Annotated in this window: 294 protein-coding genes, 3 tRNA genes and 3 pseudogenes (1 of these 300 only partly in view); 93 read left to right on the top strand and 207 right to left on the bottom strand. The window is 33.7% G+C overall.

Features of this window, described 5'->3' with window-relative positions; genetic code table 11:
* The first annotated feature begins 311 nt into the window (after nt 1-311).
* On the top strand, nt 312-1,985 hold the full coding sequence (locus CLV33_RS07815; protein ID WP_105473415.1) for an ABC transporter ATP-binding protein: 1,674 nt from the start codon (nt 312-314) through the stop codon (nt 1,983-1,985).
* 454 nt (nt 1,986-2,439) lie between these two features.
* Nucleotides 2,440-4,398: an acetoacetate--CoA ligase gene (locus CLV33_RS07810; protein WP_105473414.1), complete on the top strand. Its 1,959-nt coding sequence runs from the start codon at nt 2,440-2,442 to the stop codon at nt 4,396-4,398.
* Here CLV33_RS07810 and CLV33_RS07805 read toward each other — a convergent pair whose 3' ends face one another.
* From CLV33_RS07805 to CLV33_RS07765, 9 genes are all read right to left on the bottom strand, one after another.
* Nucleotides 4,399-6,756 (bottom strand): penicillin-binding protein 1A, encoded by a 2,358-nt coding sequence (locus CLV33_RS07805; protein WP_105473413.1) that lies wholly within the window; start codon nt 6,754-6,756, stop codon nt 4,399-4,401.
* Between the two features lie 64 nt (nt 6,757-6,820).
* On the bottom strand, nt 6,821-7,318 hold the full coding sequence (locus CLV33_RS07800) for a gliding motility lipoprotein GldH (RefSeq protein ID WP_105473412.1): 498 nt from the start codon (nt 7,316-7,318) through the stop codon (nt 6,821-6,823).
* On the bottom strand, nt 7,296-8,573 hold the full coding sequence (locus tag CLV33_RS07795; protein ID WP_105473411.1) for a PSP1 domain-containing protein: 1,278 nt from the start codon (nt 8,571-8,573) through the stop codon (nt 7,296-7,298). The genes CLV33_RS07800 and CLV33_RS07795 overlap by 23 nt, the downstream gene beginning before the upstream one ends.
* Nucleotides 8,574-8,711: 138 nt before the next feature.
* Complete coding sequence (locus CLV33_RS07790) at nt 8,712-8,942, bottom strand: ferredoxin (protein ID WP_105473410.1); 231 nt, start codon at nt 8,940-8,942, stop codon at nt 8,712-8,714.
* Nucleotides 8,942-10,186: a peptidase U32 family protein gene (locus CLV33_RS07785; protein WP_105473409.1), complete on the bottom strand. Its 1,245-nt coding sequence runs from the start codon at nt 10,184-10,186 to the stop codon at nt 8,942-8,944. The genes CLV33_RS07790 and CLV33_RS07785 overlap by 1 nt, the downstream gene beginning before the upstream one ends.
* Before the next feature lie 3 nt (nt 10,187-10,189).
* Entirely contained in the window at nt 10,190-11,269 is a 1,080-nt protein-coding gene (trhO, locus tag CLV33_RS07780) for an oxygen-dependent tRNA uridine(34) hydroxylase TrhO (protein WP_105473408.1), read from the bottom strand.
* Nucleotides 11,270-11,391: 122 nt separating this feature from the next.
* Nucleotides 11,392-12,657, bottom strand: coding sequence for an MFS transporter (locus CLV33_RS07775; protein WP_045371639.1), 1,266 nt, complete (start codon nt 12,655-12,657; stop codon nt 11,392-11,394).
* 2 nt (nt 12,658-12,659) lie between these two features.
* Nucleotides 12,660-14,351, bottom strand: coding sequence for a single-stranded-DNA-specific exonuclease RecJ (gene recJ, locus CLV33_RS07770; RefSeq protein ID WP_105473407.1), 1,692 nt, complete (start codon nt 14,349-14,351; stop codon nt 12,660-12,662).
* 63 nt (nt 14,352-14,414) lie between these two features.
* The gene (locus tag CLV33_RS07765; protein ID WP_105473406.1) at nt 14,415-14,843 is read right to left on the bottom strand and encodes an OsmC family protein; all 429 of its coding nucleotides are present in this window, start codon (nt 14,841-14,843) and stop codon (nt 14,415-14,417) included.
* 55 nt (nt 14,844-14,898) lie between these two features.
* On the opposite strand from CLV33_RS07765, the gene CLV33_RS07760 reads away from it, so the two are divergent.
* On the top strand, nt 14,899-15,489 hold the full coding sequence (locus tag CLV33_RS07760) for a carboxymuconolactone decarboxylase family protein (protein WP_105473405.1): 591 nt from the start codon (nt 14,899-14,901) through the stop codon (nt 15,487-15,489).
* Between the two features lie 319 nt (nt 15,490-15,808).
* Here the strand turns inward: CLV33_RS07760 and CLV33_RS07755 are convergent, their stop codons facing one another.
* From CLV33_RS07755 to CLV33_RS07740, 4 genes are all read right to left on the bottom strand, one after another.
* Complete coding sequence (locus CLV33_RS07755) at nt 15,809-16,381, bottom strand: uracil-DNA glycosylase family protein (RefSeq protein WP_105473404.1); 573 nt, start codon at nt 16,379-16,381, stop codon at nt 15,809-15,811.
* A gap of 58 nt (nt 16,382-16,439) precedes the next feature.
* Nucleotides 16,440-16,784, bottom strand: a complete 345-nt coding sequence (locus CLV33_RS07750) for a HopJ type III effector protein (protein WP_105473403.1) — start codon at nt 16,782-16,784, stop codon at nt 16,440-16,442.
* Between the two features lie 69 nt (nt 16,785-16,853).
* Nucleotides 16,854-17,525 carry a 16S rRNA (cytidine(1402)-2'-O)-methyltransferase gene (gene rsmI / locus CLV33_RS07745; protein WP_105473402.1) on the bottom strand — a complete coding sequence of 224 codons (672 nt, stop codon included), beginning with the start codon at nt 17,523-17,525 and terminating at the stop codon, nt 16,854-16,856.
* A 99-nt stretch (nt 17,526-17,624) separates the two neighbouring features.
* The gene (locus CLV33_RS07740) at nt 17,625-18,374 is read right to left on the bottom strand and encodes a hypothetical protein (RefSeq protein WP_042240028.1); all 750 of its coding nucleotides are present in this window, start codon (nt 18,372-18,374) and stop codon (nt 17,625-17,627) included.
* A gap of 108 nt (nt 18,375-18,482) precedes the next feature.
* On the opposite strand from CLV33_RS07740, the gene CLV33_RS07735 reads away from it, so the two are divergent.
* Both CLV33_RS07735 and alr read left to right on the top strand, forming a co-directional pair.
* Nucleotides 18,483-19,124, top strand: coding sequence for a thymidine kinase (locus tag CLV33_RS07735; protein WP_042240031.1), 642 nt, complete (start codon nt 18,483-18,485; stop codon nt 19,122-19,124).
* A complete protein-coding gene (alr, locus tag CLV33_RS07730; protein ID WP_105473401.1) occupies nt 19,124-20,236 on the top strand; it encodes an alanine racemase in 1,113 nt (370 codons plus the stop codon). The genes CLV33_RS07735 and alr overlap by 1 nt, the downstream gene beginning before the upstream one ends.
* Before the next feature lie 19 nt (nt 20,237-20,255).
* Here the strand turns inward: alr and CLV33_RS07725 are convergent, their stop codons facing one another.
* From CLV33_RS07725 to CLV33_RS07615, 23 genes are all read right to left on the bottom strand, one after another.
* Nucleotides 20,256-21,449, bottom strand: a complete 1,194-nt coding sequence (locus tag CLV33_RS07725; RefSeq protein WP_244906402.1) for a murein hydrolase activator EnvC family protein — start codon at nt 21,447-21,449, stop codon at nt 20,256-20,258.
* Nucleotides 21,450-21,478: 29 nt separating this feature from the next.
* On the bottom strand, nt 21,479-22,252 hold the full coding sequence (locus CLV33_RS07720; protein WP_244906401.1) for a DUF4292 domain-containing protein: 774 nt from the start codon (nt 22,250-22,252) through the stop codon (nt 21,479-21,481).
* 26 nt (nt 22,253-22,278) lie between these two features.
* A complete protein-coding gene (locus tag CLV33_RS07715) occupies nt 22,279-23,634 on the bottom strand; it encodes a tetratricopeptide repeat protein (RefSeq protein ID WP_105473399.1) in 1,356 nt (451 codons plus the stop codon).
* A gap of 231 nt (nt 23,635-23,865) precedes the next feature.
* Nucleotides 23,866-24,885, bottom strand: a complete 1,020-nt coding sequence (locus tag CLV33_RS07710) for a sugar phosphate nucleotidyltransferase (protein WP_105473398.1) — start codon at nt 24,883-24,885, stop codon at nt 23,866-23,868.
* Between the two features lie 47 nt (nt 24,886-24,932).
* Entirely contained in the window at nt 24,933-25,247 is a 315-nt protein-coding gene (locus tag CLV33_RS07705; RefSeq protein ID WP_042240044.1) for a GIY-YIG nuclease family protein, read from the bottom strand.
* Between the two features lie 36 nt (nt 25,248-25,283).
* A complete protein-coding gene (gene dut / locus CLV33_RS07700; RefSeq protein ID WP_042240047.1) occupies nt 25,284-25,718 on the bottom strand; it encodes a dUTP diphosphatase in 435 nt (144 codons plus the stop codon).
* Nucleotide 25,719: 1 nt separating this feature from the next.
* The gene (locus tag CLV33_RS07695; protein ID WP_105473397.1) at nt 25,720-27,177 is read right to left on the bottom strand and encodes an oligosaccharide flippase family protein; all 1,458 of its coding nucleotides are present in this window, start codon (nt 27,175-27,177) and stop codon (nt 25,720-25,722) included.
* Between the two features lie 148 nt (nt 27,178-27,325).
* Nucleotides 27,326-28,186 carry an ATP synthase F1 subunit gamma gene (gene atpG, locus CLV33_RS07690; RefSeq protein WP_042240052.1) on the bottom strand — a complete coding sequence of 287 codons (861 nt, stop codon included), beginning with the start codon at nt 28,184-28,186 and terminating at the stop codon, nt 27,326-27,328.
* 93 nt (nt 28,187-28,279) lie between these two features.
* Entirely contained in the window at nt 28,280-29,854 is a 1,575-nt protein-coding gene (gene atpA / locus CLV33_RS07685; protein WP_045371637.1) for a F0F1 ATP synthase subunit alpha, read from the bottom strand.
* A gap of 6 nt (nt 29,855-29,860) precedes the next feature.
* Nucleotides 29,861-30,397, bottom strand: coding sequence for an ATP synthase F1 subunit delta (atpH, locus tag CLV33_RS07680; protein WP_042240650.1), 537 nt, complete (start codon nt 30,395-30,397; stop codon nt 29,861-29,863).
* Nucleotides 30,398-30,487: 90 nt separating this feature from the next.
* The gene (locus CLV33_RS07675) at nt 30,488-30,988 is read right to left on the bottom strand and encodes a F0F1 ATP synthase subunit B (protein ID WP_105473396.1); all 501 of its coding nucleotides are present in this window, start codon (nt 30,986-30,988) and stop codon (nt 30,488-30,490) included.
* 96 nt (nt 30,989-31,084) lie between these two features.
* Nucleotides 31,085-31,279: an ATP synthase F0 subunit C gene (gene atpE / locus CLV33_RS07670; protein WP_042240059.1), complete on the bottom strand. Its 195-nt coding sequence runs from the start codon at nt 31,277-31,279 to the stop codon at nt 31,085-31,087.
* Nucleotides 31,280-31,312: 33 nt separating this feature from the next.
* Entirely contained in the window at nt 31,313-32,440 is a 1,128-nt protein-coding gene (atpB, locus tag CLV33_RS07665; RefSeq protein WP_042240652.1) for a F0F1 ATP synthase subunit A, read from the bottom strand.
* A 68-nt stretch (nt 32,441-32,508) separates the two neighbouring features.
* Entirely contained in the window at nt 32,509-32,922 is a 414-nt protein-coding gene (locus tag CLV33_RS17840) for a DUF6168 family protein (RefSeq protein WP_105473395.1), read from the bottom strand.
* A complete protein-coding gene (locus tag CLV33_RS07655) occupies nt 32,915-33,154 on the bottom strand; it encodes an AtpZ/AtpI family protein (protein WP_042240064.1) in 240 nt (79 codons plus the stop codon). Before CLV33_RS07655 ends, CLV33_RS17840 begins: the two co-directional genes overlap by 8 nt.
* Nucleotides 33,114-33,533, bottom strand: a complete 420-nt coding sequence (locus CLV33_RS07650; RefSeq protein ID WP_042240067.1) for a bactofilin family protein — start codon at nt 33,531-33,533, stop codon at nt 33,114-33,116. Before CLV33_RS07650 ends, CLV33_RS07655 begins: the two co-directional genes overlap by 41 nt.
* Before the next feature lie 11 nt (nt 33,534-33,544).
* Nucleotides 33,545-36,109, bottom strand: coding sequence for a type IX secretion system periplasmic lipoprotein PorW/SprE (porW, locus tag CLV33_RS07645; protein WP_244906399.1), 2,565 nt, complete (start codon nt 36,107-36,109; stop codon nt 33,545-33,547).
* 320 nt (nt 36,110-36,429) lie between these two features.
* Complete coding sequence (locus CLV33_RS07640; protein ID WP_105473394.1) at nt 36,430-37,125, bottom strand: ABC transporter ATP-binding protein; 696 nt, start codon at nt 37,123-37,125, stop codon at nt 36,430-36,432.
* 9 nt (nt 37,126-37,134) lie between these two features.
* Nucleotides 37,135-38,613, bottom strand: coding sequence for a DUF5687 family protein (locus CLV33_RS07635; RefSeq protein WP_105473393.1), 1,479 nt, complete (start codon nt 38,611-38,613; stop codon nt 37,135-37,137).
* A gap of 15 nt (nt 38,614-38,628) precedes the next feature.
* On the bottom strand, nt 38,629-39,030 hold the full coding sequence (locus CLV33_RS07630) for a DUF2059 domain-containing protein (RefSeq protein WP_081956156.1): 402 nt from the start codon (nt 39,028-39,030) through the stop codon (nt 38,629-38,631).
* A gap of 73 nt (nt 39,031-39,103) precedes the next feature.
* Nucleotides 39,104-39,796 (bottom strand): hypothetical protein, encoded by a 693-nt coding sequence (locus CLV33_RS07625; protein WP_105473392.1) that lies wholly within the window; start codon nt 39,794-39,796, stop codon nt 39,104-39,106.
* A 4-nt stretch (nt 39,797-39,800) separates the two neighbouring features.
* Nucleotides 39,801-40,469 carry a hypothetical protein gene (locus tag CLV33_RS07620; RefSeq protein ID WP_052414836.1) on the bottom strand — a complete coding sequence of 223 codons (669 nt, stop codon included), beginning with the start codon at nt 40,467-40,469 and terminating at the stop codon, nt 39,801-39,803.
* Nucleotides 40,466-40,804, bottom strand: coding sequence for a PadR family transcriptional regulator (locus CLV33_RS07615; protein WP_042240079.1), 339 nt, complete (start codon nt 40,802-40,804; stop codon nt 40,466-40,468). The genes CLV33_RS07620 and CLV33_RS07615 overlap by 4 nt, the downstream gene beginning before the upstream one ends.
* 115 nt (nt 40,805-40,919) lie before the next feature.
* Between CLV33_RS07615 and CLV33_RS07610 the strand changes: the two genes are divergently transcribed.
* Nucleotides 40,920-41,984, top strand: coding sequence for a ferredoxin--NADP reductase (locus CLV33_RS07610; protein WP_105473391.1), 1,065 nt, complete (start codon nt 40,920-40,922; stop codon nt 41,982-41,984).
* Here the strand turns inward: CLV33_RS07610 and CLV33_RS07605 are convergent.
* On the bottom strand, nt 41,981-43,018 hold the full coding sequence (locus tag CLV33_RS07605; RefSeq protein WP_042240084.1) for a glycosyltransferase family 9 protein: 1,038 nt from the start codon (nt 43,016-43,018) through the stop codon (nt 41,981-41,983). The two genes, CLV33_RS07610 and CLV33_RS07605, sit on opposite strands and share 4 nt — an antisense overlap.
* A 54-nt stretch (nt 43,019-43,072) precedes the next feature.
* The gene (locus CLV33_RS07600; protein WP_105473390.1) at nt 43,073-43,678 is read right to left on the bottom strand and encodes a DUF4254 domain-containing protein; all 606 of its coding nucleotides are present in this window, start codon (nt 43,676-43,678) and stop codon (nt 43,073-43,075) included.
* Between the two features lie 71 nt (nt 43,679-43,749).
* On the opposite strand from CLV33_RS07600, the gene upp reads away from it, so the two are divergent.
* On the top strand, nt 43,750-44,409 hold the full coding sequence (gene upp / locus CLV33_RS07595; RefSeq protein WP_105473389.1) for a uracil phosphoribosyltransferase: 660 nt from the start codon (nt 43,750-43,752) through the stop codon (nt 44,407-44,409).
* On the opposite strand, the gene CLV33_RS07590 is transcribed toward upp, so the two are convergent.
* Entirely contained in the window at nt 44,398-45,321 is a 924-nt protein-coding gene (locus CLV33_RS07590; protein ID WP_105473388.1) for a DUF6427 family protein, read from the bottom strand. The two genes, upp and CLV33_RS07590, sit on opposite strands and share 12 nt — an antisense overlap.
* 165 nt (nt 45,322-45,486) lie before the next feature.
* Between CLV33_RS07590 and CLV33_RS07585 the strand changes: the two genes are divergently transcribed.
* On the top strand, nt 45,487-45,714 hold the full coding sequence (locus CLV33_RS07585; protein WP_042240099.1) for a DUF6341 family protein: 228 nt from the start codon (nt 45,487-45,489) through the stop codon (nt 45,712-45,714).
* Here CLV33_RS07585 and purD read toward each other — a convergent pair.
* On the bottom strand, nt 45,709-46,980 hold the full coding sequence (purD, locus tag CLV33_RS07580; protein WP_105473387.1) for a phosphoribosylamine--glycine ligase: 1,272 nt from the start codon (nt 46,978-46,980) through the stop codon (nt 45,709-45,711). The genes CLV33_RS07585 and purD overlap by 6 nt on opposite strands.
* A 106-nt stretch (nt 46,981-47,086) precedes the next feature.
* Between purD and CLV33_RS07575 the strand changes: the two genes are divergently transcribed.
* The gene (locus CLV33_RS07575) at nt 47,087-48,376 is read left to right on the top strand and encodes a phenylacetate--CoA ligase family protein (RefSeq protein ID WP_244906398.1); all 1,290 of its coding nucleotides are present in this window, start codon (nt 47,087-47,089) and stop codon (nt 48,374-48,376) included.
* On the opposite strand, the gene CLV33_RS07570 is transcribed toward CLV33_RS07575, so the two are convergent.
* The 26 genes from CLV33_RS07570 to CLV33_RS07445 form a co-directional block, all read right to left on the bottom strand.
* Nucleotides 48,357-49,142, bottom strand: a complete 786-nt coding sequence (locus CLV33_RS07570) for a glycosyltransferase family 2 protein (RefSeq protein ID WP_105473385.1) — start codon at nt 49,140-49,142, stop codon at nt 48,357-48,359. The genes CLV33_RS07575 and CLV33_RS07570 overlap by 20 nt on opposite strands.
* Nucleotides 49,143-50,498, bottom strand: coding sequence for an undecaprenyl-phosphate glucose phosphotransferase (locus CLV33_RS07565; RefSeq protein WP_105473384.1), 1,356 nt, complete (start codon nt 50,496-50,498; stop codon nt 49,143-49,145).
* Between the two features lies 1 nt (nt 50,499).
* Complete coding sequence (locus CLV33_RS07560; RefSeq protein ID WP_105473383.1) at nt 50,500-51,486, bottom strand: UDP-glucuronic acid decarboxylase family protein; 987 nt, start codon at nt 51,484-51,486, stop codon at nt 50,500-50,502.
* Nucleotides 51,487-51,562: 76 nt separating this feature from the next.
* Entirely contained in the window at nt 51,563-52,744 is a 1,182-nt protein-coding gene (locus tag CLV33_RS07555; protein WP_105473382.1) for a hypothetical protein, read from the bottom strand.
* Nucleotides 52,713-53,801, bottom strand: coding sequence for a DUF1972 domain-containing protein (locus tag CLV33_RS07550; RefSeq protein WP_105473381.1), 1,089 nt, complete (start codon nt 53,799-53,801; stop codon nt 52,713-52,715). The genes CLV33_RS07555 and CLV33_RS07550 overlap by 32 nt, the downstream gene beginning before the upstream one ends.
* Nucleotides 53,776-55,089, bottom strand: coding sequence for an O-antigen ligase family protein (locus tag CLV33_RS07545; protein ID WP_170063989.1), 1,314 nt, complete (start codon nt 55,087-55,089; stop codon nt 53,776-53,778). Before CLV33_RS07545 ends, CLV33_RS07550 begins: the two co-directional genes overlap by 26 nt.
* A gap of 439 nt (nt 55,090-55,528) precedes the next feature.
* A complete protein-coding gene (locus tag CLV33_RS07540; protein WP_105473379.1) occupies nt 55,529-56,635 on the bottom strand; it encodes a glycosyltransferase family 4 protein in 1,107 nt (368 codons plus the stop codon).
* 193 nt (nt 56,636-56,828) lie between these two features.
* The gene (locus CLV33_RS07535) at nt 56,829-57,911 is read right to left on the bottom strand and encodes a hypothetical protein (RefSeq protein ID WP_146109722.1); all 1,083 of its coding nucleotides are present in this window, start codon (nt 57,909-57,911) and stop codon (nt 56,829-56,831) included.
* A 167-nt stretch (nt 57,912-58,078) separates the two neighbouring features.
* Nucleotides 58,079-59,431 (bottom strand): hypothetical protein, encoded by a 1,353-nt coding sequence (locus CLV33_RS07530; protein WP_105473377.1) that lies wholly within the window; start codon nt 59,429-59,431, stop codon nt 58,079-58,081.
* A gap of 22 nt (nt 59,432-59,453) precedes the next feature.
* Nucleotides 59,454-60,695 carry a hypothetical protein gene (locus tag CLV33_RS07525; protein ID WP_146109721.1) on the bottom strand — a complete coding sequence of 414 codons (1,242 nt, stop codon included), beginning with the start codon at nt 60,693-60,695 and terminating at the stop codon, nt 59,454-59,456.
* 165 nt (nt 60,696-60,860) lie between these two features.
* Complete coding sequence (gene pseI, locus CLV33_RS07520; protein ID WP_105473375.1) at nt 60,861-61,880, bottom strand: pseudaminic acid synthase; 1,020 nt, start codon at nt 61,878-61,880, stop codon at nt 60,861-60,863.
* The gene (pseG, locus tag CLV33_RS07515; protein ID WP_105473374.1) at nt 61,873-63,345 is read right to left on the bottom strand and encodes a UDP-2,4-diacetamido-2,4,6-trideoxy-beta-L-altropyranose hydrolase; all 1,473 of its coding nucleotides are present in this window, start codon (nt 63,343-63,345) and stop codon (nt 61,873-61,875) included. The genes pseI and pseG overlap by 8 nt, the downstream gene beginning before the upstream one ends.
* Nucleotides 63,323-64,027, bottom strand: a complete 705-nt coding sequence (gene pseF, locus CLV33_RS07510) for a pseudaminic acid cytidylyltransferase (RefSeq protein ID WP_105473373.1) — start codon at nt 64,025-64,027, stop codon at nt 63,323-63,325. Before pseF ends, pseG begins: the two co-directional genes overlap by 23 nt.
* Nucleotides 64,020-65,165 carry a UDP-4-amino-4,6-dideoxy-N-acetyl-beta-L-altrosamine transaminase gene (gene pseC / locus CLV33_RS07505; RefSeq protein ID WP_105473372.1) on the bottom strand — a complete coding sequence of 382 codons (1,146 nt, stop codon included), beginning with the start codon at nt 65,163-65,165 and terminating at the stop codon, nt 64,020-64,022. Before pseC ends, pseF begins: the two co-directional genes overlap by 8 nt.
* A complete protein-coding gene (gene pseB, locus CLV33_RS07500; RefSeq protein ID WP_105473371.1) occupies nt 65,165-66,181 on the bottom strand; it encodes a UDP-N-acetylglucosamine 4,6-dehydratase (inverting) in 1,017 nt (338 codons plus the stop codon). Before pseB ends, pseC begins: the two co-directional genes overlap by 1 nt.
* Nucleotides 66,182-66,295: 114 nt before the next feature.
* Entirely contained in the window at nt 66,296-66,847 is a 552-nt protein-coding gene (locus CLV33_RS07495; RefSeq protein WP_146109720.1) for a hypothetical protein, read from the bottom strand.
* 230 nt (nt 66,848-67,077) lie between these two features.
* Nucleotides 67,078-67,935, bottom strand: coding sequence for a dTDP-4-dehydrorhamnose reductase (rfbD, locus tag CLV33_RS07490; protein ID WP_105473369.1), 858 nt, complete (start codon nt 67,933-67,935; stop codon nt 67,078-67,080).
* A complete protein-coding gene (gene rfbC, locus CLV33_RS07485; RefSeq protein ID WP_105473368.1) occupies nt 67,932-68,477 on the bottom strand; it encodes a dTDP-4-dehydrorhamnose 3,5-epimerase in 546 nt (181 codons plus the stop codon). Before rfbC ends, rfbD begins: the two co-directional genes overlap by 4 nt.
* Nucleotides 68,477-69,343, bottom strand: coding sequence for a glucose-1-phosphate thymidylyltransferase RfbA (rfbA, locus tag CLV33_RS07480; protein ID WP_105473367.1), 867 nt, complete (start codon nt 69,341-69,343; stop codon nt 68,477-68,479). The genes rfbC and rfbA overlap by 1 nt, the downstream gene beginning before the upstream one ends.
* Before the next feature lie 11 nt (nt 69,344-69,354).
* Nucleotides 69,355-70,398, bottom strand: coding sequence for a dTDP-glucose 4,6-dehydratase (gene rfbB / locus CLV33_RS07475; protein ID WP_105473366.1), 1,044 nt, complete (start codon nt 70,396-70,398; stop codon nt 69,355-69,357).
* Nucleotides 70,399-70,401: 3 nt separating this feature from the next.
* The gene (locus CLV33_RS07470) at nt 70,402-71,478 is read right to left on the bottom strand and encodes a hypothetical protein (protein WP_105473365.1); all 1,077 of its coding nucleotides are present in this window, start codon (nt 71,476-71,478) and stop codon (nt 70,402-70,404) included.
* 12 nt (nt 71,479-71,490) lie between these two features.
* A complete protein-coding gene (locus tag CLV33_RS07465; protein ID WP_105473364.1) occupies nt 71,491-73,179 on the bottom strand; it encodes a DUF6909 family protein in 1,689 nt (562 codons plus the stop codon).
* Between the two features lie 53 nt (nt 73,180-73,232).
* Nucleotides 73,233-74,291 (bottom strand): GDP-L-fucose synthase family protein, encoded by a 1,059-nt coding sequence (locus tag CLV33_RS07460; protein WP_105473363.1) that lies wholly within the window; start codon nt 74,289-74,291, stop codon nt 73,233-73,235.
* A gap of 2 nt (nt 74,292-74,293) precedes the next feature.
* On the bottom strand, nt 74,294-75,412 hold the full coding sequence (gene gmd / locus CLV33_RS07455) for a GDP-mannose 4,6-dehydratase (protein WP_105473362.1): 1,119 nt from the start codon (nt 75,410-75,412) through the stop codon (nt 74,294-74,296).
* Nucleotides 75,413-75,474: 62 nt separating this feature from the next.
* Entirely contained in the window at nt 75,475-76,971 is a 1,497-nt protein-coding gene (locus CLV33_RS07450; protein ID WP_105473361.1) for a GH3 auxin-responsive promoter family protein, read from the bottom strand.
* A complete protein-coding gene (locus CLV33_RS07445; protein WP_105473360.1) occupies nt 76,972-77,835 on the bottom strand; it encodes a M23 family metallopeptidase in 864 nt (287 codons plus the stop codon). It abuts the gene before it with no gap.
* A gap of 129 nt (nt 77,836-77,964) precedes the next feature.
* Between CLV33_RS07445 and tatA the strand changes: the two genes are divergently transcribed.
* Nucleotides 77,965-78,147 carry a twin-arginine translocase TatA/TatE family subunit gene (gene tatA / locus CLV33_RS07440; RefSeq protein ID WP_042240156.1) on the top strand — a complete coding sequence of 61 codons (183 nt, stop codon included), beginning with the start codon at nt 77,965-77,967 and terminating at the stop codon, nt 78,145-78,147.
* A gap of 75 nt (nt 78,148-78,222) precedes the next feature.
* Here the strand turns inward: tatA and CLV33_RS07435 are convergent, their stop codons facing one another.
* The 3 genes from CLV33_RS07435 to CLV33_RS07425 form a co-directional block, all read right to left on the bottom strand.
* On the bottom strand, nt 78,223-79,203 hold the full coding sequence (locus CLV33_RS07435) for a DUF4837 family protein (protein WP_105473359.1): 981 nt from the start codon (nt 79,201-79,203) through the stop codon (nt 78,223-78,225).
* 26 nt (nt 79,204-79,229) lie between these two features.
* Complete coding sequence (locus CLV33_RS07430) at nt 79,230-80,789, bottom strand: LysM peptidoglycan-binding domain-containing protein (protein ID WP_105473358.1); 1,560 nt, start codon at nt 80,787-80,789, stop codon at nt 79,230-79,232.
* 168 nt (nt 80,790-80,957) lie between these two features.
* Nucleotides 80,958-82,145, bottom strand: coding sequence for a phosphoglycerate kinase (locus tag CLV33_RS07425; protein ID WP_045371611.1), 1,188 nt, complete (start codon nt 82,143-82,145; stop codon nt 80,958-80,960).
* A gap of 129 nt (nt 82,146-82,274) precedes the next feature.
* Between CLV33_RS07425 and CLV33_RS07420 the strand changes: the two genes are divergently transcribed.
* Complete coding sequence (locus CLV33_RS07420) at nt 82,275-83,429, top strand: DNA polymerase III subunit (RefSeq protein ID WP_105473357.1); 1,155 nt, start codon at nt 82,275-82,277, stop codon at nt 83,427-83,429.
* 136 nt (nt 83,430-83,565) lie between these two features.
* Here CLV33_RS07420 and CLV33_RS07415 read toward each other — a convergent pair whose 3' ends face one another.
* The 5 genes from CLV33_RS07415 to CLV33_RS07395 form a co-directional block, all read right to left on the bottom strand.
* The gene (locus CLV33_RS07415) at nt 83,566-84,081 is read right to left on the bottom strand and encodes an OmpH family outer membrane protein (RefSeq protein WP_042240161.1); all 516 of its coding nucleotides are present in this window, start codon (nt 84,079-84,081) and stop codon (nt 83,566-83,568) included.
* 254 nt (nt 84,082-84,335) lie between these two features.
* Nucleotides 84,336-85,187 carry a class I SAM-dependent methyltransferase gene (locus CLV33_RS07410; RefSeq protein ID WP_105473356.1) on the bottom strand — a complete coding sequence of 284 codons (852 nt, stop codon included), beginning with the start codon at nt 85,185-85,187 and terminating at the stop codon, nt 84,336-84,338.
* Nucleotides 85,188-85,276: 89 nt separating this feature from the next.
* Nucleotides 85,277-87,148 (bottom strand): tRNA uridine-5-carboxymethylaminomethyl(34) synthesis enzyme MnmG, encoded by a 1,872-nt coding sequence (mnmG, locus tag CLV33_RS07405; RefSeq protein ID WP_105473355.1) that lies wholly within the window; start codon nt 87,146-87,148, stop codon nt 85,277-85,279.
* A 77-nt stretch (nt 87,149-87,225) separates the two neighbouring features.
* Nucleotides 87,226-87,642, bottom strand: a complete 417-nt coding sequence (gene ybeY, locus CLV33_RS07400) for an rRNA maturation RNase YbeY (RefSeq protein ID WP_105473354.1) — start codon at nt 87,640-87,642, stop codon at nt 87,226-87,228.
* Nucleotides 87,635-91,090, bottom strand: coding sequence for a DUF4175 family protein (locus CLV33_RS07395; protein WP_105473353.1), 3,456 nt, complete (start codon nt 91,088-91,090; stop codon nt 87,635-87,637). The genes ybeY and CLV33_RS07395 overlap by 8 nt, the downstream gene beginning before the upstream one ends.
* A gap of 124 nt (nt 91,091-91,214) precedes the next feature.
* On the opposite strand from CLV33_RS07395, the gene gltX reads away from it, so the two are divergent.
* Nucleotides 91,215-92,726 (top strand): glutamate--tRNA ligase, encoded by a 1,512-nt coding sequence (gene gltX / locus CLV33_RS07390; protein ID WP_105473352.1) that lies wholly within the window; start codon nt 91,215-91,217, stop codon nt 92,724-92,726.
* 28 nt (nt 92,727-92,754) lie between these two features.
* Nucleotides 92,755-93,264 carry a lactoylglutathione lyase family protein gene (locus CLV33_RS07385; RefSeq protein ID WP_105473351.1) on the top strand — a complete coding sequence of 170 codons (510 nt, stop codon included), beginning with the start codon at nt 92,755-92,757 and terminating at the stop codon, nt 93,262-93,264.
* A 160-nt stretch (nt 93,265-93,424) separates the two neighbouring features.
* On the opposite strand, the gene CLV33_RS07380 is transcribed toward CLV33_RS07385, so the two are convergent.
* Together CLV33_RS07380 and CLV33_RS07375 are read right to left on the bottom strand one after the other, a co-directional pair.
* Nucleotides 93,425-94,237, bottom strand: coding sequence for a hypothetical protein (locus tag CLV33_RS07380; protein WP_105473350.1), 813 nt, complete (start codon nt 94,235-94,237; stop codon nt 93,425-93,427).
* A gap of 94 nt (nt 94,238-94,331) precedes the next feature.
* Nucleotides 94,332-95,015: a hypothetical protein gene (locus CLV33_RS07375; protein WP_105473349.1), complete on the bottom strand. Its 684-nt coding sequence runs from the start codon at nt 95,013-95,015 to the stop codon at nt 94,332-94,334.
* 75 nt (nt 95,016-95,090) lie between these two features.
* Here CLV33_RS07375 and CLV33_RS07370 point away from each other — a divergent pair, with 75 nt between their 5' ends.
* Complete coding sequence (locus CLV33_RS07370; protein ID WP_105473348.1) at nt 95,091-96,014, top strand: SPFH domain-containing protein; 924 nt, start codon at nt 95,091-95,093, stop codon at nt 96,012-96,014.
* A gap of 130 nt (nt 96,015-96,144) precedes the next feature.
* The gene (locus CLV33_RS07365; protein ID WP_105473347.1) at nt 96,145-96,531 is read left to right on the top strand and encodes a hypothetical protein; all 387 of its coding nucleotides are present in this window, start codon (nt 96,145-96,147) and stop codon (nt 96,529-96,531) included.
* Between the two features lie 136 nt (nt 96,532-96,667).
* On the opposite strand, the gene CLV33_RS07360 is transcribed toward CLV33_RS07365, so the two are convergent.
* The 6 genes from CLV33_RS07360 to CLV33_RS07335 form a co-directional block, all read right to left on the bottom strand.
* Nucleotides 96,668-96,973 (bottom strand): hypothetical protein, encoded by a 306-nt coding sequence (locus tag CLV33_RS07360; RefSeq protein WP_042240179.1) that lies wholly within the window; start codon nt 96,971-96,973, stop codon nt 96,668-96,670.
* Between the two features lie 167 nt (nt 96,974-97,140).
* On the bottom strand, nt 97,141-97,773 hold the full coding sequence (locus CLV33_RS07355) for a response regulator (protein ID WP_105473346.1): 633 nt from the start codon (nt 97,771-97,773) through the stop codon (nt 97,141-97,143).
* On the bottom strand, nt 97,760-99,373 hold the full coding sequence (locus CLV33_RS07350; RefSeq protein WP_105473345.1) for a sensor histidine kinase: 1,614 nt from the start codon (nt 99,371-99,373) through the stop codon (nt 97,760-97,762). The genes CLV33_RS07355 and CLV33_RS07350 overlap by 14 nt, the downstream gene beginning before the upstream one ends.
* A 103-nt stretch (nt 99,374-99,476) precedes the next feature.
* Nucleotides 99,477-100,628, bottom strand: coding sequence for a GNAT family N-acetyltransferase (locus CLV33_RS07345; RefSeq protein WP_105473344.1), 1,152 nt, complete (start codon nt 100,626-100,628; stop codon nt 99,477-99,479).
* Between the two features lie 65 nt (nt 100,629-100,693).
* Nucleotides 100,694-101,170, bottom strand: a complete 477-nt coding sequence (locus CLV33_RS07340; protein ID WP_105473343.1) for a DUF1761 domain-containing protein — start codon at nt 101,168-101,170, stop codon at nt 100,694-100,696.
* Between the two features lie 86 nt (nt 101,171-101,256).
* Nucleotides 101,257-103,251 carry a glutamine--tRNA ligase/YqeY domain fusion protein gene (locus CLV33_RS07335; RefSeq protein WP_105473342.1) on the bottom strand — a complete coding sequence of 665 codons (1,995 nt, stop codon included), beginning with the start codon at nt 103,249-103,251 and terminating at the stop codon, nt 101,257-101,259.
* A gap of 99 nt (nt 103,252-103,350) precedes the next feature.
* On the opposite strand from CLV33_RS07335, the gene folB reads away from it, so the two are divergent.
* Both folB and CLV33_RS07325 read left to right on the top strand, forming a co-directional pair.
* Nucleotides 103,351-103,713: a dihydroneopterin aldolase gene (folB, locus tag CLV33_RS07330; protein ID WP_042240195.1), complete on the top strand. Its 363-nt coding sequence runs from the start codon at nt 103,351-103,353 to the stop codon at nt 103,711-103,713.
* Nucleotides 103,714-103,765: 52 nt separating this feature from the next.
* Nucleotides 103,766-103,837: transfer RNA gene (locus CLV33_RS07325), tRNA-Cys, on the top strand.
* Nucleotides 103,838-103,918: 81 nt separating this feature from the next.
* Here the strand turns inward: CLV33_RS07325 and CLV33_RS07320 are convergent.
* The 19 genes from CLV33_RS07320 to CLV33_RS07230 form a co-directional block, all read right to left on the bottom strand.
* Nucleotides 103,919-104,614, bottom strand: coding sequence for a LysE family translocator (locus tag CLV33_RS07320; protein WP_042240197.1), 696 nt, complete (start codon nt 104,612-104,614; stop codon nt 103,919-103,921).
* A 100-nt stretch (nt 104,615-104,714) separates the two neighbouring features.
* Nucleotides 104,715-106,037 carry a T9SS type A sorting domain-containing protein gene (locus tag CLV33_RS07315; protein ID WP_105473341.1) on the bottom strand — a complete coding sequence of 441 codons (1,323 nt, stop codon included), beginning with the start codon at nt 106,035-106,037 and terminating at the stop codon, nt 104,715-104,717.
* A gap of 462 nt (nt 106,038-106,499) precedes the next feature.
* Nucleotides 106,500-107,426 (bottom strand): glycoside hydrolase family 17 protein, encoded by a 927-nt coding sequence (locus CLV33_RS07310; protein WP_105473340.1) that lies wholly within the window; start codon nt 107,424-107,426, stop codon nt 106,500-106,502.
* 14 nt (nt 107,427-107,440) lie between these two features.
* Entirely contained in the window at nt 107,441-109,003 is a 1,563-nt protein-coding gene (locus CLV33_RS07305) for an MFS transporter (protein ID WP_045371593.1), read from the bottom strand.
* A gap of 28 nt (nt 109,004-109,031) precedes the next feature.
* Entirely contained in the window at nt 109,032-110,522 is a 1,491-nt protein-coding gene (locus CLV33_RS07300; protein ID WP_105473339.1) for a glycoside hydrolase family 30 protein, read from the bottom strand.
* Between the two features lie 63 nt (nt 110,523-110,585).
* A complete protein-coding gene (locus CLV33_RS07295; protein ID WP_105473426.1) occupies nt 110,586-111,800 on the bottom strand; it encodes a glycoside hydrolase family 17 protein in 1,215 nt (404 codons plus the stop codon).
* A gap of 55 nt (nt 111,801-111,855) precedes the next feature.
* Nucleotides 111,856-115,266: a hypothetical protein gene (locus tag CLV33_RS07290; RefSeq protein ID WP_244906397.1), complete on the bottom strand. Its 3,411-nt coding sequence runs from the start codon at nt 115,264-115,266 to the stop codon at nt 111,856-111,858.
* Between the two features lie 129 nt (nt 115,267-115,395).
* The gene (locus CLV33_RS07285; protein WP_105473337.1) at nt 115,396-118,134 is read right to left on the bottom strand and encodes a carbohydrate binding domain-containing protein; all 2,739 of its coding nucleotides are present in this window, start codon (nt 118,132-118,134) and stop codon (nt 115,396-115,398) included.
* A 12-nt stretch (nt 118,135-118,146) separates the two neighbouring features.
* On the bottom strand, nt 118,147-118,995 hold the full coding sequence (locus CLV33_RS07280; RefSeq protein ID WP_042240216.1) for a glycoside hydrolase family 16 protein: 849 nt from the start codon (nt 118,993-118,995) through the stop codon (nt 118,147-118,149).
* A 29-nt stretch (nt 118,996-119,024) separates the two neighbouring features.
* The gene (locus tag CLV33_RS07275; protein ID WP_045371585.1) at nt 119,025-120,446 is read right to left on the bottom strand and encodes an Ig-like domain-containing protein; all 1,422 of its coding nucleotides are present in this window, start codon (nt 120,444-120,446) and stop codon (nt 119,025-119,027) included.
* Nucleotides 120,447-120,460: 14 nt separating this feature from the next.
* Nucleotides 120,461-123,652 (bottom strand): glycoside hydrolase family 2 TIM barrel-domain containing protein, encoded by a 3,192-nt coding sequence (locus tag CLV33_RS07270; protein ID WP_105473336.1) that lies wholly within the window; start codon nt 123,650-123,652, stop codon nt 120,461-120,463.
* A gap of 456 nt (nt 123,653-124,108) precedes the next feature.
* Nucleotides 124,109-124,993: a glucan endo-1,3-beta-D-glucosidase gene (locus CLV33_RS07265; protein ID WP_105473335.1), complete on the bottom strand. Its 885-nt coding sequence runs from the start codon at nt 124,991-124,993 to the stop codon at nt 124,109-124,111.
* A gap of 28 nt (nt 124,994-125,021) precedes the next feature.
* On the bottom strand, nt 125,022-126,983 hold the full coding sequence (locus tag CLV33_RS17670) for a carbohydrate binding domain-containing protein (protein WP_146109719.1): 1,962 nt from the start codon (nt 126,981-126,983) through the stop codon (nt 125,022-125,024).
* A gap of 11 nt (nt 126,984-126,994) precedes the next feature.
* Nucleotides 126,995-128,452 (bottom strand): RagB/SusD family nutrient uptake outer membrane protein, encoded by a 1,458-nt coding sequence (locus CLV33_RS07255; protein WP_105473333.1) that lies wholly within the window; start codon nt 128,450-128,452, stop codon nt 126,995-126,997.
* An 11-nt stretch (nt 128,453-128,463) separates the two neighbouring features.
* A complete protein-coding gene (locus CLV33_RS07250; RefSeq protein ID WP_105473332.1) occupies nt 128,464-131,484 on the bottom strand; it encodes a SusC/RagA family TonB-linked outer membrane protein in 3,021 nt (1,006 codons plus the stop codon).
* Between the two features lie 228 nt (nt 131,485-131,712).
* Nucleotides 131,713-134,529, bottom strand: coding sequence for a helix-turn-helix and ligand-binding sensor domain-containing protein (locus CLV33_RS07245; RefSeq protein ID WP_170063988.1), 2,817 nt, complete (start codon nt 134,527-134,529; stop codon nt 131,713-131,715).
* A 324-nt stretch (nt 134,530-134,853) separates the two neighbouring features.
* Complete coding sequence (locus tag CLV33_RS07240; protein WP_170063987.1) at nt 134,854-135,327, bottom strand: hypothetical protein; 474 nt, start codon at nt 135,325-135,327, stop codon at nt 134,854-134,856.
* Nucleotides 135,328-135,369: 42 nt separating this feature from the next.
* Nucleotides 135,370-136,050 (bottom strand): head GIN domain-containing protein, encoded by a 681-nt coding sequence (locus CLV33_RS07235; RefSeq protein ID WP_105473330.1) that lies wholly within the window; start codon nt 136,048-136,050, stop codon nt 135,370-135,372.
* A gap of 89 nt (nt 136,051-136,139) precedes the next feature.
* Nucleotides 136,140-136,436, bottom strand: coding sequence for a YbjQ family protein (locus tag CLV33_RS07230; RefSeq protein WP_105473329.1), 297 nt, complete (start codon nt 136,434-136,436; stop codon nt 136,140-136,142).
* A 120-nt stretch (nt 136,437-136,556) separates the two neighbouring features.
* Here CLV33_RS07230 and CLV33_RS07225 point away from each other — a divergent pair, with 120 nt between their 5' ends.
* Complete coding sequence (locus CLV33_RS07225; protein ID WP_105473328.1) at nt 136,557-136,808, top strand: hypothetical protein; 252 nt, start codon at nt 136,557-136,559, stop codon at nt 136,806-136,808.
* 136 nt (nt 136,809-136,944) lie between these two features.
* Here CLV33_RS07225 and CLV33_RS07220 read toward each other — a convergent pair whose 3' ends face one another.
* Both CLV33_RS07220 and rnr read right to left on the bottom strand, forming a co-directional pair.
* Nucleotides 136,945-137,556, bottom strand: a complete 612-nt coding sequence (locus CLV33_RS07220; protein WP_105473327.1) for a hypothetical protein — start codon at nt 137,554-137,556, stop codon at nt 136,945-136,947.
* Between the two features lie 190 nt (nt 137,557-137,746).
* Nucleotides 137,747-139,945, bottom strand: coding sequence for a ribonuclease R (rnr, locus tag CLV33_RS07215; RefSeq protein ID WP_105473326.1), 2,199 nt, complete (start codon nt 139,943-139,945; stop codon nt 137,747-137,749).
* A gap of 618 nt (nt 139,946-140,563) precedes the next feature.
* Between rnr and rpiB the strand changes: the two genes are divergently transcribed.
* The 3 genes from rpiB to CLV33_RS07200 all read left to right on the top strand — a co-directional run bounded on the left by rpiB (nt 140,564) and on the right by CLV33_RS07200 (nt 142,520).
* Entirely contained in the window at nt 140,564-140,998 is a 435-nt protein-coding gene (rpiB, locus tag CLV33_RS07210) for a ribose 5-phosphate isomerase B (protein WP_042240247.1), read from the top strand.
* Nucleotides 140,999-141,018: 20 nt separating this feature from the next.
* Nucleotides 141,019-141,939, top strand: a complete 921-nt coding sequence (locus CLV33_RS07205) for a cation diffusion facilitator family transporter (protein WP_105473325.1) — start codon at nt 141,019-141,021, stop codon at nt 141,937-141,939.
* Between the two features lie 140 nt (nt 141,940-142,079).
* Entirely contained in the window at nt 142,080-142,520 is a 441-nt protein-coding gene (locus tag CLV33_RS07200; protein WP_042240686.1) for a GNAT family N-acetyltransferase, read from the top strand.
* On the opposite strand, the gene CLV33_RS07195 is transcribed toward CLV33_RS07200, so the two are convergent.
* From CLV33_RS07195 to rnpA, 5 genes are read right to left on the bottom strand one after another with little or no spacing between them, the layout of a single operon-like run.
* Nucleotides 142,521-143,864: a T9SS type B sorting domain-containing protein gene (locus tag CLV33_RS07195; protein ID WP_105473324.1), complete on the bottom strand. Its 1,344-nt coding sequence runs from the start codon at nt 143,862-143,864 to the stop codon at nt 142,521-142,523.
* 6 nt (nt 143,865-143,870) lie between these two features.
* Nucleotides 143,871-144,734 carry an OmpA family protein gene (locus tag CLV33_RS07190; RefSeq protein WP_105473323.1) on the bottom strand — a complete coding sequence of 288 codons (864 nt, stop codon included), beginning with the start codon at nt 144,732-144,734 and terminating at the stop codon, nt 143,871-143,873.
* Between the two features lie 43 nt (nt 144,735-144,777).
* The gene (locus CLV33_RS07185) at nt 144,778-146,412 is read right to left on the bottom strand and encodes a S41 family peptidase (RefSeq protein ID WP_105473322.1); all 1,635 of its coding nucleotides are present in this window, start codon (nt 146,410-146,412) and stop codon (nt 144,778-144,780) included.
* A 5-nt stretch (nt 146,413-146,417) separates the two neighbouring features.
* Nucleotides 146,418-147,230 (bottom strand): DUF4349 domain-containing protein, encoded by an 813-nt coding sequence (locus tag CLV33_RS07180; RefSeq protein ID WP_105473321.1) that lies wholly within the window; start codon nt 147,228-147,230, stop codon nt 146,418-146,420.
* A gap of 12 nt (nt 147,231-147,242) precedes the next feature.
* Complete coding sequence (rnpA, locus tag CLV33_RS07175) at nt 147,243-147,620, bottom strand: ribonuclease P protein component (protein WP_105473320.1); 378 nt, start codon at nt 147,618-147,620, stop codon at nt 147,243-147,245.
* A 139-nt stretch (nt 147,621-147,759) separates the two neighbouring features.
* On the opposite strand from rnpA, the gene CLV33_RS07170 reads away from it, so the two are divergent.
* A complete protein-coding gene (locus tag CLV33_RS07170; protein ID WP_105473319.1) occupies nt 147,760-148,392 on the top strand; it encodes a sugar transferase in 633 nt (210 codons plus the stop codon).
* 18 nt (nt 148,393-148,410) lie between these two features.
* Here CLV33_RS07170 and CLV33_RS07165 read toward each other — a convergent pair whose 3' ends face one another.
* A complete protein-coding gene (locus CLV33_RS07165; RefSeq protein WP_105473318.1) occupies nt 148,411-150,102 on the bottom strand; it encodes a carbamoyltransferase family protein in 1,692 nt (563 codons plus the stop codon).
* A gap of 191 nt (nt 150,103-150,293) precedes the next feature.
* Between CLV33_RS07165 and CLV33_RS07160 the strand changes: the two genes are divergently transcribed.
* Both CLV33_RS07160 and CLV33_RS07155 read left to right on the top strand, forming a co-directional pair.
* Nucleotides 150,294-152,144 carry a CBS domain-containing protein gene (locus CLV33_RS07160; protein ID WP_105473317.1) on the top strand — a complete coding sequence of 617 codons (1,851 nt, stop codon included), beginning with the start codon at nt 150,294-150,296 and terminating at the stop codon, nt 152,142-152,144.
* Nucleotides 152,145-152,148: 4 nt separating this feature from the next.
* Nucleotides 152,149-153,333, top strand: a complete 1,185-nt coding sequence (locus tag CLV33_RS07155) for a M14 family metallopeptidase (RefSeq protein WP_105473316.1) — start codon at nt 152,149-152,151, stop codon at nt 153,331-153,333.
* Nucleotides 153,334-153,414: 81 nt separating this feature from the next.
* Here CLV33_RS07155 and CLV33_RS07150 read toward each other — a convergent pair whose 3' ends face one another.
* From CLV33_RS07150 to CLV33_RS07135, 4 genes are read right to left on the bottom strand one after another with little or no spacing between them, the layout of a single operon-like run.
* Nucleotides 153,415-154,290, bottom strand: coding sequence for a sterol desaturase family protein (locus tag CLV33_RS07150; protein WP_105473315.1), 876 nt, complete (start codon nt 154,288-154,290; stop codon nt 153,415-153,417).
* Nucleotides 154,291-154,294: 4 nt separating this feature from the next.
* Nucleotides 154,295-155,221, bottom strand: coding sequence for a sulfurtransferase (locus CLV33_RS07145; protein WP_105473314.1), 927 nt, complete (start codon nt 155,219-155,221; stop codon nt 154,295-154,297).
* Nucleotides 155,205-155,678, bottom strand: coding sequence for a monoheme cytochrome C (locus tag CLV33_RS07140; RefSeq protein ID WP_105473313.1), 474 nt, complete (start codon nt 155,676-155,678; stop codon nt 155,205-155,207). The genes CLV33_RS07145 and CLV33_RS07140 overlap by 17 nt, the downstream gene beginning before the upstream one ends.
* Nucleotides 155,679-156,899, bottom strand: coding sequence for a sulfite oxidase (locus CLV33_RS07135; protein WP_105473312.1), 1,221 nt, complete (start codon nt 156,897-156,899; stop codon nt 155,679-155,681).
* 128 nt (nt 156,900-157,027) lie between these two features.
* On the opposite strand from CLV33_RS07135, the gene CLV33_RS07130 reads away from it, so the two are divergent.
* Nucleotides 157,028-157,720, top strand: a complete 693-nt coding sequence (locus CLV33_RS07130) for a hypothetical protein (RefSeq protein ID WP_235420513.1) — start codon at nt 157,028-157,030, stop codon at nt 157,718-157,720.
* Nucleotides 157,721-157,924: 204 nt separating this feature from the next.
* Here the strand turns inward: CLV33_RS07130 and CLV33_RS07120 are convergent, their stop codons facing one another.
* The 6 genes from CLV33_RS07120 to CLV33_RS07095 all read right to left on the bottom strand — a co-directional run bounded on the left by CLV33_RS07120 (nt 157,925) and on the right by CLV33_RS07095 (nt 165,684).
* Nucleotides 157,925-158,173, bottom strand: coding sequence for a hypothetical protein (locus tag CLV33_RS07120; RefSeq protein ID WP_042240278.1), 249 nt, complete (start codon nt 158,171-158,173; stop codon nt 157,925-157,927).
* A gap of 4 nt (nt 158,174-158,177) precedes the next feature.
* Nucleotides 158,178-160,022: a M1 family metallopeptidase gene (locus tag CLV33_RS07115; protein WP_105473310.1), complete on the bottom strand. Its 1,845-nt coding sequence runs from the start codon at nt 160,020-160,022 to the stop codon at nt 158,178-158,180.
* Between the two features lie 80 nt (nt 160,023-160,102).
* Complete coding sequence (locus CLV33_RS07110) at nt 160,103-161,710, bottom strand: S8 family peptidase (RefSeq protein WP_105473309.1); 1,608 nt, start codon at nt 161,708-161,710, stop codon at nt 160,103-160,105.
* Between the two features lie 22 nt (nt 161,711-161,732).
* Entirely contained in the window at nt 161,733-162,593 is an 861-nt protein-coding gene (locus CLV33_RS07105) for an MBL fold metallo-hydrolase (protein ID WP_045371572.1), read from the bottom strand.
* Nucleotides 162,594-162,646: 53 nt separating this feature from the next.
* Nucleotides 162,647-164,839, bottom strand: coding sequence for a SulP family inorganic anion transporter (locus tag CLV33_RS07100; RefSeq protein ID WP_105473308.1), 2,193 nt, complete (start codon nt 164,837-164,839; stop codon nt 162,647-162,649).
* A complete protein-coding gene (locus tag CLV33_RS07095; protein WP_105473307.1) occupies nt 164,836-165,684 on the bottom strand; it encodes a universal stress protein in 849 nt (282 codons plus the stop codon). The genes CLV33_RS07100 and CLV33_RS07095 overlap by 4 nt, the downstream gene beginning before the upstream one ends.
* A 142-nt stretch (nt 165,685-165,826) precedes the next feature.
* Between CLV33_RS07095 and CLV33_RS07090 the strand changes: the two genes are divergently transcribed.
* Nucleotides 165,827-167,695: a cation:proton antiporter gene (locus CLV33_RS07090; protein WP_105473306.1), complete on the top strand. Its 1,869-nt coding sequence runs from the start codon at nt 165,827-165,829 to the stop codon at nt 167,693-167,695.
* Nucleotides 167,696-167,728: 33 nt separating this feature from the next.
* Here CLV33_RS07090 and CLV33_RS07085 read toward each other — a convergent pair whose 3' ends face one another.
* The 10 genes from CLV33_RS07085 to CLV33_RS07040 all read right to left on the bottom strand — a co-directional run bounded on the left by CLV33_RS07085 (nt 167,729) and on the right by CLV33_RS07040 (nt 186,112).
* Nucleotides 167,729-168,847 carry a PepSY-associated TM helix domain-containing protein gene (locus tag CLV33_RS07085; RefSeq protein WP_105473305.1) on the bottom strand — a complete coding sequence of 373 codons (1,119 nt, stop codon included), beginning with the start codon at nt 168,845-168,847 and terminating at the stop codon, nt 167,729-167,731.
* Nucleotides 168,848-168,942: 95 nt separating this feature from the next.
* A complete protein-coding gene (locus CLV33_RS07080) occupies nt 168,943-171,366 on the bottom strand; it encodes a TonB-dependent receptor (protein ID WP_105473304.1) in 2,424 nt (807 codons plus the stop codon).
* A gap of 406 nt (nt 171,367-171,772) precedes the next feature.
* Nucleotides 171,773-174,175, bottom strand: coding sequence for a glycoside hydrolase family 31 protein (locus CLV33_RS07075; protein WP_105473303.1), 2,403 nt, complete (start codon nt 174,173-174,175; stop codon nt 171,773-171,775).
* Between the two features lie 312 nt (nt 174,176-174,487).
* The gene (glgB, locus tag CLV33_RS07070; RefSeq protein ID WP_105473302.1) at nt 174,488-176,395 is read right to left on the bottom strand and encodes a 1,4-alpha-glucan branching protein GlgB; all 1,908 of its coding nucleotides are present in this window, start codon (nt 176,393-176,395) and stop codon (nt 174,488-174,490) included.
* A 9-nt stretch (nt 176,396-176,404) separates the two neighbouring features.
* The gene (locus tag CLV33_RS07065) at nt 176,405-178,024 is read right to left on the bottom strand and encodes a maltokinase N-terminal cap-like domain-containing protein (RefSeq protein WP_105473301.1); all 1,620 of its coding nucleotides are present in this window, start codon (nt 178,022-178,024) and stop codon (nt 176,405-176,407) included.
* Between the two features lie 3 nt (nt 178,025-178,027).
* Complete coding sequence (locus CLV33_RS07060; protein WP_105473300.1) at nt 178,028-179,968, bottom strand: alpha-1,4-glucan--maltose-1-phosphate maltosyltransferase; 1,941 nt, start codon at nt 179,966-179,968, stop codon at nt 178,028-178,030.
* Between the two features lie 33 nt (nt 179,969-180,001).
* Complete coding sequence (locus CLV33_RS07055) at nt 180,002-181,270, bottom strand: glucose-1-phosphate adenylyltransferase (RefSeq protein ID WP_105473299.1); 1,269 nt, start codon at nt 181,268-181,270, stop codon at nt 180,002-180,004.
* Between the two features lie 28 nt (nt 181,271-181,298).
* Nucleotides 181,299-182,501 (bottom strand): glycogen synthase, encoded by a 1,203-nt coding sequence (gene glgA, locus CLV33_RS07050; protein WP_105473298.1) that lies wholly within the window; start codon nt 182,499-182,501, stop codon nt 181,299-181,301.
* Between the two features lie 578 nt (nt 182,502-183,079).
* Nucleotides 183,080-184,876 (bottom strand): translation elongation factor 4, encoded by a 1,797-nt coding sequence (gene lepA / locus CLV33_RS07045; protein WP_042240304.1) that lies wholly within the window; start codon nt 184,874-184,876, stop codon nt 183,080-183,082.
* Nucleotides 184,877-185,011: 135 nt separating this feature from the next.
* Complete coding sequence (locus CLV33_RS07040; RefSeq protein ID WP_105473297.1) at nt 185,012-186,112, bottom strand: TolB family protein; 1,101 nt, start codon at nt 186,110-186,112, stop codon at nt 185,012-185,014.
* A gap of 54 nt (nt 186,113-186,166) precedes the next feature.
* Here CLV33_RS07040 and CLV33_RS07035 point away from each other — a divergent pair, with 54 nt between their 5' ends.
* From CLV33_RS07035 to CLV33_RS07025, 3 genes are all read left to right on the top strand, one after another.
* On the top strand, nt 186,167-187,390 hold the full coding sequence (locus CLV33_RS07035; RefSeq protein ID WP_105473296.1) for a M20/M25/M40 family metallo-hydrolase: 1,224 nt from the start codon (nt 186,167-186,169) through the stop codon (nt 187,388-187,390).
* Nucleotides 187,391-187,451: 61 nt separating this feature from the next.
* Nucleotides 187,452-187,835, top strand: a complete 384-nt coding sequence (locus CLV33_RS07030) for a DUF4345 domain-containing protein (protein ID WP_105473295.1) — start codon at nt 187,452-187,454, stop codon at nt 187,833-187,835.
* A 27-nt stretch (nt 187,836-187,862) separates the two neighbouring features.
* Nucleotides 187,863-188,456: an SOUL family heme-binding protein gene (locus CLV33_RS07025; protein ID WP_105473294.1), complete on the top strand. Its 594-nt coding sequence runs from the start codon at nt 187,863-187,865 to the stop codon at nt 188,454-188,456.
* A 9-nt stretch (nt 188,457-188,465) separates the two neighbouring features.
* Here the strand turns inward: CLV33_RS07025 and CLV33_RS07020 are convergent, their stop codons facing one another.
* The 4 genes from CLV33_RS07020 to CLV33_RS07005 form a co-directional block, all read right to left on the bottom strand.
* Complete coding sequence (locus CLV33_RS07020; RefSeq protein WP_211297543.1) at nt 188,466-188,675, bottom strand: hypothetical protein; 210 nt, start codon at nt 188,673-188,675, stop codon at nt 188,466-188,468.
* Entirely contained in the window at nt 188,672-190,066 is a 1,395-nt protein-coding gene (locus CLV33_RS07015) for a radical SAM protein (RefSeq protein ID WP_105473292.1), read from the bottom strand. The genes CLV33_RS07020 and CLV33_RS07015 overlap by 4 nt, the downstream gene beginning before the upstream one ends.
* A 191-nt stretch (nt 190,067-190,257) precedes the next feature.
* Nucleotides 190,258-190,785, bottom strand: coding sequence for a hypothetical protein (locus CLV33_RS07010; protein WP_105473291.1), 528 nt, complete (start codon nt 190,783-190,785; stop codon nt 190,258-190,260).
* The gene (locus tag CLV33_RS07005) at nt 190,782-191,522 is read right to left on the bottom strand and encodes a prolipoprotein diacylglyceryl transferase (RefSeq protein ID WP_105473290.1); all 741 of its coding nucleotides are present in this window, start codon (nt 191,520-191,522) and stop codon (nt 190,782-190,784) included. Before CLV33_RS07005 ends, CLV33_RS07010 begins: the two co-directional genes overlap by 4 nt.
* Before the next feature lie 140 nt (nt 191,523-191,662).
* Here CLV33_RS07005 and CLV33_RS07000 point away from each other — a divergent pair, with 140 nt between their 5' ends.
* Nucleotides 191,663-194,092 (top strand): hypothetical protein, encoded by a 2,430-nt coding sequence (locus CLV33_RS07000; RefSeq protein WP_105473289.1) that lies wholly within the window; start codon nt 191,663-191,665, stop codon nt 194,090-194,092.
* Between the two features lie 99 nt (nt 194,093-194,191).
* The gene (gene dusB / locus CLV33_RS06995) at nt 194,192-195,184 is read left to right on the top strand and encodes a tRNA dihydrouridine synthase DusB (RefSeq protein WP_105473288.1); all 993 of its coding nucleotides are present in this window, start codon (nt 194,192-194,194) and stop codon (nt 195,182-195,184) included.
* Between the two features lie 323 nt (nt 195,185-195,507).
* Here dusB and CLV33_RS06990 read toward each other — a convergent pair.
* Together CLV33_RS06990 and CLV33_RS06985 are read right to left on the bottom strand one after the other, a co-directional pair.
* Nucleotides 195,508-195,789 (bottom strand): annotated as a pseudogene (locus CLV33_RS06990) (type II toxin-antitoxin system RelE/ParE family toxin); the annotation flags it as partial.
* Nucleotides 195,790-195,812: 23 nt separating this feature from the next.
* On the bottom strand, nt 195,813-196,031 hold the full coding sequence (locus CLV33_RS06985; protein WP_042240348.1) for a hypothetical protein: 219 nt from the start codon (nt 196,029-196,031) through the stop codon (nt 195,813-195,815).
* A gap of 50 nt (nt 196,032-196,081) precedes the next feature.
* On the opposite strand from CLV33_RS06985, the gene CLV33_RS06980 reads away from it, so the two are divergent.
* The gene (locus CLV33_RS06980; protein ID WP_105473287.1) at nt 196,082-196,357 is read left to right on the top strand and encodes a SelT/SelW/SelH family protein; all 276 of its coding nucleotides are present in this window, start codon (nt 196,082-196,084) and stop codon (nt 196,355-196,357) included.
* Between the two features lie 208 nt (nt 196,358-196,565).
* Nucleotides 196,566-197,693 carry a C1 family peptidase gene (locus CLV33_RS06975; RefSeq protein ID WP_105473286.1) on the top strand — a complete coding sequence of 376 codons (1,128 nt, stop codon included), beginning with the start codon at nt 196,566-196,568 and terminating at the stop codon, nt 197,691-197,693.
* A 192-nt stretch (nt 197,694-197,885) separates the two neighbouring features.
* Here the strand turns inward: CLV33_RS06975 and CLV33_RS06970 are convergent, their stop codons facing one another.
* Both CLV33_RS06970 and rbfA read right to left on the bottom strand, forming a co-directional pair.
* Complete coding sequence (locus tag CLV33_RS06970) at nt 197,886-199,016, bottom strand: ABC transporter permease (protein ID WP_317045158.1); 1,131 nt, start codon at nt 199,014-199,016, stop codon at nt 197,886-197,888.
* Nucleotides 199,017-199,106: 90 nt separating this feature from the next.
* Nucleotides 199,107-199,502, bottom strand: a complete 396-nt coding sequence (gene rbfA, locus CLV33_RS06965) for a 30S ribosome-binding factor RbfA (protein ID WP_042240354.1) — start codon at nt 199,500-199,502, stop codon at nt 199,107-199,109.
* An 84-nt stretch (nt 199,503-199,586) separates the two neighbouring features.
* Between rbfA and mce the strand changes: the two genes are divergently transcribed.
* The 7 genes from mce (at nt 199,587) to CLV33_RS06930 (ending at nt 206,254) form a co-directional block, all read left to right on the top strand.
* Nucleotides 199,587-199,991, top strand: coding sequence for a methylmalonyl-CoA epimerase (mce, locus tag CLV33_RS06960; RefSeq protein ID WP_105473284.1), 405 nt, complete (start codon nt 199,587-199,589; stop codon nt 199,989-199,991).
* Nucleotides 199,992-200,067: 76 nt separating this feature from the next.
* Nucleotides 200,068-200,141 (top strand) — tRNA-Ile (locus tag CLV33_RS06955).
* Nucleotides 200,142-200,329: 188 nt separating this feature from the next.
* Nucleotides 200,330-203,077, top strand: coding sequence for an Eco57I restriction-modification methylase domain-containing protein (locus tag CLV33_RS06950; RefSeq protein ID WP_105473283.1), 2,748 nt, complete (start codon nt 200,330-200,332; stop codon nt 203,075-203,077).
* Nucleotides 203,040-204,086, top strand: coding sequence for a TaqI-like C-terminal specificity domain-containing protein (locus CLV33_RS06945; RefSeq protein WP_105473282.1), 1,047 nt, complete (start codon nt 203,040-203,042; stop codon nt 204,084-204,086). Before CLV33_RS06950 ends, CLV33_RS06945 begins: the two co-directional genes overlap by 38 nt.
* Before the next feature lie 87 nt (nt 204,087-204,173).
* On the top strand, nt 204,174-204,506 hold the full coding sequence (locus tag CLV33_RS06940) for a hypothetical protein (RefSeq protein WP_105473281.1): 333 nt from the start codon (nt 204,174-204,176) through the stop codon (nt 204,504-204,506).
* Nucleotides 204,507-204,874: 368 nt separating this feature from the next.
* A complete protein-coding gene (locus tag CLV33_RS06935; protein WP_105473280.1) occupies nt 204,875-205,747 on the top strand; it encodes a helix-turn-helix domain-containing protein in 873 nt (290 codons plus the stop codon).
* Between the two features lie 312 nt (nt 205,748-206,059).
* Complete coding sequence (locus CLV33_RS06930; protein ID WP_042240372.1) at nt 206,060-206,254, top strand: PID-CTERM protein-sorting domain-containing protein; 195 nt, start codon at nt 206,060-206,062, stop codon at nt 206,252-206,254.
* Between the two features lie 10 nt (nt 206,255-206,264).
* On the opposite strand, the gene CLV33_RS06925 is transcribed toward CLV33_RS06930, so the two are convergent.
* Entirely contained in the window at nt 206,265-206,861 is a 597-nt protein-coding gene (locus CLV33_RS06925) for a riboflavin synthase (protein WP_105473279.1), read from the bottom strand.
* 63 nt (nt 206,862-206,924) lie between these two features.
* Between CLV33_RS06925 and pdxA the strand changes: the two genes are divergently transcribed.
* The 18 genes from pdxA (at nt 206,925) to CLV33_RS06835 (ending at nt 223,258) form a co-directional block, all read left to right on the top strand.
* Nucleotides 206,925-207,983: a 4-hydroxythreonine-4-phosphate dehydrogenase PdxA gene (pdxA, locus tag CLV33_RS06920; protein WP_105473278.1), complete on the top strand. Its 1,059-nt coding sequence runs from the start codon at nt 206,925-206,927 to the stop codon at nt 207,981-207,983.
* Between the two features lie 63 nt (nt 207,984-208,046).
* Nucleotides 208,047-208,583: a YceD family protein gene (locus CLV33_RS06915; protein ID WP_042240378.1), complete on the top strand. Its 537-nt coding sequence runs from the start codon at nt 208,047-208,049 to the stop codon at nt 208,581-208,583.
* Nucleotides 208,584-208,591: 8 nt separating this feature from the next.
* Nucleotides 208,592-208,795: a 50S ribosomal protein L32 gene (rpmF, locus tag CLV33_RS06910; protein WP_042240381.1), complete on the top strand. Its 204-nt coding sequence runs from the start codon at nt 208,592-208,594 to the stop codon at nt 208,793-208,795.
* Nucleotides 208,796-208,973: 178 nt separating this feature from the next.
* Nucleotides 208,974-209,975 carry a beta-ketoacyl-ACP synthase III gene (locus CLV33_RS06905; RefSeq protein WP_105473277.1) on the top strand — a complete coding sequence of 334 codons (1,002 nt, stop codon included), beginning with the start codon at nt 208,974-208,976 and terminating at the stop codon, nt 209,973-209,975.
* 22 nt (nt 209,976-209,997) lie between these two features.
* Nucleotides 209,998-210,486 carry an acetyl-CoA carboxylase biotin carboxyl carrier protein gene (accB, locus tag CLV33_RS06900; RefSeq protein ID WP_042240387.1) on the top strand — a complete coding sequence of 163 codons (489 nt, stop codon included), beginning with the start codon at nt 209,998-210,000 and terminating at the stop codon, nt 210,484-210,486.
* Between the two features lie 74 nt (nt 210,487-210,560).
* Entirely contained in the window at nt 210,561-211,913 is a 1,353-nt protein-coding gene (accC, locus tag CLV33_RS06895) for an acetyl-CoA carboxylase biotin carboxylase subunit (RefSeq protein ID WP_042247930.1), read from the top strand.
* A gap of 218 nt (nt 211,914-212,131) precedes the next feature.
* Nucleotides 212,132-213,247, top strand: a complete 1,116-nt coding sequence (locus CLV33_RS06890) for an NAD(P)/FAD-dependent oxidoreductase (protein WP_105473424.1) — start codon at nt 212,132-212,134, stop codon at nt 213,245-213,247.
* Nucleotides 213,244-213,693, top strand: coding sequence for a GreA/GreB family elongation factor (locus CLV33_RS06885; RefSeq protein WP_105473276.1), 450 nt, complete (start codon nt 213,244-213,246; stop codon nt 213,691-213,693). The genes CLV33_RS06890 and CLV33_RS06885 overlap by 4 nt, the downstream gene beginning before the upstream one ends.
* Before the next feature lie 80 nt (nt 213,694-213,773).
* Complete coding sequence (locus CLV33_RS06880; RefSeq protein ID WP_105473423.1) at nt 213,774-214,904, top strand: NAD(P)/FAD-dependent oxidoreductase; 1,131 nt, start codon at nt 213,774-213,776, stop codon at nt 214,902-214,904.
* Nucleotides 214,904-215,620, top strand: a complete 717-nt coding sequence (locus tag CLV33_RS06875; RefSeq protein ID WP_105473275.1) for a methyltransferase domain-containing protein — start codon at nt 214,904-214,906, stop codon at nt 215,618-215,620. The genes CLV33_RS06880 and CLV33_RS06875 overlap by 1 nt, the downstream gene beginning before the upstream one ends.
* A gap of 69 nt (nt 215,621-215,689) precedes the next feature.
* On the top strand, nt 215,690-216,742 hold the full coding sequence (locus CLV33_RS06870) for a type III polyketide synthase (RefSeq protein ID WP_105473274.1): 1,053 nt from the start codon (nt 215,690-215,692) through the stop codon (nt 216,740-216,742).
* Between the two features lie 107 nt (nt 216,743-216,849).
* Nucleotides 216,850-217,644 (top strand): SDR family oxidoreductase, encoded by a 795-nt coding sequence (locus tag CLV33_RS06865; protein ID WP_105473422.1) that lies wholly within the window; start codon nt 216,850-216,852, stop codon nt 217,642-217,644.
* A gap of 62 nt (nt 217,645-217,706) precedes the next feature.
* Nucleotides 217,707-218,267 (top strand): transposase, encoded by a 561-nt coding sequence (locus tag CLV33_RS06860; RefSeq protein ID WP_105473273.1) that lies wholly within the window; start codon nt 217,707-217,709, stop codon nt 218,265-218,267.
* Nucleotides 218,268-218,314: 47 nt separating this feature from the next.
* Nucleotides 218,315-218,755, top strand: a complete 441-nt coding sequence (locus CLV33_RS06855) for a 3-hydroxyacyl-ACP dehydratase FabZ family protein (RefSeq protein ID WP_105473272.1) — start codon at nt 218,315-218,317, stop codon at nt 218,753-218,755.
* Nucleotides 218,756-218,817: 62 nt separating this feature from the next.
* Nucleotides 218,818-220,092, top strand: coding sequence for a beta-ketoacyl-[acyl-carrier-protein] synthase family protein (locus CLV33_RS06850; RefSeq protein ID WP_105473271.1), 1,275 nt, complete (start codon nt 218,818-218,820; stop codon nt 220,090-220,092).
* A gap of 96 nt (nt 220,093-220,188) precedes the next feature.
* On the top strand, nt 220,189-220,440 hold the full coding sequence (locus CLV33_RS06845) for an acyl carrier protein (RefSeq protein WP_105473270.1): 252 nt from the start codon (nt 220,189-220,191) through the stop codon (nt 220,438-220,440).
* Nucleotides 220,440-221,003 (top strand): 4'-phosphopantetheinyl transferase family protein, encoded by a 564-nt coding sequence (locus tag CLV33_RS06840; RefSeq protein ID WP_105473269.1) that lies wholly within the window; start codon nt 220,440-220,442, stop codon nt 221,001-221,003. Before CLV33_RS06845 ends, CLV33_RS06840 begins: the two co-directional genes overlap by 1 nt.
* A gap of 2 nt (nt 221,004-221,005) precedes the next feature.
* Nucleotides 221,006-223,258 (top strand): efflux RND transporter permease subunit, encoded by a 2,253-nt coding sequence (locus tag CLV33_RS06835; RefSeq protein ID WP_105473268.1) that lies wholly within the window; start codon nt 221,006-221,008, stop codon nt 223,256-223,258.
* Nucleotides 223,259-223,526: 268 nt separating this feature from the next.
* On the opposite strand, the gene CLV33_RS06830 is transcribed toward CLV33_RS06835, so the two are convergent.
* From CLV33_RS06830 to CLV33_RS06805, 6 genes are all read right to left on the bottom strand, one after another.
* The gene (locus CLV33_RS06830) at nt 223,527-224,438 is read right to left on the bottom strand and encodes an ABC transporter ATP-binding protein (protein WP_105473267.1); all 912 of its coding nucleotides are present in this window, start codon (nt 224,436-224,438) and stop codon (nt 223,527-223,529) included.
* A 66-nt stretch (nt 224,439-224,504) separates the two neighbouring features.
* Nucleotides 224,505-226,667, bottom strand: a complete 2,163-nt coding sequence (locus CLV33_RS06825) for a prolyl oligopeptidase family serine peptidase (protein WP_105473266.1) — start codon at nt 226,665-226,667, stop codon at nt 224,505-224,507.
* A 300-nt stretch (nt 226,668-226,967) separates the two neighbouring features.
* Complete coding sequence (locus tag CLV33_RS06820; RefSeq protein WP_042240424.1) at nt 226,968-227,957, bottom strand: aspartate-semialdehyde dehydrogenase; 990 nt, start codon at nt 227,955-227,957, stop codon at nt 226,968-226,970.
* A 223-nt stretch (nt 227,958-228,180) separates the two neighbouring features.
* Entirely contained in the window at nt 228,181-228,582 is a 402-nt protein-coding gene (mscL, locus tag CLV33_RS06815; RefSeq protein WP_105473265.1) for a large-conductance mechanosensitive channel protein MscL, read from the bottom strand.
* Between the two features lie 163 nt (nt 228,583-228,745).
* Nucleotides 228,746-229,255 carry an acyl-CoA thioesterase gene (locus tag CLV33_RS06810; protein WP_105473264.1) on the bottom strand — a complete coding sequence of 170 codons (510 nt, stop codon included), beginning with the start codon at nt 229,253-229,255 and terminating at the stop codon, nt 228,746-228,748.
* Nucleotides 229,256-229,318: 63 nt separating this feature from the next.
* Nucleotides 229,319-230,254 (bottom strand): HU domain-containing protein, encoded by a 936-nt coding sequence (locus CLV33_RS06805; RefSeq protein WP_105473263.1) that lies wholly within the window; start codon nt 230,252-230,254, stop codon nt 229,319-229,321.
* Nucleotides 230,255-230,437: 183 nt separating this feature from the next.
* Between CLV33_RS06805 and dprA the strand changes: the two genes are divergently transcribed.
* A complete protein-coding gene (gene dprA, locus CLV33_RS06800; RefSeq protein ID WP_105473262.1) occupies nt 230,438-231,556 on the top strand; it encodes a DNA-processing protein DprA in 1,119 nt (372 codons plus the stop codon).
* A 154-nt stretch (nt 231,557-231,710) separates the two neighbouring features.
* On the opposite strand, the gene CLV33_RS06795 is transcribed toward dprA, so the two are convergent.
* The 4 genes from CLV33_RS06795 to trpS all read right to left on the bottom strand — a co-directional run bounded on the left by CLV33_RS06795 (nt 231,711) and on the right by trpS (nt 233,996).
* Entirely contained in the window at nt 231,711-232,013 is a 303-nt protein-coding gene (locus tag CLV33_RS06795; protein ID WP_105473261.1) for a type II toxin-antitoxin system RelE/ParE family toxin, read from the bottom strand.
* A complete protein-coding gene (locus CLV33_RS06790; protein ID WP_042240456.1) occupies nt 232,010-232,252 on the bottom strand; it encodes a type II toxin-antitoxin system ParD family antitoxin in 243 nt (80 codons plus the stop codon). Before CLV33_RS06790 ends, CLV33_RS06795 begins: the two co-directional genes overlap by 4 nt.
* A 202-nt stretch (nt 232,253-232,454) precedes the next feature.
* Nucleotides 232,455-232,931 carry a DUF6155 family protein gene (locus CLV33_RS06785; RefSeq protein WP_105473260.1) on the bottom strand — a complete coding sequence of 159 codons (477 nt, stop codon included), beginning with the start codon at nt 232,929-232,931 and terminating at the stop codon, nt 232,455-232,457.
* A gap of 96 nt (nt 232,932-233,027) precedes the next feature.
* On the bottom strand, nt 233,028-233,996 hold the full coding sequence (trpS, locus tag CLV33_RS06780) for a tryptophan--tRNA ligase (protein ID WP_042240465.1): 969 nt from the start codon (nt 233,994-233,996) through the stop codon (nt 233,028-233,030).
* Between the two features lie 116 nt (nt 233,997-234,112).
* Here trpS and CLV33_RS06775 point away from each other — a divergent pair, with 116 nt between their 5' ends.
* Nucleotides 234,113-234,844 carry a lysophospholipid acyltransferase family protein gene (locus CLV33_RS06775; RefSeq protein WP_105473259.1) on the top strand — a complete coding sequence of 244 codons (732 nt, stop codon included), beginning with the start codon at nt 234,113-234,115 and terminating at the stop codon, nt 234,842-234,844.
* An 88-nt stretch (nt 234,845-234,932) separates the two neighbouring features.
* Here CLV33_RS06775 and CLV33_RS06770 read toward each other — a convergent pair whose 3' ends face one another.
* The 11 genes from CLV33_RS06770 to CLV33_RS06720 all read right to left on the bottom strand — a co-directional run bounded on the left by CLV33_RS06770 (nt 234,933) and on the right by CLV33_RS06720 (nt 250,394).
* Nucleotides 234,933-236,492, bottom strand: a complete 1,560-nt coding sequence (locus CLV33_RS06770) for an outer membrane beta-barrel protein (RefSeq protein ID WP_105473258.1) — start codon at nt 236,490-236,492, stop codon at nt 234,933-234,935.
* On the bottom strand, nt 236,492-237,034 hold the full coding sequence (locus CLV33_RS06765) for an RNA polymerase sigma factor (RefSeq protein WP_042240471.1): 543 nt from the start codon (nt 237,032-237,034) through the stop codon (nt 236,492-236,494). The genes CLV33_RS06770 and CLV33_RS06765 overlap by 1 nt, the downstream gene beginning before the upstream one ends.
* Nucleotides 237,035-237,063: 29 nt before the next feature.
* On the bottom strand, nt 237,064-237,474 hold the full coding sequence (locus CLV33_RS06760) for a hypothetical protein (protein WP_105473257.1): 411 nt from the start codon (nt 237,472-237,474) through the stop codon (nt 237,064-237,066).
* A 209-nt stretch (nt 237,475-237,683) separates the two neighbouring features.
* Nucleotides 237,684-238,685: a recombinase RecA gene (gene recA / locus CLV33_RS06755; protein ID WP_045371543.1), complete on the bottom strand. Its 1,002-nt coding sequence runs from the start codon at nt 238,683-238,685 to the stop codon at nt 237,684-237,686.
* 458 nt (nt 238,686-239,143) lie between these two features.
* Nucleotides 239,144-241,420 (bottom strand): translocation and assembly module lipoprotein TamL, encoded by a 2,277-nt coding sequence (tamL, locus tag CLV33_RS06750; protein ID WP_105473256.1) that lies wholly within the window; start codon nt 241,418-241,420, stop codon nt 239,144-239,146.
* A gap of 12 nt (nt 241,421-241,432) precedes the next feature.
* Nucleotides 241,433-246,496, bottom strand: a complete 5,064-nt coding sequence (locus CLV33_RS06745; protein WP_244906396.1) for a translocation/assembly module TamB domain-containing protein — start codon at nt 246,494-246,496, stop codon at nt 241,433-241,435.
* A 184-nt stretch (nt 246,497-246,680) separates the two neighbouring features.
* Entirely contained in the window at nt 246,681-247,439 is a 759-nt protein-coding gene (locus CLV33_RS06740; protein ID WP_105473255.1) for a UDP-2,3-diacylglucosamine diphosphatase, read from the bottom strand.
* A gap of 333 nt (nt 247,440-247,772) precedes the next feature.
* On the bottom strand, nt 247,773-248,225 hold the full coding sequence (locus tag CLV33_RS06735) for a 6-pyruvoyl trahydropterin synthase family protein (protein ID WP_105473254.1): 453 nt from the start codon (nt 248,223-248,225) through the stop codon (nt 247,773-247,775).
* A 133-nt stretch (nt 248,226-248,358) separates the two neighbouring features.
* Nucleotides 248,359-248,553 (bottom strand): hypothetical protein, encoded by a 195-nt coding sequence (locus CLV33_RS06730; protein ID WP_235420511.1) that lies wholly within the window; start codon nt 248,551-248,553, stop codon nt 248,359-248,361.
* A gap of 9 nt (nt 248,554-248,562) precedes the next feature.
* The gene (locus CLV33_RS06725) at nt 248,563-249,897 is read right to left on the bottom strand and encodes an MATE family efflux transporter (RefSeq protein ID WP_105473253.1); all 1,335 of its coding nucleotides are present in this window, start codon (nt 249,895-249,897) and stop codon (nt 248,563-248,565) included.
* Complete coding sequence (locus CLV33_RS06720) at nt 249,894-250,394, bottom strand: GNAT family N-acetyltransferase (protein ID WP_042240485.1); 501 nt, start codon at nt 250,392-250,394, stop codon at nt 249,894-249,896. Before CLV33_RS06720 ends, CLV33_RS06725 begins: the two co-directional genes overlap by 4 nt.
* Before the next feature lie 58 nt (nt 250,395-250,452).
* On the opposite strand from CLV33_RS06720, the gene CLV33_RS06715 reads away from it, so the two are divergent.
* A complete protein-coding gene (locus CLV33_RS06715; protein WP_105473252.1) occupies nt 250,453-251,247 on the top strand; it encodes a universal stress protein in 795 nt (264 codons plus the stop codon).
* Here CLV33_RS06715 and CLV33_RS06710 read toward each other — a convergent pair.
* The gene (locus CLV33_RS06710; protein ID WP_105473251.1) at nt 251,239-252,351 is read right to left on the bottom strand and encodes an adenylate/guanylate cyclase domain-containing protein; all 1,113 of its coding nucleotides are present in this window, start codon (nt 252,349-252,351) and stop codon (nt 251,239-251,241) included. The two genes, CLV33_RS06715 and CLV33_RS06710, sit on opposite strands and share 9 nt — an antisense overlap.
* Nucleotides 252,352-252,497: 146 nt before the next feature.
* Between CLV33_RS06710 and CLV33_RS06705 the strand changes: the two genes are divergently transcribed.
* Nucleotides 252,498-252,571 (top strand) — tRNA-Ala (locus CLV33_RS06705).
* Between the two features lie 120 nt (nt 252,572-252,691).
* Here the strand turns inward: CLV33_RS06705 and CLV33_RS06700 are convergent.
* The 4 genes from CLV33_RS06700 to CLV33_RS06685 all read right to left on the bottom strand — a co-directional run bounded on the left by CLV33_RS06700 (nt 252,692) and on the right by CLV33_RS06685 (nt 261,070).
* On the bottom strand, nt 252,692-253,534 hold the full coding sequence (locus tag CLV33_RS06700) for an alpha/beta hydrolase family protein (RefSeq protein WP_105473250.1): 843 nt from the start codon (nt 253,532-253,534) through the stop codon (nt 252,692-252,694).
* A gap of 2 nt (nt 253,535-253,536) precedes the next feature.
* Nucleotides 253,537-256,290: a PD-(D/E)XK nuclease family protein gene (locus CLV33_RS06695; protein ID WP_105473249.1), complete on the bottom strand. Its 2,754-nt coding sequence runs from the start codon at nt 256,288-256,290 to the stop codon at nt 253,537-253,539.
* Between the two features lie 73 nt (nt 256,291-256,363).
* A complete protein-coding gene (locus CLV33_RS06690) occupies nt 256,364-257,752 on the bottom strand; it encodes an OmpA family protein (RefSeq protein ID WP_105473248.1) in 1,389 nt (462 codons plus the stop codon).
* 183 nt (nt 257,753-257,935) lie between these two features.
* Nucleotides 257,936-261,070 (bottom strand): UvrD-helicase domain-containing protein, encoded by a 3,135-nt coding sequence (locus CLV33_RS06685; protein WP_105473247.1) that lies wholly within the window; start codon nt 261,068-261,070, stop codon nt 257,936-257,938.
* Nucleotides 261,071-261,195: 125 nt separating this feature from the next.
* Between CLV33_RS06685 and CLV33_RS06680 the strand changes: the two genes are divergently transcribed.
* A complete protein-coding gene (locus tag CLV33_RS06680; protein WP_042240498.1) occupies nt 261,196-261,804 on the top strand; it encodes a superoxide dismutase in 609 nt (202 codons plus the stop codon).
* A 600-nt stretch (nt 261,805-262,404) separates the two neighbouring features.
* Here the strand turns inward: CLV33_RS06680 and CLV33_RS06675 are convergent.
* Together CLV33_RS06675 and CLV33_RS06670 are read right to left on the bottom strand one after the other, a co-directional pair.
* Nucleotides 262,405-264,303, bottom strand: a complete 1,899-nt coding sequence (locus CLV33_RS06675; RefSeq protein WP_105473246.1) for an amidophosphoribosyltransferase — start codon at nt 264,301-264,303, stop codon at nt 262,405-262,407.
* Nucleotides 264,304-264,361: 58 nt separating this feature from the next.
* Nucleotides 264,362-265,303, bottom strand: coding sequence for a PfkB family carbohydrate kinase (locus tag CLV33_RS06670; protein ID WP_105473245.1), 942 nt, complete (start codon nt 265,301-265,303; stop codon nt 264,362-264,364).
* 476 nt (nt 265,304-265,779) lie between these two features.
* On the opposite strand from CLV33_RS06670, the gene CLV33_RS06665 reads away from it, so the two are divergent.
* The 3 genes from CLV33_RS06665 to CLV33_RS06655 all read left to right on the top strand — a co-directional run bounded on the left by CLV33_RS06665 (nt 265,780) and on the right by CLV33_RS06655 (nt 268,118).
* A complete protein-coding gene (locus CLV33_RS06665) occupies nt 265,780-266,235 on the top strand; it encodes a T9SS type A sorting domain-containing protein (RefSeq protein ID WP_170063986.1) in 456 nt (151 codons plus the stop codon).
* A 3-nt stretch (nt 266,236-266,238) separates the two neighbouring features.
* Nucleotides 266,239-267,270 carry a hypothetical protein gene (locus CLV33_RS06660; RefSeq protein WP_105473243.1) on the top strand — a complete coding sequence of 344 codons (1,032 nt, stop codon included), beginning with the start codon at nt 266,239-266,241 and terminating at the stop codon, nt 267,268-267,270.
* Nucleotides 267,271-267,365: 95 nt separating this feature from the next.
* Complete coding sequence (locus CLV33_RS06655) at nt 267,366-268,118, top strand: T9SS type A sorting domain-containing protein (RefSeq protein ID WP_105473242.1); 753 nt, start codon at nt 267,366-267,368, stop codon at nt 268,116-268,118.
* A 184-nt stretch (nt 268,119-268,302) separates the two neighbouring features.
* Here CLV33_RS06655 and CLV33_RS17665 read toward each other — a convergent pair.
* From CLV33_RS17665 to CLV33_RS06585, 14 genes and pseudogenes are all read right to left on the bottom strand, one after another.
* Nucleotides 268,303-268,383, bottom strand: a pseudogene (locus CLV33_RS17665) (ribonuclease H); the annotation flags it as partial.
* Nucleotides 268,384-268,418: 35 nt separating this feature from the next.
* A complete protein-coding gene (locus CLV33_RS06645; RefSeq protein ID WP_105473241.1) occupies nt 268,419-271,097 on the bottom strand; it encodes a hypothetical protein in 2,679 nt (892 codons plus the stop codon).
* Entirely contained in the window at nt 271,069-271,890 is an 822-nt protein-coding gene (locus tag CLV33_RS06640; RefSeq protein ID WP_105473240.1) for a GLPGLI family protein, read from the bottom strand. Before CLV33_RS06640 ends, CLV33_RS06645 begins: the two co-directional genes overlap by 29 nt.
* Before the next feature lie 56 nt (nt 271,891-271,946).
* Nucleotides 271,947-272,237 (bottom strand): hypothetical protein, encoded by a 291-nt coding sequence (locus CLV33_RS06635; RefSeq protein WP_105473239.1) that lies wholly within the window; start codon nt 272,235-272,237, stop codon nt 271,947-271,949.
* 298 nt (nt 272,238-272,535) lie between these two features.
* Nucleotides 272,536-273,180, bottom strand: a complete 645-nt coding sequence (locus CLV33_RS06630; protein WP_105473238.1) for a ribonuclease H1 domain-containing protein — start codon at nt 273,178-273,180, stop codon at nt 272,536-272,538.
* 173 nt (nt 273,181-273,353) lie between these two features.
* Complete coding sequence (locus CLV33_RS06625; RefSeq protein ID WP_146109718.1) at nt 273,354-276,050, bottom strand: hypothetical protein; 2,697 nt, start codon at nt 276,048-276,050, stop codon at nt 273,354-273,356.
* Nucleotides 276,010-276,690 carry a DUF4402 domain-containing protein gene (locus CLV33_RS06620; RefSeq protein ID WP_105473236.1) on the bottom strand — a complete coding sequence of 227 codons (681 nt, stop codon included), beginning with the start codon at nt 276,688-276,690 and terminating at the stop codon, nt 276,010-276,012. The genes CLV33_RS06625 and CLV33_RS06620 overlap by 41 nt, the downstream gene beginning before the upstream one ends.
* Before the next feature lie 91 nt (nt 276,691-276,781).
* Nucleotides 276,782-277,642: a fimbrial biogenesis chaperone gene (locus CLV33_RS06615; protein WP_146109717.1), complete on the bottom strand. Its 861-nt coding sequence runs from the start codon at nt 277,640-277,642 to the stop codon at nt 276,782-276,784.
* A gap of 51 nt (nt 277,643-277,693) precedes the next feature.
* Nucleotides 277,694-278,242 (bottom strand): DUF4402 domain-containing protein, encoded by a 549-nt coding sequence (locus CLV33_RS17515; RefSeq protein ID WP_170063985.1) that lies wholly within the window; start codon nt 278,240-278,242, stop codon nt 277,694-277,696.
* Between the two features lie 37 nt (nt 278,243-278,279).
* Nucleotides 278,280-278,762: pseudogene (locus CLV33_RS06605) on the bottom strand (DUF4402 domain-containing protein).
* A 100-nt stretch (nt 278,763-278,862) separates the two neighbouring features.
* The gene (locus CLV33_RS06600; RefSeq protein ID WP_105473232.1) at nt 278,863-279,384 is read right to left on the bottom strand and encodes a DUF4402 domain-containing protein; all 522 of its coding nucleotides are present in this window, start codon (nt 279,382-279,384) and stop codon (nt 278,863-278,865) included.
* A gap of 228 nt (nt 279,385-279,612) precedes the next feature.
* The gene (locus CLV33_RS06595; protein WP_105473231.1) at nt 279,613-280,134 is read right to left on the bottom strand and encodes a DUF4402 domain-containing protein; all 522 of its coding nucleotides are present in this window, start codon (nt 280,132-280,134) and stop codon (nt 279,613-279,615) included.
* A gap of 330 nt (nt 280,135-280,464) precedes the next feature.
* Complete coding sequence (locus CLV33_RS06590; protein ID WP_105473230.1) at nt 280,465-281,004, bottom strand: DUF4402 domain-containing protein; 540 nt, start codon at nt 281,002-281,004, stop codon at nt 280,465-280,467.
* A gap of 40 nt (nt 281,005-281,044) precedes the next feature.
* On the bottom strand, nt 281,045-281,593 hold the full coding sequence (locus tag CLV33_RS06585) for a DUF4402 domain-containing protein (protein WP_105473229.1): 549 nt from the start codon (nt 281,591-281,593) through the stop codon (nt 281,045-281,047).
* 212 nt (nt 281,594-281,805) lie between these two features.
* On the opposite strand from CLV33_RS06585, the gene CLV33_RS06580 reads away from it, so the two are divergent.
* A complete protein-coding gene (locus tag CLV33_RS06580) occupies nt 281,806-282,855 on the top strand; it encodes a hypothetical protein (protein ID WP_146109716.1) in 1,050 nt (349 codons plus the stop codon).
* Between the two features lie 50 nt (nt 282,856-282,905).
* Nucleotides 282,906-283,499: a Crp/Fnr family transcriptional regulator gene (locus CLV33_RS06575; protein WP_105473227.1), complete on the top strand. Its 594-nt coding sequence runs from the start codon at nt 282,906-282,908 to the stop codon at nt 283,497-283,499.
* Between the two features lie 65 nt (nt 283,500-283,564).
* Here CLV33_RS06575 and purN read toward each other — a convergent pair whose 3' ends face one another.
* The gene (gene purN, locus CLV33_RS06570; RefSeq protein ID WP_105473226.1) at nt 283,565-284,128 is read right to left on the bottom strand and encodes a phosphoribosylglycinamide formyltransferase; all 564 of its coding nucleotides are present in this window, start codon (nt 284,126-284,128) and stop codon (nt 283,565-283,567) included.
* Between the two features lie 184 nt (nt 284,129-284,312).
* Here purN and CLV33_RS06565 point away from each other — a divergent pair, with 184 nt between their 5' ends.
* From CLV33_RS06565 to pyk, 5 genes are all read left to right on the top strand, one after another.
* On the top strand, nt 284,313-284,546 hold the full coding sequence (locus CLV33_RS06565) for an acyl carrier protein (protein WP_009778413.1): 234 nt from the start codon (nt 284,313-284,315) through the stop codon (nt 284,544-284,546).
* Nucleotides 284,547-284,559: 13 nt separating this feature from the next.
* Complete coding sequence (fabF, locus tag CLV33_RS06560) at nt 284,560-285,810, top strand: beta-ketoacyl-ACP synthase II (protein ID WP_105473225.1); 1,251 nt, start codon at nt 284,560-284,562, stop codon at nt 285,808-285,810.
* A gap of 7 nt (nt 285,811-285,817) precedes the next feature.
* Nucleotides 285,818-286,558, top strand: a complete 741-nt coding sequence (gene rnc / locus CLV33_RS06555; protein WP_045371533.1) for a ribonuclease III — start codon at nt 285,818-285,820, stop codon at nt 286,556-286,558.
* 114 nt (nt 286,559-286,672) lie between these two features.
* The gene (locus CLV33_RS06550) at nt 286,673-287,158 is read left to right on the top strand and encodes an IPExxxVDY family protein (protein ID WP_042240523.1); all 486 of its coding nucleotides are present in this window, start codon (nt 286,673-286,675) and stop codon (nt 287,156-287,158) included.
* On the top strand, nt 287,158-288,600 hold the full coding sequence (pyk, locus tag CLV33_RS06545) for a pyruvate kinase (RefSeq protein WP_105473224.1): 1,443 nt from the start codon (nt 287,158-287,160) through the stop codon (nt 288,598-288,600). The genes CLV33_RS06550 and pyk overlap by 1 nt, the downstream gene beginning before the upstream one ends.
* Nucleotides 288,601-288,869: 269 nt before the next feature.
* Here the strand turns inward: pyk and CLV33_RS06540 are convergent, their stop codons facing one another.
* A complete protein-coding gene (locus CLV33_RS06540) occupies nt 288,870-290,918 on the bottom strand; it encodes a polysaccharide lyase family 8 super-sandwich domain-containing protein (protein ID WP_170063983.1) in 2,049 nt (682 codons plus the stop codon).
* A gap of 38 nt (nt 290,919-290,956) precedes the next feature.
* On the bottom strand, nt 290,957-292,057 hold the full coding sequence (gene dinB / locus CLV33_RS06535; RefSeq protein ID WP_105473222.1) for a DNA polymerase IV: 1,101 nt from the start codon (nt 292,055-292,057) through the stop codon (nt 290,957-290,959).
* A 78-nt stretch (nt 292,058-292,135) separates the two neighbouring features.
* Here dinB and CLV33_RS06530 point away from each other — a divergent pair, with 78 nt between their 5' ends.
* The 3 genes from CLV33_RS06530 (at nt 292,136) to CLV33_RS06520 (ending at nt 294,050) form a co-directional block, all read left to right on the top strand.
* The gene (locus CLV33_RS06530; RefSeq protein ID WP_105473221.1) at nt 292,136-292,606 is read left to right on the top strand and encodes a CYTH domain-containing protein; all 471 of its coding nucleotides are present in this window, start codon (nt 292,136-292,138) and stop codon (nt 292,604-292,606) included.
* Nucleotides 292,606-293,172 carry a YciI family protein gene (locus CLV33_RS06525; protein WP_105473220.1) on the top strand — a complete coding sequence of 189 codons (567 nt, stop codon included), beginning with the start codon at nt 292,606-292,608 and terminating at the stop codon, nt 293,170-293,172. Before CLV33_RS06530 ends, CLV33_RS06525 begins: the two co-directional genes overlap by 1 nt.
* Nucleotides 293,173-293,264: 92 nt before the next feature.
* Nucleotides 293,265-294,050: an endonuclease/exonuclease/phosphatase family protein gene (locus tag CLV33_RS06520; RefSeq protein ID WP_170063982.1), complete on the top strand. Its 786-nt coding sequence runs from the start codon at nt 293,265-293,267 to the stop codon at nt 294,048-294,050.
* Nucleotide 294,051: 1 nt separating this feature from the next.
* Here the strand turns inward: CLV33_RS06520 and CLV33_RS06515 are convergent, their stop codons facing one another.
* Nucleotides 294,052-294,510, bottom strand: coding sequence for a hypothetical protein (locus CLV33_RS06515; RefSeq protein ID WP_105473218.1), 459 nt, complete (start codon nt 294,508-294,510; stop codon nt 294,052-294,054).
* A 55-nt stretch (nt 294,511-294,565) separates the two neighbouring features.
* Nucleotides 294,566-296,914 carry a penicillin-binding protein 1C gene (gene pbpC, locus CLV33_RS06510; protein WP_105473217.1) on the bottom strand — a complete coding sequence of 783 codons (2,349 nt, stop codon included), beginning with the start codon at nt 296,912-296,914 and terminating at the stop codon, nt 294,566-294,568.
* 156 nt (nt 296,915-297,070) lie between these two features.
* Here pbpC and CLV33_RS06505 point away from each other — a divergent pair, with 156 nt between their 5' ends.
* Complete coding sequence (locus CLV33_RS06505; protein WP_105473216.1) at nt 297,071-298,948, top strand: T9SS type B sorting domain-containing protein; 1,878 nt, start codon at nt 297,071-297,073, stop codon at nt 298,946-298,948.
* Nucleotides 298,949-299,025: 77 nt separating this feature from the next.
* Here the strand turns inward: CLV33_RS06505 and CLV33_RS06500 are convergent, their stop codons facing one another.
* The 4 genes from CLV33_RS06500 to CLV33_RS06485 form a co-directional block, all read right to left on the bottom strand.
* On the bottom strand, nt 299,026-299,961 hold the full coding sequence (locus CLV33_RS06500; RefSeq protein WP_105473215.1) for a family 43 glycosylhydrolase: 936 nt from the start codon (nt 299,959-299,961) through the stop codon (nt 299,026-299,028).
* Nucleotides 299,962-300,121: 160 nt separating this feature from the next.
* Nucleotides 300,122-305,692: an alpha-2-macroglobulin family protein gene (locus CLV33_RS06495; RefSeq protein ID WP_105473214.1), complete on the bottom strand. Its 5,571-nt coding sequence runs from the start codon at nt 305,690-305,692 to the stop codon at nt 300,122-300,124.
* Nucleotides 305,693-305,809: 117 nt separating this feature from the next.
* Nucleotides 305,810-306,994, bottom strand: a complete 1,185-nt coding sequence (locus CLV33_RS06490) for a S41 family peptidase (RefSeq protein WP_105473213.1) — start codon at nt 306,992-306,994, stop codon at nt 305,810-305,812.
* A 33-nt stretch (nt 306,995-307,027) separates the two neighbouring features.
* Nucleotides 307,028-308,077 carry an isoaspartyl peptidase/L-asparaginase family protein gene (locus CLV33_RS06485; RefSeq protein ID WP_105473212.1) on the bottom strand — a complete coding sequence of 350 codons (1,050 nt, stop codon included), beginning with the start codon at nt 308,075-308,077 and terminating at the stop codon, nt 307,028-307,030.
* Between the two features lie 123 nt (nt 308,078-308,200).
* Between CLV33_RS06485 and amaB the strand changes: the two genes are divergently transcribed.
* The 5 genes from amaB to CLV33_RS06460 all read left to right on the top strand — a co-directional run bounded on the left by amaB (nt 308,201) and on the right by CLV33_RS06460 (nt 315,109).
* A complete protein-coding gene (amaB, locus tag CLV33_RS06480) occupies nt 308,201-309,754 on the top strand; it encodes an L-piperidine-6-carboxylate dehydrogenase (RefSeq protein WP_105473211.1) in 1,554 nt (517 codons plus the stop codon).
* A gap of 143 nt (nt 309,755-309,897) precedes the next feature.
* A complete protein-coding gene (locus CLV33_RS06475; protein WP_105473210.1) occupies nt 309,898-311,286 on the top strand; it encodes a DUF1800 domain-containing protein in 1,389 nt (462 codons plus the stop codon).
* A 107-nt stretch (nt 311,287-311,393) separates the two neighbouring features.
* Complete coding sequence (locus CLV33_RS06470; protein ID WP_105473209.1) at nt 311,394-312,584, top strand: DUF1501 domain-containing protein; 1,191 nt, start codon at nt 311,394-311,396, stop codon at nt 312,582-312,584.
* Nucleotides 312,585-312,846: 262 nt separating this feature from the next.
* Nucleotides 312,847-314,310, top strand: coding sequence for a sensor histidine kinase (locus CLV33_RS06465; RefSeq protein WP_081956166.1), 1,464 nt, complete (start codon nt 312,847-312,849; stop codon nt 314,308-314,310).
* A gap of 16 nt (nt 314,311-314,326) precedes the next feature.
* A complete protein-coding gene (locus CLV33_RS06460; RefSeq protein ID WP_105473208.1) occupies nt 314,327-315,109 on the top strand; it encodes an enoyl-CoA hydratase/isomerase family protein in 783 nt (260 codons plus the stop codon).
* A 24-nt stretch (nt 315,110-315,133) separates the two neighbouring features.
* Here the strand turns inward: CLV33_RS06460 and CLV33_RS06455 are convergent, their stop codons facing one another.
* Complete coding sequence (locus CLV33_RS06455; protein ID WP_105473207.1) at nt 315,134-316,048, bottom strand: alpha/beta hydrolase family esterase; 915 nt, start codon at nt 316,046-316,048, stop codon at nt 315,134-315,136.
* Nucleotides 316,049-316,274: 226 nt separating this feature from the next.
* On the opposite strand from CLV33_RS06455, the gene CLV33_RS06450 reads away from it, so the two are divergent.
* The gene (locus tag CLV33_RS06450; RefSeq protein ID WP_105473206.1) at nt 316,275-317,348 is read left to right on the top strand and encodes a PA0069 family radical SAM protein; all 1,074 of its coding nucleotides are present in this window, start codon (nt 316,275-316,277) and stop codon (nt 317,346-317,348) included.
* Between the two features lie 234 nt (nt 317,349-317,582).
* On the opposite strand, the gene CLV33_RS06445 is transcribed toward CLV33_RS06450, so the two are convergent.
* Nucleotides 317,583-318,191 (bottom strand): hypothetical protein, encoded by a 609-nt coding sequence (locus CLV33_RS06445; RefSeq protein ID WP_105473205.1) that lies wholly within the window; start codon nt 318,189-318,191, stop codon nt 317,583-317,585.
* 657 nt (nt 318,192-318,848) lie between these two features.
* Nucleotides 318,849-319,475, bottom strand: coding sequence for a hypothetical protein (locus CLV33_RS06440; protein ID WP_146109715.1), 627 nt, complete (start codon nt 319,473-319,475; stop codon nt 318,849-318,851).
* A gap of 200 nt (nt 319,476-319,675) precedes the next feature.
* Between CLV33_RS06440 and CLV33_RS06435 the strand changes: the two genes are divergently transcribed.
* Nucleotides 319,676-320,548 (top strand): AraC family transcriptional regulator, encoded by an 873-nt coding sequence (locus CLV33_RS06435; protein WP_042240567.1) that lies wholly within the window; start codon nt 319,676-319,678, stop codon nt 320,546-320,548.
* 158 nt (nt 320,549-320,706) lie between these two features.
* Here the strand turns inward: CLV33_RS06435 and CLV33_RS06430 are convergent, their stop codons facing one another.
* The 4 genes from CLV33_RS06430 to CLV33_RS06415 form a co-directional block, all read right to left on the bottom strand.
* The gene (locus tag CLV33_RS06430; RefSeq protein ID WP_394340400.1) at nt 320,707-321,372 is read right to left on the bottom strand and encodes an HD domain-containing protein; all 666 of its coding nucleotides are present in this window, start codon (nt 321,370-321,372) and stop codon (nt 320,707-320,709) included.
* Nucleotides 321,369-322,364: an acyl-ACP desaturase gene (locus CLV33_RS06425; protein WP_042240574.1), complete on the bottom strand. Its 996-nt coding sequence runs from the start codon at nt 322,362-322,364 to the stop codon at nt 321,369-321,371. Before CLV33_RS06425 ends, CLV33_RS06430 begins: the two co-directional genes overlap by 4 nt.
* Before the next feature lie 11 nt (nt 322,365-322,375).
* Nucleotides 322,376-323,113, bottom strand: a complete 738-nt coding sequence (locus CLV33_RS06420; protein ID WP_042247963.1) for a lysophospholipid acyltransferase family protein — start codon at nt 323,111-323,113, stop codon at nt 322,376-322,378.
* A gap of 155 nt (nt 323,114-323,268) precedes the next feature.
* Nucleotides 323,269-323,679 carry a BrxA/BrxB family bacilliredoxin gene (locus CLV33_RS06415; RefSeq protein WP_045371522.1) on the bottom strand — a complete coding sequence of 137 codons (411 nt, stop codon included), beginning with the start codon at nt 323,677-323,679 and terminating at the stop codon, nt 323,269-323,271.
* 120 nt (nt 323,680-323,799) lie between these two features.
* Here CLV33_RS06415 and CLV33_RS06410 point away from each other — a divergent pair, with 120 nt between their 5' ends.
* Nucleotides 323,800-324,576, top strand: a complete 777-nt coding sequence (locus CLV33_RS06410; RefSeq protein WP_105473202.1) for a TerB family tellurite resistance protein — start codon at nt 323,800-323,802, stop codon at nt 324,574-324,576.
* Here the strand turns inward: CLV33_RS06410 and CLV33_RS17510 are convergent.
* The 3 genes from CLV33_RS17510 to CLV33_RS06400 form a co-directional block, all read right to left on the bottom strand.
* Nucleotides 324,573-324,749 (bottom strand): hypothetical protein, encoded by a 177-nt coding sequence (locus CLV33_RS17510; RefSeq protein WP_153802218.1) that lies wholly within the window; start codon nt 324,747-324,749, stop codon nt 324,573-324,575. The two genes, CLV33_RS06410 and CLV33_RS17510, sit on opposite strands and share 4 nt — an antisense overlap.
* A gap of 196 nt (nt 324,750-324,945) precedes the next feature.
* The gene (locus tag CLV33_RS06405) at nt 324,946-325,176 is read right to left on the bottom strand and encodes a hypothetical protein (RefSeq protein WP_105473201.1); all 231 of its coding nucleotides are present in this window, start codon (nt 325,174-325,176) and stop codon (nt 324,946-324,948) included.
* Nucleotides 325,177-325,336: 160 nt separating this feature from the next.
* On the bottom strand, nt 325,337-326,356 hold the full coding sequence (locus tag CLV33_RS06400) for a S66 peptidase family protein (protein ID WP_105473420.1): 1,020 nt from the start codon (nt 326,354-326,356) through the stop codon (nt 325,337-325,339).
* Nucleotides 326,357-326,525: 169 nt separating this feature from the next.
* Between CLV33_RS06400 and metG the strand changes: the two genes are divergently transcribed.
* The 4 genes from metG (at nt 326,526) to CLV33_RS06380 (ending at nt 330,548) form a co-directional block, all read left to right on the top strand.
* The gene (gene metG / locus CLV33_RS06395) at nt 326,526-328,592 is read left to right on the top strand and encodes a methionine--tRNA ligase (RefSeq protein ID WP_105473200.1); all 2,067 of its coding nucleotides are present in this window, start codon (nt 326,526-326,528) and stop codon (nt 328,590-328,592) included.
* A 97-nt stretch (nt 328,593-328,689) separates the two neighbouring features.
* Entirely contained in the window at nt 328,690-329,163 is a 474-nt protein-coding gene (locus CLV33_RS06390; protein ID WP_105473199.1) for a lipocalin family protein, read from the top strand.
* Between the two features lie 38 nt (nt 329,164-329,201).
* Complete coding sequence (locus CLV33_RS06385) at nt 329,202-329,912, top strand: OmpA family protein (RefSeq protein WP_105473198.1); 711 nt, start codon at nt 329,202-329,204, stop codon at nt 329,910-329,912.
* A 117-nt stretch (nt 329,913-330,029) separates the two neighbouring features.
* Complete coding sequence (locus CLV33_RS06380; protein WP_105473197.1) at nt 330,030-330,548, top strand: ferritin; 519 nt, start codon at nt 330,030-330,032, stop codon at nt 330,546-330,548.
* A 278-nt stretch (nt 330,549-330,826) separates the two neighbouring features.
* On the opposite strand, the gene CLV33_RS06375 is transcribed toward CLV33_RS06380, so the two are convergent.
* Nucleotides 330,827-331,291 carry a nuclear transport factor 2 family protein gene (locus CLV33_RS06375; protein ID WP_244906395.1) on the bottom strand — a complete coding sequence of 155 codons (465 nt, stop codon included), beginning with the start codon at nt 331,289-331,291 and terminating at the stop codon, nt 330,827-330,829.
* A gap of 64 nt (nt 331,292-331,355) precedes the next feature.
* Between CLV33_RS06375 and CLV33_RS06370 the strand changes: the two genes are divergently transcribed.
* On the top strand, nt 331,356-333,482 hold the full coding sequence (locus CLV33_RS06370) for a Tex family protein (RefSeq protein ID WP_105473196.1): 2,127 nt from the start codon (nt 331,356-331,358) through the stop codon (nt 333,480-333,482).
* A gap of 1 nt (nt 333,483) precedes the next feature.
* Nucleotides 333,484-334,386 carry a histone deacetylase family protein gene (locus tag CLV33_RS06365; protein ID WP_105473195.1) on the top strand — a complete coding sequence of 301 codons (903 nt, stop codon included), beginning with the start codon at nt 333,484-333,486 and terminating at the stop codon, nt 334,384-334,386.
* Nucleotide 334,387: 1 nt separating this feature from the next.
* On the opposite strand, the gene CLV33_RS06360 is transcribed toward CLV33_RS06365, so the two are convergent.
* The 3 genes from CLV33_RS06360 to CLV33_RS06350 form a co-directional block, all read right to left on the bottom strand.
* Nucleotides 334,388-335,212, bottom strand: coding sequence for a 3'(2'),5'-bisphosphate nucleotidase CysQ family protein (locus CLV33_RS06360; RefSeq protein ID WP_105473194.1), 825 nt, complete (start codon nt 335,210-335,212; stop codon nt 334,388-334,390).
* A 2-nt stretch (nt 335,213-335,214) separates the two neighbouring features.
* Nucleotides 335,215-336,162: an oxidoreductase family protein gene (locus tag CLV33_RS06355; protein ID WP_105473193.1), complete on the bottom strand. Its 948-nt coding sequence runs from the start codon at nt 336,160-336,162 to the stop codon at nt 335,215-335,217.
* A 200-nt stretch (nt 336,163-336,362) separates the two neighbouring features.
* A complete protein-coding gene (locus CLV33_RS06350; RefSeq protein WP_105473192.1) occupies nt 336,363-336,794 on the bottom strand; it encodes a tellurite resistance TerB family protein in 432 nt (143 codons plus the stop codon).
* A gap of 269 nt (nt 336,795-337,063) precedes the next feature.
* Between CLV33_RS06350 and mfd the strand changes: the two genes are divergently transcribed.
* Complete coding sequence (gene mfd / locus CLV33_RS06345; RefSeq protein ID WP_105473191.1) at nt 337,064-340,444, top strand: transcription-repair coupling factor; 3,381 nt, start codon at nt 337,064-337,066, stop codon at nt 340,442-340,444.
* Between the two features lie 45 nt (nt 340,445-340,489).
* Nucleotides 340,490-341,851, top strand: a complete 1,362-nt coding sequence (locus CLV33_RS06340) for a TlpA family protein disulfide reductase (RefSeq protein WP_105473190.1) — start codon at nt 340,490-340,492, stop codon at nt 341,849-341,851.
* A 44-nt stretch (nt 341,852-341,895) separates the two neighbouring features.
* On the opposite strand, the gene CLV33_RS06335 is transcribed toward CLV33_RS06340, so the two are convergent.
* The 4 genes in view from CLV33_RS06335 to CLV33_RS06320 are tightly spaced (at most 17 nt apart) and all read right to left on the bottom strand, a layout consistent with a single transcriptional unit that may run on beyond the window.
* Nucleotides 341,896-342,255, bottom strand: coding sequence for a YraN family protein (locus CLV33_RS06335; RefSeq protein ID WP_105473189.1), 360 nt, complete (start codon nt 342,253-342,255; stop codon nt 341,896-341,898).
* A gap of 17 nt (nt 342,256-342,272) precedes the next feature.
* Complete coding sequence (locus CLV33_RS06330; protein WP_105473188.1) at nt 342,273-344,237, bottom strand: DUF3857 domain-containing protein; 1,965 nt, start codon at nt 344,235-344,237, stop codon at nt 342,273-342,275.
* 4 nt (nt 344,238-344,241) lie between these two features.
* Nucleotides 344,242-346,164 carry a DUF3857 domain-containing protein gene (locus CLV33_RS06325; RefSeq protein ID WP_244906394.1) on the bottom strand — a complete coding sequence of 641 codons (1,923 nt, stop codon included), beginning with the start codon at nt 346,162-346,164 and terminating at the stop codon, nt 344,242-344,244.
* Nucleotide 346,165: 1 nt separating this feature from the next.
* Nucleotides 346,166-347,204 carry the final stretch of a tetratricopeptide repeat protein gene (locus CLV33_RS06320; RefSeq protein ID WP_105473186.1) on the bottom strand. Its footprint extends 2,258 nt past the window's final position, so the window shows 1,039 of its 3,297 coding nt (coding positions 2,259-3,297); the start codon falls outside the window, past its right edge — the gene reads right to left on this strand; it ends in the stop codon at nt 346,166-346,168.

The raw sequence follows: 347,204 nt of genomic DNA, 5'->3' as shown, positions 1-347,204 counted from the left end.
TTAGCAATCTTGATTCGTTTTCCTGAAAGGGATTGAGAGAAGTTAAACTGTGTCATCAAAAATAATAACACACTTAGCAAAGTAATTTTTTTCATGGGTTGGTTCGTTAAGAGGTTAATAATAGAGGTTCAAAGTAATATTTTCTTTTCAGAAAACCCTCACCCAAGTTATTTATCTTAGGTCTTTTAGCGTTTTTATGGCTATACCATAAAACCAAAAAAGAAAAACCCTACAATGTGATTCAATTAAAGACATTCAAAACTGAACCACATTTCAATTTTAGTATCTTTGGTATATAAAAATACAAAGTATTGAAACCTATTTTATCTGTAACAAATCTTTCCATTGCCTTTAATGATAATGACGTTATCCACAATATTTCATACCACTTAAATAAAAATGAGATATTGGGTATAGTAGGAGAATCTGGTTCGGGGAAATCGGTATCATCTTTAGCCATTTTAGGGTTGCTTCCCAAGCGAATTTCTAAAATTACATCGGGTAGTATACGGTATAACAATATTAATTTAACTACGCTTTCATCCAAAGGATTTCAAACTATTAGAGGCAGAAAAATTGCCATGATTTTTCAAGAGCCTATGAGTTCTTTAAATCCTTCTATGACGTGCGGCACTCAAGTTCAAGAAATTCTGTTGCAACATACCTCACTATCAAAAACTGAAGCTAAAACAGAAACGCTTTCATTATTTGAAAAAGTAAAATTACCCATTATTGAACGCGTTTTTAAAGCGTACCCTCATGAAATTTCTGGCGGACAAAAACAACGTGTAATGATTGCCATGGCAATTGCTTGTAAACCAGATATTTTAATTGCAGACGAACCTACAACGGCCTTAGATGTTACGGTACAAAAGGACATTATAATCTTGCTTAGAGAGTTACAGGCCGAAACTAAAATGAGTATTCTATTCATTACGCACGATTTAGCCTTAATTTCAGAAATTGCAAATAGGGTTTTAGTTATGTACAAAGGAGAAATAGTTGAACAAGGGCGTATTACAGACATATTTAAGTCACCTAAAAACGAATATACAAAGGCACTTATTAACGCGAGACCTTCCTTAAACGAAAGACAAAAGGTATTGCCAACCATAAAAGATGTTTTAAACAGCAACTTTAAATCTGAAATTATAACTCCTGAAAAACGGAAAAAAGCACACCAACTTCTATATAGTAAACCACCAATTTTGGAAGTTATTAACGTTGAAAAGGAATACATTTCAAAATCTGGATGGTTCTCTAAACCTCAAACCTTTAAGGCTGTAAATGGCGTTAGTTTTAAACTTTATGAAGGTGAAACTTTAGGTTTGGTAGGCGAATCTGGATGTGGTAAGTCTACACTAGGTAATGCTATTCTTCAATTGGATAAAGCTACGGCTGGAAGCATTCTATATAAGGGTACAGATATTACAAAATTGTCTACATCCGAAACTCGAAAATTAAGAAAGGATATTCAAATTATTTTTCAAGACCCGTTCGCATCTTTAAATCCAAGAATTCCTGTTGGAAAAGCCATAATGGAACCCATGACTGTGCATAAGCTTTATAATTCTGATACAGAACGAAAAGCGAAAGTATTAGAACTTTTAAATAGGGTTGGACTTTCTAGCGACTTTTTTAGCCGTTATCCTCATGAGTTTTCTGGAGGGCAACGGCAACGAATTGGCATTGCAAGAACTATAGCACTTCAACCTAAATTAATAGTATGCGATGAGTCTGTTTCTGCCTTAGATATTTCGGTACAAGCACAAGTGTTAAATCTTTTAAATGAACTGAAGGCAGATTTTGGCTTCACTTACATTTTTATCTCCCACGATCTGGCAGTGGTAAAGTATATGGCAGACCAATTATTGGTAATGAACAATGGTAAAATTGAAGAACTAGGTGATGCCGACACTATTTATGATAACCCCAAAAAAAGTTATACCCAAAAGTTAATTGATGCTATTCCCAAAGGGATATAAATTAAAAATCTCGCTTAAAAAAACTAAAAATTGGTAGATTTTTTAAGCAAGATTTAAATAAAATATTCGCAAACCTATTTAAGGCTAAAGCATAAATATTTTTTTTGTGAGATAGAAAACACCTCTAATAAATTGCATATTTTGGTGTAAAGTTTCCTTAAATTTACTATCCCGTTTCGTAGGTTGTTCAGGTAGATTTGTGGCCATATCCATAAGTTTTTAAATTTATGATAGATTTGGGGGAAATCTATTTTAATTAGGTTGATTTGGGACTGCTAATATCTACTTTTTTTTCAAAAATAACGACTAAAAACACATATAATCGATGAAATACATTTTATTTTAACATTTATAAGAATTATAAAACATCATTTATCAATCACCACTAAAGCTTTGGTGTTAATTCTTACACATAAATCTTTATATTTGATACATAAACCAACTAACTGATAGAATGAAAAAACTTTGGGAAGGCAATACTAACTTTAAAAATAAGAGTCATTTAAATAATTATTGTAAATGGCTAAAGGAACATCGTAATTTAGAGTTTAACGATTACCATAGCTTATGGGAATGGTCTACCGAAAATATAGAAGACTTCTGGGAGAGCATTTGGCATTATTTTAAAGTAACATCTCATTCGCCCTACTCCAAAGTTTTATCGTCTCACAATATGCCCGAATGTAAATGGTTTGAAGGTGCCACGTTAAACTATGCAGAACACATTTTTAAACAATCTAAAACCGAAGCAACGGCTATTTATTTTAGTAATGAAAATGGCATTCAAAAATCCATAACATGGAAGGAATTAGAGCGTAAAGTGGCCTCTACCATCACTTATTTAAAATCTTTGGGCGTAACTAAAGGCGATTGTGTGGTAGCTTTTCTTCCTAATGTTCCCGAAGCTACAATAGGGTTTTTAGCTACAAATGCCATAGGCGCCATTTGGTCTAGTACCTCGCCAGATTTTGGTACCGAAAGTGTGGTAAACCGTTTTGCACAAATAAAACCTAAAGTACTTTTTGCGGTAGATGGTTACCGCTACAACGGTAAACCCTATGATAAAACAACTACGGTTAAAGATATAGTAGCAGAATTACCTACGCTAACCAAAATAATAATGCTTCCTTACCTCAACGAAAGTGCATTAGATAATTTTAGCGACAAGTATATTGATATTGAAACTGTATTTAAAGTTCCTGGAGGCGAAATACAATTTCAACCCGTAGATTTTAATCATCCTATTTGGGTGTTGTATTCATCGGGCACTACAGGACTACCAAAAGCCATTGTGCATTCTCACGGAGGTATTTTATTAGAACACTATAAATACATGGCCTTTCATAACGATGTGCACAAAGGCGAAAACTATTTTTGGTTTACAACCACAGGTTGGATGATGTGGAATTTTTTACAATCTGCACTTCTAATGGGCGCATCCATTGTATTGTACGACGGTTCACCAACTTACCCAGAATTTGATTCTCTTTGGGCATTATCAGATGAGTTGACTATTCATCATTTTGGTACAAGTGCACCTTATTTGGTTGCTAATATGAAAAAAAATAGTAGCCCTAAAACACATCATAAGCTAACTTCTATACGTTCTATTAGCTCAACAGGAGCACCGTTACCAGCAGAGGCATTTAATTATGTTTATGAGGCCATAAAAACCGATGTATGGTTATGTTCTATGGCAGGAGGTACCGATGTTTGTACTGCTTTTGTTGGTGGCACACCTTTTTATGCGGTTTATTCTGGAGAAATTCAATGTAGAGCCTTAGGTGTATCGTTACATGCGCTAGATTCTAAAGGAAACCCCGTTGAAGACGAACTAGGAGAAATGGTTATAGACAAGCCAATGCCCTCAATGCCTATTTTCTTTTGGAACGACGAGAATAATGCCCGATATAAATCGAGTTATTTTGAAGATTATCCTGGTAAGTGGCGACATGGTGATTTTATTAAAATTAACCCAGAAACAAAGGGTTTAATTATTTACGGACGCTCTGATGCCACATTAAACAGACATGGCATACGCATTGGTACAAGTGAAATTTACAGTGCTGTAAATAAAATTTCGGCTATAGAAGATGCGCTTATTATTAACCTTGAACTAGAAGAAGGTAAACATTATATGCCGCTTTTTATAAAATTAAAAGCTGGATTTAAGCTTAATAATGCCATTAAACAAGAAATAAATTCACAATTAAAAACTGATTATTCCCCAAGACATGTTCCTGACGACATTATTGAAGTGGCGGACATACCATACACCATAAGCGGCAAAAAAATGGAAGCTCCAATTAAGAAGATTCTTTTAAAAATGCCCTTAGAAACCTCTATTAATTTAGATGCAATGCGCAATCCAGAATGTGTTGACTTCTTTATTGAGTTTGCTAAAAAAATTTAATTAAAACTCTAAGTCTTCAGGTACTTCTTCATTTAATAAATCATCATCACTAATAATGGTTTTTCCACCAGTAGACTCCGAACAATCTACAACTATAGAAAGATCTTCAGGCGCTTCAAAATCTTCTTTAGAGATATTTAACGTTTCATCGGCATAACAACTTTTCATATACAATGCCCAAATTGGTAGTGCCATAGCAGCACCTTGTCCGTAGGTAATTGTTCTAAAGTGCACTGCTCTATCTTCACCACCAACCCAAACGCCAGTAACTAAATTGGGCACCATACCCATAAACCAACCATCACTTTGATTTTGTGTAGTTCCTGTTTTACCAGCTATTGGATTTGTAAACTCGTATGGGTAACCTGTAACTATTTCTCTGTAATCTGCTCTGTATGAATCTGCGCCTCTTGTTCTTAGTCTTGCCCCCGAACCAGATTGTGTAACTCCTTCCATAAGTTTTGTTGCCACATAAGCCGTTTCTTCGCTTATAACGTCACGTGTTTCTGGAGTAAATTGATATAGTATGGTACCATTTTTATCCTCAATACTTGTTACCATTACTGGTTTAGTGTACACGCCTTTGTTAGCAAAAGCAGCATAGGCACCAACCATTTCGTACACACTAATATCTGGTGTACCTAAAGCAATGGAAGGCACAGGTGGAATTTCTGACTCTATCCCTAATTTAGCTGCTAAATCTGCTACAGTTTGCGGACCTACTTTATCAATTAAACGCGCTGTAACAGTATTTACAGAGTTAGCTAACGCGTTTCTAAGAGTGCGATTACCACCGTAATCGTTGTTAGAATTCTTTGGGCACCATTCTTCGGGGTTTCCGTATTTGTTGGCCTCTATACAAAATGGGGTATCTGGAAACTCATCACAAGGCGAAAAATGTAATTGGTCTATCGCAGCGGTATACACTAACGGTTTAAACGTAGAGCCTATTTGGCGCTTTCCTTGTTTTACCATATCGTATTGAAAATGCTTATAATCCATACCTCCAACCCAAGCTTTTACATGGCCTGTACGTGGGTCTATAGACATCATCCCGGTTCTTAAGAACGATTTATAATACCGCATAGAATCTATGGGTTTCATAATCGTATCTATTTCACTAGGCTCACCGTCTTTCCATGCAAAAACCGACATTGGAACTGGTTTTTGAAACGATTCGATAATTTCTTTATCAGATTTTTTTAGGTCGTACTTCATATGCCGCCAACGTTCAGATTGTTTCATAGAACGTTGCATCAAATCTTTAATCTCTTCATTATCTAGCTCCAAAAATGGCGCAGTTGGGTTTCGTTGTGGTGTATTTTGAACAAAAAATTCGGCTTGTAACCTAGGCATGTGTTGTTCTACAGCTGCTTCAGCATATTTTTGCATACGCGAATCTATAGTTGTATAAATAGTTAATCCGTCGTTGTACAAACTCCATTTCGTGCCATCTGGTTTTGGATTATTTTTAATCCAATCTTTCATAAAGGTTGATAAATACCCTCTAAAATATGTTGCTATTCCATCCCGATGCGATTGTGGGGTATATTTTAAATCGAGTTCTGTGTTTTGTAATGAGTCTTTTAAGGTTTCACTAATATAACCATTGCGCATCATTTGAAATAATACAACATTTCTCCTGTTTTTTACACCAACAGGGTTGCGCCTTGGGTTATACAATGATGAATTTTTAAACATCCCCACTAACATGGCAGATTCCTTTAAGCTTAATTCATTCGGTTCTTTATCAAAATATATTGCCGCGGCACTTCTTATACCATCGGCATTATTACCAAAATCGTAAATATTAAAGTATTGAGCTATAATTTCTTCTTTGGTATATTGGCGCTCTAAACGGGTAGCAATTATCCATTCTTTTATTTTTTGGGTAATTCTACCTACAGTCCTTTTAGAGCCTTCTCCATGAAATAGTTGTTTTGCCAACTGTTGTGAAATTGTACTGGCGCCTCCGCCTCGTCCTAATTTAAAAATGGCGCGCAATGTACCACGAGCATCTATTCCAGAGTGGTTTTTAAACCGCTCATCTTCAGTAGCTATTAAAGCTTCGACTAAGTGATCTGGTAATTCTTCATACCCCACAGGTGTTCTATTATCATTAAAATAAAACTTACCTAAAGTTTTTCCGTCTGAAGATATTATTTCAGTGGCTAAGTTTGTTTTAGGATTTTCTAAAACCGTATGATCTGGCATTTCACCAAATACATTCCAAGATGCTAATAAAAACAGAAGAATTATAAATAAAATTCCTCCCAAGAACATTATCCAGAACCATCGTACATACTTTGAAAATCCTTGGGCTTCTGTAGTTTCTTTTTTAGTTTTTGCTTTTGCCATGTACTACCATTTTTAATACATATCGATACTATTTCTCTTAATGGAAATTACTCGATGTAACTGTTTAATTATTTTTTGGTTTTTCTACTCTAAAACCTACATCTGTAATACCTTCTAAATGGGTAATGCCATTTACCTTACCGCTTTCTCTCATAGCGTGCTGTATACTAACTTCGTACTCGCCAGCTTCGTTAAAAACAACGCTTTCTTTGTACCACAATTTATTTTCTTTAATATCGGTTATGCCAGTTCCTAAAAGTTTCCCTGAAGGTTCTGCCATTCTATATTCCAATGTGTCCTTAATAATTTTTCCGTGAGGAAAAGTCATTTCTACAATTAAAAACAAATTATTATACTTATAGGCATTGGTATTTCTAAGGTTTACAAATAAGTTATATGGGTTAACAGTATCTGGTGGATTAATTTTAAAACTGACTATTGAGTCTTTGTGCCACCTGTTAGGCACAGATGTATAAGCATCAAAAACACGGTGATCATCACAGGAAATGAAACAAAAAACCAGTGCCAGAATTAAAGCACTATTTCTGGTTATTCTTAGCATTTTTATTTTGTGGTTTTCTTTTATTGTTTCTTCTTCTTTTATTTTGGTTTGTTTTAGACGTCTCGTTTTTGGTGTTAGAACCACTCTGTGTTGTTTGATTATTTTGAGTGTTCTTTTTATTTTGATTGCCTTTCCGTCTATTATTTTTACGTTTTTTATTACGCTTTGGACTATCAAATCGTGTTAAACTGTCTTGTCCCACAACGTTTTCAAACTCAACTTTAGTATCCTCGGCAAGATCTAAGGCATATTCTTCAAGACTAGTAACTGTTTTATTTTGTGAGTTTATTTCTATTATTTCGTTGGCTTGCTGTACCGTAATTTTATGCCAATTCATCCATTCGCCTTCATAGGCATACCACATATGACCTTTAAAAATATCGGTTTTTTGGCAAACAGCAATACCTTTATCAGTCTTAAGTTTTATCTCTGTTTTAGGAAATTCCTTAAGCGCATCTAAATAGGTATCCAATTCATAGTTTAAACAACACTTTAACTTTCCGCATTGACCCGCTAATTTTTGTGGATTTAAAGATAGTTGCTGATAGCGTGCTGCCGATGTGCTAACAGAACGAAAATCGGTTAACCACGTAGAACAACACAACTCACGCCCACAAGACCCAATACCTCCTAATCTTGAAGCTTCTTGACGAAAACCTACCTGACGCATCTCAATACGCGTTCTAAACTCTCGAGCAAACACCTTAATAAGTTCTCTAAAATCTACACGTTCTTCGGCTGTGTAATAAAATGTAGCTTTACTGCCATCGCCCTGAAACTCAATATCTGAAATTTTCATTTGCAATTTCAAATCTATAGCAAACTGGCGCGCTTTTACCTTCATTGGCTCTTCTTTATCGCGAGATTTCTGCCAAATATCAATATCTTTCTGGGTTGCTTTTCTGTATATTTTTAAAATTTCTTCACCTTCTGGGGCAATGTTTTTGCGCTTCATTTGCACTCGAACCAATTCGCCCGTAAGGGTAACCATACCAATATCATGACCTGCTTGTGCCTGAGTAGCCACAATATCGCCAATACTTAAGGTTAAATTTTCGGTGTTTTTGTAGTAGTGTTTTCTGCCGTTTTTATAACGTACCTCAACCCAATCAAAAGGTTTTTCACCATTTGGTAGAGACATGTTTGCTAACCAATCAAAAACGGTTAGTTTATTGCAGCTATCTGTCCCACAAGTACCATTATTTTTGCAGCCCTTTGGAGAGCCGTCTTTTGTTGAGCAACTTGCACAAGCCATATTTTATATATTGATTCCGACTAAAACTTAAGCTTTATCGGAAGAAGATTCATACCTGATTTTTTTAAAATACAAAAAAGTACTTTAAGATGTAAATATATGATTATCTCAGTACTTAAAAAAGAGGATTAACACTCTCTAACGTTGTTTTACTGAAATTATATGTACAGGACACGCCTTTGCTGCGTTATTGCAAGCATCAAAAATTAAATCGTCATTAGATTTTAAAGTAAAAAAGCCTTTTTTATCTATAGATTTTAGTAATACCGATTTTCCGTCTTTTTTGGACATTTGAAATTGCTGTGGCGCCAATTCCACACAGTAATTGCAACCAATACACTTGTTGCGCTGTAAAGTAATAACAACCATTAGGCCTCCACTTTATTTTCAACGATTTTATAAAGTTTATCCGATGGGCGGATTCTAAATTCTAAAGGAATAGTAACAGAGTCGCCCTTATTAGCCGTTTGTAATTTGGCATCGTTTACTAGCATTTGGCTAACCTTCATTTCTTTTGCTCCAGTTGTGGGGCCTGTTACTAAAATAGTATCGCCAATAGAAACCGAGTAGGCATCTATTTGAAATTCGCCAATACCAGCCTTAGTATAATAATGCACACCTTTGCCTATATATACTTTTTTCTGAGTAGCATGAGACCCCGAGCCATTACTCCATTCGCCTAATTTTTGCCCTAGGTAATACCCATTCCAAAAACCACGGTTGTATACGGTTTCTAAGGTTTTCATCCAAGACACTACTTCTGCTTTATTGTAAGTGCCGTTAGCAATACTATCGATGGCTTCTCGATAGCATTTAATAACCTTGGCAACGTATTCTGGCGCACGCCCTCTGCCTTCAATTTTTAAAACTTTTATACCAGCATTAGCTACTTGGTCTAGAATATCTATGGTACACAAGTCTTTTGGAGACATAATATATTCGTTATCCAGCTCCATTTCAAAACCAGTTTCCTGATCTATAACCGTGTATTTCTTCCTGCAGTTTTGTTTACATGCGCCCCGGTTTGCTGATGAATTTTGCGAGTGTAAACTCATATAACATTTCCCAGAAACTGCCATACAAAGGGCACCATGACCAAATATTTCTATTTCTACTAATTTTCCTGAAGGCCCTTTAATTTGTTCCTTTTCAATCTGCTCTGTAATTTTTTTTATTTGACGTAAACTCAACTCCCGACTTAATACCATTGTGTCGGCAAACATGGCGTAAAACTTTACCGTCTCGATATTGGTGATGTTAATTTGGGTTGATATATGTACTTCCATATTAGCTTCTCTTGCCATGGCTATTACAGCTTGATCCATAGCAATAACTGCAGTAATATCTGCTTCCTTAGCCTTTTTAACCAACGTTTTTACAATAGATAAATCATGATCGTAAATAATTGTATTTAAGGTTAAGTACGTTCTTACGTTTTTAGCTTTACATCGTTTTGAAATTTCATCTAGATCATCTAAAGTGAAGTTTATGGATGCTCTTGCACGCATATTTAATTGTTCCACACCAAAATATACCGAATCTGCACCGTTGTCTAAAGCTGCTTGTAACGATTCGAAGTTACCAGCAGGTGCCATTAATTCTATCTTCTGCATAACTTAACCTTTAAGCTTATCAACTTTTAACGTCTCAAAAATATTTCTTAAATCTTTCTTGTATGGTAAATGGTCTGCGCGCCCTTTTTTAAATATATCGTTGCTGTTGCCTTGGCCTTTACGCAGTGCTTTTTGCGCCTCGTAAGGTAGTGCATGTATTTCTTTACATGCTGTAGAGCAGCAATTATCCATCTCTTCTTTACAGGTATCGCACTGAATAAACAGTAAATGGCAAGCATCGTTTGCACAATTGGTGTGCACATCAAAAGGAGCCCCGCATTGGTGACATTGCGCAATAACATCATCGCTTATCTTTTCTGCCCTACGTTCATCAAACACAAAATTTTTACCAATAAATTTATTCTCTAAATTTTGTGCTTTTATTTGTCTGGTATATTCAATAATACCACCTTCTAGCTGATACACATTTTTAAAACCTTTATGCTTAAAGTAAGCACTGGCTTTTTCGCAACGAATACCTCCTGTACAATACATAACAAGGTTTTTGTCTTCTTTATGTGCTTTTAAATCGGCTTCAATAATATCTAAAGATTCCCTAAAGGTATCTACATCTGGTGTTACCGCATTTTTAAAATGACCTATCTCGCTCTCGTAATGGTTTCGCATATCTACCAAAACGGTGTTTTCATCTTCTATGAGTTGGTTAAATTTATCTGCACCAACATGCATCCCTTTGTTAGTTACATCAAACGTATCGTCGTTTAATCCATCGGCTACAATTTTATGGCGCACTTTAACTTTTAATTTTAAAAAAGACATGTTGTCTTGCTCTATTGCAATATTCAAACGAATATTTTTTAAAAAATCTATAGTTTCTAAATGCGATTTAAACTCTTGAAAACGATCGGCAGGAAGCGATAATTGGGCGTTAATACCCTCGGTAGCTACATAAATACGGCCTAGAACATCTAATTTGTTCCAAGCAATAAATAATTGATCTCTAAACTCTTGAGGATGCTTAATTTTGGCATATTGGTAAAAAGAAAGTGTTAATCGATCTTTGCCTGCTTTCTCGATTAATTCTGCTCTTTCTTTCGCGCTTAACGTATTGTACAGTTGCATGCTATACTAATTTTTAAGGTTAAAGACATATTTTAAGCCGCAAAGGTACAATTAAATACGAATTACACGAATTTAGGCGTTTAGTTTAAGAACCTACTAATTTAAGTTCTGTTTACTAGATATTATTCTAGCTCACTTGCAGCAACATCCTCGGTTAAATCTAGCTCTCTTAACACCGGGTTTTTAACACCTATGGCAAAAACCGTAATTAACGTCATGCTTCCTCCAAAAATTACAGCAGCAACTGGCCCCATTATTTTAGCAGCCAATCCACTCTCGAAAGCACCAAGCTCGTTAGAAGAACCAACAAACATGGAGTTTACAGACGATACACGCCCACGCATATCATCTGGGGTTTTCAACTGTAAAATAGTTTGCCTAATAATCATAGAAATACCATCGGCAGCACCACTTATAAATAACATTAAAACACTTACCCAGAAGATGTTTGAGAGCCCGAAACCTATAATACTCACTCCAAAAATAAATACTGAAATCAATAATTTTTTACCGGTATTTTTACTTATTGGAATGTAAGTTGTAGCAAACATAGTTACAATACTCCCCATAGATATGGACGCATTTAAAATACCAAAACCTTCGCTACCAACTTTTAAAACATCTTGTGCAAAAACCGAAAGAATTGCTACTGTACCCCCAAACAAAACAGCAATCATATCTAAAGTTAAAGCGCCTAAAATAGCTTTATTTTGAAACACAAAACGCACACCTACTTTTAAGCTTTCTTTTACGGGTTCTCCAATTTTTTTGTTCAATATTGGTTTCTTTTCTATTAAAAAAACCAGACAAAATGAAACCAAAACCATAAAAAACACAACACATAATGTTTTGGTTACACCAATCCAACTTATTGCAAAACCTCCAAAAAGTGCCCCAAGAACTGCTGCTGTTTTCCATGTACTGGTACTCCAAGTAGCTGCATTAGGATAGATTTTTTTGGGGACAATTAAGGCTACCAACGAAAAAATAATAGGCCCAAAAAACGAACGCAAAAACCCTCCAAAGAATACCAGTGCATAAATGCAATACAAAATAGATGTTGTAGACCAATCTCCAACAATTGTATTTGAAGTTAATAAAAACAACCCTAAGCTTATTAAGGAAAAAGCGGCGATACACAATGCAAATAAGTTCCTTTTTTCTTTTTGATCTACAATATGACCTGCAAACAATGCCATGGTAAAAGCTGGAATAATTTCCATAAGACCTATTATTCCTAGCGACAAAGGGTCTTTAGTTAAACTATACACTTGCCACTCTATTACAATAAATTGCATAGACCACCCAAACACTAAAAATAGGCGTAGTAGTAAAAAAATATTGAATTCCTTAATTCTTAAAGCAGCATAAGGATCGGTTTTTGCCATAACTATGCTTTTATATCACGAAGTTTTAACTGGAGTGATATGTTTCCTTTCCACTCATTTTCATCAATAGAATACACCGCTTTAAATGGTTTTTTATCAGAAATTAATTCGTGCTTATCGCCCATACCAAAGCCTATACAAACAATTCCGTTAGAGTTTGGTTGTGCTGCTGTTAGCCTTAAATGTGTTTTATCTTCGCCTACACATTTGCCATAACCTGTATCTCTTAAATTTTCACTCATAAACACAGGTGTCATATTACTTGGGCCAAAGGGTGCAAACTGTTTTAATATTCTGTAGAATTTAGGGGTAATAGCGTTCAAATCAATTTGAGTATCGATCTTAATTTCTGGAATTAATAAATTTCTATCTATCGTTTTAGACACCACTTCTTCAAAAGCTTGCTTAAAAGCTTCATAATTTTCCTTCTTTAATGTTAAACCTGCTGCATATTTATGCCCTCCAAACTGCTCAATATGTTCGCTACAGGCTTCTAAAGCATTATATACATCAAAATCTTTTACAGAACGAGCCGAAGCTGCTAAATTTTCGCCACTTTTGGTAAATACCAATGTGGGACGGTAATACGTTTCGGTAAGTCTAGAAGCCACTATACCAATAACACCTTTATGCCAACTTTCGTGATACACAACAGTTGTTACACGTTCTTGTTCTTTATGTGCTTCTATTTGTTGTAATGCAGCTTCGGTAATTTCTTTATCGGTTTCTCGCCGTTCTAGATTGTAGTTGTCTATGTTTGCCGCATGTACTTTAGCCATTTCGTAGTCCTCTTCTGTTAAAAGTGCCACTGCAAAGTTACCATGTTCCATTCGGCCTGCTGCATTAATTCTTGGTGCTATTATAAAAACTACATCGGTAATGGTAAGTTCTGCTTTTTCAACCTGCTCTAAAATTGCTTTTATGCCCGGTCTTGGTTTTGTATTTATTACATGTAGCCCAAAATACGCCAACACTCTGTTTTCTCCATTAATAGGAACAATATCTGCACCAATAGCTGTAGCTACCAAATCTAAATACGGCAATAAATCTTCTGGAGTAAGTCCATCGTTTTGGGCTAGTGCCTGAATTAACTTAAACCCAACACCACAACCACATAATTCTTTATAGGGGTAGTTGCAATCGGTTTGTTTAGGATCTAAAACTGCAACAGCATTAGGTATTTCTGATCCTGGTCTATGGTGATCGCATATTATAAAGTCGATACCTAAAGACTTAGCGTATTCAACTTTCTCAATAGCTTTAATACCACAATCTAATGCAATAATTAATGTAAAATCGTTTTCAAAAGCAAAGTTTATTCCTTTTTTAGAAACGCCGTAACCTTCATCGTAACGGTTTGGAATATATGTATAAACCAAATCGTGCTTAGTTTTTAGGTAGGTTGCCATTAAAGCCACCGCCGTAGTACCATCTACATCATAATCGCCAAAAACTAAAATGTTTTCTTTTTGGGCAATTGCTTTTTCTATACGCGCCACAGCCTTATCCATATCTTTCATTAAATACGGATTGTGTAAATGTTTTAAGCTAGGGCGGAAAAAAGCTTTGGCCTCGTTATAAGTTTCAACACCACGTTGTACCAGCAATGTAGCAATAATTTCATCTACTTGAAGGGTTTCCTGTAGATGTTTTACTTTTTCTAAATCTGGTTTTGGTTTAAGCGTCCAACGCATTTAAAAAAATTTGAGGTAAAAGTACTTAAAGTGCTCTAAAGTAAAAAGTTATATGTTAAAACTTTATACTGTTTTAGTATGAAAAAAAGTCTTAATACTTAATTCTGAAAACTGTCTAAACATTTCCATTACGCCACAGTATTTTTCTATAGATAAATCTACAGCCCGTTGCAATTTATTTTCATTTAAATCTGATCCGTAGAAATGAAAATGCATCGCTACTTTATCATAATATTTTGGATGCTCATCGGTTAAATTTGCTTCAATTTCTATACTAAAATCATCTACATTTAGCTTCATTTTTTTAATCAATGCGGCTACATCTAAACCAGAACATCCTGCTAAACCAGAAAGCATTAAAGCTTTAGGGCGATACCCTTCGTTTTTGCCCCCATTTTCCTCACCTGCGTCTATATATAAATTGTGCCCTGACGGATTTGTACTTTCAAACCGCATTTCGCCTAACCATTTTGTAGAAACTTTAACTGCCATCTTTAAATATTTTTGTTACTTGTAGTTCTCAAAAATACTACTTAAAATATAAAATATGCCTTTAGTAACACCATTATCTGCAAACCACGATTTAGAAACGAAGGAACTCGCAAAGTTCTTCAATGAAACCTTGGGGTTTTGCCCAAACTCAGTTTTAACCATGCAACGGCGACCTGCCATTAGTAAAGCATTTATTAATTTGAACAAAGCTGTAATGGCAAACCAGGGGCGCGTAACCTCAGCCTTAAAGCGTATGATTGCTTGGGTAAGTAGTAATGCTACTGGTTGCCGTTATTGTCAAGCCCATGCTATTCGTGCTGCAGAACGTTATGGTGCCGAACAGGAACAACTGGATAACATTTGGGAATACAGAACACATCCTGCGTTTAGCGAAGCAGAACGTGCTGCTTTAGACTTTAGTTTAGCAGCTTCTCAAGTGCCTAATGCAGTGGATGAAAGTATTAAAAAACGCCTTTACGAGCATTGGGATGAAGGTGAAATTGTTGAAATGCTGGGTGTAATTTCACTATTTGGGTATTTGAATAGATGGAACGACTCCATGGGAACTAGTATTGAAGATGGCGCTGTAGAAAGCGGTGAACAGTATTTAGGAAAACATGGCTGGGAGAAGGGGAAGCATGGTTAATTCCTACGGAAGTAGGAATCTCATGATGATTATCTATTTTTAATTAGCCACTAATACCGAATAATTTATTTTAAAACCTTTCCAGAAATGGAGAGTTTTTTTGCATAGGCAAATAGGGTTTAATTTCATGTCTTAAACGAATCCAATAAGAGCAATTATTTTCGTTTTCAAATCATTAGATATTATGAAAATGAAAAATAGAATTGAATTCAAACTAGAGTTTTTAGGTATAGATGTAAAAGCCAAAATCCCGCTCAAAGGTTTAATTCAAATAGTTTCACTGTTTAAAATTTCGAAAATGTTTGAATGGATTAAAAACCTATTTGATTAAATCTTGAATTCGATCCCTCAACTCCGGCAATACCTCCACCTTAAACCAAGGATTTTTAGTCAGCCAAAACCTATTTCTGGGCGATGGGTGCGGTAATGCCAAATATTTAGGTAAATAGTCTTTAAAATTAGCAACTGTTTCGGTTAAAGTGTTCTTCGCTTGTTTACCTAGGTAATAGTTTTGGGCATACATCCCTATTAAAATTACCAATTCCACATGTTTTAATTCATCAAATAATGGTTTGTGCCATTGTGGTGCACATTCTGGTCGTGGTGGTAAATCGCCGCTTTTACCTTTGCCCGGGTAGCAAAACCCCATAGGGATAATGGCAAACTTTTTTTCGTTGTAAAATTGTGAATTTGTTACTTCTAACCATTTCCGTAATTGCTTCCCACTGGCATCGTCCCAAGGAATGCCCGATGCATGTACTTTTGTTCCTGGGGCTTGACCAATAATAACTATTTTTGACTTCGGGTGTGCTGCAACTATAGGTCGTGGACCAAGCGGTAAATGTGCTTTACAGATGGTGCATTGTTTTATGTTACGTAACAAATGTTCCAATAGCTATTGTTTAAGGTCTTTACACACCAAAAAAACTTCGGGACAATATTCCTAAACCTTATTTTTTCTTTAAAGGCTCATCTTCAAAACTTAAACCTTCAAAACCTGTTTTTATAAAGTTTCTAATGTTTTGGTGTCCGTCGCCTTTTGGGTTTTTTAAAACATCTTCAAAATAAAAAGCACCAAAACAGGCTAAAGTTTCTTCTTTAGAAAACCCTTGCGCTTTTGCAAACGCAAATAGCTTACAGGATCCTGAGTTTTCTCCTTTGGCGTTTTCTAAAGTTCCGTTTTTAAAAGCTGTTGGTGTAAACTCATAGTTTTGGTCTACAATATTCATGGTTTCAGAAAACTCTACTTGCTCTGGGGTGTTTTTTAGTTTTGTTATAAATGACGCTATATTCATACCTATCGTAAAGTGTTTTAAAAAAAAATTAATCTTTAACTTAAAGTGTTATTTTTTAATAAACACTTTTTATGGTTTCCCTCCCACTACAATAACAATTTCGCCTTTGGGCGGTTTATTCGTATAGTGTGCCAAGACCTCTTTTGCTGTACCACGAATGGTTTCTTCGTATAGTTTGGTTAGCTCTCGAGATACTGAAACGGGCCTGTCCTCGCCAAAATATTCACAAAAATGGCCTAAGGTTTTGATGAGTTTATGCGGACTTTCATAAAAAATCATTGTTCTGGTTTCTTCAGCTAAAGAAAGTAATCGGGTTTGTCTGCCTTTTTTAACGGGGAGAAAACCTTCAAAAACAAATTTATCGTTTGGTAATCCAGAGTTTACTAAAGCAGGCACAAATGCAGTTGCGCCTGGTAGGCAATCTACTTCAATATTGTTTTCTATACAGGCACGCGAGAGTAAAAACCCAGGATCGGAAATAGCAGGTGTACCAGCATCGCTAATTAAAGCCACAGTAGTGCCAGTTTTTAACTTTTGTATGATGTGTTCTACCGTTTTATGCTCGTTATGCATATGGTGCGATTGCATGTGGGTAGTAATTTCGAAATGTTTTAGGAGTTTTCCTGAGGTTCGAGTGTCTTCGGCTAGAATTAAATCGACTTCTTTTAAAACTTCAATGGCTCTAAATGTGATGTCTTTTAAATTTCCAATGGGTGTGGGAACGATATAAAGTTTACTCATGTGTTAGTGATTGAAGTGGCATCCTTTTTTGAGGCACGATAAAAAGATATAACGGAAAGCACGACCGCGCCTTTTCTTAGGCGTGGTAACACCCAAATATTAACTAAATTTAGCTTCAATTATTTCAATAAAACGTTCTTCAAACTCCTCTTTACCTTGCCATTGGTTATAATCTGGTTTTACAATAGTTTCAATAAATCTATTGGCATCTTCAAAAGATTGTATGGTATTTAATTGAGAAATTACACGATCGTAATCGGTAGTATTGCCATCAAATAAGTGCTTAATAAAAGCTATTTTATCGTTTAGCCCAATATTTAGTCCACCACGTTTAATGCGGTCGTTTAACGATTTTTTTTCTTGTCCGTTTTTAGTTTGCTGTTTAGAAACAGGCTCAAAAACAGGTAAATCCTTAAAGTCTGCCGTTAAATCTTCTAATTCTCCTTTGTGGCTTTCTTCTTTAGGCACAATAGATTCTATAATTGCATCTACTTCATCCTGCTCTGTTTGCTCTGGCATAAAGGCTACCATATCCTTAATTTTGTTCATAACAGGCTCAGAAATATCATCGTGTTCTACATCATCAAGGTTTATGTATATTTTATCCTCAACCTCTATAGTATCGCTTATTTTATTGTTAAAAGCAGTATCTAACATATCGAAAAAGGAAGAATTATTACCAATAGTTGGAATATCGTCTTCAAAATTTTCATGGGCAAATTTTAGAACCGACAGCTTTTCATAAAGCATACGCGCTTCATCATGCATCTTTAAAACATCTTCCTTACCTTTTAGTTTAAGAATTCTGTGAGCAATACTTATCAAATCAGATTCTAGTTTCTTCTTCATATCGATACAATTTTAAAAATTAATGCGTTTTACAGTTTTGATTTTAATAAATTTACGCCACCTTTATAAAAACGGAGCATAACACCGTTTTAGTGCTAAAATTACAAAATGTTTCTCGAAAATACAGTAAATCATAAAGAACAATTTGGATGGATTGAGGTAATCTGTGGCTCGATGTTTTCTGGTAAGACCGAAGAACTTATTAGACGATTAAAACGTGCACAATTTGCAAAACAAAAGGTTGAGATTTTTAAACCTACCGTAGATGTGCGCTACGATGAAGATATGGTAGTAAGCCATGACGAAAACCAAATTCGCTCTACACCTGTACCTGCTGCGGCAAACATTCCTATTTTGGCCGACGGTTGTGATGTGGTAGGTATAGACGAAGCCCAATTTTTCGATGACGAAATAGTTCGTGTTTGTAACGATTTGGCCAATAAAGGCGTACGTGTTATTGTAGCTGGGTTAGATATGGACTTTAAAGGCAATCCTTTTGGGCCTATGCCAAATTTAATGGCAACTGCTGAATACGTTACCAAAGTGCACGCCGTATGTACCAGAACTGGTAATTTAGCGCAATACAGCTATAGAAAATCTAAAAACGACGATATTGTAATGCTAGGTGAAGTAGATGAATACGAACCTTTAAGTAGAGCTGCATATTACAAAGCTACCATGAGCGAAAAGATTAAAACCATGAAGGTTGAAGATGTAGAGAATGTGACTTCTAAAGAAAAGAAACCCTAATGCCTAAAGTACAAGAAACCATTCTTGAAATAGATTTAAAAGCGCTTAAACACAATTTTGAGTATTTAAAATCGAAGTTAAAAAACGGCACACAATTTTTAGCCGTTGTTAAAGCATTTGCTTACGGCAACGATGCTGAGGAAATTGCTACATATTTACAGAACTTAAACATAGACTATTTTGCAGTAGCCTACGCCAACGAAGGTGCTGCACTAAGAAAAGCTGGTGTTACCAAACCCATTTTAGTGTTACATACTTTGGCCGTAAATTTTGATGTTATTCTTAAAAATTGTTTAGAACCCAGCCTCTATAATGCTAAGATTTTAAGTGAATTTATTGATTTTTCTGAAAATGAAAACCAAAAAGCATATCCTATTCACATAAAATTTAATACTGGTTTAAACCGATTAGGGTTTAGCGAAAGTGATTCGGGCTATATTGTTGAAAAAATAAAAACCACACAAAGTATTAAGGTAAAATCGCTCTTTTCGCATTTAGCAGCCAGTGAAGATTTAAACGAAAAAGCGTTTACCTTAAACCAAATACATAGCTTTAAAAGCATTGCAAACAACTTCTCTAAAGCTATTGGGTACCAACCTATATTGCATATGAGCAATACTTCTGGGGTTTTAAATTACCCCGAAGCGCATCTAGACATGGTACGTTGTGGTATTGGCTTGTACGGTTTTGGAAATTCTAAAAAAGAGAGCGCCAACTTAAAACCTATTGCAAGTTTAAAAACTGTAATTTCCCAGATTCACCACATTAAAAAAGGAGCTTCTGTGGGATATAATCGTGCTTTTAAAAATAAAGATACTCTTATAAAAACAGCAACTTTACCTTTAGGACATGCTGATGGTATTAGCAGAATTTACGGAAACAATAAAGGTTTTGTAACCATAAACGGGAAAAAAGCACCCATAATTGGCAATGTTTGTATGGATATGATTATGGTAAATATTACTCATATAGACTGTGAGGAAGGTGACGAGGTTACAGTATTTGATGGTAAAACCACTACAGCCGAAGTGCTGGCCGAAGGTGCAGGTACTATTTCTTATGAATTAATAACAGGAATCTCGCAACGTGTAAAACGGGTAATTTTAAAATAATATTACTTAAAATTTAAAACTACATCTTATAAATCCAACTTGCAGGATTCTCGGTTTGTGCATCTTTAAAAATCGAAAAATTTAAAATGGTATCGCCTTCTATACTAGTAGATACTTCTCCAATTACATCTTTTGTTTTAACCTTGTCGCCTTCTTTTACATAAACTTTTGATAGGTTTTTATATACCGTAATGTAATTTCCGTGCTTAATCATCACCATAGGGTTAGAGTTTCTAATGGCGGCCACCCTAATAACCGTGCCGTTAAATACAACTCTTGCCTTGGCATTTTTTTCGGTAGTAATTAATACGCCGTTACGTTGCACCGTAAGCGATCTGTCTATTAACGAAGGTTGTTTACCATAACGCGCTTTTACAAAGCCTTTTTCTACTGGCCAAGGAAGTTTACCTTTATTAGATACAAAATTGCTAGCTAACACCTTTTCCTCAGCTGTTAAAGCAAAACTAGAACTGCTAGAGCTGCTTGTGTTTTTATTAGATTTTGCTATTTCTGCCCTTACAATACGCTCTATTTCTCTATCAATTCTGGCCGCTTCCTGTTGTTTTGCTTTTATTTGCGAGGTGTATTTGCTTAAGTCTTTCCTTATCGATGCCATTATGCTGCGGTGTTGGGCGCGCTCCTTTTCTAAAGTATTTTGGGTCTTTTTATTTTCGGCAATTAGCTTTTGTTTCTCCTCTTTTTGGACTAATAGATTCTGATTAATTTGCTGTAATTCGGCAGTTTTCGCTTTAATGGTTTCGCCTTGTTCTTTTTGGTGATTTGCGTACTGTTTCATATACTGCAAACGTTTGTAAGCCTGTTTAAAATTGTTTGAAGATAGTAAAAACATAATTCGGCTTTGTTGGTTTTTACTCTTGTAGGACTTAACAATCATAGCTGCATAATCTTCTTTAAGTAACTTTAATTCCTCCCGAAGATCATCTATTTTCTTTTGGTTGTTATTAATTTCGTGTGTTAATAAATTGGCCTGTTGATTGGTAACCTTTATTAAATTATTTAGTACGCTTATTTTATAGTTAAAATCTTCAATTAACGAGAGTTGGGATTTTTCCTTAGATTTATTTTCGGCACGTAACGCATTTATTTTTTCTATCTCTCTACGTAATTCTTGTCGGCGCGTTTCTAGCTGTTTTTGCTTATTGCTTTGCGCCAATATATCGTTACTCCCCAAAACAACGAGCAATACAAACAAGAATTTACAAATGTGGTTAATATTGTGCATTATAATTCTACCTTCTTAAATCCTGATGGAATTTTAAACGGAAATCTAAGATCTTCATTTAATGTTACCGATTTAAACTCTAATTCAGCAATCATTTCAGAAGCGCCCTCAACAGCTATTACTTTTACATGCTCTGGCAACACCTGATTGTCAATTTCCTGATGTGCCAAATAATCGATTTGTAAATGTCTCTGCTGTGCAATTTGTGATAATTGTTGTGATGTTACTTTATAAAGTGATGGGTTTAAAAGAAAAAATATTTCAAACAATTCTCGTTGGTTTTGGGGTTGTAACACATAATTGCCTTGATGAACTGAAACATTATAGGTTTCATCTTTTAAATTGAATAATGCTTCACCTAAAATAATGTTTTGTACTTTATTAAAATCTAACTCGGTACCTAACAATTTACTGAAATACTGAAAATCTCCTTCAAAATAAGTATTGTCTAATTTATTGTAAAACGCCACACTTTCAGGAGTAATTTTTGCCCTAATAATGCCAAACGTAGCACTCATCCAGAGTACTTTATCTTTTTCCATTCTGTAATTTACCGTATGCGACTGCTTTTTTTCACCTTCAGAATATGTTATTTTTAATTTAGATTGAAGGGTTTTAAAATTGGGGGATGTCTTAGCATTTTCTCTAATTAATTGTTTCGCCGATAGTTTTAAATTAGTATTATCTCCGGTAATAGTTTTTGAAGATTTACAACCTGTAAAACCCAAAAAAAATAGTAATGAAACTAATGGTATGTAGTGTTTATATGTCAAAATTTGAGGTTTTTTAAATATCACAATCAAGATTTAAGTGCATTTGCCTTATCCCTAAACGTTTTTGCTTTTGCCGTATTGTTTAACACCTCATAAGCTTTGGCTAATTCATTATAAAAATCGGCCTCTATTTTCGTGTCGTCAACAATCCAATCTAAACCAGCTTCTAAAGCTATTATAGCATCTTTGGGCTTTTGTAATTCGTTTAGTGCCACTCCATGTAATAAATAACATAAGGGTTGTGCAGGATATTTTTCAATGGCAGCTTCACTTTTTGTTTTAGCAACATCAAACTGTTTTAAATCAATATGCAACAGCAGTATGTTTTTTAATATTGTAAAGTTGTCCCCATCTAATTTTAATGCTTCTTGAAAGTATTTCAGAGCATTCTGTTTATCGCCTTTATTAAGATAGTACATTCCTAAATCTACCAATGTATTTGCATCGGTTGTACCATCCAATAACGCGGTAGCTTCTAATAAGTCATCCTCATATTTAGGGTGTAGCTTCACAAAATTTACAAAATCTGATAATACTTTTAACTTCGCATCGGGTTTAATATCGTTACTCTGCACAACAATTTTCATAGATTTTATCGCTTCATCGGTGTTGTTCTTATCTAAATAAAACTTATAAAGTGCTAGGTGTACTACTTGAGAATTTGGTTTAATTTTAAGTAATTCCTGTGCTGTTTCAAAGGCTTTCTCTTTTTGTCCCTGTTCGCTGTATCGGTAAATTAACGCTAAATAATTAGATTCGTTTTTTGGATTTTTGTCTACCCTAGACTCTAAGTTTTCAATTTGTTCTTTAGTTCTTCCAGTAGCTTTATAAATTCTATTTCTTAAAACATCTCTAGCTGCCGAAATACCAAATGAAGCATCTAACTCATCTAAAATTTCTAGAGCATCATCATATTTTTCCATTTGTACATAAAGCGTAGCCAAATCTTCTTTGTAATCTGGATGGTACTCTACCAACTGCTTTACTGTTTTAAGCGCCTTATTTAAGTTGTTTTGAGACACATAATACCCGTAGAGTTCGTCTAAATACCATTCGTTATCTGGTGCTTTATTAACAGCTTCTTTTAAAGCGTCTTCTGCAGCGCCAAAATTCTTAAGTTTCATATAGTTTTTACCCAGCTCAAAATATAAAACTGCAGACGATTTATCTATTTCTATACACTTTAAAAGTGCTTCAGCTGCTTTATCATAATTCTCAATACCTTTTTGTTTTAAGGCCTCGAAAAACAACTCTTGAAATTGGTCTTCAACAATACCTAAATCGTCATCTGGTTTATTATTGAAATCTACTTGGGCATAGTTTACCTGCGGAATACATAACATTCCAAAGAAAACACATAATATGTAGCAGTTTTTTTTCATTAATTTTTATTTGGGCGTTACCTTCGCTCATACCCACAAGGTTAACGCTTCGACTTCGCTCAGCGTAAAAAACCTTGCAGGATCGCTTCGGTCGGGCTTTCACTAGTCGCTCCTCCTTAGGTCGGGAGCTCCAACATGCCGTTCAATCCCTAACGCAACTTTCTGCCAACACCCGGTTTACAGATACTTTTTACTCTTTTCTGCGAAAAAGATTCCTGTTGTCAAAGAAATTTATTCTAATTCCGAATAATCGCCTATGCTTATACTTGTAAAGTCACCATTATACTTTACATGATTTCCAATCATAGCTTTATCTAAATTAGCGTTTTTAATTTCTGTACAGGTTTGAATTAAACTATTTTTAACAGTAGAGTTTTCAATAACCGTACCATTTCCAACGGAAACAAAAGGCCCTATAGTAGTATTTTTTAATACTACATTTTCGCCAACAAAACACGGCTCTATAATATTAGAGTTCTCTAATTTTACAGACGTGGCTACTAATTGCTCTTCACCATCGGCTTTTAAAAACCCTAGCATACGCTGGTTGGTTTCTATGGTAATAGCTTTGTTACCACAGTCCATCCATTCGTCTACAGTGCCTGTTTTAAATATTTTGCCATCGGCCATCATGCGCTTAATACCATCGTTAATTTGGTATTCGCCACCGTTTGTGATATTTTCATCCAGTATTTCTTGTAGTTTTCCTTTTAAAACGGCAACATCTTTAAAATAATAGATACCAATTACTGCTTGGTCGCTTACAAAGGTTTCAGGTTTTTCAACTAACTCAACAATTTCATCATTGCTATTCAGTTTAACTACACCATAAGCCTCGGGGTTGTCTACTTGTTTTGTCCAAATTACACTATCAGCAGTTGAATCTAGGTCAAATTCTGCACGTATTAATGTATCTGCATAGGCAATTACCGCAGGCCCAGACAGAGATGGTTTTGCGCACATAATGGCATGTCCTGTCCCTAAGGGCTTGTCTTGTCTGTAAATCGATGCTTTTGCACCCAAGCTATTAGCCAAATCTTCTAGTTTAGAAACTACAGCATCATCAAACCAAGCAGGATCGCCCAAAACAAAGGCAATTTCTTCAATAGGTTGCTTTAGTACTTTAGCAATATCTTTTACCAACCGATGTACTATTGGCTGGCCCGCAACTGGAATTAACGGTTTTGGTACGGTTAAACTATGTGGGCGCAATCGAGATCCTCGACCTGCCATTGGTACTATTATTTTCATACTTACTACCCGCGAAAGCGGGTATCTCTTTTTAGTTAAACTTTATTTTAATCTCGTAATTTATTATAATTTAGATTCCAATTGATACTTAAATCTAACCAACTAGAATTCATATCCTCAATCAGTTCTATCTTCCAATCTCTTTTCCATTTCTTAAATCGTTTTTCTCTAACAACTGCTTCCTCTCCATTTTCAAACTCTTCAAAGTAAACCAATTTATCACAATTATACTTTGCTGTAAATGATTTAGGATATACTTTTAATTTATGCTCCTTTATTCTTTCTTCAATATTATCCGTTATCCCAATATACAAAACACCGTTTGGCTTATTTGTCATGATGTAGACATACCAATATTTCATGCTTATCGACTAATAGATTCCTGCTTTCGCAGGAATTTATTTAACTCCCGTACTTCCAAAACCGCCTTCACCTCTATCGGTTTCAGAAAGCGTTTCTACCTCAACCCATTCTGCACGCTCATGTTTAGCGATAACTAACTGTGCAATACGCTCTCCGTTTTGAATGGTAAAATCTTCGTTTGAAAGATTTACTAAAATAACACCAATTTCTCCTCTGTAATCGGCATCAATAGTGCCTGGGGCATTTAATACTGTAATGCCTTTTTTTGCCGCTAAACCACTTCTGGGGCGTACTTGGGCTTCAATACCTACTGGCAACTCAATAAATAAACCAGTGCCTACTATACTGCGTTCTAATGGCTTTAAAACTCTATCTTCTGATATATGCGCGCGTAAATCCATTCCTGCAGAAGCAATGGTTTCGTAATGAGGTAAATCGTGACTGGATTTGTTTATAATCTTTATTTTCATCTTATTTTTTTAATAATTGTTTTATCTCTTTCTTTTCAGAAAAGTATACAATTCCCAAAAATACTAAAACTAAACCTGTTGAAATATAATAGTTCCCCCTAAAAGTATCAACGAAAGCTATTAAACTAAATACAGAGGCTATTGTTAAATATAGAGCCACACTTTTTACATCATATGGTACTTTATAATATTTTTTTCCTATTACATAAGAAACAAGCATCATGCTTCCGTAAGCCGCTAGGGTTGCCCAAGCTGAGGCCATAAAACCAATAATTGGTATCATTATAAGATTAAATATTATGGTTATAACGGCTCCAAAAATAGAAATATACATGCCATAAAGTGTCCTGTCTGTAAGCTTGTACCATACAGAAAGGTTATTGTAAATACCAAGGCATAAATTGGCCAAAAGAATGATGGGCACAATCTTTAAAGCTTCAAAATATTCATCCTTACCAAGTAATATTTGGGCAAACAAATCGATGTAACAAACAATAACCAACATAAATACCGTGCCTAAAACAGTAAACCATTTAAGGATTGTTGCATAATTGTTTTTCGCATTTTTCTCTTTTGCATGGTTAAAGAAAAAGGGTTCTGCCCCAAGCCTAAAGGCCATAATGTAAAGCGTCATGAAAACACCTAATTTGTAACATGCTGCATAAATTCCCATTTCTTTATTACCAACTAAATCCCCTAACAACAATTTGTCTATATTCTCATTGGTAACGTATGCTAAACTTCCAATCATAATAGGCAATCCGTAAGCAAGTAATCGTTTTAAAATAGTTGTGTTTATGTGCCATTTAATTTTTAGTATAATTGGTAAAAGAAGTACTAACGTTGTGAAACTAGCCATAACATTAGCTAAGAAAATATAAATAACCTGTGGTTCTCCAGCGTTATAAAATCTAAAAGACTCTGGCAAAATAGCATCTGCCACGTAACCTTTTGGAATTATCCATAAAAACAGAACATTTAGAACAGCAAAAACCATGATGTTTAAAACCTTTATGCTAGTAAACTTAATTGGCTTATTGGTTACACGTAAATAAGCAAAAGGTATTACTACAATGGTATCTAAAAAAACGGTCCAAATTAATATTTTAACATGTAGTACATCTTCAAACCCGAATAATGATGTAATATTTTGAGCGTTTAATAAGGCTATAATTAAAAAGAGGGTTGTGGTAATTAATAAAACAATAAACGATGTTGATATAACCTTCCCTTTTTCTTGTTCCTTACTAAAAAAACGGAAAAAAGCAGTTTCTAAGCCGTAGGTAAGTAATGCGTTAAGATAAGCAGCATAAACATAATAATCTGTATTTATAGCATAGCGTTCTGCACCAAATACACTTGTATGCAGTTTTACCAAGCCAATATTAATTGCCCTTGGCAAAATAGCAGCTATACCGTAAATAATAGTGTCCTTAAAGAACTTCTTAAGTGTGCTCAAAAACTCGTTTTTTATAGTGCTAAAAGTACGTTTTTAGAAAACGTAAACCAAAAGACCTCACAGGTTTTGGAAACCTGTGAGGTCTTGTATATTTTTATAATGAAATGCTTAGGCCCGAAGTCTCGTTTCGGTTCTTAATAGCAAACTATTAATTATTTAAAGCTTCCGCTCCACCAACAATCTCAAGGATTTCATTAGTAATGGCTGCTTGTCGTGCTTTGTTGTATGTTAATTTTAGCTGATCTCTAAGCTCTGTAGCGTTATCTGTTGCTTTGTGCATAGCAGTCATACGTGCACCATGTTCTGAAGCAAAAGAGTCCCTAACACCCTTGTATAATTGTGTTTTGAGTGACTTTGGAATTAATTGCTCTACGATTTCAACTTTTGATGGTTCAAAAATATAATCTGCATTATTAACAGCTTCGCCCTCAATAGGAACAATTGGTAAAAATTGCTCCGTCATTACTATCTGGGTTGCTGCATTTTTAAACTTATTGTATACAATCTCTATCTTGTCAAACTCTTCAGCTACAAATCTATTCATTAAATCTTGAGCTATAGCCGCTACATTATCAAAGGTTAAATCATCAAAAACATCACTATGATTTGCTATAACCTTATTTGATTTCTTAAATGCATCGTTTGCCTTTTTACCTATTGCTAGATAAGAAACATCTTTATTGGCATAAGTTTCAGAAGTCAATTTATTAACTTCTTTAATGATATTTGAATTAAAAGCACCTGCTAAACCTCTATTTGAAGTAATCGCAACTATTAATACTTTTTTAACCTCGCGCTGTGTAGAAAATTTGCTTCCAGAATCGGCGTCTAAAGTTGCACTAAGGCTTTGTAAAAGCTCAGTTAATTTATCTGCGTAAGGACGCATTGCCGTAATAGCATCTTGTGCCTTCTTTAGTTTTGCAGCCGATACCATTTTCATGGCACTGGTAATCTGCATTGTTGAAGATACCGATGTTATTCTGTTGCGTATTTCTTTTAAGTTTGCCATACTCTCTTTTTGTCATTCCGTAGTTGATACGGAATCTATTTTAATTGGACTTTAAATTATGAGATTCCTGCCTTCGCAGGAATGACAATCATATTAATACTTTCCTGATAAATCCTTAGCTACAGCAGTTAATGTGTCTGTAACTTCATCAGTTAATTTCCCAGATTTTAATGTATCTAAAACATCTCTATGCTTAGCATTTAAAAATTCTATAAAATCTGCTTCAAATTCTTTTACTTTATCTACAGGTACATTTTTTAATAAGTTTTTAGAACCTGCGTAGATAATTGCAATTTGATTTTCAACAGTAAACGGATCGTTTTGAGCTTGCTTTAAAATTTCTACGTTACGTTTACCCTTTTCAATTACATTTAGCGTTACTGCATCTAAGTCTGATCCAAACTTTGCGAAAGCTTCTAACTCACGGAATTGTGCTTGATCTAGTTTTAGTGTACCAGCAACTTTTTTCATGGATTTAATCTGTGCGTTACCACCAACACGAGATACCGAGATACCTACGTTAATTGCTGGACGAACACCAGAGTTAAATAAATCGCCATCTAAGAATATTTGTCCGTCTGTAATCGAAATTACATTTGTTGGAATATATGCCGAAACGTCTCCTGCTTGGGTTTCAATAATAGGTAAAGCTGTTAAAGAACCGCCACCTTTTACCATAGGCCTTAAAGCTTCTGGTAAGTCGTTCATATCTTTAGCAATAGAATCATCGTTAATTACTTTAGCTGAACGCTCTAATAAACGCGAGTGTAAGTAGAAAACGTCTCCAGGATAAGCCTCACGTCCTGGTGGACGACGTAACAATAACGATACCTCACGGTATGCAACCGCTTGTTTAGATAAATCGTCATAAATAATTAATGCTGGACGACCCGTATCTCTAAAATACTCACCAATTGCAGCACCTGCCATTGGCGCATATACTTGCATAGGTGCAGGATCAGATGCGTTTGCTGCTACTATAGTTGTATAAGCTAATGCACCTCTATCTTCTAAAGTTTTTGCAATGTTTGCAACAGTTGATGCTTTTTGACCAACGGCTACATATATACAGTATACAGGCTCGCCTGCATCGTAAAATTCTTTTTGATTTAAGATAGTATCGATACAAACCGTTGTTTTACCAGTTTGACGGTCACCAATAACCAACTCACGTTGCCCACGACCTACAGGGATCATGGCATCGATAGATTTAATACCTGTTTGTAATGGCTCGGTTACTGGCTCACGGAAAATTACCCCTGGTGCTTTACGCTCTAATGGCATTTCATAAGTTTCGCCAGAAATTGGCCCTTTACCGTCAATTGGGTTTCCTAAAGTATCAACCACACGACCAACAATGCCTTCGCCTACATTAATAGAAGCAATACGTCCTGTACGCTTTACGGTAGAGCCTTCACTAACTCCTACTGAAGCACCTAAAAGTACAATACCAACGTTGTCTTCTTCTAGGTTAAGTACAATTCCTTCTAATCCGCCATCAAACTCTACTAACTCACCATATTGTGCGTTAGACAATCCATAAGCACGTACAATACCATCACCAACGGTAAGTACAGTTCCTACTTCATTTAACGAAGCTGAGGCTTCAAAACCTGCAAGTTGTTGTTTTAAGATTGCTGATACTTCAGCTGGTTTTACTTCTGCCATCTTATTTTAATTTAATGTAAATTCTCTTTTTAATTTATTTAGTTTATTAGAAATACTAGCATCATATTGCTTATCTCCAACTCTTAAGATGAAACCTCCTAATATGCTTTCATCTACTATACTTTTTAATTCTACAGTTTTATTAGTAAGTGCTTTTACTTTCGCTAAAACTTTAGTTTCTAATTCTTTTGTAAGAGGAACGGCTGTTGTTACTTCTGCTAGCTCTTTACCATTATGCGCATCAAATAACTCGCTGTATTTTACTGCAACATCATTTAAAATATCTATTCTCTTATTAGAAATTAATAAATTGAACAAACCGTTGCTCGTTTTGTTCAACTTGGGAAAAATAGCTAATAAGGCTGCTTTTTTTGTTTCTGTTTTAACCACAGAATTTTCAAGCATATTAGCCAAATCTTCGTTTTGTGCAATAGTATTTGCAATTAGCTTCATATCGTCGTTAACCTTATCTGCATTCTTTTCAGAAAGGGCTAAACTTAATACTGCTTTTGCGTAACGTATAGCTGCTCTTGTACCTGCCATATTTTCCAATCCTAAATTCTTTCCAAGGGAAAGGACTTGTTAAAATTTATTCTTTTTTGCTCCCTGTTTTTTTGGGATAAAAGAGATTTATTAGTTTAAGGTAGCTTCACCTAATAAAGATTCAACTAACTTTTCTTGTTTACCTTTGTTAGAAAGCTCTTCTTTAACTACTTTTTCGGCAATTTCTAGAGATAAGTTAGCTACTTGAGATTTTAAATCGGCAATAGCTGCTTTCTTTTCGCTTTCTATGCTTTCTTGTGCTTGTGCAATTAACTTAGAGGCTTCTGCTTGTGCTTCTCCCTTGGCATCCTCAATCATTTTATTCTTCATATCGCGAGCATCCTTTAACATGGCCTCTCGCTCTGCTCTTGCTGCTTTTAATAACTTTTCGTTATCTGCTTGAAGGTTTTGCATTTCTAACTTTGCATTTTCAGCAGCATCAAGGGCGTTTTGTATGCCTTCTTCTCTATCATTTAAAGAGTTCATTATTGGTTTCCAAGCGAACTTTACCATGATAAAAATTAATACCAAGAAAATTACTGTTTGCATAACAAACAGCCCTATAGAAAAGTCGTTTAATAATGTTTCCATTCTAAATTATTATTTAATTGTCGTGTTTAATTTTGAAAAACACGTCCTGCAACCAACCGTTACAGGAACGTATTCTTAAGTTTTTTATTTGGCTTCTTATTTTCCTAAGAATAAAGCACCAAATGCTAAACCTTCTAAAAGTGCAGCGATAATAATCATTGCAGTTTGGATTTTACCGGTAGCTTCTGGTTGACGCGCAATACCTTCCATTGCACTTCCACCAATTTTACCTAAACCAATACCAGCTCCGATTACAATTAAACCAGCACCTACTAAATTTGGAATTGTCATAACAATCAATTTAAATTAAACAAACTCTTTATATTAATGATGATCGTGATCTGCAACTGCCATACCAATAAACAATGCAGATAACATTGTAAATATATAAGCTTGCAAGAAGGCCACTAGCACCTCTATTAACGTAATAAACATCGCCAAAACGAACGACAACGCGGTTGCTCCACCTGCTGTTAATTCATTTTTCATAACCACCATTATGGCAATTAAACTCATTACTACAATATGGCCTGCACTTATGTTTGCAAACAAACGTACTAATAATGAGAAAGGCTTAATTAAAAATGCACCCGCCAATTCTATAATTGCTAAAACAGGACGAATTAAAACTGGCACCCCTGGCATCCAGAGCATATGGCCCCAATACCCTTTATTTCCACTAAACGTGTAAATAATTAATGTAAAAATTGCTAACGCTGCGGTTACTGCAATTTGTCCGGTAACATTAAATCCTATAGGCGTTAAACCTAATAGATTTAATACCCAGATAAAGAAAAACACGGTTAATAAGTAGCCTGTAAATCTTCTATAGTATTTATCTCCAATATTTGGTCTTGCAATTTCGTCTCTAACATAAAGTACTAGCGGCTCTAAAACGCGACCTAAACCTGTTGGAATTGCTTTTTTTCTGTATTGGCGGGCTAAACTGGTAAATGCAACAATCATTAAAATACCTACTAATAAAATTCCAAATACACTTTTTGTTATAGAAAAATCTAAGACTTTGTGAGCATTAGTTGCATGGTGGTCCTCATCGAACTTAACACGTGTTGCACCTTGTTCTAATTCGTATATTTTACCGTGTATTTTGGCAAACTTTAAGCCTTTCCTTTCAACAATGGCATGTCCGTCGTCGTTATGATGAAATTCAGAAGACATAAATGTTACCAATCCTTCGCTTGTCCACAATATTACTGGTAAAGGAAAACCAACATGCTTGCGCTCTCCGGCATCATTTGTGTAAGAAAATAGTGTGAAATCGTGAGAGTCTTTAATGTGGTGCAGAATGTACTCGTTTACTTCTTCGTTGGTGTTTACCTCACCACCGTCATTTTGGTGTTTTTCCTCATGATGTTGCCCATAAGCAAGTGTTCCAAAAAATAAAGCTGCTACTAAGACTAAAAATTTAAAACTGTGTTGCGTTACCTTCATTATGTTAAAATCAAAAAAACTGAGTTTTTAAATTCCGTGCAAAAGTACGTAAATAAATGAAAAAACAATTATTTTTTTTTGTTAATTGAATTTGTGTTTCTTTCACCCAAAAGGCGTGTTATAAAATATATTTCGAGAATTAAAAAAACGAAGAAAGGGATTAACAAATTTAAGCTTTCAGTTTTTGTGAGATTTGGAAGTTTTAGTATAGAATTGTTAAAAAAAATAACGAAAAACGCTATTTTTACTACTAATGTAAATAGGTAAATAAAGCCTAATTGCTCCGCTGTTTTTTTAATATTAGAAAACACCTTAAACAAGCCACAAAGTATTAGCGAAATAATTGAAAAAAACCAATACAGCGGTAAAATATCGAACCGGAGCTCATAATCGCCACCATTTAATATAGCTGTATGAACAAAAAAAGAAACAACAAATAGCAAAGCAAAAGCTACCAGATACACTAAAAACGATTTAATCATCTTTATTGTCTTTTGAAAGTTTTAGCACCTGCGAAATTACCAAATACATAGAAACAAATACGGCAAATAATGTGATTAGAGATTCCCAAAACGTAGTAGAATATTTAACATCTAGCCATTTGCCTAGTAAATTACCTAAGTAAATAGTTGCGCCCATTTGAAAAGCTACAGACGTAAATCTTATGTAAGGGTTAGGCTGTTTTTTCGGTTTGTTGTTTTTTTGCTGGCTCACCGTTTGTCATTGGTTTTACTGTGCCTTTCATGGTACAGGTTACATTAAAAGTTGCCCCTGGCTCCACGGCCAGTTTACCAACTACCACTTCGCCCTCTATAAATGCAGACGATTTTAGGGTTAGTGTGCCAGATAAGGATAGTTTTCCTGAAAACTTACCTTCAAAATAAGCATCTGTACCTTGTATGGTGCCTTTTATAAAACCTTCCTTTCCAATAACAAGTTTTCCTGTAGTTTTAATATTGCCTTCTATTGTACCATCTATTCTAAAGTCGCCTTCGCTATTAAAGTCGCCAACAATTTTGGTGCCTCTTGCTATAATATTTTGGCTTGGTTTACTTTCCATTGCGTGTTTCTCTTTTTTATTATCTGAAAACATAACATCTTGGTTTAGGGGTTATTTAAACTTAAGTAGGTATCTAAATTTTTATGTATTTGTAGTATTTGATAGTTTTTAGAAGACACTACAAAAAACGGCGCCTTAATTTTCTTTGCGTCTTCATCTAATAATATTTGGCGGAATGTTTTTGCCACTTGGGCATTTTGCAATCCGTGTACCACTACAAAGGTAGTATTTGTATCGTAAACATCAACCGAACTCTTTAATTTATAATATCTTACGTTTTTTAAAACCTCATCTAACGTAGTTTTAAAGGTTTCTATCTTATCGGTTTTAGCCCTATTAAACTTAAATATAACTTTAAAGTGGTCTGAAACACTATCGTTAACAAATTCCTTACTTTCCAGTTTAGGCAACATGTCGTTTGCCATTCGTTGTGCTTGTTGGCCTTCGGGCGTGTTAGCATAAGTTACAGCAATATAATTTATGGCTTTCCTATAATCTTCAAAACCATACAACCTCCCTAAAGCTGTAGCTTTTAACAATTCAAACTTTGGTACAATAGGTTCGCCATCAAAAGTTTTTATGTGTTCCTCACTTTGGGCAATAACAGTTTCATAATCTTGCGCTAGATGAATATCGTACACGTTTTCGTAAAGTGTAGACGGACTATTTTCATCTTTCGATGCTACCGAATCAGGATCAGTTAAAATTGCTGTATATCTGCTTTCAGGATAATTCGAAATAATGTCGTTTTTAGCAATTGTAGCCTCATCATTTTCACCTAATAATTCATAAATTTTGTACAAATTATATTTTGAAGGTAAAACTAAACGCTCTTCTGGATTACTTTGTAGCAGTTCTTGAAATTTGTTTTTCGCTAAATTGTATTCCTTAAATTTCTCTTTATAGATTAACCCTAATTGATAATACGCGTAATTGCGTTCTTTTGAAATACTATCAATAACCTTTGCATCAGAAGGTATTTTAGAAATATAAAATTGAGGGTTAAATCGCTGTTCTTCTGAAGCATTAGCAGCAATTTCGCCTGTTGTTCCTGCTGTATTTCCTCCTGAAGATTGTGCTTTGTTAGACCATCGCCAATTATCCTCCAAAGGCCTATCGCCCCAAACCTTTAAAAATTCGTTTTTACCAAACGCCACGGTTGTAGGGTTGTAAAAATAAAATCCAGCACTTTTACCAGGAACCCCTGCACCACCTAAACCAGGTACCTTATTACCTACTTGGTTATTAACCGTAGCCAAACCCGCATTGCGTTTTAAGGCTTCTTGTTTTTTTTCTTCTGCTTTAGCTTTTTCTTTTAAATCGATAACGTACTTTTCAAAATACGTAAGTTTTTCGGCCTCAGAAAGGTTTGCCAAACTTAGAATGCTATCGGTAACCTTGGCAATACCTTCGTAATAAATTACATCTTCTAAATTATCGCGTTTGCGTTTTATTATTCTGTAAGGTTTAGAGTTTAATTTAAGATTAGCCATAGTGCTGTCGTAATAGGCTCCAGCATCTGCATACAACCTTTTATCAAAAGTCATATCTCCTAAAATTTCGTAATTTCTAGCCTTTAGTTTTTGGTCTCTTGTGTTAGTCCGTAAGGATTTATTAAAATAGCGCGAGGCTAGTTCTACCGATTGGTTTTTTAAATAATGTGTACCAATAACATGGTAGATTTTATCTAAAAACGGACGATTTTCTCTATTGGTTTCTAAATCTTCCAGCAATTCTGCTAGCAATAATTTATCCCCATTGTTGTAATCAAAGTTTTTAATTTTTTCAAGGTGCGCACTAATCATATACATACGCGGTGTTTTTCTGTTAAGGGCAATTACAGCATCAAACACAATATTAGCGCTGTCCTTATACCCTAATTTGTTGTACAGTTGTCCTTGAATAAAACGGTAGCGCCCACGTTCGTCATTACTTTTTGTAGCGTTAGCCGCAATTTCTAACTGTGTAACCGCACTATCTAGAGATTTTGTATTGATGTAAGCCTGCGCTAACATAGAGGTAGCATCGGCCAAATCTTGACCCTCTAAATCCTCTTGCCGTAAAAGGCGTTTTAGATTTTTTATGGCCAATTCATCATTTTCTAAACGAATATTGGTTTTTTCTCGCCACACCTTAGCCTGATTTATTTTGTCGCTCGCAGGGTATTTATATAAAATGTAATTAAAGGCTTCTAGCGCAGGTACAAAACGCTGATCGAAATACCGTGCTTTCCCCAAAAGTAAATAGGCTTCATCCATTTGCGGATTGTACTCCTTACTTTCAATATTTATACTATGCTTTTGTATCGCCTTTGCAGCCTTTTCCTCTGCCCTGGTAAAGTTTTCGTTTTTAGATTGCCCGGGCAAAATAACATCTTCGTCTATTTGCATACGCTCTATGGGTAAAACTTCCCAATAATCGTCTTCATAACTAGCATTAAGCGAAGTTCTACCTTGTTCTAAAGCAATGTAGCCGTTGTATAACGCATTATATTCTGCCGTAACCGCATGAACATTTCTGCTTAAAAATGTATTTTTTTTGCGCGAACAGCTGCTTATTGCAATAAGGCAAATAATAAATAAGACTGTAGGTTTAAAACGTGCTTTCAATACCTCTTGGTTTGGTGTAATTTATAACTGCAAAGTATAACATATAGTATATACTACTTGCTTTTAATTTAAAATTTCTGAAATAAAACGTTGTTCTCCTTTCTATTTCACAATAATTTTAAACAAAAAACTAGTATAAGTGGGTAAAAATAAGCATCTTTTTCGATTAACACATAATATGAGGGTATTTTGAGGGGTTTCGTAGAGTTTAGAACACTACAAGCAAAAAATAGAATACATTGAAAATATAGACACAGCAAGCCACAGATTTGCTCCCCTCTGGCTCTCTGCGTTTTCTCAGTGTAACTCTGTGAAATGATTTAATTCGCAAAATGCGCCTCCAGCTCCTTCAAAGTAGCCTCGTTTGTCACTAAATCTTTTACAACTTCCCCTTTTTCTAGTACCACAATACGTTCGCACACATCAGTAACGTGCATCAAATCATGGCTCGAAATTAAAACGGTAACACCTCTGGTTTCAGCTAAATCTTTTACGATGCCTTTTAAGCGTATTTGTGTTGTGGGGTCTAAATTTGCAAAAGGCTCATCTAAAATCACTACTTCTGGGTTTCCTATAAGTGCAGCAACTATTCCAGCTTTTTTCTGGTTTCCTTTACTTAAATCGCGCAAATACTTCTTTTTGCCTAAAATTTCACCATGAAAAAAATCTTCAAACTGACTAACAAATGTATCAACATCTGCCTTGTTTTGTCCACGTAATTCCCCAACAAAATAAAAGTATTCTTCGGGTGTTAGGTAACCTATTAAAAAACTTTCGTCTATAAATGCCGATGTAAAGGGTTTCCAATCTTCGCTTTTATTCACTTGAATACCATTAGAAATAATGTGCCCCGTTGTTGGCTGAATTAAATCTAACAATAGGCTAAAGTATGTGGTTTTTCCAGCACCATTATTGCCTACTAAACCAAAACTTTGCCCTTTTGGAATATCTAAGTTTTCAATATGTAAAACCTGATTTCCACTATATGTTTTTGATAAATTTGATGTTGTTATCATAGCTGTATTTTAATTATCTTGATTGAAAGCATCAATCATTTTATATTTTGATTCTAAATATTTTCCTGTTATAAATCGCATTAGTTTTTGGTGAAACACAATACCCACAACGCCCATTACTATAAGTACCAAACAAGCTATTTCAAAGCTTAATAGCCAATTAAGGAGTGCAAAAATTATCATGGGTAAAACAAGAAGCGGAATGCCAATAAGCCACTGCACCGCACCTGTACCTTGGTAATTAAATGCCGCTTTTTGGCTTAAATCTATCTTTTTTCTATTAAAGGCACCGCCCCACAAAATAACATGTGTGTTAATACCAATATTGTAGATGGCCGCTGCAAAATGTGCCAATAAAATCTTCCAACCAAAATATACATATGGAATACCCAGTACAAAGAGTATAACCACACTTAGTGCCATTAATGTGAATTTAGATTTTAAATATTGTTCGTATTTAATATTTTGACTCATGAGTAATTTGTAATAACCGCTATCCCAAGCTGGAACAAACTGCCCAAAGTTTATAAGAAAGATTCCTGTTGAAAAAATTCCTATGAAAATAAAGAAGAATGGCATATTGTTGTACGTAGGGTTTGGGTAGAAAAACAACCCATAAAGCAAGCCTAATGCCAACATCCAAACCGAAGATTTTGTGCGCTTATTTCGCCAAATTAAGCGTAAATCTAACTGCATAAACGGCGCGATATCTCCAAAATTCTTGGTCCATTCTAAATTAGATGCATTTACCTCCTTTACTTGGGTTTTTAAGCCGCTATCTAAAAATAACTTTTTGTGTAACAATTTAGAGTTTAACACGAACAGGGCAACCAAAATTAAAACAAGAATGCCTATAAGTAATGGTGATTGGTAAATGGCATTAAAGGCGCTACCTATTAAATTTTTAAATGATAGTAGCTCAAAATAATCTATAGCGAATAAACCCCCTGTAATTAAAATAATGGGTAAAAACGATAATTCTGTTTCTGAAGAAAAACTTTCTATTATAAAGTTTAAGTAATTTATAATAAGCGTGGTTAACACTAGTGCTAATACCCATGCTAACACAGCGCCCAAAGGATAATCATTAACAAGGAGCATAATGCTAAACGGCACTATGGCGAAAAGGGGCAAAAAATTAAAGAATGACAATGCCGATTTTCCTAGTACATAATTAACAATTTTATTTCTACCAATAGGTAATGTTAATAGTGGTTTTACACTCATTACCGGCAATTTCTGGAAGAAAAAACGAAACAGTAAATCGCCTAAAATCCAGAAAAACAAAAAGTTGTTTACAATAATTAAAGGGTCTTGTTCTGGGTATAGTTTTTTTAATCCAGGATATAGCATAATGCCTATGCCTAAAAAAACCACCATAAAGTAGATGGCGAAAAAGCCCATTAATAATTTTACCCCTAAACTTTTACCAAAACTGGCAGATCTAAAAAACGCTTTCCATTCTAAATTTAAGAAATGCTTTATCATAGCTAAAACGTTTTTTTAGTTATATTTTTGAGCAATACCTTGTACTTTCATTCCCCAAGATTGCCCCATCATCATGCCTTTTTGTGCTAAGGCAACTTGCTTACTAGCTAGTTTTTTTCCTAAATCAGATTTATAAAAATCTACCAGTGCCTTAATCTCATCTCTAGTAAATTCTCCCATGTATAATCCAGCCATTTCACTGTAAAGATCATCTAAAGTTCCTGTGGCTTCTTTTTTATAAGCCTCTTTGTTGTCTTGAGATACCATATTTCCAATTTGGTCTATAGCATCCTCAAAAGCTTTTGTTGCACCTGTTAGTTTTATAAATTCAATGGTTTCAGCCTTAAAAGCTGCATCATCTTGAGCATTTATGGAAACGGTGAGCAACAAAACGAGTGCGAGTAAAAGATTTTTCATTTGTGAGGTTTTTAATGGTTAATGTGAATTTTTGATGTTAGTATACAAATATGGCAAAATGTTACGTATTTAACTAAAGATATAGCTCTTGGTATCTCTTTTTCATATTTTCTTTAATGATTTTTGGTACTATTCTGGTAGAAATATAAAATACCATAAAATAGAGTATCACTACCGTTGAAACCAGTAAAGTACCTACGCCTGTTTGGAGCATAGAAAAACGATCGAAATTTGGAACCTGAATTAAAAGAAATGATACATGTACAAAACCCCCAAGCTCCATTACAGCGGCATCAAACAACCATTTTTTTCCTGTGTTAGCGTAACGCCTTCTTATTGCTTTTTTTGCCCTATACATATGGCACACACTAACCGCTAGCATTAACACTATTATAGCTGCTAACACATACGCTTTATACCCAATAGTACTTAACAATGTTTTGAAGGCATATACCGTAATTATTAAAAAAAGGAAACTAGGAAGTCTTAAATATGTTTTTAATTCCTTAAACACCAAACTTCTGTAATATTTGTTTAACGCGCGCTGTTTATTTTCAACCAATTCTGAAAAACCAAAAATCCCAAATTTTTTGAATTCTGCATTTAGAGCATCTTTAAATGAAATATTGCTGTTTATTTCCCATTGGCGCTCTATACCATTTGCTAAATGGTCTACCAACTCGGTTTGTACATCATACCATTCAACATAGTGTTTTCTGGTAAAAACATACAGTTCTTCTATTTGGTTTTTAGATAAAGTTTTCACTTACTTAAGTTAATTGAAAATAGCGTTTTACATACTTAACATGTTCTGAATATATTTTAAAGGCGAAGTAATAATACGTTATAAACATCAACAAGAATGCTAGAGGTAAAAACCGCCCCCAGAAAGAGGTAGAGAAAGATGCTGTTGGGTTTATAAGAAGCGTAAACAAGGGCAAAAGAGAAAACTGCCTCATGTAACAATACCCAAATACTGTTTTTGCTTTTGTCCTTAAAATATTCCAAGAATGGTACACCAAAATTATTAGAGAAACTGCAAATAATACCCAACGCCCTTTGTACAAGAAATAAAACATTAAGTTTATATCTGCATTACTAGTTTTTAACAAAAACCACATTAGTACCGCACCAACACATGCTATAGCTAAAGAATATAATACTGTTTTTTTCATTATTGCCCCGCATTTGTCAATCACAATTTTAGGTTTAACATAAGCCAAACCCATCCAAATACTTTGACTTTCAACAAAGTAGGGGCTCCATTTTCTTTTAGTTATGTTGAAGGCATCATTAAAACCAATATTTTTTGCTTCCATAGTTGCTTCAATATCGCAAACCATATGGTCTAGCAGCTCAAACTTTATATCCACAAAGTCTATTTTACGCTTGGTAATATATAATTCCACAGCTTTAATTTGTGTATCATCTAGTATCATTGCAATCTAAATTTAGGATTCACCAATGCACGCATCGTTCTAATATAATCTTCTAATTCTGCTAATTTATTTACAGTTTCTTGAGTGCCAAGTTCGGTAAGTTTATAGTACTTTCGGGTTCGGTTATTTACCTTGGCAAACTCTACATCCAACAACCCTTCTGCCTCTAACTTATGTAAGGATGGGTATAAAGCGCCCTCGGTAATATTTAGCTCACCTTTGGTGATTTCTTTAACTTTTTGCGTAATTTCATAGCCATACATTTTATCATTCTCATTTAAGAGTTTCAAAATAATGGTGGTTAGGCTACCTTTATACAAATTAGTGCTTTTCATAGTAGTTCAAATATACATAATTTTCTTATGCATAAAATAATTATGTATAATTTTTTCGACCAAAAACATAGATAAAACGTTAATGCTTCATTATTTTTGATGAAAAAATATTTTTATGTCTGGATTTCACAAACTTTCTGTTAAAACTATAACTAGGGAAACTGATGCATCGATAAGTATTAGTTTTAATGTTCCTGAAAATCTTAAAGAGGAGTTTAGCTTTAAAGCTGGCCAATACATTACCCTAAAAACCGAAATTGATGGCAGCGAAGTGCGACGCGATTATTCACTTTGTGCTTCCCCAAAAAGCGGTGCGTTAAAAGTAGCAGTTAAAGAAGTGAAGGATGGTACATTTTCAGCTTATGCCAATAACAAACTTAAAGTTGGCGATAGTTTAGATGTTGCACCTCCAAGGGGACGTTTTATTTTTGAACCCAACGATAAAAAAACCAAAAACATTGCTCTTTTTGCTGCCGGTAGCGGTATAACGCCAATTATGAGCATTATAAAATGTGCATTGGAAGAAGAGGTACACAGTAAAGTTATTTTGGTTTATGGTAATAAATCTACCAAGGACACCATGTTTTTACAAGAGCTTTTAGAGCTTCAGCATGCATATAAGGAACGATTTTCTATTCAATTTGTATTTAGTCAGACTGATGAAGACGATGCTATTTTTGGACGTATTGAAAAAAGCACCGTAAACTACGTAATGAAAAACAAACACAAGCATGTTGATGTTGATGCGTTTTATTTATGTGGGCCAGAAGGTATGATTCATACCGTAAAAGATGTATTAACCGAACATGGAATTGATGAAACCCGTGTACATTTTGAATTGTTTAAGGCGGCAAAACGCGAAGAAATTAGCGAAGGGACAACTCATAAACCTGCATCTGGTAAAACCAAAATAACGGTAATTGTTGATGATGAGGAAACCGTTTTTGAAATGTCTGCTAAACAAACCATTCTTGAAGCAGCCTTAGATGAGGACTTAGATGCTCCTTATTCTTGCCAAGGCGGTATTTGCAGTAGTTGTTTGGCTAGAATTAAAGACGGTGAAGCTACTATGGTGCAAAATAATATTTTAACCGAAAGCGAAGTAGCCGAAGGTTTAATTCTAACCTGTCAAGCACACCCAACTACGCCAACAATTACAGTAGATTATGATGATGTTTAATCTGAATGCTTAAAAATAATCGTTTCAATTTTGTCCACTATAGTTTTTGGTAAAATTGAAGCGCTTACATTCTCATAGCCTTTAGGTAATTTATTTCCATAAACCGATGTTGGTATTAAGGGATATTTTTTTCTATCGGAAAGCAATGCATAATCTTCTGGTTGATTAAATGGAGCAAAACCTGCATAAGGGTGCGTTACACCCCAAACAGTTACAACCTTAATACCCAACATGGCAGCGATATGGGCATTTCCAGAATCCATAGACAACATAAGATGCAGGTTAGATACTACATCTAGCTCTTCATCTAAACTCAGTTTTCCAGCAATACTCACCGTATTTTTGTGTACTTGTTCCCAACGCCGCAAAATGGCCTCTTCGTTTTTACCACCACCAAATAGCACAATTTTATAGGTTTTTGATAGCTGCTTAATCACATCTTGCATTAACGCTAAAGGGTACATTTTGCCATCGTGTGCTGCAAATGGGGCAATGCCAATGTAACCGTTGTGTTTAGGCCCTAAAATATCGGTTAATGTTTTATTCAAAAGGCGTTTCTTAGGAAAAGTTGGGCTAGATAAATCTACTGGGTATCCTAGAGTTTTAAAAACATCGGCATAACGTTGTGGGGTAGTCTTTAACTGTTTAAATAGTTTTCCTGAAGTGAGTTGTTTTTTTTCTGACCTTCCTTTGTCGATTGAAACAAAACGCTTGCATTTTATAAATTGCTTTAAAATTTTACTTCTTAGCACACTGTGCAAATCGGCAATGGCATAAAATTTATATGTTTTATTTATAGTTCTAGCTAATTTGTATAATCCAAAAGTACCCTTATGTTGTCCTTTTACATCGGCTGAAATTACCTCAACAGTATTCAAATCCCTAAAAAAAGGCTTAAAAAAGGGTTTTGTTAAAACGGTTATTTGTAGTTCTGGATATTGCGCTGTTAGCGCCCTTAACACGGGTACGGTCATAGCAACGTCTCCCATTGCAGAGAGACGTATTACTAAAATATGTTTTTTTTGTTGTGACATCTCAACTTATATGTAGGATAAAAATCCTGAAACAAGTACAGGACTAGAGTTTTGTTATTTTTGAGAGCGCAACACTGGGTTTAGTTCATCATCATTGTACATCTTCATTTGCTTATACACCTTCATGTACTTGTCGCCATTTTCTATATCTTTAAGAAGCGTATCAATGGCGGTAGATAAATCTACACGTTGTTCTAAAAGCACGTCTAATTTAGCCTTACAAGCTGTTCTATGCGCATCGGAAGCATCTGTTCTGGTAGCCTCTTCATTCATATGATATACTTTAAGCGCTAGAATTGATAATCTATCAATACCCCAAGCAGGACTTTCTGTGTTTATAGTGGCATCGTCTTTAACCGTTACATCTTTATATTTTTCAAGAAAGTAACTGTCTATATATTCTACCATATCGGTTCTGTCTTGGTTTGATGCATCAATTTTTCGTTTTAACGTTAATGCTGCAACAGGATCTATTTGTGGATCGCGAATTATGTCTTCGTAGTGCCATTGTACTGTATCTATCCAACATTTTCTGTATAGTAAATGTTCTATTAAATCACTTTTAGGATAAGGATTTTTAAACGGCTGATCTACTGTATTAATAACATGATATTTTTCAATAACTTCTTGGAATATCTTATTAGCTTTATCGGTAAACATAGGTATAAAATTTAGACTGCAAATATACTTATATTAGTTAACTTTAGCATTCAAAATTTAACGTTAAAACCATGCATATTCATAACTTTTCTAAAGAAAACTCGATATTAAACACCTTTATTTCTGAAATAAGAGATGTCAATATACAGAAAGACAGGATGCGTTTTAGGCGAAATATTGAGCGTATTGGAGAAGTTTTGGGTTACGAAATGAGCAAAGCACTTAACTATAAGCCAAAAAAAATTACAACGCCTTTAGGCATACACAATACAAGTGTTTTTAATGACGACATTGTACTTTGTTCTATTTTAAGAGCAGGAGTACCGTTACATAACGGATTGTTGAATTATTTTGATACTGCTGAAAATGCTTTTATTTCGGCATACAGACACCATAAGGACACACCCGAAATTTTTGAGATTATTGTAGAATATTTGGCGTGCCCAGATTTAAGCAATAAAACCTTAATTCTAGCAGATCCCATGTTAGCCACAGGACAATCTATGTTAGCTACTTTTAAAGCCTTAAAACCCTTTGGCAGACCTAAAGCTATACATTTGGTAAGTGTTATTGGTGCGCAAAAAGGCTTAGATTTTGTTACAAATGAATTTCCAGAAGATACACATCTTTGGATTGCTACTGTTGATGAGACCTTAAACAACAAAGGCTACATTGTTCCTGGACTCGGGGATGCGGGCGATTTATCTTTTGGTGAGAAGCTACAGAAATAAAACAATTATAGGCGTTAAAAAGAGTATAGTAAAAAACACTTCCTTGAACCATTTTTCTCGTATTATTTCAATGTAGCTAGAAATAATTATGGCCAATGGCGCAAACATAAATAAAACTTCGCTACCACTTTTTTGTGGGGCTATAACAAGTATAAAAAACGATAATAATAACGTACAAATTATTATATAAAACGCTGGACGAAAAGATTTTTTCTTAAGATTAATGTTCTTAACGTAAAATAATAAGGCCCACAACCCGAAGGACAATAAAACTGTGAGACCAATTAAAAACCGAGGCGTATTGTACACACTAAAATCGAAACTAATTTTAAATCCATCCAAAACATAATACACTAAATTGTACCCCATTAAAAAACAAACACTATATGCAATAAGCAGTACTGCCAAAATTGCTGTTAATGGAATAAGCCAATTTCTAGGTTTACTATCTGTGTACAAAAAAATAGTAACTGGCAACAAAATAAAAAACAACACAGTCCAAGAGTAAAATAATGCTGCAACAGACATCCAAAACGCGGCATCAAACAACTTTTTTTTCACTTCTTTTTGCGAGCGTAAACTAATAAGGCGTCGTAAACTAAACAGTAAAAAGATATTAGCTAAAATTAGCTTTAAGCTTGCTGTGGTTTGCGGTATCATAAGCAAAAAAAGGCCGTATAAAACAATTTCAAAATTATTGGTTTGCGTTAAACTGTTTTTACCAGACACAAAATTTAGCACCAATATTGCAAAACAACTACCTACAAATAATGCACTAACGTTTAAAATGGCATTAAGGTTAATGGTGTTATTTTGAATTGTGAAAAACGACACCGTACAAGCTATAGCAATAATAAAAAAGACGATTATTAAGTTTATTGGCTTAGATTTACTAAAAATTCTTGTAATCATTAACTCTTTTTGTATTTTTGCTTGGTAAATATACTAATCGTGAAATGAATTTGAATTTTAATACAACAAATTCATACCATTGAATAATTAAAATTTACGTGAGTTACTGAATGTGTTCCTCCAAAACTTGGTATTAAACATTCCATAAATAAAAAATTAAAACAAATGAAAGACTTTTTTTACGCTATACAAGATTTATTTGTTGATGTGCTTTTTGCACCACTAGATTGGTTAAGAACCTTAGAACTAGAGAATTGGTGGTTAGCAAACACAGTATCTTGGATATTTGTTATTATTGGCATTGTTGCTATGGTTTACTGGATGAAGCAACTTAAAATTTTCAACGACAATAATGAGGAAGACAAAAGTATTTCGTCTCACTCTTTTTTATAGATCGAATCCAATATCCTTACGATAATTCATCTTATCAAAATGTAGTTTTTCTATACTTTGGTAAGATTTTTTTATGGCCTCTTGGTACGTATCTCCGTAAGATGTAATAGCCATTACTCTTCCACCCGAAGTTATTATTTTACCGTCTTTTAGTTGTGCACCTGCATGAAATGGTATGGAGTCTTTTACGTTTTCAATTCCCGTAATCGTTTTACCTTTTTCGTAGGCTTCCGGGTAACCTCCAGAAACTAATACTATAGTTGTTGCGGCACGCTCATCAATTTCAATATTAATTGCATCTAATGTGCCATTTGTCATTGCCTGTAAAATTTCAACTAAATCATTCTTCAGTCTTGGAAAAACAACTTCGGTTTCAGGATCACCCATGCGTACATTATATTCAATTACCTTAGGGTCGTCTCCTACTTTTATTAACCCTATAAAAATAAAGCCCACATACGGTAAATTATCTTTTTTAAGACCATTTACTGTTGGTTTTACAATACGCTCTTCAATTTTATTTAAAAAGGATTCTGTAGCAAACGGTACTGGCGACACTGCGCCCATACCACCAGTATTTAATCCTGTATCGCCTTCACCAATACGTTTGTAATCTTTGGCGGTTGGTAAAATTTTATAGTTAGTACCATCGGTAAGCACAAAACAACTTAACTCAATACCGTCCAAGAATTCTTCTATAACTACTTTGGTGCTTGCATCGCCAAATTTAGCATCCACAAGCATACTTTTTAATTCTGCTTTAGCTTCATCTAAATCCTCTAAAATAACCACGCCTTTGCCTGCTGCAAGTCCGTCTGCCTTTAAAACATACGGCGGATTAAGCGTTTCTAAAAACGCATAACCTTTCTCAACGGTATCTTTTGTAAAACTCTCGTAAGCTGCGGTAGGAATATGGTGTCTGTACAAAAATTCTTTTGCAAATTCCTTACTACCTTCTAGTTCTGCAGCTGCTTTTTGTGGCCCAATAACAGCAACATGCTTAATACTTTCATCATTTAAAAAATAATCGTGCACACCATTAACTAAAGGGTCTTCTGGCCCCACTACAACCATGTCTATTTTCTTATCTAACACCAAGGTTTTTATAGCCTCAAAGTCGTTAACACCTATATTTACGTTGGTAGCCACTTCGGCAGTCCCCGAATTTCCTGGTGCCACATAAAGATTTTCGCATTTATCGCTCTGTGCAATTTTCCAAGCAAACGTGTGTTCTCTACCTCCAGAACCTAGTATTAAAATATTCATAGTTTAAAGTGTTTGCGCAAAAATAAAATTAATGGCTCTAATACACGAATATTTTTTATTTACTTTACACTTATATCTAGTTTAAGTGAACTTATTTGATTTAACATTGAAAATAAAGGGCTTTCCTATTGAGAAAGCGAAACGCGACCTGAAAAAAATTCAGTGTAAAACTGATGGAGAACATGAAGCTTACCTTAATCAAAGAAAAGACGCCATTGTTAAGCATCATTTAAACAATACCCCTTTTTACAAAACATTTACAGAAGGGTGTAATACAAACGACTGGAATAGCCTTCCGGTAATTCAGAAAAAGGATTTACAAATTCCATTAAAAGACCGATTATCTATAGGATTTACAACTAAAAACTGCCATATACACAAAACTTCGGGGTCTTCTGGTACGCCTTTAATTTTTGCGAAAGATAAGTATGCCCACGCTATGTCTTGGGCGAATTTTATGGATAGGTACTCATGGTACGGTATTGATGCTGCCACTTCCAAACAGGCGCGTTTTTATGGTATTCCGTTAAGTGGTGCTGGTTATTATAAAGAGCGTTTTAAAGATATGCTGGGAAATAGGTTTAGGTTTTCAGTTTTCGATTTAAGTGCCCAACAATTAGAAAAAAACATTAGCATTTTTAAAAAAACAGCATTTGAATATATAAATGGGTACACAAGCGCCATTGTTCAATTTGCCAAATATTTACAACAGAAAAATATTATTCTAAAAGATATTTGCCCTTCTTTAAAAGTTTGTATCGTTACCGCAGAGATGCTTTTTGAAGATGATAAAATTGTGTTGGAAAACCATTTAGGAATTCCTATTGCAAACGAATATGGTTCTGCTGAATTAAGTTTAATAGCATTTAATAATTCTAATAATGACTGGTTGGTTAATACTGAAGATTTATTTGTTGAAATCTTAGATGAAAAAAATCAACCTTTGCCTTATGGTAAAAAAGGAAGGATAGTTGTTACATCGCTTTATAATGTAGCCCACCCGTTTATTAGATACGATTTAGGTGATATTGGAGTGCTACACGAACGCAGTACAACTAAAACGCCCATCTTAAAAAGTGTATTGGGCAGAACGAGTGATTTAGCGTTGTTACCTAGCGGGAAAAAAGCAGCAGGATTAACGTTTTATTACGTTACAAAAACTGTAATTGAAGATGACGCTAACGTAAAAGAATTTATTATTGAGCAACATGATATTGAGACTTTCAAAGTAATTTACACGAGTAAAGAGGAGCTTTCAGAAGGAAAAATAACGGCTGTTAAAAAGGCGATGGAAACCTATTTAGAACCGGGACTAACCATTCTTTTTGAGCGAAAAAATGAGCTAAAGCGCACCAAAGGTGGCAAGCTAAAACAGTTTACATCTTTTGTGAAGTAACTGTTTGTTTAGATTTCACAAAAAAGTACTCCAAAAGAAATACAATAATATAATACAAGGATTTTAAGGTTGAATACCCTAATCCTTTTTTATAAACCAAGTAATTGTACTTTAATAAATCTAGTTTCTTAGAAGAAATTGAATTTTTTCTTACTCTATAAATTGCCAAGGATTCTTTTAAACCAATGGCTGGTTTATTGCTCTTTTTTACTGCACTTAACCACAATAACCAATCTTGACGCTTACGTAAATTAGGCGCGTAAATCTTGCCTAGTGTTTTAGTATTGTACATGCCTGTTAAGTTCCCAATGTAATTACATTTTAAAAACTTCTTATAGTTAAGTTTTGGTATTGCTTTAACTGTTTTATGCAAAGGCAATCCGTTTTCAGTCATTAAATCGTAGCTAGAAAAACTAACATCGGCATTGTACTCTAGCATAAATTTTAGCTGTTTTTCGAGCTTTTGGGGCTTCCAAACATCGTCCGCATCCAGAAAAGCTATAAAGTCTCCCGAAGCTTCTTTAATGCCCTTATTTCTGGTTACTGCCGCGCCTTGGTTTGCTTCATTTTTAAAAAACTTAATATTATTGTGTTTTAGTGCGAAACTTTTTATAATTGAAATTGTGCCATCTGTAGAAGCGTCATCAATAATTAAAAGTTCCCAATTTGTATATGTTTGATGTAGAACGCTATTAATAGTTTCTTCTATAAAATGCTCTGAATTATAGGTGGCAGTAATTACAGAAACTAACACATTTGGCTTCATTTAATACGCTTTCTTCTCTCCCCTTAGGGCATTAACGAAGGTTTGAACTATAATTTTTATGTCAAGAAGTAATGACCAGTTTTCAATATAAAATATATCGTATTTTACACGATTTATAATATCCTTGTCTGTTTCAATCTCACCTCTAAAACCACTTACTTGGGCTAACCCTGTAATGCCGGGTTTTACAAAGTGCCTTACCATAAACTTATCTATTCTTCTAGCATACATGTTAGTATGGCTTACCATGTGCGGTCTAGGGCCAACTACAGACATGTCTCCAAATAATACGTTAAAAAACTGTGGCAGTTCGTCTATACTTGTTTTTCTTATAAATGCGCCAACCTTAGTTACTCTACTATCGCCTTTGGTCGCTTGATGCAGATGCGCATTTTTATTAGGCATCATAGACCTAAATTTGTAGCAATCGAATTCTTTATAGTTAAATCCGTTTCTAGATTGTTTAAAAAAAACAGGCCCTTTTGATTCTAGTTTAATGAAAATAGCCAATATAGGCGTTAACCATGATAGAACAAATACAATTATAAATAGGGAAAACAATATATCGAATAGTCTTTTTACGTAAGTGTTAATTGGTTCTTGTAAAGGAATATCTCTTAAAGATAAAATTGGAATATAATCGTAATACTCGTATTTCAATTTTTTCGAGAATATTTCTTTGTTATCTGGTATAAATTTTAATTCCCTTAAGTTGTTATCGGCAAAATCAATTAATTCGTTTATTTGTTTGTTAGATAATTCTGAGACCGAAAAATATATTTCGTCAATATCATTATCTATAATGTAATCAAAACACTTACTTAAAGAAAAGCCTTCTTCTTTTGGGCTAAATTGTGCCATAAATTTATACCCAAAATCTAAACGCTTATTAAAGGTAGTTATAAGTTGGCTGGTTTTTTGGTTTTTACCAATAACTACAACAAGCCTAATATTACCTCCAAGAGAACTTCTGTATTTATTTAAGAGAAAATAAATTAGAAATTTAAAGAAGGTTAATAACCCAAAAACTAAAATTAAATAATTTCCCAAATTAAGCCTACTTATGTTAGGCTGCTTAAAAAACCCAATAAAGGCATATAGAACTGCCGCAAAAAGTACTATTTGTTTTAAGAGCAAAGTTAAAATTTGAATAATGCGAGTATTACGCTGAACCTCATAAAACCTATTGTAAAAAGAAATGATAGACCAAAGCACAGATATATAGCCAAAAAAGAGTAATCTATCAGTTAAATTAATTTCAAACAAGAAAACTGTGGCATTTATAATGACCAAATCCACCAAAAACGAAATTGGTTTAATAAATCCTGAATACCTGCCTTGTTTGAACTTTTTCAACTTACTCTTTTATGTGTTCTTTAAAGTTTTTGTGCTCGCTCTTGTGCAATTCTTCTTGAGGTAAACTTTTAAAATAGTTGTAGGTAATTTTCATCCCTTCGGCTCTATCTACCTTTGGCTCCCAATTTAGTATTTTTTTTGCTAACGAAATATCTGGTTGCCTTTGCAGCGGATCGTTTACAGGCAAATCTTTGTATACTATTTTTTGATTTGTACCTGTTAGTTTAATAATTTCTTCTGCAAAATCCTTTATAGTTATCTCGTGGGGATTGCCAATATTTACAGGATACTCGTAATCGCTTAATAGCAGCCTATATATACCTTCTATTTGGTCGTCTACATAACAAAAAGAGCGCGTTTGGGAGCCATCGCCAAAAACTGTTAAATCTTCTCCACGCAACGCTTGCCCCATAAAAGCAGGAATTACCCGCCCGTCGTTTAATCGCATTCTGGGGCCATAGGTATTAAATATACGTACTATTCTGGTTTCTAATCCATGAAACCTGTTATAGGCCATTGTTATGGCCTCTTGAAACCGTTTAGCTTCATCGTAAACACCTCTTGGGCCAATGGTATTTACATTGCCGTAATAATCTTCAGTTTGAGGGTGTACAAGTGGGTCTCCATAAATTTCAGAAGTAGAGGCTATTAATATTCTAGCATTTTTAGCTTTTGCTAAACCTAGTAAATTATGTGTTCCTAAAGCCCCTACTTTTAGGGTTTGAATGGGAATTTTAAGATAATCTATTGGACTAGCAGGAGATGCAAAATGTAAAATATAATCTAAACTTCCTCTAAGTTCTATAAAATTGGTAACATCATGAGCTACAAATTCAAAATTTTTGGTGCCTACTAAGTGTTCTATGTTTTTTTTATCGCCAGTAATAAAGTTATCCATGGCAACAACATGGTAACCTTCTTTGATAAATCTGTCGCATAAATGGGAACCTAAGAAACCAGCTGCTCCTGTTATCAGAACTTTTTTCATGTTTTTTTAAGCTATTTAGAACGCAAAAATAAGGAAGTACTTTGAAGTTAAATAAGTTTAGCCAGTAAAGTATCTCTTATTTAATGTTTTTATTCTCTAAAAGTGCCATCAAAACTAAAAACATTAATATTGATGACAATGGAATATATAAAAGATTTCCCATTAAAATCGAAAGCATTAGAATAGTAACAAAAAATACTTTAGAGACATTGTTTTTCACAAACCTCTTATATAGAAAATATAAAAATGTTAGATAAGCCAGCAAACCTACTATTCCAAAAAATAAAATGACATCAAAAACCTGCATTTCTAATCGCACAGTTTCCAACTTCAAAGCTCCAATAAAAATATTATAATTTTCTGGGGTTATTTGGTTAAACAGCGTTAACAAATTGTCCGTTCTGTAAGAAAAAACGGCTGTCATTAAACCTTCTGACTCAATAATCCTCTCAAATAGAGGTGTTGAAAATAAAATTAATAAAAAAGTTATAAATAAAATTGACAAAAAAGCTACTATTTTTATTTTAATTCTTTTATTAAATTCTTGGTTTGATAAAACAAGGAGTGTTAGCAAAAAGAATTCTGCGAAATAAGCACCCTTTAGGCCAGACATTAAAGAAAGTATTAATACGGTTATTAACATCTTGTTATCCTTAGATATCCAAAATATAGTTGTTCCGCATAAATAAAAAAAAGGGGTGAACCCTTGGCTTAGAAGAACCCCATTAAAACCAAACCTAGTTGAGTATTGATAAGTTTGAAAAATTTTAATCTCAAATAAAAAACCTAATAAAACAAAAACAGCATTTAATAATATAAAATATTTAAAAAATATTTTTAGCCTTTTTATAAAAACCTCATTATTGACCTTATATGAATAATTCAATAATGGCAGGGTAAATAAAATGAATATATATCTGATATATTCATTAACGTAAATTTCAGAAAAATTCTTTTTTAAAAGAAAAACAACCGACAATACTATAATTACAGTGAATAAAAATTTAAAATTTTTAAAAACATATTTAAAATGTGTTGCAATAAATGCAAGTGAGTAAACTAGAAATATTGCTTTTAATATTCTATTAAGCCTTATAAATCCAATGTCATAGAATATTTGAATTTTATTAATAAAATCAAAACAAAAACCAAGTATAATAAATGCAAAAATATTAGTGTTATAATTAGTAAAAAAAGTCTTGATTTTAGATGATTCCAACATGTTTTTATTCAATTTGCCTTGAAATAAAATCTTCATAGTCTGAATTGATGATGCTCCAACTATAATAATCTTTTATCTTTTTTATGTTTAATCTTGAATATTCTTTTTTAGAATTAAATAAAATGTCTTGATTTAAGATTTCATTAATATCGTTTGAATCACTAAAATATCTTGCGTTTTCTTCCAAAATACTTTTGTTAAAAACATTATTATTAGCTATAATTAGTGTATTAGACGCCATGGCTTCTAACAAAGATGGATTTGTACCGCCAACTGAATGACCGTGAAAATAGTACCTAGAATAATATCTCAAATTATTTAGATCGTCTTGGTTGTAGTTAGCTCCAACAAATCGTATTCTTTTATCTTTTTTGTATTGCCTTTGAAGCTCCTTACCATATTCATTTAAAGAACCAAAAATGATTAAATCATACGGTACGTTTGATTTATGATATCCCTTGATTATAGTTTCTATGTTATTTTCAGGCTCTAATCTTGCAATTATTAGGCAATACTGATTAGATTTAACATTGTATGCTTTTAAAATATCTTCTTTAGGCTCAGAAAACACGGAAGCGCCATAAGCAATAAACTTAGAGGGCTTGTTATATGTTGTAGTGATATAGTCTTGTATACCTATTGAATCTGAGATTAAATAATCACTAGAATGAATTGCTAATTTTTCTGCGTATTTAAGAAACTTTCTAACTATAGGTCGGTATTTGGAACGTTTCCATTCCATACCGTCCATATTGGTAATAATTACTGGTTTTTTTGGTAATGCCCAATGCCAAATGGAGTTGGAAGTATAACCTAATTGAAGAATTACATCTAAGTCTCTTTTTCTTGAATCTAAAATACAGTTTAAATCATAAACAAACTGCCCTATTGTTCCTATTTTATATTCTGGATCATAAGCATGAACAATGTTTACACCCTTGAATTTTTTTTCTTGATAGGGGTGATTATGAGAATTATAAACATATACCTCATGCCCTTTTTTGGATAAATATACCGAAAAATATTCTGCAAACTGCTCAAACCCTCCGTGGTTGTTCGGAATGCCCCTAGTTCCTAATATAGCTATCTTCATTAATCTCTTTTGCGGTATTTATTAATATTAAAATAACTGTAGTAAAAAAATAGATGCCATTAACCCTTCCAAATATCGATTCAGAACACATTACTGCTAACATAAATAAACAGAAAAGAATCAATAATTTATCTTTTTTATTTATTCCTATTACTAAGCTATAAATTGGAATCAAAATTAGTGATAATAATCCTATAATACCCGTTCTCCAAAATGTATCTATATATTGGTTATGTGGATTAAAGTTTTTATGGCTTAGCATCCCTAAATTAACTAATTTGTTTTCTAAAATTTTATTTGTTTGCTTGGTTACACCTTTTCCTATAATGTAGTCAACTCCATGCATTGTTTTTAAAGCTTCCCTCCATAAAATTAAGCGAAATGTGAGCCCATTTATTCTTGCGTCATTAGCGTCTGTTATTTTTTCTTCTTGAAGAATTGAAAAATCATTCTCATCTAAAATATCATAAAATCTATTTTTTAAAGGCGAGAAAAGCAAAACAATAACAGCAAGGGGAATAATAACTATAAAAATCATTTTACTTTTTATAAGAGGTATTAAAAATGCCAGTAAAGTAAAAATAAAAACCATTTTAGACCCACTAAATACTAAAAAGCAAAACAGTATAAATAAAATAATATATTTAAACTTTTCCCAGTAATAAAACTGAATATAGAGTATTGAAAAGAATAATAGATATGAATAATAAACTGGATGTAAATATTTTGAGAAATTATCAAATGATAAAAAAACCATATTGCCATGAATAAAAACATCGATAATTGAAGTAACGGTAAGACCAATTCCAATTAAAATAGCAGATATTGGAAATAGAGCCAAACATTTTCTATTATTAATTGATGGTATAATAATGGCCAAAACTAAAAAAGGCAAAAATCGTTCTACAGTGCCTAAATGCAAGTAGCTTTTATCTGTTACAAATAAATTATTCAATAGGTAAATAATAAAAAAAGCTATAAAGAAAAGGTTGATTTTGTTTTGTACAATTTTCTTAACACTAATTCTCCTTATGTTAATTACTGCTCCTAAAATTAATGCAACATTATAAGTTGGCGGTGGAAGAAACTCACATAGTATTAAAACTCCTATTGAAATTTCTGGGAGCCCAATTGTTTTTAAATTTATTTTAACGTGTTTTAACTTATAAACTAAATAAGTTAACAAGCAAACAATAAAAAATATTGGTAAGTAAAATTTATACAGGTTTTTAAAATCAGATGGATATAAAAACTTTTTAGGGGTTTCAATAAAACCATTTGATTGCATTACTTCAAAATTAAACCCATCATTTTTAAATCTTAATCCATGGTTTTTAAATTTCTCGTTTAAGTCTATTGAATATTTTTTTGAATCACTAAGTAAATCAATGCTTTTAATATGAATTTTTTCTCCCTGGTACTCAAAATAACATCTAAATGCTCGTAGTTTTAGACTATCGTCTAACTTAGTAGAAAGAATAGAATCGTTTATGCTTTTAAACTTGTATGGTCTTGAATAGTTAAAATCAGGCTCTGATTGTCCTGAGGCATAAAGAGTAAGACCCTCAGAGCGTATTTGCTTACTATGTGTAATGTGGATAGTAGAAAAAGTGGTTTCTTCTATGCAAGTGTATTTTTCATAACCATAAACTACAACTATGGTTAATATAATAATCGTTATGCATATAAAAACATAAAACAGTTTCTTGTTGAACCTCATTATTTTATTAAACTTTATTATGATGTTTTTCTAAAAGTTTAAAATAATCTTGCGCTATTTTCAACCAATTATACTTGGCCAAAATTTTATTATAAACCTGAAGTTGTACTTCTTTACTAGCTAATTGAACAGTCATTTTATATTTCAACTCTTCAATATTATTAGGATCAAAAACCAAAGCATCTGGTAAATCAAAATCTGCCATCGCTGTGTTTTTTGAACATAAAATTTTACTTTTATGTGCTATGGCCTCTAAAGGGGGAATCCCAAATCCTTCTGCAAATGAGGGAAAAACAAACAATTCACAATTTTTATAATATGCCTCAAGACTTTTATTAGAAATAGAATGTAACCATATAACATTGCCTGTAATTTTAGCTAAATTGTTTGTTATGTAAGTTTCCAGTTCTTTATAGAGAATATCCTTTTTACCTATAAACACAAGTTTATAGCCTTTTTCAGCCAAATTTAATTCAACAAAGGCTTTTAATAGTCCTAAATGATTTTTTCGGGGTTCTACCCTTGATACATAAAGAATAAATTTCCCAAGCGATGCTATACGGGCTTCAACTGCTTGTTCTGTATATTCATTATTTATAACGGCATTGGGTGTTATGTAAATTGAATCTATAGGTATGTTATATAATTCAGAAATTTTAACTCGCGAGTATTGTGAAACAGTTAAAAGCAAATCTGCTTTTTTTGAAGACCACCTAAACAAAAAACTATTAACGACCCTATATTTTAAAGGGAAAAACTTTCTGAATTCGCTTTGTTCAAAAAGAATGTCGTGAATTGTAATAACTAGTTTACAGTTTTTAATTGGCGGACATATATATTGAAAATGAGCATACTCAATTTTATGATTTCTTATTATTTGGGGAAATTCTATTAATAAACGGCGAAATTTATTTTTGCTCTTTAATTGAACATAAGTAACGTTTTGGTGAGCTCCAAATTCTTTTTTTAAATTCTCAATATCTCGAGCTACTAAAAAAAAATGCCAATTATTTGCAATAGGTATAAGTTCAGAATAAAGCCCTTTTAAATAAGTACGAGTCCCTTGATATTTATCATCAAAAATGTGGGCATCAACCAATATGTTTTTTTTCATCGCCCTTTCCTTCTCTTAACGTAATTTATTTTAAAATACAAACCTATTACTTTTCTGCTACAAATTTATAAAAACCAGAAGAAGTTTTATTTACACTATAAATTATAAAAACAAATAACAAAGCAAAAAACACTACTAATGAATTTAATTGATTAAACATTATAAATCAGGGGCAAATTCAGGGTTTAATCTCTCATTCTTGATTAATTAACCCTTTCGTTTTAGGCTTATAAAAATTATATAAATAAATAAATATTATAGCAAACCAAAAAAGCTGTGTATTAAAATTTGAATTTATTATTATTAGCAAAAAAACGACCTTAAAAAAAATATTTTGCTTTTTTATATGTTTCCAAATGAATGCAAAAACTAGAAAAGCACCTATAAAACCATAATCATACAAAAAGCCCGGAATGAATGGTGGCCTAAAAACCATGTGCTTATTCCAAGCTTCTGGATATATTATTTTAGAAAAGTACGGTTCAGAAGATGCAGCACCAAAACCAAAATAGGTGTGGTAATTTAATAAATCCATTTCCTTTATATAAGTAAAAGTTGGTCCTATTCTTGCGTACGCACTAGAATCAATAAGGTTTAAGTTTTTTATAAAATTAGAAGAATCAGAAAACAATAAGAATACTACTTCTCTTATTCGTTCCACACTTTTCCCTCCAACATTTGTAAAAAAGAACAATAGAATACCTATTAAAACTATTGATCCAGATATTATAAAATACTTTCTTTTTATTTTAAACTGTGCAAAAATCCAAAACACCAATATTATAAAACCAATAGCAGATTTAAAGCTAAATAACATGTATAATAGTATAGCTCCATATACTACAAGTTTCTTTTTTTCATCAACTAAACCACTTAAAACTGCAAAAGAAATTAATACTATTATGGCTGCATAAGAAGGCTCCGTAGATAAAGAATGAAACCTATATACTCCAGTAATATTATTATATTGAATACCTAATTGACCTGTACTCTGAAAATACCCTTTTGGACCTTCTAAATTATGTAAATCAAATAAAACGGCAATTTGAGAGATTAATAATATTATAAAAAAAGCAATTAAAATGAATTTTAATATCCAAATAAAATTGTCAACAGATAAATGTTTTTTCGAATAATGCGTTATGTACAAAAACAAAAACAAAAACAAAAACGAATAAATTACTGATGTAGCTTTAAAAGTACTTAAATTCAATAACGCACTTAAAATTATATAAAATGAAATTAAAATTACTAGTTCATCTTTTAAGGCTGGCATTTTAAATTCAAAAACGCTAATCAGCCCAATAAAAATAGTGCTACATAAAAGAAAAAAAGAAAATGATATACCTCCTAGATTAAAAGCATTTAAACTTGTAAAGGACAAGCTCAAAATAGTCACAATTAGTACTCTTTTAAAGATGTTATTTTTTTTTAATACTAACATTATTGTACTATAGTAATAAAAGCATTGGCTAGTTTGTGAATATTCTCTTTATTAATAGATCTAGGATCTCCAAAAGCATCAGACATAATACCTTCGAAAGAGTTTTCTAGCAACCATTTAGAAAATAATTTTGGGCTTAGGCTATTATTTTGTTCATTAATTAAATCATCTAACGATTTGTTTTTAAAATCTTTCCAAGATACTTCTGTGCAGGTCGTCATTTTATTAAAAAAAGCTGGTGCAAATGTAAACCCTTTTTTTCCTTTTAATGCGGCTTCGTAGGCAATAGTGCCAGATACCGTAAAGACAGCTTCAACATTATCTAATAGCTTATGAGAATCTGCTTTATTATTTATAAGATATACATTATGTAAATTCTTTACAGTTTTATAAAACTTCAGGTTTCTGTCTCCTATTGCATTAGAGTGCTCCTTGACCAATAAAATATAGTCCTCTGGTAGTATTCGCCATATATTTTTAATCAGTTCTAATTGGTTTTCATAATACCTACCTATAACATCTATAGAAGCCTCTGGCTGTTTGTGAAGTGTAAAAAGAAGTTGTTTCTTGTTTTTTGGCAAATCTTTAATTAAGGTTTCTGACACGAACCATTTAAATAAAACCCGATTAAAAACCTCGCTAGTTCTAATTTTAAATTGTGTTAATGGACTCGAGTATAAAGTAGGATCGTTTACATCTTGATTCGTTCTTAAAATAAAGTTTTTAATTAATATTAAATTATGCTTTAATGTTCCCTTTTTAGCTATTAGTTTATCGTTTATAGCGAGATATGAAGGTTTTTCAAGTTTAATGCTAAGGTCATCGCTTAGTGATGATAAGTTAGATAATTGTTTAATATTAGACTGATATTCATCCGTAAAAAAAGCAAACCTATTATTTGGAATTCTAATGGTGTGAGGGTTTAAAAATTGACAATTAAGCTCTTTGGCTTCTATGGTTAATCTATGAACAGCTAGCTCATGAGCCCATGTTACTTCTCCAAAAACAAACTCAATTGTATTTGTATTTATAAAATCATATACTAGTTCTTTTAATTTCAATAAATAATCAAAAGTCCAACCTTTAGATTCCATACTTAAAACCCTGTCGCCATAAACTAATTCATTAATTTTTAAATCAATATTTACTGTTTTATTGTTATGTGATAAAACTTCTTTTTTTCCTATATATAATAATTGATTTTCATGAAACATGGTCTTTAAAAACTCATATTGCTTTCTATTTGGGATAATCCAAAAGGATTTTATATTAGACCCGCTTAATACCTTAGCAATTTCAACAAAAACATCTGTTTTGTAATAATTTGCAATAAAACATATGTTTTTATTCATTCTTTTTTTTGTAATGTGCTTATTAAACCATTTTATAATTCCTCTTGTAGAGAATAAACATACTTAGTAATAGAGAAACTAATGTGCTAGCAAACATAGCAATTGATATTCTTTCTAAGAAATCTATTTGTAATAAAACTAATATTGTCACAAATATCAAAGCTCCAAAAATAGCTAAGTACAATTTTATAATGTTTTTATTTTCTCGTCCGTAATGAACTTCAAGATAGGCATAAATACAGCCTAAAAATGTTTGCCCAATAATTAAAAAGGAGATTTTAAGCGATCTGTAAAGGCTATTCCCTACATAATTGTAAGAGAGGAGGAAACTTGCAATTATGACCACCATAAAAAGAGCGAAAGAAAGTAGAATTAGATATTTATATAAAATACTTTTTCTTATATGTAATACATTCTTTTCGACATAAATATCTTTAACCAAAAAAGCCCAGACAGAGGAATGAGTTAAGAATATAAGCATTGAAAAACGTTGTACTAATGATAACAAAACTCCATCATCAATTGGCATTTTTGTTAATGCATTTATTTTTCCATAATTAGAAATATATAGTAGCAAAAATGTTTGAATTATGTTTGGCCATGAAAATAGAATTGTGTCCTTTAATATCTTGGCTGTATATAATACTTTTAGTTTTTTATTTATACTAACTAATACATCTTTTAAACATTTAAAAAAATAAATACTAGAAAACAGTATTTGCCCTATAAATATTAACCATAGTGAGAAATCATAATTTAAAAAAAAATAAAAAAATAAAAATAATAATGACAATGTATTTGAAAGTATAGTTATAAAAACAACTTTTTGTGGTTTATTAATTAATCTAAAATAAGAGGCTAAAAAAGTAGTTGCTAAAACAAATAATACTCTATATACTATAAATAATATTAGATTTTCAAATGGAAAAACAAGATAATGTACCGCAATAAAAATAAGTCCCACGAACCCAATAAGTATATATAATCTCTTAAAAAAATTAGTAAATACTTCTAAAACCTCATTTTTATTATCTGCTTCTCTGTACGCGTAAAAAAAATAGCCCGATAATCCTAAATCTAGTAACGGAATAGCTACAATGGTTATTGAATATATATATTCTATAGATACATATATCTCTTTCTCTCCAAAAAGATATAAAACAAGTAATGGAAGTAAAAAAATAATGGCTTTGTCAAAATAGCTCAATGCCATAAAAGACAATAACTTTTTATTAGACTTTAAAAGGCTTTTATTTAATTTCAAATTTTGTAACTTTAGTACTGCTGCTTTTAGTTCCCTTATTGTGTTTTTAGAATTTAAAGACCAAAGTTTAGTGTATGAACTTCACCCTTCTTTTCTATAAAAGTATTAAACACCTATAAGTTATTTCCTAGTTTCTTTAAACTTTTATGGTTTCTTGTATATACATTAGTTATTGATAAAGCCTAATTTTAAAGGTGTGCCCTTTTCTATATTTTCAGAAAATGTTTTTCCTAAAATATCATCATAATATTTTGGATGTAACCCATAACCAGGTCTTATAGATTTTATATTTTCTTTAGTAATCACATCGCCTTTTTTTACATCTTTAGTAACAAATAATGAGCGTGAAAACTCCCTACTCCTTTTCTTTTTATCGGTCATTTTGTAATTTACACTACCCATTAATTTTTCGGTTAGTCTCACCGCATCTACCATTTTCTTAAATTCTGCTTCATCTAATGAAAAATGGGCATCAGCCCCTCCTATACTCTTGTCTAATATAAAGTGTTTTTCTATTACTTTTGCGCCAAGGGCAACCGCTATCATTGGTGCTTCAATACCCATTGTGTGATCTGAAAGTCCTGATTTAACTCCGAAACGTTCGGCTATATTAGGTATTGTTTTTAAGTTGGCATCTTCTGGGTCAGCTGGATAGGCTGAAGTGCATTTTAAAATGGTAATATCGTTGTTTCCAACTTTTTTGCAAGTATTAATGGCAAGTTCTATATCTTCAATGGTAGCTATTCCTGTGGAAATAATTATTGGTTTTTGTTTTGATGCCATATAATGTATCAAGGGAATATCGGTAATCTCGAATGAAGCCACTTTGTAGATTGGGGTATTTAATTCTTCTAAAAAATCAACAGCAGTAGTATCAAAAGGAGACGAAAAACAAACCAATCCTTCTACTTTTGCTAAATCGTACAAGGGTTTGTGCCATTCCCAAGGCAATGATGCTCCTTTGTACAAGTCATACAAATATTGCCCATCCCAAGCGGTACCTTGCTTAATTTTAAAATGCGGGTTTTTTACATTTAATGTTATTGTATCTGCGGTATAGGTTTGTAGTTTTATAGCATCGGCTCCAGCCCTTTTTGCTGCTCTTATAGTTTCTTTGGCTATGTCTAAGCTACCACCATGATTTGCGGACAACTCCGCTATTATAAAACAATTCTCTTTAAACATTCTCTTTTTCTAATTTATACACAAAACTAAAACATCCATTAACTATTTCATCTTTAAAGTAAGAATATCTTGCCTTTTTAAAGGCCTTGACCGATGCTATATTTTCTTTTTTTATGTAAGCCACTATAGGTTGTTGATTGGTTTTGAAGTAAAGTTTTGCCGATTGTTTTAAAAACTCACTAGCAAGCCTTTGCCCTCTATACTCCTTTGATATCAGTATCCCTATCGTCGATCCATTTTGATCTAATTCATATCGTACAACTCCTGCAGCCTTATTATTTATTAAAGCTATCAAAAATAATGTGTTTTTATCATGAATTTTATTTTTAAACCACTTTTTATGCGCTTCCAATTCTATTGATTCTGGATTAAATGAGTTTTTACGTACAGATTCGTCATTTGACCATTTATATACCTGCAACATATCACTTTCGTTAGCTTTTCTAAACGATAAACTTAACCGATTTAATACTCCTAATAAATTCATTTTACTATTCCCAGGGAACAGATAATGCTGATTTTCTATATAAAAATCTATTTTATTACTTTCTATTATACTTTTTACCTGATCTTTAAAATCTAAAATCTCATACGCTTTAAAATCTCCTCCTTTTATAATAGTCTCTTTTTCTAATAAGCCCTTATAGATGTTTTTTTGATTATCTACATAATACCCACTTAAAACAGGCATTTTAACACAAGAAAGTTCATATAAAATAGTACTCGCTGGCGCTATAGCTAAATTACATTGCTGCATTACATTAATCAGCTTTTGTTCTGAAAGGTTCTTGTATATTTTTAATTTATCAGAATGGACTTCTTCCAAATCAAAAATTTCATTGTGATTATAAGCACCGCCCAATACAATGTTAATCTTTTTAATTTGAGGTATTAACAATAAGCCCTTAACTGCTTTTAAAGTTAAATTGTATGGGTCTGCGCCTCCAAAGCAAATAAAAGCAGTATCAAGTACATTTATGATTTTAACTTTTTTTGCTTCTTCTAAAAATAGCGGTCTTAACATAGCATATTGGGTGCCTAGTGCTAATTTAGTATAGGGTTCTTTTGAATAATCTTTTTCTTTTATATACGGCGAATGGTTTATAACCACATCAGCATACATGTGTTCTTTTACTAAATCGTCAATATATACTAGTGTATAGCCTTTCTCTTTTATTTGTTTCTGATAAGGAGAGGTGAATTGGTAACCATCAGCAACAATGATATGTGTTTCTGGTAAAAAATTATCGACTAACCATCTAGGTTCATCTGCAATTGTTATGGCTTCTGGAATAATTACTTTGCTATATGCCTTAGGAATTACACCATTTGTAGAGGTTTCATGTGTTAAAAACACAAAATCGAAGGCGTTTTTAGCAATTTCTACTAAGCTAAATAATCTATATAAATGCCCTAGTCCTGTATTAGAATTTCCATCTGCTCTAAATATTATTTTTTTGCGCATTGAGCATCAATTTATATTTAATTTCAGCTAATTTCCAATCGGTTTCCGTATCTATGTCCTGAGCATGAAGTTCAGATATGATTAAAGCGCCCGAGTTAGATGTAAATAATTTTTTTTCTTTCATAAAAGACGATATTTTAATCCAATAAAACTGGCCAGCATCATGATAACGCGGTTTTAAATCTTGTGATCTAGAGTTCATAAACTCATGCCATACCATTTCTACTTTATGGTTTTCTATTTTTAGTGAACGCTGTATTGGAAACGAAAACTCAAGCACGGGAAAAACACTATCAAAACTATTCTTTAAAAGTGTATTATAACCATCAGTAATTTTAGTTGGTGTTATAAAAGGTGCAGTAGGCAAAATACAGCATACATTATTGAATGTTTTGTTATTTGCTTTATATTGTAAGACCACTTCTTCTATTACATCTGCTAAAACCGCATAATCGTTGGCATTGGTCTTGCTTCTTAAAAAAGGCACTTTAGCACCATACTGCAAAGCTATTTTGGCAATTTCATCATCATCGGTTGATACCATCACCTCATCAAATAAACTACTTTGTATGGCAGATATAATTGAATATGCAATAATTGGTGTGCCTAAAAAAGACTTAATGTTTTTTTTAGGTATACGCTTACTACCACCTCTCGCTGGAATTATTGCCAAATTACCCATTTACAAACGATAATACTTTCTCTATTACAAATCCTTGTTCTTCATCTGTTAAGCTAGGGTACATGGGCAAGCTAATACATTTAGAATAATACGTTTCAGAATTTCTCAAAGCTGCACTTTCATATCCAATATCTTTATAATAGGGCAATTTATGTACAGGTATGTAATGTATTTGCGCATAAATATGCTGTGTTCTTAAAAAATCGTACAGTCCTTTTCTGTCCTCTACTTCTATAACAAACAAATGATGGGCGTTATAGGCGCCTTTGGGCAAATCTTGATATTTTATTTTCCCTTTAAAAGCCTTTTTATAGGTGTTTGCTATTTCGTTTCTTCGAGCAACCCCTTTATTGTTTTTAGCTAACTGCGTTATGCCCAAGGCAGATTGTATATCGGTCAACCTGTAGTTGTATCCCAATTCTTGCATTTCGTAGAACCAACCGCCATGGTTTTCACTCATGTTATCTTTGGTAATACCATGGGTTCGTAATGATGCTAATTTTTTATAGAGTGCTTCTGAATTTGTGGTAACCATACCGCCCTCTCCACAGGCAATATGCTTAACAGGGTGAAAAGAAAACACCCCAATATTGGCATAATTAGCGTTTCCGCACATGTGTTTATCACCCTTGGAATCAATAAAATATCCACCTGGGGCATGACATGCATCTTCAATAACCCAAAGATTGTGCGCGTTGGCCAGTTCCCTAAATTTCTCTAGGTTTACTGGCAATCCAGCAAAATCTACTGGAATTATCCCTTTAAAAAAACCTTTTGGTTTACTCTCAATAAGCTTCTTTGTACTTTCTAGAGACAGTAAATAAGTGTCTGGATCTATATCTGCAAACCATACTTCGCCACCTACAAAGCGTACACAATTTGCAGAGGCAGCAAATGTAATAGGTGTAGTAATTACGCGTTCTCCCGGTTTTAGGCCTAAAGCTGAAACAGCTATATGTAAACCAGATGTTGCATTATTTACTGCAACAGCATATTTGGCACCAACATATTCAGCAAACTTATCTTCAAACTCCTTAACTTTTGGACCTTGAGTTAAAAAATCTGCTTTAAGGGTAGATACTACGGCATCAATGTCCTTTTCGTCTATGTGCTGTCTTCCGTAAGGTATTGCTCGCATTAGGCTTTAAAATTACTGTCTACGTGTTCCTTTATCAAACTTCTTAATGTATCTATTGTCTCCCATTCTGTATTGTCTCCAGAATTATAGCTAAATCCTAAATTTACTTTTCTGGCATTGAATGTTTTAATGTAATCATCTAATTTCCAGCTATGAGTTGCTGGTAAAATAGTGTAATACTTACCCAAATCATAAGTATAGAAAGCATCCGAAGGGGTTATCATTTCTTCGTGTACTTTTTCCCCAGGCCTTATGCCTACAATAGGCTTTTCGCATTCTGGACCAATGGCATTGGCCACATCCATAATTTTATACGATGGTATTTTAGGTACAAAAAGCTCGCCGCCCCATGCGTGCTCTAGGGCATGCATCACCATATCAACACCTCCTTGAAGAGATATGTTAAACCTTGTCATATTAGGGTCTGTTATGGGTAATTTTCCTTCTTTCTTTTTATTAATGAAAAATGGTATTACTGAACCGTTAGACCCCATTACATTTCCATATCTTACTACTGAAAATTTTATAGGGTTTTCCCCTTTAATATTATTGGCCGCAATAAATAATTTATCAGAGGTAAGTTTGGTGGCACCATATAAATTAATTGGAGCACATGCCTTATCTGTAGAAAGCGCTACAACACGCTGAACTTTTGTCTTAAAACAGGCTTCAACTACATTTTCTGCACCTCCAATATTGGTCTTAATACATTCATCAGGGTTATATTCTGCAATATGAACGTGTTTCATCGCTGCAGCATGAATTACATAATCTACCCCTTGAAAAGCCCTTACCAAGCGCTCCTTGTCTCTTACATCGCCAATAAAGTAGCGTATTTGAGGATATTTGGTATCAGGATACTCCTGAGCCATCTGGAATTGTTTTTGTTCATCTCTAGAATATATTATTAGCCTTCTTATTTCTGGATTATTTTTTAAAATATGGCTTGTTAGTGCTTTTCCTAAAGAACCAGTTCCTCCAGTTATTAAGATAGATTTTCCTTTCAAGTTGAACATATAGTATTTTTTTATTAGTTAGAGTAGTAAAGTTAAGTTCAAAAAAACACTTTCTAACTGCAAACAAGATTATTTATTAATTTTGATTTCTTTTTTGATTCTTCTATTTAAGAATTATAATTCTACGGTTAACATATCTATAAAGCTTTTATTACCCACCATATATGGATCGTGCTTTTCAATGCCTTGATAAGAAATTGGTTTTAATTTAAACGTTATTGAATCGGATAACATTTCAATACCTTTATTGAACGTAAAATATTTATTTAATTCTTTACTGTTAATTCGATAATCCCCTTTCTTATATTTAAAAATCAATTCGTTTATAGTTATTGATTCCTGTTTTATATTATTTCCTAGATCAATTCTTAAATTCATTGGATATACTTTTTTTGGAAGTTCAAATGTAATATCCTGTTCATCATCACTTGGAAATACTTTTGCTACAACAGATTTTGCTTCAGTATGAACATCTCCTTCATATTCTGTATAGAAAACTTGAAAATTATCATCTTTAGTAATTATTCCTCTTAGAACTACCGTGAATTTATCAACTGATAAAACCTCCTTGGTTTCTACATTATCTTCTGGAGTTTTATTTTCACGGTTTTTACAACTAGTTAGTACACATAAAAACATAATTGCTATCATGATTATTTTTTTCATGGGCTTTTTAAGTATAATCATTTTATTAATAATTGAAGTTTTACTGATATGACAAAACTAACTTTATAAAGCCACAAATGTAACGCTTTTTGCAGGTTCAATCAAATGAAATATATTTAAAGAAGGTACAACGTTTGTTAGTGTGTTTAATTTATCCTTACTCTTTCTTAAAGATTTTTTTGTAGGTGTTTTTAAAACTAAAATTCAGTAAAATTTTTACAAAACATATATTAATAATTCAAAATGGCTTTTTTTAGACTGTCTCTCCAATGTGGGATTTCAAAACTTAGTAACGCTTTAACTTTTGACTTATCCAGTACGCTAAATTTTGGGCGTTTTGCTGGCGTAGGGTAATCTTCTGTATTAATGGCGTTTACTTTGATTCTTATTTGTTTAATCTCAAAAATTTCTTTTGCAAAATCGTACCAACTTGCTACTCCTTCATTGCTGTAATGATACACACCAAATTCTGTGTTTTTGGATATAATGATTTCATAAATAACCTCGGCTAAATCCTTAGCATATGTTGGTGTTCCAATTTGATCTCCAACAATATTCAAAACATCTTTATCTTTAGCTAATCTTAGCATGGTTTTCATGAAGTTATTACCGTGTTCTGAATACAGCCAAGAGGTTCTAATAATAAAAAAATTTTCTAAAATTTTTTTAATTTCTAATTCGCCTTTTAGTTTTGTTTCTCCATATACGCTTACAGGGTTAGCTTTGTCTGTTTCAACGTAGGGTTTATCACTTTTCCCGTCAAACACGAAATCTGTTGATATATGTATTAAGTTTACATTGTGTTCTAGACAGGCCAAAGCTAAGTTTTTTGCTCCTTCTACATTTATTTTAAAAGCGTTTTTAGTTTCAGTTTCAGCTTTGTCCACAGCTGTATAAGCCGCACAATTTATGCAGTAATGAATAGTTTTGCTTTGTCTTTTAAAAAACTTTTTTACTTGATTTAAGTCACAAATATCTAACTCTAAAAAATCAGTATATATAAAATTTAAGTCGGAGTGATTAAACTCTAAATCTTTAATAGAGTTCGCCAATTGACCGTTTCCTCCTGTAACTAAAATATTGGTCATAGCTCTAACTTATCAATGGTTGGGAGCATTTTATCCTTTTCGGATATAATAAACTCTTGGTTTTTTAAAACCCAATTTATATCTAAGCTAGGATCTGAATAGATAATACCGCTCTCTGAGGCCTTGTTGTAAAAATTATCACATTTATATGAAAATAAAACCGTATCACTTAAAACGATAAAACCATGAGCAAAACCTCTTGGAACAAAAAATTGTTTCTTGTTTTCTCCTGATAATTCTACAGACACATGTTGCCCAAATGTTGAAGAGCCTTTTCTAATATCAACGGCTATATCTAACACCTTCCCTTTTATAACACGAACTAATTTTGCTTGGGCATGTTCACCACGCTGAAAATGGAGCCCTCTTAAAACGCCCTTGAATGAAAAAGATTCGTTGTCTTGAATAAAATTTATATTATTGCCCGTTAATTCATTAAACACCTTTTGGTTAAAACTTTCAAAAAAATATCCTCTTTGATCCTCAAAAACTACTGGTTCTATAATTAAACAGCCTTTTAATTTAGTTTCTATAATATTCATTACTTATTTTTCAGTAATCCTAATAAATTTTTACCATATCCACTTTTGAGCATAGATTCAGCTAGGTTTTTAAACTGATATTCATCTACGTAACCCATTTCATACGCTGCTGCTTCAATAGCTCCTATTTTTAAACCTTGTCTTTCCTCAATTACCTCAACAAATTGTGATGCTTGCATTAATGATTGAAATGTTCCAGTATCCAACCAAGCTGTACCTCTATCCAGTATACTAACATTTAATTTTCCTTGATTAAGGTAAATCTTATTAATATCTGTTATTTCAAGCTCTCCTCTATAACTCGGTTTAATGTTCTTAGCAATATTCACTACTGAATTATCGTAAAAATAAATACCCGGTACAGCGTAATTTGATTTAGGGACCTTAGGCTTTTCTTCAATTGATATTGCCTTACCTTCTTTGTTAAATTCCACTACTCCATATCGTTCTGGATCATGTACCCTGTATGCGTAAATAATTCCTCCGTCTGGGTTATTGTTGTTTTGTAATAATTTTGATAAGCCAGTTCCGTAAAAAATATTATCCCCCAATATCAATGCAACCTTATCGTCCCCAATAAATTCTTCTCCAATGATAAATGCTTCGGCTAGACCTTTTGGAGCTTCTTGAACAGCATATTGAAAGTTACATCCGTATTTTTTACCATCTCCCAATAAATCTTTAAATAGGGGTAAATCTTTGGGTGTTGAAATAATTAATATTTCATTTATACCCGAGTACATTAATGTTGAAAGCGGGTAATAAATCATCGGCTTATCATAAATAGGCATTAATTGCTTACTAATTGATAATGTTAAAGGGTGTAATCTTGTGCCAGATCCTCCTGCTAGTATAATTCCTTTCATTGCTTTAAAGTCTAATTATATTGCTTCTTGTAATAAGATTTATATTGTCCACTTGTTACATTATCTAACCATTCTTTATTCTCTAAGTACCAATCTATGGTCTTTTCTAGGCCTTGTTCAAATGTAACCGATGGCCGCCACCCTAACTCCTTATTTATTTTTGATGCATCTATCGCATATCTTAAATCGTGCCCTGGTCTATCTTTAACGTAGGTAATCAATTTTTCAGAAGAACCTATAGGTCTTTTCAGCTTTTTATCCATTTGATTACATAGCAATTTTACAAGATCAATATTTTTCCATTCATTGAAACCGCCAATATTATATGTTTCACCATCTAATCCTTCATGATATACCAAATCTATTGCTAATGCATGATCTTTTACATAAAGCCAATCTCTAGTATAATTTCCATCTCCATAAACGGGTAAAGGCTTATTGTTTATAATATTATTTATAAATAGGGGAATTAATTTTTCTGGAAATTGATTTTGACCATAATTATTAGAACAGTTAGTTACTACATAAGGTAACTTATAGGTCTCACCATAAGATCTTAAAAAATGGTCTGAACTAGCTTTAGAAGCTGAGTAAGGCGAGTTTGGATTATACGCAGTAGATTCAGTAAATAACCCTTTTTGCCCTAAAGTACCATAAACTTCATCAGTGCTTATATGATAGAATCGTTTCCCATTAAAATTACCATCCCAACATTGCTTAAAGGCGTTTAAAAGATTTACAGTTCCAATAATATTTGTTTTAACGAAAGCTAAAGGGTCTTCGATAGACCTATCTACATGAGATTCTGCGGCTAGGTGGATAACACCTTCAAATTTATGACTCTTAAAAAGAGAATCTATAACTTCTCCATCAGTTATATCTGCTTTAATAAAAGTGTAATTTGGTCTATCCTCAATGTCCTTTAAATTTTCTAAGTTGCCAGCGTAGGTTAATGCATCCAAATTGTAAATATTATAATTTGGGTACTTTAATACAAACAACCTCACAACATGAGACCCTATAAAACCCGCTCCACCTGTTATTAGAATATTCATAAATTATATTTGTCTTTTGTATTGCTCTAAGAATTTTATAGAGTGCAATGTTAAAAGAATAATTGAAGCAAGTAGCATAAGGATTATAGCGAAATAAGTTTTTACATTAACAGGTTTTCCTAGCAATTCTCTAGAGTTATCAATAGTTCCTTGGTTTTCCTGACTGGATACAATTTCAATTATAAATTGCTTATCTTCTTTTCGTCTTTGTATTGTAACTAATTCCCTACGTAATTCTATATCTTTGTTGTACAACTCAAACTCCTTGGTAACGCTTTTGTCTTCGGTATTATCTATACGTATACTTGTTTGAGAGCCTGAAGTTTTCTCTGTTGTAGTTTGTAATACCTTTTTATAAACTGTTTGTAGGTCTTGGGAAGCCTCTAAGGATGTCAGAATTGATTTTTCCAAGCGATCTAGTTCATCTAAATCCTTTTTTTGCTCTGTCCGGAAATAATCCGTTGAAACTATTTTATCAACAATCTTTGATACAACAGTTCCAAATATATCTTTCTCATTAGCTTTCATGATAATCCTTTGTACTGGATAATGATATTCTTTAGAATTCTTAATAAAATTCTCAAAAGTTACAGTAGACGCAACAACTGAATCCAATTCCTTTGTATATGAATCAAAACTTTTCAATTTATCATTTTCCGTAATTACAGATTCAACTTCCAATTGAATAAGAGATGCCGCCTTAGACGAATCAATACTTAGTACTTTTCCTAAAGTAACTGAATCACCTTCAGCAATTAATTCGTTATAATAGTCAATTGCCCTGTATAAGTTTTCACCAGTATCATAATTTTGTTTAATTACTGTAGTAGATCTATACAAAGGCTCTCCCTTATTCTGCTTAAAAAACCCATAAAAATAACCAATAATACCAGCGATAATGATTTTAATAATATGCTTTTTAATAAAAAACACAATCCAAACGAATGATAGAAACAATTTGTTTAACACGCTTCCAATAAAAGAAAACACCCTGTCAAACATATTCCCTATCATTTTAAAAAGCTGGCCTAAATCTACTTCTTCAGATTCCTGTGGCTGTTGCGGTAAATCTTTACTCATAATAAAACTCTGTTAGTTTAATATTTGTTCTAATATCGTTCTTGTTATTAAATAGGTTGGCCTTACTCCCGAAGTCCCTAGACCTCCTGATGCTAAAGTACTCCCTGTTTCTAATGGATTATCGCTTGCATAATATGCATACCTTACCTTAACATCTTCTCTTATACTTCCTCTTACCTTCGAAGCGGCTTGAATGGCTTTTTGGTAATGTGCACCTTCCATCTCCAATCCAATAACACTCCAAGTAGACTCAAAGAAAAACCTTAAAATATCTTTGTTTTGAAGTGATGTTCCTAAAACGGTTATCATAGCGCCTTCGTATACATCTACTCCCTTACATTCTAAATCCTCTTTTTTTAACTCATTTTTAAAAGGATAATTATCGGCTGTTCCTTCAAAAATATGGGCAGATGGTATCATAATATCGCCTTTGCCTCCTTCTAAAATACCTGCTTTACCCATAATGGATAAGGATTCTACATTTAGATAGATTTTTTCCTCCTTATGGTTAAAAGGTTTTAACAACTCATCTATAGTTTCATAGGCCTGCTCACCAAAAGCGTAATCCATGACCAATATAACAGGTTTTTTCGATTTTAAAGTTATTTCGTCTACTTTAATATCCAGCTTAGAAACATCAATCTTTTCGGTATCAAATATTTGCACATCTATATTTGCGCCAGAAGTGTCATCAATATATAACATTCCTTCTTTGAACGCTTCGTTTTGTACTTTAGTTCTTAGATCTGTATTGGTATTATTACTTAGCATTTTATACACATCAAAAATATCATGTTTTGATGTTAAGGATTTTAATGCTGATGGTGCAAAAAGCGTATTCATTACACTATGCATGTTTGCACTAATAACATGTATAGGCCTGTTTAAAAGCTTATTTTTATGTAGAACGTTTTTTATGGCATCTGCCCAAATTTCTCCATGAATGTGATGCCCTATTTCTTCGCGTAGCACAGGACTAAATTTAACTGCCCTTTTGTTGTTGCTTATTTGCTCTTCAATTGCTAATTTACCTAGCCAGTATATAATATGCAATAAGCGCTCTGGTTGTGACGGAATAGCAAACTCATTGTAAATTTTACTAATCTCACTAAATGTTCTTCCCAATATATTGGCTGCATGGGTTATTGCTACTTCTCGTTCTTTTTGTGTTAGCTTTTTAGTGGAAGTAACAACATTCTTTAACTTGCCCCAATCTCTTGTGGTATTTCCTATATCGTCTATAAGCGCACTTTTACTTATTTTATGGGATTCTATAAAAAGAAATGTAAGGTGGGTTAAAATATCGTAAATTTCAGAGCGCCCTCTGGTAATTTCAATATTCATTTGCTCTTCGTCTATCCTGTAGCAGTTTCTTCGTCGTTTTTCAGGAATTATGGGTTTAAAATGGGAGTTGGAATAGCCTTCATCGCTAGTAAGATTTATTACAGAACATTCTTCAATACCTCTTGGTAAACGATCAATAACGTATAATAAGCCATCTAATTCTACTTTTTCTTCTGCAATAGACCCATATATTTCTGGTCGCAATTGAAGTAGGGATTGCCTTAATGTTTCTCCAGAAACGCCCATTGGCTTATAAAAACCACGATTGAATAAGTGGCGCATAGTAATATACATCCTCTCAATAGCGTTAGAGCTTTCTTGAGCTCTAGTTCTAACGTAGTTTTTTTTCTTAGACATAGTGTAAAATCTCGCCAAAGATAATACTATTTGCTAAACCTGTTATTTTTAAATTAAAATTCTCTAGCCGTTTTTAAATACCACTGGTAAAGTTTATTAATACCATCTTTTAGATTAACCTTATGCTCCCACCCTAATTTATTAATCTTTGTAGTATCCGTTAGTTTATTCAGAGTTCCATCTGGTTTTTTGGTATTGTATACAAAGCTTCCTTTATAGCCTATTATTCCTTTTACCAACTCTGCGAGTGCTTTTATAGAGATATCTTCACCAGTCCCAATATTAAGGTGCACATTCTTTATTTGGTGTTGTGATTTAGGATACACGTCTTTAAATTCTAAATTTTCCATAATAAAAACACAAGCGCTGGCCATATCTTCACTCCACAAAAACTCGCGCCTAGGCTTTCCAGTTCCCCAAATTTCTACAGTATTTTTAGTTACTCCTATAGTAGAAAGGTAATGTTTTGCTTCTGCTATAGATTTTAGGTTTAAGTCTTTTAAAACTTCATTGTGTTTTGATTCAGACAATAATTTAGCGAGATGAATTTTTCGGATTAAGGCTGGTAAAACATGAGACTTTTCGAAATTAAAATTATCGTTAGGTCCATATAGGTTCGTCGGCATTACTGCCATAAAATTGGTGTTATACTGTAAATTATAGCTCTCGCACATTTTAATACCAGCTATTTTTGCAATGGCATAAGGCTCGTTTGTATATTCTAAAACATCTGTTAATAAATATTCTTCTTTAATAGGCTGAGGTGCATTTTTAGGATAAATACAGGTGCTTCCTAAAAACAAGAGTTTTTTTACATTATTTAGATAACTTTGGTGTATTACATTATTTTGAATCATTAAATTCTCGTAGATAAAATCTGCTCTGTAAGTATTATTTGCGATAATACCTCCAACTTTTGCTGCCGCTAGAAACACATAATCTGGTTGTTCTTTAGCAAAAAAATTAGCTACGATTTCTTGTTGCGTTAAATCTAATTCTGAATGTGTTTTAGTGATTATATTGGTATATCCTTTATTAACAAGGTGCTTTAATATTGCTGACCCTACCAGACCTCTATGACCCGCTACGTATATTTTAGAATTTATATTCAATCTTACTCAAAATAGTTTTTAATGGTGTATCCACCATCTTTTAAGTATTGTTCTTTTTGCATCAGTTTTAAATCGCTGCTCATCATATCATTTACTAAATCCTTTAATTGATATTTTGGTTCCCATCCCAGCTTTTCTTTTGCTTTGGTAGCATCTCCTATTAAAAGATCGACTTCTGTAGGGCGATAGTATTTTTCGTCTACAGCAACTACCTGTTTTCCTGATTTTATTTGATAGTTTTTGTTATTACATGCTGTTACAATACCTTTTTCATTAATACCTTTCCCCTTAAATTCAAGTTCTATACCTATGTAGGCAAAACACATTCTTATAAAATCGCGTATAGATGTGGTTTTTCCTGTTGCTATTACCCAATCTTCAGCTATATCAGCTTGTAAAACCATCCACATCATTCTAACATAATCCTTGGCATGCCCCCAATCTCTCTTAGCATCTAAATTACCTAAATACATTTTGTCTTGAAGACCAAGAGCAATTCTAGAGGTTGCTCTAGTAATCTTTCTTGTTACAAATGTCTCTCCTCTTATAGGTGATTCGTGATTAAATAAAATACCATTACATGCAAAAATTCCATAGGCTTCTCTATAATTTACCGTTGTCCAATAGGCGTAAAGTTTAGCTATGGCATAAGGACTTCTAGGGTAAAAAGGTGTTGTTTCTGTTTGAGGAACTTCTTGAACCTTTCCATAAAGTTCAGACGTGGATGCTTGGTATACTTTAGTTTTTTTATTTAAACCTAACAACCTTACCGCTTCTAAAATTCTTAGGGCACCAATACCGTCTGTATCGGCAGTATATTCAGCCATTTCAAAAGATACATGAACGTGGCTCATTGCTGCTAGATTATAAATTTCATCTGGCTGTACTTGTTGAATTATTCGCGTTAAGTTTGTACTATCTGTTAGGTCTCCATAATGGAGTATAAAGTTTCTGTTTTGCTCGTGGGGATCTTGATAGAGGTGGTCAATTCTATCTGTATTGAATAATGATGCTCTTCTTTTTATACCATGAACTTCATAACCTTTATTTAATAAAAACTCGCTTAAATAAGCACCATCTTGCCCAGTAACTCCAGTAATTAATGCAACCTTTTTTGGCATTATATAGATTGTTTGTTAGGTTATTATAAAACAAATGTAATACAATTGTAATTATATTAACATCATACTTTTAGGGTTGACAATTTATCTGCAATCTTCCTATCGTTTGATAGTCTTGGTATTTTGTTCTGCCCACCTAGTTTTCCTAAAGATTTCATGTGTTCTTGAAAACCGTCTTTTTTTATTTTGGTTATTTTAAGTGGTTGTAACACTTTGCCTTCTATTAAATCGAAATAATAGGAGTTTTGTTTTTGTAAAGATTGGTCTATTTTTTCTGCTAAGGTCACCATGTCGTCAGGTTCGTTTTCAAACTCAATAAACCATTCGTGATACGGCAAACCTGCTTTTGGATTAATTTGTGGCGCAACGGTAAATTCGGTAATTCTAATATTTGTGCCTGCAACAGCATCTTGCATTGCCTGCTCTACTTCTTTACCAATAACGTGTTCTCCAAATGCCGAAATAAAATGTTTTATCCTACCTGAAACAATAACGCGGTAAGGTTTTGTTGAGGTAAATTGCACCGTATCGCCAATGTTATATGCCCATAAGCCTGCATTAGTAGAAATTATCATTACATAATTTACATTAAGCTCTACGTTTGCAATAGTAATGCGTTTAGGGTTTTCATTAAAAAATTCATCGGCTTTTATAAACTCGTAAAATATACCAGAGTTTAATTGCAGCAACATACCTTTTTGGTCTTGTTTGTCTTGAAATGCAAAAAAACCTTCGCTTGCTGGGTATAATTCTATGCTGTCTACTTTTCGCCCTATTAAATTTTCAAATTTTGCTCTGTATGGTTCGTAATTTACGCCACCAAAGATGAACAAATTGAAATTCTTAAAAATATCGCCTACTTTTTTGCCCGTTTTTTGTTGCAACTTTTCAAAATACATTTGCACCCAAGATGGTATTCCAGAAATTACCGTCATGTTTTCTGGTAGTGTTTCTTCAACTATAGCATCCACTTTTGTTTCCCAGTCTTCAATACAATTAGTTTCCCAAGATGGCAACCTGTTTTTTTGAAGATATTTAGGTACATAATGCGCTACGATACCAGACAATCGCCCAAGTTGAACTCCGTTTTGCTCTTTTAAAATGGGGCTGCCCTGTAAAAAAATCATTTTGCCATTTACAAATTTGGAGTTTCCTGTTTCATGAATGTACATTAAAATAGCATTTCGAGCAGCTTCTACATGCGTTGGCATGCTTTCTTTAGTAATAGGAATATATTTTGAACCAGAGGTTGTACCAGAGGTTTTAGCAAAGTACGTGGGTTTACCTTTCCAGAGTATATCGCTTTCTCCAGCAACAACACGTTCTACATATGGCTTTAAGGCCTCGTAATCTCTTACGGGAACTCTTTCAATAAATTCTGCATGCGATGTGATATTTTGAAAATTGTGGTCTTTACCAAATACCGTGTTAGTGGCTTGTTCTATTAAGCTTTTGAAGACTTTTTCTTGAGTTTTAATAGGGGTATTTGCCCACTTTTGAGTTTTCTTATAAACATATTTTGCAAATGGTATAGCTAATGCAGATTTTAATGAAAACATTTATTCGAAATCTATAAAGTTAGTAGGGTTAATGGGGTATCCATCGCTCCAAAGTTCAAAATGCAAATGCGGCCCTGTAGACAGTTCTCCTGTATTGCCCGAAGTTGCAATTACTTCTCCTGCCTTAACCAAATCGCCCTGACTCTTAGTTAGCGTAGCATTGTGTTTATACACAGAAATTAATCCGTAACTATGTTCTAAAATTATAACATGTCCGGTACCTGCTGTCCATTCTGCAAAAACAACAACGCCATCGGCAGTGGCCTTTATGGGTGTGTCTTTGGGTACAACAATATCAACCGCATAGTGTTTCTCTTTTACGTTGTATGGCTCGCTAATAGTTCCAGTAACAGGTGGAAATAGCACAAAATTTGTTACAGATGTGGCCGATTCAAACAAATTATATTTATCTTCTTTTTCTACTTTGGCGCGTAATAACGAATCTTCTTTTATTGGGTTTAAGTCTACCTCGCTAATTTCTAGTTTTGTAGCCTCAACAATAGAGTCTCTATTTAATTCCTCAGAGCTAACATCGCCTTTTAAAACTTTCTTTATAGATGTAAAATAGAGCTCGTTCATCGCCAGAACTTGTTGTAACGAATCGGTTTTAAAACTTAAATCTGTAGCTTGTTTTTTTAGTGCTGTAGAGGAATATCCAGGAATATATTCTTTTAAAGGTGAATATGCAATAAGCAAAATAGTAAACCCAACCAGTAAAATACCAGATAGTGTTACTATTACAAACACATTTAGTCTAGTAAGTTTTAACGATAAACGCTCCTCGAATGTGTTTTCGTTAAGTATTACCAAACGGTATTTGTCTAGTAACTTTCTTTTAATCTTTTTTGGTTTCTTTTTCGCCATATTACACGCAAAATTAAATAAAATAATCGCATAGTATTGGTTTTATGTTAACCAAACAACTAGTTATAGTGTTAAAAACGATTTTATTAAACTTTAATTATTTAACTTTGTGCTTTAAATACATTTAATATGAGTTTATACACATTACCGTTAGCTATTGGCGCTCCACAAATTATTTTAATTGTAGTTGTGATATTACTGTTATTTGGTGGCAGAAAAATTCCTGAATTAATGAGAGGTTTAGGAAGCGGTATAAAAGAATTTAAAGACGCTAGTAAAGAAGACGAACCAAAAAAAGATAAGGCAGAATAAGGTTTTTATCTTATAAGAACTGAAAAACCAACACACTTGTGTTGGTTTTTTTTTTTGGTTTTTCTTTAGTAAATTCTATTTATTAATCTTTATTGTTTTAATTATAGCCTCCAACTCAAACATGTAATCGCGTTTTTCAACCGATGGCGCAAAAGCAAACCCTTCGGCTATTATCCAGCGTTTGTTCAACTTATCCTCTACAGCATAATTTATATATGGCCCTGCCATAAAAGCGTTTTTTACTTGCCACATACCCTTAGTTTCTAAAGTAGGTTTGTTATCTAAAATAGTTTCACCGTGAAAGGGTGTATAAGCCATTTCGGTAGACATATAAGAGCCTTCAACAGGACCTTCAATATATTTTTCCCCTATAGAATCCCTAATGCTAACTATTTGGCTAGTAACACTGTCGTTTTTCTGTATGGCACTGTAAGGCAATTCATAGAGCATTAAATTTAGGGTTCCTGTACGAATATCTCTTCTAATCCAAAAGAAATCCTCGTCGTCTTTAGCTATTCTATACGCATTAGGAAACTCAATACTCAATCCTAATTTTTCTTCAATAACTTTATCATTGTAAAGCGCCTTTCGCATTATGCGTTGTCTTTGGCTTAACTCTATATTTCTAAACGTTTCAATTATTTTTGGTGCGTTTTCGTTTAAAATATCTATAACCTCTTGCTTTGTTTTTCCGGTTATTAAAACTACTTTTTGGGGTTGTGCATATACGTTATCTGCAAACTTAATACCTGCAGGTTTATTTAATTCAATTTTTAAAACAGTACGAGTTCTTGTAATAAAATCGGTAAAAACCTGTGGCGGGATTTGATTGATATTAAATGTTGGTTCATCTTGAGGTAAACCGTAAACTGGCACAGTAAGCACGTCTCTAATAGCTTCTCCTAATCGTCCTTTCCAATTTTCGTTATCAACCACTACAGATATATCGTTTATTCTTCCTTCAGAATCTAAAAGTATTCTATCGTTTGATGATTTACCATCTTTACACGACACTAATACTACTGCAATTATTAAAATACCTACTAGTTTTTTCATCTGTTATTCATTTATTTTTTTTGAAATTAGCCTTTGGCTATTTTTAATTTCATACCAGGCTTTAATGTATTACCACTAATACCGTTCCAATCTTTAATATTTTGAATAGAAACTCCAGAAAATTTTTGTGAAATACTCCAAAGCGAGTCGCCACTTTGAACTGTGTAGATAACCACATTACCAAAAATTGGCTTTGGTTTTGGTGTTTTAGCAGCTACAACAGGTTTTGAAACTACTGGTTTTCTGGGATAAATTGTTAAACGCTGCCCTATTTTTAGGTTGTTATTTCGCAATCCGTTCCAGCGCTTTATATCACTTACACGAACACCATACATTCTAGAAATTTTACCTAAATAATCACCCGATTTTACACGATATCGAATCCTATCGTTCGCATTAAAAAATTGGGGTAATGGTTTTTCTCGCTTTTCTAATTCTTCTTTAGCGTAAGCATAAATTTTGTCTTCGTTGTTTACAAAGGTGCCAATAACATCTACAGGAAGTCGCAATGTATAATTTTCGCCCTTCACCACAGGAATAATATCCAATTTATACGACGGGTTTAAAAATTGAAGCTCTTCAATTGGTGTTCCTGTAACTTCTGAAACCTGATCGAGCGTTATCATTTGTTTTACTACAACCGTATCGGTTTCAAAATACACTGTTTCGGGTTTGTACCGTTTAAAACCGTGTTCTTTGGCATATTCAAAAATATACATGTTTGCTAAGAACGCAGGTAAATATCCTGCTGTTTCGCGTGGTAAATTGTGGCGAATGTTCCAATAATTTTTATACCCTCCAGATCGCCTAATGGCTTTGGTTACATTTCCCGGACCAGAATTATACGCAGCAAGTGCCAAGTCCCAATCGCCAAAAATACTGTAAAGATTTGCTAAGTATTTTGATGCCGCAGTTGTAGATTTTATAGGATCGCTACGCTCATCTACATAACTGCTTACGTCTAAACCATATTGCTTTCCTGTGGCGAACATAAATTGCCAAAGCCCTGTGGCGCCAACTCTGGATTTTGCATTTGGTTTTAAGGCAGATTCTACAATGGCCAAATACTTTATCTCTAACGGTATGTTTTGATTGTCTAGCTCTTGTTCAAATAACGGAAAGTAAAATGCACTTAACGTCATAAGTTTTTGTAAATGCTTTCTACGGTGTTTTAAATATGATTTTATAACGCTTTCTAAAGAAGGATTGTAGGCTACGTTAAACGGTGTTCTGGCATCTAGCGCCTTTAAACGTTTTTTTAGTGTATCTGTATGAAGCTCGGGGTAGTCTACTTCTTCATAAGTTAATTCGGTAACCGATTTGTATATAGTATCAAAAAGTGTATTATTATACAGTTCTTCGCGCCATTTTTGGTCGATTTTGGCTAAATACGCATTGTCTTTAAGCGCTTTAATAGATACACTGTCTGCTTCGGCAACAGGCGCAATGGGTCGCACTACTTGTTGTTTTGAATCAACTAGAGTGTCTGTAACAGTTTTAACTTTTACAACAGTGGAATCTTGTATTTGTGAAATACAAATGCCATGGGTTAAAAGTAAGCTTAGTATTAAAAAACCGAGTCTCATAATTTTTATTCTATCGCATAATGAACGATATTATGGCTAAAATCGTATTTTTTAAGGTAATTTGAAAACTTAATTCGTTTTATTGCTGTTGTTTTTGGTATTAAATATAAAGACCCCACAGGTTTTAAAAACTTGTGAGGTCTTAGTAATTATAGGTTTATTTCTAATTTACTCTAAAATAGCTGCAATACCTGGAAGCGTTTTCCCTTCCAAACTTTCTAACATAGCACCGCCTCCTGTACTTACGTAGCTTACTTTGTCCTCGAAACCAAATTGTTTTACAGCAGCCACTGAGTCGCCACCACCAACAAGTGAAAACGCCCCATTTTTAGTAGCTTCAGCAATAGAGTTTCCTAATGCTATAGTGCCTTTTGCAAAACTTTCCATTTCAAAAACTCCTAGAGGCCCATTCCAAAGTATGGTTTTAGAATCCATAACCACTTTATGAAATTGCTCTATAGATTTTGGTCCGGCATCTACACCTTCCCATCCATCAGGAATCGCATTAATATCGCATACTTGTGTATTTGCATCGTTACTAAACGCATCAGCAGCAACGGTATCTACAGGAATGTGTATTTGTACATTTTTAGCTTTAGCTTGTTCTAAAATTTCTAGGGCTAATCCCATTTTATCATCTTCGCAAATAGAATTTCCTATTGTTCCGCCTTGTGCTTTCACAAAAGTAAATGCCATACCACCTCCAATTATTAAATGGTCTACCTTATCTAAAATATTTTCTATAATTGTAATTTTTGAAGACACTTTAGCCCCACCTAAAATAGCTAAAACAGGCTTTTCACCAGTTTCCATTACTTTTTTAATACTCTCTATTTCTTGCGCTAATAAATTTCCAAAACATTTTTTACCCTCGAAAAACTGTGCTACAATAGTTGTAGAAGCATGGGCTCGGTGAGCGGTACCAAATGCATCGTTAACATAAATGTCGCCTAGTTTTGATAGTTTTTCGGCAAACGCCTTATCACCAGCAGTTTCTTCTTTATAAAAACGAAGGTTTTCTAACAATAAAATTTCGCCTGGTTGTAAATTTTCAGCAGCTTTTTCTGCTTCTTCCCCTATACAATCTGGAACAAATTTTACGCCTACACCTAAAATATCTTCAACCTTAGACACAATATGCTTTAACGAAAACTCATCCTGAAATCCTTTTGGGCGCCCTAAATGCGACATTAAAATGCAGCTACCGCCATCTTCTAAAATTTTTATAATTGTTGGTTTTGCAGATACAATTCTTGTTGCATCGGTTACTTCAAAATTTTCATTTAAAGGCACGTTAAAATCTACACGTATAAGCGCTTTTTTATTTTCAAAATTAAAATCGTTAAGAGTCTTCATCTATATTTTATTTTATTGTTTTTAACTGTTTTAGCTACAAATGTAGTTAATTAAATAGCGATAAAAAACGCCTTTTTTTACGAAAACGTTTGAAGTAGAATAAATTTTTAAAAGTCTATATTTGCTTTCATGTTATTTTCAGAAGTTTTAGGACAAGAACATATAAAATCGCACTTAACTCAAAGTGCCGATAATGGTCGTATTCCACATGCCCAATTATTTATAGGGCCAGAAGGTAGTGGCACATTACCTATGGCTATTGCTTATGCCCAATATATTTTATGCCAAAACAATAATGGCGAAAATACATCTGGAAATGAGGCTTGCAACCTTAAGTTTAAACACTTTTCGCATCCCGATTTGCACTTTGCATTTCCTGTAACCACAAGCGATAAGGTAAAAAGCAAACCCGTTTCTAGTTTTTATTTAGAAGAATGGCGCCAATTATTGAACGAGCAACCTTATGGCAATCTTTTTGATTGGTACAAACTACTTGGAGTGGACAATAAACAAGGGCAAATAGGTGTAGATGAAGCCCAAGAGATCGTTAAGTCTTTAAGCTTAAAATCCTATGAAGGTGGGTATAAAGTGATGTTAATTTGGATGGCAGAAAAAATGAACACACAATGTGCCAACAAGCTTTTAAAATTAATAGAAGAGCCGCCTAATAAAACCATCTTTTTATTAATTGCTGAAGATGAAGAACAAATTATAAATACCATTCGCTCTCGCTGCCAAATATTACATTTTCCGCCTTTGGCTGAAGCTGTGATAACAAATGCCTTGGTAAAAAATTATAATTTAGAAACTACAGTTGCTACTAAAATTGCTCACCAAGCTAATGGCAACTACAATAAGGCATGCGATTTAGTGTATCATGATTCTGAAGACACCCAATTTGAAACCTGGTTTATTTTTTGGATTCGTAGTGCTTTTAAAGCTAAAGGCAATAAAGCTGCTATTCACGATTTAATTTCGTGGAGCGAAGATATTGCAAAAACCGGGCGTGAAACCCAAAAACAATTTCTTAATTTTTGTTTGGATTTTTTCCGTCAGGCATTACTACTAAATTATAATGCTACAGATTTGGTGTTTTTTGAGCCCAAAACCGAAACGTTTAAGTTAGAAAAGTTTGCGCCATTTGTTCACGGTAACAATATCATGGAGATTAGTAACGAGCTACAAGATGCTATATACCATATTGAGCGCAACGGGAATTCTAAAATTATATTAACAGATTTATCGATTAAGTTAACACGTTTGCTGCACAAAAAAGCGGAATAATTATAAACTATATCTGTTCTTAATATATAGATTAAACAAGGCCATAAAATTACAGGGCTTATGCCTCTAACTATATAAAAAACCCCTTTAAGCTTCGGTTTAAAGGGGTTATACATTTGATATTCAGTATTTTAATCTATTTTTTATACTCAGCGTTTAAAGCATCTAGCACAGTTTGCGTTAAATCGTTTTCTTCAGCACCATAGAGTACAGAAGCGGCCGCTTCACTTGTTCCCAAAATATAGGTGTAGCCATTTGTTTTGCCGTAGTCTTTTACAAAATCCTTTACCTTAATAATTAAAGTATCTATTTCAGATTGAAAAGCATCTTGGATTTGCTTTTGTTCTAGTTGAATTTTTTGACTTAATAATTGTTCTTTTTGCTGAATTTCCTGAGATAGTTTTTGCAAATTAGCTTGAGACATTCTTTGGGCCTTTATTTGTGCTTCTTTTAATTCTAGCTGATAAGCATTTACCATACTATCCCTTCTTTTTTGAAAAGCATCACTTTTAGCTTGAAATTTTGTTTCTACATCTTTCTTCTCTTGGTACTCATTAATTACCACGCTATTATTTACAAAACCAATTTTGTTAGGCTTTTGGCAAGATGCTAATACTAATGTTACTAAAGCAACGTAAATTATATTTTTCATTGTATTAAATTTTAGTTCTTGGTTTGTTTGCTGTTTTTTACAAATCCGCACAAATGTAATAAAGTATGCTAAAAATAAACCTGCAAAACGCTGTATTTTAATATATAAGAAATAATTATTGTTTCTTTTTTGCTCAATAATAAATATCTATCGAAAAACATTTAAAATAAAGCGTTCTAAGCGTGTTTTAAATTTGTCGCTAGTATTTGTGTTCTTTATTGCATTGCAATTAAAATAAAACACTTAAAAACGATTTATCCATTTTTAATGATATAAATTAAAGAAGAGGCTTCTTTTGATTGTATCGCTTTTATGTTTGATAGTAAGCCAATGCAAAATCCTTTAATTGCATTTATTTTTCCTGACTTATATTTTTCTGAAAGCATACTCACATAAAAAGCATCAAACCACATAGGTTTTACCTTTTCAACTTTAAAAGATAGTTTTGAAACTAATTTAAAAATTGATTCTTGATTAAAATGCCAAAGGTGTCTTGGCACATCAAAGGCAGCCCAAAACTGTTTATAATATTTGGCATCATAACTTTTGTAGTTAGGTACAGCAATTACTAAAGTGCCATTTGGTTTCAACAATGTTTTAAAAATCGAAATCTGTTCTTCCAAATTTGGTAAATGTTCCAAAACATGCCAAAGTGTGATAACATCAAAACTATTGGGGTTAAATTTTAAAAGTTGTTTGGTTTCAAAAACTGAATTTTGTGTTTTTTTGTTGGCAATATCTCTTGCTTGGGCATTTGGTTCTATGCCAAAAACACACCAGCCATATTGTTGTGCAGTTTGTAAAAAATCGCCTGTACCACATCCAACATCTAAAAGGTTTTTCTCTTCTGAAGCAAAAGAATTAATTAAATTCAATTTCTTTTTAAGAGCTACTACTCTAACAAAATGGTACACTTTTTCAAAGAGAGTTCTTTTAGAATCTGTATGCGAAATATAATCTTCACTCTCGTAATATTGTGGTAATTTTTCTTTAGAAGGTTGGGGAGATGTTTCTAAGAAACCGTATTGTGAATTGGTAACTAATTCAAAATCCTCTCCAGAAACCGAGTGGTCTTTTACCCTTAAATAAGTGGTTTTATTATGCATTTTTAATAGTAACCTGTAAAGATTAAGAACAACAAAACGTTAAACGTTCCACGTGGAACATAGTGAATTTATAAATATACACCATACAATTATCTACCCATATAAACCAACAAAACTGAAATATCGTTAGGAGATACACCACTAATTCTTGAAGCTTGCGATACGGTTGTTGGCTGTATTTTTTTTAATTTTTCTCGTGCTTCAAAGCTCATAGATTTAATTTGAGAGTAATCAAAGTTTTCAGGAATTTTTACATACTCAAGCCTGCTTAATTTGTCGGCATTATTTTTTTCTTTGGCAATATATCCTGAATATTTAACCTGTATTTCGGTTTGTTCAATCACCTCGTTATCTAGATTGTTATCTTGAATGTAAGCCTCTACACTTTCTATTTTTCTAATATCACTCATATCGATATTAGGTCTTGCAAACACTTTAAAAAGCTTACCAGATTGTTTTACTGGTGCAGAGTTTTTTTCTTCTAGAATAGGGTTTATGTCTTCTGGCTTTACACTTTGGTTTTCAAAAAAACTAACAAACTTTTCTGCTGCATTATGCTTTTCCTCCATTCGTCGTAATCGCTTTTCAGAGGCAATTCCCAACGCATAGCCTTTTGGAGTTAATCTTAAATCTGCATTATCTTGTCGTAATAACGTTCTATATTCAGCCCTAGAAGTAAACATCCTGTATGGCTCTTCTGTACCTTTTGTTATTAAATCGTCAACTAAAACTCCAATATACGCTTCATCTCTTTTAAGCGTAAAAGGTTCTTTTTCTTGCACCTTTAAACTTGCATTTATACCTGCCATTAAACCTTGTGAAGCTGCTTCTTCATATCCTGTAGTCCCATTTATTTGTCCAGCAAAATACAACCCTTCAACAAGTTTAGTTTCTAAAGTATGCTTTAGTTGCGTTGGCGGAAAGTAATCGTATTCTATAGCATAACCTGGTCTGAAGAATTTCACGTTTTCGAATCCTGATACAGAACGCAATGCTTTAAACTGAACATCTTCTGGTAATGATGTAGAAAAACCGTTAACGTAAACTTCAACGGTATGCCAACCTTCTGGTTCTATAAACAATTGATGCCTATCTTTATCTGCAAATCTGTTTATTTTATCTTCAATAGAAGGACAATATCTAGGACCTAAGCTTTTTATTCTACCATTAAACATGGGCGATCTGTCAAAACCTTCCCGTAATAAATCATGTACTTCTGGACTCGTGTACGTCATATAACACGAGCGTTGATTTTTTAATGGTTTTGTAATGTCCAAATAGGAAAATTTTTCTGGGTTATCATCACCGGGTTGCTCAATCATTTTAGAATAGTCTAAAGACCTTCCATCAACTCGTGGTGGTGTTCCCGTTTTCATTCTTCCAGAATCGAAACCCAAACTAATTAACTGTTCAGTAATTCCTGTAGCGGCTTTTTCACCCGCTCTACCGCCTCCAAAATTTTTATCGCCAATATGGATTAGACCATTTAAAAAAGTGCCATTTGTTAAAACAACAGACTTTGCTTTTATTTCAATCCCCAGAGAAGTTTTAACACCAATCACTTTTTGGTTTTTTATTAATAAACCAGAGACCATTTCTTGATAGAAATCTAGATTTGGTGTTTGCTCTAAAAGTAATCTCCAGTCTTCTGCAAAACGCATCCTATCGCTTTGCACCCTGGGACTCCACATTGCTGGCCCTTTAGATTTATTAAGCATCTTAAACTGTATTGCAGATGTATCGGATACAATACCGCTGTAGCCACCAAGAGCATCGATCTCACGAACAATTTGCCCTTTAGCAATACCGCCCATGGCAGGATTGCAAGACATTTGAGCTATATTTTGTAAGTTCATGGTAACCAATAAGGTTTTGCTTCCCATGTTTGCAGCAGCAGCTGCGGCTTCACTTCCTGCGTGACCCGCTCCTACAACTATCACGTCATATACTTCGTTAAACATAATTTTTCCTTTTCAAAAAAACATGTTCCACGTGGAACATATCATAAAATTGAGTGTGCAAATATACGTTGAAATCTTTAATATGTGTTTAATACAGATAAGTAGTGGTTTTCTTTTTCTCGCATTAAAATAGCATCTTTATCTGTTTTATCTTTGTAACTACAATAGTGCAAAATACCGTGTATCATTACGCGGTGTAATTCATTTTCAAAAGTAACTCCAAAATCTTTAGCGTTTTCGGCTACTCTTTCAACAGAAATAAAAATATCGCCTTGTATAATTTTTCCGACTGACTCATCAAAGCTAATAATATCAGTTAGCGTGTCGTGATTTAAGAATTGAACATTTAGCTTATGTAAATATTCATCGTTGCAAAATATATAGTTTATCTCTTGTAATTTATAATTTTCAGATGAAATTGTATCAACAATCCACTTAGAAATTTTCTCTTCGCTATTTAATTTAAAGTCGGTTTCGTAATTAAAATTAATCATTGCTATTTTTAAAATACTGCTGTACTTTCTTTTTATAAATTTGCTGCAAAGGTAATGCTTGTCGGTTTAATATTTCTGTGGTTTGAAAATATTGTTTGGCCCTTATGGTTTGATTGTTGGCGTTATTATCGAATTGTTTTTTATTAGTTTCAGATGCTCTTTTATTATCTTCACCTTGTTGAAATGTTGCGTTTTCCATCTTTAATAATTGATGTTTTAAATTCATCATTTTTTGAAGTGTTTGGTTGGTAAAACCTTTGTTTAACAACTCCAATTCTATCTCTTCCATTTGCTTAGATAAGCTACTACCAATGCCGCCTTTACCCTCTTTTTTCAAACGGTTATCCAAAGCCTCACGAAGTTGTTGCTGCTTTTGATATATTTCATAAAGTAAAGCTTCGTTATAAAACCCATCGCCTTGGCCTTCCCCTTCTAATTTTTGACCATTTTCTCCTTTATTGCCCTTATTAGCACGTTGGCCATTATGCTTACCTTGTTCGCCTTTATTGCCTTTTTCACCGTTTTCACCATCTTCTCCCTCCTTTTCACTTTTGCCCTTTTCATTTCCTTCACCTTCCTTAGGTTTTCCCTTTTCACCTTGTTTCAAGCCTTGTTGCATCATTTGGTTAAGTTGTTCCTGTGTCATAATAATATCTGGCAACTGCATGTCGCCTTGACCGCCCTGACCCATAGACATACTCATACTCTCTTGCATATTATCTAGAATATCGCTTAGCATATCGGCTAAGTTATTAGTTGCTGTAATAGCAAACTGCTGATTAGACACACCTTGGTACACTTGGTTTTCGGCCAAACGTTCTAGGGCTTTATCTATATTAAAATACACTTCAGATATTTGCTTATTTACATCTTCAGAGAGTTTTGGTTGCCTTAATGATAATGCAAACAAGCTATCGTCAATATGCTCAAAATGTTCTTTTAAGGCATTTTGCTTTTTTAGGTAGTTTGCAAATTTATTATCGTTAGCGTCTATAGTTTTAAATTGGTTCATCAACGCTTCTTCGTCAAAAGAGAACAACACTAGATTATCTAAAATTTGTCTGAGCATCTCAATGTCTTCTTGCATTTGTTCACCGCTCATGGACTGCATAGACTGTTGCATGTTATTGCTTATTTGCTTCATTTTTTCAGCAGCTTTCTTTTGGCTTTTTTGAGCATTTTTTAGATTTTGTTGTTTTGTATTTGGCGTATCGCTTTTACTATTTTCTTGTTGTTGAGCTTCTTTTTTTTCTAAAGCATCAGTTGCTTTTTGCTGCTCATCATTAACTTCTTTTTCATCAAGTTTATCTTGAGGAATATCTACAGGTTTCTTTAACGCATTACTGTCCTTTTTAAGTTGCTCTAACGCTTTTTGAAATTCTTTAAATGCTGCGTTTAAGGCATCCTGTTTTTCTTTTGTGTTTTTATCATCTGTTGCATCAGACAGCTTATCTTGTGCCTTAGCTAATTGCTTTAAATCATCAGCTAATTGTTCTAATTTCTTTTCTACGTAAAAACGTTTTGTTAGCTCTAACAACTGCTCTAAACTGCGCTGTTTATTTTTATTTTGTTTAGCAACCTCATCTAGCTTTTTAATTAACTCTTCATTGCTAATTTTTTCTTGTAATTTTTCTAATTCTTCAATTAGCTTTTCATTTTTTTGTAATTCCTGCTCGTTTTCTTCTAACCTATTTTGTAAATCTTTTTTAAAAGGATCTTCTTTGTTGTCATCTTTTTGAAACTCTTCTAGATTATTCTTCAATTTGTTATTGAAATTTTTCATCATCTCATCCTGTTGCTTTTGGCGTTTGAAAAATGATGCTAATTTCTTTTTGTCATTAAAATTTAAAGTTTTCTTTTCCCTTCCTGTTTTAGTTAATTCATCTAAACGCTTTTCTTGTTCTTGAAATTTCTTAAGGGATTTGTTTAAATCTTTAATGGTTTGGTTTTGTTGTTGGAGCTTTTTCTCTTTTTCTTCTTCTATTGTGCGTTTGCGGTAATTAAATATGACGCTTTTTTTACTTTTGTACTTGCTAACAGCATCATTATCAAATACTTGAAAGTAAATCTGATAAGGCACTCCTGCTTCTATTTCTAAATTATCTGGAAAAGCATAAATAAAATCTGAAACATTTGAAGTACCAACTGGTATTTGCTTTACCTTTTTATCATTCTCATTATCAGTTGGATAATATACTATTTGAAGTTTACTTAAACCATAATCGTCGCTAACTTGACCATAGAAGTACAATGTTTGTAGATCTAAGCTATCTACTTTCATTTGTACATTTAATTCTGGATATTCATCTTTAACAATATCGATTGAAAAAGATAGATTTTCATAGTTTTTTAAATTGGTGTTGCTTGTACTTAATGTATAATTGTAATTTCTGTAAAGCACTTTAGAGGTTTCAAAAACATCTTGTTTTTCTAAACTAAGACTTGTTGTATCTTGTGCATAAAGAAAAACACTGTTGGTAGATTTAGTTTGAAGTTGCCATGTAACCTTTGTACCTTCTGGCACCACAGCATTCCCAGTACTTTTTATAATTTCGTCTTGTTTTTTGGTGTGCGTTGGATAATCTAACGCCATACTGAAACTCAACAACGATGGCACTTCAACTATATCAACATTATAGGGTTTTGAGTTTACATTGTTAGCAGATAAACGAAACTGTATGGCTTCTTGGGGTTGGGAAAAAATATATTCAAATTCCCCTACTCCTGTTTGCTGCAAAAAATAAGTGTCGTTATTGTAAGTTATTTGTGCGTTTTCTGGTATAATATCCCCAACTGTTTTTACTAATAATTTAAAATCTTTACCTTCTATGGCTTTTAAATCATTATTCACCACATAAAAATTAAATGGTGCTGGGGGTTCGTAAGCCGTTTTATAATCTACAACGCGTTTGTAGCTATCGCTAAACCAACTAAAATTACCTGTTATGTACACTAATAACAATATAATTACTGGAATAATGGCATATTTTAGATACGAGAGATTTTGCTTAAAATTTATAGCCAATTTAAACGGAATTGGGTTAAGTTCTGCCGATTTCTGCTCTATGCTAGCCAATAGTAATTCAGATTGCGTATTACTATGTTTTAGTTGAATTACGTTAAGTAACTTATCATCAACTTCAGGAAAATGTTGTCCTATAATTCTTGCTGCCTTTTCATAATTTATGCCCTGTTTTAATTTGAATAATTTAGCTAAGGGTATAGCTATAAACTTTATAAGCAACGCCAACTCTACTGTAATAAAAAGCCAAAATAGAATAGTTCTGGCAGTAGTATTTAGCCATAAAAAATGTTCAATTAATAGAGTAAACAGAAAATACAATAAGCCTATGGCAAAAAATAATATAGCACCTTTAAGCAACTCGTTGGTATGGAACCGCTTTATAAATTGCTCTAGATTTTGTTGTATGGTGTTAAAATTTTCCATGATTTGGGTATATTTCCGTAAAAGCAGAAATGTAAAACTGTTTTAATATACTAAACTACAATTTTATTTTTTGCAGTCTTTATAATAATGTGTTAATTGTATCTTTGCACAAAATTATAAATTCATGACCAAAAACGTTCGTGTGCGTTTTGCACCTAGCCCAACGGGACCATTACATATTGGCGGTGTTCGTACTGCTTTGTTCAACTATTTATTTGCTAAAAAACACAACGGTACTTTTATTTTACGTATAGAAGATACCGACCAAAACCGTTATGTTGAAGGCGCAGAACAGTATATTGTTAATGCCTTAAATTGGTGTGGTATGCCACCAGACGAAAGTCCTGTAAATGCAGGTAAATATGGCCCTTACCGCCAAAGCGAACGCAAAGATTTATATAAAAAGTATGCTGATGAATTGATTGCAACAGGAAACGCCTATTATGCTTTTGACACAGCCGAAGCACTCGACTTTCATAGAAAGGACCACGAGGCTAAAGGCAAAACATTTATATACAATTGGCATAACAGGTTAAAACTAAGCAACTCCTTATCGCTTACCGCAGAAGAGGTAAAAGCCAAATTAGATGCTGGTGAAGACTATGTTATTCGCTTTAAATCTCCACAAGATGAAACGCTGCATTTAAAAGATATCATTCGAGGGAATATTAAAATTGACACCAATATTTTGGACGATAAAGTATTATTTAAAAGTGATGGCATGCCTACGTATCATTTAGCGAATATTGTAGACGACCATTTAATGGAAATAACACATGTAATTCGTGGTGAAGAATGGTTACCATCTTTAGCATTACATTACCAATTATACCAAGCTTTTGGATGGGAAGCCCCAGAATTTGCACATTTACCATTAATTTTAAAACCTACAGGTAAAGGCAAATTAAGTAAACGTGATGGAGATAAACTAGGGTTTCCTGTATTTCCATTAGAATGGAAGGACCCAAAGACAGGTGAAGTATCCAGAGGCTATAAAGAAGACGGCTATTTTCCTGAAGCTATGGTAAATTTCCTTGCGTTTTTAGGTTGGAATCCAGGAACTGAGCAAGAAATTTTTAGTTTAAATGAATTAATAGAAGCTTTCGATTTAGAAAAGGTAAACAAATCTGGAGCGCGTTTTGATCCTGATAAAACCAAGTGGTTTAATCATCATTACATGCAAGAACAAAATAATGATATTCTTGCAGAAGCTTTTAAACTATCTCAACCTGAACTTTCAGAAATTGATGTTAATTATATTTCACTGGTAATAGGCTTAATAAAAGAACGCGCAACCTTTATATCCGATTTTTGGGAATTAAGCCATTTCTTTTTCACCGCGCCAAACTCTTATGACGAGAAAGCAGCTAAAAAAGCATTTAAGGATGGTACAGCCGATGTATTAAAAACTGTAAAAAACATAGTTTTACATATAGACGATTTTACGGTTATTGCGCTACAAAAAGATATTAAAGGTTGGATAACCAAGAACGACATTGGTTTTGGTAAGGTTATGATGCCACTGCGTTTAGCCTTAGTTGGTGCTTTACAAGGGCCCGATGTTTTTGATATTATGTTTATGATTGGGAAAAATGAAACGGTAAAACGCATTGAAAACGCAATAAAAGGGCTGTAATTAGTCTTTAACTTAAAGTCTACACATTATGAATACACCTAAATACCCAAGAGCATTTTCGCATATAGGAATTACAGTTCCAGATATAAAAAAAGCGGTAGAATTCTATAAGGAAGTTATGGGCTGGTATATTATTATGCCACCATCAACAGTAAAAAAGGAACGAGAAACTGCTATAGGACAAATGTGTATTGATGTGTTTGGGGAACATTGGGATACGTTTGAGATTGCACACATGTCTACATCTGATGGTATAGGTATTGAACTATTTTCATTCCCTCATGGTGTAAAAGAAGCACCAGAATTTACACCTTTTAACACAGGTCTTTTTCATTTTTGTGTTCAAGACCCTAATATTGAAGCTTTAACAAATAAAATTGTTGCATACGGCGGAAAACAAAGAATGCCCATAAGGGAATATTATCCAAACGAAAAACCTTTTAAAATGGTTTATGTTGAAGATCCTTTTGGAATTGTATTCGAAATTTACACTCACAGTTACGAATTAACGTATTCTTCTGGAGCTTATCAAGATTAATTAATTTAACTTAAAAAAGGTTATAAAACGTATTTGTATAAGATTAGTTGCTTGTATAGTAGTAAATTTATCAAATAACTCACAGGTGGAAATTACACGAGAACTTTCGTTAGTAGGCTGAAGCTAGTAATTATTTTTTAGATGTTTAGCAGTATAGTTTTTAATTTTCAATCCAGCTGTGAAATTTAATATTATTCCAGCTATATATTGAAATCGTAACTCCAGAATTTTCTTTTATATTTTTTGAAGAATATTCATTCATTATGGTAGCTAAACTGTTAAATTTAACTGAATCTGTGTACTTATAATATTTAGAAGGGTGATTTACCCAATGTCCATCAGCTGTTTCTGGGTAAGGTATTCTCCCTTCACCTTCAAATTCAAATTCTATAAAATCAATATTTTGTTCTATAATATCTGAAAAATCTGTATAAATATTTGTGTTCGTTGTATTAGTTCCACATATATAAGCAAATGAATTTTCAGGAATCCTAAAAGTTTTATCGTATAATGAAGTTGTGAAGTTTTTTTCGATAAGCGTTAAAGATATTTTTTGTTCATTGATGTCTGTAGAATACTTATCAATTACACTTCCATTTAAAAAGGTTATTCTATTTGTGTTTTCAGGCAATTCGATATAGGATATCGCAGGTCCTAATGCTGTAAAACATAATTCGGATTCGATTATTTGCTCAAATCTTATAATTAGTTCATTACCATTTATAAATTCAGTAGTTGACAATCCGTAGTTAATACAAGGGAATATTTCAGAGGTAATTAATTTTAGTTTTAAAACTGGCTCTTCAATTTCGTTAGTTGTATATACTTCTTCTACCATAAAATTAATTTCTGAATTAATAGAGTTCTCAATTATAAATTCGGCATAATCAGAATCATTTAAGACTTCATCATTGTCAGAATTACAACCTAAAAAAACAAAACCAATTAAAGTAAAAATTAATATTTTTTTCATAATAGTAGTTTTAAATTAGATGCGATTTTTTGCATTTGGTTGCGTTAAATTTTGCCCTAAGTGTTTTTAGTGAAATTAAAAAGAGGGAGGTTTATCAAAAAGAAACCATCGCCCCCAACACCAACATATTCTGGTTGCCTTTAAAACGAGCATCGCCTCCTGTGGTATCTAAATTTTGGTTTTCAAGTTTATTCAAAATATTGGTAAACCCATAAATATATTGTGCTTTTAGCTTAAAATTTCTAATCCCCAAAGAAGCGCCAACCACGCCATTAAAATTAAATTGGGAAATATTGGTAATGTCTTCGGCAATTAAGTTTGTGTAATTGTTTATGTAATAGCCTTCTTGGTCCTTATTTTTTAATTCTAGTTTCCCATTGTATTGCAACATAGGGCCAACATCAATAGTAAAATGGTTTGGTATTGCTTTAATATGCAATAACATGGCAACTTGAGCCGCGAAAAGTTTATAATTTACAAATTCGTTTTCAGTACTCACTAAAGTTGGTCTCCCCAAAATATCAATATTATTTTCAGAAAGCTGCATGCCAAAACTTATGTTGTACCAACGTAATGGAATGTCTACAGTGGCACTCATTCCCCCTAAAAAACCATCACCCTGGGAGGTTACAAAGTTATCGGTTGCTATATTAAACTTAGTAATGCCCCCAAAAACCGAAAAGCCGTTAGTTATTGGGTAATTTCCTTTTTGTGCATGGTTACTTGTAACAAAACATAGAGCAATGGCTACTAATAAAATGAGTCTACTAATTTTCATAATATTATTGGGTTTGGTGCTCAAATATAACGTAAATTAGTAATCCTATTTTTATAACTATTAAAAACACACATAATGAGCTACTTTTATATTCCATTTATCGTTTTAGGTGTAATTATTTTAATCTCTTCCTTTTTTATTGTAAAACAACAAACTGCTGCCATTATAGAACGTTTTGGTAGGTTTCAAAGTATTCGCCAATCGGGTTTGCAAATTAAAATCCCTTTAATAGACAGAGTTGCAGGGAGGTTAAGCTTAAAAATTCAGCAACTAGATGTCATTATCGAAACCAAAACGTTGGATGATGTATTTGTTCGACTAAAGGTTTCGGTACAGTACAAGGTAATAAAAGATAAGGTATACGACGCTTTTTATAAGTTAGATTATCCGCACGACCAAATTACGAGTTATGTGTTTGATGTGGTACGTGCCGAAGTGCCAAAAATGAAATTAGATGATGTATTTGTGAAAAAAGATGATATTGCCTTAGCGGTAAAAGCAGAATTAAACGATGCAATGCTAGATTATGGTTTTGATATTATTAAAACCTTGGTAACCGATATAGATCCTGATGCCCAAGTAAAACAAGCCATGAACCGTATTAATGCTTCTGAACGTGAAAAAATAGCTGCACAATTTGAAGGTGATGCTGCACGAATTTTAATTGTTGAAAAGGCGAAGGCAGAAGCCGAAAGCAAACGTTTACAAGGGCAAGGTATTGCAGACCAGCGTCGTGAAATTGCCCGTGGTTTAGAAGAATCTGTAGAAGTGCTAAACCGCGTAGGCATTAATAGTCAAGAAGCCTCTGCCCTAATTGTTGTAACGCAGCACTACGATACCCTACAATCTTTGGGTGAAGAAACCAATAGCAACCTTATTTTATTACCAAACGCCCCTCAAGCAGGAAGTAATATGCTAAATGACATGGTAGCAAGTTTTGCAGCCAGTAATCAAATTGGTGAAGCCATGAAAAACGCTAAGAAGAAAAAGGATGAATAGCATAACCTCGCTTATAATAATGCTGCTAATAGAAATTAGCAGCATTTCTTTTGCACAAAAAAAGAAGCGCTAAAAGCATCTGCGTTAAGAGATGCTAAAATTACAAGCGAAGCCACTTTAAAGTTAGATTTTGAAACTGTTTTTAACCACGCCTACCCAAGTATTATTCAAGTTTTGGGAGGAAAAAAAAGCGTTAGAACTTCTTAAAACAGCATTTAATACTATGGCCTCACAAGGGTTAGTTTTTGAAAAAGCGGAAGTAAAACATGTATCTGATGTGGTTGTTGAAAACGAACAGTACCGCTGTTATGTTAAAGGTTTTAATCAAATTAAAATGGGAAACCTTAGAATAAAATCAAAAAGTTATTTATTTGGTATTTATGATAACAATAAAGATATTTGGTGTTTTTTAGAGGCTGAAAAACTAAAAAACAAAGCGCTTACCGAAATGATTTTACCAAACTTTAAAACAAGTTTAGATATACCAAGTAACGAAATGACTACTGAAGAAATATAAAACGCATCTCATCTAAGGAAATTTCAACTCGTTTTCGGTTAAACATAAAAAATCAAGATGGGTTCAGTGCTAAAAAAAGCTGTTAGAAATATGGTTTCTAACAGCTTTTGTACTAATAAAATTTATTTATTGTTACTTAAATTCTATTCTTTTTCCAAGGCTTATAGTTTTTGTAAGCAGGACCTTTTAATTTAGATCTTTCTGAACCATAAACAATTGGTACATAAACTTTATCTGATGTATCTTTCCAAGGCTTTTGGTTTTTGTATTCTGGACCTGTTAACTTGGTTTTATTAACTTCTGCATAAATTACAACAGGTTCGCTCTTGTGTAACCCAGGTTTATAATTTTTATAAGCAGGCCCTTTTAGGTCGCTTCTTTGTTGTGCAAAAACTCCAACAGATATAAATGCTATTGCTAATGTGAATATAACTTTTTTCATAACTACTTGTTTTTATTTGTTGTTATATAAAAATAACACAACACAGTAGTTTTAGGTATCGATGAAATTCCTGATTCTTTATCCGTATAAATACGGATATATGACGGTTTTTTTAAGGTTTTGGAATATTATGCGGCAGAAAAGCGTTATAATTTTTAAAAATAGGGTTATATCAGCTTTAACTTTACTGCCTTTTTAATAAGTTCAGCAGTGTTTTTTACTTTAAGCTTTTTAATAATATTAGAGCGATGGGTTTCTATTGTTCGTGTGCTAACAAATAACATTTGAGCTATTTTTTTTGTAGTGTACCCTTTAGATATTAATTCTAATACTTCCGATTCTTTACTGGAAAGTATAGCTTCGCTAGTTGTACTTTCAGACATGTAGTCTATCATTTTTTCGGAAATTGTAGGGCTAAAGTACTTTTTACCTTGCATTACTATTCTAAGAACCTTTATTAACTCTTCTTGATCGGTATTTTTTAGAAGATAACCATATGCCCCATTTTTGGCACATTTAGCTATATAGTTCCCTTCGTCGTGCATAGATATTATAACGGGCTTAATTAATGGAGCAGTATCTTTAATACGTTTAAGTACCTCAAAACCATCCATATTGGGCATAGTAATGTCTAACAATACCACATCAATGTTTTTATTGGATTTTATGTAATCCATAAACTCCTTGCCATCGCTAACAGTGGCTACCACTTCAACATCTTCATAATTTTTTAATAACTCCCTAAGGCCGTTACTAAACAGTTCGTGGTCATCGGCTATTACTATTCTAATTGTTTTCATTTTTTATGGAGAATTCTATATCAAAAGTAGTACTTCCTGGTTTTGAATTTATTTTTATTTTACCATTACATATTTCTACTCTTTCCTTAATATTTATAATTCCAGAGCCTGTTTTTGCAGTGTCCATGTTAAAGCCTTTACCGTCATCAAAATAAAAAAGGGATATAAAATCATCAAACTCTGATAACGATATTCTTATAGTGTTTGCCTCGGCATATTTTAGGGTATTATTAATTAACTCTTGGCTTATCCTAAAAATATGGATTTCTTGGTTTTTGGTGATTTTACTATTATGCTGTTTTAAAAGATTTTCAAACTTAATAGAAATGCCCCACGCCTTTTTAACATCGGCAATATAATTGGCAAGTGCAGCGCCTACACCAAAATCGTAAATAGTAGAGGGCATTAATGCATTAGACATTATTCTAATTTCAGAAATGGTATCGTCTACCATTTTTCGCATCTCAAACCGTAAACTTGTGTCTTCTACCTTATTGTCTATAAAAAATTTTAAAGTGGTAAGCAAAGGCCCCAAACCATCATGCAGCTCTCTAGAAAGCCTTTGCCTCTCGTTTTCTAAGCCTTCTACCAGTAAGCGCTTTGCGTTAATTCGGGAGATGTTTTCGTTGTTTCTAAATTCTTTTAGCTTATCCCTCATTTTTATTAAACTTTTCCCTAAAGCATCATTTTTGCTTTTTAAACTGTAATTGGTGTTTAAGTTCATGTTACCAATATCTTTAGAAAAGTCTACAGCCCCTTTTAAGGATTTTTTTAAACTATCTAACGCATTAAACATTTCGATAATTTCGTAAGAGTTTTTTGCAAACGTATCGGTATGGGTATAATTACCGTCTGCCATTATTTTTAAACTATTCTTCATGTTTAAAACAGGGTTGGCTATAATTCTTGTTAGAAAAAGCGACAAAAATATGGCTACACCCATAATTAAAAATATTAATGCGAAAAGTCTCCTTTTTAGGCTTGTAAGTGGTGCTTCAACTTCATCTTTATCTATTTCGGATAAAATAGCTAATTTTAATTCTGAAATTTCAATAAGGCCATAAACCCCATAAACATCTACATTTCTATAGTCTTTGTAGAGCCCTTTTCCGTATTTTCCCTCTAAAGCATTAGCAACCCCTATTGTTTTAACTATAATGTCGTGTGGTAAGGAATCTTTAAAAAAACGTGATTGTGATCTCATTCTAAAATCTTCTCCAACGATATAAGATTCTCCTGTTTCGCCCATACCCGTGCGTTCCAACAAAATATTTTTTATCTTATGGTATGGTATAAACTTTATGTTTTGAGTGTCGTTTTTTACATTTACCATACCAATGGTAAGTTCATGCGTTGTATTGTAGGCCGTAAAATCGTAAATACCTGCTTTTAAAACTTTATTAGGCAGCTTAAAGTTTATGCTATCTCCTAAAGTTTTACTGTTGCTAGAACTATTAAAATTTTGCCATTCAGATTGTATAAGTTTATCTATCTGGTTTTGTTTTAAGGTTTTAATAGAGTTTAATTGCTGTATAATTCTTTCTTGTAAAACCTCTGAAAACTGATTGTAGAACGTTACGGATAGTATAATAACTACCACTAAAACAAGACCGTTTATAATAACTAATATGAGTGATTTTAAGCTAATATATCTAGACTTTAAAGGGTTATATTACTTAATAACAAATATAAGAGATAATACTTTAGCTAAAGGGATGGCGCTCCTGCCAATCTTTAGATGGATACATAAACCTAAACACCTGCTTTAAAACTGCGTTTAAAACACCATTGGTATGCTTTAAATACATAACCATAGGTACGGGTTTTGCACCTACCGAGCTTTTTATTTCCATGGCGGTCCTAGCATATACTATAGTTTTAAAGTTATGTTCTATACCAAACTTTGCCATATCGTAAAGCATGTTTAGGTATAATTGATTTTGATATTGATGTTCTAAATGGTAACCTAAGAAATAAGTTTCTAATTGTTTTCCGTTAAGAAGTAATGTGAAAAATCCAATAAGCTCATTTTTTAAGTAGTAACCAAAAATCCTGAAATTATCCTTTAAGTGTAATTTGTAATGATAAAAATGATTTTCAGGTAATATGAAGGTGTTAAACTTAGCGTTGTTAGACACATTAAGGTAATACGTATACAAGAGCTTAGAATTAGCTTTAATGGCTTCTAAATTCATTTCCTTACAGGCAATACTGTTCAGTTTCTTTTTGGCGCGCCTAAATCTGGTTCTATATTTTTTATTCATACAGGATACATAATCCTCGTTTTTACACCAGTCTTCTCTAATATTCATAATCATATTGGGTTGAACGCTTGCTTTATGCAATTTTTCTTTTTGAAAAAATGCAGCATTCAACAATTCATCATCATTAAAAAAATCTTTAAGAAGAATTAACCTTATGGTTTTATTGGTCTCTAGCTTAATTTTAGTTTTAAGTTCTGTAATTCCTTTAAAAACTTCTGCATAAAAATTAGTACTAGAAATACGCTCTGTATTAAAATACAAACCATGTTGCCCAGTGTGAGTAAGATTGCCCACCACCAGAATATTACCTTTTAATACTTTTAAGATAGCGTCTTTTACAAAGGTTTTTACACAAGATACTTTTGTATCTCTAAACATATCCTTAAGGTAAAGTTGCACACGTTGTACAACAGCTATACCAACTAATGTTCCAGCTTTAAAAACGGCAATGTAAAATACGGATATGTTTGTTGGGGATGCGTTTTCCAGTGCTTTTAAATATGGCGTTGTTAGCAGAATATCGTGTTCCACCAAGCTATCCCAATCTTTTGGAACATCATTTATAGTTGTGTAAACGCTGTAGTGTATCAATATAAAAATAAAAAAGACCGAAGTTAAATAGCATCGGTCTTTAAATATGTTAAAACTTTACAAAATTATACCCAACCGCTAATTATAGCGCCCATAATGGCCAAAGCGAGCGTCCAATACCCAGCATTAATAAGGATGAGTTTCCAACTTTTACGTTCAAAAAGCCCATTTGTTGCCATTACAGGTAATACAAACATAACGCCAGCAAAAGCACCATGTAATGCACCGTGGCCAAAACTTCTGTATTTACCAGACCATTCTGCTAAAAAAGCTTGGGTGGTTTCGCCCTCAATTTGTCCTTCTGTCATTCCCATTACACCCATTTCGTGTACAACCAAAAATTGAGTAAAAAATGCCAAAATCACCGAAAATAATAAAGATATACCAAAAATTACAGCCATATTTCCAGACTTAATTTTCTCTTCTGTTACTCCAGATTCTCGCATCCAAACGTTTTGAAAAAGCATTGGTCCGTACCACACAAAACCTAGTACCAAAGGTACTAGAGCTGCTACTAAAATTGCAATAAGATTAAATTCCATAGTATTAAAAAGTTATAGTTAGTACCTAAATATAACTAAAAAATAAAATGCAAGCTTATTTTTTTAACTATATAACAAATTGAAATTTAGATTAGTACAGCTTCAGCAACTAGTAATTCGTTTTTATCTTCCTTTGCTTTTAAAAGAAATTCATCTACTTTTTCATCACGGTTTAAACCTTGTTTTAGCAATACGTTTAAAACCAAAGTAACCGCAATTCTAGTTCCTGCTTTTTTTGCAGCAGTATTAAACAACGGTTCAATATCATTGTACGAAACATCTTTTGCTAGTTCCATAATTTCAGCTCGTACCTTTAAACGCTTTTCTTCTGGTAAGTTTGTATATTTTTTACCAAGTTGTTTTATAATATCAATCGCTTTTCGTTTCGGTTGATTATTTTGAGGCTTTTGTGCTTTATTATTAGACTCATTTGGTTTTTTCTTAGCCCAAGTATCGCGTAAACCTACCGTTTTGTTGAATATTAAATTGTTTGATGTTGCATCATCATCCACACTAAAATAGCCTAACCTTTGGAATTGGTACCTATCGCCTATTTTAGCGTCTTTTAAGCTTGGTTCTACAAAAGCTTCTATGGTTTTTAATGAATTTGGATTGAGAAATTCCATAAAATCTTTGTCTTGATGACTATCTGGGGCTTCATCCATAAACAATCTATCGTATTCTCTTACCTCGGCTTTTAACGCATGTGCTATAGATACCCAATGTAGCGTACCCTTTACTTTTTTTGATGTGTCTTCAGAATAGGTACAGTGTATTTCGGTAATTTCTCCATGCGCATCTTTAATAACAGATTCTGCTTTTATGATATATGCATTTTTTAAGCGTACCTCTCCCCCCAACTTTAATCTAAAAAACTTATTGCTGGCTTCTTCCTTAAAGTCTTCTTTTTCAATATATATTTCTCGTGAAAATGGCACTTTTCTATAGCCTGCACTTTCGTCTTCTTGATTATTTTCGGCATCCATCCATTCTACTTTACCTTCCGGATAATTGGTAATAATTAGTTTAACAGGATTTAAAACCGCCATAACACGAGGTGCTGTTTTGTTTAAATCTTCTCTAATGCAAAACTCTAAAAGCGATACATCTATTACATTATCGCGTTTAGCAACACCAACGGTTTCTACAAACTTTCTTAAAGCAGCTGGTGTGTACCCTCGTCTTCTTAAACCCGATATTGTGGGCATTCTTGGGTCGTCCCATCCGCTTACAATACCATCTTCCACCAATTTTAGCAACTTGCGCTTACTCATAATGGTATAGCTAAGGTTTAAACGTGCAAATTCGCGCTGTTTTGGTCTTAGCTTGTTTGGCTCTACAACTTGATCTAAAAACCAATCGTATAGCTCTCTATGAGGTTTAAATTCCAAAGAGCATAGTGAATGCGAAATTTGTTCTATATAATCGCTCTCACCATGTGTCCAATCATACATAGGATAAATGCACCAATCGGTTCCCGTTCTATGATGTTCTTTTTTAACAACACGGTACATAATTGGGTCGCGCATTAACATATTGGTGTGCTGCATATCAATTTTAGCACGCAGAATATGTTCGCCTTCATTAAATGCACCATCCTTCATCTTTTGAAACAACTCTAGGTTCTCTTCAACAGTTCTGTTTCTGTAAGGGCTATCTGTTCCAGGTTCTGTAGGCGTGCCTTTTTGTTCTGCCATAGCTTCACTAGATTGTGAATCTACATATGCTTTTCCTTCTTTTATTAGTAGTATTGCCCAATCGTAAAGCTGCTGAAAATAATCGGAAGAAAATAATACTTTGTCCCATTTGTAGCCTAACCATGCAATATCGCGTTTTATGGCATCAACATATTCTTGCTCCTCTTTGGCAGGATTTGTATCATCAAATCTTAAGTTTACGGGTGCATTATAAAATTCGCCCAGACCAAAACTAATACCTATGGCTTTGGTATGGCCTATGTGTAAATAGCCGTTTGGTTCTGGTGGAAATCTAAAGCGTAAATCGTTTTTAGACATGCCATTTGCCAAATCTTCCTCTATAATTTGCTCAATAAAATTGAGTGATCTTCTTTCTTCAGACATAAAAAATGTTGCAATTCAAAAGTTCCTATCAAGAAACTAATCTAATTAAACAAAAATATAGGCAAAATTAGGTAATTTTACCGACTAAATTGTTGGATAATGGGAATTATAAAAGTTGAAAATATTAGGATATTTGCACACCATGGTTGTTTAAAAGAAGAAACAAAAATTGGTAGCGATTATCGTGTAGATTTAAAGGTTAAAGCCAATTTACAAACTTCAGCTAAAACTGATGCCTTACAAGACACTGTAGATTATGTGTTTTTAAATAAAGTAGTTAGAGAAGAAATGAGCATACCCTCCAAACTACTAGAAACTGTAGCTAAACGTATTTTAGATAGAATTTTTAATGAAGATAAATTAGTACAAAAAGCAACCGTTAGTATAAGTAAATTAAACCCACCTATTGGGGGCGATGTTGAAAACGTAACGATAAAAATGACAGATAAACGTAAAAAGTGATTTTTTGTAAGTAAAACTCCAAAAAATTTTTACATTTGCACCACGCAAACAAGGCGTCGTGGCCGAGTGGCTTAGGCACAGGTCTGCAAAACCTGCTACAGCGGTTCGATTCCGCTCGACGCCTCAAAAAAAATAAGCTTTCAGGAATTTCTCTGGAAGCTTTTTTTATGCGTTTTTAGAAGATTATTTCTGTTCTAGCTTTTTCTTACTCTGCGTAGTTTTCTTTTATTGGGTTTATTTTATCGAACCTCTCCTTTAGTAATTCTTTTTCCTTAGGAAAAAAGCCTTGTACCAAAAGTAAAACACCAAAACCTAAAATAACTAAAGCGATTATTTTTTTGGTTTTAAATATTAAACGTGGGGTTAATCTGTTTTTAAGTTTTTTAGCAACAAGAATTTTAATTAAGTCTACCAAAAAATAAACAATTAGAATTGTAGAAAGAAACACATATACTCCGTTTTTAGATTCGGTTAAGGTATTTGCTAGCACAATAAAAGCTACCCAACCTAAAAGCACGCCTATATTTATAAAATTAAGCAAAAACCCTTTTAAAAATAGCCTTCCATACCCCTTTTTTATTTCTACTTTATGGTATTCCCTAACAATATCGCGAAACGATTTAGAGGTTTTTATAAATGATATTAAGCCGTAAGCTACTAAAAGCACGCCTCCAAAAATTAAAAAATTGGGGTCGTCCTTAATTTTTTCTAAAAGTTTATTGGTACTAAAAAAGGCAACAATAATAAATAAAATATCTGCTAGAATAACACCACAATCGAAAATTATTGCGCTTTTAAACCCTTTTGTGGCACTTGTTTCTAATAGCACAAAAAAAACAGGGCCTATTGTAAAGGCCAGAATAATACCAAAAGGAATTGCAGCAAGTATATCGTCAAACATGTATTAAGTAATCGCCTTACAAAGTAAAGAAATAAAAGGCTAAATGAAAAAAGGCGCTTTAATTAAAAAGCGCCTTTGTAAAACAAACTAAACTTTGTGATTATTGTTTAATCAACTTAACACTATCTATTCCTGATAATGTTTTTATCTGAGCAAAATAAATACCTGCTTTTAAAGTAGAGCCATCAATTCTTGCTTCGCTAGTATTAGGCGATAGTTTTAGAACTACTTTTCCTAAGATATCAAAAACATTTATGCTTTCAATTTTGGCATTAGCACCTTTTACAGTCCAACTATTTTGTGTTGGGTTAGGGTAAGCACTAAATGTTGTTTTATTAAAATCATTATTGCTTAAAACCGTATTTTTATGTAAGTATAAATTATCGTACCAAACAACATTATTCAAGTTACTGGTAACTCCAAACTCCTTAATATTAGTAGTTGGTCCAGAAAGCGTAATTGTAGCATCATAAGAGTACCATGTACCAGGAACTGGAGCTGGACTTAATGCATTAATATCAACATTAAAAGCAGTTTCCGCACCAACAGTAGGGACTATTTTCATATTAAACACTTTACCTACTAAATCTGTACCAGCTTGAATAAACAAATCAACATGTATGTTTGTAAAGCCTGTTACGTCTTGTAAGTCTGTTTCAAAATTAATACCCTGACAAGCTTGGTTATTATAGGCTAAAATAGCATTTCCGCCAGCCGTAGTAGCGGTTACCGCTCCTGACCCACACCATCCAGCATCAAGGTTAATAGGCGATATAGCCGCATAAGCATCACTGTATATAGAAACAACATCTGCTGCTGGTCTATTTGGTGGAGTTGGAGCAGCTACTGTTGGTGGCGATGGGCATGCACTGCAGTTTGGTCCGCCACAATCTATTTCAGTTTCACCATTATTTAATATACCATCATTACATAAATCTACTATTTCAACAAGAGATACATCATCAATAAATACAAAACCTAATTCTGCACCCATATCAAATAAAACTCTACTAGCTGCTGGTTGGGAGTAGTTTATAGTATATTGGTAAGTAAAAGTTTGTGGGGTGGGCGTTAATGCCGGATTATCTGTATAGGCCTCAAAATTATCGCCTGCTTCTCCAACACCAGAAACCATAGACCTTGAACCTGTAGTTGCATCAGTGAAGGCTACAAAAGAAAACTCATAAGTCTTTCCTGCTTCTAAAGTTACAGCTTGACTAAGGTTTACAGAAAAAGCTGTACCTGTTGCAGTCACTTCTGCTTGATTAACGAAGTTTCCTCCTCCTAAATCTACAACATTTGCTGCGTTATTATACCATTCGGGGGCAGCTACCCCAGTTTGAAAGTCACCATTAATGACTAAGTTTTGTGAAAATCCCAATGAGGAAATTATCAAAAAAACAATTAAAGTAATTTTTTTCATCTTAAATAATTTTAAAGTTAATACTTAGTTTTTGTATTCTTTCAAAGTTAAGGTGTAAACATTGATATATTAGTAAGTTTTACCCCTACAAAAAACATACATCCTAAAAAAACACTATATTTTTTATGAAATCACTATAAAACCCCTTGTTATAATAACGTTTTAACAGTTTTGTGTATGCTTTAAAACATGAAGTCTAAAAAGTAAAAATTGCTTATGTTGTGGTAATGTTGTAGTGTTTTAAAACTTTATACACAACTAATTATCAATACAATAGGCAATCACCTTGTGTTGAAATATTTTTTACAACCAATACATAGGCCGATTTAGAACTATACCACACACAAATTTGGAGCATAAACGATAAGGCTATCGTAAAAGTGATATGTTTAATGGTAACAACACATTTTTAGGATAGCCTTATTATTTCGAAAATAGAATAAAAGATAAATCTTGTTAGGTTTACACGAAGATTTTTTTCTTGTGTAGCACAAGTGGTTTTCTATAAAACTTAGGATTTTCATTTTTGTCCCAAAGTCCCCAAAAGGCACCAACATCGCCTTCGGCCCCTACTTTCCAAGATTCGTCGAAAGATGAAAAGTAGAAGATATCTATATCGTCTTCTTTAGACCACTGTTGGGTGTTGATAAAATATCTCATAGCGTTTTCTGCTGATGGGAAAGCACCATTTAAGCCCTCACCTTCACTAGGCCATCCTGTTTCAGAAATAATTACTTTTTTTCCATTAGCTGCTTTAACCGCCTGATTATACATGTCTTTCATGTAAATTAAGGAATACTCAATACTACATCCTTCCCAATACGGGTAGCAATTGGCTAAAATAACATCGCAGGCTTCTGTTATTTTTGGGCGTTGGGCAAATTCATAATACGCATCTACATAGCCCACAGGAATTTCTGGAATGTCTTGCTTTACGTTGTAAATAAAGCTTAAGAGCTCTTCTTCTGTTAAATCGCCTCTATACATTACCTCATTGCCTACGGCAGCAATATCTACATAGCCTTGGTTTGCTAAGGTTTTAAGCCCCTCTATTTCTTTTTTATTAATATCAGCATCGTCTCCTAACCAAGCGCCTACAAGGGTTTTTAAACCAAGTTCTTTTGCTATTTTAGGAATAAGCTCATTACCATCGGTACAAGAAAACGAACGTACCCACTTCGTGTAGGGCTTTATAATTTTTAAACGTCGTCTTATTTGTTTTTCGGTAAGTTGGTCTCCAGGTGCTTGACCTTCTTCATAAGGACTAAAACATAACCCGTGCATACCGTTTTCCAACACTCTTTTGTATACATTCTGTTTTCCCTTTTTTGTTTTATTATCAAGGTTTGTTCCTGATAATGCCATAATTTTATCTGCTCTGTATGACATAATTTTATTTTTTACTATAATTCTCCTCTACGTTTTACTAACTCTGCTTTTATTTCTCTAGCTCTAGTTTCGTTTAAGCTATATTTATACATAATCCAAATGGCAATACCTGCTGTTACAGAAGGAATTATTATATCTGCAATTCTTAGACTATGCATTGTTTCCATGGTTTGAGTTTCGGCATCCGAAATAAATCCTACTAATTTTAAAACCAAACCCCCTAAAAATAATGCAATAGATTGACCAATTTTAACCATCCACCAATAAATAGCGCCAAATGTGCCTTCTTTTCTAGGCATTCCATTCTCTAGTTCGTCTAAATCGCATACATCGGCCGTCATACTCATCATTAACGTAAATAAACCGCCAAGACCAAAGGCTATAAAAGGTATTGGTAGAAAAATAAGCCAAGGAGATCCTTGACTAGTGTCTATACTAAACCAAGACATTCCCATACTTTCTAAAAACGGATTTATAGACTCAAAGAGTGATGCTACTCCATTATTTAATGCTTGACCAAAACTTGTGGTGTTAAATTCTTTATTTAATTCGTTATCAAAACCCCACCATTTTAGTATGTATCCAATTATTGAGATAACCGTTGAAATAATAAATGCTTTTCGTTTACCCCATTTGTTTGCCATCGCAGAAATTATTGGAATAACAACAAAAGCAGTAATAACTGCTGTTATGGTAGAAAACCATGCAGGCCATGTACCAGCATTTGCATAACTACCATTATACATATAAAATACTATAATATATACACTAAAAGCAGCGACCATTTGAAAACCATTAAATACTAAAAACGTTGCTCCACACAGCTTCATAAATGGCTTGTTTTTAGATACCTGCTTTATTCCTTCCCATAAATCTTTTAAATTAGACGCTAATGTTTTAAAGTTTATTTCCTTTCGGTTTTCCATGTTAGCAGAATCTATACCTCTACAAAAAATTGCTGGTAATATGCCCAAAACAACACAAACGGAACCTACAATTATAGATAGGTGTCTTACGCCTACGGCTTGAGATTCGTACACTTGTGGATCAGCAATAATAACCCAAAACCATGGTACAATCATCCACGCGATTTGGCCCATTGTATTGGAAAAAGCCATTAACCTTGTACGTTCATTGTAATCTGAGGTCATTTCATAGCCCAAACCTACAAGAGGTGTTGCGTACATTGTATTTCCTGCTAAAAATAGAATTGACAGAATGAGAAAATACCAAAAGTTATACATCTGGGAGTTTTCTGGAGACATTTGCCAAGTCATAGAAAATAAAATTCCACTTAAAATGGCGCCTATAAAAATGTAAGGTCTACGGCGTCCCCACTTGGATTTTGTGTTATCGGAAATAAACCCCATAATTGGGTCTGATAATGCATCAAAAAGTCTTGGTAATGCCCCTAAAATTCCAGCATAAAGGGGATCCATTCCAAAAGCCGTGAGCAAGAAGAACATAAAAAACCCTAATGCACCTGGTAATAGGTTAAGCACGAAATGACCAGAACCAAAAGCCATTTTTTGTCCAAAAGGAACTTTATCTTTAGCAGCTGTTTTTATATTTGACATAATTATATGGTTTAGTTGGTTAATATTATTACATTTTTGGAATTACAATAGTTTGAATTGCTTGTGCATCTATTGAAATTTCTACTGTTGTATCTAATAATGAAAGATGAATTGTTTTTGGCGTTTCAAATTCGTTAAAAAGTACCACTGCAATTGATCCGTCTGGGTTTTGTGCCGCTGTTGCCATTAGGCTATCATCAGAGTTCTCTAAACCTATAATTTTTGCTTCAGGCCTAATGTATTTACTAAAGTGTGCCATGGTATAATAAATTGGGGTGAAGTACACCTCATCTGCATCTGGATCTACAATTATTGGGGCAACACACCAGTTTTCAAACCAGTTTGGACCGCCTTGTTTATCTAAAACCATATTCCAATCTACCCAACCGTCAACCCAATTGTTTAGGCAGCCTATAATATCTCTAGCGTAACGGTTTACAGGTGCATATTTAGGATGTAAATATTTTTCGTCTTCGGCAGCCCAATCCCAGCCCCAATCAGTAGCTTCTTTTTTCCAGTACCATGCATCATCTTTCCAGTGTGGTACTTCAGAATCTACACAGCCTTCTGTTTCTATTAAGTATTTATTTGGTGCTTTATTGTGAGCATATTGTAGTGCTTCTGGAAAGTAATCATAGGTGCTTTCGTACCAATGTATTGCAGTACCATCAAAATATTTTGAGGATGCTTCATCCCGATACATTTCGTCCACCCATTCTTTTAAACCAGCTCTATTCTGATCGTATCCTAAAATAATTTTATCGCCGTAACCATCTTTTTCTAATTTAGGACCTAAATGAAACTGCACAAAATCGGTCATTTCCTTTGGTGTAAAGTGCATACTTTCCCAGTTATTTCCATTTCCATGAGGTTCGTTTTCTACTGTAAAACCCCATATTTCAATCCCTTCAGCTTTATAGGCTTCTATGTATTTTGAGAAAAATAATGCCCAGGTATCGTAATATTCTGGGAGTAATTTTCCACCAACCCAACTGTTATTATCTTTCATCCAAGGTGCTGCAGTCCAAGGCGACGCGAATATTTTAAAGCCATCGTCTGAAATTGCCATAGCATCTTTTATCATAGGAATTAAATCGTCTCTATCTTCCTCGATAGTAAAATGCTCTAAGTTTTTATCGCCTATAACAGGTGTATATGAGTAGTTGGATAATGAGAAATCACAAGAATTCATATGTGTTCTGGTTAACGAGTATCTTGCGCCATCTTTGGCAAAATAGGCCTGCAAAATGGTGTCTCTGTTTTTTTTACTCAACTTATTTAATAAATATGCTGAAGATTCTGTGAAAGCACCGCCAAAACCTGTGATGGTTTGAAAGGTCTCCTCTGGTTTTAAGGTTATTGTTACCAAACTATCGGTAGTTTTGAAATTGGTAACTTTAGTTAATTGATTTCCTTTTGCGGAAGTTTCAAATACTTCAACTTGTAATTGTTTGTTTGTTTTATTGCAACTCATAACAATCAATAATAGACAGATGATAAATAATTTTATAAACTTCATTTTAAATACTTTTTTTTCAGACCTGTAGAGTTTTTTAAAACATCAAAGGTCTATTTAACCATATTAATGTGCCAATTCTTTAGCCATTGGAGGCACCAAAACCTCTTTCATTAAAGCGCTTTTATCGCCATTATACGTTTTTGTAATAGGCTTTCCATCTCTTGTTAATCCTTTAAAAACACCTTTATCTACCAAATGCCAAATGGCATATTTGGCTTGTCCTTTTAGGTTAATTAATCCAAAATGATTCTCTGAGCCTAATGCATTTCCGGCATCTTTCCACTGCTCATCAAACGCTTCAAAATAAAAACAGGACACGTTGTTTTTATTAGTCCACTCTCGTATTAACTCATAATAGCGACCAGATTTGTACTCATCTGTGGCTCTGGAGCCCATTCTGCCATAATGCCCGTTAGAAACCGTAGCCCAACCTGTTTCGCCTATATGTATAGGTTTATCAACGCCTAGGCTTTTTACATAATTTGTTACACTATCGTATTGTTTTTGAGCAAATTTTAAGGAACGTTGCATTGCAGATTCAATTTTTTCTTTGTCAGAAAGATTAAGCTCGCTTTCTGGCGCCAACCAAAATTCTGGATTGTAATGCGTATTATGCATAGGGTAGGTGTGCATAGAAATATAATCTACAGCCTTTATGAGCGCTTCCAAATCTTTGGTATGGTAACTAGGATCGCCACCACCCCAAGATGAAAAATCGTCTGAACTGGTAATCCATAGATCTTTTGGAAGCTCGCCTTGTTGTTTTAAATCTTGTAAATGGTTTACCCATTTTAAAATAACACTAGGGCGCACAAAATAACTCGTAGCCCAATTTACCATAGCCTCGTTACCTACTGCTATTATTTTAACAATATCTGGATATTGTTTTGCCAAGGCTACAGCCCTGGCTATTTCACCTGCATTTTGTTCACTTTCTACTTCATGGTTAGGTGCTTTATCGGTCCATGCATTTTGGCAATCTATCCATGCACCAAGCATAACGTACATTTCAAAAGTAGCATCTTCTTGCTTTAATTCGCTAATGGCTTTAAGTAGGTTTGAAGCTTGAGCCAATTGCACGTTGTACGTCCTTAAAATCTTTACACCCATAGCCGATAAAATTTTCATATCGTCTTTAAGCTCATTTACTGTGGGTTGTACATCACGCGTTTTTTGGCGATAGCCACCATATGAAATGGCTAAATACTCAGGGTTACCTAATATATCGGCTGCTGTTATTTGCTTTTTTTCTTTTGGCATATCATTACATCCTAGCATGGTTAATACTATTGAAAGTGTTAAATATTTAATTTGTTTTAGCATTGTTTTGTTTCTATTTTTTTATTGAAACTATGATATGATTTACGTCTCCTTTGCGTTCAAAAATAGATTTTGAAACCTCTACATTAAGATGCATCTCATTAAACTCCATGTGTTTATTGTTGTTAAAAAACACTTCTATTTTTTCGTTGTTTGAAAGCGTATAAACAACAGGCACTTGGCAGTAGGTAAAACACAAAGAATTTTCTTGTAATGCTATGGTTTGCTTCTCTTTATTAAGATTTGTAAAACTAAAGGTTGATGCTGTTTGCAAAAACTCTTTGGTTTGTAATAAACTTGGTTTAAAACATAATTTTCCGTTGTTAACAAATACACCTAATTCTCCAAACCTGCTTAATATATCTTCTTTTACTTGCCCCGTCATTCCTGGTTGTTGTGCACCTTTTGTAGCGGGCGTATGCGAGTACGGATCGGTTGGAAATGCACCATACAATTCTGGTGATTTATGTACACCAATACCAGCATTTATTTCGTAGTAATGGTCTAAAAGTTTGCCAATAACTTCTGGCGTTTCATTAGTATTTATGGCCAACCAACAGTTTTCTTGTACTGCTAATAATAACTTAGAAACCATGTGCCAATAAATAGAGCCTAACCCTTCGTAACCAAAGAATGTTCCAGAGCGTCCTGTAAAGGATTTATGATCGAAAATATCTTCAAAAATTTGAAGTAGGTTTTCTTTTTCATCTGTAACTAAAGGTTTATAGGCTTCATCTAAATTGTTTAATGCCTCTGATAAACTTTTTGCATTATTAAAGTTGCTATTAAAATGATAGTTGCCTTTTATATCTTGTTCTATAACTTGTTTATTACCATTGGCAACTAGTTTTTTTAGAAGTTTAGATTGCGCTACTTTCTCCGATGGAATAGTATTCTTTTTATCAAATCGTGGTAACTCCTTATTTGGGTATAAAATATAGCTGTATTGATCTTCTCTAAATAGTGCACTGTGTTTTAATCCGTCTAAAAGCTGAAGCGCTTGGGTAGGAGAGAGGTAGCCCGAACTCAATACTGCTACTTGACCTTCTAGCATTTCTGGCAAGTACGATATAGATACCTCTTCATCATTTTCAACCGTCATTAAATTATAGGCATGATACATATTATCGCTACGCTTATTTGCATCAATACTATGCTCTAAATACGATTTTGTAACCTCTATGAAACTAGAAACATCGTCAAGTGATAAGGTTTCTTTTTCGCACGAAAACCCTTTATTATAAATAGTTTCTCTATAATTACTTCCTGCTTTTCCTAAACCATCAAGTACCATTTTGCGATCTTTATTTGATATTTTTGCTGATAGTATATTGGCATTAGCTTGAAGCGTTGAAACACTAGCATTAAAAAACGCCATTAATTCTTTAGAAACGGGAACAGTTTTAATGTTAGATTTAGATAATACGGTTTCGAAAAAGCTTAAAAAACGATATAAATAATACAGCGTTACCATAGACACACCGTTACCTACTAATGCGTTGTTGGCATCGTTCCATTCTGGGCGTTGTGTGTTTAACCAAATTCCACCTTCGGGAATAAAGTTTGATACTTTAGAAAGTACTGTAGCTAACAATTTTTCAATTAAATTAACTTTATAAATATTAGCTTTTTGGTCTTCTAACAAGGCACCGTCTGCACCTAACACCGTTCTTTTTTGGTTTATTATTTGGTCTAGCTTATGGTCGAAATCAATAGTATCTTTTGGATTTTGTAAGGTAGCCTCGTAGCTTTTTATTTTGTAAGGCACATTGGCATATACAAATACATCTTCATTAAAACGTTTTTCTAAAGCGCTAGGGTAGTGGTTTTCAATAATTTCTAGGAACTTTAGCAAGTAAATAATCTGGTGATCGCCCCAATAGCCAATGTAAGACCATGGATCGTTTTCTTCGATTATCTCCCAATCAAAACCATCTTTGGTAACACGGTACGGGTTATAACCTTCAAAGGTTGTAGCATTTAAAAACTTATGAATCATCCCTTCAATAAACTCTGGATGAGATAGGGCTAAGGCTTCCCAGTTTTGAAAAATATCGCGCCAATTGCCTTCATAATCTAAAATTTTAGAACCATCAACTTCACTTCTGGTATTTATAGAGAACCTATTCCAAGGTCTGCTTGGGTCGCCATGTCTTCTACTAAATTTTAAAGGTAAATATTCAAAACACAAGCGTTTAAAATCCTGATTTGTATCGCGTTCTGCTATGTTTTTTAGATAATGAAGGTTAAAAACATCAGGAACATCGTTTAAAACATCTTGTTTTAATTTACAAAGCTGTTTGTTTGCTTTGGATAGGTAGGTTACAAAGTCTGCTTTTTCAATGGTGTAACCATCATCAAAAATACCACCACGCATGATATTGAAAAGCGTATTTGAAAAATGCCTGGTGTTTATAAGTGGATCGTCGGTAAGCTGTAAACCATCAGATGCGCCCGTTAAAGCAATTAAGTTTTTGGTACCTAAATCGATATCATTCTGAACAAGATTGATAAGATTATCTTCATTTTTAATGCTTTCTGAAATTTTAACAATATCTGAAATTGATTGGTTTACGTTTGCAACAAAGCGCCATTCCTTATTTGCTTGTGCCTCCAAATGTAAATGCTGTGATATAAAATAGGCGCCTTTTTCTGCTTTTACATCAACTTCTTGATGGATGTCTTTACCCTTTCTAAAATTATCTAACTGTGTAGCAGACAATAGGTATGTAGGATTATCTAATCCTAAAGACCAAACAACATTTGCTTTTAGAGCTTCGCTAGGTTCTGCTTTATCTACAATAACAGCGCTTAATGCGTAAATACCCAAACCAACCTCAGCTTGCAACTCACTTTTTTTATAAGCATCTACTAAATTACTTCTGCTATTTTGTAAATCGGAAGTTACAGAAGCAGGCAATATATTTTGTAAACCATCTAAAACTGTAATATCTATTTTAGAATCTGAGTTATTTATTAATGTTGATTTTTTTACAAATCCATATTGGTTAGTGGAATTCCACTGGTACCTGAACGTTACGCCCAAATCAAGATTAATTTCTTCAAAAACCACCTTGTTACCGTATCGGTTTTTATACAGGTTTGTTTGGGTGTTGTATATCCCCATTTGGCGTATTGAAAACGGTTCCCAAATATGTATTTTTCCTGCTACATTAATTTTAAAAATAGCCTTACTTCCTGTAGTTTCGGCCATTTCGGTAATTTTATCGTCTGTGTAATAAGGGAATAGCGATGATTCTGCATTTTTTCTGCCAGCTGTTAATCCGCCATTACTGGATATAAACATCCAATGGTTAGAGTCGCTTACAATGCTCATAAAAAATGGGCGCATATTATCGCTATTAGAAATCTTGTAATAAGATTCGTTTTCAAAAGTTACCTGTTCTCCTTTTATTTTGCTCATAAGGTTTGTTACTTTAGGCGCTTCGTTTAGTGTCATAATTTAGATTTGAGCTTTACTTTTTTTTAATAAAGGCCAGCTTGCATATGCAATCTGCCAGCCTTTATCTTTTTTATATTTGTTTATTCTTGTTTAATTAAGTGTTGCAGAAACATTATCAATATTTGCTGTTACGCTACAACCTGTTGCGCCACCACAAACGGCTTCTATTAGGAATGAAATTCCTTCGGAAGTATCTGTTCCATTTGGTATAGTGAACGTTCCTGTAAAGGTTGTCCAACTATCTGATAGTATTGGTGTTGGGCTAAAAACATGTGTAATGGGCACAGAACCTCCAGCACCTTCTACAAAAAGTATAACATTAAACACACCGCCTTCACCACCAATAGCTCCAATATGATCGAACGAAATGGTAACTGTATCTCCAGCATTTACTGTTCCAGCCCCTATTCTTTCTTGCTTAAAAGCAGGGTTACTAGGACCATTTGTTGCAAGTTTTCCAGACCATGAACCACCATTACTTATGGCATTATCTAACGTAGCGGTTCCTCCGTTTTGGAATAAAATCCACGAAGATTCATCGCCAGTTTCAAAGTCTCCATTTGTTACCAATCCACTTGTAGTTCCTCCTCCGGTACCTCCACCGCCAGTGTTACCACCACCGTCGCAATCTGAACATGTAAGCGATACGTTATCTATAACTACAACTCCTGTTGCAGCGCCCATATCGAATATTACACGACTATTAGCACCACCAAAGTCTGCTGAAGTATTTAAATCTGTTGCTTTTAATTCTAAAGAAAAGGATTGTGTTTGAGTGGTTAAATTAACTTCTGAAACATTATTGCTCCACGGATCTTGATTTAAACCAATTCCAGCTAACATAGTTCTGTTACCATTTGATGAAGCCTCAAAAGAAAGTGTATATGTTGCTCCTGGAACTATTTCAACAACTTGACTTAAGTTTACATCAAAAGCGTTACCTGCAACTGTAACATCGGCAAAGTTAAAAGAGTTGTCGCCTTCAGTACGAACATCAACAGCGTTACCAATCCATGCAGTAGAACCATTTTCAAAATCGCCATTGGTTAATAAGCCATCATCAAAAGCACCACCTGTACCGCCTCCATTGCTAGAGCCGTATAATGCTAAGTCATCAAAATAATAGGTGTCTGTATTGTTAGCATTTAAATCAAAGAAAATTACAATTTTATTGTATTTTCCGCTGTCTGCGGGATCAAATGCAAATGTTAGTTCTTCCCAAGCACTGGTTACAGATGTTGTTAAAAACTTCTCTACATTATTATTTGGCGCTCCTATTTCCTCTAGTTTAATTCTAACCTCTGTATTTGGTCTAGAAGACCATACTTTGATTTTTAAGCCTTCGTTTGCATTAAAATCTAACTTTGCATCTAAATCTATTTGGTTGTTGTCCCAAGGGTTGTTTCCTAATTTGGTTATTTGACCCACTTTACAAGACGTATTTACATCGTTATTAAAATCAGGGTTATCAATCCATGTAAAATCACCACCATCCTCAATAATACTAGATGTTGGATCTAACATAAATGTTAGGTTAAAATCTGCAGCACTTAACGATTGCATAGTTTCAGCCTCACAAGGTTCTGCTGTATCTCCTAATACTTGTTCTATATCGTCTATATAAAACGTACCTGCTGCTGTTCCTGGTCCGTCTATAAAAACAACCATATCGTTGTAAGACGCAGAGGAGTTGAACGTAAATGTAAGTTCCTCCCATCCAGATCCTGTATGGTTTACATCTACCTCTATTGGAGCTTCGGTACCATCTTCTAATTTTACTTTGATAGGTAAAGCTTGATCTGAAAATAACTTAAACCTAATACCTTTATTTGAAGTTAAATCTATTGCCGTGTCAAAATTAAAGAATGCATTTTCCCAATTTTCTCCAACGTTTACTATTTTTCCAACTTTTGATACTTCAGCATTTATACCTGATAACTCTGGATTATCAATAACTTCAAAAGACACATTGCCAACAATTTTTGCAGCATAGTCTATACCATTACAATCAAAATCTACAGGTAGTTCCAAATTGGTTTCGGTACACGGAATAGCATCTGTTGCTATTTGTGAAATAGCATCTATATAAAATTTACCTGATGTGGTGCCTGAAGGATCAAAAAACATGGTAAATCTATTATAGCTAGCAGCACTATTAAAAGTAAAATAAACTTCTTCCCAGCCTGTTCCACCATGGCTAGCTGTGGTTTCAACATCGGCACCTGTACCTTCTTCTAATTTTAATAAAACATCTAATGCTTTATCAGACCACACTAAGGCTTTTACAGATTTTTGGGTTGATAGATCTAATGGTGCTCCTAAATCGAAATAAAAGCCTTCGAACTGTGCACCAGAGTTTGTGATTTCACCAACTTTTGAAGCCACAGCATTAGCTCCAGAAACATCTGGATTATCTACTACTGTAAAAGCTGCTCCGTTAAATGTAGTAGCATCGTAAGTTGTATTTTCACCATCAAATGAAATAGGTAGTGTAGCTATTTCTGGTATTAAAATGGTAATCTCGCTTTCAAAAGTATCTGATGCTCCAGAAACATTTTTGGCCTTTAATACCACTGTGTAGGTGCCGTTACTATATATTTTAACTGGGTTAATTTCTGTAGATGTAGTACCATCGCCAAAATCCCATTCATAATTATTAGCATTTTCTGATATGTTAATAAATGTTACGGTTCCTGTATCTATATTTAAAGTATAGGTAAAACCAGCTTCAACTGATGGTAATACTACGTCATCGTCTTCACAGTTTGTAAAGGACAACGCCAATACCAAAACTGATATGTATTTTAATGTTTGAATTATTTTTTTCATATTAATGTTTATTTAGTTTTTGTTCATTTCGTATACTCTTACATAATCTACAAGCATACGCTGTGGAAATGTAGTTTCTGCATTAGGAGCCCCTGGTAAGGTACCACCAACGGCCATATTTAATATAATGTAGAAATCGTCATCAAACACCCATTCTCCTGGCACATCTTCTGGCGTAATTTGGTTATATAATACATCGTTTATGTAAAAATTAATGTATTCTGGACCCCATTCTATGCCAAAAACATGAAATCCTGTATCGAACCTATCATTTTGTAATTGATAAGATTTACTTATAGATTCTCCAGCGGAATAGCCAGGGCCATGTACCGTACCAAAAGCTCTGGTTGGCTCATCACCCAAATACTCCATAATATCTATTTCTCCTATTTCTGGCCAAATTTCAGTACCATTTTTATCGTCTCCCAACAACCAGAAAGCAGGCCAAATACCTTTGCCATAAGGCAATCTTATACGTGCTTCCCAGCGCCCATATTGCTGTTGAAACTTACCTTTAGTTAACAACCTAGCAGATGTGTAAGCAGATCCATTAAAATTTTCTTCTCTTGCGGTAATAATTAAAACCCCATTTTGTACCACGACATTTTCTGGACGATTTGTATAATATTGCAATTCGTTATTTCCCCATCCGTTTTGTCCTGTACCTATGTCGAAATTCCAAATAGAGCTATTTGGTGCACCATCAACATCAAACTCGTCTGCCATTGATAACTTATTAAAAGTTGCTACGGTTTGTGTTTGGTCTGTAGAACAACTAGCTGCTACAAAAGCCAGCACTAACAATAACGATGGCAACGCTATGGCTGGTAGCTTAAATTTATATGCGGTTATTTTATTCATAATATTATTTTTATTTAGTTATCGCTATACTATTCTTTGTAGTAGTAAATATTATCTACATAAATATTAGATATGGTATTATCTGAAATGAAGAACAATAGCCCTAATTTATCTCTATTGGCTAATCCAAAATCGTTTAAGGGCACATCGAGACTTACCCATTGATTAGATTGTAGTTGGTTATCTGTAATTCTTACGCTACCGGATGTTTCGTTATTACCAACTGAGTTTAATAATTGAAGTGTAATATAGTCGCCCGATTCTACCGCCTCTTGCACATTAATATCTACATGCAGGTGTGTCATTTGTGAAGCATCTATAGAAGATACGTTTAAAAATGTGCCAATACCTACAAAATTAAGTTGCGTATAATTGATAACTTGACCAGAGCCTAAAGTTAATGGAGGTTCTCCTCCTTGAGTTGTTTGTCCATCTGGAGTAAAAAATCCGTTATAATAGTCTACTGGTACGTTGGTATAAGCATCACTAAAAATTGAAATAACGTTGGCAGGATCTCTAGTTGGCACAGGTGCTTCTGCAAAGTTTCCTAAAGATTGAAGTGTTAGGGAACCAGCAGCTTTAACACCAGCAATTGTTGCGGTAATAGTTGCACTACCAGCATCTAAAACCGTAACAACACCTAATTCGTTTACAATAGCTACTTCTGGATTTGATGACTCAAAAGTAAAATATGAAGGTGCCGCGGTTACTTCTTGATTAACACCGTTTGGTAAATTAAACGTTTGTGTGAGTCCGCGTTCACTTAAGTTTATTTGTGTTCCAATAAATGTGGTTTCTTCAACATCAACACCATTAAGTATTTTGGGTTTTGGCTGAGCAAGGGTTCCTAATTTCTCATATCTAACTTCGTCTAACCAAAATGTATAACCAGAACCCAACAGTGATCCTGTTGAATAACGCAACAAACCACGTTCTTGAATGAGTTTTGATGGATCTGGAATAGGTATAATATATTTTTTCCATGCTGTTGTTAAATCTATAGCCTTTCTACCAACTACATATTTATTTTCGCCAAAATCTTCGCCAAAACCTATTTCACCGATGGTAACAGATTGTGTGGCTTTTGCCCAAAATGTTAGCGCATCGTAATCTGTTAGATTTCTGCCAGAACCTTCACCATCAATTCTAAAAATTGCGCCTGCAAAACTTCCTTCGGGATCATTAGCATTTGGTACATCAAAACGCATTGAAGCAGAACCTTCATAACTTTCTTTTTCATCTACAGACCAAGCTGTTGCTTTAGAATTGATATATGGGAAATAAAAATCTGTACCCAAACCTACAGGACTGTCGTTAAACACTTCAGGCGCTGTTGGAAACGTTGCAAAAACAGCTTCATCTGAAAGCTCTCTCTCGCAACTGGCTATTGTTATAAAAATGCATCCTAAAAGGATTGTCATTTTTGTATATGTTAATTTTATATTTTTCATATTAATCTGTTTTTTTATTTTCCAATGTTGATGTGTACGTATGTTCTAATCTCCCATTCACTTCCGTTATCAAATCCAACAGGACTTATAGTTGGTACAGCAGGAAATGTATTTGGTGGAACAGCATTAGGAGAATATCTGGGAGAAAATTCATTTAAAGAACGCCAAGTACCACGAATACCTATTTTTGTATCTGGAAGTATAAACCAGTCTGGTTTTCCAATGGTTGTAGAAATATCTATCATGTTTTGAACAGGAAAGGTTAAGTTAAAATCGCGGTGGTAATCAAAAGGTCCCCAATCGTTTACTTTAAAACCATATTCCAATTTCCATTGTTTATAAATCATTCTAACATCGCCCCCAAAACGTTCAATAGTTCTATCGCTATCGCCATTTGCTTGTGCATTACCACCGTAGATATTTCCAATAATACCTAGTTCGGGACCTACTTTAGATACAATTCTAGAACTAACTTCCCAAAGGTCTTGCGCTGGAGCAGATTGTGGAAATGCAAAAAATGTACGATTTGCTAAAAAACCAATAGCAGCATCTTGTGCTGTTGGGTGGTGCCTATATACAAAGCCTAGATTAAAGGCAATTTTTGCATCCTCAGAACGATCGTTATCCCACTCGTAGAACCAAGAGCCCGGAGTTGGATCGAAAGTTAAAAGCAATTCACCTGCGGTGGTTTCTCTATTGCCTCTTACAGCAAATGGGTCGTCTATAAAATTTCTTAGTCTGCCAGGAGCAGATACATCGTTTGGTATAGGGTCTACTAAAGGTTTTTGCCATAAAAAGTTTGGTGCTATCTGCCAATCGCCAACACTATAAGTAAAACCAGTAAGTATATTGGTTTGGTTACCACTACCAGAATCTTTAAGTTTCCATCCTGTAAATGTTCTCGTGGCATCTGCACCACCATTGGCTACTAAACCCATGTAAGCCGCTTGAGCGTACCAATTAAATTTTCCGCCTTCATATGTTATTTTGGCTTTTCCTCCCCAATTATCATCAGCATTTATTTTGTCTTGATAAACCACATAGTTTCCAGATTCGCCAGTAACATCTTGAAAAGTACTACCATTAAGAGGTCTACCTCCCCAAATACCACCTAAAGACAGCCCAAAATCTCCAAACTCTCTTTCTAAGGCTATAGTAGCGCGTTCTGTTGGCCATGGTGGAATTACACCACTTCGAACTTGATTTTGATCTAGTACACGTCGTCCATTATCATCAAATTCTAAACTAGTATCTAAGTCTCTGTGGTAAATACCTGTAATATCCCAATGCTTAAAGTTTGTTCTGTATTTTAGTAATACTGTTGGGTTTGCGCCCCACCATAACTGCGGACCAAACGCTGCTTTAAGTCCTTTTAAGGCACCTTTTCCATCAATTTCCATTCCTAATATTTCACCATTGTAAATATCTAGATTAGGGCCGTAATTAGCCTCTGGATATAACCCGAAGAAGTCTCCCTCGTAGCCCCAATGGTAGTGTCCTGTTCTATAAAACCCTCTAACATCGGCTACTTTAGTATTCCACTCGAATTCAGCATTGTAAACGCGTACTCTGTTATTGTCTGTTATAACTATTTCCTCGCCTTCTGCATTGTTAACAGTAATTGGTCGTCCTACGTTCTCATAAAAAATCTCATCAATAGGGTTTTGTGCTACATTACCAAGCACATTAAAGTTAACTTCTGCTTTCATATTAGGGGCAGGACTTCCTTCAACTCCAATAAAATAGGATTGCATGTGATCGAATCCTATTTGATTAGGAAAGGATTCTTCGTCTGGGTTTGGGGTTTCTGGTGTTGTAAGTAAGCTTCCTCCGGTATTAAATGTTGTGAATTGCGCTCTTAAGTTACTAAGCCTTACTGTTCCGTTTTTAGTAGCTCCCAATGAGGCCTTATCGCCTCTTGCGCGCAAAACAGCATCCATTAAATTAATGTTTCTAAAGTAATTTTGCACAAATTCTAAATCTACACCGTCTTCAAAAGGGTTTAATTTGTGGGCGTCTTTTAATGCATAATAAGCTGCTCTTGGGTATAAAGTATATAAACCTCTTGGGTTTGTTGGTCCTTTAGCACAAATACCAAACCATTCTTCGTTCATATTGTTTGCGCCAGGGTATGCTTCGTCTATTTTATAGCCGCCAGCATTCCAAGTAGATTCTGTTTGTTGTGTATCGGCATCTTTTCTATCGTCAAAACCCGCTTTCCACCATCCATCAGAAAACTGGAATGTAAATCCTCCAATAGAATTGCCTACTTTTCCAAGTCCTGCAGCGTTCTCATATATTTCTTGCCAGTTTTTAACTAGGTAATGTGCTTGCATTTTTTGGTCTTCGGCATTCTCGATAGCATTGTAAGCGTCTGATCCAAACTCGGTGAACATTATAGGCATATTGAGCTTATCTTTTACCACTTGAAACATGTCTCCAAACGATTCTCCACGATATGCATTGGTGCCGTAGATGTCTACATCTTTACATTCGTCTGCAATAATGTCTATGAACAAAACATCACCGTTACAAATAGCTACTGGATGGTTTTTATCTATAGCTTTCATGGCTAGAGCAGCTTCATTCATTAACTTATACATTGGTCTTCCTCTTAACTCACCAACTGCATTAATTTTTTCTTGCCCATCGGGAAAATCTTCGGTTTCTGCACCTTGCCAAAACAAACCATAGTTGTTTTCGTTACCAATAAGATATAAGAGTATACCTGGTGTATTTTTATAATCGGTTACCATTTTAGTGATTTCCGATAGTAATAATTCTTTAGTACGCTCGTCTTTATAATCTGTTATTGGTGTCCAAACACCATCTATAGTTAAGCCGTAACGCCCAAAGGAATCGTTTAACATCGTCCAAATACCATACTTCTCGTATATGTATTTTATCCATTTTGCTGGTACACCAGTATATTGGCGTATAACATTTACATTCATGTTTTGTAGTAACGCCATTTCTGCGTCTAATCCTGCTTTAATAATGTCATCGGATTTTTTGTAGAATTCTGCGTTTACAACATTGGTGCCTATTGGGACATAATCCCAATTCATACCATTAATCATAAATTTTTCACCATCAACGGTGAGGTACATGCCTTCATTAGATTTTTCGACCCTTACTTTTTTTACCTGAGCAAAAAGTGAGATAGAAAATAGAATAAAGACTAATTGTAGAATGTTTCTTCTCATAACATTAATAATTAATTGGTCTATTGTTTTAGTTGTTTTTCCACCCGAATAATGGATGTTTTTCTTGTAATGTTATTTTGCAAACAAAACAAGTGTGGTTTTGTAAACTTACTGCATAACATTATTAAATTGATAAATTTTACCGCAACAAAAAACATACATAGCAAAAAAAACAGTTGTTTTTTGATGAGACTCTAATAAATACGGTGTTTTAGTAAGTTACTTATTTCTCAATACTTTTATGATATATGCACTATTTTTACTTGTGTGTTGTGGTAATGTATAGGTAATACTTTTTAATGTTGTGCTATACAATGCCTCTAAGAATACACTATACACCTTAGCATCATTAACTTAGCGCTTTGTAAAACAAAAGCACCTTTAAAACAATATAGGTTTTAAAGGTGCTTTTTTATGCCAATAATAGAATAAAACTAAATGGTGTTTAACCTCAATTTAATCTTCAGAAGTTAAAACAAACCACCACTCAAATTCATTATTACCATCAGTAGTACTTAAAACCATTTCGGTAGCGTTTCTACTAAAAATTCTATACTTGTGGTCTCCACCGGCATAGTATCCTATAAATCCTAAACCTGATAACGATATAGTCTCTACATCACTTGGTGCGGTTAAGGTGTATTGCTCTGTGTAATCGTTATAAGGTAGGTTTAATACATCGGCACCATCTACACTTCCACCTGAAGCACCAAGCTCATCTATTAAACCAACACGTCCAAATACATCGCCATTAGTTATGTGCGTAAATGTGCCGTCTGCTCTAAAAATATAGCGGTCGTCGTACATACCAACACCAACTTTATCGTTTGGTTCTGCTGAGAACCATTCTGCAACAGTACCGCCATCTACGGGCCCTAATCCAAAGTGTGGTTTAGATTCTGCCTTTATACGCCACGTTTTTTCAGTACCACCGTGCAACATTTCTATTAAATCTGCTGGTGGCTCGTATAATGCTAACACATCTATTTCTATAGTTTCACTTGAGGAGGCGCCTCCTGTACCATAAGCAACTACAGTTACTGCGTATGTATTATTGCCAAGGTTTGTAAAATTATGAGAAACACTTCCTGAAGTTTGTAATTTGGTTTGCCCTTGAATTACAAAATGGTAAGCCGTAGCGCCGTCTGCAGTTGCCGAAAACTCAACTAAACCGCTTCCTAAACCTGGAGCAGCAGATTCTGTGCCTTCGTCAATATATTTTACTTCAATATTTATGTTACTAGGCGCAACGATGTCGCCAAATTCGTAATCTTCTTCTTGACAGCTTACCAAAATAAGCGTGCAAAATAAAAATTGTATTATGTGTTTATAATTTTTCATAATTACCTTTTTAAGTATTTTTAGTTAACTAATTGCTTAATGAAACATTATCAATGTTCACCATACCTACCTCGGCTCCTAAGTCGAATATTACTCGTGCATCAGTAGCACCAAAACCTGTTGCTGTTAATGTAAGTGTATACGTAGTTCTGTCTGGTGTTATATCAACCGACTCCACAGTGCTCGACCATGGATCGCCACTTAAACCTATTCCTGCAATAATAGCTCTATTAACATCAGACCAAGCATCGAAAGTTAAAGTATACGTTTCGCCTTCAATTATTTCAACCTTTTGACTTATATTCACATCAAACCCATTTCCTGCTGTTGTTACATTTACGGAATAATATGTGTTACCTGCATCTGTTACAACTGCTACTGGTGCGTTATCGTCTACACCAACAATCCAAGGAGCGCTTCCAGCCTCAAAATCGCCATTAGTTAATAAACCATCATCAAACGGGCCATCTCCCAAAAACAGAGAAACATTATCAATATTAACAGTGCCTATAGCAGCGCCCAAATCGAATATTACTCGTGCATTAACGGCGCCAAAACCTGTAGCAACGAGCGATAAAGCATATGTTGTTCTGGTTGGGGTAATGTTTACTGTTTCGACTGTGCTAGACCATGGGTCTCCACTTAAACCAATTCCAGCCACTATAGGTCTGTTTATATCAGACCATGCATCGAATATTAGTGTATAAGTTTCGCCTTCTGTAATGGCAACTTTTTGACTCATATTAACATCAAAGGAATTTCCAGCTGTTGTTACATCTACTGAGTAGTATGTATTTCCTGCATCTGTTACCACTCCTATAGGCGCATTATCATCTACACCAACAATCCAAGAATCGCTTCCAGCTTCAAAATCGCCATTAGTTAACAAACCGTCATTAAATGTTCCGGTAGAAACTAAATCTTGTTTAATATTATCTATGTAGAACGTCCAGTCTGCACTACCGTCTCCAACTGTACCGAAATCGAAGAATACAACAATTTTTTGATAGCTGTTTGAGGTATCAATCTCGCTTAAATCAAAGGTTACAGATTCCCATGTGCTGTTTCCTGCTAAAGTAGCCTCAGTCTCATATGCAATATTTCCGTCATCTAAATTCTCTACCTTTAGAAGCATTTTTCCACCAACTCTTGGAGACCAAACATCCATTGTTATTGCTTTTCTTACACTAAAATTTAATGGAGATGATAGTGTGATGACATTTCCTGCCCAACCTTCTCCTGCACCTTTAACAATTCTTCCAACTTTACTGGAGCTATTGCCATTTGCATCAGGATTATCAATTACTGCATTACTAGCGCCACCAAAACCTTGGAAGGTGTTTGCATCAAATGCCTCGAAATCTATAGGAAGCTCGGTAGGTGCTGCAATTTCTATAGTTTGCGTAATTTCTGTAGTTTCTGTACCTCCACTTAGCGCCACAACTTTAATAGCATAATCTCCAACATTTGGATACTCAAAACTTACGGTTTCTCCTACTGCTAGAGGTGTAGGCTCTTCGTCTATATTTGATGTATCAAAATACACCAAGAACGATGCTGCAAAATCTGCAGTAGCTGATACATTTAGAATAAAAGGATTTGATGCATCTATTTCAGCTGTAACTTCTAAATTTTCTGGTGCCCTAAAAGACACTGTTAAATCTTTAGTTACTGTTGTTTTTAGGCCAGTTACACCAACTGCTTCTATTTGTACAGGGTAAGAGCCTTCGCTATAGATATTTTCAAAACTTTCGCCTTGTTTTACACTTACAACATCTGTTCCATCTCCTGGAGTAATGTTATAAGATACCGCACCTTCTGAATTTGGTATTATAGTAACCAAACCCGAATTATCTTGTGTTATTTGAAATTGAGCTGTAACATTGCTAGGCGCAATTACCTCTTCAATAAAACCTAAATCGTTATTATCTTCGGCACAACTTATAAAGAAGACCAAAGCTAAACTCATTATATACTTTAATGTTTTCATATCTAATTTTTTTAATATCCTGGATTTTGTTCCCAAATGTTACCTGCCAATTCTATTTCTATTAAAGGAATTGGAAAAACCTCGTGTTTGCCTGCAACAAATCCGTTAATTTCCTGAGCAGCTCTTCCTGTTCTTACTAAATCGAAGAAACGGTGGCCTTCGCCCACTAATTCTACGCGTCTTTCTTGGTAAATTGCATTTGTAAGTTCTGTACCTGTAACATCTAAAGCATCTAATGTTGCTCTAGTTCTTACCCTATTTAAATAGGTTAGTGCTCTAGTATCGCTTATACCCCCTCTGTTTAGGGCTTCTGCTGCCATTAACAATACGTCGGCAAAACGAATTGCTCTATAGTTGTTAGGGTTTGTAAGGTTTGCATCACCAGTATTTAAATCGCCTTTTCTAGCAATATATTTTCTGTTGAAGTATCCTGTGTGTTCGTATCCTGTGGAGAATGATGCATTATTGGCTTCGGCCCAAGCATCAATATCAAGAATTGCAGTATCCAATCTAATATCGCCTTCTTCAAAGGCATCAACAACTTCTTGTGTTGGTACGTTAAAACTAAAACCTGAGTCGAAAACAGGACCAGAATAATTTCTAATACCGTTAAAACCAACAGCTACATTACCTTCACTACATTGTAAACAACCAAAGCCAGCACCTTCCTTATCTGTGTATTGTACTTCAAAAACAGATTCTATGTTGTTTTCATTATCATTTTCAAACATAGTACTATAGTCTGTTAATAAGGCATACGGACCATTGTTAATAAGATCTTCTAGTACAGTTGCAGCTTCACTAAATTTTTCTTGGTACAAGTATACTTTACCTAACAATGCCTGTGCAGCACCTTTAGTAATTCGTCCTGTTTCATTTTGAACGTAGGGTAGGTTTGCACTTGCAAATACTAGATCTTCTTCCATTTGTGCGTATATCTGTCCTTTAGATGTTCTTTCTAAAGAGAATTGCTCACCAAATTGAATGCGCTTATCTACAGCTAGTGGTACGTCTCCAAACCACTTTACCAGTTCAAAATAATAGTAAGCTCTTAAAAATCTTGCTTGTGCTATTACACCTTCTTTACCAGAAAAATCTGTTTTATCCTGAAATTCTAAAATAAAGTTGGCTCTATTTACACCGGCAAACATCCAGTTCCAAATGTCTCTTAGTTGGGCGTTTAGTGGTGTATGTACCATATCGTCTACTTCTTGTATTCCCGGTACATCAGTAGCACTTTCGCCACCAGCCAAAGTATTGTCTGAGGCTATTTCTCCTAGCATTACATTCAAATAGGTTGATTGTAATAAATCGTACGCCCCAATTAAGGCTTTTTGATAATCTGCTTCTGAATTAAAGAATTCTTCTGAGTTTTCATCTTGCGATGCTACTTCAATAAAATCGTCGCTACAAGAAAGCATTAATGCCAGTAGTATAAGCAGTATGTTTTTGTTATATATATTTTTCATATCTAGCTTTTTTATAGTTTTAAGTTTAAACCGAATAAGAATGTTTTTGGGTTAGGGTAAAAACCTTGGTCGATACCGCCGCCAATGGGATCGCCACTTGATGCCGTTGGATCGTAACCTCTATATTCGGTTAATGTGAATAAGTTACTTGCAGTTACGTATAAACGTAATTTACTTATTTTGGAATTCTCGAAAACTTCTTCTCCAAATGTATATCCTAACTGTATATTTTGTAATCTGATAAAAGAACCGTCTTCTACAAAATAATCTGAAAATAATATATTAGAGTTAGCACCTGTTGTTACTCTAGGATCTGAATTTGTAGAACCTTCACCCGTCCAACGGTCTAAAAAGTATCTTGGTCTGTTAGTTAAGTTTTGGTTTCTTTCGTAGTTACGTACTATCTCGTTACCAACTGATGCAAAGGCATAAGCGGCAAAATCGAAACCTTTATAATCGAAAGAAATATTAAGTCCCATTGTAGCGTCTGGTATTGGGTCTCCAATATTTACCCTATCATCATCGTCTATATCCCCATCACCATCGGTATCTACAAATATTAAGTCTCCTGGTTGTACTCTATCATTAATTGTAGGGCTTGCATCAACTTGAGCTTGGTTTTGGTATATACCATTGGTTTTAAAACCTCTAAAGTACCCTATAGGAAAACCAGCTTCCATTCTTGCTGGTGGGTCTTGACCAACACCAAAAGAGCCACCTGCTATAAAATCGCCATCACCACTTACTGAGATAACTTCGTTTTGAATTGCAGTAACATTATATTTAATACTAAACTTAAAATCGTCGCTTATATTATCTGAATATCCTATGGCGAATTCAATACCTTTATTGTCTACAATACCAGCATTAACTGTTGGTGCAGAAGCACCAGGAGCACCAACACCTAACAATCCAGATACTTGAGGTACCACTAATAAATCTTCAGTTCTTTTTTGGAAATAATCGGCAGTAATATCAACCTTATTATTAAATAGTCGCATATCAAAACCTATGTTTAGTGTTTTTTGTTTTTCCCATCTAATTTCTGGGTTAGACACAGCTCCTGTTCCTAAACCAAATGCTAGTTCGTTGTTAAATACGTAGGTACCTTCACCATTAAGTAACGATATAAATCCAAAATCTCTAATTCTGTCGTTACCTAAAATACCATAAGATGCTCTTAGTTTTAAGAAATTAAGCGTATTACTTCCTGAGAGAAAATCTTCGTCTGATGCCACCCATCCTATAGAACCAGAAGGGAAATAACCAAACCTGTTTTCAGGACCGAACTTTGTAGAACCATCACGACGAATTACAGCTGAAAATAGATATTTGCCTTTATAATCGTATTGTAATCTAGTAAAGTATGATAGTAGACGAGAATCGAACCTTGGGTCGAAACCTCTAGCTTGGTTTATATCTTCAACCTCATCGGCATTATCGATGTTTGGAGCTGTAGTATCAACATCAAAACCTCTCAATCCTGTGAAAACACCTTTAGTTCTAAATACAGAGGTACCTAATAGCGCTTTAACATTGTGAGTATCATTAAATGAATTTTCGTATTTAACAAAAGCATCAAACGTATAGTCTCTGTAGTAATCTAATCTTTCAACTACTTCGCTTCTATCAACATTAAATACTTTACCACTTCCGTAATTTTGAATAGGTCTGTACACATAGCCATCTACTTCAGAATAATTAAACTGAATGTTAGCTTGTGCTGTAAAATGGTCTAAAAAAGTATACCCTAAGCCCGCATTACCACTTAGCCGTAAAGTTTTAGTTAAATCGTTTGTATTTACTGTTTGAGCAATAGGGTTTATAACTTCGTTACCTAAACCTTCTGCGATGGTGAATCTACCCTCTTCATCTATAACTGGAATGGTAGGTGCCATGTTTAAAGCGTTAAAAAGTACAGAACCTAAAGCAGATTCAACTAAATTTCGCTTACTAGATCTTGTTAAAAACAAGCCTGATGTAAATTTTAAATTATCTAATAAATCTACATTATAACTGGCACGCTGAGTAAAACGTGTGAAATTTGATTTTGAACCGCCCACAATACCGTCTTGCGTTATAAAAGAACTATTAAAGGCGTATGTAGATTTTTCATTTCCGCCTTTAAATGTAATACCATGATTAATTATAGGGGCTTTTTCAAATACTTCATCTTGCCAATCGGTTCCTACACCTAATTGTGATAAATCGCTAAACGGTGGTGTTTCGCCACCAGCAGCAAAAGCTTCGTTAACCAAAGCACCATATTCTGAGGCATTCAATACAGGAATTTTTCTTGTTGTTTCTTGGAACCCAACGTACATATCGTATTCAATAGTTAACGGTTGTTCCTTTCTACCTGTTTTGGTAGTAATTAAAATAACCCCGTTTGCAGCACGAACACCATATATACCGGCAGTTGCATCTTTAAGTACGTTAACGCTGGCAATATCATTTGGGTTAATAACGCTTAAATCTTCAATAACGTTACCATCTACAAGAATTAAAGGTCTGCTGTCTCCGTTTGTGGAAACTCCACGAATACTAATGGTTGTGTTACCACCAGGAGAACCCGATTGCGATGTAATGTTAACACCCGCTACTTGACCCTGAAGTGCTTGTTCTACACGGGTTGGTTTTAGAGCTTCTATAGTTTCGCTTGAAACTACACTTACAGCACCCGTTACTTCTTTCTTTTTCTGGGCGCCATACCCAATTACAACAACTTCATCTAGCTTTGCTAAATCTTCTTCCATTGTAACTGTTAATTTGTCACTATTGTTTACTGTAACCTCTTTAGTTACGTAACCAATATAACTAAACACTAAAATAGATCCTGTTGGGACATCTACGATGGTAAAATTTCCATCAAAATCTGTAACAGCACCTTTGGTAGTGTTTTTAACAATAACGTTTACACCTGGAATTGGAAAACCGCTATTGTCTTGTACATTTCCACTAATTTCTATGTTTTGCCCACTTGCATAGGAAAAGCATAAAAGCATTAGCATTTTAAAGAGTTTTTGTCTCATATTGAGTTTAGTTTTAGAGTTTGGTTAAAATTATGTACATTATTTATGAATTACATATTTTTTACCGCAACAAAAAACATACATTACAAAAAAAGTATAGTTTTATTATTAAAACCACAAAAACCCCTTATTTTGTTAATATTTTAAGAGTGTGTACAAAAAAAATAAAGTTAAAGGAAAACTAAATGTTGTGGTGTTGTATAGGTGTTTTTGTGTTTTGTTTAGGCGTTATATTTCTAGAATATAATCTGACAAACTTGCTTCGTGAGGTAGTTCCATTTTTTTACGAAGCCTGTAGCGTTTTACCTCTACACTTCTGGAGGAAATATTAAGTAAAGGTGCAATTTCTTTTGATGATAAATTTAAGCGAAGGTAAGCACAAAGTCTTAAATCGTTGGCGGTTAAAGTAGGGTGTGCTTGTTTTATTTTTTTAAGAAAATCTTTATCGGCATTGTTAAAGGCTTCTTGAAACAAATTCCAATCGTCATTATTATTTAAGTTTTTATCTATAATTTTAATAACGCTATTTAAGTTTTTCTTCTCCTCTTTAACTTTTTCTAGCTCTTTTTTTATGGTTCTTAAGAATTCATTTTTTCTAATTAAATTCATAGTAGAAGAACCTAATTCTCTATTTTTATTATCTATATCTTCTCTTAATTTTTCGTTTCTTAAACGCATTAATTGTTGCTTATTTTCTAGTTCATTAAGTTCAAATTCCCTTTTTGTTTTTTGTAATATGCGTTCTCTTTGTTTTCTGTAGTATCGTTTATAAACATTGTGCATAAAAAAAGAAAATAGTAACAGTATAAGTATATAACCAGCAATAGCTGTGTTGGTTAAAAACCATGGTCTTTTTATAGTAAACGTGTATGCCTCTGTATTTAAAGTTGGTTGATTACCAACTTTACCCCTTACATAAAAAGTAAAACTTCCAAAAGGGAGGTTTTCAAAAAAAACAGTACCGTTTGTACTCCAATCGCTCCAATTATTATAAATGCCTTCTAATTTATACTGATACTCTGGTTTTTGTGTTTTTAAAAATTCTGGAATACTGTAAGAGAACTGTATATTATCCTCATTATTTTCAAATTCTGCTGCTTCCTTTAAATCTACAAGTTTTATGGTATCATTAGCCTTTAGGTTGCTTACAGCTATTTGGTTGATATTAATGGTAGGACTATAATTTTGAATTTTACTTAAATCTAAAACAACATAACCAGAAATTGAGCCAAATAAAAACCTCTCATTATCTAATGGCGTTACGCTCTCGTAACCTACAACATCTTTTCTTACATCTTCATGAAAAGGTATGTTGGTTATTTTTTGAGCTCCACTTAATTTAGATGACGTTAAAAAGTGTATGCCTTTAGATGAAAAGCTCCATAATTTATTAGTTTTATTATCTGATACTAATTTACCTGAAGTAAAGTTTTTCTCGTCTATTAGCCTACTAAATAAGGTATCTAATACAAATTTTTTGTTGTTTTTACTGTACTTGTAAACACCATTTTTTATAGTATATAATAATTCGCCATTGTGTTTAATTAAACTAGAACTTATAATTTTATCAACAAGCGTATCGCGAGAGTAAGATACTACTTTGGTAAGTGCTTCATTTAATTTTAATTTAAATAAACCCTTGTATTCATGGTTTAAATATATTTCGGTATTGTTTAAAAATTCAAAATATCGGCTCGATACATCAAAACCTTCAATTTTGTTTTTTAAAACCCATTGGTTATTTGGTTTATGAAGTATGTACAAACCATTATAATTACCTTGTATTAATAAATTATTGTGGTTTAAAACAGGTTTAACCATCCAAGTACCTTGTATGTTGGCTATTTTATTTGCCTTTTTATTGTTAATAATAAAAGTTCCAGAGTTATGCCCGCAAAATAAAGTAGTACCAATAATATCTAAAAACCAAACTTGACCTTGTGTGCCTTCTACAAATTGAAAATCCTGGTTATTATTTAGTGGTTTAACAAACAACCCTTGATTAGAACCCAAATACAACATGTTATTGTAAACAATTGATGTGTATACACTTCCGATAGTACCAGAATTATCTACATAAATACTGTATGGCGATTTCATGTTTATACAATTAATACCATTATCTAGCCCCAGCCATATATTTTGGTCTGCATCTTCGTAAAGTGATAAAACTGTATTGTTGGCTAAACCACTAGATTGAGAAATTTTAAATGTAATATTACCGCTAGTTGAAAGACATATTACCCCATCTGAAATGGTGCCTAAAACAAAACTCTTATTTTCTAACTGAATACTACTAAACACACTAACTTTAGATAACGCTTCACTGGCAGGAATTTTCCAAGGCGTTAATAATTTGTTTCTTAATTCAAAAAAACCGTTATCCTGTGTTAAAACAAGCAGAGCATCATTATGATTGTAAATATTTACAATAACGTTATCCTTTAATATTGGATCGTTGGACACCAATATAGCTTCTCCACTCTCTATTTTATATAAATTGCTGTTTAAATTTTGAAAATAAAAATTAGAATCGACTTTAAATAAATTAGATATTTTTAAATTTGATTCTACTACATTATAAGATTTCGTTTTTTTGTTGTAAATGTGTATTCTATCTAAAGATTGAAATAAGATAGAATTATCTAAAGTCATGATATTCCAAAACTCTTCGTCCTCTAAAAGATCTATATTTAGTGCTTTGGTAAGTGATGTGTAGTTTAAAACACCAAAGCCATCTTTTTTCCAATAACCAAAATCATGATAACTCCCTGTGTAAATTAAACTATCTATAACTTTAACACTTCGTAGATTAGTTTGATTAGGCGATGGATACAAATTCCATTTTGCTCCATTATATTCTAGCAAACCTTTATTGTTAGCTATGTATATGTAACGATTATCAGATTGGGAAATAGACCAGTTTTGAGAAGCACCTCCATAATCTTGAGGATAAAACACATTAATAGGAGGTCTTTCTTGTGCACTTAATTTAAGAAATACCCCAAATAATAAAAGCAGTGCAAAAAATTTGGTGCTTTTCACAGGTTTTAGTTTTGTTGGGTCTACAAGGTAGTAAAAACAAGGGGTATAAACAACAGTGTATAGCTTCTGTATGGTAATTTTTTAACTAAAATTGGTAAACCATACAATTGTTTATTAAAAACTAAACCTCTATGAATTTAGAATACATAAGTTTAAAACAGTAATAAAATTGAAGGATTTTAAGCATTAACGTTTATGTATAAGGAAAGTTGCGTGTTTGTATGCGAGGATTTTCCGAAGGAAAATCAGAAGCTAGCAAACGAGCAACTCACATTGGTTTAGCTAAAACTAGCAATTTTTTTTATACGGTGTTAGCACACGTATTTATTTTTTTATTTTCACAATTTTTGTAACAGCGATACATCCTAAATCGAACCAACTTTTTCCCTCTTTTTGAGGAAAGATTACTTCTGCGTCTATTCCAATACCTCTATATCCAACTATACAATTATCTGGAAATTTCTCCCCAAATTCATTTATTAATATTTCATCTATATCCACACCTATTAAATGAGTTAAGTTGTAAACTGCGCATAGAATTAGCGCGCGAATGTCTTCTTCAGGATAACAATATTTAAGAAGTGCGAATTCTTCAAAAACAGAGCGAGCTTCATCGATCTCATTTTTTTCATAATAATCCTCATACCTTGATTTGTCTTCAGGCATTTTCGGCAGGTCGAACATATGACAAAATTTGTCCATTGCTAATTCAGCTTGCGCTCGTTCAGAAAGCTTTGAATTTTCAATTTCGTTTATTAAGTTGGAAAGTTCTATGTTAGATTCAATCCAAGCTTGCATAGGGTTTTCCATATGTGTGCTAACTAGATAGTAACGTATGGTTTATTCAGTTTCCATTCGTTTTATTCTTCCACCAAGTACTCTACTTTCATCTATGCTTTCTGGGTTTCCGTAAATAAAAATATCGCCACCAGCACGAACTTTTGCTGTTACTTTTTTTGAGGCAAATACACGAGCCTCTCCAGCTGCCCTAATGGAAACTTCGGTATATTCGGTTTTTAATTCTTCGCCATTATAATCTCCGCCTGTATAAATAGACACATCTTGATGTTTTGCTTTACCAGTGGCATAAATATCGCCTCCTGTTACTGCTCTAATATTTGCATATTTTACATCTAGATTAACTTTAATTTCTGCGCCTTCTTGTGCATTTAAATCTATCTCAAATTGCTCAATAACGTCATCTGAGTGAATTTTTGCGCCTTCGTTACCATCAATAACATCAATATTAGTGTAGTATAATTTTACTATTGTATTGCTACCATCAAAAGCTTCTTCAAGCTTCATTTTTATTTTTAAAGTACCATTTTTATTGTTCACAACAACATCATTTCTATTCTTACCGGTAATAACAACCTTATCTACATCAGATTTAATTAACTCTACTTCAATTAAATCGTACACTTTAAGTTCGCTAAACTCTCCAACGGTTTTATCAATTTCTTTTTGAGCAATTGAATTATAAGAGATTAAGAATACAAGAAGGTATGCTAAATATTTCATATGTAAAGTTTTGGTTTTATTTGTAACGTAAATTTATCAATAATTATTCCGTTGTCTTTTTAGTTTATGAAAACTTTATAATTACAAACTTATTCTACCTTAACCGCTGTACCCGTAACAGAAACCATTACATAATTACTTGTTGTAAGCTCTATCTCTACTTTTATACCTACTACAGCATTCGCTTTTATTTTTTGCGCATTTTCAACTAGTTTTTTAAATGCTTCTTCTTTTATATTTTCAATATTTTGCTCTAAAGCGGTATAGTATTTAGACATGCTAAACCCCATTGCTGTTGCTTTTTTACTCATAGCAACTCCTGTTACAATACTTAAGTAATCTTTTATGGTATGGCCCTCTATGGAATTGGTTGTAGTAAGTATCATAGTATTTTTGTTTGAAATTATACGTAATTGTATAATTAAGAAAATTAGGTTTATTTTAGTAAACTAGTAGTATAGTTAATAACTTTAAGCACACAACATTATATAAAAAAATTGAAATTTATGAGCAATTTATCAAAAATTAAATCGGAAATAGAAAATTATTCAAATGAATCTAATTTAACCGAATTGCAAATTGTTGAGAAATTAGAAAAGCATTTTTTTAATAAAAAAGTAAATGATAATTTAAAACTTTATAAGAAAGGGAAAAAGAAAGTAAGAGATATTACCAAAGATTTAAAAATATCACCAAGAAAATTTTACGCTATTTTAGAAAAGAAAAAAATTGAGCACAAAAAGTATAATAAGAACTAAAGAATTTCTTTTCTTCAATTCACATTTTCGTAAAATTACTGCCAGCGAGATTGTATGTGGCTTGTAGCGTGCAAATTATAAAATCATTTTAGGATGAAACACAAGCCAGATTTTTTAATTTTACTGTTTATCTTTTTTATTCAACTGTGAAGTAATATTCTCGTTCTGATTCGTTTAAAAATCTCCATGAAACATTATCACAGCTATTAAAACCAATTTGATTAGGGTAATTTGCAATCGGATAATTATTTATAATAAATTCATTTCTATCTAAGTTTCGAATTATTCCATCTTGCCAGCTAATTACATAATCACCTGTAAAATTCGGTTTTAATCCTATTCTATAAGTGTAAGATATATTATTAGTTTCTAATCTAGGAATAACTTGTAATTGTGCATTCTCGCAACTTGGAAGAGCTGAAAATTGACCAATATCAAACATTAAATCAAATTTATCAATAGCATCTTTACAATTGTATACTTCTGTGGGTTCAATAAATTTATAAATTGAAAAAATATCGCTTCGTGGACTTTCAGCGAAAATAGAATCATTAAGTGCTAAATCAAACACCTTACTTGATGTCTTGCCAGTAATCCATATTGTATCATTAAGTGAAAAACTAGATTGAGCTGAAATATTTACTTTAAATGAATTAAATACTAATGTGCTTTCTTCGAATTCGTCTTCACATTGAAAAGCCATTAATAAAGGCGCCACGAGTATAAACTTTAAAACTTTCTTAAACATAATTTTATTTTATTTTTAGATGAAAAATTTTTGAAAAGGTTGCGTCAAATGTTTTACAACTAAAAATATAACTAGATAAGGTGTTTTTAATATTAAATACTTGATTTTAAATTTATAAAAAAATCTCAGGCCAATAATAGACCTGAGATGTTAAAACTTACACAGTTTATGAGATACTGCCGTAATTAAATTAATGTTCTACTTTTCCTATTAAGTTAAAATCTAAGTGTTTCTTAACTAAATCGGTATTTTTAACTTTTACAACAACTTCGTCACCAAGTTGGTACACCTTGCCATTACTTCTACCTACCATAGCATATAAATCTTGGTCGAATGCGTAATGGTCGTCTTTCATATCTCTTACGCTTACCATACCTTCGCATTTATTAGAAATTATTTCCACATAAATACCCCAGTCGGTCACTCCAGAAATTACGCCTACAAATTCTTGATCTTTATGATCTTCCATAAAACGTATTTGCATGTATTTTATAGAATCGCGTTCGGCTTTGGTGGCTAGCATTTCCATATTACTTGAGTGGTTACACTTTTCTTCGTAGGTATCTTCGTTTGCCGATTTTCCACCATCTAAATAATGTTGTAATAAACGATGCGCCATAACATCTGGATAACGCCGAATAGGTGAAGTAAAATGACTGTAATAACTAAACGCCAACCCATAATGCCCAATATTATGTGTGGTATATTCGGCTTTACTCATACTTCTAATAGCTAAAGTATCTACTAAGTTTTGTTCTTTTTTACCAACAACGTCCTGTAATAAATTATTTAAAGATGCCGTTGTAGATTTTCTATCCTTAAAATTAAGCTTGTAACCAAAACGACTTACTACATTTTGTAATGCGGCAAGTTTACTTTCATCTGGCTCATCGTGCACGCGATATACAAATGTTTTTTTAGGTGTTTGTTTTCCAACAAATTCTGATACTTTACGGTTGGCCAACAACATAAATTCTTCAATTAATTTATTAGCATCTTTACTGGTTTTAAAGTATACGCCTTCAGGGTTATTGTCTTCATCTAAATTGAATTTTACTTCAACCTTATCAAAGGAAATAGCACCGTTTCTCATGCGCTTATGTTTCATAATTTTAGCAAGTTCATCCATTTTTAGTATGGCATCTGCTAATTTCTGATTAGTTTCGTATGTTTTTCCTGTTAATGATACTTCAGCAGGAATTATATTAGTTTTAGATTCTATTACTGCTTGTGCCTCTTCGTAAGCGTAACGAGCATCACTATAGGTTACTGTTCTGCCAAACCATTGGTTTTTAATTTCTGCTTTATCATTCATTTGAAATACTGCAGAAAATGTATATTTTTCCTCATGTGGACGTAAAGAACAAGCATTGTTAGATAAAACTTCTGGAAGCATAGGCACTACGCGATCTACTAAATATACGGATGTTGCGCGTTCGTAAGCTTCATCGTCTAAAATGGTACCTTCTTGTAAATAATGCGATACATCTGCAATATGAATTCCTATTTCGTATAAGCCATTGTCTAAAACTTCAAACGATAAGGCATCATCAAAATCTTTTGCATCTTTAGGATCTATGGTAAAGGTTAAATCTTTACGCATATCGCGTCGTTTTGCAATTTCTTCCTTGGTTATAGAGGTATCAATTTTGTTAGCAAAATCTTCTACTTCGTGAGGGAACTCATGTGGTAGGCCGTATTCTGCTAAAATGGCGTGTATTTCGGTATTATGTTCTCCTGGTTTTCCAAGAATCTTCAACACTTTTCCATAGGGAGAATCGGCTTTTTCTGGCCAATCTTCTAAAGAAACTAATACCTTATCACCATCTTCTGCTTTTAAGGTTTTATTTATAGGTACAAAAATGTCTTTGTACATTTTGTTACTATCAGGAATTACAAAAGCGTAATTACTATTTTTTTGAATTTGTATAACACCTACATATTCAGATTTTGCACGTTTAATAACGTTGGTAATTTCTCCTTCAATTTTACCTCGTTTTCGTCTTTTATAAGCATAGAATTCTACTTCATCGCCATGTAATGCTTTGTTAATATTGTTTGATGCTATAAATACATCATCATCAAAATCTTCTGAGATAATATACCCAGAACCTTTAGCAGCCATATCTAAAATTCCTGTGTGGTACTCGGTATTTACTACCGCTTTAAATTTACCACGATCTACTTGTAATATTTCTTGTTTTGTGGCAAGTTTTGCTAGGGTTTTTATAATTTGGTTTCGGCTGCTAGCATCGTTAACACCAAGTTTTGCAGCTATTTGCTTATAGTTATAAGTTTGGTTTCTGTCTTTTTTTAAAATACTTAAGATTGTATTTGTAAGGTTGGGAATACCTTTACTTTTAGATTTCCCTTTTTTCTTTCTTGTCATTTAATTTATGTAATCATATTCTTTTCCTAAAGATACATAGGAAATTTGTTTTATAAATAGCTTTATTTTCGAGAAGATGAGCTATTTGTTTCTACAAAGCTAATGTTTTAATATTTAATCGTATTTATTTTATGTTAAATTCAAGTTATCCACATTATATATTATATTAATATTTTCTTTTTAAAATTTAAAAAAATAAATGATGGTTATTATAGTGTGTTGATAGCGGTATAACTTTTTTAAGCTTTATTTTGATATATATGTTATTGCATTTTATTGATACGTAATTAACAGCTTTAAAAAAGGTAATAGCTTAAAATTTAGTTAATTTGAATTTACTATCAACAATTGTTTATAACCTAAACTAACAACAATTGTTTAATAATTATTTTAGTTAACATAGCTAAAAAGTATAGATTGAAGTGCTGATAACTTAACCAAAAATTTACATTAACTTATTTGCATGTTAATTAAACGTTACGGATTAAAAATTTTAATTGATTTTCCTAATTATTTTTATAAAAAACAATCTATAGATATTAACAAGTCATTAAAAATGTAGTTAACAGCATTTGGTTTTAGTAACTTTGTAATATAAAACTATTATTATTTAGAACTATGACCATCTCGATAGGAAACGACCACGCAGGTACAGACTATAAATTTGCAATTAAAACATTTTTAGAAAAACAAGGACATACGGTTGTTAATTTTGGTACCGATGTTCACGATAGTGTAGACTATCCAGATTTTGTACATCCGGTTGCTAAAAGTATAGTTAATAAAGAAGCAGATTTTGGTATTTTAATTTGTGGTAGTGCCAATGGTGTTGCAATAACGGCTAATAAATACCAAGAGGTTAGAGCGGGTTTGTGTTGGACCAATGAAATTGTGGAATTGGTAAGGCAACACAACAATGCTAATATTTTATGTATTCCGGCACGTTACACTGCTATACCACAAGCTATTAAAATGGTTGAAACCTTTTTAAAAACAGATTTTGAAGGAGGTAGGCACCAAAACCGCATAAACAAAATTCCGTTGTCTTGTTAATTAAATTTTAATTTTTTTAGATGGGTCATTCTCATGATCATAATCACGCACATCATCATCATGGCGACTTAAAAGGCCGCAACCTTTTTATTTCCATTTTACTCAATATAGCAATTACAGTTGCGCAGGTAATTGGGGGAATTTTATCTGGAAGTTTAGCTTTATTAAGTGATGCACTTCATAATTTTAGCGATGTACTTTCTTTGGTGGTTAGCTATATTGCTAATAAACTAACCAAAAAGAAAGCGTCGTTTCAAAAAACATTTGGGTATAAGCGCGCAGAAATTTTAGCTGCTTTTGTAAATGCGGCAACCTTAATAATAGTAGCTGTTTTATTAATTATTGAAGCGGTAGAGCGTTTTCAGAATCCGCAGAAAATAGCATCTAATCTTGTTATTTGGTTATCTTTTATTGCTATTCTAGGCAATGGTTTTAGTGTTTTATTACTTAAAAAAGATGCTGAATCTAATATGAATATGAAAAGTGCATACCTGCATTTATTAACCGATATGATGGCGAGTGTTGCAGTATTAATTGGTGGTTTATTAATGAAATATTACCAATTGTACTGGGTAGATAGTGTATTAACTTTTGTAATAGCCTTGTATTTAATTTGGATGGGGTACGATTTATTAAAAAACTCTACTAAAGTATTGATGTTGTTTACGCCAGATAGTATTCCTATTCAAAAAATTGTTGATGAAATAAATACATTTGAAATGATAAAAAACGTGCATCATGTGCATGTATGGCAATTAAATGAAGAAGAAATACATTTAGAAGCACATATAGATTTTAATGCAGATATTACACTATCTCAATTTGATGAAATTTTGCAACAGGTAGAAGAATTGGTGTTTCGTAAATACGATATTAACCATGTAAACATACAGCCTGAATATGGAAAGGACGATGCCAAGGAAGTGATAGTACAGGATTAAAAAATAACTTTAGCAAAGAGATGCGCTAGGGATTGAGGTATTTGTTGAAGCTCTTTTTGTGTTGTTGCACCTATGCAACACAAAAAAGCGACTGCCGAAAGCCCGACCCTTGTGGTAGCGCCCTAACAAAAATATTACGTTTGGATATACAGATAAAAACCTTTAAAGAACTTTCTACCGATAATTTGTACCAATTACTGCAACTACGTAGCGAGGTATTTGTGGTAGAGCAGGATTGCGTGTACCAAGATATTGATGGTAAAGACCAAAAAGCATTACATGTTTTAGGTTTTAAAAATGAAGTATTGGTGGCTTACACCCGTATTTTTAAACCTGGAGATTATTTTAATGAAGCCAGTATTGGTAGAGTGGTGGTTAAAAAAAACGAAAGAGCTTTTAAATATGGTTATGCTATTATGGAGGCTTCTATTAAAGCTATTTCTACTTATTTTAACGAAACTACCATTAAAATTTCAGCTCAAGAATATTTAAAACAGTTTTACACTAACTTAGGTTTTCATCAACAAGGAACATCTTATCTAGAAGATGGTATTCCGCACATAGCCATGTATAAAGAGTAGCTAACGTTTTAAAGCAAAATATCCTCTTAATATTTCTTTGTTATTTAATACTATTTCGTACCAATAGCTATCGTTTGGTAAAAATTTACCGTTAAAAGTACCATCCCATCCTGGGGAGTTTTTAGGTAAAAACTTTACAAGTTTACCAAACCTGTTGTAAATAGAAATGGTATTTATACTGTTATTGGTATCAATTACTTGCCAAAAATCGTTTGTACCATCGTTATTAGGTGTAAAATATTTTGGTATAAAATAAGGACTATCTGATATTATTACGCTAAAACTGGTTTCGTTGCTAAAACATCCGTTTTCGTTGTATATGTATATGGTTTGGGTCCTGGTAATTTCGTCACCCACAGTTAAAGGTATGCCATTACCTAAAGTAGCCGTAAAATAGTTTCCATTGGTTATTGGCGGTAATATATACGATGTTCCTATAAAATCTTCTAAGTTATCTACCAAAACTTTACTGCTGCACTCCTCAATAGATATAACATAATCTTGATAATTTAGTGGTAACCACGTAGACCGATTATTAAGTAAATCATCAATTATAACGCAGGTTAGATTAGTATTCCCGCTAAAGTCTATTAAGGTTATATTTACATTGTTGCCATTATTAATATTTAAATAACACAGCTGGTTGTTACTACAGTTTAACTCAATTAAGTCGGTTTGGGCAGATACATCAAGCTCATTTAGTACGTTATTGGAACAGTTTAATATGTTTATTTTTAGGTTGTTGCTTAAATCTAGAATATTAAGTTCATTACCGTCGCAGGAAAGTTGCGATAAATCGGGGTTTTTACTTAAATCTAAAGAAGTTAAGTTATTGTTGCTACATATTAACCTGTTAAGCTTTGTGTTTAAAGATACATCTAAATTTAAAAGGTTATTATTTCCACAAGTTAAAACGTTTAATTCAGAATTACGAGATAGGTCTAGGTTTGTTAAATTATTTTCTTCACAACGTAGCGAAATGAGATTAGGATTATTGCTTACATCGATAACTGATAGTAAATTGTTAAAGCACCAAAAAATTTGAAGGTTACTATTAGCACTTACATCAATACTACTTAACTGGTTATCTTGAACAAATAGTTGGGATAGTGCTGCAAAATCTTCTATACCAGTAAGGTTTTGTATGTTTTTGTTGCTAATTGTTAAACTGGTTATGTTAATAATATTTGCTGTGGGTACCACATCATCTAATGGTGGTGTATCGAACCCCAAATCAATTAAAGCTTGTTCAAAATTATCGTCTGGTACAAATGTGTTTTGTGAAACACCTTTAAAAGTTAAAAAGAGTATAGTGGCAAGTAAAAGGCATAATTTGTAGGCCATTACTATTTATTTAGTGTTATCTCCAACGTAAGTAATTACAATCTCTACACGTCTATCGAATTTTGGGTCGCCACCTAACGGAAATCTTCTACGCATGCCTATATAACGCATACGATTTTTGTTTACACCTTTTCTAGCAAAATAGTCGTAAACATATTTTGCTCTAGCAACAGAAAGATTGCGTTTTTTTGTGCGTTTATCTATGGCATCTCTTGTGTATTTTGTACAGCACACATGGCCTTGAATGGTAAAATATATATCATCTCGTTCTAACAGAGCTTTTGCTATATCTTCTAATATTTTTTTAGATTCTGGTACAACGGTACTATACCCTGTTTTAAACAAAATGTTCTTAAAAATAATTTTGTCCCCTACTTTTATATCTCCTTTTATTTGTTCTGAAATGGAGGGGTCTTTAACAGTTTCTTTTTTAACAGGCTCTGGTTCAATTTTTGGTTCTGGGGCTTTTTCGCTAACAATAATTTCTACTTTTCTATTAAGGCCCCTAATTTTTAAAATGTCTTTTTCGTTAACAATTTTAAGTAGTATTTCGCCCTTACCATCTACATTTCGTATTAATTCTTCGCTAATTTCGTTATTGGCAAAAATAGTTTTTATGGCATCGGCACGCTGTTGAGATAATACCATATTGTAAGAATCGGCACCAACATCATCACAAAAACCATATATAACAATAGATTCTATTTCTATATCTTGAAGTTTAGATATAAAGAGTAATAGCCTATTTTCCTCGGTTTTAGGTACTACAAATTCATCAGTATTAAAATACACATCGTGGGTGTATTGTGTTTGGGAAAACGCAACACTTAATTTAAGGCATAACAATATGATTACAAGTAGTCTATGCATTATGGGGAGCTATTAATGCTTAAAGATAATATTTTTTAGAAATCTACCTTAAATAATCCATGTAAGTCATAGTATTACCGAGGATTTGCGTACTTTTTTTAATATGTGCATCGTTAGCTTTATAATATTCGTATAAGCCTTCACGGTAGGCATATCGTTTTACAATCTCTTCTGTAAGCGATTTTAGTATAAAATCCTTATGAGCATCAATTGCTTGTTTTTTAGAGTTTCTTAATCCAGAAATAAGTGCATCGTAATCTGCTTTTATATCGTTGTTTAAATTTTCTTTAATTGAAGTTTCGTAGGCCTTATACAATGCTTTTTCGGTATCGGTTGTAAATGTAAAGTTGTTGTTCTCTAAAAAGATTTTAAAATCCTTGAAATCGGTATCGGTTAATTTAAAATTATCAATATCCAATGAAGGATTTTTATAGTAGTAATCTGTAGCAAAATCGAATATTAAATCGCTATTTAATATCGCTTTAGTAATGGTTGTATTTTTTACTTTGTTGATAGTAACATCAGGAAAAATGCCGCCACCATCAAAAACTTTACGTCCGTTTTTGGTTTTAAATTCGTTGTAATTTTCTTGTTTTACACGAACCGCCTCACCATTTTCGTTTCTATTCCAATAATCTAAAGATTGAATACAGCGTCCTGATGGCGTGTAATATCTAGAAATGGTTATTTTTACTTGAGTACCGTAAGTTAACTGTTTTGGGCGCTGTACCAAACCTTTACCAAAACTACGCGCGCCAACGATTACGGCACGATCTAAATCTTGTAATGTACCAGATACAATTTCACTAGCCGAAGCACTAGACTCATCTATTAAAACCACTAAGGGAATATCGGTATCTAAAGGTTCTCTACTGGTAAAATATTGCTTGTTGTATTTTTTAACTTTAGACTTTGTAGTAACTACCAGTTGCCCTTTAGGCACAAATAAATTTACAATATTAACAGCCTCGTTTAGCAATCCGCCAGGGTTCCCTCTTAAATCTAAAATAAGGCGTTCTGCACCTTGGGCTTTTAAATCTCTTATGGCATAACTAGTCTCTGCCGATGCTTTACGGTTAAATTTACTTAACACAACATATCCTGTTTTGGTATCTACCATAGAGTAATGCGGTACTGCTTTTATCTCTACTTCGGCACGCTCTATAGTGGCCGTTTTTGTGTTGTTGTTGCGTTTAAAAGTTACATTTACGGTACTTCCCGAAGCGCCTTTTAGTAAATTACCAGAGTCTTCTTTGTAGTCTGAAACCATAATATCGCCTACTTTTATAATTTCATCTCCAGCTTTTAAACCTGCTTTATCTGCGGGATAATCTTTATAAGGCTCTATTATTATAAGTTTATCTTTTTGGGTTTTTACACGCGCGCCAATACCTGTGTAATCTCCAGTATTGTTAATTCTAGCGGCTTCTACATCTTGCTCGTTCATAAAGCGCGTGTAGGGGTCTAAATCGTCCAACATGCTTTTTATGGCAGTATCCATTAAATCTGCAGGATTAGTTTCATCAACATAATTCATATTGATTTCCTTGTAAAGCGTTGTAAAAATTTCAATTTGTTTCGCTATTTCAAAAAAATCGTTTTTAAATGCCGTGGTACTTATAAATATAGCAGATAAAATTATTGGAACTACTATGTTCTTTTTTACTATTTTCTTCATCTAAATTATTTTTTACTCTTTTTTATCCATCGTCTCAACAAAAATATGGCAATGCCTGCAATAACAATAAGTGGCCACACATAAAGTATTCCTAAAAAGAATACTGAAATACCATTAAACCCGCCTTTAACAGCGTTCCACATTTTTGTACCGTAACTTGTTGTTACTGGAGCTTCTGAAGTTAATTTGTAAAACTCTATGTTAATGGTGCTTAACGATACTTTATCTTGAAGGTATTTTAAACGCCCTTGTTTTGCTTCAATCTCTTCGCGAATATTAGAGAGTTCGCGTTCTATTTCAAGAATTTCTTTAACGTTTTTAGCTTTGTTCAATAGTTCTAAATAACGTTTTTCTAGGGTTTGTTTTGCTTTTAAGCGGGCTTCTAAATCTATAAATTCTTCGGTAACATCTTTGGCAGAAATACGTTTACTATCAAAATACGATACGTTTTCACTAATGGCATCTATGGCTGTTTGAAAGTTTGAAGTGGGAATTCTAATTACTAAATGTCTGGTAATGGTGTTGTAGGATTTATTAGAATTATCGTCTTGTACAAAACCATTATTGGTTTTTACCGCTGAAATAATTGCACTGTAACTTTTTTCTAAATCTTGTGTTTCAAATTTAAGATATGAGGTTTTAATAATTTTTTGTGGTTTTGCTTCTGCAGGAACAGAAACTAAACCGTTTATAGATGAAGATTCTTCTATAACAACCTCTGTATCCATTGCTCCTTCGTTGTAATTATAGTTTTTAGATGAAGGCGACGAACACATTAATGGTAGTGTTATAACCAATATATAAGAAAACAATTTCATAAGCTTGCTTATTTAAGTTTTAGAAAATGTGTTCGAAAATTTTTCAAACAACAGTTTCATACGTGTTTCAATTTGGGCAAAAGAGGGTTTTTCTTTGCCAATGTACAAAATCATAAACGCATGTTGCGTTGTTAAATTGTTAAAATACACAGCTTTATTTAGCCTGTAAACTTCTCTTAACAAACGTTTTATGTGGTTTCTGTCTACCGCAGTTTTAAAATGGCGTTTAGATACCGAAACCCCAGTTTTTGCTATAACAGCATCATCAAAAGTAGTGCCTAAGTATACTAACCGTAATGGAAAAGCTGTAACCGATTGTCCTTCGGCAAACAACTGCTCTATTAGTTTTTTGCTCTTAAGCTTTTCTTGTTTTGGGTACGTAAATTTCAAGTGTTTTGTTTTGTTGGGCTAAAGGTAGTGAAATATAAAAATTGAAGTTTTAATGAATTTAAACCTTTCAATTTAGTATTTTTAATATGGTGTTAGTTACACAGCTTTTTCGGTAAGAATTAAAATTTCCAAAAAAATAATGTATCGTTATTTTATTAAAAGACTTTTAGATTTTTTTTCGGCATTAGTATTACTTATTCTACTATTTCCTGTATTTGTAGTTGTTACTGTAGTTTTATTTATAGCAAACCAAGGCGCTCCTTTTTTTGTACAGAAAAGACCTGGTAAAAACGAAAAAATATTTAGTATTATAAAATTTAAAACTATGAATGACAAAAAAGATACTGATGGAAATTTATTAAGCGATACGGAACGATTAACCCCTTTGGGGGCATTTATTAGAAAAACATCATTAGATGAAATACCTCAGTTAATAAATGTATTAAAAGGCGAGATGAGTTTTATTGGGCCAAGGCCTTTGTTAATTGAATATTTACCATACTACAGCGATAAAGAAAAGAAAAGGCATTCTATTCGTCCCGGTATTACAGGGTTAGCCCAAGTTTCTGGAAGAAATTTACTAAACTGGGACGATAGGTTGGCTAAAGATATAGAGTATGTAGAACATGTTTCATTTAAAACAGATTTTAAAATTTTTATTAAGACCATTAATAGCGTTATTACATCAAAAGATATTGTTGTAGATCCGCATGCTGTAATGCTTAATCTACAAGAAGAAAGAGGTTCTTGTGATGCGGCAAGACGTGATTAAACTTAGTAAATAAAAATTTTAATTTTTCTGTATTAAAAAATTCCCAATTGCTATTGCATCTAAACCAGTAGAAAAAAAACATCTTATAGCATCGTGTGGCGATTCTACAATAGGCTCTCCTTGTATATTAAAACTGGTATTTAGCACAACTGGAACCCCTGTTTTAATACCCAATTTTTTTATAAGATTATAGTAACGTGGGTGCAATTCTTCTTTTACAGTTTGTAATCGCGCACTGCCATCTACATGTGTAACCGCAGGAATAATATGTTGCTTTTCTTTACGTACATTACAAACCTTGAGCATAAAAGGCGCTTCAACTTCTAAGTCGAAAAACTCATTCTTAGCTTCTAAAATTGTAGAGGGTGCAAATGGGCGGTAGGCTTCCCTAAATTTAACTTCGGCGTTTATTTTATCTTTCATTTCTGGAAAAGCAGGGTTTGCTAATATGCTCCTGCTACCAAGAGCTCTGGGTCCAATTTCCATAGTGCCTTGAAACCATCCTATAATTTTTCCTTTTTCAAGTAAAGAGGCTGCTTTTTCAGATATATCATCATAATATTCATAGGAGATTTTTGCGCCTTTTAGTACATTTTCTATCTCTTCGTTGGTGTACGATGTGCCAACATAAGGATTTAAATGCACATAATTTCTAGGCATATCCAAGATATTATTATAAAGATAATAGGCGGCTCCAATAGCAGTACCATTATCGCCAGCTGCAGGCATTACATAAATATCTTTAAACTTACTTTCTCTAACGATACGCCCATTCATTACGCTATTTAACGATACGCCTCCAGAAATAACTAGATAATCTGCCTTGGTTTTATCGTATAGAATATCGCATATTTCTAATACAGTATCTTCTAGTACTTTTTGAAACGCTGCCGCAACGTCCAGATGGTGTTGTTGAAACTCTTCTCCGTGTTGACGTGGTTTGCCAAAAATTTTAAAAAACTTAGGTGAACAGCGTTTCCAGCTCATATTCTGATAGTTAAAATAACTAAGGTTGAAATGTATTCTTCCGTTTTTATCTACGCTAACTATTTTTTTAACCTCTTCCTTAAAGGTGTTGGGATTTCCCATAGGGGCTAACCCCATGGTTTTCCCCTCATCATAACTTGTTCTAAATCCGCAAAACTGTGTTACTGCTTCATAAAATGAGCCTAACGAATGAGGAAAAAAACTTTCGCTTATACACTTAATTTTATTGCCGTTTCCGTATCCTAACCAGCTTGTTGCCCACTCGCCTGAACCATCAATTCCTAATAATGCTGCTTCTTTGTAAGGTGACACAAAGAAGGAACCAGGCGCATGACTGTAATGGTGGGGAATAAAATGTACTTTAGGGCCACTTTTTTTAGTGCTCCAATGGTAGTTATACCAGTTCCAAAACCCTTTTTGCTTGTTATATGCATGTACAAACTCATGATTTATAAAGGGTTTAAAACTTTTTAAATTCTTAACGCAATGCCCAAGCTTTTTATTAAGATTGTGTGTTGGTTTTATTGAAATTGCTATGTAATCTATATCATCATAGGTTTTATTAGCAATTTTTAAACACCTATCAATAGCTTTTTGTGGAAAAACTCTGGTGTGTTTGTCTCTGTTTAAGCGTTCTTCCTCTATTGCAGCTTCTAATTTTCCGTTTACTACCAAACAAGCAGTGGAGTCGTGAAAGTAGTAGTTAATTCCCAGAATAACCATTTTATATACAGGTTAGGTTTAACAATACTTCAATGTTATGTAATATTTAATAATTAGTAAATGATATCCGTCAGATATAAAGAAAAAAGCACTTTTCTCTTCGGTTAATAGCATGCTATGATAAAAATCATAAAATAACTAACAGTATAACAGTAATTTAAGGGATTGATAATTAACTAAACTTTTTGGGTATGGGCGATATGAATGTTAAAAAACTAAAAAAGAAAAAGGATAGGGCTAATTACGTTCATCATTTATTAAACGATATAAAAGCCCTAGACCTTATGTTAAAAAAGGGTATAATTGAGACCGAGCCCATTCGCATAGGCGCAGAACAAGAGTTTTGTTTGGTAAAACCTAATTATTCCCCAAGTGACAATGCTTTAGAAATTCTAAAAGATATTGATGACGAACATTTTACCACAGAAATTGGTAATTATAACCTAGAGGCAAACCTAGATCCGTTAGAGCTTAAAGGCAGTTGTTTTTCAAACCTTCATAATCAACTAGATAGTTTGCTTAAAAAAGCAAAAGATGCAGCCGAGAAAAAGCACACTAAAATTGTGCTTGCGGGTATTTTACCATCCATAGGTTTAGATAATATTGGTGAACACCAAATGACGCCTTTACAACGTTATACCGTTTTAAATGAAGCTATTAAGGATTCCAGAAAGCAAGATTTCAATATTCATATTCAAGGTGTAGATGAGCTTAACCTATTGTTCGACTCTGTAATGTTAGAGGGTTGCAATACTAGTTTTCAAATGCATTTACAAGTAAGTCCTAATTCGTTTATAGACACTTACAATTGGGCACAGGCCATTGCAGGACCTATATTAAGTGCTTGTGCTAATTCCCCTTTATTATTTGGCAAAGAATTATGGAGTGAAACTAGAATTGCTCTTTTTACCCAAAGTATAGATACCAGGGCTAAATCATTCTTATTAAACGAAAATCAATCTCGTGTAAGTTTTGGAAGAAATTGGTACACTGGTACAGTAACCGATATTTTTAAGGATAATATTTCCCGATTTAGAAGCTTTTTAACTTCAGCATATATAAAAGATAGTGTAGACCTTATTGAGAACAACCAAACCCCTAAGTTATTGGCATTACAATTACATAATGGCACGGTATACCCATGGAATAGAGTTTGCTACGGTGTTGGTAATAACAAACCCCATTTAAGAATTGAAAATAGATATATTCCGTCTGGTCCTACAACAGTTGATGAAATAGCAAATATGGTATTTTGGGTTGGTGTAATGATGGGGAAACCTAAAAAATACGATAACATTCATAAACGTTGGGATTTTAAGGACGTTAAAACCAATTTTTTTAATGCAGCACGCTACGGAATGGCAGCACAAATGTATTGGGACGGTAGCTATAAATCTTGTTTGGATTTAATATTAAACGAGTTGCTTCCTATGGCCTACAAAGGATTATATAAGTTTGGTGTAGCTCCTAAAGATGTAGAATATTATTTAGCAATTATTAAAAATAGGGTAAAAGCTTTAAACGGGTCAGAATGGACGGTAAGAAGCTACAGGCATTTACTTAAAAGCCATAAACGTTTTGAAGCAATGCAAATTCTAACCTCAAAACTTTATGAAAAACAAGAGCAAGGGCATCCAGTTGCTACATGGCGTATTTTAGAAGAAACAACAGAATTGCCAGATGCTGATAGTAGAGTAGTAAAGCATATTATGAGTACCGATATTTTTTCGGTGTATAAAACGGATAGTATTGAATTAGTACTAAACATTATGGAATGGAAAAATATACACCATATGCCAGTTATTAGTCACGATAAAGAATTAATAGGCGTACTGTCCTGGAAAGATATAAAAGACTTTAAAGATGAAAAAGAAAGCGCCATACACCCTGTGGGAAGTGTTATGATTACCAATGTTATTTCTATCGAAGATCAAACCAAAATACCCGAAGCTAAAGCTTTAATGGAAGCTAACAACATTCGTTTTTTACCCATAACCAAGCAAAAAAAGTTAATTGGTTTAATTACTTCAAACGATTTATAATTTTATGGATACACTACAAACCAAAGCACCTTTTACAAATAAAGACACGCGTATACTTTTTAAAATACATAAAAATATAGATTTGCCTACTGTGGTGTTTTTTGGAGGTATCCATGGTAACGAAAAAGCGGGTGTTACTGCATTAAAACAATTGCAAAGTACAATAGACACAGCTGTTGTAAAAGGAAATGTATATGGCGTTTTAGGAAACTTAAAAGCCTTGGAGGAAGACCAAAGGTATATTGATGAAGATTTAAATAGGCTTTGGACTAAAGCAAAAATAGAGCTTACACTAGCTAAAAAAACGCACAATACAGAAGAAACACAATTATTAGAACTTCTTACTGTTTTACATAATATTCTTAAAGAGAATAAAGGTCCTTTTTACTTTATAGATTTACATACCACTTCTAGTAAAACCCTACCATTTATTACCATTAACGATGCTTTAATAAACCGAAGATTTTCAAAATTGTTTCCAGTACCTATTGTTTTGGGTATTGAAGAGTATTTAGAGGGTGCTTTATTAAGCTATATAAACACGTTGGGCTATGTTTCTATTGGGTTTGAATCTGGACAGCATACCGATTATAGTTCTGTTGAAAACAATATAGCTTTTATCCATTTAGCTTTAGTATTTTCTGGAATTTTAGATAACACCGATACCGATGTACAAACCCATTTAAAAACCTTAAAACTAGCTTCAGAAAACGATGATGATTTTTATGAAATAGTGCATTTACAAAATATAACTAGTAATGATAATTTTAAAATGAAAGGCGGCTTTAAAAGTTTTCAGCCCATTACAAAAGGTACACCAATAGCACACTTTAATAATACTGAAATACGCTCTGATTATAATGGCCATATTTTTATGCCATTGTACCAAAATAAGGGTAACGAAGGTTTTTTTATTATTAAACCCATAAAACCATTTTTTTTAAAATTGTCAACCGTATTAAGACGCGTAAAAACCGATAGCTTGCTTGCCTGTTTACCAGGAGTTTCTTGGATAAATAAAAATGAAGGTATTTTACAAGTAAACTTAACCATAGCAAAGTTTTTGGCTAAACCTTTATTTCATTTATTAGGTTATAGAAATAGGGAAATAACGAGTACACATTTAAGACTAAATAATCGAGAGCGTGTAGCTAAGACTAAAATTTATAAAAGAGAGCCTTGGTATTGAGGCCTAAAGTTAAAAATCACTTAATTACTTCATTTAAATGTTTAGCAATTAAGTGATTTTGTTTTATTAAAAATAAAAAAATTAACGTTGGCCTTTTTTAAAACCGTAAGTGTTTTGGTGAATAAAATCTTTTGGAAATATATCATCACCTTTAAATCCAATTTCTACCGTGCCGCTATCTTCAGGTATGTAGTTAGTTTTAAAAATATAATCCCAAAGACTTAAACTAATACCGTAATTAACACCATATTTTCCTTCTGGTAATGTGTAAGCATGGTGGTATAAATGCATTACTGGATTATTAAAAATATACTTTAGCGGCCCCCATGTAATTTTAATATTAGAATGATTAAGATGACCAATCGTTATTGCTATAAAGTGTACAATATAAGCTTGTTCTGGCTCAAAACCACCAAGTAACATTACACCAAATGTTTTAAGTGGTTTATAAAGTATATTCTCCATCCAGTGGTATCTTAAATGAGCGGCAAACCCCATTTCTTTTACACTATGGTGTACTTTATGAAACTTCCATAAAAAACTATATTTATGTAACAATACATGTGTAAACCACTGTACAAAATCTAAAACAATAAAGAAAACCAATAATTGCAACCACATGGGCCAATAAGCGGTATCTACAATGGCGAAACTTTCTGCTGTTATATTAAATTCACCAAAGAGAACGCCTAGTATTTGATAAACTCCACTTATAACAATCGCAAATATGAAAAAATTAAAATACATGTAAAATGCATCTAACCAAAAATCTTTTCTAAAAATTGACTGTTCTTTTCGCCAAGGAAATGCAATTTCCAATAACCAAACCACTAAGGAAATTACTGTAAGCCCCCAAAAATAATTTGTGTACCATGGAACTTCAAATAATATCGATTTCCATGTCCAATCTAAAGTTCCCATAAAGGCATTAACAAATGCGTCTAAATACTTTTTCATAATTTTACTTACTTAAAATTGTTATACTGTCTTTTTCAAATGGTAAATCATTAAAGTAGCTCCACTCTGTCCATGAGCCATCATAATTTTTTACATTTTTATATCCTAATAATTGTGTTAGCACAAAAGTTGTATGTGCTGAACGAACGCCACTATGGCAATACAAAATAATAGAGTCGTTCTTTTTTACATTTAGTTTACTATAAATATTCTCTAATTCTACTAACGATTTAAAGCGCATATCGCCTCTATAATTTATAGCCTCTGCCCAATCTATATGAATACTCCCTGGGAGTCGTCCTGCTTTAAATGCTCCTTTTTTTTGTCGTTTTCCTGTAAATTCATCTTCACTTCTGGTGTCTAAAATAACCGTATAGTTGTTTAAAGCTTTAACCACCTGTTCTTTTGATATATGATATTGCATCTTAGGATGCTCTGTAAGTTTAAAAATAGTTGCATTAACTTCGGGTATTTCTGTAGTTACAAAACCATTATTTAACTTCCACTCTAAAATTCCACCTTGCAATAGTTTTACATTTTTAAAATTATAGTTTTGCAAGATCCACCATAATCTAGAGGCTTCACACAATCCATTGTCATCATACACTATAATAGTATCCTCGGTTTTAATACCAAGTTTTCCAAATAATGTTTCTATTTGTATTTTACTAGCCATAATGCCTTCATAAGGGTAAGCGGTTTCCTCAATATCTGTTCGCCAAATGTTTAAAGCACCAGCTATATGTTCTTTTTCATAAATTTCTTTTTTTCTAAAATCAATTATTTTAATGTTTGGGTGTTGTGCAATTCCCTTTAATTCTTCTGCTTCAATTAAATACTTGGTTTTAACACCTTCTACCACATCATTTGTTTCATGTTTACATGCCCAAATGAAAAATAGAATTACGGCAGCATTAATCTTCCAGCGCATACCAATCAATATCTGTTAAAACCGATCGTCTTCCTTTTGCTTTTGGTGGATAGTTGGTAACTAAATAATTAACAATAACCTCTTGGTTACGCCCTAAGTCCCAAAGGTTTTGCGTTTCTTGCATCCACTTAATTGTTGTATTCCAACGTTCAGCATTCATTCTATTTTGTGTCACTAATTTTGAAGAGTGACAATTAGTACAATTGTTTACAACAGTCATTAAGCCTTCAGCATCTACTAAACCGGTTCGTACATGAATTCCATTTTCAATCCTGTCTTCATCAACTTCAATAGGTTTAAATGCAACAGTTTCAGGTTTTAACATAAAATCTAAAGCATTAGGGTTTACCATATAATAAAGCATTCCACCTCCAGAAATTATGAATAATGCTAAAAGTAACATCAATAGGCGACGCACTTTTCTAACTTGTACCCTAAAAGTTTCTTCTTTATTCATTTATGTAACTTTTATTGCTATTCTGTGGCAAGCATTATTTAAATATCCTTTTGGATTCCAACCGGGTAAAAGCATAGGTTGCGCAATACCGTTGGTGTCTGTTGCTCTTGCCCAAACCTCATAATAACCAGGTTTTGGAAAATTTACTGTGGCCGAAAAATGTTGCCATGCTAAACGGTTTTTTGGTTTTTCTACAGGGCATGTGTTCCAGGTGGCGCCAAAATCTATGGAATATTCCATTTTAGCAACTTCCAATTCTCCTGCCCAAGCATGCCCCCTAATATTTAAAGACTTTTCTTTTTTTATAATCGCACCAGTTTTAGGATAGGTTATTATAGATTTAACAGGCATAGACTCTATAATGCACATATCTTCATCTTTTACTTTATCTCCTGGGGCAACGGGTTCGCATGGTACTCGGTAGGCTGTACCAGTCATTTTTGTACCATCATGTACTTTGTTACGAATGCTAATTCTATTTATCCACTTACCAGAAACCGAAGCTGGCCAACCACCTGCAACCAAACGTAAAGGATACCCATGAACTAGTGGAATATCTTCTCCATTCATTTTAAAAGCTAAAAGGGTTTCATCTTGTAAGGCTTTATTTATTGGGCAACCCCTAGAAATTGGTTCTTTGTTCGGATCCATACTAAGGTGTTTATCTATGGCATGATAGCCAATATAAACGGCGTTATTTTTAATACCGGCATCTTCTAAAACATCGCGTAAGCGTACACCAGTCCAAGAGGCGCAATGTACCGCACCTACAGTCCATTGGTTTCCTTTTGCTGGCGGATCGAACTCTGCACGCCCATTGCCACCACATTCTAATGTTAATTGATAGGTATGTTGCTGAAATTTAGATTTTAACTCGGATAGGGTATATGATGTTTTGTTTTTTACCGATTCTCCATCAATAGTGAGGGTCCATGTTTTAGGATCAATATCTTCAGGTACTAAGCCATTATTTCTAATAAACATACAGGAATTTGGTGTAATCTTATCGTCCAACAAATGTGCTTGTGCTTCAATATTCCATGGTTTGTCGTTAAGTACAACCATGTCTTTATGCTTATTAAATAATTTGAAAGGATCAGGATCTTGTAACGCCAAAGGTGTATAACCTTTAAGCATTTTAGACCCAAAAACAAGATCTGCCCCTATTAGGCTAGCAAATGAACTTAATGTTGCTTTTTTAACAAAATCTCTTCTTTTCAAAATATTTAATTTAAAGTTAAGGTAACCAACTTCCTAATTTACAGTGTATAAGGGTTTTTTTGTGTAACCAATGTTACATAAAAAAGTTGAGTTTAAAGGTAGATTGCATCACTTCCTAAAAACTAAAAATGATGAATATCATGATTAAAGATTTTGAAACTAAATTTACAGGTTGGTCATTTATTTTGGCAGCCTTGTTATTATGGTTGGGTTGGGCTCTATCACCTCATCATATTGGTGAATATATTGTTGCTGCTGACTTTGAAGCCATTGGAGAAAATGTTTGGACTTGGATTTGGATGTACCGTATCCATATTTTTGGTTGGGTAACTATGGCAATTGCTTTATTTGCTTTAGTATCAGTAACCGCAAGAAAGCCTTATCGTGTACTTATATTGCCTGGTGCTGGTATGCTTATTGTTGGTACGTTTACCTTAGCTATTGCAAATGCTTATTTTTATAATTTTGGTGCATGGGGCGTTGGTCAAACCATGGGAAAATCTGCTGCTGAAATTCAAACTTTTGTAAATGATATATTATACACAAATCAATATGTAACCTGCTTTATTCGTTTTGGACGTGTATTCTCCGGTGTTGGTTTAGTGTTGTTGGGCTACGGATTAATAAGGTGGCACATTGTTGCTAAATGGTTGGGCTGGTTTACGGTGTTGTTAGGGCTTGCCGCTATGGGTATAGTTATGGGTATTCCTGATAATTATGAAATTTACAAACCCCTTTTTCACATAAAGGTAATTTGGTTGATAACTATGGGTGTTATAATACTTATAAACGGCATTCATTTACCAAAAAATGAGAGCTAACCACTGTTTATTAAAGCAACTCATTTTCTTATTCATACCGAAAAAAAAGCCACTTTGTTTATTAAAACAAAGTGGCTTTTTATATTTCAGTTTTTTTAATGTTGGCGAACAGACCTTTTTTGAAATAATTTGGGCAGATTCCACACGTATAATTTTTTTAAAAAAGCGTAAAGGTGTTTTAGTGCCTTTTACTTGTAAACCATGTTAAATATCTTTTCTGGATGCTAATTCTTGTTTAATTTTTCTAAGATTAAAAAAGTTTACTAACACCATAGGAATAAAAAACAATGGTAATAAAACGGTAGCATTAATACCACTTTCTTTCCAATTAAAATAGCTTATAACAAACATAACACCAACAATTCCTGCTAAAACATAAAATGCCATTTTAAAGGTTTTGAACTTTTTTTGTAAATCTAAGGTACTTACTGCCTTAAGGTCATCACGTTTCATAGGGTTATATTTTGTTATTGGTTTGGTTTACATCTGCCATTAAACCACTAGGGTCTATCTGAACATTTTTCACCGATTTTTTTGTTTCAAAACTATAAGTTGGATACGCCCATGCCCAATCTTTAATTTTAGTTGCAGAAGTTGGTTTTTCACCACGCATCATTTGTAATGGTATATAAAAGTTTTCAGTAGTACCATCGTTATAGATTACTTTTAAATCTATAGGCATTGGCATTAACCCTTTACGTTCTAAAGTTATGGTTTTTTCATCAACTGATGTTACAGCATAATCTATAGTGTTTGTAGTTTGTGCAAAATCGGTTAAATACCAATCTAGTTCTAAACCAGAAACTTTTTCTGCAACACGAATAAAATCGTTTGGTGTTGGGTGTTTAAATGCCCAATCTTTAAAATATTGCTTTATGGTTTTTTTAAGATTGTCTTTACCAATTACATAGCCTAATTGTGCCATAAAAACTTGCCCTTTACTGTAAGCTGAAATGCCGTATGCCTCGTTATACATATACCTATCGGCATGTGTGGTTAAAGGTTGTTCTTTACCAGAATTGGCTAAGTAAATATAACCTCTGTAGGCATTAGCTGAAGGGTTAGGATTGTTTCTTTCAAAAATATCGTTCATTGCCCAACCGCTTATATAGCTAGTAAAGCCTTCGTCCATCCACTCATGTTTTGCTTCGTTGGTAGCTAATAAAAACTGAAACCATGTGTGTGCCATTTCATGCGCTGTAACACCAACTAAACTACCATAACTTCTATTGCCTGTAATTAAGGTGCACATGGCATATTCCATTCCGCCATCACCTCCTTGTATGATAGAATATTGTTTGTAAGGATATGTACCAATGTGTTCGCTAAAATATTGCATTAACTCTACAGCTTTAGGTTGCATTTTTTTCCATAAGTCTTTTGTTTCATTACTTAAAGTATTTTTATAGAAGAAATGTAAAAGCGGCCCATTAGGTACTTGCGCTGTGTCATGAATATAGTCTGAATCTGCGGCCCAAGTAAAATCGTGTACGTTTGGTGCTTTAAAATGCCATGTTAATTTATCTCCTTTTACAGGTTTTACTTCTGTAGTCTCGTAACCATGTCCAATCTCGTTTGGATTTTGTAAGTAGCCAGTGCCACCAACAGTATAGTTTTTGTCAATAGTTAATTTTACATCAAAATCTCCCCAAACACCGTGAAACTCACGTCCAATATAAGGGTCTGCATGCCAACCTTCAAAATCGTATTCTGCTAGTTTAGGATACCATTGGGTCATAGAAAGTGCCACACCTTCTTTATTGTTACGCCCAGAACGGCGAATTTGTAGCGGGACTTGTCCATCAAAATCCATAGTAAACGTAACACTGTCGCCCGGTTTAATCGGTGTTGCTAAATCTACTTCTAATACTGTGCCAACGGTTTCATAATTAATAGATGTCCCGTTTTGTTTTAATGAATTTACCTTAATATATCCAATTTCATTAGGTTGTAGTTTACTAATGCGATCGCCAACTCTTGGGTCTGGATCTGCTATGGTTAGAGAGCGTACATCCATTTCGCTTCCTGGTTGAAACGCATTGAAATATAAATGATAAAATACGTTATTTAAAACATCAGGGGAGTTGTTGGTATATACCAGTGTTTGCTTACCCTTATATTGATAGGTATTTACATCCATATCAATTTCCATTTTATAATTTACATGTTGCTGCCAATAATTAGATGTTGAATTATAAGGCGACGTATGAGGTTTAAGAGTATTTAAAACAGGTGTTTCTTTGGTGCTATTACAGGATACAAAAAGAGAAATACAAAAAAGAGAAAATAAAAAACGTTTCATAGGAATTTTTATTAGAAAAAAAGGTTGCTTTTAAAGAACTATTTGTCCTACCAAAGCAACCTTAATATATAATTTTACTACTAATTAGCCATTTTAGATGCCATAATTAAGGCATTGTAGGCATTAACAATTTTACCAGACTTTACAATATCAGCAAATGGTTTTATATCATCAGTATTTCCTCCAACTATAACTTTTGTTTTAATAGATAAACCAGAATCCATAATAACTTGTTTTACTTGTGCTGCTGTTAACTTTGGGTAGTACGAGCGAATTAATGCAGCAACCCCAGCAACCGCAGGAGCAGCCATAGAGGTACCACCTTTAGTGTCGTATTCATTTTCTGGAGTGGTAGAATATACTTGAGCTCCCGGCGCAAATACATCTACATTGCTTTTTCCATAATTTGAAAAACCTGCCAGTAATCCTGAGCCATATTTTGGCGCTAATGCTCCAACTCTAATGTAAGTATCTGATATTTCTTGTCCGTTTATATTATCATCAGGAAAGTTGGGTTCTACATCAACGTTTTTGCTATCGTTTCCAGCGGCATGTACAAATACTACATCGTTTTTAGCTGCATATGCAATAGCATCTCTTACCCAATCGCTGTGAGGCGAGAAACTTTTTCCAAAACTTCCGTTAATAATAGAGGCGCCATTATCTACAGCATAACGAATGGCAAGTGCCACATCTTTATCGTACTCATCACCGTTTGGTACGGTTCTAATACTCATAATTTCAACGTTGTTGGCAACACCATTTGCACCTTTACCATTGTTGCGTTCTGCAGCTATAATACCCGCTACGTGTGTGCCATGGCTTTCATCTTTCTGTACAGGTTTAACATTTCCGTTTCCGTAGTATTTAGAACTCATGTCCTCAGGATCATCGCCATTTACCCTACCTTTAAAATCCTTATTTAAGTTATAGTTTAAGCGCTCGTTAATGCTTTTAATGGCGCTTTCTATTTCCTCAACAGCATCGGCCATGGTGTCTATATCGTTGCTATACATGTATTGTGCAATTTGTTTTGCTTGATTTAGGGCTTGGTCTTCCGTTTTAATAGCCCCAACTTCCTTTTTCGTATAGTCTTTTTTACCAAAATGTTTTGTTAGTGTTTCGTTAGCATTCTTTACTTGCTCGTATACTTGGTCGTACTGTGTTTTTCTTTGCGTCCATTTTGTATATTCTTTCTCATATTCTGCTTTTGCTGCTGCATAATCTGGGTGGCTAGTGTTGCCACTAGCTATAATTCTAACGTATTCTAGTTGCTCGTTGTAACCATCGCCTAAAAAGTTCCAACCGTGTACATCGTCAATGTAGCCATTATTGTCATCGTCTATACCATTTCCAGGTTTTTCATCTTTATTGGTCCATATGTTATCATCTAAATCTTCATGGTCTATATCGATACCAGAATCGATAACGGCTACAATTACTTTTTTTCCTTTTTTATTTTTAATAATTTCAGTGTAGGCCTTGTCTACGCTCATTCCAGGAATGGTATCCTTAAGCAAATCTAAATGTCCCCAATTTTCTTTTTCAGCTTGAGTTAAGTCTGAAACTTTTAATGGAATGGCATCAATATTTTCTTCTGGAGTTAATAGAATTTCACCTGTGCTTCCACACCCAAATAATAGGGCAGATAACGCTATGCTTAGCGTTAATTGTTTAATTGTTCTCATTATATATTAAATTAGTCCTTTTTTAATTAAATACCTCTTCAGCGGTTAAGATATTTTCTAATCTCACGCCTTTTTCGGTATGTTTTACAGTTATAATTTCGTTGTAAGCGTCGTGTTCTAAAAATAAATAAAAGCCATTATCTGCTGCCATGTTTAAAAACTTTTCTTTTTCATTTAAAGTTAATAAAGGGCGCATATCGTAGCCCATAACGTATGGTAAGGGTAAATGGCCAGCGGTTGGAAGTAAATCGGCCATAAAACATATGGTTTTTCCTTTGTAGTTTATCATAGGAATCATTTGCTTGTCGGTATGTCCGTCAGCAAAAAATATGTCGAAACCCAAAGCAGAATGTTTAAGCATGTTGTCTTCTGGAAGTTTGGTAAACTTTAAACGGCCACTATCTTCCATAGGTAAAATGTTCTCCTTTAAAAATGATGCTTTTTCACGAGCATTTGGGTTTGTGGCCCATTCCCAGTGGTCTGTATTACTCCAAAAATTTGCGTTTTTAAAAGCAGGTTCGTAACCTGTTCTGTCTTTATTCCATTGTATGGCTCCACCGCAATGGTCAAAATGCAAATGGGTTAAAAATACATCGGTAATATCATCTCTATGGAAACCGTATTTTTTTAAAGAGTTATCAATACTATCATCGCCCCACATGTAGTAGTAACCAAAAAACTTTTCAGATTGTTTGTTGCCCATTCCGGTATCAATTAAAATCAACCGATTACCATCTTCAATTAATAGGCACCTAGCGCCTAAATCTATCATATTTTTGTCGTCTGCGGGGTTGGTTCTGCTCCAAATAGATTTGGGTACAACACCAAACATTGCGCCACCATCTAACTTAAAATTGCCAGAGTTAATAGGGTATAAATTCATAGTGAACGAATTTACAAAATAAGACTAAAATCAACCATAATGTTAAGAGATTATTATGAAATTACCTGATGCAAACGCTTACCAAAATCAAAAAGTACTTTAATTTCTTTTACGCTTGCTAAACGCTCTTTACTAAAAACCAATAATGCATTGCCATTAGACTCTACGTGGTAATATGGGTTGCTTTCAAAAAAATGTATGAGATTATCATTAAAAAAATTAGTGATGTCTTGTTCGTTATCACCCAACAAATAAAACCTATTAGAAAAATCGGAATGTTTTTGAATAGGAATATCCTTAAACCCTGCAAAGGCATAAACTTTCTCTAAAAAGCCTTCGCGATCTAATGTAAATTCAGGAATGTTAGTATTTAAATTAATATGAAGCATAGTAGAACGCACAACTTCTTTTGCAATAAAATCACCTTCTGAAAACTCTATATCGAACAAGGATATAGTATCATTTTTATAACTCAATTTATTATAAATATGATTGATGGTTTTGGTATTAAAAAAAAGAAAATTGTAGAGAAATTCAATATCTTTTATTTTTTTGGGAGCGTAGGCTAAATGGTAATTTTGAGCTAAAGACTCCATGTTTGTTTGTCGTCTTGTTAAATTATTCTGAATAATTTTTGGCACAGGCAATAACCGTCTTAGCGCGTATGGATGTTCAGAGTCGCTATTGTGCATATCTAAGCCTATTACGTCAAAATGACCACCACGTTTAATAAATAACTCATGATAGTTGTGCATGTTTTCCATTACAGTATGGTCTACAAAACTACACAGTGAAAAATCTACAATAACATCTTGATCTTCGGGAATGGCATCTAATTTTTCTTTTAACCTGTAATAATTTAAAAAGCTGCAAAAATGTTTTACACTAACATAAAAATCGTTATGCCCTTCCTCTTGATACATTAACACGTTTGGTTTTAAAACATTTCTAACGAATAAAGACACTGTTTTGTTTATAACAATGTGAATAACAAGCGTAGTTAACACACCAGCAATAATTCCAGTAATAAGGCCAATTTTTAGGGTTACCAAAAGCGTTATAAAGAAAATAATGAGTTGTTCTTTACCAATACGGCTAATGTTTTTAATAACGTTTGGCGATGCTAACCTATACCCAGTGTATACTAAAATTGCCATAAGTGCAGGCAGCGGAATTCGTGTAAGTTGTGTGCTAAACAAAACAATAAAAAGAACTAAAAAAGTAGCATGAAAAAAGTTAGAAGACCTGTTGGATGCGCCGTTATTTACATTTACAGAACTTCTGGCGATAACGGTAACTACATTTAAACCACCTAAAAAACCACTACCTACGGTTGCTAAACCAAGCGCTTTTAAATCTCTGTTAACGTTAGAGCGTCTTTTTTCAGGATCTAATTTATCAACCGCTTTTATACTTAATAAAGATTCTATGCTTGCTATTAAAGTAATAGCAAAAACACTTCCCCAAAAAGAGAAACTGCCAACTTTAGAAAAATTTGGCAAATGCATATCTTCAATAATATTTTGAATGGAAGGAATACCAGAAATCATATACGCTTTTTCAATGGGGTTTTCTTCATGCAATACTAGTTCAAAATAATAACTGAAAGCAATAGATAAAATAACAATCCACATTGGTGCTGGAACAAGCTGTAAATATTTATTTCTAATTTTTGAATAAAACAGCATAATTGCTAAACTAATAACTCCTGCCAATGCAGCGAAAATAAAACCTTTGTTTTCGTAATGTATGGCGTCGTTTATGGTAAAAGGTATTTCAAAAAGATAATCTAGGGTGTCTTCTCTTTTAATTTTATGGGCCAACATTATGTGAAATTGTTTCCCAAGAATAATAAGCCCAATGGCAGCTAACATGCCTTGTATGGCAGAAGAGGGAAAAAAATCGGCCAGCTTTCCCATTCTAAAAAAACCAAGTAGCATAATTAATACTCCAGAGCAAATAATGGCAGCATAAGCACTCTCTATACCTAAAGTTGTTATAGCTACCAAAAGTACGCCAACTAACCCATTTCCGGGGCCTGCAATGGTAACATGGCTACCTCCAAAAATAGCCACTATAATACCACCAACAATGGCTGCGATAATTCCAGATATTGGCGGCGCATCACTAGCCATAGCAAGACCCAAGCCTAATGGCAATGCAATAAGGCTTACCACAAAACCAGAAAATATATTTCTTGGCAATGCCTTAAAAAAAAGAGCTATGTTATTTTTTTTTGGACTCACTGCAGTATTAATACATCGGTTGGCAATTCGGTTAAAATATGTTCAATATCATGAGGAAATAAGCGGTCCCAAAACGTCATTTTACTAGGGGCATTCATCACTAATAAATCGGCTCTGGATATTTGCGCGTAGTGCCCAATGGAGTAACCTTGTTTTCCAAAAATAGGTTGTAGTTTTACCAATTTGTTCTTGGTATATTCTTCAGGAATATCACTAATTATTTCTTTAATACGTTGGTTTTCCCTTAGCTTAATACGTTCTTTTACAATATTGGCGCGTCTTAACGATTTATCATCATCTACCTTAATGGCTACCTGTTCGTCTTTTATCTCTTCAACAATGGTAATTTTTTCAGAATTCAATTGTTCTGCAACATAAAAAGCGGTGGTAATGGTTTGTTCGGTTTTAGGGTCTTTAAGCCCATTAACTACAATGTGTTCGCAGGGTATTCGTTCTACCGAAGGCTTTATTAAAAGCAAAACAGAGCATTTTGCTTTACGTGTTAATTTTCGAGCAATAGAACCCATATAATAGGTTACAAAACGCTCTCGTTTTGCAGCGCCTAGCACGAGTAAATCTATATTTTTGCTAGCAGTAACCGATAATATTACATCTACAGGGTTACCTTTTTTAAAAACAACTTCATAATCTAGATTATCTTTTTCAAAAGATTTTAAAATTGCGCTAAGCATATTTACTTTGTCTTTTGATGTTTCACCAACGTGAATTAAAAATAATTTAGATTTAAAAAAAACGGCTAATCTAGCAGCCTCAAAAAGATTTGCCTTTAGGTTTGGTGAAAACGCAACGCCTATACCAATGCTATGAAATGGTTTTAAACTCAATAATAAAAAAATTAGTCAAGGGTTGAAAGATAGCATTTTTTGTGGGATATGGTAGGCATCTTACCAATTCAAACTAAAAAAATATAATCTTAATAAATCTTATCATTTTCTTTAAATTAGTGTTTTTAAAAAAATAGACTATATGTTAGAACTAGCAGGTATTATTATTCTTGGCATTTTAGCGCAATGGGTAGCGTGGAAATTTAAAATCCCTGCAATATTGCCATTAATTTTAATTGGGTTGTTTGTAGGACCAATTGCAGCTGAGTATTTGAGTGAAGATGGTGCAAAGTGGATAGAACCTATATGGAACGGAAAAAACGGGCTGTTTCCTGGGGAGGGCTTGTATTATTTTGTGTCGCTAGCTATAAGTATTATTCTTTTTGAAGGTGGTTTAACGTTAAAACGCTCTGAAATTAGAAATGTAGGCCCTGTTATTACTAAACTTATTACGCTAGGTTCTGCCATAACTTTTTTTGGAGGTGGGCTATTGGCTCATTTTATATTTAACTTAAGTTGGGAATTATCGTTTTTATTTTCAGGATTAATTATAGTTACTGGCCCTACGGTAATTACCCCAATTTTAAGAAATATTCCTTTAAAAAAGGATATTTCTACGGTTTTAAAATGGGAAGGCATTTTAATAGATCCCATAGGTGCATTAGTAGCGGTATTGGTGTTTGAGTTTATAAGTGTAGAGGGCGATAGTGGTTTTACAAAAACAGCGTTAATAGAATTTGGTAAAATTATTCTTTTTGGAACCACTTTTGGTTTTACGTTTGCCCATGCCTTGGCATTTGCTATAAATAAAAAACTTATTCCGCATTACCTTTTAAATGTTGTGTCTTTGTCTACCGTGTTATTGGTATTTGTAGAGTCTGAAATATTTGCGCACGAATCTGGTTTATTGGCCGTAGTAGTTATGGGAATGGTACTAGGAAACGGAAAATTAGAAAATATAAAAGAACTCCTTTATTTTAAGGAATCGCTTAGCGTACTGCTTATTTCTATTTTATTTATTTTATTGGCAGCAAACATAAACATAGAAGATTTAGAATTGCTCTACACATGGAAAACAGCATTATTATTTGCTTTGGTGGTTTTTTTAGTAAGGCCAATAGCAGTTTTTGCAAGTACTCATGGCTCAAAACTAAAGTTTAATGAAAAACTGTTTATAAGTTGGGTGGGCCCACGCGGAATTGTAGCAGCAGGTATTGCTTCGCTTTTTGGCAGTAAATTAATTAAACAAGGTGTAGAAGGTGCAGAATACATTACGCCATTAGTGTTTATGATTGTTTTAGGAACTGTATTGTTAAATGCAACAACAGCACGATTATTTGCAAGATTAGTGGGCGTATTTCTTAAAAAGTCTGAAGGTATTTTAATTGTTGGCGCTTCCAAGGTATCACGATTATTAGGGCATTATTTGCTTACAAACAATAGGCATGTGGTTCTTATAGATAGTAACGAACAAAATATTGCAAAAGCCAAAGAGTTAGGTTTAGAGGCTATTAGCACCAATATTTATTCTGAAACTTTAACTGATAATATAGAACTAAACGATGTTGGATATTTAATGGCCTTAACAGGAAATCCTGATATTAACGAATATGCTATTAATAAATTCGGAAAACAGTTTGGAGAGAATGGCTCTTACAGATTGGTTACAACACAAGAAATGCTTGATGATACAATAAACCCTAAAGAAGGCTTATTCTCTCATAAAGACGATTATAGTGCGTTGTTAGAATTAACTAGAGCCTATCCCTCTATACAAGAAATAGACTTAGAAGATAAAGCGCATTACGATAAGCTTATTAAAATTTCTAACGATGATGAAGATATTATTCCACTATTTGTAAAGGATAACGAAGGGGAACTTCATATTATATCTTCGCATAGCTTAGGTTTTGAAAATATTGAGGAAGGCTATCAACTGGTGTATTTAGGCAAACCTTTTGATGTGGATGAGGTACCTACAGCAGATGCAAAAGGCGTAAAAGAAGGATAGTAGATAATTAGATTATTTTCCTTAAAATCTCGACTAATCCTTTTTTTTATAGTTGCGCCCGTACCATAATAAAATACCCGTTATAGGTAAACTAGCAGTTAGTAAACTCACTATAAAAGCAATAATTTTACCTGCAATTCCACCAATGGCACCAATGTGTATATCGTAGTTCATACGTAGAATTTTGTCGGCTACCTTGGCGTCTTTATATTTTCCGTAAATAGCAGGTGTTTCTATTTCTTCTAAAGTATTTTGGTCGAAAAACCTATAATCTGCATCGTAGTATAGCCCTTTGCTATTAGAAACTTCAACATAAATACTTTCGTCTTTTGTTTTTGGGTAGTGTAGTTCGTAGGCCTCTGCTTCTGGATTTTCTTTTAATAATTTTACAATTAAAATATCCATTGGCACTACATCATTATGCGTTGTATGTTCACTCTTGTTTTCAGGAATAATAAAAGCAGGTACTTTTTCTCCACCAGTAGATTTGTAAACTACGTATTTTAGCCAATTATAGGACATCACAGATCCTGTAAAAGCCAGAACTAAAGCCAAAGCACATACATAAAACCCTATAACTGTATGTAAATCGAAATTCTTACGTTTCCATCGTGTAGTATTTTTCCAGTTGAAAGTTACGCGTTGTTTTAAATTCTTTTTTTTCTTAGGAATCCAGAGTATAAAACCTGAAATTATAATACAGATAAAAATTAAAATTGAGGCACCAACCACCTGCTCACCAATGGCTTTTGGCAACCACAATCGCATATGGCCTTTTAGTATAAAAGCAAAAAATCCTGATAAATGATTATCTACCTGAATAACCGCACCAGTATATGGGTTTAAAAATACACTTTGGTAAAATTCGGGCTCTGCATCATAAAAAATAACTTCAATAGCATCATCGGCTTTTTTAAAAACCGTACCATGTACCGTGTTGTTAGGAAACACATTTTTTGCCAACTGTTTTGCTTGTGTTGGTGTTAAAATAGGTTGGTTTTGTGGTGCTACTTTTTTGTAATCGTCGTAAATACTTTCAATTTCATCCCTAAAAGCCCAACAACAACCTGTTATAGCAACAATAAACACAACTAAACCCGTGGTAAGGCCTAAAATTTTATGTAATTGAAAAACGAATTTTTTAAAGCTCATTGAAAAACATGTTAGGGTAACAATCAAATTTTAGTTAGAGCGCTGTTAACAATTTTTTAAATACATTTTAACAGCACTCTAAGTTTTATGTTTAATTAAAATTGATACGAAATATTCGCAAGTAACGTCCTAGGCATTTGTGGATTTATGGTTGTCCACCCCTTGTAATATTCTTTGTTAAAAGCATTATTAAGTTTTAACCCAATTCTGTATTTGCTAGCTTGATAAAACACAGAAGCATTGGCAATGGTATAACTTGGTAAAATAAACTCGCCAGTAGAGGCATAGTTTATAGCAAAACGTTCGCTTGCACCATTAAAACCAAATCCTAGTCCAAAGCCTTTTAAACTACCGTCTTGAAATTCGTAGTTTGCCCAAAAATTATATAAAGTTTCAGGACCTGCTTCTAAGGGTCTACGGTTTAAAATTTCTGTATTGTCCGATTTTGTTGTTTCACTATCATTGTTGCTGTAACCTGCTCTAATATTTAAGCCATCTATCGGATTCGCATTAATTTCAATTTCAAAACCTTTACTCACCACTTCACCACCTTGTATTTTATTAAATGGTGAAGAGGGATCTGTAATTACCCTATCTTTAACTTTAATATCGTAGTAACTAACAGTAGCATTTAATCGGTTATTAAATAAGTTTGTTTTTATACCAAACTCTAATTGATTTGCTTGTTCTGGGTTAAAGGTTTGTAGGGTTTGTGGCCCTTCATCAGGATTCCCTACCAGTTGTGGCGCAACGTTGGTAAAACCATTTTGGTAATTTCCAAAAACAGACAGTTGGTCTTTAATTGGCTGATATACCACACCAAATTTAGGCGATAATGTAGTTTGGTTATAATCGTCGTCAGGATTTGTTAAATCACCTTCATTATCAAAATGGTCTAAACGCAAGCCAACCATTGCAGAAAGCGTTTCAGTAAAGTTAATAACATCAGAGGCATACAAACTATAAATATGATATTTAGTTTTTGCATTGGCTACACCTTGTGATGCTAATGCGGCGTCTACTGCCGAAGTTGAAAGTGGGAAGGCATCTGTTTCAACATCTGCTGTAAAAGGATTGTCGCCATTGCTACCACCATCTGGTGTAACGTTACCGTAAAAGGCATAACCCGTACTATTATTGGTTTGCGTTTCATTAAAATAATCTACACCAACAACCATTCTATTGCGTAAGCTACCAATATTAAAATCGCCAATAAAATTTTGTTGAATATCGGTAGTTTGTGTGTTCGCATTTTGCTTATTGATGTAGCGAGAATAGGTATCACCTTCTAGCACACCAAAATCAAATAAATACGAATAATAGCCTTTTGTAGATGTAGAACTTTTAGAAAGTAGAGTTTGCGATTGCCATGTATCAGACAATTTATAATCCATTTCAATTCTGTAATTCTGTGTAGGATTTTGTAAACTTAAGTCGTTGCTAGTAAACGATAGTTTATTGTTATAACCTAATTCTTCTAGATTAGAAGATGCTGTTGGCACACTTCTGTTTAAAAACAAAAACGTAGGGTTGGTTTGTTCCGCTTGGGTTATTTCTCCGTAAAACGAAAACGATAATCTGTTATTTACCTTATAAGATAAAGAAGGTGCTACAAAAAATGATTTTCTAAACCCTGCATCCTGAAAACTTTGTTCTGTGGTGTAGGCTGTGTTTAACCTAAAATATAAGTTGTCTTTCTCACTTAATGCAGTATTAAAATCGCCCACAATTTGATTGAGTCCGTAAGTGCCAGAAGTAAAAGATAATTCGCCACCAGTGCCAACATAAGGTTTTTTAGTAACCACGTTTATAAGACCACCATAAGAACTTACTGCATTGCCAAATAGGGTTGCGGAAGGCCCTTTAAGCACTTCTATACGCTCTATATTTGCAGGATTTATGGTACCGTTAGTTAAACCAGGTAAACCGTTTACTAGTTGAGGTTGTACTGAAAAACCACGAAGTGCATAATACCCAGCACCATCGCCTCCGCGCCCAGTAGAAGTCCATAATTGTTCTACACCTGTAGCATTTTTTAAGGCATCATCAAAATTGGTAACTATTTGAGATTTTAAAATTTCGTTGGTTATGGTGCTATAAACTTGGGTGTTTTCAATATCCTTTAAAGGGAGTTTAGACACATAGGCTGTTTTTTTTCTTGAGAACTTATTGCGACGTTCCCCTTCAATAAGCACTTCGTTTAAAATTTCGTTGCCTTCGTAAAGTAGTATTGTTTCTAAATGCACATGGTTTTGGTTTGAAATAGAAAACGACACTTCTTTAGTTCTATAACCTATAAATGAGATGGATAGCGTATAATTACCATCACTAATATTCGAAATTTCAAAGACACCGTTTTCATTAGTTTGTGTGCCTTTTGTTGTATTAATTATAGAAACATTGGCGCCAAATATAGGGGTGTTGTTATGGTCTACAACTGTTCCTGTTACAGAATTAGTTTGGGCTATGGCGCTATGGAGTATTAAAAATAGGGTTAAGATTGGTAATAGGTTTTTCATCTGTTTTTATTTAGACTTAATATAAATAATAAATTCAGGGCAAAAATATGTGTGAGATTTCATTTCTCCAAATTATTTATAATAAATCTAAATAAGAATTTTTAACGTGCTGATTTTGAATAATAAATTTTGATTAATTGATGAAAAAATATGTTTGGATAGGTCTGAAAGTGAATAAAAAAGCTTTAAAAAACATACTTTAAATTATATATAACCGCTGTGGTTTTTATTCTAAGCTAGGTAGGGGATTTTCATTGGGCTTGCTTATAAAGCTCATGAAATAGTATTTAAACTAACTTTTTTGTTGCTGTAAAGCTTCGTTGTGTTAGGTTATATAAAAAGTAAAAAACCCCACTTTTGTGTTAAAGTGGGGTTTATAAAATATTATTGCTAAAGATTTTTTTTGTTAACCTATAATATGCAGTTCGTTAAATTCTTTAGTTAATACTAGAGTGTTATCTCCATTTATTTTTAAATCTTTCAACGGTATATCTACGTTATCTACTTGAACTTTAGTGATTTTAAACGGCAGCCCATGTAAGTTCAACTTAAATGTTTTATAAGTTGTGATAAACTTACCTGTTTTATGTTGTTGAATTATTAATTCTTTTTTCTTTCCAGACAACTTAAAGCTTCTTAGGCTATATCTACCCTTAATGTAATCGTATCCATCTGTAGCATCTTCGTATACCATAGATTCTTCCTTACCTTCGGTATAATATACATCTAGTAATAATTCGTCAATGGTTTTTTCTCCAACATATTGCTGCACTGGGTACTTAGGAATAATAGCGCCTTCTTTTACAAAAATTGGCATACTATCTAAATCGGCATCAACCCAAAGTTCTTGTCCGCCAGTTACCAACTCATCTGTCCAGAAGTTGTACCATTTCCCTCTTGGTATGTACATGCGTCTTCCTTTTTGGTTAGGGCCGTTTACTGGACATACTAATATTTTTTCACCAAAAACAAACTCGTCGTTTCTGTAATATGTTTGCGGATCGTGTTGATCGTATAGCACTAAGGATTTTAAAATAGGAATGCCCTCTTCGGCATATCGCCAGAACGCTGTGTAAAGATATGGTAGTAATTGGTACCTTAATTCTATAAACTTACGCACTACATTAGTAATGGTTTCGCCAAAAGCCCAAGGCTCTTGGTCGCCATGGTCTCCAGAGGAATGTGTTCTACAAAAAGGGTGAAATATCCCCAATTGAATCCAACGCGCATATAATTCGCCATTAGGTTGCTCTGCAAATCCTCCAATATCAGATCCTACAAATGAAAAACCAGACATGGCCATTCTTTGGGCTTGTAGGTTTGCAATATTTAAGTGGTCCCAAGTGGCCACGTTATCACCCGTCCAACTAGATGTGTAACGTTGCGTACCAGAATAAGCAGCTCTCGTAATAACAAAAGGACGTTTTGGATACGAGAATTTTTTCAAGCCTTGGTAAGTGGCACGTGCCATTTGCATACCGTAAACGTTGTGCGCTTTTCTATGGCTACATTGGTTGCCATCATAATCATGCCTAACATCGTTAGGAAAGGTTTTTCCAGGCACATCCATTACTGCGGGTTCGTTCATATCGTTCCAAACACCTTTTACGCCTATATCTTCAACAAGTTCTTTAAAAAGGTTAGACCACCAGTCTCTTACTTCTGGATTGGTAAAATCTGGGAAATAACATTCCCCTGGCCATACTTTACCTTTCATGTATGGCCCATCGGCGCGTTTACAGAAATAGTCTTTGTCTAGACCTTCTTTAAACACCGAATAATCCATATCTATTTTAATACCTGGATCTATAATAACAATGGTTTTAAAACCATCATCTGCCAATTCCTTCACCATGCGCTTAGGGTCGGGAAAATGTTCTTTGCTCCATGTAAAACATCTAAAACCTTCCATGTAATCGATGTCTAAATAAATAGCATCGCAAGGAATTTGTAACTCTCTAAACTTAGCTGTAATTTCTTTTACGTTTGATTCTGGATAGTAACTCCATTTACACTGGTGGTAGCCTAAGGTCCAAAGTGCTGGCATTTCATGGGGTTTCCCTGTTAGGTCGGTATAGTTGGCAACAACCTCCGACATATCTGGGCCATAAATAAAATAGTAATTCATTTCGCCACCGTGTGCCCAAAAACTTGTAATGTTTCTACGTTCTGCACAAAAATCGAAAAAAGAACGGAAGGTATTATCAAAAAAGATACCATAGGCTTTTTTATGGTGTAGTGCTGTATAAAATGGGATAGCTTTGTATATAGGGTCTGTTTCCCTACCATAAGCGTAAGAATCGGTTACCCAGTTTTCAAAACGTTTTCCTTTTAAGTTATTATCCACTGGCTTGTCTCCAAGGCCGTAATAGCTTTCACCAGATTGGGCGGTTTTAGACATTTTTACAACATCGCCACCAAACTCATAGCTTTCTTCCCAATGAAACCCTAATTCGTCTTCGCAGATTAGCGTTTTGTCTTTGGCATCAAAAATTGAAGTTCTTAAATCGGTTTTTGATACGTTGCAAATTAGTTTTGCAGTAGTGATAATGTAGTTATCATCATCTTCGGTAACTTCTAAATGATTGTAACCTCTACTTGCATATTTTGTAATGGCATAAGAAAAATCGTTTTCAAAAATACCAGTGGTAGTGTACCTAAAACGCAAAATACTATCGCGACGCACGGTAACTTCTAAAATAACACCGTTTTCTGCGGTAAATGAGAGTACGTTAAGGTTCTTTTCGTACTTAACTATTTTGGAGGGAAACAGGTTTCCTTTATATTCTAATTCGGTATTTAATATCATGTAAACAGGTATTAAAATTAATCCACGAAAATACTAAATTTTAAATGTCTGATGAGTTACTTTTTATTAAAAAATAGGTTAATTAATTATGCAAAACCTAATAATGGCTTGATTAAATTATTAAGTTTTTAAGAATACGCTAATAAACTGTGTTTTTGGGGTTTAGGCGATTTAATAATTTTAATAAATTCTGTAAAGTTGCCTTAAATTGCTGTAATTTGAATATAGAAGTGATTGTTTTTCAAGGTATTCAATAAAAAATGCGCAAGTAGCACTAACTATTGCGCATTTTTTATTGGTTTTATTGTTGTATTATTTAAATTCAAAAATGGTTATAGCTAATGGCGGAAGGGTGACCTCGGCTGAAAAATCCTTACCATTCCAAGTTTCCTTTTTAATAGTAATTTGTTTTTTGTTGGCAATACCACTACCACCAAATGCTGCCGCATCACTATTAAAAATTTCAACTAATTTACCTTTAATTGGTACACCAATTTTATAGCTTTTTCTAACTGAAGGAGTTAAGTTACACACCACTACCACTGGCGTTTGTTCATCGTACCCTTTTCTTATATATGATATTACGCAGTTTTCGTGGTCGTCGTAACTAATCCATTCAAACCCTTCACTACTAAACCCTTTTTCGTAAAGTGCAGGTGTAGATTTGTAGAGTTTATTTAAATGTTTAAAATAGTTTAAAGCATCTTGGTGTGGTTTAAAATCTAATAGGTTCCAGTCTAAACTACCTTGAAAATCCCATTCGTTGTATTGTCCAAATTCACTTCCCATAAACAATAGTTTTGTTCCTGGGTGTGTAAACATATAGCCGTATAGTAATCTTAGGTTTGCAAAACGCTGCCATTCGTCACCAGGCATTCTTCCTAAAATAGAATTTTTGCCATACACTACTTCATCATGAGATAATGGTAGCATAAAATTTTCAGTAAACGCATAAGCTAAACTAAATGTAATTTCGTTGTGGTGGTATTTTCTATAAATAGGGTCTTTTTTAAAATACTCTAAGGTATCGTGCATCCAGCCCATCATCCATTTCATACCAAAACCTAAACCACCCATAAATGTTGGTTTAGATACCATGGGGAAAGCTGTAGATTCTTCGGCTATGGTTTGTACATCTGGGAAAGAAGCATAAACTTCTTCGTTTAGTTGTTTTAAAAAATCTATAACAGCTAAATTTTCCCTACCACCGTAAATATTTGGCTCCCACTCGCCATCTTCTCTAGAATAATCTAAAAACAACATAGAGGCTACGGCATCTACACGCAACCCATCGGCATGGTATTGGTCTAACCAAAAAATGGCATTACTAATTAAAAAAGACCGTACTTCGTTGCGTTCGTAATTAAAAATTAAACTTTTCCAGTCTTGATGATAACCTTTACGCCTATCGGGGTGTTCGTATAAATGTGTGCCATCGAAAAATCCTAAACCATGCGCGTCTTCTGGAAAATGCGATGGCACCCAATCTAAAATAATTCCAATATCGTTTTGGTGAAGTTTATCTACTAAATATTTAAACTCCTCTGGGTAGCCGTAACGCGCTGTTGGTGCAAAATAACCTGTAAGTTGGTAGCCCCAAGACGGATCGTAAGGGTATTCCATAATGGGCATTAATTCTACGTGGGTAAAGTTCATCTCTTTAACGTAGTTTACCAAATCGTCTGCCAATTCGTGGTAAGACATAAACCTATTTTCTTCAACATTTTTTTTCCAAGAACCTAAATGTACTTCGTATACAGAAAATGGCGCATCTATAGCATTATTCTTTTTGCGCTTTTTCATCCAGCTACTGTCTTTCCACTTGTAGTTGTCGTCCCAAACAATAGACGCGGTTTTTGGAGGGTGTTCGCATCGTCTTGCGTAAGGATCGGCTTTTTCGGTTTTTACATCGTTGTGGTGACTTTGTATTTTATATTTGTAAATGGCGCCCTTTTCTACCAATGGAATAAAACCTTCCCAAATTCCGCTAGAATCCCAACGCACATTTAGTTGATGTTCGCCTTCCATCCAATAATTAAAATCGCCAATTACAGATACTTGTTTAGCGCTAGGTGCCCAAACAGCAAAATACACACCTTCTATACCATCTACGGTTACAAGGTGCGACCCAAATTTTTCATATAGTCTAAAATGCTTTCCGGCCTTAAATAAGTTAATATCGAATTCTGTAAATAAACTGTACGGTTTAACGTGTGCCATAGCTTGTTGTTAGTTGTTTATAATATTTGAAATTCCTTTTAAAGGAATAATTGCCCACTGCGGGCGCGAATTAAGCTCGTATCCTAACTCGTAAACTGCCTTTTCCAATAAGGCGTATTTTAATAGAAATATGCGTTCTTGATTGTAGCCAATATTTAAATTAGCATCTCTTACTTTGGTGATGTAGCTACCTAAAAATAGTCCTGTAATATAGTCATAAAGTAATTCTCCTGCATTAAAAATTTGCTCGGATGTATCTTCGTGGTGATTAAAAATGGTGGTATAAATAGCATAGTGAAAGCTTCTAAATAAACCAGCTACATCCTTTAAAGGCGGTTGTTTTACTTTTCTATCGCGAATAGTGCTTTCGGGTTCGCCTTCAAAATCTAAAATATAAAAATCGTTGTCTTTTACTAGAACTTGCCCTAAATGATAATCGCCATGTACTCGTATACGTTGGCCTTTTAGTTTGGTCCAATCAAAATTCACAAAACGTTTTCTAATGCTATTTTTTTTGTCTAAAAATTCTTGTGCTAATTCAAGCGCCATACCATTAAGTTTGTGTAGGTTGTTTTCAACGGTATTTAATCTGTTTTGAAATTGGTACAGCAATCTGTTTTTTAACCATACCTCGTAATCGCCATTGTAATGCGCAGGTGTAAACGCCATTTCTTCAAACTCAGAACCTAGCGCAACGTGCATTTCTGCGGTTCGTTTTGCTAAGGTTTGAATTTTTTTTAAAAAATCTAAACCTACCCAATCTATTAAAATAGGCGGAATATCGTTAATGCCCAACTTTAAAAACTGCTCGGTTTTAGGTACATCGTTTATATTGATGTTTTTGGTAAGAAAGGCTCTAAAAATTCTATCAAACTCTTTTAGCATATAATCCCAAGCATCGCCTTCGTTAGGAATCATTTTTTGCATTAAGGCAATGGTGATGATATCTTTTTCCGAGTCTATAATATTAATGCTACCTAAGTAAGGCGGCGTGTTTTTATACTCTTGTTTTTCAGATAAATACCGGCTCATTTCGTAATCAGGATTCTTATCAGAATAAATTCTTCTAAAGAACTTTAAAACGCAAGAGTTATTATAAATTATTGAAGTGTTGCTTTGTTCTAAGCCCATAAATTTAGAAGATTCGTAAGCTGGATCTTCAAGCAGTGCACTTTTATGGTACCTTACTTTGGTTCGGTCTACGGGTTCTGCTGTTATAATACGCTCAAAAACAAGTTTTCTAAAGGCTTCTAAATTTATGGCATCTATAATGTAACCATCGTTTCCATTGATTGAAATAGGAAGTATTCTGTCTTTCTCAGCTAACGATTCGTCGGTTACAAAAGCAATAGGCAAGAAATAGTGCTGGTAGAAAGCTTCTACGAAATCAACTTCTAAAATTAAGCCATAATAGACTTCTTCTTTTTGTTGAATTCTAAAATATTCTGAAAGCTCTATGTATTTTAACTTGCTGGCTTTACCTCCATACCAGCGTTGTTTTTGTATGTACTCTTCTAAAACATCTGATAAAAACACCGACATGAAGTTAGAGTCTTCAAGAAGTTGTTCCCATGCAACGTTAAAAACCAATGGTGTTTTTTTATTTGTTTTAGAAGAAGTTTCAGGCATATATTACTTGTTTATTTTAAAAATATGAAATGGTAAAGTGGGATGTAATTCCACAAAATTCCATTCGTTTTGCCAGTTGTAACGATTATCTGTTATTAAATCGTGCATTTCTAAATGATGTCCTGCGTGTACGCCCAATTCGTGTAATGGCAATTGTACTGTACCTTGCTGTGAGTTGTGAGCATCTAGGCTAATTACTACAAAAATATGATTGGTTTTGGCGTTGTTCCACTTATAAAACACTATTAAGTTATCGTTTTCAACATAACAGAATTTTATATTATTGGTTTGTTGAAGCGCCTCATTATTATGCCTTATGTAGTTTATTTTTGCAATTACCGTAGTAAGTTTGTTTTTAACATCCCAATTATAATGCGCAATTTGGAATTTTTCAGAATTTAGGTATTCTTCTTTTCCTAATAACGAATCAGATAACATATATTCAAAAACAGGACCGTAAATACCAATACTAGAGCTTAGTGTAGCAGCCAAAACATAGCGCTGCATGTGCTTAGATTCGCCTGTACCTTGTAGTGGAAACGGGTTAATATCTGGTGTATTTGGCCAGAAATTAGGCTGCATGTATTCCCTTAATTCTGTTTTGGTTAACTCTTCTACATATTCAATAAGTTCGTGCTTGGTATTTCGCCATGTAAAATAGGTATACGACTGTGTGTAGCCTTGTTTTGCTAGTTGTTGCATTACTTTAGGTGCGGTAAACGCTTCTGCTAGAAATATAACGTTAGGGTGCTTTTCTTTTACTTTGGTAATAATCCAATTCCAAAAATAAAACGGTTTGGTGTGTGGATTATCTACTCTAAAAATTTCTATCCCGCAATCTATCCAGTGTAATAAAATATCTAAACATTCGTTCCATAGGGCTTTATAATCTTCGCTCTCCCAATAAATAGGTAAAATATCTTGATATTTTTTTGGAGGGTTTTCGGCGTATTGTACGGTGCCATCTGGTCGCCATTTAAACCATTGTGGGTGTTCTTTTACCCAAGGATGGTCTGGAGCAGCCTGTAAAGCATAGTCCATAGCAATTTCTATATCCTGCTCTTTTGCCTTTTGAATTAAGGCTTTAAAATCGTTTAAACTTCCTAATTGCGGATGAATATCTTTATGTCCGCCATATTGAGAACCAATGCCCCATGTAGACCCAACATCGCCTTCTTTTGCCTCGGTAGTATTATTTTTTCCTTTACGGTTTACTTCTCCAATAGGATTAATGGGTGGTAAGTACACCACATCGAAGCCCATGTTTTTAATTCTAGGAAGTAATCTTTCACAGTCTTTAAAGGTACCATGAACGCCTTCATGCTCTGATGCAGAACGCGGAAAAAACTCATACCAAGTGCTAAACCTTGCCTTTTTTCTGTCTACATAAACTCGATAAGTTTTAGATGTGTTTTCTAAAAACTTTATGGGATTGTTATAAAAAATATTATACAACTTATCTGAAGTGGCTTCGTTTATAGCTTCACCATAAGTATCTTCGTTTTTAAAGATATCTTGTAAGTGTTTTAAATAGGCTTTATCTTCATTTAACGTTACCTTCTTTATAACTTGGTTTATGTATTCTGCACCTTCTAATAATTCAGAATTTACATATTGCCCATCCTCAATTTTTCTAATAATGCCATGTCGCCAATTTAACGCATAGTCTACCCAAGCTTCAACTTTATAATCGTAAAACCCTTGTTTTTCAACAGAAAAAGCGGTTTGCCATTCATCATTAAAATCTAAGGACATTCTGGTTTCATTCCACTGTTTATCGCTTTCGTGCTTAAATAAAACACTGGCGCTTAACACATCATGTCCGTCGGCTAAAATAAAAGCTCTTACGTTTACAATTTCGTTTACAACACGTTTGATATAAAAATCACCGCAATTAACACTAGGTGACACATAATCAATTACAACTCGTCTTTGGTCTTGCATATTAATGGGTTAGTTAAAAAAGTATATGATGTTTTATTGAATGGTGAATTTCTTTGGAAGTGTAGCGCCTTTTTTAATAACTACAATACCGTCTTTAATCAAATACATATCGGTTTCGGTATCTTCTAGGTGCTTTCCTCCATTAATTTTTACATCGTCTCCAATACGGCAGTTTTTATCAATAATTGCATTTTTAATAAAACAACGTTGGCCTATTCCTATTAAAATTTCTGTTTTGTCGCGATGTATCTCTTCAAGGGTTTCGTATTTATCGCTTCCCATCATATAGGTGTTTATAACGGTAGATTCGTCCCCAATTCTAGAGCGAATACCAATAACAGATTTTTCTATTTTGGCTGCGCTAATTATGCAACCTTCGGCAATAACAGATTTATCTACAATAGTACCCGATAACTTGGTGGTAGGTAACATTCTGGCTCTGGTGTAAATGCGTTTCTTTTTATCGTATAAATCAAACTTAGGAATATCGTCTGTTAAGCCAATATTAGCCTCGAAAAAGGAGTCTATATTTCCAATATCTGTCCAATACCCTTCGTATTGATAGCTTAATGTTTTATGCTTATCTATAGCATTAGGAATAATTTCTTTTCCAAAATCGTTAGTGTCTGGGTTTTCCATTAATTTGGTGAGCAAGTCTCTGTTAAACACGTAAATTCCCATAGATGCCAAATAATTGCGCCCTTGGTGTTTCATGTCTTCGCTTACTTCAGATGTCCATTCTGGCAGTAACTCAGCGGCAGGCTTTTCTATAAAAGATGTGATGGTATGTTTATCATCAGATTTTAAAATACCAAACTCTGTTGCTTCTTTGGCTGTTACAGGAATGGTGGCAATGGAAATTTCTGCGCCACTTTTTTCATGGGCATCTATCATTTTATCATAATCCATTTGATATAATTGATCTCCGGACAGGATTAAAAAATAATCGAATTCATGCCTTAAAAAATGGTGCATACTTTGGCGAACAGCATCGGCAGTTCCTTGAAACCATGTTTTATTTTGTGGTGTTTGTTCTGCAGCAAGTACATCAACAAATGCAGTACTAAAAAAACTAAAATGATACGTGTTTTTTATATGGCGGTTTAGCGAAGCAGAGTTAAACTGGGTTAATACATACATACGTTTAATATCGCAGTTAATACAGTTTGAAATAGGAATATCTACTAAACGGTATTTTCCTGCAATTGGTACTGCTGGTTTAGATCTGTCCTTGGTTAATGGGTATAATCTCGACCCTTGTCCGCCGCCCAATATAATGGCAAGTACTTTATTATTTATCATATCTAGTTATTTTTATTGCTGTTTTAGTTTAAATTAAAGACTTATATAATGATTCTACCTGTTTTGCAATGGCTACCCAATCAAAATGTTCTTCTACACGTTTTCTGCCTTTTTTGGCCATGGAATTTCTTAAGTCTTTATCATTTATTACTTTGTTGATACCATTGGCTAAATCTCTTGCAAATTTATCAGGGTTAATAGGCTCAAAAGGTGCTTCTGTTTGTTGTTCTAAAGGTACTAAAATACCAGTTTCACCATCAACCACCACTTCTTTTATACCTCCTACCGCACTTGCTACAACGGCTGTATTACATGCCATGGCTTCAATATTTATAATACCAAAGGGTTCATAAATTGAAGGACAACAAAAAACAGCGGCATGGGAGTATAGCTGAATGATTTCTTCTTTAGTTACCATTTTATCAATCCAAATCACGTTGTTGCGCGTTTTCTTTACTTCGTTTACGGCATCCTCCATTTCCTTACCAATTGCTTTGGTGTCTGGTGCGCCGGCACACAATACAATTTGCGTATCTGGATCTATATATTTTATAGCATTTACCAAGTGAATAATGCCTTTTTGTCGCGTAATTCTACCAACAAAAAGCACATAAGGTTTTGTTTTATCAACACCATAAGCATCTAAAGTTGATGTTTCTGATGTTTGTACATATTGCTGCAAATTAATACCGTTGTAAATTACTTTAACCTTGTTTTCATCAACATTAAAATGTTTTATAACATCGTCTTTAGTTTCTTCTGAAACTGCAATTAAGGCATCTGCCATTTCTATGGCGGTTTTTTCAACCCAAGAAGACGCATCGTAACCTCTACCCAATTGTTCGCGTTTCCACGGGCGCAATGGTTCTAGGGAATGTGTGGTAATTACCAAAGGTGTGCCATAACATAGTTTTGATACAATACCTGCAAAGTGTGCGTACCAGGTGTGGCAATGCACTACATCGGCATCTACAGCCTCGGCATTCATTTCTAAACAGGTGCTAAGGGTTTTAAAAACCGATTTTAGCTTATCGTCTGAATTTTTAAAAACACCATCTTCAAAAGGAAACCCTTTTACACTTAAGTTACCACTTTTAGAATCTTGGTCGCCAAAACAACGCACATCTAAGTCCATTAATTTAGATAATTCATCAGCTAAATATTCAACATGTACCCCGGCGCCACCGTAAACGTATGGTGGAAATTCTCTTGTGTAAAAAAGTGCTTTCATAAAGAAATATTGTGAATTTTATTTTAAAAAAACATCTTCAAAAAAAAGGAATTTAAAGTACACTTTATCCCTCTTAATCAGTATTATTTTAAAAATTATTAAATTGGTTTAAGAACGTTGTAAGCGTTTGAAATATAATAAAATACAGCCTAAAACTATGCGAAATTGTTAATAACAATTTTAGATGTTTTAGAGCTAACGTTTAATGGTAACAAACAGCTAGAACACAGTATTTTTGGGATTTCTGACAGTTTAGCTTTTAAAGGCGCTAAGCTAGAGATGTAAATTACAAAATAATTTATTAACAATTTTAGTTCTAAAGACTTTTGCAGAAAAAAAAGTGTTTTTTACCTAACAAAGCATTATTAATAAAAATTTAGCATTTATAATAAATACCATTGAAGAATATTAACGATTTACTTAAAAATTGTGAAGAAAACCAAAAGGAGCTATATTATTCAAAAAAAAAAGAGGTTTTTGAAAATAATTTAGTGTATTACAAGCGTATTAAAATATTCTGTAAATAATTTTTTCTTTTAATGTTTAAAAGCTTTAGGTTTCTTTTTGTAAAGGAATTATTAATCATTAAGTTTTAAAACCGCCATAAATGCCTGCTGAGGGATTTCTACATTACCTACTTGTCGCATGCGTTTTTTACCTTTTTTCTGCTTTTCTAAAAGCTTACGTTTACGCGAAATATCACCACCGTAACATTTTGCGGTAACATCTTTACGCAATGCTTTTACTGTTTCACGAGAAATAATTTTTGCGCCAATAGCCGCTTGAATAGGAATATCAAATTGCTGACGTGGAATTAATTCTTTTAATTTCTCACACATCTTTTTACCAATATGTTGCGCATTATCAGCATGTATTAACGCCGAAAGCGCATCAACAGGTTGGGCATTTAATAAAATATCTAAACGTACTAATTTAGATTGTTTCATACCTATAGGATGATAATCAAAAGACGCATAACCCTTAGATACGGTTTTTAGCCTATCGTAAAAATCAAAGACGATTTCTGCCAATGGCATTTCAAAAATTAGTTCAACACGTTCGGTTGTTAAATACGTTTGGTTTACAATAATGCCACGTTTTTCAATACATAACGACATTACATTACCCACAAAATCGGCTTTTGTAATTATGGTTGCTTTTATGTAAGGTTCTTCAACACGATTAAGTGTAGAAGGTTCGGGTAAATCAGATGGGTTATTTACAATAATAGCTTCATCTGGCGTTTTATTGGTATAAGCATGGTATGATACGTTAGGCACAGTAGTAATCACCGTCATATCAAACTCGCGCTCTAAACGTTCTTGTATAATTTCCATGTGAAGCATACCTAGGAAACCACAACGAAACCCAAAGCCTAAGGCAGCAGAACTCTCTGGTTGAAATACCAAAGAGGCATCGTTTAGCTGTAGTTTTTCCATCGATGCTCTCAAATCTTCGTAATCTTCTGTATCTACAGGATAAATACCAGCAAATACCATAGGTTTTACATCTTCAAAACCTTCTACAATATTGGTAGTGGGTTTTGCAAAATCGGTAATGGTATCGCCTACTTTTACCTCTTTTGCTGTTTTTATACCTGTTATTAAGTAACCAACATCTCCTGCTTTTACACTTTGTTTTGCAACTTGGGTAAGTTTTAAGGTACCAATTTCATCGGCATAATAGTCTTTACCGGTAGCCACAAATTTAATGTGTTGGCCTTTTTTAATTTCACCATTAAATACTCTAAAGTAGGTCTCAATACCACGAAACGTATTGTAAACCGAATCGAAAATTAAAGCTTGTAATGGTGCGTTTACATCGCCTTTTGGTGCTGGAATACGTTCAATAATAGCTTCTAAAATATTATCTACCCCAAATCCCGTTTTTCCACTGGCATGAATTACTTCTGCGGCATCGCAACCTAATAAATCTACAATATCATCGGTAACCTCTTCAGGGTTTGCACTTGGTAAATCTACTTTGTTTAACACAGGAATAATTTCCAAGTCGTTTTCTAACGCTAAGTATAAATTAGATATGGTTTGTGCTTGAATACTTTGGGCAGCATCAACAATTAAAAGGGCACCCTCGCAAGCAGCAATAGATCTTGAAACTTCATAAGAGAAATCTACGTGACCAGGCGTATCAATTAAATTTAAAACATATTTTTCACCTTTATATTCATAGTCCATTTGTATGGCATGCGACTTTATAGTAATACCACGTTCGCGTTCTAAATCCATATTATCAAGCAATTGGTCTTGCTTTTCTCTAGCGGTTACAGAGCCTGTATAATCTAATAACCGATCTGCAAGTGTACTCTTACCGTGATCTATATGTGCAATAATGCAAAAATTCCTGATGTTTTTCATAGTCAATAATCTTCATAAAAAGATTTCGCAAAGATAAGTTAATTATTGTGCTAAATATACTTTTAAAATTAGTGTTGTAATTCGTTAATAAATAAATTTACATTACGATTTATTTATTTTAGAACACCTATACTCTTAGTCCTGCCACTCAGCGATAAAAAGGTTGGTGTCGCGTCCGCCACCATTGTTTCTGTTAGAAGAAAACGCAAGATACTTTCCATCGTTGGAAAACACAGGAAACGCATCAAACGTTTCGCTATGGGTAACGCGTTCTAAATTTTTACCATCAATATCGATTAGGTATAAATTAAATGGAAACCCGCGTTCTGCTTCAAAATTTGAAGAAAACAATATTTTTTTTCCTGAAGGATGAAAAAACGGACTCCAATTGGCATTGCCTAAATCGGTTAACTGTCGTAAATCACTTCCGTCTGCATTACAAATATAAAGTTCCATATCGGTGGGTTCAACTAAACCTTCGGCCAATAATTCTTTGTACTCTTTAATTTCTTGTTCTGTTTTAGGTCGCGAAGACCTAAAGATAATTTTGGTTCCATCTGGTGAAAAGAAGGCGCCACCGTCATACCCTAATGCGTTAGTTATTTGTTTTACGTTGCTTCCATCTAAATTCATGGTGTACAATTCTAAATCGCCACTTCGTGTTGATGTAAAAACTATTTTATCTCCTTTAGGCGATACGGTTGGTTCTGCATCATAGCCCTTTTCGTTGGTTAGTTGTTTTACAATATTGCCTTGTAAATCTGCCACAAAAATATCGTAGGTATCATACACAGGCCATATGTATTTTCCGTTTTTTCGCAAGGGTGTTTCTGGGCATTTTTCGTCACCTAAATGTGTTGATGCGTAAATTATGTGCTTGTTGTCTGGTAAAAAATAAGAGCAAGTGGTACGCCCTTTTCCTGTAGAAACCATAGGCGGTGCTATGCTATCGGTAAACGTGTCGTTAGCATTCATTAAAAACATTTGGTCGCAGCTTACATTCCATTTCTTGTTGTTAGATTGAAACACAATTTGTTTATCATCAAAACTCCAATAAGCCTCGGCATTATCGCCACCAAAAGTTACCTGTCTTATAGATTTAAAGTGTTTTTCACCTGGATAAATTAGAGAGTCTTGGACCTTAACAGTTTCATTTATGGTTTTTGTAGTTTGCTTCTTTTCGTTTTTACAATTAAAAAGACATACGATGCAAATTATAAGCGAAAAATATTTCATTCTAAAAATGTTATGGGTATTGATTAAATTTGAACAAAATTAATACTTAAAACTATGAAATACATAGCGATACTTCTTTTTTTACTTGTACTAAGTGCTTGTAAAACCAAAACAGTAGCACCGGTGACGATACAGGATGATGTTGTTTTTTTGTCTGCGGACTCCTTAGAAGGAAGGCAAACAGGGACTGATGGCGAAAGAATTGCGGCAAATTATATTGCAAATCGTTTTGAGAACTTAGGCTTAGAGCAGAAAGGTACCAGTGGTTATTTTCAAACATTTTCTTTTAAACCAAAAACCAATCCGCACCAAACCGTTACTTATACTGTAAAGGATGGGGACAGCACAATAACAGGTACAAATGTTTTGGCATATTTGAATAATAATGCCGAAAATACCATTGTTATAGGAGCGCACTACGACCATTTAGGTTACGGCGCAGAAGGATCGTTACATAGAGGCGAAAAAGCAATACATAATGGAGCTGATGATAATGCTAGCGGTGTAGCCGTAATGTTAAATTTGGCTGAAAAGCTTAAAGGTAAAAACACCAATAACAACTATCTTTTTATGGCATTTTCTGGTGAAGAAATGGGCTTGTTGGGGTCTAACTATTTTGTGAAAAACCCAACCATAGACACCAAGAAAGTGAATTATATGATAAATATGGATATGGTGGGTAGACTGAAGGCCGATAGTACTTTGGCAGTTTATGGTGTTGGTACATCGCCCATTTTAAAACAAACGCTGAAGGCACATAACAATAGCTTTAAATTAATTGTAAAAGAATCTGGTATTGGTCCTAGCGATCACACGTCGTTTTACAATGCAGATATTCCTGTGTTACACTTTTTTACGGGACAACACGAAGATTATCACAAACCCAGTGACGATTTCGATAAGTTGAATTACCAAGGTATGCAAACCATTTCTAATTATATTTTTGAAGTGATTTCAGATTTAGACGATAACGGCAAATTGCCATTTAGAAAAACTAAAAATGAAAGTGAAGAAACCCCAAGATTTAAAGTGGGTTTAGGCGTAATACCAGATTATATGTTTGACGGAAAGGGTATGCGAATTGATGGTTTAAGTGAAGACAAGCCAGCACAAAAAGCAGGATTGCAAAAAGGCGATATTGTGGTGAAACTTGGCGATAGTGCCGTTGTAGATATGATGAGCTACATGAAAGTGTTAGCCACTTTTGAAAAGGGCGATAAAACTAAAGTTATAGTAAACAGAAAAGGTGAAATGGTTGAGGCTGAGATTAACTTTTAAAATGTTTTTAGAAAGATCTCGCAGATTTTAAAGCCTGCGAGGTCTCAATAAAAAAATTAATATGACTAGAACAAAAGAAGGGTTCATCAATAAAATACATCTAATTATTTCGGTGTTCATTGTTGTGCCTGTATCTTTTGTTTACGGTTTTAATCCAAGTAAGCAATTCAATATTCATTTAAATACTACTGACGAGCATAACTTCTTTAAAGCAATTATGGGGTTGTATTTGGGGTTTTCTATACTTTGGATTTTGGGCATATGTAAATCGAATTATTTAAAACTGGCCTTGGTTAGTAATGTAGTTTTTATGTTGGGTTTAGGTTTTGGTAGGTTGCTAAGTTTTGTTTTAGATGGTACTCCTACATTTGCTTTTGTTTTTGGAACTTTTGGAGAACTTGTACTTGGGTTTTACGGTCTTTGGGTATTAAGTCGCTTTAAATAATTGTATCTTAGGGTAAAATCCATTGTTATGAAATTAAAAACAATACTCATTATCTTAGGAAGCATTGTAGCATTATTTTTTATAGCGCAAATTATTTATTATTACAGTGTACAAAGTGGTATAGAAACCTATCCGTATACACTAGTAAAAAGCTACGACGATATTGAGATTAGAAAGTACGAAGCCTCATTGTTCACTTCGGTAAAACTTAACAGCAGTAATTATAAAAAGGCATCGAGTGAAGGATTTTCAGTCTTAGCAGGTTATATTTTTGGAGATAATAAAGAAAATAAAAAAATAGCAATGACATCGCCGGTGGCTATGACCTTAGAGGATTCTACAACAATGCTATTTATGGTGCCGCGACAATTTAAAAAAGACGATTTACCGGCACCAAATAAAAAAGATATAGAATTTAAAGACATGCCAGCAAAAACTATGGCAGCTATAACATTTGGCGGGTGGGCAAATTCAGAAAAAATAGAACGGTATAAATCTAAATTAAAAGCTGCTTTAGAGGCTAAGGCTATTAAACATACCAATACATTTTATTTTTTTGGTTATAATGCGCCTTTCGAAATGATACATAGAAAAAACGAAGTTGTTGTAGAACTACAATAGTTCTATTTTTTAAAAACCAGCAATTAAGGCACCACAAACGCCTAAACTTATAATAAGGTATACGGCAGCGAGTATAAAAAAAACTTTAGCTGCTTTTTTATTGTTTTTAAGTAATATCGCTCCAATAATAGCCAATAAAATTGCAGGACCGAACATAATGGCAACAATCATCAATATTAAACCATCAAAATTCATATTCGGACTTAATACATGTATCATATAATCTCGTTTCTTAGTGCTTCCAGTCGTTCTTTTTTTTCATCCCTATAAAGCAAATTCATGGTTTCAAAAGGAATAATTTTATTGTCTTTATTCACAATATGTACACACGATTTTTTAATGGCGCGCACATCAAAGTTATAAGCATCAATAAATTGCATGATAATAATACGAAATAAATTATCGTAACCTAAGTTTGGCGCATCAATATTTGGCAAGCAGCACATAATACTTTTTAGGTTTTCTTCGGCAACCTCCACGGAATTACCAGTGCTAAACAGTTCAATCATTTTGCCATGAAGCTGTTCGTCTTGCTCGTAAATAATGGTGTTTTTACTGTTGTCCAACAAATCATTCGGGTTAATGTAGCGCGTTAACGGAAACACTTCACCATCCAATTTTAAGGCATACCCCATTACTAAAGCATCAGGATTGCAAGGTACAGGCAACAAATCGTCCGGATTAAAAATATCCGTTTGTTCCATAATTTTTCGGCGTACTTCGGTAAGGGTCATCCTGTCTGTTTCAGGATTAAAATTCTCTAATCTTCCCGCAATTTGTGTGGGCTGAAACGTTACACCGCGCACACATTTTTGTTGTAAAGCGTAGTCTATAATTTTTCCAATCTCATGATCGTTCAAGCCTTTTTGGAGGGTTACCACCAAGGTGGTAGATAAGTTCAAGGCATTCAAATTCTCCAAGGCCTGTGCTCGAATATCCCATAAATCAGCACCACGCAATTCTTGCAATACACTATTTTCAAACGAATCAAACTGTAAATAAATTTCAAAATCAGGCGCGTAAGTTTTAAGGCGTTCCGCGAAAGCAATATCCTTAGCAATTTTAATCCCGTTTGTATTCAGCATTAAATGCCTAATAGGTAGCGATTTGGCATAATCCATAATTTCCCAAAACTGTGGGTGTATGGTTGGTTCGCCACCCGAAATTTGCACCACATCAGGCTCCTTTTCATTCCTCACAATAGTATCGAGCATTGCCTTCACCTCGTCTAAAGTACGATGTCGCCCATAAGTGGGCGACGATCCCGCATAACACGTGGGGCAGGTTAAATTACATCGGTCTGTAACTTCCACAACCGTTAAGCACGAATGTTGCTCATGGTCTGGGCACAAGCCACAATCATACGGGCAACCATAGTGCGTTTGTGTGTTAAATTTATATGGCGTTTCACTTGGTTTATTGTAGTTCCTAATGTTTTTGTAATAGGCAATATCGTCGGCAATTAATACCTTAGAATTTCCATGTTCATTGCAACGTTTTAGCATGTACACATTACCATTTTCAAACACAATTTTAGCATCCACACGCCGTAAACATTCAGGGCAAAGGCTTAAGGTAAAATCGTAATAGGTATAATTTCTTGTTGGCATAAAATAATTTTTATTTGGGCGTTACCCTCCTAAGGTCAGGTCAGGCTTTCGGCAGTCGCTTCCCGCAAAAGGCGGGAGAGCTTCAACAAATGCCTCAATCCTTAACGCGGGAGTGTTTGCTAACTTATAGTAAAGCATTAAGCACATCTGATTTTGCGATTCAAAATAATAAAACTCTACCAAAGGATTAATTACCAATCATCTTTGTTTTTACTACCATTTATTAAAAAGTTCAAAAGTTTATTATTAATAGAATTCAAAAGGTTACTTATTATTTGTGGATAGTCCTTAACAATTTTTTTAATTTTACCGTTTTTCTTGTAATAGTATTTTGGATTAATTTTTGTCCAACCAGAAGCACTTCTAGTTTCAAGTAAAATAGGCTCAAACTTATAACGACCTTCCTTAAAAGAGACAGAAATAACATATTTCAAATCCTCTGAGTATTCTATACCTAGGGCTTTATATTTTAGACACGCTTTTTCAATACCAGTAAATCTAATTTCTTCATTCTTAATTTGAGTATTTATTTCAACATCTGGATTTAAATATGTTTTTTTTACCCATTTAACAGACCCTGTAAATAACTCTTCTTGAGTTTTTGATTTAACATTATTGACAATGTAAGCTGGATTGACCCCATTTTCATTAAATGAAAATTTATCTTGTGAGATTAGGTTGATTGAAACGAAAAAAACGAAAACTTGTAATATCTTCATAATTTGAATTTTATCCTAAAAAGAAATTTATAGTAATAAAACCAACAAACTACACATAAAATTTGAATTGTACTTAGTCCAAACACATAAAACACATTAGGTTTTAAAAATTCAATAAAAAACCGAAACGTAAAATACAAGATCATAAACCATTTAAAGAGGTCGCCATTTTTCAGGTTTCTATGCTTATGAAGCTGTTTCAAACCCAAAAACAAAATAATTAAAAATACCAATTCGTATAGTGAAGTAGGATGACGCAGCACACCATCGCCTAAATCCATTCCCATAAAAAATGATGTTGCGTTACCATAAGTAAATTCGTTTACACCAGACAAAAAACAACCAATACGTCCAATAAAAATGCCCAAAATAATAGGAAACACAAACAAGTCTCCAGACGATTGGGTTTCACCTATAATTTTTTTAGCCATTTCTACGCCTAAAAGTCCCCCAAACAAACCACCCATAATGGTTTTGGTGTTCAACAGTTGAATGATATTTTGTTGCGACAATTCAAAAACAGGATTTTCCAAAATGCCCACCAATCTAGAGCCAATTAATGCACCCAAAGCAGCCCCAAGAATAATTGATAAGCGGTTATTTGAGGAAATATGGTCTCTATATTTCCGCCTTAAAACCACATAATATCTAAACGCCACAAAAAATGCAAGATATTCTAAAACCAGATGCACGTTTATGTTATAGCCAAATAATTGAGGTTCGAAAGGGATTTGCAATAGTCTATTTTTTTATAAATATAGATGTTTTGTACGAAGCAGAACGATAAATTATACGGTCTGCAATAGCACAAGTTTTAAACCTTTACTAGTTTTTAAAGTCATAAACGTTAATATTGTAACATATAATTAAACTATCTATGTTAAAAACCCTTACAAGGATTAAAAAGCAAACAAAAAACATTTTTTTAGTATTTGTTGTTCTTACAACTTTTTTAAGCGCCCAAAACAACAACTTAAATTTAGAGATAGAAAAAACATATGTACATACCGATAGAACAACTTATACCTTAGGAGAAACATTATGGTATAAAACATATACGGTCTATGCGCATAATAATTTATTGTTTGATAATAGTAAAATTTTATATGTAGAATTAATTTCTTCAGATTCTAAAATAATTGCCCGTAATCATACAAGATTAGTAGCGGGTTTGGGCAACGGCGATTTTAAACTAACTGAAAAATTAGGAGTAAAACCAGGAAAATATCAAATAAAAGCGTACACAAATTGGATGCGTAATTTTGGAGAGGATTTTGTTTTTAAGAAAGAAATAGAAGTCTTAGATATTTATAATGCCATTCCTAAAACAGTTAATACGGCTATAACTAGTGGAGATAAGAATACTCCCGAAATTAAAAAACCAAAATTTAATATTCAGTTTTTCCCCGAGGGAGGTTCTCTTTTAAAAAATGTCTCAAGCGTAGTAGCTTTTAAAGCTGTTGATTTAAATGGAAACCCAATACAAGTTCAAGGTCAAATTTTAGATGAAAAAGGAGAAATTATTACCTTTTTTTCCAGCGTACACGACGGTATGGGGAAATTCCAATTAAAGCCTACTAGTGGTAAAAACTATTTCGCTAAGGTTACTACAACCAATCAAGATGAAACTAAAGAGCCGCTTCCTAGTATTATAAATGAAGGCTTTAGTTTAGGCTATAAAGTTGTAAAAGGTAAAAAAATTATCTCCATACAAACCAATGCTGAAACCCTGCTAAAGTATTCCAAAAAACCAATAACAATTAGTTACAGCTCTAGAGGGGTAACCTATTTTGTTGAAACACTAGAACTAACTGACAACAAGCTGTTTATTGAGTTGCCTGAAGATAATCTACCAGAGGGTATTAATCAAATTACATTATTAGATGATGCATTACGCCCACAAAGCGAAAGGCTGGTGTATGTAGAAAAAAATAAAGATGTAAAGGTTAAGGTAAGCACAAATAAAACAATTTATAAACCTAAAGAAAAGGTAGCCATTAGTGTATCTTCAAAAAATAGTTTTGGTGAAGCTGTAGCTGCTAGTTTTTCAATAGCAGGAATAGATCTTAATGGCGCAGAAAAAGCAAGTGCTTACGGAACAAATATTAGTTCGTATTTCCTAATGGAGTCAGATATTAAAGGCGATGTATATAATCCAGGATATTATTTTAATCCTAATAATCCAAACAGGCTTCAGTATTTAGATATATTACTTTTAACCCAAGGGTGGAGAGATTTTTTGTGGAAACAACACTACAAGCTAGATAACAACCGCAAGTACAACGTTGAAAAAGGAATTAACATAACAGGAATTGTAAAAAAGATTTTTGGTAAAAAACCAGTAATAGGCAATACGGTATCTTTATCGCTAATAGGCAAAAGAAGCCTTAAGTCTCTTAATGCTATTACAAATTCTAAAGGCGAATTTAAATTTGAAAATTTAGATATAATAGGGACCAACCGGATACATTTAAAAACTACCAACAAAAACGGTAAAGAAACAGGAATGTTAGTTCTAGATTCTATTTTCAAAGCACCTATTACTACTGATTATAAAGGCGGACGTAATGCTTTAAGAAGCATGTCGCAAAACACAACAATTGCACAAAATATTTATAAAAAACATGTAGAATTTAAGGTAGATCCAGAAAATATTCTAGATGAAATTGAAATTGTTGCCAAAAAAAAACCGACTCCAAGTTTTTACGGAAAACTAGATTACTCATTCGATATAGATGAAAATTCACCTACTTACGCTAATGTTTATCAGTTAATTGAAGCTACAATTCCAAATGTAGTTTTTGAAGAAGAATCAGGTTTTAGATTTATTAGAAATTCTGGTCCAGCCTTGTTAGTTATTAATGGGAAAAGAACAGATTACGTTAGCGATTTAGACTTTCTTTTACCAGATGATATCCTTAAACTAGAGGCTTCCAATGGCCCCAGAGCTACAATGATTTTTGGTAACGAGGCCTCTAATGGCGCTATTATTATTTATACAAAGCGAAATATAACAGGGCAAACTAAAGAAAATTTACAAGTTATAGAGACACAAATCAACGGATACCATCAAGCACGTATTTTTTACACTCCAGATTTGAATTATGAAAATTCTGAGGAACACAAAGAAGACGCCATACGTAATACAGTATACTGGAATCCTTATGTTCATCCTGATAAAACAGGGGTATTTAATGGTATTTACTATAACACCGCAGTAGAAACCAATGTAAAAATAACTTTAGAAGGCATTACAGCTAATGGCATTCCTATTGTGGTTAACACCTATTACACTATCGAAGAATAGCATTTTTTTAGCATCATTTAAAAGAAAAACTTCATAACTGGCATATTCTATGTGCGTTTTCGCTATAAAAACTATAATTTTGCACACCAATAAAAAATTGTGGTAAAAATAGACAACATAGAACTTCCTGATTTTCCATTGCTTTTAGCACCAATGGAAGATGTTAGCGATCCGCCGTTTCGTGCCTTATGCAAAGAGCAAGGTGCCGATGTGGTGTATACCGAATTTGTGTCTAGTGAAGGCTTAATTCGTAACGCAGCAAAAAGCGTTATGAAGCTGGATATTTATGAAAAAGAACGTCCTGTAGGCATTCAGATTTTTGGAGCAAATTTAGACAGTATGCTTCAAACCATTGATATCGTTGAGAAATCCAATCCAGATATTATCGATATTAATTTTGGGTGTCCCGTAAAAAAAGTGGTGAGCAAAGGGGCGGGAGCAGGCATTTTAAAAGATGTGTGCTTAATGGAAAAATTGACTGCAGAAATGGTAAAACGTACCAATTTACCTATTACTGTAAAAACCCGTTTGGGTTGGGATCACGATTCCATAAAAATTGTTGAGGTTGCCGAAAGACTTCAAGATGTGGGCTGTAAAGCCATTGCAATTCATGGTAGAACCCGTGCGCAGATGTATAAAGGTAATGCCGATTGGAAACCCATTGCAGCGGTAAAAAACAACCCACGTATGCATATTCCCGTTTTTGGAAATGGCGATGTAGATACCCCCGAAAAAGCGGCCTTAATGCGTGATGAATTCGGATTAGATGGCGCCATGATAGGTCGTGCCAGTATAGGCAACCCTTGGTTTTTTAAGCAAGTAAAACACTACTTCAACACAGGAGAGCATTTAGCACCCATTTCTTTGGAAGAGCGTGTAGAAGCGGCACGCCGCCATTTACAAATGGCTATAGATTGGAAAGGCGAAACCTTAGGCGTTTTTGAAACCCGCCGCCATTACACCAACTACTTTAAAGGCATTCCACACTTTAAGGAATACCGTATGAAAATGGTAACTAGCGATCATTCCGAAGATGTATTTGCTGCTTTTGATGAGGTATTGGAAAAGTTTGCAGGTTATCAGTTTATGTAAGCCCCAACCCCAAAGGGGGAATTCTCACTCAAACACAGAAATTGTTCCCAATAAATGTGGTATATATTTTTACTAAAAATCCTAAAAGGAGTGTCAGTTCTAGTGATACCGAGACATAAGGAAATGTATCGAGAACTATTCGTTTTGTTTAATTGAAAAAAGTTGATGTTCTTATGAAAGACCTTATCGGTCTTACAACGTGTCGTGAAGCGTTGGATAAAATTAGCTAAAATTCAATTAGGGGAGAAGCGGAATGGTTTTTTGAGAATTCAATGCAATTGAATTCACCAGCGATATGCACGTTACTTTGTTGTGCTTTCGTGCTAATTCAGATCATCGTTTAAGCTATCAGGATCTTTTCTTGCGTCAAAAATGGTGATAATTTCAATTTCTTCATCACTCCACTTTATTTGGTAGTAAAATGTTGTTTGCTTTGTCACGACACATTTGTAAAGTCCATTAAAATCAATTGATTGAGGACAACTTTCAGGCTGTGAAGATATTTGATTTATTTTATCAGTGAATTTTGCAATGAATTCTTCCTTAACCTTATAATTCCATTCCCTTAACAGGTAATCAATAAGTGCGAGGAATTTTTCATTAGCTAAGTCAGATAGTTAAACTTCCATCAAGAAATCTTTTTAAGAATATCATTGTAAGAAGTTCTCTTTCCTTCTTCTAATTGTTTGATTCCTTTTTTTATTTCAGCTTGATCTTGAGGGCTTAACTCATTCCAGAAGTCCTTTTTTTCTTTTTTCACATAATCGGAAATCTTCTTGATAAATTCGTCACTTTCAATGTTTAGAATCATCTTGACTAACTCGATTTTTGATGTTTTAATATCCATAACTCCCTCTTTTAATCAAATATACTAAATATCTCAATTCAAATCCTAGCATGAAGCACAACAAAATTATTTATTGTACCCAATGCCAATGGTTATTGCGTGCCACATGGATGTCTCAAGAATTACTTACAACTTTTAACGAGGAGGTTAACGAACTTACTTTAGTTCCAGGCACTGGTGGTATTTTTGAGGTTTACGCCAATGAAGAAAAAATATGGTCTAGAAAAGAGATGGGTAGTTTTCCTGAAATTACGACCTTAAAAAAGCGAGTAAGGGATATAATTGCCCCCAATAAAAGTTTGGGGCATATTGATAGAAAAAAATAAGGTCTTACCTGCTTTTAACCTGCCCTTACACCACCGTTTTCAAAGCGGGAAATTAAACACAACAACTACCGTCCAAATAGATGCCGGTAAGTGAGGTATAATATTCAAAAAAATAGCATAACAACGTTTCTGTTTTTCTAAACAAATCAGGTTTTAAGTCTCATCATTTTTATAACTTAGCTGTCCAAGTTTTAAACACACATCTGCAATGTTAAAAAAAGTATTTTTATGCTTCGGAATTTTAATTTCAATAGGAACAATTCAAGCACAAGAGCCCTACAAATTTACCGAGGTTATTAATTTAGAAACAACACCAGTTATTAGTCAAGGTCGCACGGGCACATGTTGGAGTTTTTCCAGTACCTCTTTTTTAGAATCTGAAATAATGCGACTTATAGGACAGCGCATAGACCTTTCTGAAATGTACACCGTTAGAAATACTTATCCTAAAAAAGCCGATAATTATGTGATGCGACAAGGCAAAGCCCAATTTAGTGAAGGTGGTTTAGCGCACGATGTATTGAATTCTGTTGCAGAATATGGGTTGGTGCCCCATACAGCTTATACTGGTTTATTGGATGGTGAAACCAACCATAACCATGCAGAACTTGTGGCTGTTTTAACAAGTATGGTGGATACATATGTAGACAACCCTGGTAAAAAGTTAAGCAAGAAATGGAAACCTGCGGTAGATGCGGTACTTTCGGTTTATTTGGGTAATAACCCTGAAACTTTTGAGTATGATGGAAAAACCCATACCCCACAGTCTTTTTTAGAAATGACCACATTACAGCCAAAGGATTATGTGAGCATTACCTCGTTTACCCAAGCGCCCTTTTATGCTGAATTTATTTTGAATATTCCCGATAACTGGAGCTATGGAAGTTTTTACAACCTGCCTTTAGATGATATGATGGTAACTATTGATAATGCCTTAAAAAACGGATTTACAGTAGAGTTAGATTGTGATGTGAGCGAACGGACATTCTCATCCAAAAGTGGTGTTGCCGTAATTCCAGAGTCTGTTGAGAACGATAAAAAGGCTTTAGAAGCTATTTACCCTGAAAAGCAAATTACCCAAGCGTACCGACAAGAGGAATTTGAAAACTTTACTACTACCGACGACCATTTAATGCACATTACAGGGCTTTTAAAAGACCAAAATGGCACTAAATATTATAAGGTTAAAAACAGTTGGGGTACAGACGCCTCTAGGAACGCCAATGGTGGCTATGTGTATTTTAGCGAAAGTTACATGCGTTTAAAGGCAATTAGTATTACGGTACATAAAGATGCGTTGTCCAAAACCATTGCTGGTAAGTTAAATATACATTAAGACACTACATTTGCAAACACACCCCGCGAGAAGGATTGCAGCGGCATCCTTTTTAAAATAAAGCATAACATAAGTTTATGTTTACAGTGCAATTTTTAAGATTATAATGTTGCTCGCTTCTCGCCATAACGTTTTAAAAAGATACAGCGGAAAGCCTGTTTGCCATTTTTATGGCAACTCGCCCAAAAAAAATTAATGATTTGTAACTAATTTTTCAGTTACTCTTGTAGCGCTTATTTTAGAGGACAGTACTCCCAAAACCGAAATGGTTAAAAACACAATAATAAAATTTTCTAACTTAATGCTTACAGGATACGCTAGGGTTGGGGTTATAGGCACAAGCCCAAAGGTTTGTTGTAAAAGTACTATGATAAACCCTAAAAACAACCCTACAATACACCCTATAAGTGTAATAGCAGAGCCTTGAATAAAGAAAATTTTTCGCATGCTTTTTATAGGAACTCCCAAATTAAAAAGTGTGTTTAGTGACGGTTTTTTTTCTAAAATCATCATGATAATAGAACCGATAACATTAAAGATTAATAATGCCGAAACCAACGTGAGCAGTAGATAAATTAATAGATTTTCACTGTTTAACATTTTGTAAAGGGCATCGTTTAACTGTACGCGGTTTTTTACCGTAACGTTATTTCCTAAAATGCGCTGTATTTGTGTTTTTATAGCTGCCTCGTCTGTATTATCGTTTAACTTAAACTCCATTGCAGAAATTTGATTTGGCTGATAATTCAACAATTGGCGTGCCAAACTAATAGGGGCATACACGTAGGTATCATTAAGTTTTTCGTTAATATCGAAAATACCAACATTCATGGCGTGTACGGTATTAAAGGCGTTTTTGGTAGAGGTTATTTGCCCTTTTCCTGGTTTTGGTACATAAATATTAACGGGTCTGCCATAATCTAAAACACCAAACGATAGGTTTTGGGACACACCCCAACCCGCCACAATTTGGTTGGTATTTTGTTCTAACCAATTGCCGTGCGGAATAACCGAATCTATTGCATTTACCTTGTTAAAGTTTTTGTCTACTCCCTTAATACTGGCCAGATAGTTTTTTCCATCGGCGTGTACCACAACGCGTTCTTCTATAACTTCAGAAAAAAGTGAAATACCGTTAATGTTATTCAGCTCTTGTCGTTGTGCTTCGGTAAGTATAAAAGATTTGCCAATGGTGGTTTCGGCCTTCAAATCGGGGTCTACAATTGTAGAAAATTGGAGCGTAAAGTCTTTTAAGCCCGCAAAACCAGAAAGTACTACAAATAAGGATGCCGCACCTAAAACTACACCCGTAAGTGCAATCATGGTAATAAAGTTAATAGCATTATTGCTACTCTTTGAGCGTAAATAACGTTTAGCTATGTAGTGTGGTACATTCATTCACCAAAAAACCGATTACGATTTTTTTCTTTTATCGAGTAAATCAGGATTTTCAAGCGGGTTCTCTTTACCTTTTAACGACTGCTCAATACGGTCTATATATTCCAAAGAATCATCAATAAAAAACTCTAGATTTGGCATGCGTCTCAGTTGGTTTTTAGTGCGTTGCGCCAATTCATGCCTAATTAATGGTGTGTTACTTCGTATACCTTCAATAAGTGTTTTAGCTTTATCGTTAGGAAAAATGCTTAGATACACTTTGGCTACCGATAAATCTACCGTTACTTTTACTTTTGATACCGATATGATGATGCCGCGCATACCGCCCTGTGTTGCTGCATTCTGTAATACATCAACCAAATCGCGTTGTAATACCGAACCTATTTTTTTTTGTCTTTGAGTTTCTTCCACGTCATATTTTTTTAGTACCCTTTGTGGGTTTTCACACTACAAAAATACAGGATATTTTGTATCTTTCTCTAAAAGTATAATTTAATGAACAAAATAGAACATATTGGTATTGCTGTAAAAAACTTAAAAGACGCCAATAAACTTTTTGAAAAACTATTTGGCACACCTCATTATAAAGTTGAAGACGTAAAAAGCGAAGGTGTTAGTACCTCATTTTTTAAAGTAGGTGAAAATAAAATAGAATTATTGGAAGCTACAAAAGCAGATAGTCCTATAGCTAAGTTTATAGAAAAAAAAGGAGAAGGTATTCATCATATTGCTTTTGATGTAGACGATATTGAGGCTGAAATAGAACGTTTAACAAAAGAAGATTTTATAGTGTTGAATACTGTTCCTAAGCGAGGAGCAGATAATAAATTGGTGGCATTTTTACACCCAAAATCCACTAATGGTGTTTTAATTGAACTTTGCCAAGAGATAAAGGGTTAATTTTTCTTGTAGAGTTTTTAGAAATATAGTAATATTGCACTCTCTTTTAAAAGAGTGATATTAGTAATAACTAATAGGTCCTATAACTCAGTTGGTTAGAGTATCTGACTCATAATCAGAAAGTCCCTGGTTCGAGCCCAGGTGGGACCACTTTAATGAAGTATAAAGCCTTGTAAATCAGGTATTTGCAAGGCTTTTTTTATAGCAGGGGACGAACGAGGGGACGAGTAAACTCAAAAATTCATGGGGTTGCTTTCTTAAATTTAATTTCTTGTTGTCAAGTTAGATATTAATAGTATTTTTAGCGTAAGATATATCTTAATATTTTTTATTGCGCCATGAGTTTATACCAAAATTCTGTTTTAAATAAATACTTAAAAGGCTTAGACACCGAAAAAGTAAATAAAGTTTACCAAAAATTTACAGAGCATTTTCATAACTCAACCATACAAGAGAATATTAGAAACTCTAAAGAAGAACAATACCAAGGTGAATTCTTGATTGACCTTTTTGTTAATGTTTTAGGCTATACCAAAAACCCAACGCCTAATTTTAATCTCACCACAGAATTAAAAAACATAAGAGGTTCTAGAAAAACAGATGGTGCTATACTCTCAAGGGAGCATGCTCCCATGGCAAATGCTCCATTGGCAAAAGTACTTGCCGTAATTGAGCTGAAAGGTACAAACACAACCGATTTAAGCAGAGTAGAAACCCAAGCATTTGGATACAAAAACAATCAACCTGGTTGTAATTACGTCATTACGTCTAATTTCGAAAAGTTGCGTTTTTATATAGATAATGCCGTAGAGTTTGAAGAATTCAATCTATTCCAATTATCAAAAGAACGTTTTAATATCTTGTATTTGTGTTTATCTGCCGAGTATCTTTTAAACGATATTCCAAAAAAGATAAAAAACGAATCTTTAACCCAAGAAGAAAACGTCACCAAAAAATTATACAAAGATTATGCATCATTTAGGAACGAGATTTTTGATGCCATACAGAAAGAAAATCCCGAATACGACAAACTAACGTTATTCAAGAAAACCCAAAAACTACTCGACCGTTTTCTGTTTATCTTTTTTGCAGAAGATAGATTGTTATTACCACCAAACTCAATTCGTGCTATAATTAACCAATGGACCGACTTAAAAGATAAATACGACGAATATTTCCCCTTATACAACCGTTTTCAAAAATACTTTGGCTACATGAACACGGGACACAAAGGACAAAAACATGACATTTTCGCCTATAATGGCGGTTTATTTGCACCAGATGATATTTTAGACAACATCAAAATTAATGATGACTTACTATACAAGCACACCCTTAATTTAAGCAACTACGATTTTGAGAGCGAAGTAAGCGTTAATATACTGGGGCACATCTTTGAGCATTCCTTAAACGATATTGATGAAATACAGGCGGAAATAGCCTCAAGGGAGCATGCTCCCTTAGTAGAGATAAAGACATCGAAACGTAAAAAAGACGGCGTTTTTTACACGCCAAAATACATTACCAAATACATCGTAGATAATACCGTTGGTAAACTTTGCGAGGAAAAGAAAACCGAACTTGACATACAAGAAGCAGAATACGAGAAAGAACGTAGAGGCAGGCAAAAAGCGACTTTAAAAAAACTATCTCAGAAATTAGAAGATTACAGAAAATGGTTATTGCAAATTACCATTTGCGACCCAGCTTGTGGTAGTGGTGCTTTTCTAAACCAAGCATTAGAGTTTTTAATTGCAGAACATCAATACATAGACGAATTACAAGCCAAATTGTTTGGAGATGCAATGGTATTAAGCGAAGTAGAAAATGCCATTTTAGAAAACAATTTGTTCGGTGTAGATATAAATGAAGAAAGTGTAGAAATTGCAAAACTCTCACTTTGGTTACGCACAGCACAAAAAGGCAGAAAACTAACGTCTTTAAACAACAACATTAAGTGTGGTAACAGTTTAATTGACGACCCAACGGTTGCAGGCGATAAGGCCTTTAATTGGCAAAACGAATTTCCAGAAGTTTTTAAAGAAAAGAACAAAAAAATATACCATATCACTACCGCTATACACGATAGCCGAACCAGTGCTAGGATGAAGAAATATAAAGTAAGAGAACGACGCGATGCAGGTACAAATCCGTATCCTAATGTCATTTATTTTACACCAGAAGATGATCTATTAATAACACAAACCATAGCAGATATTGTAAAAGAAGATGCATTAAACCTATTAGCCTACAACATTTGCGCAGACCACATACACCTTTTAATAGCTTGCGATATAGAAGAAATACCATCTATAATGCAAAAAATAAAAGCCATAACAGCAAAAGAAGTTAATAAAACAAGAGAGCACGTTCCTATCACAAGGGAGCATGCTCCCTTGGCAAATGCTCCCTTGGCAAATGCTCCCTTGGAAAATAAAAAACGCAAACCACTTTGGTCCCAAAAATACAGCACACCAAAAGAAGTAACTACACAAGAGCAGCTAGACAATACCTTGCGTTACATACAAAACAACCGCCAAAAGCACGAGTTGCCACCACACAGTAATACATTACAAACCATTATAGACAGCATGTGTGTACCTGTAGATAAAGCACTTGAACCTGAATATACTGGTGGTTTTGATGTGGTGATTGGAAATCCGCCTTATGTTGGCACAAAACAAATTGATGAAATCGATAGAAATTTTTATTGGAACAGATTTAATGATTTGCTATTTTCAGAAATGGATTTATATCAGATTTTTCTATACAAATCAATTAATGAATTTTTAATTTCAAGTGGAAAAATTGGTTTTATAACACCAAATTCTTATTTCACGAACGTTAGTTTTAAAAACTTAAGGAATTACTTAATAAATGAGACCTCAATAAATGAAATTATTGATTTTCCTTACAGATTTTATCCATTTAATGATGTAAATACTGAAACTTCAATAATTATCATAACAAAAGTTATTAATGAAAAAAATAAAACAATTTTAAAAACTGTAGATAAATCATTACAATTAAAATATAAAGGTTTACTTGATGTTTTTAGGAATCAAAAACACTCTAAATCAATCTGATATTAAAGAAAAATATGATAGCAAAATAATAATTAACACCAATTCAATAATTGATAAATTAATTTCTTTGGAAAATACTTTTGGAACATATTTAAATTTACATAAAGGGTGGATGAGTGTACCTAAAAACATTGTAGAAGAAAATAACATATACGATAAAGGGATATTTAACGCCAACGAGGTTAAATCTTCGGATTTTTTAAGTAAATACTGTATAAAATATCTTGAGGGAAGAGATATTCACAGATACTACATTGATGAAGTTGAAAAATATGTTTTTGCAAAAAATATTGATAATAAAACTAAAAGTTGGCATTTCAATCCAAAAATTATTCTTCAAAGAATAGTTGGGCAGAATAAAAACAAAATTTTTGCAACTGTCGATTTAACAAATAAAATTATTTTTCCCAATGCAAACCTTGTAAATCTTAATAATTCAGATGATGATGTGAGGTTCTATCTAGCAGTATTAAATTCGAATTTAATAAGTTACTTTTATAATCTATATTTTGGCGAATCAAATACAAATTTAACCAAATTAGCATTTGAATCTATTCCTATTCCCAACACTGTTCGATTAAATAAAGAATTATATATTAATAAAGCACAAAAATTAATAGACTTAAACACAAATTATCAGTCACACATTAATCGATTTTTGACATTACTATTATCCAAATTCACAATTGTAAAAGCTTCCAAAAAACTCCAAAACTGGCACGAGTTAGACTTTGCAGAATTTCTAAAAGAATTAGAAAAAGCCCGTAAAAAGGCAGCAAAAGACACCTCAAGGGAGCATGCTCCCTTGGCAAATGCTCCCTTGGCATATCAAAAACTAACATTAAGCGAAGAAGCCGAATGGATGCAGTATTTTAACGAGCAAAAACAAAAAGCAGTGGAATTAAAAGCAGAAATTGATAAAACTGACAAGGATATAGACCAAATGGTTTATGAATTGTACGGACTGAATCAAGAAGAAATCGCCATTGTTGAAGATTTTACAAAATAAGTAAAGGATTTAAAAGCGATTCACGAACACATTAATTTACAAATAAATAAAAAGTGAGTAAATACACATTGTGGAAGAAGCTACTTCATGAAAAAGATTGATAAGAATTTAATAATTGGTGTAATACGAAGTGCAACACACAAAGCAGGCAAACAAATTGAACAGGGTAAATTAGTAACAGCCAATCAATTTGAAAAAATGCTTGAACAACAAAATAAATATAACCATTTGTTTTTTTGGGTTGAACGTTTAACTATAATTAGTGGAAGAGCTGAATTTGGAAATCCACGTGTAGAAATAGTTTGTACAGCACAGGGTTATTTTTTTAAATCTTGTTTTATGATGGTTAAGCCACATGGAAAATTTGACAACCAAAAGCCATTCGCTCAATATTTTAACGTTGAAGAAATAGATACCTAATTGTTCTCTAAAACTTCTTGATTTTTATCATTAAGTCTTTTATACATAGGCAACGTATTTCTATTTAAATTAATCATTTTTAATCTTTAGAAACAGTTATTCAATTAGTAAAACGTAAATTATTTTGCTTTAAATAGTAAAGGCAACGCTTTTTGCGTTGCCTTTACTTGAGAATTAACGTTTTGCTATTAATTAACCTTAATCAACTACTTGTGTAACTTTAAGTTAGTTTGTTACTTTCTCTTAACGGTACAAATATAAATGAGGTGTTTTAATTGTTTGGTGACATACTGTGTCAGTTGTTTTTTTAAACTATTATGTTAACGCTTCCTTTTTGCTATATTTACAAGGTTAACCAATAGCTAAATATGAAAAGGTATAATTCCATAGGCGACCTCTTTTTAGATTACAGAGCTTTTTACCAGCTATCGCAGTTAAATTTAGCTAGTAGCCTAAATGTGGATTTAAGAACTTTGCAACGGTGGGAAAAAAACGAAACACTAATAAAATCAGAAAAAGAGGAGACTATTGTACTGGAAACATTAATGCCGTATCAATTAATTCATAATTTGAATGCCGCAGTGCCAATTCCAACATATTACGATTTTAAAATAAATAAATATTCCCTTTCGGAGCAAACAAATGCGCTACCCAAACTAAGTTGGTATAAAGACCAAATTCAAGTTACAACAGACAACCTTAGAACTATAGATTTTGATTATGATATTAAGTATATTGAAAAATTTATAGGCTGGCAAAAAGGAGACAACCATTATGTTAATACCAATTTAATAAAACAAGCTATTACATTATTACCAGAAATAAATTTGGTAATTACAGGAAAATCTGGATATTACGCAGGGCACTGCATTGTGCTACCTTTAAAGCAAACAACTTATCTTAAATTAAAGCAAAAGGAAATTACCAATAAGGATCTTCGAGCAGAAGATTTAGTAAACTACCGGTTAGAAGAACGCCCCATTTTTTATAGATACGATATTACGGGAGATAGTAACGATACCATTTTTTATGTTATGGCTCAGTTTTTTAGGTTTTTTATGGACTTAAATACAGAAAATTATTTGTTTGGAGGCTATACCGAGCGCGATGACAACTACAATTTAAACCTACAAATAGGATTAAAAGTGGTTTGGGAAGATATAGCCCTTCAAAAAAAATTAGGCTTAAATTTTCCGCCACGTTTTATGGAGGGTAATTTTAGTGCATTTTTATCTACCTAACAACCTGTAAAAGTTGATGTAATTTTGCTTAAGGTGTTATTGCTGTTAAGTGTTGTATAATTATCAAATGATAATATTTTAATACTGAAATAACCTATGTGATTAAATCTTTTATATATTTGTTGCTGTAATTATGTAAAAACAAAGGGATTAATTTACATGCATTTATACTTTTTTAAGGTATTTTGACGTTAAAACAATAGGAGTTTGCTAAACAAAATTGCATTTTATCGATAATTATTAGCACTTCATGGATGTTTTTTTAACCAATTATGCTTAACTAATTGCTTTTTTTTATACATTTGCGTCCCCATGATGATACAAAATAAAAGAATATTAGCCTCAATCTTATTTGTATTAATAAGCGTTGTATGTGCTGCACAAGGTGGCGGTTTGCCTCCACCTCCCCAACCTCCTCCTCCAGTTGGTCTTCCTATTGACGGCGGTGTTCTTGTAGGCGCTTTAGTGGCTTTGTTCTATGGCGGAAAGAAACTATTAAAAAAATAGCAAGCTTTTATTATTTTGTTTGGCTGTTAGCCATGAGTTTAGCAATATACTTTCCTAAAACATCAAATTCTAAGTTAACCACTGTTCCTTTTTTAAAAGTTTTAAAGTTGGTGTTCTCGTAGGTGTAAGGTATAATTGCCACACTAAACGTATTGGTACCAGAATTAACTACCGTTAAACTTGTACCATTAACGGTTACAGAGCCTTTTTCAATTGTAATATTATTTAGCGCAGCATCATATTCAAAAGAAAAAAACCAACTGCCATCGGCATTTTCAATAGAAGTACAAACAGCGGTTTGGTCTACATGCCCTTGTACAATATGGCCATCTAGCCTGTCGCCCAATTTCATAGCGCGTTCTAAGTTCACAATGTCTCCAACTTGCAGGCTTTTTAAATTTGTTTTATCTAAAGTTTCTTGAATTGCAGTAACAGTGTACTCATCATTATTAATGTTTACCACGGTTAAACACACACCATTATGGGCAACACTTTGGTCTATCTTTAATGCGTTCGTAATATTACTTTTAATTGATATATGTAGGTTGTCTTGGTCTTTTTTTAAGTTAGTAACACTCCCAAGAGATTCAATAATTCCCGTAAACATAGTATTATGCGTTTATTTGGTTAAATTTGCACATTAAAATTACGTACAAAAATAAGCTTATTAATGAAGAATCAAGAAAATATTGTTGTTGGAATTTCTGTTGGAGATTTAAATGGTATAAGTGGTGAGATTATTTTAAAAACCTTCGAGGATTCTAGAATTCTGGAATTATGTACACCTGTAATTTTTGCTTCAATTAAGGTAATGCATTTTTTTAAAAAGCATTTTAATTCAGAAATAGAATTTAATAGCATTCATGATATTAGCCATTTAACCCATGGTAAAGTGAATGTTTTAAATTGTTGGAAAGAACCTGTAAACATTAATTTTGGACAAGAAGACACTAAAGTAGGCGAATACGCATTAAAATCGCTCCAAAGCGCAACAAAAGCCTTGAAAGAAGCGCAAATTGATGTTTTAGTAACTGCACCAATTAATAAGCACAACATACAATCGGAGGCGTTTACATTTCCTGGGCATACCGATTATTTGGCCAAGGAATTAGGCGGAAATAGTTTAATGTTTATGGTAACCGATACGCTAAAAGTGGGCCTGCTTACAGATCATGTTCCTGTTAAAGACGTATCAGAACACATTTCAGAAGCATTAATTACCGAGAAAATAAACACCGTTTACGATACCTTGCGTAAAGATTTTAAAATAGTAAAACCTAAAATTGCAGTTTTAGGAATTAATCCGCACACTGGAGACAATGGTGTAATTGGCAGTGAGGATGACGATATAATGCGACCAACATTAAAAAAAATAAAGGAAGCGGGTAAATTAGTGTACGGCCCTTATGCCGCCGATAGTTTTTTTGGCTCTAATAACTACAAAAATTTTGATGCCATAATAGCATCGTATCACGACCAAGGATTAATTCCCTTTAAAACACTGTCGTTTGGCCAAGGGGTTAATTTCACAGCAGGATTAACACGCGTTAGAACCTCGCCAGACCACGGTACAGCTTACGAAATAGCAGGAAAAGGAGTGGCAGACGAAAGCTCTTTTAAGGAGGCTTTGTTTATGGGAATTCAAATTTATAGAAACCGATGTGATTTTGAGGAACTTACAGCAAACCCCCTGAAAAAACAACCAAGAAAAGCCAGCATAAAAAAATAACATTAAGCAGGTTGGCTTAAGTTAAAAAATTTATATATTTGCAGGCTCAAAATAGATGTGATTATGAAGCCAATGAAAGAATATGCTATACCTTTTGTAGGGTTAAAGCAAGGAAATCACAATTTTGAGTATAAAATAGACCAAACGTTCTTTGATTATTTTGAGTATGAAGAATTTAACAATGTAGATGTTAGTGTAAATGTTGTTTTAAATAAAAAATCAACGTTGCTAGAATTACATTTTGAAATTTCGGGATTCGTAAACGTTAACTGCGATGTTACCAACGAACCTTACAACCAAAACCTACATAATAGTTTTGATTTGGTTGTGAAGTTTGGAGAAGCATACAATGATGAACACATTGATATCCTTATATTGCCTCATGGAGAATATGAAATTAACATCCAGCAATACATATACGAACTTATAGTACTAGCAGTACCAATTAAGCGTGTACATCCTGGAGTTGAAGATGGTACATTAGGTTCTGAAATACTCGAAAAACTTGAAGAATTAAGTCCAAAGGATAATAAAGAAAAAACAGACGAGGATATAGATCCGCGTTGGAATACATTAAAAAAACTATTAACGGATAAATAACATAAAAAATGGCACATCCTAAGAGAAAAATCTCTAAAACAAGAAGAGATAAAAGAAGAACACATTACAAAGCAACTGCGCCACAGATTGCTACATGTCCTACAACAGGAGAGGCTCATTTATACCATAGAGCACATTGGCATGAAGGAAAACTGTATTACAGAGGGCAAGTGCTTATAGATAATTCTGAAGAAACCGAAAATTTAGCATAAGTATTATGCATGCATATATTAAAACGCTCACTTGTGGGCGTTTTTTTTATGATATGTATTTTATACGGCAAAAAAGCCTTAATTTGCACTGTAATTATTCAAAATTTCCTATTTTTCGTCAAAAATTGGTCAATTTTGATTCATTTAGAGCGTTTTTCGTTCAAATTTATTAAAAAGTATGAGTAAAATCTCAGCAGCAATTACCGCGGTTGGAGCCTATGTTCCAGAGTATGTATTAACCAATCAAATTCTTGAAACCATGGTTGATACTAACGATGAATGGATTACTTCACGAACTGGCATTAAAGAACGCCGTATTTTAAAAAAGAAAGGCGAAGGTACTTCCTATCTTGCAATAAAAGCAGCCCAAGACTTAATTAATAAAAAAGGGCTAAACCCAAAAGATATTGAATTGGTAATTGTAGCCACGGCAACGCCCGATATGAAAGCCGCGTCTACCGCAGCCTACACTGCTGCTAAAATTGGAGCTGTAAATGCATTTTCCTTCGATATGGATGCTGCATGTTCCAGTTTTTTATATGGTATGTCTGTAGCTTCAGCTTATATAGAAACCGGGCGCTACAAAAATGTACTTTTAATAGGTGCCGATAAAATGTCTTCTCTAATAAACTACAAAGACAGGGCAACCTGTATTATTTTTGGAGATGGTGCTGGTGCTGTATTATTTGAGCCTACAACCGAAGATTTAGGGCTTAAAGACGAATATTTAAGGAGCGACGGTACAGGGCGAGAATTTTTACAAGCTACTTATGGCGGTTCAGCTCACGAATTAACCCCAGAGGTTTTAGAAAAAGGCGGGCATTACGCATTTCAAGAAGGGAGAACCGTATTTAAAAATGCTGTTTTTAATATGGCCGATGCTACTGTTAAAATACTAGAACGCAACAATCTTGATAAAGATTCTGTAGACTGGTTAGCGGCACACCAAGCCAACAAACGCATTATAGATGCCACAGCACAACGCATAAACTTAGCAGAAGAAAAAGTGATGATGAATATTCAAAAATATGGAAATACCACATCAGCCACTTTACCATTATTACTTAACGATTACGAATCACAACTTAAAAAAGGTGATACTATCATATTTGCTGCTTTTGGCGGCGGATTTAATTGGGGTGCCATTTATTTAAAATGGGCCTATAACTCTAAAAACTAACTTTAAAATCAATAGTTGAATTATGGATTTAAAAGAGATTCAAAACTTAATTAAGTTTGTTGCAAAATCTGGGGCAAGCGAGGTTAAATTAGAAATGGATGACGTAAAAATCACCATCAGAACAGGATCAGATAACGATGCGCCAACCGTACAATATACACCAGTTGCAGCACCACAAGTAGCGCAAGCGCCACCTGCACCAGTTGCAGAAACGCCTGCACCAGCTGCAGCAGCTGCGGCACCTAAAGAAGCTACAGACGAAACGTCGAAATACATTACAATAAAATCACCTATAATAGGAACTTTCTATAGAAAACCATCACCAGATAAACCTTTATTTGTTGAGGTAGGGCAAACTATTGCTGAAGGCGATGTACTTTGTATTATTGAAGCAATGAAGCTTTTCAACGAAATAGAATCTGAGGTTTCTGGGAAAATAGTTAAGATTTTAGTTGATGATTCCTCTCCGGTAGAATTCGATCAACCGCTATTTTTAGTAGATCCGTCTTAATGTAAAAATCAAATTTCAAACTCCAGACACCTTTTTTGGATTTGTTTTTTGAATTTTGAAAATTTGTAGAGCTTATGTTTAAAAAAATATTGATTGCCAATAGAGGGGAAATTGCGCTACGCGTTATTAGAACCTGTAAAGAAATGGGCATTAAAACGGTTGCGGTATATTCTACTGCTGATGCAGAAAGCTTACACGTTAAGTTTGCCGATGAAGCCGTTTGTATTGGGCCACCTTCCAGTACAGATTCTTACTTAAAAATGTCTAACGTTATATCTGCCGCAGAAATTACAAATGCAGATGCCATTCACCCAGGGTACGGTTTTTTATCTGAAAATGCTAAATTTTCAGAAATTTGCGAAGAACATGGTATTAAGTTTATTGGTGCGTCGGCTGAAATGATAGATAGAATGGGAGACAAGTCAAACGCTAAGGCTACTATGAAAGCCGCAGGCGTACCTTGTGTTCCTGGTAGCGATGGTATTATAGAAACCTTCGAGGAGTGCAAAAAAATCGCTAAAAAAACAGGCTATCCCGTAATGCTAAAAGCTAGTGCAGGTGGTGGTGGTAAAGGTATGCGTGCCGTATGGAAGGAAGAAGATCTTAAAGAAGCTTGGGATTCTGCAAGACAGGAAAGTAAAGCTGCTTTTGGTAACAACGATATGTACATGGAAAAACTCATTGAAGAACCGCGCCATATCGAAATTCAAATTGTAGGCGATTCTCGTGGTAAGGCCTGTCATTTATCAGAGAGAGATTGTTCTATACAGCGTCGCCATCAAAAATTAACAGAAGAAGTACCTTCACCTTTTATGACGCCACAATTGCGTAAAAAAATGGGGGCTGCAGCCGTAAAAGCCGCTGAATATATAAAATACGAAGGTGCTGGTACTATAGAATTTTTAGTAGATAAACACCGCAACTTCTACTTTATGGAAATGAATACCCGTATACAGGTAGAGCACCCAATTACAGAACAAGTTATAGATTTCGATTTAATTAGAGAGCAAATTTTAGTTGCTGCGGGCGTGCCAATTTCTGGTAAAAACTACGATCCTAAACTGCATTCTATAGAGTGCCGTATCAATGCTGAAGATCCTTATAATGGTTTTAGGCCATCACCCGGAAAAATCACTACATTACACGCTCCAGGAGGTCATGGTGTACGTTTAGATACCCACGTTTATGCAGGCTATACTATTCCGCCAAATTACGATTCCATGATTGCTAAATTAATAACCACTGCTCAAACAAGAGAAGAGGCCATCAATAAAATGAAACGTGCTTTAGATGAGTTTGTAATTGAGGGTATTAAAACAACAATACCATTCCATAGGCAACTCATGGATCATCCAGATTATTTGGCTGGTAATTACACTACCAAGTTTATGGAAGATTTTAAAATGCAAAAGCAAGTTGAAGAATAAATAATGAAGTCCCGATGTAAATCGGGATTTTTTTTTACATACCTGCGTTAAGCAAACAGGTTTTTTACAGCGTTACTGCTAGGGGTACGCAATGTTGGTAACCTTAAAGCACATAAGTTTTATTCCCTAAGGGTTGTTATTCATTTTTTTACATAAAAAATACAGCCACAAGACTTAATGCCATTTAAAATTTCAATTTAAAATTCTAACTTAGCATGATGCAGTTGTCTTACTGGGAAATAAAGTCATGGTTATCTAACATCGATTTTTGTATTGTTGGTAGTGGTATTGTTGGTCTTAGTTGTGCCTTAAAATTAAGAGAATTGTACCCTAAAGCAAAAATCATCATATTAGAAAAAGGCATATTACCACAAGGTGCCAGTACAAAAAATGCAGGATTTGCATGTTTTGGGAGCTTAAGTGAAATTCTAGAAGATTTAAAATCGCATACCGAAGAAGAGGTGTTTCAATTGGTAAAGAAAAGAGCAGAAGGATTAAAATTGTTAAGACAAACCTTAGGCGACAAACAACTTAATTTTCAACAATTAGGTGGTTACGAATTGTTCTTAGAAAAAAACAAAGCATTATTTAAAACCTGTATTGCACGTAAATCAGTTGTTAATAAATTACTTAAACCAATTTTTAAAGATGATGTATTTAGCTTAAAGGATAATATTTTTAAATTTAAAAATATAGAGAGCGATTACATTTTCAATCAGTTTGAAGGACAAATTGATACTGGAGCTATGATGGATGCGCTTCTTAAACTAGTACAATCAAAAGGTATTAAAATTTTAAATGCGGTTTTGGTTGAAGACATTATAGAGGCTAATAATTCAATACGTATAAAAACAAATCACTTCGAGTTTTCAGCTTCAAAATTATATATTGCTACTAACGGATTTGCTTCACAATTATTAAAAGAAGATGTAAAGCCTGCTAGAGCGCAGATAGTAATAACAAAGCCTATTGCAGACCTTAATGTAAAAGGCACATTTCACTTAGATAAAGGCTATTTTTATTTTAGAAATGTAAATAACCGAATTTTACTTGGAGGCGGTAGGCATTTAGATTTTAAGGGGGAAACAACTACGCAATTGGGAGAAACAGCAACGATTCAAAATGCATTAGAAAAGCTTTTAAGCACTACTATTTTGCCTAATTACACTTATGAGATTGAACACCGTTGGAGCGGTATTATGGGTGTGGGCAATCAAAAACAAGCTATTGTAAAACAGGTATCAAGCAATGTATTTTGCGGTGTAAGGCTAGGAGGTATGGGTGTTGCTGTTGGTAGTTTAATAGGTAAGGAATTGGCAGAATTAACGCTATGAATATAAAACAAGAATTATATAAACAATGCCAAAACCTCCTGAACCAACGTTTAAAGACCATACAGGATACAATTTCAGATATTCAAAATTCATTGCTATCTGAAACAAAAAGTAGTGCGGGCGATAAACATGAAACAGGTCGTGCTATGTTACAATTAGAGCGGGAAAAAGCAGGAAAACAACTGGCAGATCTACAAAACCAACAAAAGATTTTACAAAAAATTAATCCAGAACTATCGCATAAAAATGTAGCTCTAGGCAGTATTGTAAAAACCTCTGCAGCCAACTATTTTATTGCGGTAAGCGTAGGCGAACTACAAATTAACAACCAATTATTTTATGGTATTTCTGCTGCAACGCCTATTGGTAAACTACTTTTATCTAAACATGTAGGTGATACCATTACGTTTAGAACTCAACAATTCACAATTCTAGAAATAATATAAAAAAACTAAAATCTCATTACGCTTTTACGTAACTTAAACAAAAAAATTAAGAAGCGTAACGTATGCATTACAAAAATGTAATGAAAACAAATAAAACCGATGTTATTATAATTGGTGGCGGTTTAGCAGGTTTAACCAGTGCAATTCATTTAGCAAAAGCAAAATATAAGGTATTGCTTATTGAAAAAAACAAGTACCCTAAACACAAGGTTTGTGGTGAATATGTGTCTAACGAGGTGTTACCATATTTTAACTATTTAGGATTTAACCCTTTTGAATTTGGCGCAAAATGCATAACTAATTTTGAACTAACAACGCACAATAATAAAAGTATAAAGGCCAAATTACCTCTTGGTGGCTTTGGAATGAGCCGTTACGAAATGGATTTTCAGCTCTATAAATTGGCACTAAAGCACAAGGTTACAGTGCTTCAGGATACTGTAACTAATGTAGTTTTTAAAGCAGACACTTTTCAGGTTGAAACTTCATTAAACGGATGTTTACAATCTATAATTGTTATTGGCGCCTACGGGAAACGTTCTAACCTAGATGTGCAATTGGGGCGAAAATTCATAAAAAAGAAATCGCCGTATTTGGGCGTTAAAATACATGTTACAGGGCATTTCTCAGAAGATAAAGTGGCATTACATAACTTTAAAGGAGGCTATTGTGGGGTTTCAAAAGTTGAGAATAATCATATTAACTTATGTTATATTACCAATTTTAAAGCGTTTAAAATGTTTAAAAATATAGAAGCGTTTCAGGAAGCTGTTGTATTCAAAAATAAAAAGTTAAAAGCGCTATTTAAAAGCACAACACCTCAGTTTGAAAAACCACTCACAATCAGTCAAATTTCTTTTGAAACCAAACAGCCAGTAGCACATCATATTATTATGTGTGGCGATACAGCGGGTATGATACATCCGTTATGTGGTAATGGTATGGGAATGGCAATTAGAAGTGCCCAATTAGCTTCAAAACTAATAATTGATTATCTTGAAGGAAAAATTAAAACACGTAGTACATTAGAGCAACGTTACACAAAACAGTGGAAAAAAACCTTTAGCCTAAGGCTAAAAGTTGGGCATAGTATAGCTTACTTATTTAGGCAAAATTGGTTAGCGCCAAAACTATTGGTTATACTTGCTGCGTTTCCGTTTCTAATACCAAAAATTATAAGAATAACACACGGCAAACCTATGAATGTTTAATGGCTTTATTTGTAGATACCTCATACCGAAGTAACGCCACCGAAATCATGGACGATTTTTCTATGAAAGGCACATTATTGCGCGATACGCTCGATAAATTAGGCAGCATTAACAAATGGCTTGGAGGTAATACAATTACCTTAAACGGCATTAAGCAGCTGTTACATAATCAACCCAAAGCCAAAACCTATACTATTGTAGATCTAGGCTGTGGCCATGGCGATATTTTAAGGTTGGTGGCAGAATATGGTCGTAAACATCAATTTAGTTTTAATTTAGTTGGTATAGATGCCAACCAAGATGCGATAGATTATGCTAATGAATTATCGGTTAACTATCCCGAAATTACATTTCAAAATATAGATATTTTTTCCGAAGCATTTCTAAATTTAGAATTCGATATAGTACTTAGCACCCTTTTTCTACATCACTTTAAAGATGGAGAGATTGTAAATTTATTGCAACACCTATCGTATGAAGCCAAATTGGGTATTGTTATTAACGACTTACACCGCAGTAAACTAGCATATGGTTTATTTAAATTATTAGGTTTGTTAATTTCAAATCATATGATTGTTCAGGATGGCTTAACCTCTATTCTTCGCGCTTTTAAAAGAGAAGATTTAGAAAAACTTTCTGAAACATTAAACCTTACATCAAAAATCTATTGGAAATGGGCATTTCGTTACCAATGGCTTATTTTTAATACTAAATGAATTAAATAAAAAACCTTTTGTTTTAAAGACCTCATTGGTTTTTAAAACCTGTGAGGTCTAATATTATATATGGCAGTAAAAATCACATCGGTAGCAAAACAATTACCGCAATATACACGAGAAACCAAAGATATTCTGCCTTTTGTAGAATTATGGTTGAAAGGGCAAGACGAACGTTTTAAACGAAAAGTGCTTAAAATTTTTGAAAATGCTGCGGTAGATAGACGTTACTCTATAATGAATCCCGAGGAGGTATTTCTCAATACGTCTTTTGAAGAAAAAAATGATATTTATATACGCGAAAGTATAAAACTTGCAGAAAAAAGCTTAGTAAAAGCTTTAGATAAAGCAGGTTTACAACCTACAGATATAGATTATATTATCACCGTAAGTTGCACGGGAATTATGATTCCTTCGTTAGATGCGTATTTAATAAATAGCCTAAAAATGAAGCAGGATATTGTACGATTGCCCGTAACAGAAATGGGTTGTGCTGCCGGTGTTTCAGGAATTATTTATGCGAAGAATTTTTTAAAAGCTAACCCCAACAAACGTGCCGCTGTTATTGCTGTAGAGTCGCCAACGGCAACCTTTCAGTTAGAAGATTTTTCTATGGTAAACATTGTAAGTGCAGCCATTTTTGGTGATGGTTGTGCCAGTGTTATTCTATCGTCTTATAAAGATGAAGTAGGTCCTGAAATTAAAGATGAAGCCATGTACCATTTTTACGATGCCAACCATATGATGGGGTTCAAATTACGAAATACAGGCTTGCAAATGGTACTAGACCAAACAGTGCCGCAAACTATTGCAGATCATTTCCCCAACATTATCCATCCGTTTTTAGAAGAAAACAACCTAACCATTGATGATGTAGATCACTTAGTATTTCACCCAGGCGGAAAAAAAATAGTGCAAACCGTTGAAGATTTGTTTGGTGTTTTAGGTAAAAATATAGATGATACCAAAGAGGTTTTGAGATTATACGGCAACATGAGTAGTGCTACTGTATTATATGTTTTAGAACGGTTTATGGAAAGAGACATACCAAAAGGCGATAAAGGTATTATGCTAAGTTTTGGCCCAGGATTTTCCGCCCAACGTGTGTTGTTGGAGTGGTAACAAATTTAGGTATGCTAAACTTAATTCAGTATCTTGATAATTAGATAGACTCCAGAGATTTACAAAACTTGTGAGGTCTTAGACATAAGATGTTTATATTATATAAAATGAAAGAATTTCAAAATAAAAACCAATGGGCCTTAATTTTGGGAGGCAGTAGCGGTCTTGGTTTAGCTACAGCAAAAAAGCTAGCAACACATGGGTTAAATATATGTATTGTACACCGAAATCCGCGTATGCAAGACACCGAAATTCAAGAAGCGTTTAACACTATAAAACAAGAAAATATTCAGTTTAAAGCGTTTAACACAGATGCTTTTAAACCTGAAAAGCGTGATGTAGTAATTGAAACCTTAAAAGCAGAATTAGGAACTCAAGGAAAAATTAAAACGCTGGTACATAGTGTCGCTAAAGGAAATTTAAAGCCTATGATTTCTGAAGACACACCAGTTTTAAAACATGATGATTTTGCTTTAACTATAAACGCCATGGGCATTAGTTTATACGATTGGACAAAAGCTGTTTTCGAAGCTACATTATTTGCCGATGATGCGCGAATTATAAGTTTTACAAGTGAAGGCAATACCAAAGCATGGCAAAATTATGCGGCGGTTTCTGCGGCAAAAGTTACCCTAGAAGCCATAACTAGAAACATAGCTTTAGAGTTTGCACCTTTTGGCATAAAAGCTAATTGCATTCAAGCAGGAGTTACAGATACAGCATCCTTACGGATGATTCCAGGTAGCGAAAACATCATTAAACACAGTTTAATTAGAAATCCGAATAAACGTTTAACGCTTCCTGAAGATGTAGCAAATGTGGTGTATTTATTAAGTAAAGATGAAGCTTTTTGGATTACGGGAACCATTATTCCTGTGGATGGCGGGGAACATTTGAGTTAAAAATACGTTTTGATAAGACCTCACAGGTTTTTGAAACCTGTGAGGTCTAAATTTTATTAGAAATGAAATACGAAGTACTCTTACCCGATTCATATTTTCATATTTACAATTGTGGAAATAATAAAGAAAATATTTTTATTCAAGAAAAAAACTATGCTTATTTTCTAACTTTGATGGATAAACATATTAGTAGTGTCTGTTTTATTCTAGCATATTGCTTATTAAAAAATCACTTTCACTTATTAATTAAGACTAAGGAAAATATAGAAGCAAAAAAAATATCCCAATCCTTTTCAAACCTATTTAACGCCTATTCAAAATCTATAAATAAAGCTTATAACAGAACAGGGAGTTTATTTAAAGATAGATTTTCAAGGATTAAAATTGAAAACGAAACATATCTTAAAAATATTATAGTTTATATTCATACAAACCCAGTACATCATGGGTTTATAAAAGGTTTTGAAACGTATAAACATTCTTCTTATAAAGCTATGTTGTCTAACAAGGAAACAAAATTATTGCGCGACTATGTTTTGAGATTGTTTGAAGATAAAGCCAATTTTATATATACACATCAATTTAAACAAACAGTCATTAATAACTTAATAACACTAGAATAAATTTAAGACCTCACAGGTTTTTGAAACCTGTGAGGTCTACTTAACTTATGAATAAAAAACAAATCATAGCACTTTTACCTTATCAACAACCATTTTTATTTGTGGATGGTATTGATGAAATTTCAGAACATGGAATTACTGGACACTACACCTTCAAAAAAAACGAATCGTTTTATAAAGGTCATTTTAAAAATAATCCCATAACACCAGGAGTTATTTTAACCGAATGTATGGCACAAATAGGTTTGGTATGCTTGGGTATTTATTTACTCAAAGACGAATTGAACCAAACTACAAATCCGAAAATTGCATTAACATCGCATCAAATGGATTTTTATTTGCCTGTTTTGCCTGAAGAAAAAGTAACGGTAATTTCAGAAAAACAAGTTTTTCGGTTTCATAAATTAAAATGTAAAGTGAAGCTGCTAAACTCAAAAGGCGAATTGGTAGCAAGAGGAGACATAGCAGGAATGCTAATGATAAAATAACATATAAAATTTTCAAAAAGAGAATTGGTGGTTAAAGGATTAATTTTAGGAATGTTAAAAGCATGAAAAACAGAGTAGTTATTACGGGATTAGGTGTAGTTGCACCAAATGGTGTTGGTGTTGCAAAATTCACCGAAGCGTTAAAAAACGGAACATCAGGCATTACATTCCATCAACAACTAAAAGATTTAAATTTTTCTTGTCAGATAGGTGGAATTCCTAATATTTCAGAAGCATTACAATCAAAATATTTCACTGATTTGCAGTTGCGAGGATTTAATAGTTCGGGCATTTTATACGGTTGCATTGCAGGAATTGATGCTTGGAAAGATGCTGGTTTCAATATTAATGCCGAAAGTGAGTTGGATGCAGATACAGGGCTTATTTTTGGAACAGGAACTTCTGGTGTTGAAAAATTTAGAGAAGCCATTTACAAATTAGATGAAGGCAATGTGCGCCGATTAGGAAGTACTGTGGTATTGCAAACCATGACCAGTGGCGTAAGTGCCTATTTAAGCGGTATGTTGGGTTTAGGCAACCAAGTTACTACAAATTCTTCGGCATGTAGTACAGGAACCGAAGCACTACTTATGGGTTTAGAACGTATACAACATGGTAAAGCAAAACGCATGTTGGTTGGCAGTTGTAGCGACCACGGCCCTTATGTTTGGGGCGGTTTTGATGCTATGCGTGTAATGACTTACAAACACAACGACAGTCCAAAAGAAGGGTCTCGCCCTATGAGTGCCACAGCTAGTGGCTTTGTACCAGGAAGTGGCGCAGGCGCATTGGTTTTAGAATCTTTAGATAGTGCTTTAAAACGCGGTGCTACAATTTATGCTGAGGTTTTGGGTGGCGCGGTAAATTCTGGCGGACAACGTCAAGGTGGTACGCTAACAGCACCAAACCCTACTGCTGTGCAACATTGTATTGTTAAGGCCATGGAAAACTCTGGAGTTGTTGCACATGATATTGATGTAATTAATGGTCATTTAACAGCAACATCAAAAGACGGGTTAGAAGTAGAAAACTGGACGAAAGCCCTACATAGAAAAGGTAATGAATTCCCTTATATAAACTCAACAAAGTCGTTAGTTGGCCATTGTTTGGCCGCAGCAGGCGCTATAGAATGTGTGGCGAGCGTTATTCAACTTAAAAAACAATTTATAGCACCTAATATTAATTGTGAGGACATACTCCCAGAAATTGCAGCTTTAGTGCATTTCGAAAAAATTCCGCAGCAAAAAATAGAAACAACATTCAATACTATTATTAAAGCCAGTTTTGGTTTTGGTGATGTTAATGCTTGTGTTGTGTTTAAAAAGTTTACACTTTAAACCTATTAAATAGATTTATTAGACCTCATAGGTTTTTTAAAACCTGTAAGGTCTTTTTTATGATGTGTTTCGTAACTTAGCATAAGAAAAATTACTATGGAGAATAACGAATTAATAAGCAAGCTAAAAGCGATAATTAAGCCTTACATTCAAGATGAAGACGCTTTTAAAAATCTTTCAGAAGACACCGATTTTGTGAAAGATTTAAAAATAAACTCTGCAAACTTGGTAGATATTATTCTTGATATTGAAGATGAATTCGATATCCGTCTAGAAAATGAGGACATGGAAAAAATGCTAGATGTAAAATCCGCAATGGCTATTGTAAATACCAAACTAGCAGGGTAATGGTTGGTAACGATATTGTTGATATTAACGAAGCCAAAAGCGCATCTAACTGGCAACGTCCACGATTTTTAGAAAAGCTATTCACAACCAAAGAGCAGTTTACGATTCGTAATGCTGAAACCCCTTTTTTGATGGTTTGGCAATTATGGAGCATGAAGGAAGCTGCCTATAAATTGTACACGCAGCAACATCCAAGTAGGTTTTACAATCCTAAAGGGTTTGAATGTAGTACTGAAGGCGCTATTAGTATGGTAAGGTTTAAAACATTTACATGTTATGTTGCCACCCAAATAACGCCTTATTACATTATTTCTGAAGCACGGTTGGATGTGCAACCCATCACTTCAAAAGTCATCAAATTTAAAAATACTACCGCTAAAGCGCAGAGTAAAACTATTAGAAATACCGTTTTAAAAGCAGCAGCAAATGTGTTTGGTGTTTCCAAAACACACCTTAAAATTTCAACCTCAAGACACGGTGTTCCAAGCATTCATGTAAAATCTAAAGTACAGCCCTTAAGTTTAACCCACCACGGCAATTACGGGGCTTACGCCTTTTGTTAGTTATGAATAAACTAAAACATAGTATACAATTCATTATAAAATTCAGAATTGTAATTATTGTAATGTTTACGGTGTTAATGGCACTTGCAGGTCACCAAACCCTTAATAAACTTAGTGTAGATAACTCGCTGTCTATATGGTTTTTAGAAGACGATCCCAGTTATAAAGCGTATATTGAGTTTCAGGAAAAATTTGGATCAGATGAGATTTTTATTGCTATGCTACCTGTTAAAAATGCCATTGGAGAAAACGATGTAAACGCTCTAAAACAATTACACCAAGACATTGAAACATTGCCTTATGTAAAAACTACATTCAGCTTAGCAAAGGCTAAATATCCTATTTATGCGAATGATAAGATAATTTTTGATGATTTGTATAACCCAAAACGCAGCGAAAAAGGGCTAAAAAGCCTATTTTCAAAACTACCAAATATTGCATCGCAATTGGTAACAAAAGACTACAAGCATCAGTTTTTCTACATCCAAATGAAACCTACGCCAACTATTGAGGAAAAGCGACAAGATATTGCAGTAGAAATTAGAACTATTATTGATAAATCTTACTCAAATTATTACCTCACAGGACCACCTGTGCTTAACGAAGCTTACAGCAAAGGTATTTACAAGGAGAGTTTAACCTTTGGTATACTAACGGTTTTAGTTATTACCATTCTGCTTTTATTTTTATTACCAAGTAAGCGGTATTTATTAATTGCCTTGCTTTCTGTAGCAGTTCCTATTAGTTTACTATTTGGTATAATTACCTCTTTTGGTTTTGCGTTGAACATGATTTCTATGCTAATACCTACAATTCTTATGGTGTATAGCGTTAGTGATGCCGTACATATTATAAATATTTACCATAAAGAAGGTATTGCAAACACATCGCTTTCTAAAGTTAATTTAATTACTATTGCTATTCGTAGAAGCTTAACACCTTGCTTTTACACTACCGTAACCACTTTTGTTGGTTATTTTGCCTTGTATATATCGCCACTTCCTGCATTTAAGAATATGGGTGTTTTTACCTGTATAGGCTTGGTATTAAGCTTTATTTTGGTATATGTTATTACCATTATTGGTTTTAGTTTTATGAGCTTAAATTTTAAAAGCTCCAAACCCATTTTAAAGCTCCATTTTATTTCGCAAACCAAATTTATTGAGTGGTTAAACACGTTTACATCTGCATATAAAACGTCCTTAATTACGGTGTTTACACTAGTGTTACTTTTTGGACTGTATTCTATTTTTCAAGTGGATATTGATACCAATTCTCGAGATTTATTAGCAGAAGGTGAAGCTAAAAACGACCTGAGAACCGTGGAAGTAGAACTGGGCGGTAGCAATAGGTTACAGCTTAACGTTTCAACCAACAATGGTACTGCTATTTTAAATAAGGAAGCGTTGGAAAAGTTAGAAGTGTTTCATAACAAATTACAGGAAAACCCGTTGATATCTTCACCCGTTTCGGTGGTTACCATCAAATCTTTTTTAGAAAAACGGTCACCTGTTTTATTTCCATCTAATATTTCTGAAGGAAAATTGAAAAATACCTTAGCAGAAGTTGATGTTGCCGAAAACAGCTTTTTTAAGTTGTTTTCTGAAGATTTATCTAGTGCTGGATTTACGCTAACCTTAATGGAAATGCGAACCTCTGAGTTAGAACAGGTGTTGCACGATATAAAAACAGCTTTTGAAGATACTTTTGATACAAATCTTTTTAATTTGAAGATAAATGGCTTTGCAGTGGTATTTTCACAGCTAAATAATTTTATTCTCGAAACACAGTTTAAATCATTTTTTGCAGCATTTTTCGTGGCGTTTCTATGCTTGTGGTTTTTCATAAAAAGTTTAAGAACTACAATTTTGGTATTAATTCCCAATATACTGCCGCTCGCCATTTTAGCAATTTTTATGAATGTGTTACATATTCCCTTAGATGTTACTACAGCTATGATTACACCCATAATGTTAGGAATTGCTATGGATGATACCATTCACTTAGTACATAAATACCGAAAGCGTAAGGGGGAACATGGTACTCCAGAAGAACGTATGGACAACGCAATGCATTACACAGGCGGTGCACTATTATCTACAACCATTGCTTTGGTTGGTGGGTTTTTAATTATTGCTTCTAGCTCAACACCTTCGGTGAGGGATTTTGGTGCCTTATGTGCCATAACCGTTGGTATTGCTTTAATTACAGATATTTTTTATTTGCCAGCGTTGTTAAAGAGGTTTGATAAATAACTAAAGCAATTCTTTTAATCTTTTGCCATTATGCGCTGCTTTAGCTAGCCCTTAAAACTCCAATATAAAATAGCTATAGGAACTATTAATACGCCTAATATTATATTGATAATAATTTGGCAGATATGTTGGAAGAATAAATGTCAATTTACTTAAAACCCACAACTACTGAAACAATAGTAGTAACCGAAACAATTGTGTTTTCGTGTTTTAAGACGGCGAGAAATTAAGTTAAGCTCTTTTGTTGTATGTATACGATAAGATGCCATTAGCTAAAAGCTATAAAAACAATTTCGCCACTTTCTATTTTTTCATTATGATGAATAAACAAGTGTTTATTGTTACAATTAACTTCAATTAACCAATTGGCACCGTTAAAATAGGTATTTTTTACAATACCTTTTAAATTGGTTTTTTTCAATACAATTTTTAGTTGATGTGCATAATAAATGGTATTGTTAAGCACATTAAATTCCCCAAAAAAGGCTGCAATGAGTGGAGATTCAGGATTTTCAAAAAGTTCTTTTGGTTGCGCATTTGCAACAATAGTATTATCATGTAATACAATCATGCGGTCTGCAAACCCAAGCACATCTTCTTTATCGTGGGTAGCCACGATACACGTAATGTTTTTGTCTTTTAGATATTTGAAAACACTACGTCTTAAACTTTGTTTTTTAAAATTATCTATATGACCGAAAGGTTCATCTAACAACAAAATTTCGGGTGCTTTTACTAAGGCTCTTGCAAGTGCAACACGCTGTTTTTGTCCGCCGCTTAATGTCTTTACTTTACGTTTAGCAAATGCTTCAAGTTGTACCACTTTAATTAATTCATCTACGCGTTGTTGAGCTTCCTCTGGAAAAAATCGAGACAAATGTTTCGCTATGTTTTCTTCAACTGTAATAAAAGGCATTAAATCGAATTCTTGGGCGACGTATTTCATAAAATCGTATCCAACAACAAGGTTGTATTTTGGCCCTAAAATTTCGGTGTCTTTCCAAAAAATTTGTCCGTCATTCAAATCATACTCACCATACAATAATTTGAGTAGCGTACTTTTTCCAGAGCCACTTTCCCCTATTATGGCTACATTTTCACCCTGTTTTACTTCAAAAGAAATGTCTTTTAAAACTTTGGTTTTACCATATGAAAAGCTTAGATGTGATATGTTTAGCATAGGCTAAAAAGTAAGACCTACAAGGTTTTTAAAACCTTGCAGGTCTAAATGGGTTATGTATTTAAATTATCCTTTTAATGCCTCATTTGCTTTACTTGGTAAGGTTTCAAAACCCATATTGTAAAGTGTAAAGCCAAAAATATCGGCATACTGCTCAATAGTTTTACTTACAGGCGTTCCTGCGCCATGGCCAGCATCGGTTTCAATGCGTATTAGCGTTGGGTTGTTTCCTGTTTGTTTACTTTGTAATGCTGCCGCAAACTTAAAACTGTGTGCAGGTACAACGCGGTCGTCGTGGTCTCCTGTAGTTACTAAAGTGGCCGGATATTCTACACCTTCTTTCACATTGTGCACAGGCGAATACCCTTTTAAATACTCAAACATATCTTTATTGTCTTCTGCAGTTCCATAATCGTAAGCCCAACCTGCACCTGCGGTAAACGTGTGGTAACGTAACATATCTAAAACACCAACAGCAGGCAGCGCTACTTTAGCTAAATCTGGACGTTGTGTCATTACCGCACCTACCAGTAAACCACCGTTTGAACCTCCTCTAATTGCTAAATAATCTGAAGATGTGTATTTGTTCTCAATTAAATATTCACCAGCGGCAATAAAATCATCAAACACATTTTGCTTTTGCATTTTAGTACCTGCAATATGCCATTTTTTACCATATTCACCACCACCACGAAGGTTAGGAACCGCTAGAATACCACCTTGTTCCATCCAAACAGCATTGGTAATACTGAATGATGGGTTTAAACTAATATTGAATCCGCCATAACCATAAAGAATAGTTGGGTTTTTACCGTTCAATTCAATACCCTTTTTGTGCGTAATTATCATAGGTACTTTTGTACCATCTTTTGAGGTGTAAAATACTTGGTTGCTTTCATAATCTTCGCTATTGAAAGCAATTGATGGCTTCCAATATAATTCTGATGTACCTGTCTCTAAATTTAGTTTATAAATACTGCTTGGGGTGTTGTAATTAGTAAAGGAGTAATAATCTATGTTTTCTTCTTTTTTAGCCCCAAAGCCATTGGCATTACCAACACCGGGAAGTTTAATTTCTCTTACTAATGTTCCGTTGTAATCGTATTGAAATACTTTAGAAATGGCATCAACCATGTATTCTGTTATAAAATATTCGCCACTAGTTGAAGGCGATAGCACATGTTCAGTTTCTGGAATAACATCTTTCCAATTCTCAGGTGTAGGGTTAGACGCATCAACCGATACAATTTTTTTATTAGGTGCGTTTAAATTGGTAACTAAAAACAATGTACTACCTGTATTATCAATAATAGAAGTATCACTATTGGTATGATCTACAATAGTGGTAAACCCGCTGTTAGGTTGCGATAAATCTTTGATGTATAGTTTGTTGCCCGAAGTTGAGATTTTAGGTGAAATCACTAAATACCTGTTATCTTCGGTAACGGTAGCATAAATATACCTATGCTTTTCTTCTGGGGTTCCACCAAAGATGAGTTTGTCGTTTTTTTGTGGAGTTCCTAATTTATGATAATAGACTTTGTGCTGATCTGTTTTAGCAGAAAGTTCACTACCCTTTGGCTTATCATAACTAGAGTAGTAGAAGCCTTCGTTTTTGTACCAAGAAATACCACTAAATTTAATATCAACTAAAGTATCTTCAACTATTTTTTTGCTTTCAGCATCCATAACTAAAATCTTGCGCCAGTCGCTACCACCTTCAGAAATAGAATAAGCGGCAATTTTTCCGTTTTTTGAAAAACTAATATTTCCCAACGATACTGTGCCATCTTCTGAAAACGTGTTTGGATCTAGAAAAACAGATGCTGTACTAGGGGCCTCACTTGTTTTATGGCGATAGATTACATATTGATTTTGCAGACCATCGTTCTTATAAAAATAGGTGTAATCGCCTTCAATAAAAGGTGCGCCTAATTTTTCGTAATTCCATAATTTAGATAAGCGTTCTTTTAAATCTTCCCTAAAAGGTATGTTATCCAAATAATTAAAAGTAGTTTTGTTTTGTGTTTTCACCCAGGCTTCGGTATCGCTGCTTCTATCGTCTTCTAGCCATCTGTAGGGGTCTTTAACCTCAACACCAAAATATGTATCTACGGTATCAACAGTTTTTGTTTTTGGATAATTCACCACAATATTGTTTTTGTCTTGAGTTTCTTTACAACCCATTATTACGATAATAATGAGTGTGGTTAGTATTAGTTTTTTCATAATAGTGCTATTAATTTCATCAAAAATAGCAGATTTATAAATTTTAACCTGTTTATATAATGTTAATGTTTTTGGGCGTTACCCCGCTTTTCGGCGGGGTCGGGCTTTACGTTAAAAGTTTTGCCTCGATGCGTGCCTCGGCAAAAGCTACCACTGCAATCCCTAACGCGAGCCCATCCGCAAAAAACAGTACTTAATGCATTGTATTTAGTATCTTTTCTAACGCAAATATTAGGTAAACATATAAACCAAAAAGGCTTCTAATGAATAGAAGCCTTTTATAACCAAGAAAGGTTATCGTTACACTAAATTATTCTCGATTAAATATTCTGCAATTTGTATGGTGTTTGTAGCGGCACCTTTACGCAGATTATCGGCAACTATCCACATATTTAAGGTGTTGGGTTGTGTTTCATCACGACGGATACGTCCTACAAACACTTCATCTTTATCATGCGCAAAAATTGGCATAGGGTAAGTATTAGTGTCTGTATTATCCTGAACTATTACACCAGGTGTTTCTTGCAATAATTTACGAACATCGGCCAAATCAAAATCATTTTCAAATTCAACATTAACAGATTCTGAATGTCCACCAGCTGTTGGAATTCTTACTGCCGTTGCAGACACAGAAAAAGTACTGTCGTTCATTATTTTTTGTGGCTCTCTGGCCAACTTCATTTCTTCTTTAGTATAGCCATTATCTTCAAACACATCACAATGTGGTAAAGCATTTCTTCCTATGGGATAAGGATACGCCATTTCGCCCTCAATACCAGCAATCTCATTTTCTAACTGGCGCACCGCTTTAACACCGGTACCAGAAACAGACTGGTATGTGGAAACCACTACACGTTTCATTTTATATTTTTTATGAAGTGGATTTAAAGCCATTACTAACTGAATTGTAGAACAGTTAGGGTTTGCAATAATTTTATCGGTTTTAGTTAATTCGCTAGCATTAATTTCTGGTACTACCAATTTTTTAGTAGGATCCATACGCCACGCTGAAGAATTATCTACCACGGTTGTACCAGCCTCGGCAAATTTAGGTGCCCATTCTAAAGATGTGCCTCCACCAGCAGAAAATAAAGCAATGTCTGGTTTCATAGCAACCGCAGTATCTAAACCAACAACGGTATAATCTTTACCTTTATAAGAAATAGTTTTACCCACAGAGCGCTCAGACGCTACAGGAATTAATTCCGTTACAGGAAAATTACGTTCAGCAAGAACTTTTAACATGACTTCGCCCACCATTCCAGTGGCACCAACTACAGCTACTTTCATCTGTTTATTTTATTAGTATTAATTTGTAACATGAAACGTTTTATAATGAATTTTGTGTTGTAATAAACATTTAAAATATAACGTACACGTTGTTTAACGTTTTATAAAAGCGTGCGCAAAACTAAGTATTAATTGTAATTCATGGAACAAAAAAAGCCCTTAGTTCAAGAAAACAAGGGCTTTTTAACAACAAATAACAGGTTGTTATTTAATTAACACTTTGTTATTTTTTTAGCGCATCTCTAATTTCCATTAGTAATTCCTCTTGTGTTGGTCCTGCTGGTGCTTCTGGTGCTGGCTCCTCTTTTTTCTTCATTTTATTTACGCCTTTTACTACCAAGAACATTACGAAAGCCACTATAATAAAGTCAATAACATTCGTTAAAAAAGTACCGTACTCTAAAAATACTTCTCCTACCATTTCTCCTGCATCGTTTAATGTGCCTTCTTTTAATTTATACCTTAATGATTTGAAATCTGAATCGAAAATTAAACCAATTAATGGTGATACAATTCCTCCTGTAAATGATGATACAACTTCTTTAAAAGCAGCACCCATTACAAAACCTACTGCAATGTCTACAAGGTTGCCCTTCATTGCAAATTCTTTGAATTCTTTTAACATATTTTAAAAATTTCTAGTTAGTGAATGGCTAATTTAATTAAAAAAGTAAAAACTTTAACATTTGTTTAGAGAATAGATGCTGTTTTAACTTCAGCACTATAGTCTTTTATTTAAGGTTTTAAAAAAAAAAGAGTTTAGAATTATAGCGTACTGCTTAATTCAATTAATCAAACAATGCTTTTAGCTCTGTAGCGTCATCTGGTTTAATTTTGCCAGCAAGCAGGAGGCTTAATTGTTTCCGTCTCAATGCAGCATCGTAGCGAGATTTTTCAAGTTCGGTTTCAGGAGTTACCTCGGGTATTTTAACAGGGCGCCCTGTTTCATCAACAGCTACAAAGGTGTAAATAGCTTCGTTGGCCTTGGTTCTAGCCCCAGATTCTCGGTCTTCCATCCAAACATCAATATAAATTTCCATGGAGGTTTTAAAAGCGCGAGATACTTTCGCCTCAACAGTAACCACGCTTCCTAAAGGCACAGCCCTATTAAAGGCCACGTGGTTAACCGATGCTGTAACTACTATGCGTCTGCTATGGCGTCTAGCAGCAATACTAGCTGCACGATCCATACGCGCCAACAATTCGCCACCAAATAAGTTGTTTAATGGGTTAGTTTCGCTTGGTAATACCAAATCGGTCATTATAGCTTTAGATTGTTCGGGAGTCTTTGCTTGCATCTTTAAATTTTGAAGTTGCAAAGGTACATATTAAAGCAACAAATAAAATGGGATTTTTATAAACTAATCCAATTTCTGCACCAATAGCCACGCATTTTTGTTATGCGTTTTTTTAATATTTCGTAGTGCTTTAAGCGCTTCAAGTCTACCTTCATAACTCGCATAAGCTACTTGGTGTAAGCCGTAACGGTTTGCGCCAATTTTACGAGCACTAAAGCCTTCAGCTTTTAATTGTGCTACCTTTTTATTGCAGTTGTCTTCTATTCTAAAAGCACCAGCAACTATATGATAATTGCCCGTTTGTTTGGTAACATTTAAAGTAATTGCTGGCAGCGGATTTAAACTAAAAGTAGCTTCTTGTATTTTAGTATCTAACTGTTGTTTTGCATCTTCTTGAGCCAGCATATTGTGCGCTTCAATTTGATCAACGTAATATTTTGATGCCACTACACCACCTAATGTTAAGGCAATTAAGGCTACGGCAGCATATTTTAAATACCCTTTGTTTTTACGCTTTTCTAGAGTAATTGTAATAGGTGCAGTTTCTTCAATAGCTTCAACTGTATCCTTATAAACATCTCGTGTAACAACAGCAGATTCAAATTGAGACAAACCGAAAGCGTCTGTAAGGTAGTTAAGGTTATACGAAGGTTCAAAAACAATTTTACCTTCGGTATTAAAAACAATATCGCCAATATTATTAAACGTAATGGTTTCGCCTTCGGTTAGGTACGATTTTAAGATTTTTACACGTTTTTTTATTTTTTTTACTGCAACTTCAAAAGGTATTTTTTCTACATCAGCAATATAACGTGCCAACAAACCATCATTATTCTGTATTTGCTCGTTAAAGGCAATTACCTTTCTAGGTGGGTTAAACGTATTGTTTTTTTCGTTTATAAAGGCCGATTGTCGTTCAGTTAAAAAAGCACCAAAGTCTGGCACAATCACACATTCGTATCTGTATAGTAGGTCGCTAATAAAGGATTCTAATTGCATGAAGCAAATTTAAAAAAATATGGTTTTTATTGTGTTTTTAGGCTAACTATTTATTAACAATGAACTCGTATAGACTTTTTTGTATTGAAGCGAACAAAAAAGATTATTTTAAAGCCAATTAAAAAAGCTTGTATGAGTTCAATAAAAAAATCCTTTTCTTGCAATAGAAATTAAAATGCTGAAATGACTGATACCGAATTACTCTATACTTTGGCTCTACAACATGTGCCTAATGTTGGCGACATTACGGCAAAACGACTTATTGGCCATTGTGGGTCTGCCGAAGCGGTTTTAAAAGAAACAAAGCAACGCCTACTAAAAATTGATGGTATTGGCGAATTTGTTTTAAGCGAGTTATTCAATACAAACCACTTAAAGGAAGCAGAAAAGGAAATACAATTTATTAAACAAAATGCCATAGGTGTATCTTATTTTAAGGATGAAGCGTACCCCGAGAAGTTAAAGCATTGTGTAGATGGCCCTATTTTATTATTTCAAACGGGTAACATTAATTTAAAACAAAAACACATTATAAGTGTAGTTGGTACTAGAAAAATTACCGCTACAGGCATTGCGTTTTGTGAAAAATTAATTGAAGCTTTAAAGCCATACAATCCTGTAATTGTCTCTGGGTTTGCTTATGGTACCGATATTACTGCTCATAAAAATGCCATTAAGCACAATTTACAAACAGTAGGTTGTTTGGCGCATGGGCTAAATCAAATCTATCCGAAAGTACACAAAAAATATATGGTTGATGTTGAAAAGAACGGTGGATTTTTATCAGATTTTTGGAGTACTGATACCTTTGATAGAAACAACTTTTTAAAGCGAAACCGAATTATTGCAGGATTAAGTGAAGCCACTATAGTAGTAGAGTCTGCCGAAAAAGGCGGTAGTTTGGTTACTGCAGATATTGCACACTCTTACAATCGCGATGTGTTTGCAGTACCAGGACGGACTACAGACCAACTTAGTGCTGGCTGCAACAACCTTATTAAATACCAAAAAGCCCATATGATGACAACGCCTTTGGACGTCCCTTATCTTTTGAATTGGCAACTGGAAGATACTTTAACAGGCTTAGCAGCCAAACCTCCTGTACAAAAGCAATTATTTGTAGAGCTGGATGATACGGAAAAACTGATATATAATTACTTAAAAGCTAACGATAAACAACAGTTGGACGTTATTGCTCTAAATTGTAATATACCTATATTTAAAGTATCTGGTACTTTATTAAATATGGAATTAAAGGGCGTAATTAGGCCTTTACCCGGAAAGTTGTTTGAGGTTATATAAATTCCGGCGCACAAAGAAATCGTGTTTGTATATGGTTTGTTGCGTGGCTTAAGCACTAAAGTTAGCAAATAAAAACCGAATAGAAAATCTGTTAGGATTTTTGTAAGTAGGCTAGAACCAGCAATAAATTTTATGCGTTGTTGTGTGCAGTTTTTTATTTTAGTTGTTTTTTAATATCCATTCTTTGGTGCAAAACTCTAACTATTTCCACAATATCATTTTCCACTTTTCTATAAAAAATCAAATGGGAATTTATTTTAGTCACTCGATAATTCTTTCGAGTTTGTTCCGCTGACTTTCCAGTCATAAAGTTGTCAGCAATAAATTCAATTTCAGTAATTATTAAGTCGTAATATCTGTCAGCTTGTTCTTTAGACCATTTATTGAGCGTATAAATCCAAATTTTATCTAAATCCTCAATCGCTTGTAGACTTATGCGATATTTGTTTTTACTCATAAGTGTTTATGATGTAATTCTTTCAGATGTTTTTTTGGGTCAAAATTTTCAACAAATCCACTATTTTCACCAACTTCGAGAGCTTTAATCAGTTCCCTTTCCTTTTTTTCTTCACGTTCTAACAAGCGTAAAGCAGAACGAATTACTTCGCTAACTGAACCATATCTTCCAGAATTTACTTCTTCTCTTATGAAATCCTCAAAATGATTTCCGAGTGATATTGATGTGTTTTTTCCCATTTTGACTATATTTTACTCAAATATACCAAATCTTGGTAATATAGCCAAAATGCACACAACGTGTTTGTACAAGATTTAGTTGCGGTGGTTTTTAGCTAATTTAGTAAATAATTGCAGACAAAGAAAATCCGCGAGGATTTTCGTAAGTAGGCTAGAAGCAAGCAATTAATTTTGTATGGTGTTAGCCACTGGCTTTTTTCCCTTAATAATCTAATTCAATTCCATATTCACTTGCTTTTGAAGATAAAAACATTATTTTTTCATTATATTTATCTTGCATTCCAAGTTCATAAATTCCATTTATTGCATTGTCAAACATTTTTCCTAAAGCTATATAATAATTTTCGTTCCAATACCCGAAATCTTCAATAATTTCTAAACAACAACTAACGTAATGCAATTCCAATTCCACGTTTAATGCCGTGATTTTCATTTTTCGAACTGTGCGAATTATTTTTCGTGCTTCGGTTTCACGTAATTCCATATTTCTCCCATTAGGATAAATATATTTTTCAATCTGTTTTTTGTATTTTTCTGCAAGCTCTTTAGTTTCCCCAGTTGCGTAAATATCCAAATAGTTTTTTGCGTCGGGTACTTTTTTATATAATTCTGAAATCAGTTTAATAATTTCAGTCTTTTCCATTTTATTTAGTTCTTTCTTTAATTCATTCAGAGCCATTTTTCAGTTCTATTTTCGGGTTTGTACTAGCTTGTTGCCTAACTACTGGATAACATCAGTTTAAAATTATGATATTTCTGTTTTTACAAAACCTAATTAATACCCAACCTTCTCCCTAACTCTAGCTAAAACACCATCAGCTACGTGTTTAGCTTTTTCAGCACCAATGGCTAAGGCTTTATCAATGTCGCCTAAGTTATTCATATAATAATTGTAGCGTTCGCGTGGTTCAGCAAATTTATCTGTAATTAATTCATATAGCGCTTGTTTTGCATGCCCATAGCCGTAGCCACCATTTTCGTAATTGGCTTTCATTTCGGCTATTTGTGTTTCATTGGCCAACAAACTATAAATAGCAAAACAATTACAGGCGTTCCAATCCTTAGAAGCTTCAAGCGGCGTACTATCGGTTTTAATAGACATAATTTGCTTACGCAGTTTTTTGTCCGACTGAAAAATATTAATAATATTATTTCTACTCTTGCTCATTTTTTCACCATCGGTTCCTGGAACAAGCATGGTGTTTTCTTGAATTTTACCTTCTGGTAAAACAAAGGTATCTCCCATTTGTGCATGAAACCTAGAGGCGACATCGCGTGTCATCTCAATATGTTGTAGTTGGTCTTTCCCCACAGGAATAATGTTGGCATCGTACAGCAAAATATCGGCAGCCATAAGCATTGGGTAGGTAAATAAACCAGAATTTACATCTTCTAACCTATCGGCTTTATCCTTAAAACTATGGGCCAAAGTTAAGCGCTGATATGGAAAAAAGCAGCTTAAATACCAAGACAGTTCGGTTACTTGCGGAATATCGCTTTGTCTGTAAAACACGGTTTTTTCAATATCTAAACCAAAGGCTAGCCACGTTGCTGCTGTAGAATAGGTGTTTTCCCTAAGTGTAGCAGCATCTTTTATTTGGGTTAGTGTGTGTAGATTTGCAATAAACAAGTACGAGTCGTTTTTAGGGTCCTCGGCCATTTTTATTGCTGGTATAATAGCGCCTAAAATATTCCCCAAATGCGGTGTTCCTGTGCTTTGTATGCCTGTAAGTATTCTTGCCATTCCATCATTCCCACAAACGTGGGAATCTCATTTAAATTAAACTTAAATTTTAAACCAAGAGCAAAGGTAAACGTTTTCACAAAATTGCTCAATACAATTGCTTATTTTTGATGCTGATGAAAGTTTTTAAATACATATTTTGGTTTTTGTACCGTATTTGGTTTTATGTTCTTGTAACGCTGCCAATTTTAGTGCTTTTTCCCGTATTATTAATATCTATTTCTAAGGAGTCTTGGTATCCGTTCTTTTTTAAACTGGCCCGAGGATGGGCTAAGTTTATTTTAATTGGGATGGGGTTTCGTTATAAAATTGAAAGAGAACAACTACCAGAAAAAGGCAAGAGCTACATGTTTATAGCCAACCACACATCTATGACAGATATTATGTTAATGCTAACTGCCGTTAAAAATCCGTTTGTATTTGTTGGTAAAGCAGAATTGGCTAAAATACCATTGTTTGGGTTTTTCTATAAGCGCACCTGTATTTTGGTAGATAGGAGTTCTGTAAAAAGTAGGCAAGCTGTGTTTTTAAGGGCCCAAAAACGATTAAAACAAGGTTTGAGTATTTGTATTTTTCCAGAAGGTGGCGTTCCAGAAGAACATATACTACTAGATGAATTTAAAGATGGCGCATTTAGGTTAGCAATAAACCATAAAATACCCATTGTACCTTTAACTTTTGCCGATAACAAAAAACGGTTTTCGTATACGTTTTTTAGTGGAGGCCCTGGGAAAATGCGCGCTAAGATTCATAAATTTATTTCAACGGAGGGCTTAACTATAAATGATACTAGGCGTTTAAATGAAGCTTCTAGAAGTGTGATTTTAGATCAATTAAAAGCGTTTTAAACTAAAAAACTGCTCTTGGGGAAGAGCAGTTTTTTCCAGATATTAATTTCCGAGCTTAATGGAAACCAATATCAATCTAACCAAAAACCTAAAATTTAATTCCGAAGCCGGTGTAAACCCCAATAAAGAAAGGTTGAAAATCACCAGACGTATTTTTAAATGTGTTTATTTGATATTTGAACATGGGTTCTAAATTCAAATTAATTTTTTTAGATACTTTGTAATTTAAGCCCAAACCAAAATTGGCACTATAACTTGTATTATTAATATTATCGTTTTCTTGTAAACGTGTACGCTCGCCTTCTACTACCGAAAAGGATTCGTAGTTGTTTAAAAACAACGAACTAAACCCTCCTATAACATTTACGCCTAAACGTTTTGTAGAAATAGCATATTGTAACTCTAATGGCACTTCAATAAAGCCAAACGACTGATTTATACTTGTATTTGCTGTTTCTAATGCCAAAATATTTCTAGATTTAAATGCTGTGGCACTCATTATAGAAACGTCTTCTCCAGCACTTATAGCAAGAGGTTCAGCCATATTACCAGACACATTACTACTTAGCGTGTGTAGGGTTTTAGTGCTCGCATTTGCACTTACAGATCTAAAAACCAAAACATCGTTAGTGTTGTAGCCTAAGTTTACCCTGTTTATTCCAGATCGTATGGTAAGCCTGTTGTTTAAAGCATAACTAGCATTAAGGCCATAACTCATGTTTACTTCCCCACTTTTGGAATTTTCATTAAAATCTGCACCAATGGTAGAGCCTTTACCTAAACTACTAAAGTAAACAGGAGCAGCGTTTGGTGCGATACTCCATTTGTTTGAAGTGGCAACCTCTGTGTTTTCCTCCTCAAGAAGCAATTTGTTTTCTTCTATAGCATCTTCAATAGATTGTGGTTTTTCTTTGGGGTTGTTTGTTGCAACTTCCGTAGTTTCTTTCTTCTTATTATTATTTAAAGCGGTATCTGTTTTGCTATTCTTAATGGCAGCCGCTATTGCAGTTGAATTTTGTGTAGGGCTGTGTACTTCATTATCAATAATATCAGTTTTATTTTTTAAGGTTGAATTGTTTTTTTCCTCAATTTTATTTTTAGAGTTGTAAGCTATATTCTTAGGAGCATCTTTTTTTAATAATGCTTTATTTTTAGAAATGCCTGAAGATGTTTTAGTATTTATAACATCTTTTGTGTTGTTAGAATTAGCTACTGAAGGGGCATGTTTTGTTGATTTTAAAGGGTTTTCAATAACTGTTTTATAAGTATTTGATGGTCGTGTACCTTCAACCTTATTTTCTTTAACATTAGAAATTACAGGGGTATTCGCATCATTAACAATGGTGCTGTTTATATTTTGGGACTTATTGTTAGTGGTATCTTTTTCCTCTTTTTTTTCGGTATCAACTATTTGTGGTGTAATTTGCTCGGTGTTGCTATTATTTAATAAAAGCGTACCAATGGTAAACATTAACAATAAAAGTGCAGCAGCCCCAGCGTAACGCCACCAAATTGGTATTACTCTGCGTTTTTTCTTCTTTTCGTTAAGCTTAGCTTTTATGTTATCCCACACCGCATCATCAGGATGTGCCTCAAAATCTTTAAAGCGCTCCTGAAATAATCTATCTATATGTTTTCTATCTCCCATTATAAGGATTGTAGGTTTTGCTTTTCGTTATGTTGCTCTATAGTTTGCTTCAAAATTTGTCTCGCTCTGGCTAAATTAGATTTTGAAGTACCTACAGTTATTTTTAGCATGTCTGCTATGTCTTTATGCGAATACCCATCGAGTGCATATAGGTTAAAAACCAATCTGTATCTGTCTGGTAATTCTTGTATAATTTGTAAAAGAAAGTTAATGGAGATTTGTTCCTCATCAACTTCTATTTCTACATCTTCGGTTATGTTTTCGTTAATAATATCAAAAACTTTTTCGTTACGGTAACGCTGTAATACTGTATTTACTGTTATACGTTTTAGCCATCCCTCAAAAGAGCCTTTGTACTTATATTGTTCAATTTTATTAAAAATCGTTAAAAATGCATCTTGTAAATTATCTTGTGCTTCTGCATAATTGCGCGAATACTTTAAGCACGTAGAAAATAACTTGCTCGAAAAGAGCGTGTATAATTCTCCTTGTGCTTTAGTATCATTTGCTTTACATTTTTCTATGAGTTGGTTTAAACTCAAGTTGATACAAAGATTAGTTTACACTTAATTTAGTTGGTTACAGGCACTTCTATTTCCAAATATATATCTTCGTCGTTCTCATCTTTTCCTTGCCAAAACTTAAATATATACGATCCATTACTGGTAACTTGAAAATCAAACGTAGCTGTAAGTGTTGTATCTGTTAAATCTACACAATCATTTTGCTCAAACACATTATTTACAACAGCAACTGTTCTTTCGTTATTATGTTTTGCATAGTAAAATTCGCGGAATACATGGCAATTTGAAGGTCTCTCGTAAGTTACGGTTATAGGGTATACTTCTCCTAATGTAAATTCATCTGGAATATCAACACTTTCAATAGGCAGTATTTCAATGTTAAAGTTTGTATTATCATCATCTAAACTGCATGAAAATAATAGTGTTACAAATAGGCTTAAAATAAAAAACTTTTTCATCTGTTAATTTTTAATTTAATAATTGCCAGATGCAATTCGCCTTAGATATTTTTCTTTAGATAGCGACATGATAACTAGGGCTAATTTCATAGACAATTAAATTTGGGTTTGTTTAATCTTTTATTTCTAGATGCAAAATATATTAAAAGGTTGCGTGTAAAAGTAAAAAATCCCGCTAGTGCAGGATTTTTTAAATTTTTAAGCAATATTTATTCGGTTTTTAAGGCCTCTTTTATCTTTTCTTCCAGCTCTTCAAAAAGTTCTGGGTTATCTTTTATAATAGCTTTTACAGCATCTCGCCCTTGCCCTAGCTTGGTTTCTCCGTAGCTAAACCAAGACCCACTTTTCTTTATAACATCGTGCTCTACGGCAACATCTAATATTTCTCCAACTTTTGATACGCCTTCACCATACATAATATCAAACTCTGCCATTTTAAAAGGTGGTGCTACTTTGTTTTTCACCACTTTTACTCGGGTTTTATTTCCTAAAACTTCACCGTTACTATCTTTTATTTGTGTAGATCTACGAATATCTAACCTTACCGAAGCATAAAATTTTAATGCGTTACCACCTGTTGTGGTTTCTGGGTTACCAAACATTACACCTATTTTTTCGCGCAACTGGTTAATAAAAATAACGGTACAATTGGTTTTGCTAATTGATGCTGTTAATTTACGCAATGCTTGAGACATTAAACGCGCGTGTAAGCCCATTTTAGAATCTCCCATTTCCCCTTCAATCTCACTTTTTGGGGTTAGTGCCGCAACAGAATCTACTACAACAATATCGATAGCACCAGAGCGAATTAAATTATCGGCAATTTCTAGTGCCTGTTCACCATTATCTGGTTGTGAAATGATGAGGTTGTCTATATCTACACCTAGTTTTTCGGCATAAAACCTATCAAAAGCATGTTCGGCATCAATAAATGCGGCAATACCACCTGCTTTTTGTGCTTCGGCAATGGCGTGCAGAGTTAAGGTGGTTTTACCTGATGATTCTGGGCCATAAATTTCAATTACTCGGCCTCGTGGATAACCACCAACACCTAGTGCAATATCTAATCCTAACGACCCCGATGGAATGGCCTCTACATCAACAACCGCTTGGTCGCTCATTTTCATTACCGTTCCTTTGCCATATGCTTTATCTAACTTATCTAACGTAAGTTTTAATGCTTTTAATTTTGCTTCTTTTTCGCTGCTCATTATGTCTTTTTTCTGTAAAAATTATGCAAGCTAAAATACTATATCTTTCTAGATGTTACAATAATAGTTTTCAACATTAATTATAAGGTAATGACTTGCGTTTATTTAAAAATGAAAAAATAAATTTAGAATACTTACGCAACCTTTTTGCTTTTGTTGCATCTACATAGTAAAGTGGGTAAAATTTTGCTGTGAAAAAGAAAAAATTTAGACTCTAAATCCCATTTATATAAAGCATTTGGCGTTTCAATTGTTGTATATCAGATTATAGGAAATTGTTAAGCCCATTGCAGTTAGCTCTTATTAAATTTACTATGAAAAAGAAAAATTTTAATAAAGAGTTACTCAAAAAAGCACTTCGTTCCTAATAGAAGTGCTTTTTTTATACAATTAATTTTCTGGGTGTTTTTATGTAAATTAAATACAACACCCAAGGAACAAATGAATTTAACTTAACCTTAAAATGGATACCCTATAGCAAAATTTAAGATGGGTGAAGACACATCAAAATTAAAACGTTCGTTTTCTGGTAACGACGGATTGTGGAATGGAGCTGCCAAATCAAAACGAATAACAAAATTTTGAATATCTACCCGAACGCCAAAACCCGTGCCCATTCCTAGTTCGTTTAAGAAGTTGCTAGTAAATTTATCTTTACCATTAAATGCAGGATTTCCTTTAGAGTTCCAAATATTACCTGCGTCTACAAATACAGCACCTTTAAAAAAAGAGTAAATAGGAAACCGGTATTCAATATTTGCTTCTAAGCGAATGTTCCCAGTTTTGTCAAAGAAATTAAATGTTCTGCTGTCGGTTTCGCTATTGTAAGTTCCAGGACCTAAAGACCTAATTCTAAAAGCTCTTACGCTGTAAGGGCCGCCAGAATAGTATTGCTTTACAAAAGGTACTACATCAGAGTTTCCATAAGCCCAACCATAACCAGCAAAAAGGCGTGTAGCCAATACTTGTTCGTTGCCAAAATTTAGGTGGTAATGGAAATCGAAATCTGCTTTTACAAACTGTGCATATTCTAGTCCTAAAAAGGTTTTTGGTGTATTAGAGGTGTTTGTTTTTCCTAACAGCCCAATAGTATTTCCAGAGGTATCAAATGTGGTATTAAAATAAAATTGGTGTCTTTTTTGGGCATCTACAAGCCCATTATATGTAAAGGAATAATTGAGTCCAGAAATGAATTGTTGTTCAAAACTGCGTCTTAAAAAAGGATTTTCGTCTAGTATTTCCTCAAATTCTGTTGTTGTGTTAGATAAATGCGTATAGTTAACAGAAATAGGGTTTATTTCGTGTGTTACATAACGGTTGGCATCCCAGGTATACCCAAATAATGCAGTTCCTGAAAGTAAGGTGTATAGTTTGGTGCGGTTAAGGTAATTTAAACTAATAGAGGTTTTTGTTTTAGGAATATCGTATTCAAAAAAATCCTCATTAATGTTTATTGGAAATAGTACTCTAGGAAATATTAGTTCGTTTTTAAACCCTAAATCCAAACTGCTTCTTCCTGCATTATCACCTGCTCCCAACTGTGTTTCGTAACCTACGGTAGACGATATGTTTAAAGTTTCACCACCACCAAACAAGTTACGGTTACTATATGTGAGGCCAAATGTAGGCCCAGAAAAATTATTGGATTTTGAAACCAGTTGTAATTCTGCTCGAATGGCGCGTTTGTTTAACGGGGATAAATAAATGTTGGTTTCTAAGGCGCCTAAGCTATCTGTCTGTAAAGAATCAATTTCCTTATATTGAATATTTACGTATTTATAGGCGCCGATATTAGATAAGCGACGTGCGGTGTTTCTGGATGTTTCGGGACTGTAAAGCTGTCCTTCCTCTAACTTTATAAAAGGATCGAGATATTTAGCCTTAAAGAACCTATTGTTTTGAATGTAATTTTTGTCGTTGTACCTAATAGTTTCTGTTTTAACAGAATCTGTAACTTCATAATTTGTATGAATGTTTACGGTTTTTATTTTATAAGGAATGGTGCTTTTTTCTGGAACAGCTTTTTTAAGTTTCAGGAATAGGTTGAAACGTTTGTTATCGTAACGGTTAGTATCGGCTTCAAATATTAAAAAGGTGTCATCAAAATTATAATATCCCTTATTTTTTAGGTTGTAGTCTATACGCTGGCGCTCCATTTTCATGTTCGTTAAATCAAAACGCATATTGGTTTTAAAGGGTGTGGTATCTACATAAGGTTGTATATCGTTGTAAATTTGTTGTGGCATGGAATCTAACTGATAGGAGGCCATTCTATAGGGCTTAGGCACTTGTACCGTGTAGTGTATTGAAGCTTTTTTTTCGGTTTCGTTAAATTCTGAAGATGCTCTACTGTAGAAAAACCCTCTGTTCTCCAGTCGGTTTAATAATAGGCGTTCTACTTCGTAGGCTTCTACATCCGACTGGTATACTGGTGCCTCACCAAATTTTTTATACAGCCAGCGGTTTATAAAACCAGGGTTTTCTTTTTGGTTTTTGTAATAATAATATAAGCCAAGGTGCATACCTAAAAAGCGTTTATTAGGTTCGGGGCGCAATACGGTGCTTAGTTCTGTTTTTAAACCTGTTTTATCTTTTACAATAGAATCTGGTTGCACCGTAAGAGTAGCACCTGTGTATAAACGTTCGTCTTCGGGAATGTATTTAGATACGCTACAACCGTACAAACTTACAGCAGTTATAATAACACCAAATATGTATTTTAAGAATAGTTTCAAAGCTAATGCAATTTATTTTTTTATGTCCTTAATGCTTTTGTTAGTGGTTTCTTGTTTTTCTTTTAATGCTTGTGCTGCTGCTTTTTTCTCTGCTTCCGTTTGTTTTTCTTTAGTAGTTTTTCCTTGTAATAAGGCCTCCCAAAGTTCATTAAATTTGTTGAATTCTTGTGTAAAAATTAGAGCAATACCACTCACTATGGTTTGTCCGTCTATTACATTTTCAAATTCATTACGCCTAAAGCCTTTAATGCGATAACGTCCGTTTTCTGTAAGCATATATTCAAGACTTACATTGCCAATAAGCGGTGTTGCTTCGTCTGCACTACTACTGCCTTGAATGTCTATTTCGCTTCCTACACGAACAATTAACCTATCGTTAAACAATTTTTTTTGTGCTGCAATATCCAGTTGGGTGCGTTCTTGTGGTGTAGCTCCTTGGTAATCGGTGTAGCTATCAAATCCAAAATCGAGTTCAAAACCTGTTTCTCCCAATAATTTATCTGAAAACACATTAAGTTGATCTGAAACGGCATCATTCAAATTATCTCTAGCAATAGATGCTACCCCTCCTGTGCTACCATCGCTTCCAGGATCTGGGTAAAACCGATTTAGAACTAACAATGAAAACACTTGCCTGTTAAGTTCGTCTTCTTGTTGGTTAAGTTGTTGTACTCTGCCAAATACTTGACCGCCAATAGCACCTTGCTCATCTTCTGGCATATCTAAATTAAAGTTAATTTTAGGTGCCATTAACTGGCCATCTATATTAAGATATACGTAAAAAGGTAATACTTGACGAAATTTTCCTTTCACCGACGGGTCGTCATCAGAAAATACAGGTGCCATTAAAGCAGACGCTGATGTTTCTACTTCATATAGCGCTTTTATATCTAGTTTTGCATCAAAAGGATCTCCAGACCATGTTACTTTACTCCCAGGGGTAACATTAAACCTTCGGTTTACCAAATTGTAAAGATTCATTTCGTAATGGCCATCTTGTGCCTCAAAAACACCAGCTAAGGTCATGTTTCCGTTAGGATTCATGGTAAAGTTTAAATCGCCATCTCCAGATACCATAAAATTATCGCCTGTATCTTCATTAAGTACTATGGTAGTTGTTGCTTCTTTTTCAATTTTAAAGAGTGCTGTAATATCATAGCCTTTTATGGTTGCCGTTTTTTCTTGGGTACGTGTTAAAATGGCATCGGGGTTTTCGCGGTTTACAAATACAACTACGCCATCGCGTTCCTCTACATCAACCGTTGCCGAGGGCAGTACATAAGTTACATTGGTGTTTTTGCCCATGGTAACATTCATATCTATTTTTGGAATTTGTAAATCGCCTGTAATTTTAGCAGAAGCGTTAAGTGTTGCTTTGCCGTATAAAAAGTCGTTGTCTTCTTTTTGGGCATTTAGAAACTGAAAATTGTTGGCTGTAGCCTCTAAATTAAATGAAGGATTAATAAAGGGTTTAGTGTTTACATCACCAGAAACCACAAATGTATTTTTATTTTCGTCTCTAATGGTAAAATTGTTAACGCTAAAACCATCATTGTCAATGTTTAAAACCTCGTTTTTTAAGGTGAAGGCAGCATTGAACATTGCTAGTTTAAAATCGGCATTTTTAAAATTTAACTGTCCTTGATATTCTGGTGCTTTTGTTGTGCCATTCAATTTAAAATTCCCTGAAAAACTACCATCGGTTTCTGTTATTTTACCTTGTGAAAACCCTGTTAAGGCTTTCATGTTAAATTTATTAATATCTAGATTTAAATCTAAGGTTGCTCCAGCGCTTTTAGCTGTATAATTCCCTTTAAGATCTAAATCTATTTCGCCCTCCTTAAGTGTAGTATTAACATCGTAGCTATTACTACCAAGCGCTTTAGCATCTGCACTTAATATGCCTAAGTTTACATTCATTACATTAAGTTGTGTAACGTTTAAATTTGCTAAAACTCCTGTGTTGTTAAAGGGCTCTTCGAGTATAAAGTTTCCATTTAAAATTCCTGAACCTAATTGTGTTTTTGGATTCAAATAATTTAAAACTTCACTTATTTTAAAGTTTTTATAAAGTATGGCGATATGTTGTTTTTTAACCGATGTTAATGTATCGGTAACCTCAATTGATTGTGTGTTTTTATTGATTTTAAAATTTTGAAATGCTAATTTATTTTCTGTTAGAATAATCTCATTATTTTTTGGAATAGACCACTCATTTTTATTCAAAATTAATTGCTCTGGCAGCACATGTAATTTAAGGCGCTCGCGGTTGCCACTTATGTTTACATCTGCATACATCATTTGTTTATCCTTATGGTATGCCGAAAAATTTAACCCTAATTCGTTATTGGACTGTAGGCCAGATATTTTGGTTTTAGGTATATTAAATGGGCCAGCATTTAGGGCGTTAAACTTTAAATTGAATACAAATTTATCTGTGTCGGTATCCATTGCAAAAGCGAGACTGTCTAATTCCACACCGCCATAATTAATGTGTGGCGCGGTAATATTTGCTTTAAGTTGGCGTTGTTTTTCATTAAAGTCTACATCAATATTTATGGTGTCTAAATCTTTAACATTTACAAAAAACACCTCAGACAATACAGGGGCTTCGCTAATATTGCCACGTAATTTTAAATTTACGGGGTTGGTATTAATGCTATCGGGCTTTTTTTCATCAAGGAAAAAATAACTTGCGATATGTCGTTTTAATGCCCTACTAAAATTTTGTGGGTTTGTGTTAGATTGTAAAGACACATCAACCACCTTATTTTTTATACTTACCGAAGTAGTATCTTTTTTTACAAAAGCCGTAGCGTCTATACTGCCTAAAAGATAAGCGTTATTATCATACACCATTACGCCATCGTTAACACTGGCCTTAACTTTATAATTGGTAGCGTTACCCTTAAAATTGGCATTAATTTTCATGCCAGTTTTAATATTGCGACTCATTAACCCCAAAGCCTGTAAATCGGCACCCTCAATATCTAGTGTAATTTGGGCTTCTGGCGCCACAGTATCTAAAATAGTTTTTGCATGTAACCCTATGTTAAGGTTATAATCTTTGTAGTTTGATGTTATTAAGCCTCTACCGTTTTTAATGTCGCCAGTAATTGCTAAATCTTTTATAGCGTAATTATTGTATTTAAAACTGGAGATGTTTGTTTTAAAATTGGCATCTAGATTGTTAATGGTTTTTCCCTTGCCATTGGCCTGTAAAGTTAAGCTTACTGCGCCCAATTGTTTGTTTTTTAGTAATTGGTTTAGCTTATAGTTTTCAATAGCAATATCGGTTTTAAACGCTAAGGTATCTTCATTTTTAAAATATCCGTTAATTGTGGCGTTTCCTTGCGATGTAGATATTGTAGTGGTTGTAGTTACAGCATTTATATTGCCGTTTATGGTTCCTGATACCTCTATGTTTTTGGGTAAATTTACTCCTAAATCTTTTTCGTTTATAAATTTAGAAATATCGTTTTGCGTGGTTGATACTAAAAATTTAGGAAAATTAAATTGCAGACTATCCTGTTGGGTTGCATTTAAAATATTGCCTTTTGCCGAAATTTGTGTAGCATCGCCCCAATGGGCAGTAACGTCCTTTATATTAATATCTGAGAGAAACCCATTTGCTATTATACGACCTTCAAGAGATTTTTTACTTAATGTTTTAAAATAGGTATTGTTTTTTAATTGCGGTTGTACCAAAAACAAATCTTGGAGTGCCAATTTAAACAACGGAACGCTTAGGTTTACCTTTGTTTTTTGGGGTGTTTGCATTAATGCCGAAAGATTAGGATAGCTTAATTCTAAACCAGCGTGTAATACATTAGTGTTTAAGTCAGTTTTAAAATCTGTAATTTTTAGATTGCTATCCGTAGCGTTTAGTGAGAGTTGCAATGCATTAAGGTTAATGCCCGATGTTTCTTTAAATGTACCTTTTTCAATGGTAATATTGGCAGCTTTGTCTTTAAGCCTAATATTGTTTGCTACAAGATTTAGGTTGTTAAAAACAAGGGCATTGGGATTAAAAACATCTTTTTTTTCTAGAGCGCCATTAGTGAAATAGCTAAAATTATTATCCTGTAGAGCTATATCGTCCATAGTAAAAACTACATTGGGCCATACAGATGGTTGTGGGGAATTTTTAAGTGTTTGGGGAGCATTTTCTTTAGTTTCAGTTTGAATAATAACTGATGATTCCTTTAAATTAAACACTCCAAAATTAAACGTATTGGTTGCTAAATTGGCATTTGGAATTTTTGTATAAAGTTCCTGTATATCTATCGTTGCGGTAATATTATCTATGTAAGACTTATAATTTGCATATACCTCTTTTATACTAAGATTATCAACTGTAAAAGCGGGTAGTAGGGGCGCTGCGGCATTAGGGTTTTCTGGTACAGGGTTTTGGGTGTATTTTATGTTAGAATGTAGCAGTTCTAGATTTGATGCTTTAAAAACCATATGTTCCACGTTTGTGGTTTCCATATCGGCGTGCAGTTTTCCAATTTTAAAATGGCTGTTAATACCAGCTACTGCGTCGTTAAAAACAATATTAAAATTATTAAGGTTTAAATCTCCCAATACTAAATTTAAAGGGTTGGTATTTGTTGTGGTAGTTGTAGTATCTGTAGTTGCTAAAGCATCTATTAAAAAATTAAAATTATAACCATTAATAGAATCTTTTCTAACAATATTTGCTTTAACACCTTCCCAGTACAATGCATCTACACCTATTGCCTTTCCTGTGATAACGGACCATAGCGGAATATTTGCTTCTAGCGATTTAGAGTAGATTAAAGTATCGCCTTTGGTGTCTTCTAGGTATAAACCATCTAACTGTATATTGCCCCCAAAAGTTACAAATAATTTATCTACAGCAACTTTGGTATTTGTTTTATTAGAGATATAAGACACTATGTTAGTTACAATAATGTCTTGCCCCCATGGGCTTCTTACAAAAAGTATTAAGAGCAATAAAAAAAGAATAATGCCCAAAGTAATTTTACCTATTACTTTAGGTATGCGGTAGGTTCTGTTTTTATGGGTATGCTCTTTTTTGTTTTTACTCACCTAGCTGTTTGTATGCGTTTACTATTTAAACTAAAATTGTATTTACAAATGTATGGCGTAAAAAAGTTATGTATTAATTAATTTAACACCAATGATGCTACATTTGATAGTACTTCACCCTAATTTATGCTAAGATAAAATGAATTTTGATGTAAGAAGGCTTATTTTTTTGCTGAAGGGTAAATTACATGTTGTATTCCTTTAGTTCTAATTGTTCCCCATTAAAAACACCATAGGTGAAATACTGGATCCAATCGCCAAGGTTTATGTATTTAGAGTTGTTGTTTAAGTTAATATTTAAGGGTAAATGCCTGTGTCCAAATACAAAATAGTCGCGATGTTTATCTTCTAGTTTGCGTTTACAGTATTGTACAAGCCATTCGTTGTCTTCGCCTAAAAATGTGGCATCGTCATCGCCCGAAATTAATTTATTTTTTATGGAAAAGTATTGGGCAATACGCATACCAATATCTGGATGCCCCCATTGAAATACCCATTTAAAAAACGGATTTGTAAACACCTTTTTTAAACGTTTGTATCCTTTATCCCCAGGGCCTAAACCATCGCCATGACCTATAAAAAAAGTTTTATTGTTGAATACAAATTCTTTAGGCTTATGGTATACGGGAATGTTTAATTCTTCTTCAAAATAACCGTTCATCCATAAATCGTGATTGCCCACAAAATAGTGAATTGGAATTCCAGAATCTGAAATTTCGGCTAGTTTGCCCAAAGTTCTGGTAAAACCTCTTGGGACTACGGTTTTATACTCAAACCAAAAGTCGAATAAATCGCCTAGCAAAAAAATTACGGCCGCATCTTCTTTTATTTCATCTAACCATGCTACAAATTTCTTTTCGCGAGGTAGAGATGCTTCTTTGGAAGGAGCTCCTAGATGGTTATCGGAAGCGAAATAAATTTTTTTTCCTTTTGGTATTTGCATGGTGTAAATATAACAATTCCTGCGAACGCAGGAATCTCATTATTTATGTTTTGATATTCTATTTTTATTGTTCATGGGTTAGTTAGAACCAACCAAAAGATTTTGTAATGATGCACGATTTAGCTTTTTGGAACTGTTTAGTGGCCATTTCTAGCTTCTACTTGATAGGTTTTTACTGAGAAGTTTGAATGCCGATAAAGATAACCAATAGGTTAAAACTATATGTTAGCAAATAGGTGCGCTAGGGATTGTAACGGCAGCTTTTGGTCCCGCCAATGCGGGAAGCCAAAACTATTAGTGTAAAGCCCGACCCGAAAGGGGAGCGCCCAAAAACTACTCTTGATCGTAAGCGAACCACTCTGCAAAACTTGTGGCCGTTTCCTGGAGTTTTAAGGAATGTAACTTAATATTTTGTGGCAAACGTGCTTTTATTTTTTTTGCAAAATCTATAACCATCATCTCGCTGGTGGGTTGGTAATTTACTAATAAAACATTGTGCCCACGTTTTTTTAACTCGTTTGCTAAATCTACGTGAGGAGTGTTTTTGTTAAATACCGTAGCGTGATCGAACACGTTTACAATTTCTTCTTTAACGATTTTTTTTAGGTCGCCAAAATCTATTACCATACCGTATTTTACGTTGGTATTATCGGTTATGGGTTTGCCAATAACGGTAACATCGAGACGGTAACTGTGCCCGTGTACATTTTTGCATTTACCGTCGTAACCGTAAAGGGCATGACCTGTTTCGAAAGAGAATTGTTTGGTGATGCGTATATTACTCATATGCGAATTGTTGGTTGGCAAAGATACTATCTTCTTCGTTTTTTATTTACAAAATACACGATTATTAATACTAATGCGAGAAGTAAAAAGAGACCATTGCCGCTTAAAAAATTTAGAATGTCCATGGGGGATGCTAGTTGTTATTGTTGTTGCGCTTTTTATTGTAGTAATAAATCATGTAAGCAATAATTACTAGTACTACAAAGGGTATCATAGAGCCAATAAAAACACCTACTTCGTAACCACTATCTGGCGCATTTTTAATTTTTTCTTCGATGTCTGAATTTTGAATAAGACTAAAACCCAAAAGTAGTTTGTTTATCATCATGCTACAAAGTTAATTGTTTTTAGCGAGCGGGATAAATTGTTTTCTAAAATTGATGAGCAATGGCAGTGCTCTGGCAATCATCCAAAACGTTAGTGCAATAAAAATACCATTAAGCTTAAAATCTAGATAGTCTAAACCATATAGTATTGGAATAAATACTAAAAACGTAGCAAGTAACAGCACGTTTCTTAGTGTTCCCATTTTACCCAAACCTTTAAAAATACCATCAAAAATAAAGGCAATAGCGCAAATAGGTTGCATTATAAGCACTATCCAAAATACATTGTAAAAACGCTCTAAAACCTCATGCTCTTTAGTAAATAATAAGCCTATGGGTTTATAAATAATAAATCCTACCAAAGTTAAAGCGCACCCAACAACAAGCCCTATTTTAATGAGTTTTTTGTTGAGGTTTACCAAATCTTTATAATTTTTAGCACCAAATAAGCGACCAGACATTATGTTACCGGCGCCTGCATAACCATCTATAATAAAAGCGCCCAAAAACCATAAATTTATGGCAATGGTATATGCTGCAATATAGTTTTTACCATAACCAGTGGCAAAACGTGTAGCAAAATATAAGGTGATGTTTAGGGCTAGTGTTCTAATAAATAAATTAAAAATCATACCTATAAACCGCTTAATTTCTTTATTGAACGGAAAGGTAGGAAGCAGTGGTATATTTGTTTTTTTTAGCAAAAAGTATCCTGAAAATAAAGCCATAAGTATTTGTGCAGTAACACTGGCATAAGCTGCACCCTCAATATTCATAGGTGCTATGTACCCTGAAATGCCATATACCAAAACAAAGTCTAAAACAATGTTGGTGGCTGCACCTATTATAGCAACTATCATGGGGTGATATGTGTTTTGTAATCCTCTAAACGTACCAAAAACGGCTATAGTAAATAAGGTGAAAGGAAAACCAAAAACCCTTATTTTATAGTAAAGTACACTGTACTCTAAAATAAGATTTGATGCATTATAAAGTTTGAAAATTTCACTAGCAAAAGGGTAAGTGCTAGCTATTATAAAAAGGCTTAAAGAAGTTACAATAAAAATAGCTTGGGCAGGAAGGTTTTTAACGGCATTTAAATTATCGGCACCCAAATATTGCGATACAATAGCTGAAATGGCACTGCGTGTTTGCCCTAGTATCCAAATAAGCATAGAAAGAAAAGTACCAACAATACCCACAGCAGCCAAAGACTCTACAGGGTTTACATCAACGTTTCCTACAATGGCAGTATCGGTTATAGATAAAATAGGCTCTGATATTCCTGCAATAAGTGCAGGAACCGCCAATTTGTTTATGTATTTTAAGCTTATGTTTTTATTCACAGAACCAGTTCGTAACAATGAAAAGGGAATTTACTTTGTTTAGGAAAGTAAATATCGCCTAGTTTTTTATATCCGCGAAGTTCGTAAAACTTTTGGTTTCTTTTGTTTTGTGAAAATGTATCTAGTCGTATTGATCTATAATTTTTGATGGTCGCATAATTTTCAGCAAACGATAGTAATTGTTGTGCATAGCCTTTACCTTGAAAATTAGGATGTACCGCCAAACGATGGATATAGATATTGTTGTCATTAGGGGTTAACCATTTTATCGGATTATATTCTTCATCCATATAGGTTGAAATTGTAATGCATCCTATTATTTCGTTTTTAATTTCTAAAACATAACACTCACCATTATCAATATCTCTTTTAAATGCTGTGGCATTGGGGTAGAATTCATTCCATTGAAAAATGTGCTTGCTAATCATATGTGCAGCACATGCCTTGGTGATTTTTAAAATTTTATCTATATCTTCAGGTATTGCTTTTCGTATCATTAAATTGTTTTACTTTTGCCTTATAATTCTATGTAAATTTAAGCTTTAACTTTTGGTCATGAAAAATATTTTAGTTCCTGTTGGGTCTTCAAAAAATGCAATTAGTCATTTACAATACGCCGTAGATTTTGCTGAAGCTTTTGGCGCAAAACTTTTTGTGGTACAAGTGTATAATGTATTTACTAAAGCGGGAACAATGATAAATGTTGATAAAATTATTGAACGTGAAAGCTTAGAGTTTTTACAAGGTCTTGTAAAACAGGTAGATACGAAAAACGTTGATGTTTTTGTTAGAACTTTAAAAGGAGATTTAATAGACACTTTAGAATTAGCGTGTAAAGCTGCCGATGTAGATTTGGTATTGGTAGAACCAAGAACAAACTCTATTAAAGATGAAGTATACTTGGGAAAAACCTCTGGTAAAATTATTAAGCAAATGGATGTGCCAGCATTAATTGTTCCAGAAGGTTACAAATTCTCTAAGCCAGAGCATATTTTAATGGCCATTAAATCTGCCATTATTAGAAAAGAAAATGTTTTGTCGCCTATTAAGGATGTTAAAGACAAGTTTAAAGCCAATGTAGATTTATTATTGGTTAAAACACCGCATTACAATGATGGTGATTTTGATGTGAACGACGAATTAAACGCTATAGTAAGTAATACAACCGAAACGGTTAATGCCACTACTTTTCAAGGTGTATTAGAGCATTTTCAGTCGCATAAACCAGATATGCTCTGTGTAGTAAGACGTAAACGCGGTTTTTTTGCTAAAACATGGGAAAAAGATACAATTTTAAAAAAGGATTTTCATAGCAGTATTCCTGTTTTAGTTTTAAGTGGTTTAAAGTAATTGTTGTTCGCCAATTTTCTCTACTTCAAATAAATCTATAGATTCTTTTTTGCCTCTTAGCGTCTCCTCCTTTAGCTTACGTATTGTAAAGTCTTTAGTTAAGTTTAAATGTTCTATAAGGTTTTGGGATATAATAAGCTCTGCATTGTATATGTTGCATAAGCCTTGAATTCTAGCAGTAGTATTTAAAACATCTCCAGTAAAGAAAATTTCTTTTTTTAAAGCGCCAATTTCTCCTGTTGTAACTTGTCCGTAATGAATGGCAGCTTTAAATTCTGGAAATATGTTATATGTTTTTAAATAAACATCTTTTTTCTTTTCTAAGTCTAGCTTCATATCAAAAAAACAGTTAATGCAATTGTTTTGCTTTATGCCTGCTTTAAAATTCCAAGAAATTACAATTTCATCTCCTATGTACTGATATACTTCACCTTGGTTTTTTATAATAGCATTAGATAGGTTGAAATAATAATCTTTTAAAAAATCAAAATATTTTATATGCCCTAGTTTTTCTGCGATAGCAGTAGAAGATTTCATGTCTACAAACATAAATATACGGGTTTCAGAAACGGGTTTATGATATTTTCCTGTAAAGAAGTTAAGTAATACGTTCTGACCTAAATTTTCGCTGATTTCTGCATATAATAGTGAAAAAAGTAGCGAAACACCTAATTGAATAACGGTGCTTAAATGGGTAATACTAAATAAAAAATCAACATATCTGCTCCACACTGTTGGATGAAACACCGATATGTTAAGTTCTAAACTTACAGCTATAGGATAGTTAATAAATATAATTAAGAAAAAAATAAAGAGGTAGATTAAAAACTTGGACACTATTTTGGTTAATAAGCTTTTCTTTTCAAATATCTTGTTGAGGAATAATATTTCAATGCTCCCTACTAAAAGCCCAATAAGCGTTATACCAGTTAAGGCAAAGGCAAGAATTTTTGGTGTTATTTTAATAGCAGAAGCGGGTGTGTTGGTTATGTCTCCAATTGCAGCATATTCAATCCAAAGAAATATGCATGCAAACAACAACCAAATACATCCAAAAGGAAGAATTCTTAGGGCATTTCTTTTTACTAAGGGCGAAATTTTCATTTTTGCTACTCTTATTGAGTTTATTGCAAGTTAATTATTCTAAAGTTTAATATTAGGTGACATATTATTTTATAATAAAACGTAACTTTAATTTGTCTTTTAATATATTTACAAAAAATTATATTATTGTCCTAAATCAGGAATAAGGGGATGTAGCTCAGTTGGCTAGAGCGCTTGACTGGCAGTCAAGAGGTCGTCGGTTCGAATCCGATCTTCTCCACAGTAATAACAAGGCTTCAAGAGATTTTATCTTTTGAGGCTTTGTTTATTTATTAACTATACCAAACAAAGGCATTGCTAAAATTTACTGTTGTTTAAAAATAACTAATTTAAGGAAGAATTACTCTTTTATAAAGGCATCAATTAATTCAATAACACGCTTTAAAGCGGGCGATACGGCATTGGCATCCCAAGGATGTTTCGTGTTAAAAACATGGTCTGCACCTTCAATAATTTCTAAATTACTTTTTCCGCTCCATTTATGGAGTTGATGTGCTTCGTTTATTGCTACGCTCGTGTCTGCATCTCCATGAATAATTAAATAGGGGATTTTTAAATTTGAAACAGCGCGTTTTATGGTCAATCTTTCCTCATTGGCTTTGAAATCTTCATAAAATTGATAATAATGCGGCATGTGTTGTTTGGTTCTGCTGTTTTCAACATATTTTACACCATCTTTTTTCCATTCTTCTATGTTGCCAATTAAAGGGCCTCTGCTGCCGTAGTCTGACACTCCTGCGAGACTTATAACCTTTGTAATGCGTTGGTCTTCTTCGGCTTTTATAGTTACAATGCCACCACCTCGGCTGTGGCCAATTAAGTTAATGTTGGTTTTATCTAAATTGTTTTCAAATTCAGAGCTTTTATAAATCCAGTCTATCACAGCTTCTAAATCATCTAGCTCCTTAGTGTAGTTGTTGTTTCCAAAAGCCTCTAAATCTGGAAAGTCTATAGGCTGCTCTACCGTTCCTCCGTTGTGTGAAAAGTTAAATTTTATAAAGAAATATCCAGCACTGGAGAAGGCTTCGGCCATTAAATCCCAAGCGCCCCAATCTTTAAAACCTTTGTAACCATGGCAAAAAATAATTACAGGTTTTGGTGTGTTGTTGTTAGTGTAAAAAACATCTGTTACAATGGGTTTTTTATGTTTTTCTTCTAAGATAATATGTTTTGTAATTGTCATAATTAAACTTCTTTTTCTAAAAAATCAATATCTGGATTGCAAATTTCTGAAATTAGTGCTTTTAATTCTGTTTCAAAAGCAGCTATAGTAGCTTCGGTAATTAAGGTGTCCTTCTTACCTCTAGAGCTTTCTTTTTTAGCAAATTTTAGAAACCCCGAATTCAAATTTTTAAACGAAATTATACCAGCTTCAACAGGTAGACTAATGTTGTTTGCTTTGTACATCATATACACGTAGGTTAATACCTGAAAGCTCTTGCTGTATTTTTTATAATCGGTTGTAATATCTGCCCAGTCTACAACCTCTACTTGGTTTTGTTCCACACTGCCAGTTTTATAATCAATAATTCTGGTTATGCCATTATAAGCATCAACCCTATCTACCTTTCCAGTAATTTTTATTGGAAAATCTAGTCCAGAAATAGTAACTTCAACTTCATTATGTGCTTCAACCTGAAGGATTTTTATCTCGTTTCCTGCTTTTATATCTTCAATTTCGGCATTTAAAAAATTTAAAACGTAACGTTTGGCAATTTCAAATACAATAAGATTTTTTCCTTTTGAAATATCACCTTCTTTATATTCATTTTTAAAATGGAAGGTAACGCGATCGTTAATCTTAGGTTTTAAATTATTTATAGCATCAACCGTTAACACCGTATTTATAAGTGGCTCGTAAAAATCTTCTAAGGTATTGTGTACAACCGTACCTAAGGTATTTGCGGCAACGGTTTCCTCTACATCTTCGTATTCTCTAATTTTTAAAATCTTTTGATAGTAAAAATCTATAGGATTTCGCATGTAGTTGGTAAGCGACGATGGAGAAAAGCCTGCTTTGGCAAGATTAAAAATATCCTGTAATAAGGCATCGGTTTTGCGCACAGCATTTAAGCTGTGTTCTATTACAGGAACTTTTGGGGCTATAATATGATGTTTAATATTGTGAATGCCTTCTAATTCTAATTGTGTTATAAAACGGCTTTTTTCGCCACCAGTTAACACATCGGCTTCCGTATTGTACAATATAAATACATTTTTAGCGCGTTGTAGCAATCTATAAAAGTGATAGGTGTAAACGGCATCTTTCTCTTTATAAGTTGGCAAACTGTTTTCTAATTTCACATCAAACGGAATGAAAGAATTATTACTTTTTCCTGCCGGAAGAATGCCTTCGTTTACAGAAGAAATAATAACGGTTTCAAAATCTAAAACACGAGACTCCAGCATTCCCATAATTTGTAGGCCTTGTAATGGTTCGCCTTGAAAATCTAAAGTTTCAGAACTTAGCAATTCCTTGTAAACACTATGTAGAGAAGCAATATCTTTAATATGATTATATTCTGAATTTAACCGAATTACTTCATTAAACAACACGTTAAAACGATAGAGATATTCTAATGATAACCTATTTGATGATTTATCTTCATCCAAATATGATTTTATGGTAAATATTAACGCTAAACAGTTAGATAATGTGTCTTTTATAGATGTACTCCAGTTAGTAAACAACAAGTCTATAACTGCTGTATGTTTTGGGGCAATTTTTTTTAACTGCTCTGGCTTAATATAGGTTAAGTTGTTACTATTTATGTGTTCTATAAGTTTGTTTGATGTATCTGTGTGTTCTTCAAAAAATAAAGGTCTTACAAATTGATGAGACAGAATTGTAATTACATCTTTATAGTAATAACTATTTGAAGCTGTTTTATGTATTCTAAATAGATTTTCAAACAGAGATGCTAGCGGAATGGATTTTAAAGGAAATCCCATAGTAATATTAAGCGCCTCTATGCTAGAAGGTAGAGCATTTAATACAGGCACGAGTAAATTTTCGTCTCCTAAAACTACTGCAGTGTGTTGTAAGTTATTGTTTTCTAGTTTTAAATGCTCAAGTAATTCTCCTATATATTTTGCTTGCCCTACATTTTTTGGAATTCCCAAAACAGATATATTCTTTTCTTTTGAATAGTTTTGGGTAATCCAGTTAAAAGAATGGTTTTTAAAATAGGTCCAGCGTGCTTTATGTTGTCTTGTAAATAACCCTGCATCGTGTTTTGGATTTTCTATAAAAACAGCATCTATGTCCCAATATATTTTGGCTAAATCGTTTTGTAATAATTCCTGAATAATAGTTTCTTCTGCTGTGTTTAAAGCATTAAAACCTAAAAAAATGAACTTTTTATTGGCGGTGTTTTGTATGTAAGCCTCAATATTTTCTACGGCTTCTCTGTAAATTAAACCTTGATAACCGATGTTTTTATTTATTAAAGTGGTTGTAAAATCCTCGTAGTACGCGGTAAGCTTGTTCCAGAAGGATAGGTAGTTTTTAATAAATTCGGTTTGATTGCTTTCAGAAGACCAATGGTTTATTTCTTGTATGGCACTTAGGTAATTAAAAATTTGATGTTGCGGAATAAGGTAACGGTCTATTTCATTAAAATCCTGCAGTAGTATTTGCCCCCATTTAGAGAAGGATTCAAACGTATCTTGTTTAGCAGTTTCTGTAAGTTTTTGATAGGTAGTATAAAACTCAAACAATAAATCGGTATTGGTAACGCTTTTGAGTTCTGAAAGTTCTTCAACAAACTCCTCAATACTTAATATTTCTGGCGCAAATAAGGTTTTGTTGCTCACCTTTGCTATTTGGTGTTTTAAAAATAAGCCCGCTCTTTTGCTAGGTAGTATAAATGTTAATTCAGAAAAATTATAATTCTTCTTTATTAAATCATTTAAAACATCAAATATAAATGTAGTCATAGGTATAAAAATAAAAAACGCTTCGGGATTCCCGAAGCGTTTTTAAAAACTTATTATTTTAAGTGTACTTAACTTATTTTGCTAAGTTAATTTCTACACGTCTGTTATTTGCTCTACCAGCTCTAGTCTTGTTAGTGTCGATAGGCTTAGACTCTCCATATCCAAGAGCAGATAATCTAAATGCATCAATACCGTTTTCAATTAAGTATTCTTTAACAGCATTTGCTCTAGAATCAGATAATCTTTGGTTAAGCTTCTCACTACCAGTGCTATCAGTATGACCTTCTATGGTAAATTTAGCATTACTGTACTCTTTTAAAATAGCAATTATATCCTGTAAAACAGCAGAAGATTGCGCTTTTATAGTTGATTTACCAGTATCGAATAAGATAGTTTTAGCATAATCGTTAAGTGCTTTTTGTACAGCTTCAGTTACTTCAGGACAACCGTTGTTAGCAACAGTACCTTTAACGTCTGGACATTTATCATCTTTATCAAAAACACCATCACTATCAGAATCTGGCCATGGGCATCCGTTGTTAGCAGCAGGACCTGCTTCATCAACACACTTGTCATCAGCATCAGTAACACCGTCACCATCAGCATCAGGACAACCAGCTAGAGCTTTTAAACCAGCAACAGTAGGACAGTTATCATCTTTATCTACAACACCGTCTCCGTCACCATCAGGACAACCGTTAAACTCAGCTGCACCAGCTTCGTTAGGACAATCGTCTTTGCTGTCTTCAATACCATCACCGTCTGTATCAGGACATCCGTTGAACGCTTCTAAACCAGCAACATCTGGACAAGCATCGTCTTTATCGTAAATACCGTCACCATCAGTATCAGTTCCACCAAATCTAATTGATAAACCTGCAGTATGTTGGAAATGTGTATCTAAATAATCTTCAAATGCGTGTTTGTAAGATGTTTGTATAGTTAAACCAATATTATCGTTAAACCAAAGGTTGAAACCTAAAGTACCGTTTAAAGTACCAGCTCCAATTTCGTCTATCCAAGTGTAACCACCACCGATACCAACAAAAGGATCGAAAGTTTTCCAGTCTAATACTTCTCCAATACCATACTTAATAGTACCGTCAATTCCGTAATAAGATAAATCATCAACATTACGAGTTTCTTCTGGAAGAGAACCAGGGACATCACCCCATTTGTCAATTTTGTTTAAAGATCCAGCTACTCCAAAAGAGAAACCATCACCAATATACTTAGAAACAGAAATAGTAGATAGGGAAGGTAAAATGTTGTAGTGATCTTCTACGTTGGCAAATTCATCAAAGATAGTTTCGCTAAAAGCGCCACCATCGCCATTTGGATAAGCGTCAACTGCATTTAAACCAATGGTAATTTGCCAAGGGTTGTTTTTGTCTTGCGCATCAACGTTGCTATAACCTAGTACAAGCAACATAGCGAACAATAATCGGCTAAGATTTTTCATATTCAAAAGTTTAATTTTTAAGTGTTAATTGTGAACAAAAGTAAGTTGTTAAATGTTATTAACAAAGACAAATATATAAAAAAAATGAAGATTACCTTTATTCATGGGTATTTCAGAATGATTTTAGATAACATTTTGTTTAAATGAACACATCTTAAAGGACTAGTTTTTGTTAAAACTAACTTAAACCGATTTTACATATAGCTCTCGATTAAAGTAAACTAGTATTTTTTCTTTAACATTATACCCCATATCTTCTAATATTAGTTGATAGGAATTTATCTGGTTGATGTGTTTTTGTTGTTCCTCACCAGTTTTGTAATCTATTATTACAGCGGTATTGTTATTTATAATTAATCTATCGGGTCTTATAATTATACCATTTTTCGTTATAATATCCCTTTCGTTATAAATGGTTATATTTTTTCTGTAAAACGGTTTTAGTTTAGGGTGCTCCATTACATTTTTTAATATAGGTTTTAATTGATTAGATTGCTCTGGCGTTATAACAGCATCATGTAAAGCATCTTGTAACGCTTTGTCTAAATCCTCAAAAGTGAAAATTTTAGACATAATTTCGTGGATTAAATTACCTTTTTCTATGGCATCTTGCTGTTGGGTATTCCATAATGTGCCAGACTTTGTTACAATTTTAATGTTGAGGTCTTCCTTGGCGTTAGATATAAAGCTTTTTTGTTGATATACAGGCTTTTTTTCTTCAGTAACCAAAGACTCTTTAATGTTATTACCAAAAGTATACACTGTATCTACACCGTTCCAAAGAGATAAATGCTTTAAATAGTTAATTAACAATCCAGAATACTTTTTATTTTTAGCGTCGTCTTTTAAACTGTCATCGTTCTTAGAAATAATGTAAAGCTGTTCTTTGGCTCTGGTAAGTGCAACATACAGTAAATTGATGTTATCTAGTTCTTGTTGCGATTTATGTCTATTAAAAATTTCTAGTCCTTGAGTACCAAACTGTTCAAAATCGTTATTAAAGTTTAGTAGGGTATACGAAAATCCAGCATAGTGCTCTGTGTTTAGCTTAAACCATTCTTTAGGTTCAATTTCCTTATACATGTCTAAATCTGCATAGGGGAAAATTACAACGGGGAATTCTAAACCTTTGGATTTATGAATTGTCATAATTTGTACTGCATTCTGGCCTTCTGGAGAAATAATGCTTAAAGTTTCTTTTTTCTTGTCGAAATACTCTAAAAAAGAGCCAATATCCGATCCTTTTTTATGGTAAAAATCCAAAACAACATCTAAATAATATTGAATGTACGCATTTGGCATCTTAATTAAGTTAAAACGTCTTGCTATAGCCTCTGCCAATTCGTAAAGTGGTAATTGTATTAAGGTATTGGGGTTTATGTGAATATTAAAGTGTTGGAGCGATTGAAATAGCCCATTACTACTTAAATTAATATGGTTGGTGAAAAACTTATGTTTATCCTCAATATTTAACAACTCAGTTAAAAAGTTTAAAACCTCTATTTTCACCTCATTATTTTCGGGTTGTAATAATAACCTTAGCACATTGTTTATAAATCTAACTTCTGCAGCATTGGCAATTAACAAGGTTTCAGACGATAAAATAGGAATGTTCTTCTCGCTTAAATAATTAGCTACAGCAACACCATCTTTTTTCTTCCTAACCAAAACAGTAATATCTGCATATTCAAAACCATTATTAATACACTTGTTTACGCTGTTTAAAACAGTTGAAGGGAAAATTTCGTTTCTGTCATCTTCTTTTTCTATATCTAAAAACGATAATTCTACATATCCATTTTTACTAAGCTGGGAGTTTTGGCGGGCATTTTTGTAAAGCGCTGCGTAATCTGGATTTTGAAATACTGTATTTGCAATAAATTTGAACAACCCATTGTTAAATTGAATAATTTCCTTAAAGCTTCTGTAGTTGGTGCCTAAATTGTTAATTTCTTGGGCAATAAAAAACGGGCGTTCCTTTAAATTAAATAAATCTATAAATTGTTCTGCTTTACCACCTCGCCAACGGTAAATGGCTTGTTTAGCATCGCCTACTAGCATAGTGCTTCCACTTTCGGTAGATAACGCATTGTTTAAAAGCGGGATTAAATTTTCCCATTGTTTTACCGAGGTATCTTGAAATTCATCAATAAAATAATGTTTAAACTTTTCGCCGATGCGCTCGTAAATAAAAGGTGTGGGCTGGTCTTTTATTTCTTCACTTATTATAGTGTTAAATTCTGAGATAAGCATTTTATTTTGGTCTTCCTTTAAAAATGTTAGCTCTTTATTTATAGCGTTTAAAACTGAAAGGGGCGTGATGTTTTTGTAGAATAGCTTTAAAAATTTATAATGAAATACACCTTGTTTGGTTTTATGAAACACCAATGCAATTTGTGGTTGTATTTGTTCTATTGTTGAGGCAATATTTTCGGTAACCCGTTTTGGGTAAAGTGTTTTGTTTTCTAAGTCTTCCTGCCATTTAGCGGTAAAATTCACTTCAAAATTTTTCGAACTTAATTTTTGAAAATGTTTAGGCAAATAACTTCCCGAAAAATCACTAAATTCTAAACCAGACTCTTCAATTAAAGCCAATGCACTTTGCGCTGCTTCGGCCACAGCATGTTCTGTATGTTTTAACTCTTTTTTTATTTGTGTTTTAAGGGTTTTAAACTCATCTAGTGTTTTGTCTTTTAGTTGATTTATATAAGGAATATCATTTTCGTTTACCAGCAATTTTGCTATTTTGTTAAAGTCGAACGATACGTCCCAACTCTTATCGTCGTCAGCCTTTTCAATAGCAAAATCCACCAAAATATTGGTAAGCTGCTTATCTGTTCCTGCTTTGTTTATTAGGCTATCTACAGCTTCACTTAAAAGGGCGTCTTGGTCTAGTTCTACTTCAAAATTTAAAGGAAGACGTAAATCGTAAGCAAAAGTTCTAATAATTCTATGGGTAAAACCATCTATGGTAGAAATATCAAAAGCAGCATAGTTATAAATAATGGTTTCTAAAACAGATTTAGATTTGTGGTGAAGCGCTTCGGGCAGCACATTTAGTTCTTGGCAAAGCGATGTAAACATCGTGTTTTCTGGTGTCTCTAAAATAGATGGATTAGCAAATGTTTTAAGAGTATCGATTATGCGCCCTTTCATTTCAGCCACAGCTTTATTGGTAAATGTAATTGCTAAAATGCGCTTAAAAACATCTTGGTTTTTACTGCCTAAAACAATCTTTAAGTAAGATTTCACAAGTGTATAGGTTTTGCCACTACCAGCAGAGGCATTGTAAATAGTAAAATTACTTGGAGCTGCCATAACTTATAATTTGCTTACAAGATAAAAACTCTCAATGAGTTCATAACTATTTATTATTTTTAATTGAGACCTTTTATGTATAACTTTGTTGAAACGAAATATTAATATTTTAAACAAAATTAATTATGGCTTTTGAATTACCAGAATTAGGTTACGCGTATGATGCTTTAGAACCTCATATAGATGCAAGAACAATGGAGATACACCATTCTAAGCACCACGCAGGATATACAAACAAGTTAAATGGTGCTATAGAAGGCACCGATTTAGAAGGAAAATCTATTGAAGATATTCTTTCTAATCTAGACATGAGCAATAGTGCTGTTAGAAATAACGGTGGCGGATTTTACAACCACTCTTTGTTTTGGAGTGTTATGAATCCTGAGGGCAAAGGATATTTATCTGGAGAGTTAAAGGACGCTATTGAAGCAGCATACAGCTCTAAAGAAGGCTTTATGGATGCATTCTCTAATGCTGCCGCTACGCAATTTGGCTCTGGTTGGGCTTGGTTGTGCGTACATAAAGGCGGTAAAGTAGAAATTTGCTCTACAGCAAACCAAGACAACCCAATAATGCCAGGAATTGGTTGCGGAGGTACACCAATTTTAGGAATAGACGTTTGGGAACATGCTTATTATTTAAATTACCAAAACCGTAGACCAGATTATATTAATGCATTTTTTAATGTAATTAATTGGAATGAGGTTGAAAAGCGTTATGCTGAGGCTAAGTAAAACGGTTTTTATACAATATTTATTAAAACGTTCACTTTATGGTGAGCGTTTTTTATTTGAACTCAATTCTACTTTTTTTTTGATTTTAAAAGAAAACAAATAAAATGTTACAGTTTAAGTGTTTTAGGCAAATAGTAAACATCTACATAAAGTGTTTTTGGGTTTAAAATGAAAAAGGTGAACTGTACAGTTCACCTTTTTGCCCCAAATCTACCATAAACTTAACCTACTTATGTTATGGTGATTCAAATATAGAGTCATGCTAAGGCTTCCAAAAATATTTTGGCTGAACTGCTTATAAATTGGCTTAAAGGAATTGCTTAGGGTAAATAATTAACAAACCATTAGTTTTAAACAAACCCCAGTGTTATATAGGCTTTTGTAATCTTATCTTTTGTTAAGAAGACTGCATAAAAAAAGGCGAACAGATGTTCACCTTTTTTTGCCCCAAATCTACCATGAACTTAACCTACTTATGTTATGGTGAGACCAATTTATATGTATTTTAGATAATCAGAATATTTATTAGATGAATTGCGCATTTATCAGACAAAATACATAGTTTACGGTTTAACCGTAAAAAAATTAGCAAAATGATAATTAATAAGCCCTTTCTTTATTGCCTTCATAAAAATTAAGGAACGCTCTGTTCACAACCCTGTTTCCTCCATCGGTAGGATAATTGCCTGTAAAATACCAATCTCCTTGATGCTCTGGACACGCTTTGTGTAAATTCTCAACAGGTTGGAATAATATTTTAACTTCAGCATTAATAGATGTATCGCTCAATAATTCTGAAATTTTAATAGAAATTTCATCATCAGAAAACGGTTCGTAAATTTCCTTCACATAATTCAGTACATTTTTGTCTTCAAAATCTTCTTGCGACTTACATTTTTTGTAAACATCTTCTACAATATGATATTGTCCGCGATCTTTCAATAACGCCAAAGCAGCTCTAAAAGCTATTAAATCTTCTAGTCTAGCCATATCTATACCGTAACAATCTGGGTAACGTATTTGTGGTGCAGACGATACAACTACAATACGTTTTGGGTTTAAGCGGTCTAGCATTTTCAAGATACTTTTTTTAAGCGTTGTACCACGAACAATACTATCGTCTATAATTACTAAATTGTCGTTGGGCTGTATAACACCATATGTAATATCGTAAACGTGGGCTACTAGGTCGTCTCTACTACTATCTTCAGTAATAAAGGTCCTTAGTTTAACGTCTTTAATGGCAATTTTCTCTACTCGAATGCGTTCTGATAAAATTTCAGTAACCTTATCAGCTGAAATATTGCGTTGACCATTTAAAATAGTTGCTGTTTTCTTTTTGTTAAGCTCAGATTCAGCTGTTTCAATCATTCCATAAAAAGATGTTTCAGCAGTATTAGGAATATAAGAAAACACAGAGTTTTTTAAATCCCCATCAATAGCATCTAGCACTTTTGGCATTAGTAGTTTACCAAGCATTTTGCGCTCTTGGTAAATTTCTGCATCACTTCCTCTGGAAAAATAAATACGCTCAAAAGAACAAGATTTTCGTTCTAATGGTTCTAAAATCTTTTTTATTGAAAACTTACCCGATTTTTTAGTTATAATGGCGTGTCCTGGAGGTAGCTCGTTTACATCTTCAAATTTTACATTAAATACAGTTTGTATTACTGGACGTTCTGAAGCTACAACAATTATTTCGTCGTCGCTGTAATAATAACATGGTCTTATGCCTGCTGGGTCGCGTAGCACAAAAGAATCTCCATGGCCTATTAATCCTGCCATGGCATAACCTCCGTCCCAGTTTTTTGCTGCGCGTTTTAGTATTTTAGATACCTTAAGGCGTTCTGCAATTAAGGGCGACGCCTGTTGCTTGTTGTACCCTTCTTTTTTTAAGTTTTTATATATTTTACTTACTGCATCATCTAGAAAATGACCAATTTTTTCCATGATGGTAATAGTGTCTGTATATTCTTTAGGATGTTGCCCTAGCTGAATAAGGTTTTGAAACAGCTCCTTAACATTGGTCATGTTAAAATTACCGGCCATTATCAAATTTCTATGCATCCAGTTGTTTTGTCTTAAAAACGGATGTACACTTTCTACGCTATTCTTTCCAAAAGTACCATAACGTACGTGCCCTAAAAGCAATTCGCCAATGTAGGGAATGTTGCGTTTTTGTAAAGCAACATCGTCATTATATTCTGGATGATTTTTAAACTCGGTATTTATTCTATCGTTTATTTGATCGAAAATATCCTGAATAGGTTGTTGTGCAACAGAACGTACTCTACTAATGTAACGCTCCCCAGGTTTTGTATCTAACTTTATGCTTGCAAAACCAGCACCATCTTGTCCACGGTTGTGCTGTTTTTCCATCATGAGGTACATTTTATTTACCCCGTAAAATGCGCTTCCGTATTTTTCTTTGTAAAACTCTAACGGTTTTTTAAGTCTTATGAGTGCAATTCCGCATTCATGTTTTAAAGCATCGCTCATGTTTGGTTTTTAATTGATGTTTAGTTTCTTAACTTCCCTCTAATAAAAACGCACCCGTTTAGAGTGCGCTACCTTGAGTTAATTCTATTTCAAATTGCGTTAATTGTTTAAACTGTAACAGTCGTTTTTCAACGTCGTCTTTAGATAAATTTTGCATACGCTCTGTGCCAAATTTTTCTACGCAAAACGATGCTAAGGTAGAACCATATATTACAGCGTTTTTCATGTTTTCAAAAGAGATATCGCCGGTTTTAGCTAAATAGCCAGCAAACCCTCCTGCAAAGGTGTCGCCTGCACCAGTGGGATCAAAAACTTCTTCTAGAGGTAGGGCGGGCGCATAAAACACATTGTCGTTATGAAACAATAGCGCACCGTGTTCCCCCTTTTTTATAACTACATATTTTGGTCCCATCTCATGAATTTTTCTTGCGGCAACCACAAGCGAGTATTCTCCGGTAAGTTGTCTCGCTTCTTCATCGTTAATGGTAATAACGTCTATACGTTTTATAACGTTTAACAAATCATCTAAGGCGCAATCCATCCAAAAATTCATGGTGTCTAAAATTGCCAACTTAGGTTTTTTCTGCATTTGGTCTAGCACACTAGATTGTACGAGTGGATGTAGGTTTCCTAACATTACTACATCTGCATCGGTATAATTTTTTGGTACAACAGGCTTAAAATCGGCAAGTGTATTCAATTCTGTAACCAATGTATCCCTTGAGTTCATATCGTTGTGATAACGACCGCTCCAAAAAAATGTTTTGCCCTCTTTAATAATTTCAATACCTGAAATATCAAGATTTTTATTTGCTAAAAGATTTAGGTAGTCTTCTGGAAAATCGCCACCAACAACAGATACTAAGGTTGCATCTACATTAAAATGTGAAGCTGAAAGTCCAATAAAGGTAGCTGCGCCACCTAAGATTTTGTCGGTTTTACCAAAGGGCGTTTCAATGGCATCAAACGCTACGGTACCAACTATTACTAGTTTACTCATAAAAATGGAGTACTGATTTTTTTGCAAATATAAACCTTTTAAAAACTAATGGAATAAAAAATTAGTGAATATGGCTTTGGGTGTGTTTTTAATAAGCACTTGTGAATTTGAGTAGATTTTATAATTGAAAAAAGAAAGATGTGTATTAAGACCATAAGTTTCAATCTTTCAGGATATATAGCATGTGGTTTCTTAAATACAGAACGGATAGTATATTTTTTTATTTATGAATGATTAAAGCCTATTAGATATTAATAATTTGATTTTCAATACTTTATAAAATGTAGTTTGATTAGTTTTTATTTAAAAAATAGAAACGACAGTTTGTTTTTAGTTATCATATTCAGAATGAATTACTTATAATTTTCTTGGTTTTTTTATGCTTAGAGTTGCTTTTTTAGCGTATGATTTTTTTTAGTTTTGTGTCCCAAATTTATCAAAACCCAAAAAATATGATCTACAAAAATTACTTATTTATGTTAGGTATTTGTGCTTTAACGTCATTACAAGCACAGCAAAACGCCACGGTTTCAGGCGGTGTTGTTTCAGGATCTAGCGGAACAGTTTCCTACAGTGTAGGAGAAACGTTAACAAACCTTACCACAAATGGCAGTTATAGCTTAAATTCTGGAGTGATACAAGCTTACACTATTTCTGAAACGTTAAACTCACCAGAGGATGCTATGATTAGTGTGTCCTTAAAAGCATTTCCTAATCCAGCTACAGATGTATTAGTGTTGTCTGCTACCAATGCAATGGACGCTCCATACACCTACGTGCTGTATAGTTTAGAAGGCAAACAGCTTTTAAAAGGCCAATTAACAGCCAATACAGCCCATGTAAATATGCAATCTTTTACACCGGGAACTTACATTTTAAAAATTAACAAAGACAATACCCTAATTAAATCATTTAAAATCTTAAAGAACTAACCAATGAAAACTTTAAAAACCTTAATTACCCTATTTATTTTAACAATTTGCTATACGGGCTTTTCGCAAGCGCCCCAAAAAATAAATTATCAAGCAGTATTAAGAGCTACAGATAATTCGTTAATTTCAAATCAATCTGTAGGAATGCAAATTAGTGTATTGCAAGGAAATGCTAACGGAACAGCAGTTTATGTAGAAACACAAGCACCTGTTACATCAAACGAGGGCTTAATTGGTATTGCCATTGGAACAGGAAACGTTCAAACAGGTGATTTTACAACTATTGATTGGGCAAACGGACCATATTTTGTTAAAATTGAAACAGATCCTGAAGGTGGTAACAACTATACCATAACCGCTACCAGTGAATTAATGAGCGTGCCTTATGCATTACATGCCAAAACAGCAGAAACAGTTAATAATATTGATTTAGATGATGTAACTAATAACGCGTTAAGTATCCAAAACGGAGCTATGGTTATTACCAACCTATCCACTACAGAACGCGACGCAATCGCTAATCCTCCAAGAGGAACTGTGATTTACAATAGCACCGATAACCAATTACAAGTAGCAAAATATGAGGGCACTGACGGAATTGATGAAGTGGGAGGCCCAAGTGAGTATATGGATCCAGGTTATGTTAATAATTTTGCACAAACATTTATACCAAGAGGTACTGATGCTATTTCTAAAATCGATTTAAACTCTAAAACAGCTACGAGCGTAACGTTAAAGATTTATGAAGGCGAAGGGAATACCGGCACTTTGTTGCATTCGCAGACAGAAAGTGTTTCAGCCGGCATTAACTCCATAACCTTGAGCACTCCGCAAAGTGTTACTAAGGGCAACGTTTACACTATTCAGTTCGAAAACTGTGAATGTGGTTATGCTGTAAACGGTATTACACGTTTTGACCGTGGTAAAATGATAGAGGTAGATACTCCAAATCCTACAGGATTTGATGTTGCTGTTTATGATTTTTACTGTCTCCTTACCTTCCAATCGGGTTATACTTTTTGGATAGGCTTGTAACATACCAATTGGGTTTATGTTTTAGTGAGGCTTATAAAAAAAACGCTATGCCTTGTTAGCAGCAAAAAACAATTACTAAACTTAATTCAAAAAAAATGAAAAACAATTACTTATCTATTAAAACAACCTTAATTCTAGCTTTCACGTTTTTATTACAAAATTTAACAGCACAATGTGTTGTAAGTAATAACCCTCAATTTGCAGTGCCTTGGGAAAGTACTGCAAATTGGTCTATAGGTCAAGGCTTTACAGCAGAGTGTAGTGGAGCTTTAGAGTACGTTCAATTCCTTGCCGCTACAACTGGTACAATATCAGCTGGTACGCTTAAAGTATATAGTGGTAATACGGTTAGCGGAACACCTATATATACGCAAGCATATCCTGAAATAACCATTAGTCAAGTAAATGACCCTATTAGAATAAATGTTACTGGCAACGTAAATGTAACTCAAGGCAACCAATATACTTTTGAATTTACCATAGATACAGGTATGAGTATTGTTGCCGATTTTATTAATGAATATTCTGGAGGTAATCTTTTCCGAGATGGAGTTAGTTTATCTATAACAGATGCCAAATTTTCAGTTTCAATTTCAGATGATACATTAGGTCTTGATGCGTTTACTGTTTCCAATAGTACAAAAGTATTACCAAATCCTGCTTCCGAATATATTAAAGTTTCAGGCTTAAAAAATAAAGCAACATATAGTATTTATAATGCATTAGGTTCAGAAATCGCTCATGGTAAAATTTCTGATAATGAGGCTGTTGATATTAAAAGCTTCGCCAATGGCCTATACTTTTTAAAATTAGAAAACGGGAACACCGTAAAATTTATTAAAGATTAAACAACTCAAAGCTTTTGCTAACACAGGCATTAAAAAAAGGCTGTCTGAAAAGTGTTATCCTGAATGGTCCCGATAGCTAACGGGATGAAGAATCTTTAAAAAAAAACATTGACAATGAGTGTTTTGAGATTCTTCGCTATCGCTCTGAATGACATTAAAAATACTTTCCAGTCAGCCTCTTTTTTTATTTCCGCCCAAAATCCGCAGGAATTTCGCCCCAGGCTTTGGTTTCCCATTTTATAATAACTGTGTTGCAGGGATAATTGCTTTTTAAGTTTTTTTTGGCAGAATATTATAAGTTTAAAATATATAAGAATAACTAAATAATAAATATCTATTTAATAAATTACTCCTGAAAAGGTTATTGGAGATATCAGTATTTTGAATTTGTATAAAATTATCCTCACCTAACAAGTTGCTGCCAATAAGGCTTATCTTCCATTTTTCATCTACCGGTTTGTATGAGATTTTTACTTCTAAAAATTTATAATTTTTTGATTGTAAACCAAACTTAGGGATAAAGTAGTCCAAGGCTAATGTTCCGAATAAATCATCTGTAGGGGTATAAATAATTTTAAATTTATTAATTAGAGATTCATTTTTAAAAATAGTTTCACTTGTAACTTTATTTGATTGGTAGCTAATTTCATTTTCAAAATTAATCTTTGACTTGAATGCAGTTTTTATGAAAAATTCACTAAAAAACTGCTCACTTTTATTGTTCCTCAATATCGAATTATTGACAATGTTGTTATAGTTAGATAAGGAAAAAAATGAACTAAATTTAATATTAGTATTAATTGGAGAAATAAGTTTTGAAAATATTAGATTGAAATCTAAATTTTCTGTTTTGTCCGATAAATAAAAGTAATTAATTAAATTAGAATTAGAATTTACGGTCGTATTTGAAAAAAAATTGCCTTTTTGTTTTTGGTATTTAGCTCCTAAGACTAACTGTAACTGATTAAATAAGTCGTGTTTATTGTAAGATACACTGTAAAATTGATTTTTTTGAAAGGAAAGGTTGGGCGTGTTTTGAATTTTAGTCCTGTTGTTAATTAGAACGGGGTTATTAAATAAATTTCTAATTGTATTAGTGTTTTGATTGAGTCCTAAATCTAACGTAAACGAAGAAATTGAGTTAACTTTATAGAAAATGTTTATTGATGGTTCAAAAACTAATACTTTTGAACCATCCTCTGATTGAGTAATTTGATTACCTAAGCTTTGATGGATTAAACTTAAAGTATAGTTTGGAGCAATGCGAAAATCACCCATCTTATGTTGATATGACGCAAAGTTGTATATAGCTTTTTTGTTATATTCTAAATTATTCGTAGTATTTTCATTAAGAGTTTGATCTGGGTTTGTTGCATCGTATAAATTTGATTGAAATGGCTCTTTCTGTTTAAAAGCCCCAATATCAAAAACCCATTTATTTTCATTTTTAGACCCTAAAATTTTAGATTTTATTTCAATATTATTTTTACTTAAATCTACTTTCTGTATGTTATCTTCAATAACATTATTTGATGTTTTTGGAATCAAATTAAAATCCTGAATAATTGTATTTTCTGACTGGATAAAATATAATTGGAAAGCCAAATTAAAAGATAACCTCTTTGTAAATTCAAGTTTTTGTTTTAAAAATTCATTTCTTGATGTTAAGAAAGAAAAATAATCATTATTCTGATTAGATGATATATCAATATTTGTTTCTATGCTTTCTTTCCTTAAGCTTAAGTTGTATTTAAGCAGGGTAGATTTTGAAGAAAAATATTTTAATTCAACATCACTTCTGTATTGCTTTGGTGCTTTTGAGGCGTTTTTTTTGTCAAATGTTATAAATTCGTTTTCATTTATTTTATACTCATTTTGAATTAATTGATTGCTTCTTAACTTATCTTTTAAATAGTATAAATTGACTTTTAATTTTAGTTTTTTATTTAAAGAAAACATACTGTTATAACTAGTAAATAGTTGGTTGTTTATGTTTGACTTATTGTTTTCAAGAAAACTAATAATTTGAAATTCGGGGATGATTTTTTCAGTAAAAAGGTCAAGCTCTTTTAATCGCTCTAAATTTAAATCAGAACTGTAGTAATTAAAAGGAGAAGCATTGTCGCCAACGTTGTTATGGGAAAACGTTCCAAAAGACTTGTAGGATTTATTAATTCCTAAAACGTTAATGGAAGAATTGCTTGCTACATTTTGGATACTGTCAAAAACACCCAAACCTAAATCAAAATTACCAGAAAAGTCAGTTTTATTTTTCTTAAGCTTTAGGTTTAAAGCTACTTTATCACCTTTTTCAATTCCTTTAAGTAAAACATTTTCAGAGTAATTTTCTATAGCCTCAACGGAGCTAATAATATCTGCATTAATATTTTTTGTACCTGTTGCATAATTGTAACCAAAAAGGTTGTCACCTTCTAACGTGACAGTTTCAATTAATTTGCCGTTGTATTTAATTAAGCCTGTTTCATTATTTACTTCAATTCCAGGTAGTTTTTTTAATATATCTTGAACTTTTTCTTCTGAACCATCTAAAAAAGAGCGTAAATTGTAAGAAACAGTATCTTTTGCTTTTTTTACAGGCGGTTTTTTGGCGACAATTAATACCTGATCTAGTTTTGTTGTTGTATCTTTTACAAGAACAAATTCAAAATTATAAATATTTATTTCCTTTATAAAGATGACTTTTTTCGTTTTTGTAATAAAACCAGTTGAAACTATTTCGATAATAATAGCTTCAGGGTAGGTGTTTTTTAATTCAAAAGAAAAATTTCCATTACGAACTATATGAAATTCTCTAATAAGATTAGGTTTTGAAACTTCTTTTATTAAAATAGTTGCCCTTAAGGGCTTTGCGTTTTCGTCAGTTATTATACCGCTTATTATTTGGGAGTTTGCCAAAGAAGTTGAAAGCGTAATAAGTACAATAAATAAATTAATTTTTGTTATTGCGTTCTCTTTCAAAATCTTTATCGGCGGTGTAGTCTGTGTCATTATCCTCTATATAGCGTTCGATCCCCATCCTTGATAGAATAATTTGGCCTTCATTCCCAGAAGATGTTCGATACTTACTTAAATCGATTGCCTTTTTCTTATATAAAGCCTTAAAGTCTGCCCAAGATAATGTTTTCTCTTTTTTGAAGGGGTTTTTTATAATAGCTTTTACAACATTTCTACTTCTAATACCTATAGCTTCAAAGAAAATAAAAGAATTTTTTGATTTAATTTCTAAAATCATTCCCGGTAAACCGTCAAACTTCCACGGGCCTCCAACTGGTAATTGGCTGGTAAACCAAGCTGTGTATTTTCTCCCTCTAAAACTTGTTGTAGCTTTTTGGCAGGAATACCCCAATATAACTTTCGTTTCTTTTAGAATTTTCCAATTAAATATGCTCAACGAATCTTCAATAACAAACTGTTTAGAACCAATACTTGCTGTGGAAAACAACTTATTTTTGATGTAGTTTTTGAATACGGTACTAGTATTTTTGCCCTTAGGAGTATAGTAGAAAAGTGCATCATCATCTTTATCATTTTTTATCACATCATCCTGAGAAGATTTATTTTTCTTACTGTAAATTGAGATTTCAAGTTGGGGTAAAATATCTAGAGAATATATAGACGTATAGCCACCAGCTCTGCTGGGAGGGTGTAGTACACGAGTGTAATCAATTTCATATACAATTGTAGAATCTTTTTGAGCAAAACTATAAAACACAAAAAGTAAACAACAAAATAAAGTGCATTTTTTAATCATTGCTTAAATAGTTTATAAAAAGAGTTTTCCTCACAAGGAAAACTCTTTTTGTTGACTTAATTTGCATGCATAAAATTGTGAATTTTTCTCATAACACTATTAATACATGATGTCTGTGCTGTAACACAATCATCTGCTGTTACACTTGCAGTAAAAAAGGCAGACTCTCCAGTTTCAGTATTTGTAACTTCTCCCCAGCAAGAGGCTCTACAGCCAAATAAATCTTCATCGCCATTTAAGGAAATAGTATATTCTTCTATTTCTTCAATTTTGTTTACTTCTGGATTAGCATTGGCAAAAATTGAGCAGCCTAGAAGTAAACCAAAAAATAAAATTACTTTTTTCATTTTAAAAATGTTTACACTAAGGTGGTTATAGAAAATTCAAAAACCTAACTTAGTTGATTAATAATACAAGCCAAAATGTAATAAGCCATTTCTGCTACAACAGTTAAGCCTTAAGTTGTAGCCATACTATTTAAATTAGTGAGAGAAAAAAATCAGCGCTGATGAGTTGCAACAGTTTATCTAAAACGTTCAATTAACTGGCTTTTTATTAAATGAAAGAATTAGATAATCCAAACGTAAAAAAAAAAAAATGAATAATGAAAGTTTTTCGATATTTTTTGTTGTTTTTTCTTAAAAGCTACTTTCGCCCAAAATCTGCAGGAATTTCGCCCCAAGCTTTGGTTTCCCATTTTACAATTATGGTAGTGTAGGTGTTGTTTTTAAGCCATTCCACAGCACGATCTACCAACTCAAAAACAGGTTTATTTTTAGCGTTTTGTGGTAGTTTTGTATTGCAGTTTTTCTTTTTCACCCAACTTATGGCAGTTTTAGAATCTGTATAAATAATTCTATCGCTTTTATTTTTTTTAAGCAAGGCCAAACCATGTACAATAGCCAAAAACTCGCCTATGTTATTAGTGCCTTCCTCAAAAGGACCTTGTATAAAGAGTTGTTTTTTGGTTTTTGTATCAACACCGCGGTATTCCATTTTTCCTGGATTTCCAGATGAAGCGGCATCTACCGAAATAGAGTTATAATTGGGTTGTCCTATTTTTTTAAGTTGTTCGGCAGATAATTCACTTTTAAAACCTTTGTTTTTTCCAACGTAATCAAAATAATTGCCTTTTAAAGCTTGTTTGGCGGCGTCAAAGGTATCAAACGACTTGTACTGTGCGCCTTCAAAGTTTTTTATTTGGGCTTTACAATCGTTCCAAGATTCAAAAACGCCTGTATGGTGCCCTTTCCAAACGGTGTAATATTTCTTTTTCTTTTTTTTGCTCATGGTGGTATTCTAGCGCATAAGCAAATTTTAAGTGTTTTTTACTACCTTATTGTTTTGTGAGATGCTTTTGCGCATGTAAATTTAACTAAAAAGAAAAACTATTGTCATGTGTTTTTAGGCGTTTTTAATGTGATAAAATTAATCCGCGGTTAACGTTTATTATTTGATGCTGGCTACCAGCTGCTTTTTGCAACTGTTTGCGAAATTTTTTCAGTGAGCAGTAATTTCTGAATGCCTTTGCTATACCCATCAATAGATTCTTTAATGCTTATGTTGCGAATGGTGTTAGCTTTCATATTGAGCTTGTTAAGCTGTGAGTTGTCTATTTCTATGGTGTAATTGCCGGGTTTCAACCCAAGGTATGCATAATAACCATCAGACTCGGTCATGGTTTGCGCTATTTTATTTCCATGTTCATCCAGGATATTAATGATGATTCCGCGAGCTGCTTTTAGCTGATTGTTCTTGTTATAATACGCATAACCGTAAACTTCTCCCATTGGACAAACTGGGACAGGTATTGTTTTGTATTGATTGGGGTCAATATACACTTTAAGATGTTTGTCTTTAATTTTCCAGAAAATGTTTTCAAAGCTGCTGTCATCTAGTGTAATGGTGTTACTAATATGAGGAATGAGTCCGGTTATTTTTAAAATGGTATCGGTTGGCTGTTTTCTTAATATACGATTATCAATTCGAGCATTTAAACCTGCCACAAGCGGTTCGTCATTTTCTCGTAATCCGTTATGGTTGATATCCATGAATGGTACAAGTGCAATATTTCCTGTACCAACGCTTAGGTTATTGGTAGCCTTTAAAACCCCCATATCATCAAAAGCAAATCCTCCACTAATGCCTTCTGAAGTTGATACGGCATGTTTGCTAAAAGCCGTTGATAGAAACGTGCTTATTTTTTTGATGTTTTTTCTGTAGCTTAAATTGATCATTCTGGTTTCTGGAGAAAAACCGTCTTGGTAGGTAATTTGTAACTCACTTTGATCTTTAAATTTTTTTTCAAGTATCACATTCATGTTTTGCAGTGTACCTAATTTAATATCAGCAGCGATACCTGCACGTAATGCTATGTTTTTTGGGAGCCTGATAGCTGATGTTAAGTTACCTGCCATGTTTAGGCCTGAATATTCATTCCATCTGGCAAATGTTGTTAAGCGATATGAAAATCTATTTTTATAAAAAGACAATTCTGATTGTAGGCTATTGTCTGTAGTGAAAGCTGATTTGCGTTGTTCAAAGGTGTTGCGCATCATCAACTGCGTATTTTTAATAAATATTGGCGTGTTCAGCATAAGCCTACTGCGTTGATTGTAAGGGGTTAGCACCACTTCCTGTTCGGGATTGTATGTTTCATAATTGAAGTTGATGGAATGCTGCGAATTAATATTACAATTAAGATTAAAAGTAGCTCCAACCTTGTGAACATATTCCATATTGCCAAATAGGTTGGCGTTTGCAATAGCAGATACGCCAGCAAAAGGAATGAGTTTGTTTTTTTCAAAGGCCGATACATATTCTAAACCTCCTTTAAGTGATAGGTGCCTATTAAAGCCATAGTTAAGTTCTCCGTGGGTAAAAAACGCAGCATCATTTACTGTTAACCCGCTGTCCAAAAAATATTCTATTTTTCCCTTAGGAACTAAATTGTTAGGAATTGATATTTCGAGTTCTTTGTCTCTTTCTTCCCCTGTAGGGCCGTAAAACCTTAATTTTATTTCAGATTTGCCATAGGCAAGCGGTATGTTAAAGTTATAATAACCACTTATATCCGTTTCAACATAAGAAATTAAAGTGTTGTTTATATAAAGCTCAACAGTCCAGTAGGGTTCTGTAAAATCAGTAATGGTCGTTTCACCATACACGGAGCGCTGCCGTATAGGAGCATTTGTTATGGATGCTCCTATTAATTGGCTTTGCATGGTGGTTATTTTTGAACCTGATAAGTTACCAACATTTAATTGTTTAACAAACTTATTATTGTCATTCGCTATTCTCCAATTAAAGTTGACCTGGTTAAAATTAAATGTATTATTGGTGTTAAAATTATAATTAAAATTAGTTTCACCACCTAATAATTCAGTGCCAAGGGAAGCTCTGCCGTTTAAGCCTTGAAATTTACCATTAGATTGTGTTGCATTGATGGTGTAATTGACAATGCCTCCTTTTAATATATGATGTTCGCGAACATAAGTAGAATCAGCATTAGGTGTTTCATTTTTTAATTTTTCAAGATTGTTTCTTAATGTTTGGAGGCGTTTTTCTTTAGCTATGGGTAGTTCAAAAGGTGCTTCAAAATCAATATAAAGTCCATTAAAATTAAAGTTTATGTTAAGGCCAAAAGCTTCTGCAAATAGTTCTGATTCCAATGCTAAATCAGAACCTGTTGGCACCAAATAACCCAAAGGGACTTTATATTCGGTATTTTGTATTTTTATAATATCATCTTCAAAATTGATTTCATAGGGTTTGTTGTTGTCAAAAACCCCAGTAATAGTTTTTTCTCCTGCGGCATAATTATAGTTAACTTTTAGTAAGTTGAAGATCCTTGATATTGGTATAAATATTTTTTCCTTGGAGTAATATACATCAAACTCAAAATTACCAAGTGTTTTTACTTTTAGTAAGATTATAATTTCTTCATAATCATCAAGGTTGATTTTTTTTTTATCCTTTCCATTTTTATTTGTAATGCTGTATTTTTCATTTGCAAATACGCTAAAACTTCCTAGATTTAACACAAGAAATGTAAAAGTAAACAGCAATAATTTGTTTGTTTTGAAGCCACCTAACAACCTATATATGTAAAGCGTTACCTTATTCATTTGCAACCGTAAGCCAAATGTTGAATCTAGCATTTAGATCGCCTGCAATGATGGTATTTCCCTCAAGGATATTTAATTTTCCTCCTATATTTATATAGTTTTTTTGAGGTGGCGGATATACTTCAAAAAAGGTGTTTTGTATATCGCTTATTAATTCTAATTCCAATTTTAAATTATCACCAAGCTGTGGGTTCTCTAATTCAATTTGCAAGCGTAACGTTTTTTGATTATCCACAATAATCTCAAATACAGCGGGTTGGAATTCATAACCGATTAAATGTACATTCCCTACATGGCTTAAGGCGCCTTGTGGGGATAAGGTAATTTGGCTTCCAGAAGTAGCTGTAAAAGACCCAAAATTTAAATCTTGTACGGCATAAATGTCTATGTCCTTTTTTGTGTTTTGAAATGCTACTATGGCAGGACGTTTTGAAACATTACGAATGTTTAAAGAGTCGTTATGTTGCTCAGTGTTGTTGCTGGGGGAAGAAATTATTGAAAAATGCGATTTACTTTTATTGGAAAAAGACTTAGAATAGGTGTTTCTTTGTTGTGCCGTTAAGGTGCCATAACACAAACTAAAAGCCAACATGCATAAGCTAAAAAAAGAACTTATATACTTTGAGTTCTTTTTAAAGTCAATTTTTAGTTTTAATAATAAAGCAACAAACATGTTAGCTAACGGTTTATATGTTTTAACTATTAGACAACTTTAAATAGGTTTTGTTATGTTTTAATAGTTATAAAGAAACACTTGATTATATTTATAGTTCCTCCAGATTTATTGTTTTTCTGGCGAAGATTTCAGTGTCTTGTTTAGAAGCGTCTTCTACATAGCTGACACGTATTTTTCCTTTAGTTAAATTGATGCCTTCGGTGCGGTTAATGGTGTGCTTAAAGTGACGTAAGTTATTGGGAGTATAAATACTATTTCCCCCTAAATTTGCGATTCTTATTTTTTCTTGACCTTCTTGCCAATACTCTATCACAATATCGCCATATACACTTTTAGTGCCATGTCTCTCAATGGTAAAATCTAGTTCGGCTTGCTCATCTGTTATTTTTTTACAGTTAATATCTGTAATGGTTGCTTCAACAGATAAATCTCCAACTCTAACTATTGCAGGAATACTAATACCATAAACAGGGATAAGTTGTATGCTGATACCTTTGGCTGCATCAGGATTGTCATTAGGCATACCAGCGGGTGTATTAATTTGTTCGTCACGGAAATATAAATGCGATCTATATTCACCATCAGTCATTTCAGGATCACGCCTAAATTGAACACGCATGGTTTGTGCTACATTTGGGGCTAATGTAAAACGTCGTGGGAATACACGTAGGTGTTTGCTGGCAAATAATTGGTTTTCATCTGGCGTTTTAATTTGTTCAATGCCGCCTTGAGGTGTCATGCGGTACTCTAAAAATGATACCGAATATACGGCTGTATCCTTACCTATATTAACCAAAGTAACCATTTTGGTATATTGGTTGTCTTCCATAACCAACCTGGTTGGTGTTACCATTAAATCACCTTGACTATATATATTTAGCCAACTTGACAAAGACACGATGGTAAGTAATAGGACATGAAATATTGATTTATTTTTCTGTGTTTTCATTTTATGCGATATTTAGAAAAAAATTAAGACTATTGGAACAAATATGATTACTTAAAAATAAGCTACTGTTACACTTACTAAACCAGAGTAGGCACCTAGCGCTTGGTTGCCATTAATGGTTAATGAACCTCCTAAATAGAATACAACTGGAGCTCCTTGTAGTCTGCTACTATCGTCTTCCAAGGTGGTTGTAAAATCAAAAGCCGTCATTTCTTCAGTATTTGAAGAATCACCAACAGTAGTTAATTGAATACTTGTAGGGTAAGTAACCATGAATTGTGTGCCACTTGCCCCTTGCACTGTAAATTTAGCTGCTGTTCTTGGTAAGTGATTATGGGAGATTAGGTTTGTGCTGTAATCATCTATAAACGAAGCGTTTCCAGATGACCTAGGGACAATCATCACTGTTGAAGGGTTTTGTGCATCCGGCGTAAAGGCTCCAAATCTAAGGTCATCATTTTTGTAAACAGTTACTCTTCTCAAAATTTCGGCTTTACCAGCACTTGTCCCTGTTTGTCCATAAATAGCTGCACTTTTAAAAAACATAGCTATTATGGCTAATGCGTATAATTGTTTGATTTCTGTATTTAATAAAAACATTTTTATAAATTGTTTAGGTATTTGGTAATGCAGGTGATTAGTCGTAATTAACAGTGACACTGAAAGTGCCCGAGTAATTACCATTGGTTTGAGCTGCATTTACGTTTAACATAGCACCAACAAAAAAGGAGGCCTAACCAGAACTGCCAGATAATGAACCAATATTGTTTGATAGATTTGATGTAAACTCATTAACAGTCATGGTTACCCCAACCTCTGTTGTGTTTGTTAAAGTCGTTTGGCTTGGTAGTGTTACTGAAAAACGGCTTCCCGCTTTTCCTAATATATTGAAGTCTGCAGCAGATTTGGGCAGGTAGGAATACACTTTAATGCTAGAAACACCATCAACAGTTACTGTGGTTGGACTCGAAGCACTTAATGTAAGGGTAGATGCGGTGTTAGGGTCTGCTGATAAAGCCCCAAATTGAAGGCTGTTTTGACCTATTGTGCAGACTATGGCAGGAATTATAGATGAAGTTACTCGCGCATCATCAGTTTCTGTTCCTTGTGCATGAGCCATTTTGGTTGTGCTCAAGACGGCTAATAAGATTATGCACAGATTTAATTGTTTCATTTTTATATCGTTAAAATAGTATTATAAGATCTAAATTATGAGTGTGCTAATCGTAACTAACAGTGACATCAAATTCCCCTGAATATCTTCCAACAGGTTGGCCTGCTGCTAAATTTAAGGTAGCTGCTACATAAAAAGCGGCTTGCCCATTGACTAGAGTTCCAGAATTACTTGTTAAGCTGCTGGTGAAATTGGTAACTGTCATGAAAAACCCATCGATGTCTAAATTGGCAAGGGTAATTGATTGTGGCAATACCACAGAATATGTGGCGTTATCATTTCCGGTTACATTAAATTGAGCTGCTGTTTTGGGTTTAATGTCATATACATCAATATTAGGCCCGCCACCAGTAGTTGCAATGGTAGGTGATGCTGGGGTTAGCGTTAAAGTTGATGGATTGTCTTCGTCTGGACTCATGGCGCCAAAGTCAAGTACTGTGTCGCCCACCGTACAGGATATACTTGCTACAATACTGGCGGTAGAAGTACCAGTTGCTGTCTGAGCATGTAAAGCTACACAAGCTATAAGTATGATGAATAGTACTGGAATTGTTTTGTACTTTTTCATGGTTATTATTTTAGGGTTTTACCGTGCTTGAATTGGTTAAGTTTGTAGGTGCCTTTTTGGAGTAAAAACCCGTTAACTTTAGTTTCTTGTGCTTAGGTAAATGAGAGATATCAGAAAGTGGCTTTTGGCACACAATTTTTTCCGTATTTAGTTTTACCAGTTTTGAACAAAAGAAACAAGTTAACGAGTTTAGGCGATTACTTGAGCGTTATTTTAACGCAATCAAATTTAGTTGTAATTAACAGTAACTTGAAAGGTGCCACTGTACGACCCTACTGGCTGTGCTCCAGAAATATTTAACGTACCACCAACATAAAAAGTCGATGCGCCATCAATCAACGTACCAATATTACTTGTTAAATTGGTTGTAAAGTTGTCAACAGTCATTTGCGTTGTACCATCCGTTTGGTTGGTTAAGGTTGCAGAATTAGGAAGGGTTACTGTGTAATTTGCAGTTCCAATTCCTGTAACATTAAAATCTGCGGCTGTTCTAGGTAAAAATGTGTACAAGATTAATGAACCTGAACCACCTGTAGTTGCCAATGTAGTTTCAGCTGGCGATAATGCTAATGTTGTTGCAGCTGTAGCATCTGGATTCATAGCTCCAAATGCAAGGTTGTTTTCACCTTGACTACATGAAACGGCAGCAACAATACTTGCTGTTGCTGTAGCAGTTGCTGATTGTTGCGCTTTTGCAGAAAACCCTAAACATAGAGCTAATGCTAATAATGGTAATTTGAAATTTTTCATTTGTTTGAACGTTTTTTATTTATTAATATGATGCAAATATCTTGATTAGCATATTTCTTTTTTCAAGTTTATAGGGGGCAATTTGCCCCAAACATTGGGTGATTTTTTATCTTTTTGAAAAGTTTTAGCGTCTTCTTGATATATGTCAAGTTTTAAAATACTGTTTCAAATGCTGAGTGGTATGTTACAGATACACCCTGAATGATTTTCGTTTAAAAACACTTTAATCTATAGTTTGAAAAAGCTTGTAAATAGAATCATTATTAAAAATGTAAGAGGCTAACTAGCCGTAAAATTTTAAATTCAATGATGCGTGCTTTTCTTGAAAAATTAAAAGTAATTAACGGTAACTTCAAATGTTCCTGTGTAGCTGCCTACTGCTTGTGCAGCACCAATATTTAATGTACCACCTATATAAATTTTATAGGTGCCGTCGTTTTTGATAAAGTCTAGGGTGTTAAAGGAATAAGTAGCATTGCTTGTGAAATTGTCTACAGTCATGGTTTCACTGTTTCCACTATCAGTATTTGTTAAGGTAGCAGTACTAGGATGTGTTATTATAAACCCTCCAAAAGGACTTCCTGTCAAGTCAAATTCTGCTGCGGTTTGTGGCTTAAAATTATATACAATAAGGTTTGAACCACCTCCTTTTGTTACTGTTGGTGTTTCAGCAGCTGATATAGTAAGCGTTGCTGCTGCCAAGGGGTCTGGTTGTAAGGCACCAAAAGCCAGATCGTTGGTGCCCTTGTTGAGCATTAATGGCACTACAGCTTCGGCGTATGCGTAAGCAGTTTCTTGATTTTGCGCCAGTACAGTATTACTCATGAACAGCATTGTTGCTATTGCCATTACTATTTTTAAAATTTTCATTTTTTCTTATGTTTAATGTTGGTAATATTATGGTGTCTGCTCATTGGTAATTAACAGTTACTAGATAATTTCCGGAGTAATTGCCACTAGGCTGTGCGGCACCAATATTCAGTGTGCCAGCAACTAAAATAGGCAGTTCACCATCGTCATCTATATTAAATACGTTAGTGCTCTCAAATTCATCGTAAAAAGTATAAGCTTCAGCCACTGTAAAATCAGTAACTGTCATGGTGTCTGTATTTTCGTTAGTGAGCGTAGCAGACTCGGGTAATGATACAATAAATGCCGCACCAGGTGCACCTTCAACATAAAATGAGCCAGCAGCCCTATCAGAATACTCATGCAGTATGAGGTTTGAGGCATAGTCTTTTGATGCACTGGTACTTGATTCAGGTGTTAGGGTTAGGGTTGAAGGGTTTAATGGGTCTGGGGTGAATGCTCCAAAATTAAGAACACTACCAAACGAATAAATAGATATGGGTTGAACAATCACAGCTGTAGAGGTGCTACTTGCTGTTTGCGCTTGCGCACCATAATTAGCCCAAAGCATATACGCCATGAAAACCAACGAAATTTTTAAACTTTTCATCTTATTAAAAATATTTTTGTTCAAATGTATTCAACAAATCAAATTTTATATAAACAGGCACTGGGTTAATATTTATCGAAATCGGGTTTTTTTTTACAGCATGGTAAAAATTAACCTTTTCTTGATATATGTCAATTTCAGGTGTAAAAAATCAACTTTGTTTTCTGGGTTTTCATATAATTTTGTCGCTGAAAAATAAATTTCAATTGCAAATGATTCATATCAAGCTGGCTTTACATGTTTTATTATTGATTGCCAATTTTACGTTCTTATTAAACAGCCATTCTGCTGTTGTTCCGTTAATGGAGTTTTCGCCTTCAAACTTTAAAGTTTTATTTAAAAAGAATCACTTTTACAATGCCTTATTTTCAAAACCACACCAATTAGAAATTAATGACTCCATACATTATTCCTTTAAAACCAATACTGAAAAATTACAATTAAAAACAACGGTTTCAAATGCTCTGGATATGGTGGTAAAAGAGTACGTGTACAATAATGTTACAGGGGAGAATATAGAAACGGTATTAAGTTCAAGCAATACGTTTAAAAATTTAAAAAACATTTTAAGGTCACAAAAAGCGCTTGCCCTCGTTTTTATTAGTAATGATGAGTTGGCATTTTCAACAGCCAAAGGCCTATTCTATTACAATATTCCAAATGAAGAATTGAAGCTAATTATCAAAGGACTAACATTTAGTAATAACACCTATTTTATTAAAGATAGGTTGATTATGGAAAGCAAAAATGGAATGATTACCTTAAATTATCAGGAAATTAAAAACATTATAAATGGTCAAGAAACAAGCGAGGCAAATATGTTTACAACATTATTAAAAAAAGATTTTTTATATTTGGTCTCGGTTTTGGCAATAGTATTTGTGTTATACTCTTGCTTTTTGCTTATTAAAAGAAGGCAACTGAATTTTACTTTTTTTAGAGGCAAAAACAAGAGCTTTAAAAAAGAAGAAAAAAAGAACGCTGTTGCGAATGAAGTTAGTAAGGAAGCTATTTTAACATATATGCAGGACAACATTGCAAAAGTTAGTGTTTCTGATATTTGTGAACATTTTGAATTATCAAACCGTATGCTGTATGCTAAACTGGCTCCAGATAAACCTGGTGCCATAATAAGCGCCTTAAGAAAAAATAAACTAAAAATATTAATAGAGACCAATACCAGTATGAAAGATGCAGCCAGTATAACAGGCTTTTCCATACACCACATTAAAAAAGTAAAAAATGAATTAAGTAGCATATAGAACCTACTACTCCCTAAATAATTATCTCCCCTCCCCACAAAAAATTAACCATGTTTAAAAACAATAATCTATTCACCATTGTTTTATTGAATTCAATTCAGCCATTGTCAGAAAGTTTAAACAAATTTTTGTCATCTTCCCTTAAATCTCAACATTTTAAAAAAAATGAAATATTAGTAAATGAAGGTGAGGTTTGCAAATATATATATGTTATTAGAAAGGGATTAATCCGTGGGTTTTTTAATTACAAAAAAAAGCAAATTACGAATTGGGTTAGTGTTGATGGCGAAATGGTTACTTCCATATCTGGGTATTTTAAAAATGAACCAGCACAAGAGAACATACAATGTTTAGAAGATACTTATGCAGAATGCATTAGTTATGAGGATTTTCATTTTGCTTTAAAAAACTTTAAGGAAATGGAAGCTTTATCCCGAATTATTTTAGAAAAATATTATCTTTTTGCTGAATATCGTGCTTTTGCATCACGCATACCGAGCTCTAAAGGTAGGTACGAGTATTTTATAAAAAATAATCATCCTGAAATTATCAAAAGAACCCCCAAAAAATATTTAGCATCGCTACTCAATATGCGTCCTGAAACCTTATCCCGTATAGAAAAGAACGCAGTAATGTGTGTGTAAAACTAGAAAAGTCCAAAATTGCTTGTAAAAAGTGTCTACAGCGCACTTTCTTGAATTTAAACCAGTCATAGAAGCAAATCGTTAACCACCTTCGGAAAGTGTTCCATTTCCAATTCATGAATTTTACCAGCTACATCTTCGGCAGTATCGGTCTCTAGAACATCACATTCAGCCTGAAAAATAGTAGCACCTTCATCATAATTTTCGTTAACATAATGTATGGTAATGCCCGTTTTAGTTTCTTTATTGGCCACAACCGCCTCATGTACATGCATACCGTACATGCCTTTTCCACCATATTTGGGTAATAGCGCAGGATGTACATTAATTACTTTATTTGCAAACTCATCTAAAATAAACTCAGGAAATTTCCATAAAAATCCCGCCAAAACAATTAAGTCTGGTTGCGATGCTTTTAAGATATTTAAAACATCATTTGTTTTAGAAAAGGCTATTCTATTAAATGCTATGGCGCTAACCTTTAATCTTTTAGCACGATCTAAAACTTTGGCATGGGGATTGTTACACAATACCTGAATAACAGACGCATTATCGCTGTTGTGAAAAAACTTAATTAAATTTTCAGCATTACTCCCAGAACCGGACGCAAAAATTACAATACGTTTCATTTTACAGACTATAGTGTTAAGATTATTCGAACAAAAAAGAATAAATATTAACAATTAGAGGGTAAATGTAAATACTAGAATGTAATTTTTTGTAAATTACAGACACATTTTTTTTGTAAAACTGTGTTTTAAAATAAAGTTTTTTATTTTTGCCAACTAATTAAACCTTTAAAATTAAAAGATTATGTCAGACATTGCATCAAGAGTAAAAGCGATTATCGTAGACAAGTTAGGTGTTGATGAAAACGAAGTAGTTGCAGAAGCTAGCTTCACTAACGATTTAGGAGCAGACTCTTTAGACACTGTGGAATTAATTATGGAATTCGAAAAGGAATTCGATATCCAAATACCAGACGACCAAGCAGAAAATATTGCTACTGTTGGTCAAGCTATTTCTTATATAGAAGAAGCAAAATAAGCAAAACATTTTTATGGAACTAAAGCGCGTTGTAGTTACAGGACTAGGAGCTTTAACACCAATTGGCAATACCAAAGACGAATATTGGGAAGGCTTAGTTAGTGGTAAAAGCGGTGCTGCGCCTATTACATATTATGATACCGAGAAGTTTAAAACTAAATTCGCTTGCGAATTAAAAAACTTCAACGCAACCGATTTTCTTGATAGAAAAGAGGCTCGAAAAATGGATAAGTTTGCGCAATACGCTATGGTAGCCTCAGATGAGGCTATTGTAGACGCAAAATTAAACGTAGACGAGTTAAATAAGTTGCGTGTTGGTGTAATATGGGGAGCAGGTATTGGTGGATTGGAAACATTTCAGCAAGAAGTTTTAAACTTTGCTGCAGGTGACGGTACACCAAGATTTAACCCGTTCTTTATTCCAAAAATGATTGCAGACATAGCACCTGCAAACATCTCCATAAAGTATGGCTTTATGGGGCCTAATTACACAACGGTATCAGCGTGTGCTTCTTCGGCCAATGCTATTTTCGATGCCTTAAACATGATACGTTTAGGACATTGCGATGTAGTAGTAACTGGAGGAAGCGAAGCAGCTGTAACTATTGCTGGTATGGGTGGTTTTAATGCAATGCATGCATTATCTACTAGAAACGAAAGTCCGGAAACAGCCTCTCGCCCTTTTGATGGTACAAGAGATGGTTTTGTTCTTGGCGAAGGTGCTGGCGCACTTATTCTAGAAGAGTACGAGCATGCAAAAGCAAGAGGCGCAAAAATATATGCTGAAGTAGCTGGAGGTGGATTATCTTCAGATGCACACCATATGACGGCGCCACATCCAGAAGGCGTTGGTGTAGTTGAAGTCATGAAAAACTGTTTAGAAAATGCAGGATTAAATCCTGAGGATGTAGATCATATAAACACACATGGTACTTCAACACCGTTAGGTGATGTAGCGGAGCTAAAAGCGATTTCTAAGGTATTTGGAGATCATGCTAAAGCGATAAATATTAATTCTACAAAATCAATGACAGGGCATCTTTTAGGTGCAGCTGGAGCTATTGAGGCTATAGCCAGTATTTTGGCCATAGAACATGGTGTTGTTCCGCCAACTATTAATCATACAACAGTTGATGAGAATATAGACCCAGAATTAAATTTAACACTTAACAAAGCTCAAAAAAGAGATGTTAAGGTTGCAATGAGTAATACCTTTGGATTTGGCGGTCATAACGCCTGTGTGTTATTCAAGAAAATAGATTAAATCCTGAATGAATATCATTCGCAACATATTAAATTCCCGTTCCAAACGAAACGGGAATTTTTTTATGCAATTGCATCATATTTTAGGGTATAAACCTAAAAACATAGCCGTTTTTAAAAAGGCATTTACGCACCGTTCCATGAATATAAAAGATGGTGAGGGGAACGCTATTAATTACGAACGCCTGGAATTTTTAGGAGATGCTATGTTAAGTGCCGTAATTGCATCGCATTTGTTTCAGGAAGTGCCTAGTGGCGACGAAGGTTACCTCACTAAAATGCGTTCTAAAGTAGTGAGTAGGGAGCATTTAAATGAATTAGGAAGAGAACTTCATCTTATAGATTTGGTAGAAAGCAAAATTCCAGCAGGCCAATTTGGAGATAACATTCACGGTAATTTATTTGAAGCTCTAGTAGGCGCTATTTTTTTAGATAAAGGCTATAAATATTGTGAGAAATTTATTTATGAACGCATCATTATACCGCATGTAGATATAGAGCAGTTAGAGGGTAAAGTAATAAGTTACAAGAGCCTTTTAATTGAGTGGTGCCAAAAAGAAAAGAAACTATTTAATTATCATGTTTATGAAGATACAGGTAATGATGATGTTAGGCACTTTTCAGTAAAACTCTCTATAGACGATAAAATTGTTGCGAAAGCCAGAGCTACTTCAAAGAAAAAAGCAGAAGAAAAAGCATCAAAGCGCGCTTTTTTTGCTTTTCAAAGTAAAATGTCTAAAATGATTTAGTTTCACAACGCTAGAACTACAACGTTTTAGTTGTTTTTTAGGGATAAGAAATCATAAATCCGTTTATTTCTAAGTATTTTTAATACTATCTTTACACCGCTAATAGGTCTGGTTATGGCAGTACACAAACTTATTTTAGATGATATTTTTGAGGATGTGTCTTGTACTTTAATTGCAATTCATTGCGCAATTGAAGATTACAGATTAGCCTATCTTTTAAATAAATATTTAAATATAACTTTATCTAGAAAACCTAAAGATTTAGATTTCAATAAAGGTATTACCAAGTATGCGCTTTTTGAGTACGAAGACCAAAAAAAGTTAATAACTTGGAATTTAGTATCAAATATTTGTAAAATAGAAACCGATTCTAAAGCAGAACAACAATCATTATTCAATGCGCAACATAAAGTAATAAAAACCTATAATTTAATTCCAGAATATGGAAAGGTGAATTATTTTTTAAAAATTGATAATGAGTTTAATAATAATACAGAAAAGCAAATAATAAACAACCTCCTGAAGATTCCGCAAATAGCATTGGCTTATAATGTAGACATGAGTTTGCTAAAATCTAAGGAGCATTTAATTTTCGATTAATGGGATTAAGAAAAAAAACTAAAATAGTGGCAACATTGGGGCCAGCAACCAGCACCAAAGAAGTACTTAAGGGTATGATGGAAGAGGGCGCAAATGTGTTCAGAATTAACTTTTCGCATGCCGACTATGACGATGTAAAGAAACGTATTGAAATGATACGTGAGCTAAATGAGGAGTTTGGTTTTAACGCTGCAATTTTAGCAGATTTACAAGGGCCAAAACTTCGTGTAGGCGTTATGAAAGAAGAGGTTGAAGTAAAACCTGGAGACGAAATTATTTTTGAAACAGGCGAACGTTTTGAAGGTACAAAAGAGCGTGTTTACATGACCTACGATAGGTTTCCACAAGACGCAAAACCTGGAGAACGTATTCTTTTAGACGATGGAAAATTAATTTTTGAAGTTATTTCAACCGATAAAAAAACCCAAGTTAAAGCAAAAGTAATTCAAGGAGGTCCTTTAAAATCTAAAAAAGGTGTAAACCTACCAAATACTAATATTTCGCAACCTGCTTTAACAGAAAAAGACATTGAGGATGCTATTTTTGCCATAAAACAAGATGTAGATTGGATTGCTTTATCGTTTGTACGTCATGCAGAAGATTTAATGCAACTACGCGACCTAATAAAAGAACATAGCGATTATAAAATACCAATTATCGCAAAAATAGAAAAGCCAGAAGCTGTAGAAAACATCGATAAAATTGTAACACAGTGCGACAGTATTATGGTGGCTCGTGGCGATTTAGGTGTAGAAGTGCCAGCAGAAGAGGTGCCACTTATTCAAAAACAATTGGTATTACGTGCAAAAAAAGCAAGAATTCCAGTAATTATCGCTACCCAAATGATGGAAACGATGATTTCTAGTTTAACACCAACACGCGCAGAAGTAAACGATGTAGCCAATTCTGTAATGGATGGCGCAGATGCCGTAATGCTTTCTGGAGAAACCTCTGTAGGAAGTTATCCTGTTGAAGTTATTAGGCAAATGAGTAACATTTTAAAGAGTGTAGAAGATTCTCCACTTATTAAAGTACCAGAAATGCCACCTCATATCCGTACTAACCGTTACATTACAAAATCTATATGTTACCATGCAGCTACAATGGCTAACGAAATTAATGCCAAAGCTATTTCTACGCTAACCAATAGTGGGTATACAGCATTTCAAATTTCGGCGTGGAGACCTTCGTGCCATATTTTAGTATTTACATCAAATAAGCGTATTTTAACGCGTTTAAGTTTATTGTGGGGCGTAAAAGCATTCTACTACGATAAGTTTGTAAGTACCGATGAAACTATTGAAGATGTAAACGCAATGGCTTGTAAAATGGGGTATTTAGAAGTTGGCGATATGCTTATTAGTTTAGCCGCAATGCCAATTCAAGATAAAGGTATGGTAAATACATTACGTGTAAGCGAGATTGAAACCTGTAGCTTTTAAAAAAATTTAAAATTTGAGCGTTACCCTTTGGGTCATGCTTTTATTCATGCGTTCACTTTTATAAATTAAAGAATTCATGAACATAAATGTTTCACAATATCTAAAAGGATACTGTATCAATCGCTAATGTGGGTGTTTGCTAGCGTAGTTTTTTTAAAAGAGGATAAGTTTATTTATAATGTTTCACGTATACAGGTCGTTTAAATAACTTATATCCGATGTTAAATAAATTTAAATTCTTACAAAGTCAAGTGTTTTAAATACTATTATTATTTTGTAGAGAGAATCACCGAAAGCGTTTTTCCTTTTTCATGAGCTTTATCATGGGTTTTAATAGAAAAATATGTGGTATTATTTTCAGTTTTTAAGTTTGTTGCATTAGTAATGGTATAAATTCCATTAATTTCAAAAGAAAGTAGTGCTTGTTGTTGGGTAGCATCTACAGCATTTAAAGACCAACCGTTCTCAAGTTTGTTTAAACTTAAAATACATGGCGATTTTATTTTAAGTGTTTGTTTGTTGTTAATTTTAACTTCACAAGCCTTAAAAGCAGATATGGCAAGTGTTTTTCCATTATTAAAACTTAAAGCGTGTAACGCTTTGCTATGGCCAATTATTTTTGCTAACTGGTTTTTTTTAATTGTTTTAATATCTTTTTTAGAGACACCAACTACACTTACATAAGCGTATTTTTTATCTTTTGGTTTAGTGCCATGTTCTATTTCTAAATTAAAAATAGGCTTAGAGATTAAACTATCGGTATGCCATGTTAATACTTTTTTCCAGTTACCTGTTTGTTCGCTCTGTTTTACTTTTAAATTTTGTTTGGTTAAACTTAAATAAGCTATACTATCGTGCCATACACTGGTAATTTTGTTTTTCTTTTTATACATAAAAACAGCACTTTTTTTGTAACATTGGTTTATTGTTGTAACTACATTAAAGTTTCTGTTTGTGCTTATGGAAGATCCTAAAGCATAAATTTTATTATCTACAAAAAAATAAGATTTATTAGCTTGTAAACTGTCTCTTCTATATTTAAATGCAGTTATCCCAACGTTGTTATTTCTAAGTCCTCCTGTAAAATGAGAATTATTTCTATAGCCATCCCAAGTTAGTGTAAGAGACATTGTAGAGTCTTGTACTGTTGTTGTTCCTGGTAGTTTTCGCCAGTTCCAAACAGGGTAAATTTCGTGATATTCGTCGCCACGGCGATAAATAAGATTTGTGCCATCGCCTAAATGGTACCCCATTTGGTTTTCGCCATTACCAGCCTCGGCACCAATAACACGTTTTGAGGACATTCTTACTGATGAAAAAAAGGTGTTAGTTCTATACAAACTGTAATCAGAATTTCTAAAATGAACATATCCTAAAGGTGCTTTTATAGGATTCTGTATAGTGTCAAAAATATTAAATATGCGCTCTATCTTTTTGTAAAGTTCATATTTTGCTACTGGTCCACGATATTTTTCACCATTAACCATTTCGGGGAAAATTTGTCTTCCGGTTGCTAAAATTTCGTATTTGCCTTTGTAAATTACTTTTTGTTGGCCTTCAAACATTAGCTTACGCATAAGATCAACTTTTTCAGAAGAAAAAGCAATTTCGGTTGTATTAAAAATAAAAAGCCATTTAATAATATCTTCGGCAAAATGTAAACCATAATTACCAAATTGCGGCTGTGGCCCGTGTTGATGGAAAGAATAATCGGGTTGTATGCCTTCTTCGTAAGGTTTGGAAGTTATCACAACAGATTTTATGGTATTTGCAGCAGTTATAATTTTATTTTGGTTTCCACGAATTAATTCTCGCATAAATACGTTGCCACTTAACCATATTTTATTTTGTCCTGTTCTGTAAATTTTAGACTTGTCCATTATTTTTAAGGCCTTAGTTATTGTAGAGTCTGGAATAATAGATTGGCAAATAATAAGAGTAGGACCTAGACTTTGAGGAATTCCAATTTCAGAATGCCACCAATTATCGCTGTAAAAATTGTTGGAAGTCCAGTAATTTAATCCGCCAACAATTTGTTTAGCTAAAGTATTTAGCTTGTAATATTTACTGTTTTTATCCTCGAAGGCTCTGGCAAGAATTATTAAGCGTTTTAGGTGTGTTCTAGGTTTCCAGTTACTCTTCCTGTGCATGTTATAATCAATATCAGTAAAAGAAAAATCTGCATTCATTATTTCAAGTAATTCTTTAACATCTGTATCGTTTACTTTTTCAACTAAATAAAAGTCTTTAAAGTTTTGTTTCAGTTTATCTAAATCTAGAGCAAAGAATTGTTGGCTAAAAACAAGAATTAAACACATTGTAAGATATCGGCAGTTTTTCATAGTCTTCATAATTATTAAAACTCAAACTTTAACTGTACACTAACACTCTTTTTTAGCTCAGGTTTTTTCTTTTTTTCTGTATTTAAGTTAGATAGGGAAATGCCCAATAATCGTACAGAATTACTTAATTTTTCCTGATAGAGTAAATCTTTGGCGGTTTCTAAAATCATACTTTTATCGCTTATGTAATAGGGTAAAGTTTTACTTCTGGTTTGTAGTGTAAAATCGCTATATTTTATTTTTAAGGTTATTGTTTTTCCTGCAACTAGGCTCTTTAGTAGTCTACGGGCTACTTCTTCGGCAATATGCTCTAGTTTTTCTAGCATAAAAACTTCAGAAGATAAATTTTCACTAAATGTACGTTCGGCAGCTAAACTTTTTCTGGTGCGGTGTGGTTTTACTTCGCTAGTATGTATGCCTCTTACAACATGGTAGTAGTATCTACCAGACTTACCAAAATTAGCATCTAAATATTCTAAAGATTTTTGCTTTAAGTCTAACCCTGTAAAAATGCCTTTTTGGTACATTTTTTCGGCAGTTACTTTACCTACACCATAAAACTTTCTAATATCTAGTTGTTCTAAAAACTCTAGCACTTCTTCAGGATTTACTGTTTTTTGTCCGTTAGGTTTGTTATAATCGCTTGCTACTTTAGCTATAAATTTATTGATGGAAATGCCAGCAGATGCAGTTAGCCCAACATCGTTTAAAATACGCGCCCTAATGTCTTTGGCTATTAAGGAGGCGCTTGGGTTACCTTTTTTGTTTTGTGTAACGTCTAGATAGGCTTCATCTAACGAAAGTGGTTCTACCAAATCGGTATAATCATAAAAAATTTGTCTTATTTTTTTAGAAATTTCAGAATAGCGTTCAAAATTTGGCCTCACAAAAATAAGATCAGGACATAATTTTACGGCTAAAGTACCTGCCATGGCACTTTTTACGCCAAATTTTCTAGCCTCATAACTAGCAGCACTAACTACACCACGTTTACCACCACCGCCAACAGCAATAGGTTTGCCCTTTAAATGCGGATTATCCATTTGCTCTACAGAGGCGTAAAACGCATCCATATCTACATGAATAATTTTTCGTATTGGTAAATCGGTATACATAGTGTAAATTTATGAATTCCTGCGCAGGCAGGAATATTATTAAAAGTAAAAAAAGTATCCCTTTTCAAAGGTGTAATTATGATAGAGATAGAACGAAAATTTTTGGTTAAATCTGATGCTTTTAAAGCAGAAGCAAGTACTAAAACACTTTTAATTCAGGGGTTTTTAAACACCCATAAAGCGCGTACCGTTCGTGTGAGGATTAAAGGGGAAAAAGGATTTTTAACTGTAAAAGGAATATCATCTAAAGATGGATTAAGTAGATTTGAATGGGAGAAAGACATTTCTAAAACCGATGCTGAATCACTTTTAAAACTCTGTGAGCCTACAATTATTGAAAAAGTACGCTATGAAGTTACTATTGGTAAGCATGTGTTTGAAGTCGATGAATTTTTTGGGGATAATGAAGGGTTAATTATTGCTGAAGTTGAGTTATCGTCAGAACATGAGACTATTAAAAAACCAGATTGGTTAGGCACCGAAGTTACAGGACAAATACAATATTATAATTCGCAACTAAGTAAACAACCTTATAATACTTGGAAATAATGAAAAAAACAATATTAGTTACAATGTTGGCCATAGTTTTTATTGGCTGTAAAGACACACCAAAAACATCTACTTCTGATGTTGCAGAAGACCCCATGATTAAAGAAAACTTAAAAGAAGCAGCTCTAGAAGAGACAGATAATACAGAGGTAGCGGTAGTAGAAAAACCAAAGCAAAAATCTATTAAAGCACTTAAAGAAGCGTTAACCGCTAAAGGTTTTAAAACGTTTGATTATTTCGATAAAACTACCAAAGACACCATTTTAATGCAGCAATATTTTATTGCGTTTTTAAAACGCGGCCCCATACGCGGGCAAAACGAAGAAGAAGCGGCCGATTTACAAGAACAACATTTAGCACATTTAACAAAAATGTATGAGCTAGGTTATGCCGATATCTCTGGGCCTTTTGGAGACGATGGCGATATTCGCGGAATTACAATTTACAATGTGCCAACCTTAAAAATGGCCGATAGTTTAGCCAATGCAGATCCTATGGTTAAAGCTGGCAGACTAGAAATTGAAATTCATCCTTGGTGGGCTGGTAAAGGATTTTCGTTACGCTAATGCTAAAAAAAATAGTCCCTTATTTCTTTGTGCTCAATGGTATAGTAATTTTTTTATTGCTATTAATCCATTTTGTTTTTAAAGAGACAAATTTGTTTTTCGCGCTTCTTTATTACACATTTCCACTACCTGTTATCATTTTTATTGTTTTATGTTTTTCATATATCCTTAAAGGAAAACAAAGGTATATTAACCTAGTTTTAATTATAATATTAACAATAATTTGGTTAAGTAGAAGTTTTAAAATAAGTGCACCAGAAGACATTAAGGAAAGCGATATTAAAGTGGTTTTTTGGAATGCCACACACAAAAGAGAATTTAAACATGTTTTTAATGCCATTGAAAATTTGCCTGATGTAGTTGTTTTAGTAGAATATCATGCTGAAGAACTAGGAATAATAAGGGCAAAATATCCTAACATGCATTTTTATTGGCATGCTGATAGTGAAATAGGCATATGTTCAAAAGAAAACATTCATTTAAATAACGTATTAGTATCTGAACATAATTCTACCATAATACGTTTCTCAACATACAATACTACTTTTTATGCTGTTGATGTTAATTCTAGTCTTTATGTATCAAGAAAATCGGAATTGGCGTTTGTAAATAAACACATCCAGGACAAACAAAATACAATAGTTTTAGGAGATTTTAATTTGCCTTACGAATCTGAATTTTTCAACACTACAAAAAAAGATTTCTACCACGCTTTTACAGCAAAAGGGAATGGTTTTAGGGAAACTTGGTTTTGGAATATTCCACTGTTATCATTAGATCATATTTGGGTATCTAAAGATTTAAAAATAATTACCACAGAAAAGATGAATACTTGGAAATCTGATCATAGTATGATAAAAACTGTTGTTAGAAAATAAATTATTTGGTAATTGTGATAAGGTAATCTCCGTTAAAATCCTTTAGCGTTTGTATTTCACCGTTATATGTTGTTTCGTTAATTGTGTAAAATGTAACACTACAAATAACTTCCCTTTCGCTGAGGTTAAGCGTTAGTATATCTGTCTCATTTTCTGAAAGGTGAATGTTAAACGTATTATCGCCTTTACTCCCAGAAACCGATAGGGCAATAAAATTTTCTACACTAGGTACGTTTTTAAAAACAACATTTTCAATAATATAACCCTTAAAAGTTACAGTAATATTATCAGCTATATAAGTTTCGTTTTCAATTAAATTATTACCATTTGCATCTACCAGTTCAATATAAATATTTGGCGGTCCAATATCTATAAGAGAACAATCAATTTCATTATCATCATCGTTTTTACAAAAAAAAACAGAAAGTAAAATAAGCAGGGATAAAGCAATTTTTTTCATGACTTTTTATTTTAAGATGCAAAGTGTTTCTAAAGGTTGCCTTAATAATCTGTATTTATTTTGAAATTTCTATCCATCGTTTTGCTTCATTCCCCAATTCATCTACTACAGTAATAATATGTTTACCTACTTTTGGTTGAATTGCTAATTCATGAATAGCTTTAGTGCTACCCATAAAGGTTTCGTCAACATACCAAAATACTGTGCTTTCTGGTTTAGAATGGGCAATTTTTAAAATAAGGGCGTTAGTTTCACCATCAAAATCTTTAGGAAGAAAAATGGTATTATTTGTTTTTGGGTAAATAAAATCGATAGAAACAGAGGCATCGCCAAAACAATCACTCCTAAATTTTGGTAATGGTTTATAAAAGGGATTTTTGGTTTTGTAGTAATGTGCCATAAGCGGTGGTAACACAAACCATGATTTATGTTTGATGTTAGATATATCTTCACAAGACGAATTTACTTGATAGGTTTCATTTTTATCTAAATGAATTAATACATGAAACGGACAAGGTTTTGTTTTTAGGCCACTTTGTTGAATGTATTGCTCTTCAATAACATCGCAATTGGGAGAAGCCCGATAACCACTCCATTTACAAATAGAAACTTGTTGCATTTCATCAAAAGGTTTAGCAAACCATTCGCTATTTGGTAACACATCAAACACATCAAAAAGTATGGGCGCTGCAGTTTGCACACCAACCAAACCTGGACGTCCTTCACCATCAGCATTTCCAACCCAAACGCCTACCACATAATCTTTGGTAGTACCAATAGCCCATGCATCACGAAATCCAAAACTGGTACCAGTTTTCCAAGCAATTTGTTTGGAGCCATCAAAAAACTCCCAACTTTCATCACTTTCTGGTCGGTTAACCTCTTTCATGCTTTCATACGTTAAATAAATAGAGGCCGCATCAAATAAGGTTTTGTCAGTCGTTTTTTGCCCAAAATCAATATCTTCAGAAGCTAAAAATGTAGGTTCGGTAAATTCGTTTTCAAAATATTCGCTAGAGGTTTCAGAAAAATGATTTAAAGTTGAAGATAAGGCAGCATAACTTTTACACAAATCCCAAAGGTTACTTTCTGCTCCACCTAATACTAGCGATAACCCATAATGGCTTGCAGAGTATTTTAAATCTTTCAACCGTAGTTGTTTCAAATAATGATGATACCTATCTAAACCAAACTGTTGCAACATTCTAACCGCAGGAACGTTTAGCGAACGCGATAAGGCGCGACTTGCAGGCACAGCACCATCATAGGTTTTATTGTAATTTTCGGGGTTGTAATTTCCAAACTGCGTGGGTACATCGGCCACCAAGGTATGGGGTAACAAATCGCCACTATCTAACATTGCAGCGTATAAAAACGGCTTTAAAATGCTACCTGTACTTCTGGGTTTATCAATAATATCTACTTCATTTTGATGTGTTTTATTGGTTGGAGTATTGCCAACATATGCCAAAACATGTCTGTTTTTCACATCTAAAACTAAAACTGCAGCGTTGTAAATTTCATTCTGCCTTAACTGATTGTAATGCGCTTTTACAATATGGTTCACCTGTTCTTGTAGCGGTTTATTAATACTTGTTTTTACAAATTGTCCGTAATGGCTTTTGCTTACTTTTTGCAATAAATGAGGAGCAATTTGTGGCAACGGATAGGGTTTTTGTGGCAACCCTTCAATAATTGCTAAATTGTAAGTTAACGAGTCTATAATGGCATTGCTCAATAGTTTTTTTAAAAGCCGATTGCGTTTTTTAAGTAAACGCTCTTGATTTTTCCCAGGATAAATTAAACTTGGGGCATTGGGCAACACCGCTAATGTGGCACTTTCGGCCCACGATAAATCGTTAGCATTTCGGTTAAAATACCGCCATGAGGCAGCATCTAAGCCTACTACATTGCCACCAAAGGGGGCGTTACTAGAATAATAAGCCAAAATCTTGTCTTTAGATTCACGCAACTCCAGTCGTGTGGCTAATATCAGTTCTTTTAACTTTTCTACATAGCTGCGATTTTGTCCTTTTCTAGAGAGTCTAATTACCTGTTGTGTTAAGGTACTACCGCCACGTTTTACGCCACCAGATTTTAAATTATCGCGTAACGCCTTAACGATAGAAACCGGATTAAACCCAGGGTGTTTATAAAAATATTCATCTTCAAATTGTAGGATACAGGTTTTAAATTTCTCAGGAATACTATCGTTATGAGGAAATCGCCATTGCCCATCTTTAGCAATCTGCGCACCCAATAAATCGTTATTGGAACTTGTAATTACAGTGGCCGTAGGGTCTTTAAAAAGTTGTTTTGGTAAACAGAAATAGTAAGCAAATAAAAGAACAAGTATAGCAATACTCCTAATCTTATATTGTTTAATGTACCGTACAATGCTCATCCTTAAAATATATACTCTTTATTTTACTAATTTAGATGTTTATAGCTTAAAAATAAACTAACTTATAATTGAGTGTAAATATGCAGCTATTGGCATATAAGTTGTAGCTATTTTATATGTGTGGTTATTTAAAGTTATTGGTGTACGGTAAAAATAATGGCTATTAAAAAGATAATTTTCATAACATTTAGTTTTACATTTATTTGTAATGTTAATGCACAAATAGACTTTTGTACAGGTATTTTTGGCGATCCTATCTTTACGGAAGATTTTGGAAATGGAACAAATGATGAATCATTACCATCAGGCAACACTACATATATATTTGCAACGGGAACTCCAAATGATGGCGCCTACAAAGTGTCGAGTAACACTAATTATTTTGATTGGTTTGATACCGAAGATCATACTCCTAACGATACTAATGGTAGAATGCTAATAGTAAATGCAGATACCAACCCTGGAGAATTTTTTAAAATGGAGATTTCAGGTTTGTGCGAAAATACCATTTACGGATTTTCTACATGGATAATTAATCTTAAGCCTTTTAACCTAGCAGGATGTGGGGGCAATGGTGTAGGTATCCCCATCAATATAAGATTTGAAATTTGGGATAGTACAGATACAAATTTATTAGCTAGTGGTAACACAGGCAATATTCTAAATACTCTTACACCCGAATGGTTAGAGTATGGGTTAGTATTTAAATCGCTTCCAGAACAAACCTCCGTTATACTAAAGATGATTAATAACGAAGCGGGAGGTTGTGGTAACGATTTTGCCATAGACGATATATGGTTTAGATCTTGTGGCGATAGTGTTCCTATAGTAGATTCCCAAAATAACACAGCATTTTTTATGTGTGAAGGCGATACACCTTACAGTACAACATTAAGAGCCATACCAGACTCTTCAATTTTTTCAGAACATTTTTACCAATGGCAAGAAAGTAGAGACGGTGTAAATTGGGTAGATATTCCAGGAGAAACAAGAGATACTTTTGTAACGCCTATTCTCACTAACCAAGTGTTTTATAGAACAAAAGTAGTAGAGAACCTTACAAATCTATTAAATTCGTCTTGCAATACCCTATCAGATGTATTTGAGTTTGGTATTGCCAGAACACCTGTTGCTCCTGTTATTAATAGAAACTTATCACTTTGCGATAACGCCCTAGAACCTCTTGAGGTTAAAGTAGCAAATGGAGTTACAGTAAATTGGTATGATGCACCTACAGGAGGTAATCTAATTTTAGCTAATAGCACATCTTTTAATGCAAATGTTACCGGAACGTATTATGCAGAAGCTGTAAATGTACGTGGTGGTTGTAGGTCTGTATCAAGAACAGCAATACAATTTAGGTCCTTTGAAACACCAATTGTGACTGATGAAACTTTGGAGATTTGTGAAAATTCAAGTGTTACTTTAAATGCAAATACAAACATTCCTACGGCTACATACCGTTGGAATACTGGTCAAGTCTCAGAACGCATAACTGTAAGTTTGCCAGGAACTTACACGGTGGATGTGACAAATATAGGTTGTACAGTAACCAAAACCATTGAGGTTATTCAAGTAGACAACCCTATTGTAGATAATATTCAATCTAACGGAAATAGTATTATTGTCAACCTATCAAATTCTGGTAATTATTTATATGCTTTAGATGGAAGCACCTTTCAGCCAAACAACACATTTTTAAATCTTAGAGGTGGTGAGTATACCATTTATGTGAAACACCAAGATTGTGATGAGGTTGTTACTGCTAAATATATACATTTTTATATTCCTAAATTTTTCACACCTAATAACGATGGCGTTAATGATTGGTTCGATTTAAAAGGCATTGAGCTATTTTCAACATCATCAGTTTCCATTTTCAACCGTTACGGGAAGCTTTTAAAAAGTTCTAAAAACGCAGCATTTTCTTGGGATGGTACTTTTAAGGGACAACAACTACCTTCTGATGATTATTGGTATGTTATTACTATTAACGAACAAAAATTAACGGGACATTTTACATTAAAGCGATAGCTTTTTGGCATCTGATTATCTATTATTAGTATTTTAAACTGATGCAGTTATAATTGTAAATATTTTTATTTATGCTCTCACTTTGTGGGTATTACCTTTTGAATGGTTCCATCTTCGTTGTAATATAATTTATCAAAACATATAGATCTTCGAAAAGGGTGTGGGCTTCCTTCATGACCCCAGCCAAATTTTTCCTCTACTTCTGGATGGTTTTTAAAGTATAAGTCTGAATTGTGATAAAACATATACCATTGCCCCTTGTATTCAACTATAGAATGATGATTTGTGCCACTGTTCATTTTTTCTAGAATTACGCCTTTATATTCAAAAGGACCTAAAGGATTATCGGACATGCAATATTTTATTTCACCGCTTGTTCCAACATATGATAAATAATATTTCCCTTTGTATTTGTGCATCCACGACGCTTCAAAAAAATCATCAGTACCTTCTAATAAGTGAACTTCGCCATCGTATGAAATCATATCTTTATTGAGTTTAATGGCATTTACAACCAATTGCCCCATGTATAAATACGCTTGTCCATCATCATCAATAAATACACCAGGGTCTATAAAATCCCTATTGCAAACAACACCTTTGGTATCCATTGAAATGAGAGGTTTCCCTAGGGGATCAACAAAAGGACCGGTTGGTTTATCGCTTAAGGCAACACCTATATGAAATTGATCGGTAGGGAAATAGAAATAATACTTATCGTTAACTTTTATACAGTCTGGTGCCCATGCGTATTTTTCAGCCCACTTTACGTCTTTTATATCTAAAGCTACGCCATGGTCGGTCCAGTTTTCCATGTCGGTAGTTGAAAATACGTGCCAATCTACCATATCGAACCAATCGGCATTATCAGGATCGTGCGACGGGTAAACGTATAACGTATCGTTAAACACACGAGCCGAAGGGTCTGCCGTATACATGTGTGTGATAAATGGATTCTGTGCAAAACAGATATTTCCAATTATTGTTAAAAAAATGGAACTAAAATATTTCATATATATTTATTTATAATACTCAATAGATATTAAGGGAATAAGACATTTAAGCTACTTATGTTCTGAGTAAGCTAGACGAATTTATCATTTTCCACTCATAAATTCAAGTTAATTAATGGCATTATATTTTCGATAAGATTCCTGGTTTTGCAGGAATATATCACTTCTCAACAGTAACCCATTGCCCTTTAGTTCGCACTAAAAACGCATCATCATACATTGCTTCAGCTTGTACTCCAGGTAAATAATAGGTGCCCAAATAAGAGGCATTCAGCATCACATTAAACGTTTTTGTACTGTGTTTGCCTTTTTCTGGTAAATCGAAATAAAAATTCACACGGTCGTCTCTAATATCTGTATGTCGTGCGGCGCTTGTGGTGGTGCTTCCAAAGGCTGTAAAGCGTGTGTTTACAATTTCCCAACCCGATGGAAAAATTTGGGTTAGCGCCACATCATTAACTGCTGTATTTTTTAAATTACTTACACTAACCGAAGCTACAAAATCCTGACCTTGCATGAGTTTAGTAACATTAATCTTATTGCCTTTTAAATCTGTGTATTGCACCGAAATATTTAACCCACGCTGCTCTACCAATTCTTGTCCAAGTGGGAGTTTCCCAGAATTCAATACTCTTACGTAAACTATATTGTCTTTTGCATTTGTAAACTCTAATTTATTAATGCCATCAACAATAGGTAAATCACGTTGCGCAATGGCATTTTTAGTAGTAATAGTTTCAGTTTTTCCGTTAATAGTATAGTTTACACTTAAAGCTTTTCCACCATTGGCGTTTACTAGTTTTGCCATGGCCAACAAACTATATGCTGAGGTTTGGGTACTCATCCAACGGTTGCTCGATAAATCTTTAGCAATAGTTTCGGCAAGTTCGCGCGTTTTAGCATTTTTGGTGAGCACCATAGTTTCTAAAGCCATCGCACGATTTCTATCTGCCGAACCATAAGTGTAATAATTATAACGCTGAGGTTTAAAGTTAATGTTTGCCGATTGCGAAATGTTATCGCTCGCTTCGTTTTGTCCCGCCAAGGCATAAGCCGCAGCCAATCGCCATTTGGCTTCGTTTGAAATTTCAGAGAATTCTCTTAAACGGTTCATACTTGCTAAATCTGGACTACCAGCTAAAGCCAAAGTGTACAAGCGGTACGCCTGTGCTAAATCTGAATTGTAAGTACGGTAACTAGGTCGCCAATTCCTAGCCGCTTGCTTTTGGTATGTTAGCCAATTACGTTTAAAGGTTAACGGTAATACATAGCCTTTCTTTTCGGCTTCTATCATAAAATGGCCTGCGTAACTGGTGCCCCAATCGTCTGCGTTAGATTCTCCCATCCAATAACTTAAACCTCCGTGAGGCCTTTGGAAATGCCCTAAACGTTTAATGCCGTTTTCAATATTTTTACGAATCTCTTGTTTTTTATCAAAGGTTAAATCGAAAATATCCTCTAAAAATAACTGCGGAAATATACTTGATGTAGTTTGCTCTACACACCCATGAGGATACTGAATTAAGTAGTGTAATCTACGAGTAAAATCCATTGGAGGTAAGGTTGAAAACTCTACAGTAGCCGAATTTGTTCCAACCACACCAAAGGTTGAAAACTCTAAGGATTGAGAAGCGTTAGCAGTTAAGGTTTTATCAATGGATTTTGAAGTTATTGGGTTAGTGTTCACCACATCTAACTCTACTTTATAGGTGGATTTTTCGCCATTTCCCGTGGCAATCACTTCAATGGTATTTATACCTTTAGCTTTACTAACATCCAATTCAAAATAGGCCATTTGTTCGTCAGGTTTAGCAAATGAAAGCGCTTTGGTTTTTTCACCAACAACCGAAATACCATCACTTAGTTTTAAACTAATATTGACGTTTTTTACCCTAGTTTCCATAGCAAAAACGGTAACGGGTAAGGTTACTTTTTCTCCTGGGCTCAATTTACGTGGTAACGTTGCTAAAACCATTAATGGTTTTTTAACAGGAACGGTTTTGTCTGTGCTGCCATACGCTTCGTTTTCATTATTTCCAGCCACAATCATAGTGCGTACCGAACCGATATAATTGGGAAGTTTTAGTTGATGCGTTTTTGTTTTTCCAGCCTCTAAATTAAACGGTCCTAGATAGGTGATTACAGGTTTAAAACGATTCGCCTTTTTGTTTTTGCCTCCAGCCGCACTACCATCGCCGCCAATGGCAAATACTTGATCGATACTTCCTGAATACGCACCAATTACATCATCAAAAACGTCCCAAGTTTTTACGCCCAAAGCTTCGCGCTTGTAAAATTCATCCCAAGCATTTGGGGTTTTAAATCTGGTTAAATCCAGTAAACCTTCTTCTACCATAGCAATGGTATAGGTCATTGGTTTGTTATTTTTCTCAGAGACTTTTACCTCGAAGGATTGTTCAGGTTTTAGAGTTTCGGGCATTTGTAATTCTGGATACAATTTGGTGCTGGGGTTTTCTACCATAATAGGAATGACGCCATACAATCGTATTGGTAAATCGTTAGCTGTAATGGCATGCGGTTGTAATAACGAAATATTAACAAACACATTTGGTGCCATTTCTTTGGTGATAGGAATATCTACCGTAGTTTCGCCTTTATTTGTTTTCACCCAATTATAATCTAAAACTTCGGTGCCATTTTCTATACTTACCAATGCGCGCCCTTCGCTTCCTGAGGCAAAGGTAACTTTGGCTACTTCGCCGACATCGTAATTTTCTTTATCTGCTGAAAACACTAACATTTTAGCAGCTTCTTTATCGCTAGACGGCGCTTTTTGCCACCAGTTTTTATAGAAATAAGCGGTTCTTCCTGTGGCATGTCCACTAACAGGATCGGATATTCTAATGAGATAACGTCCGCGGTCGTTATCAGGAATTTTAATGTTGAAATTAGCCTTTCCATTAGCATTTGTATTCACTTTTAACGACATGTAAGGTCTGTGGTAACTGCTAGATACGTAACTTGCCAAATCATCGTAAGATGAATTCCACCACCAACGCCATTCCACTTTATAAACTTTTACTTCTAAGTTATCACGTTTTATAGGCTTGCCATTTTCATCAACCACAACCACATCAAAGGTTTGATTTTCATCCGTAAAAAAAGATCCATAGGCATTACCTTTTGGTGAACGCAAACCAACAAACGAACTGTAAGGCGCGTATGTTTTGGTAAAGGCATCCATGGAGAAATCGCCCCCGTTTTCAAAAGCTCGAACCAAAAATTGTACGTTTAGCATCCCTGGAGCGTTTTTGCCAACATTCAATTTTTTATTCATTGAAGCTAAACCTTGGTCGTTTACCTTTCCTTCAAATACATTAATTTCTTCTGTTTGAAATTTGCGGGTTGGGTCGTAAAATGTATATTCTTTAAAATTTTCGAATGCGGTATATGTTGAAGTAAACTTCGCTTTAATTTCTGCTTTTAGGTTTTTTCCCGGTGCACCATGAAGCCATTTTACATCTAAATTGCCTTTTAAAGGAGTGTTGTTTGATAGTATTTCATTATCAAAATCAATCTTTATTTTTAAACGATTGGGTTTTACGGTTTCAATTTTTAATACTTTATGAAAGGTAGCACCACCTACAGAAACTTTGGCGTTGTAATTACCTGTTTTATCTTCGGAAGATGTTGGCACCATGAACTTATAGAAATTGTTGAGATTATCAGCCGTAACGTTTTTATAAACTAATTTGCCGTTTGGGTCGGTAATTTCAAGTTTAATAGGGTGACGTTTTGGTAACTTATTTGCATTATCATTCAACATAAACGTTAAATGCAAGGTGTCTCCCGGACGCCACACACCGCGTTCGCCATACAAATAGCCTTTTAAACCACGTTGTAGTTTATGACCCGACACATCAAATTTACTTAACGACAACGAATTGCCATCTTGCAACTTTACGTAAGTGGTATTATTATCTTTTGAAATAATTGCGAAGTTCGCATAGTTATCCGCATCAATAGTTGTTAATCCTTCTGTATCGGTTATTCTACTTGCTAATTCCTGTTGTTGAAAGTTGTAAAGTGTAACCCTTGCATTAGCTTCAGGTTCGGTATTTAAAATATTGGTAACGGCGAAATAATAGGAGTTGTTGGCACCTCGTTTTGCAATAACGCCTAAGTTTGAAGCCAGTAAATTTTGAGATACAATTTTACGTTCGTTGTAGTAGGCATCGTGACATGGGTTTTGTTCTTCGCGCCAGTTGTACGTGTAATTTTTATAGCGATAAAGCAAATTATCCCAGTATTGTTCTTCACGTAAATCTTCGTCTTCTAAGGCTACATCATTATAACTTTCATCATCATATTCCTCTTCGTAGTAATCATAATAATCATCCGTTTCAGAATTTGATGTACCCGTATCTGCTTCACAATCGTACAGCGAATAATTTTTATTAAAACTTAGTTCAACTCTATAAATAGCTCCGGCGTCGGCTTTAAAAAATTTAGATAAATCGATACTGTAGGCTTTCCATTTTCCTGTGTTTTCTGCCGCAGTTTGTAGTGGAATAGTTTGTTTTGCAACGCGTCGCCCTACTTTTTTAATGTTGTAAGTATTGTTGCTATTTAACGTGTTATCCTGAAGAAATTGGAGAATGTTATCTTCAAAAATCTTAATAACCCGAACATCAACTGCGCTTAAATTTACGGCTTCAAAATTAAATTTTAGTTCCTGTGAGTTTGGTAGAATGGTACCGTTACTAATCAGTCTTACTTGTGGTTTTAATGCTTCAAAAGCAATGGTTTCAGAAAATGGTTTTTTCAATTTAAAACCCTCGGTGTTTTTTATACCCTGAAAAACATCAACTTGGATATTGCCCACCAATTTACTGTCTGGATACACTTTCAATATATTACCATCAACAATATATCTTGGGTTTTTTACATTTTGAATTGAAACCAAACCATCAAAATTCTGTTGTTTTTTTAGCGGATCGGAAAAATTAATGGATAAAAATTGTTCTGGTGTTTGCACTACTTCGGCATCTACAATAGTGAAGTGATTTCGTCCTGGAATATTAATGGTGTTTTCGCCATTATTATCGGCGTTAATGGGTGTTCCGTTCCATTTTACAAGCACTTCACTATCATCCAAAAGGCGATGAATACTATCAATTTTAAATTCAAAATGTTTAGAGCTTTCATTTAATTCGTTAAAAACAAGCGGTAACGTTTTGCCATTTTGAGAAGCAACAACTAGGGTTTTTGCGTCTTCTAGGGTAATAACATCGGCAGATTTTATAACACTTTCTAAATATTGCCATTCTTTGCTATACGACTGTAAGCTGTTGGTAATTACATTAAAACTTGGAGTAATGGTTTTAAACTGAAACGTATAATTGTTAAACCCATCGGGCATGTTTTTATAGATATTATTTAGCTTTACGGTAACTGTATATTCGATATTTGGTTCTAAGTGTTCGTCGGGCTTAAAAAGTAGTGTATGCGAGTTGCCAACGGTTAGTTTACCTTCTACATGAGGTTTTATGCTTACAATTTTATCTGCGATTTCCTGCCCCATTTCCCAGTCATCAACGGGGTTTGCTAGATTAATTTGTATAGGACTTGCCACGGAAGTTATTCCAGAAGTGGTATAACTTATATAATCTCTAAATTTGAAAAGGTTATCGGTTTCTACGGCTTTTTTTTTGCAGGAGGCAGCTAGCAAAATTACTATGGTGATAGCAATGAGTTTTTTGAATGACATAAAGATGAATGTTTAGATTAACAAAATACTTAAAAAACGAAAGCATAGATAGAATCCCTTTAATTTAGATACGTCTGCTTAATTATATTTAGCCTATCTCTACCTGTTAAAGAACTCTTAATATTTTGATTGCCTGTTTATAATTTTTACTGCCTGTTCTATCCAGTCAGAATCATAGTTTAAATACATATCTGGAGTAACACCGACAGACTCAAAAGGCAGATATTCTTTATGTCTTTTAGATGTTATTATACCTAAAAATTTACCGCACGGCAGTGGATTGGAAATATTCTTCTTTAATTCATAAGTTAATGTTCCCTGAGTTTTATCTCCTAGAATTTTGGTGTTAGGAAGCTTTTTTAACTTCACTGCAAATTGTTCTGCATTACTAGCGGTGTTATGATTTATTAATACAAACATATTGTTGTTTGCAGAATATTGAGTTAAAATTTCTAATAAAACATCAGAATTGCGTTCGCCACCTCCTGTATTATCCCGTAAATCGACAATTAAATTTTCTTTTGATAATGAATTTTCCAGGGTTTTATAAAATGCTTCAGCATCCGACAATACTGGATAAAAAGAATTAAAACTTCCAGATTTTATATAGGTTGTTTTATCGTTTAACTCTTTTCTTATGAATAAAGAGTCGCGTGATGGTGCTAAGTGATATGGTTTAATATCTTGGTTTTTTCGTAATCCTAGTTTTAAAAACATCCCATTTTTTATACGTTCGGACACGGCCACCATGCGTTTGTTTTTTTGCTGACCAAAAATGGCAAGCATTAAATCTTCTCCATAAGGAATTAAGGTATACATAATTTCTCCACTGTTCCAGTTTTCCAACTCAGATTCCAAGATAATACCTAGATAATCTTGGTTATGTTTGTAAACACCCAAGGTTACATAATTTGGAAGCTTATAAACCCCTTCAATATCCTTAAAAGGACGTTTGGATAATTCTTGTTTCAAACTATCTAAACTTATCGTTGTGTTGGTCATATGTTGTCCTTTACTTTCGGGCATTCCAAAAACGTTTATATGATTGTCATTAACAGCTAATGCCAATTTGTTAAGCAAAACCAAACATTCATAATCAGATGTTATCGTATTTAATTTTGAACTTAAATTTTGAAATATTTTTTGATAAGCCGCCTTGCTATCCTTATAAGCGGGTGTTTTCTGAAGTAATATATCTAAGGCGTTAAAATCTTTAGAACAGTTACAAGATTGAGCATTTATAGCGCCAATCCATAAAAAATTGATAACGATAAGGATACTGAATTGATAGCGTTTAGTCATTTAGCTTTTTTTGTTAATATATAAAATGTTGCATTAATCCTTGTACATCCCAATATATAATTCACCTTTATCATTCATGGAAGCGCGATACATACCAGACGTGTTAAATTCCATTACCATGTTGCCATGTTTATCAATAGCGATAATACCACCATTACCTTCACCGTTTCCAATACTAGGCAGTTTATTTTGAATTACTTCTTTTGAAGCTTCTGCTAAGGAAAGTCCTTTGTATGCCATTAGTGCAGAAATATCGTATGCTACCATGCCTCGAATAAAGTATTCTCCCCAACCCGTGCTAGATACGGCGCAAGTAGTGTTATTGGCGTACGTGCCTGCCCCAATTATAGGCGCATCGCCTATGCGTCCCCAGCGTTTATTCGTCATACCGCCTGTTGAGGTGCCTGCGGCTAAATTACCATGCTTATCTAAAGCGGCACAACCTACAGTTCCAAATTTAGTATCTTTTAATGTTTCATCATAAAATGAGGCTATTTTATTGTTTTCAGAAGCTTTAACCCGCTCAAGAGATTTCATTCTACTTTCGGTATAGAAATAATTTGGGTCTACAATTTCTAAACCTTGTTCTTTTGCAAAGACTTCGGCACCTTTTCCAGAAAGCATTACATGAGGTGAGTTTTCCATAACGGCTCGTGCCAAATTAATGGGGTGCTTTACAGTTTTAGTTCCTGCTGAAGCTCCAGCATTTAGCGTTTTGCCATCCATAATAGACGCATCGTGTTCATTATAACCTTCGTGCGTAAACACAGCACCTTTTCCTGCGTTAAACAATGGCGAATCTTCCATAACATTTATTGTTTTTTCTACAGCATCTAAACTAGTGCCGCCGTTTTTTAAAATAGTGTAGCCAACACGAATAGCCTCTTCAAGCTTTTGTTTATAAGCAGCTTCTTTTTCAGGAGTCATATTTTCTTTTTTAATCGTTCCTGCGCCACCATGTATTACAATAGAGAATTGTATTTTTTCGGTTGTTTCTGCTTCAGTATTGGGTGCTATTTTCACTTCATTTTTACATGAAAAGATTAGTGTGATAGTACATAAATAAAAGAAGATATTTTTCATAAAAAAGAGCTATTGTTTATTGCACTAAAGTTACTCATTTTATCATTAGCAAAATTTAATAAAATCGACTTTTTATTGGTATATTCGTAAATAATTTCAATTTAACTGGTAAATCAATAATAAATGAGCAAAATAGCAACCGATTTTGGTATAGATAGCGCACTTAAAATTTTAGGTATAAACAACATAAACGATGGTACTTCAACAGGTTCAGACAGGTTTTCAAATGGTGAAATTATTGAGAGCTATTCTCCAGTTGATGGTGCATTAATTGGAAAAGTAAAAGCTACGACTAAAGAGGATTATAATAAAGTAATGCAAGCTGCAACGTCTGCTTTTGAAATATGGCGGAGTATGCCTGCACCACAGCGGGGAGATATTGTACGCCAGTTTGGAGATAAATTGCGCGAAAAGAAAGAGGCTTTAGGAAAGTTGGTGTCTTATGAAATGGGTAAAAGCTACCAAGAAGGATTGGGCGAGGTACAGGAAATGATAGATATTTGCGATTTTGCCGTTGGTTTGTCTAGACAACTTCACGGACTAACCATGCACTCCGAACGTCCTGGGCATCGTATGTACGAGCAATATCATCCGCTTGGTGTGGTGGGTATTATTTCAGCTTTTAATTTTCCTGTGGCAGTTTGGTCGTGGAATACCGCTTTAGCTTGGGTTTGTGGTGATGTATGTGTGTGGAAACCTTCTGAAAAAGTGCCATTATGTGGTGTGGCTTGTCAAAACATAGCAGCAGAGGTCTTCGCCAAAAATAAGTTGCCAGAAGGTATTTCGTGCTTAATAAATGGCGATTATAAAGTGGGGGAATTTATGACAAAGGATACTAGAATTCCATTAATTTCTGCAACCGGTTCCACTAGAATGGGCAAAATTGTTGCTAAAGAAGTTGCAGGACGTTTAGGGAAATCGCTTTTAGAGTTGGGTGGCAATAACGCTATAATTGTAACACCTGATGCTGATATAAAAATGACGGTAATAGGAGCTGTTTTTGGAGCCGTGGGTACTGCAGGACAACGTTGCACTTCAACACGCCGTTTAATTATTCACGAATCTATTTACGATAAAGTAAAAAATGCTGTAGTTGATGCTTACAAGCAATTGCGCATTGGGAATCCGCTAGATGAAAATAATCATGTAGGGCCTTTAATTGATACTGATGCGGTAAACATGTATAAGAATGCCTTAAAAAACGTAGTTGAAGAAGGCGGAACCATAATTGTTGAAGGCGGTGTACTTTCAGGCGAAGGTTTTGAAAGTGGTTGCTACGTTAAACCTGCAATTGCAGAGGCTAAACCAGAATTTAAAATTGTACAGCATGAAACATTTGCCCCTGTTTTATATTTGCTAAAATATTCTGGAGGTATTGAAAATGCCATAGCTATTCAAAACAATGTTGCACAAGGGTTATCGTCTGCTATTATGACGAACAACCTTCGTGAAGCAGAACATTTTTTATCTGTAGCGGGAAGTGATTGTGGTATAGCCAACGTAAATATTGGAACCTCGGGTGCAGAAATAGGTGGTGCTTTTGGAGGGGAAAAAGATACTGGAGGTGGTCGTGAATCTGGCTCTGATGCTTGGAAAATTTACATGCGCAGACAAACCAATACCATAAACTATACTACTGAGTTGCCATTGGCACAGGGCATTAAGTTTGATTTGTAGGTTTCTAAAAAATGTAACATCTAGAAAACGTTTTAAAACTGAAGCGGTTTTTTATATCTTAATGTACAAGATTAAACCTTTTTACTTTATTTAAGTCTAATAGCTTAGTAATCAATATCGATGAGGTTTATAATTTTCAGCATATGAAAGCGAAACACATTCAGCATTTATACAGGCGTATTGGCTTTGGAATTCTACCATCCCAACTTAATAAACTCTCAAAAGAAAGTAAGAAGAAAATTGTTGAACATATTTTTAAAACTTCACAGTCTTTTAAAGCGCTTAAAGTAGATACTTCAGAGATAACCGATGTTTTCGTCACATCAATGAATGGGAAAAAGTTAGAGCCAGAAGTACGACGAAAAATTCAAAAAATAAGCCGACAAAAGCAGATAGAACTTAACATCGCTTGGATTGATAGGCTTGCAACTTCAGAACAAGTACTTCGAGAAAAAATGACCCTATTTTGGGCCAATCATTTTGTTTGTGAAGATAATAACATCGTATATATTCAAAAATTTAATAATACACTTCGCAAACATGCACTTGGTAATTTTAGGGAGTTTGTAAACGCCATTTCTAAAGAAGCGGCCATGACAAAATACCTTAATACCAAACAAAATAAAAAGCAAAAGCCTAACGAGAATTTTGCTCGTGAGCTAATGGAATTATTCACTTTGGGAGAAGGCCATTATACCGAAAATGATATTAAAGAAAGTGCCAAAGCTTTTACAGGATATTCCCATAATTTAAACGGCGACTTTGTGTTTAGAAAACGCCAGCACGACGCTAATAATAAAACCTTTTTTGGTAAAACAGGTAATTTTACTGGCGAAGATATTATCGATATAATTTTAGAGCAAAAACAATGCGCCACATACATTTGTAGTAAGATATATAGCTATTTTGTTAACGATAGCGTTAATAAAAACCATGTATTAGCTATGGCAGATGTATTTTATAAAGATTACAATATTGAAAATGTTATGAAATTCATGCTAATGTCTGATTGGTTTTATGATGAAGAAAACTTAGGGAATAAAATAAAATCGCCAATAGAGTTTTTAGTAGGTATAAAAACACTGGTGCCAACCAATTTTAAAAAGCCAAAACAGTTAATTTATATGCAACGTTTGTTGGGGCAAACTTTATTAGATCCGCCAAATGTTGCTGGCTGGAAAGGTGGCCGAAATTGGATAGATAGCAATACCATTGTGCTCCGTTTAAAACTGCCTTCATTGTTGTTAAACAGTGCTTATATTTCAAATGTTAAAAACGGAAATGAAGACGTAATGATGACTACCAAAAAAGAGCAATTCAAGAAAAAATATGGTAAACGCTTTAGTACAGAAACTAATTGGAATTATTTTGAAACACACTTTAAACATGTGAAGATAAGTGATATGAGTGCCCATATTTTAGCATGTGAAATAAATGATAATGCTAAGGCGTATTTGCAATCTTTAGAAAAAGTTTCAAAGCAAGAGTATTGTATACAGCTTATGTCGTTGCCCGAATATCAAATGTGTTAATAAAAAGAAGTTCGCCCATGTATAACTTCGGGGTATCTGTTAAAATTATCAATCCCGAAAATAAGGAAATCTAAATACAGAATTTTTCCTAAAAAAATGATTTGTTTATGGACAGAAGAAAATTTTTAAAGCAGTCATCCTTAGCCAGTAGCTTATTTTTCGTGCCTAGTTTTGTAAGGGCTTTTGAAGAAGTAGCTAGCAACAAGCTAGGGTATAAACGTTTGGTAATCATTCAACTTTCAGGTGGAAACGATGGGCTAAACACTATTGTGCCTTTTAGGAATGACATTTATTATAAAGAACGCCCAACGCTAAGTATTGCTAAAACCGATGTGATAAAATTAACGGACGAGGTTGGTTTAAATCCTAGTTTAACGCCTTTAAAACGACTTTATGATAAAGGGTATTTATCTATTATAAACAATGTAGGCTATCCCAATCCGGTACGTTCTCATTTCAGGTCCATGGATATCTGGCAAACCGCAACAGATTCTGATACATTCTCACAAAGCGGATGGGTAGGGCGCTATCTAGATAATTATGGTAAACAACCTTACAGTGCCATTGAGATAGACGAAAGCTTATCGCTTGCCATGAAAGGAGAAACCATAAATGCTATAGCCACTAAAGACGCCAAAGCATTTTATAACTTAGCTAGAGACCCTTACTTTAAAAACATTTATAACCACCAAAACGATACGCATTTAAGCGAGCATAACTTGGGGTATTTATACAAATCTATGATTGCGGCCCAATCTTCTGCAAAATACATATATGAAACAAGTAAAACGGTTTCTTCGTTGCAGGAATATCCGCAAAACAAGTTTGGTAAGCAATTAAAAACCACGGCGCAGTTTATAAATTCTGGATTAGAAACCAAGGTGTTTTATACATCGCTAAATGGTTTCGATACACATGCAAATCAACTGAATACGCAAAAACGTTTGCTAAAGCAATATGCTGAAGGTATTGAGGCTTTTGTAAAAGATCTTAAAAACAATGGCACGTTTAAGGATACGCTAATATTAACATTTTCAGAGTTTGGGCGTCGCGTAAAACAAAATGCCAGTGTTGGTACAGACCACGGAACCGCAAACAATGTTTTTGTTATAGGTGAAAATCTAAAAAAACAGGGGTTTTATAATAATGTGGCTAGCTTAAACAACTTAGATGAAAATGGCGATTTAAAATTCGAAATAGATTTTAGAACAATTTATGCCACGGTTCTAGATAAATGGTTAGAGGTAGATGATAAAAAAGTACTCAATAAATCCTTTAGTCAGTTAAATTTTATTTAAAATAATTTTGGCGTTACCCGCCTTAGGTTGGGTCGGGCTTTCCGTTATATCTTTTTAAAAGCGTTATTGCAAGTATTTAAAGACAACGCAGTCTTGAAAAAACAAGGTGCAAACTCAATTCATCAGCTTACTAAACTTTAAAAAGGATGCCACTTCAATCCCTAACGCACCTTATCTGCTAACTAAATACTAATTCATTTTTAAATATTACCGTGCTTTCTTTGGTGCGATTATTGCTATCTTTAATGCATTAATTATTAAAATGAAATTAAGAAAACTCTCTTTACGCACTCGCATCTTTATAGTAATGATTGTGCTGGTACTAATAGCTTCTGTACTTATTGCAGCGGTAGCCATATACCAATATAACGAAGAAACTACCGATTATCACACACAGCGATTAGAACGTAAAGAGCAAAACATAAAAACACATTTAAAGCGGGTGCTAAATGGCAGGCAAAATACTTGGGAAGTAAAAACCAGAAATATTCCATTAATATTTAAAGACGAAATAAGTAGTATTGCCGATATCCATAAATTACAAATTAACCTTTACGATTTAGAAGGTAATTTACTTATTACATCTAAAGCCGATTTAAAGCCTGACGAAGAAGATAAATGTATAGATACAGAAATATTAAATGCCATTTCTAATACAGCAGACCATAGGTATGTAGATAAACTTACCGAAAACGGGCAAACATACCAGTCGTCTTACATTTTTATTTACGATAATAAGTTTAAGCCTTTGGCCATCTTAAATTTACCCTATTTAGAACGCGACGATTTTCTATCAAAAGAACTCAATGAATTTTTAGGTAGGTTAGGTATCGCTTATTTATTTGTTTTAATTATTGCCATTGGGATCGCATTTTTGTTATCAAAATACATCACAAAATCATTAAAAACCATTAGCGATAAAATTATTGCAACCCGATTGGAAAAACGTAACGAAAAAATTGTAATAGAAGATTCTAGTCAGGAAATTTCAACCCTTGTAGATTCTTACAACAGTATGATTGATGAACTAGAGGATAGCGCAGTAAAATTAGCACGAAGCGAACGTGAGCAGGCATGGCGTGAAATGGCAAAACAAGTGGCACATGAAATTAAAAATCCGTTAACACCAATGCGACTTACAGTGCAAAACTTTCAAAGAAAGTTCGATCCTAACGATGAAAATATTACAACCAAAGTTGCAGAATACAGTAAAACACTAATACAACAAATTGATACGATGAGCTCTATAGCTTCGGCATTTTCTAATTTCGCAAAAATGCCAGCACAACAAAACGAAACACTTAATGTTGTAGAAATCACTAAACTTGCCCTCGATATATTTAATGAAAAGTATATTATATTTACTTCAGATACTGATAAAATTATTGCAAAGTTTGATAGAACACAGCTTATTAGAGTAGTTACCAATTTGGTTAAAAATGGTATTCAAGCCATTCCTAACGATAAAACGCCTCAAGTTTTAGTAAATGTAGCACAAAACGACGCTAATGTTATTATAACCGTAGCCGACAATGGTATTGGTGTTTTAGAAGAAAACAAAGAAAAAATATTTGAGCCTAAATTCACTACCAAAAGTAGCGGAATGGGGCTTGGTTTAGCCATGGTAAAAAATATAGTTGAAACCTATAAAGGCACTATTTCCTTTACTACAAAAGCTGGTGGAGGTACTGTATTTAAAGTGGTGTTTCCTAAAAACGAACCTTAATAAAAATAGATAAAAAATGACATATAAAAACTTAATTGTAAATTCAGAAAACTACATTACTACAATTATTATAAACCGCCCCAAAAAGCTTAATGCCTTAAACCAAGAGACCATTAAAGAATTACATGAAGCTTTTAAGGCTGCAGATAAAGATAAAGCCACTAAAGTAATTGTTGTAACAGGTAGCGGTGAAAAAGCCTTTGTTGCAGGAGCAGATATTAGTGAGTTTGCAGATTTTACAGTAGAGGAAGGCACACATTTGGCAGCAAACGGACAAAACATACTTTTCGATTTTGTAGATAACCTTGCTACACCAGTAATAGCAGCAGTTAATGGTTTTGCACTTGGCGGTGGGTTAGAATTAGCTATGGCCTGCCATTTTAGAGTAGCTAGCGATAATGCTAAAATGGGCTTACCCGAAGTATCCTTAGGCGTAATTCCTGGATATGGTGGTACACAACGGTTAACACAACTAGTTGGGAAAGGGCGTGCCATGGAAATGATTATGACCGCGGGTATGATAGATGCCAACAAAGCCTTAGGTTATGGTTTGGTAAACCATGTAGTACCACAAGACGAACTTTTAGAATTGTGTAACACCATTGCTGCAAAAATTATTAAAAATTCTTCTGTAGCTATTAGTGGCGCTATAAGAGCTGTAAATGCTAATTTTAAAGAAGGCGAAAACGGTTACCAAACAGAAATCACAGAGTTTGGAAATTGCTTTGGAACAGAAGATTTTCAAGAAGGCACTACTGCATTTTTAGAAAAGCGTAAGGCAGCGTTTCCTGGAAGATAATCGTCATTCTTAATAAAGTTTCACCTATTCTAATTGGTAATTTTTAAAAAAATCCCACATTAGTTTGCTTGCATTAAAATGTCTTGTTATTTCAACTCCAGAGAATGCTTGTCCATCTGGCCAGGAATGACTGCCGTCTTTACTAACGTATAATTCTATTAAAACATTTTCATTACAGTCTGAATATCTAAAATGATCATAAGTGGTTGAATTGCTAAAAAGCGTTTCTTTAATAATATCACAGCCATATTGATTCGCTATTAACGTTAAAGTATCTTCAACCGAAGGAAAATTATTGTTTATGTTAGGGGCATCAGACAATCCGCCATTGTAAGGCGCAGTTGGGTCTAGATAAGAATGAAAGTGAATTATAGGGACATTTCTTGTTGGATTAAAAGGAAAGCTTTGAAGCACCCCCGCAACCGAAGATACGGCTGCAAATTTGTTTGGCAACTCATTTGCTAATCTGTAGGCTAATTGCCCGCCGTTGGAAAAACCAGTTGCATAAACTCTTTTTGCGTCAATGGGTAATTCATTTTTTAATTTTTCTAATAAGGCATCTATAAATCCAACATCGTTAGTGTTTAATAAAGTAGCCGATGGACAACAGTCTCCAGCATTCCAAGTTCTAAACCCAAGGGTTCTTATGCCTTCAGGATAAACAACAATAAAATTTTCATCATCTGAAAGTTCAGAAAGTTCAGATTGTCCCATAACACCTTCATAACCTAATACACCACCACCGTGCATAGCAAAAATTAACGGGTATTTTTTGGTATCGTTATAATTTGCCGGTAAATGAACAAAATATGTTCTCTCAGCACCATCAAAAATTAAACTGTCGTAGAATTCTAGATCTATTCTGGGTTCATTTTTATTGTCAGAATTGTCACAATTCAAACAACAAAACAAAACTAGGAGTAAGTATAAGTTTTTCATTAAATTAAGATCAAGGTTTAGGGCGTAAAGAGCTATAAATTCTTAACAAACTTACAATAAGTAGTTTTTATTATTAACCTTAACGAATTTCATCAAAATTTCTCACAAAATCAACTTAAACATTAAAGAAATTTGTTAGTAACCCATTTTTAATTTAACATTTTCTAATGTAAATTATAATTAATTTTAAACGCTTCAACTGTTTTTAACTCACAATCTTATTAAAATGAACTCTACATCTACTATAAAAGGACGTGGCGCCCAACTAAACGTTCCTAATCGTTTTTTTGAATTACAGCACGAAATGCGCGACGACTTCTTGGAGTTTTGTAGAAAAGAAGACGAAGCACCTTCTAAAAATAAGACCAAATTTCTTGAAGTATTTCCTAAAACTATTGTAAATAAAGTAACAAGTCCAGATGTAGGGATGGCATATTCTATGAATGTGTATCAAGGCTGCGAACACGGTTGTATTTATTGTTATGCCAGAAATACGCACGAGTTTTGGGGCTACAGTGCAGGATTAGACTTTGAAAGGCGAATTCTAGTAAAAAAAACAGCGCCTAAGCTGTTAGAAGCACATTTGAAAAATAAAAATTGGAAAGCACAACCTATTGTAATGTCTGGAAATACCGATTGCTACCAACCTGCCGAAAGCAAGTATAAAATTACAAGAGCTTGTTTAAAAGCTTTTTTAAACTATAAACACCCTGTTGGAATTATTACTAAAAATGCGTTGATTTTAAGAGATTTAGATCTTTTAAAAGCCCTGGCTAAAGATAATTTAATTGGTGTAAACATATCTATAACTTCGCTCTCTGAAGATACCAGACGAGCTTTAGAACCCAGAACAGCTACTATAAAAAAGCGTTTAGAAACCGTTAAAATACTTAGTGAAAATGGAATTCCCGTAAATGTTATGATGGCGCCAATTATTCCAGGAATAAACAGTCATGAAATTTTATCTTTAGCTAAAGCGGCTTCTGAACATGGTGCAGTTTCTATTGGCCATACAATTGTAAGATTAAATGGTGCAATAGGTGAAATATTTACAGATTGGATTAAAAAAACAATGCCAGATCGTGCCGAAAAAGTACTGCACCAAATAGAAAGTTGCCATGGCGGTTCTTTAAATAATAGTCGTTTTGGTTCTAGAATGCGAGGTGAAGGTAAAATAGCTGAACAGATAAATACCCTTGTAAAATTAGCGCAACACAAATATTTTAGAGACAAAAAAATGCCCAAACTTAATTTGGCTTTGTATGAGCCATATAAAGATGGGCAACTTAAATTGTTTTAATGTGCTTAAGATTTAATTGCTAGCCTTAATTTTTTTGAGCTTAAAAGCTTGAAATCTCTTAAGTTAAGGGTTGTGGTTCTGTTGAACTTTTTTTCCTTTTGTATTTGATTGCAGTAGTAGATTTGTGAGATAAACATAATATTGAATTTTATTAATAGGCCTTTTTAAAGGTGGCGTCTTGAAAAAAAGCGGGCATCGCTACCCGCTCTTCAAATGTTTGAGTTAGTGTTATTATTAAATGAATTTAACAAATTCTCTTCCTTCAGACTTGAAAACTATTTTGTATTTTCCTTCCTCGAAATCGCCCAATTCGTAAACTCTTTCAATATTTTTAGTGTTAGCAATTGTCTCATTATGAATTAATTGATAAGACTCAGTGAAAACACCACCATCGTAATACACTTCTATTTCAAGAGGCATTTCGTTTAGCGAAAGTTGGTTTATAAAAACCATATTTCCTCTGGTGTGCGTAGATGGTTTGAAAAAAGTTTTTGCTAATTCCTTATTAAAGCTAACTTCGTTAGCTTTAACTTCAAAAGGAATAGTAGATATTTCCATATCTTTCTCTAATTCAAAAAAGTAACTGCCATCTGGAAGCGATGTTAAGTCAAAACCTTTAGAGTAAGTGCCTTTACGTTGAATGGTTTCTTTATATAGTACCATGCCGTTTTCGTCTTTAATTTTAAAAAGGTTACCTACTTTAACATCTGCTAAAGTTAGTACTGTCTTTTTTGCATCATTTTCTGTAATTGTAAATGATTTTTCGTTTGCGTATCCCATAACCGTAGACATAATTGCTACCATTAAGAATACTTTTTTTAAGTTGTTCATTACGTTTTTCATGATTTGGATTTATTAATGTTTTACAGGTCAAAACTACAACAAAGGAGAACGGTGTAAAACATTGATATTGACTAATTTATATGCAAAATTACCCGTTAAATCTATGTTATTTTTAAGTAAAGTCAATATACTATTATGTAGGGTTAATATTATATATTTTGGCTTTTTTTAGGTTGTAAATTTTGATGACACGTATTAATAAAATAGTATTGAAATTAGATTTACAAGCGCTGGGTTTTTGTAAGTTATATTTGGCACACAATAACTATTTATTATGTTTCTCTAAAAAGTGTTTCTTGTTAAATAAAGTTTTAGTGTTTTATGCTTAGTAGCAAAAACTAATCTAACAAAATGCTTAAGTTAATTTTCATTTTTAAAATGAAGGAAGGGCAAAATAGCAAGCTTAAGTAGTATTAAGAGTGGAGTAACCAATTGTTGTATTGAAATTCTATAAAACTTTACTTAGCAGATTTTGTTAAATAGTAGTACTAAAGTTTGGCTAATTCTTTAACAGAAAAACATATTTTCACCATTGTGTGTTAAAGGGTAATACGCCAAAAAATATAATACCTAATTACGGTTTAGGTAAAATTAAAGCAAAAAAAAGTGGGCCACCACAGCCCACTTAAACCAACTAAACTAAATAAGACATTAAAATTAATTATTAATGTATTCTGTATGTGTTCTACCTTGCGAGTAGTACACTATTTTGTAATTTCCTTTTTTCGATAATTTGTAAATACGCTCTAAACTTTTAGTGTTTTCTACCTTTTCTTTATATACCAACTCATAGTTGTTATTAAAGTATTCAAAAGAATAATCATCAGCTTCTTTGTAAATTTCAATATCTAGATCTTCGTTATTTAAAGCTAATTTAGTTACATAAACTAAATCTTCTTTTACTCTAGTAACTGGCTTAAAAAACACAGATTCGCTTTCTTTGTTGAAACTTACTTTAGTTGAAGACACTGTAAAAGGCATTACCTTAATTTCTACATCTTTTTCAAGTTCAATAACATAATTTCCGTTTGGTAAAGCAGTTAAATCGAAGCCTTTAGAATAAACACCTTTTTGTGCCATAACTTCTTTGTAAAGAATAATACCATTTGCATCTTTAATAGTTAACAAGTTTCCTTGTTTAACATTTAATGTTATAGCTGTTGTTTTAGCGTCTTTATTAATAATGTTTTTAGAATTGTCATTTTTAGCGTAACCTGCAACCGTAGCCATTATTGCTACCATTACCATTACTTTTTTTGGAGTACTAAATACGTTTTTCATCATTTTCATTTGTTCATTAAATTCTACACTGCAAAGATATGCCCCTTATACGCTTAAGAAAACATCAATTTTGGCTTATTTATATGCTATTTTAACTGTTAAGTTAATGTTAACTACATGTTAAGTTAAAATAGCATATATTTAAGGTAAAAAAATATATAATGTGTGCATAATAAGTAGTAAATTTGCTTTAAAATCGCGCAATGATCATCAAGAAACCTACATTAGAAAAGCTAACCCCCAGTTTTGGTAGTTCCATGCTGGTAAGACAGCATATGGATAAGGTAGATAGGCAGAATGCCTTTTGGCACTTTCACCCCGAATTAGAGCTTGTTTACGTTAATAAAGGACAAGGAAAAACGCATATAGGTAATCATCTATCTTATTTTAATAACAGTCAATTAATATTAATAGGGGCTAATTTACCGCACAATGGTTTTGCAGACAGGTTAACTGCAAATGGATCTGAAACAACGGTACAGTTTAAATCTGATTTTTTGGGAGATCATTTTGTTAATGTACCAGAAATGGCCAACGTTCTAGCATTATTTACAAGAGCAGAAAAAGGCATTCGCTTTGGTATTGAAACTAAAAAAATAGTAGGTCCTAAAATAGATATGCTCCTGGAGTTACAAGGATTAAAACGCGTTATTCTTTTTTTAGAGATACTAGACTATTTGGCCAACACAGAAGATTACATACTTTTAAATGCCGATGGTATTGCTTTTGAAACCAATCCGCAAGACAGCGAAAAAATTAAAATAATATATAAATACATAAATGCAAATTTCCAAGACCACATTACCCTAGAAGAAATTGCAGATAAAGTAAGTATGACGGTGCCAGCCTTTTGTCGTTATTTTAAAAAAACCACAGGCAAAACCTTTACACAAATGGTAAACGAGTACCGTATAGTGCACGCTACAAAACTTCTAAACGAAAGCCAAATGAGTATAGCAGACATTTGTTACGAATGTGGTTTTAACAACTTCTCGCATTTTAACAAACAGTTTAACGAGATTACAGGAAAGAGCGCCTCGCAATACCGTAAAGAAATAAGGCACATTATTCAGTAAGTGTTTTAGTTTTTTTGGCGCTCCCACGCAAAGGCGTGGTCGGGCTTTCGGGAGTCGCTTCCCGCAAAAGGCGGGAGAGCTTCAACAAATCCCTCAATCCCTAGCGTGGGTGTATCTGTAAAAACCAGTATTAAACCCAAGCAAAAAGAAGTGTTGCATTATACTTTTCCGTTCCATTCAGCATAAAACTGTTGTAAATACGCTTGCATAAACTCATGGCGCTTTACCGCAAGCGATTTGCCAGTTTTAGTATTCATTTTATCCTTTAAGAGCAGTAATTTTTCGTAAAAGTGATTTATGGTAGGTGCGGTAGAAGCTTTGTAAGCTTCCTTGGTCATATTTAAATTTGGGGGAATCTCAGGGTTATAAATTGCTCTGTTTTTAAAACCGCCATAGTTAAAAGTGCGTGCAATACCAATAGCCCCAATGGCATCCAGTCTGTCAGCATCTTGAACCACATCCAACTCAGCAGATTTAAATTTTTGCTTACCTTCTAAACCAGATTTAAAAGAAATATTTTTAATAATTTGTACAACATGTTCAATAATAGCAGAATCTACGTTTTGTTTAAATAAAAACTCCCTAGCTAATTTAGGGCCTATGCTTTCATCGCCATTATAAAATTTGCTATCTGCAATATCGTGTAATAATGCACCAAGTGCTACAACAAACTCATCAACAGGTTCACTTTTGGCAATTAGCATGCTGTTTTTGTAAACACGCTCTATATGAAACCAGTCGTGCCCACCTTCAGCATTAGCAAGTGTTTGCTTTACAAAAGTTATGGTTTTTTTTAAGATGTCTTCAGTAGGCACAATATTTATCTAATAACAGCAGGTTCAACCCACTTAAATTGAAACGAGTTTTCGGGTATTTTCATACGTTCAGATAAACGATACATTCTTGCTGGTAGTTTCATAAGGTAATCTCTAGCCTTTTCAGCCTCTTCAGTAAGATTGGTTATCTTATCAATTTCCCAGCGTTCAATAAGTTTTTGTAAAATATCTACATAATCGGTTGATGTGTATACGCCAATGCGTTGCGCAGTATTAGAAAACTCTTCGAAAGCAGAACTAATTTTTCCACCAGATTCTCTTAAAAAATGGGCTGGCATCGTAATTTTTTGCTTCATCATATAATGAAACGCTAACATCATTTGGCTTGGGTCTACCTTAAATATACGTTCTACAAATTCAGAGTATGCGTGGTGGTGGCGCATTTCGTCTCCAGAAATAATTTGGCACATTTTTGCTAAACGTTTGTTACCTCGTTTTTTTGCAATTTTTGCTACACGATTATGGGATATGTAGGTTGCTAATTCTTGAAAACTCGTATATACAAAGTTTTTATAGGGGTCTCTGTCTGTGCCAATATCAAAACCATCGGCAATTAAATATTGGGTGGTTTTTTCAATTTCTTTCATATTTACACGACCCGATAGGTATAAATATTTGTTTAATACATCGCCATGGCGGTTTTCTTCTGCAGTCCAGTGCTTTACCCATTTGCTCCAACCATTTCCGCCACCATCTACTTGGTTTACGCCTTCAACATCCATTAACCACGATTCGTAGGTTGGTAAAGCTTCTTCGGTAATCATATCGCCCACCAAAACTACCCAAAAATCGTAGGGTAGTTCTTTGGCTAGTTCTTGTATTTCTTTTATTTCTTCAAAAAAAGTATCTTTTTCAGAGTTTGGTAAAAAGTCGGTAGGTTGCCATATTTTATCAATAGGTATTAAATATTTATCCATTAAGGAGGCCACGTCTTTTTCTAAAAACTCCATAACTTCCAATCTTACATTCTTCAACGACATAATAATATATTTTAAGGGTGAATATGAGCTTTAATTGTATGTTCTACTTGCTCAATAAGTGCTTTTTTATCTGTAAAGGTAGCTAATTTTAAAGGTTTGTGCACAGTAAATTTAACATGTGCGCCTAAACCCATGGGAAACTGCCCATAACGTTGCATTTTCCAGGAATTATTTATAGAAATAGGAACAACTAGGGCAGATGGTACTTTTTTAAACATAATTTCTAAGCCTTTGGTTTGAAAAGGTTTTGGTGTACCATCCTTACTGCGTGTGCCTTCTGGAAAAATTACAGCTGCTCTTTTTGTGTTTTCTATGTATTCGCCAAATTTCATAATGGCAGGAAGCGACTGCCTAGGGTTTTTCCTGTCTATTAACACCGAGCCTCCATGGCGTAAGTTGTATGATACGCTAGGAATACCTTTACCTAATTCAATTTTACTAATAAACTTAGCATGGTGCTTTCGCATAAACCACATAATAGGGGAAATATCGTATAAACTTTGGTGGTTAGCTACAATTATAAGCGGCGTGTTTGTGGGTATACTATGCGGATTGTTAAACGAAAAGCGTGTTCCTAAAATATTGGCACATCGCATTAAAAAGAATTGTAATACATCTACACTTTTTTTATGGGCATAATACCCAAAAACATTAAAACAAAACCATTGAATGGGGTGAAAAATAACTAAAGTTAACCCAAAAAAAATGTAATAAACAACCGATATAGGATATGAGAGTAGTTTTTGCATGTTTCAAAATTAATGTAATCTCAAATAAAGACATAAAAAAACCACGATTTTGTCGTGGTTTAATTTTTATGTGAACTATGTTGTACGAAAACCTGAAATTTGTAATGTTATTGTAAAATACTCACTGTGCACTTCTGTCTTCGCAACAACAAATGCTAGCAATGCTCGTTGTAGGCATCTTTTAGGTTTTCTGCAATAAGCTCAGCAGGTCTTCCTTCTATATGATGGCGCTCTAACATATGAACCAATTCTCCATTTTTAAATAAGGCCATACTTGGCGAACTTGGTGGAAATGGCACCATGTACTCTCTTGCTTTTTCTACAGCTTCTCTATCTACACCCGCAAATACAGTTGTTATGTTATCAGGGCGCTTTGTGTTTTGTAAACTCATTCTAGCACCTGGTCTTGCGTTTGCCGCTGCACAACCACAAACAGAATTTACAACAATTAAGGTTGTACCTTCTTTAGCTATGGCCGCCTCTACAGCCTCTGCAGTATGTAATTCTTCAAACCCAACATTGGTTAAGTCCTCACGCATTGGTTTTACTAATTCTGCTGGATACATATTTTTAAATTTTAATAGTTAACTTTTTTTAGAGTTGCAAAGATACCAATTGTGTAACAAAATTATGAATCAATCAACTAACAAATATTATATTTGGCGATAAACAAAATTTATTCTTACATGAGTTTTTCAAAATGGATTGGAGGTGCTTTAGGATGGTCTTTTGGCGGACCTATTGGCGCTATAATTGGGTTGGCAATTGGCAGTGTTATAGATTCTATGGCAAATGGTAGTGATAATCCACTTATAGGAGAACGAAAATCTACAACAGGTAGGAGAACAACTTACAGAAGCCCCAATAAACAACGGCCACAAACCCAATCGGGAGATTTTGAGGTAAGCTTACTAGTTCTAGCTTCGGTTGTTATAAAAGCTGATGGCAAACAAGACCAGCGTGAATTAGACTTTGTACGCCAACAATTTGTAAATATGTATGGTAAAGACCGTGCAAACCATGCTTTTAAATTGTTTAAGGGTATTAGTAAACAATATATTTCTTTAAGACCGGTTTGCTTACAAATTAAGCAAATGATGGATCATCCGTCGCGCCTACAACTCATTCATTTTTTATTCGGAATTGCTAAAGCCGATGGAACCGTTACCCAAGATGAAGAACGGCAAATCTATACCATAGCAGGCTATTTGGGTATTAGCACTAAAGATTATGAGAGTATTAAAGCTATGTTTTACAACAGTAAAGACAATGCTTATAAAATTTTGGAGATTGAAAAAGATGCAACTGTAGACGAGATTAAGCGTGCTTACCGAAAAATGGCGAAAAAATACCACCCCGATCGCGTTATACATTTAGGAAAAGAACACCAAGAAGGTGCCGAAGAAAAATTTAGACAAGTGCAAGAAGCTTATGAACAGTTACAGAATGAGTTGCGGTTTTAAGCTTTAAAATCAACTAAAACTCCAGATAGTATTACGGCAACTATAAGTACTACTAAAAAAGCAGCTACTATAATGGTGCCTGTCTTAGTAATTTTATCTTTTTGGAAGATGTAATTTCGTTTGTTATCCTCATCTTCTTTTACAAATTCAAAATTTCCTTTTTCTTTTTTCATAATTGTATTAATGTTTTATTTTGATAGTTACACTAATTTAATGGAAATTGAATATTAGCTTTTGTTTGAATAATATTTATATTAACTCAAATAACAGAACGGAAGTATAGCGGTGTGTTTATGCGAGTTTAGGATAAAAAAAACCAGCTAAACGAGAGATGAATAGCTGGTTAAGAAGCATTGTTGTTGATAATAGTTATTTGCTTTTGTAAATTTTAGTGGTATCGCCTTTGTCAAATACCATTACTAATTGGTCTTTATCGTTTGTGTATACCGATTTTAATTCCCATCCACTTTCTTTTGATGCTTCTAATAAACACTTTCTTACGTCAGGGTTATAAAGATTTAAATCAGTATTAATAATATCTTCAGCATTTACGCTAATAGACAATAAAATCATTGCACTTGCGATTAGTATTTTTTTCATATTGGGACTTTTTTAAAGATTACAATTTATATGCAAGTTTACTGCACATATCGGCAATTTTTAAAAATATTAGGTGATTGTATATTTATAAACGTTTAACAAACCATGCACCCTATAAAGTGCCTTTTTGTCCGATAAACAACTTAATGCTGCTTGGTGGTTAATCGATAAATTTTATTAGGGATTGTTCCTTGCTCACCTCTAATAGTATGGTTTTGCCAAGAATAAGTGCGCGATTGTCTTTTTCATGGCCAGCTTTCATATTAAATGCAATTGGGAAATTATATTCAGAGAGCGCATCTAAAATTAATTGCTCTACAGAAGTACCCCAAGGCGTAGTATTCTTTTTAATTTTGGTCATATCACCAATAATTAATCCTTTGCATCCATCGAAATATCCAGCGCGTTTTAAGCTTTGTAACATACGATCTATATGGTACTTATATTCCCCAATTTCTTCAATAAATACTATTTTACCAGAAGTATCAATACTGGTTTTAGAACCCAGCATGGTGTGTAAAATGGTTAGGTTGCCACCCACCAAAGGAGCGGAAACCGTACCGGGTTGGTTGTATTTAGAGCCTTTTAAAGTATAGCTTAACTGCTCTCCAAAAATAGCATCCTTAAATGAAGAAATGGTTGCCGCAATAGTTTCTGCATTATCTTGTAAACTCGTACACATCATAGCGTGTAGTGATTGAAATCCTAAATTTTGTACTTCGCAATGAATGGCAGTAATATCAGAATACCCAATAATCCATTTAGGGTTTTCTTTAAATTTAGTCCAGTTTAACTTATCCAATATTCTTACGCTACCATAACCACCGCGGGCGCTCCAAATGGCACTTATAGTTTTATTATCTAATGCATTTTGAAAATCTTCACAACGTTCGTCGTCTGTTCCTGCAAAATGAGCTCCTTTATTATAAACATACTTGCCCATAACCACATGTAATCCCCAGCTTTTTAAAAGGGCTTTTGCTTTGTTTATCTCGCCTTCCCTATTTTTTAATATTCCTGCGGGAGCAACAATAGCAACAGTATCGCCCTGTTTTAAGAATGGTGGTTGTTTTAAACTCATATTGTGTTTAGGTAATACTTTTTGTTGTGAGAATGCTATTGTATTTCCGAAGAAAAAAATAACACAATACACACTTAATGTTAGTAGGTTTTTCAACATAATGTAAATGTACATTTTTTTTCTAAAAAGCTCTTAAAATGTGTACTTTTACGGCTTGAAAATGATACGTCATTCCGAGAAAAGCATGGTAATCTTTTAATCTCTATTTTTAAAAAGCTTGCCACATGTAAACCTCTTTACAATGGCGTTGTAATATAATTTTAAGTTAATGAACACACCAAAACGCTATACCATTACAACCGCATTACCGTATACCAACGGGCCTATACATATTGGGCATTTAGCTGGAGTTTACGTGCCTGCCGATATTTACGCACGCTATTTACGTTTAACTGGAAATGATGTGGTGTTTATTGGCGGAAGCGATGAACATGGTGTGCCAATTACCATAAAAGCTAAGAATGAGGGCGTATCGCCTCAAGATATCGTTGATAAATATCATGCAATTATTAAAAAATCTTTTGAAGATTTTGGTATTACTTACGATAATTATTCGCGAACAACCGCACCCATTCATCATGAAACTGCCTCTGAGTTTTTTAAAACATTAAATAACAAAGGCAAGTTTATAGAAGAAACTTCAGAGCAATTGTACGATGAAGAGGCAAATCAATTTCTAGCAGATAGGTTTGTAGTGGGCACTTGCCCTAAATGTGGTAACGAAGAGAGTTATGGCGACCAGTGCGAAAATTGCGGTACTAGCCACAACGCTACAGATTTGATTAATCCAAAATCGGCAATAACCGGAAATACACCAACCTTAAAAGAAACTAAGCATTGGTTTTTACCTTTGAATGACTATGAGGATTTTTTAAAAGAATGGATTTTAGAAGGGCATAAAAAAGACTGGAAACCTAATGTTTACGGACAGGTAAAATCGTGGATTGATGATGGATTGCGCCCTAGAGCGGTAACACGCGATTTAGATTGGGGTATCCCCGTTCCAGCTGAAGGTGGCGAAGGTAAAGTATTATATGTTTGGTTTGATGCGCCTATTGGTTATATTTCATCTACAAAAGAATGGGCAGCACGCGAAGGCAAAGACTGGGAGCCCTATTGGAAAGATAAAGACACGAAATTGGTACATTTTATTGGGAAAGATAATATTGTATTTCACTGCATTATTTTCCCTGCCATGTTAAAAGCAGAAGGTAGTTATATTTTGCCCGATAACGTTCCTGCAAACGAGTTTTTAAACTTAGAAGGCAATAAATTATCAACCTCTAAAAACTGGGCAGTTTGGTTACCCGAATATTTAGAGGAATTCCCTGGGCAGCAAGACGTTTTGCGTTATGTCTTAAATGCCAATGCACCCGAAACTAAGGATAACGATTTTACATGGAAAGATTTTCAAGCGAGAAATAATAACGAACTGGTGGCCATTTTTGGGAATTTTATTAACCGCGTTGTGGTATTAACCAATAAATACTACAATGGTATTGTGCCAGAACCATCAAACTTTAACGATGTGGATCAGGAAACGCTGGCCGCAGTAAGAGCCTATCCAGATGTTATCGCCAGCTCCATAGAACGCTATCGTTTTAGGGAAGCAGGACAAGAATTGATGAATTTAGCACGACTAGGAAATAAGTACTTAGCCGATGCCGAACCTTGGAAAGTAATTAAGGAAGACGAAGTTCGCACAAAAACCATTATGTATGTAGCACTTCAAATCGCTTCTGCTTTAGCAACATTAAGCGAGCCGTTTTTACCATTTACTTCTGAAAAACTGAAAAAGATTCTTTGTCATTCTGCACTGGATGCGGAAACCACTTGGAATGAAGTAAAAACCAAAGAAACTTTAATTCCTGCTGGGCACAACATAGGAAAAGCAGAATTATTATTCTCAAAAATAGAAGATGAAACAATACAAAAACAATTGGATAAATTAGAAGCCAGTAAAAAAGCTAACGAAGCAGCAAATAAAGCTATTGAACCCCAAAAAGACACAATATCGTTTGAAGATTTTACTAAGCTGGATATTCGTGTAGGTACTATTTTAGAGGCCGAAAAAATGCCAAAAACAAAAAAACTACTCAAACTTAAAGTAGATACTGGTATAGACACTAGAACCATTGTTTCTGGAATAGCCGAAAGTTTTTCTGCTAAAGACGTTATTGGCAAACGTGTTACCGTTTTAGTTAATCTAGCACCAAGAGCTTTAAGAGGCGTGGAAAGTCAGGGTATGATTTTAATGACGGAGACCCCAGATGGGAAGCTGGTTTTTGTGAATCCTGATGATGCTGGGGTTGGGAATGGATTGCAGGTAAGCTAGTTCTTTTCATCTAAATCAATCAACAATTAAACCATAAGCATCAAGCTATAATCTAGCATAACTATATTTTCGTATAAGTAATAAAACTTACTTTAATATGAAAAAAATGATGATGTTAGCTTTTGTAAGCCTTTTAATGGCTTGTGGAAGCTCTAAGGTAATACGGCAAGCCGAAAACACTTTAAAAGGTAATTGGTCTTTAGAATCGGTAACCTACGACAGAGCAGGAACTTACGATATTACATTGCTAGGCGATACTTCTAAAGCGTGCTTTCAATCTAGTAGATGGCAATTTATTCCCAACGATTATAAAGGTAATTACAGTATTATAAATGCCACATGCAACACGGGTAATCGTTATTTTAAATTCGATATTCAAGAAGTTGATGCAACTACGGGACTTTATGATTTTTTGCTAAAGCCTACTAACGATAAATACAAATCTGATACCAATAAAGGGTTTCGCTTAAAACTCACACAATTATCTGATACAAACATGCAATGGCAACAAAGTGTAAGTGTAGAAGGAAAGCCTTTTGTAATCAACATGAATTTTACAAAATTACAGTAGTATAAAAATTCAATCTTAAATTATAAACGATATACATAATGAAAACATACATAAAACAAATTTTGATGCTTTTTTTAACAGCATCAGTGTTAATAGCTTTTACAAATTGTAAAGCAGTTAAAAATGCAAATAACAAACAAAAAGGCGCTGTAATTGGTACCGCTGGAGGTGCTGTTTTAGGAGCTATTATAGGAAACAATGTTGGTAAAGGCGGTAATGGCGAATTAGGCGCTGTAATTGGCGGTGTAGTAGGTGGAGCTGCTGGTGTTATTATTGGAAATAAAATGGATAAACAAGCCAAAAAAATAGAAGAGGAAATTCCAGGAGCCCAAGTAGAACGCGTAGATGATGGTATAGTTGTAACATTTGAAGACGGCAGCGGCAGTGGTGTTTATTTTGCCACTAACAAGTATAACCTAAATACAGACTCGCAAGCCACACTTAACAAACTTATTGGTGTATTTAAAGAGTACCCTAACACCAATATTTTGGTAGTGGGGCATACCGATAGTACAGGAGATGCCGATTATAATATGACGCTTTCTAAGAATAGGGCGTATGCAGTTACTAATTATTTACAAAAAAATGGAGTAAGTAGCGGTAGACTTAATACTAACTGGTTTGGCGAAACCAAGCCTATATACGACAATTCAACTTCAGTTGGTAGAGCTAAAAATAGGCGTGTTAACGTAGCCATAGTTCCTAACGAAAAAATGATTGAAGAGGCTAAAAATAATGCAGGACAGTAATTAGTTAAGTAAATACACTATAGATTTAACCCACTTTTTTTAACAAGGTGGGTTTTTTTGTGCATATAAATTAAAACCTAAGCACTAATTTTTTAACTTTACTAAAAACCAAAAATTATGTTATCAGAAAAAATAGAAGAAGCTTTAAACAACCAAATACGCGTTGAAGCAGAATCTTCACAAATATACTTAGCCATGGCCTGTTGGGCAGAGGTTAAGGGGCTAGAAGGTGTTGCTAATTTTATGTATGCCCAAAGTGATGAAGAGCGCGAGCACATGCTAAAATTGGTAAAGTTTGTAAACGAACGTGGTGGTCACGCAAAAATATCGCAACTAAAGGCGCCTAATATTACCTTTAAATCGTTTAAAGAAATGTTTGAAAAATTATTTGAACATGAGGTGTTTGTATCGCAAAGCATCAACGAATTAGTGCATATTAGCTTACAGGAAAGAGACTATGCTACCCATAACTTTTTACAATGGTATGTAGCCGAACAAATTGAGGAAGAAGCTGTAGCGCGTACCATTCTTGATAAAATAAATATGATTGGTGATGACAAAGGCGGACTGTACCTATTTGATAGAGATATTGAAAATTTAACAGTTACTACCGCAGCAATAGACAACCCTGAGTAATTTTAACACTTAAGCTTATTTAGATTTAATAAAAATAACTTATTTTTGTCCGCAGAATTGAATTTTCATTTTCTGTGGGCAAAAAAAAGAAACAAAAAAAGGCAATTAAAAAATTACGGAAATTAGGAATAGAACTTCCTGAAAAAGTAAAAAGCAGTTGCTGTAAAAAGTTTAAAAAAGGCGAAAACAAACGTTGCAAAAAATGCCCTTGCTTTGATTTAATTAAGAAAGTGGCCTAAATATACTCATTGTCATGCTGAATTTATTTCAGCATTTTTTTATCTATTTACACGAGTAGAATGCATCATTTCTAATTTCCAAACACTATCTTTTTTTATGGCTACAATACTCTCTAGCCATTGCAGATTTCTTTCTAAAGTGTCTTTTTTAATCGTTGCATAATTATGATATGCCATCCATATACGATTACCTTCTCTTTTTGCTTCAAAAAAATCAAAACTATTAATACGCTTTATTCCCTGATCTCTTTTTTTAGCGCGTTCGCACCAATTTGCAATGGTATCGTTTGTCCAAACTTCACCATGTTCTAAAAGTATAAAATCTTCAGTATGATATTTAGTAAGTAGTTCTGCTTTTTTAGCACTCCAAATATCATCAAAAACATGTTGCACAACCTGTTCTACAGCTTTAAAATCTGCTGTAACATCAGTTTCTGTTATCTTTTTTTGGCAACTTGTAAGTATTAAAATAAAAATAAAAAGCACTTTTAATAGGTGTTTCATGATGCTGATTTTATTAATTTAAATGACACATAAACCTTATTTTTACTAAATAATTTTAATATAAATGGCGGCACAACTAAAATACATAATTTCCCATACACAACTACCAGAACAATCTGTTAAAAATACAGTACAATTATTAAATGAAGATTGTACCATTCCCTTTATTTCGCGTTACAGAAAAGAACGTACAGGAAATTTAGACGAAGTTCAAATAGGCGAAATCGTTAAATACAAAGAGCAATTTGAAGCTTTAGAAAAACGTAAAAATGCCATTTTAAAAGCTTTAGAAGCACAAGACGTTTTAACGCCACAATTAAAACAAAATATAGTTGCAGCTCCAGATTTATTTACGCTTGAAGATATATACCTGCCTTATAAAAAGAGCCGAAAAACCAAGGCTGAAAAAGCAAGACAAAACGGCTTAGAGCCTTTGGCAAAAATCATCATGAGCCAAAATACTATCGATATAGAATCGATAGCATTTAAATATGTAAAAAACAATATTACTTCTATTGAAGATGCTTTAGAGGGTGCACGACATATTATTTCAGAATGGATTAATGAACGTACCGATATAAGGAATAGTATACGGTACCAGCTAGAACGTTTTGCTATAATTTCAACAAAGGCAGTAACAACAAAAATTAAAGATGAAGAAGCCCAGAAATTTAGAGATTATTTTGATTGGGAAGAAAACTTAAGCAGAATTCCATCACATAGATTGCTAGCTATTTTAAGGGCAGAAAAAGAAGGATTTATTCGCCTAAAAGTAGAAATTGACGATGATAGAGCTTTAGATAAAATAGAAAGACGATTTATAAAAAGTAATAATGCCTGTGCTACACATATTGAAATTGCTGCAAAAGATGCTTACAAGCGTTTATTGTTACCATCATTAAGTAATGAAGCGCTTCAGGTAGCAAAAGAGAAAGCCGATGAATCTGCTATAGAAGTGTTTGCAAAAAACCTAAAGCAGTTATTACTAGGGGCGCCACTTGGAGAAAAACGTGTTTTAGCCATAGATCCTGGATTTAGAACAGGTTGCAAAGTAGTGTGTTTAGATGCCCAAGGCGGTTTGTTGTATAATGAAACCATTTATCCGCATCCACCAAAAAATGACAGTGTAGGGGCTATAAAAAAAATAAGCTCACTTACTAACGCCTATAAAATTGAAGCTATTGCCATTGGAAACGGAACCGCATCTAGAGAAACCGAAGCGTTAATAAGAAAAGTACATTTTAAAAACGACGTACAAGTATTTGTGGTGAGTGAAGCTGGGGCGAGTATTTATTCGGCATCAAAAATAGCCAGAGAAGAGTTTCCAAATTACGATGTAACGGTTCGTGGTGCTGTTTCAATTGGGAGGCGGTTGCAAGATCCATTGGCCGAATTAGTAAAGATAGATGCTAAATCTATTGGAGTTGGTCAGTATCAACATGACGTAGATCAAACCAAACTTCAAAAGCAGTTGGACTTAGTTGTAGAAAATTGTGTAAATGCTGTTGGCGTAAATATTAATACAGCCAGCAAGTCTTTATTAGGTTACGTTTCGGGTATTGGCCCAAAACTAGCCGAAAATATTATTAATTATAGAAACGAAAATAGCGTGTTTTTTTCTAGAGGAGATATTAAAAAAGTACCTCGCCTTGGCGGAAAGGCTTTTGAACAAGGAGCTGCCTTTTTAAGAATAAAAGCCGCGAAAAACCCGTTAGATGATTCGGCGGTTCACCCAGAAAGTTATGGAATTGTAGAAAAAATGGCGAAAGATTTAGGAAAATCAGTTCAAGATTTAATTGGGAATAAAGCACTACTTCAAAAGTTGAATTTAAAAAATTACTGTACAGATTCGGTTGGCTTGTTAACACTTGAAGACATTGTTAAAGAACTCGAAAAACCAGGGTTAGATATACGCCAGCAAGCTAAAGTATTTACCTTTAATAAAAATATTAAGACGATAAACGATTTGCGTGAAGGCCAATTACTCCCAGGTATCGTTAATAATATTACTAATTTTGGGTGCTTTGTAGATGTTGGCATTAAAGAAAGTGGTTTAATTCATATATCTAATCTTTCAGATACATTTGTAAAAGATGTGAACGAACATGTGCATTTACATCAACAAATTATCGTAAAAGTTTTAGAGGTTGATGTTCCGCGAAAGCGAATACAGTTAAAATTGCATAAATAGAATGCTAAAAATAGCTTACCACAATATATACAAACACCCGCTTCCTGAAGGGCACCGGTTTCCTATGATTAAATATGAGTTGCTTCCAGAGCAGTTAATGTATGAAGGCACATGCACGTTAAATAATTTTTTTGAACCCAATATTCCTGAAGATTCACACATTCTACGGGTGCACACAGAAGGCTATTATCAACATTTAAAAAACCAAACTTTAGATGCAAGGGCTGCCAGAAAAATAGGATTTCCTTTGAGTGCTGAATTGGTAAAACGCGAAGTAATAATTGCCGATGGTACTATAAAAGCCAGTAAATTTGCTCTAAAACATGGTATTGCCATGAATATTGCAGGAGGTACACACCACGCCTATTCTAATAGAGGTGAAGCCTTTTGTTTGCTAAACGACCAAGCTATTGGAGCTCGTTATTTGCTTCACGAACGTTTAGCATCAAAAGTATTAATTGTAGATTTAGATGTACATCAGGGTAATGGAACAGCCGAAATTTTTCAAAACGACGCCAAAGTATTTACATTTTCCATGCATGGTAGAGGAAATTACCCTTTTAAAAAGGAGCGGAGTGATTTAGATATTGCTTTGGAGAACAATACTGATGATACAACATATTTAAGTATTTTAAAACGCACTTTGCCTAAGCTAATTGAAACAGAAAACCCCGATTTTATTTATTACTTATGTGGAGTTGATGTTGTAGCTTCTGATAAATTAGGCAAGTTAGGATTAACCATTGAAGGCTGTAAAGCACGCGACCGTTTTGTACTACAAACCTGTAAAAAGTACAATTTACCAGTAATGTGTAGCATGGGCGGGGGCTATTCTCCAGATATTAAAATTATAATTGAAGCACATGCCAACACGTTTAGGTTGGCGCAAGAGATTTTCTTTTAGTTTACTTTGTTAAGTTGAAATAACAAACGCCTTGATGATTCATAAAAGTGTTCTCTTTTTTGTTTAAATCTAATGGTTCACCTTTAAAATTTGTTGCAGGCAACCCCAGTTCTTTAAAAATACAAGCTGTAGCTGCAAAATCCCAAATACTGCCTCCTCCAAGATGTTTTTTAGGGAGTTTTAAAAAACATGCAGGTCCGTTTTCTAAAACTAAAATAGCATTTATAACCGCCCCAGCTCCATAAATTTCTTTAATGCTTTTTAATCCTAAACCTGTTTTATGTTTGTTAAGTATGTTTTGTATTTCAGCGGAATTTGCGGTATCGCTTAATTTTTTATCGGTGGCGTACGTTAAATAGTCGTTCGTATTTTTAATTGTCCAAAGGCTTCTGTTTTTATAAGCGCCGTGTCCTTTTACAGCATGGTATAAAGTTTCGGTACTAGGATTGAATACAACGCCAATTACAGGCGTGCCATCTTTGGCAATTAACGCAATAGCAACCGAAAATCCAGGTTGTTTATTAATAAAAGCTAATGTGCCATCCATAGGATCTATACACCAAAAGAAATCTTTTTTAAACCGGCTGCCGTTATCTTCGGTTTCTTCGGTTAATATACCAATATCAAAGGCTTTACAAGTTGGTGTTAAATGCGATAAAATAATACGTTCGCATTCACGATCTACTTTTGTTACAACCTGAGATGCATAGTTAGATCCTGCTTCTTTTTGCTCCACAATCACATTAGCATTCATATATTTCTGAATGATTTTTCCAGCAGAAAGCGCTGCTTCTATGGCAACTTTCGTTAAATGTTGTAAATTCATTACTATAAGTTTTTGATGACTTCAGCAGTGATACGCTCGCTATAGCTATTAATTTTCCAATGGCCAGGGCTCCAACCTTTTAAAAACCGATGAAAGTCTGCCCACGCCACCCGATATAAAGACCGCCATTCGGTTTCAAGGGTTTTATTTGTTTTACCAAGTGCCTTGTGTAAATGCATAAAGTAAGCGTTTAATATTTCGCACTCTAAACGTTCGCAATCGCTTTCATTTAGGCAACTACCAATAAAATAGGCAACATCTTTTATACCACAACCACCGCCAACATATTGAAAATCTACACCTGCCACTGCTCCATTTTCAGAAAAACAAAAGTTTGCCAATTTTGCATCGCCATGTACAAAGGTTTTAAAATTACAATTGTTTAATTTTTTGTCAATTTCCGCAGCAGCATTTTTAAGTACGTTATCCTGTAACACCTCTAGCTCTTGAGGTCTGGTTTCTAAATGCCAATACGTGCCAACGTCCCAAAGTCCAGTTGGAACTTTACCTAAATAACTTGCATGAAATTGTGCTAACCATTCTAAACAGTTATCAATATCCTGCCACAGCACATTATGTTTTCTTAAGGGGAAACCTGCTGTATCCAAATCTTCAAGCACTATAAGAACTTCATTATCCTTACTTTCAATAGCAAAACATTTTGGTAAACGCGCCTTACTATGGTTACTATATGTGCTATACCAAGTGGTTTCTACCTTGTAAGATTTTAATTTTCTTTGGTGACCAATATCTGTGTGCCAACCTCTTGGGTGATTATGTTCTTTGGGCAATTGTACAAGCTTCACCACAACACTTTCTAAAGCAGAGTTTTCTAATGCAACACGTATAATTTTACCATAACCGCTCCATAATTCTTGAATAATTTCTTTTTCAACTAAGGAAGAGGCACCTGTGCTTTGTAAAATGATGGATTTAAAATGGTTGTTCATAAGGTGGTAAAGGTAGGGAAATGTGTTTTTTTTGGACTAAATTTTATAAAAAAGCACTTTTAAACCTCATAGGTTTTTAAAACCTGTGAGGTCTTTATGTATTAGTTTATAAATTTCAACGTTAAACTTATTTTAAATTTTTTCCATAAAAAAAAGCGCCCAATACTTTGGACGCTTTACTTATATATGGCTTAATTGTTTTATCTATTCATATGCTTTATTTGGTCCACAAAACTATCCAAGTCGGCACCGTGACTTACAAGTGTTAATGCCTTATCAATAATATATTTTACGTTTACCGCATGGAAACCAAGGCCTACGCCTATTTTTTTCAGAAGTGAAAATTCCTGATCTCCTTTTATGGGGTCTACGTGTACCATTCGTACTAAATCGTATAAACGTTCTAAACGCTGATCATAAGACACAGGCGGATTTATGGGATGCGATTTATAATTTTTTAATATGGCTTTATAATCTCCTTCACCAATTTCTAAGCGTTGTGCTAAACGATCTAAGAACTCTTGTTCTTCTGGTGTAATAATACCATCATCCATAGCAACGCGAACAATCGCAGCAAAATGGCTTTCATTACGCTTTTTAAACCCACTATCAAATAAATCTGAAAACGACATAAGTACTTGTTTTTTAGTGCTGCAAACCTACATCTTTTTTTTAAGTTTTTAAACTGAAAATTTATTTTTTTAGGCGCACCTTACTTAGCCCAGGTTGGGCTTTTGGTAGTTGCTTGTTGCAAAAGGTAGAACACTTTAATCCAGAAGCTTCGGTACTTTAATATTTAGTGCATGTACTGAACTTTTTTCATGCCAAAAAAATATTTGTGAATTCGCAATAACATAAAACATATCTAAACCTTATATTTGCACCTCAAAAAATGAATTAGGTGAGTAAATCTAGTATCTCCCAAACTTACGCACAGGCTTTGCAAACGCAAAATCTGCAGAACGCTATTGCCCAAACTGGAACAAAAATACACACCAAAGGACTTGTGGGGTCTGCGTTTTCATTCGCGGTTTCAACTGTATTTAAAGAAGCCCAAAAGCCATTTTTACTTATATTTAACGATAAAGAAGAGGCGGCACATTACCTTAACGATTTAGAACAACTTTTGGGTGAGAATGATGTGTTATTTTATCCAGGAAGCTATCGCAGGCCTTATGAAATAGAAGAAACCGATAATGCGAATGTGTTACTTCGTGCTGAGGTTTTAAACCGAATTAACTCCCAAAAAAAACCTGCGATAATAGTTACCTATCCAGATGCTTTGTTCGAGCAAGTAGTAACCCGTAAAGAGTTAGAGCGAAACACTTTAAAAATAAGTGTAAACGACAAGGTGACTATTGATTTTGTAAATGAAGTCTTGTTCGAATACAAGTTTAAACGTGTAGATTTTGTTACTGAACCTGGTGAGTTTTCGGTACGTGGTGGTATTGTAGACGTGTTCTCCTTTTCGCACGATGAACCGTATCGTATAGAGTTTTTTGGTGATGAGGTAGACTCTATTAGGACTTTTGATGTAGAAACACAACTATCTGTAGAACAGATAAAAAAAATCAATATTATTCCCAATATGGCGAATAAATTGATAGAAGAAAAACGCCAAAGTTTCTTAAAATACATTGCCCAAAAAACGGTAATTGGTCTAAAAAACGCAGATCTATTCTTTTCAAGAATCGACGATTTTTATGCCAAAGCTGAAGATGCATTTAAAGAACTTTCGGAAGACATTAAACATGCCGAACCCCATGAATTGTTTTGTAATTCACAATTACTAAAAAAACAACTTTTAGATTTTTCAATAATAGAGTTTGGTACACAAAGTGTGTTTTGTTGTTCCCAGGTTAGCAAAGTGGAAGAATCTCAAAAAGATAATAATATTGAAGTTGAGTTCAATACAACGCCACAACCTGCATTTAACAAGCAGTTTAATTTATTGATTGAAGATTTAAATATAAATCATGAAAAAGGTTACCGTAATTACATAGCATGTGTAAGCGAACAACAAGCTAAACGCTTCCATGATATTTTTGATGATGCTAAATTGGATGTTAAGGAATACCAAACCGTTATATTATCGTTGCATCAAGGCTTTGTAGATCATGATAATAAGATAGTTTGCTACACCGATCATCAAATTTTTGAGCGTTACCATAAATTTCATTTAAAAAATGGCTATGCTAAAAAGCAAGCCATTACATTAAAGGAGCTCACTAATTTAGATATTGGCGATTATGTAACTCACATAGATCATGGTATTGGTCGCTTTGGCGGACTTCAAAAAATTGATGTTGAAGGCAAAAAACAGGAAGCCATAAAATTGATTTATGGTGAACGCGATGTGTTATATTTAAGTATTCATTCCCTTCATAAAATTACTAAGTTTAACGGTAAAGATGGTAAGCCGCCCAAAATTTACAAACTTGGAAGTAATGCTTGGAAAACCCTAAAGCAAAAAACTAAAGCAAGAGTTAAACATGTTGCATTTAATTTAATAAAACTCTATGCTAAACGTAAAACGCAAAAAGGATTTCAGTATAATCCTGATAGCTACATGCAGCATGAGTTAGAGGCTTCTTTTATTTATGAAGATACACCAGACCAAAGTACTGCAACTGCCGATATTAAAGCCGATATGGAAAGCCAACGCCCCATGGATAGACTTATTTGTGGCGATGTAGGTTTTGGTAAAACCGAAGTGGCTATTCGTGCAGCATTTAAAGCGGTTGATAATGGAAAACAAGTAGCGGTTTTAGTACCAACCACCATTTTGGCATATCAACATTCCAGAACGTTTAAGCAACGCTTAAAAGATTTTCCTGTAGTTGTAGATTATTTAAATCGTTTTAGAACAGCAAAGCAAAAACGAGACACTCTAGAGGCGCTTTCAGAAGGAAAAGTAGACATTATAATTGGTACGCATCAACTCGTTAACAAAAACGTAAAATTTAAAGATTTAGGACTTTTAATTGTAGATGAAGAGCAAAAATTTGGTGTAGCCGTAAAAGAAAAACTTAAGACTTTAAAGGAGAATGTAGATGTATTAACCTTAACAGCAACTCCAATACCTAGAACCTTGCAGTTTAGCTTAATGGCAGCTAGAGATTTATCAGTAATAACCACACCGCCACCCAACCGTTACCCTATAGAAAGTCATGTTATTCGTTTTAATGAAGAAACTATTCGCGATGCAATTAGTTATGAAATTCAACGTGGCGGGCAAATTTTCTTCATACATAACCGTATTGAAAACATAAAAGAAGTAGCAGGTATGCTACAACGTTTGGTACCCGATGCTAAAATTGGCATTGGCCATGGCCAAATGGAAGGCAAAAAATTAGAGCAGCTAATGCTTCAGTTTATGGATGGTGGTTTTGATGTTTTAGTGAGTACTACCATTGTAGAAAGTGGCTTGGATGTACCAAATGCCAATACCATTTTTATTAATAACGCCAATAATTTTGGGTTGAGTGATTTGCACCAAATGCGTGGTCGTGTGGGACGAAGCAATAAAAAAGCATTCTGTTATTTTATAACACCTGAATATTCTGCCATGACCGAAGATGCTAGAAAACGAATTACCGCATTAGAACAATTTACAGAGCTAGGTAGCGGCTTTAATATTGCTATGAAAGATCTTGAAATTCGTGGTGCTGGAGATTTATTAGGTGGCGAACAAAGTGGTTTTATTAATGAAATAGGGTTTGATACGTATCAAAAGATATTAAATGAAGCCATTGAAGAACTGAAAGAAAATGAGTTTAAAGATTTATATCAAGATGATGGCAAAGACAAGGTTTATGTAAAAGATGTAACAATTGATACCGATTTTGAACTTTTATTCCCAGATAGTTACGTTAATAACATTGCAGAACGTTTAAATTTGTACACGCAACTTAATAATTTAAAGACCGAAGAAGAATTAGAGAAATTTAAAGTGGAGTTAATGGACCGTTTTGGAGAATTACCAACGCAAGTGACCGATTTGTTAAACAGTGTCCAAATAAAGTGGTTGGCTACTAAAATTGGATTTGAAAAGGTAATTATGAAAAAAAATAAGCTTATTGGTTACTTTATAAACGATCAGCAAAGTCGTTTTTATCAAAGTCCTAACTTTACAAAAGTATTGCAGTTTGTGCAAACACATCCACAGGCTTGTAAAATGAAAGAGAAACAAACCCGAAACGGATTACGGTTGTTATTAACTTTTGAAAGAATAACATCGGTAAAAAAAGCCTTAGACGCGTTACGGCCAATTGTGGCGTAGTTATTGATTTTTAATCTGTTAAAACCTATATAAACATAAAACACATTGAAACGCTTATTTTTTTTAATACTTTTATTTCCATTAACCCTTTTAGCGCAACACAGCATTAAAGGCACTTTTACCCCTGCAGGGGAATTTGAAATTGCATTGCTTTATAAAGTGGAGCCTACACATTCTAACTATATAACCAATACGCCAATTGCAGAAGATGGCAGTTTCGAAATAAAGCTAGATTCTACAGTTTCCAAAGGCATGTATCGCATTACCTATGCCGTTCCTCAAGAAGAATATAATTTTGATGTAATTTACAATGGTGAGGAAGATATTGAGCTTATTTTTAATCCAGAAACTGGTGTTAAGTTTTTAGCTTCGCGAGAAAATAAATTATTAGAATCGTACACCAATAGCATGTTAATGATTACCAACAGCATTGGCAACTATTATAGAGATGGAAGCGAAACAAAAGATACTTTGGCGTTAGCTTCTATTTTTAAAACCCAGCGCAACACCCAAAAAGGGTTCGAAGCAGCATCAAAAGGTACCATAGCATACCATTTTATAAAAGCAAATACACCTTATATTCCTAATAAGGTTGTTGATGTTGAAACTTACATAACACATCTTGAAAAGCATTATTTTGATCATGTAGATTTTAACAATAAAACATTACAGCACTCTAAATTTTTAACGGAGCGTATGCTTAACTACGTGTTTGGAATGTCTTCACAGAATGGCGATGAAGACGACGACTATAAAAAAAACATAAAGGTGTTTTGTAAGGCTATGAAAAATGCGCCAGTAGAAGTAAAAAAATCATTATTAACCGATTTGTGGGAGCAAATGGTAGATTTAAAGTTAGAATCTGTAGCTAATTTTATTGCTGAAGACTACCTAATGGACTTGTCTGTTAAGTTAAACGATCAACAATTATTGCAAGCTTTAATATTATATCAAAATACATCTCTTGGAAGTTTAGCACCCGATTTTTCTTTTGAAATCACTGAAAAAGAAAAAACAACAACCAAAACATTACACGAGCTAGACATTGCTGAAACGTATATTTTAGCCTTTTGGAGCAGTACATGTTCTCATTGTTTACAAGAAATTCCGCAACTGCATAAATTTGTTAGCACTTTTAAAGCAGGTACTATAAAAGTAGTGGCTATTGGGCTGGAAGATGAGCCTTATGCATGGAAAAACCTAACATTCGATTTTTCTAAATTTTTACATGTTTATGGCGAGGGTAAATGGGATAATGAAATAGGCAACAACTACGGCGTAACCGCTACACCAACATACTTTATTTTAAATAAAAACAAAGAAATTGTTGCAAAACCTGAAGATTTTGAGGAATTGAAATCGTTTTTTGAAGCTATAGAGCCTTCAATTGAAGAAGAAAAGGAATAATAGCTTTTTGTCATTCAGAGGGAGGCACGACCGAAGAATCTCAATTAAAAATGATAAAAAGCATTCTCTAAATGTTCAATATTGTAACCGTCTTTTCCCTTTACAATCGCTATAATATCAAAGCGTACTTCTACATCTAAATCGTTCACTGTTACATATTCATCAACGGCTTTAACCAAGTTTTTTATTTGCTTTGGTTTTACAAAATCTTGAGGGTCTCCAAAATCGGCTGTAGAACGAGTTTTCACTTCAACAATGGCTAGAACATCATTTTTTTTAGCAATGATATCAACTTCAGCCTTCTCAAAGCGATAATTACGTTCTATAATATCGTAGTCGTTTTTCAGAAGAAAATCTACTGCTAATTGTTCGCCTTTTTTACCAAGTTCGTTGTGTTGTGCCATAATATAAAGCGCAACGTTTATATAGGTTCAAAAATTAAAACCACTTTATTAAAATCTGCAGCACTGTTAATTACGGTTCTGTAGGCTTCAAAGTTTACGACATCAATAATATTTTTATGGTAATGCTCGTCTGCCGTTATTTTAAGTTGATTACCATTTAATTCATAGTAAGAATCGAATATCAATACGTCTTTCCCGTTCTCGTTAAATGTATTTTTAATATTAATATCCTCGAGGTTAGCTATTTTATAACCTTCGGGAATGGTAATGTTTATCGTTCTAAAATAACTACGAGTAAACTCATTTTCAACAGGTAAAACACGCTCCTTTTCCTGATACATCTCTATTTGCCTTCCTATAAGCTCACCTACTTTGAAAAGATATTTTCGCCCTGCTTTTTCAGTAAAGGCTTCAGATTCAAAATCTAAAGCAAACACAATTGGTTTTATTCCAAAGAGTTCTGGGTCAGCATTTAGAATTTCTTGACTTTTTATGTTAACACTTTCATCTAAACGTTTTGCAAAACTCTCAACCAACTCGTCTTTGTTTTCTTGTTTAATAAGGTGTATTACAGGGTGGAAATACATGCCGTAATATCCTGATAAAGATCGCTCTAAGTTCACTTTGCAATTTTCAATATTATCTTCTTCAAAAGAAATATCAAGAATCATTTTATCAACGGTTTTTTCCGCAGGTATAGGTTTAATATATTTTATTTTACCTAGCCCAGAAGTGAAATCTCCAACTTTAACTTCTTTTATGAAAAGCCCATAATTATCCGTTAAGTATGCTGGAGGGAACCCATATCTAGATTCCAATTCAACAGGAGATAAGTATGTTTTATGTGTGTTGAAATATATTAGAAAATCAGTTAGAAAATTATTCGCTTCAAACTGTTTGTCAAATTTCAAGTCTTGTCTGTCGCTGGTTAGTACTATTTCATGTTTAATACCAAGTTGTTTAAAAAGGGCTATGTAAAGTTTTAAAACACCTGCTTCGCTGGCTACTTTGTTTTTAATGACTTCATCAAGGTCTTTTAAATTTTCATTACTGCCTTCTGTTATATAAATATTATTTTTTATATAAAACTCAAGCTTTCTTATTAAGGCTTCACCTTCAAGGTTTTTCTTTTCGGTGGCATCTTCAATAAACTTTTTAAGTTGTTTTGTAGTTTTATCACTTATTTCAGCATAATAAAAATTATAGATGTTTTGGGCAACTTTACTATACGAAGTAATGTCTTTAACATTACTAGCAATGTTACGATCTAACTTATAAATTACGGAGCTTTTAGATGCATCGTAAGCCGAAAACTCTTCGTTTAGAAGCCCTTTTACATCTTTCATGTTTAGTTGCCAATGTAATTTGTCTTCCATAATGGTATCGAGCTCAACCTCTGGAGTATTATTATAAGTTTTAAATTCGAAAACCAAGTTTTTTGGTGCAAACAAATCGAACTCTACATTGTTTTTGTTATAGCTGGTTTGAAGCGTAATACGATTGCCACTGTATCTGGGATAACGTTTAACAACATAATAGTACTCGATAAAACTACCTTTTGTAACACCCTCAAAAGCAAAATATTTGTAGTTTCTACCAGTTTCTTCATCTTTTGCAGTTAATATTTTACTATCGTCAAGCTCAATAATTTCGCCTGCTTTTGTGATAACACGTGCTTTACTTATTTTTAATTCTGAAGTGCTGTTGTAGGGTAAATACACTTTGTTGAAAGATTCAATTTTCTCATCAGAATTTAACCAATATACTTTATGCTCCATGTAATACTCCACAAGACCATCGTCCTCAAAATAAAACTCTGTGGTTATTTTGTCTTTTAATGCTATTATAGGGTCTTCAGTACCTTCTTCAATTGTGTAATTTGGTGTTTGTTCCCAGTCGTATTCTTTAAAAAATAATTCGGTTTGCGCAATGGTTGCTTGGGCAATAAACAATACTATTAGTAGAAGTTTAGGTTTAATCATGGTCTTAATTTTTTTTCAGTACAATGACTTCTTTGTACGCTTTATTTATAGTTTTTACAATGCTGTTTAATTCTTTTTGTTCCTCTAAACTTAGATTAATAAAATTGAACAGTGCATCATGTTTGTAAGTAATAGTGTTTTCGTTTTTAGTATACGTAATATTGCTAGATACTAAATCATTAGAGACCGAGATGTTTTCAGGAATGTAATCGATAGAGTAGCCTTCAGGAATATTAAACGTGGTAGTGTAGTTAAAGTAATTTTTATATTCGTATTCTATCTCGTTTTTGCGGTCATCATCCATTTTATAAGGCGTTAACTCCTTATTTAGGTTAAGATTTATATAAATTTCATCGCCTAATTGTTTAGCATAACCATCAATATTAAATGTGTAATCCACAATGAAATTTTTGTCATAATCAAACAAGTTTGTGGCTTCATAGGTATCCACTATAAATTTATTATTGCCCTTTTCAAATTGTTTAATATAGAAGGTTTTAGTTTTATCGTCAGTGGTTATATTTTCTAAAATATTAAAGCAATCTAATTTTCTATAACCAGATATTTCTACTTTAGAAGAACCTACGAGGTTTTCACCTTCTAAACTGACAACCGTTGTATCAATTACGGTATTTTTTTTAGCAGGCACCACTGGTACTTTTTTTATAACGAAGCCTGATTCTCCTTGCGAAATTAAGGCTTCCTTACCTTGGATAAATGGCGTTGGGTAATCTATGGGGATAAATCGTCCTGTTGCATCTAAAAAATAAGTATTGTCTTTTTCATCGGTATACGATAAAATCATATGGTTATCTACAATAGGTGTTGGCACTTCATCATAACTATAAGGTATTTTTCTAGTCCCAATCCATGTAAGGTCTCCTTTTATACCTGCAATTTCTAGCATTTGATAAAGTATGCTAGAATTGTCCTTACAATCGCCATATTTCTTTTTAAAAACATCGTTTGCTTGCCTGGGAATAAATCCTCCCAACGCATACTCAAAAGCAATATACTTTATGTTTTTCTGCGCCCAATAATATATAGCTTTCACTTTTTCAAAATCATTGGGTTTATTTGCGGTAAGGTCATTCACTACGGCAACAAGTTCTTCGTCTGGTGCGTCTTTATTGATGTTTTTTACCAAAGAGTAATACCACTTATATAAATCATCTACTTCATTTGCTAAGGCAACAGTATTGTTTTTTGTTTTGTATGATGTGATTATCGGAACTATATGTGGAAATATTTTTTTATATGTTGGCGAATTAGATTCGTATTTAAACTTATTCATATTCTTTAATTCCCAAGTATAGATAACACTATTGCGCTTCTCTTGTTTGTTGAACTTGATATCTAAATTATCAGTATGAAATTCTTTAAATTTTAGATTGATATTTTTATCGGCAACGATGGTAACTTTATTATTGATAATAGGAGAGAAATCGCCGAAATAAAAAGGGCTCAAAAAGCGTGGATTCTTTACCTTCTCTGAATATTTTAAACGAGATTTAGCGCCTTTTTGAAGGTTTGGGAAAATAAAATTTAATGATTTTGAATCGTCATAAAAAGATTGATCTAATTCATCCTTCTCAGTGAATTCTTTAACTTCCATTTCGCGATATTTTCCATCAGAAAACACAAACGAAGAGGCTTCAACATTATCTAATTCAAAAAATGATGAAAAATGCAATGAGCGTTTAGAGTTTCTGCTGGCACCTTCATCTAAATACAAATCTTCTTCTAAAAATTCTTGTGTAACATTTAGGTTTTCATCTTCTAACTTAATAGTAATTACAGTTTCTTTATTTGTAGTAACCGAATAAGCATTAGGGTATAAATCTTTATAGCGTTTAAACTCTTCAGATTGTTGCCCATAACTAGGAATCCTAAAGAATATTGAAAGGATTAGAAATAAAATACGCATTTTAAAAGGTTTTAGATTGGTAAATATCACCATTAAAATACAGTTCCTCTTTTGTTAGTTCTCCGTTGGCATTATAGTATTTTTTAGGACCGTTTTCATAATCATTCAAATAATTTATTTCTTCTTGTATCTTGCCGTTTTTGTAATATGTAGTATACAATCCCTGTAGAACACCATACTCGTAATTGCTTTCCCTTTTTTTATTACCATTAGCATAGTAGTAAATTATTTTGCCGTTGTAGTCCCCATCAATAAAATTTAAATTGCTTTCTAATTGTCCAGAATAATAATACTCTTTATAGTTTTTAACCAACTCTCCATTTTTATATTCCATTTCACGAGAAACTTTACCATTTTCGAAATACGCCTTTATTTTACCTGTTTCATTTTCTAAAGCAATCATTTCTATCTCTTCAGAGTTTGTGTCTAAATAACTATAACCTATTAACCTACCATAGTTGTAAAAACGAATGAGTTGTAATTTGCCAGAATAATCGTAAAACACCTTTCTGCCATGCACATCACCATTTTCATACTCTGTGGTTTGAGATATTTTACCATTATCATGATATTCAATAGAAGTGCCAACAATTCTTCCAAACTCATAAACTTCTTTTTCATTAAGATTTCCGTTTTCATAAAAGTTTAAAAATTCGCCATGTAAATTACCGTCTCGATAATTTTTCACGTAATTTACTTTACCATCTGTATAGTACCAAGTCCATTTACCATCCATTTCACCATTGTTATAGCTTCCTTTTAGTATAATATTGCCATAATAGTCGTAACTTATATATTTTCCATGTTTAATACCGTTTACATAATCTATTTCTAAATCGGTTTTGCCATTGTTAAACTTGTAGATTATTTTATGATTTTTAGTTAGTGGGCGGTAATTTATAGTGTCTAAACTGTTACCGTTTTCATCAAAATAAATTTCAGAGTGAAGTTTGCCTAATTTGTAAGTATAGTTGCGTTCAGGTTTGCCGTTTACAGCAAAAAGTTGTTGTGGGCCATATAAATTTCCATTATGATAAAAG

Origin of the sequence: Jejuia pallidilutea, assembly GCF_002973595.1 — a bacterium.
Classification (GTDB): Bacteria; Bacteroidota; Bacteroidia; order Flavobacteriales; family Flavobacteriaceae; genus Jejuia; species Jejuia pallidilutea.
This window is presented reverse-complemented; position numbering and strand designations above follow the sequence as displayed.

Bases quoted from the DNA above. Each gene is read 5' to 3' on its own strand.
- CLV33_RS07810 (WP_105473414.1), top strand. From the start codon at position 2,440: ATGAAAAAACTTTGGGAAGGCAATACTAACTTTAAAAATAAGAGTCAT.
- CLV33_RS07805 (WP_105473413.1), bottom strand. From the start codon at position 6,756: ATGGCAAAAGCAAAAACTAAAAAAGAAACTACAGAAGCCCAAGGATTT.
- CLV33_RS07800 (WP_105473412.1), bottom strand. From the start codon at position 7,318: ATGCTAAGAATAACCAGAAATAGTGCTTTAATTCTGGCACTGGTTTTT.
- CLV33_RS07795 (WP_105473411.1), bottom strand. From the start codon at position 8,573: ATGGCTTGTGCAAGTTGCTCAACAAAAGACGGCTCTCCAAAGGGCTGC.
- CLV33_RS07790 (WP_105473410.1), bottom strand. From the start codon at position 8,942: ATGGTTGTTATTACTTTACAGCGCAACAAGTGTATTGGTTGCAATTAC.
- CLV33_RS07785 (WP_105473409.1), bottom strand. From the start codon at position 10,186: ATGCAGAAGATAGAATTAATGGCACCTGCTGGTAACTTCGAATCGTTA.
- trhO (WP_105473408.1), bottom strand. From the start codon at position 11,269: ATGCAACTGTACAATACGTTAAGCGCGAAAGAAAGAGCAGAATTAATC.
- CLV33_RS07775 (WP_045371639.1), bottom strand. From the start codon at position 12,657: ATGGCAAAAACCGATCCTTATGCTGCTTTAAGAATTAAGGAATTCAAT.
- recJ (WP_105473407.1), bottom strand. From the start codon at position 14,351: ATGCGTTGGACGCTTAAACCAAAACCAGATTTAGAAAAAGTAAAACAT.
- CLV33_RS07765 (WP_105473406.1), bottom strand. From the start codon at position 14,843: ATGGCAGTTAAAGTTTCTACAAAATGGTTAGGCGAAATGCGGTTTGAA.
- CLV33_RS07760 (WP_105473405.1), top strand. From the start codon at position 14,899: ATGCCTTTAGTAACACCATTATCTGCAAACCACGATTTAGAAACGAAG.
- CLV33_RS07750 (WP_105473403.1), bottom strand. From the start codon at position 16,784: ATGAATATAGCGTCATTTATAACAAAACTAAAAAACACCCCAGAGCAA.
- rsmI (WP_105473402.1), bottom strand. From the start codon at position 17,525: ATGAGTAAACTTTATATCGTTCCCACACCCATTGGAAATTTAAAAGAC.
- CLV33_RS07740 (WP_042240028.1), bottom strand. From the start codon at position 18,374: ATGAAGAAGAAACTAGAATCTGATTTGATAAGTATTGCTCACAGAATT.
- CLV33_RS07735 (WP_042240031.1), top strand. From the start codon at position 18,483: ATGTTTCTCGAAAATACAGTAAATCATAAAGAACAATTTGGATGGATT.
- alr (WP_105473401.1), top strand. From the start codon at position 19,124: ATGCCTAAAGTACAAGAAACCATTCTTGAAATAGATTTAAAAGCGCTT.
- CLV33_RS07715 (WP_105473399.1), bottom strand. From the start codon at position 23,634: ATGAAAAAAAACTGCTACATATTATGTGTTTTCTTTGGAATGTTATGT.
- CLV33_RS07710 (WP_105473398.1), bottom strand. From the start codon at position 24,885: ATGAAAATAATAGTACCAATGGCAGGTCGAGGATCTCGATTGCGCCCA.
- CLV33_RS07705 (WP_042240044.1), bottom strand. From the start codon at position 25,247: ATGAAATATTGGTATGTCTACATCATGACAAATAAGCCAAACGGTGTT.
- dut (WP_042240047.1), bottom strand. From the start codon at position 25,718: ATGAAAATAAAGATTATAAACAAATCCAGTCACGATTTACCTCATTAC.
- atpG (WP_042240052.1), bottom strand. From the start codon at position 28,186: ATGGCAAACTTAAAAGAAATACGCAACAGAATAACATCGGTATCTTCA.
- atpA (WP_045371637.1), bottom strand. From the start codon at position 29,854: ATGGCAGAAGTAAAACCAGCTGAAGTATCAGCAATCTTAAAACAACAA.
- atpH (WP_042240650.1), bottom strand. From the start codon at position 30,397: ATGGCAGGTACAAGAGCAGCTATACGTTACGCAAAAGCAGTATTAAGT.
- CLV33_RS07675 (WP_105473396.1), bottom strand. From the start codon at position 30,988: ATGGAAACATTATTAAACGACTTTTCTATAGGGCTGTTTGTTATGCAA.
- atpE (WP_042240059.1), bottom strand. From the start codon at position 31,279: ATGACAATTCCAAATTTAGTAGGTGCTGGTTTAATTGTAATCGGAGCT.
- atpB (WP_042240652.1), bottom strand. From the start codon at position 32,440: ATGAAGGTAACGCAACACAGTTTTAAATTTTTAGTCTTAGTAGCAGCT.
- CLV33_RS17840 (WP_105473395.1), bottom strand. From the start codon at position 32,922: ATGATTAAATCGTTTTTAGTGTATCTGGTAGCTTTTGCTTTGCTATTT.
- CLV33_RS07650 (WP_042240067.1), bottom strand. From the start codon at position 33,533: ATGTTTTCAGATAATAAAAAAGAGAAACACGCAATGGAAAGTAAACCA.
- CLV33_RS07640 (WP_105473394.1), bottom strand. From the start codon at position 37,125: ATGATAACAACATCAAATTTATCAAAAACATATAGTGGAAATCAGGTT.
- CLV33_RS07635 (WP_105473393.1), bottom strand. From the start codon at position 38,613: ATGATAAAGCATTTCTTAAATTTAGAATGGAAAGCGTTTTTTAGATCT.
- CLV33_RS07630 (WP_081956156.1), bottom strand. From the start codon at position 39,030: ATGAAAAATCTTTTACTCGCACTCGTTTTGTTGCTCACCGTTTCCATA.
- CLV33_RS07620 (WP_052414836.1), bottom strand. From the start codon at position 40,469: ATGATACTAGATGATACACAAATTAAAGCTGTGGAATTATATATTACC.
- CLV33_RS07615 (WP_042240079.1), bottom strand. From the start codon at position 40,804: ATGAAAAGCACTAATTTGTATAAAGGTAGCCTAACCACCATTATTTTG.
- CLV33_RS07610 (WP_105473391.1), top strand. From the start codon at position 40,920: ATGTCTGGATTTCACAAACTTTCTGTTAAAACTATAACTAGGGAAACT.
- CLV33_RS07605 (WP_042240084.1), bottom strand. From the start codon at position 43,018: ATGTCACAACAAAAAAAACATATTTTAGTAATACGTCTCTCTGCAATG.
- CLV33_RS07600 (WP_105473390.1), bottom strand. From the start codon at position 43,678: ATGTTTACCGATAAAGCTAATAAGATATTCCAAGAAGTTATTGAAAAA.
- upp (WP_105473389.1), top strand. From the start codon at position 43,750: ATGCATATTCATAACTTTTCTAAAGAAAACTCGATATTAAACACCTTT.
- CLV33_RS07590 (WP_105473388.1), bottom strand. From the start codon at position 45,321: ATGATTACAAGAATTTTTAGTAAATCTAAGCCAATAAACTTAATAATC.
- CLV33_RS07585 (WP_042240099.1), top strand. From the start codon at position 45,487: ATGAAAGACTTTTTTTACGCTATACAAGATTTATTTGTTGATGTGCTT.
- purD (WP_105473387.1), bottom strand. From the start codon at position 46,980: ATGAATATTTTAATACTAGGTTCTGGAGGTAGAGAACACACGTTTGCT.
- CLV33_RS07570 (WP_105473385.1), bottom strand. From the start codon at position 49,142: ATGAAGCCAAATGTGTTAGTTTCTGTAATTACTGCCACCTATAATTCA.
- CLV33_RS07560 (WP_105473383.1), bottom strand. From the start codon at position 51,486: ATGAAAAAAGTTCTGATAACAGGAGCAGCTGGTTTCTTAGGTTCCCAT.
- CLV33_RS07555 (WP_105473382.1), bottom strand. From the start codon at position 52,744: ATGAAGATTTTATTTCAAGGCAAATTGAATAAAAACATGTTGGAATCA.
- CLV33_RS07550 (WP_105473381.1), bottom strand. From the start codon at position 53,801: ATGAAGATAGCTATATTAGGAACTAGGGGCATTCCGAACAACCACGGA.
- CLV33_RS07545 (WP_170063989.1), bottom strand. From the start codon at position 55,089: ATGCAATCAAATGGTTTTATTGAAACCCCTAAAAAGTTTTTATATCCA.
- CLV33_RS07540 (WP_105473379.1), bottom strand. From the start codon at position 56,635: ATGAAAAAAAACATATTGGTTGATGCCCACATTTTTGATGATAAATAT.
- CLV33_RS07535 (WP_146109722.1), bottom strand. From the start codon at position 57,911: ATGCCAGCCTTAAAAGATGAACTAGTAATTTTAATTTCATTTTATATA.
- CLV33_RS07530 (WP_105473377.1), bottom strand. From the start codon at position 59,431: ATGAATAAAAACATATGTTTTATTGCAAATTATTACAAAACAGATGTT.
- pseI (WP_105473375.1), bottom strand. From the start codon at position 61,880: ATGTTTAAAGAGAATTGTTTTATAATAGCGGAGTTGTCCGCAAATCAT.
- pseG (WP_105473374.1), bottom strand. From the start codon at position 63,345: ATGCGCAAAAAAATAATATTTAGAGCAGATGGAAATTCTAATACAGGA.
- pseF (WP_105473373.1), bottom strand. From the start codon at position 64,027: ATGGGTAATTTGGCAATAATTCCAGCGAGAGGTGGTAGTAAGCGTATA.
- pseC (WP_105473372.1), bottom strand. From the start codon at position 65,165: ATGCGAGCAATACCTTACGGAAGACAGCACATAGACGAAAAGGACATT.
- pseB (WP_105473371.1), bottom strand. From the start codon at position 66,181: ATGTTCAACTTGAAAGGAAAATCTATCTTAATAACTGGAGGAACTGGT.
- CLV33_RS07495 (WP_146109720.1), bottom strand. From the start codon at position 66,847: ATGAAAAAAATAATCATGATAGCAATTATGTTTTTATGTGTACTAACT.
- rfbD (WP_105473369.1), bottom strand. From the start codon at position 67,935: ATGACCAATATTTTAGTTACAGGAGGAAACGGTCAATTGGCGAACTCT.
- rfbC (WP_105473368.1), bottom strand. From the start codon at position 68,477: ATGAATATTATAGAAACTAAATTAAAAGGCTGTTTAATTATAGAACCA.
- rfbA (WP_105473367.1), bottom strand. From the start codon at position 69,343: ATGAAAGGAATTATACTAGCAGGAGGATCTGGCACAAGATTACACCCT.
- rfbB (WP_105473366.1), bottom strand. From the start codon at position 70,398: ATGAATATTCTAATAACAGGTGGAGCGGGTTTTATAGGGTCTCATGTT.
- CLV33_RS07470 (WP_105473365.1), bottom strand. From the start codon at position 71,478: ATGAGTAAAGATTTACCGCAACAGCCACAGGAATCTGAAGAAGTAGAT.
- CLV33_RS07465 (WP_105473364.1), bottom strand. From the start codon at position 73,179: ATGTCTAAGAAAAAAAACTACGTTAGAACTAGAGCTCAAGAAAGCTCT.
- gmd (WP_105473362.1), bottom strand. From the start codon at position 75,412: ATGCCAAAAAAGGTTGCATTAATTACTGGAGTTACTGGGCAAGATGGT.
- CLV33_RS07450 (WP_105473361.1), bottom strand. From the start codon at position 76,971: ATGTTTTCATTAAAATCTGCATTAGCTATACCATTTGCAAAATATGTT.
- CLV33_RS07445 (WP_105473360.1), bottom strand. From the start codon at position 77,835: ATGGCGAAAAAGAAACCAAAAAAGATTAAAAGAAAGTTACTAGACAAA.
- tatA (WP_042240156.1), top strand. From the start codon at position 77,965: ATGAGTTTATACACATTACCGTTAGCTATTGGCGCTCCACAAATTATT.
- CLV33_RS07435 (WP_105473359.1), bottom strand. From the start codon at position 79,203: ATGAAAAAACTAGTAGGTATTTTAATAATTGCAGTAGTATTAGTGTCG.
- CLV33_RS07430 (WP_105473358.1), bottom strand. From the start codon at position 80,789: ATGAGACTCGGTTTTTTAATACTAAGCTTACTTTTAACCCATGGCATT.
- CLV33_RS07425 (WP_045371611.1), bottom strand. From the start codon at position 82,145: ATGAAGACTCTTAACGATTTTAATTTTGAAAATAAAAAAGCGCTTATA.
- CLV33_RS07420 (WP_105473357.1), top strand. From the start codon at position 82,275: ATGTTATTTTCAGAAGTTTTAGGACAAGAACATATAAAATCGCACTTA.
- CLV33_RS07415 (WP_042240161.1), bottom strand. From the start codon at position 84,081: ATGAAAAATATAATTTACGTTGCTTTAGTAACATTAGTATTAGCATCT.
- CLV33_RS07410 (WP_105473356.1), bottom strand. From the start codon at position 85,187: ATGCATAATAAAACCACTTATTTAAGGGTAAAAGACCACTCGGTTTCT.
- mnmG (WP_105473355.1), bottom strand. From the start codon at position 87,148: ATGTTTAACGAAGTATATGACGTGATAGTTGTAGGAGCGGGTCACGCA.
- ybeY (WP_105473354.1), bottom strand. From the start codon at position 87,642: ATGATTAATTTTAATTACGAAACCGACTTTAAATTAAATAGCGAAGAG.
- CLV33_RS07395 (WP_105473353.1), bottom strand. From the start codon at position 91,090: ATGGAAAATTTTAACACCATACAACAAAATCTAGAGCAATTTATAAAG.
- gltX (WP_105473352.1), top strand. From the start codon at position 91,215: ATGACCAAAAACGTTCGTGTGCGTTTTGCACCTAGCCCAACGGGACCA.
- CLV33_RS07385 (WP_105473351.1), top strand. From the start codon at position 92,755: ATGAATACACCTAAATACCCAAGAGCATTTTCGCATATAGGAATTACA.
- CLV33_RS07380 (WP_105473350.1), bottom strand. From the start codon at position 94,237: ATGAAAAAAATATTAATTTTTACTTTAATTGGTTTTGTTTTTTTAGGT.
- CLV33_RS07375 (WP_105473349.1), bottom strand. From the start codon at position 95,015: ATGAAAATTAGTAGACTCATTTTATTAGTAGCCATTGCTCTATGTTTT.
- CLV33_RS07370 (WP_105473348.1), top strand. From the start codon at position 95,091: ATGAGCTACTTTTATATTCCATTTATCGTTTTAGGTGTAATTATTTTA.
- CLV33_RS07360 (WP_042240179.1), bottom strand. From the start codon at position 96,973: ATGAAAAAAGTTATATTCACATTAGCAATAGCATTTATATCTGTTGGA.
- CLV33_RS07355 (WP_105473346.1), bottom strand. From the start codon at position 97,773: ATGAAAACAATTAGAATAGTAATAGCCGATGACCACGAACTGTTTAGT.
- CLV33_RS07340 (WP_105473343.1), bottom strand. From the start codon at position 101,170: ATGGAATTTAATCTTATTGCAATTTTAGTAGCAGCTCTAGTACCTTTG.
- CLV33_RS07335 (WP_105473342.1), bottom strand. From the start codon at position 103,251: ATGTCTGAAGAAAGAAGATCACTCAATTTTATTGAGCAAATTATAGAG.
- folB (WP_042240195.1), top strand. From the start codon at position 103,351: ATGGGAATTATAAAAGTTGAAAATATTAGGATATTTGCACACCATGGT.
- CLV33_RS07320 (WP_042240197.1), bottom strand. From the start codon at position 104,614: ATGTTTGACGATATACTTGCTGCAATTCCTTTTGGTATTATTCTGGCC.
- CLV33_RS07315 (WP_105473341.1), bottom strand. From the start codon at position 106,037: ATGAAAAAAATTACTTTAATTGTTTTTTTGATAATTTCCTCATTGGGA.
- CLV33_RS07310 (WP_105473340.1), bottom strand. From the start codon at position 107,426: ATGTCATACAGAGCAGATAAAATTATGGCATTATCAGGAACAAACCTT.
- CLV33_RS07305 (WP_045371593.1), bottom strand. From the start codon at position 109,003: ATGTCAAATATAAAAACAGCTGCTAAAGATAAAGTTCCTTTTGGACAA.
- CLV33_RS07300 (WP_105473339.1), bottom strand. From the start codon at position 110,522: ATGAAGTTTATAAAATTATTTATCATCTGTCTATTATTGATTGTTATG.
- CLV33_RS07295 (WP_105473426.1), bottom strand. From the start codon at position 111,800: ATGCTAGGATGTAATGATATGCCAAAAGAAAAAAAGCAAATAACAGCA.
- CLV33_RS07290 (WP_244906397.1), bottom strand. From the start codon at position 115,266: ATGAGCAAAATAAAAGGAGAACAGGTAACTTTTGAAAACGAATCTTAT.
- CLV33_RS07285 (WP_105473337.1), bottom strand. From the start codon at position 118,134: ATGAAAAAAATAATTCAAACATTAAAATACATATCAGTTTTGGTATTG.
- CLV33_RS07280 (WP_042240216.1), bottom strand. From the start codon at position 118,995: ATGAATAAAATAACCGCATATAAATTTAAGCTACCAGCCATAGCGTTG.
- CLV33_RS07275 (WP_045371585.1), bottom strand. From the start codon at position 120,446: ATGAAAAATATAAAATTAACATATACAAAAATGACAATCCTTTTAGGA.
- CLV33_RS07270 (WP_105473336.1), bottom strand. From the start codon at position 123,652: ATGAGAAGAAACATTCTACAATTAGTCTTTATTCTATTTTCTATCTCA.
- CLV33_RS07265 (WP_105473335.1), bottom strand. From the start codon at position 124,993: ATGAAAAATTATAAACACATAATACAATTTTTATTTTGCACGCTTATT.
- CLV33_RS17670 (WP_146109719.1), bottom strand. From the start codon at position 126,983: ATGAAAACATTAAAGTATATAATGAGTTTAGCTTTGGTCTTCTTTATA.
- CLV33_RS07255 (WP_105473333.1), bottom strand. From the start codon at position 128,452: ATGAAAAATATATATAACAAAAACATACTGCTTATACTACTGGCATTA.
- CLV33_RS07250 (WP_105473332.1), bottom strand. From the start codon at position 131,484: ATGAGACAAAAACTCTTTAAAATGCTAATGCTTTTATGCTTTTCCTAT.
- CLV33_RS07240 (WP_170063987.1), bottom strand. From the start codon at position 135,327: ATGCAAGCTTGGATTGAATCTAACATAGAACTTTCCAACTTAATAAAC.
- CLV33_RS07235 (WP_105473330.1), bottom strand. From the start codon at position 136,050: ATGAAATATTTAGCATACCTTCTTGTATTCTTAATCTCTTATAATTCA.
- CLV33_RS07230 (WP_105473329.1), bottom strand. From the start codon at position 136,436: ATGATACTTACTACAACCAATTCCATAGAGGGCCATACCATAAAAGAT.
- CLV33_RS07225 (WP_105473328.1), top strand. From the start codon at position 136,557: ATGAGCAATTTATCAAAAATTAAATCGGAAATAGAAAATTATTCAAAT.
- CLV33_RS07220 (WP_105473327.1), bottom strand. From the start codon at position 137,556: ATGTTTAAGAAAGTTTTAAAGTTTATACTCGTGGCGCCTTTATTAATG.
- rnr (WP_105473326.1), bottom strand. From the start codon at position 139,945: ATGACAAGAAAGAAAAAAGGGAAATCTAAAAGTAAAGGTATTCCCAAC.
- rpiB (WP_042240247.1), top strand. From the start codon at position 140,564: ATGACCATCTCGATAGGAAACGACCACGCAGGTACAGACTATAAATTT.
- CLV33_RS07205 (WP_105473325.1), top strand. From the start codon at position 141,019: ATGGGTCATTCTCATGATCATAATCACGCACATCATCATCATGGCGAC.
- CLV33_RS07195 (WP_105473324.1), bottom strand. From the start codon at position 143,864: ATGGCCTACAAATTATGCCTTTTACTTGCCACTATACTCTTTTTAACT.
- CLV33_RS07190 (WP_105473323.1), bottom strand. From the start codon at position 144,734: ATGCATAGACTACTTGTAATCATATTGTTATGCCTTAAATTAAGTGTT.
- CLV33_RS07185 (WP_105473322.1), bottom strand. From the start codon at position 146,412: ATGAAGAAAATAGTAAAAAAGAACATAGTAGTTCCAATAATTTTATCT.
- CLV33_RS07180 (WP_105473321.1), bottom strand. From the start codon at position 147,230: ATGAAATTGTTTTCTTATATATTGGTTATAACACTACCATTAATGTGT.
- CLV33_RS07170 (WP_105473319.1), top strand. From the start codon at position 147,760: ATGTATCGTTATTTTATTAAAAGACTTTTAGATTTTTTTTCGGCATTA.
- CLV33_RS07165 (WP_105473318.1), bottom strand. From the start codon at position 150,102: ATGGTTATTCTGGGAATTAACTACTACTTTCACGACTCCACTGCTTGT.
- CLV33_RS07160 (WP_105473317.1), top strand. From the start codon at position 150,294: ATGGGCGATATGAATGTTAAAAAACTAAAAAAGAAAAAGGATAGGGCT.
- CLV33_RS07155 (WP_105473316.1), top strand. From the start codon at position 152,149: ATGGATACACTACAAACCAAAGCACCTTTTACAAATAAAGACACGCGT.
- CLV33_RS07150 (WP_105473315.1), bottom strand. From the start codon at position 154,290: ATGAAAAAGTATTTAGACGCATTTGTTAATGCCTTTATGGGAACTTTA.
- CLV33_RS07145 (WP_105473314.1), bottom strand. From the start codon at position 155,221: ATGCGCTGGAAGATTAATGCTGCCGTAATTCTATTTTTCATTTGGGCA.
- CLV33_RS07140 (WP_105473313.1), bottom strand. From the start codon at position 155,678: ATGAATAAAGAAGAAACTTTTAGGGTACAAGTTAGAAAAGTGCGTCGC.
- CLV33_RS07130 (WP_235420513.1), top strand. From the start codon at position 157,028: ATGATGAATATCATGATTAAAGATTTTGAAACTAAATTTACAGGTTGG.
- CLV33_RS07120 (WP_042240278.1), bottom strand. From the start codon at position 158,173: ATGAAACGTGATGACCTTAAGGCAGTAAGTACCTTAGATTTACAAAAA.
- CLV33_RS07115 (WP_105473310.1), bottom strand. From the start codon at position 160,022: ATGAAACGTTTTTTATTTTCTCTTTTTTGTATTTCTCTTTTTGTATCC.
- CLV33_RS07110 (WP_105473309.1), bottom strand. From the start codon at position 161,710: ATGAGAACAATTAAACAATTAACGCTAAGCATAGCGTTATCTGCCCTA.
- CLV33_RS07105 (WP_045371572.1), bottom strand. From the start codon at position 162,593: ATGAATTTATACCCTATTAACTCTGGCAATTTTAAGTTAGATGGTGGC.
- CLV33_RS07090 (WP_105473306.1), top strand. From the start codon at position 165,827: ATGTTAGAACTAGCAGGTATTATTATTCTTGGCATTTTAGCGCAATGG.
- CLV33_RS07085 (WP_105473305.1), bottom strand. From the start codon at position 168,847: ATGAGCTTTAAAAAATTCGTTTTTCAATTACATAAAATTTTAGGCCTT.
- CLV33_RS07080 (WP_105473304.1), bottom strand. From the start codon at position 171,366: ATGAAAAACCTATTACCAATCTTAACCCTATTTTTAATACTCCATAGC.
- CLV33_RS07075 (WP_105473303.1), bottom strand. From the start codon at position 174,175: ATGATATTAAATACCGAATTAGAATATAAAGGAAACCTGTTTCCCTCC.
- glgB (WP_105473302.1), bottom strand. From the start codon at position 176,395: ATGGCACACGTTAAACCGTACAGTTTATTTACAGAATTCGATATTAAC.
- CLV33_RS07065 (WP_105473301.1), bottom strand. From the start codon at position 178,024: ATGCCTGAAACTTCTTCTAAAACAAATAAAAAAACACCATTGGTTTTT.
- CLV33_RS07060 (WP_105473300.1), bottom strand. From the start codon at position 179,968: ATGCAAGACCAAAGACGAGTTGTAATTGATTATGTGTCACCTAGTGTT.
- CLV33_RS07055 (WP_105473299.1), bottom strand. From the start codon at position 181,270: ATGATAAATAATAAAGTACTTGCCATTATATTGGGCGGCGGACAAGGG.
- glgA (WP_105473298.1), bottom strand. From the start codon at position 182,501: ATGAAAGCACTTTTTTACACAAGAGAATTTCCACCATACGTTTACGGT.
- lepA (WP_042240304.1), bottom strand. From the start codon at position 184,876: ATGAAAAACATCAGGAATTTTTGCATTATTGCACATATAGATCACGGT.
- CLV33_RS07040 (WP_105473297.1), bottom strand. From the start codon at position 186,112: ATGAAATATTTTTCGCTTATAATTTGCATCGTATGTCTTTTTAATTGT.
- CLV33_RS07035 (WP_105473296.1), top strand. From the start codon at position 186,167: ATGAAATACATAGCGATACTTCTTTTTTTACTTGTACTAAGTGCTTGT.
- CLV33_RS07030 (WP_105473295.1), top strand. From the start codon at position 187,452: ATGACTAGAACAAAAGAAGGGTTCATCAATAAAATACATCTAATTATT.
- CLV33_RS07025 (WP_105473294.1), top strand. From the start codon at position 187,863: ATGAAATTAAAAACAATACTCATTATCTTAGGAAGCATTGTAGCATTA.
- CLV33_RS07020 (WP_211297543.1), bottom strand. From the start codon at position 188,675: ATGATACATGTATTAAGTCCGAATATGAATTTTGATGGTTTAATATTG.
- CLV33_RS07015 (WP_105473292.1), bottom strand. From the start codon at position 190,066: ATGCCAACAAGAAATTATACCTATTACGATTTTACCTTAAGCCTTTGC.
- CLV33_RS07010 (WP_105473291.1), bottom strand. From the start codon at position 190,785: ATGAAGATATTACAAGTTTTCGTTTTTTTCGTTTCAATCAACCTAATC.
- CLV33_RS07000 (WP_105473289.1), top strand. From the start codon at position 191,663: ATGTTAAAAACCCTTACAAGGATTAAAAAGCAAACAAAAAACATTTTT.
- CLV33_RS06985 (WP_042240348.1), bottom strand. From the start codon at position 196,031: ATGGATATTAAAACATCAAAAATCGAGTTAGTCAAGATGATTCTAAAC.
- CLV33_RS06980 (WP_105473287.1), top strand. From the start codon at position 196,082: ATGAAGCACAACAAAATTATTTATTGTACCCAATGCCAATGGTTATTG.
- CLV33_RS06975 (WP_105473286.1), top strand. From the start codon at position 196,566: ATGTTAAAAAAAGTATTTTTATGCTTCGGAATTTTAATTTCAATAGGA.
- CLV33_RS06970 (WP_317045158.1), bottom strand. From the start codon at position 199,016: ATGATTGCACTTACGGGTGTAGTTTTAGGTGCGGCATCCTTATTTGTA.
- mce (WP_105473284.1), top strand. From the start codon at position 199,587: ATGAACAAAATAGAACATATTGGTATTGCTGTAAAAAACTTAAAAGAC.
- CLV33_RS06950 (WP_105473283.1), top strand. From the start codon at position 200,330: ATGAGTTTATACCAAAATTCTGTTTTAAATAAATACTTAAAAGGCTTA.
- CLV33_RS06945 (WP_105473282.1), top strand. From the start codon at position 203,040: ATGTTTTTAGGAATCAAAAACACTCTAAATCAATCTGATATTAAAGAA.
- CLV33_RS06940 (WP_105473281.1), top strand. From the start codon at position 204,174: ATGAAAAAGATTGATAAGAATTTAATAATTGGTGTAATACGAAGTGCA.
- CLV33_RS06935 (WP_105473280.1), top strand. From the start codon at position 204,875: ATGAAAAGGTATAATTCCATAGGCGACCTCTTTTTAGATTACAGAGCT.
- CLV33_RS06930 (WP_042240372.1), top strand. From the start codon at position 206,060: ATGATGATACAAAATAAAAGAATATTAGCCTCAATCTTATTTGTATTA.
- CLV33_RS06925 (WP_105473279.1), bottom strand. From the start codon at position 206,861: ATGTTTACGGGAATTATTGAATCTCTTGGGAGTGTTACTAACTTAAAA.
- pdxA (WP_105473278.1), top strand. From the start codon at position 206,925: ATGAAGAATCAAGAAAATATTGTTGTTGGAATTTCTGTTGGAGATTTA.
- CLV33_RS06915 (WP_042240378.1), top strand. From the start codon at position 208,047: ATGAAGCCAATGAAAGAATATGCTATACCTTTTGTAGGGTTAAAGCAA.
- rpmF (WP_042240381.1), top strand. From the start codon at position 208,592: ATGGCACATCCTAAGAGAAAAATCTCTAAAACAAGAAGAGATAAAAGA.
- CLV33_RS06905 (WP_105473277.1), top strand. From the start codon at position 208,974: ATGAGTAAAATCTCAGCAGCAATTACCGCGGTTGGAGCCTATGTTCCA.
- accB (WP_042240387.1), top strand. From the start codon at position 209,998: ATGGATTTAAAAGAGATTCAAAACTTAATTAAGTTTGTTGCAAAATCT.
- accC (WP_042247930.1), top strand. From the start codon at position 210,561: ATGTTTAAAAAAATATTGATTGCCAATAGAGGGGAAATTGCGCTACGC.
- CLV33_RS06890 (WP_105473424.1), top strand. From the start codon at position 212,132: ATGCAGTTGTCTTACTGGGAAATAAAGTCATGGTTATCTAACATCGAT.
- CLV33_RS06885 (WP_105473276.1), top strand. From the start codon at position 213,244: ATGAATATAAAACAAGAATTATATAAACAATGCCAAAACCTCCTGAAC.
- CLV33_RS06880 (WP_105473423.1), top strand. From the start codon at position 213,774: ATGAAAACAAATAAAACCGATGTTATTATAATTGGTGGCGGTTTAGCA.
- CLV33_RS06875 (WP_105473275.1), top strand. From the start codon at position 214,904: ATGGCTTTATTTGTAGATACCTCATACCGAAGTAACGCCACCGAAATC.
- CLV33_RS06870 (WP_105473274.1), top strand. From the start codon at position 215,690: ATGGCAGTAAAAATCACATCGGTAGCAAAACAATTACCGCAATATACA.
- CLV33_RS06865 (WP_105473422.1), top strand. From the start codon at position 216,850: ATGAAAGAATTTCAAAATAAAAACCAATGGGCCTTAATTTTGGGAGGC.
- CLV33_RS06860 (WP_105473273.1), top strand. From the start codon at position 217,707: ATGAAATACGAAGTACTCTTACCCGATTCATATTTTCATATTTACAAT.
- CLV33_RS06855 (WP_105473272.1), top strand. From the start codon at position 218,315: ATGAATAAAAAACAAATCATAGCACTTTTACCTTATCAACAACCATTT.
- CLV33_RS06850 (WP_105473271.1), top strand. From the start codon at position 218,818: ATGAAAAACAGAGTAGTTATTACGGGATTAGGTGTAGTTGCACCAAAT.
- CLV33_RS06845 (WP_105473270.1), top strand. From the start codon at position 220,189: ATGGAGAATAACGAATTAATAAGCAAGCTAAAAGCGATAATTAAGCCT.
- CLV33_RS06840 (WP_105473269.1), top strand. From the start codon at position 220,440: ATGGTTGGTAACGATATTGTTGATATTAACGAAGCCAAAAGCGCATCT.
- CLV33_RS06835 (WP_105473268.1), top strand. From the start codon at position 221,006: ATGAATAAACTAAAACATAGTATACAATTCATTATAAAATTCAGAATT.
- CLV33_RS06830 (WP_105473267.1), bottom strand. From the start codon at position 224,438: ATGCTAAACATATCACATCTAAGCTTTTCATATGGTAAAACCAAAGTT.
- CLV33_RS06825 (WP_105473266.1), bottom strand. From the start codon at position 226,667: ATGAAAAAACTAATACTAACCACACTCATTATTATCGTAATAATGGGT.
- CLV33_RS06820 (WP_042240424.1), bottom strand. From the start codon at position 227,957: ATGAAAGTAGCTGTAGTTGGTGCCACTGGAATGGTGGGCGAAGTCATG.
- mscL (WP_105473265.1), bottom strand. From the start codon at position 228,582: ATGTTAAAAGAATTCAAAGAATTTGCAATGAAGGGCAACCTTGTAGAC.
- CLV33_RS06810 (WP_105473264.1), bottom strand. From the start codon at position 229,255: ATGCAAGCAAAGACTCCCGAACAATCTAAAGCTATAATGACCGATTTG.
- CLV33_RS06805 (WP_105473263.1), bottom strand. From the start codon at position 230,254: ATGCAATTAGAATCCTTTATTAGCGACCTACTATACAGATACGAATGT.
- dprA (WP_105473262.1), top strand. From the start codon at position 230,438: ATGACTGATACCGAATTACTCTATACTTTGGCTCTACAACATGTGCCT.
- CLV33_RS06795 (WP_105473261.1), bottom strand. From the start codon at position 232,013: ATGAGTAAAAACAAATATCGCATAAGTCTACAAGCGATTGAGGATTTA.
- CLV33_RS06790 (WP_042240456.1), bottom strand. From the start codon at position 232,252: ATGGGAAAAAACACATCAATATCACTCGGAAATCATTTTGAGGATTTC.
- CLV33_RS06785 (WP_105473260.1), bottom strand. From the start codon at position 232,931: ATGGCTCTGAATGAATTAAAGAAAGAACTAAATAAAATGGAAAAGACT.
- trpS (WP_042240465.1), bottom strand. From the start codon at position 233,996: ATGGCAAGAATACTTACAGGCATACAAAGCACAGGAACACCGCATTTG.
- CLV33_RS06775 (WP_105473259.1), top strand. From the start codon at position 234,113: ATGAAAGTTTTTAAATACATATTTTGGTTTTTGTACCGTATTTGGTTT.
- CLV33_RS06770 (WP_105473258.1), bottom strand. From the start codon at position 236,492: ATGGGAGATAGAAAACATATAGATAGATTATTTCAGGAGCGCTTTAAA.
- CLV33_RS06760 (WP_105473257.1), bottom strand. From the start codon at position 237,474: ATGAAAAAGTTTTTTATTTTAAGCCTATTTGTAACACTATTATTTTCA.
- recA (WP_045371543.1), bottom strand. From the start codon at position 238,685: ATGAGCAGCGAAAAAGAAGCAAAATTAAAAGCATTAAAACTTACGTTA.
- CLV33_RS06740 (WP_105473255.1), bottom strand. From the start codon at position 247,439: ATGCAAATACCAAAAGGAAAAAAAATTTATTTCGCTTCCGATAACCAT.
- CLV33_RS06735 (WP_105473254.1), bottom strand. From the start codon at position 248,225: ATGAGTAATATACGCATCACCAAACAATTCTCTTTCGAAACAGGTCAT.
- CLV33_RS06730 (WP_235420511.1), bottom strand. From the start codon at position 248,553: ATGATGATAAACAAACTACTTTTGGGTTTTAGTCTTATTCAAAATTCA.
- CLV33_RS06720 (WP_042240485.1), bottom strand. From the start codon at position 250,394: ATGATACGAAAAGCAATACCTGAAGATATAGATAAAATTTTAAAAATC.
- CLV33_RS06715 (WP_105473252.1), top strand. From the start codon at position 250,453: ATGAAAAATATTTTAGTTCCTGTTGGGTCTTCAAAAAATGCAATTAGT.
- CLV33_RS06710 (WP_105473251.1), bottom strand. From the start codon at position 252,351: ATGAAAATTTCGCCCTTAGTAAAAAGAAATGCCCTAAGAATTCTTCCT.
- CLV33_RS06700 (WP_105473250.1), bottom strand. From the start codon at position 253,534: ATGACAATTACAAAACATATTATCTTAGAAGAAAAACATAAAAAACCC.
- CLV33_RS06695 (WP_105473249.1), bottom strand. From the start codon at position 256,290: ATGACTACATTTATATTTGATGTTTTAAATGATTTAATAAAGAAGAAT.
- CLV33_RS06690 (WP_105473248.1), bottom strand. From the start codon at position 257,752: ATGAAAAATCTTAGCCGATTATTGTTCGCTATGTTGCTTGTACTAGGT.
- CLV33_RS06685 (WP_105473247.1), bottom strand. From the start codon at position 261,070: ATGGCAGCTCCAAGTAATTTTACTATTTACAATGCCTCTGCTGGTAGT.
- CLV33_RS06680 (WP_042240498.1), top strand. From the start codon at position 261,196: ATGGCTTTTGAATTACCAGAATTAGGTTACGCGTATGATGCTTTAGAA.
- CLV33_RS06675 (WP_105473246.1), bottom strand. From the start codon at position 264,303: ATGAGCGATGCTTTAAAACATGAATGCGGAATTGCACTCATAAGACTT.
- CLV33_RS06670 (WP_105473245.1), bottom strand. From the start codon at position 265,303: ATGAGTAAACTAGTAATAGTTGGTACCGTAGCGTTTGATGCCATTGAA.
- CLV33_RS06665 (WP_170063986.1), top strand. From the start codon at position 265,780: ATGTTAGGTATTTGTGCTTTAACGTCATTACAAGCACAGCAAAACGCC.
- CLV33_RS06660 (WP_105473243.1), top strand. From the start codon at position 266,239: ATGAAAACTTTAAAAACCTTAATTACCCTATTTATTTTAACAATTTGC.
- CLV33_RS06655 (WP_105473242.1), top strand. From the start codon at position 267,366: ATGAAAAACAATTACTTATCTATTAAAACAACCTTAATTCTAGCTTTC.
- CLV33_RS06640 (WP_105473240.1), bottom strand. From the start codon at position 271,890: ATGATTAAAAAATGCACTTTATTTTGTTGTTTACTTTTTGTGTTTTAT.
- CLV33_RS06635 (WP_105473239.1), bottom strand. From the start codon at position 272,237: ATGAAAAAAGTAATTTTATTTTTTGGTTTACTTCTAGGCTGCTCAATT.
- CLV33_RS06630 (WP_105473238.1), bottom strand. From the start codon at position 273,180: ATGAGCAAAAAAAAGAAAAAGAAATATTACACCGTTTGGAAAGGGCAC.
- CLV33_RS06625 (WP_146109718.1), bottom strand. From the start codon at position 276,050: ATGCTAGATTCAACATTTGGCTTACGGTTGCAAATGAATAAGGTAACG.
- CLV33_RS06620 (WP_105473236.1), bottom strand. From the start codon at position 276,690: ATGTTTGTTGCTTTATTATTAAAACTAAAAATTGACTTTAAAAAGAAC.
- CLV33_RS06615 (WP_146109717.1), bottom strand. From the start codon at position 277,642: ATGAAAACACAGAAAAATAAATCAATATTTCATGTCCTATTACTTACC.
- CLV33_RS17515 (WP_170063985.1), bottom strand. From the start codon at position 278,242: ATGTTTTTATTAAATACAGAAATCAAACAATTATACGCATTAGCCATA.
- CLV33_RS06600 (WP_105473232.1), bottom strand. From the start codon at position 279,384: ATGAAAAAGTACAAAACAATTCCAGTACTATTCATCATACTTATAGCT.
- CLV33_RS06595 (WP_105473231.1), bottom strand. From the start codon at position 280,134: ATGAAAAATTTCAAATTACCATTATTAGCATTAGCTCTATGTTTAGGG.
- CLV33_RS06590 (WP_105473230.1), bottom strand. From the start codon at position 281,004: ATGAAAATTTTAAAAATAGTAATGGCAATAGCAACAATGCTGTTCATG.
- CLV33_RS06585 (WP_105473229.1), bottom strand. From the start codon at position 281,593: ATGAAAAGTTTAAAAATTTCGTTGGTTTTCATGGCGTATATGCTTTGG.
- CLV33_RS06580 (WP_146109716.1), top strand. From the start codon at position 281,806: ATGATTCATATCAAGCTGGCTTTACATGTTTTATTATTGATTGCCAAT.
- CLV33_RS06575 (WP_105473227.1), top strand. From the start codon at position 282,906: ATGTTTAAAAACAATAATCTATTCACCATTGTTTTATTGAATTCAATT.
- purN (WP_105473226.1), bottom strand. From the start codon at position 284,128: ATGAAACGTATTGTAATTTTTGCGTCCGGTTCTGGGAGTAATGCTGAA.
- CLV33_RS06565 (WP_009778413.1), top strand. From the start codon at position 284,313: ATGTCAGACATTGCATCAAGAGTAAAAGCGATTATCGTAGACAAGTTA.
- fabF (WP_105473225.1), top strand. From the start codon at position 284,560: ATGGAACTAAAGCGCGTTGTAGTTACAGGACTAGGAGCTTTAACACCA.
- rnc (WP_045371533.1), top strand. From the start codon at position 285,818: ATGAATATCATTCGCAACATATTAAATTCCCGTTCCAAACGAAACGGG.
- CLV33_RS06550 (WP_042240523.1), top strand. From the start codon at position 286,673: ATGGCAGTACACAAACTTATTTTAGATGATATTTTTGAGGATGTGTCT.
- pyk (WP_105473224.1), top strand. From the start codon at position 287,158: ATGGGATTAAGAAAAAAAACTAAAATAGTGGCAACATTGGGGCCAGCA.
- CLV33_RS06540 (WP_170063983.1), bottom strand. From the start codon at position 290,918: ATGTGTTTAATTCTTGTTTTTAGCCAACAATTCTTTGCTCTAGATTTA.
- dinB (WP_105473222.1), bottom strand. From the start codon at position 292,057: ATGTATACCGATTTACCAATACGAAAAATTATTCATGTAGATATGGAT.
- CLV33_RS06530 (WP_105473221.1), top strand. From the start codon at position 292,136: ATGATAGAGATAGAACGAAAATTTTTGGTTAAATCTGATGCTTTTAAA.
- CLV33_RS06525 (WP_105473220.1), top strand. From the start codon at position 292,606: ATGAAAAAAACAATATTAGTTACAATGTTGGCCATAGTTTTTATTGGC.
- CLV33_RS06515 (WP_105473218.1), bottom strand. From the start codon at position 294,510: ATGAAAAAAATTGCTTTATCCCTGCTTATTTTACTTTCTGTTTTTTTT.
- pbpC (WP_105473217.1), bottom strand. From the start codon at position 296,914: ATGAGCATTGTACGGTACATTAAACAATATAAGATTAGGAGTATTGCT.
- CLV33_RS06505 (WP_105473216.1), top strand. From the start codon at position 297,071: ATGGCTATTAAAAAGATAATTTTCATAACATTTAGTTTTACATTTATT.
- CLV33_RS06500 (WP_105473215.1), bottom strand. From the start codon at position 299,961: ATGAAATATTTTAGTTCCATTTTTTTAACAATAATTGGAAATATCTGT.
- CLV33_RS06495 (WP_105473214.1), bottom strand. From the start codon at position 305,692: ATGTCATTCAAAAAACTCATTGCTATCACCATAGTAATTTTGCTAGCT.
- CLV33_RS06490 (WP_105473213.1), bottom strand. From the start codon at position 306,994: ATGACTAAACGCTATCAATTCAGTATCCTTATCGTTATCAATTTTTTA.
- CLV33_RS06485 (WP_105473212.1), bottom strand. From the start codon at position 308,077: ATGAAAAATATCTTCTTTTATTTATGTACTATCACACTAATCTTTTCA.
- amaB (WP_105473211.1), top strand. From the start codon at position 308,201: ATGAGCAAAATAGCAACCGATTTTGGTATAGATAGCGCACTTAAAATT.
- CLV33_RS06475 (WP_105473210.1), top strand. From the start codon at position 309,898: ATGAAAGCGAAACACATTCAGCATTTATACAGGCGTATTGGCTTTGGA.
- CLV33_RS06470 (WP_105473209.1), top strand. From the start codon at position 311,394: ATGGACAGAAGAAAATTTTTAAAGCAGTCATCCTTAGCCAGTAGCTTA.
- CLV33_RS06465 (WP_081956166.1), top strand. From the start codon at position 312,847: ATGAAATTAAGAAAACTCTCTTTACGCACTCGCATCTTTATAGTAATG.
- CLV33_RS06460 (WP_105473208.1), top strand. From the start codon at position 314,327: ATGACATATAAAAACTTAATTGTAAATTCAGAAAACTACATTACTACA.
- CLV33_RS06455 (WP_105473207.1), bottom strand. From the start codon at position 316,048: ATGAAAAACTTATACTTACTCCTAGTTTTGTTTTGTTGTTTGAATTGT.
- CLV33_RS06450 (WP_105473206.1), top strand. From the start codon at position 316,275: ATGAACTCTACATCTACTATAAAAGGACGTGGCGCCCAACTAAACGTT.
- CLV33_RS06445 (WP_105473205.1), bottom strand. From the start codon at position 318,191: ATGAAAAACGTAATGAACAACTTAAAAAAAGTATTCTTAATGGTAGCA.
- CLV33_RS06440 (WP_146109715.1), bottom strand. From the start codon at position 319,475: ATGATGAAAAACGTATTTAGTACTCCAAAAAAAGTAATGGTAATGGTA.
- CLV33_RS06435 (WP_042240567.1), top strand. From the start codon at position 319,676: ATGATCATCAAGAAACCTACATTAGAAAAGCTAACCCCCAGTTTTGGT.
- CLV33_RS06425 (WP_042240574.1), bottom strand. From the start codon at position 322,364: ATGTCGTTGAAGAATGTAAGATTGGAAGTTATGGAGTTTTTAGAAAAA.
- CLV33_RS06420 (WP_042247963.1), bottom strand. From the start codon at position 323,113: ATGCAAAAACTACTCTCATATCCTATATCGGTTGTTTATTACATTTTT.
- CLV33_RS06415 (WP_045371522.1), bottom strand. From the start codon at position 323,679: ATGTATCCAGCAGAATTAGTAAAACCAATGCGTGAGGACTTAACCAAT.
- CLV33_RS06410 (WP_105473202.1), top strand. From the start codon at position 323,800: ATGAGTTTTTCAAAATGGATTGGAGGTGCTTTAGGATGGTCTTTTGGC.
- CLV33_RS17510 (WP_153802218.1), bottom strand. From the start codon at position 324,749: ATGAAAAAAGAAAAAGGAAATTTTGAATTTGTAAAAGAAGATGAGGAT.
- CLV33_RS06405 (WP_105473201.1), bottom strand. From the start codon at position 325,176: ATGAAAAAAATACTAATCGCAAGTGCAATGATTTTATTGTCTATTAGC.
- CLV33_RS06400 (WP_105473420.1), bottom strand. From the start codon at position 326,356: ATGTTGAAAAACCTACTAACATTAAGTGTGTATTGTGTTATTTTTTTC.
- metG (WP_105473200.1), top strand. From the start codon at position 326,526: ATGAACACACCAAAACGCTATACCATTACAACCGCATTACCGTATACC.
- CLV33_RS06390 (WP_105473199.1), top strand. From the start codon at position 328,690: ATGAAAAAAATGATGATGTTAGCTTTTGTAAGCCTTTTAATGGCTTGT.
- CLV33_RS06385 (WP_105473198.1), top strand. From the start codon at position 329,202: ATGAAAACATACATAAAACAAATTTTGATGCTTTTTTTAACAGCATCA.
- CLV33_RS06380 (WP_105473197.1), top strand. From the start codon at position 330,030: ATGTTATCAGAAAAAATAGAAGAAGCTTTAAACAACCAAATACGCGTT.
- CLV33_RS06375 (WP_244906395.1), bottom strand. From the start codon at position 331,291: ATGAAACACCTATTAAAAGTGCTTTTTATTTTTATTTTAATACTTACA.
- CLV33_RS06370 (WP_105473196.1), top strand. From the start codon at position 331,356: ATGGCGGCACAACTAAAATACATAATTTCCCATACACAACTACCAGAA.
- CLV33_RS06365 (WP_105473195.1), top strand. From the start codon at position 333,484: ATGCTAAAAATAGCTTACCACAATATATACAAACACCCGCTTCCTGAA.
- CLV33_RS06360 (WP_105473194.1), bottom strand. From the start codon at position 335,212: ATGAATTTACAACATTTAACGAAAGTTGCCATAGAAGCAGCGCTTTCT.
- CLV33_RS06355 (WP_105473193.1), bottom strand. From the start codon at position 336,162: ATGAACAACCATTTTAAATCCATCATTTTACAAAGCACAGGTGCCTCT.
- CLV33_RS06350 (WP_105473192.1), bottom strand. From the start codon at position 336,794: ATGTCGTTTTCAGATTTATTTGATAGTGGGTTTAAAAAGCGTAATGAA.
- CLV33_RS06335 (WP_105473189.1), bottom strand. From the start codon at position 342,255: ATGGCACAACACAACGAACTTGGTAAAAAAGGCGAACAATTAGCAGTA.
- CLV33_RS06330 (WP_105473188.1), bottom strand. From the start codon at position 344,237: ATGATTAAACCTAAACTTCTACTAATAGTATTGTTTATTGCCCAAGCA.
- CLV33_RS06325 (WP_244906394.1), bottom strand. From the start codon at position 346,164: ATGCGTATTTTATTTCTAATCCTTTCAATATTCTTTAGGATTCCTAGT.